This window comes from Ancylobacter sp. IITR112 (genome assembly GCF_041415945.1).
Lineage (GTDB): Bacteria > Pseudomonadota > Alphaproteobacteria > Rhizobiales > Xanthobacteraceae > Ancylobacter.
This window is the reverse complement of the sequence record NZ_JBGCUS010000001.1, coordinates 2,857,828-3,308,688: the sequence shown is the minus strand read 5'-3', so window position 1 is coordinate 3,308,688 and position 450,861 is coordinate 2,857,828. Positions and strand designations below refer to the sequence as shown.

Annotated in this window: 413 protein-coding genes, 3 other RNA genes and 1 riboswitch (2 of these 417 cut by a window edge); of the genes, 202 read left to right on the top strand and 214 right to left on the bottom strand. The window is 68.5% G+C overall.

The genetic code is table 11. From position 1 onward, the window contains the following. Window positions 1-107 carry the beginning of a CmpA/NrtA family ABC transporter substrate-binding protein gene (locus tag AAC979_RS15745; protein WP_371347813.1) on the bottom strand. Its footprint begins 1,213 nt before the window's first position, so the window shows 107 of its 1,320 coding nt (coding positions 1-107); its start codon is at window positions 105-107; its stop codon lies off the left edge, out of view. Here AAC979_RS15745 and AAC979_RS15740 point away from each other — a divergent pair. Continuing rightward, on the top strand, window positions 106-327 hold the full coding sequence (locus tag AAC979_RS15740; RefSeq protein ID WP_371347812.1) for a hypothetical protein: 222 nt from the start codon (window positions 106-108) through the stop codon (window positions 325-327). The genes AAC979_RS15745 and AAC979_RS15740 overlap by 2 nt on opposite strands. 25 nt (window positions 328-352) lie before the next feature. Here AAC979_RS15740 and AAC979_RS15735 read toward each other — a convergent pair whose 3' ends face one another. Both AAC979_RS15735 and AAC979_RS15730 read right to left on the bottom strand, forming a co-directional pair. Further along, window positions 353-1,495, bottom strand: a complete 1,143-nt coding sequence (locus AAC979_RS15735) for a CmpA/NrtA family ABC transporter substrate-binding protein (protein WP_371347811.1) — start codon at window positions 1,493-1,495, stop codon at window positions 353-355. Next, window positions 1,492-2,070 (bottom strand): ANTAR domain-containing response regulator, encoded by a 579-nt coding sequence (locus AAC979_RS15730; protein ID WP_371347810.1) that lies wholly within the window; start codon window positions 2,068-2,070, stop codon window positions 1,492-1,494. The genes AAC979_RS15735 and AAC979_RS15730 overlap by 4 nt, the downstream gene beginning before the upstream one ends. Window positions 2,071-2,290: 220 nt before the next feature. On the opposite strand from AAC979_RS15730, the gene AAC979_RS15725 reads away from it, so the two are divergent. Then, a complete protein-coding gene (locus AAC979_RS15725; protein ID WP_371347809.1) occupies window positions 2,291-3,400 on the top strand; it encodes a helix-turn-helix transcriptional regulator in 1,110 nt (369 codons plus the stop codon). Window positions 3,401-3,520: 120 nt separating this feature from the next. Here the strand turns inward: AAC979_RS15725 and AAC979_RS15720 are convergent, their stop codons facing one another. The 30 genes from AAC979_RS15720 to AAC979_RS15575 all read right to left on the bottom strand — a co-directional run bounded on the left by AAC979_RS15720 (window position 3,521) and on the right by AAC979_RS15575 (window position 32,959). Continuing rightward, a complete protein-coding gene (locus AAC979_RS15720; RefSeq protein WP_371347808.1) occupies window positions 3,521-4,183 on the bottom strand; it encodes an OmpA family protein in 663 nt (220 codons plus the stop codon). Between the two features lie 52 nt (window positions 4,184-4,235). Continuing rightward, entirely contained in the window at window positions 4,236-7,454 is a 3,219-nt protein-coding gene (locus AAC979_RS15715) for a cytochrome c (protein WP_371347807.1), read from the bottom strand. A gap of 53 nt (window positions 7,455-7,507) precedes the next feature. Beyond that, window positions 7,508-8,764: a ferric reductase-like transmembrane domain-containing protein gene (locus AAC979_RS15710; RefSeq protein WP_371347806.1), complete on the bottom strand. Its 1,257-nt coding sequence runs from the start codon at window positions 8,762-8,764 to the stop codon at window positions 7,508-7,510. Window positions 8,765-8,774: 10 nt separating this feature from the next. Then, entirely contained in the window at window positions 8,775-9,440 is a 666-nt protein-coding gene (locus AAC979_RS15705; protein ID WP_371347805.1) for a hypothetical protein, read from the bottom strand. Beyond that, window positions 9,440-10,063, bottom strand: coding sequence for a hypothetical protein (locus AAC979_RS15700; protein ID WP_371347804.1), 624 nt, complete (start codon window positions 10,061-10,063; stop codon window positions 9,440-9,442). The genes AAC979_RS15705 and AAC979_RS15700 overlap by 1 nt, the downstream gene beginning before the upstream one ends. Window position 10,064: 1 nt before the next feature. Then, on the bottom strand, window positions 10,065-10,742 hold the full coding sequence (locus AAC979_RS15695; RefSeq protein ID WP_371347803.1) for a hypothetical protein: 678 nt from the start codon (window positions 10,740-10,742) through the stop codon (window positions 10,065-10,067). Between the two features lie 45 nt (window positions 10,743-10,787). Then, complete coding sequence (locus tag AAC979_RS15690; RefSeq protein WP_371347802.1) at window positions 10,788-12,272, bottom strand: caspase domain-containing protein; 1,485 nt, start codon at window positions 12,270-12,272, stop codon at window positions 10,788-10,790. A 406-nt stretch (window positions 12,273-12,678) separates the two neighbouring features. Beyond that, complete coding sequence (locus tag AAC979_RS15685; RefSeq protein WP_371347801.1) at window positions 12,679-13,491, bottom strand: protein-glutamate O-methyltransferase CheR; 813 nt, start codon at window positions 13,489-13,491, stop codon at window positions 12,679-12,681. Beyond that, window positions 13,488-14,672: a chemotaxis response regulator protein-glutamate methylesterase gene (locus AAC979_RS15680; protein WP_371347800.1), complete on the bottom strand. Its 1,185-nt coding sequence runs from the start codon at window positions 14,670-14,672 to the stop codon at window positions 13,488-13,490. The genes AAC979_RS15685 and AAC979_RS15680 overlap by 4 nt, the downstream gene beginning before the upstream one ends. Further along, a complete protein-coding gene (locus AAC979_RS15675) occupies window positions 14,669-15,049 on the bottom strand; it encodes a response regulator (RefSeq protein WP_371347799.1) in 381 nt (126 codons plus the stop codon). The genes AAC979_RS15680 and AAC979_RS15675 overlap by 4 nt, the downstream gene beginning before the upstream one ends. 25 nt (window positions 15,050-15,074) lie before the next feature. Then, window positions 15,075-15,548, bottom strand: coding sequence for a chemotaxis protein CheW (locus AAC979_RS15670; RefSeq protein ID WP_371347798.1), 474 nt, complete (start codon window positions 15,546-15,548; stop codon window positions 15,075-15,077). Next, entirely contained in the window at window positions 15,545-18,217 is a 2,673-nt protein-coding gene (locus tag AAC979_RS15665; protein ID WP_371347797.1) for a chemotaxis protein CheW, read from the bottom strand. Before AAC979_RS15665 ends, AAC979_RS15670 begins: the two co-directional genes overlap by 4 nt. Window positions 18,218-18,273: 56 nt before the next feature. Further along, entirely contained in the window at window positions 18,274-19,947 is a 1,674-nt protein-coding gene (locus AAC979_RS15660) for a methyl-accepting chemotaxis protein (RefSeq protein ID WP_371347796.1), read from the bottom strand. A gap of 20 nt (window positions 19,948-19,967) precedes the next feature. Next, window positions 19,968-20,486: a hypothetical protein gene (locus AAC979_RS15655; protein WP_371347795.1), complete on the bottom strand. Its 519-nt coding sequence runs from the start codon at window positions 20,484-20,486 to the stop codon at window positions 19,968-19,970. Then, a complete protein-coding gene (locus tag AAC979_RS15650; protein WP_371347794.1) occupies window positions 20,483-20,863 on the bottom strand; it encodes a hypothetical protein in 381 nt (126 codons plus the stop codon). Before AAC979_RS15650 ends, AAC979_RS15655 begins: the two co-directional genes overlap by 4 nt. Beyond that, a complete protein-coding gene (locus tag AAC979_RS15645) occupies window positions 20,860-21,369 on the bottom strand; it encodes a rod-binding protein (protein ID WP_371347793.1) in 510 nt (169 codons plus the stop codon). The genes AAC979_RS15650 and AAC979_RS15645 overlap by 4 nt, the downstream gene beginning before the upstream one ends. 40 nt (window positions 21,370-21,409) lie before the next feature. Continuing rightward, window positions 21,410-21,811, bottom strand: coding sequence for a hypothetical protein (locus AAC979_RS15640; RefSeq protein WP_371347792.1), 402 nt, complete (start codon window positions 21,809-21,811; stop codon window positions 21,410-21,412). 3 nt (window positions 21,812-21,814) lie between these two features. Next, window positions 21,815-22,132 carry a flagellar biosynthetic protein FliR gene (locus AAC979_RS15635; RefSeq protein ID WP_371347791.1) on the bottom strand — a complete coding sequence of 106 codons (318 nt, stop codon included), beginning with the start codon at window positions 22,130-22,132 and terminating at the stop codon, window positions 21,815-21,817. Further along, window positions 22,050-22,571, bottom strand: a complete 522-nt coding sequence (locus AAC979_RS15630) for a flagellar biosynthetic protein FliR (RefSeq protein WP_371347790.1) — start codon at window positions 22,569-22,571, stop codon at window positions 22,050-22,052. Before AAC979_RS15630 ends, AAC979_RS15635 begins: the two co-directional genes overlap by 83 nt. Next, window positions 22,568-24,652, bottom strand: a complete 2,085-nt coding sequence (flhA, locus tag AAC979_RS15625; RefSeq protein WP_371347789.1) for a flagellar biosynthesis protein FlhA — start codon at window positions 24,650-24,652, stop codon at window positions 22,568-22,570. Before flhA ends, AAC979_RS15630 begins: the two co-directional genes overlap by 4 nt. A 6-nt stretch (window positions 24,653-24,658) precedes the next feature. Continuing rightward, a complete protein-coding gene (fliQ, locus tag AAC979_RS15620) occupies window positions 24,659-24,925 on the bottom strand; it encodes a flagellar biosynthesis protein FliQ (RefSeq protein WP_371347788.1) in 267 nt (88 codons plus the stop codon). A gap of 3 nt (window positions 24,926-24,928) precedes the next feature. Next, entirely contained in the window at window positions 24,929-25,324 is a 396-nt protein-coding gene (flgD, locus tag AAC979_RS15615; RefSeq protein WP_371347787.1) for a flagellar hook assembly protein FlgD, read from the bottom strand. 166 nt (window positions 25,325-25,490) lie between these two features. Further along, window positions 25,491-25,889 carry a flagellar biosynthesis repressor FlbT gene (gene flbT, locus AAC979_RS15610; RefSeq protein ID WP_371347786.1) on the bottom strand — a complete coding sequence of 133 codons (399 nt, stop codon included), beginning with the start codon at window positions 25,887-25,889 and terminating at the stop codon, window positions 25,491-25,493. Between the two features lie 9 nt (window positions 25,890-25,898). Then, window positions 25,899-26,246 (bottom strand): flagellar biosynthesis regulator FlaF, encoded by a 348-nt coding sequence (gene flaF / locus AAC979_RS15605; protein WP_371347785.1) that lies wholly within the window; start codon window positions 26,244-26,246, stop codon window positions 25,899-25,901. A gap of 16 nt (window positions 26,247-26,262) precedes the next feature. Further along, the gene (locus AAC979_RS15600; RefSeq protein ID WP_371347784.1) at window positions 26,263-27,312 is read right to left on the bottom strand and encodes a flagellar hook-associated family protein; all 1,050 of its coding nucleotides are present in this window, start codon (window positions 27,310-27,312) and stop codon (window positions 26,263-26,265) included. A 3-nt stretch (window positions 27,313-27,315) separates the two neighbouring features. Continuing rightward, window positions 27,316-28,767, bottom strand: a complete 1,452-nt coding sequence (gene flgK, locus AAC979_RS15595; RefSeq protein WP_371347783.1) for a flagellar hook-associated protein FlgK — start codon at window positions 28,765-28,767, stop codon at window positions 27,316-27,318. 7 nt (window positions 28,768-28,774) lie between these two features. Beyond that, complete coding sequence (locus tag AAC979_RS15590; RefSeq protein ID WP_371347782.1) at window positions 28,775-30,031, bottom strand: flagellar hook protein FlgE; 1,257 nt, start codon at window positions 30,029-30,031, stop codon at window positions 28,775-28,777. A 119-nt stretch (window positions 30,032-30,150) separates the two neighbouring features. After that, a complete protein-coding gene (gene fliI, locus AAC979_RS15585) occupies window positions 30,151-31,473 on the bottom strand; it encodes a flagellar protein export ATPase FliI (RefSeq protein ID WP_371347781.1) in 1,323 nt (440 codons plus the stop codon). 1 nt (window position 31,474) lies between these two features. Then, window positions 31,475-32,191 (bottom strand): flagellar basal-body rod protein FlgF, encoded by a 717-nt coding sequence (gene flgF, locus AAC979_RS15580; RefSeq protein WP_371347780.1) that lies wholly within the window; start codon window positions 32,189-32,191, stop codon window positions 31,475-31,477. 3 nt (window positions 32,192-32,194) lie between these two features. Continuing rightward, window positions 32,195-32,959 (bottom strand): DUF1217 domain-containing protein, encoded by a 765-nt coding sequence (locus AAC979_RS15575; protein ID WP_371347779.1) that lies wholly within the window; start codon window positions 32,957-32,959, stop codon window positions 32,195-32,197. Between the two features lie 138 nt (window positions 32,960-33,097). Here AAC979_RS15575 and motA point away from each other — a divergent pair, with 138 nt between their 5' ends. The 24 genes from motA to AAC979_RS15455 all read left to right on the top strand — a co-directional run bounded on the left by motA (window position 33,098) and on the right by AAC979_RS15455 (window position 54,926). After that, window positions 33,098-33,982, top strand: coding sequence for a flagellar motor stator protein MotA (motA, locus tag AAC979_RS15570; protein ID WP_371347778.1), 885 nt, complete (start codon window positions 33,098-33,100; stop codon window positions 33,980-33,982). 4 nt (window positions 33,983-33,986) lie between these two features. Continuing rightward, window positions 33,987-34,931: a flagellar motor switch protein FliM gene (locus AAC979_RS15565; RefSeq protein WP_371347777.1), complete on the top strand. Its 945-nt coding sequence runs from the start codon at window positions 33,987-33,989 to the stop codon at window positions 34,929-34,931. Then, complete coding sequence (locus AAC979_RS15560; RefSeq protein ID WP_371347776.1) at window positions 34,912-35,229, top strand: hypothetical protein; 318 nt, start codon at window positions 34,912-34,914, stop codon at window positions 35,227-35,229. The genes AAC979_RS15565 and AAC979_RS15560 overlap by 20 nt, the downstream gene beginning before the upstream one ends. Further along, on the top strand, window positions 35,226-35,558 hold the full coding sequence (fliN, locus tag AAC979_RS15555) for a flagellar motor switch protein FliN (RefSeq protein WP_371347775.1): 333 nt from the start codon (window positions 35,226-35,228) through the stop codon (window positions 35,556-35,558). The genes AAC979_RS15560 and fliN overlap by 4 nt, the downstream gene beginning before the upstream one ends. A gap of 15 nt (window positions 35,559-35,573) precedes the next feature. After that, entirely contained in the window at window positions 35,574-36,596 is a 1,023-nt protein-coding gene (locus AAC979_RS15550) for a flagellar motor switch protein FliG (protein WP_371347774.1), read from the top strand. Between the two features lie 23 nt (window positions 36,597-36,619). Beyond that, window positions 36,620-37,696 (top strand): EscU/YscU/HrcU family type III secretion system export apparatus switch protein, encoded by a 1,077-nt coding sequence (locus tag AAC979_RS15545; protein WP_371347773.1) that lies wholly within the window; start codon window positions 36,620-36,622, stop codon window positions 37,694-37,696. Further along, window positions 37,683-38,141 (top strand): hypothetical protein, encoded by a 459-nt coding sequence (locus tag AAC979_RS15540; RefSeq protein ID WP_371347772.1) that lies wholly within the window; start codon window positions 37,683-37,685, stop codon window positions 38,139-38,141. The genes AAC979_RS15545 and AAC979_RS15540 overlap by 14 nt, the downstream gene beginning before the upstream one ends. 62 nt (window positions 38,142-38,203) lie before the next feature. After that, window positions 38,204-38,587: a flagellar basal body rod protein FlgB gene (flgB, locus tag AAC979_RS15535; protein WP_371347771.1), complete on the top strand. Its 384-nt coding sequence runs from the start codon at window positions 38,204-38,206 to the stop codon at window positions 38,585-38,587. Continuing rightward, window positions 38,587-39,006 (top strand): flagellar basal body rod protein FlgC, encoded by a 420-nt coding sequence (gene flgC, locus AAC979_RS15530; RefSeq protein WP_371347770.1) that lies wholly within the window; start codon window positions 38,587-38,589, stop codon window positions 39,004-39,006. The genes flgB and flgC overlap by 1 nt, the downstream gene beginning before the upstream one ends. After that, window positions 39,006-39,323, top strand: coding sequence for a flagellar hook-basal body complex protein FliE (locus AAC979_RS15525; protein ID WP_371347769.1), 318 nt, complete (start codon window positions 39,006-39,008; stop codon window positions 39,321-39,323). Before flgC ends, AAC979_RS15525 begins: the two co-directional genes overlap by 1 nt. Window positions 39,324-39,414: 91 nt before the next feature. Then, on the top strand, window positions 39,415-40,203 hold the full coding sequence (gene flgG / locus AAC979_RS15520) for a flagellar basal-body rod protein FlgG (RefSeq protein ID WP_371347768.1): 789 nt from the start codon (window positions 39,415-39,417) through the stop codon (window positions 40,201-40,203). Between the two features lie 15 nt (window positions 40,204-40,218). Then, window positions 40,219-40,803, top strand: a complete 585-nt coding sequence (gene flgA, locus AAC979_RS15515) for a flagellar basal body P-ring formation chaperone FlgA (protein ID WP_371347767.1) — start codon at window positions 40,219-40,221, stop codon at window positions 40,801-40,803. Further along, window positions 40,803-41,969 (top strand): flagellar basal body P-ring protein FlgI, encoded by a 1,167-nt coding sequence (gene flgI / locus AAC979_RS15510; protein ID WP_371349073.1) that lies wholly within the window; start codon window positions 40,803-40,805, stop codon window positions 41,967-41,969. Before flgA ends, flgI begins: the two co-directional genes overlap by 1 nt. Before the next feature lie 33 nt (window positions 41,970-42,002). Continuing rightward, a complete protein-coding gene (locus AAC979_RS15505) occupies window positions 42,003-42,749 on the top strand; it encodes a MotE family protein (RefSeq protein WP_371347766.1) in 747 nt (248 codons plus the stop codon). A gap of 32 nt (window positions 42,750-42,781) precedes the next feature. Further along, on the top strand, window positions 42,782-43,483 hold the full coding sequence (locus AAC979_RS15500; protein ID WP_371349072.1) for a flagellar basal body L-ring protein FlgH: 702 nt from the start codon (window positions 42,782-42,784) through the stop codon (window positions 43,481-43,483). A gap of 10 nt (window positions 43,484-43,493) precedes the next feature. After that, window positions 43,494-44,000, top strand: a complete 507-nt coding sequence (locus AAC979_RS15495; protein ID WP_371347765.1) for a flagellar basal body-associated FliL family protein — start codon at window positions 43,494-43,496, stop codon at window positions 43,998-44,000. Beyond that, window positions 43,997-44,773, top strand: coding sequence for a flagellar type III secretion system pore protein FliP (gene fliP / locus AAC979_RS15490; protein WP_371347764.1), 777 nt, complete (start codon window positions 43,997-43,999; stop codon window positions 44,771-44,773). The genes AAC979_RS15495 and fliP overlap by 4 nt, the downstream gene beginning before the upstream one ends. 291 nt (window positions 44,774-45,064) lie before the next feature. Then, window positions 45,065-46,318, top strand: a complete 1,254-nt coding sequence (locus tag AAC979_RS15485; RefSeq protein WP_371347763.1) for a flagellin — start codon at window positions 45,065-45,067, stop codon at window positions 46,316-46,318. Between the two features lie 231 nt (window positions 46,319-46,549). Continuing rightward, on the top strand, window positions 46,550-48,196 hold the full coding sequence (gene fliF / locus AAC979_RS15480; protein WP_371347762.1) for a flagellar basal-body MS-ring/collar protein FliF: 1,647 nt from the start codon (window positions 46,550-46,552) through the stop codon (window positions 48,194-48,196). After that, entirely contained in the window at window positions 48,196-48,867 is a 672-nt protein-coding gene (locus AAC979_RS15475; RefSeq protein WP_371347761.1) for a hypothetical protein, read from the top strand. The genes fliF and AAC979_RS15475 overlap by 1 nt, the downstream gene beginning before the upstream one ends. A gap of 6 nt (window positions 48,868-48,873) precedes the next feature. Continuing rightward, entirely contained in the window at window positions 48,874-50,127 is a 1,254-nt protein-coding gene (locus AAC979_RS15470) for a MotB family protein (protein ID WP_371347760.1), read from the top strand. After that, window positions 50,124-52,202 carry a hypothetical protein gene (locus AAC979_RS15465; RefSeq protein WP_371347759.1) on the top strand — a complete coding sequence of 693 codons (2,079 nt, stop codon included), beginning with the start codon at window positions 50,124-50,126 and terminating at the stop codon, window positions 52,200-52,202. Before AAC979_RS15470 ends, AAC979_RS15465 begins: the two co-directional genes overlap by 4 nt. Further along, window positions 52,199-54,361, top strand: a complete 2,163-nt coding sequence (locus AAC979_RS15460; RefSeq protein WP_371347758.1) for a flagellar hook-length control protein FliK — start codon at window positions 52,199-52,201, stop codon at window positions 54,359-54,361. The genes AAC979_RS15465 and AAC979_RS15460 overlap by 4 nt, the downstream gene beginning before the upstream one ends. Beyond that, window positions 54,306-54,926 carry a transglycosylase SLT domain-containing protein gene (locus AAC979_RS15455; RefSeq protein WP_371347757.1) on the top strand — a complete coding sequence of 207 codons (621 nt, stop codon included), beginning with the start codon at window positions 54,306-54,308 and terminating at the stop codon, window positions 54,924-54,926. Before AAC979_RS15460 ends, AAC979_RS15455 begins: the two co-directional genes overlap by 56 nt. 2 nt (window positions 54,927-54,928) lie before the next feature. On the opposite strand, the gene AAC979_RS15450 is transcribed toward AAC979_RS15455, so the two are convergent. Next, window positions 54,929-55,651 carry a protein phosphatase CheZ gene (locus tag AAC979_RS15450; protein ID WP_371347756.1) on the bottom strand — a complete coding sequence of 241 codons (723 nt, stop codon included), beginning with the start codon at window positions 55,649-55,651 and terminating at the stop codon, window positions 54,929-54,931. Window positions 55,652-55,836: 185 nt separating this feature from the next. On the opposite strand from AAC979_RS15450, the gene AAC979_RS15445 reads away from it, so the two are divergent. Together AAC979_RS15445 and AAC979_RS15440 are read left to right on the top strand one after the other, a co-directional pair. Further along, a complete protein-coding gene (locus AAC979_RS15445; RefSeq protein WP_371347755.1) occupies window positions 55,837-56,220 on the top strand; it encodes a response regulator in 384 nt (127 codons plus the stop codon). A gap of 252 nt (window positions 56,221-56,472) precedes the next feature. Further along, window positions 56,473-57,147: a response regulator transcription factor gene (locus AAC979_RS15440; protein ID WP_371347754.1), complete on the top strand. Its 675-nt coding sequence runs from the start codon at window positions 56,473-56,475 to the stop codon at window positions 57,145-57,147. A gap of 64 nt (window positions 57,148-57,211) precedes the next feature. Here the strand turns inward: AAC979_RS15440 and AAC979_RS15435 are convergent, their stop codons facing one another. The 4 genes from AAC979_RS15435 to AAC979_RS15420 all read right to left on the bottom strand — a co-directional run bounded on the left by AAC979_RS15435 (window position 57,212) and on the right by AAC979_RS15420 (window position 60,836). Then, complete coding sequence (locus tag AAC979_RS15435) at window positions 57,212-58,018, bottom strand: response regulator (RefSeq protein ID WP_371347753.1); 807 nt, start codon at window positions 58,016-58,018, stop codon at window positions 57,212-57,214. Window positions 58,019-58,163: 145 nt separating this feature from the next. Further along, window positions 58,164-58,577 (bottom strand): response regulator, encoded by a 414-nt coding sequence (locus AAC979_RS15430; protein ID WP_371347752.1) that lies wholly within the window; start codon window positions 58,575-58,577, stop codon window positions 58,164-58,166. Then, window positions 58,574-60,364 (bottom strand): sensor histidine kinase, encoded by a 1,791-nt coding sequence (locus AAC979_RS15425; RefSeq protein WP_371347751.1) that lies wholly within the window; start codon window positions 60,362-60,364, stop codon window positions 58,574-58,576. Before AAC979_RS15425 ends, AAC979_RS15430 begins: the two co-directional genes overlap by 4 nt. Next, the gene (locus AAC979_RS15420; protein ID WP_371347750.1) at window positions 60,345-60,836 is read right to left on the bottom strand and encodes a hypothetical protein; all 492 of its coding nucleotides are present in this window, start codon (window positions 60,834-60,836) and stop codon (window positions 60,345-60,347) included. Before AAC979_RS15420 ends, AAC979_RS15425 begins: the two co-directional genes overlap by 20 nt. A gap of 395 nt (window positions 60,837-61,231) precedes the next feature. Here AAC979_RS15420 and AAC979_RS15415 point away from each other — a divergent pair, with 395 nt between their 5' ends. From AAC979_RS15415 to treY, 6 genes are all read left to right on the top strand, one after another. Then, complete coding sequence (locus AAC979_RS15415) at window positions 61,232-63,412, top strand: ATP-binding protein (protein WP_371347749.1); 2,181 nt, start codon at window positions 61,232-61,234, stop codon at window positions 63,410-63,412. Window positions 63,413-63,468: 56 nt separating this feature from the next. Beyond that, on the top strand, window positions 63,469-64,944 hold the full coding sequence (locus AAC979_RS15410) for a methyl-accepting chemotaxis protein (RefSeq protein ID WP_371347748.1): 1,476 nt from the start codon (window positions 63,469-63,471) through the stop codon (window positions 64,942-64,944). 165 nt (window positions 64,945-65,109) lie between these two features. Beyond that, the gene (locus AAC979_RS15405) at window positions 65,110-65,358 is read left to right on the top strand and encodes a hypothetical protein (RefSeq protein ID WP_371347747.1); all 249 of its coding nucleotides are present in this window, start codon (window positions 65,110-65,112) and stop codon (window positions 65,356-65,358) included. Window positions 65,359-65,443: 85 nt separating this feature from the next. Then, window positions 65,444-67,507, top strand: a complete 2,064-nt coding sequence (gene glgX, locus AAC979_RS15400) for a glycogen debranching protein GlgX (RefSeq protein WP_371347746.1) — start codon at window positions 65,444-65,446, stop codon at window positions 67,505-67,507. Beyond that, the gene (treZ, locus tag AAC979_RS15395) at window positions 67,504-69,279 is read left to right on the top strand and encodes a malto-oligosyltrehalose trehalohydrolase (protein ID WP_371347745.1); all 1,776 of its coding nucleotides are present in this window, start codon (window positions 67,504-67,506) and stop codon (window positions 69,277-69,279) included. The genes glgX and treZ overlap by 4 nt, the downstream gene beginning before the upstream one ends. Further along, a complete protein-coding gene (gene treY / locus AAC979_RS15390) occupies window positions 69,276-71,792 on the top strand; it encodes a malto-oligosyltrehalose synthase (RefSeq protein ID WP_371347744.1) in 2,517 nt (838 codons plus the stop codon). Before treZ ends, treY begins: the two co-directional genes overlap by 4 nt. A gap of 7 nt (window positions 71,793-71,799) precedes the next feature. On the opposite strand, the gene AAC979_RS15385 is transcribed toward treY, so the two are convergent. The 4 genes from AAC979_RS15385 to AAC979_RS15370 form a co-directional block, all read right to left on the bottom strand. Next, window positions 71,800-72,750: a dicarboxylate transporter/tellurite-resistance protein TehA gene (locus AAC979_RS15385; protein WP_371347743.1), complete on the bottom strand. Its 951-nt coding sequence runs from the start codon at window positions 72,748-72,750 to the stop codon at window positions 71,800-71,802. Between the two features lie 77 nt (window positions 72,751-72,827). After that, window positions 72,828-73,646, bottom strand: coding sequence for a phosphonate ABC transporter, permease protein PhnE (gene phnE, locus AAC979_RS15380; RefSeq protein ID WP_371347742.1), 819 nt, complete (start codon window positions 73,644-73,646; stop codon window positions 72,828-72,830). Then, window positions 73,639-74,508, bottom strand: a complete 870-nt coding sequence (locus tag AAC979_RS15375) for a phosphonate ABC transporter ATP-binding protein (RefSeq protein WP_371347741.1) — start codon at window positions 74,506-74,508, stop codon at window positions 73,639-73,641. Before AAC979_RS15375 ends, phnE begins: the two co-directional genes overlap by 8 nt. A gap of 70 nt (window positions 74,509-74,578) precedes the next feature. After that, window positions 74,579-75,436 carry a PhnD/SsuA/transferrin family substrate-binding protein gene (locus AAC979_RS15370; protein WP_371347740.1) on the bottom strand — a complete coding sequence of 286 codons (858 nt, stop codon included), beginning with the start codon at window positions 75,434-75,436 and terminating at the stop codon, window positions 74,579-74,581. A gap of 104 nt (window positions 75,437-75,540) precedes the next feature. On the opposite strand from AAC979_RS15370, the gene AAC979_RS15365 reads away from it, so the two are divergent. Further along, on the top strand, window positions 75,541-76,713 hold the full coding sequence (locus AAC979_RS15365) for an alpha-D-ribose 1-methylphosphonate 5-triphosphate diphosphatase (RefSeq protein WP_371347739.1): 1,173 nt from the start codon (window positions 75,541-75,543) through the stop codon (window positions 76,711-76,713). Window positions 76,714-76,717: 4 nt separating this feature from the next. Further along, on the top strand, window positions 76,718-77,494 hold the full coding sequence (gene phnF, locus AAC979_RS15360; protein WP_371347738.1) for a phosphonate metabolism transcriptional regulator PhnF: 777 nt from the start codon (window positions 76,718-76,720) through the stop codon (window positions 77,492-77,494). Between the two features lie 18 nt (window positions 77,495-77,512). Here the strand turns inward: phnF and AAC979_RS15355 are convergent, their stop codons facing one another. The 7 genes from AAC979_RS15355 to AAC979_RS15325 form a co-directional block, all read right to left on the bottom strand. Further along, a complete protein-coding gene (locus tag AAC979_RS15355; RefSeq protein WP_371347737.1) occupies window positions 77,513-78,907 on the bottom strand; it encodes an FGGY family carbohydrate kinase in 1,395 nt (464 codons plus the stop codon). Continuing rightward, a complete protein-coding gene (locus tag AAC979_RS15350) occupies window positions 78,907-80,133 on the bottom strand; it encodes an FAD/NAD(P)-binding oxidoreductase (RefSeq protein ID WP_371347736.1) in 1,227 nt (408 codons plus the stop codon). Before AAC979_RS15350 ends, AAC979_RS15355 begins: the two co-directional genes overlap by 1 nt. Further along, complete coding sequence (locus AAC979_RS15345) at window positions 80,130-81,545, bottom strand: NAD(P)/FAD-dependent oxidoreductase (protein WP_371347735.1); 1,416 nt, start codon at window positions 81,543-81,545, stop codon at window positions 80,130-80,132. Before AAC979_RS15345 ends, AAC979_RS15350 begins: the two co-directional genes overlap by 4 nt. A 157-nt stretch (window positions 81,546-81,702) precedes the next feature. Next, window positions 81,703-82,815 carry a C4-dicarboxylate ABC transporter gene (locus AAC979_RS15340; RefSeq protein WP_371347734.1) on the bottom strand — a complete coding sequence of 371 codons (1,113 nt, stop codon included), beginning with the start codon at window positions 82,813-82,815 and terminating at the stop codon, window positions 81,703-81,705. Window positions 82,816-82,854: 39 nt separating this feature from the next. After that, the gene (locus tag AAC979_RS15335) at window positions 82,855-84,192 is read right to left on the bottom strand and encodes a TRAP transporter large permease subunit (RefSeq protein ID WP_371347733.1); all 1,338 of its coding nucleotides are present in this window, start codon (window positions 84,190-84,192) and stop codon (window positions 82,855-82,857) included. Next, window positions 84,192-84,734 carry a TRAP transporter small permease subunit gene (locus AAC979_RS15330; protein WP_371347732.1) on the bottom strand — a complete coding sequence of 181 codons (543 nt, stop codon included), beginning with the start codon at window positions 84,732-84,734 and terminating at the stop codon, window positions 84,192-84,194. The genes AAC979_RS15335 and AAC979_RS15330 overlap by 1 nt, the downstream gene beginning before the upstream one ends. Further along, window positions 84,731-84,889, bottom strand: coding sequence for a hypothetical protein (locus AAC979_RS15325; RefSeq protein ID WP_371347731.1), 159 nt, complete (start codon window positions 84,887-84,889; stop codon window positions 84,731-84,733). Before AAC979_RS15325 ends, AAC979_RS15330 begins: the two co-directional genes overlap by 4 nt. 346 nt (window positions 84,890-85,235) lie before the next feature. Here AAC979_RS15325 and AAC979_RS15320 point away from each other — a divergent pair, with 346 nt between their 5' ends. Continuing rightward, the gene (locus AAC979_RS15320) at window positions 85,236-86,015 is read left to right on the top strand and encodes a DeoR/GlpR family DNA-binding transcription regulator (protein ID WP_371347730.1); all 780 of its coding nucleotides are present in this window, start codon (window positions 85,236-85,238) and stop codon (window positions 86,013-86,015) included. A 195-nt stretch (window positions 86,016-86,210) separates the two neighbouring features. On the opposite strand, the gene AAC979_RS15315 is transcribed toward AAC979_RS15320, so the two are convergent. The 9 genes from AAC979_RS15315 to AAC979_RS15275 all read right to left on the bottom strand — a co-directional run bounded on the left by AAC979_RS15315 (window position 86,211) and on the right by AAC979_RS15275 (window position 95,776). Further along, complete coding sequence (locus AAC979_RS15315) at window positions 86,211-87,443, bottom strand: biotin/lipoyl-binding protein (protein ID WP_371347729.1); 1,233 nt, start codon at window positions 87,441-87,443, stop codon at window positions 86,211-86,213. Further along, window positions 87,436-87,837 carry a hypothetical protein gene (locus tag AAC979_RS15310; protein WP_371347728.1) on the bottom strand — a complete coding sequence of 134 codons (402 nt, stop codon included), beginning with the start codon at window positions 87,835-87,837 and terminating at the stop codon, window positions 87,436-87,438. The genes AAC979_RS15315 and AAC979_RS15310 overlap by 8 nt, the downstream gene beginning before the upstream one ends. An 80-nt stretch (window positions 87,838-87,917) precedes the next feature. Beyond that, a complete protein-coding gene (locus tag AAC979_RS15305; protein WP_371347727.1) occupies window positions 87,918-88,418 on the bottom strand; it encodes a hypothetical protein in 501 nt (166 codons plus the stop codon). Between the two features lie 43 nt (window positions 88,419-88,461). Next, entirely contained in the window at window positions 88,462-89,262 is an 801-nt protein-coding gene (gene ppk2 / locus AAC979_RS15300; RefSeq protein WP_371347726.1) for a polyphosphate kinase 2, read from the bottom strand. A 125-nt stretch (window positions 89,263-89,387) separates the two neighbouring features. Then, window positions 89,388-90,962: a hypothetical protein gene (locus tag AAC979_RS15295; RefSeq protein ID WP_371347725.1), complete on the bottom strand. Its 1,575-nt coding sequence runs from the start codon at window positions 90,960-90,962 to the stop codon at window positions 89,388-89,390. Next, on the bottom strand, window positions 90,959-91,738 hold the full coding sequence (locus AAC979_RS15290; protein ID WP_371347724.1) for a J domain-containing protein: 780 nt from the start codon (window positions 91,736-91,738) through the stop codon (window positions 90,959-90,961). The genes AAC979_RS15295 and AAC979_RS15290 overlap by 4 nt, the downstream gene beginning before the upstream one ends. 3 nt (window positions 91,739-91,741) lie before the next feature. Beyond that, window positions 91,742-94,114 carry a GumC family protein gene (locus AAC979_RS15285; RefSeq protein ID WP_371347723.1) on the bottom strand — a complete coding sequence of 791 codons (2,373 nt, stop codon included), beginning with the start codon at window positions 94,112-94,114 and terminating at the stop codon, window positions 91,742-91,744. Window positions 94,115-94,161: 47 nt separating this feature from the next. Next, on the bottom strand, window positions 94,162-95,028 hold the full coding sequence (locus AAC979_RS15280) for a polysaccharide biosynthesis/export family protein (protein ID WP_371347722.1): 867 nt from the start codon (window positions 95,026-95,028) through the stop codon (window positions 94,162-94,164). After that, window positions 94,928-95,776: a tyrosine-protein phosphatase gene (locus AAC979_RS15275; protein ID WP_371347721.1), complete on the bottom strand. Its 849-nt coding sequence runs from the start codon at window positions 95,774-95,776 to the stop codon at window positions 94,928-94,930. The genes AAC979_RS15280 and AAC979_RS15275 overlap by 101 nt, the downstream gene beginning before the upstream one ends. Before the next feature lie 417 nt (window positions 95,777-96,193). Here AAC979_RS15275 and AAC979_RS15270 point away from each other — a divergent pair, with 417 nt between their 5' ends. The 7 genes from AAC979_RS15270 (at window position 96,194) to AAC979_RS15240 (ending at window position 103,715) form a co-directional block, all read left to right on the top strand. Continuing rightward, the gene (locus AAC979_RS15270) at window positions 96,194-96,598 is read left to right on the top strand and encodes a hypothetical protein (RefSeq protein WP_371347720.1); all 405 of its coding nucleotides are present in this window, start codon (window positions 96,194-96,196) and stop codon (window positions 96,596-96,598) included. 54 nt (window positions 96,599-96,652) lie between these two features. After that, window positions 96,653-98,155: an O-antigen ligase family protein gene (locus AAC979_RS15265; RefSeq protein ID WP_371347719.1), complete on the top strand. Its 1,503-nt coding sequence runs from the start codon at window positions 96,653-96,655 to the stop codon at window positions 98,153-98,155. Then, the gene (locus tag AAC979_RS15260; RefSeq protein WP_371347718.1) at window positions 98,152-98,754 is read left to right on the top strand and encodes a sugar transferase; all 603 of its coding nucleotides are present in this window, start codon (window positions 98,152-98,154) and stop codon (window positions 98,752-98,754) included. The genes AAC979_RS15265 and AAC979_RS15260 overlap by 4 nt, the downstream gene beginning before the upstream one ends. Window positions 98,755-98,817: 63 nt before the next feature. Then, complete coding sequence (locus tag AAC979_RS15255) at window positions 98,818-99,789, top strand: ATP-grasp domain-containing protein (protein ID WP_371347717.1); 972 nt, start codon at window positions 98,818-98,820, stop codon at window positions 99,787-99,789. Window positions 99,790-99,797: 8 nt separating this feature from the next. Then, window positions 99,798-100,475 carry an HAD family hydrolase gene (locus AAC979_RS15250; protein WP_371347716.1) on the top strand — a complete coding sequence of 226 codons (678 nt, stop codon included), beginning with the start codon at window positions 99,798-99,800 and terminating at the stop codon, window positions 100,473-100,475. A gap of 59 nt (window positions 100,476-100,534) precedes the next feature. Continuing rightward, a complete protein-coding gene (locus AAC979_RS15245; RefSeq protein ID WP_371349071.1) occupies window positions 100,535-101,686 on the top strand; it encodes a DegT/DnrJ/EryC1/StrS family aminotransferase in 1,152 nt (383 codons plus the stop codon). A 67-nt stretch (window positions 101,687-101,753) separates the two neighbouring features. Further along, window positions 101,754-103,715: a polysaccharide biosynthesis protein gene (locus AAC979_RS15240; RefSeq protein WP_371347715.1), complete on the top strand. Its 1,962-nt coding sequence runs from the start codon at window positions 101,754-101,756 to the stop codon at window positions 103,713-103,715. Window positions 103,716-103,728: 13 nt separating this feature from the next. Here AAC979_RS15240 and AAC979_RS15235 read toward each other — a convergent pair whose 3' ends face one another. Together AAC979_RS15235 and AAC979_RS15230 are read right to left on the bottom strand one after the other, a co-directional pair. Then, entirely contained in the window at window positions 103,729-104,292 is a 564-nt protein-coding gene (locus tag AAC979_RS15235; protein WP_371347714.1) for a class I SAM-dependent methyltransferase, read from the bottom strand. A gap of 42 nt (window positions 104,293-104,334) precedes the next feature. After that, window positions 104,335-104,478, bottom strand: coding sequence for a hypothetical protein (locus tag AAC979_RS15230; RefSeq protein WP_371347713.1), 144 nt, complete (start codon window positions 104,476-104,478; stop codon window positions 104,335-104,337). A 373-nt stretch (window positions 104,479-104,851) separates the two neighbouring features. On the opposite strand from AAC979_RS15230, the gene AAC979_RS15225 reads away from it, so the two are divergent. The 12 genes from AAC979_RS15225 to AAC979_RS15170 all read left to right on the top strand — a co-directional run bounded on the left by AAC979_RS15225 (window position 104,852) and on the right by AAC979_RS15170 (window position 118,937). Next, window positions 104,852-106,612 carry an ABC transporter ATP-binding protein gene (locus AAC979_RS15225; RefSeq protein WP_371347712.1) on the top strand — a complete coding sequence of 587 codons (1,761 nt, stop codon included), beginning with the start codon at window positions 104,852-104,854 and terminating at the stop codon, window positions 106,610-106,612. Then, complete coding sequence (locus AAC979_RS15220) at window positions 106,609-107,829, top strand: glycosyltransferase family 4 protein (RefSeq protein WP_371347711.1); 1,221 nt, start codon at window positions 106,609-106,611, stop codon at window positions 107,827-107,829. The genes AAC979_RS15225 and AAC979_RS15220 overlap by 4 nt, the downstream gene beginning before the upstream one ends. A 22-nt stretch (window positions 107,830-107,851) precedes the next feature. Next, window positions 107,852-108,613, top strand: a complete 762-nt coding sequence (locus AAC979_RS15215) for a class I SAM-dependent methyltransferase (protein WP_371347710.1) — start codon at window positions 107,852-107,854, stop codon at window positions 108,611-108,613. A 73-nt stretch (window positions 108,614-108,686) separates the two neighbouring features. Further along, the gene (locus AAC979_RS15210) at window positions 108,687-109,793 is read left to right on the top strand and encodes a hypothetical protein (RefSeq protein WP_371347709.1); all 1,107 of its coding nucleotides are present in this window, start codon (window positions 108,687-108,689) and stop codon (window positions 109,791-109,793) included. A gap of 200 nt (window positions 109,794-109,993) precedes the next feature. After that, window positions 109,994-111,277: an O-antigen ligase family protein gene (locus AAC979_RS15205; RefSeq protein ID WP_371347708.1), complete on the top strand. Its 1,284-nt coding sequence runs from the start codon at window positions 109,994-109,996 to the stop codon at window positions 111,275-111,277. Window positions 111,278-111,343: 66 nt separating this feature from the next. Further along, window positions 111,344-112,468, top strand: a complete 1,125-nt coding sequence (locus tag AAC979_RS15200) for a glycosyltransferase family 4 protein (protein WP_371347707.1) — start codon at window positions 111,344-111,346, stop codon at window positions 112,466-112,468. After that, window positions 112,452-113,672 carry a glycosyltransferase family 4 protein gene (locus tag AAC979_RS15195; protein ID WP_371347706.1) on the top strand — a complete coding sequence of 407 codons (1,221 nt, stop codon included), beginning with the start codon at window positions 112,452-112,454 and terminating at the stop codon, window positions 113,670-113,672. The genes AAC979_RS15200 and AAC979_RS15195 overlap by 17 nt, the downstream gene beginning before the upstream one ends. A 50-nt stretch (window positions 113,673-113,722) precedes the next feature. After that, window positions 113,723-114,745: a polysaccharide biosynthesis protein gene (locus AAC979_RS15190; RefSeq protein WP_371347705.1), complete on the top strand. Its 1,023-nt coding sequence runs from the start codon at window positions 113,723-113,725 to the stop codon at window positions 114,743-114,745. A 30-nt stretch (window positions 114,746-114,775) separates the two neighbouring features. Then, entirely contained in the window at window positions 114,776-115,387 is a 612-nt protein-coding gene (locus tag AAC979_RS15185) for a sugar nucleotide-binding protein (protein WP_371347704.1), read from the top strand. Continuing rightward, window positions 115,365-116,528, top strand: coding sequence for an NAD-dependent epimerase/dehydratase family protein (locus AAC979_RS15180; RefSeq protein ID WP_371347703.1), 1,164 nt, complete (start codon window positions 115,365-115,367; stop codon window positions 116,526-116,528). The genes AAC979_RS15185 and AAC979_RS15180 overlap by 23 nt, the downstream gene beginning before the upstream one ends. A gap of 4 nt (window positions 116,529-116,532) precedes the next feature. Next, window positions 116,533-117,678, top strand: coding sequence for a non-hydrolyzing UDP-N-acetylglucosamine 2-epimerase (gene wecB, locus AAC979_RS15175; RefSeq protein ID WP_371347702.1), 1,146 nt, complete (start codon window positions 116,533-116,535; stop codon window positions 117,676-117,678). Then, a complete protein-coding gene (locus AAC979_RS15170) occupies window positions 117,675-118,937 on the top strand; it encodes a glycosyltransferase family 4 protein (protein ID WP_371347701.1) in 1,263 nt (420 codons plus the stop codon). Before wecB ends, AAC979_RS15170 begins: the two co-directional genes overlap by 4 nt. Before the next feature lie 15 nt (window positions 118,938-118,952). Here the strand turns inward: AAC979_RS15170 and AAC979_RS15165 are convergent, their stop codons facing one another. Together AAC979_RS15165 and AAC979_RS15160 are read right to left on the bottom strand one after the other, a co-directional pair. Beyond that, the gene (locus AAC979_RS15165; protein ID WP_371347700.1) at window positions 118,953-119,972 is read right to left on the bottom strand and encodes an NAD-dependent epimerase/dehydratase family protein; all 1,020 of its coding nucleotides are present in this window, start codon (window positions 119,970-119,972) and stop codon (window positions 118,953-118,955) included. A gap of 99 nt (window positions 119,973-120,071) precedes the next feature. Then, window positions 120,072-122,441: a transketolase gene (locus AAC979_RS15160; protein WP_371347699.1), complete on the bottom strand. Its 2,370-nt coding sequence runs from the start codon at window positions 122,439-122,441 to the stop codon at window positions 120,072-120,074. Between the two features lie 129 nt (window positions 122,442-122,570). On the opposite strand from AAC979_RS15160, the gene AAC979_RS15155 reads away from it, so the two are divergent. The 4 genes from AAC979_RS15155 to AAC979_RS15140 all read left to right on the top strand — a co-directional run bounded on the left by AAC979_RS15155 (window position 122,571) and on the right by AAC979_RS15140 (window position 126,554). Further along, window positions 122,571-123,041: an Lrp/AsnC family transcriptional regulator gene (locus AAC979_RS15155; protein ID WP_371347698.1), complete on the top strand. Its 471-nt coding sequence runs from the start codon at window positions 122,571-122,573 to the stop codon at window positions 123,039-123,041. 108 nt (window positions 123,042-123,149) lie between these two features. Beyond that, a complete protein-coding gene (locus AAC979_RS15150) occupies window positions 123,150-123,815 on the top strand; it encodes a hypothetical protein (RefSeq protein ID WP_371347697.1) in 666 nt (221 codons plus the stop codon). A gap of 398 nt (window positions 123,816-124,213) precedes the next feature. Beyond that, on the top strand, window positions 124,214-125,557 hold the full coding sequence (locus AAC979_RS15145; protein ID WP_371347696.1) for a UDP-glucose/GDP-mannose dehydrogenase family protein: 1,344 nt from the start codon (window positions 124,214-124,216) through the stop codon (window positions 125,555-125,557). Window positions 125,558-125,753: 196 nt separating this feature from the next. Next, the gene (locus AAC979_RS15140) at window positions 125,754-126,554 is read left to right on the top strand and encodes a DUF72 domain-containing protein (RefSeq protein ID WP_371347695.1); all 801 of its coding nucleotides are present in this window, start codon (window positions 125,754-125,756) and stop codon (window positions 126,552-126,554) included. On the opposite strand, the gene AAC979_RS15135 is transcribed toward AAC979_RS15140, so the two are convergent. The 6 genes from AAC979_RS15135 to AAC979_RS15110 all read right to left on the bottom strand — a co-directional run bounded on the left by AAC979_RS15135 (window position 126,538) and on the right by AAC979_RS15110 (window position 133,049). Beyond that, window positions 126,538-127,905, bottom strand: a complete 1,368-nt coding sequence (locus AAC979_RS15135) for an ATP-binding protein (protein ID WP_371347694.1) — start codon at window positions 127,903-127,905, stop codon at window positions 126,538-126,540. The genes AAC979_RS15140 and AAC979_RS15135 overlap by 17 nt on opposite strands. Continuing rightward, the gene (locus tag AAC979_RS15130) at window positions 127,902-128,579 is read right to left on the bottom strand and encodes a response regulator (protein ID WP_371347693.1); all 678 of its coding nucleotides are present in this window, start codon (window positions 128,577-128,579) and stop codon (window positions 127,902-127,904) included. Before AAC979_RS15130 ends, AAC979_RS15135 begins: the two co-directional genes overlap by 4 nt. Window positions 128,580-128,585: 6 nt before the next feature. Continuing rightward, window positions 128,586-129,149 (bottom strand): cytochrome b/b6 domain-containing protein, encoded by a 564-nt coding sequence (locus AAC979_RS15125; protein ID WP_371347692.1) that lies wholly within the window; start codon window positions 129,147-129,149, stop codon window positions 128,586-128,588. Then, window positions 129,146-129,421: a PepSY domain-containing protein gene (locus tag AAC979_RS15120; RefSeq protein ID WP_371347691.1), complete on the bottom strand. Its 276-nt coding sequence runs from the start codon at window positions 129,419-129,421 to the stop codon at window positions 129,146-129,148. The genes AAC979_RS15125 and AAC979_RS15120 overlap by 4 nt, the downstream gene beginning before the upstream one ends. A 212-nt stretch (window positions 129,422-129,633) precedes the next feature. Further along, window positions 129,634-132,009 (bottom strand): phosphoketolase, encoded by a 2,376-nt coding sequence (locus AAC979_RS15115; protein ID WP_371347690.1) that lies wholly within the window; start codon window positions 132,007-132,009, stop codon window positions 129,634-129,636. A gap of 56 nt (window positions 132,010-132,065) precedes the next feature. Further along, complete coding sequence (locus tag AAC979_RS15110) at window positions 132,066-133,049, bottom strand: zinc-dependent alcohol dehydrogenase family protein (RefSeq protein WP_371349070.1); 984 nt, start codon at window positions 133,047-133,049, stop codon at window positions 132,066-132,068. 199 nt (window positions 133,050-133,248) lie between these two features. Between AAC979_RS15110 and AAC979_RS15105 the strand changes: the two genes are divergently transcribed. The 5 genes from AAC979_RS15105 to AAC979_RS15085 all read left to right on the top strand — a co-directional run bounded on the left by AAC979_RS15105 (window position 133,249) and on the right by AAC979_RS15085 (window position 141,469). Then, window positions 133,249-134,298 carry an HlyD family secretion protein gene (locus AAC979_RS15105; protein ID WP_371347689.1) on the top strand — a complete coding sequence of 350 codons (1,050 nt, stop codon included), beginning with the start codon at window positions 133,249-133,251 and terminating at the stop codon, window positions 134,296-134,298. Beyond that, window positions 134,295-137,015 (top strand): ribosome-associated ATPase/putative transporter RbbA, encoded by a 2,721-nt coding sequence (rbbA, locus tag AAC979_RS15100; RefSeq protein ID WP_371347688.1) that lies wholly within the window; start codon window positions 134,295-134,297, stop codon window positions 137,013-137,015. Before AAC979_RS15105 ends, rbbA begins: the two co-directional genes overlap by 4 nt. Window positions 137,016-137,017: 2 nt before the next feature. Then, entirely contained in the window at window positions 137,018-138,136 is a 1,119-nt protein-coding gene (locus AAC979_RS15095) for an ABC transporter permease (RefSeq protein ID WP_371347687.1), read from the top strand. A gap of 181 nt (window positions 138,137-138,317) precedes the next feature. Next, entirely contained in the window at window positions 138,318-139,136 is an 819-nt protein-coding gene (locus AAC979_RS15090) for a CbbQ/NirQ/NorQ/GpvN family protein (protein ID WP_371347686.1), read from the top strand. Window positions 139,137-139,147: 11 nt separating this feature from the next. Beyond that, window positions 139,148-141,469, top strand: coding sequence for a nitric oxide reductase activation protein NorD (locus tag AAC979_RS15085; protein WP_371347685.1), 2,322 nt, complete (start codon window positions 139,148-139,150; stop codon window positions 141,467-141,469). Between the two features lie 114 nt (window positions 141,470-141,583). Here AAC979_RS15085 and AAC979_RS15080 read toward each other — a convergent pair whose 3' ends face one another. From AAC979_RS15080 to pyk, 7 genes are all read right to left on the bottom strand, one after another. Next, window positions 141,584-142,621 carry an aliphatic amidase gene (locus AAC979_RS15080; protein ID WP_371347684.1) on the bottom strand — a complete coding sequence of 346 codons (1,038 nt, stop codon included), beginning with the start codon at window positions 142,619-142,621 and terminating at the stop codon, window positions 141,584-141,586. 238 nt (window positions 142,622-142,859) lie between these two features. Then, window positions 142,860-143,492, bottom strand: a complete 633-nt coding sequence (locus AAC979_RS15075; protein WP_371347683.1) for an ANTAR domain-containing response regulator — start codon at window positions 143,490-143,492, stop codon at window positions 142,860-142,862. A 14-nt stretch (window positions 143,493-143,506) separates the two neighbouring features. After that, window positions 143,507-144,694 (bottom strand): transporter substrate-binding domain-containing protein, encoded by a 1,188-nt coding sequence (locus AAC979_RS15070; RefSeq protein WP_371347682.1) that lies wholly within the window; start codon window positions 144,692-144,694, stop codon window positions 143,507-143,509. A gap of 84 nt (window positions 144,695-144,778) precedes the next feature. Then, window positions 144,779-145,339 (bottom strand): TetR/AcrR family transcriptional regulator, encoded by a 561-nt coding sequence (locus AAC979_RS15065; protein WP_371349069.1) that lies wholly within the window; start codon window positions 145,337-145,339, stop codon window positions 144,779-144,781. 144 nt (window positions 145,340-145,483) lie between these two features. Next, window positions 145,484-146,644, bottom strand: a complete 1,161-nt coding sequence (locus AAC979_RS15060) for an acyltransferase family protein (protein WP_371347681.1) — start codon at window positions 146,642-146,644, stop codon at window positions 145,484-145,486. A 76-nt stretch (window positions 146,645-146,720) separates the two neighbouring features. Further along, entirely contained in the window at window positions 146,721-147,119 is a 399-nt protein-coding gene (locus AAC979_RS15055; protein WP_371347680.1) for a GFA family protein, read from the bottom strand. Between the two features lie 182 nt (window positions 147,120-147,301). After that, on the bottom strand, window positions 147,302-148,849 hold the full coding sequence (gene pyk / locus AAC979_RS15050) for a pyruvate kinase (protein WP_371347679.1): 1,548 nt from the start codon (window positions 148,847-148,849) through the stop codon (window positions 147,302-147,304). 517 nt (window positions 148,850-149,366) lie between these two features. Between pyk and AAC979_RS15045 the strand changes: the two genes are divergently transcribed. The 4 genes from AAC979_RS15045 to AAC979_RS15030 all read left to right on the top strand — a co-directional run bounded on the left by AAC979_RS15045 (window position 149,367) and on the right by AAC979_RS15030 (window position 154,261). Continuing rightward, entirely contained in the window at window positions 149,367-150,542 is a 1,176-nt protein-coding gene (locus AAC979_RS15045) for a Re/Si-specific NAD(P)(+) transhydrogenase subunit alpha (RefSeq protein WP_371347678.1), read from the top strand. Between the two features lie 346 nt (window positions 150,543-150,888). After that, the gene (locus tag AAC979_RS15040; protein ID WP_371349068.1) at window positions 150,889-151,365 is read left to right on the top strand and encodes a proton-translocating transhydrogenase family protein; all 477 of its coding nucleotides are present in this window, start codon (window positions 150,889-150,891) and stop codon (window positions 151,363-151,365) included. An 8-nt stretch (window positions 151,366-151,373) separates the two neighbouring features. Further along, on the top strand, window positions 151,374-152,777 hold the full coding sequence (locus tag AAC979_RS15035; RefSeq protein WP_371347677.1) for an NAD(P)(+) transhydrogenase (Re/Si-specific) subunit beta: 1,404 nt from the start codon (window positions 151,374-151,376) through the stop codon (window positions 152,775-152,777). A 170-nt stretch (window positions 152,778-152,947) separates the two neighbouring features. Continuing rightward, window positions 152,948-154,261 carry an extensin family protein gene (locus tag AAC979_RS15030; protein WP_371347676.1) on the top strand — a complete coding sequence of 438 codons (1,314 nt, stop codon included), beginning with the start codon at window positions 152,948-152,950 and terminating at the stop codon, window positions 154,259-154,261. Between the two features lie 16 nt (window positions 154,262-154,277). Here AAC979_RS15030 and dapB read toward each other — a convergent pair whose 3' ends face one another. From dapB to AAC979_RS15010, 4 genes are all read right to left on the bottom strand, one after another. Further along, window positions 154,278-155,087: a 4-hydroxy-tetrahydrodipicolinate reductase gene (dapB, locus tag AAC979_RS15025; protein WP_371347675.1), complete on the bottom strand. Its 810-nt coding sequence runs from the start codon at window positions 155,085-155,087 to the stop codon at window positions 154,278-154,280. An 80-nt stretch (window positions 155,088-155,167) separates the two neighbouring features. Beyond that, window positions 155,168-155,546: RNase P RNA component class A (rnpB, locus tag AAC979_RS15020), an RNA gene on the bottom strand. Between the two features lie 108 nt (window positions 155,547-155,654). Then, window positions 155,655-156,173, bottom strand: a complete 519-nt coding sequence (locus AAC979_RS15015; RefSeq protein WP_371347674.1) for a lytic transglycosylase domain-containing protein — start codon at window positions 156,171-156,173, stop codon at window positions 155,655-155,657. A 240-nt stretch (window positions 156,174-156,413) separates the two neighbouring features. After that, entirely contained in the window at window positions 156,414-157,211 is a 798-nt protein-coding gene (locus AAC979_RS15010) for an N-acetylmuramoyl-L-alanine amidase (RefSeq protein WP_371347673.1), read from the bottom strand. A 292-nt stretch (window positions 157,212-157,503) separates the two neighbouring features. On the opposite strand from AAC979_RS15010, the gene AAC979_RS15005 reads away from it, so the two are divergent. From AAC979_RS15005 to mraY, 7 genes are all read left to right on the top strand, one after another. Next, complete coding sequence (locus tag AAC979_RS15005) at window positions 157,504-157,983, top strand: division/cell wall cluster transcriptional repressor MraZ (RefSeq protein WP_371347672.1); 480 nt, start codon at window positions 157,504-157,506, stop codon at window positions 157,981-157,983. After that, a complete protein-coding gene (gene rsmH / locus AAC979_RS15000) occupies window positions 157,980-159,017 on the top strand; it encodes a 16S rRNA (cytosine(1402)-N(4))-methyltransferase RsmH (RefSeq protein ID WP_371347671.1) in 1,038 nt (345 codons plus the stop codon). The genes AAC979_RS15005 and rsmH overlap by 4 nt, the downstream gene beginning before the upstream one ends. A gap of 7 nt (window positions 159,018-159,024) precedes the next feature. Then, the gene (locus AAC979_RS14995) at window positions 159,025-159,618 is read left to right on the top strand and encodes a hypothetical protein (protein ID WP_371347670.1); all 594 of its coding nucleotides are present in this window, start codon (window positions 159,025-159,027) and stop codon (window positions 159,616-159,618) included. A 15-nt stretch (window positions 159,619-159,633) separates the two neighbouring features. Next, the gene (locus tag AAC979_RS14990; RefSeq protein WP_371347669.1) at window positions 159,634-161,439 is read left to right on the top strand and encodes a peptidoglycan D,D-transpeptidase FtsI family protein; all 1,806 of its coding nucleotides are present in this window, start codon (window positions 159,634-159,636) and stop codon (window positions 161,437-161,439) included. Between the two features lie 38 nt (window positions 161,440-161,477). Further along, on the top strand, window positions 161,478-162,965 hold the full coding sequence (locus AAC979_RS14985) for a UDP-N-acetylmuramoyl-L-alanyl-D-glutamate--2,6-diaminopimelate ligase (RefSeq protein WP_371347668.1): 1,488 nt from the start codon (window positions 161,478-161,480) through the stop codon (window positions 162,963-162,965). 4 nt (window positions 162,966-162,969) lie between these two features. Continuing rightward, on the top strand, window positions 162,970-164,421 hold the full coding sequence (locus AAC979_RS14980) for a UDP-N-acetylmuramoylalanyl-D-glutamyl-2,6-diaminopimelate--D-alanyl-D-alanine ligase (RefSeq protein WP_371347667.1): 1,452 nt from the start codon (window positions 162,970-162,972) through the stop codon (window positions 164,419-164,421). Between the two features lie 86 nt (window positions 164,422-164,507). After that, window positions 164,508-165,593, top strand: a complete 1,086-nt coding sequence (mraY, locus tag AAC979_RS14975) for a phospho-N-acetylmuramoyl-pentapeptide-transferase (RefSeq protein ID WP_371347666.1) — start codon at window positions 164,508-164,510, stop codon at window positions 165,591-165,593. 109 nt (window positions 165,594-165,702) lie between these two features. Here mraY and AAC979_RS14970 read toward each other — a convergent pair whose 3' ends face one another. Next, complete coding sequence (locus tag AAC979_RS14970) at window positions 165,703-166,602, bottom strand: MBL fold metallo-hydrolase (protein ID WP_371347665.1); 900 nt, start codon at window positions 166,600-166,602, stop codon at window positions 165,703-165,705. A gap of 138 nt (window positions 166,603-166,740) precedes the next feature. Here AAC979_RS14970 and murD point away from each other — a divergent pair, with 138 nt between their 5' ends. The 16 genes from murD (at window position 166,741) to AAC979_RS14890 (ending at window position 187,983) form a co-directional block, all read left to right on the top strand. Beyond that, window positions 166,741-168,126: a UDP-N-acetylmuramoyl-L-alanine--D-glutamate ligase gene (murD, locus tag AAC979_RS14965; RefSeq protein WP_371347664.1), complete on the top strand. Its 1,386-nt coding sequence runs from the start codon at window positions 166,741-166,743 to the stop codon at window positions 168,124-168,126. 75 nt (window positions 168,127-168,201) lie between these two features. Next, complete coding sequence (ftsW, locus tag AAC979_RS14960) at window positions 168,202-169,374, top strand: putative lipid II flippase FtsW (RefSeq protein ID WP_371347663.1); 1,173 nt, start codon at window positions 168,202-168,204, stop codon at window positions 169,372-169,374. Between the two features lie 8 nt (window positions 169,375-169,382). Continuing rightward, window positions 169,383-170,495 carry an undecaprenyldiphospho-muramoylpentapeptide beta-N-acetylglucosaminyltransferase gene (gene murG, locus AAC979_RS14955; protein ID WP_371347662.1) on the top strand — a complete coding sequence of 371 codons (1,113 nt, stop codon included), beginning with the start codon at window positions 169,383-169,385 and terminating at the stop codon, window positions 170,493-170,495. A 126-nt stretch (window positions 170,496-170,621) separates the two neighbouring features. After that, complete coding sequence (murC, locus tag AAC979_RS14950; RefSeq protein WP_371347661.1) at window positions 170,622-172,031, top strand: UDP-N-acetylmuramate--L-alanine ligase; 1,410 nt, start codon at window positions 170,622-170,624, stop codon at window positions 172,029-172,031. Further along, on the top strand, window positions 172,028-172,948 hold the full coding sequence (gene murB, locus AAC979_RS14945; protein WP_371347660.1) for a UDP-N-acetylmuramate dehydrogenase: 921 nt from the start codon (window positions 172,028-172,030) through the stop codon (window positions 172,946-172,948). The genes murC and murB overlap by 4 nt, the downstream gene beginning before the upstream one ends. Window positions 172,949-172,983: 35 nt before the next feature. Next, complete coding sequence (locus tag AAC979_RS14940; RefSeq protein WP_371347659.1) at window positions 172,984-173,904, top strand: D-alanine--D-alanine ligase; 921 nt, start codon at window positions 172,984-172,986, stop codon at window positions 173,902-173,904. After that, entirely contained in the window at window positions 173,871-174,884 is a 1,014-nt protein-coding gene (locus AAC979_RS14935; RefSeq protein ID WP_371347658.1) for a cell division protein FtsQ/DivIB, read from the top strand. Before AAC979_RS14940 ends, AAC979_RS14935 begins: the two co-directional genes overlap by 34 nt. Continuing rightward, the gene (gene ftsA / locus AAC979_RS14930; protein WP_371347657.1) at window positions 174,881-176,203 is read left to right on the top strand and encodes a cell division protein FtsA; all 1,323 of its coding nucleotides are present in this window, start codon (window positions 174,881-174,883) and stop codon (window positions 176,201-176,203) included. The genes AAC979_RS14935 and ftsA overlap by 4 nt, the downstream gene beginning before the upstream one ends. 86 nt (window positions 176,204-176,289) lie before the next feature. Continuing rightward, window positions 176,290-178,005 carry a cell division protein FtsZ gene (gene ftsZ, locus AAC979_RS14925; RefSeq protein ID WP_371347656.1) on the top strand — a complete coding sequence of 572 codons (1,716 nt, stop codon included), beginning with the start codon at window positions 176,290-176,292 and terminating at the stop codon, window positions 178,003-178,005. Between the two features lie 308 nt (window positions 178,006-178,313). Beyond that, a complete protein-coding gene (gene lpxC / locus AAC979_RS14920; protein ID WP_371347655.1) occupies window positions 178,314-179,252 on the top strand; it encodes a UDP-3-O-acyl-N-acetylglucosamine deacetylase in 939 nt (312 codons plus the stop codon). Between the two features lie 356 nt (window positions 179,253-179,608). After that, window positions 179,609-180,451 (top strand): outer membrane protein assembly factor BamD, encoded by an 843-nt coding sequence (locus tag AAC979_RS14915; RefSeq protein WP_371347654.1) that lies wholly within the window; start codon window positions 179,609-179,611, stop codon window positions 180,449-180,451. Between the two features lie 134 nt (window positions 180,452-180,585). Further along, on the top strand, window positions 180,586-182,259 hold the full coding sequence (gene recN / locus AAC979_RS14910) for a DNA repair protein RecN (protein WP_371347653.1): 1,674 nt from the start codon (window positions 180,586-180,588) through the stop codon (window positions 182,257-182,259). Window positions 182,260-182,362: 103 nt separating this feature from the next. Then, window positions 182,363-183,523, top strand: a complete 1,161-nt coding sequence (locus tag AAC979_RS14905; RefSeq protein WP_371347652.1) for a glycosyltransferase — start codon at window positions 182,363-182,365, stop codon at window positions 183,521-183,523. Then, complete coding sequence (locus AAC979_RS14900) at window positions 183,520-185,046, top strand: ArnT family glycosyltransferase (protein WP_371347651.1); 1,527 nt, start codon at window positions 183,520-183,522, stop codon at window positions 185,044-185,046. Before AAC979_RS14905 ends, AAC979_RS14900 begins: the two co-directional genes overlap by 4 nt. A gap of 83 nt (window positions 185,047-185,129) precedes the next feature. Then, window positions 185,130-187,367, top strand: coding sequence for an NAD-dependent DNA ligase LigA (gene ligA / locus AAC979_RS14895; protein WP_371347650.1), 2,238 nt, complete (start codon window positions 185,130-185,132; stop codon window positions 187,365-187,367). Between the two features lie 58 nt (window positions 187,368-187,425). Further along, window positions 187,426-187,983, top strand: coding sequence for a cysteine hydrolase family protein (locus AAC979_RS14890; protein ID WP_371347649.1), 558 nt, complete (start codon window positions 187,426-187,428; stop codon window positions 187,981-187,983). A gap of 67 nt (window positions 187,984-188,050) precedes the next feature. Here AAC979_RS14890 and AAC979_RS14885 read toward each other — a convergent pair whose 3' ends face one another. From AAC979_RS14885 to AAC979_RS14875, 3 genes are all read right to left on the bottom strand, one after another. Further along, entirely contained in the window at window positions 188,051-188,203 is a 153-nt protein-coding gene (locus AAC979_RS14885; RefSeq protein WP_244450564.1) for a DUF3309 domain-containing protein, read from the bottom strand. Between the two features lie 122 nt (window positions 188,204-188,325). Then, window positions 188,326-190,158, bottom strand: coding sequence for an aminopeptidase P family protein (locus tag AAC979_RS14880; protein ID WP_371347648.1), 1,833 nt, complete (start codon window positions 190,156-190,158; stop codon window positions 188,326-188,328). A 148-nt stretch (window positions 190,159-190,306) separates the two neighbouring features. After that, on the bottom strand, window positions 190,307-191,641 hold the full coding sequence (locus tag AAC979_RS14875) for an aspartate aminotransferase family protein (protein ID WP_371347647.1): 1,335 nt from the start codon (window positions 191,639-191,641) through the stop codon (window positions 190,307-190,309). 101 nt (window positions 191,642-191,742) lie between these two features. Here AAC979_RS14875 and AAC979_RS14870 point away from each other — a divergent pair, with 101 nt between their 5' ends. From AAC979_RS14870 to AAC979_RS14860, 3 genes are all read left to right on the top strand, one after another. Continuing rightward, the gene (locus AAC979_RS14870) at window positions 191,743-192,615 is read left to right on the top strand and encodes a LysR family transcriptional regulator (RefSeq protein ID WP_371347646.1); all 873 of its coding nucleotides are present in this window, start codon (window positions 191,743-191,745) and stop codon (window positions 192,613-192,615) included. 74 nt (window positions 192,616-192,689) lie between these two features. Next, window positions 192,690-195,170 carry an ATP-dependent helicase gene (locus AAC979_RS14865; RefSeq protein WP_371347645.1) on the top strand — a complete coding sequence of 827 codons (2,481 nt, stop codon included), beginning with the start codon at window positions 192,690-192,692 and terminating at the stop codon, window positions 195,168-195,170. Window positions 195,171-195,248: 78 nt separating this feature from the next. After that, on the top strand, window positions 195,249-196,187 hold the full coding sequence (locus tag AAC979_RS14860) for a 50S ribosomal protein L11 methyltransferase (protein WP_371347644.1): 939 nt from the start codon (window positions 195,249-195,251) through the stop codon (window positions 196,185-196,187). A gap of 18 nt (window positions 196,188-196,205) precedes the next feature. Here the strand turns inward: AAC979_RS14860 and AAC979_RS14855 are convergent, their stop codons facing one another. Further along, window positions 196,206-196,718, bottom strand: a complete 513-nt coding sequence (locus AAC979_RS14855) for a thioesterase family protein (protein ID WP_371347643.1) — start codon at window positions 196,716-196,718, stop codon at window positions 196,206-196,208. A 256-nt stretch (window positions 196,719-196,974) separates the two neighbouring features. Here AAC979_RS14855 and AAC979_RS14850 point away from each other — a divergent pair, with 256 nt between their 5' ends. After that, a complete protein-coding gene (locus AAC979_RS14850) occupies window positions 196,975-198,387 on the top strand; it encodes an FAD-binding oxidoreductase (RefSeq protein ID WP_371347642.1) in 1,413 nt (470 codons plus the stop codon). Between the two features lie 83 nt (window positions 198,388-198,470). Then, on the top strand, window positions 198,471-202,142 hold the full coding sequence (locus AAC979_RS14845) for an AsmA family protein (protein ID WP_371347641.1): 3,672 nt from the start codon (window positions 198,471-198,473) through the stop codon (window positions 202,140-202,142). Window positions 202,143-202,148: 6 nt separating this feature from the next. Here AAC979_RS14845 and serB read toward each other — a convergent pair whose 3' ends face one another. After that, window positions 202,149-203,042, bottom strand: a complete 894-nt coding sequence (serB, locus tag AAC979_RS14840) for a phosphoserine phosphatase SerB (protein ID WP_371347640.1) — start codon at window positions 203,040-203,042, stop codon at window positions 202,149-202,151. A gap of 50 nt (window positions 203,043-203,092) precedes the next feature. Between serB and miaA the strand changes: the two genes are divergently transcribed. Then, the gene (miaA, locus tag AAC979_RS14835; protein ID WP_371347639.1) at window positions 203,093-204,043 is read left to right on the top strand and encodes a tRNA (adenosine(37)-N6)-dimethylallyltransferase MiaA; all 951 of its coding nucleotides are present in this window, start codon (window positions 203,093-203,095) and stop codon (window positions 204,041-204,043) included. A gap of 3 nt (window positions 204,044-204,046) precedes the next feature. Here the strand turns inward: miaA and AAC979_RS14830 are convergent, their stop codons facing one another. From AAC979_RS14830 to purE, 3 genes are all read right to left on the bottom strand, one after another. Continuing rightward, window positions 204,047-205,054 carry a sulfite oxidase heme-binding subunit YedZ gene (locus AAC979_RS14830; protein ID WP_371347638.1) on the bottom strand — a complete coding sequence of 336 codons (1,008 nt, stop codon included), beginning with the start codon at window positions 205,052-205,054 and terminating at the stop codon, window positions 204,047-204,049. Window positions 205,055-205,211: 157 nt separating this feature from the next. Continuing rightward, window positions 205,212-206,306, bottom strand: a complete 1,095-nt coding sequence (locus AAC979_RS14825; RefSeq protein WP_371347637.1) for a 5-(carboxyamino)imidazole ribonucleotide synthase — start codon at window positions 206,304-206,306, stop codon at window positions 205,212-205,214. Next, a complete protein-coding gene (gene purE, locus AAC979_RS14820) occupies window positions 206,303-206,812 on the bottom strand; it encodes a 5-(carboxyamino)imidazole ribonucleotide mutase (RefSeq protein ID WP_371347636.1) in 510 nt (169 codons plus the stop codon). Before purE ends, AAC979_RS14825 begins: the two co-directional genes overlap by 4 nt. A gap of 321 nt (window positions 206,813-207,133) precedes the next feature. Here purE and AAC979_RS14815 point away from each other — a divergent pair, with 321 nt between their 5' ends. Both AAC979_RS14815 and AAC979_RS14810 read left to right on the top strand, forming a co-directional pair. Further along, complete coding sequence (locus AAC979_RS14815; protein WP_371347635.1) at window positions 207,134-209,215, top strand: L,D-transpeptidase family protein; 2,082 nt, start codon at window positions 207,134-207,136, stop codon at window positions 209,213-209,215. Between the two features lie 236 nt (window positions 209,216-209,451). Next, entirely contained in the window at window positions 209,452-211,140 is a 1,689-nt protein-coding gene (locus tag AAC979_RS14810) for a DUF882 domain-containing protein (protein ID WP_371347634.1), read from the top strand. 81 nt (window positions 211,141-211,221) lie between these two features. Here AAC979_RS14810 and AAC979_RS14805 read toward each other — a convergent pair whose 3' ends face one another. From AAC979_RS14805 to AAC979_RS14795, 3 genes are all read right to left on the bottom strand, one after another. Continuing rightward, complete coding sequence (locus AAC979_RS14805; protein WP_018387757.1) at window positions 211,222-211,506, bottom strand: DUF2312 domain-containing protein; 285 nt, start codon at window positions 211,504-211,506, stop codon at window positions 211,222-211,224. 170 nt (window positions 211,507-211,676) lie between these two features. Then, window positions 211,677-211,979 carry a DUF1244 domain-containing protein gene (locus tag AAC979_RS14800; RefSeq protein ID WP_371347633.1) on the bottom strand — a complete coding sequence of 101 codons (303 nt, stop codon included), beginning with the start codon at window positions 211,977-211,979 and terminating at the stop codon, window positions 211,677-211,679. 27 nt (window positions 211,980-212,006) lie between these two features. Then, a complete protein-coding gene (locus AAC979_RS14795; RefSeq protein WP_371347632.1) occupies window positions 212,007-212,855 on the bottom strand; it encodes an N-formylglutamate amidohydrolase in 849 nt (282 codons plus the stop codon). Window positions 212,856-213,027: 172 nt separating this feature from the next. Here AAC979_RS14795 and AAC979_RS14790 point away from each other — a divergent pair, with 172 nt between their 5' ends. Together AAC979_RS14790 and AAC979_RS14785 are read left to right on the top strand one after the other, a co-directional pair. Beyond that, window positions 213,028-214,320: a glycerate kinase gene (locus AAC979_RS14790; RefSeq protein WP_371347631.1), complete on the top strand. Its 1,293-nt coding sequence runs from the start codon at window positions 213,028-213,030 to the stop codon at window positions 214,318-214,320. Further along, window positions 214,289-214,828, top strand: a complete 540-nt coding sequence (locus AAC979_RS14785) for a DUF1036 domain-containing protein (protein ID WP_371347630.1) — start codon at window positions 214,289-214,291, stop codon at window positions 214,826-214,828. Before AAC979_RS14790 ends, AAC979_RS14785 begins: the two co-directional genes overlap by 32 nt. Window positions 214,829-214,898: 70 nt before the next feature. Here the strand turns inward: AAC979_RS14785 and AAC979_RS14780 are convergent, their stop codons facing one another. The 6 genes from AAC979_RS14780 to AAC979_RS14755 form a co-directional block, all read right to left on the bottom strand. Further along, window positions 214,899-216,476, bottom strand: coding sequence for a Do family serine endopeptidase (locus AAC979_RS14780; protein ID WP_371347629.1), 1,578 nt, complete (start codon window positions 216,474-216,476; stop codon window positions 214,899-214,901). A 135-nt stretch (window positions 216,477-216,611) separates the two neighbouring features. Next, complete coding sequence (locus AAC979_RS14775; protein ID WP_371347628.1) at window positions 216,612-216,797, bottom strand: DUF2065 domain-containing protein; 186 nt, start codon at window positions 216,795-216,797, stop codon at window positions 216,612-216,614. A 12-nt stretch (window positions 216,798-216,809) separates the two neighbouring features. Next, window positions 216,810-217,766 (bottom strand): protease modulator HflC, encoded by a 957-nt coding sequence (hflC, locus tag AAC979_RS14770; RefSeq protein ID WP_371347627.1) that lies wholly within the window; start codon window positions 217,764-217,766, stop codon window positions 216,810-216,812. After that, window positions 217,763-218,917 carry an FtsH protease activity modulator HflK gene (gene hflK / locus AAC979_RS14765; protein ID WP_371347626.1) on the bottom strand — a complete coding sequence of 385 codons (1,155 nt, stop codon included), beginning with the start codon at window positions 218,915-218,917 and terminating at the stop codon, window positions 217,763-217,765. The genes hflC and hflK overlap by 4 nt, the downstream gene beginning before the upstream one ends. 182 nt (window positions 218,918-219,099) lie before the next feature. Next, entirely contained in the window at window positions 219,100-219,378 is a 279-nt protein-coding gene (locus AAC979_RS14760; RefSeq protein WP_371347625.1) for a ribbon-helix-helix domain-containing protein, read from the bottom strand. Further along, on the bottom strand, window positions 219,375-219,563 hold the full coding sequence (locus AAC979_RS14755; protein WP_371347624.1) for a DUF4169 family protein: 189 nt from the start codon (window positions 219,561-219,563) through the stop codon (window positions 219,375-219,377). The genes AAC979_RS14760 and AAC979_RS14755 overlap by 4 nt, the downstream gene beginning before the upstream one ends. Window positions 219,564-219,956: 393 nt before the next feature. Here AAC979_RS14755 and fumC point away from each other — a divergent pair, with 393 nt between their 5' ends. Continuing rightward, window positions 219,957-221,348: a class II fumarate hydratase gene (gene fumC, locus AAC979_RS14750; RefSeq protein ID WP_371347623.1), complete on the top strand. Its 1,392-nt coding sequence runs from the start codon at window positions 219,957-219,959 to the stop codon at window positions 221,346-221,348. A gap of 134 nt (window positions 221,349-221,482) precedes the next feature. After that, window positions 221,483-222,100: a Spy/CpxP family protein refolding chaperone gene (locus tag AAC979_RS14745; RefSeq protein WP_371347622.1), complete on the top strand. Its 618-nt coding sequence runs from the start codon at window positions 221,483-221,485 to the stop codon at window positions 222,098-222,100. Between the two features lie 69 nt (window positions 222,101-222,169). Here AAC979_RS14745 and AAC979_RS14740 read toward each other — a convergent pair whose 3' ends face one another. Together AAC979_RS14740 and AAC979_RS14735 are read right to left on the bottom strand one after the other, a co-directional pair. Continuing rightward, window positions 222,170-222,649, bottom strand: coding sequence for an N-acetyltransferase family protein (locus tag AAC979_RS14740; protein ID WP_371347621.1), 480 nt, complete (start codon window positions 222,647-222,649; stop codon window positions 222,170-222,172). Between the two features lie 108 nt (window positions 222,650-222,757). Further along, window positions 222,758-223,552 (bottom strand): thymidylate synthase, encoded by a 795-nt coding sequence (locus AAC979_RS14735; protein ID WP_371347620.1) that lies wholly within the window; start codon window positions 223,550-223,552, stop codon window positions 222,758-222,760. Between the two features lie 200 nt (window positions 223,553-223,752). On the opposite strand from AAC979_RS14735, the gene AAC979_RS14730 reads away from it, so the two are divergent. From AAC979_RS14730 to AAC979_RS14710, 5 genes are all read left to right on the top strand, one after another. Then, window positions 223,753-224,070: a hypothetical protein gene (locus AAC979_RS14730; RefSeq protein ID WP_371347619.1), complete on the top strand. Its 318-nt coding sequence runs from the start codon at window positions 223,753-223,755 to the stop codon at window positions 224,068-224,070. 37 nt (window positions 224,071-224,107) lie between these two features. After that, window positions 224,108-224,461, top strand: a transfer-messenger RNA (tmRNA) gene (gene ssrA, locus AAC979_RS14725). Between the two features lie 52 nt (window positions 224,462-224,513). Next, window positions 224,514-225,311 carry a ClpXP protease specificity-enhancing factor SspB gene (locus AAC979_RS14720; RefSeq protein WP_371347618.1) on the top strand — a complete coding sequence of 266 codons (798 nt, stop codon included), beginning with the start codon at window positions 224,514-224,516 and terminating at the stop codon, window positions 225,309-225,311. Between the two features lie 58 nt (window positions 225,312-225,369). Further along, a complete protein-coding gene (locus AAC979_RS14715; RefSeq protein ID WP_371347617.1) occupies window positions 225,370-226,668 on the top strand; it encodes a flavin monoamine oxidase family protein in 1,299 nt (432 codons plus the stop codon). Then, window positions 226,665-227,174, top strand: a complete 510-nt coding sequence (locus tag AAC979_RS14710; RefSeq protein WP_371347616.1) for a dihydrofolate reductase — start codon at window positions 226,665-226,667, stop codon at window positions 227,172-227,174. Before AAC979_RS14715 ends, AAC979_RS14710 begins: the two co-directional genes overlap by 4 nt. A 15-nt stretch (window positions 227,175-227,189) precedes the next feature. Here AAC979_RS14710 and AAC979_RS14705 read toward each other — a convergent pair whose 3' ends face one another. The 7 genes from AAC979_RS14705 to AAC979_RS14675 form a co-directional block, all read right to left on the bottom strand. Continuing rightward, the gene (locus AAC979_RS14705; RefSeq protein WP_371347615.1) at window positions 227,190-227,813 is read right to left on the bottom strand and encodes a tetratricopeptide repeat protein; all 624 of its coding nucleotides are present in this window, start codon (window positions 227,811-227,813) and stop codon (window positions 227,190-227,192) included. A gap of 97 nt (window positions 227,814-227,910) precedes the next feature. Further along, window positions 227,911-228,036, bottom strand: a complete 126-nt coding sequence (ykgO, locus tag AAC979_RS14700; protein ID WP_013167868.1) for a type B 50S ribosomal protein L36 — start codon at window positions 228,034-228,036, stop codon at window positions 227,911-227,913. Window positions 228,037-228,183: 147 nt separating this feature from the next. After that, on the bottom strand, window positions 228,184-228,582 hold the full coding sequence (locus AAC979_RS14695) for a DUF4260 domain-containing protein (RefSeq protein ID WP_371347614.1): 399 nt from the start codon (window positions 228,580-228,582) through the stop codon (window positions 228,184-228,186). 15 nt (window positions 228,583-228,597) lie between these two features. Then, on the bottom strand, window positions 228,598-229,122 hold the full coding sequence (gene rnhA / locus AAC979_RS14690; protein ID WP_307020696.1) for a ribonuclease HI: 525 nt from the start codon (window positions 229,120-229,122) through the stop codon (window positions 228,598-228,600). Further along, a complete protein-coding gene (locus tag AAC979_RS14685) occupies window positions 229,119-230,099 on the bottom strand; it encodes a homoserine kinase (RefSeq protein ID WP_371347613.1) in 981 nt (326 codons plus the stop codon). Before AAC979_RS14685 ends, rnhA begins: the two co-directional genes overlap by 4 nt. A gap of 14 nt (window positions 230,100-230,113) precedes the next feature. Next, on the bottom strand, window positions 230,114-231,082 hold the full coding sequence (gene ispH / locus AAC979_RS14680) for a 4-hydroxy-3-methylbut-2-enyl diphosphate reductase (RefSeq protein WP_371347612.1): 969 nt from the start codon (window positions 231,080-231,082) through the stop codon (window positions 230,114-230,116). 67 nt (window positions 231,083-231,149) lie between these two features. Beyond that, complete coding sequence (locus tag AAC979_RS14675) at window positions 231,150-231,776, bottom strand: YceI family protein (protein WP_371347611.1); 627 nt, start codon at window positions 231,774-231,776, stop codon at window positions 231,150-231,152. Window positions 231,777-232,035: 259 nt separating this feature from the next. Here AAC979_RS14675 and AAC979_RS14670 point away from each other — a divergent pair, with 259 nt between their 5' ends. Next, entirely contained in the window at window positions 232,036-232,743 is a 708-nt protein-coding gene (locus AAC979_RS14670; protein WP_371347610.1) for a DUF1013 domain-containing protein, read from the top strand. Window positions 232,744-232,823: 80 nt separating this feature from the next. Here the strand turns inward: AAC979_RS14670 and AAC979_RS14665 are convergent, their stop codons facing one another. Both AAC979_RS14665 and AAC979_RS14660 read right to left on the bottom strand, forming a co-directional pair. Next, window positions 232,824-234,752, bottom strand: coding sequence for a propionyl-CoA synthetase (locus AAC979_RS14665; RefSeq protein WP_371347609.1), 1,929 nt, complete (start codon window positions 234,750-234,752; stop codon window positions 232,824-232,826). Between the two features lie 339 nt (window positions 234,753-235,091). Next, window positions 235,092-235,265: a YdcH family protein gene (locus tag AAC979_RS14660; RefSeq protein ID WP_371347608.1), complete on the bottom strand. Its 174-nt coding sequence runs from the start codon at window positions 235,263-235,265 to the stop codon at window positions 235,092-235,094. Window positions 235,266-235,472: 207 nt separating this feature from the next. Between AAC979_RS14660 and AAC979_RS14655 the strand changes: the two genes are divergently transcribed. Further along, window positions 235,473-235,679 (top strand): YdcH family protein, encoded by a 207-nt coding sequence (locus AAC979_RS14655; RefSeq protein WP_371349067.1) that lies wholly within the window; start codon window positions 235,473-235,475, stop codon window positions 235,677-235,679. An 82-nt stretch (window positions 235,680-235,761) separates the two neighbouring features. Here AAC979_RS14655 and AAC979_RS14650 read toward each other — a convergent pair whose 3' ends face one another. After that, window positions 235,762-236,247, bottom strand: coding sequence for a peroxiredoxin (locus AAC979_RS14650; protein WP_371347607.1), 486 nt, complete (start codon window positions 236,245-236,247; stop codon window positions 235,762-235,764). Window positions 236,248-236,379: 132 nt separating this feature from the next. Next, window positions 236,380-237,138: a protein-disulfide reductase DsbD domain-containing protein gene (locus tag AAC979_RS14645; RefSeq protein ID WP_371347606.1), complete on the bottom strand. Its 759-nt coding sequence runs from the start codon at window positions 237,136-237,138 to the stop codon at window positions 236,380-236,382. Between the two features lie 213 nt (window positions 237,139-237,351). Between AAC979_RS14645 and AAC979_RS14640 the strand changes: the two genes are divergently transcribed. Further along, entirely contained in the window at window positions 237,352-237,978 is a 627-nt protein-coding gene (locus tag AAC979_RS14640) for a YqgE/AlgH family protein (RefSeq protein WP_371347605.1), read from the top strand. Between the two features lie 44 nt (window positions 237,979-238,022). Here AAC979_RS14640 and AAC979_RS14635 read toward each other — a convergent pair whose 3' ends face one another. From AAC979_RS14635 to AAC979_RS14625, 3 genes are all read right to left on the bottom strand, one after another. Continuing rightward, window positions 238,023-241,190, bottom strand: a complete 3,168-nt coding sequence (locus tag AAC979_RS14635) for an EAL domain-containing protein (RefSeq protein ID WP_371349066.1) — start codon at window positions 241,188-241,190, stop codon at window positions 238,023-238,025. A gap of 245 nt (window positions 241,191-241,435) precedes the next feature. After that, complete coding sequence (locus AAC979_RS14630) at window positions 241,436-242,479, bottom strand: tetratricopeptide repeat protein (protein ID WP_371347604.1); 1,044 nt, start codon at window positions 242,477-242,479, stop codon at window positions 241,436-241,438. Next, window positions 242,479-243,138 carry a thiamine phosphate synthase gene (locus AAC979_RS14625; RefSeq protein ID WP_371347603.1) on the bottom strand — a complete coding sequence of 220 codons (660 nt, stop codon included), beginning with the start codon at window positions 243,136-243,138 and terminating at the stop codon, window positions 242,479-242,481. The genes AAC979_RS14630 and AAC979_RS14625 overlap by 1 nt, the downstream gene beginning before the upstream one ends. A gap of 291 nt (window positions 243,139-243,429) precedes the next feature. Between AAC979_RS14625 and AAC979_RS14620 the strand changes: the two genes are divergently transcribed. Further along, window positions 243,430-245,964: a carbohydrate-binding family V/XII gene (locus AAC979_RS14620; RefSeq protein WP_371347602.1), complete on the top strand. Its 2,535-nt coding sequence runs from the start codon at window positions 243,430-243,432 to the stop codon at window positions 245,962-245,964. Between the two features lie 79 nt (window positions 245,965-246,043). Here AAC979_RS14620 and pstB read toward each other — a convergent pair whose 3' ends face one another. From pstB to tkt, 5 genes are all read right to left on the bottom strand, one after another. Beyond that, window positions 246,044-246,907, bottom strand: a complete 864-nt coding sequence (gene pstB / locus AAC979_RS14615; protein ID WP_371347601.1) for a phosphate ABC transporter ATP-binding protein PstB — start codon at window positions 246,905-246,907, stop codon at window positions 246,044-246,046. Between the two features lie 146 nt (window positions 246,908-247,053). Then, a complete protein-coding gene (locus tag AAC979_RS14610; RefSeq protein WP_371347600.1) occupies window positions 247,054-248,076 on the bottom strand; it encodes a class I fructose-bisphosphate aldolase in 1,023 nt (340 codons plus the stop codon). A gap of 128 nt (window positions 248,077-248,204) precedes the next feature. After that, the gene (pgk, locus tag AAC979_RS14605) at window positions 248,205-249,404 is read right to left on the bottom strand and encodes a phosphoglycerate kinase (RefSeq protein ID WP_371347599.1); all 1,200 of its coding nucleotides are present in this window, start codon (window positions 249,402-249,404) and stop codon (window positions 248,205-248,207) included. Window positions 249,405-249,483: 79 nt separating this feature from the next. Next, a complete protein-coding gene (gap, locus tag AAC979_RS14600) occupies window positions 249,484-250,491 on the bottom strand; it encodes a type I glyceraldehyde-3-phosphate dehydrogenase (RefSeq protein ID WP_371347598.1) in 1,008 nt (335 codons plus the stop codon). 156 nt (window positions 250,492-250,647) lie between these two features. Beyond that, window positions 250,648-252,639 (bottom strand): transketolase, encoded by a 1,992-nt coding sequence (gene tkt / locus AAC979_RS14595; protein WP_371347597.1) that lies wholly within the window; start codon window positions 252,637-252,639, stop codon window positions 250,648-250,650. Window positions 252,640-253,018: 379 nt separating this feature from the next. Between tkt and AAC979_RS14590 the strand changes: the two genes are divergently transcribed. From AAC979_RS14590 to AAC979_RS14565, 6 genes are all read left to right on the top strand, one after another. Next, window positions 253,019-253,318, top strand: coding sequence for a DUF4164 domain-containing protein (locus AAC979_RS14590; RefSeq protein WP_371347596.1), 300 nt, complete (start codon window positions 253,019-253,021; stop codon window positions 253,316-253,318). Between the two features lie 9 nt (window positions 253,319-253,327). Beyond that, entirely contained in the window at window positions 253,328-253,711 is a 384-nt protein-coding gene (locus AAC979_RS14585; RefSeq protein WP_371347595.1) for a cell division protein ZapA, read from the top strand. 148 nt (window positions 253,712-253,859) lie between these two features. Next, the gene (locus AAC979_RS14580; protein ID WP_371347594.1) at window positions 253,860-254,648 is read left to right on the top strand and encodes an inositol monophosphatase family protein; all 789 of its coding nucleotides are present in this window, start codon (window positions 253,860-253,862) and stop codon (window positions 254,646-254,648) included. A 138-nt stretch (window positions 254,649-254,786) separates the two neighbouring features. Beyond that, window positions 254,787-255,848, top strand: coding sequence for a flagellar motor protein MotA (locus tag AAC979_RS14575; RefSeq protein ID WP_371347593.1), 1,062 nt, complete (start codon window positions 254,787-254,789; stop codon window positions 255,846-255,848). Continuing rightward, on the top strand, window positions 255,848-256,882 hold the full coding sequence (locus AAC979_RS14570) for a peptidoglycan -binding protein (protein WP_371347592.1): 1,035 nt from the start codon (window positions 255,848-255,850) through the stop codon (window positions 256,880-256,882). Before AAC979_RS14575 ends, AAC979_RS14570 begins: the two co-directional genes overlap by 1 nt. A 9-nt stretch (window positions 256,883-256,891) precedes the next feature. Further along, on the top strand, window positions 256,892-257,371 hold the full coding sequence (locus AAC979_RS14565; protein WP_371347591.1) for a GNAT family N-acetyltransferase: 480 nt from the start codon (window positions 256,892-256,894) through the stop codon (window positions 257,369-257,371). A gap of 36 nt (window positions 257,372-257,407) precedes the next feature. Here the strand turns inward: AAC979_RS14565 and AAC979_RS14560 are convergent, their stop codons facing one another. The 3 genes from AAC979_RS14560 to AAC979_RS14550 all read right to left on the bottom strand — a co-directional run bounded on the left by AAC979_RS14560 (window position 257,408) and on the right by AAC979_RS14550 (window position 261,389). Then, window positions 257,408-258,760, bottom strand: a complete 1,353-nt coding sequence (locus AAC979_RS14560; RefSeq protein ID WP_371347590.1) for a sorbosone dehydrogenase family protein — start codon at window positions 258,758-258,760, stop codon at window positions 257,408-257,410. Beyond that, on the bottom strand, window positions 258,757-259,206 hold the full coding sequence (locus AAC979_RS14555; RefSeq protein ID WP_371347589.1) for a DUF2231 domain-containing protein: 450 nt from the start codon (window positions 259,204-259,206) through the stop codon (window positions 258,757-258,759). The genes AAC979_RS14560 and AAC979_RS14555 overlap by 4 nt, the downstream gene beginning before the upstream one ends. A gap of 344 nt (window positions 259,207-259,550) precedes the next feature. Further along, window positions 259,551-261,389: an ABC transporter transmembrane domain-containing protein gene (locus AAC979_RS14550; protein WP_371347588.1), complete on the bottom strand. Its 1,839-nt coding sequence runs from the start codon at window positions 261,387-261,389 to the stop codon at window positions 259,551-259,553. A gap of 101 nt (window positions 261,390-261,490) precedes the next feature. On the opposite strand from AAC979_RS14550, the gene rpmE reads away from it, so the two are divergent. Further along, a complete protein-coding gene (gene rpmE / locus AAC979_RS14545; RefSeq protein WP_244450624.1) occupies window positions 261,491-261,715 on the top strand; it encodes a 50S ribosomal protein L31 in 225 nt (74 codons plus the stop codon). Window positions 261,716-261,849: 134 nt separating this feature from the next. On the opposite strand, the gene AAC979_RS14540 is transcribed toward rpmE, so the two are convergent. Continuing rightward, the gene (locus AAC979_RS14540) at window positions 261,850-262,338 is read right to left on the bottom strand and encodes a DUF1465 family protein (protein WP_371347587.1); all 489 of its coding nucleotides are present in this window, start codon (window positions 262,336-262,338) and stop codon (window positions 261,850-261,852) included. 354 nt (window positions 262,339-262,692) lie between these two features. Continuing rightward, on the bottom strand, window positions 262,693-262,899 hold the full coding sequence (locus AAC979_RS14535) for a DUF1192 domain-containing protein (protein ID WP_371347586.1): 207 nt from the start codon (window positions 262,897-262,899) through the stop codon (window positions 262,693-262,695). A gap of 135 nt (window positions 262,900-263,034) precedes the next feature. Here AAC979_RS14535 and AAC979_RS14530 point away from each other — a divergent pair, with 135 nt between their 5' ends. From AAC979_RS14530 to AAC979_RS14510, 5 genes are all read left to right on the top strand, one after another. After that, on the top strand, window positions 263,035-264,036 hold the full coding sequence (locus AAC979_RS14530) for an NAD(P)H-quinone oxidoreductase (protein WP_371347585.1): 1,002 nt from the start codon (window positions 263,035-263,037) through the stop codon (window positions 264,034-264,036). Between the two features lie 172 nt (window positions 264,037-264,208). Beyond that, window positions 264,209-264,365: non-coding RNA, 6S RNA (ssrS, locus tag AAC979_RS14525), on the top strand. Between the two features lie 10 nt (window positions 264,366-264,375). Next, window positions 264,376-264,981 carry a 5-formyltetrahydrofolate cyclo-ligase gene (locus AAC979_RS14520; protein ID WP_371347584.1) on the top strand — a complete coding sequence of 202 codons (606 nt, stop codon included), beginning with the start codon at window positions 264,376-264,378 and terminating at the stop codon, window positions 264,979-264,981. A 2-nt stretch (window positions 264,982-264,983) separates the two neighbouring features. Further along, complete coding sequence (locus tag AAC979_RS14515) at window positions 264,984-265,799, top strand: TIGR00282 family metallophosphoesterase (RefSeq protein ID WP_371347583.1); 816 nt, start codon at window positions 264,984-264,986, stop codon at window positions 265,797-265,799. 112 nt (window positions 265,800-265,911) lie between these two features. Further along, complete coding sequence (locus AAC979_RS14510; protein ID WP_371347582.1) at window positions 265,912-266,658, top strand: YebC/PmpR family DNA-binding transcriptional regulator; 747 nt, start codon at window positions 265,912-265,914, stop codon at window positions 266,656-266,658. 12 nt (window positions 266,659-266,670) lie between these two features. Here the strand turns inward: AAC979_RS14510 and AAC979_RS14505 are convergent, their stop codons facing one another. Then, the gene (locus AAC979_RS14505) at window positions 266,671-267,417 is read right to left on the bottom strand and encodes a TSUP family transporter (protein WP_371347581.1); all 747 of its coding nucleotides are present in this window, start codon (window positions 267,415-267,417) and stop codon (window positions 266,671-266,673) included. 237 nt (window positions 267,418-267,654) lie between these two features. Here AAC979_RS14505 and AAC979_RS14500 point away from each other — a divergent pair, with 237 nt between their 5' ends. The 6 genes from AAC979_RS14500 to AAC979_RS14475 all read left to right on the top strand — a co-directional run bounded on the left by AAC979_RS14500 (window position 267,655) and on the right by AAC979_RS14475 (window position 272,015). After that, window positions 267,655-268,584: a DMT family transporter gene (locus AAC979_RS14500; RefSeq protein WP_371347580.1), complete on the top strand. Its 930-nt coding sequence runs from the start codon at window positions 267,655-267,657 to the stop codon at window positions 268,582-268,584. Window positions 268,585-268,686: 102 nt separating this feature from the next. Next, window positions 268,687-269,238 (top strand): crossover junction endodeoxyribonuclease RuvC, encoded by a 552-nt coding sequence (gene ruvC / locus AAC979_RS14495; RefSeq protein WP_371347579.1) that lies wholly within the window; start codon window positions 268,687-268,689, stop codon window positions 269,236-269,238. Continuing rightward, window positions 269,235-269,852 carry a Holliday junction branch migration protein RuvA gene (gene ruvA, locus AAC979_RS14490; protein ID WP_371347578.1) on the top strand — a complete coding sequence of 206 codons (618 nt, stop codon included), beginning with the start codon at window positions 269,235-269,237 and terminating at the stop codon, window positions 269,850-269,852. The genes ruvC and ruvA overlap by 4 nt, the downstream gene beginning before the upstream one ends. After that, window positions 269,849-270,298 (top strand): hypothetical protein, encoded by a 450-nt coding sequence (locus AAC979_RS14485; RefSeq protein ID WP_371347577.1) that lies wholly within the window; start codon window positions 269,849-269,851, stop codon window positions 270,296-270,298. The genes ruvA and AAC979_RS14485 overlap by 4 nt, the downstream gene beginning before the upstream one ends. After that, window positions 270,295-271,332, top strand: a complete 1,038-nt coding sequence (gene ruvB / locus AAC979_RS14480; protein ID WP_371347576.1) for a Holliday junction branch migration DNA helicase RuvB — start codon at window positions 270,295-270,297, stop codon at window positions 271,330-271,332. The genes AAC979_RS14485 and ruvB overlap by 4 nt, the downstream gene beginning before the upstream one ends. Window positions 271,333-271,382: 50 nt before the next feature. After that, window positions 271,383-272,015, top strand: coding sequence for a TetR/AcrR family transcriptional regulator (locus tag AAC979_RS14475; protein ID WP_371347575.1), 633 nt, complete (start codon window positions 271,383-271,385; stop codon window positions 272,013-272,015). Window positions 272,016-272,025: 10 nt separating this feature from the next. Here the strand turns inward: AAC979_RS14475 and AAC979_RS14470 are convergent, their stop codons facing one another. After that, window positions 272,026-272,505 (bottom strand): hypothetical protein, encoded by a 480-nt coding sequence (locus AAC979_RS14470; protein ID WP_371347574.1) that lies wholly within the window; start codon window positions 272,503-272,505, stop codon window positions 272,026-272,028. 140 nt (window positions 272,506-272,645) lie between these two features. Here AAC979_RS14470 and AAC979_RS14465 point away from each other — a divergent pair, with 140 nt between their 5' ends. The 11 genes from AAC979_RS14465 to glmM all read left to right on the top strand — a co-directional run bounded on the left by AAC979_RS14465 (window position 272,646) and on the right by glmM (window position 284,296). After that, entirely contained in the window at window positions 272,646-273,062 is a 417-nt protein-coding gene (locus tag AAC979_RS14465; RefSeq protein ID WP_371347573.1) for a DUF2852 domain-containing protein, read from the top strand. A gap of 238 nt (window positions 273,063-273,300) precedes the next feature. Continuing rightward, window positions 273,301-273,810, top strand: coding sequence for a tol-pal system-associated acyl-CoA thioesterase (gene ybgC, locus AAC979_RS14460; RefSeq protein ID WP_371347572.1), 510 nt, complete (start codon window positions 273,301-273,303; stop codon window positions 273,808-273,810). 392 nt (window positions 273,811-274,202) lie between these two features. Next, window positions 274,203-274,904, top strand: coding sequence for a protein TolQ (gene tolQ, locus AAC979_RS14455; protein WP_371349065.1), 702 nt, complete (start codon window positions 274,203-274,205; stop codon window positions 274,902-274,904). A gap of 4 nt (window positions 274,905-274,908) precedes the next feature. Beyond that, the gene (tolR, locus tag AAC979_RS14450) at window positions 274,909-275,364 is read left to right on the top strand and encodes a protein TolR (protein WP_371347571.1); all 456 of its coding nucleotides are present in this window, start codon (window positions 274,909-274,911) and stop codon (window positions 275,362-275,364) included. 3 nt (window positions 275,365-275,367) lie between these two features. Then, window positions 275,368-276,351 (top strand): cell envelope biogenesis protein TolA, encoded by a 984-nt coding sequence (locus AAC979_RS14445; protein WP_371347570.1) that lies wholly within the window; start codon window positions 275,368-275,370, stop codon window positions 276,349-276,351. Between the two features lie 86 nt (window positions 276,352-276,437). Then, on the top strand, window positions 276,438-277,745 hold the full coding sequence (tolB, locus tag AAC979_RS14440) for a Tol-Pal system beta propeller repeat protein TolB (protein ID WP_371349064.1): 1,308 nt from the start codon (window positions 276,438-276,440) through the stop codon (window positions 277,743-277,745). A gap of 155 nt (window positions 277,746-277,900) precedes the next feature. Further along, window positions 277,901-278,395 carry a peptidoglycan-associated lipoprotein Pal gene (gene pal / locus AAC979_RS14435; protein ID WP_371347569.1) on the top strand — a complete coding sequence of 165 codons (495 nt, stop codon included), beginning with the start codon at window positions 277,901-277,903 and terminating at the stop codon, window positions 278,393-278,395. 180 nt (window positions 278,396-278,575) lie between these two features. Continuing rightward, a complete protein-coding gene (gene ybgF, locus AAC979_RS14430; RefSeq protein WP_371347568.1) occupies window positions 278,576-279,460 on the top strand; it encodes a tol-pal system protein YbgF in 885 nt (294 codons plus the stop codon). Continuing rightward, window positions 279,435-280,487, top strand: coding sequence for a tRNA lysidine(34) synthetase TilS (gene tilS / locus AAC979_RS14425; protein WP_371347567.1), 1,053 nt, complete (start codon window positions 279,435-279,437; stop codon window positions 280,485-280,487). The genes ybgF and tilS overlap by 26 nt, the downstream gene beginning before the upstream one ends. Before the next feature lie 148 nt (window positions 280,488-280,635). After that, window positions 280,636-282,558, top strand: coding sequence for an ATP-dependent zinc metalloprotease FtsH (ftsH, locus tag AAC979_RS14420; RefSeq protein WP_371349063.1), 1,923 nt, complete (start codon window positions 280,636-280,638; stop codon window positions 282,556-282,558). A gap of 394 nt (window positions 282,559-282,952) precedes the next feature. Then, window positions 282,953-284,296 (top strand): phosphoglucosamine mutase, encoded by a 1,344-nt coding sequence (gene glmM / locus AAC979_RS14415; protein ID WP_371347566.1) that lies wholly within the window; start codon window positions 282,953-282,955, stop codon window positions 284,294-284,296. A 98-nt stretch (window positions 284,297-284,394) separates the two neighbouring features. On the opposite strand, the gene choV is transcribed toward glmM, so the two are convergent. The 3 genes from choV to AAC979_RS14400 all read right to left on the bottom strand — a co-directional run bounded on the left by choV (window position 284,395) and on the right by AAC979_RS14400 (window position 287,629). Further along, the gene (gene choV, locus AAC979_RS14410; protein WP_371347565.1) at window positions 284,395-285,591 is read right to left on the bottom strand and encodes a choline ABC transporter ATP-binding protein; all 1,197 of its coding nucleotides are present in this window, start codon (window positions 285,589-285,591) and stop codon (window positions 284,395-284,397) included. Between the two features lie 3 nt (window positions 285,592-285,594). Beyond that, entirely contained in the window at window positions 285,595-286,446 is an 852-nt protein-coding gene (gene choW, locus AAC979_RS14405) for a choline ABC transporter permease subunit (protein ID WP_371347564.1), read from the bottom strand. Window positions 286,447-286,675: 229 nt separating this feature from the next. Next, window positions 286,676-287,629, bottom strand: coding sequence for a choline ABC transporter substrate-binding protein (locus AAC979_RS14400; protein WP_371349062.1), 954 nt, complete (start codon window positions 287,627-287,629; stop codon window positions 286,676-286,678). 401 nt (window positions 287,630-288,030) lie between these two features. Here AAC979_RS14400 and betB point away from each other — a divergent pair, with 401 nt between their 5' ends. Further along, on the top strand, window positions 288,031-290,229 hold the full coding sequence (betB, locus tag AAC979_RS14395) for a betaine-aldehyde dehydrogenase (RefSeq protein ID WP_371347563.1): 2,199 nt from the start codon (window positions 288,031-288,033) through the stop codon (window positions 290,227-290,229). Continuing rightward, window positions 290,229-291,899, top strand: coding sequence for a choline dehydrogenase (gene betA / locus AAC979_RS14390; RefSeq protein WP_371347562.1), 1,671 nt, complete (start codon window positions 290,229-290,231; stop codon window positions 291,897-291,899). Before betB ends, betA begins: the two co-directional genes overlap by 1 nt. A 119-nt stretch (window positions 291,900-292,018) precedes the next feature. Here betA and AAC979_RS14385 read toward each other — a convergent pair whose 3' ends face one another. The 7 genes from AAC979_RS14385 to AAC979_RS14355 form a co-directional block, all read right to left on the bottom strand. Beyond that, window positions 292,019-292,957 (bottom strand): phosphatase PAP2 family protein, encoded by a 939-nt coding sequence (locus AAC979_RS14385; protein WP_371347561.1) that lies wholly within the window; start codon window positions 292,955-292,957, stop codon window positions 292,019-292,021. A 249-nt stretch (window positions 292,958-293,206) separates the two neighbouring features. Then, entirely contained in the window at window positions 293,207-293,983 is a 777-nt protein-coding gene (locus AAC979_RS14380) for an electron transfer flavoprotein subunit beta (protein ID WP_371347560.1), read from the bottom strand. Then, window positions 293,980-295,173 (bottom strand): electron transfer flavoprotein subunit alpha/FixB family protein, encoded by a 1,194-nt coding sequence (locus tag AAC979_RS14375; RefSeq protein WP_371347559.1) that lies wholly within the window; start codon window positions 295,171-295,173, stop codon window positions 293,980-293,982. The genes AAC979_RS14380 and AAC979_RS14375 overlap by 4 nt, the downstream gene beginning before the upstream one ends. Further along, window positions 295,170-297,131 carry a DUF3483 domain-containing protein gene (locus AAC979_RS14370; RefSeq protein WP_371347558.1) on the bottom strand — a complete coding sequence of 654 codons (1,962 nt, stop codon included), beginning with the start codon at window positions 297,129-297,131 and terminating at the stop codon, window positions 295,170-295,172. Before AAC979_RS14370 ends, AAC979_RS14375 begins: the two co-directional genes overlap by 4 nt. Before the next feature lie 51 nt (window positions 297,132-297,182). After that, the gene (locus AAC979_RS14365) at window positions 297,183-299,222 is read right to left on the bottom strand and encodes an FAD-dependent oxidoreductase (RefSeq protein ID WP_371347557.1); all 2,040 of its coding nucleotides are present in this window, start codon (window positions 299,220-299,222) and stop codon (window positions 297,183-297,185) included. 121 nt (window positions 299,223-299,343) lie between these two features. After that, window positions 299,344-300,126, bottom strand: coding sequence for a YoaK family protein (locus AAC979_RS14360; RefSeq protein ID WP_371347556.1), 783 nt, complete (start codon window positions 300,124-300,126; stop codon window positions 299,344-299,346). Between the two features lie 149 nt (window positions 300,127-300,275). After that, on the bottom strand, window positions 300,276-301,250 hold the full coding sequence (locus tag AAC979_RS14355) for a GlxA family transcriptional regulator (protein ID WP_371347555.1): 975 nt from the start codon (window positions 301,248-301,250) through the stop codon (window positions 300,276-300,278). A gap of 160 nt (window positions 301,251-301,410) precedes the next feature. On the opposite strand from AAC979_RS14355, the gene AAC979_RS14350 reads away from it, so the two are divergent. Further along, entirely contained in the window at window positions 301,411-302,157 is a 747-nt protein-coding gene (locus AAC979_RS14350) for a hypothetical protein (RefSeq protein ID WP_371347554.1), read from the top strand. 142 nt (window positions 302,158-302,299) lie between these two features. On the opposite strand, the gene AAC979_RS14345 is transcribed toward AAC979_RS14350, so the two are convergent. From AAC979_RS14345 to AAC979_RS14335, 3 genes are all read right to left on the bottom strand, one after another. After that, on the bottom strand, window positions 302,300-303,469 hold the full coding sequence (locus tag AAC979_RS14345; protein WP_371347553.1) for a 2Fe-2S iron-sulfur cluster-binding protein: 1,170 nt from the start codon (window positions 303,467-303,469) through the stop codon (window positions 302,300-302,302). Between the two features lie 337 nt (window positions 303,470-303,806). Continuing rightward, a complete protein-coding gene (locus AAC979_RS14340; RefSeq protein ID WP_371347552.1) occupies window positions 303,807-305,066 on the bottom strand; it encodes an SRPBCC family protein in 1,260 nt (419 codons plus the stop codon). A gap of 189 nt (window positions 305,067-305,255) precedes the next feature. After that, window positions 305,256-306,050, bottom strand: a complete 795-nt coding sequence (locus AAC979_RS14335) for a DUF4394 domain-containing protein (protein ID WP_371347551.1) — start codon at window positions 306,048-306,050, stop codon at window positions 305,256-305,258. Window positions 306,051-306,216: 166 nt separating this feature from the next. Between AAC979_RS14335 and AAC979_RS14330 the strand changes: the two genes are divergently transcribed. Together AAC979_RS14330 and AAC979_RS14325 are read left to right on the top strand one after the other, a co-directional pair. After that, on the top strand, window positions 306,217-306,786 hold the full coding sequence (locus tag AAC979_RS14330) for a sigma-70 family RNA polymerase sigma factor (RefSeq protein WP_371347550.1): 570 nt from the start codon (window positions 306,217-306,219) through the stop codon (window positions 306,784-306,786). After that, complete coding sequence (locus tag AAC979_RS14325; RefSeq protein WP_371347549.1) at window positions 306,783-307,508, top strand: anti-sigma factor domain-containing protein; 726 nt, start codon at window positions 306,783-306,785, stop codon at window positions 307,506-307,508. The genes AAC979_RS14330 and AAC979_RS14325 overlap by 4 nt, the downstream gene beginning before the upstream one ends. Window positions 307,509-307,514: 6 nt before the next feature. Here AAC979_RS14325 and AAC979_RS14320 read toward each other — a convergent pair whose 3' ends face one another. From AAC979_RS14320 to AAC979_RS14295, 6 genes are all read right to left on the bottom strand, one after another. Then, window positions 307,515-308,567, bottom strand: coding sequence for a GlxA family transcriptional regulator (locus tag AAC979_RS14320; protein ID WP_371347548.1), 1,053 nt, complete (start codon window positions 308,565-308,567; stop codon window positions 307,515-307,517). 94 nt (window positions 308,568-308,661) lie between these two features. Continuing rightward, window positions 308,662-310,026 (bottom strand): L-serine ammonia-lyase, encoded by a 1,365-nt coding sequence (locus AAC979_RS14315; protein ID WP_371347547.1) that lies wholly within the window; start codon window positions 310,024-310,026, stop codon window positions 308,662-308,664. Window positions 310,027-310,155: 129 nt separating this feature from the next. After that, window positions 310,156-310,722 carry a sarcosine oxidase subunit gamma gene (locus tag AAC979_RS14310; RefSeq protein WP_371347546.1) on the bottom strand — a complete coding sequence of 189 codons (567 nt, stop codon included), beginning with the start codon at window positions 310,720-310,722 and terminating at the stop codon, window positions 310,156-310,158. Window positions 310,723-310,732: 10 nt separating this feature from the next. After that, window positions 310,733-313,768: a sarcosine oxidase subunit alpha family protein gene (locus tag AAC979_RS14305; protein WP_371347545.1), complete on the bottom strand. Its 3,036-nt coding sequence runs from the start codon at window positions 313,766-313,768 to the stop codon at window positions 310,733-310,735. Window position 313,769: 1 nt separating this feature from the next. Then, window positions 313,770-314,069: a sarcosine oxidase subunit delta gene (locus tag AAC979_RS14300; protein ID WP_371347544.1), complete on the bottom strand. Its 300-nt coding sequence runs from the start codon at window positions 314,067-314,069 to the stop codon at window positions 313,770-313,772. A gap of 12 nt (window positions 314,070-314,081) precedes the next feature. Continuing rightward, on the bottom strand, window positions 314,082-315,332 hold the full coding sequence (locus tag AAC979_RS14295; RefSeq protein WP_371347543.1) for a sarcosine oxidase subunit beta family protein: 1,251 nt from the start codon (window positions 315,330-315,332) through the stop codon (window positions 314,082-314,084). 272 nt (window positions 315,333-315,604) lie between these two features. Between AAC979_RS14295 and AAC979_RS14290 the strand changes: the two genes are divergently transcribed. Continuing rightward, complete coding sequence (locus AAC979_RS14290; RefSeq protein WP_371347542.1) at window positions 315,605-316,450, top strand: tellurite resistance TerB family protein; 846 nt, start codon at window positions 315,605-315,607, stop codon at window positions 316,448-316,450. A 287-nt stretch (window positions 316,451-316,737) separates the two neighbouring features. Next, the gene (locus AAC979_RS14285; protein WP_371347541.1) at window positions 316,738-317,418 is read left to right on the top strand and encodes an outer membrane protein; all 681 of its coding nucleotides are present in this window, start codon (window positions 316,738-316,740) and stop codon (window positions 317,416-317,418) included. Between the two features lie 69 nt (window positions 317,419-317,487). On the opposite strand, the gene AAC979_RS14280 is transcribed toward AAC979_RS14285, so the two are convergent. Then, window positions 317,488-317,991 carry an invasion associated locus B family protein gene (locus AAC979_RS14280; protein WP_371347540.1) on the bottom strand — a complete coding sequence of 168 codons (504 nt, stop codon included), beginning with the start codon at window positions 317,989-317,991 and terminating at the stop codon, window positions 317,488-317,490. A gap of 260 nt (window positions 317,992-318,251) precedes the next feature. Next, a complete protein-coding gene (locus AAC979_RS14275; protein WP_371347539.1) occupies window positions 318,252-318,989 on the bottom strand; it encodes a class I SAM-dependent methyltransferase in 738 nt (245 codons plus the stop codon). Window positions 318,990-319,275: 286 nt separating this feature from the next. On the opposite strand from AAC979_RS14275, the gene AAC979_RS14270 reads away from it, so the two are divergent. The 4 genes from AAC979_RS14270 to AAC979_RS14255 all read left to right on the top strand — a co-directional run bounded on the left by AAC979_RS14270 (window position 319,276) and on the right by AAC979_RS14255 (window position 322,749). Then, complete coding sequence (locus tag AAC979_RS14270) at window positions 319,276-320,451, top strand: phosphoserine transaminase (RefSeq protein WP_371347538.1); 1,176 nt, start codon at window positions 319,276-319,278, stop codon at window positions 320,449-320,451. A gap of 222 nt (window positions 320,452-320,673) precedes the next feature. Continuing rightward, a complete protein-coding gene (gene serA, locus AAC979_RS14265) occupies window positions 320,674-322,260 on the top strand; it encodes a phosphoglycerate dehydrogenase (protein ID WP_371347537.1) in 1,587 nt (528 codons plus the stop codon). Between the two features lie 25 nt (window positions 322,261-322,285). Continuing rightward, a complete protein-coding gene (locus AAC979_RS14260) occupies window positions 322,286-322,558 on the top strand; it encodes a DUF1902 domain-containing protein (protein WP_371347536.1) in 273 nt (90 codons plus the stop codon). After that, a complete protein-coding gene (locus AAC979_RS14255; protein WP_371347535.1) occupies window positions 322,555-322,749 on the top strand; it encodes a type II toxin-antitoxin system HicA family toxin in 195 nt (64 codons plus the stop codon). Before AAC979_RS14260 ends, AAC979_RS14255 begins: the two co-directional genes overlap by 4 nt. A gap of 126 nt (window positions 322,750-322,875) precedes the next feature. Here the strand turns inward: AAC979_RS14255 and eda are convergent, their stop codons facing one another. Then, window positions 322,876-323,523, bottom strand: a complete 648-nt coding sequence (gene eda, locus AAC979_RS14250) for a bifunctional 4-hydroxy-2-oxoglutarate aldolase/2-dehydro-3-deoxy-phosphogluconate aldolase (protein WP_371347534.1) — start codon at window positions 323,521-323,523, stop codon at window positions 322,876-322,878. A gap of 275 nt (window positions 323,524-323,798) precedes the next feature. Between eda and AAC979_RS14245 the strand changes: the two genes are divergently transcribed. After that, the gene (locus tag AAC979_RS14245; protein ID WP_371347533.1) at window positions 323,799-324,173 is read left to right on the top strand and encodes an MliC family protein; all 375 of its coding nucleotides are present in this window, start codon (window positions 323,799-323,801) and stop codon (window positions 324,171-324,173) included. Here AAC979_RS14245 and AAC979_RS14240 read toward each other — a convergent pair. Then, entirely contained in the window at window positions 324,101-324,658 is a 558-nt protein-coding gene (locus AAC979_RS14240; protein ID WP_371347532.1) for a two pore domain potassium channel family protein, read from the bottom strand. The genes AAC979_RS14245 and AAC979_RS14240 overlap by 73 nt on opposite strands. Window positions 324,659-324,693: 35 nt before the next feature. Here AAC979_RS14240 and AAC979_RS14235 point away from each other — a divergent pair, with 35 nt between their 5' ends. Further along, window positions 324,694-325,527, top strand: coding sequence for a GNAT family N-acetyltransferase (locus tag AAC979_RS14235; RefSeq protein ID WP_371347531.1), 834 nt, complete (start codon window positions 324,694-324,696; stop codon window positions 325,525-325,527). Here AAC979_RS14235 and AAC979_RS14230 read toward each other — a convergent pair. Continuing rightward, window positions 325,468-326,433 (bottom strand): DMT family transporter, encoded by a 966-nt coding sequence (locus tag AAC979_RS14230; protein WP_371347530.1) that lies wholly within the window; start codon window positions 326,431-326,433, stop codon window positions 325,468-325,470. The genes AAC979_RS14235 and AAC979_RS14230 overlap by 60 nt on opposite strands. Window positions 326,434-326,577: 144 nt before the next feature. Next, the gene (locus AAC979_RS14225) at window positions 326,578-327,468 is read right to left on the bottom strand and encodes a VOC family protein (RefSeq protein ID WP_371347529.1); all 891 of its coding nucleotides are present in this window, start codon (window positions 327,466-327,468) and stop codon (window positions 326,578-326,580) included. A gap of 275 nt (window positions 327,469-327,743) precedes the next feature. Between AAC979_RS14225 and AAC979_RS14220 the strand changes: the two genes are divergently transcribed. The 3 genes from AAC979_RS14220 (at window position 327,744) to AAC979_RS14210 (ending at window position 330,978) form a co-directional block, all read left to right on the top strand. Next, window positions 327,744-329,036: an adenylosuccinate synthase gene (locus AAC979_RS14220; protein ID WP_371347528.1), complete on the top strand. Its 1,293-nt coding sequence runs from the start codon at window positions 327,744-327,746 to the stop codon at window positions 329,034-329,036. Window positions 329,037-329,064: 28 nt separating this feature from the next. After that, complete coding sequence (locus tag AAC979_RS14215) at window positions 329,065-330,543, top strand: hypothetical protein (protein ID WP_371347527.1); 1,479 nt, start codon at window positions 329,065-329,067, stop codon at window positions 330,541-330,543. A 306-nt stretch (window positions 330,544-330,849) separates the two neighbouring features. Then, a complete protein-coding gene (locus tag AAC979_RS14210; protein WP_371347526.1) occupies window positions 330,850-330,978 on the top strand; it encodes a hypothetical protein in 129 nt (42 codons plus the stop codon). 66 nt (window positions 330,979-331,044) lie between these two features. On the opposite strand, the gene sucD is transcribed toward AAC979_RS14210, so the two are convergent. From sucD to gcl, 7 genes are all read right to left on the bottom strand, one after another. Beyond that, the gene (gene sucD / locus AAC979_RS14205) at window positions 331,045-331,941 is read right to left on the bottom strand and encodes a succinate--CoA ligase subunit alpha (RefSeq protein ID WP_371347525.1); all 897 of its coding nucleotides are present in this window, start codon (window positions 331,939-331,941) and stop codon (window positions 331,045-331,047) included. Then, window positions 331,941-333,140 (bottom strand): ADP-forming succinate--CoA ligase subunit beta, encoded by a 1,200-nt coding sequence (gene sucC / locus AAC979_RS14200; protein ID WP_371347524.1) that lies wholly within the window; start codon window positions 333,138-333,140, stop codon window positions 331,941-331,943. The genes sucD and sucC overlap by 1 nt, the downstream gene beginning before the upstream one ends. Window positions 333,141-333,272: 132 nt before the next feature. Then, window positions 333,273-334,046, bottom strand: a complete 774-nt coding sequence (locus tag AAC979_RS14195) for a fumarylacetoacetate hydrolase family protein (protein WP_371347523.1) — start codon at window positions 334,044-334,046, stop codon at window positions 333,273-333,275. Window positions 334,047-334,058: 12 nt separating this feature from the next. Further along, window positions 334,059-335,036 carry a 2-dehydropantoate 2-reductase gene (locus AAC979_RS14190; protein WP_371347522.1) on the bottom strand — a complete coding sequence of 326 codons (978 nt, stop codon included), beginning with the start codon at window positions 335,034-335,036 and terminating at the stop codon, window positions 334,059-334,061. 369 nt (window positions 335,037-335,405) lie between these two features. After that, complete coding sequence (glxR, locus tag AAC979_RS14185; protein WP_371347521.1) at window positions 335,406-336,296, bottom strand: 2-hydroxy-3-oxopropionate reductase; 891 nt, start codon at window positions 336,294-336,296, stop codon at window positions 335,406-335,408. A gap of 48 nt (window positions 336,297-336,344) precedes the next feature. Continuing rightward, window positions 336,345-337,130 carry a 2-oxo-tetronate isomerase gene (gene otnI, locus AAC979_RS14180; protein ID WP_371347520.1) on the bottom strand — a complete coding sequence of 262 codons (786 nt, stop codon included), beginning with the start codon at window positions 337,128-337,130 and terminating at the stop codon, window positions 336,345-336,347. A gap of 177 nt (window positions 337,131-337,307) precedes the next feature. Next, the gene (gene gcl / locus AAC979_RS14175) at window positions 337,308-339,071 is read right to left on the bottom strand and encodes a glyoxylate carboligase (RefSeq protein WP_371347519.1); all 1,764 of its coding nucleotides are present in this window, start codon (window positions 339,069-339,071) and stop codon (window positions 337,308-337,310) included. A gap of 381 nt (window positions 339,072-339,452) precedes the next feature. Between gcl and AAC979_RS14170 the strand changes: the two genes are divergently transcribed. Beyond that, a complete protein-coding gene (locus AAC979_RS14170) occupies window positions 339,453-340,271 on the top strand; it encodes an IclR family transcriptional regulator (RefSeq protein ID WP_371347518.1) in 819 nt (272 codons plus the stop codon). A gap of 479 nt (window positions 340,272-340,750) precedes the next feature. Here the strand turns inward: AAC979_RS14170 and frc (AAC979_RS14165) are convergent, their stop codons facing one another. The 5 genes from frc (AAC979_RS14165) to AAC979_RS14145 form a co-directional block, all read right to left on the bottom strand. Next, a complete protein-coding gene (frc, locus tag AAC979_RS14165) occupies window positions 340,751-342,001 on the bottom strand; it encodes a formyl-CoA transferase (RefSeq protein WP_244450748.1) in 1,251 nt (416 codons plus the stop codon). Window positions 342,002-342,329: 328 nt separating this feature from the next. Continuing rightward, window positions 342,330-343,607: a formyl-CoA transferase gene (frc, locus tag AAC979_RS14160; RefSeq protein ID WP_371347517.1), complete on the bottom strand. Its 1,278-nt coding sequence runs from the start codon at window positions 343,605-343,607 to the stop codon at window positions 342,330-342,332. Window positions 343,608-343,710: 103 nt separating this feature from the next. Continuing rightward, entirely contained in the window at window positions 343,711-345,450 is a 1,740-nt protein-coding gene (gene oxc, locus AAC979_RS14155) for an oxalyl-CoA decarboxylase (RefSeq protein ID WP_371347516.1), read from the bottom strand. Window positions 345,451-345,493: 43 nt separating this feature from the next. After that, window positions 345,494-346,219, bottom strand: coding sequence for a GntR family transcriptional regulator (locus AAC979_RS14150; protein WP_371347515.1), 726 nt, complete (start codon window positions 346,217-346,219; stop codon window positions 345,494-345,496). Between the two features lie 426 nt (window positions 346,220-346,645). After that, window positions 346,646-347,347 carry a GntR family transcriptional regulator gene (locus AAC979_RS14145; RefSeq protein ID WP_371347514.1) on the bottom strand — a complete coding sequence of 234 codons (702 nt, stop codon included), beginning with the start codon at window positions 347,345-347,347 and terminating at the stop codon, window positions 346,646-346,648. A 575-nt stretch (window positions 347,348-347,922) separates the two neighbouring features. Between AAC979_RS14145 and oxlT (AAC979_RS14140) the strand changes: the two genes are divergently transcribed. Then, complete coding sequence (gene oxlT / locus AAC979_RS14140; RefSeq protein WP_371347513.1) at window positions 347,923-349,236, top strand: oxalate/formate MFS antiporter; 1,314 nt, start codon at window positions 347,923-347,925, stop codon at window positions 349,234-349,236. Window positions 349,237-349,949: 713 nt separating this feature from the next. After that, window positions 349,950-351,209, top strand: a complete 1,260-nt coding sequence (gene oxlT, locus AAC979_RS14135) for an oxalate/formate MFS antiporter (RefSeq protein ID WP_371349061.1) — start codon at window positions 349,950-349,952, stop codon at window positions 351,207-351,209. Window positions 351,210-351,303: 94 nt separating this feature from the next. Here oxlT (AAC979_RS14135) and AAC979_RS14130 read toward each other — a convergent pair whose 3' ends face one another. Continuing rightward, window positions 351,304-351,741, bottom strand: a complete 438-nt coding sequence (locus tag AAC979_RS14130; protein ID WP_371347512.1) for an NUDIX hydrolase — start codon at window positions 351,739-351,741, stop codon at window positions 351,304-351,306. A gap of 56 nt (window positions 351,742-351,797) precedes the next feature. Beyond that, complete coding sequence (thiC, locus tag AAC979_RS14125; RefSeq protein ID WP_371347511.1) at window positions 351,798-353,618, bottom strand: phosphomethylpyrimidine synthase ThiC; 1,821 nt, start codon at window positions 353,616-353,618, stop codon at window positions 351,798-351,800. An 89-nt stretch (window positions 353,619-353,707) separates the two neighbouring features. After that, a riboswitch (TPP riboswitch) is annotated at window positions 353,708-353,835 on the bottom strand. 116 nt (window positions 353,836-353,951) lie between these two features. Here thiC and AAC979_RS14120 point away from each other — a divergent pair. Continuing rightward, on the top strand, window positions 353,952-355,202 hold the full coding sequence (locus AAC979_RS14120; RefSeq protein ID WP_371347510.1) for a lytic murein transglycosylase: 1,251 nt from the start codon (window positions 353,952-353,954) through the stop codon (window positions 355,200-355,202). Between the two features lie 15 nt (window positions 355,203-355,217). On the opposite strand, the gene AAC979_RS14115 is transcribed toward AAC979_RS14120, so the two are convergent. From AAC979_RS14115 to AAC979_RS14095, 5 genes are all read right to left on the bottom strand, one after another. Further along, entirely contained in the window at window positions 355,218-356,105 is an 888-nt protein-coding gene (locus AAC979_RS14115; RefSeq protein ID WP_371347509.1) for a cation diffusion facilitator family transporter, read from the bottom strand. A gap of 131 nt (window positions 356,106-356,236) precedes the next feature. After that, window positions 356,237-357,145, bottom strand: coding sequence for a sugar kinase (locus AAC979_RS14110; RefSeq protein ID WP_371347508.1), 909 nt, complete (start codon window positions 357,143-357,145; stop codon window positions 356,237-356,239). 107 nt (window positions 357,146-357,252) lie between these two features. Continuing rightward, window positions 357,253-358,014, bottom strand: a complete 762-nt coding sequence (locus tag AAC979_RS14105; RefSeq protein ID WP_371347507.1) for an SDR family NAD(P)-dependent oxidoreductase — start codon at window positions 358,012-358,014, stop codon at window positions 357,253-357,255. 109 nt (window positions 358,015-358,123) lie between these two features. Beyond that, window positions 358,124-358,705, bottom strand: coding sequence for a lysozyme inhibitor LprI family protein (locus AAC979_RS14100; RefSeq protein WP_371347506.1), 582 nt, complete (start codon window positions 358,703-358,705; stop codon window positions 358,124-358,126). 30 nt (window positions 358,706-358,735) lie between these two features. Next, window positions 358,736-359,944, bottom strand: coding sequence for a pyridoxal phosphate-dependent aminotransferase (locus AAC979_RS14095; RefSeq protein ID WP_371347505.1), 1,209 nt, complete (start codon window positions 359,942-359,944; stop codon window positions 358,736-358,738). A 136-nt stretch (window positions 359,945-360,080) separates the two neighbouring features. On the opposite strand from AAC979_RS14095, the gene AAC979_RS14090 reads away from it, so the two are divergent. The 3 genes from AAC979_RS14090 (at window position 360,081) to radC (ending at window position 363,003) form a co-directional block, all read left to right on the top strand. Beyond that, window positions 360,081-361,286 (top strand): GNAT family N-acetyltransferase, encoded by a 1,206-nt coding sequence (locus AAC979_RS14090; RefSeq protein ID WP_371347504.1) that lies wholly within the window; start codon window positions 360,081-360,083, stop codon window positions 361,284-361,286. Between the two features lie 104 nt (window positions 361,287-361,390). Further along, complete coding sequence (gene map / locus AAC979_RS14085; RefSeq protein WP_371347503.1) at window positions 361,391-362,218, top strand: type I methionyl aminopeptidase; 828 nt, start codon at window positions 361,391-361,393, stop codon at window positions 362,216-362,218. 17 nt (window positions 362,219-362,235) lie between these two features. After that, window positions 362,236-363,003 carry a DNA repair protein RadC gene (radC, locus tag AAC979_RS14080; protein ID WP_371347502.1) on the top strand — a complete coding sequence of 256 codons (768 nt, stop codon included), beginning with the start codon at window positions 362,236-362,238 and terminating at the stop codon, window positions 363,001-363,003. A gap of 144 nt (window positions 363,004-363,147) precedes the next feature. On the opposite strand, the gene AAC979_RS14075 is transcribed toward radC, so the two are convergent. The 11 genes from AAC979_RS14075 to AAC979_RS14025 form a co-directional block, all read right to left on the bottom strand. Then, the gene (locus tag AAC979_RS14075) at window positions 363,148-364,260 is read right to left on the bottom strand and encodes a glycosyltransferase family 2 protein (RefSeq protein WP_371347501.1); all 1,113 of its coding nucleotides are present in this window, start codon (window positions 364,258-364,260) and stop codon (window positions 363,148-363,150) included. Between the two features lie 204 nt (window positions 364,261-364,464). Continuing rightward, on the bottom strand, window positions 364,465-365,319 hold the full coding sequence (locus AAC979_RS14070) for a hypothetical protein (RefSeq protein ID WP_371347500.1): 855 nt from the start codon (window positions 365,317-365,319) through the stop codon (window positions 364,465-364,467). A 119-nt stretch (window positions 365,320-365,438) separates the two neighbouring features. Beyond that, on the bottom strand, window positions 365,439-366,167 hold the full coding sequence (locus AAC979_RS14065; protein ID WP_371347499.1) for an AprI/Inh family metalloprotease inhibitor: 729 nt from the start codon (window positions 366,165-366,167) through the stop codon (window positions 365,439-365,441). Between the two features lie 10 nt (window positions 366,168-366,177). Further along, a complete protein-coding gene (locus AAC979_RS14060) occupies window positions 366,178-367,161 on the bottom strand; it encodes a 2-hydroxyacid dehydrogenase (RefSeq protein ID WP_371347498.1) in 984 nt (327 codons plus the stop codon). Between the two features lie 90 nt (window positions 367,162-367,251). Beyond that, entirely contained in the window at window positions 367,252-367,746 is a 495-nt protein-coding gene (locus AAC979_RS14055; RefSeq protein WP_371347497.1) for a MarR family winged helix-turn-helix transcriptional regulator, read from the bottom strand. 125 nt (window positions 367,747-367,871) lie between these two features. Continuing rightward, the gene (locus tag AAC979_RS14050; protein ID WP_371347496.1) at window positions 367,872-368,459 is read right to left on the bottom strand and encodes an NAD(P)H-dependent oxidoreductase; all 588 of its coding nucleotides are present in this window, start codon (window positions 368,457-368,459) and stop codon (window positions 367,872-367,874) included. Further along, window positions 368,459-369,880 (bottom strand): FAD-binding oxidoreductase, encoded by a 1,422-nt coding sequence (locus AAC979_RS14045; RefSeq protein WP_371347495.1) that lies wholly within the window; start codon window positions 369,878-369,880, stop codon window positions 368,459-368,461. Before AAC979_RS14045 ends, AAC979_RS14050 begins: the two co-directional genes overlap by 1 nt. Continuing rightward, the gene (locus tag AAC979_RS14040) at window positions 369,870-371,186 is read right to left on the bottom strand and encodes a cytosine deaminase (protein WP_371347494.1); all 1,317 of its coding nucleotides are present in this window, start codon (window positions 371,184-371,186) and stop codon (window positions 369,870-369,872) included. Before AAC979_RS14040 ends, AAC979_RS14045 begins: the two co-directional genes overlap by 11 nt. Then, the gene (locus AAC979_RS14035; RefSeq protein ID WP_371347493.1) at window positions 371,183-371,965 is read right to left on the bottom strand and encodes an ABC transporter permease; all 783 of its coding nucleotides are present in this window, start codon (window positions 371,963-371,965) and stop codon (window positions 371,183-371,185) included. The genes AAC979_RS14040 and AAC979_RS14035 overlap by 4 nt, the downstream gene beginning before the upstream one ends. A gap of 9 nt (window positions 371,966-371,974) precedes the next feature. Next, window positions 371,975-372,799: an ABC transporter ATP-binding protein gene (locus AAC979_RS14030; protein WP_371347492.1), complete on the bottom strand. Its 825-nt coding sequence runs from the start codon at window positions 372,797-372,799 to the stop codon at window positions 371,975-371,977. Between the two features lie 37 nt (window positions 372,800-372,836). Beyond that, window positions 372,837-373,862: an ABC transporter substrate-binding protein gene (locus AAC979_RS14025; protein WP_371347491.1), complete on the bottom strand. Its 1,026-nt coding sequence runs from the start codon at window positions 373,860-373,862 to the stop codon at window positions 372,837-372,839. A 153-nt stretch (window positions 373,863-374,015) separates the two neighbouring features. Between AAC979_RS14025 and AAC979_RS14020 the strand changes: the two genes are divergently transcribed. From AAC979_RS14020 to AAC979_RS14010, 3 genes are read left to right on the top strand one after another with little or no spacing between them, the layout of a single operon-like run. Beyond that, complete coding sequence (locus AAC979_RS14020; RefSeq protein WP_371347490.1) at window positions 374,016-374,405, top strand: RidA family protein; 390 nt, start codon at window positions 374,016-374,018, stop codon at window positions 374,403-374,405. A 36-nt stretch (window positions 374,406-374,441) separates the two neighbouring features. Then, on the top strand, window positions 374,442-375,260 hold the full coding sequence (locus tag AAC979_RS14015; protein WP_371347489.1) for a creatininase family protein: 819 nt from the start codon (window positions 374,442-374,444) through the stop codon (window positions 375,258-375,260). Further along, a complete protein-coding gene (locus tag AAC979_RS14010; RefSeq protein WP_371347488.1) occupies window positions 375,260-376,309 on the top strand; it encodes an Ldh family oxidoreductase in 1,050 nt (349 codons plus the stop codon). Before AAC979_RS14015 ends, AAC979_RS14010 begins: the two co-directional genes overlap by 1 nt. An 82-nt stretch (window positions 376,310-376,391) precedes the next feature. Here AAC979_RS14010 and ppa read toward each other — a convergent pair whose 3' ends face one another. Beyond that, window positions 376,392-376,916, bottom strand: coding sequence for an inorganic diphosphatase (gene ppa, locus AAC979_RS14005; RefSeq protein ID WP_371347487.1), 525 nt, complete (start codon window positions 376,914-376,916; stop codon window positions 376,392-376,394). Window positions 376,917-377,186: 270 nt separating this feature from the next. On the opposite strand from ppa, the gene AAC979_RS14000 reads away from it, so the two are divergent. From AAC979_RS14000 to AAC979_RS13965, 8 genes are all read left to right on the top strand, one after another. After that, complete coding sequence (locus AAC979_RS14000; protein ID WP_371347486.1) at window positions 377,187-377,519, top strand: hypothetical protein; 333 nt, start codon at window positions 377,187-377,189, stop codon at window positions 377,517-377,519. Then, entirely contained in the window at window positions 377,519-378,298 is a 780-nt protein-coding gene (gene aztA, locus AAC979_RS13995; protein ID WP_371347485.1) for a zinc ABC transporter ATP-binding protein AztA, read from the top strand. The genes AAC979_RS14000 and aztA overlap by 1 nt, the downstream gene beginning before the upstream one ends. Beyond that, entirely contained in the window at window positions 378,295-379,164 is an 870-nt protein-coding gene (locus AAC979_RS13990; RefSeq protein WP_371347484.1) for a metal ABC transporter permease, read from the top strand. Before aztA ends, AAC979_RS13990 begins: the two co-directional genes overlap by 4 nt. Before the next feature lie 11 nt (window positions 379,165-379,175). After that, on the top strand, window positions 379,176-380,165 hold the full coding sequence (locus AAC979_RS13985; protein WP_371347483.1) for a metal ABC transporter substrate-binding protein: 990 nt from the start codon (window positions 379,176-379,178) through the stop codon (window positions 380,163-380,165). Between the two features lie 134 nt (window positions 380,166-380,299). Then, window positions 380,300-381,274: a GTP-binding protein gene (locus tag AAC979_RS13980; protein ID WP_371347482.1), complete on the top strand. Its 975-nt coding sequence runs from the start codon at window positions 380,300-380,302 to the stop codon at window positions 381,272-381,274. Window positions 381,275-381,419: 145 nt separating this feature from the next. Beyond that, window positions 381,420-382,415, top strand: a complete 996-nt coding sequence (locus AAC979_RS13975; RefSeq protein WP_371347481.1) for a WD40 repeat domain-containing protein — start codon at window positions 381,420-381,422, stop codon at window positions 382,413-382,415. 182 nt (window positions 382,416-382,597) lie between these two features. After that, window positions 382,598-386,041: an autotransporter domain-containing protein gene (locus tag AAC979_RS13970; RefSeq protein WP_371347480.1), complete on the top strand. Its 3,444-nt coding sequence runs from the start codon at window positions 382,598-382,600 to the stop codon at window positions 386,039-386,041. A 93-nt stretch (window positions 386,042-386,134) separates the two neighbouring features. After that, entirely contained in the window at window positions 386,135-386,875 is a 741-nt protein-coding gene (locus AAC979_RS13965) for an acetoacetate decarboxylase (RefSeq protein WP_371347479.1), read from the top strand. A gap of 22 nt (window positions 386,876-386,897) precedes the next feature. Here the strand turns inward: AAC979_RS13965 and AAC979_RS13960 are convergent, their stop codons facing one another. From AAC979_RS13960 to soxY, 10 genes are all read right to left on the bottom strand, one after another. Continuing rightward, complete coding sequence (locus AAC979_RS13960) at window positions 386,898-387,863, bottom strand: nickel/cobalt transporter (protein ID WP_371347478.1); 966 nt, start codon at window positions 387,861-387,863, stop codon at window positions 386,898-386,900. Further along, window positions 387,854-388,492 (bottom strand): DUF1007 family protein, encoded by a 639-nt coding sequence (locus AAC979_RS13955; protein WP_371347477.1) that lies wholly within the window; start codon window positions 388,490-388,492, stop codon window positions 387,854-387,856. The genes AAC979_RS13960 and AAC979_RS13955 overlap by 10 nt, the downstream gene beginning before the upstream one ends. 164 nt (window positions 388,493-388,656) lie before the next feature. Further along, window positions 388,657-389,694 carry an aspartate-semialdehyde dehydrogenase gene (locus tag AAC979_RS13950; RefSeq protein WP_371347476.1) on the bottom strand — a complete coding sequence of 346 codons (1,038 nt, stop codon included), beginning with the start codon at window positions 389,692-389,694 and terminating at the stop codon, window positions 388,657-388,659. Window positions 389,695-389,794: 100 nt separating this feature from the next. After that, the gene (locus tag AAC979_RS13945; RefSeq protein WP_371347475.1) at window positions 389,795-391,090 is read right to left on the bottom strand and encodes an FCSD flavin-binding domain-containing protein; all 1,296 of its coding nucleotides are present in this window, start codon (window positions 391,088-391,090) and stop codon (window positions 389,795-389,797) included. A 3-nt stretch (window positions 391,091-391,093) separates the two neighbouring features. Continuing rightward, window positions 391,094-391,615: a DsrE family protein gene (locus tag AAC979_RS13940; protein ID WP_371347474.1), complete on the bottom strand. Its 522-nt coding sequence runs from the start codon at window positions 391,613-391,615 to the stop codon at window positions 391,094-391,096. 50 nt (window positions 391,616-391,665) lie between these two features. Beyond that, window positions 391,666-392,337 carry a c-type cytochrome gene (locus AAC979_RS13935; RefSeq protein ID WP_371347473.1) on the bottom strand — a complete coding sequence of 224 codons (672 nt, stop codon included), beginning with the start codon at window positions 392,335-392,337 and terminating at the stop codon, window positions 391,666-391,668. Continuing rightward, entirely contained in the window at window positions 392,321-393,601 is a 1,281-nt protein-coding gene (gene soxC / locus AAC979_RS13930) for a sulfite dehydrogenase (protein ID WP_371347472.1), read from the bottom strand. The genes AAC979_RS13935 and soxC overlap by 17 nt, the downstream gene beginning before the upstream one ends. Before the next feature lie 76 nt (window positions 393,602-393,677). Next, window positions 393,678-395,372: a thiosulfohydrolase SoxB gene (soxB, locus tag AAC979_RS13925; protein ID WP_371347471.1), complete on the bottom strand. Its 1,695-nt coding sequence runs from the start codon at window positions 395,370-395,372 to the stop codon at window positions 393,678-393,680. Between the two features lie 38 nt (window positions 395,373-395,410). After that, complete coding sequence (gene soxZ / locus AAC979_RS13920) at window positions 395,411-395,740, bottom strand: thiosulfate oxidation carrier complex protein SoxZ (protein WP_371347470.1); 330 nt, start codon at window positions 395,738-395,740, stop codon at window positions 395,411-395,413. A gap of 59 nt (window positions 395,741-395,799) precedes the next feature. Then, window positions 395,800-396,264 carry a thiosulfate oxidation carrier protein SoxY gene (gene soxY / locus AAC979_RS13915; protein ID WP_371347469.1) on the bottom strand — a complete coding sequence of 155 codons (465 nt, stop codon included), beginning with the start codon at window positions 396,262-396,264 and terminating at the stop codon, window positions 395,800-395,802. 226 nt (window positions 396,265-396,490) lie between these two features. Here soxY and soxA point away from each other — a divergent pair, with 226 nt between their 5' ends. Together soxA and soxX are read left to right on the top strand one after the other, a co-directional pair. Next, the gene (soxA, locus tag AAC979_RS13910) at window positions 396,491-397,360 is read left to right on the top strand and encodes a sulfur oxidation c-type cytochrome SoxA (RefSeq protein ID WP_371347468.1); all 870 of its coding nucleotides are present in this window, start codon (window positions 396,491-396,493) and stop codon (window positions 397,358-397,360) included. Between the two features lie 14 nt (window positions 397,361-397,374). Beyond that, a complete protein-coding gene (gene soxX / locus AAC979_RS13905; RefSeq protein ID WP_371349060.1) occupies window positions 397,375-398,007 on the top strand; it encodes a sulfur oxidation c-type cytochrome SoxX in 633 nt (210 codons plus the stop codon). Between the two features lie 7 nt (window positions 398,008-398,014). On the opposite strand, the gene AAC979_RS13900 is transcribed toward soxX, so the two are convergent. After that, window positions 398,015-398,572, bottom strand: coding sequence for a SoxW family protein (locus AAC979_RS13900; protein WP_371347467.1), 558 nt, complete (start codon window positions 398,570-398,572; stop codon window positions 398,015-398,017). Between the two features lie 26 nt (window positions 398,573-398,598). Next, on the bottom strand, window positions 398,599-399,324 hold the full coding sequence (locus tag AAC979_RS13895) for a cytochrome c biogenesis CcdA family protein (RefSeq protein ID WP_371347466.1): 726 nt from the start codon (window positions 399,322-399,324) through the stop codon (window positions 398,599-398,601). Between the two features lie 105 nt (window positions 399,325-399,429). On the opposite strand from AAC979_RS13895, the gene AAC979_RS13890 reads away from it, so the two are divergent. From AAC979_RS13890 to AAC979_RS13880, 3 genes are all read left to right on the top strand, one after another. Then, window positions 399,430-399,870, top strand: a complete 441-nt coding sequence (locus tag AAC979_RS13890) for a hypothetical protein (RefSeq protein WP_371347465.1) — start codon at window positions 399,430-399,432, stop codon at window positions 399,868-399,870. A gap of 53 nt (window positions 399,871-399,923) precedes the next feature. Then, entirely contained in the window at window positions 399,924-400,289 is a 366-nt protein-coding gene (locus AAC979_RS13885; RefSeq protein ID WP_371347464.1) for a metalloregulator ArsR/SmtB family transcription factor, read from the top strand. A gap of 68 nt (window positions 400,290-400,357) precedes the next feature. After that, window positions 400,358-401,479, top strand: coding sequence for a YeeE/YedE family protein (locus AAC979_RS13880; RefSeq protein ID WP_371347463.1), 1,122 nt, complete (start codon window positions 400,358-400,360; stop codon window positions 401,477-401,479). A gap of 32 nt (window positions 401,480-401,511) precedes the next feature. Here AAC979_RS13880 and AAC979_RS13875 read toward each other — a convergent pair whose 3' ends face one another. Both AAC979_RS13875 and AAC979_RS13870 read right to left on the bottom strand, forming a co-directional pair. Then, window positions 401,512-401,922, bottom strand: a complete 411-nt coding sequence (locus AAC979_RS13875) for an ArsR/SmtB family transcription factor (protein ID WP_371347462.1) — start codon at window positions 401,920-401,922, stop codon at window positions 401,512-401,514. A 1-nt stretch (window position 401,923) separates the two neighbouring features. Beyond that, window positions 401,924-402,577, bottom strand: coding sequence for a peroxiredoxin (locus tag AAC979_RS13870; protein ID WP_371347461.1), 654 nt, complete (start codon window positions 402,575-402,577; stop codon window positions 401,924-401,926). Window positions 402,578-402,673: 96 nt separating this feature from the next. Here AAC979_RS13870 and AAC979_RS13865 point away from each other — a divergent pair, with 96 nt between their 5' ends. The 3 genes from AAC979_RS13865 to AAC979_RS13855 all read left to right on the top strand — a co-directional run bounded on the left by AAC979_RS13865 (window position 402,674) and on the right by AAC979_RS13855 (window position 406,150). Then, window positions 402,674-403,615, top strand: a complete 942-nt coding sequence (locus AAC979_RS13865) for an MBL fold metallo-hydrolase (RefSeq protein ID WP_371347460.1) — start codon at window positions 402,674-402,676, stop codon at window positions 403,613-403,615. 67 nt (window positions 403,616-403,682) lie between these two features. Then, window positions 403,683-405,365, top strand: coding sequence for a TIGR01244 family sulfur transferase (locus AAC979_RS13860; RefSeq protein WP_371347459.1), 1,683 nt, complete (start codon window positions 403,683-403,685; stop codon window positions 405,363-405,365). Beyond that, the gene (locus AAC979_RS13855) at window positions 405,362-406,150 is read left to right on the top strand and encodes a sulfite exporter TauE/SafE family protein (RefSeq protein ID WP_371347458.1); all 789 of its coding nucleotides are present in this window, start codon (window positions 405,362-405,364) and stop codon (window positions 406,148-406,150) included. The genes AAC979_RS13860 and AAC979_RS13855 overlap by 4 nt, the downstream gene beginning before the upstream one ends. A 5-nt stretch (window positions 406,151-406,155) precedes the next feature. Here AAC979_RS13855 and AAC979_RS13850 read toward each other — a convergent pair whose 3' ends face one another. The 3 genes from AAC979_RS13850 to dsbD are packed head-to-tail and all read right to left on the bottom strand — an operon-like array spanning window position 406,156 to window position 409,365. Beyond that, window positions 406,156-406,833 (bottom strand): L,D-transpeptidase, encoded by a 678-nt coding sequence (locus tag AAC979_RS13850; RefSeq protein ID WP_371347457.1) that lies wholly within the window; start codon window positions 406,831-406,833, stop codon window positions 406,156-406,158. 4 nt (window positions 406,834-406,837) lie between these two features. Next, a complete protein-coding gene (locus AAC979_RS13845; protein WP_371347456.1) occupies window positions 406,838-407,455 on the bottom strand; it encodes a DsbA family protein in 618 nt (205 codons plus the stop codon). A gap of 35 nt (window positions 407,456-407,490) precedes the next feature. Then, entirely contained in the window at window positions 407,491-409,365 is a 1,875-nt protein-coding gene (dsbD, locus tag AAC979_RS13840) for a protein-disulfide reductase DsbD (RefSeq protein ID WP_371347455.1), read from the bottom strand. 115 nt (window positions 409,366-409,480) lie between these two features. Between dsbD and AAC979_RS13835 the strand changes: the two genes are divergently transcribed. Continuing rightward, the gene (locus tag AAC979_RS13835; protein ID WP_371349059.1) at window positions 409,481-410,143 is read left to right on the top strand and encodes a response regulator; all 663 of its coding nucleotides are present in this window, start codon (window positions 409,481-409,483) and stop codon (window positions 410,141-410,143) included. Next, window positions 410,140-411,495, top strand: coding sequence for an ATP-binding protein (locus tag AAC979_RS13830; RefSeq protein ID WP_371347454.1), 1,356 nt, complete (start codon window positions 410,140-410,142; stop codon window positions 411,493-411,495). Before AAC979_RS13835 ends, AAC979_RS13830 begins: the two co-directional genes overlap by 4 nt. 139 nt (window positions 411,496-411,634) lie before the next feature. Here the strand turns inward: AAC979_RS13830 and AAC979_RS13825 are convergent, their stop codons facing one another. From AAC979_RS13825 to AAC979_RS13815, 3 genes are all read right to left on the bottom strand, one after another. Further along, window positions 411,635-412,030, bottom strand: coding sequence for a rhodanese-like domain-containing protein (locus AAC979_RS13825; RefSeq protein ID WP_371347453.1), 396 nt, complete (start codon window positions 412,028-412,030; stop codon window positions 411,635-411,637). 5 nt (window positions 412,031-412,035) lie between these two features. Next, complete coding sequence (gene ispG / locus AAC979_RS13820) at window positions 412,036-413,340, bottom strand: flavodoxin-dependent (E)-4-hydroxy-3-methylbut-2-enyl-diphosphate synthase (protein WP_371347452.1); 1,305 nt, start codon at window positions 413,338-413,340, stop codon at window positions 412,036-412,038. A 79-nt stretch (window positions 413,341-413,419) separates the two neighbouring features. Continuing rightward, window positions 413,420-413,977 (bottom strand): Fur family transcriptional regulator, encoded by a 558-nt coding sequence (locus AAC979_RS13815; protein WP_371347451.1) that lies wholly within the window; start codon window positions 413,975-413,977, stop codon window positions 413,420-413,422. A gap of 195 nt (window positions 413,978-414,172) precedes the next feature. Here AAC979_RS13815 and AAC979_RS13810 point away from each other — a divergent pair, with 195 nt between their 5' ends. From AAC979_RS13810 to AAC979_RS13800, 3 genes are all read left to right on the top strand, one after another. Next, complete coding sequence (locus AAC979_RS13810) at window positions 414,173-414,631, top strand: hypothetical protein (RefSeq protein ID WP_371347450.1); 459 nt, start codon at window positions 414,173-414,175, stop codon at window positions 414,629-414,631. 110 nt (window positions 414,632-414,741) lie between these two features. Beyond that, window positions 414,742-415,524, top strand: a complete 783-nt coding sequence (locus AAC979_RS13805) for a 3-hydroxybutyrate dehydrogenase (RefSeq protein ID WP_371347449.1) — start codon at window positions 414,742-414,744, stop codon at window positions 415,522-415,524. 42 nt (window positions 415,525-415,566) lie between these two features. Further along, the gene (locus AAC979_RS13800) at window positions 415,567-416,349 is read left to right on the top strand and encodes an RluA family pseudouridine synthase (protein WP_371347448.1); all 783 of its coding nucleotides are present in this window, start codon (window positions 415,567-415,569) and stop codon (window positions 416,347-416,349) included. Here the strand turns inward: AAC979_RS13800 and AAC979_RS13795 are convergent. After that, window positions 416,324-417,295: a glucokinase gene (locus AAC979_RS13795; protein ID WP_371347447.1), complete on the bottom strand. Its 972-nt coding sequence runs from the start codon at window positions 417,293-417,295 to the stop codon at window positions 416,324-416,326. The two genes, AAC979_RS13800 and AAC979_RS13795, sit on opposite strands and share 26 nt — an antisense overlap. Window positions 417,296-417,457: 162 nt before the next feature. Here AAC979_RS13795 and rsmB point away from each other — a divergent pair, with 162 nt between their 5' ends. The 3 genes from rsmB to purH all read left to right on the top strand — a co-directional run bounded on the left by rsmB (window position 417,458) and on the right by purH (window position 422,487). Further along, window positions 417,458-418,798: a 16S rRNA (cytosine(967)-C(5))-methyltransferase RsmB gene (gene rsmB, locus AAC979_RS13790; protein WP_371347446.1), complete on the top strand. Its 1,341-nt coding sequence runs from the start codon at window positions 417,458-417,460 to the stop codon at window positions 418,796-418,798. 123 nt (window positions 418,799-418,921) lie between these two features. After that, window positions 418,922-420,640: a heparinase II/III family protein gene (locus AAC979_RS13785; RefSeq protein ID WP_371347445.1), complete on the top strand. Its 1,719-nt coding sequence runs from the start codon at window positions 418,922-418,924 to the stop codon at window positions 420,638-420,640. Between the two features lie 245 nt (window positions 420,641-420,885). After that, entirely contained in the window at window positions 420,886-422,487 is a 1,602-nt protein-coding gene (purH, locus tag AAC979_RS13780) for a bifunctional phosphoribosylaminoimidazolecarboxamide formyltransferase/IMP cyclohydrolase (RefSeq protein ID WP_371347444.1), read from the top strand. 61 nt (window positions 422,488-422,548) lie between these two features. On the opposite strand, the gene AAC979_RS13775 is transcribed toward purH, so the two are convergent. Further along, window positions 422,549-423,256: an OmpW family protein gene (locus tag AAC979_RS13775; RefSeq protein ID WP_371347443.1), complete on the bottom strand. Its 708-nt coding sequence runs from the start codon at window positions 423,254-423,256 to the stop codon at window positions 422,549-422,551. Window positions 423,257-423,508: 252 nt separating this feature from the next. Here AAC979_RS13775 and AAC979_RS13770 point away from each other — a divergent pair, with 252 nt between their 5' ends. The 5 genes from AAC979_RS13770 to AAC979_RS13750 are packed head-to-tail and all read left to right on the top strand — an operon-like array spanning window position 423,509 to window position 432,089. Continuing rightward, window positions 423,509-428,362, top strand: coding sequence for an NAD-glutamate dehydrogenase (locus AAC979_RS13770; protein WP_371349058.1), 4,854 nt, complete (start codon window positions 423,509-423,511; stop codon window positions 428,360-428,362). Window positions 428,363-428,368: 6 nt separating this feature from the next. Further along, window positions 428,369-429,091 carry an NTP transferase domain-containing protein gene (locus AAC979_RS13765; RefSeq protein WP_371347442.1) on the top strand — a complete coding sequence of 241 codons (723 nt, stop codon included), beginning with the start codon at window positions 428,369-428,371 and terminating at the stop codon, window positions 429,089-429,091. 19 nt (window positions 429,092-429,110) lie between these two features. Beyond that, window positions 429,111-430,340 carry a hypothetical protein gene (locus AAC979_RS13760; RefSeq protein WP_371347441.1) on the top strand — a complete coding sequence of 410 codons (1,230 nt, stop codon included), beginning with the start codon at window positions 429,111-429,113 and terminating at the stop codon, window positions 430,338-430,340. A 20-nt stretch (window positions 430,341-430,360) separates the two neighbouring features. After that, window positions 430,361-431,320 carry a hypothetical protein gene (locus AAC979_RS13755; RefSeq protein ID WP_371347440.1) on the top strand — a complete coding sequence of 320 codons (960 nt, stop codon included), beginning with the start codon at window positions 430,361-430,363 and terminating at the stop codon, window positions 431,318-431,320. Continuing rightward, the gene (locus tag AAC979_RS13750; RefSeq protein ID WP_371347439.1) at window positions 431,313-432,089 is read left to right on the top strand and encodes a phosphorylcholine transferase LicD; all 777 of its coding nucleotides are present in this window, start codon (window positions 431,313-431,315) and stop codon (window positions 432,087-432,089) included. The genes AAC979_RS13755 and AAC979_RS13750 overlap by 8 nt, the downstream gene beginning before the upstream one ends. Window positions 432,090-432,134: 45 nt before the next feature. Here AAC979_RS13750 and acs read toward each other — a convergent pair whose 3' ends face one another. The 6 genes from acs to tsaD form a co-directional block, all read right to left on the bottom strand. Then, complete coding sequence (acs, locus tag AAC979_RS13745; RefSeq protein ID WP_371347438.1) at window positions 432,135-434,093, bottom strand: acetate--CoA ligase; 1,959 nt, start codon at window positions 434,091-434,093, stop codon at window positions 432,135-432,137. Between the two features lie 226 nt (window positions 434,094-434,319). Then, window positions 434,320-435,336, bottom strand: coding sequence for a PRC-barrel domain-containing protein (locus AAC979_RS13740; RefSeq protein ID WP_371347437.1), 1,017 nt, complete (start codon window positions 435,334-435,336; stop codon window positions 434,320-434,322). A gap of 344 nt (window positions 435,337-435,680) precedes the next feature. After that, window positions 435,681-436,379 (bottom strand): methyltransferase, encoded by a 699-nt coding sequence (locus AAC979_RS13735; protein ID WP_371347436.1) that lies wholly within the window; start codon window positions 436,377-436,379, stop codon window positions 435,681-435,683. After that, entirely contained in the window at window positions 436,340-436,759 is a 420-nt protein-coding gene (locus AAC979_RS13730) for an EVE domain-containing protein (protein WP_371347435.1), read from the bottom strand. Before AAC979_RS13730 ends, AAC979_RS13735 begins: the two co-directional genes overlap by 40 nt. Window positions 436,760-436,850: 91 nt before the next feature. Further along, window positions 436,851-437,840, bottom strand: coding sequence for an NAD(P)H-dependent glycerol-3-phosphate dehydrogenase (locus AAC979_RS13725; RefSeq protein ID WP_371347434.1), 990 nt, complete (start codon window positions 437,838-437,840; stop codon window positions 436,851-436,853). Continuing rightward, complete coding sequence (gene tsaD / locus AAC979_RS13720; RefSeq protein ID WP_371347433.1) at window positions 437,840-438,964, bottom strand: tRNA (adenosine(37)-N6)-threonylcarbamoyltransferase complex transferase subunit TsaD; 1,125 nt, start codon at window positions 438,962-438,964, stop codon at window positions 437,840-437,842. Before tsaD ends, AAC979_RS13725 begins: the two co-directional genes overlap by 1 nt. Window positions 438,965-439,025: 61 nt before the next feature. Here tsaD and hemC point away from each other — a divergent pair, with 61 nt between their 5' ends. The 4 genes from hemC (at window position 439,026) to AAC979_RS13700 (ending at window position 443,720) form a co-directional block, all read left to right on the top strand. Further along, entirely contained in the window at window positions 439,026-439,955 is a 930-nt protein-coding gene (gene hemC, locus AAC979_RS13715) for a hydroxymethylbilane synthase (RefSeq protein ID WP_371347432.1), read from the top strand. A gap of 11 nt (window positions 439,956-439,966) precedes the next feature. Beyond that, window positions 439,967-440,659 carry a uroporphyrinogen-III synthase gene (locus AAC979_RS13710; protein ID WP_371347431.1) on the top strand — a complete coding sequence of 231 codons (693 nt, stop codon included), beginning with the start codon at window positions 439,967-439,969 and terminating at the stop codon, window positions 440,657-440,659. Window positions 440,660-440,754: 95 nt separating this feature from the next. Beyond that, the gene (locus AAC979_RS13705; RefSeq protein WP_371347430.1) at window positions 440,755-442,119 is read left to right on the top strand and encodes a hypothetical protein; all 1,365 of its coding nucleotides are present in this window, start codon (window positions 440,755-440,757) and stop codon (window positions 442,117-442,119) included. Further along, window positions 442,116-443,720, top strand: a complete 1,605-nt coding sequence (locus AAC979_RS13700; protein WP_371347429.1) for a heme biosynthesis protein HemY — start codon at window positions 442,116-442,118, stop codon at window positions 443,718-443,720. Before AAC979_RS13705 ends, AAC979_RS13700 begins: the two co-directional genes overlap by 4 nt. Before the next feature lie 395 nt (window positions 443,721-444,115). Here the strand turns inward: AAC979_RS13700 and cobT are convergent, their stop codons facing one another. From cobT to AAC979_RS13685, 3 genes are all read right to left on the bottom strand, one after another. Then, window positions 444,116-446,107 (bottom strand): cobaltochelatase subunit CobT, encoded by a 1,992-nt coding sequence (gene cobT / locus AAC979_RS13695; RefSeq protein ID WP_371347428.1) that lies wholly within the window; start codon window positions 446,105-446,107, stop codon window positions 444,116-444,118. A 100-nt stretch (window positions 446,108-446,207) separates the two neighbouring features. Beyond that, on the bottom strand, window positions 446,208-447,194 hold the full coding sequence (gene cobS, locus AAC979_RS13690; RefSeq protein WP_244375109.1) for a cobaltochelatase subunit CobS: 987 nt from the start codon (window positions 447,192-447,194) through the stop codon (window positions 446,208-446,210). Between the two features lie 52 nt (window positions 447,195-447,246). Beyond that, window positions 447,247-447,867 (bottom strand): J domain-containing protein, encoded by a 621-nt coding sequence (locus AAC979_RS13685; protein ID WP_371347427.1) that lies wholly within the window; start codon window positions 447,865-447,867, stop codon window positions 447,247-447,249. A gap of 210 nt (window positions 447,868-448,077) precedes the next feature. Here AAC979_RS13685 and AAC979_RS13680 point away from each other — a divergent pair, with 210 nt between their 5' ends. After that, on the top strand, window positions 448,078-448,368 hold the full coding sequence (locus tag AAC979_RS13680; RefSeq protein ID WP_371347426.1) for a BolA family protein: 291 nt from the start codon (window positions 448,078-448,080) through the stop codon (window positions 448,366-448,368). Between the two features lie 80 nt (window positions 448,369-448,448). On the opposite strand, the gene AAC979_RS13675 is transcribed toward AAC979_RS13680, so the two are convergent. Together AAC979_RS13675 and aroB are read right to left on the bottom strand one after the other, a co-directional pair. Further along, window positions 448,449-449,726, bottom strand: a complete 1,278-nt coding sequence (locus tag AAC979_RS13675) for an HlyC/CorC family transporter (protein ID WP_371347425.1) — start codon at window positions 449,724-449,726, stop codon at window positions 448,449-448,451. 9 nt (window positions 449,727-449,735) lie between these two features. Continuing rightward, window positions 449,736-450,861, bottom strand: the 3' portion of a protein-coding gene (gene aroB, locus AAC979_RS13670; protein WP_371347424.1) for a 3-dehydroquinate synthase. It continues 14 nt past the right edge of the window; only the last 1,126 of its 1,140 coding nucleotides appear in the window; its start codon lies off the right edge, out of view; the stop codon is at window positions 449,736-449,738.

Below are 450,861 nucleotides of genomic sequence, written 5' to 3'. Positions count from 1 at the left end.
GTCTTCGCCGCCGCCAGCACGGCGGTCGCCGATGCCGCCCGCAGGAGTCCACGCCGCGAAATGCCACCACGGGCGGAGATGCCGTTCGATTTTCTGGAACCTGTCATGTCGCTCACCTTTGGTGCAAACAAAAAAGCCGCTGCGTTCCCGGTCATCATGACCTGGCTCACAGCGGCGTTGCTTATGGATGCACCCTTCATTGGGCGCAGAAGGTGTCACCCGCATCATGGGGTGACGGAAAGTCTCGGTCAGATCGTCCGCTCTTGGCAGGACTACAACCTGATCATCAGTTTTGAAGCGGTCTCAACTTTGCGCAAGAGCATTTAATGGGCGACCTTTGCTCAACGAATGATCAACGGTCGATTTCTGCGAGATAGGCCGGCAGGTCATTGGGGTCGAAAGCCGGGCCGGAAAAGGCACCTATGCCGTCGCATGTGCCGGGTTCTGCCATGCTGTCGCGGGCAATATCGTGTATTCCAGGGTCATAGCAGGCCCTTGCGGCGAGGCGCCCGGCCTCGTCCAGCCGGGCCTGACCCCAGCGCACCATCTGCGCGTAGAGCCAGAGCGCCTGCCGGACATCCGGACGCGCTGCCGCACTTTCGAGCACCATGTAGCGCGAATACTCGCGTACGGAGCCTTGCGCGTCGATGCGGATACGCCCTTCCAGCGAACGCAGGATCAGATCGGCCCCGACATTGAGCCGATCCGGCGCCGCCAGCAAATGGGCGAGTGCCATCCGATTCTCCGGCGCGGCGCACCAGGCGGTGGCGCGGATGAGGGCGCGGGTCAGCGCCAGCGCGCCGTCGCGATTTTCCGTCACGAAGCTGGCGCGCGTGGCCAGCACCTTCTCCGGGCTGTGCGCGACGATGTCCGAGCCGAAATGCAGGATGCGGCCCATGCCCACCTCCACCGCGACGCTGGGCCAGGGGGCGCCGACGCAGAAGCCGTGGACATGCCCGTTCGACAGCGCGTCGACCATGTAGGGCGGGGGCATGACGATGAGGCGGACATCGCGGTCGGGATTGATGCCGGAAGCCGCCATCCAGTAGCGCAGCAGGTAGTTGTGCGGGGAGAAGGGAAAGGTCATGGCGAAAACGAGCTGGTCGTCGCCCCGCGCGGCACGGGCGGCCACCAGCCGCTTCAGCGCGGCGCCGGAGACGAGCGGATCGCCAATCGACTCGCCCCCCGCCTCCTCCTCCAGCGCGCGGAAGGTCTCGTTGCCCAGAAGGAAGGAACTGCCGTTCTGGTTCAGCGCCACAAGGATGGAGAGCGGCACGCGGGGGTAGTCGAGACCGAGGCTGATGGCGATCGCCAGCGGCGCCAAGATGTGGGCCGCCTCGAAATGGCCGAGCGAGAGCTTGTCCCGCACATTCGACCAGGACACTTCGCGCACCAGTTCGAGTTCGATCCCCTCGGCGGCGGCAAAGCCCTGATCGGCGGCCGCCACCAGCACCGCCGCATCGACCAGCGGAATGAAGCCGGCGCGGATTCTCATTTGAGCAGCTCCGACGCGGTGATGACGGACTGGGCGATCTCCGCCACTTTCTTCTGGTCCTTCATCGCCTTGGACCGCAGAAGATTATAGGCGTCTTCCTCGTTCATGCCGCGTGCGCGCATCAATATGCCCTTCGCCCGGTCGATCAGCTTGCGCTCGGCGAGGGTGGTGCGGGCAATCTCAAGCTCCCGGCGCAGCCGCTCGAATTCCTGGAAACGCATCACCGCGACATCGAGCACCGTCCTGACCCGCTGGGGCTGCAGCCCGTCGACGACATAGGCGCTCACCCCCGCGCTCACGGCGGTGCGCATCGCCTCGGTGTCGCTCTGGTCGACGAACATCACGATCGGCCGGGCGATCTCGCGATTGGCGATGCGCAATTGTTCGATCGTGTCGCGATCGGGCAGGTCGAGCGCGACGATCAGCACATCCGGCGCGGACTGCCGCAGCAGCGGCAGCAATTGGGCGGAGCCGACGGCGGCGATCCGCACCTCCACATCCGGCTCAGCCCGCAAGGCGGCCTCGACGATTTCGGCTCTCTTGTTGTTCTGGTCGATCACCAAGACGCGCAGCACTATCCACCCTCGTTTTCCCCACTGATCAGCAATTTGCAGGCCAGCGGATCGCGAGGGCGCGCGAGCATACGTGACAATATTTGTGCCTAATTCGACACTGGCTCGGCCCGGGCGGCGGCTTCGGGCAGGCTCAGGGGAGGCTTTGGGGGAGGCTTGGCGGCGGCTTGACCTCACGGCCCGAACGCACCCATCGTGCGCCGCGGGCAGAAGGGGGCGCGGGGTGTTGGACGCAGAGGAATATGCTGAGGTCGCCGGCGCGATCTACGAGGCGGCGGCGATCCCGGAAATGTGGTCCGCGGCCATCGGCCAGCTCAGCCGGCTGGGCGGCTGTTTCGGCGGGTCGATCTTCAGCCATAATGAGAGCGGGACCAACTGGGTGGCGTCCGAGCCGATCGCGCCGCTGGTGCAGCAGTTCCTGCGCGATGGCTGGATGGAGCGCAATGACCGGCTGGCTGGGCTGCTCGGCCGGCCGCATGCCGGCTTCCTGACCGATCTCGACGTGTTCACCCTTTCCCAGATCGAGGCGATGCCGGTCTATCGCGACGCGCTCCGGCCCGCCGGCTTCGGCTGGGGCGCCGCCACCATTGTGAGATCGCCCACCGGGGACGCGATCGTCGTCTCGCTGGAGCGGCGCTGGAACGACGGGCCTGTCGCGCCGCAGGAGGTGAGGGTGCTCGACAGCCTGCGTCCGCATCTCGCGCGGGCGGCGCTGCTGGGGGCGCGGCTGGGGCTGCAGCGCATGCAGGGAATGCTGGATGCGCTCGCCGGCATCGGCCTGCCGGGGGCGGTGGTGACGCCGCAGGGCCGGCTGGTGGGCAGCAACGCCGATTTCGACCGGCTGGGCGGGCAGATCACGACGCGGCTGCGCGAGCGTCTCGTCCTGACCGATGAGCACGCCAACCGTCTGCTCCAAGTGGCGCTGCAGGATCTGGCGAGCGACCGGCCGGGACAGGTGGGGTCGCTGCCGGTCCCCGCGAGCGGCGAGGGCGCGCCCTGCCTGATCCACGTCATTCCCATCCGTCGCCAGGCGCATGACATTTTCGGCCAGGCCGGCGCGCTGCTGGTGGTGGCGCGGGCGGCGCGGCCGGATGTCCCCGAGGGGCTGCTGAGCGGTCTCTACGACCTGACGCCGAGCGAGGCCGCCGTGGCCGCCCGGCTGATCGAGGGGCTGACCATCGCCGGGATCGCCAGCCACCATGGCAGCGCAGTGGAGACGGTCCGCTCGCATGTGAAGAAGATCCTGCAGAAGACCGGCTTCGCCTCGCAGGTCGATCTCGTGCGCACTCTTGCTCCGATCATGTCGCTGCGCCCGCACCCGGGCGAGGGGTGAGGCGCGGCGGATCCGGCTCCAGATCATCCCACGGTTTCACGGAGACGGTGAATTGATCCATTTCGTTGTTTTGTCGCGTTTTCTTCACGCGGGCCGGCATCCTCTTCGCTCGAAACGGCTCTAATACAGGTTGATCACTTCGACGCGGCGATTCTCCCCGGCCGCGGGTCGGGCGGGGTTCTTCAGCCGGCTCTCGCCGAATCCGACCGCGATCAGCCGCTCCGGCGCGATGCCGTGAACCGCGATGAGATAGTCGCGAACCGCCTCGGCGCGACGTTCCGACAGCTCCAGATTATAGCGCTCGCTGCCCACCGCATCGGTGTGCCCGTTCAGCGCGATACGGGTATCGACGAGCGAATCCGCCAGCAGCGCCACGCCGAGCGCATCGAGATCGGCGCGGGACGGCGCGGCGAGGACGGCGGAATTATAGGCGAAGCCGATCTCGATATCGAGGCGCGGCAGATCGTTGCGCTGCACGATCTCGACCAGCTTCTCCTTCATCTCGACCCGCAGGCCGCGCGAGGGCAAGCGCCGGAGATAGGCCGCGTCGCCCGCCGGCAGCACCGAAGCCGCAGCGGGCGGCGCCGGCGCGCCAAGCGAACGGGAGGCGGGGCGCGGACGGTCGGCGGGCGCCGGTGCCAGCGCCCGCACGATCGCCTCGCTCGTCAGCCCCTCGCCCCGGGACTCGACGGGGGCAAACGCCACGGCGACCGCCAGCAGCAGCGCGGCCGAGCCGACGCGCGAGAGAAGAGCGGTGGACGTTCGCGGGGCAGGCGGCATCATGGCGGGCGTTCCGTTCCGGGGTGAGTGCAGGGGCCGACAGCGCGACATCGCGTCAGTCCCGGATGCTGAAGGAGAGCATGTTGATGGCGGCGCGGCCCTTGCGCTGCGGCGCTGCGGCGGCCTGCGCCTTCTGGCGCTCCACCAGCTTGATGGCGAGGCCGCGCGAAGGGGGCGCGCCCGAGGCGGCGATCAGGGCGCGGGCGCGGGCCGCGTCCAGCCGCTCCGCGCCCAGCCCGCCCTCGCGGCAGAAGGCCAGCAGCGTCTCATTATAGGCCGGCGTGTCGAACACCAGGTCGCCGACGCCCTCCTGCGGGATGCGCCGCGGCCGGCCCGGCTCCAGGAACGGCGCCCCGATCATCTCCTGCGGGATGACCTCCACCTCGCCGGTGGCCTCGACATAGAGCAGTTGCAGCTCGCAGCGGCGATTGGCCGTCACATCGAAGCGCAGTTTCTCGTTCACCCGCACCGTGGTGCGCGGCACCCGCACGCTGAGCTCCAGCTTGCCGCCGCTGCCCTCGGGCCGATAGGCGTCATCGCGATAATCGGCATCCTTGTAGTCCGGCAGGGCGACGGGCGCCGGCGCGTCGGCCCCCTCGGCCGGTTGCCTCAGCGGCTCGATGTCGTGCAGCGCCTGCATCAGCGTGCCGTAGTGCCGGTCGACCTCGAAGCGGGGCACTTTCACACCGGCCTTGAGCTGGGTGAGCCAGTCAATGGCCAGAGTGCGGACGCTCTCCTCGCGCACACGCAGTACCGCCTTTTCCAGCTCCTCCGGCAGCAGGTCGAACTCGGCGGCGAGCTGGTCCTCGTCGAGATTGGCCTCGTACTGGTCGGCGAACCAGGTGGCGAGCTCCTGCTCGGCCGGGCCGCGCCGGCTCTTGAGCGAGCCGTCCGGCGCCTTCTCGGCCGCACCGATGCGCTCAAGCGCGGCGATGAAGGCGGCGCGATCCTGGGCATAGAGCCGGTCAAGCTCGATCTGGTCGACATACAGGGCCAGCAGCAGCTCCTGCTGCGGCCGGGAGAAGGCGACCGAACTGGCGAGATGGGCCCGCAACTGGTCGCGCTTGGCGATGATGCCGTCGGAATGGCAGTCCATGCAGGAGCGCCCGTTGACGATGTCGATGCCTTTGCCGATCGGGCGCTGGCGGAACGAGACCACCTCGGTCGGCCCGCGGTCGATGCGGTCGCCCTTGCCGGTGGAGAGATAATAGCCCTGCAGGCCGTTCGGCAGCGAGAAGATCATCTCCCCGCCATCATGCTCGAAGGCCGCGAGACCCGCGGCCAGCGGCGCCGCATCCGGCGGGCCATGCGGGTGCGAGCGCAGGTTCTGCGTGTCGCGGCTGCCGGCGAAATCGTAGGACTTCCAGTAATAGCCGCCATGCGGGAGGTCGTGCCGTTCCAGCAGCCGGTTATGGTCGGACACGCCGGACGAGCCCTCGAGAAAAGCGGCGCGCGCAACCTTCCTGTCGCGGATATTGGCGTTCACATCGACGCCGATGCGCTGTTCCAGCGCGCCGATATGGGCGGGCAGGGCGAGCAGGAGATGATAATTCTCCGGGCGCGAGGCATTGGCCATGAACCAGTCGGCGCGGATCAGCGGAATGTCGGTGCCGGTCCCGTGCGTCAGTCCCGCGAGGGCGGGATCGCGCCGCGCGCTGCGGGCAAAGGGATAGGCCGCCAGCAGCCTTTCCCATTGCGCCGCTGTCCATTTGCTGTCGCGCAGGTCGATCCGCAGCAGCAGGTCGCGGCTGCCCGCCACGGCGGGCGGCGTCACCAGCTGCGGGCCGAGCGAGACGGAATTGTAAAGCTTGCGGAAGCTCGCCTGGAACAGGTCGAGCCGGCGCGCGAAGACCCGCGCATCCTCGCAGGGGGCGACGCCATTATGAAGAGTATGGAAGCTGACATAGCGGATGAACCGCCGGTCCTCGGCCGGCAGGCTTTCGAGATCGGCGAGGGCGGCACGCTGCATCGCCTCGGTGGTCACGAGGTCGCGCTGGCGCGCCGGCCTTTGCGGCGGCGCGGCGGGCGCGGGGGTGGAAAGCTGGTCGATCCAGGCGCCCAGCGCCTCCAATTCCTCGGCGCTGGGCTTGGTGCCATAGGGCATGCGGCCGCTGGAGATGGAGGTGAACAACAGCGAGGCGCCGCGATTGCCGGGGGTGACGAAGGCGGGATTGGCGGCGATGGCGGCGAGGTCGCCGGCGGGAAAGCTGCCCTGCGCGCTTTCGCCGGGGCCATGGCAGTTGCGGCAGTAGCGCCCGACCACGTCGTCGGCCTTCGCCGCCAGCTCATTGAGCGCGATCGCCGGCGGGGCAGCGGCCGAACAGCTCGGCTCCAGCCTCTTCTCCGGCGCGTTCGGCGTGATGTCGGTGTCGGTGAGATAGGCCAGCATGGCGAGCCGGTCCGCTTCCGGCAGGCGCGCCAGCCCGGCCAGCCATTGGCGCTTCAGCGGCGAGGCGACCGGCGCGCCGGAGGGCTTTTGCGCCTCCTCGATATAGGTGCGGAAGGCATCGCCCTGGGCGAAGACCGCCATCTGGGCGGGGGTGATCGGCGGCGCGGCCTCGCCGCTCAGTCCCTTCTCGCCCTCGAACCGCCGGGCCTTGTCGAGCCCATAGGTCAGGGTGCGCGGCGTGTGGCATTCGCCGCAGGCGCCCACCGCCTCGACCAGATAGCGCCCGCGACTGCGTTGCGAACCGTCCCCGGGCTGAAAGGCCGGCGTGTCGAAATTGCCGCGCTGCCACAGCGCGAGGGTGGCGTCGAGATTATAGGGAAAGCCGACCACATGGCGGGGGGCGGCGGTGTCCGACGCCGGCAAGGTGGCGATATAGGCCTTGATGTCGAGAACGTCCTCCGGCTTCATCCCGGCATAGGCGGCATAGGGAAAGACCGGATAATAGTGCCGCCCGTCCGGGGCGATGCCGTTGATCACGGCGTTGAGATAGTCCGCATTGCTGAAGCCGCCGGCGCCCTTGGCGTGGTCCGTGATGTTCGGGACGTAGAAGCTGCCGATGAAGGTGTCGAGCCTGCGCCCGCCGGCGAGAAGCCGGCCGTTCTCGCCCGAGGCATGGCAGGCGACGCAGCCTGCGGCGTGGGCCAGCACCTCGCCATTGGCGACATCCGGCGCATAGGTGGCGAAGGCGTCCGGCTTGAACGGCTCGCGTGCCTCGGCACGCCCGGCCGCGAATGTGAGCCCCGCCACGGTCAGCGCGATGCACGCCCGCACCCCTCGCGCCCGCCGCGCGGCGCTGCCCCGGCTGCGTCCGCCGCTTCCGCTCATCGCCTCTGCTCCCCTGTCCTGCGCAAGGCCGGCCGCCGGCTCATGGTGCGCCCTCACCTGAAGTCGAACCGTTCAAACACCACGCGCGCCGGCGCCTGGCCCTGACGGGCGAGGTCCTTCACCAGGGCCTCGCGCAGGGCGGAGGGGCCGCAGAACCACAGTTCCGCCCCCGCCGGCTCGAAGGCGCAGGCGCGGATGATGCCCGCCGCGTCGAGACGCCCCGCCTGGGCCGAGGGGTGCAGGGTGAAGGCGAAGCCGGGCCTTGCCCGCGCGACCGCCTCCAGCCGGGCGCGCTCGATGGCTTCCTCCGGCTGGCGCACGCAATGGAACAGGTGAACCTGCCGGCCCGGCGTCGCCAGCGCGCCGTCCAGCGCGGCGAGGAAGGGGGTGATGCCGATGCCGCCGGCGATCCATATCTGCCGGGCGCCGCCCTGCGCGGGGTCGAAGCGGCCATAGCCTCCCTCGGCGATCATGGCGTCGCCCACTTCCAGCGTGTCGCGCAGGCGGCGGGTGAAATCGCCCAGCGGCTTGATGGCGAAGCGCAGTTCGCCCCCGGCGGCGGCCGCGCCGGCAATGGTGAACGGGTGCGGCTCGCCCAGCCCGGCGCGGGCGAAGCGGATGAAGGCGAACTGGCCGGGCCGGGCGCGCAGGCCGCCGCGCTCGGGCCGGGCGGTGACGAGGGTCGCTCCCGGCTCGCGGCGGATGTCGCTGACACGGTAGCGATGGCCGCGCAGCAGGGGGCGGAACTGGGTGAGCGCGAAGCTGACAAGGCCGATCGCCGCCAGCAGATTGAGATAGACCGCCAGCAGCGCCGCGCTGTCGAAGGGACGCTTGATGAACGCCTGATGCAGCGCCGCCAGCAGGAACACGGCGCCGAACAGGCGATGCGACTGGCGCCACAGCCCGTAGGGCAGCTCCCAGCGGGTGAATGGCAGCCGCTTGACCAGCGACAGTGCCGCGAGCAGCAGCAGGGCATAGAAGGCATATTCGCCGAGCGTGCGGGCGAGCCGGTTCAGGCCGGAGGAGAGCGTCACCCCCTGGAAATTCGGCGCGACGAGATCATGGACGAGCACGAGCACGACGATGGTGATGCCGAGCATGCGATGCACCCGGTAGATGCGGTCGAGCCCGTGGAACAGCGGCTCAAGCAGGCGCGGCCGGGTCGCCAGCAGGCAATTGGTCGCCATGGCGGCGAAGGCCGCCGAGGAGGCGGACAGCGACAGCCAGGTGGCGCCACCGGCGTGGCTTGTCGCCGGAACAGCCAGCAGGACGGCCAGAAAAGCGGGAAGGAGCGCGATCAGGCTGCTCATGAGCGGGGCATCAATAGGTCTGCTTTCCCTGCAGCCGCGTGCAGGACGCTGACCGCGCGAGGGCGGTGGCCGATTGCGTGATGTCGTAGGCTGGCTGCCGGACGACGATCTTCATGGCCCCGGAGAGCAGGCGGACCGTGCAGCCGCCGCCATCGACCGCCACGCGAAGCGCATAGTCGTAGGAACCCTGCGCGTTCGTCGCCACCTCGCCGGCATATTTGAACCGGAAGACGAAGCCCCCGGCTTCCGGCGCATAGGACAGGCAGAAATTCACCGCCTGCGCCGTCGGCTGGCCGGGGCTGCCGAGCGTCGCCTTCTTGCAGCGATAGGCCCCCCGCCCGGCGATGAAAGCGGCCTGGCGGGTGGCAACGCCGCCGGCCATCACGTCCTGGGTGGTGAAGTGCGGCACGCTGACGAGCATCTGGTCCTTCACCATGAACAGCCGCAGCCCGATGCCCGCCTCGATCGTCACCGGCGGGTAGAAGGCCGCGTCGGCGGCCGGCATGCCGGAGGCGCGGGTCGGCCAGCCGACCATGACCCTCAGGTCGAGCGTGGTGTCGGCCGGGATCGGCGCCGCCAGCGCGGGGCTGGCCAGGGCGGGGCTCGCCAGGGCGGAGACCGCGAGGATGGCGCGGGCGGCGCGGCGGGGCGCGACGGTGAGGCGGGGCGCCCGCATCAGAATGGCCTCTTGCCCTGGAGAAGCCGGCAGGAGCCGCTGGCCAGCTTGCCGACGCCGCTGCTCCCCGAGGCTCGCCCGACCGGCACCGGGACGTTCTTGCTTTCGGAGGTGTAGCTGATGAGTTCGACGCGACAGCTCTCGCCGGAGACCGTCAGCCGGAATTGCGTCGAGGACTCGAACAGCGCCACCATGCTCCAGGACTCGTTGCGCAGCTTGAGGTCGATCCCGTTCGGACGTGCATGATACTGGGCGCACACCTCATCCGGGTCGCCGGCGCTGCGGAACTCGACGCAGCGGTACGTGTCCGCCGTGGCGGCGACGGCGTCCTTGGTGATCTGCCGCCCGTCGAGCTTGACGGGATAAGTGAAGTCGGGACGACTGACGACCACCTGCTCGCCGACGCGAAAGACCCGCAGCTTCCGGTCGAGCGCAAAGGTTTCACGCCGTGTGACGCGGCGCTTCTTGCCCTGGGTTTCCCAGCCTTCGCGCGTGACCTCGATCTGCGCCTCGACATCCAGCGTCCAGCCGTCCGGCAGCCCGGCGGCGGCGAGTGCCGTGGGCATCAACAGGGCGCTGGCGCAGGCCAGGAGCGGCAGCCGGCAAAGCGTGCGCGCGGCCATGTCAGAACGCCTTCCGGCCGGCGATGAGGGTGCAGGAGCCGCCGGCCGGCCGGCCGCTGGCCACCTGCCGCTCCGCCTTGCGCGAAGGGTCGTAGTCGATCTCCTCCGTGGTGTCCGACTGGGCGCCGGCGAGCGAGGCGCTGCAGCCCTTGCCCGTGAGATCGAGGCGCACCGTGTATTCATAGGCGCCGGTCATGCCGGGATCGAAGGTGCCGCGATAGCCATAGGTCAGCAGCAGGCTTCCCGGCTCCTCGCGATAGGACACGCAATAATCGCCTTTCGCGCCGCCTTCGAGGATGACCGAGGTGCAGCGCGGGCGCCCGCGCCCGGCGAGAAGGGCGTTCTTCGTCACCGACGTGTCGCCGACGAACACGGTGCCGCCGGCGAAGTCCGGCTGGCTGAACACCAGCTGGTCCTTCACCTTGAACACCCGCAGCCGCAGCGTCTCCGGCCGGTCATGGGTCTTGGTCGACTTGAAGCCGAATGTCGGCGTGGTCGTCGTCTTCACCTGCCAGACCATCCGCACCGTCGCCTCGATGGTCTTGCCGGCCGGCAGGCCCTGGGCGGCGGCGGGGGCTGCCGCCATCAGCCCGCCGGCGACCAGCGGCACGAGTGCCGCTCCGGTGCAGGAGGCGAGCAACCTCCCCGCCCTCGTCCGTTCCCGTGCGATATGTGCCACCACCCCGTCTCCCTCTTCGCCTCTCCCGCCGCGCCCCATGCGGCGTTACTCGCAGATCACTTCGTCGATGAGCGTCCAGCAATTGCGCGCCGCCTTGGGCCTTCCGGCCGGTTTCGGGCGGCTCGCGGTCTTGGCCGGCGTGAAACAGACGCCCTTGCCGGAGAGCTGCTGCCCCGCCGGGCAGGTCTTGGCGATGCAGACGCCGTTCCGTTCCTCTTCGAGGATCGAACAGGTGGTGGGGCAGAGCTTCCCGTCCAGGTTGCGCATGTCATCGAGAAGGCCGGCCGGATCGACCTTCTCGCTGGGCAGTTCCAGCGGATAAAAACTGCGCAGCCGCGCCAGCCCCTCTTCGCTTCGGCGCCCCCATTTGCCATCGGGTTCGCCAACCCAGCAGCCGAGCCGGTTGAGTTCGCGCTGCAGCCCGGCATAGAGCGCGCCGCCGGACGCCAGGTCGGGCGCCGTGTCGGGCATCGGATCGGGCGTCGCGTCTGTCATGGTGTCCGGCGTCGCGTCGGGCGGCGGCGGAGGGTCGGCCTCGGCCGGGGTCAGGGCGGCGAGAATCTGCGGCTTCGCCGCGGGCGAAGCTGAGGCGGGTGAAGACGAGGCGGGTGAAGACGGGGCGGGTGTTTTGGCTCCCGACACGTCGTCGAGACGCATCCGCGCGACGTCGGCGAAGACGCTGTCGGGATAGGCGAGGATGAAGCCCTGGAGCGCGTCGGCATCGGTGCTCTCACGCAGTTCGGCCCAGGCGGTGGCTTCGGCGCTGAGCTGATGATGCAGCGGCGTTGCGGCCATCGCGGCCGGCTGGAAATAGAAATCGTCCCGAAGCGAGGATTCCACCCACGGCACCTGCTCGCCGGCCGTGGCGTTCTCGACATCCACCAGCACGCGCTTGAACACCTGCTCGATGGTCAGTCCCTTCGCCTGCATCGCCTTGCTGAGCGCCGTCGTGTAGGGCGAGTTGTCGCCTTCGCCGTCGCTGGCCACCTGGCCCGGCGCGGCCGAAAAGGCCACGATGGCGCCGCCGGTGGCGGAGACGCGCGCAAGCCCACGTGTGGCCGAGCGTGTCTTGCCGGCAAAGGGATTATTGCGGCAGGCGTCGAGGATGATGATGCTGGTTGCATTGCCGGCGTCGCGCATCTGCGACAGCACGCTGTCGGCCGGCAGCGCCTCGACTTCGAGGTCGGATTCGGTGTCGATGCTGGCGGAGACCGGCACCATGTAATTGACGCCGCGCGCCTGCACGCCATGGCCGGCATAGTAGAACAGGCCGACCGCGTCCGCCCCGGCATCGCGCAGCTTGCCGCCGAAGGCGCGCACCGCCCGCGCCATCGCGGCACGGTCGACATCGAGCGCTTCGACCACATCGAAATCGAGCTGGCGCAGCGTGGCCGCCATCAGGGCGGCATCATTGCGGGCGTTCTTCAGCGACGAGATCTTGGCGTAACTGCTGTTGCCGATCACGAGTGCGATGCGCTTCCCCGCCCAGGCGCTGTGGGGAAGCGCGATCATGACCGCCAGAAATGCCATCCTTATCCAGATCACCTGAGGGGCTCATTTCCCGGTGCGGTTGACGGAGCCGGTGTTGTTCCGACGCGAAACGAAGTCGCCACGCCTTTCCCCGCCGAACGGAACCGCGGACAGGGGGAGCCCCGTCCCGCGCCGCTGTCGGCGTGGCGCGTCGGAGCGGGCAGGCGCAGAGCTTCGCCGTCAGGCTAGGGCCGCCCCTGGCGGATCGCATCACCCATATGGGTGTGCCCTGCGCCGTTTCGGCGCTGCCAGAGTTCGCAGGGGCGGGCGCTGCCGGGGGGCGACGGGAGGGCCGTTCAAGCGGAAAAGCCGCCCGGGCGGGCGGCTTCTCGCGTGGCGGGGCGCGGCATGGGCCGGCGCCGTGCGGGGGCGGGGGGCCAGGGGCCGGCGCCTTGCTTTTGCCGGCTCACGTCTTGCGGACGTAGAAGCCGTGCTGGCTGCCGGGCACCAGTTCCGAGGACAGGCCCAGCACGCTTTCGGCGCCGCCGAGCACGAGATAGGCGTCTGGCGCCATGATGGCGGCGATGCGGCTCAGCACGTCGCTCTTGGTCGGAGCGTCGAAATAGATCAGCACATTGCGGCAGAACACGATGTCGAACTGCCCGAGATGACCGAAGGGCTGCAGCAGGTTAAGCCGGGAGAAGCGGACCATGGAGCGGATATCGGCATTGATCCGCCACATGTCGCCCTCCTGGTTGAAGCACTTCAGCAGATAATGCACCGGCAGGCCGCGCTGCACCTCGAACTGGGTGTAGAGACCCTCCTTCGCCCGTTCGAGCACCTCGCCGGACAGGTCGGTGGCGATGATCTCCACCCGCCTTCCGCCGAGCAGGCGCTCATTGTCGCGCAGCAGCATGGCGATGGAATAGGGCTCCTGCCCGGTGGAGGCGGCGGCGCACCAGATGCGCAGCGGCTGTCCGGGCGGGCGGCGCGAGACGATGCCGGGAATGATCAGCGACGCCAACTGCTCGAAGGGCCGCTTGTCACGGAAGAACAGCGATTCATTGGTCGTCATCGCCTCGATCACCGCCTCGGCCAGCGGCGAGGTTCCGCGCTCGCGCAGCGCGGCGACAAGCAGCGCCACATTGGGGATCGAGGCCTTGCGCATCACCGGGTCGAGCCGCGTCTCCAGCAGATAGTGCTTGTCGTCGGTGAGGGCGAGGCCGGATTTTTCCTTGAGAAAGCGCCGGAGGAACTCGAATTCGGTCGGCCCGATCATTCGCGGCCTCCCGTGAGCATCCGGTTCACCTTCGGGCCAATTTCGGTGATGGGAAGAATGCCGGCGCAGGCGCCGATCGCCGCCGTCGCACCCGGCATGCCCCAGACCACGCTGCTTTCCTCGTCCTGGGCGATGATGCTGCCGCCGAGATCGGCGATTTTAAGCGCGCCGCGCGCGCCGTCCGAGCCCATGCCCGTCAGCACGATGCCGAGCGCGGCGGCGCCATAGATGCCGGCGACGGATTCGAACATCGGGTCGACCGCCGGCTTGCAGAAATTCACCGGCGCGGTGTCGAGCAGCCGGATGCGGCTGACACCGCCGCTCTGCACCACATCCATGTGCAGCCCGCCGGGGGCGACATAGATCTGGCCGGCGACGAGATCCTCGCCGTCGCGTCCTTCCGCGCAGCGCCGGCCCGAGGCGCGGGCGATGTGTTCGGCCAGAATGGCGGTGAAGGTGGCCGGCATATGCTGCACCACCAGCACCGGCACGCGGCCGAGCGAAGGGCCGATATCGCTGAACAGTTTGGTCAGCGCCTGCGGTCCGCCGGTGGAACTGCCGATGGCCACGATGCCGGGCGGCATCCGCGAATAGGCGCGCAGCTTGCCGTCGGCCTTGCCGAGACCGGGAATCTTCGGCGCGGCCGGCGCCGGGGCTGGGCTGGCGGCGGTGCCGGCGGTCGATCCCACCGGCGGACGGGGCATGGAGCGGCGGCGCACGCGCTGGCCGAGGCTGCGGGCCTTGGCCAGAAGCTCGGCGCGGAACTCTTCCGCCGCCACCGGGCCGCGCGCGCTGTCGGGCTTGGGCAGATAGTCGGCCGCGCCGAGGGTGAGGGCGCGCAGGCTGACCTCCGCGCCGCGACGGCTCAGCGCCGAGGCGACCAGCACTGCGGTGTTGGCCTTGCGCTCAAGGATGAGCGGCAGGGCGGTGAGGCCGTCCATGTCGGGCATTTCGAGATCGAGGATGACCACGTCCGGCTGCGAACTCTGGACATCGTCGGCGGCGCGGCGGCCATTGGGATGGGTGCCGACCACGGTGAACTCGCCGGATTCGCCGAGCCACTTGCTGAGGATGCCGCGCATGAACACCGAATCATCGACGATCATCACCTTGATCGGCGGTCCGGAAGGCTGCGCCTGCGCCGGCGCGGCGGGCGTGCCAGGGGGACGTGCGAGCGTCATGTGGGCTCTTCCTCCAGCAGACCGACCTCGACAAGCTTCTCCCGCAGGATGTCCGCGTCGAACGGCTTCATGATGTATTCGTCCGCCCCGGCGGACAGGGCCGCGGCGATGTGGGAGGCATCGTTGTTGGTGCTGCAGAACACGACGCGCGGCGAGCTGCCGCCCGCCTCGTTGCGCAGGCGTTCCAGGAACTCGACACCGGACAGTTCGGGCATGTTCCAGTCGAGCAGGATGCCGTCCGGCATGGTCCGCCGGCAGCGTTCGAGCGCCACGGCGCCGTTCTCGGCCTCGTCGACCGTGAACGCCCAGCCCTCCAGCATGCGCCGCGCGACCATGCGCACGACATTGGAATCGTCAACGACAAGAAAGGTCTTCATCGGCTTGGTTCCCGGCTCCGCCCCTTCATGCCGCGTTGCGCACGCCACCGACGGTGGCGAGGACACGCTCGACATCGAGCACCACGAGAAGTTCCTCCGCCAGGCGGTGGACGCCCTCGGCGAACTGCGTCCATTCCTCATCGAGATTGGGCGGGCTGCTCTCATAGGTGCTGGGATCGAGCAGCAGCACGTCGCCGACGCCGTCAATGAGCAGGGCGAAGGCTTCGCCCGTGCGCTCGATGCCGACCGCCATGCGGGCGAGGGTGCCGTCCGCCAGGCCGAGCAGGCGGCGCATGTCGATCATGGTGACGATGCGGCCGCGCAGGTTCAGCACCCCGTCGATCTCGCGCGAGGCGAGCGGCACGGGAGTGATGCGGTCGGGCACGAACACCTCGTTCACCGACGAGATCGGCAGGCCGAATAGCTGCCCGCCGACCCGGACCGTGACATATTGATGGGCGTCGCTGCGCCCTTCCACATTGGCAGCCGCAGTGCTCATGCCGCCTTCTCCTCATCCTCGTGGACCGCGAATTCGCGCAGCGCGGCCAGCAGGCCGTTGCGGTCGAACTTCGCGACATAATCGGTGAAACCGGCCATCCGGCCGCGCTCGATGGAATCCGGGTCGCCGCCGGTGGCGATGGCGATGATCGGCAGGGTCTCCATATGCAGCTCGCAGCGCACGCGCTCGGCGAAGCCGATGCCGTCGAGGCCGCGCAGGTCGACGTCGCTGACCACCGCGTCGAAGCGGGCGTCGCCGGAGAGCTTCTCCAGCGCTTCGCTGGCGGAGGTGCAGGAGGTCACGGCATAGCCGTTGCCCTTCAGCACCGGTTCCAGCATGGCGCGATGGAAGGCGTTGTCGTCCACCAGCAGCAGCCGGCCCCCGCGTTCATTGGCATGCCCGACGGGGATGTCGAAGCTCTCGCCGAAGGCGCGCTGGACGAAATGGGCGACATCCAGCACCTCGGTCGCCGTACCGTTGATGATCGCGCCGCCCATGATGTCCGGCGAGGCCGAGGACAGCTTGAGTTCGAACGCGGTCTCGACGATGTCGACGATCTGGTCGACGACGAGGCCCATGGTCCGCTCGCCTTCCGAGAAGATGAGCAGAGGCTGCTTGCCGGACGTTTTCCGTTCCACCTCGTCATTGGCGTAGAGGATCGGGATGAGCGTGCCGCGATACTGCGCCACGCAGCGATCCGACAGGCGCTCCACATCCTCGGCGTCGAGTTCCTCCAGACGGGTGACGAGAGCGAGCGGCACCGCCTTGAGCCCCTGCGCACCGGCGCGGCAGAGCAGCAGCGACATCTTGTTGGAATCGGCCCCGCGGCCGGCATCCGCCTCGCTCCGGCTGGCCTCGCCGGTCTTGTCCGACCGCGACGCCGCGACCTGGGACAGGCCGTTGGGATCAATGATCATGATGACGCGCCCGTCGCCGAGAATGGTGCTGCCGGAGACCAGGGAGATGCCGCGCAGCACCGAGGCCAGCGGCTTCACCACGATTTCCTCGGTGTGCGAGACGCTGTCGACCACCACGCCGAAGCGCTGGCTGCCGACCTGCATCACCACGATCAGCTCGCCTTCGGGGCGCTCGCCCCAATGGCACGACAGGCCCATCACCGCGCCGAGATCGAGGATCGGCAGCAGCCGGTCGCGCAGGCGCAGCACATGGGCGTGCTTGATGAAGCTCAGCGAATGCTCGCTGTCGCCGCGCACCCGCACCAGTTCCACCACCGAGGTCTGCGGCAGGGCGAAGCGCTCGCCGGTGGTCTCCACGATCAGCGCCGGGACGATGGCGAGGGTGAGCGGGATCTTGATGGTGAAGGTCGTGCCCTCGCCGCGCTTCGAGCGCACATCCACCGTGCCGCCGATCGCCTCGATATTGCAGCGCACCACATCCATGCCGACGCCGCGGCCGGAGACGCTGGTGACCTGCTGGGCGGTGGAGAAGCCGGCATGGAAGATGAAGCGGAACGCCTGCGCGTCGGTCATGCGGGCGGCATCGGCTTCCGTGCACAGGCCGTTCTCGACCGCCTTGGCCTTGATGCGGGCGACATCCAGCCCGCGCCCGTCATCGGCGATCTCGACGATGACATGGCCACCCTCGTGATAGGCGGCGAGGCGGATCGTGCCCTTTTCCGGCTTGCCGGCGGCACGCCGCGCGGCGGGCAGTTCCAGACCGTGATCGGCGGAATTGCGCACCATATGGGTGAGCGGGTCCTTGATCTGGTCGAGGAGCTGCCGGTCGAGTTCGGTCTCGGCGCCGTGCTGTTCCAGCTCGATATGCTTGCCGAGCTCATGGGCGAGGTCGCGCACGATGCGCGGCAGCTTCTGCCAGGCATTGCCGATCGGCTGCATGCGGGTGCGCATCACCGCTTCCTGCAATTCGCCTGTCACGGTGGAGAGCCGCTGCAGCGGGCTCTTATATTCGCTGTCCTCGTTGCGGCGGCTGATCTCCATGAGCTGGTTGCGGGTCAGCACCAGTTCGGAAACCATCGTCATCAGATGTTCGAGCACGGAGACGTTGACGCGGATGGTCTGCGCCGCGGCAGCCGAGGGATCATGTCCGGCCGCGGCCGGCTCGGCCTCGGCGGCGCCAGCCCCCTTCGCCGCCGGCGCGGCGGGTGCCTTGGAGGCCTTGGCGGGCGCGTCCACCGCCGTTTCGCGGAACATGCGCTCCAGCTCGTCCAGCGGCACCTCGCCCGGCAGCAATTCGCGCTCCAGCGAGCCGATGGCGGACGCCACCGGCACGTCCAGCGGCTCGGGTTCCGGCACCAGCGGCGGGGCGCTCTCTTCCGCCGCGGCTTCCGCTTCCAGCGCGCTGATCAGATCCTCGTCCGCGCCGGGCGGCTCGACGCCGTCGCTGCGCTCGATATCGGCGAGGATGCCCTTGATCCGGTCGATGGTGCGCAGGATGAGATCCACGGAGCCCGACTTCACCGGCCGGCCGTTGCGGAATTCATCCATCAGCGTCTCGGCCGCATGGGCGAGCCGCGCCAGCCGCGCCAGGCCGATAAAGCCGCATGTGCCCTTGATGGTGTGCACGAGGCGGAAGATGTTGTTGAGGATGTCCCGGTTGTTCGGGTCGGTTTCGAGCCTCAGAAGTTCGCCGTCGGCGACATCGAGACTTTCGCTGGTTTCCGTCAGGAATTCGCGGAGCAGGTCGTCCATGACACTCACTGGATTTGGATGATCTGGATGCCGGCGCGCGGGGCGCCGGCACGGGCTCAGGCGGCGCGGATACGTTCGATGAAGGTGTCGACCTGAACGCGCAGGTGGCTGGCCTGCGCGCCGAGATCGGCGGCGGAGCGCACGATTTCGGACGAGACGCGGCCGGTATCGGCGGCCGCGACGCTGACCGTGGAGATGCTGGACGAGACTTCCTGCGTGCCTTGGGCCGCCTGGTGGACGTTCTGCGCGATCTCGCCGGTCGCCGCGCCCTGCTCGTCGATCGAGGTGGCAATGGCACTCGAAATCTCGTCGATCCGGCGGATGGTGCCGGTGATGTTCTCGATCGCCCGCACCACATCATTGGTGGCGCCCTGCACGGCGGCGATCTGCGAGGAGATTTCGTCGGTCGCCTTCGAGGTCTGCTCGGCGAGGGTCTTCACTTCCATGGCCACGACGGCGAAGCCGCGCCCGGCCTCGCCCGCCCGTGCCGCCTCGATGGTGGCGTTGAGCGCCAGCAGGTTGGTCTGCGAGGCGATGTCGGTGATCAGGTTGACCACCTGGCCGATGCGCTGGGCGTTGGTGGCGAGGCCGCGCACCACATCGGCCGTGCCGGTCGCCTGCTCGGTCGCCTCGCCGGCGATCTTGGCGGCGGTGGAGACCTGGTGGCCGATCTCGCGCACCGAGGCGGCGAGTTCCTCGGCGGCGGAGGCGGCGATCTGGACGTTGCTCGTCGCCTGCTCGGCGGCGGCGGCGACGACGGTCGACTGCTTGCTGGTCTCGTCGGCCGACGAACTCATGCTGGACGCGGAATGTTCGAGCTGGGAAACGGCGGCGGCCACCGAGCGGACGACGCCGGAGACCTCGCTGTCGAAGCGGTCGGCGAGGTCGCGCATGGTGCTGCGCTTCTCGGCCTCCATGCGTTCCGCATTGGTGGCCTGCTCGGCGCGCAGGCGCTCGGCGTCGCGCAGCGTGCCCAGAAGCTCGCCGGTGGAGCGCCAGAGATCGCCGATCTCGTCCTTGCCGGGATTGGGATCGACCTCGACATCGAGCTTGCCGTCGGCCACCGCCTTGACGGTCGCGATCACGCGGCGGATCGGGCGGCTCAGCGTCACCACGCCGATATAGAGGCCGGTGCCGATGCCGATCAGCAGGCCGACGACGGTGGCCACGAGGATGACGAACCCGGCCCAGGAACTGACGGTGTTGAACTCCTCGCGCAGCGGATCGGTCATGTCGCGCAGCCGTTCGACATGGTCTTTGAGCGAGACCTGCAGCGCCTTGCGGTTGGCGCGGTTGGCTTCGTTATTGCCCTGCACATTGGCCGCCTGCGGGCCCTCCACCGTGGCGAGGCGGGCGGTCTCCGTGCGGAAGGTAACGAAGTCGGCGACGTCCTTGGCGACCGGGCCGAAGCTCGCGCGCACATCGGGATCATCGCTGGCGGCGACATCCTGCGCGGTCTCCTCCAGCTGGTTGAGGCTGCGCTTCAGGCCGGCGACGAAAGGCTTTGCGGCATCAGTGTCCTTCGACATGTAGATGCCGCGCGCGTCCATGACGACGGTGCTGACCAGACCATTGATCCGTTCGGCCAGGAATGCCTGGCGGTGCAACTGGTCGAGCTTGTTGGCAAGACGGGTCTCGTGCCCCAGCGTGTAGACCGATATGCCGCCGACGATCGCCGTGGTCAGGCCGAGCGTGGCAACGATGGTGTAGATTTTGCCGGTGATCTTCATGAGGACGGTTCCGGGTGAGCTCAATGGGTGGCTTTGTCGCCTGATGCGGCAGGTTTTTTCTTCGGCGCATTGCCGGTACGGTCGACGAGGGCACGTATTTCTGACTTGTCGATGTAGTTGATGCCGTCGACGAGTATTTCGTTGATGACCTCGCCGTTCAGTTTCTCGTTGGCCCGCTTTCGGATGTTGTCCATCATTTCCGCGAGGTTGTATTTGGACAGTTTGCCGAACTCGACGCGACCTTCCGTGTAGATCTCGTCGAAGGCGGCGTTGGTAACGAAGATCTGCGGTTCGATCGGCATCTTGCGCAGCGTCGCCGCGTCGGCGGTGAAGACCAGCTTGGCGATCACGTAGCCACGCACGGTGCCGTCGATGATCATCGGCACATTGATCGGTTCGAGCCGCTTGTATTCGAGGCCCGCGAGATAGGGTTCCTCGCTCTTGCCGCCGGCCGACCCTGTCATCCAATAGGCCCCGCCATAGCTCGCCAGCAGCGTGACCACGCAGACCCAGAGGCCGATGAACAGCAGCCGCATCATCGTGCGGCCTGCCGGTTGAGCTGGGCGAAGGAATAGGTGCCGTCGGACTCCGCCTCGCCCATCTCGCGGCCGAGCAGAGCGGCGATTTCCTGAGCGGCGGCGAGGTGAATGCGCAGCATGTCCTGATTGGCTTCCAGCCGCGTGCGCAGGCCGGCGAGACGCGCCGAAAGAGCGCTCTCGCCCGGCCCGCCCGGCTGCGCCGGCAGCGAGCGGATGGCGCGGGTAAGTTCCAGCAGGCTGCGGCTCTTGCGGCGGTTGATCTCCTCGAAATCGAGCGGGCGGCGCCGGGCGAGCGCGCTCGTCTCCTCGTCGACCGCCTCTTCCAGCCGGTCGAGCAGGCCGTTCAGCGTCAACAAGGCGGGGTTGGCGGTCATCATGTTTGCTGCCCACCCCGCGCCGCGGCGAGGTGCTGTGCGATGCCGATGCCGCCGGACTTGGCCACCTCATCGGCGATGCGCTCGGCCAGCATGGAGCGCCAGACCTGCCCGGCAGTGCCGGCGCCGAACAGGGTGGCGCTGGACTTCGGCAGCAATTGTTCGACAAAGCCGCTCAGCACCATCGCCTCGAAACGGCGATAGGGAGAGGCGGCGCCGTCATCGCGGCGGGAGGACAGGGCGGTGGCATTGGAAAGGGTGCGGGCGGAGAAGGTGCCGAGCGGGCTCATCCCCTCGCCCAGCGCGGCCGCGCGGGCGCCCTGATCGGCGAGGGCGTCGTCGAAGCCCGCGCCCTCGAAGCCCGCGCCCTCGACGCCGGCGGCCTCGGCCAGCGCGCTCGCCGAGGTTGACGCAGCCTCGCGCAGGCGCGCCGCCATGGCCTGCGCCTTGTGCGGATCGGCGGCCTTCACCACGTCGAGAAGGATATCGGACGGAGGCTGGATGCTCATCGGCTGCACCGTTACATTTTGACCGGTGCAGCCTCGCAGGTCAGGCTGGCGGGAAGCTTGCGCCACTCCGGGCGATGAAGGCTTCCAGCGCGTCGTCGAGATCGGCGCGTTCCTGCGCGGCATGGGCGTGCTCGGCGGCCTTGCCGGTCATCCGCTCGGCGCGCTTCAGCCGCATCGCCGCTTCAAGCGCGACGGCCCGCTGGCGCGCCACTTCCCGCTGCAGCCGGGCGATCTCGGCGTCGAGCGCGCGCAGGCGCGGGGCGGCGAGGGCGATGACGAAGGACGGGATCGCCTCGTTGTTGAGAACAGCGAGAACCTCGCGCCGTTCCCGCTCGACCCCGGCCAGCGCCCGCTCCAACTGGGCCAGCGCGCTTTCCGCCCGCTGGTGCATCTGCCCCTGCAGGGCTTCGATCCGGCGCGCCTTGCGCAGGGGAGCGAGCATGGTTCAGCCTTTCACCAGCCAGGAGGCGAACGCCTCCATGAAGATGCGCAGCACATCGTCCACCGTCACATAGAGCAGCAGCAGCCCGCCGGCGGTGACGATCGGCATGGCGATGAAATAGACCGGGATCTGCGGGGTCAGCTTGTTGATCAGGCCGACGGCCAGATTCACCACCACGGAATAGATCAGGAACGGGCTCGCCAGCCGAAGGCCGAGCAGAAACGTGTCGCTCAGCCGGTCAACGACGAGGCCGAGCGAGGCCCCGGCCTGGAAGGTGCCGGCCGGCGGCAGGCGGGCATAGGATTCGACCAGCGCCCGCAAAATCTCCCAGTGCTGTTCCGTGGCGAACAGCAGCGCGGATGGCCGACAGCCCCATCAGCGTGGCGATCTCCGGCATCTGGCCGTCATCCTCGGCCATCATGCTGGAAGGAGTGGCGAGGCCGACAGTCTGCGCCGCCGCCGTCATCAGCGTCTGCAAGGCGAGAAAGAAAATGCGCGCCAGCAGGCCGATGACGCCGCCGGTGGCGAGTTCGCCGCCAATCGCCAGCAGGAGCTGCATCTGCGACAGGCCCGCCACGGTGCGGGCGATCTCGTCGCCGAGCAGGGGGGTGAAGGCATAGGAAATGCCCAGCGCCAGGAACAGCCGGATCTTGGCCGGCAGCCGGCTGCTGGAGAAGGCCGGCATCAGCATGAAGCAGGCACCGATGCGGCAGAAAATGAGGAACGCCGCCACCAGCGGCGCCTCGGCCGGGCCGTTCACGCGATCGCCCCGAGCGAGGAGATTTCCACCCCGCGCGCGATCTCCACATGCGAGAGCACCGGCAGGGCGGGGAACATGCGCTCGATGATCATCCGCACATAGGGTCGAGCGTCGGGTGCAGTGACCAGGGCGAAGCTGCCGGCGCTGCGCATGCGCTCGCGAATGGCGACGGAGGCTTCCGTGCCGAACTGTTCGACCAGGCGCGGGTCGATGTCGAACTCCACCACCTCGCCCTTGGCGTCGCGCTTCAGGCTTTCATGGAAGGTGAGGTCCCATTTGCCGCCGAGACGCAGCACCTTCAGCACGCCGCCTTCGGAGAGGTCGCCGCAGATCTGCTGCGCCATCCGCATCCGCACATGCTCCACCACCTGCTCGGAGCGCCGGGCATGCGGCACGATTTCGGCGATGGCTTCGAGGATGAGGTGCAGGTTGCGGACCGAGACGCGCTCGGCCAGCAGCAGCTTCAGCACCGCCTGGAGCCCGGAATAGGAAATCTGCGAGGGGCACATATCCTCGATCAGCCGCTTATATTCAGGATCGAGCCGGTCGAGCAGCGCCCGCATGTCCTTGTAGGACAGAAGCTGGGCGAGATTGTTCGACACCACCTCGCTCACATGGGTGAGCATGATGGACAGCGCGTCGATGGGCACGAAGCCCTCGCGCTTGACCTCTGCCGCATAGGCGTCCGACACCCACAGCGCCTTCATGCCGAAGGCCGGCTCGCGCGTCTCGTCGCCGGGAACGTCCGGGCGCGGGCCTTCGCCCACCACGACGAGGGCCTCGCCGATGCGCATCTCATGGCCGGTGATGGCGGTGCCGTGCAGCCGGATCTGGTAGTTCTTGGCCGGCAGGCCGAGCCCTTCCGACACCTTGATGTCCGGCACGACGAAGCCGTAGCGCTCGGCGAATTTGCGCCGCATCTTGCCGATGCGGTGGGCCAGTTCCGCCGGATTGCGCAGCACGATGGTGGCGAGCTGCTTGCCCACCACCACCTCGACCTCGGCGGTGCGCAGCGATTCCTTGACCGAATCCTTGGCTTCGGCCGCGGCCTGCTGCTGCGCTTCCTTCTCGCGGGCCTGTTCCGCCTCCTTCTGGCGGGCGAGGTGCTGCGGCACCTTGTAGCCGACAAAGGCCAGGACCCCGCCCAGCGCCGCGAAGGGAATGAGCGGCAGCCCCGGCACCAGAGCGAGGCAGAACAGCAGGGCGGCGGCGACATAGAGCGCGCGCGGATAGGCGCCGAGCTGGCCGAGCACCGCCTTTTCGGTGGCGCCGCGCGTGCCGCCCTTCGACACCAGAAGACCGGCGGCGAGCGAGACGATGAGCGCGGGGATCTGCGAGACAAGGCCGTCGCCCACCGAGAGGCGGGTGAAGATGTCCGCCGCCTCGTGCAGCGCCATGCCGTGGCGGGTGACGCCGATGATGATGCCGCCGAAAATATTGACGGCGATGATGATGAGGCTGGCGACCGCCTCGCCGCGCACGAATTTCGAGGCGCCGTCCATCGAGCCGAAGAAGGAGCTTTCCTCCTCCAGCTCGCTGCGCCGTTGCTGGGCTTCCTTGTCGTCGATGAGGCCGGCATTGAGATCGGCGTCGATCGCCATCTGCTTGCCGGGGATGGCGTCGAGGGTGAAGCGCGCGCCGACCTCGGCGATACGGGTGGCGCCCTTGGTGATGACGAGGAAATTGACGGTGATGAGGATGACGAAGACGATGATGCCGATGACGAAATCGCCGCTCATCACCAGTTGCGAGAAGCCGCTGATGATGTGGCCGGCGGCGTGAACGCCCTCGCCGCCCTCCGCCAGGATGAGCCGCGTCGTGCCGATGCCGAGCGCGAGGCGCAGCACGGTCGCGATCAGCAGCACGGTGGGAAAGGCGCTGAATTCCAGCGGCTTCTGAATCCACAGCGCCACCATCAGGATCAAGACCGACAGCGCGATGGAGAGCGCCAGCCCGAAGTCGATGAGGGGGGCGGGTATGGGCAGGAACAGGACGGTGAGGATGGCGACGATGCCGGCCGCAAAGCCGATGTCGCGCCGTGAGGCGCGCTCGGAGGCGGGGGCGGCGGTCAAGGCGCTCATGGGGCTTCAGAATCCGGTGCCGATGCGGCCGTAGATTTCCTGGGTGAAGGCGAGGATCTGCTGGCCGACGAAAGTGGCGGTGAGGGCGGTGACGACGAGCACCGCGATGATCTTCGGAATGAAGGTGAGGGTGACTTCCTGCACCTGGGTGAGCGCCTGGAACAGCGCCACCCCGATGCCGACCAGCATCGCCGCCGCGACGGCGGGGCCGGAGGCGATGATGATGGTCCAGATGGCGGCCTGGACGATGTCGAGGGCGTCTGCCTCGTTCATCGCTCAGGCGATCCGGATGCCGGCGCCGAGGGTGAGTTCCCGGCCGTCGGTGAGGGTGGCGACCGGCGCCTCCGAGGTGATGCGCACCGAGGCCACCTGCCCGGTCACGCTGCCATCGGCGCTGGTGACGGTGCGCCCGACCGCGGCGTCGGCGATCTGCAGCGCGGAGGAGGTCAGCAGCCTGTCGAGCTTGGCATTGGCCGAGACGCTCTGCTCCACCTGCGAGAAGGAGGCGAGTTGGCCCAGATACTGGGCGCTGTCCATCGGCTTGGTCGGGTCCTGCATCTTCATCTGGGCGACGAGAAGCTGCAGGAAGGCGCTGTAGTCGAGCGTGTCGCCGGACGACTTGGCCGGCGCGGCCGCGCTCGTGCTGCCACCGAGGGCGTTGATGCTGGTCATGGCGGAACTCCCTTGGGGCCGCGCGCAAGAAGCGTCAGCGGCGGCGTCGGCGGCGGCGGTGGTGCGGCGCGGAAAAAGCTCTAGAGCACGCGGATAACGCGTTCTCTATCTTAGAGTTAGAGGGCGATTTACCGATCAGATTGATTCAATCTGATCGGATCGCGCTCTAGGCGGCGCGGGGGGCGTCGCAGCCGAGAATGGTTTCCTCGATGAGGAACAGCCGGCGGATGGCGCGCAGCGCGTCGAAATAACGGCCGCCATCGACGAGTTCGCCGATCTGCGTCAGCGCGGCGATCATCGATTCGGTGCTGAACGAGACGACGAGCGCGGCAAGCTGCTCGCGGAACAGGCGCTGGGCCTGCGCCTGCCGGTGCGGCTCGATCAGCATCATCTGCACGACGAAATAGAGCTGGCGCAGCGGCGTGGTGGTGTCTTCCACCTGCAGCACATGGCTCTCCAGCAGGAAGGCCACGTCGTTCATCAGTTCGACCGTCACCCGCCGGTCGACGCGGATGACCGCTCCGTTGAGGAACAGCCGTTCACCCGGCTTGAGGGAAATCTGCATCGCATCGCCTCACATCAGCCCGTCGCGGATGGAGCGGTTGACCTCGATCAGGCCGGCGAAATTGGAGGAGCGCTCCTGCACGATCTGGTCCGCCTCCTTGATGACCCACAGGCCGATGGAGATCAGGTTGCCGCGCAGTTGTTCGGCCAGCTCGTTGTGCGGGTCGCTGAGATCGCGAATGAGGAAGCCCCAGAGCTTCTGCAGATAGAGCACCGCTTCGGCCGCCTCCGGCGAGGACGGGCCGTTCGTCTGCGCGCGCGTCAGCATGTCGATGGCGCGGTCGAGCGCGAGGCGCTCTTCGTCGCGCCCTTCGGCGGCGGAATCGCCGAGTATCTCGGCATAGGAGAAGCGGTACATCTTTAGACCTTTCGTCCTAGACGTAATCCATGATGGAAAGTTTCAGTATTCGAGAGGTCAGCGAATAGGACATCTCGATCTGGGTGGTCATGGTGTCGAAGCGCGTCTTGGCCTCGGCGGGGTCGATGCCTTCGAGCGCATTGAGGCGGCGATCCGTGGCGTCGATGGCGCCACGCATCAGCGTGTCGGCGGCCGCGATGCGGCTCTGGGCGGAACCGATGCGGGTCGAGATGTCGGTGACGCCTGAAATGGCGCTGCCGAGCAGCGATCGCGTGCGGTCCAGCACCATGTTCAGCGCGTCGCCCTTGATGTCGGTGCCCCCGAGCGTCGCCATCATGGTGTATGCCATGGCGAGCTTGCGCATGGCTGGCTCGTTGGCGTTCGCCCCGACCTCGACGCGGGCGGTGGTGGAGATGGCGGCGCTGCGATTCTCGCTGTCGGCGTCCGACCAGGTCGCGCTCCAGCCCGGCTCCTCGAACGCGGCGGCGAGGGTGGTGTCGATGAAATCGGCGAGATCGGTGGCGGAAATCTGCGCCACCGCCGGGTCTTTCCACGGGTCGGCCGGATCGAGCCCGAAGCGGGTGGCGAAGGCGCCGGCGAGGGCCGCCTGCGGGCCTTCGTCGAAGCCGTTCATCGGCTTCGTGCCGCTGTTCAGCCCGCCGAAAAGATAGCGCCGGCCATCGGTGAGGTTGAGCGTCGAGGTGAGGGCGTCGAGGGCGGCGCGGCCCTGCGCGCCGAGCACCCGGGCGCCGCTATTGGCGTCGGAGATGCCGACCATGGCGGCGAGGAAGCTGTCGGCCTGGCCGCGAATGTCGTCGAGCGCGGTCTGGGTGCGGTCCAGCGACGCCTCGGTGGCGGCATTACCGTCGATCAGGCTCTGCAGCGAGGTCTGGTCGCGGCGCAAAGTGAGGTTCTCGCCGATGCCGACGCCGAGATCGCGGCCGATATCGGCCCGCCGGCCGGTGGTCAGTTCCTGGCTCGCCTTGGCAAGCTCGCTCTGCAGCCGCGGCAGCGCGGCGCGGGGGGAGTTGTTGAGCGTCAGCGTCGAGATGAAGCTGGAATGCATGGCTTACCTCACGGCCTGGAACAGCGCGTCGAACAGGCTGTTGACCACGGCGATGAGCTTCGCCGAGGCCTGGTAGCTGCGTTCGAGGTCGAGCTGGCGGGCATATTCCTCGTCCATATTGATGCCGGTGGCATTGGAGAGCGCCGAGGAGGCATGGGCGAGCAGGGCGGTTTCGCTTTCCGCCGCGTTGGCGGCGAGCTGGCGCTGGCCCTCCAGCCAGCCGGTGGAGGCGGCGGCGTAATCGGCCAGCGTCGACTGGGCGGGGATGCCCGAGGCGGGGTCGAAACTGCGCACCTCGGCCAGAGCGGCGCTGCGGCCCTGTAGCGCATCGGCGAAGCTCGCCGGGCCGGCATTGGCGACATAGGCGGCGCCATTGATGCCGCCGTCGCGCAGCAGGCTGGGCGTGCCGCCCTGTGCGGGATCGACGGCGGGATTGACGGTGAGCTTTGCCGCCAGCCCGGTCGCCTGCGTCGGCAGGTTCGCCGAGCCATCGGTGAACAGGCCGGGCGCGTCCGGCGCCCCGCCGCCGCTCTGGTCCGTTTCGGCGAAAGCCTGCACCACGGCGAACGCCATGGAATCAAGCTGCGTCTCCAGCGTCACGGCGGTCTGGTCGCGCAGCTCGGCGAGGCCGGCGAGGCGGCCGGAGCGCAGCGGCATGGTGGCGTCCGCCCCGGTGACGCTGACGCCATCCACCATCACCGCCTGGCCGCTCATGCCGGCGGTGAGCACCGGCGTGGTGGTGAAGCTGACGCTGCGCGGCGTCGTCTCGAACAGGGTGGCGCCGCCATCGGTGTAGAGCACCAGATCATTATTGCCGCGCGAGACGGCGGTGACGCCCATTTCCTCGGCGATGCCGGCGAGCAGCGTGTCGCGCCGGTCCATCGCGTCGCTGACATCGCGGCCGGCGCCGGTTCCCCGCACCACCGTGTCGTTCTCGGTGGCGAACTGCCGGAGCAGATCATTGACCCGCGCCACCGAGCGCGCCATGCCGGCATCCGCATCGGTGCGGACGGCGCGCACGGTCGCGGCGGCGGAACTGAGCGTGCTGGCGAGATCCTGCGCCTTCGTCACCAATTCGGCGCCGAGGGCGGGATCGTCCGGCGCATTGGCGAACTGGGTGACGGCGTCGCTCAGCGCGCCGAGGCGCGCGGCGGGCGCAGTCTCCCCGGTGGCCTCGCCAAGCCCGGTGCGCAGGCGGTCCAGCCCGTCGAGCACCGCCTGCCGGTCGGCGGCGTTGGAGGTCGCCCCGAGCATGCGCGTATAGAGCGGCCCGTCGCTCGCCCGCGAGACCGTGACCACCGTCGCCCCGCCGGAAGCCTCCGTGGTGGTGACGGCGATCTTGCGCGAGGAGCCCGGCTGGCCCGCATTGGCGATGTTGCGCGCGGTGGTCTCGATCTGGGTCGAGGTCGCCGCGAGCGAGGACCGGGCGGTGTTGAGGGCGAGCGACAGGCTCATCGGCGTATCACCGCTTCAGGCTCATCAGCACGTCGAGCAGTTCGGAGCCGGTCTGGAACACCTTGGAGTTGGCGGTGTAGTCGCGCTGGGCGCTGATCATCTCGGTGAGTTCGGACGCCATATCCACATTCGAGCGTTCGGTGGCGCCGGACACCATGGTGCCGAGCCCGCCCTCATTGGCGAAGCCGATCTGCAGCCCGCCGGATTCGCGCGTCGTCTCGAACACATTGCCGGCCTTCGGCGCCAGATTGTCCGGGCTGGTGACGAAGGCGAGCGGGATCTTGTAGAGCGGCGATTTGCGCCCGTTGAGATCGACGGCGGAGACGACGCCGTCCTTGTCGATGGTGACGCTCGACACCGAGCTGGGCGCGTTGCCGTCCACCGTGGCGTTGAGCGGGGTGTAGCGGTCGGCGAGCTGGGTCATACCGGTGAGGTCGAGGGTGAGCGTCTGCCCGCCCGGGACGTTCAGCGCCATGGAGGGGGTGGAGGTGAGATTGCCGAGCCCGTCGAAATCGAGCGTCTGGGTGGCGAGCGGGGCGCTGGAATAGGGGAAGCCGCCGCCGGTCGCCGCGTCGGCGCGGTCGAAGGCGGTCATTTCCCAGGCGATCGGGCTGTCGCTGGTCTTGGTGAGGTAGATGTCGAGCGTGACCTCGCTGCCGAGATTGTCGAAGGTCACCAGCGAGGATTTCTGCGAGTAGGTCGAGCCGGCGACATTGGCGGCCGGAGTGCTGCCGGTCACCACCTCGTCGGCGGCCGGCAGGTTGGCGGCGAAGGCGCCGTCACGCGAGGGGTTGGCGGCGAGCCGCACATCGGCGACGCGCACCGGCTTCAGCCCGCCCGCGCCGTTCAGCACCACATTGGGATCACCATTGGTGATGTCGTAGCCCATCAGGGTGAAGCCGGCGGTGTTCACCAGATTGCCGGAGGAGGCATCCACGGTGAAGGAGCCGGCGCGCGAGAGATAGGAGGTGCCGGTGGCGTCGGAGACGAGGAAGAAGCCGTTGCCCTGGATGCCGAGATCGGTCGCCGAGGTGGAATAGTTGAACGCGCCCTGCTGGCTCACCGCATAGCGCACGCTGGTGTTGACGGCGCCAGAATTATACTCGCCCGGCCCGCTCTGCAGCAGCAGGCTGGAGAATTCGGTGGAGGCGCGCTTGTAGCCGGTGGTGCCCGAATTGGCGATGTTGTCGCCGATGGTGCCCAGCTTGTTGGACTGCGCCGCCATGCCGGACACGCCGGTCCGCATCATGCCATAGAGGCTCATTTCATCACTCCTCGGTGTCGTTGCCGCAGTTGAGCCGGTCAGGCTTGTGCGAGACTGGCGTGGGCGGTGCTAGGCGTGGGCGGTCTTTGGCGCGGCGGCGTATCGCTGGCCGCGTATGGCTAGCCGCGTATGGCTTGGGCGAGTTCGGCGAAGGGTTCGCGGCTCGGCGGGGCGTCGGCATATTGCGACAGCGCCTCATAGATGCGCGGCACCACCTTCACCGCCTGGTCGAGCTCGGGGTCGGCGCCGGGGTGGTAGCCGCCCATCAGCCTGAGGTCGCGCGTGTCCTCGAAGCGGGCGATGAGGCTGCGCAGGCGGCGGATCAGGTCGCGCTCCTCCGGGCTCCAGACGAGATCGGCGAGGCGCGAGACCGAGCGCAGCACGTTCACGGCGGGAAAGCGGCCCTGGTCACCGATCGCCCGGTCGAGCACGATATGGCCGTCCAGCGTGCCGCGCACCGCGTCGGCCACCGGGTCATTATGGTCGTCGCCATCCACCAGCACCGAGAAGATGGCGGAGATCGCCCCCGCGCCCTCCGGGCCGGGGCCGGCGCGTTCCAGCAGGCGGGGCAGGGTGCTGAACACGCTCGGCGCGTAGCCGCGCGCCACCGCCGGCTCGCCCGCCGCCAGCGCCACATCGCGCGCGGCATGGGCGTAGCGGGTGACGCTGTCGATGATCAGCAGCACCTGCTCACCACGGTCGCGGAAATATTCCGCCACCGCGAAGCCGGCGCGCGGCGCGAGGCGGCGCATCATCGCGCTCTCGTCGCTGGTGGCGACCACCACGACCGAGCGGTGGCGGTTGGGCGCCAGCGGGCCTTCGAGAAATTCGCGCACCTCGCGCCCGCGCTCGCCGACCAGCGCGACGACGATGGTGTCGAAGCCCTCGCAGCGGGCGAGCATGGCGAGCAGGGTCGACTTGCCGACGCCCGAGCCGGCGAAGATGCCGATGCGCTGGCCCTCGCAGAGCGGGGTGAACAGGTCGATCACCCGCACGCCGGTGCGCAGCGGCTTGTGGATGCGCGCCCGGCTCATCGCCTCCGGCGGGTCGGCTTCGAGCGCGCGCGCCTCATCGCCGAGGGGGAGCGGGCCGAGCCCGTCCAGCGGCTGGCCGAGCGCGCCGATCACCCGGCCCTTCCATTCCTCATGCGGGCGGAAGGCGAGGTCGCGGGCGAGATGCGCCGGCGCGCCGAGGCCGATGGCGATCCGCTCGTCGAACGGCTTCACCGTGGCGCCGCCCTCATCGAGCCGCACCACCTCGCCAATCAGGTTGCGCCCGCCCCCCTCCACCGCGACGCAGGCGCCGAGCGTGAGATGCGAGGACAGGCCCGACACGCGGAAATGCGTCGGCGTCACCTCGCGCACCACGCCGGAGACGCGCACGAAGGGCAGATCGTCGAGGCCCGATTGAACCGCCGCTTCCAGCCGTGCCAGCGTGTTCATCTCAGGACGGCCCCAGCGTGCGGATGGTTTCCGAGGTCTGGTCCTCGCTCTGCTGCACCGCCTGCGCCGCCATCTCGAAGGTGCGCTGCACGGCGATGAGCCGGGTCATTTCCATGATCGGATCGACATTCGCGCCCTCGATATAGCCCTGGCGTACGCCGAAGATGGAAAAGTCCTGCACCGGCTGGGCGGCCTGGTCGGGGATCACCGCATTGCCCTGGCGCGTCAGCTTCGCGCCGGCGGGCAGGGTGAACAGGCCGAGCGTGCCGACCCGGTTCGCGCCCTGGGTCAGCGCGCCATCGGCGCCGATCTTGATCTCGCCGCCGGCGGGGTCGATGAGCAGCGCGGTGCCGCCGGAATCGAGCACGGGCAGGTTATCGACGGTGAGCACCTCGCCTGTCGGGGCGATGTGCAGGCGCCCGTCGCGCGTATAGGCGCGCCCCGCCGGCGTCTGCACCGCGAACCAGCTATCGCCCTGCACGGCGACATCCAGCGGATTGCCGGTATAGATGGCCGGGCCAGCGACCAGTGAGGTGTAGCTCTCGCCCTCGGAGACGAAAGCGACCTCGTCCTTGCCGACGGTGGAGAGGAGATTTTCGAACTTGATCTCCTCCGCCCGGAAACCGGGCGTGCTCATATTGGCGATGTTGTTGGCGATGGTCGCCATGCGTCGCTCGGTGGCGACCTGCGCCGCCAGCGGGACGTAAAGGCTCGGCATTCGTCAGCCTCCATATTTGAGGTTCAGCAGCGCCATGCCGGTGCCCGTCCCGACCCCGCTGGTGCGAAACAGCGCGAGGGTCGGCGAGGCGACGCCCTGGTCGGCGTCCCAGCGCGCGGTGAAGCGGCGGATCAGCCGGTCGAGCTTGGTCGGGTCCTGCAGGTCGGCGAGCTTCAGCCGCTGGGTGACGGCCGAGGCCTGCTTCTCGATATCGGCCGAGGCCATGGCGGTGGGAAAGCCGTAGACCGTCTTCAGCACCTTCCACAGCGCCGGATCGGCGAGCAGCCCATAGGCCGATTTCACCTTCGGCGCCTCGCGCTGGAAATAGAGCGCGAGGCGCACGCCTTCATTCTCCGCGCCGGCGTCCACTTCCAGCGTCTGGCGGATATAGGCGTCGACCACGTCCTTCTGCGCCGCCGGGCGGGAGGTGGTCAGCGGGCCGTAGCTCTCGAAATTGAACGCCTTGGCGAAGGCGGTGAAGCGCTCGTCATTGAGACGGTTGGCGAAGGATTTCGGCTCGACGATGCCTTCGGTCAGCACCTTGCGCATATAGCCCTTGGCATAGGCCATGTCGCCGAGGCCGAAGGCGTTCATCGCATAGTTGAAGACGCGGGTATTCTTGAGGAAGGCGTCGATCGTCTTGATCTTCGGGATGTTCGCGAGAAAGTACTTCGTCTCCAGCGCCACCGAGGGCTCGGCGGCCTTCAGCGCCAGCGTGCGGGTCATGTTGCGCGTGAGCGACTGAAAGGTCGCGAAGGTGGTGGTCATGGCGGTTCCCGGCTCCGGTCCGGCCGCCACCCTGGCGCGGCAAGCTTGCGCCGGGCTTCCGTGCCGTCCGGCTGGAAAGGGCCAGCCTCGCGCAATCTTGCTTGCCTAGACCCTCAACCAACAACGGAGGGGTCGGCATTGTTCATTCTGATCGGCATTGTCCTGGGGTTCGCCTCCATCGGAGGTGGCTTCGTCGCCATGGGCGGCCATCTCGAAGTGATCTGGCAACCCTTTGAATATGTCATCATTTTCGGCATCGCCTTCGCCACCTTCCTCATCGCCAACCCGATGTCGACGGTCAAGGACACCGGCAAGGCGCTGGGCCAGGCCTTTTCCGGCAAGGCGCCCAAGCGCAAGGATTTCCTCGGCCTGCTCGGCCTGCTCTATGCGCTGATGCGCGAATTGCGCACCCGCCCGCGCAACGAGGTCGAAGGTCACATCGACGACCCCGCCAATTCCGCGCTGTTCCAGCACTTCCCGAACATTCTGAAGGACAAGGAGCTGACGCAGTTCATCTGCGACTATGCGCGGCTCATCGTCATCGGCAATGCCCGCTCGCACGAGATCGAGGGGCTGATGGAACAGGAAATCTCGACCATCAAGAAATACAAGACCAAGCCGGCCGGGGCGCTGAGCACGGTGGCCGAAGGCATGCCGGCGATCGGCATCTGCGCGGCGGTGCTCGGCATCGTCAAGGCGATGGGCGCCATCGACCAGTCGCCGGAAATCCTCGGCCACTACATCGCCTCGGCGCTCGTCGGCACCCTCATCGGCATCTACACCTCCTACGCGATCCTCGGGCCGATGGCGCATTACATCAAGATCATGCGCGAGAAGCAGGTCCAGCCCTTCATCATCGTGAAGCAGTCGCTGATCGCCTACATGAACGGCGCGCTGCCGCAGATCGCGCTCGAACACGGGCGCAAGACCATCTCCTCCTCCGAGCGGCCGACCATCGACGAGGTCGAGGCGGAAGCCATCTCCAACGTGCCCAACCTTTCGGCCGTGGCACAGGCAGCCTGATCGAATGAACATGCGCGCCACCCCCTCCGCCGGCACGCCGGCCGACATTCGCGACCTGCTGCTCGACGCCGCCGGGCTTTCGCTCGACAAGCTGCCGATGCTGCACGTCATCTTCGACCGGATGGCGACGCTGTGCGCGGAAAGCCTGCGCCAGCTCGCCTCCTCGCAGGCCTATTACTCGCTGAGCCAGGTGGAGAGCGGGCGCATCGGCGACGTGCTCGACACCTATGAAGGCATGGCGATCGTCGGCGTGTTCCACTCGCCCGAATGGGACAGCCACGTCATTGTCGGCTTCGACCGCGATTTCGTGTTCAGCATGGTGGAGGTGCTGTTCGGCGCCGACGGCTCCGAGCCGCCGGTGGATGACGAGCGCTCCTTCTCCAATATCGAGCTGCGCATCGCCATCGCCCTGTTCGAGCAGATGGCCAAGGCGCTGCAGGGCAGCTTCGCGCTGGTGAGCCAGGTCAGCTTCAAGTTCCAGCGGCAGGAAACCCGCATGGACTTCGCGGTGGTGGGGCGGCGCAACAACCTCGCCATCTGCGCCAAATTCCTGCTGCAGGCGCTCAATCGCGGCGGCGAGATGTTCGTGCTGATCCCGCAGGGCGCGCTCACCCCGCTGCGCCAGCAGCTCGCCAGCACCACGGCCGGCGAATCATCGCCGCGCGACCCGATCTGGACCAAGCACATTCGCGGCGAGGTGCAGCGCACCGAGGTGCGGCTGCGCGCGGTGCTGGAAGAGCGCGAGATCACCCTCGGCGACGCCGCGCAGCTGGAAGTCGGGCAGATATTGCCGCTGCAGGCGACGCCGCGCAGCCGCGTCAAGCTGGAGAGCGTCGAGCAGCCGCTGTTCTGGTGCAGCCTCGGGCAAGCTGACGGGTCTTATGTGCTGCGTATCGAAGAGGCGGTCGATCTCGATCAGGAGTTCATTGATGACATTCTCCCCCGCTGAGGCGGTGCTGTTCGTGGCGCTCGTGGTGACGAGCGGCTGCGTGGTGCTGATGTATCGCAAGCTCAACGAGCTCTCGACCGTTGGGCGCCACTACCGGCTGGCGCTGCATGACAGCGCCGCCGCGCTCGGCGAGGCGCGCGATGCCGTCGCCCTGCTCAATGACGACAGCCGCGAGCTCATCGCCGCGCTCTGCGTGCGCATCGGCGAGGCGGAGGCGCTGGTCGCCCGGCTCGACCGCGCCCGCGCCGAGGCCGCGGCCATTCTTCCGACCCCCGTGAACAAGGATCTGCGCGGATGAGCCACGAAACCTTCTCTCCGGAAGTGCTCGCCAGCACGGGCACGGTTGAGGAAAGCTTCGGCGGCCGCGGCCTCGAATCGCTGCTGCGGGTGCCGGTCACGCTGCAGGTCGTTCTCGGCTCGGCCAATCTGCCGGTGGCGCAACTGATGAAGCTCGGGCGCGGCGCCATCGTGCCGCTCGACCGCCGCGTCGGCGAGCCGGTCGACATCGTCGTCAATGGCCGCATCATCGCCCGTGGCGAAGTGGTTGTGGTGGACGAGGACAATTCCCGCTTCGGCGTGTCGCTGACCGAGATCGTCGGCACGTCCGGCGCCGAAATCTCGCGCTGACGCGGTTGAAGGCGCATGTCCGCCGTAACCGCCAGAGTGGCCCGCCCGCTGCAGGGGTCCGACCGCGTCGCCGCGCTGCTCATGACCATGGGCCGGCCGGTGGCGGCGCGGCTGATGAAGCATTTCCAGCCGGAAGAGATCAAGGCGATCACCCGCGCCATCGCGGAGATGCGCCCGGTGTCGACCGCGCAGGTCGAACTCGCTATCGAGGAATTCGCCACCCAGTTCGTCGCCGGGGCCAATGTTGTCGGCTCGCCCAGCGATGTCGAGCGCCTGCTCGACGGGGTTCTGCCTCCCGAGCAGATCTCCGCCATCATGACCGACATTCTCGGCTCGACCAATCACAGCATCTGGGACCGCATCTCCGGGGTCTCGGAGGGCACCATCGCCGCCTATGTGATCAAGGAACATCCGCAGATCGCGGCGCTGATCCTCTCGCGGGTCAAGCCGTCCTGCGCCGCCAAGGTGCTCGGCCATCTGCCGGAGGCGATGCGCAACGCCGTGATGCGCCGCATGCTCGGCTTCAAGCCGATCGTCGACGAAACGATGCGGATCATCGAGAACACCATCCATGAGGACTTCATGGTGAACCTCGCCCGCAATGCGGGCGCCGACACCCATGCCCGCATCGCCGACATCATCAACAAGATGGAGCGCGACGACATGGAGAACGTGCTTTCCAGCCTCGCCACCACGCGGCCGAAGTCGGCGGAAATCCTCAAGGGGCTGCTGTTCACCTTCGACGACATCATCAACCTGCCGCCCCGCGCCCGCACGGCGCTGTTCGACCAGGTGCCGAACGACCGCACGGTGATGGCGCTGAAGGGCACCGATGCCCAGTTCCGCGAGGTCATCCTGCAGTCGCTCGGCTCGCGCGTGCGGCGCATGGTCGAGCAGGAGCTGATGAGCAGCGAGCCGGCCTCGCACCGCGACGTGCACGAGGCGCGGCGCGCCATCACCGACATGGCGCTGGAAATGGCGGGACGCGGCGAGATCGAGCTCAATGCCGGCGGCGAGGACGAAGCCTATGTGCGCTAGGTCAGGCCACCCCGGGGGCCGCCATGTCCGAGGATAATGACAAGGAGAGCAAAACCGAGGAAGCGAGCGAGAAGAAGATCGCCGACGCGCTGGAGAAGGGCAAGGTGCCGTTCTCGCGCGAGGCGCCGCTCTTCGCCTCGCTGCTGGGCATACTCGTCAGCCTGTCGTTTTTCGCCGGCCCGCAGACGGCGCTGCTCACCCAGGGGCTGACGCGGCTGATCGACAATCCCGGCGGCTTCCGCATCGCCAGCGGCGAGGACGCAATCGACCTGTTCTGGCTGGCTTTCGGGCTGGCCGCGCGCTTCCTGCTGCCGGTCGTGCTCGTTCTCGCCGCCTTCGGCCTCGTCGCCTCGCTGGCGCAGAACATGCCGCGCTTCGTCGGCGAGCGCATCCGCCCGCAATGGTCGCGCGTGTCGCCGGCCTCGGGCTTCACCCGCATCTTCGGCCGGCACGGGCAGGTCGAGTTCCTGAAATCGCTGTTCAAGTTCGGTGCCGTCTCGGCGATCTGCGTCATGCTCTTGCTGTCGGCGAAGGACAGCATCATGGGCGCGATGTCGAGCGACCCGACGCTCGTTCCCTCCATGCTGCTCGGCCTCGCCGTGCGGCTGGTCTCGGCGGTGTGCGTGGCGACCATCGCGCTGGTGTGCATCGACCTCGTCTGGTCGCGGCTGAGCTGGCGCGCCGAGCTGCGCATGACCAAGCAGGAGGTGAAGGAGGAGTTCAAGCAGGCCGAGGGCGACCCGCTGGTCAAGGCGCGGCTGCGCTCGCTGGCCAAGGAACGCGCCCGCCACCGCATGATGAGCGCCGTGCCGCGTGCCTCGCTGGTCATCGCCAACCCGACCCACTACGCCATCGCGCTGCATTATGACCGGGTGAAGGGTGGGGCGCCGCTGGTGCTCGCCAAGGGGGCGGACCTGATCGCCCTGAAGATACGCTCCATCGCCGAGAGTTCCGGCGTGCCCGTCGTGGAGGACCGCGCGCTGGCGCGGGCGCTCTATGAGGCGGTGGAGGTCGACCAGTGGATTCCGGCGGAGTTCTACCGTCCGGTCGCCAAGATTCTCTTCTTCATCTACTCGCGAGGCCAGAATGCGCGGAAATGAGGGGCCTTGCCGTCTCGACATCGCCAGCCTGCCGGAGCTGGCGCTGCTCACCTATGAAAAGCGGCTGGCCGAGGCGTTGCGCGGGTTCCTGACTGAACTGTGCCTGACCAATGCCGGGGTGGTGATGGCCTATATAAATGGCGGCCAGGACAGCAATATCGACGATCTCATCGCCTCCTCGGCCGAGCTTTTCCTCAAGCCGGGCCAGCTTTGCTACGCGCGCCATGCGGTGATCGAGAGCGACTGGGGCGCGCCGCCGCATGTGTCCATCGCGCTCAACTTCCGCCAGTCGACGATGACCGCCGCGTTCCATGTGGTGTTCGACGAAAATTCGGTCGGCGTGCACATCGACGCCGTCGAGTTCGCCAGCCCGCTCGGATCGGAGAGCGAAAACCTCCGCCGCTTCGAGGCGGCGCTGGCGGCGGCCCGGCTCAGCGAGCACTGAGGGCTCCAGCCTCGTGCAAGGTTCTGGTCCTACGGTCCGCGCGTAGGAATGCGGAGACCGCCGTGGACAAGATCTTCCTGTTCGATCTCGCCTCCCGCCACGCCGACTGGGCGTCGGTGCGGCAGGCGACGATCGCCGCGAACATCGCCAATGCCAATACGCCGGCCTACAAGGCGGCGGATGTCGAACCGTTCGCAGCGGTGCTCGACAGCACCCACCTCACCCAGGCCCGCACCTCGGCGGGTCATCTCTCGCCGACCGGCGCCGAGGCGATGCGCGCCGAGGTGAAGCCGGCCGAGAGCTGGGAAGTCTCCGAATCCGGCAACACGGTGAGCCTCGACCAGCAGATGGTGAAGGCCGCCGAAACCAACGGGGCCTTTACCTTGAACACGAGCGTGGTGCGCGCCTTCCACCGCATGGTGCTCGCCAGTGTGAGGAACGCCTGATGATCGATTCCCTGAAATCCATCTCCAGCATCGCCAGTTCCGGCATGCAGGCGCAGTCCACCCGCATGCGGGTGGTGTCCGAGAACATCGCCAATGCCCATTCCACCGGCACCACGCCGGGCGCCGACCCCTATCGGCGCAAGACGGTGCATATGGGCGCGCCGGAAGGCATCGGCGCCGGGCCCGGCGTCGCCATCCACGCCATCGGCACCGACGACACCACGCCGTTCACCATCGAGCACGATCCCGGCAATCCGGCCGCCGATGCCGACGGCAATGTGAAGCTGCCCAATGTCAACGTGCTCATGGAGATGGCCGACCTGCGAGAGGCCGGCCGCTCCTATTCCGCCAACCTCCAGATGATGAAGCAGGCACGCTCGATGATTTCCATGACCATCGACCTGTTGAGGGCCGGCTGATGATGGACGCGCTCAATTCGATCTCCGCCCTGCGCGGGGCCGGCGCCACCGCTTCCACCGGCGCCACCGCCGCCGCCTCGGGCGTCCGCGCCACCGGGGCCACCGGCTTCGCCGACATGCTGGCCGACATCTCCGGCCAGGCGGTGGGCTCGCTGCAGGGGGCGGAAGCCGCCGCCATCACCGGGCTGCAGGGCAAAGCCTCCGTGCAGCACGTCGTGCAGACCATCATGGCGGCCGAGACCACGCTGCAGACCGCGCTGGCGGTCCGCGACAAGGTGGTCGCCGCCTATCAGGAAATCTCGCGGATGGCGATCTAGCCCCCGGGCCGGACCCCGCTCCCGCACGTTCCTGAACCCCCGTTTCCACGCGCTCCCGCCTTGTCGGCCGGGAGGGCCCGAGGACTGTGACATGAAAGCACTGGCCATCGCCGCCACCGGCATGAGCGCGCAGCAGACCAATGTCGAGGTGATCGCGAACAATATCGCGAACATCAATACCACCGGCTTCAAGCGCGCGCGGGCGGAGTTCTCCGATCTGCTCTACCAGGCCGAGCGCGCCCAGGGCGTGCCCAATGCCGATGGCGGGCTGCCCATTCCGGAGGGGGCACTGATCGGCCTCGGCGTGCGCACGCTCGGCGTGCGCAACCTGCACCAGCAGGGCCCGCTCGCCCAGACCGGCAATCCGCTCGACATGGCGATCAACGGGCGGGGCTGGTTCCAGATCACCGGCCCGACCGGCGAGACGCTGTACACGCGCGCCGGCTCCTTCAGCAAGGGACCGGCCGGCGAACTCGTCACCAATGACGGCTATGTCGTGCAGCCGGCCATCACCTTTCCCGCCGAGACCACCGAGATCGTCATCAACGAGACCGGCAACATCTACGCCAAGACCGCCGGGCAGGCCGACCCGCAACTGCTCGGCCAGCTCAGCCTCGCCAATTTCGCCAATGATGGCGGCATGGAGCCGATCGGCAACAATCTCTACCGCGAGACGGCGGCCTCGGGCCAGCCGGTCACCGGCGTGGCGGGCGATGCCGGCTTCGGCAAGATCCACCAGGGCTATCTCGAAGGCTCGAATGTCGATCCGGTGAAGGAAATCACCGAACTCATCACCGCGCAGCGCGCCTATGAGATGAACTCCAAGGTGATCCAGGCCGCCGACGAGATGGCGGCGACGGTGGCCAAGGGCATCCGCTAAAGAAGGACGGCTTCCATGACACGGCTGCTGCCGGGGGGGCTGCTTGCCCTCGCCCTTTCCTGCGCCCTGATGCCGGCCGTCGCGCCCGCTCTGGCGCAGAGCGCCGCCGCCCGCCAGCGGCCGATCGCCGACACGGTGTCGGGCATGGACATGCCTCCCGCGCCGGCCCCGGCTCCGGTGCCGGCCGCGCCGGCGGCTCCCGTGGCGTCGCAGATCAGCCTGCCCGTCGCCGCGACCAATATCGCGCCGGGCGAGACCATCACCGCCGCCATGCTGGCGGAGAAGGCTTTTCCTGCCAGCATGGCCAACCAGTACCCGCTAGCGGTCAATCATGGCCAGCTCGTCGGCAAGGTGGCGCGCCGCCCGCTTGCCGCCGGCAACGCCATCCCGGTCGCGGCGGTGGCCGAGGCGCAACTGGTGACGCGCGGCGTCGCCACCGAACTGCGCTTCGAACAGGACGGGCTCAGCATCCGCGCGCTCGGCGTGCCGCTGGAATCCGGCTCGCTCGGCGCCATGGTGAAGCTGAAGAATGCCGACAGCGGCAAGGTCGTCGCCGGCATCGTGCAGGCCGACGGCTCGGTGAAGGTGAGCGCGCCATGATGTGCCGTTCCATGACCGGCTGGACACGGCGCCTGCGGGCCGGGCGCGGGCTCTGCGCGCTCCTGCTGCTGCTGGCATTCGCGCCGGCGGGCGAGGCGGCGACCCGCATCAAGGACATCACCAGCGTGCAGGGAGTGCGCGACAACCAGCTCATCGGCTATGGCCTCGTCATCGGACTGCAGGGCACGGGCGACACGCTGCGCAACTCGCCCTTCACCGAGCAGGCGATGCAGTCCATGCTCGACCGGCTGGGCATCAGCACGCGCGGCGTGCCGCTGCGCTCGCGCAATGTCGCGGCGGTGGCGGTGACCGCCAATCTGCCCTCCTTCGCCGGGGTCGGCGGACGGATCGACGTGAATGTCGCCTCGCTCGGCGACGCGACCTCGCTCAAGGGCGGCACGCTGCTGATCACGCCGCTGAACAGCGCCGACGGCCAGACCTATGCGGTGGCGCAGGGCCAGCTCGCCGTCACCGGCTATGTCGCCGCCGGCGAGGCGGAAAGCGTGACCCAGGGCGTGCCCACCGCCGCGCGCATCCCCAATGGCGCGCTGGTGGAAAAGCCGGCGCCGGGGGAACTGGCCGACCTGCCGCACTTCGTGCTGGAACTGAACAATCCCGATTTCTCCACCGCCGCGCGTGTGGCCGACGCCATCAATGCGCGCTTCGGCACCCAGGTGACGGACAATGGCAAGATCGGCGGCCCGGTCCGCCCGACCGCGATGGCGCGCGACCAGCGCTCCGTGGTGGTGCAGCGGCCGCCGCGCATCGGTGCCGCCCGATTCCTCGCCATGGTCGGCGATCTCGCGGTGCAGACGGACGCGCCCGCCCGCGTCGTCATCGACCAGCGCTCCGGCACGGTGGTGATCGGGCGCAACGTGAAGATCTCCACCGTCGCCGTCACCCAGGGAAATCTCACCGTCCGCGTCACCGAGACGCCGCAGGTCTCGCAGCCCGCGCCCTTCTCCTATGGCGAGACGGTGGTGGTGCCGAACACCGAGGTCCAGGTCGAGCAGGATGGCGGCTATCTCAGCGTGGTGCGGGGGCCCGATCTCGACACCCTCGTGCAAGGTCTGAACCGTATGGGAATGAGGCCGACGGACATCATCTCCGTCCTTCAGGCGATCAAGACAGCCGGCGCCCTGCAAGCCGAGCTGGTCATCCAGTAAGCGCCGCAGGGCGCATCGGCCGGGAGTTCCCGCATGAGCATGATACTGGTCCTCTCGCATCTGGCCGCCCTGGTGGTGGGGGGGCTGCTCGGCCTGCTTTCCGCCGCCCTCTGCTTCGCCGCCCGCGACAGCGAGCGGGACAGGGAGGAGGACACTGAAGACGAGGATGGCTGGCCGGCGCCCCGCCGCCACCTGCCAGCGCCCCGCCGCGACCGGGACGCCGGCACGGTCAAGGCCTTCGTCATCGTCGCGCTCGCCCTCGGCACCAGCTTTCTCGGCGCGCTGAGCCTTCGCGCCGAAACGGCTCCCGCCCCTGACCCGACCGCCGCGGCCCCGATGGCCTCGCGCCCCGCTCCGCCCGCGCCCAAGGGCGACAATGCCGACCAGTATTGCGAGGCGATGGTGGATGCGGTGCGCGATGCCCGCTTCGCCCGCCAGAAGGCGGCGCTCGACGCGCTGGAGAAGGAGATCGAAGGGCGTATCGCCAAGCTGGAAGCCAAGCGCGCCGAATTCGAGCAATGGCTGACCCGGCGCGAGGATTTCCTCAACAAGGCGGATGCGGCGGTGATCGCGGTGATCTCGCAGATGCGCCCGGATGCCGCCGCCGCGCAGCTCACCATCATGGGCGACGACCCCGCCGCCGCCATCCTCGCCAAGCTCAACCCCCGCGTCGCCAGCGCCATCCTCAACGAGATGGAGCCGGCCCGCGCCGCCCGTCTCACCGGCGTGATGGTCGGAATCGCCAAGCGCCCGCCGCCCGCGGATGGAAAATCATCGTGACACGCACCCGCACCCGCCTGACCCTGCCGCTCATGGCGCCGCTGTTCGCGCTGGCCCTGGGGGGCTGCCAGAAGACCTATGACAGCCTGGCCTTCGGGCCCAGCCTCACCCCGGTCGGCTATGGCATCAACCAGCCGACCGACCCGATCCCGATGACCTTCCCGGCGCCGCCGAAGCGCAGCTTCGCCTCGACCTGGGACCAGGGCACGCAGAGCATCTATCGCAGCATCCGCGCCAGCAAGGTCGGCGACGTGGTGACGGTGAGCATCGCCATGAACGACATGGCGCAGTTCGACAACCAGACCGACCGGTCGCGCAAATCGGCGCAGCAGGCCGGGCTCGATATCGACGCTGGCGCCGAGGGCTATGGCTGGAGCGGCGCCTATGGCTCCGCCACGGGTAGTCTCACCATGAATTCCGACACCGCCGCCAAGGGCAAGGGCTCGATCGACCGCTCCGAAAGGCTGCAGGTCCAGGTCGCGGCCGTCGTCACCGATGTGCTGCCCAATGGCAATCTGATGATCAGCGGCTCGCAGGAAATCCTCGTCAATTACGAGGTGCGGGTGCTCAACGTCGCCGGCATGGTCAACCCGCTCGATATTTCCGGCCGCAACCTCATCTCCTACGACAAGATCGCCGAGGCCCGCATCTCCTATGGCGGACGCGGCCGGCTCATGGATGTGCAGCAGCCCGCCTGGGGCCAGCGCATCTATGATGTCGTGGCGCCGTTCTGAGGGGGCGGCCATGGCTTCCAAAGCAGCGCCCGCCGGCAAGGGCGACGACAAGAAGAGCGGCGGCGGGCTGATCGTGCCGCTCGCCATCCTCACTTTGCTCGCCGCCGGCGGCGGGGCAGGTCTCGGCATGCAACTCGCCTCCAGCGTCGAGAAGACGGTGAGCGAGAAGGCGAAGGAAAAGCCGCCCGAGCCGGACGCGCCGCCGTTGAAATATGCCGGCACCGATGTGGTGATGGAGCCGATGAAGGCGATCGTCTCCAATCTCGCCGCGCCCTCGCAGACCTTCGTGCGCATCGAGGCGGCGATCATCTTCAAGAAGGATGCGCTGGCCGATCCGAAGATCGCCGTCGCGCAGATTCGCGACGACATCATGGGCTATCTGCGCACCCTCTCGCTCAGCCAGCTTGAAGGGCCGAGCGGGCTGCTGCATCTGCGCGAGGATCTGAACGAGCGCGCCAAGCTGCGCACCGAGGGCAAGGTGGACGAACTCATCATCGAGACGATGGTGGTGCAATGAGCGTGTTCGCCCGTCGCCTTGCTGTCGCCGGCCTCGCCGTCGGCGGCCTGCTCGCCAGCGGCCTTCTCGCCGCGCCGGCCTTCGCCCAGTCCGTGCCGGCCCTGACCGACCTGTTGCAGAGTTCCGGCGGCGGGGCGGCGAGCGGGCGCATCGTGCAGATGATCGCCCTGCTCACCGTGCTGTCGGTGGCGCCCGGGCTGCTCATCACCGTGACCAGCTTCACCCGGCTGGTCATCGCCCTGTCCTTCCTGCGCTCGGGGCTTGGCCTGCAATCGACGCCGGCCAATCTGGTGCTGATCTCGCTGTCGCTGTTCATGACCTTCTATGTCATGGGCCCCACCTTCGACCGGGCCTGGCAGCAGGGCATCCAGCCGCTGACCGAGGGCCAGATCAGCGAGCAGGAGGCGCTGACGCGGGTTGCGGCGCCGTTCCACGACTTCATGATGTCGCAGGTGCGCCCCAAGGACCTGCAGACCTTCGCCGACCTCGCCGCCGCCAATGGCCAGGCGCCGGCGGCGGAGGACGACAAGGTGCCGCTGCGCATCCTCATCCCCGCCTTCATGATTTCCGAACTGCGGCGCGGCTTCGAGATCGGCTTCCTCATCATGCTGCCCTTCCTCATCATCGACATGATCGTGGCGACGCTGGTCATGTCGATGGGCATGATGATGATGCCGCCGGCGGTGATCGCGCTGCCGTTCAAGATCCTGTTCTTCATCCTGATCGACGGCTGGAATCTTCTGGTGGGCGGGCTGGTGCGCTCCTTCTACTGAGACGGCTCCCCTGAAGACCTTGCGGGGCGGTGCGCGCGAGCGGGCCGCCCCGCCTGCGTTTCCGCCGGCCCGCCGTGTTCCCCGGCCCGGCTCCCCGCGCCGGATGCAAGCCCCGCGCAAGCTTGCCGTGCGAGGGTGGCGCCATGGCAGATTGATGGCCGGTCCGTTCAGGGCCGGCTCTCGGATCGCGCTCCCGAGCCCGATCGTCAAAGGCATGATGCCGCCTCTGCCATGCCGGTGTAAGCCCGGTATGTCCCGTGAAAAACTCACATCAACTCAAGGGACATTCCTATGACCAGCCTGATGACCAACACGTCCTCCATGGTCGCCCTGCAGACCCTGCGGACCATCAACTCTTCGCTCGACGAGACGAACAACCGCGTCTCCACCGGCCTGCGCGTCAACTCCGCCTCGGACAACGCCGCCTACTGGTCCATCGCCACCACGACCCGCTCCGACAACGGTGCGCTCGGCGCGGTGAAGGACTCGCTCGGCCTCGCCAAGTCCTCGGTCGATACCGTCAACACCGGTCTCGATACCGTGCGCAACGCGCTGCAGAAGGTGAAGGAAAAGCTCATCACCGCCGCGTCCCCGGACGCCGATCGCGCCAAGCTGCAGACCGAAATCGGCAGCCTGCTCGAAGAGGTGAAGAACAACGCCAAGAGCACGGTCATTTCCGGCAGCAACTGGCTGTCGGTCGACTCGAGCGAAGCCAACTACAATGCCAACAAGGCGGTGGTTGCCTCGTTCTCCCGCACCGGCGACACGGTGCAGGTGGACACGATCAACATCGACACCAGCAAGTTCAAGCTGCTGGATTCGAACACCACCGTCCACTCCGCGGTCGACTCCGCCGTGACCACGGCGTCGGCGACCTACTCCACCGCCGCCACCACGGCCGCCACTGCCTACGACACCGCCAAGACCACGGCGGATACCGCCTACGATACCGCCATCTCGACGGCCGACACGACCTTCGCCGGCAGCGCCATGGACGCCGCGGCTGTTGCCGCCCGTGACACCGCCTATGCGACGGCCAAGAACACCCGCGATGGTGCCTACACCACTGCCGAAACGACGAAGAAAACGGCTCTCGACGGCGCGGTTCTCGCGCTGAAGAACTCGCTGGCTTCCTCGGGCACCGATGACCTCGGTATCCTCGACAAGTCCCGCGTGGCCGCCACGTCGAACGGCAAGGCGACGGTCAGCTCGATCATGGATATCGACATTTCCAAGCTGACTTCGAGCCAGAGCGACCTCGACCAGATCGCGAACTACACCTCGATCGTCGATGCCGCCCTGACCGACCTTACGGATGCGTCCACGAGCCTCGGCTCCACGGCCAGCCGTATCGAGTCGCAGACCAACTTCGTCCAGGCGTTGCAGGACGCCAACAACCGCGCCATCGGCTCGCTCGTCGATGCGAACATGGAAGAAGAGTCGACCCGCCTGAAGGCGCTGCAGACCCAGCAGCAGCTCGCCGTTCAGTCGCTCGGCATCGCCAATTCCAGCTCGCAGAGCGTGCTCAGCCTGTTCCGCGGTTGATGCTCCCGGGCTTCGGCCCGGTTTCCCCGACCCCGCCGCCGTGTTCCACGGCGCGCCTTGGCCACGCTTTTCCTCCCGGAAGCGTGGCCTTCTTTTTTCGCGCCGCCGCGCGCAACGCTCAGGCAAGCTCGCCGACGCACTCTCCCCTCGACGGAACGGCCCTGCTTGGAGGCGGGGCCCGCGCGGCCCGCGCCATGGGCCCGTCGCATCATCTAGGGAGCGGGAGAGCAGATGTTCGCACGCCAGCAGCTCGACATGCTTCTGAGCAATCTGCGGCAGCTCGGCGCCCGCCGCCTGTTCGCGCTCGCCATGATCGGGCTGGCCGTGCTCGCGGCCATCGGCCTTGGCGCCTATTACCTCAGCCGCCCCGCCACCGAGACGCTCTATGCCAATCTCAGCCGCGAGGATGTGACCCGCATCGGCGCGGCGCTGAAGGATAGCGGCATCTCCTTCGACGTGAACGCCGACGGCACCGCCGTGCTGGTCGCCCCGGGCGACACGGCGCGCGCGCGCATGCAACTGGCGGAAAAGGGCCTGCCGCAGAGTTCAAGCTCGGGCTACGAGCTGTTCAACGACGTGAACTCGCTCGGCCTCACCTCCTTCATGCAGGAGGTGACGAAGGTGCGCGCGCTCGAAGGCGAGCTCGCCCGCACCATCCAGACCATGAAGGGGGTGAAGGCGGCGCGGGTGCATATCGTGCTGCCGGACCGCGCCTCCTTCCGCAAGGAACAGCAGAACGCTTCCGCCTCGGTGGTGATCCGCACCGAGAATGCCGAGGGCGTGTCCTCCGCCGAGGCGATCCGCCATCTCGTCGCCGCCGCTCTGCCGGGAATGAAGATCGACGCGGTGACGGTGCTCAATACCGAGGGCGCCATTCTCGCCTCCGGCGACGACCCGGCCAATGCCTCCTCCGGCAAGAAGGCGATGCTGCAGGAACAGATGAACCGCGACACCGAGGCCAAAATCCGCCGCGCGCTCACCCCCTATCTCGGCATCGACAATTTCCAGATCAGCGTGACCTCGCGGCTCGACATCGACCGCGTCACCACCAACGAGACCACCTATGACCCGGCCTCCAAGACCGAGCGCTCGGTGCGCGTGGTCAAGGAGACCGGCACCTCGCAGAACCGCTCCAAGGACGCGGCCGCCTCGGTGCAGCAGAACATGCCCGGCCAGAATGGCGGCGGCGATGCCGGCAGCAATTCCAACGAGGAAACCAACCGGCGCGAGGAACTGACCAATTTCGAGATTTCCTCGCGCAGCACCGAGACGGTGCGCGAGGGCTTCACCGTGCAGAACCTGTCCATCGCCATTCTGGTGAACCGGGCCCGGCTGGCGCCGGCGGAGGGGGCGGGCGAGGGCGCCGTGCCTCTGGAGACGCAGATCTATGAGATCGAGCAGCTCGCCGCCGCCGCTTCCGGCTTCGACAAGGCGCGCGGCGACAAGCTGAAGGTTTCCGCCGTCGGCTTCGCCGAGGGCAATGGAGAGCTCGACCCGGTGCCGGCGCTTCCCTGGTCGGAAGTGCTGATGCGCCAGGCCGGCACGCTGGTGAACGCCGCCACCATTCTCATCGTCGCCGTCCTGCTGATCTGGTTCGGCCTGCGCCCCGCCGTCCGCGCCATCGTCGCCCGGCCGGAGGATGCGGAGATGATCGAGACCGCGATGCTGGCCGGTGCCGCCGGCACGCTTGGCGAATTGCCGGCGCCGGACGGGGCGGTGATGCCTCCCGGCGTGGTGGAGCCGGTCAGCCTGATCGAGGATCTGACCAGCAAGATGAACCGTTCGCCGCAGAAGCGGCTGGAGCAGATCATCGACTTCGATGAGGAGCAGGCCGCCGCCATCCTGCGGCAGTGGCTGCAGCAGGAGGCGCGCGTCTGATGCGGGCGCTGATCGACCATCTTCCCGATTATTCCAGCCTGGCGCCGCGCCCGGCGGCCTCGCCGGCGGCCCGCCCGAACGAGCCGGCGCCCGCCCTCGCGCCGCCTGCCACCGCCGCGCCGGCCGCCCCCCGCGCGCCGATCGCCCCCGCCGCTCCGCCCGCGCCGGACCTCTCCGCGCTGCTGCAGGAGGCGGAGGCCGCCGGCCGCGCGGCGGGCGAAGCCGCGGCGCGCGAGCGCTACGAGCTTCAGCGGGCGGAGGACGCGGCCCGGGCGCAGGAGCAATTGACGCAGGCGCGCCGCGCCTGGACCGACGCGGAGAGCGCGACGCTGGCGCAGGCGCTCGCCGAGGGCTTCGAACGGCTGGGCGAGGATCTCGCCACCCGCCTCGGCCGGGTGATCGCGCCCTTCCTCGCCGCCGCGCTGCGCGAGCGGGTGCTTGCCGACATGGCGAGCGCGATCACCCGCGCCCTCGCCGATGGCACGACGCCGCTGCTGCGCGTGAGCGGCCCGGCCGACCTGCTGGAGAGCCTGCAGGCGCGTCTCGATCCGCGCGTCCCCGTCTGCTTCGAGGCCGGCGCGGGCGGCGAGCTCGTCGCCGTCGCCGGCGCCACCACGTTCGAGACGCAGATGCAGGCCTGGGCCGCGCGCCTCGCCCTGGCGCAGGAGTAATCAGCCATGGCGGGCCCCGAGCATCAAGAACTGATCATCATCAAGCGCCATGATGACGAGGAGCACGAGCATCATTCCAGCGCCTGGAAGGTCGCCCATGCCGACTTCATGACGGCGATGATGGCGTTCTTCCTGATCATGTGGCTGATCAACGTCACCGACAAGGATGTGCGCAAGGCGATCGCCAATTACTTCAACCCGGTGAACCTCGCCGACAGCGTGACCGAGCGCAAAGGACTGAACGACCCCGAGGATATCAAGGATGTCGGCACCTCGGACGATGGCGAGCAGATGTCCGCGCTCAAGGACACGGTCGGCGAGAACATGGGCAAGGGCGAGGAGGTGCAGCAGGGCCCGCGCGAGGCGGCGCTGTTCCAGGATCCTTATGCGGTGCTTGCCGAGATCATCGCCGATGCGCCCCCGGGCACGCCGACCTCGCTCGATGCGCCGATCGGCGTCAACAGCGAGCCCGGCACGGGCAGCGGCGACGCCACGCGCGACCCGTTCGACCCGGTCTATTGGCAGATGACTTCCACCCGCAAGGCGCAGGCGACCGCCCCGGGAACCGCCGGCATTGGCGCGCCGCAGGGCAAGCGACCTGATGCGGGGGCCAGGCGTGACACCCCGAACCCGGCCGTCGAGGGTGTCGATGGCTCGCCCGCCGGCGGCCCGACGCCCGATTCCGCCCGTGCCGGCGGCGTGTCCGCCGCCACCCGTGCGGCGCCCGCGACCGCCGATGGCGCCAGCGCGAAGCCGGTCGCCGCCGGTGGACCGGCCGCCCCCGAGGGCGCCCAGAAGCCGATGGAAGCGCTGGAACAGCAGATCAAGGCCGATCTCGCCGCCGCCATGGGCGGCGCCACCGGCCCGGAGGTCACGGTGCGCAAGACCGGCGACGGCACGGTGATCAGCCTGACCGACGATATCGACTTCGCCATGTTCCCCATCGGCTCGGCGGTGCCGGATGCGCGGATCGTCGCCGCCATGGCGCGGATCGCCCAGACACTCAAGGACCGGCCGGGCGATGTGGTGATCCGCGGCTATACGGACGGGCGCCCCTTCCGCTCCTCGACCTATGACAATTGGCAGCTCTCCGCCGCCCGCGCCAACATCACCCATTACATGCTGGTGCGCGGCGGGCTGGATGAGGGGCGCATCAAGCAGATAGCCGGCTTTGCCGATCGCAATCTGAGGAACCCGGCGGACCCGAACGCGCCGGAGAACCGGCGCATCGAGATCGTGCTGCAGGAGCCCGCCCGATGAATCGTATCATGTTGCCGGCTACGTTTCTGGCCGTCCTTCTGCTTGCGCCCCACATGGCGGCGGGCGATCCGTGGGACGAGGTGCGCGGCGTCGACGCCGACGCCTCGGCGGCGGCGATTCCCGACACGGTGCCCGGGGCTTCGCCCGCCGTCGCACCCGGTGCCATGGCGGTGCCGCTGCCGCCGTCGCGCCCGGCACCTCCGCCCGTGGTGCGGGTGACGACCGTGCGGGTGCCGCTGCCGCCGGCCCGGCCGCTCGCCCCCGGCGCGGCACTGGCGGCTTCCGCGCTCGCCGTGCCGGCAGCCGCCCCTGCACCCGTTGCCGCGCCCGTTTCTGCGGCGCCAGTCAGTCCCGCCGCCGCCGGGCCGATGCCGGCCGCCCCCCCGGAAGCCGCGCCGGAGGCGCCGCTGCCGGTGCATCTCGCCCCGCCCGCCTTCGCGCCGGATCAATTCGCGCCGGAAAATCTGGCCGGCGAGAGTTTCACGCGGGCGAGCTTCGCGCTCGCCTTCGTGCCGGAGAGCTTCGCCGCCAACGTCTTTGCCGGCGCCGCCGCGACGGAAGGGCCGGCCCTGCCGGCTTCCATGCGCGCGGCGCCACCGGCGCTGGGCGCGGCGCCCGCGCCCGTGCGCGCGGCGCCGGCATCGGCCGTTGCAGAGGCAACCGGGAAGGTCGCGTCCTCCGACATCGCCGAGCCGTCGGTCGCTGCCGAACCGGCGCAGACCGCCGGCTCCACAGATGCTGGTGACGAGCCTTCGGCCGAGGCGACCGAGCCGCTCCTCGCGGAAGCCATCCCCGAAGCGCCCGGCCTGCTGCGTCTGCCGGCGGTATTCTCCTCGGCGCAGGCCTCGGAGGTGAGCGCGCCGGGGGGCGCCGCCAAGGACGAGCCGGCTGCTGCGAGCGAGCCCGCCGCCCCGCCGGCGCCGCCGCTCTTTCGCGATGTGCGCGACCTCCAGCGGCTGCAGGACCGGATGGCGACCGGCGAGCCCGATGCCCTGGCGGCGCAGAATGCGCTGATCGCCCGGATCGACGCCGCGTTCCGCGCCGCCGATGCCTCGGCCTGGAACGACCCGCAAAATGCCCGGGCGCTGATCATCTTCGCGCTGAGCGGCGGCGGGCCGGGCGGGCTGCGCGCGGTGCTCGGCAAGGGCGCCACGCCCGCCATCGACGAAAGGCTGCTGCGCGGCACGCTGGCCTATCTCGAAGGCCGTGAACCGGAGGCACTGAAGCAGCTCGGCGAAATCGAGGCGCGCGACCTGCCCGACAGCCTCGCCGGCCAGGTGGCATTGGCGCAGGCGGCGCTGTGGGTGCGCCGCGATCCCGCCCGGGCGGCGGTGCTGCTGGGGCGTGCGCGGCTGATGGCGCCGGGCACGCTGGTGGAGGAGGCGGCACTGCGCCGCGAGATCTTCATCGCCGCTCAGGCCAACGAACTCGACACGTTCGAGCGGCTCACCGCGACCTATCTCGCCCGCTACCGTCATTCCGTCTATGCCGGCAATTTCCGCCAGCGTTTCGCCGCCGCGCTGACACGGATGAGCTTCATCGACAGTGCCGAGGATTTTCACCATGTCCACGCCCTGCTGGCCCCGCTCGAACCGGAGAGCCGCCGGCAAGTCGCGCTGCTGATCGCGCAGGCGGCGCTGGCGCAGGGCAAGACCACGGCGGCGTCGCTGGCGGCCGAACTGGTGCTCAAGGGCGCGGTGATCGGCAGCCTGGAAGCCGACCGCGCCACGCTCTACCGCGCCGCGGCGACGGTGGCCACGCCCGGCCGCTTCGACGAGGCGCGGGCGGAACTCGCAAGCGTCGCCCGCGAGCGTTTCGGCAGCGAGGATGCGCGGCTGCTGGGGGCGGCGGAGGCGGTCGCCACCTCGATCGACGATGCCGTCAATGTACCGCCGGAAGAAGCGGCCGCGCCCCCCGATGCCGCGCCGCCCGATGCCGAGTCGCCCGATGCCGACGCCGCCGCGCCCCCGGCTGTGGGTCAGGGCGGCAAGGACGCGCCTCCCCCCGCCATTCTCGCCACCGCCCGCGCCGCGCTTGACGCCGCCGACAAAGCGCTGGGAGAGGCGCCGCTATGATCCCTTTTCCCCTCAACGCCTCCCGCTCCCCCCTCGGCGCCGGCGAGGAATTGCCTGGCCGTTCCGAACGCGGCGGCGACGGCGCGGCGTTCACCGCCCTTCTCGCCGAGCTGGACGGCCGGCCGCCCGCAGAGGGCATCCCGCCTTCCGCCGGCACAGCCGGCACCGCCGAGGCCCCGGAAGCCGGTCCGGCGCGTCCCCTCACCGTGCCGGCGGGACCGGCCCCGACGGAGGCGCCGCCGGCCGACGAAGCGATGCCGGCCGTGACCCATGCCGCCGCCGAACCGGAACAGGCGCCGGGCGCGCTGGACCTTGACGCCCTGCTCGCCCGCTCGCTGCGCCCGGCGGCGGAGACGGCGCCGGTGGCCGCCCGTTCGCCCGCCCCCGTTCCGTCGCCGTTGCCGGCGCCGACGACGGCCCTGACGCCCGTGCCGACCAGGCTCGCGGCGGCGATGCCGGAGGGCGAGGCGCGGCCCGCGCACACGGCGGCGGTTCACCCGGCCGGTGACGGCCCGGACATGCCGGCCGGGCCGATGCCGGTTGCCGCGCCAACCTCCCGCCCCACCACCGCCGGGCTACCGATAGCGGCGCGCGCCGCCCTCGCGGACGCCGGGACGGCGGCTCCCGCGCCCGTCGCCGCGCGGCCGGCATCGACTGACAACAGGGAGGCGGCGTCTGTCGCGCCGGACCAGGCTGCCTCCGAACAGCCTCCCGTCGACGCGGGCAGGGCGGGTGCCATGCCGGCCGGTCCGGTGGTGCCGGAGCGGGCGGCGCCCCGGTCGCCGGCTGCCGCTTCCGTGCCGGCGTCGGCCAGCCAGGGCGCCGCTGCCGCGACCTCGGGACTTCCGGGCAAGACACCGATGCAGGCGGAGCCGCTGCCGGGGGTGCAGACGCCCCCGGTGGTGCAGACGCCCCCGGTGGTGCAGACGCCCCCGGTGGTGCAGACATGGCCCCGCCACGAAACATCTCATGAGACCGACAAGGCCGATCCGGCGGCGCCGGAACCGGAGGTGGCACCCGGCACGCCGGCACCGCTGCCGGCCGCGCTGCCGTCGGCCTTGCTGGCGCCGCTGACGCCGCCCCCCGCCCCGATGTCCGCGCCGTCGGACATTCCGGAAGAGGCGGAGCACCCGGCAACACCTCTCGCTTTGGCGGCGATGCCGGACGACGCGGTGGCTGACGATACGCCGCTCGCCGCCAAGGTCGTGCTGTGCGAGACGCATTTCGCGCCGGTCCTTGACCGGGAGGTCGCGGCGGCGGGCCCCACGCCGCCCTCTGCCGCCCGCGCCGCTGCGGCGCCGGTGCCGGCTGCGCCGGCGGTTGCGACAGCCGGGCCGGGGACCGACGCGGGCACCGAGGCGGCAGCGGTCCCGATGCAGAGCGCGGCGCCCGACGCTCCCGTCACTCTCGGCGCTCCCCTGCCGCCTCTGCGCGAGACGCCGCGCGCGGCGCCGGCCGTCCCGCCCCGTCCGCACCTGGCGGAGCGTGCGGTGCCGAGCGAGGAGGCGCCCCTCCCTAGAGACCGCGCTGCGTTCCCGGTGGCGGCACCCGCGAGAGCGCGGATGGAGGTCCGCGAGGCGGCGCCGGCGACAGCCGACACCGCGATCGCCCCGCCCGCCACGCCCGCACCTGCGGTTCCCCTCATGGCGCCGTCGCTGCCGGGCGCCGCTCCGTCCCCCGCCGTACAGCTCGGCGCCGCCCTCGCGGAAGCCGTGCGGGCGCAGGGTGCGCCGGCGGCGGGCATGGCCGGCGATGTTGCGCCGGCGCGCGGTCCGGTGCGGGTGCTGGAAATCCAGTTGCGCCCGCTGGAACTCGGCCTGGTCACGGTGCGCCTGCGCACCGGGCGTAACGGGTTGGAGATCCATGTTCATGCCGCGCGGGCGGAGACGGCGCGGCTGCTGGAGCAGGACCGCGCCGGTCTTCTCGCCACGCTGGCCGAGGCCGATGCTGGCCCGCTCGACCTCACCATCAGCCAGACCGGCCAGCCGGCACGGCTCACCGGTGACGACAGCTTTGCGCCCGCCGAATGGGAGCGCCGGGATGGGGAGGGATCCCGCGACGGCAATCCGGGCGGTTCCGATCCGCGCAGAAGGAGACGACAGGATGACGAAGCGGCATTTGGCGCTGCTGATGGCGGCGCTGCTGATCAGCGCCTCTGACCTCGCCGCCGCTTCGAACGGCGCGGCCCCGGAGGCTACCGGCCCGAAGGCTGCCGCCCAGACGGCGGGTGCGCGGCTCGGCGTCTGCGAGGCGGCGATGGCGCGCGCCTCGGCCAGGCACGGCGTGCCGCTGGCCATTCTCTACGCGGTGGGGATGACCGAAACCGGCGGCGGCGGAACGCTTCAGCCTCTGGCGATGAATGCGGCGGGCAAGAGCCTCGTCGCCACCAGCGTCGCCGATGGCGCGCGCAAGCTGGCGGAGTTCAACGCGCGGGGCGTGACGCTGGTCGATCTCGGCTGCATGCAGATCAATCATCGCTGGCATGGCGACCAGTTCGGCTCGGTAGCGGAGATGTTCGATCCCGAGCGGAATGTCGACTATGCCGCCCGCTTTCTCGCAGAGCTGCGGCAGCGCCATGGCAACTGGACGATGGCGGCGGCCCGCTACAATGCCGGGCCGAACAATGATCCGGCGCAGAAACGCTATGTCTGCGCCGTCATCCGCAATCTGGTGCGGTCCGGCTTCGGGAGCTGGACCGCCCAGTCGCGGGCCTTCTGCGCCTGATCTCAGGCGAAGAGCGAGTCGATATCGTCCTGCGAGACGACGTTTGCGTCGTCGGCGAGCGCCGGCCCGTTGAGCAGGGCCTCGTCGCCGGTGCGCTCGGGGGCGATGGTTTCGGCGATACGCGCCACTTCTTCCTGCCCGCCCCAGATGTTGGACATGCGCTCGACCCGTTCCTCGATGAACACCATAAGGTCGACCACCTTGCGGATGCGCTGGCCGCTAATGTCCTGGAAATTGCAGGCCTCGAAGATGCGGGTGGCGTAGCTGTGGATCGCCTGCGCCAGCATCTTGTGGCTGCCTTCCAGCTCGGCGACCAGCGAGATCGCCGCGCCGTCGATATTCTCGGCCATCTGCAGGATGTCCTCGGTCGCCGCCTCGGTGTCGGCGACGACAGCGTCGAGCTCGTCGGTGGCACGGTTGAAGCGGGCGCCCTTGGCGCCGCCCGCCTGCAGCGTGGCGAGTTCGTTCTTGGTGTTGTCGATCGCCTGGCGGATGGTTTCCACATCCATGAGCATGGCATGGCGGGAGCATTCGGGGTCCGCCTCCGGGCAGCGGCGGTCGAAGCGCGCGATCACGCCGCGCAACTCGTGCAGTTCTTCGAGCACGCGGCCGATCTGGGCGGAGACGGAACCCTGCATCGTCGCCGCGCCGGTGGTCTGCTTCTCACCAGTCCCCTGGTGTCGTTCATTGGCTTCAATCCGGAACGGCCGCCGCGCTGACGACATGTATAATCTCCAATGCTCTCGCAAGTGTTCGATGTTTTCTTATAGTTCAAAGCCAAACTTCTGAGAATAACCCTAGGTTTGGCTCTGCAAGCTTCGCGCAAGCATTGCAATTCAGAACATGAGCCTAGGAAAGGGCGGCGCGTGGCTGTCCCGTGGATCTTACTAGCTGAGGGACGGAGCGCTTTATGGCCGTGGATTTGTCGATGCCGGTTCTTGTAGTCGACGATTACAAGACCATGGTCCGCATCATTCGCAACCTGCTGAAGCAGATCGGCTTTGAGGACGTGGACGAGGCCTCCGATGGCGTCGAAGCCCTCTCCAAGCTGAAGGAGCGGCAATACGGGCTTGTCATCTCCGACTGGAACATGGAACCGATGACGGGCTACGAACTGCTGAAGCAGGTGCGCGACGACAGCGACCTCAACGCGCTGCCCTTCATCATGGTCACGGCCGAGGCGAAGTCGGAAAACGTCATCGCCGCCAAGAAGGCCGGGGTGAACAATTACATCGTCAAGCCCTTCAACGCCCAGACGCTGAAGAGCAAGATCGAGACGGTGTTCGAAGGCTGAGCGGTCGCCGGCTGGCGCCTGCACAACCGGCCCATTCCGCGCTCCTCGGGTCTCCCGGGGGGCGCCTTTGCCGTTGCCCGCTGCGCCGGCGCGCGGGAACTACCCGCCAGAATGGAGTGAAACACCCTCCAACCCTGAAGCAACTCGGCTTGAGCGGAGTTATTTACCAAAATAGTCCTTTGACCAAGGACACGCGCAGGCAGCAATAAACTCGTTGCATGACTGCAGGTTCAAGGTCAGGGGAGTTGAATCATGTATGTCATCGTCGATGATCGGTCTGTTGTTGCCGACAGTTATGTTTCCAGCTTTTCGCGTGAGGGTTTCTCCAGCTTTGGCGTCACTGAAGACGAGTTCAAGGGCTGGATCGAGAGCGCGTCGGACAATGATATCGCGGCAGTGGAGGGCTTTCTGCTCGGCGATTTCGACCGCCGCCCGACCTATCCCGAAATGATCCGCTCGCACAGCACCGCGCCGATCCTGGCGCTGAGCGACCAGAAGAGCCTGGCGCAGACGCTGGAACTGTTCACCGCCGGCATTGACGATGTGGTGCGCAAGCCCGTGCATGTCCGCGAGATCGTGGCGCGCACCGATGCCATCTGGCGCCGCGTCAACGCCAATGCGGCCCCGGCCGCTGCCCGCGAGGACCGGCTCAAGGTGTTTTTTGACGGCCGCGATCCCGAAATCGACGGCGCCCCGCTGCCGCTGCCGCGCCGCGAGCGCCATATGCTGGAATATCTGGTCAAGAACGCCCGCCGGCGGGTGACGAAGACCCAGATCTTCAACACCATTTACGGCATCTTCAACGACGATGTCGACGAAAGCGTGGTCGAGGGCCATATGAGCAAGCTGCGCAAGAAGCTGCGCATGAAGCTCGGCTATGACGTGATCGACGCCAAGCGCTATCTCGGCTACCAGTTCGTCGGCTGAAGCCCGGCGCGACCACGCACCACCGAATACTGGCGGCCGATACCGGCGCCAGCGGGCTGCCGGCTCAGTCGAGCGGCAGCCCTAGCCGTTCCGCCTGGCGCTTGACGAAGGTTTCCATCCGCTGGCGCCCGCTCTCGGTCAATTCGACGATGATCCGCCGGCGATCGGCCGGGTCCGGGCGGCGCTCGATCAGCCCCGCCTCGCGCAATTCGTCGATCCGCCGCAGTGCCGTCGTCGTCGGCGCGCCGGAGGCGATGCACAGGCTGGTCACGGAAATCGGCCGGCCGGACGCTTCCGCCACCGCGAGGTCCAGCAGCATGTCCCAGGCCGGGTCCGAGAACAGGTCGGACTGGAAGATCGCGTCGCGGTCGGCGCGGGCGGCGACCAGCGTCTTGAGGTAGTTCGGGCGGGCGACCGGCTTCTCCGCCCCCGGGGCCGCCACCGGCCCGTTCGCCGGGCGCGTGCTGTCCTCGACCAGCGAGAAGGCCCGCCGCACCGCCTGCGCCACTTCTTCCGGCAGCAGCGGCTTCTGCAGGAAATCCACCGCATTGAGGCGTAGCGCGCCCACCGCCCGGTCCAGCGAGGCATGGCCGGTGATGATGATGGTCGCCAGCGGCCGTTTGCGGCCCATCAGGGCGAGCTTCTGCAGCAGCTCGATGCCGTCGATGCGCGGCATTTGCAGGTCGGTCACCACCACCTGCAACTGTTCGTGGCGCTGCACGAGGTCAATCGCTTCCACCGGCGTGTTGGCGGTGAGGCTCGGCAGGCCGAGCATCGCCAGCCCTTCGCTCAGCTCGATCAGCACGTCGGGATCGTCATCGACGAGCAGGACGCGCGGCAGTTCCGACTCCACCCCAGTTTCACCCACCATCACACCGCCACAAGTCGGATCAAGGCGAAAGAATGTCACGCCCAGCCACCACCGCAACCCATAAGATAGCGATGCCGGCCCGTCTTTGGGAAATGACAAATCCCCGTGCAGGTACTCAGGTAAACAAGTCCGGTATCTAAACGCCTTAATCCGGCGGATGCTGTCCCTGCGACGGGAGCACCGCCCGACGGGCGAGGAAACTGTTGATATCGTCCAGCAGGTCGTTCGGGTCGATGGGCTTGACGTAAAGGAAGTCGCTGTCGAAGTCGGCCGCCGTCACATTGTGCATGACATGGCCGGTGATGATGATGACCAGCGCCGGGCGGATCGCCGCCGGCAGGGCGCGCGCCTCGGCCACGACCTGCCGCCCGTCAATGGCGCCGATGCGCAGATCGGTGATCAGCACCTGCGGCGCCAATCCGCAGCGCAGATGCGCGATGGCGTCCTCCGCCGTGACCGACAGCTCGACGCACCAGCCGAGCGAGGCGAAAAACTCGCCGAGCTCATGCGCCAGCTCTTCCTCGTCATCGCAGATCAGCAGGGTGCGCGCCGGGTTCATGCCGCATCCCGCGCGGTCTTGGAGAGCGAGGCCGGCACGGTGATGGTGAAGCGCGCGCCGGCGCCCACATTCTCGGCCACGATGCTGCCGTTCATGTCGCGGACCACGCTGCGGGCGAGCGACAGGCCGAGGCCGGTCCCCTTTTCGGTCGACTTGTTGGTGGCGAAGGGCTCGAACAGGCGTTCCAGCATGTCGGCAGGCACGCCGCCCGCATTATCCTGCACCGAGACCACCGCATGATCCTTTTCCAGCCCGATCGACACCTGAACGGCGCGATGGCCGGGTTCGGGGCCGGGACCGCCATCCTCCCTCGCCGCGCGGGCCGGCGCCGACTCGCGCTCCTCGCGCTCCTCGAAGGCGTCGCGGGCGTTGACCAGTATATTGACGATGACCTGCTCGAACATGGTCTGCTCGCCATAGACCAGCAGTTCGGCCGGAACGTCCGCCTCGACGGAGAGCCTTACATTGGCGGCGCGGAACTGCTCGGCGACAAAGCCGGCGGCGAGTTCCACGGCGTGGCGCAGCGAGAAGGGCAGAAGCTGCTCGGTCGGCATGCGGCCATAGCGCCGGACCTGATCGGTGATGCGCTTGGCGCGGTCGACCTGGGCGGAAATGCGCTCCAGCTTGGCGACCACCGGCTCGCCCCCGGGCAGCGGGTCGAGAAGGCGGCGGGCATTGGTCACCGCCATCTTGATCACCGCCAGAGGCTGGTTCAGCTCATGGGCGATGGCGGTCGCCATCTCGCCCAGCGTCGCCAGCTTGGCCGCCTGCATGACCTGCAGTTCCGCATTGCGCACCTGCGAGGTGTCGACGAGCACGATGAGCTGCTGCTGGCGCCGCTCCCACAGCACGGTGCCGACCTGCCCGCGCAGCGAAATGATATCGCCCGGAGCACGGGCATAGCCCATGCTCAGCGCGCCCCAGCGGCGGGTGCTGGGTTCCCCGGCCGCCTCGCGCACCGCCTTGACGAAGCGCGGCCAGGCGGGATCGTCGAGGGATTGCGAGACGAGGGCGGCGGCGGACGGGTTGCAGAAATTGACATGGTCGGTGTCGGGGTCGATCACCACCACGCAGGCCGGCACCGCCTGAATGACGGCGCGCAGATTCTCCTCCATCGCCGCCATCCCCGCCTGCGCCTCCCGCACCTCGTTGAGCCGGAGCCGGTCGCGGCGGGACTGCAGGATCAGCACGGCGGCAAGGCAGGCGCCGCTGACGAACAGCATGGTCAGCGGCAGCGCCCCCGGCCGCTGCGCCAGCGCCCGTTCGCGCTGGAAGACTTCCTGATTATAGGCCACCGACTGCATCAGGATGGTCTGCAGCGCTTCGCCCAGCGGCTCCAGCTCGTCGCTCAGCTTCTTCAGGACTCGGGCGGTCCCGCCGTCTTCGGGGTCGAGCTTTTCCACCGCCTCGATGATGTGGTCGAGCCGGGCTTCGAAGATCTGCGTCGGCCCGCGCGTGTCGACGATATCGCTGAGCACACGCCCCTCGTCGGAATCGTAGAGGAGCGGCAGGCGCGAGCGCAGGAGTTCCAGCCGCAGCATCAGCTTGTCCATACCCAGAGCGCTCGGCACGATGGCGAGCTTGGCGAATTCGGCCTGCGTCTTCACGAATTCCAGTTGCGCCTGATAGGCCACCCAGCCGGAGGAGCGGATCGTCGCGGTGAGAAAGGCGTACTGGCGAGTCTGCGAGACATAAACCAGCGCGGTCGCGAGAAAGAGCGCGACCGAGGCGGCGACGAGGCCCAGCTTGAGAAAGCCGAGAGTTCCTCTATTGCGCGATGAAATCAATGGATTTCACCTGCCAGACCATGCGCGACTGGTAATATTGCTGGCGCAGGACCGGGTCGGAATCGATGGGGTACATGACCCAGAACGGACCTTTCTCGCGTATCCGCATGGTCTGGCCGTCGATCCGCGTGGTCAGGATGGCGCCATGCTCCTTCCAGTCCTCGGCGGGGATGGGAGCGACATAGTCGTTCAGCGCCATGACCTTGGCCTCGCGCACCGGCCGCCCGCCCAGAGCGGCCAGCACGCCGAGCGACGGGCCGGTGAAACGCTGCACGTTCTGGGTCCACGGCGTCCCGGTGTCGATGGTCACCTGGGGGAGCGCGTCGAGCTGGGCCAGGTTTAACGTCTTCTCCAGCGCCACCTTGCCGTCGCTGCCGAGCCAGCGCAGCGTCAGATCCTGCGCGCGCGCGGAGTCCGGCGCCGTCCAGGCCACCAGCGCCAGTAGCAGTGCGCCGACCAATCTGATCACCATCATTCGCTCCAATGGAAACAGTGCTCGGAAGCCGCGTCCGCGCGCCCGCAGCGGGTACCCTCAGGATTGCATGCGCCCCGGCACCAAGCCTGTCCAATTACTGCCATTTCGGCGGCGAAAGGGCGAAGATCGCTCCATTTTGGACCGAATTGCGCTGGAAAGCTGCCGTCTCGCCGGGAAATCCGCTGGCGCGGAGCGAATTCGTGAGGGTCTGCAGTCCTCTACGCCCGCAGCGGTAGCGGCGGGCGGCAATTCCTGCGCTTGATTGCATCCATGGATCAGCGAGACTACGACATAATGAACGGCCATGAGCGTCGAGGTGCCGCGTGCCTGCCCTCACGGACATCGGCCCGGAATGAGGCGGCGGCGATCATGCCCTTTTCGATACGGCGGCGATGACGTCAGATTCCACAACGCAGGCGGCACCGATGGCGCCGCCGCCCGAGGCTTCCGCCGATCCGGCGCCCAAACCCGCCGCCGCGCCGTTATGGAAGGGGGCGTCCACGCGGCTGCTGTTCCTCTTGCTGCTGCTGCTGGCGCTGCTGGTGCCGGGCTCGGTGGCGTTCCTGACCATCAAGCTGCACGAGCAGCATGAGGACGAGGTGGCGGTGGCCGCCTCGCGCAAGCTGGCACTGGCGCTGACCTCGCATCTCGACCGCACGGTGGAATCGATCGAGTCCTTTCTCGACGGTTTTTCCGATCTGCCCGATGCCACCTCGCCGGACGAAATCTACCACCGCCTGCTGACCGCGCGGCTGCCGGCCTCGGTGATCCAGATCACCTATGTCGACCCGAAAGGCGACGTGGTGGCGAGCAATCTCCTGCCACCGGGCAATAGCGTGTCGCTGGCCGACCGCGAACATATTCGCGTGCATCTGAACGACGACCCCACCGAGCGCGACATCTTCGTCAGCAGGCCGGTGAAGGGGCGGATCAGCGGGAAATGGTCGATCCAGTTCACCCGCGCCATCCGCGCACCGGACGGCAAACTGCGCGGCATCATCGCCGCCTCCTACCAGATTTCCGATTTCATCGAGTTCTACGAGAAGCTGCTGCCCGAGGGGGAGGGGCTGATCGCCCTGATCGGCTTTGACGGGGTGGTGCGGGCGAGCGTGCCGGCGGCACGGCAGATGGATGGGATGGACGCGGCCACGCTGCTTCCCGGCCTCGCCATCCTGGCCGACCACATGGACGGTCCCTATGAGGGCATCGCCTGGGACGATGTGCACCGGATCGGCTATTCCATGCATTCGGAGCGCTATCCCTTTCTGGTGGTGGTGGCGGCCGACCGCAGTGCGATCCTCGACGAGTCGCACGATTTCCACACGGCGATCTGGGGCATTGGCGGCGGGCTCGGCTTCACCCTCGCGGCGCTGGCCTTGTTCGCCGTGCGCCATTCGCGGCTGGAGCGTGCCTATCGCGAGCGTGAACTGAAGGCCGACGCCCAGCAGCGCGAGGCGCAGGTGCTGCAGGCGATCAGCCGGGTGCCGGGCATTCATGTCCTTCATGTCGAGAACGGCCGGGCGATGCGCATCGGCGAACCGACCGACGAGCTGCTGCCCCGGCTGATCGCCGAGCGGGTGGAAGCGCCCGATTTCCTCGCCCGGCTGCAGGACGACACCGACTCCTCCGTCGCCATGGAGCATTTCTCCGGCGAGGGCGAGACCTTCGAGGTGGGGCTGGTGCTGACCCGCCTGCGTCCCAGCGGCGAGGGGCGCGGCAGTGCGGCCACCGCGCCGGCCGTGGTGTTCGCGCTGGACGAAACCGCCAAGCGGATGGAGGAGAACAAGCTCTACCAGATGTCGAAAATGGCCGCTTTGGGTGAACTGGTCACGGGTCTTGCCCATGAGATCAACCAGCCGCTCGGCGTCATCCGGCTGGCGGCGAGCAATGCCATCATGGGCCTGCGCAACGGCCTGCCGGCCGAGCACACCGGCGAAAAGCTCGCCCGCATCGTGCGGCAGGTCGAGCGCATGAAGGCGATCATCGACCATATGCGGATTTTCGGCCGCAAGGACGCGCTCACCATCGACCCTTCCACCGCGGAGACGGCGGTCGAAGGCACGCTGCAGGTGCTCGGCACCGAAATCCGGCTCGACGGGATCGAGCTCAGCTTTACCGCCGGTGCCGGCGCGGCGCGGGTGCCCTGCCGGCAGGAGCAGCTTGAACAGGTGCTGATCAATCTCGTGCTCAATGCGCGCGACGCCATCCGCGCGCGGCGGCAGGAGGAGCCGGACCTTGGCGGACGCATCGCCATCGTCACCGGACGGCGCGAGGCGGAGGGGCAGCGCTGGGTTATCGTCACCGTGAGCGACAATGGCGGCGGCATTCCCGCTGGCGTCATCGGCAAGATCTTCCAGCCCTTCTTCACCGCCAAGCCGTCGGGGCAGGGCACCGGCCTCGGCCTTTCCGTCAGCTTCGGCATCATTCGCGAATATGGCGGCACGCTCAGCGTCGCCAATGCGGGGGAAGGGGCGCTGTTCACCATCACCCTGCCGGAAGTGCCGCCGGAAGCCCCGGCCGAGGGCGCCCGGTCCGAGGCTCCGAGCGAGCCTGAGGCAAGCTCCGGCGGCTAGCAAGAAGCGCCGTCCGATGGTGCCGGACCGGCCTAATGTCCCGACCGGAGATCGGCATGAGCCCTGCCTCGCTCTATTCCCTCAAGCGTCGTTCCACGGCGCGCGCCTTCGACCCCGCCTTGCTGGACGACCTTCCGGCCGCGATCCTGATGTGCGACCCCGAGACCGGGGCGATCGACTACGCCAATGCGCGCTCGCGGGCGCTCTACGCGACGATCCGGCCGGCGCTGCCCAAGGCGCCCGAGGAACTCGTCGGCGCCTCGCTCGCCCTGTTCACGCTCACCCTCGGTTCGGGCGACGCCCGCTCGGCGCGCGGGAATCTCCAGCCGTTCCAGACCGATGTCCGGATCGGCGGCGAGGTGCTGCGCTTCGCGCTTACGCCGCTGCGCAATCCGCGCGGCGCGTGCGTCCATCTCCAGGTGATGTGGAGCGTGGAGACGGCGGCGCAGATCGCCGAGGCCAAGACCCGGCGGCTGATGCAGATGGTCGACCAGATGCCGATCAATGTGATGACCTGCTCGCTTGACGGCTTCATCATCGACTACGCCAACCGCACCAGCCTCGACACGCTCAAGCGCATCGAACAGCATCTGCCGATCAAGGCGTCGGAACTGATCGGCTCCTCCATCGACGTGTTCCACAAGAAGCCGGAAATGCAGCGCCACATGCTGGCGGACGCCTCGCGCCTGCCACACACGGCGCGCATCAAGGTCGGCCCGGAAACCCTTAATCTCAGCGTCTCGGCACTGATGACTCCGGAAGGTCGCTATGACGGGCCGATGCTGACCTGGGCGCTGGTGACGGATACGGTGAAGGTCGCCGCCAGCGTGACCTCGGTGATCGAGGACATGAACCAGTCCTCGACGGCGATGGAGGCGGCGAGCGCGGAGCTCGACGAGCTGACCCGCCAGAGCGAGGACATGTCCGCCTCCGTCGCCGCGGCGGCGGTCGAGATGTCGGTGTCCTTCGGCGAGGTCAGCAAGCAGATCCATACCGCCACCACCATGACCGCGCAGGCGGCCGAACGCGCCACCTCGGCCGACGGGCTGGTCGGGGGCCTGGTGGAGAGCATCGAGCGCATCGGCAACATCTCCGCGATGATCGAGCGCATCGCCTCGCAGACCAATCTCCTCGCGCTCAATGCCGCCATTGAGGCGGCCCGCGTCGGCGAGGCCGGCAAGGGCTTCGCCGTGGTCGCCTCCGAGGTGAAGGAACTCGCCTTCCAGACCGCCAATGCCACCAAGGAGATCACCACCCAGGTGGGCGCGGTGCAGCAGGCCAGCAATGACGCGGCGCGGGCGGTGAGCGAGATCACCCAGAGTGTGTCCACGCTGCGCGATGTGTTCGCCAGCCTCTCCGCCGCGGTCGAGGAACAGACCGTCACCAATGAATCGGTGACGCAGAGCATTAATGGCGTCTCGCGTGTCTCCGGCCAGATCCGCGGAACGGCCGGCCAGATCGAGCAGGTCTCCGACGCGGTCTCCGCCCTTGGCGGGCGGCTGCGCGAGGAAGTGAAGGTGCTCACCGCCTGAGCGACGGGCGGGCCGGGCACCCGCGAAACCTCCCATTCCTGCACCCTTCGCGGGCCGGCTCACGCCGGCCCTTTTTTCATGCCGGCGTGCCGGGGCGACCAGCGGCAGGCGGAACTTTCATCAGGACGGCGCGTTTCATGCTCGATCCGCCACATGAGAGCTTCCATGTCCGAGTGCTATTGGGACGCCGATCTCGACCGCCCGCTGCGCACGCGGGAGGGCCGCCGCCTGCGCACGCTGCGCGAGGCGTATGAATTTGTCGGCAACCGCAGTGCCTGCCCCGGCCATCCCGTGGTGAAGACCACGCTCGGCGCGCTCGCCGCCGCTGCGCGCAGCGGCCAGCCGCTGGACTGCAGCCGTGCCCGCGAGCGCACGGTGCGCCTCATGCGCGCCAATCATTGGGGCTGGGGCTGACGCTTCGGGGCTGGGGCTCACGCCTCGGCCGGGTTGCCTGACCTTTTTTCAACGCGCCGTTCTTCCTCCTTCTGGTGACCCCATCATGCGCAAGATACTGCCCGGCTCTGCCTTTCCGCTCGGCGTGACGGTCGACGGGAGAGGAACCAATTTTGCGCTCTTCTCCGACAATGCCTCCGGGGTGACGCTGTGCCTGTTCGACCGCTATGGCGAGACCGAACTGGAGCGGATCGACCTGCATGAATGCACCAATGGCGTCTGGCACTGCTATCTGCCAGGGGTCGGGCGCGGGCAGGTCTATGGCTGGCGCGTGCACGGCCCATGGGCGCCGGAGGCCGGCCATCGCTTCAACCCGAACAAGCTGCTGCTCGATCCCTATGCCCGGATGCTGGTGGGCAACATCGAATGGGACGACGCGCTCTATGGCTACACGATCGGCGCTGGCGACGATGCCGACCTGATCATGGACGAGCGCGACAGCGCCGCCTTCATGCCGAAGGCCCGCGTCGTCGCCGGCACGCCGATGGCGGCGACCCAGCATCCGCGCATCTCGTGGGCCAAGACGGTGATCTATGAGGGGCATGTGCGCGGGCTGACCATGCGCCACCCGCTGATCCCTGAATCCATTCGCGGCACCTTCACCGCGCTCGGCCAGCCGGAATTCATCGACTATATCGCCAAGCTCGGCGTCACCGCGCTGGAACTGCTCCCCGTCCACGCCTTCACCCAGGACCGGCACCTCATCGACCGGGGGCTCGCCAATTACTGGGGCTACAACACGCTGAACTTCTTCGCCCCGGAGCCGCGCTATCTCGGCGAGGACGGGCTCGACGCCATTGGCGAGGCGGTGGACCGGCTGCACCAGGCCGGCATCGAGATCATTCTCGACGTGGTCTACAACCACACCTGCGAGGGCAATCATCTCGGGCCGACGCTGTCCTTCAAGGGCATCGACAACGCCTCCTATTACCGGCTGCTGCCCGGCAATGGCCGCTATTATGACGACCTCACCGGCTGCGGGAACTCGGTCAACACCGACCATCCGCGCGTGCTGCAAATGGTGATGGACTCGCTTCGCATGTGGGCGTCGATCTACGGCATTGACGGGTTCCGCTTCGATCTCGCCACCACGCTCGGCCGCCGCCCGGACGGGTTCGATCCCGGCCACGCCTTCTTCAACGCCATCCTTCAGGACCCGACGCTGGGCGGGCTTAAGCTGATCGCCGAGCCGTGGGATGTCGGCCCGGGCGGCTACCAGCTCGGCGCGTTCCCGCCCGGCTTCTCCGAGTGGAACGGCGATTATCGCGACAAGGTGCGCGAGTTCTGGTGCGGCTCGGAAGGGCTGCTGCCGAGCTTCGCCACCCGCTTCGCCGCCTCGCAGGACATTTTCTCGGAAGGGCGGCGCCGGCCGTGGTCGAGCCTCAACTTCATCACCGCGCATGACGGCTTCACCCTGCACGACCTCGTCACCTATAACGACAAGCACAATGAGGCCAATGGCGAGGATAATCGCGACGGCCATGACGACAACAAGAGCTGGAACTGCGGCGTCGAGGGCGAGACCGACGACCCCGCGATCAACGCGCTGCGCCGCCGGCAGAAGCGCAACCTGATCGCGACCCTCTTCCTCAGCCAGGGCGTGCCGATGCTGCTCGCCGGTGACGAGCGTTCCAACTCGCAGGGCGGCAATAACAACGCCTATTGCCAGGACAATCAGATCGGCTGGGTCGACTGGTCCGACGACGACCCGGAACTGCCGGAGTTCGTCGCCCGCCTCGCCGAGCTGCGCAAGGTCCATTCCTGCCTCTCGCGGCCGGAATTCCTCACCGGCTCGCGCAATGAGATGGGCCAGCCCGATGTCGCCTGGTTCAACAATGGCGGCACGCGGATGACCGAGGAGAACTGGTCCGATCCGCACTCCAAATGCATCACCCTGCGTCTTGCGCCGGTGCTGCCGGAGGAGCCCTCGCTGGTGATCATGCTCAACGCCTCGCATGTCGATGTCGATTTCGTCGCCCCGCCGGTGCAGTCCGGCCATTGGGAGGCGATCCTCGCCACCGGCGACGATCTCGAAGGGGCGAGCCTCGATGGCGGCGGCACGTTCGGCGTGCCGGCCCGAACCCTCATCGTGTGGGAATGGCGGGCATGAACACCACTTTCGGACCGCTGATCGACGGGAATATGACCCGCTTCCGCCTCTATGCGCCGGAGGCTGGCGATGTCGCGCTGGAGATGGACGGCGCCGCGCCGGTGGCGATGGTGAAGGGCGCGGACGGTTTCTTCACCGCCGCGCTCGACGCGATCGCGCCGGGCACGCGCTACCGCTTCCGCGTCGGCGAGGGGGAGGGCGCGGTGGCGGTGCCCGATCCCGCCTCGCGCGGGCAGGCGGAGGATGCGGACGGGTGGAGCCTCACACCGGCGCCGGCGCGCCCGCAGGTGCCCGGCCCGTCGCGGCCCTGGCATGAGGCCATCATCGCCGAGCTGCATGTCGGCACCGCCACGCCGGAGGGCACGTTCCGCGCGCTGATCGACCGGCTGGACCATTACCGCGACGCCGGCTTCACCGTGATCGAGCTGATGCCGGTCGCCGATTTCGCCGGTCGCCGCAACTGGGGCTATGACGGCGTGCTGCTCTACGCGCCCGATACCGCCTATGGCACGCCCGACGATCTGCGCGCGCTGATCGACGCCGCGCATGAACGCGGCCTCGGCATGATGCTCGATGTCGTCTACAACCATTTCGGGCCGAGCGGGAACTACCTGCCGCTCTACGCCAAGTCGTTCTTCCGGGACGATATCGACACCCCCTGGGGCCCGGCGATCGACCTGGAAAACCCTGTGGTGCGGGCCTTCTTCAGCGAGAACGCCGCCTATTGGATTGCCGAGTTCGGCTTTGACGGGCTGCGCTTCGACGCGGTGCATGCGCTGGCGACCAAGGGCGCCGAGACCTTCCTGCGCGAGATCGCGGCCGCCTGCCGGGCGGTGAAGCCCGATGCCTGGCTCGTGCTGGAAAACCACGACAACATCGCCGGCTGGATGACCCGCGACGACCGTCTCTACGACGCGCAGTGGAATGACGACTGGCACCATGCCTTCCATGTGCTGGCGAGCGGCGAGCGCACCGGCTATTACGCGCCCTATGCGGATGACGCCGTCGCAGCCGCCGGCCGGGCGCTGAGCGAGGGCTTCGTGTTCCAGGGCGAGCCTTATCCCGGCGCGGGCGGGCATCCGCGCGGCACGGTGAGTACGGAACTCGCGCCCGACGCCTTCGTCGCCTTCGCCCAGAACCACGACCATATCGGCAACCGCCCGCTCGGCGACCGGCTGGCGGCGAGCCTGCCGCCGGAACGGCTCGCCTTTCTGCGCTTCGTGCTGATGCTTTCGCCCGCCATCCCACTGCTGTTCCAGGGCGAGGAGGCGCTGCTGTCGCAGCCCTTCCCGTTCTTTTGCGATTTCGAGGGCGAGCTGGCGGAGGCCGTGCGGCAGGGCCGGCGCAGCGAATTCGCCGATTTCTTCGACGCCCATGGCGACAGCTTCCCCGATCCGCTGAGCGAGGCGACCTTCATCTCCGCCAAGCTGAAGGCGGAAGACCTGCGCACGCCGCAGGCACGGGCGGAACTCGACATCTTGCGCCGGCTGGCGGACGAGCGCCGCAAGCTGGTGTGGCCGCTGGCGGCGAGTGGCTATCGCGGCAGTGACCTCAGCCGCACCGGCGAGGCGCTGCGCGTCGCCTGGCACTTCACCTCAGGCACGCTGGTGATGGTGCTGAATGGCGGCCATTCGCCGGTGACGCTCGACCCGATGACCGGCATTGCCGGCATGCCGGTGGGGGCCAGCACCGGCGGGGTGCTGCATGAGGCGGAAGGCAAGCTCACCCTCGGCCCCTTCGCCGCCGCCGTCTGGAGCCTCGCGCCCGCATGATCCCGCCGCTTCGCGCCACCTATCGCCTGCAGTTCCATCGCGGCTTCACCTTCGCCGATGCCGAAGCGCTGGTGCCCTATCTCAGCGAACTCGGCATCAGCCATCTCTATGCCTCGCCCATCATCCTGGCGGTGCCGGGCTCCACCCATGGCTATGACGTGGCCGACCCGACCCGGATCAACCCGGAACTCGGCGGGGAGGAGGGGTTCACGCGCCTCGCCAGCGCACTGGCCGCGCGCGGCATGGGTGTGCTGCTCGACATCGTGCCCAACCACATGGCCGCTTCCAGCCACAACCCCTACTGGAACGACATGCTGGAAGGCGGGCCGGACTCGCCCGCCGCCCGTGTGTTCGATGTGAAATGGGAGAGCGGCCGGCTGCTGCTGCCGCTGCTCGGCGATCCGCTCAAGGCGACGCTGGAAGCCGGCAGCCTGTCGCTGAAGGCCGATTACGCGCTCGGGCGGATCAATGTCGCCTATGCCAATCACCGCTTCCCGCTGCGGGCAACGAGTGTGGCGGGCCTGCTGCGCGCGGCGGGGCTTGAGGCGGCCGCGGCCGGCTTCGAGCGGGTGGAAGCCTCGCCCAGCGATGCCGGTCTCGGCGCGGCGCGGGTGGTGTTCACCGGCCTTGGCGAAAGCGCGCGCGCCGCGCTCGACGCGGTTCTCGCCGGGGCAGAGCTTGCCCCCCTGCTGGAGGCCCAGCACTGGCGGCTCGCCTGGTGGCGCACGGCGGCGCATGACCTGAATTACCGCCGCTTCTTCAACATCACCGATCTCGCCGGTGTGCGGGTGGAAGACCCTGAGGTGTTCGACCTCGTCCACCGCCTGCCGCTGGACCTCATCCGGCGCGGCCTCGTCCATGGCCTGCGCATCGACCATATTGACGGGCTGGTCGACCCGGCCGGCTATTGCGACCGGCTGCGGGCAGCGGTGGGTGCGGACGTGCCGCTGCTGGTCGAGAAGATTCTTGAGCCGGGCGAGGTGCTGCGCCCGTGGCCGATCGAGGGCACCACCGGCTATGAGCGGCTGAACGACATCAACGCGCTCTGCGTCGACCCCGAGGGTTATCGCCGCTTCGAGGAAGACCTGCGGACCCGCCATCTGCTCATCGGCGCGCTGCCGGAGCGGCTGGCCGGCGCCAAGCGGCAGGTTCTGGAAGCAAGCCTGAAGGCCGAGGTGGACATTCTGGCGACGCTGGCCCGTGAGGGGCTGGACGAGGCGATGCAGGCGGGCGACCTCACCGACACCGCGATCCGCGACGCCGTGGTGGCGCTGCTCGCCCATTGCCCGGTCTATCGCTCCTATGCGACGCCCGAAGGCCATGCGCCCGAGGATGTCGCCATCTGGGAAGACATCCGCGCCCGCATCGAGGCCAATGAGAACCCGCTCACCACCGCCGCCGCCCGGTTGCTGCTACAGCGGGTGGAGCATCCCGAGCGGCCGAGCGACCATGAGTTCCGCTCGCGCTTCCAGCAGCTCAGCGGCCCGGCCATGGCCAAGGGGTTCGAGGACACCGAGCTTTACCGTGTGCCCGTGCTGCTCTGCGCCAATGAGGTGGGCGGCAGTCTCGACCATCCCTCGCGCACACCGGAGGAAATGCACGCGCTATATGCGGCGCGGGCTCAGACGGGCCTGAGCGATCTCATCCCGCTCGCCACCCACGACACCAAGCGCGGCCCCGGCCCGCGCGCGCGCCTCGCCGCGCTCAGCCACCAGCCCGAGCACTGGCTCGCCTTCACCGGGGAGGCGCGGGACCTGGTCGCCCCGCTGCTGCGCGAGGAAGCGGGGATGGCGATGCCGGACCCGCTGGACGCCCATATGATCGTCGAGACGCTGGTCTCGGCCTGGCCGATCAATACCGAGCGCATGGCGGGCTACATCACCAAGGCGCTGCGCGAGGCCAAGCGGCACAGCAATTGGGAAACGCCGAACGCGGCCTATGAGGAAGCCTGCCTCTCCTTCGCCGCCGGGCTGATCGAGGCGCCCGAGGCGGCTGGGTTCCGCACGCGGCTCGACGCGCTGGTGGCGCAGATCGCCCCGGCCGGGCGGCTGGTCGGCCTCACCCAGTTGATCCTTCAGCACACGCTGCCGGGCACGCCGGATCTTTATCAGGGCACGGAATTCCGCGATTTCTCGCTGGTCGACCCCGATAATCGCCGCCCGGTGGACTGGGCGGCGCGGCAGGCGGCGCTCGCGGGAGAAGAGCCGGCCGAGAGCGGCGATGCCGAGTATTTCCGGCTCACCCGCGCGCTGCTGGCCCTTCGCCGGCTCAACGGCGCGCTGACGGGTGGAGACTACCGCCCGCTCGACATTGAGCCCGGCCGCGTCGGCTGGTTCGGCTTCGAGCGCTGGAGCGGCGAAGAAGCGGTGCGCGTCGTGGTGCCGACCCGTCTGCCGGCCGAGGCCGGTGAGGTCACGGTGCCGCGCGAACTCATCGAGCCCGGCTGGCAGGTGCTTGATGCGCTCGGCCCGGAGGCCCCATTCCTGATAGCGGAACGCGGATCGGCGGGCTGAGCGCGGATCAGCCGGCCTCGCTCCTGAAGAAGCGGGCGACGCCGACAAGGCTGCGCAGCGCGATCCAGCCGATGATTGCGTTGCCGGCGACGAACAGCGCCAGCGCCATCTGCGTCACCGGCGCGCCGGCGCCCTGTTCCACCAGCTTCAGCGCGGCGAGCGGCAGGCTCGCCACGCCGAAAGTGTAGCCCCAGGCGCCGGGGCCAAAGGCTTGCTGGCGCAGCCAGGGCACGAGGCGCAGCATCACCAGCGCGAGAAAGCAGCCATAGCCGAACAGAGCGAGCGCCGCCCGGTCCGCCGGGCCGGGCGCCAGCGAGAGATAGGCGACGCAGGCCACCGCCGGCGGCGCCAGTTCCATGCCGAGGCTGGCGCGGACATTGACTGGCAGCCCGTGCTGGAACAGACGGGTGAGGAACACCGATTCCATGGAGAGCCACGAGAACAGCCCCATGCCGAAGAACATCCAGCCCAGCGCGTTTTGCCCGAAGGTGGCGCAGGCGATGCCGGCCACCAGCCCGCCGCCGACGGTCGGCAGATAGAGGATCGGCGTCACCTCCTGCGGCGCCCGTCCGCCCTGCCATAGCCCGCCGACGCTCCACGCGGCATAAAGCGCGACGCCGCCCGCCCCGGCGATGAACAGGCCCCAGCCAAGCAGCGGCACATGCGGGCCGATGGCGATGGCGGCGATAAGGGTGGAGACCGGCGCCAGCGCGGCGATCAGACCCTGCGCGGGGTGGCGCAGTTCCTCGCCCGCCGCAGCGGGATGCAGCAGCCATTTCAGCGCGTAGAGCACGCTCCACAGCAGCCACAGGGCGAAAGCGAGCACCGCCAGCGCCTCGCCGATCAGCACCGGCGCGCCCCACAGCCGGCTCGCCACGCGCCAGCCATTGGCGAGGCCGCCAAGGCCGAGAACCGTGCCGAAGAAGATGGGGCGCATATGGAGAAGAAGGGCGGTCACGGGGGGCACCTGTCGCTTGCGCGGCGAGGTTTACCCGCTGCGCCGGCGGAAAGCACCCTCCATCCGGGCGGCGCGCCTCACTGGAATTTCGCCCGCAGCCGATCGGTGAGGAATTCCATCGCCAGCACGATGACGAAGATAGCGAGGATGATGGCCGAGGCGTTGCGGTACTGGAACAGGTCGAACGCCACCTTGAGTTCCTGCCCGATGCCCCCGGCGCCGACGAGGCCGAGCACCACGGAGGAGCGCACCGCCTTTTCCAGCGCGAACAGCGAGGAGTTGATCAAAGTCGGCATCACATCCGGCAGGATCGCCCCGCACAGCACGGTGACGCGGTTGGCGCCGATGGCGTGCAGCGCTTCCTGCGGCTTCTTGTCGGCCTCTTCCATCGCCTCGGCGAAGAAGCGGCCGCAAAAGCCGATCGTGTCAACGACGATGGTCATGGTGCCGGCCACGGCGCCGAGGCCCAGCGTCGAGACGAAAAGCAGCGCCCAGACGAGATCGGGCACGGTGCGGAACAGCGACACCAGCGCGCGCGGGAAATGCCGCAGCGCGCCGAGCGGGGAGATGCCGCGCGCCGCCAGCCAGCCCATGGGCAGGCTCAAGATGACGCCGAACACCGTGCCGACGAGAGCGATCTGCAGCGTCTCCAGAATGCGCCCGCCCATGCGCTGGAGAAAGCCGGGATCGGTGTTGGGCGGCAGCATGCGGCCGACGAGGTCGGCCATGCGCGGCAGGCCGTTGGCGAGCTTTTCCGGCGAGGGCGCCACCTGCCCCAGCGAGGCGAGGAACAGCGCCGCGACGACAACGATCAGCGTGAAGGAGAGCGGTGAGACCGAGGGCAGCCGCGAGGGCGGAAGCGGGCGCGCGGGGGGCGCGCTAGCGAGGTCAGCCATGGAACACGCCCTCCATGTCGCGGCCATTCACCCGCGCCGTCGGCCGGTCGAAATGCACCTTGCCGTTCTTCAGGGCGACGATGCGGTCGGAATAGTCGAGCGCGTGCTGCATGTCGTGCGTGGTGTAGACCAGCGTGATGCCGTGATCGCGGGCGAGATCGGAGAAGATCCCCATGATCTCGCGCCCGACCGCCGGGTCGAGGCTGGCGGCGGGCTCATCGGCGATGAGCAGGCGCGGCCGGCGGATCAGCGCCCGGGCGATGGCGACGCGCTGGGCCTGCCCGCCGGAAAGCTGGTCGGCGCGCGCGCCGGCCTTGTCGGCGAGCCGCACCTCGGCCAGCACCGCCATCGCCTCCTCGCGCCAGGCCTGCGGGGCGAGGGCGTGGTGGAAGGCGCGCCAGCTCCCGGGCAGGCCGAGCTTGCCCTGGATCACGTTTGTGAGCACGCTCTGCCGCCCGACCAACCCGTGATTCTGGAATACGAAGCCGATCTGCCGCCGCAACCTTGTGAGCTGCGCGCCGCTGGGCGCGGCCATGAAGCGCTCGCCCAGCGTGGTGATTTCGCCGGCCGTGGAGGGCAGCAGGCCGATCAGGCATTTGAGCAGGGTCGACTTGCCCGCGCCATTGGAGCCGATCAGCGCCACGCGCTGGTCGGCGCGTATGTCGAGATCGACGCCAGCGAACACTTTCTGCCCGTTCGGATAGGTCTTGGCCAGGCCGCGCGCGCCGATGATCTGCGCGGCGAGCGGCGGGGCGGGCGCCTTCACCAGCGGGCCGATGGGCGGATGGGCGGCCGCGGCGCCGGCCAGGTTGAGCCCGGCCAGTTTCGGCGCGGGAACGGGCTCGATCGGGGCGTGCTCCATGGCGGCCTCCTTCACGAAACGGGAAAGCGCCGGACGGGCGGAACCCGTCCGGCGCGCGGGATGGCGCGGATCAGTTGATGAAGCTGCCGAAATTCTCGATGCCGATCGTGCGGTACATCGAGCGGACATAGTCGTAGTCGCTGTCCTTCACATCGGTGATGAAGATGCCGCCCTTGAACTTCTGATTGTCCTCGCCCTGCAGCACCGCGCCCATCAGCTCGTTGCCATGCTTGAGGAAAGCCTCGCGCACCTTCACGAACACCTCCTCGGGAATGTCCTTGCGGGCGACGAGGATGTCGTTCGGCAAGTCGCGGCCGCGGGCGACGACGGCGAAGGCGGCGTTGGGGAACGCCTTGCGGATGGAGTTGAGGTAGCCGTAGTTGAGGCCGATGGCGGCGATGTCGCCGCGGATCAGCGCTTCCGCCGCGACGTTGCGGGAGATGATGACGCCCTCATAATCCTTGCCATACATGATGCCGAAATCGGCCAGCACCTGCGCCGGGCCGAGATGCTGCGAGGTGGAGCCGACCGAGCCGAAGGAGACCTTCTTGCCCTTGAGGTCGTCGATGGAGCGGATCGGGCCATCGGCCAGCACCGCGATCTGCGCGAAATAATCCGGGCGCTGCCAGGCGACGACGATGCGCGGATCGCTCAGTTCCTTCATGACGACATATTCGGCCGGGCCGGTCAGCACCAGCTCGACATGGCCGGAATTCATCGCCTCGACGGCGGCGGTGCGCGAGCTGACCGGGATCAGCTCGATGTCGAGCCCGGTGAGCTTCGACAGTTCCTTCTGGAAGCCGCCGAATTCCTGCTGCAGGGCTTCCAGCCCCTCAATGTCGGTGACGGCGAAACGCACGGGTTCGGCGCTCGCGGCGAACGCGGTCACAACCGTGATGGCGAGTGCGGAAACAAGCCTGCGAAACATTTTGTGCCCCATTTGCTGTATAGACAGGAACTGTGGAGTACGATTATCTGTATAGACAGCGTATGACGCATACGTGACAGCGACCGGGTGACGGCGAGGCAGTGATGAGCGTACGGATCGAGAATGGACGGGTGCTGGGCGCGGCCGGGTGGAGCGACCGGCCGCTGGTGGTGAGCGGGGCGCATCTGGCCGGAGAGGCAGCCCATGCCGAGCCGGCGCGGGTGATCGACGCGGGCGGGCTGCTGGTGCTGCCGGGCATTGTCGACATCCATGGCGATGCTTTCGAGCGCCAGATCATGCCGCGCCCGGGCGTGCGCTTCGACATGACGCTGGCGCTGCGCGACACCGACCGGCAATTGGTGGCGAACGGCATCACCACCGCGTTTCACGGCGTCACCATTTCCTGGGAGCCGGGACTGCGCTCGGTGGAGGCCGCGCGGGCTTTCGTGGCGCGCCTGATGGCGTTGCGCCCGAGCCTGGCCTGCGACACCCGGCTGCATCTGCGCTGGGAGACTTTCGCGCTGGAGGCGCTGGAGGAGGTGCGCGGCTGGCTCGCCCTCGCGCCCGCGCCGATCCTCGCCTTCAACGACCACACCACCGGCTCGGTGCTCAAGGGCAGCATCGCCCGCAAGATCGGCCAGATGGCCGAGCGCTCCGGCCTGAGCCCGGACGAGTATCGCGCCCTGCTCGACCGGGTGTGGGGCGCGCGACAGGAGGTACCCGCCGCCATTGAGAGCCTCGCCGCCAGCGCGCGGGCCAAGGGCAATGTGCTGCTCGCCCATGACGAGACCTCGCCGGAGGAGCGCGCCCGCTTCCGCGCGCTGGGCGCGGTGGCCTCGGAATTTCCGATGAACCCGGAAACCGCGCAGGCCGCCCGCGAGGCCGGCGAGGACGTGATCCTCGGCGCGCCCAATGTGGTGCGCGGCGGCAGCCATAATGGCGCGCAGAGCGCGGCGGAGGCCATTGCCGCCGGGCGCTGCACCGTGCTGACCAGCGATTATCACTACCCCTCTCCGCTCTACGCTGCCTTCGCCCTCGCGGCGGGCGACCCCGACGCGCTGGCGCGCCACTGGCCGCTCGTCTCCGCCAATCCGGCGCGGGTGGCGCGGCTCACCGATCGCGGCCGGCTGGAAGCGGGGGCGCGCGCGGACCTTCTGCTGGTCGATGCGTCCGACATGGCGCATCCGGAAGTGGTGGCGACGATGGTGGCGGGGCGAATCGTCTATGCTCGCCGGAGCCTCGACCATCAGGCGCGTCCGGCGCAGGCGGCGGAGTAGGGACGTGAACAGGAGCGTGAAGGCGCAAGACGGCGCGGCGAACGGCGTTTCCGGCTTTGACGGGCTGGTGTTCCGCCCGCGCCGCGATGCGCCGATCTGGCAGCAGATCTACGACTATATTCTCTCGCTGATCGACAGCGGCTATTTGCGGCCTGGCAGCCAATTGCCCGGCGAGGTGCATCTGGCGGACAAGCTCGGTGTCACCCGCATCACCCTGCGCCGTGCGCTGCAGCAATTGCAGCAGGAGGGGCACCTGACCTCGCGCAAGGGGGTGGGGGTGTTCGTGCGCAGCCTGCCCTCGGCCCTGGTGGTGCGCGACGGCAGCCGCTTCGCCGAAAGCCTGCGCGCCGACGGCAAGGCCGTCACCACCACCACGATGGTGCTGGAGGAGGAATTCGCCGATGCCGCCGCCGGCGAGCATCTATGCCTCGCGCTGGGCGCGCCGGTGGTGCGGCTGCGCCGCGTGCGCAGCGCCGACGGGCAGCCGATCTATATCAGCACCAAGGTGTTTCCCGCCGCGCTGCTGCCGGACTTCGCCACCGTCTATTCGCGGCGCCAGTCGGTGACGGATGTGTTCATCGCCCATGGCATCCAGAAATATCGCCGCGCCGAAACCCGGATCAGCGGCGGCTTCGCCACGCCGGAAGAGGCGAACCTGCTGGCGCTGACCCCCGGCACGCCGGTGTTCCGCACCAGCTCGATCAACACCGACGCGGCCGGCAACCGCATCGAATGGGCGCGCGGCTGCTGGCTGCTCACCTCGGTGGATTTCGTGTTCTGAGCCCGGTACCCGCCCAAGTCAGGCCCGCCAGCCCCGGCTCTTCTCCACGGCGGCGGCGAAGCGGGCGCGGTCCTCGGCGCTGACCGAGCCGTCCGGCGCGAAGCGGCGCATCGCGACGGGCAGGGCGGCGAAGTCCCGGCCGCACAGCGCGGCGAGGCCGAGTGCGGTCATTTCGTGCATGGCCGGCACATTGACGGTGCGCCCGCTCGCCGCGGCGAGGAAGCGGGCGAAATAGGCGCTTTGCGACAGGCCGCCATCAATGGAAAGGGCGGGGATCGGCGCCCCGGCCCGCTCCGCGGCGTCAATCAGCCCGACCGTGAGCAGGGCGATGCCTTCCAGCGCCGCCCGCACCATGTCGTGCCGCCCGGTCGCCGCCTCCATGCCGATGAACAGCGGTGCCGCCTTGCGGTCCCAATAGGGTGCGGCAAGACCTGACAGCGCCGGCACGAACACCAGTCCCCGGCTCAGCGCCGATGGCCCCGTGAACCCGTCCAGTTCGGCGGTGTCGGTGTAGAGACCAAGCCGCCGCAGCCATTCCAGCGCCGCGCCGGCATCATAGACCCCGCCCTCGACGGCGAAGACCGGACGCTCCCCGGCACGCTGCCAGGCGATGGTCGGGAGCAGGCCGTCCGCCTCGGGGCGTTCATCTCCCGCGACGGCAAGCAGGAAGGCGCCGGTGCCGAAGGTGATCTTGGCCTCACCCGGCGCCCGGCAGCCATGGCCGTACAGCGCCGCCTGCTGGTCGACGATGGAGACCCGCACCGGCACGCCGTCCAGCGTGCCGAAGCCGGCGTCGACGGCGCGGATGGGCGGCAGGAAATCGCGCGGCACGCCGTGCAGGTCGCACAATTCCTGGCTCCACCGTCCGGTGGCGAGATCGAGCAGGCCGGTGCGCGAGGCGGTGGCGGGATCGGTGGCGAAGGTTCCGGTCAGCCGGTCGAGGAAATAGGCGTCGGTGGTGCCGAGCCGCAGCCGTCCGGTCGCCTGCGCGGTAGCGACGGCGGGAACGTTCTCCATCAGCCAGGCAAGCTTGGAGCCGGAGAAATAAGGGTCGAGCGGCAGGCCGCAAATCGCTCGCGACCGATCCGCCTCTTTCGCCGGGCAGGCCGCGAGGGCATCGGCGGTGCGTGCATCCTGCCAGACGATGACCGGGGAGAGGGCCTCGCCGGTCACCGCGTCCCAGGCGAGGCAGCTCTCGCCCTGATTGGCGAGGGCGATGGCGTCCACCTTGCCGGCGGCGGCCAGCACCTTGCGGATGTTGCGCAGCAGTTCGGCCGGGTCGTGCTCCACCCGCCCCGCCGCGGGGTGGTGCTGGGCGTGAACGAGGCTGGCAACCAGCCGCGCCGTGCCGTCGGGCTCGACAACGAGGCAGCGGGTGGAGGTGGTGCCCTGGTCGATGGCGGCGACGCGCATCACGCCGTCTCCTCAAAGCGGAAATGCACGGCGGCGGCGGTCAGCACGGCGGGCGGGATCGGCACGAGGATGCGCCGCTCGGGCAGCCATGTCCGGTTCGCCGTCCACATCTCGCGCCCGTCGACCAGCAGCGACAGACGCCCGCGCGCGCGGCGGAGAAAACGTAGCTGGAAATCCGGCAATGCCAGTACGCCGCTCGCTCCGCGCCGGATAAGCCCGGGCACCACCAGCTTGACCGGCGGATCGAAGGTGACGGGAAGCAGCACGGAATCGCCCGTCTCGTCGCGCGCGAGATCCTCGGCGATGGCCCGCCCGACGGCGCGCCCCTCGCGGAACGCCCAGCCGCCGGTCTCCACCGCCCGCAACAGATTGCCGGCGGCAAAGACGTGGCGGTCGGCGGTGCGGCCGAACGGATCGACGGCCGGGCCGGAACTGCCGAAGGCGACGCCGATCGGCGATTGCCGCAGCAGCGCCGATTCCGGGGTGAAGCGGCCGGTGAACAGCACGCCGTCGCAGGCATAATCGCGCATTGTGCCGTCGGCGAGCCGCACACTGGCCGCTTCCACCCGGCCGCCGCCGCGAATATCGACCAGCTCCGCGCCCGCATGGAACGGCACACCCATCAGGCGCGGAAACGCCATCAGCGGCGCCGGCACCAGCGGCTGCGGGCCGGGCTCGATCATCGCCACCGGGCGGGCGCCGTGGCTCCTGCAGGTGAGCACGGCGGAAAGGCTGACCAGTTCCGAGCCGACGATCAGCGGGCGGGTGAACGGCATCAGCCGGTGAAAGGCGACATAGGCCTGCAGCGCGCCTGTCGTGAGCACGCCGACCGGCCGGTCGCCGGAGATGAGGCGGGCGGAGCGTGGCGTCTCGCGAATGCCGGTGGCGATCAGCAGGCGCCGGGCGGCAAGCGTTTCCACCCCGCGTGGGCAGGTGACGACCACGCGCCCGCCGGTCTCGATCCGCACCACGGAATGGCCGGTGCGGACCTCGACGCCGGCCCGCGCGGCCTCGCGTTCCAGCCGCCTTCCATAGGCCGCGCCGAGATAGACCCGGCCGAATTCACGCATGCCGAAGGGGGAATGGCGGCAATGGCGGGTGGCGCCGCCCAGATGCGGCTCGCGCTCCAGCACAAGGACGCGCCCGACGCCCCGGCGGCGCAGTTCCACTGCCGCCGCGACGCCGGCCGGCCCGCCGCCGACGATGATGATATCGGCCGCGCTCATGCGGGGTCTCCCGCCACGGCGAGCGGTTCGGCCAGCCGGCCCTGGGTCATGTCGGCGAGGCGGGCATTGCAGTAGAAGCCCTGGCAGCGGCCCATGCCGGCGCGGGTGCGTCGGCGCAGCCCGCCGAAATCGCCGGGCGGCACCTCGGAGGCGAGCGCCGCCTCGATCTCGCGCTTGGTCACCAGTTCGCAATGGCAGACGATCTCGCCGTGGTCGGCCTGCTGCCAGTCGCGCGGCAGCGTCTCGGTGAGGTTGGGCAGGCGCACCTGCGGGGCGGCGGTGACCGGCGTGAGGCCGAGGCCGAAGCCTTCGATCAGCCCCAGCGCATGCCGGGCGAGGCCGAGCGCGGCGCTGAGCCCGGTGGAGCGGATGCCGCCAAGCGTGACGGCGCGGCTCTCCGGCCGGGCGAAGATGCGGTAGGCCTTGCTCTCGCTCGCCGGGCGCAGGCCGGCATAGACGGCGGTGACCGGCATGCCGGCCAGTGCCGGCACGATCTCGGCCCCGCGCGCCAGCAGGCTCTCCAATGTCGCGGTTTCCACAGTGGCACGCACGCGGTCGTCCTGTTCCTCGGCGGTGGGGCCGATCAGTACATTGCCGAAGGCGGTGGGGCAGACGACCACGCCCTTGGTGATCTCGGTCGGCACGGGAAGCACGATGCGCGGCACATGCGCAGCGGCCGCCTTGTCCAGAACTACGAACTGGCCCTTGCGCGGGCGTATCTCGAATTGCGGGGCGAAGCCGAGCCGGGCATCGACAATGTCGCCATAAAGGCCGGCGGTGTTGACCACCGCGCGGGCGCGCAGGGCACCGGCGCTTGTGGTCAGGTGCCAGTCGCCGGCATAGCGGCCTTCGATCAGCTCGGCCTGGCGCAGCACCTGCGCGCCGAGCTTCACCGCTTGGGTCAGATAGGCGAGCGGCGCGGTCCAGGGGTCGATAATGTGCTCGTCCACCACCTCGATCGCCGCCACCAGCCGATCGGAGAGGCCGGGCATGGTGGCGCGGGCCTCTCGGCCGGAGAGCAGCGTCAGCGCGTCGATGCCATTGGCCCGGCCCTGCGCGGCGATGGCTTCCAGCTTGTCCGCCTCGGCGGCGCTCCAGGCACAGACCAGCGCGCCGGTCTTCACCAGCGAGAGGCCGAGCGTGTCGGCGATGGCGAGATATTCGGCGCGTCCGGCCTTGATCAGCTCCAGCTCCAGGCTGCCGGGCGGGGCGTCGAAGCCGGTGTGCAGAATGGCGCTGTTGGCCTTGGAGGCGCCGGAGAGGATGTCGCTGCCCTTCTCGATCAGCACCACCCGGGCGCCGGCGAGGGTGAGGCGGCGCACCACGGCGCAGCCGACCACGCCCGCGCCGATGACGGCGACATCGAAGGTTTCGCGAGTGGCTGGAGGGAGGGGGGTGGTGGCGGGGCGCATGGCGCTCCTTTCCTATCGGCACGGCCGAAGCGGGCCGGCGGTGCCGGCCGTCAGGTCACGGCGCGCGCCGGGAGGGCGCGCGGGGCCCCGCCATCGCAGGATGGCGGGGCGGTTGGCGAACAAATGGCCCGCGGACAACTGGCCGCGGACGGGCGGCTCAGCGATAGGGGTAGCCGGCCTTCTGCATGGTCTCGTCATATTTCTTGAAGGCGGCGACGACCTTGCCCGCGCGCGGGCTCGACGCGGCGACTTCGTCCCAGAAGCCCTTGGAATCGGCCACCACCTGCGCCCATTCGGCCGGCGGCAGCGAGGTCAGCTCCATCTTCTGGCCCTCGACGCGCAGCTTGGCCTCGCCGCCCCAGTACCAGACGTCGCGGTAATAATGCGACTGGTCGATGCTCATCAGGAACAGTTCCTTCAGGTGCGGCGGCACCTTGTCCCAGCTCGGCGTGTTGGCGAAGTAGCTGCCGAACCACGCGCCGGTGACCGAGTTGGTCAGCGCGTAATTGCACACATCGGCCCAGCCGACTTCATAGGCTTCGGTGAAGCCGCACCAGGCGACGCCGTCGAGTTCGCCGGTCTGCAGCGCGACTTCGACGTTGTCCCACGGGATGGTCACTGGCACGAGGCCGTATTTGGAGAGGAACTTGCCGGCGGTCGGCACGCCGAACACGCGCAGGCCGGCCATGTCGGCGAGGCTCTTGATCGGCTTGTCGACGGTGAAGATGTGCAGCGGGTCCCAGGCGCCGGTGGACAGCCAGGTGACGTTCGGCACCTCGGCATAGGCTTCCGTCCAGATGTCCTTGAGGCCGTAATAGCGGAACAGCGCCGGCACATCGAGGCTGTAGCGGGTGGCGAAGGGGAAGTAGCCGCCGAAGACCGCGATATCGACCGGCGAGGCCATGGTCGCCTCGTCCGACTGCACCGCGTCGAGCGTGCCGCTCTGCAGGGCGCGGAACAGGTCCGAGGTCGGCACGAGCTGGTCGGCGTAATAAAGCTCGATCTCCATCGCGCCATTGGCGGCGGCGTTGAAGGCGTCGATCTGCGGCTTGATCACATGGGCGCCGAGCGGGGCGCCGGAATAGGTCTGCAGCCGCCATTTGATGGTGCCGGCCTGGGCGATGACGGCGGGCGCGGCGAGCGTCGAGCCGGCGAGCGCCGCGCCGGTGCCGAGCGCCGCCTTGCCGAGGAAGCTGCGGCGGGTGGCGAGAATGGCGTCGGCGGCGGGGTCGATCTTCTTGGTGACGGGCTTCTTGATGTCGTCGGTCATCCTGTTCTCCTCTGGAAGGGGGAAGTATCGGGCTGTTGCTCAGCCCTTGACGTTCATGTGTTCGGGCAGCCAAAGCGCGATCTGCGGGAAGATCATCAGCATGACGATGGTGAAAAGCATGATCGCGGCGAATGGCCAGATCGACTTGTAGATGTCGACCAGGGTGATTTCCTTCGGCGCCAGCGAGCGCATCAGGAACAGATTGTAGCCGAAGGGCGGAGTGATGTAGGCGATCTGGCAGGTGATGGTGTAGAGGATGCCGTACCAGATAAGCTGGTTGTCGAAGCCGAGATCGAGCGCCTTGACCAGCGGTATGTAGAGCGGCGCGACGATGACCAGCATCGCCGTGTCGTCGAGGAACATCCCCATGATGATGAAGCTGAGCTGCATCATGATGATGATGGTCCAGGGGTTGAGGTCCCACTGCTTGACGAACAGGAACTCCACCGCCTTCACCGCGCCGAGCCCGTCGAACACGGTGCCGAAGGCGAGCGCGGCGAGGATCAACCACATGAACATGCAGGAGACGTTCAGCGTCTTCAGCGCGGTGTCGCGCAGCACCGGCCAGTTCAGCCGGCGCTTGGCGAGGGCCGCCAGCGTCGCCGTGGTGGCGCCGACCGCCGAGCTTTCCACCAGGCTGGTGACGCCGAAGACGAACAGCCCGGTCATGAAGAAGAAGATGGCGAAGGGAATGATGCCCGCCCGCGCCAGCGCGAGCTTCTCGCGCAGCGGCATGTTCAGCTCTTCGTCCGTCAGCGCAGGCGCCAGCTTCGGGTTCAGCTTCACGCGGACATAGATGTAGAGAATGAACAGCGCGGCCATCAGCAGGCCCGGCCCGACGCCGGCGAACCACAGCTTCGACACCGGCTGGCGGGCAATCATGCCGTAGAGTACCAGCACGACCGAGGGCGGGATGAGGATGCCGAGCGAGGAACCGCCCTGCACCACGCCCGAAATCAGCACCTTGTCATAGCCGCGGCGGATCATTTCCGGCAAAGCGATGGTGGCGCCGATGGCCATGCCGGCGACGGACAGCCCGTTCATCGCCGAGATGATGACCATGAGGAAGATGGTGCCGATGGCGAGGCCGCCGGTGAAGCGCCCGAACCAGACATGCAGTGCCCGGTACAGATCCTCCGCAATGCCGGATTCCGCGAGGATGTAGCCCATATAGATGAACATGGGCAGGGTCAGCATCGCGTACCAGTTGAACAGCTTGAACACCTGGTTGAACGGCAGGTCCATCGCGCCGGGGCCGTAGAGCAGCAGCGCGGCGGCAGAGGCGACGAAGCCGATGCCGGCGAAGACCAACTGGCCGCTGATCAGCGCCAGCACCATCGACGCGAACATCAGCAGCGCGATCATCTCATAGGTCATCAGAGCTTCTCCCCCCGCAGGGTGGCGATGTGCTTGAAGACCAGCGCGAAGGCCTGCATCAGCATCAGGACGAGGCAGACGGTGAGCAGCGCCTTGATCGGAATCACCGACGGATTCCAGATCGAGAAGCGTTTCTCATTGGTGGCGATGGCGTATTGCAGGCTGGAAATGGAGCCGGCGAGCAGCACGCCGAGATAGAAGATCAGGCACCAGACGGTGGCGAGGTCCATCTTCGCCTTGCCGCGCTCCGACAGGGTCGAATACCAGAGGTCCATCCGCACATGCTCATTGTTCTTGAGCGTGAACGGGCCGCCCATGAAGTAATAGGCGGCGAGCATGAACTGGGTCAGTTCCACCGCCCAGTGCACCGGCATCTTGATGAGGTTGCGGGTCACCGCATCGAACATCAGGACGCCGCCCATGGCGAAGATCAGCGACGCGGCGAGATAGCCGACATAGTCCGAGAGCTTGTCCGTCACGCGGACATAGGCGGCGATCAGCCGCCAGCCGCCCCCGCTCTGCTTCACGCCTTCCACGTTCACATGGTGTCTCCATGGCTTGCCGGGCGCGGCGGGGCGGCGAGGGCGCGTGCCCGCCCGCGCGCCGCGCCGGCGGGCGCCAGCCGGAACGCGCGGCTCTGCGAGGCGCGGCCCTGCCGCCGTCCGGGCGGGAGCCCGGCAATCGTAGCCCGGTTCATTCAGTCCCCTCGCGCTGCAATGCACGCATGTTGTGCGTGCTTGATTTTTTCGCGCTTGGTATCACTCTAACGTAACGGAGAGGAAAAGGAAGCCCGATTTTTGACCTAATTGCCCGTTTGGTCGCCTTCTTTATGAACATTCATACCGAATGGTCACTGTTCGTCCAAAAATCTTGACCAAATGCGGAAAATCCCAGAGAGTCGCGCGAAGGTGCCCGCTCACTCGGGCAAATCTGGCCGTATTGACCGCCTACCCGCTCTGGCATAACCGATCCTGCCTGCCTGTTTGTCCGAACGGGCAGCGGTGGCACGGAGCGGCGGCAGCGCGGCTCGATGGGAGACAGGCTTGGCACTTTCCGCGCGCCATCACGACATTGTCGCCCATGTCGCCGCCGTGGGTGAGGCGACCGTCGAGGCGCTGGCCGAGCGGCTCGGCGTCTCACGCGAGACGGTGCGGCGCGATCTCGCGCGGCTGGAATCCACCGGGCATCTGCGCCGCTATCATGGCGGGGCGCGTGCTCTCGCCGCCCCCGGCGCGGAGCCCGACGAGGAGCGCCCCTTCGCCCAGCGCATGGTGCAGAACGCCGCCGGCAAGAAGCGCATCGCGCTGGCCGCGCGCGAGCTTTTCGGGCCGGAGGATTCGCTGTTCATCGACACGGGCAGCACCACCATCGCCTTTGCCGAGGCGCTGGCGACGCGGCCCTCTCTGGTCGCCATTACCAATGCGCCGCGCATCGCCGCGACGCTGGCGGCGCCCCATACCCACAAGGTGTTCCTGCTCGGCGGGGCCTATGGGGCGGATGCCGGCGAGAGCCTCGGCCCGCTGGCGCTGGAGCAGATCGGCAAGTTCCGCGCCCGCCACGCCGTGCTCACCATCGGCGCCATCGACGCCCATGCGGTGATGGATTTCGACCTGCAGGAGGCGGAGGTGGCGAAAGCGATGATCGAGCGCGCCGACCGCGTCACTGTGCTGGCCGACCACAGCAAGTTCGAGCGCGGCGCGGTGTTCGAGGTCGCCCCGCTCGCCGGTATCGACCGGCTGGTGACCGACCTGCCGCCCTCCGACGCGATGCGCGAGGCGCTGGCGCAGGCCGGGGTTGAGCTGATCGTCGCCGACGCGGACTGAGCCGCCCGTCCGGCGGCTCTCCTTCCTTGCCGTGTCGCGTTTTCGTCACGCGAACCGGCCTCCACGTCGCTCGAAAACGCTCTAGAGCGCGATCCGATCAGATTGAATCAATCTGATCGGTAAATCGCCCTCTAACTCTAAGATAGAGAACGCGTTATCCGATCAGCTTGCGATGCAAGCTGATCGGCGCGTGCTCTAGTGCCCGCTGAACACCAGCGTCTGCACCGGCAGGATCAGCGCCTGGATGCGCAGCAGCAGCGCATGCACCAGCGCCACCGTGTCGACGATGTGCAGATAGATTCCGCCCAGCGTGCCGGCCTCGCCCGAGGCGATGCGGTCGTGATTGCTGGAATAGGCGTTGGCGAGGCAGCTCGACCCTGGCGGCACGCCGTCGAGCCCGCCGGGATAGAGCGGTTCAAGGAAGACGGTGAGCGTGCCCGGCGCGCCGATCTGCTGCGCGTCGATCAACTGGTCGGTGGTGCGCAGTTGCCCGGCGGCGATATAGTCCTGCACGCTGGTGACCACCATCGGGATGATGGTGAAGGGCTTGGACACGCAGGTCGCCTCGGCGAGCATGCCGGGCTTCATCACCTGCGCCTCGATCTGGCCGAAGCCGGCGACCAGCCGCTCGCGCCCGGCATCGGCCGGGATCAGCACGCCGGCCGGGCGCATCAGCGGGTTGACGAGATCGCCGACGCGCAGCGCGAACTGTTCCACCCGCCCGGCGACCCCGGCGCGGATCACCGTTTTGGCAAGTTCCACCTCGGCCTGGGCGAGCGCCGCCTCGGCGCTGGCCTTCTGCGCCGGCAGCAGCGTGTTGAGGCGGGCGAGGGCACCCTCGCGCGCCGCCACCGCCACCGCCACCGCGCCGGCGCGGGCGTCGACCGCGTTCTGCAGCCGCTCCAGCTCGCGCCGCGAGACCACATCGGCATTGCGGCTGTTGAGCTGCGCCTTGGTGTCCAGTTCGTCGCGCGCCTGCGCCAGCGCCTTCTCCGCCTGGATGATCTGGCCGTCGGCGGCCGCGACATCGGTGGCGGCGACGCGCATCTGCCCGTCGATCTCGGCGACGCGGGCGCGCGCCGTCGCCACCGCCGCCTGCTGCGCCGCGTCGTCGAGGCGGAAGATCGGCTGGCCCTTCTCCACCTCGCCGCTGAGGCCGAGATTGACCTGCGCCACCCGGCCGCTGGTTTCCGGCACGATCGGCACGGTACGGAAATAGGCGGTGACCTGGGTCGCGGAGGGGTGGTTGTAGAAGATGACGGTGATCAGCGCGACCGTCAGCATCAGGCAGGCGATGATGCCCCAGCGCAGTTCGAACCACACGGAATAGAGCGTGATCTCCCGCCCGAGCCGTTTGCCCTGGACATAGCGGCGAAAAAGATAGTCCGGCAGGATGGTGAGCAGCGAGCAGAGAATGAGCTCAAGCATGGTCGCTGCCCCGGCGCGCTTCGGCCTCCCCGGCGGGCGGGGCGGGCGGCTTCACGCCGGCCAGCGCTTCGGCCGAGCGGGCGATGCGGTTGAGCGGGGTGAGGACATCGGGCAGGTCGATGAAGGCGAGCAGCAGCGCGATCACCCACAGCGCGTGATTATGGGTGAACAGCGCCAGCAGGCACAGCACCGCGACGATCTCGAACTGCAGCTTCTGGCCCTTATGCGCCAGCCGCTCCGGCAGCGAGTGGATATGCAGGAAGAACACCCCCGCCAGCAGCACCGTGGCGATGAGCGTGATCGCGGCGACGATCATCAAGATGTCGGTGCCGCCCGGGGCGGTGATGAAGAAGGGGAGATGATCGACGGCAGCATTGTGCGGCTGGGCGGCCATGCCACTCTCCGGAACCGGCGCGGCGGGCACCGCGCTCAAACGCCGGCCGATGCATCCACCGGCCGGCCAGAGGTGTCAAGCTACTTCTTGCCCCAGGTGAGATACATGCCGACATCGCCGGGCATGTCGTTGGGCCATTCCACGATCAGGGCGGAGAGCCGGTAGCCGGCAGCCCTGAGATGGTCGCGCCAGAGTTCATAGGCCTGGCGCGGGCGGCCGGTCAGCGTGTCCGGCCAGCCTTCCTCGGCATTGTTGATCGCCCGGCCATGGTCGGTGCACAGCGTGTTGGGGAAGCGCATCACCATGATCTCGGTCTCGCCCCGCTCGGCGGCGGCGCGCATCTTCACCTGCAGCGCCTCGGCCATCTCATGCAGCTTCTGCGGCGTGAGGTCGATCGGCTGGGCCAGCGTCTTGGCGAGTTCTTCCTTGGCGCGGCGGGCATGGTCCATCGCCTCCACCGCCTCGTTCATCTTCGCCAGCGCGATCTTGTCCATATAGCCGCGCAGATCGGCGGCGCTCATGAAGCTCTCGTCGCCGAGCGTCTGGTGCGGGCCGGCAGGCTGGCCGGTCGTGTCGGTCATGGTGGCGCTCCTCATCTTGTGCCGGCTGCCGGCGGTTCTGCGTTCAGAAGATCGCCGGGACGTGGTGGCGCACATCCTCCGGCTCCACATAGCCCTTGGCCTTCTGCCGTTTCGGCAGGGTGATCTTGGGGCGCTTTTGCGCCTCATAAGGCACTTTGGACAGCAAATGGCTGATGACGTTCAGCCGCGTGCGCTTCTTGTCGTCGGAATGCGCCACATACCAGGGCGCCCAGGCGCTGTCGGAGGCGGCGAACATGGCGTCGCGGGCGCGCGAATAATCGTACCAGCGGCCATAGGATTCGAGGTCCATCGGCGAGAGCTTCCAGATCTTGCGCGGATCATGGATGCGCTGTTCGATCCGCCTCGTCTGTTCCTCCGGGCTCACCTCCAGCCAGTATTTGAGCAGGATCACGCCGGATTCGACGATCACCCGCTCGACGGCGGAAATGGTGTCGAGGAACTTCTCCGCCTCCGTCTCGGTGCAGAAGCCCATCACCCGCTCGACGCCGGCGCGGTTGTACCAGGAGCGGTCGAAGATCACGATTTCGCCCGCCGCCGGCAGATGCGGCAGGTAGCGCTGGGCGTACATCTGCGATTTTTCCCGCTCGCTCGGTGCCGGCAGGGCGACGACGCGAAACACGCGCGGGCTCACCCGCTCGGTGATGGCCTTGATCACGCCGCCCTTGCCGGCGCCGTCGCGGCCCTCGAACAGGACGCAAATCTTGGCGCCGGTGGCCTTGGTCCATTCCTGCAGCGCCACGAGTTCGCCATGCAGGCGCTTGAGCGCGCGCTCATACTCCTTGCGGGAGAGCGGGGCCGCAGCCTCGTCGGATGTCACGTTCATGGGCCTGCCCCTTCCAAGCGCGGGCGCCGTCCGGCACCGAGGGCGCCGATCCGACCATACTACCCTAGCGGCGGCAGGGAAGCCGGCTTTGATTTGCGGCAAGCACGCCGGCGCCGGCGCGCGGATCAGCCGCCGGAGGCGACGGGTTCCACCGGCGCGATGTGCAGCGACTGGAACTGGATCTCGCCCGAGGCGAACTGTTCGGAGGTCGAGCGAGAATCGTGGAACAGCCGCAGCCTTTGGGCGTCGCAGCGGCCATTATCGGGAATGGTGATGTCGAAGGAGAAGGGCCGCCAGACGCGCGGGGCGCCCATGAGCTGGCCGGATTGTCCCGCCACCGGCCCTCCGGGATAGCACAGCACCTGCCAGACCATGCCGCGCTTCGACGACATCACCCCTTTCTGTTCGCCGGAGAAGCGATAGGTTCCGGGCCGCAGGAAGGTCACCTGCTCCACCCCCCCCAGTCGGACCCGGCCGACGCCGAAGCGGATGCGCAGCACCCGCCCGTCCACCGTGTCGCTGCGCGGCTGCAGGTCGATGAAGGCGTTCATCGAGCGCGGAATGTTCCAATTGAACGGCAGGGTACTCGGGTCGGCAGCGAAGTCGAGATTATTGACCGGCTGGACCTTCAGCACCTCCTCCGCCGGCAGCATCTGCAGCCAGATATTATAGGCGCCCTCGGCGCGCTTCTCCGCCACCATGCGCGCGCGCAGCAGCGGGATCAGCTCGGCCTGGCTCGGCGGGCTTCCGGCCGCCTTCAGCGCCTGGATCAGGGCCAGCGGCGCGTCCGAGGCGGCGAGCTTGGAGCCCATGCTGCTGAGGAAGAGCGGGCGCCAGCTCGGGTTGCGCGCCAGCGCCGCCACCAGCGCCGCGCGCCCTTCCGGCTCCAGCGCCAGCGAGTTGAGATAGCTCATCGTGTACTGGTTGAGTGCCGGGCGGGTCTGCAGCAGCACCTCGGCCAGCGCCACCACGCCGGCATAGTCCTTCCGCTCGAAGTCCTGGTGCATCAGCCAGAAGACGGCGACCGTCTCGCGGCGTGAGCGGGCGACGGCGTCCAGCATCGCCTGACGGCTGGTGTCGAGATCGTCGGCGGTGTCGCCGAGCAGGCGATAGGCCGAGGCTTCCAGCGGCGCACCGGCGGCGATACGGGTGGCGAAGTCGCGCAGGCGCGCGCGCATCGCGACCATGTCGGCAGCGCCCGGCTGGGCGCCGGGCGTCTCCGCCGCCTCCGCTGGCTCGGCCTCCTCGGCGGTTTCGCTGCGGGGCGCCGCGAGGGAGGCGGTATGCTCACGCGCCTGGCGTGCCACCGGGTCTTCTTCCGGCTCCACTTCGACGGCGGGCCCGGCGGCGGTGTCCCGCTCGGCATTCTCCCGCGCGGCCGCCGCGGCCGCCTGCTCAGCCTCCGCCGCCGCCTCCTGCTCCGCCCGGGCGGTGGCAAAGGTCATCCGCGCCCGTTCCTGCCGCGCCAGGGTCAGCAGCGCCTTGGGATGGTCGGGATAGAGCCAGAGCGCGAGGCGCGGGTTGCTCTCGGCCAGCGCCATCGGCAGGGAGGTGGTGGCGATGAGGGCGGCGAGCCCGACCATGCCGGCGGCGAGCGCGGCGCAGCGCCGGGGATGCACGACGGCGGCGAGCCGGAGACGGTGCAGCCAGGCAAGGCGCGGGCGCGATCGCCCCCCGCGCCCTTTGGATGAACGGCTCATCGGCGCCCCCACAGCAGGCCCCAGAGCCGCACCCAGAGCGAGGCTTCCTCGATCTTGTGCACGCTCAATGGGCGGGGGCGATGCGGCAGGGGTGTCCCCGCGCCGGCGCCGCGGCCGCCGGCTCCCGGGCTTTTGCCGTTCCTCATCGGCCGGGCGGCGCCCGCCTTGCCGACACCCGGCCGACCGGCGCCGTTGGAGGCGCCACCGGCCTTGCCGGAGCGGGTCTTGCCATTGGCGGAACCGCCGCCTGCGGGCCGGCTGCCGTCCGTCGCGCGTGCGGCGGCGGGCGGTGCGTCGGTGGCGCTGCGGGGGGCGGCGGGCCGGGAGCTTTCCGGCGTGCGGCGCAGATCATAGGCCTCGCGCCGCTCCGGTGTCTTCAGGTCCTCCCAGGCGCGGGAAACGCGGCTGGCGAACACCTCCCGGTCCAGCGGCCCCTTGCGCAGCGATTGCAGGTCGGGATGTAGCCAGCGCATCAGCAGCGCCATATTGTGGCGCAGTTCCTCATGGGTGGAGTGCGGGCCGCCGCCGAGCACGCGGTAGCTGTCGGCGTCGCGGCAGAACAGCGCCTGTTCGATGAAGAAGCCGGCGGCGTCCTGCAGGGGCTGGCGGGCAAAGCCGCTGCGCCGGCTGGCGGCGGCCAGCGCCTCCTCATTGCCGACCGCGATGGCGAGCAGCCCCGCCATGTCCGGCGGCAGCGGCCGGCCGGGCAGGCTGCGCGCCTTGACGGGGTCCTTGAACAGAGCGAGCGCGGCGTCGAGCGCGTCGGGCGCCGGCATGGGTCAGGCCGCTTCGGAGTGGTCGGTCTTGGCGTCGCGGCGGCCGAATTTCGGCAGCAGCGCCTTCACGCTGTCGAGCCCGCGCGCGCCGACGCCGGCGCTGCCGGTGTCGGTGCCCTGGCCGTATTCATAGCCATAGCCATAGCCGTACCCGTAGCCATAGCCGTAATGGGCGCTGCGGGTGTCGAATTTGGTGAGCACGACGCCGATGGTGACCGCGCGGGCGATCTGCAGCCGGCGCAGGGCGTTGCGGGCAATGGCGCGGCGCCCGTCGCCGGAGCCGGTGACGAAGATGGTGGCCTGCGCGGCGGCGCCGAGCAGTTGCGCATCGGCGATGCTCAGCATGGGCGGGCTGTCGAAGATCAGAAGATCGTAGATCTCCAGCCCGACCGAGATCAGCGAGAACACATGGGTGCCGCCGAGGATTTCCGCCGCGTTGGGCGGCAGCGGGCCGGAGGCGAGGAAGTCCAGCGTGTCGAGATCGGTCGCCTGCACCACGTCATGCAGGGTCGACATGCCGGTGAGGCAATTGCTCAACCCCACCGCGTTGTCATAGCCAAGCGTGCTGTGCACCGAGGGGCGGCGCAGATCGGCGTCGATCAGCAGCACGCGCTTGCCGGTGATGGCGTAGTGGCGGGCGAGCGCGATGGCGGTGCTCGACTTGCCTTCCGAGGCGCCGGCGCTGGTGACGACCAGCGTGCGCGGCAGCCCGCTCTCGGTGGCGAATTGCAGCGAGGTGGCGAGCGATCGGTAGGCTTCGGCGACCGGCGAACGCGGATCGCTGAGTTCGGCGACGATGCCGCTGGGGAATTCGGCGCGCGGCACGATGCCGAGTATGGGCAGGCCGGTCGCCTTCTCGGCGTCCTCCGGCGTGCGGATGCGGTCGTCGAGCAGTTCGATCAGGGCGGCGGCGCCGAAGCCGCCGATGAGGCCGAGCATCAGCCCGCCGGCCAGCAGCAGCATGGTGCGCGGGTGCGAGGGGCTGCCGGGCGGGAGGGCGCGATCGACGATGAAGACGTTGTTGGTGCCGACGCCGCTGGCGACATCGACTTCCTTATAGCGCTGCAGCAGGTCGTTATAGAGGTTGCGGCTGGAATCGACCTCGCGCTGGAGAATGCCGTAGCGCACGCTCTTCTTCTGCAGTTCCAGCACCTCGCCGCGCAGCTCCTCGATACGCTGGCGCATCTGCGCTTCCTGATTGGCCGAGGATTCATAGGCGGCCTTCAGCGAACTGCGGATGGCGGCGACTTCGGCGGCGAGCTGGCGGTCGATCTCGGCGATCTTGTTGGAGATTTCCACCATGGCGGGATAGCCGGGCTTGAAGGTCTCCAGCCCTTCCTCATACTGGCGGCGCAGCTCGTTGCGCTGGGTGCGCAGGCCGTCAATGACGTTGTTGGTCAGTATCTGCGGCAGGTTGATGCCCTTGGCCGCCTCCACCTGCTTCCAGTTTTCCTCGTCGCGAATGCGGGTGGAGATGAGCTGGCCCAGCGCCGCATTGGCGGCGGCGAGATTGCTCTCGGCGATCGAGACCTTGTCATTGGTCTGGACCATGTTCTCGCTCTCCGAGAAGGCGATCACCGCCCGTTCGGATTCCTCCAGCCGCAGCTTGAGCTGCTTGATCTGGTCTTCCAGGAACACCTTGGCGTAGGAGCTGGCCTCGAAGCGCTTGTCCAGATTGGAGGCGACATAGGCGTCGGCATAGGCATTGGCGATGGAGGCGGCGCGCGCCGGCGACACATCGGTGTATTTTATGTCGACCAGCCGCGAAGCGGTCACCGGGCGAATATCGACATTCCCCTTCACCCGGTTGACGCTGCGGCGATGGTTGCGCTCCTGCTCCGCCGCCGGATCGGTCTGCTCGGACGGGCCGGAGAACAGGCCGAACAGGCTGCCGATCAGGCCAGGCGAGGAGGCGGTGAAATCCGCGCTCTGGTCGAGGCCGAGCGCCGCCACCACGCGCTCGGACATGGCGCGGCTCTTCAGGAGTTCATACTGCGTCTTCTGGAACTCGGCGCCGCCGCGCTCGGTCGGCGCCTGCACGCCGCCCTCGACGATCTTGCTCGCTTCATTGTCGATCTGGATGCGCACAGTGGCGGTGTAGAGCGGGGTGGCGAGGAAGCTGTAGACGAGGGCGATGACCGCGAAGGCGCCGGCGGTGCTGAGGATCAGCGTCCGCCACTTCACGGCGATGCCGATCACATAGTGCAGCGCGGCGGCGAGTTCGGATTCATGGTGCGTCTCGGGCGGGGCATAGGCGGCGGTGCCGTAGCCATAGCCGTAGCTGTCGCGCGCGGCCGGCAGATTGCGGCCTTCCGGCACAACCGGAAGGTTGCGCTCGCCGCCCGGCCGCCCGTTCTCCGCCCCCTCGCTCATCATCCGTTGGTGCTTCCCTTAAGGCACATGCCGCTGCCCACCCAAACTGGCTACAACAGCATGAAGGCGTTGAATAGCGGAACCGTCTGGAAAATGTACTTCATACCGATCTTGAGGTCAGAACTCGGCACCGTCACGATGTCGCCGGCGAGAAGATCCGGGTCACTCGCCTTCTGCGAGCGCAGGTCGGCGACGCTGAACTTGGCTACCGCCGTCTTGCCGTCAATGCGGCGGAACACCAGGATGGTGCCCTCGGCCACTTCCTGCATGCCGCCGGCCATGGCGATGGATTGCAGCAGCGACATCGGCCCCTGCATGGGAAACACGCCGGGCTTGTTGACCGCGCCGTCCACCGTGATGCGGTGGCTGTTATATTCCTTCACCAGCACCGTCACCTGCGGATTGCGCAGATAATTGCTGCCGAGCTTGGCGGCGAGGTCCTTCTCGATCTCGCTCACCGTGCGGCCGGACGCCTGCACGTCGCCCACCAGCGGGAAGGCAAAGGTGCCGCTCTCGGACACCTGCACCGTCTTGGTCAGATCCTCGACCTTGAACACCGTCACATTGAGAACATCGAGCGGGCCGACCCGGTAGCCGTCGGAGCCGGGCGTGCTGACCGCCGTCACCGCGCTCACCGCCGCCACCTCGCTGGCCGGCAGGCTCGCCGGCTGGGCGCTGACCGGCACCGCCGATATCGACGCGGCCGAAGCGGGCCGCGCCGTCGCGGCGGCAGCGGGTGCCGCCGTGCGGGCGGCGGAGGACGGTGCCTGCTCGCCCGAATTCACATAGCTCGCCGCCGAGGTGGAAGGCGAGGGGCTATCGCCCGAAGAAGCGACGCAGCCGGCCAAGAAGATCGCCGCCACCGCCACCGCCGCGATGCGCGCGGGGATTGTCGCTATCGTTCCGCCCAGCTTCATTTAACCCTGCCACCCCTGTCGCCGCGCATTCTGCCGGCGCCCTGTCCAAAACGATGTCGCGCGGGCATTGCACCGTCATGCGCGTGGCCTCCGCGCTGCCCACAAGGCGTTCCGCCGCCCGGCGGCCCTCGGCCAGGTCCGGCGGGCGCTTCATCGTATCATGCGCGTCGCTGGCGAGGATATGCGCCTTGCCCTCGCTGACCATCTTCTCCGCCCAGTATGTCGGTCGGCGCCCGAAACGGCCGGTCAGAGATCCCGAGGTAATCTGCATCCACACCCCCCGAGCCACCATGCGCTCGATGAGATCATATTTCTCCTCGATCCACTTCAGCCGCTCGGGATGGGTCACGATAGGCACATAATTCGCCAAAAGAATGGTAAAGACCAATTCGTCCAGCCGCGCCGGGGCGACATTATGCGGCGGCTCGACCAGCGCATAGCGCGTATCCCCCAGCGTCAGCAGCCGCCCGCGGCGCAACTCGCCGGCGAAATCGGGCACGATGTGATTGTCGGCGCCGGGAATGAGGATCAGCGGCACGCCCGCCTCGTCGAGCACGCGCTGGAGATCGTCCACCGCCTGCCGAATCGCCGGCCCTTCATTATGGTAGACGCCGGGCAGGATGTGCGGCGTGCAGGCGACAATCTCCACCCCCTGCGCGACATGAAGCCGCGCCATCTCGACGGCGGTGGCGAGATCGGCGGCGCCGTCATCAATGCCCGGCAGAAGGTGGTTGTGCAGGTCGATCATCGGGCAGAACCAAGACGCATGAAGGCCATCGCGTCCTTGCGGGCGATCAATCGGCAATCGCTTGCAGGCCGCGAGCCTTCCCTTGGGGCACCGAACATGGGGTGCCCTTGCCGACTGCGCAACGCATGGGGGCCCCTTGTGCCTTCACAATGAACCCTTGGGGTCTGGCTCCACGCCCGCTCCGCGCGGGCGGCAGGCGCCGCGAAGCCGCCACTCTGACCTTGAAACGTTAAGGGTATTTGCGGATTCCTCGTCGCTGGGGGCGGGGTCAGTGTAGGATAAAGGAGCATGAAGGTCGCGTGGGATGCTGCGTCAGACTGTGCGGTTTTGATTTCCGAGTACGGACCTAGTAACATTTGGTAAGGTTCTGGCGCCAGTGGCGTGTGCAGTCAGTCGAGGGGCGAAATGAAGCGTTTTGTGGCGTATGCGTCTGTGGCGGGGCTTGCCTGCCTCGGTCTGGCGGGTCCGGCGGCGGCGGATGCCTGCCAGACGACGGGCACGCTCGCTTCGGCGGCGGGCACCGTGCTGGTGGATCGCGGCCAGGGTTTCACGCCCGGAACGGTCGGTATTTCGCTCAAGGGCGGCGACAAGGTCGCGGTGCAGGGGCCCGGCAGCGCCGTGGTCGACTTCGGCAATGACCGTACCGTCACCGTTCCCTCTTCCACCACCGAGACGCTGCGCGTGCCCGGCTGCGGCCTGGCGGTCGACCCGTCGACCGGAATGGTCGTCGGTGCCGTCGCTGTCGGCGGCGGTATCGCCGCGGCGATTGCGCTCTCCGACAATGGCGGCAACAATGGCCTTATCTTCCCGGTCAGCCCCTGACGGGAAACGACCGCGCGCGGCCGTTGAACCCGCGAGCGGCAGTTGAAAGAGGCGTTGGCCCTGTTTTTGAAGCCACATGGCGACGGAGGCGCGGCATTTGTCGCCTCAGTCCTCCTTCTGTTCGCGAATGTCGTGCTGGGCGGGGCCACCCGCACCGGCTACCTCGCGGACGTGCTGCTGCAGGCGCTCAGCCTGCCCTTTCTCGCGCTGGCAGTCTGGCTGTGGCTGGACCGTCTGACCGCCCGGCGTCCCGCCTGGAGCTTCGGGCTCGTCTGTGGCGCTGCGCTGGCGGCGACGGGTCTCGTCATCGCGCTCGCCCAGTTTCTCCCCCTGTTCGGTGCGCCGGGCTGGGAGGGCATCTCCGCCCGCATCGTCGCCGCCGGGGGGCAGGGGCTCGACGGTGTGGCCTGGACGGGCAGTTCCTCGGTCGATCCGGCGGCGAGCCTCGCCGCCCTGCCGGCCGTGCTGCCGCCGCTGGCGCTTTTTCTCCTGGTCGCGCTGCTGGATGAGGAAGGGCGCCTGCGCTTTGCCGGCTGGGCGGTCGTGATCGGTCTGGTCGCGCTCCTTCTGGGCATTTTGCAGGTGATGCAGGGGCCGGCGAGCGGCTTGCGCTTCTTCGAGATCAGCAACCGCTCGGAATCGGTGGGCTTCTTCGCCAACCGCAATCATTTCGCTGCGCAGCTCTATGTCACCTTCCTGCTCGCCGTGGCGTGGTTCGTCGGCCGTGGCGACCGCGTCCTCGGCCATCGGGGGGCGAGCACGCCCAAGGTGATCTGGCTGGCCGCCGCCTTCAGCCTCGGCGTGCTCGTCCTGGCCGGCATCGCTCTCGCCCGGTCGCGGGCGGGCATCCTGCTGCTACTGGTGGCATTGGCGGGGGTGGTGGTGATGGCGCCGCTCATCCTCTCCGTGCTTCGCGGGCGCGGCGCGGCGCCGCACCGGGTGCGCAGCCTGGTGCTGGCGGTGCTGGTGGGCGTTGTGCTGCTGGTCGGGCAACTCGGCGCCGACCGTTTTCTCGGGCGATTCGGCGGCGGTCTCGTCGACCAGTTGCGCGCCGTGCTCAACGAGACGACGTTCCAGGCCGCGCGCGAGGCGCTGCCTTTCGGCACCGGGCTCGGCACCTTCACCGCCGTGTTCCCGGTCTATGAAGGGCCGGCAACGCTGAGCCCGCAATATGTCAACCGCGCGCATGACGACTGGCTGGAGTTCTTCCTGGAGACCGGCCTGCCCGGTATGGTGCTGGTGGCCTGTTTCCTCGCCTGGTTCGGCGAGCGCATCTATCGCCTGTGGATCGCCTCCGGGGCGACGGGCGGGCTGCGGCTGCTTGTGCTGCAGCAATGCGCCTCGCTGGCGGTGCTGCTGCTGATGCTGCATTCCCTTGTGGATTATCCCCTGCGCACCGCCGCCATGTTCGCCTATTTCGCCGCCTGCTGCGCGCTGATGACGCCGGGAGCGGCGGCGGCCCGGCTGGCGCGGGACACCCGCGCGCCCGCCGCCGCGCCGCCGCCCCGGCAAAGCCGCCGGCCGGCGCGGACCTCGACCGCAGGGGGGCGGACATGAAGCGAGCCTTCGATATCCTCGTTGCCGGCACGCTGCTCGTGCTTCTTCTGCCGGTGTTTCTCGCCCTCGCGCTTCTCATCCGCGCAAAGCTGGGCGCGCCGGTACTGTTCCGGCAGAAGCGGCCAGGATTGCACGGCCGGCCGTTCGAAATCATCAAGTTTCGCACCATGACGAATGCGCGCGACAGCGCGGGGCGCCTGCTCTCCGATGGCGAGCGCCTGACCCGCTTCGGCCGCTTCCTGCGGGCCTCCAGCCTCGATGAGCTTCCCGAGCTGTGGAACGTGCTGAAGGGCGAGATGAGCCTCGTCGGACCGCGGCCGCTGCTGATGGAGTATCTGCCGCTCTACTCGCCTGAGCAGGCCCGCCGCCACGAGGTGCGCCCGGGCATCACCGGCTGGGCGCAGGTGAACGGGCGCAATGCGATCTCATGGGAAGAGAAATTCGCGATGGATGTCTGGTACGTCGATCATCGCAGCATGGCGCTCGACATGCGCATAATCGTCAGGACGTTTAGCAAAGTGATAAAGGCAGAAGATATAAGTTCGCGTAACCACGCAACAATGCCAATTTTTTCGCCGAGTGTTGATAATAAAGATTAAAAATTATTCTATAACACATTTGAAATCGAGGAATGTCGTGGAATTTCTCGAAGGTGTGGTGCCATGAAGATGTCTGTATTGTTGAGTAGTGCCGGTCGTCGCGTGGAATTAGTGCAGATTTTCCGAGCTGAGGCGGCCAGGCTCGGAGTGGCGATGAACATCGTCGCGGCGGATCTCGATCCGAAGCACGCGCCCGCCTGTCACTTCGCGGATGCGGCCGAGGCTGTTCCGGCGGTAGGGACCCCCGGCTATTCGGAAGCGCTGCTCAGCATCGTCGCTCGCCGAAATGTCTCCCTTGTGGTCCCTTTAATTGATCCGGATGTGACTGCGTGGTCCCTCATTGCAAGGCAGGCGGCGAACGAATTCGGGTGCCGGGTAGCCGTCTCGGCTCCGGAGGCCGTGGCCATTTGCCGGGACAAGGCGCGAACGGCGGCGGTTCTGGCGGCGGGCGGCCTCAGCGTTCCTTGGACGCGCCCTGCCGAGACATTTGATCCCACATCATCGGAAACGCCGTGGCCACTGGTCTGCAAGCCGGTCGGAGGATCGAGCAGCGTCGGATTGCGTGTGCTGAGCTCTCCGGAGCAGGCGCTTGTCGAGCCTCCGGCCCCCGGCACAATCGTGCAAGAGCAGCTTTTCGGTGAGGAGGTCACGGTCAATGTGTTCTACGACCGGGGCGGAGGTCTGCTTTACGCGGTTCCACATCGCCGGCAATCGGTTCGCTCCGGCGAGGTATCGCGCGGTGTTACCTTCGCCCATGACGGATTGATGGCGGCGGCTGAGCGGATCGGCACCCTGTTGCCGGGTGTGTGGGGCCCGCTTTGCTTCCAGGCCATGCTGCGCGAAGACGGATCCTTCGGAATCTTTGAGATCAATGCGCGCTTCGGTGGTGGCTATCCGCTCGCTCAGGAGGCGGGGGCGATGGGTGTGCGTTACCTTCTGCAGGATGTGCTTGGCGAAGCGCTCGTACCTGTGAGCAAATGGCGTGAAGGCATCTCCATGATCAGATACGATCAGTCCGTATTTACTTTAGACTGATGGCAAACGTGACGGACCGACAATTTCTTGTTGTTTTTGACATGGATGATACGCTTTATCCGGAGCGGCAGTTCATCGCAGGAGGGCTCGCCGCCGCCGCTGATAAGCTGGAGCCGTCCAACCGGACAGCGTTCATTACGCACGCGATGGCGCTGTTCAATGAGGGTTTGCGTGGCGTGCGGAACATAATCGACGGCGCCGTTACAAGGCTGGACCTTGGTGATGTCGATATCGCCGGGCTTGAGAAGGCTTACCGGCAGCACCGGCCACTTCTCGCGCCACGGGAGGGGATTCCTGAGCTTTTGGAAGAGCTTGGAAGAGAGGCCGGTCTCGCCCTTTTGAGCGACGGACGTCAGGATGAACAGCGGCGGAAATGGGCAGCCCTCAATCTTGACGGATATTTCGAGGCGGTTCTGTTTACCGACGAACTCGGCCGTGCGGCGTGGAAGCCGGCTCCAATTGGCTATCAAATGCTGCAGGGATCCCGCCTGGCTCAGCAGTGTGTGTATGTTGGCGACAACGTTGCCAAAGATTTCGTATCCCCCATCGCCCTTGGTTGGCACACTGTGTTGCTCAGCCTTCCAGATCAAATTCATTTGTCTCAGGAAGGGGTTGCTGCCAAATTGACCGTCGAAAGCGTCGACGGTTTGCGCCGCACTCTTTTCGACATTTTACGGGCGGTGTGACTGTGAGCGCCATCTCTGATCGACCCTTCTCCCCCTGGCCGAGCGTCTCGTCCGAGGAAATGGCGGCCGTCCAGCGCGTCCTTGCCTCCAACAGGGTCAATTACTGGACCGGCGAGGAGGGGCGGGCGTTCGAGCGCGAATTCGCCGCCTGGGCCGGCTCGCGCCATGCCATCGCCCTCGCCAATGGCACGGTGGCGCTCGACCTCGCCTTGCACGGCCTCGGGATCGGCCCCGGGGACGAGGTCGTCGTGACCCCGCGCACCTTCATCGCCTCGGTCTCCTGCGTGGTGAATGCCGGCGCGACCCCGGTCTTTGCCGAGGTTGACCGCGACAGCGGCAACCTAACCGCCGAGACCATCGCCGCCGTGCTCACCCCTCGCACCCGCGCCGTGGTGCTGGTTCATCTCGGGGGCTGGCCCTGCGACATGGACCCCATTATGGATCTCTCGGCCCGCCATGGCTTCAAGGTCATCGAGGATTGCGCCCAGGCGCATGGCGCCCGTTATCGCGGCCGCAGCGTCGGCTCGATCGGCCATGTCGGCGCCTGGTCGTTCTGCCAGGACAAGATCATGACCACCGGCGGCGAGGGTGGAATGGTCACCACCGACGATGAGGCGCTCTGGTCGCGCATGTGGTCCTATAAAGACCATGGCAAGAGCTGGGACGCGGTCTACCGCCGCCAGCACCCGCCGGGTTTCCGCTGGTTGCATGAGAGCTTCGGTACCAATTGGCGCATGCTGGAAATGCAGGCCGCCATCGGCCGCGTTCAGTTGCGCCATGTGGACGCCTGGGTGGAAACGCGCCGCGCCCATGCCCGTGCCATCACCGACGCGCTGGCTCCCTTTGCCGGGCAGGGCCTGCGCCTGCCGGACCTCCTCTCATCGGGACGGCAAGGCGATGTCCATGCCCAATATAGACTTTATGCGTATGTGGACCCTGGCAAATTGCGTCGTGACTGGTCCCGCGACCGCATCATCTCGGAAATAGTCGCCCAGGGTGTGCCTTGTTACCAAGGGAGCTGTTCGGAAGTTTATCTGGAACGCGCATTTGAGGGCACGGGTTGGCGACCTCCCCAGGGATTGCCAGTGGCGCGAGACCTGGGCCAGACGAGCCTTCAATTCCTGGTACATCCAACCTTGACCGCCGCTGAAATCAAGCGCACCGCAGATGCCGCCGCGAAGGTGATGGCGCGGGCTTTCGGGCAGGAGTGAGTGTCGGCGGAGACCAACGGAGCTGCCTCTCCATCTCTGGAGAGTGGCGGCTTGAAGGGGTGAGTGCATGACCGGCGGCGTTCTCAATTATCTCGTCGGCCTCAGCCGGGCTAAGAAGCGCGCCGTGCTCAGCCTGGTGGATGCGGCGCTGCTTGCCATGAGCTTCTTTCTGGCGATGGCGCTGCGGCTGGATGGCTTCACGCCCGCCCTGGCGCCGCCGAGCTGGCTCGCCTTCGTCATCGTCCTGCCCTTCACTCTCCTGCTGTTCCGCGTGATGGGGCTCTACCGCACCGTCGTGCGCCATGTGGCCGGGCGCACGGTGCGGGTGCTGGCGTATGGTCTGGCCATTTCCGCCCTCGCACTGCTGTTCGTGGCGTCAGGCCTCGGCCTTTTCCTGCCGCGCTCGGTGCCGGCCATCTACTGGCTGCTGGCGATGGGCCTGCTCGGCGGGGCGCGCTTCGGCCTGCGGGCGGTCTATCGCCAGCGCCAGGCGCGGCATAAGGCGCGGGTGATCATCTATGGCGCCGGTGCCGCCGGGCGGCAATTGCTGGCCACGCTGGAACATGGCGGCGACTATGTGCCGATCGCCTTCCTCGACGACGCCCAGGAACTGCAGGGGCGCGACATTGGCGGGTTGCGCGTCTATTCGCCGGCGCGGCTGGCACGGCTCGTGACCGAACATGATATCGAATGCGTGTTGCTGGCCATCCCCAGCGCCACGCGCCAGCAGCGCCGCACCATATTGGAGCGGCTCGAACCGCTCGGCCTGCGCGTCCAGACCATTCCCGGCCTGTCTGATATCGTGTCCGGTCGCGCCGAGCTGAGCGAGATCCGGGAAGTGTCGATCGAGGATCTGCTCGGCCGCGATCTCGTGCCGCCGCGGCAGGAACTGCTTGACGCCAATATCCGCGGCAAGGTGGTGATGGTCACGGGGGCGGGCGGGTCGATTGGCAGCGAACTGTGCCGGCAAATCCTGACCCAGGGCCCTGCCAGCCTCATTCTGCTCGATCTGTCGGAATTCGGTCTGTACCGCATCGACGAGGAACTGCGCGGCCTCGCCGAGGCCGAGGGGCTGGAGGCGCGCATCGTGCCGCTGCTGGGTTCGGTTCTCGACCGGCCGCGGGTCGAATGCGCGCTGCGTCGCTTCGGCGTGGAGACGATCTTCCACGCCGCCGCCTACAAGCATGTGCCGCTGGTCGAGCACAACGCGGTGGAGGGGGTGCGCAACAATGTGTTCGGCACCCTCGCTCTGGCGGAAGCGGCGCGCAGTTGCGGGGTCCGGGCCTTCGTCCTGATCTCGACCGACAAGGCGGTGCGGCCGACCAATATCATGGGCGCGTCGAAGCGGGTTGCCGAGCTTGTCTGCCAGGCGCTGAGCGGCCTGCCGGGAGAGACCGTGTTCTCCATCGTGCGCTTCGGCAATGTCGTCGGCTCCTCCGGTTCGGTCATTCCGCTGTTCCGCCGGCAGATCGAGGCCAATGGGCCGGTGACGGTGACGCATCCCGACATTACCCGCTATTTCATGGCCATACCGGAGGCGGCCCAACTGGTGATCCAGGCGGGCGCGATGGCCCAGGGCGGCGATGTCTTCATCCTCGACATGGGTGAGCCGGTGCGGATCGTCGATCTCGCCAAACGTATGGTGCGGCTGAGCGGCCTCAACCCGGTGGTCACAGAGCCAGGGGCCACCGCGGCCGCCCGGGTGAAGGGCGACATCGAAATCCGCTTCACCGAGCTGAGGCCGGGCGAGAAGCTGTTCGAGGAACTGCTGGTCGGCGACGGGGCGCAGCCGACCGTGCATCCGCGCATCATGACCGCCACCGAGGTGGCGATGGACTGGCCGGCGCTGCAGGACGTGCTGCAGCGTCTCGCGACCGCCTGCGACGCGCATGACCTGCCGGCCATCCGCGCGCTTCTGCAGGAGACGCCCAGCGGCTACGAGCCGGCGGAGGCGATCGGCGATCTGCGCTGGCTGGCGATGCAGCCCCCGCCCAAGGCCGGAGCGACGGGACTGAGCGGCGTCGCCTGACGCGGCGCCTGTGTCAGGCCGTGCGCAGCCAGGGCAGTGCCTCTTCCCATGTCACCAGCGGCAGGCGGGTGTAGTTCTCATAGAAATAGGGAAAACGAGGCCCGGCCAGTTCGCCGCTGAGATCGGCCAGCGCCGCCCCGGGATTGGTCACACGGATCACGCCGACGCCATGGTCGATCTTCACGATCTTGAAGTCGACGCCCTGGGTCTGGAGGAGCTCGAAGCCGACCTTCCAGCCCCCGCCGACCCAGGCGCCGATCTCCGGATGCGGCTCATGCTGCCCCATCACGCTACTCGGCAGCATGTCATGCATGGCGATCCAGCCACCAGGATTGACCACCTTGAGGGCATTGGCGACATCGCGGTGGACCTGTTCATAGGTGTGCAGGCCGTCAATGAAGATGAGGTCGAATTTTTGCGTGTTGGTGGCGAAGAACTCGTCGGAGGTGGCGCGGACCGTTCCGCCCTGTACGGGATCGACGCCGATCTTGGACGCCAGGGGCAGCGAATCGAACAGGTCGTTTCTGAAGCAGCCGATTTCCAGATAGGCGGCCGCCGGATTGCGCGCGGCGAGCACGTTCAGCAGGGCGATCCGGTTGTAATGGGTGGCTTTCCAGTTCTAGTCGATCGTCCCGCCCTGACCCTGGCGCGCATACTCCGCCGCAATTCTGCGATAGGCCGCTTCGTGGCGAAGCTTTTGATACGTCTTGTTGACAAAACCGATGGTGCGGGAGGCAAGGCCGGTGCTGCTGAGATTAGACATGCCCGTCATGCATCCTGTTACGAGAAATGTTACCGGCCGTCCGGATCAACGACGTCCGTGATCGTGGGTGCGGTCACTCTACGAGAAGATGCGCAGAAATCTGCTCACATGCGAGGATGGATACGCAAATGCGACTCCTTTTTCCGCCTTCGGGGAGGTACGTGAGTGGGAGATTGCCTCTCGGTCCCCGCCATGCCAGAACGGCGGCGAGGCGAGTGCCGGGAAGTGTGCGTCGCGGGACGATCTCCGGTTGTGACATGCGCGTAATGCCGTTCCATGCCGAAGGAACGGCTCAGGCGTGTTGCTGGTCGGCTTGCCGGGGCCGATCGCAGGGGCGCCCCCTTCCCGTGACGAAGAAACGGTGACGGTAGGCGTGACGGAATCAAGAACCGACAGGACGCTGGTGCAGGCTGGCCGCGAACTCTATCGTGAGCTGAGTCCCGCCCTGCGCCGGACGCTGCTGCCGCTTTTGGGCCTGATGCTGATCGGCGCCTTTGCCGAGCTGTTCAATCTCGGCGCGGTCGTCGTCTTCCTCTCCATCATCGCCGAGCCGCAGTCGATCGCGCGGTTCCCGGTTCTGCCGGGGCTGCTGTCCGCAATCGGCGCCGACACGCCGGCCGAGTGGACCTATGTCGTCACCGGGCTTTTCTGTCTGTGCGTCCTGTTCGCGGCGGCGATCCGGCTGCTGCTGCTGAAGAAGACGGTGAGCTTCGGCTTTGATGCCTCCTGCGAGCTTGGCTCGCGGCTGTTCGCCATGACGCTGCACCAGGACTACATTTATCATACGCGGCAGAATTCCAGCGAAATTCTGGCGGCGGTGAACAAGGCGCAGCAGATCACCGGCGAAGTCCTGCTGCCGGCCATGCAGGCGGTGGTCTCGCTGATTCTCGCCCTGTTCATCGTGGCGGGGCTGGTGTGGATCGACCCCCGGGTCGCCGTTACCTCCGGTGTGGCGTTGACCGCCATCTATGTCGGCACATCCATGGTCAGCCGCGCCCGGCTTCGCCGCAACAGCACAATCATTGCCCGCGCCCAGGGGATGCGCTTCAAGGTCATGCAGGAGGGGATCGGCGGCATCCGCGACATCCTGCTCGATCGCTCGCAATCGGTTTTCACCGAGGCTTACGACCGCGCGGAAGCCGATATACGCGATGCCCGCACCACCACCGCCCTTGCGTCCATGTCGCCGCGCCACGTGGTCGAAGCGCTGGGGATCGTGGTCGTCGCCATCGTCGCCTGCGTCGCCGCGCTGGGCGCGGGCGGCCTGACGCAGATTCTCCCGGTCCTGGGGGCGCTGGCGCTCGGCGCCCAGCGCCTGCTTCCGCTGCTGCAGCAGATCTATTCGGGCTGGGCGACCACAATCGGCAACCGGCAGGTGCTGTTCGACCTCGCCGATCTGCTGCAGCGGCCGGTGCCTACGGTGCCTTCCAAAGCTGTTTCGCTCACCTTCGAGAAGGCGCTCACCATTGACCGGGTCGGCTACCGCTATGCCGAAGGCGCGCGCCCGGCGCTGGTCGATGTGAGCCTCACCATTCCCCGTGGCGCGCGGCTCGGCATCGCCGGCAAGACCGGCAGCGGCAAGTCGACCCTGATGGACATCATCATCGGGTTGCTCGAGCCGACGCAGGGCGAAATCCGGGTCGACGGCGTCGCGCTGACGGCGGCCAACCGTCATGGCTGGCAGCGCCACATCGCCCATGTGCCGCAGGCGATCTTCCTCTCGGATGCGAGCGTCGCGGAGAACATCGCCTTCGGGGTGCGGCCGGCGGAGATTGATTACGCGTGGGTCCGCCGCGCGGCCGAGCAGGCGGAACTGACGGAAGTGATCGAGACCCTGCCCAAAGGCTACGAGACGCGGGTGGGCGAGCGCGGCATCCAGCTCTCGGGCGGCCAGCGCCAGCGCATCGGTATCGCCCGCGCGCTGTACAAGCAGGCCTCGGTGCTCGTATTCGACGAGGCGACCAGCGCGCTCGACAACGAGACCGAGGCGGCGGTCATGCAGGCCATTGAGCGGCTGGACCGGCAGCTCACCATCCTCATCATCGCCCACCGCCTGTCGACGCTTGAGGGGTGCGACATGGTGGTCCGGCTGGAAGGTGGCCGCGTGGTCGTGCCGGAGAAGGCAGCGCCATGAGCGCGGGCGCCGTCAGCACAGGCGCAACGAGTTCGGGCGCCGTGACGTCGACGGGGCGCGATCGGGTTCTGCTGTGCCTCGTCGTCGGTGCGCCCCGGCATTATGGCGTCGGGCAGGTCTGGGACGACGTGCTGCGCGGCTTCGCGAAACGTGGCTGGAAGGTCATTCTGGCCGTGCTGGATGCCCACCATGCTGCGGATTGGCAGGCCGCCTATCCCGAACTGACCGTGGTGACCTCCCCGCTACCGGCTTCCGTGCCGTCCGTCACGGCCGGTCGCTGGCGCAAGCTCGGCTCCATGCTGCGTCGGGTCGGTGGACAATTGTCCTATTTGAACTGGCTTACGCGACTGGCGAAGGAGCGCGGCGTCCACACGCTGATCATCCAGTCGCCCCCGGAAACGCTGCTTGCGGCGCTGGTGGCGCGCCGGGCGAAGCTGCGGGCGTTATGGCTGGTGCCCAATGCGGTTGGCAATGAGGTGCCGTTCGACCTCAACCGGCGGATCTATCGCCTGGTGTTCCGCCTCGGCATGGTCCCGGTTGCCAACTCCCACTTCACCGACTCGACCTTCGGACCGGGACGACATGAGCGCCATGTCGTCCATCTTGGCGTGGATACGACCTATTTTGCGCCCAATGGCGATCCGCGGCCGGTGCGCGACGCCTTCGGCATTCCGATGGACGCGCCGGTTGTCGGGCTGTTCGCGCGGTTGACGCCTTCCAAGGGGCAGGATCGGCTGATCGAGGCGCTCGCCCAGAGCGGAACCCCGTTTCACCTGCTGCTCTGCGGGGGGCCGGTGGAGGGCGACTATGGCGATCATCTGCGGCGCCGGATCGACGAACTTGGCCTGAGCGGCCGTGTCCACCTCGCCGGACCGCAGACGGACCTGCGCTCGTTCTTCGCCGCCAGCGACATCATCGCCAATGTGCGGGTCGATCCCGAACCGTTCGGTCTGACCATCATCGAGGCGATGGCCAGCGGCAAGCCGGTGCTTGTGCACGGCCTCGGCGGCCCCAGTGAGATCGTCACGGACGGGAGGGAAGGCTGGGTTCTCCCAAATGTCGAGCTTTCAACCATTGCGGAAGGCCTCCGCCGTGCCCTAGCCTCGCGGCGAGAATGGCAAATGCTTGGTGGCGCGGGTGCCAGGCGGGCCAAGCTCTCTTTCGGCAAGGAGCGTTTCTTGCGGCAGATCGAAGAATTGGCCCGTCGGGATCGATAGTAAGAGAGTCGGAGACCTATTGATGTCCAAATTGCCGTTCATCCGACAGCTTTTCTGGGGAAATGTCGCCTGGTCAGCTCACGTTTTTCGAGCATTGTTCGGAGCGGGGGGGCGTGTCGGTCTGTCCAACATGTGCCATGCAATGGGCGTCTATAAGAGACAGCCACACCTGAGAAAGGTTGCGCTTTCCGATGTGATACCGCGCGGCATCGAGATCAATCTGTCTCATGTCACGAGCGAGAATTGGCAGGTCACTACCTACGAACTCGCATCGATTCTCTCGATCGTCTTGGCAAGGAGCCCGCAGTGTTTTTTCGAGTTCGGCACGTTTGATGGCAGAACGTCCCTTAATGTGCTGCGAAATTCGCCGTCGACTCAGGTCGTCAGCATCGACCTGCCCCCGGGTGATGTTAAACTGCCGGATCAGAAAAAGGTCGGTAATCTAATTGGTGAGGAGTTTCGCGGCGATGATGGCCGCTTCACTCAGCTTCTCGGCAATTCCCTACGATTCGACTTCACGCCCTTTCACGGCAGTGTGGATGTGGTCTTCATCGACGCCGGTCACAGCTATGCCTGCGCCATTGCCGACTCCCGCTCGGCATGCCGCCTGATCGGCGAAAGGGGCGGGGTTATCATGTGGCATGATTACGCAACTTGGCCCGGCGTCACGCAGGCGGTCGAGGAGATTCAAGCGCTGACGCGGGAAAAGGCTGATATGGTCTGGATCGAAGGCACGACTTTGGCTGTGATGATGGCGAGGCCCGGTGTTTCACTTGTTGAATGAGTTCCACGTTTGACAAACTTGCCTGCCGTCAGGGAATTTGTGATGAATTATAGCTTCTTGGTTAAATCGTGAAATGAAGATCGCCATGATAGCAATCCATGACCCAAATATTTATCCTGGATTCTACGATCTTGCGATTAATATTTCGAAAATTTGTAATGAAACCTACTATATATCGAGGCCGGAATTAATTTTGAATAATTCCGAGGGTGGTGGATTGTCGTTCTTGAACTTCAGGCCCCCGACGGGGTTTCTGAAGAATGTTCCTTGGTTTCGGGCCGGTCATGATAGGGTCTTGAGTATTCTTAAGGATATTCGGCCTGATCTCATAATAGCAGAAAATGAATTTCTTATTCCTTCAATTCTTTATAAGAAAATTTTTGATAATGGCGCAAATATCGCAAGCTTTATCATGGATAACGAAAGGAATCGAAAATATATAAAAATAGTTAAGCCTGTAAGTCGGGATATAAACGTTCAGCTCGAATGCTGTGATGTCCTCTGCCGTTTCCGTCAGGAAGACTGGCCGAAGATGAAGGCGAGGCCATTTATTTTGAGGCACGCGCCACCCCTGCGCGAGCACGCGGTCTTCCAGCCGCATGAGGGCCCTGCGCGCTTCGTGTTCACCAGTTCCAAATATGTCCTTGGGCTGAACCGGGACCGTCTGTCGCGTTTCCTCGCTCGGCTGTGCGGTCAGGGCATCTCCGTGGACTGGTACTTCCCCCATCAGGACGAGAACCGGGAGATAGCCCGGTCGCTTCTGTCGCATCCGCTTTATGCGGTGCGTGAGAGGGTCGAGAAGGCGCAATTGCTCGACACGCTCAGCGGCTACGATGTCGGGCTGCATTGGGCGCCGATGGCCGAGCAGGACTATGATTACAACTACTTCCAGTCGACGGCCTCGAACAAGATCGGCGAATATGTGGCGGCAGGCCTCGCCGTCGCCTATGCAGGCAATCCGGGCCTGGCGTTTCTGCCTCGCGACATGTCGCTGGTCTATGATCCGACGGATCCGGAGGCCGGCGCCGACCAGTTGGCGGCGGCGCTGGCGGATCGTGCTGCCCTTGAGCGCATGCGGGCGGCATCGCTGCGCTATCATCAGCAGGAATTGAACCTCGATGCCCAGGCGGAGCCCTTCCTGCGCTATGTCCGGGAGGAACTGATGCCCCGGTTCGCCTGATGCCGGTGGACACCCCTTGCGGCATTGCCACCTCGTCATGGGGCAAATGTGTTATGCTGGGGCGCATCGCTGGGGCAGAAAGGTTCCCGGCCGGCGCCTTCTCCGGCCGGCGTCCGTAAGCGGCGAGGCGGCGAGAGCGGTGGGAGCGTGACGGGGTGAATGTAGGGCTGACGCAGCATCGGCTGACGGGGGCGCGGCCCGTGCCACAGGCCAGACCAAAGGTCGATCGCATCTACCTCGCGGTCCTGATCATGTCGTTCCCCGGCTATCCGCTGGTGGCCGCCTTCGCCACACTGACCGGCCTGCCCAGCACGCCGCTGTCGTTGGGGATGCGCGCGCTCAACTTCTGTCTGGCGCTGCTGCTGATCGTCGGCGGAATCGCGAGGCGCCGCGGGCGGAGCGCGTCGGTGCTTCTTCTGCTGCTTGGCCTGTTCTGGGCGGCCTATGTCGTCCGCCTCTATGTCGACACGCTCTATGAGCCCCTCTTCCTCGGCAAGGAGGTGTCCTATTACTGGGTGTGGGCCGTCGGCGGCTGCCTGGTTCCGATGCTGGGCCTGGCGATGCGGACGAACCGTCCCGAGCAGGCGGACGATTATTTCCGCTGGCTTTACCTGGCCACCTTCGCCGGCAGCTTCCTGTCGGTGTTCCTGGCCACCGGCACGGTGAGCAATGAGGCGGGCATCGAGTATGAGTCCGGCCGCATGCGGCTCGAGGCGCTGAACCCCATCGCCCTCGGCCATCTCGGCGCCATGCTGGTGGTGCTGTCGGCATGGGCGCTGCTGTTTCACCGCCCCTGGTCGCGCGGCTCGCGGCGGCTGTTCCTGCTGCTCGGGCTCGCCGTCGGCTGCTACGTGCTGCTGGCGGCCAATTCGCGCGGACCGGTTCTCGCCGTCCTGGCCTGCTTCCTGTTCCTGCTGAGCTTCGTCAGCTTCCGCTACAAATTCGCGGTGATGGCCTTCCTTCTCGTCGGCGCGCTGGCGGCGGTGCCGCTGTCGGTCTATCTGCAGGAAGCCCATAACATCAATGCCTTTGGCCGCCTGTTCGGCATGTCGCTGGAACAGCACGCCCAGCAATCCTCGCGGCTGGATCTGTTTGACAGCGCGCTGGAGATGTTCTGGACCAATCCCTGGCTCGGCGGCGCGCTGGAAGATCCCACCACCCTCAGCTACCCGCATAATGTCATTGTCGAGTCGCTGATGGCACTGGGCCTGTTCGTTACCCTGCTGTTCATCGGCGTGCTGGCGGGTCTGGGCGCGCGCGCCGCCCTTCTGTTCCGGCGCTATCCGAACTATGGATGGCCGGCACTGCTCTTGCTGCAGTATTTCGTCGGCGCCCAGTTTTCCGGGTCGCTTTACGGCTCCACCTTCATGTGGTGCGCCATCGGGCTGGTTCTGTCTTTCGGGGACTACGCGCCCGAAAAGGCTCCCCGGCTGTCGCGAAACCTGATGCCGCTTCCCCCGCATTTCGGTCGCCGGTCATGGTGACACGCAGCCAATCGGTCGTCATAAGCTGCGGTGCACCTTCCGCCGTGCCGGGAAGATAATGTGTCTATGAACGCCTCTCGTGTGATCATCTTCCAGCCGACGCTGCCGAGCTACCGCGTCGATCTGTTCGAGCGTGTCGCGGAAAAGATGTCCTGCCCGGTGGAGGTATGGCACTCGTCGGCCCAGCTCGGGGTGCTGACGCAGCGCGATGAACGCTTTGCCTGGGAGCGGCTGCTGCCCCCCATACGGCGCCTGCTGCCGGGTCTCGACTGGCAGTCCGGCGTCCTGACGACCCCGGTCGGGCCGGGCGATGTCGTGGTGCTCTCGGGGGCGCCGCGCAATGTGTCGAACATGCTCATGCTGGTCCGGGCGCGCTGGCGGGGCGCACGCACCGTGTGGTGGGGGCAGTATTGGAGCAGCACCAGCCGCACGCATCGCTTCCTGTTGCGCCTTTTGCTCATGAAGCTCAGCCACGCCATCCTTTTCTACACCGACGATGAATGCGAGGCGTATCGCAATGGCCTGGGGCGCGGCGATGCCCGCCCGGTCGAGGCGCTCAACAACGGCATCAATGTCGCGCCTATTCTGGCTGAGCGGGCGCCCTATGTGCCAGGCCAGCGCGCGCGATCCCTGCTCTTCATCGGCCGCCTCACCGAGAAGGCTGAACTCGGCATCTTGCTGGATGCGCTGGCCCGGCCGGAACTGGCGGATGTCCGGCTTGAGATCGTCGGCGATGGCGAGGAGCGCGCGGCACTGGAGGAAAAGGCGGCGCGGCTCGGCCTTGAGGGCCGTCTCGGATGGCATGGTGGCATGACCGACGAACGCGCCATTGCCGCCATTGCCAATCGGTGCCGACTCTTCGTTTATCCCGGCGGTGTCGGTCTCAGCCTGCTGCACGCCATGGCCTATGGCCTGCCGGTGGTGGTGCATGACGACCGCTGGCGGCATATGCCGGAGATTGCGGCCTTCCACCGCGCGCGCTGCGGCCTGACCTTCGAGAAAGACAACCCGGCCGCGCTGGCGGGCGCCATTTCGGAAGCGCTGGCGGTGACCGAGGTGGACGACAACTGGTCCGTGGCCGCGGCGCGCGTGGCCGAAAAGGAGTTCAACACGGAAGAAATGGCGAGGCGCTTCTGCCGCCTGCTGCAGCGGGTTGGGGTGCAGGAAGGGCGGCATGCCGTCCTTTCCTGAGCCGCCCCCTCGGGCGGCGCCCCCCGGCACGGTTTCGCCCCGGCCGGTCGTGCTCGTGGCGACCGGGCACTATCTCCCCGGTTTTCGCGCCGGCGGCCCCATTCACAGCATCGCCAATCTGGTCGACCACCTCCAGGACGAGTTCGATTTCCGTATTCTCTGCGGCGATCGCGATCTCGGCGATGAGCGCGCCTATCCGGGACTGCAGGCCGACCGCTGGGTTCGCGTGGGGCCGGCACTCGTCCATTACACCTCGCCGGCGAATCAGGGCGCGCGGGCCGTCACCCGGCTCATCGCCGAGACGCCGCATGACCTGCTCTATCTCAACAGCTTCTTCTCGCCGCGTTTCACCATCGTGCCGCTGCTGGCGCGCCGGCTCGGGCGGGTGGCGCCCCGGCCGACCGTGCTGGCGCCGCGCGGCGAATTCTCGGCCGGGGCGCTGGCGCTGAAGGCGCTCAAGAAGCGCAGCTATCTCGCCGCCGGCCGGGCGGCCGGGCTGTTCCGTGGTCTGATCTGGCAGGCTTCGTCGGAGTTCGAGGCGGGCGACATCCGCGCCGTCATCGGCCCGCAGGCGCGGGTGCATGTGGCCTGCGACCTGCCGGCGCCGGCGGGCGCGCCCTGTCCTGCCCATAGGCCGCGCCAGCCCGGCGAGCCGCTGCGCCTCGTCTTCATCAGCCGCCTTTCGCCGAAGAAGAACCTCGATTACGCGCTGAAGGTGCTGGCGCAGCTTCGCGTGCCGGTGCGCTTCACCATTCACGGCCCGGCCGAGGATGCCGATTATGTCGCGCTCTGCCGGCGCCTTGCGGGTGAGGTGGGGCCGCATGTCGCGGTCGCGTGGGCCGGCCCGCTGCGGCCCGAGCAGGTGGCCGCGACCTTCGCGGCGCATGACCTGTTTTTCTTTCCCACGCGCGGCGAGAATTACGGCCATGTCATCGCCGAATCGCTGGCGGCGGGAACGCCGGTGCTGATCGCCGACACCACGCCCTGGCGCGGGCTGGCGCAGGCCGGCGTCGGCGACGACCTGCCCTTGAGCGATCCGGCCGCCTTCGCCGCCCGGATCGCGGCGATGGCGGACGAGCCGGTCGAGATGGCGCCCGCCCGCCGCGCCCGCGCCGCCGCCTATGTTCGGCAGAGCGCGCGCCGGCAGGACGACATTCTCGCCAACCGGAACCTGTTTCGCCTCGCTTTGGCAGAGGGGGAGTAGTGGCATCTCACGTTCCGGTGAAGTAAACAGGGGCCACGAAAGGCGAGAGCATGCAGAACGAGCGTATCTTGATCACCGGCGGCACCGGCTCCTTCGGGCGGACCATGCTGCAGGATCTGCTGAGCCGGGGCTGTCCGGAAATCCGCGTGTTCAGCCGCGACGAGGAAAAGCAGGACATGCTGCGCAGTACGCTGCGCAGCGGCAATGTGCGCTTCTTTATCGGCGATGTGCGCGACCGCGACAGCGTCGACCGCGCCATGGCCGGCGCTACCCGCGTCTTCCATGCGGCGGCGCTGAAGCAGGTGCCGTCCTGCGAGTTCTTTCCGCTGGAAGCGGTGCGGACCAATATTCTCGGCTCGGAGAATGTGGTGCGCGCGGCGGTTGCGGCCGGGGTGCGCTCGGTCGTCTGCCTGTCGACAGACAAGGCCGTGTTCCCGGTCAACGCCATGGGCATCTCCAAGGCGATGATGGAAAAGCTGGCCCAGGCGCTCGCCCGCTCCATCGGCCCGGAGGCGCCCACCACCATCTCGCTGGTGCGCTATGGCAATGTCATGTACTCGCGCGGTTCGGTCATCCCGCTGTTCATCCGGCAGATCAAGGCGGGCTTGCCGATCACCGTCACCGAGCCCAGCATGACCCGCTTCCTCATGCCGCTGCGCGATTCGGTGGCGCTGGTGCACTATGCCTTCGAGCATGCCCGCCAGGGTGACCTGTTCGTGCGCAAGGCGCCGGCCTCCACCATCGCCGATCTCGTCACCGCGCTTTCGGAACTGTTCGAGCGGCCCGATCACCCGGTCGAGGTCATCGGCTGGCGCCACGGCGAGAAGCTCTACGAGACGCTGGTCAGCGCGCAGGAACTCACCAAGAGCGAGGATATGGGCGACTATTTCCGCGTGAGCATGGACGGGCGGGATCTGAACTACCGCCATTATTTCGTCGAAGGCGATACGGAAACGGTGGATCAGCACGATTATCACTCTCACAACACCGCCCGCCTCAATGTCGAGCAGGTGAAGACGCTGCTGCTGAGCCTGCCCGAGGTCGTGGCGGAGCTTGAGGGGTGGTCGGCGTGAACGGCGCACCGGCGCGGAGATGAGGTGCTGATGAGAGTTCTCGTCCTTGGCGCCAGCGGCATGCTTGGCAACGCTCTGGTGCGCGTGCTGCCGGATGAAGGCGTTGAAGCCTATGGCCCCGCCCGCAGCACGGACTGCGTGTTCGACGGCATGCGCGGCCAGTACACTGAGGATGACCGTCCCGATGCGGCCGATCTCGACGGGCGCAGCAAGCTGCTCGGCGAGGTGGATTACCCGCACGCCGTCACCTTGCGCACCTCCATTGTCGGCCATGAGCTCGGCAGCCATCACGGTCTGTTCGACTGGTTTCTGGCGCAGCAGGGCAGGGTGTTCGGCTACAGGCGGGCGATTTTTTCAGGGCTGACGACGGTGGAATTCGCCCGCGTCCTCGCCCGTCACGTACTGCCGAAGCCCGAATTGCGCGGCGTATACCACCTCTCAGCCGAGCCGATCAGCAAGGATGCGCTGCTGCGGATCGTCGCCGAGGTCTATGGCAAGTCGATCGAGATTCTCCCGAAGGATGAGCCGGTGCTCGACCGCTCGCTGCGGTCGGACCGTTTTCGCGCGGCGGCCGGCTACACGCCGCCTGATTGGGAGACGATGGTACGGGAGTTGCGGGATGTCTATGCACAGCGCGGCTGACCGCGTGCCGGGGGAAGCCCGGCGCATCGTCATCACCGGTGCCGCGGGGCTGCTCGGCCGGCACTGTCTCGTTCGCCTCCATGCCCGCAACTGCGCGGCGCGATTCCGCGGTGAGCCGGCGCCCTATGATCTGGTGCCCCTCGACCGCGCGGCGTTCAACGATGCGGCCGGCCTCGCCGCGGCGCTGGAGGGCGCGACGGCGGTGTTCCATTTCGCCGGCGTCAATCGCGGACCGGAGGCCGAGGTCGAGGCCGGCAATATCGACATCGCCACCCGCCTCGCCGAGGCCTGCCGGGCGAGCGCGAGCCGGGCGCATGTCGTCTATGCCAATTCCACCCATGCCGCCTCCGACACGCCCTATGGCCGCTCCAAGCGGCGGGCGGGGGAGATTCTGGCCGCTGCCGCGCCGCGCTTCACCGATCTGGTGCTGCCGCATATTTTCGGTGAGGGCGCGCGGTCCTTCTACAACAACGTCACCGCCACCTTCATTCATCAGGTGATCGGCGGCGAGAACCCGAGCGTCAATTCCGAGGGGCGGGTGCAGCTTCTCCATGCCGGCGCGGCGGTGGAAGCGGCGATCGCCGCCGTCGCCCAGGGGGCGAGCGGCGAGTTGCGGCCGGTGCCGCGCCCGATGAGCGTCGGGGACTTGCTGGCGCGGCTGCAGGGCATGCACGCATCCTATGGCGCCAACCTGTTCCCGGACCTGTCGGACCCGTTCGACCTCGCTTTGTTCAACAGCTACCGCGCGGCGCTCTATCCCGACGGCTTCCCGCGCCCGCTGAAGCTGAACACGGATGCGCGCGGCGTGCTGTTCGAGGCGGCAAAGGGCGGCGGTGGCGGCCAGACTTTCCTGAGCTGGACCGAGCCCGGCGTCACAAGGGGCAACCATTTCCACCTCGACAAGGTGGAGCGCTTCCTGGTGCTGGAGGGCGAAGCCATCATCCGCATCCGCCGCGTGCCGGACGGCCCGGTGTGGGAGTTCCGCGTCGACGGGCGCCAGCCGGCCGCCGTCGACATGCCGACGTTGCACACCCACAGTATCGAGAATATCGGCGACCGGCCGCTTTTGACCATGTTCTGGACGCAGGCGGTGTTCGATCCCGCCGCGCCCGATACCTATGCCGATCCGGTTCTGGGGTGAGACGATGCTCAAGGTCATGACGATATTGGGCACGCGGCCCGAGATCATCCGTCTCTCGCGCGTCATGGCGCGGCTCGACGCGCTGTGCGACCATCGCCTCGTGCATACCGGCCAGAACTACGACTACGAACTGAACGAGGTGTTCTTCGAGGATCTCGGCGTGCGTCGGCCCGACCATTTCCTCGGCACCGGCGGCGGCTCGCTCGGCGAGACGCTGGGCAAGATCCTGATCGAGAGCGAAAAGGTGCTCGTCGCCGAACGGCCCGATGCGGTGCTGATCCTCGGCGATACCAATTCGGCCATTTCCGCCCTGATGGCGCGGCGTATGAAGATCCCCGTCTACCACATGGAAGCCGGCAACCGTTCCTTCGACGGCAATGTGCCGGAAGAGACCAACCGCCGGCTGGTCGATCACATCGCCGATTTCAACCTCGTCTATACCGAGCATGCCCGCCGGCATCTCATTTCGGAAGGCCTGCCGCACCGGCGCATCTATCTCACCGGCTCGCCGATGCGCGAAGTGCTGGAGCATTACCGCCCGCGCATCGACGCTTCCGACGTGCTGCGCCGGCTGGGCCTTTCGCCGCGCGGCTATTTCATCGTCTCGCTGCACCGCGAGGAGAATGTCGACAGCCGCGAACGCCTTGGCGAACTGGTCGGCGCCTTGTCGGAGCTGGCCGTGCGCTATGACCGGCCGGTGATCGTCTCCACCCATCCACGCACGCGCAAGCGGCTGGAAGCGGCGGGGCTGGTGGCGGATGAACGGGTGAGCTTCATGAAGCCCTTCGGCTTCCATGACTATAACCACCTGCAGAAGAACGCCTTCTGTGCCATTTCCGACAGCGGCACCATTGCCGAGGAAGCGTCCCTGCTCGACTTTCCCGCCATCACCCCGCGCGACGCCATCGAGCGGCCGGAGGCGCTGGACACCGGCTCGATCATGGTCACCGGCCTCAGCCGCGCAGCGATCCTGCGCGGGGTCGAGGTGGCGACCCGCCTGTTCGCGGCCCGCGCCGAACAGGGGCTGGCCTGCCCGCTGCCGCAGGACTATGCCGTCACCAATACCTCGGAACGTGTGGTGAGCCTCATCCTCGGCACCGCGCCGCTCTCCAATGGATGGGACGGCATACGGACGCATGAGCGGCCATGAGCGCCGCCGCTTCCGCGGGGGGCGCGGCGCGGCCGCGGCTGATCCTGCTGTCGCAATGGTTCGATCCGGAGCCCACGGTGCGCGGTCTGGCGTTCGCGCGCCGCCTCGATGCGCTCGGCTTCGACGTTGAGGTTGTCACCGGCTTTCCCAACTATCCCGGGGGCAAGGTGTATGAGGGCTACCGGATCCGCCCGCTCCGCCGTGAGGTCGTCGACGGCATACGGATCACCCGGCTGGCGCTCTACCCCAGCCATGACCGCAGTCGCATCGGCCGGGTGCTGAACTATGTCAGCTTCTTCTTCTCCGCGACCTTCTACCTGCTGTTTCTCGCGCGCCGGGCGGATGTGATCCACGCTTATCATCCCCCGCTCACCGTCGCCTTGGCCGGGGTGGCGGCGCGCCTGCTGCGCCGCATGCCGCTGGTGCTCGACGTGCAGGACATGTGGCCGGACACGCTGCGCGCCACCGGCATGCTGAACAATGAGCGGGCGCTGCGCCTCATCGGTGCCGTCTGCCGCTGGACCTGGCGACGCGCAGACCGCATCAGTGTTCTCTCCGAGGGTTTCCAGCGCCTTTTGGTGGAGCGCGGCGTGCCGCCGGAGCGCATCACGGTGATCTCCAACTGGGCGGACGAGGCCGGTACCGACGGGGCCGCCGTCCCTCTGCCTGCCTTCGCCGCGCCGGGGCGCTTTCGCGTGCTCTTTGCCGGCAATATGGGCCCGGCGCAGGCGCTCGACACCGTGATCGACGCGGCCGCTCTGCTGACCGGGACGCATCCTCAGATCGAGTTCTGCTTTCTCGGTGGGGGGCTGGAGGCGACAAGGCTGCAGCAGGCCGCCGCCATGCGCGGACTGGCGAATGTCCGCTTCTTCCCGCGCGTGCCGCAGGCTGAGGTCGGCCCCTGGCTGGCGGCGGCGGATGCGCTGCTGGTGCATCTGAGAGACGATCCGCTCTTCGCTATCACCGTGCCGTCGAAGACGCAGGCCTATCTCGCGGCGGGCAAGCCGATCCTCATGGCGGTCGCGGGCGACGCGGCTGAACTGGTCCGGCGGGCCGGTGCCGGGCTCGCTGTGCCGCCGGAGAACGCGGCGGCTCTGGCGGCGGCGGTGACCGAGATGGCCGGGATGGAGCCGGGCCGGCTGGCGGCGCTCGGCGCCAATGGCCGCCGGTACTATGACGAGCACCTGTCCTTCGCGCGCGGCACGCAACGGATGGCCGCCGTGCTGCGGCAGGCCATGGCCGGGAATGGCAGAGCCTGAGATGACCGCACGGGCCTATATCCGGTAATAGTCCCGGTACCACGCCACGAAGCGCGCCACGCCTTCGCGGAACGGGGTGTGCGGGCGAAAGCCGGTGAGCGCGTGCAAAAGGCTGGCATCGGCCCAGGTGGCGGGCACGTCGCCGGCCTGCATCGGCAGGTAGTTGCGGATGGCCTTGCGGCCGATTTCCGCCTCGATGGCGTCGACGAAGTCGAGAAGCCGCACCTTGTCGGAATTGCCGATATTCACCACGCGGAACGGCGCGGCCGGGCTCAGGCTGTCGCCTTGCACCGGCGCGTCGCGCGCGTCGGGGAGCGGTGGCACCGTGTCGATCAGCAGGCGGATCCCCTGCACGAGGTCGTCGACATAGGTGAAGTCGCGCCACATCTCGCCGTGATTATAGATGTCGATCGGCGCACCTTCGAGAATGCCGCGTGTGAACTTGAACAGCGCCATGTCAGGCCGGCCCCAGGGACCGTAGACCGTGAAGAAGCGGAACAGGGTGGTCGGCAGGGCGTAGATATGGGCATAGGAATGCCCCATCGCCTCGCTCGCCTTCTTGGTGGCGGCATAGATGGTGAGCGGCGTGTCGGCCTTGTCGGTCTCACGGAACGGCATCTCCTCATTGGCGCCATAGACCGAGGAGGTCGAGGCCATGAGCAGATGCTGCACCGGCACCGCCCGGGCGCATTCCATCACATTGAACGTGCCGACGATATTGGCGTCGATATAGGCGCGCGGCTTTTCCAGGCTGTAGCGCACGCCGGCCTGGGCGGCGAGATGGACGATGACATCCGGTCGGAACGCCTCAACGGTGCGCTGGAGCGTGTCGAAATCCTCCAGCATCGCCTCGGTGGCGGCGAAGCCTTCATTCTGCGCCAGCAGGACGTGGCGGCGCTGCTTGAGCCGGACATCGTAATAGTCCGTCATCCCGTCATAGCCGTGAACACGCCAGCCTTCCGCGAGCAGAAGGCGCGCGAGGTGGAAGCCGATGAAGCCCGCCGTGCCTGTGATGAAAATGCGCCGCTGCGCCACGCCCGTCCTCCGCTGCCGCGACAGGACGGTCGCGGCATTGCCCGGTCGCCTTGTTACGCCGCGTCGGCGGGGATGGGAAGCGCGGGCGGCGGCGGGGTGTCAGCCCACCGCGCGCAGATGGCGGATCGGCCGGCCCGGGGTCATCGCCTGCGCGGCCCGCACCATGCCCTGCGCGTCGATACCGACATGGCGGTAGAGGTCGGCAATGGTCCCGGTCTGGCCGAAATGTTCGACGCCCAGCGCCCGGGCGCGGTGGCCATGCACCGAGCCGAGCCAGCCCAGAGTCGCCGGGTGGCCGTCGACGGCGGAGATGATGGCGCAGCCGGGTGGCACGGCGTTGAGCAGTGTTTCGACATGCGCCTTCGCGCCGGCATTGCCCCCCTCGCGGGCGCGCTGCGCCGCCGTCCAGCCGCCATGCAGCCGGTCGGCCGAGGTGACGGCGAGCAGGCCGACATCGCGCCGGTCCTCGGCGATCAGCCCCACCGCCTCGATGGCTTCCGGCGCCAGCGCACCGGCATAGGCGATCACCACCTGCGCGTTCGGCCCCGGTCGGCGCAGCCAATAGCCGCCGGCGACGATGTCGGCCGCCAGCGCCGCGTCCATGGTCCGGCGCGGTTGCTCGATGCTGCGGGTGGACAGGCGCAGATAGGTGGAGCCGCCATCCTCCGCCTGCGCATGCTGGAAGGCGAAGCGCAGAATGACCGCGAGTTCGTCGACAAAGGCCGGCTCGAAGCTCGCCAGCCCGTCCTGCGCCATGCCGATCAGCGGCGTGGCGATGGACTGGTGCGCGCCGCCTTCCGGCGCCAGCGTCACCCCGGAAGGGGTGGCGGCGAGGATGAAGCGGGCATCCTGGTAGCAGGCATAGTTCAGTGCATCGAGCCCGCGCTCGATGAAGGGATCGTACAGCGTGCCGATGGGCAGCAGCCGCTCGCCGAACAGCGAATGCGACAGGCCGAGCGCGGAGAGCAGGGTGAACAGGTTCATCTCGGCGATGCCGAGTTCCATGTGCTGGCCGCCGGGGCCGAACTCCCAATTATAGGTCGAGGGAATCCGCTCCTTTCGGAAGGTATCGGCCATCTCTTCGCGGGCGAACAGCTTGCGCCGGTTCACCCACGCCCCGAGATTGGTCGAGACGGTGACATCGGGCGAGGTGGTGACGACGCGGCGGGCGAAATCGTCCTCGCGCTTGCCGATCTCATTCAGCAGCAGGCCGAAACCCTGCTGGGTCGACATGACGGGCTGCAGCGGCACGTCGAGCGCCGCCGGCACCTCGATCTTCGGCGGCGTGTGGCGGCGCGTGCCCCCCGCGCGGAACGGCACCGCGTCGAGAAAGGCCTGCAGTCGGGCCGGCGGGGTGGTGAGGCCCTCGAACCGATCCCATTCATGCCCCTCGCGCACGCCATGGCGTGCGCGCAGGCCCTGTAGCTGCGTCGGGGTCATCAGCCCGGCATGGTTGTCCTTGTGGCCGGCGAGCGGCAGGCCGAAGCCCTTGATGGTGTAGGCGATGAAGCAGACCGGCCGGTCATGGGTGCGCGCCGCCTCGAAGGCGTCGATCAGCGAGGGCAAATCGTGCCCGCCGAGATTGCCCATCAGCGCGGCGAGCTCGTCATCCGAGCGCCGCTCGATCAGCGCGGTGACCTCGCTTTGGTCGCCGATCTCGTCCAGCAGCCTTTTGCGCCACGCCGTGCCGCCCTGGAAGGTCAGCGCCGAATAGAGTTGGTTCGGGCAGGTGTCGATCCAGTGCTTGAGCGCCGCGCCGCCCGGCTCCTGGAACGCCGCCTGCTGCAACTGGCCATATTTCAGGATCACTACATCCCAGCCGAAGCTGCGGAAAATGGATTCGAACCGTTCCCACAGCCCTTCGCGCACCACGGCATCGAGGCTCTGGCGGTTATAATCGACGATCCACCAGGTGTTGCGCAGGCCGTGCTTCCAGCCCTCCAGCAGCGCCTCGAAGATGTTGCCCTCGTCCATCTCCGCATCGCCGACAAGGGCCACCATCTTGCCCTCGGCGCTCGGACCCAGCCCCTTGGCGGCGAGATAGTCCTGCACCAGCGAGGCGAACAGCGTCTGCGCCACGCCGAGCCCGACCGAGCCGGTGGAGAAATCCACGTCGTCCACGTCCTTGGTGCGCGAGGGATAGGACTGCGCGCCGCCAAGCCCGCGGAAATTCTCCAGCTTCTCCCGCGTCTGCCTGCCGAAGAGATACTGGATGGCATGGAAGATCGGGCTCGCATGCGGCTTCACCGCCACCCGGTCCTGCGGCCGCAGCGCCTTGAGGTAAAGCGCGGTCATGATGGTGGCCATGGAGGCGGAGGAGGCCTGATGGCCGCCCACCTTCAGCCCATCCGCATTGGGGCGCAGATGATTGGCGTTGTGGATGGTCCAGGTCGCCAGCCAGAGAATCTTGCGCTCCAGCTCGGCGAGAATGGCGATGTCGTCGGCACGGCGTTCGGCGCTTGCGGTCATGGTCGGCACTCCCGGCTCATCCATCGACAAAGCTTAGGGAGGGCGCGCCAGCATGTGCAGCTATTCAGGCGCACCTGCGCGCCCTATCCTGGCTGAATTCATCTCTGATCGGCCATTTCGTGGTGTTTCATGCCAGAATTGAAAGTCGACGCCATCGACCGCAAGATCCTCGCTCTTCTCCAGCAGGACGCGCATATGACGATGGAGACGCTGGCCGGCGCGGTCGGCCTCTCGCCCTCGCCCTGCGCCCGGCGGGTGCGCAACCTTGAAGCGGCCGGCGTTATCAAGCGCTATGTCGCGGTCGTGGATCAGGACAAGATCGGCCTGCCGGTCAGCGTCTTCGCCTCAATCAAGCTGGAGCGTCAGCGTGAGGATGAACTCGACCGCTTCGCCAAGGCCATCGCCCGCTGGCCGGAGATCGTCGAATGCTACCTCATGACCGGGCAGCGGGACTATCTGCTGCGCATCGTGGTCAAGGACCTGCCGGCCTATGAGGCCTTCCTCAAGCGCACGCTGACCCGGTTGGACGGTGTCGCCTCGATCGAATCGAGCTTCGCGCTGAGCCAGGTGAAGCACGCCCAGGCGCTGCCGGTGGAGTAGACGCCCCTTTATTGCTATACCCATGAAGGGCGGCGGGAACGTCGGGGGCCTCCTGCTCCCGTTATCCTCACACGTCGTCCCGTCCGCAATGTCCCGCCGAGGTTGTTCATGCGTCTGCGTCCGTTCATCAGCCACGTCCTGCGTAAGTGTGTGCCGTTCTATCAGGCGCACAAGACAAAGACGCTCTACGCCTCTCACATGCCTGTTCTTCTCGGCGTCGGCGGCATCGTGGCGCCGAGACGTGTGCTGGAACTGGGATCCGGCACCATCAGCACGCCGGCTTTTCTCAAGCCGGGGCTGTTTCCCTCCATCGAGCGGCTGGATTCGCTAGAAGACGATCCGGTCTGGGGTGAGAAGGTGCGCCGCCATATCGGAACGCACCCGAAGCTTCGGCTGCAGCAGGTCGCTTCGGTGCCGCAATGGGCGGCAGAGGCGGACCTTGCCGCCTATGATCTCATTTTCATCGACGATTCGGTAAGCGCCGAACTGCGGGCACGCACGATCGGCCATGTGCTCGCGCGAGCCGCTGCCGAAGCGGTGGTCGTCGTCCATGATTTCGAGATGCCGGAATATCAGGCGGCAGTGCCGGCCGGCTTCGAGCGCCTCACCATTTCAAGCTTCCGCCCGATGACCGGTGTGGTCTGGCGCAGCGAGCGCCGGACGGCGGCGTTCGAACAGCTTGCGCGCGACATCGAGGCACGCAAGTCTCTGTCGCCGCTTCGCTATTCCACGTGGCGGCGCTCTCTGACCGGAAGTGCGGGGCATCCCGGCTGATGGCGATCTTGCCCGCCGCACGCCTATTCGTGGCCCGCAACTGTGTGTTTCCGCATGGAAGATCGACGACATGACAAGAGTGATCCCTATTGCGGGCTTATCCGGGGTCCCGTTCCAACGCCGTTTGACACACGGATGGCTTGCTGCGCCAGTGCCTTCCCGAAGGGCACGACCTCAACCGTCACGGCCGGGCTGAGATCGGCGCCATAGCCGCCGCGCTCAACGCTGGACCGCGAGCACCCTGGACTGGAAGATGCCGGCTGAGGCGCTTGACGCGCTGTTCCGGCACGCCGAAAAGCGACCCGTCGCGACGACCGATTGAATTCGCCGACATGGGAGTCGCGCGGCGATGAAGGGCCTGAAGTCACATTTTTCCGTAAAAGGAGTTGAGTGTCCCTATGCGCGTCGCGATGATCGGTACGGGTTATGTCGGCCTGGTCTCTGGCACCTGCTTTTCCGACTTTGGCCACGACGTTACCTGCGTCGACAATGATCTCTCCAAGATCGAGCGGCTGAAGGCCGGTATCATGCCGATCTTCGAGCCGGGGCTGGATGATCTCGTCGCCCGCAACGTGGCCGGGGGGCGGCTGCACTTCACCACCGATCTGCCCGCCGCCGTGGCCGGTGCCGAGGTCGTGTTCATCGCGGTCGGCACGCCCTCGCGCCGCGGCGACGGCCATGCCGACCTGTCCTATGTCCACGCCGCCGCCCGCGAGATCGCCCGCGCCGCCACCGGCTTCACCGTCGTCGTCACCAAATCGACCGTGCCTGTCGGGACGGGCGCCGATCTCGAGGCGATCATCCGCGAGGAAGCGCCGGACGCCGACATCGCCGTCGTCTCCAATCCGGAATTCCTGCGCGAGGGCGCCGCCATCGAGGACTTCAAGCGGCCGGACCGCATCGTGGTCGGCACCGGCGACCCGCGCGCCCGCGAGGTCATGGCCGCGCTCTATCGTCCGCTTTCGCTCAACGCCGCGCCGCTGCTGTTCACCGAGCGGGCCAATGCCGAGCTGATCAAATACGCCAGCAATGCCTTCCTCGCGATGAAGATCACCTTCATCAACGAAATGGCCGATCTGTGCGAGAAGGTCGGCGGCGACGTGCAGGAAGTGGCGCGCGGCATCGGGCTCGACCGTCGCATCGGCCCGAAATTCCTGCATGCCGGGCCGGGTTATGGCGGCTCCTGCTTTCCCAAGGACACGCTGGCCCTCGCCCGCACCGCGCAGGAAGCCGGCACGCCGCTGCGCCTGATCGAGACCGTCACCACGCTGAACGACACCCGCAAGGCGGCGATGGGCCGCCGGGTACTGGAAGCGCTGAGCGTGCCCCCGCGCGGCGCCACCGTCGCCGTGCTCGGCCTCACCTTCAAGCCCAACACCGACGACATGCGCGACAGCCCGGCGATCAACATCGTGCAGTCGCTGGTCGACCGCGGGGTGAGGATCCGCGCCTATGATCCCGTCGGGATGGAGGAGGCGCGCAAGGTTCTGCCCGACGGCATCCATTATGCGAGCGGCCCCTATGAGTGCGCCGAGGGCGCGGACGCTCTCGTCATCGTCACCGAATGGGATGCCTTCCGTGCCCTCGACCTCAACCGGCTGAAGGCGCAGTTGCGCAGCCCCATCGTCGTCGATCTGCGCAACATCTACCCGCCCGAAGACCTGATCCGCCGCGGCTTCACCTATGTCGGCATCGGCCGCGCCGACACCGCCCGACGCTCAGGAATGTCCTCAGGTGATTGAGCGGGGAAGGCCGCCGAAAGCAACATGGAAGCTGCCGATCTCCCGGCTTTCCCAGTGAGCCGGCTCCGGTCCTCGCCCGCTTGCGGGCCTCAAGATGGAAATGACATGTATGGCAGGTGCACGAATGTGCCATTTCATGCCATCCATGGCCCGCTGATCCCGCTCGTCCAAATGGAAAACGAACGCCGAGGCCCCCATGTCCCCTCCCGCACCCATCCGCATCGGCGTCGGCGGCTGGACCTTCGAGCCCTGGCGCGGGGTGTTCTATCCCGACGGCCTGACCCAGAAGCGCGAGCTGGAATATGCCGCGTCCAAGCTCACCGCCATCGAGATCAACGGCACCTATTACGGCTCGCAAAAGCCGGAGAGCTTCGCCAAATGGCATGCGGAGACGCCGGAAGGCTTCATCTTCACGCTGAAAGGCCCGCGCTTCACCACCAATCGCCGGGTGCTGGCCGAGGCGGGCGCGTCCATTGAGCGCTTCTTCGCCAGCGGCGTCACCGAGCTGAAGGAAAAGCTCGGCCCGGTGAACTGGCAGTTCATGGCCACCAAGAAGTTCGATCCGGACGATTTCGCCGCCTTCCTCGCCCTGCTGCCGAAGCGCGTCGACGGCCGCGACATCCGCCATGCGGTGGAGGTGCGGCATGAGAGCTTCAAATCGCCGGATTTCGTCGCGCTGGCGCGCGAGCATAACGTCGCCATCGTCCATGCCGGCGACAGCGATTTCCCTGCCATAGCCGATGTCACCGCCTCCTTCGTCTATGCCCGCATCATGGGAACAACCGAGGACGAGGCGCTGGGCTATGGCGAGACGGCGCTCGACTTCTGGGCCGCCACCGCGCGGGCCTGGGCCAAGGGCGAGACGCCGGAAGCCCACAAGCCGGCCCTGCTCGCCGCGCCCGCGTCGGCGATGCCGCGCGAGGTGTTCCTGTTCGTCATTTCCGGCTTCAAGCCGCGCAACCCCGCCGCCGCGCAGGCGCTTATCGCGCGGGTGTGAACGGGGCGGGGGCAAACACCAGCCGCGCCTTTGTGCCCGTCGGGGCGTGACGGGTGATTTCCAACCGCCCGCCATGCAGCGCGGCGATGCGGCGGACGATTTCCAGCCCGATGCCGAGGCCACCGGCGCGGCGGTAATGGCCGGGCGGGTCGGTCGCCTCGCCCGGCGCGTCGGGGTCGAAGCCGCGCCCGTCATCGAGGACAGCGATGCCCGGCCCGTCATCGCTGCGCACGGTGATGGAGACCCCCGGCCCGGCATGGCGCAGCGCGTTCTCGATCAGATTGCGCACCGCGTCCTTCAGCAGCGCGGCATTGCCGGGCACGTAAACCTCGCCCGCCTCCTCAAAGCCGATGCGGGCACCGCGGGCATAGACCATCGGCGCCAGCGTGCCGACCATGTCGCGGCCGATCTCATTGAGCGGCACGGGCGTGAAGCCGCTGCGGTCGGCGGCCTCCAGCCGCGCCAGCATCACCATCTGCTCGATGAAATGGGTCAATTCATCCAGTTCCCCCAGCGCGCGGTGCGCGGCGGGGTGGTCGATCCGCTCCAGTTCCAGCCGGATCACCGCCAGCGGCGTGCGGATTTCATGGGCGATGGCCGACGTGAACAGCTTCTGCGCGTTCATCAATTCGCGGGTGCGGGCATAGGAGCGGTTGACCGCCCCGGCCAGTTGGGCGATCTCGCGCGGCATGCCGGCCTCATCGAGCCGCGCATCCGGGCTCAGCGGGTCGAGCCGCTCGGCCGCGCCGGCGGCCGCCGTCACCGGGCGCAGCGCGGCGCGGATGGACAGCAGCGTCGCCCCCAGCACGAAGATGAGGGTGAGGCTCATCGGCAGCACCATATGGTCCAGCACCTCATGCGCCAGCACGCCCCACACGGCGCCCTGCGGGTCGCCCGTCACCGCCACCTCGATGAAGGCGTCGCGCGGTCCGATCGCCACCGTGCGCCCGCCGGCAAAGCTCAGCGGATAGCCCGAGGTCAGCGTGCGCAGCCAGAAGGAGGGCGGGTTGAGGTCGAGCGGGAGAAAATGCGCGGTGCAGGCATCGTCGCAATGCGAGAACAGCACCACGCCCTGCGCGGTGCGCACGCGGGCGACATAGCCCGTGCCCGCCGCGCCGTAGCGGCCGCGCAGGTCCTCCGGCAGCTCATAGGCAAGGCGGGCGCCATGCAGCGACAGCCCTTCCGCCAGTTCGACGGTTTCCTGTTCCAGCACCAGCCGGGCCATATTGTCGGGGTCGCTGCCATAGTCGACCAGCACCGCGACAAGCTGCGCCAGCATGGCGAGCGCGGCGAACAGCACGATGCGCAGCGCGACGAGGCGCCCGAGCGGCGCGCGGCCGGCCCGCTTCACCCTTCGGTCTCGCGAAGGAGATAGCCGACGCCGCGCACCGTCTCGATGGCGGTGCGGGTAGGGTAGGGCGCCAGCCGCCGGCGCAGGCGCGACATCAGCACCTCGATGGCGTTGGGGCTGATTTCCTCGTCATATTCGGACAGCGCCTCTTCCAGCCCGCGCTTGGGCGTCACCCGGCCGGCATTGCGCAGCAATATTTCCAGTGTCGCCCGCTCGCGCGGGGCGAGCGCGATCACTTCCTCGCCGCAGCGCGCCTCCTGCGTCGCCGGATCGAAGCGCAGCGCGCCGGCTTCCAGCACCGGGTCGGCGGAAACCGGGGCGCGGCGCAGCAAGGCGCGGGCGCGGGCGAGCAGTTCGCCATTGTTGAACGGCTTGGTGAGATAGTCGTCGGCACCGGCATCGAGCCCGGCAATGCGCTCATCCACCGCCCCGCGCGCGGTCAGCACCAGCACCGGCGTGCCGTTGCGGTTGCGCCGCAGGCCGCGGACCACATCGAGCCCGTCGCCATCGGGCAGGCCGAGATCGAGCAGCACGAGGTCGTAATGGGTGGTGGCCAGCGCCTCCTGCGCTTCCGCCACGCCGCCGACGGCGTCGAGCCGCCAGCCCGCCATGCGGATGGTTTCGCCGACAAGCTCGCGCAGGCGCGCGCTGTCTTCAACCAGCAGAAGCCGCATCCGCGCTCACCGTCTTTTCCAACCCGTCACCATGGACCATACGAGGTTCTCGCGGTGACGCCAGCTTTCGAACAGCGCCGCCGCCGCGTGCAGCAGGGCAAGCACCAGTATGGCATTGGCGAGGCCTTCGTGAAGCGCCTCCAGCCAGTCCTCGCCCCAGAAGGCGTCGAGCGTCGTCATCCAGCCGGTGAGGCAGACGGCGGCGAGCAGCGCCATCAGCGCCAGCATCATCACCGCCCCGGCCGGGTTGTGGCCGAGCATGCGCGGTTCCTCGCCGCGCAGCAAGGCGCGGACATAGGCGATGAGCCGGGAGGGCGTCGGAATGAAGTCGGCAAAACGTGCGTGCTTTGTGCCGATGAAGCCCCAGACGAGGCGGACGGCCAGAGCGGCGGCGACGGCATAGCCGACAATCTTGTGCGGTAGTTCGCCATCTTCCAGAACGAACAGGTTGAGGACGCAGCCGGCGACGACGGTCCAGTGGAACAGGCGCACGACCGGATCCCACACCCGGACGCTGGCGCCCGCGGCCGACGGCGAGACGCCGCCGGCCTGAGCGACCCTGTCGGTCATCCGTCGATCTCGGACTTCACGACGGCGCCGGTCACCGGGTTGAAGTAAACTTCGGCCTTCTTGTTGTCCTTGGTGTAGCCGTAGATTTCATAGCAGGAGCCGGAGACCTTGAAGGTCTTGATCTTCTGGTAGCCCATCTCGGCCACCTTGGCCTTCATGGCGTCCTCGGTCATCCACTTGTCCTTGGCTTCCGTCGTGCAGACAGGGCCGGCGAAAGCGGCGACGGGCGCGAGGACGGAGAAGGCTATGAGCCCGGCAACGATCTTCTTCATGATGCTTTCCTGATCCAGTGATCGCCGTCAGCGGCGACACCCGGAACGTAGCGGCAGGAGGCTGTCCGCCACCTGTCAGGACACCATGAGCAATCGTCTAACGCCGTCATCGCGGCCGCCGCCGAAGACGGAGAGCCGGGATCGCGGAGGGATGCGAGGAGAAGCCGGCACACGCTGCGTTGCCGGCTTCGTTTCTCATCGGCGGACGCCGCTCACTTGCCCCCCGACCATTTCCACTCCCGCACTTCCGGCATGTCGAGGCCGTGGGCGCGGATATAGCGGGCGTGCTCGGTCAGCTTGTCGCGGATCGCCTGGCGCACATGGGTGTTGGTCTTCAGTTGCGGCACCCGGTCCAGCACATCGGCGACGAGGTGGAAGCGGTCCAGCCGGTTGCGCACCACCATGTCGAAGGGCGTGGTGGTGGAGCCTTCCTCGACATAGCCGCGCACATGCATGTTGTCGTGGTTGGTGCGGCGATAGGCGAGGCGGTGGATCAGCCAGGGATAGCCGTGATAGGCGAAGATGACCGGCTTGTCGGTGGTGAAAAGCGCGTCGAAATCGGTCTCCGACAGGCCGTGCGGGTGCTCGGACTGCGGCTGCAGCGTCATCAGGTCGACCACATTGACCACGCGCACCTTGAGATCGGGGAAGAAGCCGCGCAGCAGGTCGGCGGCGGCCAGCGTCTCCAGCGTGGGCACGTCGCCGGCGCAGGCCAGCACCACGTCGGGGTCGACGCCGCCATCGGTGGAGGCCCATTCCCACATGCCGATGCCCTTGGCGCAGTGCTTGATCGCGCTGTCCATGTCGAGCCATTGCGGCGCGGGCTGCTTGCCGGCGACGATGACATTGACCCGGTTCCACGAGCGCAGGCAGTGGTCGGTGACATAGAGCAGCGTGTTGGCGTCCGGCGGCAGGTAGACGCGCACGATCTCCGCCTTCTTGTTCACCACATGGTCGATGAAGCCGGGGTCCTGATGGCTGAAGCCGTTATGGTCCTGGCGCCACACATGCGAGGTCAGCAAATAGTTGAGCGAGGCGATGGGCCGGCGCCATTCCACCTCCTTGGACGATTTCAGCCATTTGGCGTGCTGGTTGAACATCGAATCGACGATGTGGATGAACGCCTCGTAGCAGGAGAACAGCCCGTGGCGGCCGGTGAGCAGATAGCCCTCCAGCCAGCCCTGGCACATATGTTCGGACAGCATTTCCATCACCCGCCCGTCGCGGGCGAGATGGTCGTCATAGGAAAGGGTTTCCGCGTCCCAGGCGCGGTTGGTCACCTCGAACAGCGCCTGCAGCCGGTTGGAGGCGGTCTCGTCCGGGCCGAAGACGCGGAAATTCTTCGCCGCCTCGTTCTCCTTCATCACGTCGCGCAGGAAGGTGCCCATGATGAAGGTGGATTCGAGTTCCTTCTCGCCGGGATGGGCGACCTCCACCGCATAGGCGGTGAAATCGGGCAGGCGCAGCGGCCGGCGCAGCGCGCCGCCATTGGCGTGCGGGTTGGCGCTCATGCGCTTCACCCCCTCCGGCGCCAGCGCGGCGATCTCGGGCTTCAGCGTCCCCGCCTCGTCGAACAGCTCGTCCGGCTTGTAGCTCTTCATCCAGTCTTCGAGCAGGGTCAGGTGCTCGGGCTTCGACATGTCGGCGAACGGCACCTGGTGCGAGCGCCAGAAGCCCTCCGCCTTCTTGCCGTCCACCGTCTTCGGGCCGGTCCAGCCCTTGGGCGAGCGCAGCACGATCATCGGCCAGCGCGGGCGGTCGGTGTCGCCGCGGGTGCGCGCCGCCTCCTGGATCGCGCGGATCTTGCCATGCGCCTCATTCAGCGCCGCCGCCATCGCCTGGTGCATCGGCTCGGGGTCTTCACCCTCGACGAAGATCGGCTCGTAGCCATAGCCCTCGAACAGGCTTTTCAGCTCCTCATGCGGGATGCGGGCGAGCACGGTCGGGTTGGCGATCTTGTAGCCGTTGAGGTGCAGGATCGGCAGCACCGCGCCGTCGCTGGCGGGGTTGAGGAACTTGTTGCCGTGCCAGGAGGTGGCGAGCGGGCCGGTTTCCGCCTCGCCATCGCCGACCACGCAGGCGACGATCAGCTCGGGATTGTCCAGCACCGCGCCATAGGCGTGGGAGAGCGAATAGCCGAGTTCGCCGCCCTCATGGATCGAGCCGGGGGTTTCCGGCGCCGCGTGGCTGGGAATGCCGCCGGGGAAGGAGAACTGCCGGAACAGCCGGCACAGCCCGGCCTCGTCCTGCGAGACATCGGGGTAGAGCTCGCTATAGGTGCCTTCGAGATAGGTCGCCGCCACCACGCCGGGCGCGCCATGGCCGGGGCCGGCGATGAACAGGATTTCCGCGCCGGTGTCGCGGATCAGCCGGTTGAGATGGACGTAGAGGAAGTTCAGCCCCGGCGTGGTGCCCCAATGGCCGAGCAGGCGAGGCTTCACATGCTCCAGCGTCAGCTTCTCGCGCAGCAGCGGGTTGGCGAGCAGGTAGATCTGCCCGACGGAGAGATAATTCGCCGCCCGCCACCAGGCGTTCATGCGGTTGAGAAGGTCCGGCGCGAGAGTGTCCGTCGCCTGCTGCGATGCCATTGATCTGTCCTCTGCGTGGGTTACCGTTGGGTGAGATAGGGCGTTGCGCGTCCGGGTCACGGCACCAGCACCGCCGCCCCCTGAAAATGGCCCGCGCGTAGATCGGCGAGGGCGTCATTGGCCTGTTCCAGCCGGTAGACATGGGTGGTCGCCCGCACCCCGGCCTGCGGGGCGAGGGCGAGGAATTCGTGCGCATCGGCGCGGGTGAGGTTGGCGACCGAGAGCACCTGCCGCTCTTCCCATAGGAGTGCATAGGGAAATTGCGGGATGTCGCTCATATGAATGCCGCCGCACACAACCCGCCCGCCTTTTCGCACCGCGCGCAAAGCGAGCGGCACCAGCGCGCCGACGGGGGCGAAGATCAGCGCGGCGTCGAGCGGCACCGGCGGCGCCTCGCCCGAGCTTCCGGCCCAGACCGCGCCGAGCGAGAGGGCGAGCTGCTGCGCGCCCTCGTCCCCCGCGCGGGTGAAGGCATAGACCTCGCGCCCCTGCCAGCGGCAGAGCTGGGCGATGAGATGGGCGGCGGCGCCGAAGCCATAGAGCCCGACGCGCGGCGCCTCGCCCGCCAGTTTCAGCGTGCGCCAGCCGATCAGCCCGGCGCACATCAGCGGCGCGGCGGCGACGGGGTCGTCGAAGCCGATGAGCGGAAAGCAATAGGCGGCATCGGCGATCACATGGCTGGCGAAGCCGCCATCGCGGGTGTAGCCGGTGAAGGCGGGGGCGTCGCACAGGTTCTCGCGCTGGCTGGCGCAATAGGGGCAGTGGCCGCAAGTGTGGCCGAGCCAGGGAATGCCGACGCGGGTGCCGAGCGCCGGGGCATCCACCCCCTCGCCCTGCGCCTCGACAAGGCCGACCACCTCATGGCCGGGGATGATGGGCAGCGGGCCGGGTGGCAGATCGCCGTCGACGACGTGAAGATCGGTGCGGCACACGGCGCAGGCTTCCACCCGCACCCGGATTTCCCCGGGGCCGGGCGCCGGCAGCGCGCGCTGTTCGAAACGCAGCGCCTCGCCAGTGGCGTGGAGCACCATGGCCTTCATCAAGGGGACCTCACGGGTGATGGCGGCGGCATCCAACAGGCTCATGGGCGTCCCTTCGTTGATCGTGGTCAAGACGCAGGTGCAAATGACGGCTACTCATGCGCATCTGTTCGTGGACAATGTTTCGCGAGCAACTGGCGGATGCGGCGCGGCGCCCCATCCTTTTCTTGATGAGCGGCTGCAATCCTAGGGAGCCACGATGGCAGGTCAGCGACGGTTCCAGGCTTTCTCTCTCGCGCTCCTGCTCGCGGCCGCTCTGGCGCATCCCGCCGGCGCGCAGGAGGGGGCGGCCACTACGCCGCCCGCCTCCCTCGGCGCGCGGCTGCAGGCGCTGATCGGCAAGCTCACCGGCAACCGGCTGCCGGCCGGCATCTTTTCCACCAATGGGCGGATCGAGGCCGAGCAGGTGCTGGTCGCCGCCAAACTCGCCGGCCGCGTGCTCGCCGTGCTGGTGGAGGAAGGCCAGACGGTGGAGACCGGGCAGGTCGTCGCCCGCATGGACACGTCGGAGCTTGAGGCGCAGCTCGCCGGTGCGCAGGCGCAGGTGCGCCGGGCGGAAAAGGCGATCGCCGAGGCGGATGCCGCCATCGCCCAGCGCCAGAGCGAGCGCACCCTCGCCGAACAGGAATATGAGCGCGCCGCCAAGCTGAAGGACAGCGGCTTCGGCACGGCCCAGTCGCTCGATCTGCGCCAGAGCCAGCTCAATGTCGCGCTCGCCGCGCTGAAGGCGGCGCAGGCTTCGCTGGATGAGGCCGATGCCGCCGCCGACGCGGCGCGGGCGGAAGTGGCGCGGGTGCAATCGCTGATCGACGATTCCACCCTGCGGGCGCCCCGGCGCGGGCGGGTCGAATACAAGCTGGTGCAGTCGGGCGAGGTGGTGGCGGCCGGCGCGCCCATCGTCACCCTGCTCGACCTGTCGGATGTCTATATGACCGTGTTCGTGCCGGCCCGCATCGCCGGCCGTCTGGCGCTGGGCGACGAGGCGCGCATCATCCTCGATCCCGCGCCGGAATATGTGGTGCCGGCCAAGGTGAGCTTCGTCGCCACCGGCGCGCAGTTCACCCCGAAATCGGTGGAAACGGCGGATGAGCGCGAGAAGCTGATGTTCCGCGCCAAGCTGCGCATCGCGCCGGAGCTGCTGCGGCAATATGAGGACCGGGTCAAGGCCGGCGTGCGCGGCCTCGCCTATGTCCGCACCGATCCGGCGACGCCCTGGCCCGACACTCTCGCGGTCAAGCTGCCGCAATGAGCGGGGATGCGGGCGCGCCCGTTGTCGCGCTGGCCGGCGTCACCCATCGCTATGGCAGGACGCTGGCGCTGGACGGGGTCGACCTCGCCGTGCCGGCCGGCTGCATGGCCGGGCTGATCGGTCCGGACGGGGTGGGCAAATCCACTTTGCTCGGCCTCGCCGCTGGCGTCACCCGTATTCAGGACGGCCATGTCGGTGTGCTCGGCGGCGATATGGCGTCGCGCGACTGGCGCCGGCAGGCGGGCGGGCGCATCGCCTATATGCCGCAGGGGCTGGGGCGAAACCTCTACCCGACGCTGTCCATCGCGGAGAATCTCGACTTTTTCGGCCGGCTGTTCGGCCAGGGCGCGGCGGAGCGGGAAGAGCGCATCGCCGAACTGCTGGCCGCCACCGGCCTCGCCCCCTTCGCGGCGCGCCCGGCCGGCAAGCTCTCCGGCGGCATGAAGCAGAAGCTCGGCATCTGCGCCGCGCTGATCCATGATCCCGATCTCGTCATTCTCGACGAGCCGACCACCGGCATCGACCCGCTGTCGCGCCGGCAGTTCTGGGAATTGATGGCGCGGCTGCGCGAGCGCCGCCCCTCCATGAGCGTCATCGTCGCCACCGCCTATATGGAGGAGGCCGAGCGCTTCGACTGGCTGGCGGCGATGAATGCCGGCAAGGTTCTCGCCACCGGCACGCCGGCCGAGATCCGCGCCAAGGCGGGGGAGGCGACGCTGGAGCGCGCCTTCGTTGCTTTGCTCCCCGAGGCCGAGCGGGCGCAGGACGGCCCGCTGCCGGACCTGCCCCGGGTGATCCATGATGGCGAGCCGGCGATCGAGGCCAACGGCCTCACCCGCCGCTTCGGCGATTTCGTCGCCGTCGACCATGTGAATTTCCGCATCGAGCGCGGCGAGATTTTCGGCTTTCTCGGCTCCAACGGCTCGGGCAAGTCGACGACGATGAAGATGCTCACCGGGCTGCTGCCCGCCAGCGAGGGCGAGGCGAAGCTGTTCGGCGCGCCGCTGGCTGGCGGCGACATGGAAACGCGCAAGCGCGTCGGCTACATGTCGCAGGCCTTCTCGCTCTATGGCGAACTCACCGTGCGGCAGAATCTGGTGCTGCACGCGCAATTGTTCGAGATCCCCGAGATCGAGGCGCGCGTCGCCGAGATGGAACGGCGCTTCGACCTCGCCGGCGTCGCCGATGTTCGCCCGGAAAGCCTGCCGCTCGGCATCCGCCAGCGGTTGCAGCTCGCCGTGGCGGTAATCCATCGCCCGGAAATCCTCATCCTCGACGAGCCGACCTCCGGCGTCGATCCGGTGGCGCGCGACGGCTTCTGGCGCACGCTGATCGAACTCTCGCGCCAGGATGGGGTGACGATCTTCCTCTCCACCCATTTCATGAACGAGGCCGAGCGCTGCGACCGCATCTCGCTGATGCATGCCGGCAAGGTGCTGGCGGTGGGCACGCCGGAGGCGCTGAAGCGCGAGCGCGGCATGGACACGCTGGAAGAAGTGTTCATCGCCGTGCTGGAAGAGGCCGGCATGGGGCGCGAGGAGGGAAGCGTCGAGCTGAAACAACGCCCGGCGACGCTAGCGCCGGTGAGGCGCTTCGATGCCGGCCGGCTGTGGGCCTATGCTCGGCGCGAGGCGCTGGAAATAGTCCGCGACCCCGCCCGCCTCGCCTTCGCCCTCATCGGCCCGATCCTGCTCCTGTTCACCTTCGGCTACGGCATCTCCTTCGATGTCGAGAAGCTGCCCTATGCCGCCTTCGACCAGGACCGCAGCGCCCAGAGCCGGCAGGTGCTGGAGAGCTTCGAGGGCTCGCGCTATTTCGAAACCCATGCGCCCATATCCTCGATCGAGGAGCTGGAAACCCGCCTGAAGAGCGGCGAACTGAAGCTCGCCATCGAAATCCCTCCGAATTTCGGCCGCGACCTCCTGCGCGAGCGCTCACCCGAAATCGGCGTCTGGCTCGACGGCTCCATGCCGTTCCGCGCCGAGACCACCCGCGGCTATGTGCAGGGCATCGCCCAGAGCTATCTTGCCGACGCGGAAGAACGCACCAGCGGCACGGCGAGCGCCACCGCGCCCTTCACCCTTGAGCCGCGCTACCGCTACAATCAGGCGTTCAAGAGCGTGAACGCCATGGTGCCGAACGTCATCATGCTGATGCTGGTGCTGATCCCCGCCATCATGAGCGCGCTCGGCGTGGTGAAGGAGAAGGAGACCGGCTCCATCACCAATTTCCAGTCGACCCCGGTGACGCGGTTCGAATTCCTGCTCGGCAAGCAACTGCCCTATGTCGCCATCGCCTTTGTCAGCTTCCTCACCATGGTGGTGGCGGCATGGCTGGTGTTCGCCGTGCCGGTGAAGGGCTCCTTCGCCACGCTGGCCTTCGGCTCGCTGGTCTATGTGTTCTCCACCACCGCCTTCGGCCTGCTGGTGTCGAGCTTCGTCAAGAGCCAGGTGGCGGCGATCTTCGCCACCGCCATTGTCGCCATCATCCCGGCGGTGAATTTCTCCGGCCTGCTGGTGCCGGTGTCCTCGCTGTCGGGCGGGGCGCGGCTGATGGGCCTCGCCTTCCCCTCGGCCTGGTATCAGCAGGTGAGCGTCGGCACCTTCACCAAGGCGCTCGGCTTCGGCGCGCTGTGGCACGACATCGCCATGGTGTTCGCGCTGGCGCTCGTCTTCATCGCCGGCGCCATGCTGGCGCTGCGCAAGCAGGGGGCGTGAGCATGTTCGCCCGCCTCATTCGCATCTGGCGCCTCGGCGTCAAGGAACTGTACAGCCTGAAGGCCGACCCCGTGCTGGCCGGGCTGATCCTCTACACCTTCACGGTGGCGGTCTACACCGTCTCGGTCGGCGCCAAGTTCGAGGTGGAGAACGCGGCGGTGGCCGTGGTGGACGAGGACCACAGCGCGCTGTCCCGCCGCCTGCGCGACGCGCTGCTGCAACCCTTCTTCAAAGAGCCGGTGCTGCTCTCCGCCCCCGAGGTCGACGCGGCGATGGATGCCGGGCGCTATGTCTTCGTGCTCACCATTCCGCCGAAATTCGAGCACGACCTGATCGCCGGCCGCGACCCGGCGCTGCAGCTCGACATCGACGCCACCGCCATGTCGCAGGCCGGCAATGGCGCGTCCTACATCCAGAACATCATGACGCAGGAAGTGGCGGCGGCGATGGGGGGCAGCGCCACCACGCCGGTGAACCTGGTCATCCGGCCGAAATTCAACGCCAATCTCACCTCCGCCTGGTTCACGGCGGTGATGCAGGTCATCAACAATGTCACCATGCTCGCCGTCATCCTCTCCGGCGCGGCGCTGATCCGCGAGCGCGAGCACGGCACGATCGAGCATCTGCTCGTCATGCCGGTGACCCCGAACGAGATCATGCTGGCGAAGATCTGGGCCAATGGCCTCGTCATCGTGGTGGCGGCGACGCTGTCGCTCATCATCGTCGTCGAGCGCCTTCTCGGCGTGCCGGTGCAGGGCTCCGTCGTGCTCTTCGTCGCCTCCATGCTGGTCTACCAGTTCTCGGTCACGGCGCTCGGCATATTGGTGGCGACGGTGTCGACCTCCATGGCGCAGTTCGGCCTCATCGTCATGCCGATCCTCATCGTCATGAACCTCCTGTCCGGCTCCACCACGCCGATGGAGAGCATGCCCGCCTGGCTGCAGAATGTGATGCAGCTCTCGCCCTCCACCCATTTCGTCGCTCTGTCGCAGGCGGTGCTCTATCGCGGTGCCGGGCTGGCGGTGATCTGGCCGAACCTTCTCGCGCTCGCCGCCATCGGCGCCGCCTTTTTCGGGCTGGCGGCGCTGCGCTTCCGCAAGGCGCTGCAAGCGGCGGGTTGAGCGGCGTGCAAGCTGGCGGGGGCGCCACGCCCCTTGTGCGGCGCGGCGAATGACCGTCTAATGGCGCCGCCGGGCACCAGAGCCGTTGCCCGCGCTCCGGCAGGGATTGCCGACCGCCCCTGATCTGCGGGGCCGTCCGCGCCTGTGCGAAGGATGGCCACGCCCTTGCCGCGGAGTGCCCATGCACGGCTCCTTCTCGCCCGACCTCGCCGCCTATCGCCTCGCCGCCGAGCCCTATTACCGCCCGGTCGGCGATGAGATCGCCGTGTTCGAAGCGGCCTGGCGCCACCGCCTGCCGGTGATGCTGAAAGGCCCCACCGGCTGCGGCAAGACCCGCTTTGTCGAACACATGGCCTGGCGGCTCGGCCGGCCACTGATCACCGTGGCGGCGCATGAGGACATGACCGCCGCCGACCTCGCCGGCCGCTTCCTGCTCGGTCCCGAGGGCACGGTGTGGCAGGACGGGCCGCTGACCCAGGCGGTGCGCCATGGCGCCATCTGCTATCTCGACGAGATCGTCGAGGCCCGGCAGGACACCACCGTCGTCATCCACCCGCTCACCGATGCGCGGCGCCTGCTGCCGCTGGAAAAGCGCAATGAGCTGATCCCCGCCCATGCCGATTTCCAGCTCGTCATCTCCTACAACCCCGGCTACCAGAGCGCGGTGAAGGATCTGAAGGAGTCGACCAAGCAGCGCTTCGTCGCCATTGCCTTCGACTATCCCGCCCCGGAGCTGGAAGCCGAGATCGTCACGCGCGAGGCAGGCACCGACCTCTCTCTGGCGCGCCTTCTCGTCGCCATCGCCGCCTGCTCGCGAAACCTGCGCGGCCAGGGGCTGGAAGAGGGCGCCTCGACCCGCATGCTCATTCATGCCGGGCGGCTGGCGGCCGGCGGCGTGCCGCTGCCGGCGGCGGTGGAGGCGGCGATCGTCCTGCCGCTGACCGACGATGCCGAGATGCGCCGCGTGCTCGGCGCGGCGATATCCGCCTGCCTCCCATGAATCCGCCTGCCATGAATCCGCCTGCCACACGCCTGCCCGCCACAAGTCCGCCCGCCATGGACAGCGTCGTCGACGAGGCCGCCGCCGCCCGCCTCGCCCGCCTGCTCGCCCCGCGCGAGGCGCTGGCGGGGGTGTTCCGCGAGACGCAGGCCCGGCTTGCCCGGCGCCATGGCGCGGCGGCGCTCGGTGAATGGGCCGAAGGCGCGCTGGCACTGCTCGCGGTCAATGCCGGCGCGGCGGCGCTGCTCGCCTATGCCCGCGCCAGCCTCGATCTGTCGCCCCGCCTGTCCCCGGCGGCGCTGGGCGAGACCGGGCGCGCCGCCGCCGCTCTGTGCCGGGCCGCCGGCGGGCAGGCCACGATCGCCTCGCTGAACGCGCTCGTCGTCCTCGCCCCGCGCCTGCCGGACGAGGACGCGCGCGCCCTGTGGTGGCGGGCGCTTCTCACCCTGGCGCAGGCGGCGCCGGACTGTGTCGAGCCGGTGGCGGCGCAGGCGCGCCGGCTGGTGCGGCCCGGCCATGTCGCGGCCTTTGAAGGCTTCATCGCCGCCGGGCTGAAGGCGGCGGGGCGGGATCGGGCGCGCCAGCGCGCTTTCTTCGCGCTGGAAGATCCTCTGGCGCTGTCGCTGCTCGCGCGCATCGGCGCCGGGCCGGGCTTCGCCGAAATGGAGATGGAACTCAAGCGCCTGCTCGCCGCTCTGTGGGGCGAGCAGGCGCCGCTGCAGCCGCTGCCGCCGGCGGGCGAGGCGGTGCCGGCGCGGGCCAATCTCGCCGGCCCGGTCATCCGCCTGCCGGAGGTGTTCCCGGGGGTGGAGGGCGAGGCGGCGCGCCTTCTCTATCGCGCCGCCGCCCTGCATGCCGGGGCGCATCGGGTCTTCGGCGGCCCGCCTTTTCCCATCAACAAATTCAAGCCGGTGCAGATGGCGCTCGCCGGCCTCGTCGAGGATGCCCGCGTCGAGACGCTGGCCATGATGCGCTATCCCGGCCTGCGCCGGCTGTGGGGCGGCTATCACCGCGCCTCGCCCGAGGACGGGCCGACGCTCGCCGCCCTGCTCGCCCGGCTCGCGCGCGGGCTGTTCGACCCTGGATATGCCGATCCCGACGCGCTGGTGGGCAAGGCGCAGGCGCTGTTCGCCGCCGCGCGCGAGCGGCTCGACGATCCCGCGCTCAGCCTCGATATCGGCACGCGGCTCGCCAATGATGTCGGCCAGCGCCGCCTGCGCTTCGACGCGCGCGGCCATGTGGTCGAGCCCGCCTATCGCGATGACGGGCTGGGATTATGGGATTTTTCCGCCCATGACCCCGAGCCGGGCGCGGAGGTGCCGCTCATCGTGCAGGCCGCCCGCGCCGCGCGCCGGCACGGCGAGGATGGGCCGAGCGAGGGAGCGCCCGCGCCGGCCGCCGCCGGCCGCGCCCGGCCAGCGCCGCCGCAGGGGGTGGGGGCGGTGATCGCCACCTATCCCGAATGGGACGCGCAGGCGGGGCTGGAGCGGCCGGACTGGGTGTCCGTCCGCGCGCTGGCGCCGGTCGCGGGCGACGGCGTCGCCCTGCGCCGCGCGCTGGAGGCGGCCGGCCCGGCACGCGCGCGCATCGCCCGGCTGGTGAAGGCGGCGAAGCTCGGCCGCGCCACCCGGCTGAAGCGGCAGGCGGAAGGCGCCGATCTCGACCTCGATGCGGTGATCGAGGCCGCCATCGCCCGCCGCGCCGGCGCGGTGCCGGACCTCAATGTGTTCCGCGCCACCGCGCTCACCCAGCGCGATCTCGCCGTGCTGGTGCTCATCGACATGTCGCATTCCACCCGCGCGCGGCTGGCCGACGGGCGCAGCGTGCTGGAGGTGGAAAAGCTCGCCGTGGCGATGCTGGGAGAGGCGCTTGAGGCGCTGGGCGACCGCTTCGCCCTGCTCGCCTTCGCCTCGAACGGGCGCGGCGAGGTGGGGCTGTGCGAGGTGAAGGGCGTCGGCGAGGCGTATGACGGCGCGGCGATCGCCCGTCTCGCCGGCCTGTCCTCCGGCCTGTCGACCCGGCTCGGCGCCGCGCTGCGTCATGCCGGGGCGGAAATCTCCCGCATCCGCGCCTTCCGCAGGCTCATCCTGGTGCTCAGCGATGGCGAGCCCGCCGACATCGACACGCCGGCCGCCGACCTCGTGGAAGATGCGCGCCGCGCGGTGCGGCAGTTGCGGGGGCAGGGCATCGACACGTTCGGCGTCACCCTCGACCCCGCCGGGGTGGGCGCCGCCCCGCTCATCTTCGGCGCGGCCAATGCCATGCCGGTGCGCCGGCTGGAGGAGTTGCCGCTGCGCCTGTCGGAACTCTATTTCCGCCTCGCCCGGCGGTGAGGGGAGCCGTCATCCCGGACGCCCGAAGGACGATCCGGGATGACGAGAAGGGGCACGGCGGCGGAACCCTGCCTCTTCCTCTCCCCATTGGGGAGAGGGACAGGAAGGCGCCCCTCACCGATGCGCGGTGTCGGGGTTGGGAATGCCCTCGATCGGGCATTCCTCGGTGCCGACGGTGCTGCGGGTGAAGGATTCCACCATTTCCCGCGTGGCTTCCGGGTCGGCGATCCATTTGGCGTAGAAATCATAGGGGCAGGCGGCCGTGCCCTTGTCGCCGTCGCCGGAATTGATCATCCCGGTATAGCCGCGGTGCAGCAGCTTGAAGAGGTGGTTCTGCGACTGCATGTTCCGGCGCGCGTCGCGGATCAGCGAGGTGGAGAGCGCGGCGTACTGGATGCCATAGTCCTCCTCGCCGCATTCGCCCAGCGTGCGCCCGTCAAAGCCGACGATCGCCGAATGGCCGAAATAGGAATAGACGCCGTCAAAGCCCGAGGCGTTGGCCACCGCGACATAGACGTTGTTGGCGAAGGCCATCGCCTTCGACATCAGCACCTGCTGCTCCTTGGCCGGGTACATATAGCCCTGGCAGCGCACGATGAGTTCGGCGCCCTTCATCGCGCAGTCGCGCCAGATTTCCGGGTAATTGCCGTCGTCGCAGATGATGAGCGAGATTTTCAGCCCCTTCGGCCCGTCCGACACATAGGTGCAATTGCCGGGATACCAGCCCTCGATCGGCACCCAGGGCATGATCTTGCGGTATTTCTGCACGATCTCGCCGTGGTCGTTCATCAGGATGAGCGTGTTGTAGGGCGCCTTGTGCGGGTGCTCCTCGTGGCGCTCGCCGGTCAGCGAGAACACGCCCCACACCTTGGCCTTGCGGCAGGCTTCGGCGAAAATCTCGGTCTCGTCGCCGGGAATGGTCGAGGCGGTCTCGTACATCTCCTTGGAATCATACATGATTCCGTGCGTCGAGTATTCAGGGAAGATCACGAGATCCATCCCCGGCAGGCCGATCTTCATGCCCACCACCATGTCGGCGATCTTGCGGGCATTGTCGAGCACCTCGGCCCGGGTGTGGAGGCGGGGCATCTTGTAGTTCACCACCGCCACGCCGACGGTGTCTTTGCTGCTGGAAATGTCGCCGTGCAACATGGAACGTCTCCTCGAAAAGGGCACGCGCGCGCCTCACAGGCGGCGGGCCGCTGCGGTGTCGGAAAGCGAGGGGAGCGGAACCGCATTGTTCCGGGAGCGGGCCCGCCTCCGGCCGCGCAGAGGCGGCGGGCGAGCGGGCCGAAGGCCGGCCAGCGTCCTTGATGGCCGGGGCGAACGAGGCCCGGCGAGGCCGGGAATTCGTTCAGACGCAACAGTCAATCATCATCGCCGCGCCGCATCAAGAGCCGGTGGCCGGGGACCGCGCCTCGCGGCGGGGCAGAAGCTGCAGCAATTCGCTGGCATGGATCAGCGCGGCGGCCATGTCCTCCATCGGCACGCGCTTGTCCATCGCCTGCCGGCGCAGGCTCTGATGCGCGTCCTCCTCGCTGAGGCCGAGATTTTCCATCAGGATCGACTTCGCCCGCTGGATCGTCTGCAGCCCCGCGAGCTTCTGCTCCAGCCGGGCGAGGCGCTTGCGCGCTTCCTCGCGCTCCAGCCACAGCGTGCGGGCGAGGGTGAGGGTGGTGAGAAGGCCGAAGGGGCGGATCGGCCGCTCCACCACCGCTACTGCGCCCGATTCCAGCACGAGTTGCAGCGTCGCCGGGTTCTCATAGCCGACAATGGCGATCAGCGTCGGGCGGCGGGCGGCATCGGCTTTCAGCAGCCGGGCGAGCGCCGGTCGTGCCTCCGGCTCGATGGCGAGCAGCACCACATCGGCCTCCGCCGGCCATTCCGCCGGCACCGGCCAGGTGAGGCCAACCGCGCAGCCGATGCGGCGCAGATGGTCGACGAGCTGGGCGCGCTCCTCGTCCGGCGGGTGGATCACCTCCACCCGCAGCCCGCGCACATCCTTGAGCACCTGCATCGCCATCCCGCCGCCTCCTGTCACGACAGCGCGAACCGGCGGCCATCGGCCGGCCAGTCGTCGAGGTTCTGAGCCACGCAATAGGGGTCGGGCCGCACCATGGCGCCCGCGTCCCAGACGATGTGAAAGCGCCCGTCGGCGCCGATCTGCGCGATGCGCGGGCGCAGCCAGGCATGGTGATTGGCCGGCTCGATCCGCACCCGCCCCTGCGGCGCGTCGAAGCCGCACCCGCCGAGCGCGGCGAGCAGCGGCTCGGGCGCGTCGGTGCCGGCGCGCTCCAGAGCCTGCATGGCCAGATGCATCTGGACATAGGCCGCTTCCGCTGCCGCCGTCACCGGCCGGTGCACGCCGTGGCGCTTCTTGAAGGCGGCGACGAAGCGCCGGGCCGCCGGGGTGCCCAGCGTCTCGAAGAAGGGGGCGGCGGTGATGTGGCCGCGCGCCATCTCGCGCGGCATCAGCGCCAGTTCCGCCTCGCTGGTGGTGAGGCTGGCGATGGGCAGGCGCCGGGCGTCGAAGCCGGCGGCGTGGTGGGCGGCGTGCAGCTTGGCGGTGTCGGCGCCGACCACGGTGGAGAAGATCACGTCCGGCCGCGCCTCGCGCACCCTCTCCATCACCGTGGCGAAGGCAGCCTCCGGCGCGCCGAGCGGCACATAGGTCTCGCCCAGCACCTGCCCGCGCGACTGCCGCACGAAGTCGCTCATGATGCGGTTGGATTCATAGGGGTAGACGTAGTCGGAGCCGATGAGGAAGAAACGGTTGCCGTAATGGCGCAGCAGATAGCTGGCGAGCTGGATCGAATTCTGGTTCGGCGCCGCGCCGGTATAGACGCAGCGCGGCGAATATTCGAAGCCCTCATAGAGGGTGGGGTAGAACAGCAGCCCGTCGCGCGCCTCCACCACCGGCAGCACCGCCTTGCGGGTGGAGGACATGTAGCAGCCGAAAATGAGGCGCACGCCGTCCGTCGTCAGCAACCTTTCGGCGCAGCGGCGGAAGGCGCGCGGGTCGCAGGCGGGATCATAGGCGATGGCTTCCACCGGGCGCCCGCGCACGCCGCCGGCGGCGTTGATCTCGTCAATGGCGAGCCGCGTGCCGCCAAGCTGCGAGGTCTCGACCCCCGAGGTGACGCCGGTGGCGGAGAACAGCAGCCCCACGCGCCAGGGCGTCGCCGCCGCGCCGCTGCCGCCACCCGCTGGAAAATCCGCCCGCATCCGCCTGTCGCATCCCGCACCGGAGCTGTGTCCGGCGCATGCGACCAGCCCGCACCGGATCGCGCAATACGGCGTTTGCCCCCTTTACGCGCCGAAACGCCCGCGCAGCGTCTCGCGCGTGGCGGTGAGAATCTCGTCGGCGAGGGCGGGCTCGCCCTGCGCCACGCCGCGCGCCATGGCCAGCGCGCCGACCAGCGTGGCGAGCAGCGCCAGCGCCTGCCGGCGCCGGGCCTCGGGCGTCGGCTCCTTCATGTGCCGCTCCAGCGCGCCGATGAACCCCTCAAGCCCGTTGGCATAGCTCTTCTGCATCTCGGGCGACTGGCGCGCGACATCCGCCGCCAGCGCGGAAAGGGCGCAGCCACTGGCCGGGTTGTCGCGATGGGCCGGGGTGAGGTAGCGGTCGAGAAGAGTGGTCAGGTCGGCCGTTGCCAGCCAGTGCCGGGTGCCTTCCTCGCAGGCGTGGCGGCAGGCATGGTCGGCCAGTTCCGCCTTGGAGCGGAAATGGCCGTAAAAGGCGCCATGGGTGAGCCCGCTCGCCTGCATGATCTCGGCGACGCCGACATCGCGAAAGCCGCGGGCGCGGAACAGTCGCGAGGCCGTGGCGAGGATCGAGCGCCGGTGTTCGGCAAGCTTGGTTTTCGTCACCCGCAACGCGGTTCTCCTGACCTCGGAAGGGGCTGGGACGCCGGCAGGGGCGTGGAGCCAGCTCTTAAAAGCATGAAAGGGCGGAACTGCGAAACGCGCCACGGCGACGGGTATCCGCTCGGCGGCCTCAACGCGCTGCCGGGCTCAGTTCGCCGCCGGGCGTCGCAGCCGGGCGCGTGCCGCCCGCAGCCCGGCCAGCACCGGCCGCTCCACCGTGACCAGCAGCACGCCGGCCAGCGCCAGAGCGGCGAGGAAGGTCGCCGCGAACAGCCCGGCCAGCGCCGGCGTATCGAGCGGGCCGAAGCGGGCATAGAAGGCGCAGGCCGGCGCGACGATGAGCGGCACATGCACGAGGTAGAGCGGGAAGGAGAGTTCGCCCAGCTTCTGCAGCGGAGTGCTCTCGAACAGGCGGCGCATGGCGGGGGTGATCAGCAGCGCGATCAGCACCAGCACCGCGCCGATCTGCCGCGTGCCGTCGCGCCCGAGGAAGGACAGCACATAGGGGATCAGCCCGCCCTCGGGGGAATGGCCGGGATAGGTGGCGCCGAGGACGAGGCCGGCGAGGCCCAGCGCGCAGCCCGCTCGCCAATGGTCGCGCAGAAGATGCCGGCCCTCGAACACCAGCGCGCCGCCGCAAAAGGCGGCGAGCGAGAACTGGCCCGCCACGCCAAGGGCCAGCCCGCCCAGCGCCATCGCCAGCGGGCGCGCCCGGCCGGGCAGCACGGCATAGCCGCCATAGATCAGCAGCGAGCCGAGAAACTCGACATGCATGGTCCAGAGCGGGTTGTTGAAGCGGGTGCTGCCGCCGAGAAAGGCGCCGACCCCGCCTTCCCACAGCGCCTGGCTGAAGGGCGGGATCGGCGGCTGGTAGGTCCAGCGGAACCAGCGGCTGCCGGTCATCGCCTGCACCTCGCGCGCCGCCTCGGGAAAGCTCATCAGCCAGGCGAAGGCCAGCACCGAGGAGGCGAGCGCGGGCAGGGCGAGCCTGAGATAGCGCAGCCCGATCATCGCCGGCGCCTCGCGGGCGCTGCCCGGCGCCGAGGCGGCCAGCACGAAGCCGGACAGCACGAAGAAGATGGCGACGGCGAAATGCCCGTTCCACAGCACCGCCAGCGGCGTGTCCCACAGGCTGAAGCCGGTGCGGCCCCAATCGGTGAAGGGCGCGGGGGTGAAGGCATAGAAGAAATGGAACGCCACCACCGAACAGGCAGCGAGCCCGCGCAGCCCGTCGAGGCAGTGCACCCGCCCGCCGGGCAGGCTCACGCCGGACGGGGAGGGCGCGGTCTCGGTGATGCGCAGCGGCATGGGCGGCCCGGGGCGGGGAGGGTGGCGTCACGATACCGACAGATGTCGCCGCCGCCGCGCCGGCCGTCAACCGGCGTTATTCGTCCACCGGCCGGTCCTTCGCGTGCTGCTCCGCGCCCTCCTGCGGCGCCAGCCAGTGTTCGCGGCGGATGGTCCACAGCTCATAGGACGGCACCAGCGCGGAGGGCGGCTCGTCCAGCGTGCCGAGCTTGACCTCGATCTCGTCCGAACCCTCTTCCCAGCAGAACAATTGCGAGCCGCAACCGGGGCAGAAGCGCTCCCCGCCGGCCCGCGCCTGCCAGCAGGCGAGTTCGCCCGACAGCGTCACGCTGGCGCGCGGCCAGATGGCGAAGAAGGAAAAGGCCGAGCCCGACTGCCTGCGGCAGGTGGCGCAATGGCACAGCCCGGTGCGCAGCGGCGCGCCCTCGATCCGGTAGCGCACCTCCCCGCAATTGCAGCCGCCGGTCAGGATCATGGTCGGACTCTCCGATGTGGAGGGACAGGTCGCCGGTCAACGGCGCGTGGCGGGGTGAGGTTCCGCCCCAGCATGCGCCCGGCCCCCTTCCGGCGGCAACCGGCCCTCGCGGCGGTCGCGCACGAAAAAGGCCCGCCGGAGGGCGGGCCTTTCAATCGTTCGTATGCGCGCGGTGCGGCGGGTCAGTCGGCCTTCGGCTCCACCGGGGCGGAGCGCAGAACGGCGTCGTCCGCCTTCATCGCCGCGGCGCGCGGGCGCATGGAATCGCCCGCCTCTTCCGGGCGCGGGGTGCGGTGCGCCATCGTCTTGTCGATGGTGACGAGGCGCAGCACATTGGTGGTGCCGGGGGTGGCGAAGGGCACGCCGGCGGTGATGGCGATGAGGTCGCCCTCGGTGGCGAAGCCGTGCTCCACCGTCACCTGCGTCGCCTTGGCCGCCATCTCGCCGAAGGTGTGGATCTCCTCCGGCGCATGCACCACATGCACGCCATAGGACATCACCAGCCGGCGGGCGGTGGAGAGCTGGCTGGCAATGCCGATGATCGGGATGCGCGGGCGCTCGCGCGCCGCGTGCAGCGTGGTGGTGCCGGAGAGCGTGTAGGTGCAGATCGCCGCCGCGTTGGTCGACAGCGCGGCGTGATAGGCGGCCTGCGTCACCGCATCGGCCACCGTATGGCCCTGCTCGGGGCGCTGCGATTCGATGATGGCGCGGTAGCCGGGATCGCGCTCCACCTGCTTGATGATCTGGTCCATCATCGCCACGGCTTCCACCGGGTACTGGCCGGCGGCACTCTCGGCCGAGAGCATCACCGCGTCGGCGCCGTCATAGACGGCGGTGGCGACATCGGAGACTTCGGCGCGGGTCGGCACCGGGGCGCTGATCATGGATTCCAGCATCTGCGTCGCCACGATCACCGGCTTGCCGAGGCGGCGGGATTCGCGGATCACGCGCTTCTGCAGCGCCGGGATTTCCGGCAGCGACAGCTCAACGCCGAGATCGCCGCGCGCCACCATGATGCTGTCGGACAGCTCGGTGAGGCGGGTGAGGTGCTCCACCGCCAGCGGCTTTTCCAGCTTCAGGTTGATCTGGGCGCGGCCCTGGATCAGCTCCTTGGCCTCGATCACGTCCTCGGGGCGCTGCACGAAGGAGAGCGCGATCCATTCGACGCCGAGGTCGAGGGCGAAGAACAGGTCGGCGCGGTCCTTGTCGGTCAGCGCCGAGACGGGGAGCAGCACGTCGGGGACGTTGAAGCCCTTGTTGTTGGACAGCTTGTTGCCGGCCACCACCTCGGCCTCGATGAAGCCGGCGCCCTTCTTCACCACCCGCACCCGCACCTTGCCGTCGTCGAGCAGCACGGTGGAGCCCTCATTGAGGGCTTCGAGGATTTCCGGGTGGGGAATGGAGACGCGGGACTCATTGCCCGGGGTCGGGTCCGTATCGAAACGGATGACGGAGCCGGCGGTCAGGTTGATAAAACCGTTCTCGAAGCGGCCGAGGCGCAGCTTCGGGCCCTGCAGGTCGGCGAGCACGCCGATCGGCCGGCGGACCTCTTTTTCCAGCGCCCGGACGGCGGCGAGCACGCGGCCATGGTTCTCCTGCGTGCCATGGCTGAAATTCAGCCGGAACACGTCGACCCCGGCCTCGTACAGGGCCTTGATCATCTCCGGGCTCGAAGATGCCGGACCCAGCGTCGCCACGATTTTGGTCGCGCGTCCACGCCTGCTAACCATGATATCCTCCGTCGGTGGGCTCGCCGATGCGCGGCACCGGCAGGCCCTCATATGGACCAAAAGTCTACGTCTGTCTCCCGGATGTTATCTTGCACCGCAGCGTGTCCCTTTCGCGACGCCGAGGGCGGATCCCATCACAAGAGCGTGCCGTTACGGCAGTCGCGCCGGTGGCGGTCCGGACCCAAAGGTGAGCCGGAGAGCCACCGGAATCGTCTTGCTGGCATGCGGAATTCTGTATACCACTATGCGTAACACGCATGCGGCTTCCGCCCGGGCGCCGGTGTTTTCCACTGCCGGCGGTGCGCGACTGCCGCCGAGGCGGTGCGCCCGGGGCGACGCGGCGTGATGCGCAGGCGATCTCCGCGCCGGCCCGCCGGGCCCGGGAGCGTCCGCCGCGCGGTGAACGGATTGCAGGGGGGATGCCCGCGCGCGACACCAGAAGCCGCCGGGCCGTCCTCGCGACGTGACTGAAACGACATGACCTTCTCGGGAGGAAGGCGATCTTGGGAGTGAGGCAATGCGCATCGCGATTGTAAAGGAAGAGGCGCGGCTGGAGCCGCGCGTGGCGGCCAGTCCCGACACGGTGAAGCGTTATGTCGGTCTTGGTGCGACGGTTGTTGTCGCGTCGGGGGCGGGGGCGGCGTCGGGGATTGGCGATTCCGACTATGAGGGCGCGGGCGCGAGCGTGGTGGCGGATAATGCCGCCGCCGTCGCCGGCGCCGATATTGTGCTGGCGGTGCGCCGGCCGGAGGCTTCCGCGCTGACCGGCGCCAATAAGGGCGCGCTGGTGATCGCCATCGCCGACCCGCATGGCCATGAGGCCGCGCTCGGCGAGATCGCCGGCACCGGCGTGTCGCTGTTCGCCATGGAGCTGATGCCGCGCATCACCCGCGCGCAGGTGATGGACGTGCTGTCCTCCCAGGCCAATCTCGCCGGCTACCGCGCGGTGATCGACGCCTCCTCCGAGTTCGGCCGCGCCTTCCCGATGATGATGACGGCGGCCGGCACCGTGCCGGCGGCGCGGGTGTTCATCATGGGCGCGGGCGTCGCCGGCCTGCAGGCCATCGCCACGGCGCGGCGCCTCGGCGCGGTGGTCTCGGCCACCGATGTGCGCCCGGCGGCGAAGGAACAGGTCGAATCCCTCGGCGCCAAGTTCATCGCGGTGGAGGACGAGGAGTTCAAGCAGGCGGAAACCTCCGGCGGCTACGCCAAGGCGATGTCGGCGGAGTATCAGGCCAAGCAGGCGGCGCTGACCGCCAGCCACATCGCCAAGCAGGACATCGTCATCACCACGGCGCTGATCCCCGGCCGTCCGGCACCCAAGCTGGTGTCGGCCGACATGGTGGCGTCGATGAAGCCGGGCTCGGTCATCATCGACCTCGCGGTTGAGCGCGGCGGCAATGTCGAAGGCGCGGTGCCGGGCGAGGTGGTGACGACGGCGAACGGGGTGAAGATCGTCGGCCATCTCAACGTGCCGGGGCGCCTGGCGGCGACCGCCTCGCAGCTCTACGCCAAGAACCTCTACGCCTTTGTCGAGACGCTGGTGGACAAGGGGTCGAAGGCGCTCGCGGTGAAGTGGGACGACGAGCTGGTGAAGGCGACGCTGCTGACGAAGGACGGGGCGGTGGTGCATCCCGGCTTCCGTCCGGCGGAGCCCGCTGCGGCGCCGGCCGAGGGCGCGTCGGCGGCGTGAGGGCGGCGTAGGGCACGCATCGGGCCACACCTCCTCTTCCCTCATGCCCGGGCTTGACCCGGGCACCCAGGCTTCCCCGCCGCCCGGCTTCACGCTGGGTCCCCGGGTCAAGCCCGGGGATGAGGGGTTCAGAGGGAGGGGAACGTCCGCCGGCCCGGCGCCCGTCCGGCGCCCGCCTGTTTTGCCTGCGATCCCGGAGGCCGCCACTGGCGGTTCCGGGATGACGACATCATCACGGATCCGATCGGGCGTCCGGCCGACAGGCTGAGCGGCGCCGCCAAGAGACAGAGACAAGGGAATTGAGGAAATGGCCAATCCGGCAGGGGGCGTGATACTCGCCCAGAACATGCCCGGCGCCGCCGAGGCGGCAGGGCAGGGGGCGATGGCGCAGAACGCGGCCGAAGGGGCGCGGATGGCGGCGGAAGTGGCGCGGCAGGCGGCGGAAGCGGCGCAGGCCTATGCCCAGGCGGCGCAGCAGAGCTATGCGGAACTCGCCGGCAACGCCGCGCATGCGCTGACCGGCGGGGCGATCGACCCCTTCGTGTTCCAGCTCGCCATCTTCGTGCTGGCGGTGTTCGTCGGCTATTACGTCGTGTGGTCGGTGACCCCGGCGCTGCACACGCCCTTGATGAGCGTCACCAACGCCATCTCCTCGGTGATCGTGGTCGGCGCGCTGCTCGCGGTCGGCGTCGACACGGTGGCCGAGGGCACGGGCTGGGCGCGCGGCTTCGGCTTTGTCGGCCTCATCCTGGCGGCGGTGAACATATTCGGCGGGTTCCTGGTGACCAGCCGCATGCTCGCCATGTACTCGAAGAAGAAGTGAGCGCGACCATGAACGCCAATCTTGTCGCGCTGCTCTATCTCGTCTCCGGCGTGCTGTTCATCCTGGCGCTGCGCGGGCTCTCCAGCCCGGTGACCTCCCGCCAGGGCAACATTTTCGGCATGGTCGGCATGACCATCGCCATTGTGACGACGCTCGGCTCCGCGCCGCCGGCCGGCCCGGGCGGCTGGGCGCTGGTGCTCGGCGGCCTCGCCATTGGCGGCGGCGCCGGCGCGGTCATCGCCCGCAAGATCGCGATGACGCAGATGCCGCAGCTCGTGGCGGCGTTCCACTCGCTGGTCGGCCTCGCCGCCGTGATGGTGGCGGCGGCGGCGCTCTACGCGCCGGCGGCGTTCCATATCGGCGATCCCGGCCATATCCATGCCCAGGCGCTGATCGAGATGAGTCTGGGCGTCGCCATCGGTGCCATCACCTTCACCGGCTCGGTCATCGCCTTCGCCAAGCTCAACGGCAACATGTCGGGCAAGCCGATCCTGCTGCCGGCGCGCCACCTCATCAACGCCTCGCTCGCCGGGCTGATCGTGGTGCTGATCGGCGTGCTGGTGGCCACCGAGAGCCACACCGTGTTCTGGCTCATCGTGCTGGCCGCTCTGGTGCTGGGCGGGCTGATCATCATCCCGATCGGCGGCGCCGACATGCCGGTCGTGGTGTCGATGCTCAATTCCTATTCCGGCTGGGCGGCGGCGGGCATCGGCTTCACCCTGTCCAACACCGCGCTGATCATCACCGGCGCGCTGGTCGGCTCGTCGGGCGCGATCCTGTCCTACATCATGTGCAAGGGCATGAACCGCTCCTTCATCTCGGTGATCCTGGGCGGCTTCGGCGGCGACAGCGCCTCCGGCCCGGCCGGGGCGGTGGAAACGCGCCCGGTGAAGCAGGGCTCGGCCGAGGACGCGGCCTTCATCATGAAGAACGCCTCCAAGGTCATCATCGTGCCGGGCTATGGCATGGCGGTGGCGCAGGCCCAGCACGCGCTGCGCGAAATGGCGGACAAGCTGAAGGAGGAAGGCGTCGAGGTGAAATACGCCATCCACCCCGTCGCCGGCCGCATGCCCGGGCACATGAACGTGCTGCTGGCGGAGGCCAACGTGCCCTATGACGAGGTGTTCGAGCTGGAGGACATCAACTCCGAGTTCGCTCAGGCGGACGTGGCCTTCGTCATCGGCGCCAATGACGTGACCAACCCGGCGGCGAAGACCGACCCGACCTCGGCAATCTACGGCATGCCGATCCTCGATGTGGAGAAGGCCAAGACGGTGCTGTTCATCAAGCGCGGCATGGCGGCGGGCTATGCCGGCGTGGAGAACGAGCTGTTCTTCCGCGACAACACGATGATGCTGTTCGCCGACGCCAAGAAGATGGTCGAGGACGTGGTGAAGAACCTCAGCCATTGAGGGGAGCAAAGGGCGGGGGGCGCGATCCGGCCGGATCGGTCTCATCGTCCACCTCACCGCACTCATCGGCCATTGGCCCACATATGAAAAGGCCCGCCCCAAGGCGGGCCTTTTTGCATGGGGGGAGCGGGCTTAACCCGCTGTCAACCAAGAGCCGCTAGCCTCTTCCCATGACGCGCGGCGTATCCTGGTTTTTCGTAGCCCCGCTCGTCCTTCTGGGGCTTTCCGGTTGCAAGTTCGGGCTCGAGCAGCGCGAACCCTGGCGCACGGAAGCCGAGGAACGGTGTCTGGCGGAGGGCCGGGTCACGCCCTCCGCCTTCATCGTCCAGGACCGCGCCATCAACGGCGCCGGCACCTGCGGCATGGACCATGCCTTCCGTATCACGGCTTTTTCGCAAGGATCCGTTGAGGTTAGCCCGCGCGCGACGCTGGCCTGCCCGATGACCTCGGCGGTGGACCAATGGGTGACGCAGGATGTCCAGCCTGCCGCCATGGCCTGGTTCGGCCAGCCCGTGGTCAAGATCAAGCAGATGTCGTCCTATTCCTGCCGGCGGATGAACGGCGCGGCGACAGGCAAGATTTCCGAGCACGCCTTCGGCAACGGGCTCGACATTGGCGGCTTCGTTCTGGCTGACGGGCGAGAGATTTCCGTGCGCAAGGACTGGAAGGGCAGCGCCGATGCGCGCGGCTTCCTGCGCACGGTGCAGGCCGATGCCTGCGAGCGTTTCACCGTGGTTCTGGCGCCCGGATCGAACATCTACCATTACGATCACATCCACATCGACCTGATGCGCCGCGCCTCCGGTTCCACTACCTGCAAACCATTGGCGCAGCGTCCGATTCCGCCGCGCCTGCCGGTGTATAAAGCGCCGGCCTACAAGGCGCCGCCCTATGGCGCATCCTGGCAGACGGGGCCGATGTCGGCCGGCCCAGGCGGGGCCGAGCCGGTCGAGGCTGATCTGGCCGAAGGGGCCGAGGGCGAGACCTATGAGGCGGGTGTCGCGCCGCTGGCCCCCGCGCCGCGCGCGACGGTGGCGCTGCCGGCGCCGGTCCCCGCCTATCCCGCGCCCGCCTACCCCGCCGGTCCGGCGCCGGCGGGCGCTGTGGGCGCGCCGATGGCGCTGACGCCGTCTCCGGCCAACCCTTACGCCAATGGCGGCTATGTCGCCGATCCCGCGCCGGCGGCTTCCGCCCAACCCTATCCTGCCCAGCCCTATCCGGCTCAGGCCTATCCCGCGCAACGCCCTCCGGTGCCGGCCTATCCTGCCACGCCGACCTATCCGGCCGCACGCCCTGCCGCCCCGCCGACCACGAGCCCGACCCGGCCGCCGGGCCTGTTGCCGCCCGGCAGCATTCCGCTGGCGAAATGGCTCGGGCTCGACACCACCCCGACGGGCGCCACCGGCAATGTCCGCTCGTTCACCGGCGGGCGCGATTTCGCCAGCCCGATTCCCGGCGCGCCGGCCGAGGCCGGTGCGGACTGAGTCGGCCGCAACGGCGTCAGTCGAGCAGCGTGTCGAGGCCGCGCTTCACCCCGACCCAGCCCTGTACCTTGCGTGCGGCGAGCAGCGTGCCGGCGACATAGGGCGCGGCGGAAGACCCGGCATCGTGGCGGATGGTGAGCCGCTCGTCCGGCGCGCCGAAGATCGCTTCCACGCCAAGCACGAAGGAGGGCAGGCGCAGCGCGTGCACCCGCACCTCGCGCGAGCCTTCACCCAAGGCGCCGCCGCGCGTTTCCGGTACACCGACCACCTCGGCAACCGGACGCGAGGTCGCCGGCTGACGCACGCCCGCCAGCGCTTCGGCGAGTTCCCGGCCGGTGCCGGAGGGCGCGTCCGGCTTGCCGGCCGAGGCGTAGTCGATGAGTTCGACATCGGCGACGTACTTTGCCGCCTCCAGCGTGAAGCGCTTGAGCAGCGTGGCGGTGATGGAAAAATTGCCTGCCGCCAGCAGGCCTTTCCGGTGCGCCTTCGCCACGTCGTCGAGTTCAGCATAGTCGGCGGCACCGAGCCCCGAGGTTCCGATGACGACGCAGAGACCCGCCTCCAAAGCGGCGCGGGCATTGGCTTTCACCACGCCGGGCTTGGTGTAGTCGATCAGCACATCGGCGGGAACGGCGAGGGCTTCCGCGACGCTGGCGAGGACCGGAACGCCGGTCGCGGCCCCACCGAGCGCGGTGCCGAGATCGGCGCCAGCATGGGAGCGGGCGATGCCGGCGACGATTTCGAGATCGGGCGCGGCGGCGATGGCGGGCGTGAGCGCGCGCCCGACCCAGCCGGTGGCGCCGGCGAGAATGATGCGGATCGCCATGGGGTGAGCTCCTTCACGGTTGGCGGCGACCAAGCCGTAGCAAGCCGTGAGCCCGGCGCCAATGGTGCGGGGGAAGAGTGGGTGCCAGCCGGCCTATAAGCCGGGTTTTGTATGGCGGGATTTCTCCCACGTGACGGCCATTCCTCTGGGACGCCAATTGCTTGGCACCTCGAGCAGTCAACCCGGGCGGCTGTCCGAAGACGGGACCTGAAGCGGAGCTTCGTGCCACCCCTATACGACTTTGCTCCCGGTGGGGTTTGCCGTGCCGCCTCCGTTGCCGGACGCGCGGTGCGCTCTTACCGCACCGTTTCACCCTTACCCCGGGCGAACCCGCGGCGGTCTGATTTCTGTGGCACTTTCCCTAGGGTCGCCCCCGCCGGACGTTATCCGGCACCGTGTCTCCGTGGAGCCCGGACTTTCCTCGGCATCTTGCGATGACGCGGCCGTCCGGCCGGCTGGCGGTCTGCACATGCGGGAGTGCGGCGCCGCCGTCAAGTGCGCGGGGGAGGAAGAAGCAATGGGCGCCGCCCCGCCCACAGGGCGAATCCTGCATGCGGGGCGTTGGCGTCAGTTGGAGGCCATGATGGTGCGTGCCTTGGAGCAGTAGCTGCGTGCGGCGGAGGACATGCGCTTGGCGCCATGCCCGCCCTGATAGCGCATCACCGTGCCGCAAGTGTCGCCGCCGGCGAGGCGATAGGCGCCGGCGAGATAGCGCATGCCCCAGCGTATGTTGGTGGCGGGTTCATAAAGCTTCGCCCGCGAGCCCTTGTAGCCCATGCCGCGCGCGGTCTGATGCTTGATCTGCATGAGTCCGACCTCGCCGGCGCGGCCGGTGATCTGCGGCTTCCAATTGCTTTCGATCCGCACCACGGCGCGGGCGAGGCTGATGGGCAGGCCATTGGCGCGGGCTTCGCGATCGACGAGGGCGATCAGATCGGCCTTGGCAGATGAAAGTTCTATCTCCGATTTCTCACGGGAAGAAGGCGACGGACGCTCGAAGATCGAGTTGGCGCTGACCAATTCGGTGGAGGCGGGAATGAAGAGTGCGGAAATCAGGCAAGCAGAGAGGAGGCGGGAGACGTTCATTATGCGGCGGAGGCCTTTCGTTCCGGTGTCGATGGCCGGGGAAAAGCCCAGAAAATCGGGTATGAATGTGGCCTATGACGTGCATTGCCGGGCGCATTGCCGACATCTGGCGGCCGCAACCCGGCGAGAATACCGCGCAATGTGGTGGCCGTGCAGCGGCGGGGAACGATGCTTGCGCGCCCGCGCGGGCACACGCAGCATCCTGTCGCGTTCAGCTTAAATTATCCGCCTGCCGGAATTTCAGGCAGTCTCTGCGGCCCGGTCCCTCGGCGCCGGGCGGGAGGCGCAGAGCGCGTAGAGCGTCGCCAGGGTCGAGACATCCGCGATGCCGTCCACTCGCGCGCGGCGGAAATGGCGCTGGAAGGCGCGCACCACCGCCTCGGTCGTCGCGCAATAGGTGCCGGTGACCGGTACGCCATAGCCATAGAGGGCAAGCATCGCCTGCAGCGCCTCGATCGGCTGGCCATGTTCGCCGCGCATGAAGAAGCGGCCATCGCTCGGCGGCACCTCGTCGACGAGATGGCCGACGCCGAAGCGGTGCAGGATTTCCCAGGGGAATTTCTCGCCGGGATCGTCCTTGCGCAGGGGGGCGACATCGGAATGGGCGAGCACACGGTCGGGCGGAATCGGGTGGCGCGAGAGAATGTCCTTGGCCAGCGCCGTCACCGCCTCGATCTGGATTGCGGCAAAGGGCGGGTAGCCGAAATCATGCCCGGGATTGGCGATCTCGATGCCGATGGAATGCGAGTTGATGTCGGTGGCCCCCGCCCAGAAGGCGGCGCCGGCGTGCCAGGCGCGGCGCGCCTCCGGCACAAGCTGGAGGATGCGGCCATCCTCCAGAACCACGTAATGCGCCGAGACTTGCCGTTCTGGCGTGCGCAGCCAGGCGACCGCTTCGGCGCTCGATTCCATGCCGGTGTAGTGCAGCAGCAGCATGTCCGGCCCGGCGACGCCGAGGCGCGGCCCGTGGTTCGGCGAGGGCAGGATCTCGGCCACCAGCGGCGAGTCGGGGGTGAAGCGGGCGTCGGTGTCGCTCATCGCGCAGCAGCTAATCCCGGCCGAGGGGGGATTCAACAGATTCTTAAGGTTCATGGGGCGTTAATCGCGGGATGCCGGCCGCGGCGGAATCACCCTTGTGGAGGTCTCACAAAGGAGGAATCGCAACGGTCATTCCATTGACGCCCATCGTGCCCCATGGTATCCCAAATCATCCCGTTGCAGTACCGCGTAAGCAAGGCCGATGGCGCCATTCCGGCGCCATGCGTTGGGCCGTTCTCGCGTGGTGAAAGCCTTGCAGCGGGGCGTGTTTGCGTAGGGGCGTGCCCGGCCGATGGAACGTTTCGTATCGACCTACCCGATGCGGCTCGATTCCAAGGGCCGGATGTCGATCCCGGCGCCGTACCGCGCACTTCTCGCGCGGGACGGGCTGGAACATCTGTACTGCCATCCAGCGCTCGACCGCCCCGCCCTGCAGGCGGGCGGCGCGCGGCTGATGGCGGGGATCGACGCCCTGATCGCGCGCTATCCGCCCTATTCGGAAGCGCGGGAGGAACTGGCGGGCGCGCTCTACGGGGCGATCGAGATGGTCAAGCTCGATCCGGAGGGCCGCGTGATGCTGAGCGAGGGGCTGAAAGCCCATGCGCAAATCAAGGACGAGGCCGTGCTGGTCGGCCTCGGCGATCATTTCAGGATCTGGGAGCCCGGTTGCTTCCGGGCGCATCTGGCGGAGGCCACTGCCAAGGTGCGCGCGCTGAAGCAGGAGATCGGCTCCCAGGGGGCGACGCGGGATTCCCGCGCCGATGGGGCATGATGACGGGTCGCGGCGGTCCGGAGACGGACGCTGCCGGCGGACCGGCCCGTCATCTGCCTGTCCTGCTCGGCGAAGTTCTCCATTATCTCGCGCCGCAGCCCGGCGGCGTCTATGTCGACGGCACCTTCGGCGCCGGCGGCTATACGCGCGCCATTCTCGGCGCCGCGGAGTGCCGGGTGATCGCCATCGACCGCGATCCCAACGCGATTCGCGACGGGCAGGCGCTGGTCGGAGCCTTTGGCGGGCGGCTGACGCTGGTGCCCGAGCGCTTCGGCGCGCTCGACGCGGTGGCGCAGGCGCAGGGCGAGCCGTTGGTCGATGGCGTCGTGCTGGATATCGGCGTCTCCTCCATGCAGCTTGACGAGGGCGAGCGTGGCTTTTCCTTCCGCCGCGACGGGCCGCTCGACATGCGCATGTCGCAGGATGGGCCCTCCGCCGCCGATCTGGTGGCGAAGCTCTCCGAGGCCGAACTCGCCAATCTCATCTATCGCTTCGGCGAGGAGCGTCGCTCGCGGGCGGTGGCGCGCGCCATCGTGGAAGCGCGGGCGCAGGCGCCGATCGAGCGCACGCTGCAGCTTGCCGACATCGTCTCCAAGGTGGTGTGGGCCAAGCCGCATGAGCCGCATCCCGCCACCCGCACCTTTCAGGCGCTGCGCATCGCGGTGAATGACGAACTGGGTGAACTCGCCCGCGCCCTTGCTGCCGCCGAACGCATCCTCAAGCCCGGCGGGCGGCTGGTGGTTGTCTCTTTCCATTCGCTGGAAGACCGCATCGTCAAGAATTTCCTCGCCAACCGCTCCAAGGTCGCCGCCGGCTCCCGCCATTTGCCGGCGGTCGCGGGCGCGGCGCCGAGCTTCACGCTGCTGGCGCGCGGCGCGGTCGAGCCGGGCGAGGACGAGCGCGCCGCCAATCCGCGGGCACGTTCGTCAAAGCTGCGGGCGGCGGCGCGCACCGCCGCGCCGGCGCATGCCGAAGGCGATCTCGGCTCGCTGCTGCCGCCGCTTCCCGTCCTTGATGCCCCGCGCCGCCGCTGAGGTCGAGATGTTCCGCATACTCAACGCCGTCTCGGTCATCGCGCTGCTCGCCGCGGCGGGCACGGTCTATCATGTGAAATACTCCTCGGCCTTCGAAGCGCAGGAGATCGCCAAGCTGCGGACCGAAATCCGCGGCGAGCGCGATCGCATCGCCATTCTCCACGCCGAATGGGCGCGCCGCACGGCACCGGATCGCGTTCAGGCACTGGCGGAAAAGCATCTCGACATGCAGCCGCTCGATGTCGACCATATGGACCGGCTCGCCAGCCTGCCGGCCAAGTCCGAGGCGGGCGGCGACGCGCTGGGCGGCATGATCGAGGCGCTGGTGGACGGCCCCTCGCCTAACCCGCCGGCGCGGGAAGCCGCCGCGCCGAAGCCGGCCAAGCCGGCGCGCAGCACCCCGGTCACCCGCCTTCCGGACGACGCCCCGCTGCCCGAGCAGCCTTTCTCCATCGAGCCGCTGCCGCTCTCGGCGCTGCCCCCGGCCGGCACGATGGGAACGCCGCGCCGCAGCGCCGCTGGCCCGCAGGGCGTCATCGGCGCGCCGCTCAATCCGGTGGCGGGCGTGCCGCTGCTTCCCCCCGGCGATATCGGCCAGTAAGCGCGAGGTGGTCCCATGAACTCCAGATCGAGCACTGCCGCCCCCGGGATCGGACCGCGCCTGCTGCGCCTGCCGCTCTCTTTGCTGCGCCTGCCGCGAATGCTGCTCAACGGGCTCGTCACCATTGTGCGGGCAGCCTTCGGACGCGGGCGGCCGGAGCCGCACGCGGTGGCCCGCGCGCGCATCGTGCTGTGCATGATGGTGTTTGGCGGGGTCTATCTCGCGATTGGCGGGCGTCTCGCCATGCTGGCCTCGGCGCCGGAGGGCGCGGTGGCGCGCCGGATCGTGTCCACCGATGCTGTCGCCTCGGCGCGACCGGACATTGTCGACCGCAATGGCCTCGTCCTCGCCACCGACGTGAAGTCCGCTTCGCTCTATGGCGAACCGCGCCGGCTGATTGATGTCGACGAGGCGGTCGAGGCGCTCACTGCCGTGCTGCCCGACCTCAATGCCGACGAACTGCGCCAGCGGCTCTCCACCGATCGCGGCTTCATCTGGCTCAAGCGCGACATAACCCCGCAGCAGCAGCGCGAGATCCACAATCTCGGCCTGCCCGGCATCGGCTTCATGACCGAGAACCGGCGCATCTATCCCGGCGGTACGCTGGGGGCGCATGTGCTCGGTTCGACCAATATCGACAATCAGGGCATTGCCGGCATCGAGAAATGGGTCGACACGCGCGGCCTCGCCGACCTCCACCTTGCCGGTTTCGCCTCCGACCGGCAGCAGGAGCCGGTGGAACTGGCGCTCGATCTGCGCGTGCAGCATGTGCTGCGCGACGAGCTGTTCACCGCCAAGGAGAAATTCAAGGCCATCGCCGCCGCCGGCACGGTGGTGGATGTGCGCACCGGCGAGATCGTCGCCATGGCCTCGCTGCCGGATTTCGACGCCAATGATCCCGCGCGCTCGCTCGACCCGAAAAATCTCAATCGCCTGACCACCGGCGTGTTCGAGATGGGCTCGACCTTCAAGGCGTTGACCTTCGCCATGGCGCTCGACAGCGGCCGCTTCAACATCAACTCGACGGTGGATGCGCGCGGGGCACTGAGCTTCGGCCGCTTCAAGATCAGCGATTACCACGCGGAAAATCGGGTGCTGACGCTTCCCGAGATATTTCTGGTTTCCTCTAATATCGGCACGGCGAAAATGGCGCTCGCGCTCGGCGTGGACGCGCACAAGGCCTTCCTCGCCAAGGTGGGACAGCTCGACCGGCTGCGCACCGAACTCCCCGAGAGCGCGATGCCGATCGTGCCCAAGCGCTGGGGTGAGGTGAACACCGCTACCATCGCCTTCGGCCACGGCCTCGCGGTGGCGCCGCTGCAGGCGGTGATGGCGGTGAACGCGCTGGTCAATGGCGGCTATCTCATCCCCCCCACCTTCCTCAAGCGCTCGCAGGCGGAGGCGATGGCGCTGGCCACCCCGGTTATCAAGCCGGAAACCAGCGCCAAGCTGCGCTATTTGCTGCGACTCAATGCGGAGAAGGGATCAGCGAAGAAGGCCAACGTTCCCGGCTTCTATGCCGGCGGCAAGACCGGCACGGCCGAGAAGGTGATCAACGGGCGCTACTCCAAGACCCGGCTGCTCACCACATTCACGGGCATTTTCCCGATGGACAATCCTCAGTACCTCGTGCTGGTGATGCTCGATGAGCCGCAGCCTGCCGAGGGTACTTACGGTTTCGCAACCTCTGGCTGGAACGCCGCCCCGACGACCGGCAAGATCATCTCGCGCATCGGGCCGATGCTCGGCATCATGCCGCGCACGGACGTACCGCCGGCCGAAAGCCTGCTCGCCAACACCACGCTGGCGCGCGCTCAGTGATGTGAAAGGGCGCCCGCTGCGGCGCGCAGGACGACGCCATGCCTGACCGGACGCACCCCACCGTCGACTGCGCCCGCCGCCTCACCCTGCGGGGGCTGGTCGGCGCAGATGCCGATTATGCCGGCGCCGATCCGGAACTGGCCGTGGGCGAGCCTTCGCTCGATAGCCGCAGCGTGCGGGCCGGCGACGTGTTCTTCGCCCTGTCGGGAACGAAGACCGATGGTCTCGTCCATGCGCAGGAAGCCATTGCACGCGGCGCCGTCGCGGTCGTCGCGGAGGCGGACCGGCCGGACTGGCTCGACCCCGGCATTTCCTATGTCCGCGTCGGAAATGCCCGTCGCACCGTGGCGCTCGCCGCCGCGCGGGCCTTTCCGCGCCAGCCGGAGACCATCGCCGCCGTCACCGGCACGTCGGGCAAGACCTCGGTGGCCGCCTTCACCCTGCAGATATGGCAGGGCCTCGGCTTCTCCGCTGCGAGCCTCGGCACGCTTGGCGTGGTGGCGCCGTCCGGTGCCGTCTATGGTTCGCTGACCACGCCCGATCCGATCGAACTGCACCGAAGCCTCCATCATCTTGCCGAACAAGGCGTCACCCATCTGTGCCTCGAAGCCTCCTCGCACGGGCTCGACCAGCACCGGCTCGACGGGGTGCGGCTGAAGGCGGGCGGCTTCACCAATCTCTCGCGCGATCATCTCGACTATCACCCGAGCATGGACGCCTATCTCGACGCCAAGATGCGGCTGTTCCGCGATCTCGTGCCGCGCGGCGGCGGAGCGGCGATATGGGTGGACAGCACCGAGGGCAGCCATGTCGCACAGGTCGCGGCCGAGCATGAGCTGAACGTGCTCGGCATCGGCGTCACCGGGGCCGGCATCTCGCTGCTGGCGCGCCGCGATGAAGGCCTCGGCCAGCGGCTGGAGATCGAGGTCGCCGGCGCGCGCCACACGCTCACCCTGCCGCTGGTCGGTGCCTTCCAGGCCTGCAATGCGCTCGTCGCCGCCGGCCTGGTCCTGCTCACCGGCGCCACGGCTCGCGAGGTGCTGCCGCTGCTGGAGACGCTGGAGGGCGTGCCGGGGCGGCTGGAACTCGTCGGCACGAAGGGCGGCGCCGGCGTCTTCGTCGATTATGCCCATAAGCCCGACGCGCTGGCCAATGCGCTCGATGCGCTGCGCCCCTATGTGACCGGGCGGCTGATCGTGGTGTTCGGTTGCGGCGGCGACCGCGACCGCGGCAAGCGCCCGATCATGGGCGCCATCGCCACGGAGAAGGCCGATGTGGTGATCGTCACTGATGACAATCCGCGTAGCGAAGACCCCGCCGCCATCCGCGCTGCCATCCTCGCCAGCGCGCCGGGCGCGCGGGAGATCGGCGACCGGGCGGAGGCTATCAAAGCCGCCCTGGCCGCAGCCGGCCCGGGAGACGTGGTGCTGATCGCCGGCAAGGGTCACGAAACCGGCCAGATTATCGGCGACCGGACATTGCCATTCTCCGACCGCGACACAGCGGCCGGGCTGCTGGGGAGTTGACCGCATGAAGGCGGGTTCGGCCGCATCGCCGCTCTGGACCGTGGAGGCGCTGGCGCAGGCAACCGGCGGCACCCTGACGGGCCTGCCCGCCGGGGCCATTGGCGGCATGTCCATCGACACCCGTACGCTGCAGCCGGGCGACGCCTTCTTTGCCATTCGCGGCGATAACAGCGACGGGCATGCCTATGTCACCATGGCGCAGGCGCGCGGCGCGGCGCTGAGCGTGGTCGAGCATGCGCGCCTCGCCGAGATGCCGGAAGGCGCGACGCTGCTGGCGGTGGATGATGTGCTGGCGGCGCTGGAGCAGACCGGCCGGGCCGCTCGTGCCCGTACCGGCGCCCGCATCGTCGGCGTTACCGGCTCGGTCGGCAAGACGACGACCAAGGAGGCGCTCGCGCTGGCGCTGGGTGCGGACGGCCCGACCCATGCCTCGGCGGCCTCCTACAATAATCACTGGGGCGTGCCGTTGTCCCTCGCCCGCATGCCGCAGCACAGCGCCTATGGTGTGTTCGAACTCGGCATGAACCATGCCGGCGAGATTGCCACGCTGGTCGATATGGTGCGCCCGCATGTCGCGATCATCACCACCATCGAGCCGGTCCACATCGCCCAGTTCGAGGGCATTGAGGGCATCGCCGACGCCAAGGCGGAAATCTTCACCGGCGTCGAGCCGGGCGGGGCGGCGGTGCTCAACTGCGACAATCCGCATTTCGCGCGGCTGGCGGCGGCGGCGCGGGCGGCGGGGATCGACACCATCATCGGCTTTGGCGAGGCGGATGAGGCGCAGGCGCGGCTCACCAGCGTCAATCTTCAGCCGCATATGTCCACCGCCATGGCCGACATCATGGGCGAAAGCGTTAGCTTCAAGGTCGGCCTTCCCGGCCGGCACATCGTGCAGAATGCGCTCGCCGTGCTGGCGGCGGCCAAGCTTGCGGGGGCGGATCTATGCCTCGCCGCGCTCGCTCTTTCCGAACTTGGCCCGCCGCCCGGGCGCGGGGTGCGCACCACGCTGGCGGTCAAGGCCGGGATGGCGACGCTGATCGACGAGAGCTACAACGCCAATCCCGCCTCGATGCGCGCCGCGCTCGCCGTGCTCGGCACCACGCCGCCGACGGGACGCGGCCGGCGCCTCGCCGTGCTCGGCGACATGCTGGAACTCGGCCCGCAGGGCGAAGCGATGCACCGCGAGCTGGCGGGTGCCGCCTCGGTCGCCGATCTTGTCTTCTGCGCCGGCCCGCTGATGCGGGCGCTGTGGGAGGCGCTGCCCGAGAACCGCCGCGGCGCCTGGGCGCCGGACGCGGCGGCGCTGCTGCCGCTGGTGGCGCCACGGCTGCGCGGCGGCGACGTGATCATGGTCAAAGGCTCGAATGGAAGCCGCATGGGCCCGCTCGCCCGCGCGCTGATCGAGCGTTTTCCCGCCGGCAGTCTTGCGGAAACGGCGGAAACATCGGAATGAGCCGCGCCGGTCACTTTTCCCGATTCCGGGCATCTCCGATTGCCCGGCGCGGCCTGCCGGCCTGCCCCTCTGAAGGTTGATCTTCCATGCTGCAATGGCTCGCCGAATTCCAGGGAAGCGTCCCGGCGGTTAACGTCTTCCGCTACATTACCTTCCGCACCGGTGGGGCGATCATCACCGCGCTGCTGTTCGTCTTCATGTTCGGCCCGGCGATCATTGCCATGCTGCGGCTGAAACAGGGCAAGGGCCAGCCGATCCGCACCGATGGGCCGCAATCGCACCTCCTGACCAAGAAGGGCACCCCCACCATGGGCGGGCTCATGATCTTTTCGGGGCTCATGGTCGCGACGCTGCTATGGGGAAACCTGTCCAACCCCTATGTCTGGGTGGTGCTGTTCGTCACCACCGGCTTCGGGCTGATCGGCTTCTATGACGACTATCTGAAAGTGACCAAGCAGACCCATAACGGCCTGTCGGGCAAGTCGCGCCTCGCCATCGAGGCGCTGATCGCCGGCACCGCCGCGGTGGTCATCATGCATGTCGGGCGCGAGCCGCTCTCCTCTTCGCTCGCCTTCCCCTTCTTCAAGGACCTGCTGCTCGATCTCGGCTGGTTCTTTGTCATCCTCGGCGCCTTCGTCATCGTCGGCGCCGGCAATGCGGTGAACCTGACCGACGGCCTCGACGGCCTCGCCATCGTGCCCGTCATGGTGGCGGCGGCCAGCTTCGGCATGATCTCCTACCTCTCCGGCAACGTGCTGTTCGCGGATTATCTGCAGATCCACTATGTCGCCGGGGTCGGCGAACTTGCGGTGATCTGCGGGGCGATCATCGGCGCCGGCATCGGCTTTCTCTGGTTCAATGCGCCGCCAGCGCAGATTTTCATGGGCGATACCGGTTCGCTGGCGCTGGGTGGCCTGCTCGGCACCATCGCGGTCGCCACCAAGCACGAGATCGTGCTGGCGGTGATCGGCGGGCTGTTCGTGCTGGAGGCGGTCTCGGTGATCGTGCAGGTCGCCTCGTTCAAGCTCACCGGCAAGCGCGTGTTCAAGATGGCGCCGATCCACCACCATTTCGAGCAGAAGGGTTGGACCGAGCCGCAGATCGTCATCCGCTTCTGGATCATCGCGGTGGTGCTGGCGCTGATCGGTCTCTCGACGCTGAAGCTGCGGTGAGTTTTCTGTCGTCCCGGCCGAGCGCAGCGAGAACCGGGATCGTCATCCGTGCATGGTACGCGATCCCGGATCGGCCTGCGGCCGTCCGGGATGACGGGTCTTCAGATCCTCACCCCGGCAGCGCCAGCATTTTCTTCACATTGGCGGCGTGTACCGCCTCATAGGGGGCGAAATAGGCCAGCGTCCCTGCGGCGAGATCGCCGGCGATGAAGGTGGAAAGGTCCTGGTCGGCCAGGGCCATGTCGATGCGCGTGTGCAGCAGCTTGCTGACATAGCGCAGCGTGGCGTCGATCAGTTCGGGGCCGTAGCCGCCGGCGGCGATCACGTCAGGCGCGCCGTGATTGGGCAGGATGCGGGCATAGCCCCACTGCCGGATGCGCTTGAGCTCCTCAAGATGCACCGGCAGGCGCTCCGGTTCGGCGACATAGGTGATCGGCTCTTCCAGCGTGTCGCCGGCCAGCATCACCCCGAGTTGCGGCAGCAGCAGGATCAGCCCGTCATGGCTGTGAATCTCCGCCGGCTCCAGCTTCACCGTGAGCCGGCCGACAGTGAGTTCGGTCGGGCCGGTGATGATTTTGTTCGGCATGACCAACGGGAAGATCGGCGGATCGCCATTCTCCAGCGCCACCCGGTTGGCGGCAAGCGTCCGCTCCGTGCGGTCGAGCGCGATGATCTCGTCCGTGGCGAAGACCGCATTGCCGGCGACATGGTCGTCATGCCAATGGCTCAGCACCACGCGGAAGGAGGTGACGCCCGCCTCCTCCAGCGTCCGGCGCATCATCTGCGCGTGGGGAATGGAGATGTGGGTGTCGTAGAGCAGGGCCTCATGCCCATCCACCACCGCATAGACGCAGACGCCGAGCGCATAGGCGCCGTCGTCGAGCCAGTTCGGCGCTGCGGAATGCGCCCGCGCGCCGTCGATCCGACCGTCATAGAAGGCGTAGATGTTGGGATGCGGCCGCAACACGCGCATGGTCGAAGCGAGGGGAAGCAAAGCGGGGGCGGGCATGGCAGGCTCTCAGGCTGGGGGGAGGGGGCCGTCATCGACGCGCGCGAGCCACCGATCATTTCATCGCCCTGCGAAATGCGCTAGCCAGAGGCGCCCGTGCCGCTCCTCTCCCGGCGGCCCTTTGTCGAGGTTGCTTCCATGATCCCCGTCTCCACGCTGAAGGACCGTTCCGTCGCCCTGTTCGGGCTCGGCGGCTCGGGCCTCGCCACCGCCCGGGCACTGCGCGCCGGTGGGGCGCGGGTCATCGCGTGGGACGATTCGCCCGCCTCGGTGGCGAAGGCGGCGGCCGATGGCATTCCGACCGGCGATCTCGCCGAGGCCGACTGGGCGGACTTCGCCGCGCTGGTGCTGGCGCCGGGCGTGCCGTTCACCCATCCCGAACCGCACTGGACGGTGAAGAAGGCGCAGGCCGCCGGCGTTGAGATCATCGGCGATATCGAATTGTTCTGCCGCGAGCGCCGCGCCGCCGGCCGGCCGGCCTTTGCCGCGATCACCGGCACCAATGGCAAGTCGACCACCACGGCGCTGCTCGCCCATCTGCTCAAGGTCGGTGGGCGCGACGTGCAGATCGGCGGCAATTTCGGCCCGGCCATTCTCGGGCTGGAGCCGCCGAAGGGGCGGCGCGCCTATGTGATCGAATGCTCCTCCTACCAGATCGACCTCGCCCCGACTCTCGACCCGGCCGTCGGCATCCTGCTCAACCTGTCGCCTGACCATATCGACCGGCACGGCACGATGGAGCACTATGCCGAGGTCAAGGAACGCCTCATCGTCGGTGTGGAAGCGGGCGGCACGGCGGTGGTCGGGGTCGATGACGACTGGTCGTCCGCCATCGCCGACCGGGCGGAAGCGGCGGGCACGAATGTCGTGCGGGTTTCGGTGCGCGGGCCGCTACAAACCGGCATATTCCTCGATGGTTCCGATCTCGTCGTGGCGGAGAATGGGGTGCGGTCCTTCACCCTGTCGCTGGCCGGCATAGGCTCGCTGCGCGGGGCGCATAATGCGCAGAACGCCGCCGCCGCCTTCGCCGCCGCCCGTGCCCTCGGTCTGGCGCCGGAGGTGATCGCCACCGGCATGGCGAGCTTCCCCGGCCTCGCCCACCGCATGGAACAGGTGCGCACCCTCGGCAAGGTGCTGTTCGTCAATGATTCCAAGGCAACCAATGCCGATGCGGCGGAACGTGCGCTCACCTCCTTCGAGGGCATTTTCTGGATCGCCGGCGGCAAGCCGAAGGATGGCGGCATCGAGCCGCTGCGGCCGTTCTTTCCGCGGGTGCGCAAGGCCTATCTCATCGGCGTCGCCGCGCCGGAATTCGCCGCGACGCTGGGTAATGAGATACCGTTCGAGCTGTGTGGCACGCTCGATGTGGCGGTGGCGCGGGCGGCGGCGGACGCGGCGGCTTCGGGACTTGCTCATCCCGTCGTGCTGCTCTCGCCCGCCTGCGCCAGCTTCGACCAGTACCGCAATTTCGAGGTGCGCGGCGATGCCTTCCGCGCGCTCGTCAACGCCCTGCCGGCGGCATGAGGCGATGCCGGCATTAAGCCGGCGTCAACCTTAACCGTCCCATACTCTGGCAATGCGTTTTCCGGAGTGGCGTATATGATATCGCGTGCCGAAAGGACGGTGGTTGGCGAGTGGTGGTGGACCATTGACCGGCTGCTGCTCGGCGCTCTCGCCGCCTTGATGATCATCGGCATCGTGCTGGCGCTGGCGGCGAGCCCGCCGGTGGCGGCGCGGATCGGCATCCCCGACCCGTTTCACTTCGTTAACCGGCAGGTGATGTTCCTGGTGCCGGCGCTCATCATCCTGCTCGCCACCTCGTTCCTCTCACCGCGCAACATCCGCCGCATCGCGCTGGTGCTGTTCCTGTTCTTTCTCGCCCTCGTCTGCGCCACCCTGGTGATCGGGCCGGAGGTGAAGGGCGCCCGGCGCTGGCTCAACATCGCCAGCATCACGGTGCAGCCGTCCGAATTCCTCAAGCCCAGCTTCGTCATCATCGCCGCCTGGCTGTTCTCGGAAAGCGTGCGCCGGCCGGAAATGCCAGGCCAGTTTCTCGCCATCGGCCTGCTCGGCATGGTGGTGACGCCGCTGGTGATGCAGCCGGATTTCGGCCAGACCATGCTGGTTTCGCTGGTGTGGGGCAGCCTGTTCTTCCTGGCCGGGCTGCGCATCATCTGGGTGGTGGGCCTCGGCGGCATCGGCGCGGCGGGCCTGTTCCTCGCCTATAAGACGGTGCCGCACGTCACCCAGCGCATCGACCGCTTCGTGAACCCGGATTCCGGCGACACCTACCAGATCGACCTCGCCATCAACTCCTTTCTCAATGGCGGCTGGCTGGGGCAGGGGCCCGGCGAAGGCAGCTTCAAGAAAGTGCTGCCGGATGGGCACACCGATTTCATCTTCGCGGTCGCCGGTGAGGAATTCGGCGCCGTGCTGTGCCTTATCATCGCCGGCCTGTTCGCCTTCATCGTGCTGCGCGCGCTCTCGCGGGCGCTGAACGATGAGGATCCCTTCGTGCGCTTCGCCACGGCGGGCCTTGCCATGCTGTTCGGGCTGCAGTCCTGCATCAACATGATGGTGAACCTGCACATGATGCCGGCCAAGGGCATGACGCTGCCCTTCGTCTCCTATGGCGGCTCCTCGCTGCTGTCGCTGGCCTATGGCATGGGCATGCTGCTGGCTTTGACACGGCGACGCCCGCGCACCGCGACGCTGGCGGAGCTGGAGAGGCTCGGCACCCGTCTCGGCGCGCCGCTGCCGCGCCCGGCGTGAGACGCGACATGACGCAGGTTTCCCCTCCGCTCGTCCTGCTCGCCGCCGGCGGCACCGGCGGCCACCTGTTCCCGGCCGAAGCGCTGGCGGGCGTGCTGTCCGCGCGCGGGATCGAGGTCGATCTCGTCACTGATTCGCGAGCCGCCCGCTATGCCGGTCATTTCCCGGCGCGGCGGCTGCACGTCCTGCCGGCCGAGACGGTGCGCGGGCGCTCGCCGGTGGCGCTGGCGCGTACCGCGCTCACGCTCGGGCTGGGCTTTGTGAAGGGCTTCCGGCTGATGCGGGCGCTCAAGCCCGCCGTCGTCGTCGGCTTTGGCGGCTATCCCACCGTGCCGCCGATTCTCGCCGCGCACTATGCCGGTTTCCCCACCCTGATCCATGAGGCGAACGCAGTGATGGGGCGGGCGAATAAGCTGCTCGCCCCGCGCGTCACCGCCATCGCCTCCGGCTACCCCGACATCTGCGCCAGCATCCCCGCCCTTGCTGCCAAGGCGCAGCACACTGGCAATCCGGTGCGCCCGGCGGTGATCGCGGCGGCTGACATCCCCTTCGCCCCGCTCGCCGCGGACGGCCCGATCAATCTCCTCGTGACCGGCGGCAGCCAGGGCGCGCGGGTGATGAGCGAGGTGGTGCCGGCGGGTGTCGAACGGATCGACCCGTCGCTGCGCCCCCGGCTGCGCCTCGTGCAGCAGGCGCGGCCGGAAGATCTGGAGGCGGTGCGCGCCACCTATGCCCGCCTCGGCGTGGCGGCGGAGGTCGCGCCCTTCTTCGCCGATCTGCCGGCCCGCATCGCCGGCGCGCATCTCGTCATCTCGCGCTCGGGAGCGATGACGGTGGCGGAACTCGCCGTCATTGGCCGCCCCTCCATCCTCGTGCCGCTACCCGGCGCGCTCGACCAGGACCAACTCGCCAACGCCACCGCACTCGCCACAGGCGGCGGGGCGGTGGTGATGCCGCAGAGCCATTTCACCCCGGCGAGCTTCGCCGCCCTCATTACCCGACTCGCGGGCGAGACCGGGCGGCTGGAGACCATGGCGAGCATGGCCCGGGCCATGGGCCGCGCCGACGCCGCCGAGCGACTGGCGGCGCTGGTCGTCGCCACCGGCAGGATCCATGTCTAGCCCGGCGCGCGTCCTCCGCCCTCGCTCCACCCCCACCAAAGGCCCGGTGACGGGGGCGGTACGCTCGTCTATTCCTGCGCGCCGGCAAAGCATTCCCGCCGCGCGCGCGGGCGGAAGGAACATTCCATGAAGCTCCCGCTGTCTCTCGGCCCCATCCATTTCGTCGGCATTGGCGGCATCGGCATGAGCGGCATCGCCGAGGTGCTGCACAATCTCGGCTATACCGTGCAGGGCTCGGATGTGGCTGAAAGCGCCAATGTGAAGCGCCTCGCGGAAAAGGGCATCAAGGTGCTGATCGGCCATGCGGCCGAGAACATCGACGGTGCCGAGGTGCTGGTGGTTTCCACCGCAATCCGCCGCGACAATCCCGAGCTCGTCGCCGCCCGCGCCAAGCGCCTGCCGGTGGTGCGCCGGGCGGAAATGCTGGCCGAGTTGATGCGGCTGAAGAGCTGCGTCGCCATCGCCGGCACCCACGGCAAGACCACGACCACGTCCCTCGTCGCCACGCTGCTCGATGCCGGCGGTTTCGATCCCACCGTCATCAATGGCGGCATCATCAACGCATATGGCACCAATGCCCGCCTCGGTGACGGCGAATGGATGGTGGTGGAGGCGGATGAGAGTGACGGCACCTTCCTCAAGCTGCCGGTCGAGGTCGCCATCGTCACCAATATCGACCCGGAGCATCTCGACCACTTCAAGACCTTCGAGGCGGTGCAGGCCGCGTTCCGCAGCTTCATCGACAACCTGCCCTTCTATGGCTTCGCCGTCATGTGCACCGATCATCCCGTGGTGCAGGACCTCGTCGGCCATGTCGAGGATCGTCGCGTCATCACCTATGGCGAGAACCCGCAGGCGGATGTGCGCCTCGTCGATCTCGACCTGCGCGGCGGCATGTGCCGCTTCGGCGTGCTGTTCCGCGACCGCAGCGGCGCGGTGGTGCACGAACTGCGCGATCTCGTGCTGCCGATGCCGGGCAAGCACAACGCGCTGAACGCTACCGCCGCCATCGCGGTTGCGCATGAACTCGGCGCAAGTGACGAGCAGATTCGCAGCGCGCTCGCCGGCTTCGGCGGGGTGAAGCGGCGCTTCACCCGCACCGGCGAGGTGGGCGGCGTCACCATCTTCGACGATTACGGCCATCACCCCGTGGAGATCGCCGCCGTGCTGCGCGCCGCCCGCGCCTCCACCGAGGGGCAGGTGATCGCCGTCGTCCAGCCGCACCGCTACACAAGGCTGCAGTCGCTGTTCGACCAGTTCGCCACCTGCTTCAACGACGCCGATCATGTGATCGTTGCCGATGTCTATGCGGCTGGCGAAGCGCCGATCCCCGGCATCGACCGTGATCATCTGGTCGAAGCGCTGCGCGCGCGCGGCCATCGCTCGGTGACGGCTCTGAGCGGGCCAGAGGCGCTTGCGGGTCTGGTGAACGGGCTGATGAAGCCAGGTGACTACGTCGTTTGTCTCGGCGCTGGCAACATCACCCAATGGGCCTATGCGCTGCCGGAGCAACTGGCGGCCGGGGCCGCGCGATGAGCTTCCCCGACCTCACGCCAGAGCTTTCCGCCGCGATGCCGGCGCTGCGCGGACGGCTGATCGCCAGCCAGTCGCTGGCCGAACTTACCTGGTTCCGCGTCGGTGGGCCGGCGCAGGTGCTGTTCACCCCGGCCGACGAGGACGACCTCGCCTATTTCCTCGGCCGCCTGCCCGCCGAAATTCCGGTCACGGTGATCGGCCTCGGCTCCAATCTGATCGTGCGCGATGGCGGCGTGCCGGGCGTGGTGGTGCGGCTGGGGCGCGGCTTCGGCGAGATCGTCGTCGAGGATGGCTATCGGCTGCGGGCCGGGACCGCGGTGCCGGATGTGAAGCTCGCCCGCGCGGCGGCGGAAGCGGGCATTGATGGGCTCGCCTTCTATCGCGGCATTCCCGGCGGTCTTGGCGGCGCGCTGCGGATGAATGCGGGCGCCCATGGCGGCGAGACGACGGATGTGCTGATCGAGGCGCGCGGCGTCGACCGGGCCGGCCGGGTGCGGGTGTTCACCAATGCCGATTTTGGCTTCAGCTACCGCCACTCGCAGGCACCGGCGGATGTGATCTTCACCTCGGCGCTGTTCCAGGGGCGGCCAGGCGAGACCGCCGCCATCCTCGCCGAGATGGACCGAATCACCGCAGCCCGCGAGGCGTCGCAGCCGATTCGCGAGAAGACCGGCGGCTCGACCTTCAAGAACCCGCCGGGGCTGAAGGCCTGGCAGTTGATCGACGCGGCCGGCTGCCGAGGGCTGACCCGGGGTGGGGCGCAGATGTCGACGCTGCACTGCAATTTCCTGATCAACACCGGCGGCGCGACCGCCGCCGATATCGAGGGGCTCGGCGAAGAGGTTCGCCAGCGCGTGAAGGATCATTCCGGCATCGAGCTGGAATGGGAGATCAGGCGCATCGGTCTTCCCGTCTGAGCGATGCGGCCCTGGCGGCCGTCGAGGAGAGTACCATGGGCAAGCATGTCGCCGTCCTGATGGGCGGCTGGTCGCCGGAGCGGCAGGTGTCGCTTTGGTCGGGCGAAGCCTGCGCGAAGGCGGCGGAAAGCGTTGGCTACCGCGTGACCCGCGTAGATGTCGGGCGCGACATCGCGCAGGTGCTGACAGCCCTCAAACCCGATGTGGCGCTTAATGTGCTGCATGGCCGGCCGGGCGAGGACGGCACCATCCAGGGCATTCTGGAAATCCTGCGCATTCCCTACACCCATTCCGGGGTGCTCGCCTCGGCGCTGGCCATGGACAAGCGGCAGGCCAAGATCGTGCTGGCCGCGCACGGCATTCCCGTGCCGGAAGGGCGCATGGTGAGCCGGGCCGAGGCGGCCCGCGAGCATGTGCTGCCGCGCCCCTATGTGCTCAAGCCCAATACAGGGGGGTCGTCGGTCGGCGTGTTCATCGTACGCGAGGACCAGGAGCATCCGCCGCAGGAGCTTCACCGCCCCGACTGGGGATTCGGCGAGGACCTCGTCGCGGAGCGCTATATCCCCGGATTGGAGCTGACCTGCGCCGTCATGGGCGACGAAGCGCTCGGCGTTATCGAAATCCAGTCCGACCTAAAGTTCTATGATTACGAGGCAAAATACGCTCCGGGCGGTTCGCGCCACATTCTGCCGGCCCGAATTTTACCGAATATTTACCAAAAGGCGCAGATGTTAGCGGTCAGGGCGCATCGCGCTCTCGGCTGTCGGGGCATCAGCAGGACGGATTTCCGCTACGACGACCAGACCGGGGATGAAACCGGCCTTGTCTGTCTGGAGGTCAATACGCAGCCCGGAATGACCGAGACGTCGCTTGTGCCCGAATTGGCAGCCCATGCGGGCCATTCGTTCGGTGAGCTTGTACGATGGATGGTGGAGGACGCTTCGCTCGATCGCTGACCCCGCGGCAGACGCCGGCGGGCAAGCGGACCGGCGCGGCCACCGGCGATTCGAATCGCGGCGCGCGTCCGCGCGTCCCGGTGCGCACGGCCAAGGCGGCCGAGCGCACCCGCCTGCTCGATCGCGCCATCATCGGCGGCCGCCGATTCCTCGTCCGCCTGTGCACCTCCCGTGCCGCCTTCTCCGGCGCGGGCCTGTGGCTCACCGCCGGGCTGTTCGCCGCCACCGGCCTTTACGGCATGCAGCGCGGCGGCCATATGCCGGCGGCGATCGAGACCGCCCGCGATTTCGGCGATGCCGCCGCCAATCTCGCTGGCTTCCGCATCGCCAACATCAACCTGTCGGGCCAGAATCACGTCACGCCGGGCGACATTCTCGCCACTGCCGGGGTGAAGCCGACCTCGTCGCTGCTGTTCCTCGATGCCGAGGGCGCGCGGATGCGGCTGGAAGAACTCGCCTGGATCAAGCGCGCCACGGTGCAGAAGCTCTATCCCGACCGCCTCGACATCCAGGTCGTCGAGCGCGAGGGCTACGCGCTCTGGCAGAAGGACGGGCGGATCAATGTCATCGCCCGCGACGGCACGGTGATCGCCCCCTATTCCGACGATCCGCGCTATATCCGCCTGCCCATCGTGGTCGGCGACGGGGCGGAGAATCATGTGGTCGAGATCGTCGAGGCGCTCAGCCTCGTACCCGGCGTGCGCGACCAGGTGCGCGCCGCCATCCGGGTCGCCGACCGGCGCTGGACGCTGAAAATGCGTAACGGCGTCGATGTGCGCCTGCCGGAAGAGGGGCTGAACGACGCGCTCGAACAGCTCGCCCTGCTCGACCAGCAGAAATCGCTGCTCTCGCGCGACATCACCATTGTGGACCTGCGTCTCCCCGACCGGGTTTCAGTCCGGCTTTCCGATGCCGCCTATGCCGCACGCGAGGCGGAACTGAAGGCGAAGGCCAAGGCGAAGAAGGCGGGCAGCTCATGAGAACCCGCGCACCTTTCGAGATCGCTCCGAAAATGCGGCCGCTGGCGCCGCGCCGCACCGGCGTGGTCGGCGTGCTGGAAGTCGGCACCTCCAAGATCGTGTGCATGATCGCCCGGCTGAAGCCGCGCGAAGCGACCTCCAGCCTGCGCCGGCGCACCCATTCGGTGGATGTGCTCGGCATCGGCCACACCAGCGCCCACGGCATCAAGGGCGGCGCTGTCATCGACATGGAGCGCGCCGAATATGCGATCCGCCGCGCGGTGGACGCGGCCGAACGCACTGCCGGCGCGCAGATCGCCTCCGTCATTGTCTCCATGGCAGGGGGGCGGCTCGCCTCCGAGCATTTCGCCGCCGAGGTCGACCTGCCGGAACCGGCGGTGGCGGAAGGCGACATTCGCCGCGTGCTCGATGCCGCCTCCACCTTCGCCGTCGGCGAGGGGCGCACCATTCTGCACGCGCTGCCGGTTGGCTATGCGATCGACGGGGTCGCCGGCATCGGAGAGCCGCGCGGCATGCTCGGGCGCCGACTCGGCGTCGACCTGCATGTCGTCACCGCCGAAGCGGCCGCGGTGCGCAACCTGCTTCTGTGCATCGAGCGCTGCCATCTCGGGGTCGAGGCGATGGTCGCCGCGCCCTATGCGGCGGCGCTGTCCACCCTCGCGGATGACGAGGCGGAACTGGGCGTGACCTTGATTGACTTCGGCGCCGGCACCACGACGGTGGCGGTGGTGGAGAACGGCCATTGCGTGCATGTCGACGGCATCGCCATTGGCGGCCAGCATGTGACCAACGACGTGGCGCGCGGCCTGTCCACCCGCCTCGCCGATGCCGAGCGGCTGAAGAGCCTGCATGGCGGCGTCATCGCCATGGGCGCGGATGAGCGCGAAATGCTCACCGTGCCGAGCATTTCCGACGACCATGACCTGCCCCGGGTGATTCCCAAGGCGAAGCTGATGCGCATTGTGCGCCCGCGCGTCGAGGAGATCGTGGAACTGGTGCGCGACCGCCTGCACGCCTCCGGCCATGCGGCCGGGGCGGGGCGGCGCATCGTTCTCACCGGCGGCGCTGCGCAACTCACTGGCCTTGCGGAGCTTGTCGGTAACATACTGGGACCACAGGTGCGAATCGGTCGTCCGCTCGGTATTTCCAAGCTGCCGGAGGCGACGCGCGGCGCGCCCTTCGCCGTGGCTACCGGGCTTCTGGTCTATCCGCAGGTCGCGGGGCTCGAACATTTCGAGGCCCGTCGCCGCCGCCTCTCGCAGGGCGACGGCTCCGGCTACTTCTCGCGCGTCGGCCACTGGCTGAGGGAGGCCTTCTGACGTGCACCATCTAATCCGCGCCGGCGGAACCGGCACCACAGGGATCATGACGGGCCGCGTGCCCGCCGGCGTTAGGGGACACTAGAATGACCATCAACCTCCAGGTACCGGACATCCGCGAACTGCGTCCCCGCATCACCGTCTTCGGTGTCGGCGGCGCCGGCGGCAACGCGGTCAACAACATGATCACGGCCGGCCTGACGGGGGTCGACTTCGTGGTCGCCAACACCGACGCGCAGGCGCTCACCCTTTCCAAGGCCGAGCGCATCGTGCAGATGGGCGTCGCGGTTACCGAGGGTCTCGGCGCCGGTTCCCAGCCGGAAGTCGGCCGCGCCGCCGCCGAGGAAGCCCTTGACGAGATCCGCGATCACCTCGCCGGCGCGCATATGGTGTTCATCACCGCCGGCATGGGCGGCGGCACCGGCACCGGCGCCGCCCCGGTCATCGCCCGCGCGGCCCGCGAACTCGGCATCCTCACCGTCGGTGTGGTGACCAAGCCCTTCCATTTCGAGGGCCAGCGCCGCATGCGCATCGGCGAGATGGGCATTAACGAGCTGCAGAAGGGCGTGGACACGCTCATCGTTATCCCGAACCAGAACCTGTTCCGGGTGGCCAATGAGCGCACCACCTTCGCCGATGCCTTCGCCATGGCGGACCAGGTGCTGTATTCCGGCGTCGCCTGCATCACCGACCTGATGGTGAAGGAAGGCCTCATCAACCTCGACTTCGCCGATGTGCGCGCCGTGATGCGCGAGATGGGCAAGGCGATGATGGGCACCGGCGAGGCCTCCGGTGAGCAGCGCGCCCGGCACGCGGCGGAAGCGGCGATCGCCAATCCGCTGCTCGACGAGGTGTCGATGCGCGGCGCGCGTGGCCTGCTGATCTCCATCACCGGCGGCAAGGATCTTACCCTGTTCGAGGTGGACGAGGCGGCGACCCGCATCCGCGAGGAAGTCGACCCCGACGCCAACATCATCCTCGGCGCCACCTTCGACGAGACGCTGGAAGGGCTGATCCGCGTGTCGGTCGTTGCCACCGGCATCGACCCGGCGGTGATTCCCGAGCAGATTCCCCACGCGCTGAACAACCTGCCGGACCTCGGCGGCCGCCGCGTCTCCAATGCCGGCCGCGCCGCCGTGGAAGCGCGCCGCGACGCGGCCCTGCGTTCGGTCGCCTCGGCGCTCGATGCGGAAGATTTCGGCGCCTCGCATCACGAGCCGAGCTTCGCCGCCGCCCCGGTCAGCGAGCATCCCTATGGCGAACCCTCCTACGCCCAGCCGTCCTATGCGCCGGCCCCCGCCGCCATTGACGACGTGACCATCCGTCCGCTGGCGCCCAAGCCCACGCTCTATGCCGAGCCGGAACCGGCGCCCTATAATGAGGCGGCCTACGAAGAGCACGCGATCGAGCCGTTCATCCCGCCGCAGGCGGAGCGTCCGGCCCCCCGCATGCCGCGTGTCGACGAACTGCCGATGCCGGCGCAGAATCAGATCCGCGCCGCGCGCGGCGAGATGCCGGACCATCACCAGGCCGAGAAGAAGCGGATGACGCTGCTGCAGCGTCTCGCCCATGTCGGACTTGGCCGCGGCCAGGACGAGGACGAGGTCGAGCCCCCGGCGGATACGCGCCCCGTGGTGCGCCGCGCCCCCGCGCAGCCGGAGCCCCGCCAGGTCGGCGAGATGCGGCCGGAGACCTCGGAATACGCCAAGCGTCCGGCGGCCCGCCCGGCCGATCCGCGCGCCGCGCGCCCGGCCGAGGACGACCATCTCGATATCCCCGCCTTCCTGCGCCGTCAGGGCTGAGGCGGCACGGCAGGCGGAACGTACCGCCTGTTACATAGAGTGCTACGCAATGCAGCGCCCGGACCGCGAGGTCCGGGCGTAGCTATTTGAGATTAAATGATTTTTCAGGATTGTGCGGTAGCGTAAAAGCGGTAACAGACGGTAAGCAAGCGTGATTTGGCGCGGACTCACGGCGCCGTTATCTTGCCAACCAACGATAAGCGTCCGCAGCGGATTCGGTTCCGCAGCCTCTCAAGGTAGCGGCGCACTGTGTTGGTTTCGGGGATTGGGGAGAGCGGGGCGCTCGTCGCTGCCGCTTTTTGGGTCGAATGAACGCTGTACGGCAGACCACCCTTGGCGATGACGTGATGCTCTCCGGCGTCGGCGTTCATTCCGGCAAGATGGCCCGGATGCATCTCTCCCCTTCCGAAGCCGATAGCGGCATCGTTTTCTTCCGCAAGGACACGAATCAGTCGGTGCGCGCCTGCCGCGGCGCGGTGCGTGGCAGCGATCTCGCCACCGTGCTGCGCGATGCGGAAGGTCCGGCCGTGTCCACTGTCGAGCATCTGCTGGCCTGCTTCGCCGGCCTCGGCGTCGACAATGCCCGGGTCGAGATTGACGGCCCGGAAGTGCCGATCCTCGATGGCAGTGCCGGCGAATTCGTGGCGGCGGTGGATGAGGCTGGCATTGTCGAGACCGACCACGCGCGCCGCTATCTGCGTGTGCTCAAGCCTGTGCGCGTCGAAACCGAAGCCGGCTTCGGCGAGATTTCCCCCTATGACATGGGCTTCCGGCTGGAAGTCGAGATCGACTTCGACCATTGCGCCATCGGCCGCCAGCGCTTTGCCGCGACGATGTCGCCCGACGTGTTCCGCAAGGAACTCGCCGCTGCCCGGACGTTCGGCTTTGTCAGCGACGTGGAGCGCCTGTGGCAGGCGGGCTATGCGCTGGGCGCCTCGCTCGACAACACGATCTGCCTCGGCGACGACGGCGTGATGAACACCACCGGGCTGCGCTACGCCGACGAATTCGTCCGCCACAAGGCGCTCGACGCCATCGGCGATCTCGCTATTGGCGGCCTGCCGCTGCTGGCCCGCTACCGCTCCTATCGCGGCGGCCACAAGCTGAATTTCGCCGTCGTCGACGCGCTGCTGTCCGACCGCTCGGCCTATGAGATCGTCGAGGCCCGCATCCCCGCCCGCCGCACGGTCAGCAGCAATGCCGGCCTCGTCGCCGTGGCCGTGCCGGCCTACGCGCCGGAACTGTGAGGCCGTCGCGCTTCCGGCTGTCACGCCGTCGCTTGTCGCGCTACCGCCCGTTGGCGGCTTTCCTGTCGCGCGTCGCTCGTGTATGTCCGCTTTCAGCCGCCGCGTGGTTGCCGGGTCGGGCCGTCTCTCGCCTCTCGGGCGCGTCTCTTGCGCCACATCCGGCCTGAAACGGTGGTCGGCCGCGTCTCTTTGATCTTGGCGCACCCAGGCGCCATAATCCGGTCGGAAAGCCGCCTTAGCGCCTGTCACGCACGTGGCAACGAAACAGCGACCAGATCGGGATCGAACTTGTGATGCGTCTTCTCTGTCTCGGCCAGACTGTTCCCGGCCCCGCAGCGCCCGCCCTCCGCCCTCGCATGGCGCGTTCGGGCCTGATGGCCGTGCGCCTGTTCGGCCTGGTGCTGGCCGGCGCCTCGCTCGGCGGTTGCGCCAGTTGGTTCGATACCAACAAGGAAGAGACGGTCTACCCCGACGTGCCGGCCGAGCAGCGCTACAATGAGGGCCTGACCCTCATGCAGAAGGAAGAATACAAGGACGCGATCACGCGCTTCGAGGATGTCGATCGCCAGCATCCCTATTCGGACTGGGCGCGCAAGGCGCTGCTGATGATTGCCTATATCAACTACACCCAGGGCGATTACGACGAATGCATCGCCGCGGCGCGGCGCTATCTCGCGCTGCACCCGGGCTCGGACGATGCGGCCTATGCGCAGTACCTCGTCGCCGCCTCCTATTTCGACCAGATCCCGGACATCTCCCGCGACCAGCAGCGCACCCAGCGCGCGATGGATTCGCTGGAGGATGTGATTCGCAAATATCCCAATACGGAATACGCCGTCAGCGCCAAGAAGAAGCTCGAAGTCGCCCGCGACCAGCTCGCCGGCAAGGAGATGATGATCGGGCGCTATTACCTCGAACAGCGGAACTATGCGGGCGCCATCAACCGTTTCAAGGTCGTGGTGACACGCTACCAGACCACGCGCCATGTCGAGGAAGCGCTGTACCGGCTCACGGAAGCCTATATGGCGCTTGGCGTTATCAACGAAGCGCAGACCTCCGCCGCCGTGCTGGGCTACAATTTCCCCGACAGTAGCTGGTACAAGGACGCCTACAAGCTCGTGCAGTCGCGCGGCGTCGATCCCAAGCTGAACGAACAGTCATGGATCGCCAAGGCGTTCAAGGGTTTCACCCTCGGCTAGGGAAGAGGGCAAAACCCTCTTCCGCTCCGCCGCGACATGTGAGAACGTAGCGAGAACAAGATGCGCGTCTTTCGGCCGCTGGCGCCAACGCCGCGCATGCTCGTCCCGCAAGGCCACGTTCTGGAGCGTTACCCATGCTGATCGCCCTGTCGATCAGGGATATCGTGCTCATCGAGCGGCTCGACCTCTCTTTCCATGCCGGGCTCACCGTGCTTACCGGCGAGACCGGCGCGGGCAAGTCCATCCTTCTCGATGCCTTCACCCTCGCCCTTGGCGGGCGCGGCGACGGCTCTCTGGTGCGCCAGGGCACCACCCAGGGCCAGGTGACGGCCGAGTTCGACCTCGCCGCCGACCATCCGGTTCGCGGCCTGCTGGCGGAAGCGGGGATCGACGATGACGGCGCGCTGGTGCTGCGCCGGGTGCAGCATGCGGACGGACGCACGCGCGCCTTCGTCAACGACCAGTCGGTGAGCGCGCAGATGCTGCGCACGCTCGGGCGGCGCCTTGTCGAGATCCACGGCCAGCACGATGACCGCGCGCTGGTCGATCCCGTCTCCCACCGCGCCGTGCTCGACGCCTATGGCGGGCTCACCGGCCTTGCCGAGGAGGTGAGCGCCCGGGCGCGCGGCTGGCGCGCGGCGCGCACCGAGGCGGCGCAGGAAAAGGCGCGGCTCGACGAGGCCGCCAAGGAAGCCGATTATATTCGCCACGCGGTGGAGGAACTCACCGCCCTCGGCGCCGAGCCGGGCGAGGAGGAGCGGCTCGCCGCCCGCCGCACGGAGATGATGCGCTTCGAGAAGATCGCCACCGATCTGGCCGAGGCACAGGACGCCGTTGGTGGCAACAACTCGCCCATTCCGGTGCTGGCTGCCGCCGTGCGCCGGCTGGAACGGCGGGCTGGAGAGGTGGAAGCGCTGGTGCGTCCGGCGGTGGAGGCGATCGACGCAGCGCTGAACGCGCTCGACCTCGCCCGCACGCATCTCGACACGGCGCTGCGCGAGGCCGATTTCGATCCGCACGAGCTGGAGCGCCTTGAGGAGCGTCTGTTCGCCCTGCGCGCCGCCGGGCGGAAATATGCCTGTACCGTGGACGAACTGCCCATCGTCGCCACCCGCTTCGCCGACCAGCTCGACGCGCTCGACCATGGCGCGGAGACGCTGAAGGGGCTGGAAGCGCGCGCCGACGCCATGGAAGCGGCTTATCGCCAGGCCGCGCGCGACCTCTCGCACAAGCGCCGCGCCGCAGCGCGGGCGCTGGATGCGGCGGTGAATGCCGAACTGCCGCCGTTGAAGCTGGAGCGCGCCCGCTTCCTCACCGATTGTCAGGTCGACGAGGGCGGGCATGTCGACGGCTATGATCGCATCGAGTTCTGGGTGCAGACCAATCCCGGTACCCGCGCCGGCCCGATGATGAAGGTCGCCTCGGGCGGCGAACTCGCGCGTTTCCTGCTGGCGTTGAAAGTGGTGCTGGCCGACAAGGGCTCGGCGCCGACGCTGGTGTTCGACGAGATCGACACCGGGGTCGGCGGGGCGGTGGCGGACGCCATCGGCGCCCGGCTCGCCCGGCTGTCGGAGCGTGTGCAGGTGGTGGCGGTGACGCATGCTCCGCAGGTGGCGGCGCGGGCGGGCAATCATTTCCGCATCGCCAAGGAAGCGATGGCCGAGCAGGACAGGGTGGCGACGCAGGTCGCCCCGCTTGCCCCCGCTCATCGTCGCGAGGAAATCGCCCGCATGCTCTCCGGCGCCGAGGTGACCTCCGAGGCGCGGGCGGCGGCTGACAGGCTGCTGAAAGGGGCGGCGGCGGAATGATCGTGCCGGCCGCGGCTGCCCGCAGCCTATCGTCGCCGTCGACTTCCGCGCCGGCCTGTCCTATTCGTCCGCACGCTTGTGTCCCTCGTTCCGCCGGCTTCTCATGACGTCCTCGCCGCTCTCCGTGCTTGCCCCGACCGGTGCTGCCGCCGCCGCGCCCCGTCCTGCCGCCGTCGCTGCCATGGCGCCGGAGCTGACCGTGGTGATTCCCACCTTCAATGAGCGCGGGAATCTGGAGCCGTTGGTGGGGCGGCTCGCGGGGGTGCTGGAGGGCATCGCCTGGGAGGCGATCTTCGTCGACGACAACTCCCCCGATGGCACCGCCGACGCGCTGCGCGCCATCGGCCGGCGCGATCCGCGCATCCGCTGCATCCGCCGCGTCGGGCGGCGCGGGCTGGCCGGGGCCTGCATCGAAGGCATGCTGGCGGCGCAGGCGCCGATCGTCGCCGTGATGGATGCCGATCTTCAGCATGACGAGACCCTGCTGCCGCGCATGCTGGAGGCGATGGGCGCGGGCGCCGATGTGGTGGTGGCGACGCGCTACGCGCCGGGCGGCGATGCCGAGGGCTTCAGCGCCTGGCGCGGCCGCGGCAGCCGCCTCGCCACGCGGCTGGCCCAGCGCGTGCTGCATGTCACCTCCTCCGATCCGATGAGCGGCTTCTTCATGCTGCGGCGGGAGACGGTGGAAGAACTGGCGCCGAAACTCTCGACCCAGGGCTTCAAGATACTGCTCGACATCCTCGCCACCGCCAAGGGGCGCTTGAAGGTGACGGAGCTGACCTACAGTTTCGGCGTGCGGCAGAGCGGCGACAGCAAGCTCGACAACCGCGTGCTGATGGATTTTCTCGGCCTGATTGTCGCCAAGGCCACCGGCGGGCTGGTGTCGCTGCGCTTCCTCTCCTTCGCCACGGTGGGCGCGGCGGGTCTCGTCGTCCATCTCGCGGCGCTGCGCCTAGGCCTCGGCCTGGCGCTGAGTTTCCTGGCGGCGCAGACCATCGCCACGGTGACGGCGATGACGTTCAACTATGTGCTCAACAACCTGCTCACCTATCGCGACCGCCGCCTGTCCGGCTTTGCCTTCCTGCGCGGGCTGCTGGCCTTCTATGCCATTTGCGGCCTGGGGGCGGCGGCCAATGTCGGCGCCGCCGACTGGGCCTTCTACCAGACCAAGCAATGGTGGCTCGCCGGCATTGCGGGGGCCTGCGTCGGCGCGGTGTGGAACTATGCGATGAGCCGGGCGCTGGTGTGGAAGGACGCGGCATGAGCCCGTCTGCCGCCGTGCCGTCGCCCGCTGCCTCGCTCTCGCGCGAGGTCGCGACGCGCGGCGCGCTGGCGCTGATCGGGTTGATGCTGCTGTGGCGGCTGGTGCTCGCCGCCTTCGTGCCGCTGGTGCCGGACGAGGCCTATTATGCGCTGTGGGCGCAGGGGCTTTCGGCCGGCTATGTCGACCATCCCCCGATGATCGCGTTCTTCATCCGCGCCGGGCAGGAATTGGTTGGCGACACGCCTCTCGGTATCCGGCTGTTCTGCGTGCTTGCCGCGCTGCCGGCGAGCTGGTTCGTGTGGCGGGCGGCGGACGATCTTCTGGAGGATCCCCGCGCCGGGGCGCTGGCGGCGGTGCTGTTCAACGCCACCATTTTCGGCTTTCTCGGCCTCACTCTGGCGACGCCGGACGCGCCGCTGGCGCTGTTCTGCGCCGCCATGGTGTGGGGCGCGGCGCGGCTGGTGCGCGCCCCCCGGCCGTCGATATGGCTCGCCATGGGGCTGGCGACGGGGCTCGCGGCGCAGTCGAAATATTCCGGCGTGATGCTGGCCGGCGCCTTTGCCCTGGCGGTGCTGGCGCTGGCGCCGCTGCGGCGGCAATTGCTTACCCCCTGGCCGTGGCTGGCAGGGCTGGTGGCGCTGCTGGTGTTCCTGCCCAACATCGTCTGGAACGCGACCCATGACTGGGCGACGCTGACCAAACAGGGCGGCCGGGTGACGGCGCAGGCGCCGTTCCGTCCCGGCTTTCTGCCGGAATTCATCGGCTCGCAGATCGCGCTGGCGACGCCACTGGTGTTCCTGTTCGCCGTCATCGGCCTGCTGCCGGGCCGGGCGGCGGCAATGTTCCGCCCCGGCGGCGGGCGGGGGCTGGTGCTGCTCCTTCTGTTCGTGCCGTTGGCCTATTTCGCGGTGCATGCGCTGCGCGCGCGTGTGGAAGGCAATTGGGTCGGGTTTCTCTACCCGCTGGTCGCGCTCGCGGCGGCGGCGGGCATGCTGGCGCCGGCCGGCAGCGGCTGGTGGGGGCGACACCAGCCGGGGCTGGCGCGGACGACCCTGCCTCTGGCCTTCGGCCTTGTTTTCGCGCTCGGCATTCACGCGCTGTTCGTGCCGACCACGCTCGCCGGCAACAAGGACGCGGTGGTGCGGATGACGCGCGGCTGGCCGGAATTCGCTGCCGAGATCGACGCCCGCCGCCGGCAGATCGGCGCCAGCGCCATCCTGACCAATGATTATCAGATGACCGCCATGCTCAAGCGGGAACTGCCCGGCGTCACCGTGCAGCAATTTGACGAGCGCCAGCGCTATGTGTTCATGAACGAGCCGGAGCCGCTCTCCTTGCCGGGGCCGCTGCTGCTGGTGCTTTCCACCTTCCGTTCCTTCGGCGAGATCAGCGCCGCCTATGGCCGCCAGGACATGGGCGAGGTGTCGCGGCGTTTCCGCGATGTCACCATGCCGCCGGTGCGGCTGTTCCGGCTCGATCCGCTCGCCGCGCCAGCGCCTGCTACCGCCGCGCCCGCTCCCTGATCGGGAGGCTTGAGGCGGCGGGCGATTTCTGGAAAGGGAGAAGGCCCCCGGCGGTGTCCCCGCCCCAGCCTGCGGTGAGTGCCATGTCGCGATCCCTGACGCCTTCCTCCGCCACGCCGGGCGACGACGTGCCGGCTGACGGCCTGCCGAGCGGCGCCGGGTCCGACGATGTGGCGGCGCTGACCGCCGATGCGGCGGCGCGCGAGCATGCGCGGCTTGGCGAGGAGATCGCCGAACATGACCGGCGCTATTATCAGGACGACGCGCCCACCGTCTCCGACGCCGACTATGACGCGCTGCGCCGGCGCTATGAGGCGATCGAGGCGCAGTTTCCTGAACTGCGCGGCATGGACAGCCTGTCGGAAAAGGTCGGCGCCGCTCCCTCCGCCAAATTCGCCAAGGTGCGGCACGCCGTGCCGATGCTCTCGCTCGGCAATGCCTTTTCCGACGAGGAGGTGGAAGACTTCGTCGCCCGCGTGCGCCGCTTCCTCGGCCTTGCCGCCGATGCCGACATCACCCTCACCGCCGAGCCGAAGATCGACGGCCTGTCCTGCTCGCTGCGCTTCGAGAACGGCGTGTTCGTCCAGGCGGCGACGCGCGGGGACGGCTTCGAGGGCGAGGATGTCACCGCCAATGTCCGCACCATCGGCGAGATTCCGCAGCGGCTGACCGGGGCCGATGTGCCGGCCGTGTTCGAGGTGCGCGGCGAGGTCTATATGGGTCACGACGCCTTCGCCGCCCTCAATCAACGCCAGCAGGAGGCGGGCAAGCCGCTCTTCGCCAATCCGCGCAATGCGGCGGCGGGCAGCCTGCGCCAGCTCGATCCGAAAATCACTGCCAGCCGTCCGCTGCGCTTCTTCGCCTATGCCTGGGGCGAGGTGAGTGAAGGTGGGCTCCCCGCCGACACCCAGTTCGGCGTGATCGAGGCGTTCAAACGCTGGGGTCTGCCGACCAATCCGCTCACCGTGCGCTGCCATACGGCGGCGGAACTGCTGGCGCATTACCGGATGATCGGCGAGCAGCGCGCCATGCTTGGCTACGACATTGACGGCGTCGTCTACAAGGTCGACAGCCTGACGCTGCAGGGGCGGCTCGGCTTCGTCTCGCGCTCGCCGCGCTGGGCGCTGGCGCATAAATTCCCGGCGCAGCGGGCCGTCACCCGGCTGGAGCGGATCGAGATCCAGGTCGGGCGCACCGGCGCACTGACGCCGGTCGCCAAGCTTACCCCGGTCACGGTGGGCGGCGTCGTGGTCTCCAACGCCTCGCTGCATAATGAGGACTATATCAGCGGCATTGGCGGCCATGGCGAGCCGATCCGCGGCATCCATGATGGTGAGCCGGTGGACATACGCGAGGGCGATTGGGTGGTGATCCAGCGCGCCGGCGATGTCATCCCGCAGGTGGTGGCGGTGGAGGTCGAACGGCGGCCGGCCGAGGCCAGGCGCTATTCCTTTCCCACGCTCTGCCCCGCCTGCGGTTCGCATGCGGTGCGCGAGGACGGCGAATCGGTGCGCCGCTGCACGGGCGGGCTGGTGTGCCCGGCGCAGGCGGTGGAGCGCATCCGGCACTTCGTCTCGCGGGGCGCCTTCGACATTGAAGGGCTGGGCGAGAAGCAGGTGCAGGCCTTCTATGAGGCCGGGCTGGTCAAGCAGCCGGCGGATATCTTCACCCTGGAGGCGCGCGATTCCGCTCCCGGCGCGCTTACACGGCTGAAGAACCGCGAGGGCTGGGGCGAGACCTCGGCGAAGAACCTGTTCGCCGCCATCTCCTCCCGCCGCCAGGTACCGGTGAACCGCTTCCTCTACGCGCTCGGCATCCGCCATGTCGGCGAGACCAATGCCAAGCGCCTGCTGCGCCATTTTCCCGGCCTCGACGCGCTGCGCGAGGCCGCGCTGGCCGCGATACCGCCGGGCGAGGCGCATCCCAAGGGCAACGACGCCTGGCAGGAGATCATCGGCATTGAGGGCATCGGCGCGGTGGTGGCGGAGGCGGTGGTCGATTTCTTCGGCGAGCCAAACAACCAGGCGGCGGTCGATGCCTTGCTGCGCGAGGTGACGCCCGAACCGATGGAGGCTGTCGCCAGAGCCGGGGCGGTGAGCGGCAAGACGGTGGTGTTCACCGGGGCGCTGGAAAAGATGACCCGCGACGAGGCCAAGGCGATGGCGGAGCGGCTCGGCGCCAAGGTGGCAGGCTCGGTCTCGAAGAAGACCGACTATGTCGTCGCCGGCGCCGATGCGGGCTCCAAGCTCGCCAAGGCACGGGAACTCGGCGTGGCGGTGCTCAGCGAGGACGAATGGCTGGCGCTGGCCGGCGCCGGTTGACAGGTGGGCGGCGGCGGGCCGACCTTGGCGCTCGCGTCCCCGCCGTCGGAGCCTGCCCATGTCAGCCACCGCGCTTGTTCTCATCGACCTGCAGAACGATTATTTCCCCGGCGGGCGCTACCCGCTGGACGGTACCGAAGCCGCCGCCGCCCGGGCCGGCGAACTGCTCGCCCTCGCGCGCGAGACCGGCGCCGGCGTGGTGCATGTCCGCCATGAGATGAGCGGCGCCGACGCCCCCTTTTTTGAACGCGGCACGCCGGGCGCGGAGATTCACGCCAGCCTCGCGCCGCAGGAGGGCGAGCCTGTGGTGGTGAAGGAGGAGGTCAACGCCTTCCTGCGCACCGATCTCGACAGCCTGCTGCGTGGCAAGGGCGTGGCGCGGCTGGTGATTGTCGGGGCGATGAGCCATATGTGCGTCGATGCGGCCAGCCGTGCGGCGCTCGATCTCGGCTATGAGGTGATCCTCGCCCATGACGCCACCGCGACGCGGCCGCTGTCGTTCAACGGCACAGAGGTGCCTTCCCAGGCGGTGCAGGCGGCGATGATGGCAGCACTGGAATTCGCCGGCGCGACGGTAGTGCCGGCTGCGGAGGCCGCCGCCGCGCTGCGGGACTGATCCCGGCCCCACGAAAAAGCCGCCGCGGGGGGAGACGCGGCGGCTTTTCCATCTCGGCGCGCGACGGTCAGAGGCGGCCGGTAAGCATCATCACGATCAGGATCACCAGCAGGATGGTGACGAGACCGCTGGGGCCATAGCCCCAATTGCGGCTGTAACCCCAGCTCGGCAGGGCGCCAATAAGAATCAGGATAAGAATAACGATAAGAATGGTTGTCATCGTCGAGTCTCCAGCCGTCCCGTTACATCAGTCGCCGGGATAATGCCGCTCATCGACGATGGTTCCATTGAACCATTACCTATTTCCTGCCCTCCCCACACGCGCGGCGGGGCGAAAGGGCCTCAGCGCGCCAGCGGCGCGGTGGCGGCGTCGAGCCAGAGCCGCGTCGGCGCGTCGACCAGCGGGCCGATCTCGTCCCTCACCCGCGCATGATAGGCGTCGAGCCAGGCGGTCTCTTCCGCGGTGAGCAGAGCCGGTGCGATGCCGCGCCGGTCGAACGGGGCGAGGGTGAGCGTCTCGAAACCGAGCAATGTGCGCTCCGCCCCCTCGACCATCGGCCCGTCGACCACGATTTCGAGGTTTTCCAGCCGGATGCCATAGGCGCCGACCTTGTAATAACCGGGCTCGTTGGAGAGCACCATGCCGCGCACCAGCGGCACGGTGCCGAGCTTGGAAATGCGCGCCGGCCCTTCATGCACCGAGAGATAGGCGCCGACGCCATGACCGGTGCCGTGGTCGAAATCGAGCCCTGCCGCCCATAAATGCTGGCGGGCGAAGCTGTCGAGCTGCGCGCCCGATGTGCCGAGCGGGAACACGGCGCGGGAGATGGCGATATGGCCCTTCAGCACCCGGGTGAAGCGGTCGCGCATCTCGGCGCTCGCGGTGCCGACGACGAGGGTGCGGGTCACATCGGTGGTGCCGTCCTCATATTGCGCGCCGGAATCGATGAGGAACAACTCATCCGGGCGGATCGGCCGGTTGGTCGCCTCGCTGACACGGTAATGCACGATGGCGCCGTTCGGTCCGGCGCCGGATATGCTGGGGAAGGAAATGTCCTTGAGCGCGCCCGTCTCGCGGCGGAAGCGCTCCAGCGCACAGACCGCGTCGATCTCGCTCAGCGATCCCTTGGCGGCTTCCGCGTCGAACCAGGCGAGGAAGCGGGCAAGCGCGGCGCCGTCGCGGCGATGTGCGGCGCGCATCCCCGCCAGTTCCGCCGCGTTCTTGGCCGCCTGCATCAGCGCGACCGGGCTGACCCCGTTGGAGACCGTGCCGCCGGCGGCCTCGATCCGCGCCGCCAGCAGCGCCGGGGCGGTGGCCTGGTCAAGCCGCAGCGTGGCGCCGCCGGTGGCAGCCAGTGCCACCGCGTCTTCCAGCCGCGCCGGCTCGGCGATTTCGGTGACCGGGGCGAGCGCGTCGCGCGTGGCGTTGGAGAGCTTGCGGGCGTCGACGAACAGCGTCGGCCGGCCGCTGCGCGGCACCAGTGCCCAGGACAGCGGCAGCGGGGTGAAGTTCACGTCGCCGCCGCGAATGTTGAAGGTCCAGGCCACCGAATGCGGATCGGAAATCACCAGCGCGTCGAGCTTCTGCTCGGCCAGCGCCGCCTGCACGCGGGCGATCTTGTCCGAGGCGTTCTCCCCCGCCAGCGCCGGATCGCGCAGCGTGACCGGGGCGAGCGGTGGTGCCGGGCGGTCCGGCCACACCGCGTCCACCGGGTTGCCATCCACCGCCACCAGCACCCCGCCGGCGCGGGTGGCGGCGCGGCGCAGCTTCTGCTCGCCGTCCACCGTGGTGAGCCAGGGGTCATAGCCGAGATGCGCGCCGGCCGGCAGGTGGGTTTCCAGCCAACGCTCGGGCGTGGTCTCGGCCAGCGGCACCACGGCGAAGGAGGCGGTGTCGACCTGCGCGGCCGCCTGCAGGGTGTAGCGCCCGTCGACCACGATGGCCGCTTCCTCCCGCAGCACCAGCGCCACGCCGGCTGAGCCGGTGAAGCCGGTGAGCCAGGCGAGTCGTTCGTCGCAGGGCGGCACATATTCGTTCTGGTGGGCGTCGGCGCGGGGAATGATGAAGCCGTCGAGTCCCCGCCGTTCCAGTTCCTCCCGCAGCAGCTTCAGGCGGGCGGTGCCGAGCGCGGGGGCCGCGGAATCGGCGAAGGTCTGGAACTTGGCGTCGAACATGGGGAGGGCCTTGGGTCGGGGCTGCGCGGGCGGATTCTACCGTCCGATCAGACCATGCCCGGCGCGCCGAGACCAGCGCCGTTCACGCGCAAAGGCTTGTCCGGGACAAGAGGAGAAACGCCATGGCCCCTGCCGATGGCGGGCACCCTCAAGCGAGCGCGGCGGCGATGGAGTCGGAGATGATTTCCAGCCCCCGGTCGATTTCCGCCTCGCTCACTGTCAGCGCCGGGGCGATGCGGAACACCCCGCCCATCCCGGGCAGCTTGACGATGTTCATGCTGAGGCCGCGCGTCATGGCCTCTTCCATGATCCTTGCGCCCAGTTCGAAGCCGGGATCCTTGGTGCCGCGATCGCGCACGACTTCCAGCCCGAGCAGAAGCCCCCGCCCGCGCACATCGCCGACACAGTCATAGCGCTGCTGCAGGCTCAGCAGCCCGTCCTTGAGCCGCCGGCCGCGGTCGATCGCCTGTTGCATCAGCCCGTCGCGCGCCACCACGTCGAGCACGGTCACGCCCACCGCCGCCGGCAGCGGGTCGGAGACATGGGTGGTGTAGAACAGATAGCCCTTCTCATGTGCCTTCTGCTCGATCTCCGCCGTGGTCATGACAGCGGCGAGCGGCAGGCCGGCGCCGAGCGTCTTCGACAGCGTCATGATGTCGGGCGTCACGCCGTCGCGCTGGAAGGCGAACATGTCGCCGGTGCGGGCAATGCCGGTCTGCGCCTCGTCGAGGATCAGCAGCATGCCGCGCTCCTCGCATTTGCGCTTCAGCGCCCCGAGGTAGCCCGGCGGCAGTTCGAGAATGCCGCCGCTGGAGAGGATCGGCTCGGCGATGAAGGCAGCGAGCGCCCCGGTGGACTGGCGGTCGATCAACTCGAACGCATCGTCGAGTTCCGCCTGCCAGTCATTCGAGCCGTCGGGGCGGGTGAAGCGGGGGCGGTAGGCATTGGGCGCGGGAATGACGAAGGAGCCCGGTATCGCCGGCCCATAGCCACGCCGCCCGGCGCTGTAGGTGGCCGCCGCCGCGCCGCCGGTCATGCCGTGCCAGCTTTGGGCGAAGGCCACCACCTCATGCCCGCCGGTGACGAGCTTGGCCATGCGCAGCGCCGCCTCGTTGGACTCGGCGCCCGTCGTGAGCAACTGGACGCGCTCCAGCCCCGGCGCCAGCGCGGCGAGGCGCGCGGCGAGGTCGACCACCGGGCGGGAGAGCATGCCGGAGAACAGATGCGCGACACGGCCCATCTGTCGTTCCACCGTCGCCACGATATCGGGGTGGGTATGGCCGAGCACCGCGCTCATCTGGCCGGAGGTGAAGTCGAGAATGCCACGCCCGTCGGCATCATAGACATAGCTGCCTTCCGCCCGCTCGATGATGACGGACTCGAAGCTCGGCCCATAGCGGGTGAGATGGGTGGTGGCGGCGGCCCAGAAGGCCGGATCGTCGTTCAGCGACCCCATAGGCAGCGTCTCGGCATTCGACGACATGGCTGTTCCCCGCAGCAGTGGATACAGAAGAGCTAAAGGGCCTCGCCCATTCAGGCAAACTGATATTGCTTCATTCCGTTATCGGTGAAATTGATGGCGGCATGGCCGGTTTTCCTGATCTCGATCTCGCTTTGCTGCGCAGCTTTACCGTCGTGGCGCGCACCGGCTCGATCAGTGGCGCCTGCCTGCAGATCGGTCGCACGCAATCCGCGCTCAGCATGCAGATGCACCGGCTCGAGGACGCGCTCGGCCAGCCGCTGCTGCACCGCAGCGGGTCGGGCGTGCGCCTCACCCTGGCGGGCGAGAAGCTGCTTGTGCATGCCGATGCCCTGCTGGCGCGGCATGATGAAATCCTCGCCGATATGCGCGGCACGGGCCTGCGCGGCTCGGTGAGCTTCGGCTGCCCGGAGGATTATTCGGCGGCCTTCCTGCCCGAGCTTCTGCGCGGCTTCTGCGCGCTCTATCCGGATGTTGAGCTGCGCATGGTCTGTGCGCCGACGCTGGAACTGCGTCCGCTGCTGCACCGGCGGCAGATCGAGATGGCGCTGGTCTCCGTGCCTGATCCCCGGGGCAGCGGGGTGATCCGGCCGGAGGAGTTCGTCTGGGTTGCGGATGATCCCGCTCCGGCCCTGCTTGACCAGGCCAGCCTGCCGCTGGCGCTTTCCGCGCCGCTGACGCTCGATCATCGCGCCGCCTGTGCGGCGATGGAGGCGGTGGGCCGGCGCTACCGCGTGGCCTTCGCCAGCAACAGCCTCGCGGGGTTGATCGCCATCGCCCGGTCCGGCCATGCGCTGGCGGTGCTGACCCGCATGGCGGTGCCGCCCGATCTTCACATCCTCACCGAGGGGGTGCCGGCGCTGCCCAGCATCGGTATCGCGCTGGACTTTGCCGATCCGCGCCCCTCGCTGGCAGCGCGGGCGCTGGGCGCGCATATCAGCGCCGAACTGCCCTTGTTGGCCTATCGCGCCAGCTGAAAAGCCTCCGATTCGCCCCGCCCTCGCCAAACGGGCATGCCGATGCCATTTTGTTCCGCCAAGAATCATTCATCATGACTGTGAGCAGGCCGTTGGCCGACCCCCGAAACACCCCGGACGGTGACCCCTCCGATTTCCCCTTTGATCTGCCGGCGGCTTCTCCGCGTCCCGGCGGCATCGCCGCGCGCGCGGCGGCGCTGGCGCGGCCTGACGGCGCCGGGCACGTGCGCGGCGTCTATCTCGACGGGCTCAATCCCGAGCAGCGGGCGGCGGTGGAGGCGACCGAGGGCCCCGTGCTGGTGCTCGCCGGCGCCGGCACCGGCAAGACACGGGTGCTCACCACCCGCATCGCCCATATCCTTTCGCTCGGCCGCGCCTGGCCCTCGCAGATCCTTGCCGTCACCTTCACCAATAAGGCGGCGCGGGAGATGAAGGAGCGCATCGGCGCCATGGTCGGCGAGGAGGTGGAGGGCATGCCCTGGCTCGGCACCTTCCACTCCATCGGCGTGCGGATGCTGCGCCGCCATGCCGAACTGGTGGGTCTTCGCTCCGGCTTCACCATTCTCGACACCGACGACCAGATCCGGCTGCTCAAGCAATTGCTGCAGGCCGAGGGCATCGACGAGAAGCGCTGGCCGGCGCGGCTGCTGGCCAGCATCATCGACGGCTGGAAGAATCGCGGCCTTGGCCCGCAGCAGGTGCCGGCGGGCGAGGGCGCGGCCTTCGCCAACGGCCGGGGCGGGGCCTTCTACGCCGCCTATCAGGCGCGGCTGAAGGCGCTCAACGCGGTCGATTTCGGCGACCTGCTGCTGGAGAGCATCCGCCTGCTGCGCGAGAATCCGGACGTGCTGGCGGAATATCACCGCCGCTTCCGCTACATTCTCGTCGACGAATATCAGGACACCAATGTCGCGCAGTATCTCTGGCTGCGCCTGTTGGCGGCGGGTTCGCGCAATGTTTGCTGCGTCGGCGACGACGACCAGTCGATCTATGGCTGGCGCGGGGCGGAGGTGGACAACATTCTGCGCTTCGAGGCCGATTTCCCTGGGGCTACCGTGGTGCGGCTGGAGCGCAACTACCGCTCCACCGGCCATATCCTCGGGGCGGCAGCCCACCTCATCGCGCACAATGCCGGGCGGCTCGGCAAGACGCTGTTCTCCGAAGGCGACAGCGGCGAGAAGGTGACGGTGACGGGTGCCTGGGACAGCCAGGAAGAGGCCCGCGCCATCGGCGAGGACATCGAACAACTGCAGCGCCAGGGCCATGCGCTGACCCAGATCGCTATTCTGGTGCGCGCCTCGTTCCAGATGCGCGAGTTCGAAGAGCGTTTCGTCACGCTGGGTTTGAACTACCGTGTCATCGGCGGCCCACGCTTCTATGAGCGGGCGGAAATCCGCGACGCGCTAGCTTATCTTCGCGTCATCGCCTCGCCGACCGACGACCTCGCCTTTGAGCGCATCGTCAATGTGCCCAAGCGCGGTCTGGGCGACGCGGCGCTGCGGCAGATCCACGATCACGCCCGCGCCGCGCAGCTTCCGCTCATCGAGGCGGCGCGCGAACTCGCGGCCAGCGAGGAACTGAAGCCCAAGGTGCGGCTCACCTTGCGCGATCTCGTCGCTTCCTTCGACCGCTGGCGGGCGCAGATGACGAGCCTGCCGCAGAACGAGCTGGCGGAAATCGTGCTGGACGAGAGCGGCTACACCGAGATGTGGCAGAAGGACCGCTCCGCCGACGCGCAGGGCCGGCTCGACAACCTGAAGGAACTCGTGCGCTCGATGGAGCAGTTCGAGAACCTCATCGGCTTCCTTGAGCACATTTCTCTCGTGATGGATGTCGAAGGCGCCGCCGGCGGCGATGCGGTCAACATCATGACGCTGCATTCGGCCAAGGGGCTGGAATTCGACACGGTGTTTCTTCCCGGCTGGGAGGAGGGCGTGTTCCCCAATCAGCGCGCGCTGGACGAGCAGGGCCGCGCGGGGCTGGAGGAAGAGCGCCGCCTCGCCTATGTCGGCCTCACCCGCGCGCGACGCCGCGCCAAGGTATTCTTCGCCTCCAACCGGCGCATTCACGGCATGTGGCAGTCGGCGGTGCCGAGCCGCTTCCTCGACGAATTGTCGGAGAAGGACGTGGAGGTGACGGAATCGCGCGGCGGGCAGGGCTGGGGCGGCGGTCAGTCCGGCCGCTATGGCTATGGCCCCAGCCGCTTCGACGAGGCGCAGACCTTCGGCTCCTCCTATTCGACGCCCGGCTGGCAGCGAGCGCAGAACGCGGCCCGGACCGGCAGCAGCGGCGGGTTTTCCGGCGGCGGTTTCACCGACAACCGCCCCTCGCGTTTCGCCGCCAGCGAGAAGGCGCGCATGGGCGGGCGCGTCATCGAGGGCGAGCTTATCGCCAAATCGACCGGCCCGGCCTCCCGCTTCGCCATTGGCGACCGGGTGTTCCACCAGAAGTTCGGCTATGGCGAGGTCGCCTCGGTGGAAGGCAACAAGCTCACCGTGCAGTTCGACAAGGCCGGCGAGAAAAAGGTGGTCGACAGCTTCGTTGAAGCGGCGTGAGGAGCGGGCGCTGGCGTTCGGCCGCTTCCTCGCTTACAGACGCGCAGCACAGTTCAGCCCGCGCCCGTGAGGACCGACATGCTCGAAGGATTGCCGCCCAATGGCGCCTCGCACGTGATGCGGGTCGACGCGCCCGAGCATGAGGCGCGCGCCATCGCCGAATATCTCGGCGAAAGCTTCGACCCGGCCGAGGTGGCCGCGGCGGCTTTCGAGGTCGAGAACCGCGCCGAAGGCTCGGGCTGGGCGGTGGAGGTCTATTTCGGCGAGGAGCCGGATGAAGAGATGGTGCGCGAACTCATCGCGCTGGTCTCGCCGGCGGCGGCCGAAGCGGCAGTCTTCTCGCTGCTCGACAAGAAGGACTGGGTGGCGGCGTCCCTGGAAGGGCTGGCGCCGGTCGCCATTGGCCGCTTCATCGTCCATGGCTCGCATGATCGCGGCCGGCTCACCGCCAACCGCATCGGCATCGAGATCGAAGCCGCGCTTGCCTTCGGCACCGGCCATCACGGCACCACCAAGGGCTGCCTCGCCGCCATCGACGCCTTCGGCAAACAGCGTCGCCCGGCGCGCACGCTCGATGTCGGCACCGGCACCGGCGTGCTGGCCATGGCGGCGGCGCGGCTGTTCCATGCGCCGGCGCTGGCCAGCGATATCGACAAGGTGGCGGTGACGACGGCGCGGGCAAATGCGGTGGCGAACCGCGCCGCGCCCCATATCCAGTTTCTGCATGCGCCGGGGCTCGGCGCGGGTGCCTTCCGCCGGCACGGGCCTTACGACCTGATACTGGCCAATATCCTGCTGCCGCCGCTGAAGGCCATCGCCCGGCCGCTCAGCCGGCTGCTGGCGCCGGGCGGCACGGTGGTGCTGTCGGGATTGCTGCCCTCGCACGCCAATGCGGCGCTGGCTGCCTATCGCGCGCAGGGGCTGCGGCTCAAGCGCCGCCGTACCATCGAGGGCTGGACGACGCTGGAACTGACCGCCGATCGCGGGCGCAACGTCACCCCCGCCCGCCAATGGTGAGGCGGCACGGCGAGGAGTTCAGCTCAGCCGGATCGGCATGTTGACCGGCCGGCCGAGATATTCGGGAACCGGCAGGGCGCCGTGGGCGGCCTTCATCAGCGCCAGCCGCTCCAGCACCTCGTCGGGAAAAGGCACCACACGGCGGGTGCCGGCCTCGACATGCTGGGCGATCTGTTCATAGGTCGCGGCAATCCAGCCTTCGCGGGCGTGATGCAGCTCCTGGAACAGGTGCATGCGGTTGTCATCATAGTTGATAAGGCGCAGCGTCGCCCGCACCTCCTGGCCCGCGCGCAGCTCGCTCTGGAACCGCTGGTGCGCCTCCATGGTCACGAAGGAAGCGCGCCGGCTTTCCACGAGGTGCGGACCGAGCCCGACCAGAAACACCGCCTCGTCGACCGCGCGGTCGAACAGCAGGCTGTAGAAGGCTGCGTGCAAATGCCCGTTGTGATCGGCCCAGCCGGCATCGACCGTCATAACGGACGACACGAAGGGCGCGAAGAACACGGGTTCGAAATCGATCCCGTCCAGCATGACACCATCCCGACCCTGCGCGCGAGGTACCGCGCTGCCTTATTGACAAGCATTGTGCCGACTTTCCATGCAGTCGTCACCTGCCGTGATGGCAATTGAATGACTGAATTCTTGCGGCGGCGGGGTTTCGTGGTGCTTTTTGCGGGGCAGCACGCGGCGGCCCCGGTCGCGGGCCGGGCGGATAGGGTGTATGCGGTAGTCGAACCGCCGGCCCCGGCGCCGCGCGGAACGTAAAAGAATGCCTCGGGAGGGCAGGATGGAAACCAGCATCGCGGAGCGTCCTGCAGGACAGGGAGCCGCCCCGGTGGCCGAGGTGATTGCGGCTCTGGCGCCCCATTTCGGAGAGCGGCTGGCGACCGGCCGGGCGATCCGCGAACAGCACGCCAACACGGTTACCTGGCTCGCCAATGAGGCGCCTGATGCGGTCGTGTTCGTCGAGAGCACCGAGGAAGTACAGCAGGTGGTGCGCGCCTGTGCCCGCCATGGCGTCCCGGTCATCGCCTTCGGCACCGGCTCATCGCTGGAAGGGCAGATCAATGCGCCGCAGGGCGGCATCTCCATCGACCTGTCGCGCATGAACCGGGTGCTGTCGGTCCACCCCGAGGATCTCGACTGCGTGGTCGAGCCGGGGGTGACGCGCAAGCAGCTCAACGAGCATCTGCGCGATGCCGGCCTGTTCTTCCCCATTGATCCCGGCGCCGATGCGTCGCTCGGCGGCATGGCGTCCACGCGCGCCTCCGGCACCAATGCGGTGCGCTACGGCACGATGAAGGACAATGTCATCGCGCTGACCGCCGTGCTCGCCAATGGCGAGGTAATCACCACCGCGCGGCGGGCGAAGAAGTCCTCCGCCGGCTATGATCTCACCCGCCTGTTCGTCGGCGCGGAGGGCACGCTCGGCATCATCACCAGCCTGACGCTGCGGCTCGCCGGCATTCCCGAGGCGATTTCGGGCGGGGTCTGCGCTTTCCCCACCATTCGTGCCGCGTGCGATGCAGTCATCCTCACTGTCCAGACTGGCGTTCCCATCGCACGCATCGAACTGCTCGACGAGGTGCAGGTCAGGGCCTGTAACGCCTATTCCAGGCTCGACCTCGCGGAGCAGCCGACGCTGTTCGTGGAGTTCCACGGCACGGAGGCGAGTGTTCACGAGCAAAGCCAACGGTTTAGCGAGATCGCCGCGGAGTATGGCGGCAGCGGATTCCGCTGGACGACGCGGCCGGAGGAGCGCACGCGGCTGTGGCAGGCGCGGCATGATGCCTATTGGGCCTGCCTGCCGCTCAAACCCGGCGCAAAAGCCCTCGCTACCGATGTCTGCGTGCCCCTCTCCCGCCTCGCCGACTGCGTCGACGAGACGAAACGCGACATCGAGGAGATGGGCATGGTGGCGCCGATCGTCGGTCATGTCGGCGACGGCAATTTCCACACCGTCACGCTGGTCGATATGAACGACCCGCAAGATGTTGCGAAAGCAAAGGATTTTATCGCCCGCATGATCAAGCGCGCGCTCGCCATGGGCGGCACCGCTACGGGGGAGCATGGCGTCGGGCAGGGCAAGCGGGGCTATATGGAGGCCGAGCATGGCGGCGCGACGCTGGACGCGATGCGGGCGATCAAGCAGGCACTCGACCCGCAGAACATCATGAATCCGGGCAAGATCCTTCCCTGAGCGTCCGGGGAGGGCTGCCCGCATCAAAACGCGCCTTGCGCCCGAGGCCGGGAATGCGAAAAATATCAACAAACTAGCGTAGGGTGGTCAGGCATCCGCCGAGGGGGCGGGGCGCTGGGGCCGTAAGGCCGGAGGAATGCGTGCAGAACCTGCTGTTGACGATTGCTGGCGCGATCATCCTGGCCGTCGCCGCGGCCTTCGCAGCCCCATTGGTCGTTGACTGGTCGCAGTGGCGTTCAGTATTCGAGGCGCAGGCGGCTCGTACTCTTGGGGCGCCGGTGGTTATTCGTGGGCCGATCGACGCGCAGATTCTTCCCACGCCGCGCGTCATCTTGCGCGATGTATCCATTGGTCTCGACGAGGGCGGGACCTCGCTTTCGGCAGCAGAATTGTCGGGACGGCTTGATCTTGGTGCGTTGATGCGCGGCGACATTGTCGCGGACAAGGTCACGCTGCTGCGTCCGCGCGCCCGCTTAGTGATTGATAATTCAGGGAAAGTTTCGCTACCTACAGGTGCCGTCCGCCCGGTGGGGTTCAGTGTGGCGGAGATCGCCGTGGTCGGGGGCAGTTTCGAGCTGCTGGACCGGGCCAATGAGCGGGCTTTCAAGCTGGAATCGGTCGAGCTTTCCGGTTCGATCGGGGGGATGATGGGACCGGTGAGGCTGGAGGGGGAGGCCGATGCGGCCGGCATGCGCCGCCGGGTGCGCCTCACCCTCGCCGCCTTCGCCGCGGACGGCACCGCCAAGCTGCGGCTCGGCGCGCAGAATGTCGGCTCGCCGCTGAGCGTCGATGCGGATGGCGTTTTGAGCCTTGCCGGCGGCGCGCCGAGTTTTCGCGGCCGGGCGGCGCTGGTGCGCGCCGCACCCCCCGCCAGCGCCGCGGCGACACCCGGCGCCGGTGCCGACCTTCTCAAGGCGTGGAGCCTGTCGGCGAAGGTCGAGGCCACCCCGCAGGCGATTGCCGCCTCCGATCTCAGCCTGACGCTCGATGCCGCCGAGCGGCCGGTGGCGCTGTCCGGCACGGCTCACCTCGTGGGTGCCGGGCCCGGCAATGCCGTGTCGCGGCTCGACCTGACGCTGGCAGCGCGCCAGCTCGATCTCGGCGCGCTGACCGGCGGGGCGACGCCGCTGGCGGCCACCGATGCGCTGGCGCGCCTGCTGGTGCCGCTGGCCGATCTCGCCACCGTCGGGTCGCTCGATCTCTCAGCCGATACGGTGCTGCTCGCCGGCGCGGCGGCGCGCGAGGTCAAGGCCGGGCTCGACTGGTCGCCCGGCGGCTGGCGCGCCCGCACGCTGGAGGCACGGCTGCCCGGCGGGGCGCGGATTGCCCTCTCCGGCACGCTGCCGCGCGTCACCGGGACCAATGATCCCACTGCCGCCCTCTTCGGTGGCAGCGGCGTGCTGGAAGCGCAGGACCTGCCCGGTTTCGCGGCCTGGGCGGTGCCGCAGGCGAGCGCGCTGGTGGCGAGCCTGCCCGCCGGGGCGGCCCGCCTCGCCGGCGACCTCAGCGTCAGCGCCACCGGCTTCGCCCTCGACAAGCTCCAGCTTTCCGCCGGCGACAGCCGTTTCGCCGGCACCGCCGCCTATACGCTGCCGACAGCGAACGGGCGCGGGCGCGTCGACGCGGTGCTGACCACTTCCGATGTCGATGTCGACACGCTGCTGCCACCGATGCGGCGGCTGGTGGCGCTTGGGCTGGGGTCTACCGATCTCAATCTCAGCATCGGGGGTCGGCAGGTGCATCTGGCGGGCGCCAGCGCCCGCAGCCTCGACCTCATTCTCAAGGGCGGCGCCGACGGCCTCGCGGTCGAGCGCCTCGCCATTGAGGATTTCGCCGGCCTCAACCTCACCGGCGCCGGGCGGCTGGCCGCTTTCGGAGGCGACAGCGCCGGCGATGCGCGCTTCACCGCCACGCTTACCGGCCGGCGGGCCGACGGGCTGCCGGGGCTGGCGAACGCCTTTGGCCTGACCCGCCTCGAACCCTTCCTCGCCGCCGCGCAGGCGAACCTCGCCCCTGTCGATCTCACCCTCGCGCTGGTGTCGCAGGACGGGCGCACCCATGTCGATGCCGGCGGTCGGCTCGGCGGCCTGTCCGGCAGCGGCCAGGTAGGAATCGCCGCCGATGGCACGCTCAGCGGTCGCGTTGCGCTGGACGCGCAGGACGGCAGCGCAGTGCTTTCCGGCATTGGTGTGCCGGGCCTGCGGCCGGCGCTCGGCCCGGCCCGCTTCACGCTCGACCTCGGCGGGGAGGTCGCTGCCGCTCTGACCCTGGCCGGCACGACGCTGCGGGCGGAAGGCAAGGCGGCGCTTGACGCGGCCGGGCGGCTGGAGCCCGATCTGGCGCTGACGCTGGAGGGCACCGACCTCGCGGCGCTGCTGAAGAGCCTCCCGCCCCAGGCGGGGGCGATGCCGGCGCGCTTCGCCGGCACGCTCAGCCGCGAGGGCGAGGAATGGCGGATCGGCGCGCTCTCAGGCACGCTGGCCGGGCAGACGCTCGACGGCCGGCTGGCCTATACGCCCGGCGAGCCGGTGCGGGCTGAACTCGCCACCCCGCAAATGAGCCTCGCCCGGGCGCTGGGTGTGGTCGTCGGGGCCGCCGACACGACCGAGGGCGAGGGCTGGTCGCGCGCCGCTTTTGGCCCGGCAGCCAGCACATTCGCGGCCGATCTCACCTTGAAGGTGGCGCGGCTCGACCTTCCCGGCGGGCTGGTGCTGGGCGATGCCAAGGTGGCGGCGCGACTGGCCGACGCCCGGCTGGCGGTGGAAAGCGTGTCCGGCGACCTCGCCGGCGGAACCTTCTCGGGCAGGTTCAACCTCGCCCGCAGCGGCCCGGCGGTGCTGTTCGACGGCCGGCTGGCGCTGGGCAATGCCGACAGCAACGCGCTGTTCGCCGCGCTTGCCGTGACCCAGCCGAAGCTGCGCGGACGGGTGAGCGCGACGCTCGATGTCACCGCGCGCGGCAATTCGCCCTTCGCGCTGGCGAGTGCGCTGCAGGGGCTGGGGAGCCTCTCCATTGACGGGCTGGAAATCGACCAGAGCGACCCCAAGGCGCTGCAATATGTGATGCTGGCGACAGAACGCGGCGCGCCGCCGGACCAGCAGCGCCTGGCGCAACTGCTGAGCGACGGGCTGGCGCGCGCGCCGCTGAAGCTGGCGCGGGTGGAAAGCGCGGTGAGCGTGGTGGATGGCGTCGCCCGCACCAGCGCCGCGCGCCTGGCGCTGGGCGAGCAGCGCTTCGGGCTGAGTGGCGCGCTCGACATTCCCGCCCTGACCTTCGAGGCGACGCTGGAGATACAGGATGTCGCCAGCGCCGGCCTGCCGGCCGCGCCGGCGGCGGCCGTGCAGTGGCGCGGCCCGCTGACCGCCCCCGAGCGCCGCTTCGACCTGAACGCGCTCAGCACCGCGATCAACATGCGGGCGCTGGAGCGCGAGACCAAGCGGCTGGAGGCGGAATATGGCCGCACGCCGCTGACCGATGGCGGGCAGGCGACAGACCCGGCGCCGCTGCGGCGCCCCACGCCACAGGCCGCGCCGCGCGCCGGCGCGCCCGCCGTGGCGCCGCGCACGACGCAGACCCCCCGGGCGCCCGCCAGTGCCGCCCGGCCGGCGGCGCCGCAATCCTATTATGGCTACGGCGCCAATTCCGCCCCGCGCGAGCCGGCTCCGGGTAGCCCCGCGCCGCCATTGCTGCCGCCGGTCGACATTCCCAACGATCCGCTGCGCAACCCGATCCTGCTGCCGCCTCTCGCGCCGTGAGGCGGCTCAGCCCGTGACGAATTGCTCGGCCGCATAGCCCTGCAGGTAGAGCAGGGAGGTGAGGTCGCCATGGTCGATCCGCACCTGCGCCGCCGCTGCCACGGCCGGCTTGGCGTGATAGGCGACGCCGAGCCCGGCCTCGCCGATCATGGCGAGATCATTCGCGCCATCGCCTACCGCCAGCGTTTCGCTGGGGGACAGGCCGAGCGCCTCGCGAAATTCGACCAGAGAGGCGAGCTTGGCCTCGCGGCCGAGGATCGGTTCCTCCACCAGCCCGGCGAAACTCTCACCGTCCGACAGCAGCACATTGGCGCGATGGGCATCGAAGCCGATCATGTCAGCCACCCGCGCGGTGAACAGGGTGAAGCCGCCGGAGACGAGCAGCGTGCGGGCGCCATGCGCCTTCATGGTCCGCACCAGTTCGGTGCCGCCCGGGGTGAGGCGGATGCGCGCGGCGATGACCTCGTCGACGACCGCGAGCGGCAGGCCCTTCAGCAGCGCCACACGTTCGCGCAGCGCCGGCTCGAAGGCGATCTCGCCGCGCATGGCGCGCTCGGTGATGGCGGCGACATGGGCCTTCATGCCGGCAAAGTCGGCGAGCTCGTCAATGCATTCCTGCCCGATCATGGTCGAGTCCATATCGGCGAGGAACAGCCTCTTGCGCCGCCCTTCGGCCGGCAGCACCGCCACATCCACCGGTGCGCCGTCCACCGCCGCGCGCAGGGCCGCGATATCGGCGCCGCCCGCACAGGCGATTTCCGCCGCGATACCGGCGTTCAGCCAGCGCGTGGGGCCGGGCGCGGGCAGGGCCGCACGGGCGCGGGCCAGCAACGCCTTATCCACCGCCGGGGCGGCCGGGGAGGCGATGAAAACGGCGATATGCGAGGAGGATTCGGTCATGGCAGCGACTGGGACCTTGCCGGCGGGCCGGCGTCGGGCAAAAAGGCGGCATGGAAAGCGGAAAGAGCGAGGCGGGCGTGACCGCGAAAGCCGGACGCCCGCGCGCCGTGCTTATTGCAGGACCGACCGCGAGCGGCAAGTCGGCGCTGGCGCTCGCTCTGGCGGAGCGGGTGGGCGGGGTCGTCGTCAACGCCGATTCCATGCAGGTCTATCGCGACCTCCGGGTTCTGTCGGCCCGGCCGACGCCGGAGGAGGAGGCGCGCGTGCCGCACCGCCTTTACGGCCATGTCGACGCGGCCGCCGCCTATTCCGTCGCGCACTGGCTGGAGGAGGCGCGGGCGGCGCTGGGCGAGGCCGAGCGGGAGGGGCGGCTGCCGATCGTTACCGGCGGCACCGGGCTTTACTTCAAGGCGCTGACGCAGGGGCTGTCGCCGATTCCGCCCATTCCCGACGCGGTCCGCGCCCAGGTGCGCGGGCTCGATCTCGACGCGCCGGCGCTGCACGCCCGGCTGGCGGCGGTAGACCCGGAGACGGCGGCGCGGCTGCGCCCGTCCGACACGCAGCGGCTGATGCGGGCGCTGGAAGTATTCGAGGCGACGGGCCGACCGCTGGCACGCTGGCAGCAGGCGCCGGCCGAGCCGCCGGTGCTGGACGCGGACAGCGCCGTGCGCCTGTTCCTCGCCACCGACCGGACAGCGCTGCGCGCGCGCATCGCCGAGCGGTTCCACGCCATGATGGCGGAGGGTGCACTTGAGGAGGCGCGGGCACTGCTGGCGCGCGGCCTGCCGGCGGACCGGCCGCTGCTGAAGGCGCACGGCATGCCGTGGTTCGCGCGCTATTTTTCCGGCGAGATTACGCGCGAGATGGCGATCGAGGGGGCCATTCTCGACACGCGGCACTATGCCAAGCGGCAGGACACCTGGTTCCGCCACCAGCTTGGCGGCTGGACAGCGCTGCCCGGGGACGCCGCCGCCGCCTGGCTGGCCGAGGCGGTGCTCTGAGCCTCACGCCCGCGCCGGGCGCCGGGCGGGCAGCGGCCGCAGCCGCAGCACGATCTCGCTCAGCACCGCGACGCCGAGGCCGGCGCCGGCCACCCACCAACTCGGGCTGATGGCATAGGCAAAGGACAGGTTCGCCTGCAGCACCCGGACGGGGTCGATTCCGGTGGCGACCGCGTACCAGCCGGCTTCGATCAGCGCGGTGAGCACGCCCGAGGCGGCGGCGAGCGCCAGGAGGTTGAGAAAGCCGGTGCCGCGCCCATAGGCCTGAAGCACCCGCCAGCCCATCAGCCAGACGAACAGGCCGGTCATCAGCACCGGCTGGGTTACGTCGAGCTTCTGCTGCATGAAGAAATGCAGGAGAGCGAGGGCGGTCGCTGGATAGACCAACTGGTGCAGCCGGTTCCACCGCGCGGCGCCGAGCCGGCGGATCGCCCCGTCCCAGGAGGTGGCGGACAGCGCGGCGAAGGCGAGCACGGCGATGAAGCCGATGGTGAGATAGATGCGCAGCGCGATCTCGCTCGCCGCCGTGGCGAGGCTGCCGACATCGACGAGATAGACGGCAAGATGCACGCCGATGAGCGCGGCGGCGCCGAGGCCAAGGGTGCGGCGCGTCAGCAGCAGTTTCGGCCAGTTGAACAGGCGCCGCGCCGGGGTGACGGCGAGCGAGAGCAGCAGCAGCCGGATCGCCCAGTCGCCGACAAAATGGATGACCTGGATCAGCGGACGCGCACCCAGCGCCGCCTCGCCGCCCAGAGCGCCGCCAAGCCCCGGCCCGCCAAGCCCCGGCCCGCCAAGCCCCGGCCCGCCAAGCCCCGGCCCGCCAAGCCCTGGCCCGCCGCCGCTCAAACCGGCGCCCCCCAATCCGGCGCCACCTAGTCCGGTCGGCTCGGACGTGGCGAAGCCGCCGCTGAGGATCTGTGCCAGCAGCAGGCCAAAGGGCAGCAGCACAATCGCCAGCGCGCCGATCTTCTCGGGGCTGAAACGGCCGGTAGTCTCGCGCAGGAAGGCCATGAACAATCCGCTGGCTGGAGGATGGTCCTGCCTATACGCCGGCGGCAACGGCGAAATTTCAACGGCGCCGCGCACGATGACGTGAGGCAGGGGCCACCGACGCGGCGGCCGCAATCGCGAACCCGCCGCATCGCGGCGCCGGCCACCGCTCTTGCGGCTATTCCTCCTCGAAGATGCGCGTCACATGGCCCATCTTGCGGCCGGGGCGGGCTTCCGCCTTGCCGTAGAGGTGCAGATGCGCGCCCGGCTCGTCCAGCAGCGCCCGCCAGTCGTCCGCCTCGTCGCCGATGAGATTGGTCATCTCGACATGGCCCAGCCGCTCCACCGCGCCGAGCGGCCAGCCGGCAATGGCACGCACATGCTGCTCGAACTGGCTGGTGAGCGCCCCATTCAGCGTCCAGTGGCCGGAATTGTGCACGCGCGGGGCGATTTCGTTGACGATGACGCCCTGCGCCCCGTCCACCACCACGAGGAACATCTCCACCGCGAACACGCCGACATAGCCGAGCGCCTCGCCGATGCGCCGGGCAATCTCGCGCGCCACCGCGTCCACCGCCGGGGTGACGTTGGCCGGAACCGTCGAGCGGAACAGGATGTGATGGCGGTGCTCGTTCTCCGTCACCTCATAGGCCTTGAAGCGGCCATCCTCGGTGCGGGCGGCGACCACCGAGACCTCACGCTCGAACGGCACGAAGCCTTCGAGGATGGAGGGATGCCGGCCGACCGCCTTGAACGCCGCGGTGGCATCGTCGCCTTCGCGGATGATCACCTGCCCCTTGCCGTCATAGCCGAAGCGGCGGGTCTTCAGCACCGCCGGGCGGCCGATCTCGGCCAGAGCCGCTTCCAGCTCCGCCTCGTCCTGCACGGCGGCGAAGGGCGCCGTCTCGATGCCGAGGCGGGAGACGAAGGTCTTTTCCTCCAGCCGGTCCTGGGTGATGCCGAGCGCCCGCGCGCCGGGATGCACCGGCACATGGCGGGAGAGAAATTCGGCGGTGTAGACCGGCACGTTCTCGAATTCATAGGTGACGACATCGACCGCCTTGGCGAAGCGCTCCAGCGCGGCGAAATCGTCATAGGCGGCGCGGGTGTGAGTGCCCGCGACATCGAAGGCCGGGCTGCCTTCCTCGGGGGCATAAATATGCGCCTTCAGCCCCAGCGGGGCGGCGGCCAGCGCGATCATGCGGGCCAATTGCCCGCCGCCGAGAATGCCGATCGTGTCGCCGGGCGAGAGAATCTTCGGTTCCGCGCTCATTCCGGGCGCTCCGTCACGGCGGCGGTGCGGGCGGCGCGCCACTGCGCGAGCCGGGTCGCCAGCGCCTCGTCGGTGAGGGCGAGCACGGCGGCGGCGAGCAGAGCGGCATTGGTGGCGCCGGCCTTGCCGATGGCGAGCGTGCCGACCGGAATGCCCGCCGGCATCTGCACGATGGAATAGAGGCTGTCGACGCCCGACAGCGCCTTCGATTCCACCGGCACGCCGAACACCGGCAGCGTGGTGAGCGAGGCGACCATGCCCGGCAGATGCGCCGCACCGCCGGCGCCGGCGATGATGACCTTGGTGCCGGCCGCCTTCGCGGCCTTGGCAAAGGTGAACATGCGGTCCGGCGTGCGATGGGCCGAGACGATGCGGCAGTCATGGCCGACACCGAGCGCGTCCAGCGTCTCGGCGGCATGGCGCATGGTTTCCCAGTCCGACTGGCTGCCCATGATGATGGCGACGGGTCGATGGTCGGCGGCCGTTCCGGCCGTCAGGTCGCTCATTCTGCTGTCCGCCCCTTTCAGGAAAGGCGCGGATTATAGGAATCGCGGGCGCGGGAGCAAGGGAAGATGACGGTACGCGGCATCGTCTTAACCGGCCTGACCCAGGGGCTGGTCGTGCCGCTGCGCGGAGCGTCGCGAGGCGCCATGCTTAACACCGCCTTTACCATGCCGGGGCAGAGTGCCGGGCGAGAGAATCCCCCGGGATCCGCCTGCCGTGTTCGTGAGTTGAACCCCGTGTGGGCTATGCTCTGATCGGTGCCGATTCCCAACGAGACCGGCGCGGCCAGGCGACCCCGGTGGGTAACAGGCGGAGAGAAGTCAATGTCCGGTCGCGGCGCTATTGATACGGTCGAAAACAAGGGCGCCACGGCACGCGGTACAGCCGCGCGGCGCGTTTTGGCGGCCTCGGCCGGCCTGTTGCTGGCGACAGTGAGCGGCGCCGGGCTGAGCGTGCAGGCGCAGCAGGCCAGCGACAGTGTCATCTCGCTCGGCCGCGCCGGGCAGGGGACCGGCGAAGCACCGGCGGTCGCCACCACCTCCGCCGCGACACCCGCCGGCATTCAGGCGGCGACAAGTCTCGTGAGCCCGGGCGAGCCGGCGGCGGCGCTGGAGGCTATCGCAATTGAGGCGCCGCCTTTCGATGCGGTCGATCCGGCACGGCCCAGCCCTGCTCGCAGCGCCGCTCTGGCCGCGCCGGGCCCCGCCCTGCCGCTGCCCGACGCAGCCGATTCCCGCCCGGCGGAGGCTCTGCCGGCGACGCCGCGCGTGGGTGATGGCGCCCCGGGCCTTGGCGAGGGAACGTCAGTGCCCCCAGTGCCAAGTCTCGCCGCGCCTTCCGTTCCGGCCGAGGCGGCGCCGTCTCTGGTCTCCGCGGAATTGGCGGGGCTGATCGGCAGCCAATTGCCGGGCTTTTCCACCCGGGCAGCGGACCGCGAAGCGCTTGCCGCCTTCTATACGGCGCGGAACTTCCAGCCGGTCTTCACGGCGGAGGGCGGCCTCTCCCCGCTTGGCCAGGCGGCGCTCGACACGTTCGCCGCCGCTGCGTCGGAAGGGCTGGAACCCGCCGATTACGCGATGCCGCCTTTGCCCGTGACTGCCGATGCGGCGGCCCGTGCCGAGGCGGAGCTGCGGCTCGCCGCCACCGCGCTGCTCTATGCCCGGCATGTGCAGAGCGGCCGGTTCGACCCGAAGAAGCTTTCCAAGGATGTCGATCCCAATCCGACCGTGCCCGAGCCGGCCGATGTGCTGGCGCGCCTCGCCGGTGCGCCGGATGCGGCGGCGGCGCGCGCCGTGCTGGCGGGCTTCGCTCCGCAATATCCGCAATATGCCCTGCTGAAGCAGAAGCTGGCGACGCTGATGGCGCGCGAACAGTCCGTCTCGCACGCGCCGATCCCGCCGGGCCCGTCGCTGCGGCCGGGCGAGAGCGATCCGCGCGTGCCGCTGCTGCGCGCGCGGCTCGGCGTCGGTGGGCACGCGGCGGGCGAGACTTATGATGCGGCGCTGGAGCAGGCGGTGGAGGACTTCCAGCGTCAGGCCGGGCTCGCCGTGGACGGCATTGTCGGGCGCGGCACGGTGGCGGCGCTGAACGACCTGGGCGGCGATCCGGTGCCGGACATCATCGCCAATATGGAGCGCTGGCGCTGGCTGCCGCATGAGGTGGCGCCCGCCTATGTGATCGTCAATATTCCCGAATTCATGGTCCGCATCATCGTGGATGGCAGCCCGGTGCACGAGACGCGGGTGGTGGTCGGCAAGCCGGAAACGCCGACGCCGATCCTCGACGAGACGATGCAGTATGTCGTGTTCAATCCCTCCTGGCACGTGCCGCCCAGCATCATGCGCAATGAGATGCTGCCCAAGCTGCAGGCCGACCCCTATGCGCTGCAGCGGCAGGGCATCGACGTGGTGCGCAATGGGCGGGTGATCGACCCCGGCATGGTCGACTGGCGCCGGGGCACGCAGGGCTATTCGTTCCGGCAGGAGCCGGGCGAACGCAACGCGCTGGGGCGCATGAAGTTCATGTTTCCCAACAAGCATTCGGTCTATCTGCACGACACGCCGAGCCGGGCGCTGTTCGCCCGCGACCGCCGCGCCTTCAGCCATGGCTGCGTGCGGGTGCATGAGCCGATGGACTTCGCCGAGGCGCTGTTCGCCCTCGGCCTGCCGAAGGAGGGCTGGACGCAGCCGCGCCTGTCGCGCCTGCTCGGCGGCTCGGAGAAATCACTGCCGCTGAAGAACAAATTCCCCGTCCACCTCGTCTATTTCACCAGCTTTGTCGATGCGGAGGGGCAATTGGTGGCGCGCGAGGACCTCTACGGCATCAATGCCGCCACCAAGGCGCGGCTGGGCCTCGACGGGACGCGCCAATTCGCTGAGCGCGGCACGCCCGCCCTGCGGCGCTGATGGCAGCTTGGCACCAGCGTCTGTGGCTAGAGGGGAACGGTCGAGCGCAAAACGCGCGGCCGGGCGGTAATCCCACGCGAATTTGACGATCTGGCACTCTTTTGCCACAGTCACTTTTTAGTGCGGGAGACAAGAAGCGTGGGGGCTGAGGTCGTAAGGACCTCTTAACCAAACCCGGGAAGACTGTGTTCACCATGCGCGGAACGGGCGCCTTGCCCGCTCCGTCCCAGGAAACGTTGAGTATCGGGTTCACGCCGTTGCGCATCATCGCCGCCCTCCGCTCGTCCAAGCTGGCCAAGGCCGCTCTCCTCGCGGCCGTCGCCACGCTGTGCGGCGCCGATCTGCTGCAGGATGCGGTGGCCAATGGCGACACGCGCACGCTCAGCTTTCACCATGTCCATTCCGGCGAAAGCGCCACCATCACTTTCAAGCGCAATGGCCGCTACGACCCGGCGGCGCTGAAGCAGCTCAACGTGCTGATGCAGGACTGGCGGCGCAAGGAGTCCACCAATATGGACCCGCGCCTGTTCGACATCGTCTGGGAGGTCTATCGCGAGGTCGGCGCCACTCAGCCGATCCAGGTGATCGGCGGCTACCGCTCCCCGGCGACCAACGCCATGCTGCGCTCGCGCTCGCGCGGCGTCGCCCAGACCAGCCTGCACATGCAGGGGCGGGCGATGGATTTCTACATTCCCGGCGTGCCGCTGGCGAAGATCCGCGAGGCCGGCCTGCGGCTGCAGCGTGGCGGCGTCGGCTTCTACCCGACCTCCGGCTCGCCCTTCGTGCATCTCGACACCGGCGGCATCCGCCACTGGCCGCGCATGAGCCGGCCGGAACTCGCCCGCGTCTTCCCCGATGGCCGCACCGTGCATGTGCCGGCCGACGGCAAGCCGATGCCGGGCTACCAGCAGGCGCTGGCGGCGGTGGAAGCGCGCGGCAATGAGCCGGGCGGCGCCGGGGCCGCCTTTGCCGGGCTTTCCGGCGGCAATGATCCCAAGCGCGCGGGCGCGCCGGCCAAGAACATTTTCGCCAGCCTGTTCGGCAAGGACGGCGACGACGAGGAAGAGGCCGCGCCGGCCGCCGTGGCCGATACCGGACCGGCCGAAGCGGCTCCCGCTCCTGCCCCGTCCGCGCCGGCCCCGGTCGCGGTCGCCGCCGCGATCCCCACGCCGACGCCGCGCCCGGCGCTGCCGGAGACCGCGCCCGCCATTCCCGCTACGCCGTTCGAGGTTGCCTCGCTCGGTCCGGTGCCTCTGCCCCAGCCCAATCCGCTGCCGCGCGGCGCCGTCGCCGCCGTCTCGCCCGCGCCGCGTCCGGCTGTGGCGCCCGCGCCCGCACAGACCGAACTCGCCGCGCTCGCCGCCGCCATTCCGATGCCGGGCACGCCGGAAGCCGCCAATAGCCGGCAGATCGCCAGCGCCGTCACCGGCACCCCGCTGAACGCCACGCGCCCGAGCGAGGTGGGCGGGTTGCCGGAGGTGATCGTGCGCGGCACCCAGGGCGAGGGCCCGGCGCTCGCTTATGCCGATGCCGCTGGCAGCGTGTTCGTCGCGCCGCGCATGCAGCCGGGCCGTGCGCCGGAACCGGCCGCGCCGCTCGCCCGTAGCGTGCCGTCCGGCGGGGGGGCAGCCCATACGGCGCCGGCCACGGCCGGGCGCAAGCCGCAGGCGCATTCGCAGGCCATGGTGGCGGAAATCCGCCGGCTGTTCAGCGGACCCAGCGTTTCCGGCGAGGTCGCCATGCACCTGCCGGAACTGCGTCGCTTCGCCGCCTTCGTCGTGCCGCCGCGGCGCATCGTCGCCGCGCAGTTCAGCCGCGACGGCGCCCACGGCCTGCCGACGAAGCAGTTCTCCGGCGAGGCCATCGTCGCCGTGCCGGTCGTGGCCATGATGAGCGGCCCGTCATCGCTTAAGAAGCCGCTCTGATCGTGCCCCGAGGCACCAGAAACGGACCGGGCGGCCAGTGGCCGCCCGGTCGGTTCTGCTGACGGTGCGCCTTTGCCCGGCTCAGCTTTCACCGAGCATGCCCAGCGCCTGCATGTAGAGGTCGACGATCGCCTCGTGCTCGGCGCGCTGGTCGGCATCCTGCTTGCGGATCTTCAGGATCTCGCGCAGCGCCTTGGTGTCGAAGCCGGTTCCCTTGGCTTCGGCGAAGACATCCTTGATGTCGTCGGCAATGGTCTTCTTTTCTTCCTCAAGTCGCTCGATGCGTTCGATGAAGGATTTGAGCTGTTCCTTGGCGAAGCCGGCGGCGGCATCGGATAGCGGCTGGTCGTTGGGAATATCGGACATGGTGTCTCCGGGGCAGCGGGCAGGGCCCGGCGTCTAGACGGCAATTCGGGCGGCGATAGGGAGCGCAAGCCGGGCGGGCCGTCAAGGCAATGGCGCATCTGCGCGGCTTTGCCGGGCTGGCTAGCCCCGCTATCCACCGCGAATCCGGGAAAAAGCGGCTCCTCGCCGGCTCAGTGCGGGCCCGGTCCGGGGAAAGCCGCCTTCTGCTCCGGCGTCGCCTCGCTCTGGTGGCGCGCCTTCCACTCCTCATAGGGCATGCCGTAGACCGCCTCGCGGCTCGCCTCCTTGGTCATCGGCACGCCCCGCTGCGTCGCCGCGTCCAGCAGCCAGTTGGAGAGGCAGTTGCGGCAGAAACCGGCCAGGTTCATCAGCGCAATGTTCTGCACGTCGGTGCGCGCCTGCAGATGGGCGACGAGACGGCGAAACGCCGCGGCTTCGAGTTCGGTGCGGGTGGTGTCATCGAGATCGGTCATCAGGGTCTCCCGGGAGTTTGCTTCCGGTCAGATGGGGGGCACGGGGCCGGTGCGCGAGCCATAGCTGCGCGCTTCGTGCAGTTCCGGCCGGGTCAGGAGTGCCGGCAGCAGCCCGGCGAGCCGGTCGGCCCAGGCCCGCTGACCGCCCACCTCGGCGATGAGATCCTGGCGGATTTCCAGCAGCGTGTTGGCCAGCCCGCGCAGGGTGGCGTGGCGGAAGAGGCAGTCCCCGCGCAGTGCGCCGTCATAGGGCTCGTTATCGCCGACGATGAGGTCGCCGGGGGCCTGCAGCGCCTCGATGAGGTCGCGGGTGAAGCGCGGGTCGCTGTCCCACAGCACGGCGGCGTGCCAGGGCCGGGCCACGCCGCGCCAGACCGGGGTGAAGCTGTGAATCGACAGCAGCACCGGCACGATGCCCGCCGCCAGCGCGGCCTCGATCTCGGCGGTGATGGCGTCGTGATAGGGGCGGTGATAGAGCGCCAGCCGCCGCTCGATCTCCGCCGCGTCGGCGTGACGGTTGCCGGGAATCACCGCGCCATCGGACAGCCGCATCACCAGCGTGGGGTCGTCCTCGCCGCGATTAGGGTCGATGAGCAGGCGGGAGAAGCGCGAAAGCACCGCGGGGCACCCCAGACGATGCGCCAGCATGCGCGTGACCCCGGCAGCGCCGATATCGTAGCCGATATGCCGCTCCAGTTCCGCCTTGGGCAGGCCCAGCGAGCCATAGGCGGGCGGCAGCGCATTGGACGCATGGTCGCACAGGAGGATCAGCCCGGCCTCCCGCGTGCCCGGCACGCGCTCGAAAGCGGGGAACGGGGTGGGGGCGTCGCCGGCACTGGCGGTCGCGGCGGGGTCGTCCGTGGAGAGGCGGCGCATATTTGCCCGTGAGCTGCGGGAAGTGTGCAGGAGGATATCGACGTGGGGCGTGGCGTGCCATAGGAATACGCCCGTTTCGCGTCGCGCGGCCGGGATTCGCGCCTGCGCGCAATAAGTAATGGCTCGGCGAAAGGCCGGCGGGAAGGGCTCCTCCGGGGCGGGTAGGGTGGTGATGACTGAGGCTTCTGCGCGTGAATTTCTCGATCGCCTGTTCTCCGCCGCGGTTGCGGCCGCGCATCCCTCGACCTGTCTGCCGCCAGCCCTGCCGCCGCCGCCCGCCCAGGGCCGACTGATCCTGCTCGCCGCCGGCAAGGCCGCCGGAGCCATGCTGGAAGTTGCCGAGCGGCATTATCTCGACGAGAGGGGGGTCGACCCTGCGCGGCTCGTCGGCATCGGCGTCGCCCGTCATGGCTATGGCCGCCCGACCCGCCAGTTGGAGATGGTCGAGGCCGGCCATCCCGTGCCGGATGCGGCGGGCCTCGCCGGGGCGCAGAAGGCGATCGACCTCGCCGCCTCCGCCACTGCGGACGATCTGGTGCTGGTGCTGCTTTCCGGCGGGGCCTCGGCGAACTGGATTGCCCCCGCCTTCGGCGTCGAACTGGACGACAAGCGGGCGCTGACCCGCGCGCTGCTGCGCTCGGGCGCCAACATCACCGAGATCAACACGGTGCGCAAGCACCTCTCGCGCATCAAGGGCGGGCGGCTGGCGGCGCTGGCCCAGCCGGCGCGGGTGGTGACGCTCTCCGTCTCCGACGTGCCGGGCGATGACCCGGCGGTGATCGGCTCCGGCCCCACCGTGCCGGACCCGACCACGCTGGCGGAGGCGCGCGATGTGCTCGCCCGCTACCGCATCGACCCGCCGCCCTCCATCGCGGTGGCGCTGCGCGATCCCGCCAATGAATCGCCCAAGCCCGGCGATCCGGCCTTTGCCGGCTCCGACTACATCCTGATTTCGCGGCCTGCCGATTCCTTCGTCGCGGCCGAGAAGCTCGCCCGCGAAGCCGGCATCGAGCCGGTGCTGCTCGGCGACAATCTCGAAGGCGAGGCGCGCGAGGTGGCGGACGCCCAGGCCGCCAAGGCCAAGGAGCTGAAGGCCGCCGGCCGCAAGGCAGTGCTGCTCTCCGGCGGCGAGCTCACCGTCACCATGCGCGGCCAGGGCCGGGGCGGGCCGAACCAGGAATATGCGCTGGCGCTGGCGGTGGCGCTGGACGGCGCCGAGGGCATCTATGCGGTCGCCGGTGACACGGACGGCACCGATGGCGGCGGTGGCGATGCCTCCGACCCTGCCGGCGCCTATGTGATGCCGGACACGCTGGCGCGGGCGAAGGCGCTGGGTCTCGATCCTGCCGCCTTTCTCGCCAATAACGATTCCACCAGCTTTTTCGAGCCCCTCGGGGATCTGCTCACGCCGGGACCGACCTGCACCAACGTCAATGATTTCCGAGCCGTTCTCATCGACGACTGACCGTGTGACGCGAACCGCCGCCGGTTGGCGGGCGGGGCGGCGCGCCCTCGGCGCGGCCGTGCTCGCCCTGCCGGTGCTGGCCGGCCTGATGGCGGCGCCGGCGGCGGCGGATTTCCGGCTGTGCAATCGGTCGAGCAGCCGGGTGGGCATCGCGCTCGGCTATAAGGACGGCAATAGCTGGGCGACCGAGGGCTGGTGGAACATCGGCGCCAATAGCTGCGAGACGCTGCTGCGCGGCGATCTGGTGGCGCGGTTCTACTATGTCTACGCCATCGACTATGATCTGGGCGGGGAATGGTCCGGCAAGGCCTTCATGTGCACCCGCGAGAAGGAATTCACCATTCGCGGCATCCAGGACTGCCTGGCGCGTGGCTTCGACCGCACCGGCTTCTTCGAGGTGGACACCCACGAGCAGAAGAGCTGGACGGTGCAACTTACCGAACGCAAGCCTCGGGCCGAGGCGGGCTCCGGCCTGCCGCCGCCGCCGCTGCCCCAAGCGCGGCCCTGAAGCCTGCCGCCGACATTCCCGTTGGGTGCCGGCGCGCCGGTCTGAGCAGCGCGCCCGCGCCCCGGGGCGGTTACTCTATGGGTAGTGCGGTGAAGCGAATCTGCCCCTCGGGATCGGCGACCATCAGGAGGGCCGAGCGGCGCCCCTCCTTTTTCAGCGCGGCGAGGCGGTTCTCGACATCGGCGGGCGTGGCCGTCGCTTCCTGATTGATCTCGACGATCAGATGGCCCGGCGCGATGCCGCGTTCGGCGGCGACCGAGCCGGGCTCGACCGCCATGACCACGACGCCCTTGAGCTCGTCCTTGATCTTGAAGCGGGTGCGCAGTTCCGGCGTCATTTCCGCCATGTCGATGCCCATCAGCTTGAGCGTCGTCACCGGCGGCGGCGCCTCCGGCTTCTTCTCGGGCGCGGCGGCGGCGCTGGGGGAGGGCGTGCCCTCATCGAGCCGTCCGACGGTGAGGCGGATCGTCTCCTGCTGGCCCTTGCGGATGACGACGACATCGACCTGCTTGTCGACCGGCGTGTCGGCGACGATGATCGGCAAAGCGCGCATGTCCTTCACGTCCTTGCCGTCGAAGGTGATGACGACATCGCCGGCCTTCAGCCCGCCCTTGGCGGCAGGGCCGTCCTCGTTCACCGAGCCGATCAGCGCGCCGCGCGCGCGGTCGAGCGAGAGGCTTTCGGCGATTTCCGGCGTGACCTGCTGAATGCGCACGCCGATCCAGCCGCGCCGGGTCTCGCCGAACTCCTTGAGCTGGGCGATGATCGGGATGGCGGTGTTGGACGGCACGGCGAAGCCGATGCCGATGGAGCCGCCCGAGGGTGAGATGATGGCGGTGTTGATGCCGATCACATCGCCATCCATGTTGAACAGCGGCCCGCCGGAATTGCCGCGGTTGATGGCGGCATCGGTCTGCAGGAAATTGTCATAGGGGCCGGAATTGATGTCGCGGTTGCGGGCGGAGATGACGCCCACCGTGAGCGTGCCGCCAAGACCGAACGGATTGCCGATCGCCATCACCCAGTCGCCGACGCGCAGAATGTCGGAATCGCCGAATTTCACCGCCTTGAGCGGCTTGTCGGGCTCGGGGGTCACCTTCAGCAGCGCCAGGTCGATCTTGGTGTCGCGGCCGACGATCTCGGCCTTCAGCTTCGAGCCATCGGCGAAATTGGCGTAGACCTCGTCGGCATCGGCGATGACGTGATTATTGGTGACGATGAAGCCGCTGGCGTCGATGACGAAGCCGGAGCCGAGCGAGGAAACGCGGCGCGGACCCTGATCCTCGCCCTGCTGCTGCCGGCGCTTGAAGAACTCCTCGAAAAACTCCTCGAAGGGCGAGCCCGGCGGCAGTTCCGGTGTCGGCACACTGCGCGAGGGCGCCACTGTCTGCGAGGTGGAGATGTTGACCACCGCGTCCATGATCTGCGCGGCGGTGTCGGCCACCGTGTCGGGGCCCTTGACGGCGGCGGCGTGGCCGGCCTGCGGGAGCACAGCGAGCGCGGCGGCAAGAGCGGCGGCCAGAAGCGCCGCGCCGGCGCGGCGGGTGGGACGGCGTCGCCGTGCCGGCGCCGGGCGGCGGCTCTGCTCCGCCGGAGGCGGCAGGAGGGCGGAAAGGTTCAGGCCGGGGCCCTCAAGGCAGTTGATCATGAAGCCTCCTTGACGCCGCCACGCGGAACCGGGCGGAGCGGCCCGACATGCTCTGGCCGATAGGCCCGACGCTACAAGCGACAAGACGCGATGCAAGCCAAAAGAGCGCGAGGCGGGGCGTACGGCCCCGCCTCGTCAGCCGCGGATAAGCCAGACGATGGCCAGTCCCAGAACGGCGCCGATCAGGCCGGCCACGCGCAGCGGGGAATCCGACAGATGCGCGATGGCCTCGGCGGAGCGGCGCACGGCGGCGGGGGCGACGGCCAGCGCCAGCCCCTCGATCACCAGCACGAGGCCGAGCGCGACGATGAAATCATACATCGTCGCGCTGCGTCAGTTGGCGGGGGCGGGCGCCGCCGCCGGAGCGGACGGAGCCGCGGGCGCCGCCGCAGGGGCGGACGTGGCGCCGAGAGCCGCGTCCGGACGAGCGGAGGGGCTGCCGAAGAAGCGGAAGAACTCCGAATCCGGCGCCAGCAGCATGCGCGTGTCCGAACCCTTCAGCGAGGCCTCATAGGCCTGCATCGACCGGTAGAAGTCGAAGAAGCCGCGGTCCTGATTATAGGCCTGCGCGAAGATCTCGTTGCGCTGGGCCTCGCCCTCGCCGCGCAACTGGTCGGCGGTGGCGTTGGCCTCGGCGACGATGATCGTCGAGTCGCGGTCGGCGCGCGAGCGGATGGTCTGCGCCGCTTCGCCGCCCTGCGCGCGGATTTCCGCCGCTTCGCGCTGACGCTCGGTCTGCATGCGCTGGAACACCGCCTGGCTGTTGGCTTCCGGCAGATCGGCGCGGCGGATGCGCACATCAATCACGTCGATGCCGAAGCCGGCCGCCTCACGGTTCACCTGATCGCGAATGCGCGCCATCAGCGCCTCACGCTGGTCGCGTACCACCTCGATGAAGGTGGATTCGCCGAGCACGCGCCGCAGCGACGAGTTCAGGATGGTGGCGAGACGCGAATTGGCCGCGTCCACCGTGCCGACCGATTGGTAGAAGCGCAGTGGATTGACGATGCGGTAGCGCGCGAAGGCGTCCACCACGAGGCGCTTCTGGTCGGCGGCGATCACTTCCTGCGACGGGTTCTCGAGGTCGAGAATGCGCTTGTCGATGAAGATCACGCTGTCGACCATCGGGATCTTGGCGTGCAGGCCCGGCTCCTCGATGACCCTGATGGGTTCACCGAGGCGCAGCACCAGCGCCTGTTGGGTCTGGTAGACGCTGAACAGGGCCGAGAACAGGCCGATGAGGACGGCGGCGACGATAATCGCCAGGACAAGACCGAGGCTGTTCCTCATTTCGCGGCTCCCTGAGCGGCCGCCGGAGCGGGGGTGCTGCCGCCGAGCGGGGCGAGAGGCAGATAGGGGACGACGCCGGACTGGCCGCCGGCCGCAGGGTCGATGATCACCTTGTCCATTCCACCGAAGACACGTTCCATGGTTTCGAGGTAAAGGCGCTGCCGGGTGACTTCGGGCGCCTTCTGATACTCGCCGAGCACGCTGAGGAAGCGTGCCGCCTGGCCGCGCGCCTCGATGATTGCCCGCTCCTTGTAGCCCTCGGCGCCCTGGGTGATGCGCGCGGCGTCGCCGCGTGCTTCCGGGACGACGCGGTTGGCGTAGGCCTGCGCCTCGTTCTGAAGGCGCTCGGCGTCGGCGCGCGCGGCCTGCACGTCACGGAAGGCGTCGATGACCTGCGAGGGAGGGTCGACCTTCTGCAACTGGACCTGGGTGATGAGCACGCCCGCGCGATATCCGTCCAGCGTGCGCTGCATCAGCTCCTGCACCGCCGTTTCAATGTTCTGGCGGGCGCCGGTGAGGATGGGCTGAATGTTGGTGCGGCCGACCACCTCACGCATGGCGCTTTCCGCCACCGCCTTGATGGTGCCTTCCGGGTTCTGGACGTTGAACAGGAAATTGGCGGCGCCGACATCCTCGGACGAGCCGGGCGCGGCGGGCTTCACCATCCAGAAGACGGCGAAGTCGACATCGACGATATTCTCGTCGCCGGTGAGCATCAGGCTCTCTTCCTGCACATCGCGCTGCACCGAGCCACGGCGCGGGTCGTCGCCGGTGCGGATGCCGATGTCGATGCGGTTGACGCGCGTGACCTGGGGGGTCAGCACCGTCTCGATCGGGTAGGGGAGGTGGTAGTTGAGGCCCGGATTGGTGGTGCCGACGAACTTGCCGAAGCGCAGGACCACGCCCTGCTCGTCCGGCTCGACGCGGTAGAAGCCCGAGAGCAGCCAGGCGACAATGGCCAGCGCCACCAGAATGACGATGCCCTTGCCGGTGCCGAAGCCGCCGGGAATGGCGGTCCGCAGCTTTTCCTGACCGCGACGGATCAGATCCTCAAGATCGGGAGAACTCGGCCCCGGCGATTGCGGACCAGTGCCCCAAGGGCCGCGCGGGCCACCACCCCATGGCCCGCCGCTCTGGTTCTTCCAAGACATTCAGCGCCCACTCCGTTTGCGCGCCCGGCTAGTCCGGGGCTCGCAAGCGCAGAACCGGCAGACGCCACCGTGCAAGAAAACCCGCGCCTCGCCGCCGGAACGGCGTGACGAGGCGGTTATAGGTGACGAGGCATCAGGTTACAACGCGCCCGCCACCTTCCGATATGGGAACTCGGCCGGGTTTACGCAACGGTAGAGCGCAAGGAACCATTCCGCTCCGGCACCTCGGCCGGCTCGCGGCTGGAGGACGGGCTGCGGTAATGCGCCAGCACGTAAAGGCGGATCGCCGACGACAAATTGCCCTGATTGCGGCCCGAATCGATGGAAGCCACGATCTCCGACAAGGTGCTGCGCCGATTGGCGGCGATCTCCTTGAGGGCGTCCCAGAACTGATCTTCCAGACTGACGCTGGTCTTGTGCCCGGCAATCACGATGGACCGCTTAACCACGGGACTCTTCATGTCTCGTCCTCTCGAATGCGCCTATGCCCTTCAAGCATTTTTTCCTGCTTTCGTTCTTCGGCCGCGTCCAACTCGCGCTGGTACTTTGGGCGGCCGAACTCCAAACGCCGGGCAGCGGCGGTTTGTTCCGCCGTCATCCGCGCGATCCGCTTGCGATGACGGTTCAGATTCACAAGATCGCCCACGGGCGCCGACCTCCGGTGATGGGGGCGCAGAGACTGCGCGGTGGGCGTCATTAGTCCTCTCATAATATCCATGAAAATGGCTGTTTCCAAGAATTTGCGCCGGTGCGGTACGCGGGCGCCGCCACTTCCGGCCGGTCCTTAAGTCGTTACAGGTAGCCGGCTGATCTTCCATCAATCCCCGATGAGGGTATAATGGTAAGCAAAAAACGGTCGCGGCAGCGGCTGCCGGAGGGGTAGGAGTCACGTATTTGTGAACTATCGGGCCGGAACCTTGCCGGAAGCTGTCATGCATCGCCGCGCAGATACCGCTCCCGCACGGCGCATGCTAAACCCGCCGCCAGCCGTGACGCCCGGTGAGCGGGCCCGTTGACGCACCCCGAAAGGCTTTGACCGATGACCAAGACCCGCATCGAAACCGACACCTTTGGGCCCATTGAGGTGGAGGCCGACAAGTATTGGGGCGCGCAGGCGCAGCGCTCTTTCGGCAATTTCAAGATCGGCTGGGAAAAGCAGCCGCTCCCGGTCATCCGGGCACTCGGCATCATCAAGCGGGCGGCGGCGGAAACCAATATGGCGCTCGGCCGCCTCGATCCGACGATCGGCGCCGCCATCGTCGCCGCCGCGCAGGAAGTGATCGACGGCAAGCTCGACGCCCATTTCCCGCTGGTGGTGTGGCAGACCGGGTCGGGCACACAGTCCAACATGAACGCCAATGAGGTGATCTCGAACCGCGCCATCGAGATGCTGGGCGGGGAGATGGGGTCGAAGAAGCCCGTCCACCCTAATGACCACGTCAATATGAGCCAGTCGTCAAACGACACCTACCCGACCGCCATGCATGTGGCCTGCGCGGAGGAAATCTCGCGCCGGCTGCTGCCGGCCCTGCGCACCCTGCATGGCGCATTGGCCGACAAGGCGGAGCAGTGGCAGCACATCATCAAGATTGGCCGCACCCACACGCAGGACGCTACCCCGCTCACCCTCGGCCAGGAATTCTCCGGCTATGCCCACCAGGTGGAGAACGGCATTGCCCGCATCGAATCGACACTGCCCGCGCTGATGCAACTGGCCCAGGGCGGCACGGCTGTGGGCACCGGCCTCAACGCCCCCGTGGGCTTCGCCGAGAAGGTGGCGGAGCATATCGCCGCCATCACCGGGCTGCCCTTCACCACCGCGCCGAACAAGTTCGAAGCGCTGGCGGCGCATGACGCCATGGTGTTCTCGCACGGCGCGATCAACACCGTCGCGGCGTCGCTGTTCAAGATCGCCAACGACATACGCTTCCTCGGCTCCGGGCCGCGCTCGGGCCTTGGCGAACTGGCGTTGCCGGAGAACGAGCCGGGCTCCTCGATCATGCCCGGCAAGGTGAATCCGACGCAGTGCGAGGCGATGACCCAGGTCTGCGTGCAGGTGTTCGGCAACAATGCGACGCTGAGCTTCGCCGGCAGCCAGGGGCATTTCGAACTGAACGTCTACAACCCTGTCATGGCCTACAATTTCCTCCAGTCTGTGCGGCTGATGTCCGATGCCGCGCTCAGCTTCACCGAGCATTGCGTCGTCGGCATCGTGCCGCGCGAGGACAATATCAAGGCGGCGCTGGAGCGCTCGCTCATGCTGGTCACCGCGCTGGCGCCGAAGATCGGCTATGACAACGCCGCCAAGATCGCCAAGACCGCGCATAAGAACGGTACCACACTGCGCGAAGAAGCCGTGGGCGGCGGCTATGTTACCAATGAAGAATTCGACGAGTACGTGCGTCCGGAGAAGATGATCTCCCCGGGTTAATGGATGTTCATGAACCTGAACGGGCATTCATCTTTATTTCCGAATGTATTGTATGGGTTCATTACCGAAGTTTCATTTGAAACATTCGGGTTCCTCCGCCAGCATCGGCCTCACCTTCACAGGAGATGAGGCCGATGAAACGCACGATCATTGTAGCAACCGCCGCCGCCCTTCTCGCCGGTGTGACCTTCGGCGTGGCGGCTCCCAAGCCGGGAGCGGGCGATCACCCGCGCCCGAGCCCGGAGCAGATGGCCGAGTTCGCCGGCGCCATGAGCGACGCCCGCATCGCTGCGCTCAAGGCCGGGCTCAAGCTGACACCTGATCAGGAGAAGCTGTGGCCGGCGCTGGAGAGCGCGCTGCAGGATGCCGCCAAGCAGCGGATGGCGCGCCGCGCCGAGCATCGCGCCATGCGCGAGGCGCAGCCGGAAGGCGAGCGGCCGGATGTCATCGAGCGGCTGCGCGCCCAGGCCGACGGAATGATCGGTCGCGGCGAGACCATGAAGAAGGTCGCCGATGCCGCCGCTCCGCTCTATGACGCCCTGGACGGTGCGCAGCAGCGCCGCTTCGCCATCCTGTTCAAGCAGATCCAGCACCCGCGCATGGCCTATGGCCGCGACGGCAAAGGCCATGGGCCGCACCATGCCGGCCCCGGCTGGCACGGTCCGGACGGCGCGATGCCGCACCGCATGCCCCCGGGCCCGATGGACCACGGCCCGGACGGGCCCGATGGCCCGGATGGCGAGCCGCTCTGATCCGCCTTCGCTCACATTCCCGGGCGGCGGTCACGTCGCCCGGGTTCGCCGCGGGTTTGAAGCGACGTCTCAGCCGGCGGCAAGCTCATGCAGGGCCGCGCCGGTGACGCGCTGCATGGTCCAAGCGTCCAGCGGCACGGCACCGACCGAGCGGTAGAAGCGGATGGCCGGCTCGTTCCAGTCGAGCACGTTCCACTCGAAACGCCCGAGCCCCTCGTCGAGGCAGCGCCGCGCCAGGCGCTGCATGAGGGCCCTGGCGATGCCGCGCCCGCGAAAGGCGGGGCGGACATAGATATCCTCAAGGAAGATCCCCTGCCGCCCGCGGAAGGTGGAGAAAGTGTAGAACCAGAGCACGAAGCCGGCGGCCGCGCCGTCCCATTCCGCGATGTCGCAGAACACGCGCGGCTGCGGGCCGAAGAGTTCGCGGGCGAAATCCGCCTCTGTCGCCTCCACCTCGTGCAGCAGCTTCTCATAGTCGGCAAGCTCGCGCACCAAGGCGAGTATCAGTGCGGCATCGTCGGGCCGGGCGGGGCGCAGGGCGAGGGGCATGGGCTCTTCCAGAACGTCGTGCCGGGCGGCCGATGGCCGAGCCGGATTGTGAGGACGAGGATTTTCCGGCCTCATCCGCGGTGCAGCCGGGATGACACCGCCGCGTTTCTACACCGCCACCGGCGCCTTGATCGCGGGGTGGGGATCATAGCCTTCGATGGCGATGTCCTCGTATCGGAAGGCGAAAAGATCGGTCACATCGGGATTGAGCGTCAGCTTCGGCAGCGGGCGCGGCGCGCGCGCAAGCTGCTCGTTCACCTGGTCGAGATGGTTGAGATAGATGTGCGCGTCGCCGAAGGTGTGGACAAAATCGCCCGGCTTCAGCCCCGTTACCTGCGCCACCATGTGGGTGAGCAGCGCATAGGAGGCGATGTTGAACGGCACGCCGAGGAAGATGTCGGCGGAGCGCTGGTAGAGCTGGCACGAGAGCTTGCCCTCCAGCACGTAGAACTGGAACAGGCAGTGGCAGGGCGGCAGCGCCATGGCCGGCACGTCGGCCGGGTTCCAGGCGGAGACGATCAGCCGGCGCGAATCGGGCGTGCGGCGGATGTCGGCGACGACCTGCGCGATCTGGTCGATCACCCCGCCGCGCCCATCCGGCCAGGAGCGCCATTGATGGCCATAGACCGGGCCGAGATCGCCCTTGGCATCCGCCCATTCGTCCCAGATCGAGACGCCGTTCTTCTTGAGATAGGCGATGTTGGTGTCGCCGGCCAGGAACCACAGCAATTCGTGGATGATGGAGCGCAGATGCAGCTTCTTCGTGGTGACGAGCGGGAAGCCCTCGGCGAGATCAAACCGCATCTGGTGGCCGAAAACGGAAAGCGTGCCGGTACCTGTGCGGTCATCCTTGCGTACGCCCTCGCGCAGCACACGTTCCAGAAGCTCGTGATAGTTCCGCATGGTGATAGTTCCGCATGGCTATTGTTCCCAAGACGCCGTCTGCCACCACATATAGCATGGGGCGGCGCTGTCCCATCCGCCGTGTGCGCCTTCGCCGCCCTCGTCCCCAGACGGGTCGGCTATGCCGCCGGAGGCGGTAACCCGGAACATTCCCGGCGGGCGCGACTTGTCCCGATGCGGCCATGCTGAGGGAGGAAATCATGACGAGAAGCACCGACACGCTCAACACCGAGTTGCATCGCCTGCGCATGCATCTGAATTTGCTGGAAAAGGATGCCACCCATCCGCTCGACCTGACGGTGGAACACTCCCATACGGCGCCAGCGCTGGTGTTGCGGGAAGGGCAGGCGTTGCGCAGCGCGCATTCCGAGGTGCGGCTCGACTACGACATGCTGCGCGAAATCCTGATGGAGGCGCTGCGAACGGAAATCGCCGCCCGCGAGGAAAAACTGCTCGGCAGCAATGGCGGCAACCGTCCGATCGAGCATCTGCAATATGGCGACCAGACCGAGGCGTGAGGCGCCCGGCGCGACGGGAAGGGGGAGTTGCGCATGCCCTCTTCCAAGTGGGGCATCGAACGCCTATATTCGTTTTGCCGGCGCAAGCCGGCTATGGCGATAAACGGACACCGGAATAAACTCTTCGGACCCGGGGGCAGTACCCGGCGCCTCCACCGGAGCCCATGAAGACGTGGGTTGCGGCGGGGGCGAAACAGGATCGACGAGAGCGTAAAGGGTCTTCTTTCGCTCGGCATGGTACCGCCGTCATCGGACCAAACATATAGTTGCCAACGACAACTATGCTCCGGTTGCTCAGGCCGCGTGAGCGGTTTGATCTACGGAAAATAAGTCCTAGCGGGTAGCACCGTGAGGCGGGGTTCGCAGGCACCTGGCAACAGAAGCCTGCACTTCCTTCTCACGTATGACTGGCAGTCGACACCGGAATCGGGTTCATTGCGGGCATGAGCGTCGATCTTATCCGATATGACCTGCTAGTGCAGGATGCGTTGCGCGGCGTCGTGGGCCGCGTCTTGACCGATGTTGCCCGCGACGGGCTGCCCGGCGACCACCATCTCTATCTCTCCTTCGACACAAGGGCCTCCGGCGTGCGGATTTCCCCACGTCTGAAGGAGCGCTACCCCGAAGAGATGACGATTGTGCTCCAGCACCAGTTCTGGGATCTGATCGTCACCGAGCAGTTTTTCGAGGTGGGGCTTTCCTTCAACGGCATTCCCGAGCGGCTGCATGTTCCCTATGCCGCGCTGAAGGGCTTCTTCGATCCCTCGGTCAAGTTCGGGCTGCAGTTCGAAACGGCGGAGGAGGACGGTGCTGGCGACGCGCCGGCGGTGGCTCCAGCGGCGGCGCCGACGCCGATCGGCGAGGGGCGTCCGACCTCCGTTCCCTCCACCCGGGCCGCCGGACGGGCTGCGGAGCCGGGAACCAGGCCGGAAACGGCGGCGGGCGGGCCGAAGACGGTGCCGCTTCAGGCCGCTCCCGCCGACATGTCGGCACCCAAGCCGGCCGCGGCGCCGTCGGCGGAGGCCAAGCCGTCCCGTGCCAAGCCCTCTTCGGACGCCCAGCCTTCGGAGCCCAAACCTTCGGAGCCCAAGCGTTCCGAATCCACGTCTCCCGGGGCCAGGCCTGCGGCGGCCGAGCTTTCGGAGAGCGCCTCGCTGCCTGCGGGCGAGGGCGAGGATCCGAAGGATGGCGGCTCGGGCGGGGCGCAGGTCGTGCGGCTCGACGCCTTCCGCAAGAAATAGCGCGCCTCGCGCAACCGCCCGCCACAGACCCTTTTCCCTTTAAACGCCGGACGTTACCGTGACCGCACAGCATGAGGTGATCGTCGTCGGCGCCGGCGCGGCCGGCTTGGCTGCGGGGGCGCGGCTGGCGCAGGCGGGCGTGGATGTGGTGGTGCTGGAAGCGGCCGAGCGCACCGGCGGGCGGGCTTTCACCGACACCGCGACCTTCGGTGTCGCCTGGGATCGCGGCTGCCACTGGCTGCATTCGGCTTCCGTAAACCCTTTGCGGGCGGCGGCGGACGAACTCGGCCTCTCCTATTTCGTGCGCGGCAACCGCAAGGCGCGCGCGACCCATCTCGGGAATCGCTGGGCCGATGAGGTGGAGTGTGAGGCCAGTTGGAACGCCATTCAGGCCAGTTACGCCGCCATCCACAAAGCCGGCGAGGAGGGGCGCGACATCGCCGCGAGCGCGGTGCTGGCCGAGGCCGGCCTGCCGCCGGACTGGGCACGCCTCGCCCGGCACTGGCTGGCGCTGCTCTCGGCTGCCGAGCCGGAGCGGCTCTCGACGCTCGACTACGCCGCCTATTCCGACACGGGCGAGAACTACCCGGTCGAAAAGGGCTATGGCGCGCTGGTGCAGGCGCTGGCTGCCCGCGACGCGCCTGATCTTGCCCTCGTGACCGGCTGTGCCGTCTCCAGCATCGACTGGTCCGGGCAGGGGGTGCGGCTTACCACCTCGCGCGGAACGCTCACGGCCCGGCTCGCCATCGTCGCGGTGCCGACCTCCGTGATCGCGCGCGGCGGCCTCGCCTTCGCGCCGCTGCTGCCGCCCGATCTTGCGGAGGCCTTCGACGCGCTGCCGCTCGGCGCGGCGGAAAAAGTCGCCTTCCTGTTCGACCGCGACGTGTTCGGTGTCGAGCCGACCAGCTATATCGACACGCTGGACCTGCGCGACCCGAACCGCAAGCCGGTGAATTTCACCCTCAACCCGTTCGGCCATCCCATGGCCATTGCCCAGCTCGGCGGGGCGAATGCGGCGGCGCTGGTGCAGGCGGGGCCGGCGGCGATGCGCGACTTCGCCCTCGCTGCGCTCAAGGATGCGTTCGGCGCGGGGATCGAAAAACATGTCGCCGGCGTCGCCACCACGGGCTGGGTGGCCGATCCCCTGATCGGCGGCGGCTATAGCTGCGCCCTGCCGGGTTATGCGCCGGTGCGCGCGCGGCTGACGCAGACGCTGACGCACCCGCTCGGGGACCGCCTGCTGTTTGCCGGCGAGGCATCTTCGCCCCACGCCTATTCCACCGCCCATGGCGCGCACCAGACCGGCCTCGCGGCGGCGGACACCGCCCTGGCGCTGCTCCGCGGGAGCGCGGCATGACCGTTCTCACACTGGTTGCCGCCGTGGCGGAGAATGGCATCATCGGGCGCGGCGATGCGCTGCCCTGGCACATTTCCGGCGATCTCAAGCGCTTTCGGGCGATCACCTGGGGCAAGCCGATCCTGATGGGGCGGCGGACTTTCGAATCCATCGGCAAGCCGCTGCCGGGGCGTACCAGCCTTGTCATCACCCGCGACACCGGCTTCCGCCCGCCGGAGGGCGTGCTGGTCGTTTCGTCACTGGGTGCTGCGCTGGAGCACGGGGCACAGGAGGCTTTGCGGCTGGGCGTCGACGAGATGGCGGTGGTCGGCGGCGCGCAGATCTATGCGCTGGCCTTTCCCCATGCGACGCGGCTGCGCCTGACCGAGGTGCACGGCCGCCCCGAAGGCGACGTGCACTTTCCCGCCTTCGCGCGCGGCGAGTGGCGCGAGATTGGCCGCGAAGGGCCGATCCAAGGCGAGAAGGACGAATTCGCCTTCAGCTTCGTGGATTACGAGCGGGCCTGAGTCGACCGTCCGGCTTCAAATCGGCCGGCCCTCGACCGTGATCGCCAGTTCTTCCTCCATATCCTTCATCGCGTCGAGATGGGGATAGATGGCCAGCGCCCGGCGGGCTGCGTCCAGCGCGCGCTTGTCGTCGCCGATCTCCTTGCAGATGATGGCGATGCCCGCCCAGGCGCCGTAATGGCGCGGCTCGCGGGCCACCACCTGGCGCAGATCGACCAGCGCGTCGGAAAAGTCCTCCTGCAGGAAGAAGACGGTGGCGCGCTTGTTCCAGGCTTCGAGATAATCGGGCTCGATCGCCAGCAGGCCGTCCAGCAGTTCCACGGCGAGATCGAACTGCTTGGCCTGTGTCGCCTGTGAGGCACGGGCCATCAACAGATCGGCGGTGTCGCTGCCGGAGGGGGTGAGCGCCACGTCGATGCGCGCGGCGATCTCCTTGGCCGATTCGTCGTCTGGTGCGGCTTTTAGCGCCGCGAACAGCGCGTCGAGCCGCTTGGCGCGATCAGGTTCGGCGGGCTTGGGCGCCGGCGCGGCAGGGGCCGAAGCCTCGGGCTGAGCCGGAGGCGCAGGGGGCTGCGCGGTTTGGGCCGTGGCCCCGAGCGGCGCGGCAGCAAGGATGAGGGCAGCAAAAAGGGCGCGCATGACCCCATGTTAGGAGCCGGCGCGCCCTTGAGCAATATTACTCGATGTCGGCCGCGAAATCGTGAACGCGGCCAACCGAGGGCCTAGCGGCCTTCGCTCAGCCCTGGCGGGCCTTGAAGCGCTTCTGGGTCTTGTTGATGATGTAGACGCGGCCCTTGCGGCGCACCAGACGGTTGTCGCGGTGACGGCCGAGCAGCGACTTGAGCGAGTTACGGATCTTCATGACACTAACCTTCGGATCGACAGCGCCTGCGCATGAGACGGCGCCCTATGGCCGCGCCCCGATCCGCCAGCAGAAATTGAGGCCCGGCTGATAGCGGAGGGGAGGGGGCTTTGTCAATCCAACTGGCCGTCTCCGCCTGAACCTTCCTCAGTTTCGGCCGAGGCGGCCGAGATGGGTGTGGCCGAATCCGGCGCTGTATTTGAGCCCATAGCCGAGCAGACGGTCGAGCCCGATATGGGCGATCCAGATCAGGGCGATGGCGCCGGCCAGCGGCGCACTGAACCCATAGGCGAAGGCGCCGAGCAGGGCCGGGGCCACATAGGTGTGGGCGGCGTTGTAGACGAAGGCACCAAAGCGCGGGCCGCCGAGATAGCCGAGCATGGAGAGGTCCGGCGCCAGAATCAGCGCCGCGAACAGCCACCAACTGGCGCCGAGCGCGGCATAGGCCACCAGCGCGGCGGCGAAGACGGCGAGGCCCTCGGCCCGCAGCAACGCGGCGGGGGCGCCCGCCACCGCGCCGGTAGGAACCTCAAGGCGTGTGGTCATGATGTCGGTCCCGACTCAGTAGCCGCCGCGCGCGGCCTTGTAGGGCGCCATGCCGGCGCGGGCGAGTTCGTCCGCGCGTTCGTTCATCTCGTCGCCGGCATGGCCCTTCACCCAGTGCCAGCGAATGTCGTGCCGGGCGATGGCGGCTTCAAGGCGCTCCCACAGGTCGACATTCTTCACCGGCTTCTTGTCGGCGGTGCGCCAGCCATTGCGCTTCCAGCCGGCGATCCATTTGGTGATGCCGTTGCGCATATATTCGCTGTCGGTATGCAGATCGACCGTGCACGGGCGCTTCAGCGCCTCCAGCGCGGAGATCGCCGCCATCAGCTCCATGCGGTTATTGGTGGTGGGGGATTCGCCCCCCGAGAGTTCCTTTTCCGAACCGGCATAGCGCAGGATCGCGCCCCAGCCGCCGGGGCCGGGATTGCCGGAGCAGGCGCCGTCGGTCCAGATGGCGACGATGCCCTTCGGGGCTTCCTTGGGAGCTTCCTTGGCGGTGTCGTCGGCGAAGATGCGGGCGGTGCCGGGAGCGGTCTTCACGCGGCTTCGCCTTCCAGCACGCCATAATCGCGCGGGCTTGTCACCGAACGGTGGAAGCGCAGCTTGCGCAGATATTCCAGCGGGTCGTGCGGGCGCACCAGCGCGCCGGGCGGCACGTTCAGCCAGTCGACCAGCCGGGTGAGCAGGAAGCGCAGCGCCGCGCCGCGCGCCAGCAGCGGCAGGGCGGCGATCTCGGCGGGGTTCATCGGCCGCTCGGCCTGATAGGCGGCGAGCAAGGCGCGGCCCTTGGTCTGGTTGAAGGCGCCGTCCGGCTCGAAGCACCAGGCGTTCAGGCAGATGGCGACATCATAGGCGAGCAGGTCGTTGCAGCCGAAATAGAAGTCGATCAGCCCCGACAGCCGCCCATCGGTGAAGAACACATTGTCCGGGAACAGGTCGGCATGGATGACGCCGGCGGGAAGGTCGGTCGGCCAGCCCGGTTCCAGCACCGCCAATTCATCGGCGATCAGCGCGGAAAGGCCCGGGGCGACGCTGTCCGCCCGTTCGCCCGCCTGCTCATAGAGCGGGCGCCAGCCGGCGACCGAGAGCGCATTGGCGCGGTGGAAGGCGGTGAAATCGGCGCCGGCCTTGTGCAGCCCGGCCAAAGCGGCGCCGAGCGCGGCGCAATGGGCAACGCCGGGGCGGCGCACCGAGGTGCCGACGAGAAAGGTGGCGATCAGCGCCGGGCGCCCGGCCAGCGTGCCGAGCGCCACGCCCTCGCGGTTGCGCACCGGCTGCGGGCAGTCGATGCCGCGCGTCGCCAGATGCTCCATCAGCCCGACGAAGAAGGGCAGGTCGGCCGGGTTCACCCGCTTCTCATAGAGGGTGAGGATGAAGCTTCCGGCTTCGGTCTGCAGCAGGTAGTTGGAATTCTCCACGCCCTCGGCGATGCCCTTGAAGGCACGCAGGCGGCCGAGATCATAAGTGGCGAGGAAGGCTTCGAGCTCTTCCGGGGAAACGTCGGTGTAAACGGCCATGGGGTCGGTCGAGCCTATTCGGCGGCGTCGGAGCGGAGCTGGCGGGGCAGCGGGAAGAACACGTCCTCATGCGCGTTGTGCACCGTCTCCACCTTGAGCGTGTAGCGGGTGGCGAAGGCGTCGAGGATTTCCTCCACCAGCACTTCCGGGGCGGAGGCGCCGGCGCTGACGCCGAGCGAGGCGATGGCGCCGAAGCGCTCCCAGTCGATCTCGCCGGCCCGCTGCACCAGCGCCGCGTGGCGGCAGCCGGCGCGCTCGGCGGCCTCCCTCAGGCGCTGGGAATTGGAGGAATTGGGGGCGCCGACGACGATCATCGCGTCCACCTCCGGCGCGACGCGCTTGACCGCTTCCTGCCGGTTGGTGGTGGCGTAGCAGATGTCTTCCTTGTGCGGCGCCACCATGGCGGGGAAGCGTTCGCGCAATATGGCGACGATCTCGGCGGTGTCGTCGATGGAGAGCGTGGTCTGGGTGGTGAAGGCGAGGTTGAGCGGGTCGCGCGGCTGGAAGAGCCGCGCCTGCTCGGCGGTCTCCACCAGCGACACCGCGCCGTCGGGAAGCTGGCCCATCGTGCCGATCACCTCGGGGTGGCCGGCATGGCCGATGAGCACGACCTCGCGGCCGCGCTTGTAATGGACGGTGGCCTCGCGGTGCACCTTGGTCACCAGCGGGCAGGTGGCGTCGATGGCGAAGAAGTTGCGCCGGGCGGCGTCCTCGGGCACGGAGCGGGCGACGCCATGGGCGGAGAAGATGACCGGGGCGGCGGTGCCGGCGGGCACTTCGTCGAGCTCCTCGACGAAGACCGCGCCCTTCGCCTTCAGCCCTTCCACCACATATTTGTTGTGCACGATCTCGTGGCGCACATAGACCGGCGGGCCGTACATCTCCAGCGCCCGCTCCACCGCGTCGATGGCGCGCACCACCCCGGCGCAGAAGCCGCGCGGGGCACAGAGTAGGACGCGGAGAACAGGTTTTTCGGCGGTCATCGCAGGGTCCAGCGGGGCCTCGCCACCGTCATGGGTGCCGGGGCCCGCGCTGTCAAGCGTGGCCCGGTCAGGGCTGCTTGATGAAGGCGGCGACGATGTCGAGCGTCACCTCGTCGGAAATGGCGGGAACGCCATAGCCGAGGCCGAAATCGCTGCGCCTGATCTCGGTGGTGCCGGTGAAGCCGATATTCTCGACCTTGCTCATCGGATTGATGCCGGCGCCGAAGAAGCTGACATCCATCGTCACGGGCTTGGTCACGCCATGCAGCGTCAGCTCGCCCTCAATGGTGGCGTCGCTGCCCTCGACCGTGACCTTGGAGGACTTGAAGGTCGCGGTAGGGAATTTCGCGGTGTCGAGCAGCTCGGGGCTGGCGAGATGGGTGGCGAAGCCTTCCGAGGTCACGCGCAGGCCCGATATCGGGATGGTGACTTCCAGCGTCGCCTCGTCCGGCTTGGTAGGGTCGAGCACCAGCGTACCGCCCGAGGCGCCGAACATGCCGGCGAGCGGGGTGATGCCCATATGGTCGACGGTCCAGACGATCTGGGTGTGGTCGGGGTCGACGGCATAGGTGCCGCCGCTGATGCGGGACACTTCGTCGGTGCCGGGCATTTCGCGCTCGGCCTGCTGCGCGAAGGCGCCGGCGGTGAGGGTGAGAAGAAGGGCGGCGGCGGTCAGAAGTCGAACAGGCTTCATCGCGTCATCCTTGCTGGTGGGGGGCCGGCAGGCTAGCAGCGGGCGAACCCGACCGCCAGCCCGGCCGGCGCGTCTTTGGGTTTGCAGGACGGCGCGCAGGCGCCTATATTCACGCCATCCCGGTCATCGCGAGACGGTCCGAGGCTCCGCCCCTCCCGGGGTGGGCGCGGGGAGAGGTTTGCGCGGCCGAAGACCCGAAATCTGCACGCCGGCGCGGTTTCACCGCCCGCCCGGCGCCCACTGGATGGAGCTGCGTCCCATGGCGAACGCCCCCCTGATGCCGAAGGCCACCGCCGTGTGGCTGGTCGAGAACACCGCCCTGACCTTCGACCAGATCGCGGATTTCTGTAAGCTGCATGTGCTGGAAGTGAAGGGCATCGCCGATGGCGAAGTCGCGCAGGGCATCAAGGGCAGCGATCCCATCACCACCGGCCAGCTTGCCCGCGAGGAAATCGAGCGCGCGGAGAAGAACCCCCATCACCGGCTGAAGCTGCTCGAGTCGAAGGTGCGCCTGCCCGAGCCGAAGCGCCGCCGCGGCCCGCGCTACACCCCGGTGTCCAAGCGCCAGGATCGCCCGAACGCCATTCTCTGGCTGCTGCGCAACCACCCGGAGCTGAAGGACAGCCAGATCATGCGTCTGGTGGGCACCACCAAGACGACCATCGAGTCGATCAAGGAGCGGACCCACTGGAACGCCGCGCATCTGACGCCGATGGACCCGGTGACGCTGGGCCTGTGCTCGCAGATCGACCTCGACATCGAGGTGCAGCGCTCCTCCAAGGACCGCCCCGCCGCGGTGGCGCCGGCGGGCGACGAGACGACGCTGCTGCCGGTCGACCTGTCGGTCGGCGACGGACCGGAGCCGTTCGTGCCCAGCCGCAAGCCGCGCGAGGAAGCGATCGACCTGGAAACCGTGTTCGCCAAGCTCGGCGGCTCGCGCAAGAGCGAGGCCGAGGACGAGGAATGAGCCCCGCCTGCCGGCGAGCGGCCTGAACGAAAAAGCCCGGAGCGTCGCCGCTCCGGGCTTTTTCATGCGCGCGGACGCGGTCAGGCGGCAGGCGCACCGGCAAGGCCGCGCGCGCCGAGCGCGGCGGCGATCTCGTCCAGCGCGGCGGGATCGTCGATGGTCGCCGGCATGTTCCACGGCTCGGCATCGGCGATCTTCTTCATCGTGCCGCGCAGGATCTTGCCCGAGCGCGTCTTCGGCAGCCGGTTGACGGTGATGGCGAGCCGGAACGCCGCCACCGGGCCGATGCGCTCGCGCACCAGCGCGACGATCTCCTGCTCGATATCTGCGGGGGAGCGCGCCACCCCGGCCTTCAGCACCACGAAGCCGCAGGGCACTTCGCCCTTCAATTCGTCATGAATGCCGATGACCGCGCATTCCGCGACATCGGCATGGGCCGCCAGCACTTCCTCCATACCGCCGGTGGACAGGCGGTGGCCGGCGACATTGATGATGTCGTCGGTGCGGCCCATGATGAACAACTGGCCATTGGCATCGGTGAAGCCGGCATCGGCCGTCTTGTAATAGCCGGGGAAGTCGAGGAGATAGCTCTCGCGGAAGCGCTCATCCTGCCGCCACAGCGTCGGCAGGCAGCCGGGCGGCAGCGGCAGCTTGATGGCGATGGAGCCCATGCGGTCGGGCCCCACGGGATGCCCGCCCTCATCGAGAATATCGACCTGATAGCCGGGCATCGGCACGCCGGTGGAGCCGACACGGATCGGCAGGGCGCCGAGGCCAACGGGATTGCCGGCGATCGCCCAGCCGGTTTCGGTCTGCCACCAGTGATCGACCACCGGCACACCAAGGCGGGCCTTGGCCCATTCCACCGTGTCAGGATCGGCGCGCTCGCCGGCGAGGAACAGCGTGCGCAGGCTGGAGCGGTCATAGGCGCCCATCAGCCGGCCTTCCGGGTCTTCCTTCTTGATCGCCCGCAATGCGGTAGGCGCGGTGAAAAGCGCTGCCACCTTGTATTGCTCGATCACCCGCCAGAAGGCGCCGGCATCCGGGGTGCCCACCGGCTTGCCCTCATAGAGAACCGTGGTGCAGCCGGTGAGCAGCGGGGCGTAGACGATGTAGGAATGGCCGACCACCCAGCCAATATCCGAGGCCGACCAATAGACCTCGCCCGGCTGCACGTCATAAAGCCCCTGCATCGACCAGCGCAGCGCCACCATGTAGCCGCCGGTGTCGCGCACCACGCCTTTCGGTTTTCCGGTCGTGCCCGAGGTGTAGAGAATATAGAGCGGGTCGGTCGCTTCCACCGGCACGCAGGCGGGCCGCAGGTCCGCCGTCCGCGCTGCCTCGCGCCGCGTGGCCCAGTCATGATCGCGGCCGGCGACCAGCTTGGCCTCCACCTGCGGCCGCTGAAAGATGAGGCAGGCTTCCGGCCGGTGCTTCGCCATGGTGAGGGCGAGGTCGAGCAGCGGCTTGTACTGCACCAGCCGTGAGGGTTCGATGCCGCAGGAGGCGGAGAGCACCACCTTGGGCTGGGCGTCCTCGATGCGGCTCGCCAGTTCGGCGGCGGCGAAACCGCCGAACACCACCGAATGAACCGCGCCGATGCGGGCGCAGGCCAGCATGGCGAACACCGCTTCCGGGATCATCGGCATGTAGATGACGACGCGGTCGCCCTTCCCGACGCCGAGTTCGCCCAACACGCCGGCGAGCAGGCTCACCTCGTCCTTCAGTTCCGCATAGGTGACCGTGCGCTGCGCCCCGGCCACCGGGCTGTCGTAGAAAATCGCCGGCTGGGCGCCACGCCCGCCATCGACATGGCGGTCCACCGCATTCTGGCAGACATTGGTGGTCCAGCCGGGAAACCAGCGGCCATAAAGGCCGAGGGAGGCCTCGAAGACGCGCTCGCCTTCGCTCATCCAGTCGATGCCGCGGGCGGCGTCGCGCCAGAAACCCTCGGGGTCTTCGATGGAGCGGGCGTGAACGGACGGGTAGCGGCTGGCGGAACCAGTCATGGCAGGCGTCTCCCTCGGGAATGTTCTTGTTGGACGGTTTTTTATGGCCGTGAGATTTCGCCTTTCAGCGCCGTCTGGCAAGACGCTGAAATGCTTACGCCCTTCGTCGGGTTGGCGCGGCCGGCCGCTGCCGGGCGCACAAAACGAACCGCCGGCAGCGAGGCCGGCGGGTAGCTGTCGGATTCAATCGGGGAAATCGCCGGACCGGGCGGCCGGCGCCGCGATGAGCGTGCCCCGCGACAGGCGCGAGGGGCGGCGCACTCCTGCCAGCCGCAGCGGACCGCCGGGGGCGACGCCCCGCGCGGGCGCGCGGAGCCGGGATGAAGCGGGTTGTGAGGGCTAGTGTACCGTGCCCTTGCAGCGGGCGATCTCGTCCTTGAGGATCAGCTTGCGCCGTTTGAGATCAGCGATGCGGGTAGCGTCGGTCGCGGGACGGGTGATTTCTTCCCGCAATTGCTTTTCAAGTGCCTGGTGGCGACGTTCCAACTCGGCAACATGCGACTGCATGGTCATGGACAGTATCTCCTGTCTTCCGAAGCGAACGTCATCAGTCTGTCACGAGAGTCACGGGCTGTCGATGAAAGGATGTGCTGCACTGCAGCGCGGTCGCTCACAGTGTGGGGAGCCCGGCTGTTGCGGCCGGCCGCAGGGGCGGCGATACTCGTGCCAGACCCCGGCCGGGCCGGGGATGAGTCGGGTTCGGGCGGGCGTTTGACACAGATGACGGCGGAAGAGGAACGCGAGCTTCTGGCTCTTCTCGAGCGCTTGCGGCAGGAGCACCGCGATCTGGATGTCGCGATCCAGGCGCTGCAGGACATGCCGGGAAGCGACCAGTTGCAGCTCGCACGTTTCAAGAAGCGCAAGCTGCAGCTACGCGACCGCATCGGCTTCATCGAGGACCAGATCTGCCCCGACATCATCGCCTGAGCGGCGGGATGCTGCGGAGGGTGCCGGCAGACATGGAAATCCCGGCGCGGGGACGGGCCCCGGCCGGGATCGGCGCCACAGGTCAGAACTGCGTGAGCAGCACGTCGGCGTTGGTCTTGTCGGCCTTGCTGGGCACGTCCTCGACATTGAGGATCATCACCTCGCCGTCCTCGACCAGCATGGAATAGCGCTTGGAGCGAACGCCGAGACCCGCCGCCGCGGCGTCGAAGTCGAGGCCGATGGCCTTGGCGAATTCAGCATTGCCGTCCGACAGGAACACGATCTTGCCCTCGGCGTTGGAGGCCTTCTCCCACGCCGCCATCACGAAGGGATCGTTGACGGCGGTGACCGCGATGGTGCTCACGCCCTTGGCGAGGATTTCCTCGGCGCGGGCAATGAAACTCGGCAGGTGGTTCTTGTGGCAGGTGGGCGTGAAGGCGCCGGGAACGGCGAACAGCACGACCTTCTTGTTCTTGAAGATCTCGTCGGTGGATTTCGGCACCGGGCCGTCCTCGGTGGCCACCCGGAAGGTGACGCTGGGAAGCTGGTCGCCGACCTTGATCGTCATGGAAATGTCCTTTCATACGGCGGGAAGGGGTGGAACGGACCCGCCGAAGGGCCGCGCCGGACCGGGCCTGCCGCAACGGAGGGGCCCGGTCCGACGGTACCATACCGATTTCCCGCGTGCCGGGAAGCGGGTTCAGCGGGTGGAAAGCGGCGCGTCCACCTGGATCGCCCGGTCGCCATCGACGAGGGTGAAGCGGAGCTTGGCCGCCGCGACATCGGCCCCGCTGGGCACGCCGTCGACCGGCAGCACGAAGACGGCGCGCCCGTCCGGGCCGATCTCGCGCACCGGAAGCGGCAGCGCCCAGTCCTCGTTCGGCCCCTCGACGAAGAGATCGGCGGCGGGGTCGCTCACCTCGGCGACGACCCGGATGGCGGCGTTGTCGGCGGAGCCTTTCAGCTCGGCGGCGGCGATGCCGGGTTCGCCCTCGGCGCCGAGCGCGGCCGGGCGCGGCACCTGCGCCAGCGCCTGGGCAAGCGCAGCGGACGGCGTGCCGGCGCCGCCGGGCGGCAGCGTCAGATCGAGCGCCGCAGTGGCCGGCTGGCAGATCCTGCCGCAGACGGCGAAATCGAGATTGAGCTTCAGCTCGACCGGCTGAGCGCGGTCCTTCGGGACGATGCGCAGCGGCAGCACCACGTCGTGCTTGTAGCCGATGGAGTAGGAGCCGCCATCATCGAACCGCGTGGGGGCCGGCCACAGCACCTCCACCGCCTCGACATTGTGCGAGCCGGTCCAGTCGAAATGCGGCGGCACGCCGCTGTCGCCGGGATAGCGCCAATAGGTCTTGAGGCCGGGCGGAAGGCGGATCTCCACGCCGCCCAGCAGCGCCTCGCCCTCGCTGCCGCCGGCGACCAGACGCGCCGCCGTGCCTTCCGGCGCCGACCAGGCGGACATCTCGCCGGCACCGGCCGGAACCGCGCAGGGAAGCAGCGCAAGCGAGCACAGAAGGAGGGAGCGCAGAGGGGACAGCATGGCCTTGGCGATAGCCTCTCCGCCGCCCGCGGGGAAGCCGGACCGGGCGCACTTTCGTGTGAGGCCGAGACCCCCGCCGTGGCGCCATGCATGCGCGGGCTTGAAAATGGACCGGCGGGGTTTAGGCTTTGTCGCATGTGGATCGGACGCGAGCGCCCCCGGAAGCCCGACACCCCCGATGGCGGGACCTTCCTCGATGGACAGATGCTGGTCGCCATGCCGGGCATGCGCGACGAGCGTTTCGCGCGGTCGGTGATCTATCTGTGCGCGCATTCGCCGGAAGGGGCGATGGGCATCGTGGTCAACCAGCCCGCCAGCCATGTGAATTTTCCCGATCTTCTCGTGCAGCTCGATGTCATCCCGGGCGAGGAGCGGATTCATCTGCCGCGCAGCGCCGGCGGGGTGAAGGTGCTGCGCGGCGGGCCGGTGGAAACCGGGCGCGGCTTCGTGCTGCACAGCGCCGATTTCTATATCCAGGATTCCACCCTGCCGATCGACGACGGCATCTGCCTGACCGCCACGCTCGACATCTTGCGGGCGATGGCCACCGGCAGCGGGCCGGCCCACGCCATGCTGGCGCTCGGCTATGCCGGATGGGCGCCGGGGCAATTGGAGAACGAGATCCAGCAGAATGGCTGGCTGCACTGCCCGGCCGATGCGGCGCTGGTGTTCGAGGCCGAGGCCGGCGCGAAATATGATCTGGCGCTGCGCAAGATCGGCATTGATCCGGGCATGCTGTCGACGGAAGCCGGCCACGCCTGAGCCGGCGCTCCGCTCGGTTTTTCGTCAGGAATTCGGCGTCATCGTCAGGAATTCGATGTCGAGGTCGGCGCCGCTGCCGCAGCGGGAGCCGCCGGGGCCGGGGCCGGTGTCGTTGCGGCCGCCGGACGCGCCGCCGGCGCTGCCGGCGCGGCGGCGGCCGGGCGTGCGGCCGCAGGTGCCGGAGCAGGGCGCGCAGCAGCCTTCGGCGCGGCAAGGGGCGTGGCCGCAAGGGTTGTGGCCGCCGGCCGCGCCGCGCGCTGCGCGGCCTCGGTGGCGCTTGCGGGGCGGGTCTCGGGGGAAGCGGCGGGCGCCGCGCCGACGCTCGCCCGCGCCCCGCGCGACAATTGGCGTCCGCGCTCCAGCAGCGAGGTCGGCGGCTGTTCGGGCTGCAGGCGCTTGCGCGCCTCCTCGGCGGTCATCGCCTCGCCGAAGAAGCGCCCCTCGCCATAGCGGCAGCCGAGCTTGCCCAGCGCGGCGGCGACCTGCTCGGTCTCCACCCCCTGGGCGATGATGTCCATGCCGAGGTCCTGCGCCATGTTGATGATGGTGCGCAGGATGATCGGGCGCTGCGCCTTGTTGCCGCTCCGGCCCAGCGCCTTGGTGAAGGTCCGGTCGACCTTGATGCTGTCGAAGGGAAAGCGCTGGAGATAGGCAAGGGCGGAATAGCCAGAACCGAAATCCTCCAGCGTCAGGCCGGCGTCGAGGTCGCGCATCCGCGTGAGGATCTGCGAGGTGTATTCCGGGTTCTCCATCGCCAGCGATTCCGACAGCTCCAGCTTCAGCGTGCCGGGCGCGACGACGTTGCGGGCAAGCACCGCCTTCAGATCCTGCAGCAGATCGTGCCGCAGCATCTGGCGCGAGGAGATGTTGACGCAGATGAAGATCGGTTCGCCGCGCAGGGTGCGCTGCCACACGCCGAGCTGGCGCGCGGCGGTGTCGAGCATGAACAGGCCGATATCCACGATCAGCCCCGAATCCTCGGCGAGGCCGAGGAAATCATCGGGGGTAAGGGTGCCAAGCGTGGGGTGCTGCCAGCGCATGGTGGATTCGAAGCCGGCGATGCGGCGCGTGGTGAGATCGACGATGGGCTGGTAGAGCACGCTGATCTCGCCACGCTGCAGCGCCTGGCGCAGGTCCTGCTCCATGCTCAGCCGGTCGAGCTTCTGTGTCCGCATATTGGGGCGGAACACCTCGATCCGGTCGCCGCCGACCCGCTTGGCGAAATACATCGCCAGTTCGGCATCCTTCAGCGTTTCCACCGGGGTGCGCTTCTGGCCGTCGGCGAGCAGGAGGCCGATGGAGGCGGTGATGAAGATTTCCCGATCGCCAAAGGTGATGGGCGCGCGCAGCGTGCGGCGGAGCGTGTCGGCAAAGGCGGTGATGCGCTCGGGTTCGCGCTCGGAAAGCAGGATCAGGGCGAAATGGTCGCTGCCGAGCCGCGCCAGCGTGTCCTGCTGCTTGACGAGCCGCATCAGCCGGCGGGCGACGGTGAGCAGGATGGAATCGCCCGCCGGCATGCCGAGCGTGGCGTTGACCTGCTTGAAGCGGTCGAGGTCGATCAGCATGACCGTCGGCCGGATCTGCTCGTCGCTGCGCGCCAGGCCGTTGGCGGCGGCGACGCGGTCGAGGAACAGTTCGCGATTGGGCAGGCCGGTCAGATTGTCGTGCACCGCGTCATGGAGCATGCGCTCCTCGGCGGTGCGGCTGTCGGTCACGTCGGAGAGCGTGCCGATGCAGCGCACCACCTCGCCATCGGTGCCGACCACCGGCCGGGCGCGCAGATTGAACCAGAGATAATGGCCGTCATGGGCGCGCAGGCGGAAATCCTGGTCGATGCGCCCGCGCCGCTGGTCGAGCAGCCCGTCCAGCGTGGCGCGGAAGCGGTCGCGGTCGCCGGGATGGATGATGTCGAGCCAGCCCGCCGCCTCGGTCTCCAGCGTGCCCTGCTTGAGGCCCAGCATGTGCTCGGCCTCGGGGCTGACATGGATGCGGTCGGTGTCGACATCCCAGTCCCAGACGATGTCGCCCGAGCCTGCCACAGCGAGCGCCCGGCGCTCCAGCTCCTGCGCGCTGCCGGCGACCGAGCCGATGCCGGCGAAGGCGTGCTGCATCACGGTGAAGCCGATCAGCATGACGATCAGCACCAGACCGCCGAGCAGCGCCGGGGCGACGAGATCATTGCCGATGCGCCCGGACACCGCCATGCCGGCGGTGATCACCCAGACGACAAGCAGCAGCAGCGTCGGGATGATGAGCACGGCGCGGTCGTAGCGGTGCAGCGCCAGCCACACCACCACGCCGAAGCCCATGAAGGAGACGACGAGCAGCGAGGGCCGGGCAATGCCGGCGGCGGCGGACGGGTCGAGCAAGGCGAGGCCGACAATGGCGGCGAGGAACACCAGCCAGCCGGCGGTGACATGGGCGTAGCGCACATGCCAGCGATTGAGGTTGAGATAGGCGAACAGGAACACCACCAGCGTCGCGGCGAGGATCGCCTCGCCGGCGGCGCGCCAGAATTGCTGCGCCAGCGGCGAGATGCCGAACACTTTCGACCAGAAGCCGAAATCGAGGCCGATATAGCCCAGCACCGCCCAGGCCAGCGCCGCCGCCGCCGGGAACATCGCGCTGCCCTTGACCACGAACAGGATAGTGAGGAACAGGGCGAGCAGGCCGGCAATGCCGATGACGATGCCGTTATAGAGGGTGAAGCTGTTGACCTTGTCCTTATAGGCCTCCGGCTCCCAGAGATAGAGCTGCGGCAGCCCGCCATCGCCGAGCTCGGCCACCAGCGTCACCGTGGTGCCGGGGTCGAGGGTGAGGAAGAACACGTCGGCGTCCGGCGCGTTCTGCAGTTCCGGCCGGAAGCCCTGGCTGGTGGTGACGTTGAGAATGCGGCGATTGCCGAGATCCGGCCACAGCACGCCGGAACCGACCATGCGGTAATGCGGGGCGACGATCAGCCGGTCGACCTGCTCGTCGGTATTGTTGGCGAGGGCGAAGACCGCCCATTTGCTGCCATGCGGCCCCGGCACCACCGAGCGGACCTCGATGCGGCGGACGATGCCGTCGGCGCCGGGCACGGTGGACACCTGAAGGCGGTCATTGTCGCTGGTGCGCCGCTCGATGGCGGGGGCGAGGTCGATCACCGGGGCGTCGAGCCGGATCGCCACCGCCTCCAGCGCGCGGGCGCCGGGGGCTCCCAGCGCGAGCATCGCGACCAGCACCGCCGCAACCACCGCGAAGGCCCGCGCAAAAGCGAGGCGGCGGGAGAAGGGTCGCGAGACTGCCCGCGACGGCACTGGACGAGCGATAAGCAAACGAAATCCCCAGAAGCTGTCGTCTACGCCGCGCCGCCGGCTCCCGACGGCGAAGCGTTTCGATGAGTAGCGGTGCCCGGCGGCATGAGCAAGGCGGGAACGTGCCACCCGGCGCCGCCGACGGGACAGGCGCGCCCTGTCTAATAGGCCGGCGGCGGCGTCCAGGGCTTGATCCGCGCCCGGGCCTGCGCCTGCTGTTCGGGGGTGAGGCTGGCCACCAGCCTGTCGAGCATGGGATCGTCCAGCTTCTGCGCCTTGGCGACGAAGTGCCAGCCTGCCGCGGCGATCACATCCTTGGGAACGCCGCGCCCGGCGGAGAGGATGCGCGCATAGCGGTTCTGGGCGATGGCGTTGCCCTGCAGCGCGGCTTTGCGGAACAAAGCGGCGGCACGCTCCTCGTCCTTCGGCACGCCGACGCCGTTGAACACGGCAATGGCAAGCTCGGTGGTGGCGACATCATTGCCGATGAGGCTGGCGCGCTGGAGCAGGCGGGCGGATTCGATGGGATCGCGCGGCACGCCATTGCCGTCGCGATAGAGCGTCGCCAGCGCGTAGAGCGCGTCCGGCTGGTCGCGCTCGGCGCCGCGCTTGAACCATTCGGCGGCGATGGCCGGCTCCTTCGGCGCCACTTCGCCCTGGAGATAGATGAGGCCGAGATTATAGGCGGCGCGGGCGCTGCCGTTTTCCGCGGCCTGGCGGAAGAACTCCACCGCCTGGTCCTTATTGGCGACGGAGGGCGAGGCCATGAGCAGCGCGCCCAGCGTGAACAGCGCGTCGGCATTGCCCTTGGCGGCGGCAGCCTCGTACCATTTGCGCGCCGCGGTCGGGTCCTGGCGCACGCCATAGCCCTGCGACAGCAGCTCGGCGGCCAGCACCATTGCCGTGGCGCTGCCCTGGGCGTTGGCGCGGCTGACGGCGAGATCGAGCGCGGTGCGGAAGCGCCCGCGCTGATAGGCGGAGAAGGCGGGGTCGGGGTCGACGCCCAAAGGCGCGACCGGCCCCGGCGTCGCCGCCGTCGGGCCGAGAGAGCGCAGGTTGGAGGTTTTCGGGGCGGCCGTCTTGGCGCTCGGCGCCGCCGGCTGCGCCTGGGCCGGGCCGGCCACAGTAAGGGCGGCCGCGAGCAGCACGGCGTAGGCGGCGATGCCCGACGCCACCGGGTGGCCGCAGGCGCGGGCCGGCCGCATCAGGAGGCCGCTCCGGGGAGAACAAGGCGCGCCGCCAGCGCCCGGGCGCCGTCGCCGGGGGCATCGAAGACCAGCGTGTCGACGGCGATGAAGTCGGCGCCGGCGGCGACGAGCGCCTCGACCTCCTCCAGCGTGCGGGCGTAGCCGACGCAGGGCGGCTCGAACAGCTCTGCCCACCACTGCGTGCGCTCCAGCGTCGTCTCGAAGGGCGGGCGCCGGCCTTCCGCATCGGGTTCGCCGAACATCACGTAATCGGCGCCGGCCTCGGCCGCGGTCATGGCGTCGTGCCGGCTGCGCAGGCCACCGGCTCCGACAATGCCATCGGGCCGTCGCGCTGCGGCGGCGGCTTTCAGCGCGGCGGTGCCCTCGACATGAACGCCATCGGCGCCGAGCGCGGTGGCCTCGGCGCTCGCACCTTCGACGAGGCCGGCGGCGCCGATGGCCTGGCACGCCTCGATGAGCGGGGCCAGCGCCGGCGCGCCCGCGCCGGCCGCCGCGCGCAGCAGCACGGCGGCGATGTCGGCCTCGGCGGCGGCGGCGCGCAGCGCCGCGACCTGAGCCGCGCTGCCGGCCGGATCGGCGGCGGCCGGCGCGAGCACATAGAGGCGGGGCGCCGGGCGCGGCGGTTCAGGGGCAGGGCGGGCGGAGGAGCGAGCCATTGAAACAGTCTTGTGACGAGCCATTGGGGGGAAGCCATCGGCGAGGATGGCGGCGAAAGCACGGCACGCGGCGCTTTCTCTAGCGCGCCCGGCCCTCGGCGGTCCAGTACGCCGCCCCCCGAGGGCCATGGCCGGCCCCGCCCTAATGCGGTAACATTTTGATGGCGTTCTCTGTTTCGTCGCTTTCGTGTTCAGAGGGCGTCTTATCGTTACGAATCGGCGGTGCTAATGATTTACCGCAGCCAGTCGATCGGCCCGTCGCCGGATCGCCGCCGCCCGCTTGGGGGAAACATGCGCCTTCATTCCCAGTCTCTCGCCCTGCTTGCCGCAGCTCTCGCCGTCAGCCTTTCGCCCGCCCTGGCGCAGCAGCCGGCCACCGCGCCGCCCGCCCAGGCCGGCGCCTCCACCGCGCCCTCGGCGCTGCCGCCGGCGCTCGCCTGGCCGCGCAGCTTCGACCTTGGCGACAAGCTGTTGCAGGTCTACCAGCCGCTCATCGAACAGTGGAACGGCGACCAGATTTCCGGCCGCGCCGCTGTCGCCATCGGCCCGAAGCCGGACAAGGACGCCGCCTCGTCCTCTGCCGCGCCGACGGCGGGACCGACCTATGGCCTCGCCCGCTTCACCGCCCGGGTGGCGATCGACAAGCCGTCAAAGCTGGCGCAGCTCAGCAATATCCGCATCACCTCGGTCGATGTGCCGACCGATTCCTCGCAGGATGCGGTGCTGCTGAACGCGCTGCAGTCGCGCATCTCGCCGCAGGGCATGACCTTCGCGCTCGACCAGCTAATGACCAGCTATGCCGCCACCAAGCAGCTCGACAAGGAGATGACGCAGCCGGTGCAGAACACCCCGCCGCGCATCGTCTTCGCCGACAAGCCGACCCTCCTCGTGCTGGTCGCGGGGCAGCCGGTGGCGCGGCCGATCGACGGGGTGCAGGGCTTCCAGCGCGTCGTCAACACCCAGCCGCTGATGCTGGTCGACAGCGCCGGGCTCTATCACCTGCAGGCCTCGGGCACCTGGTACCAGGCCCCGGCGGTCGAGGGCCCCTGGACGGTGACGGCGCAGCCCGATCCGGCGCTGGAAGCGGCCGGCAGCACCGCCACCTATGAGGAGCCGGCGCAGACCATGCTGCCGGCCAATGGCCAGAAGCCGGCAACCCCGCCCGCGATCATCGTCGCCACCGCCCCGACCGAGCTCATCATCACCGCCGGCGCGCCGCAGATGACGCCGGTGGGCGGCACCGCGCTGCTGCGCGTGAGCAATGCCGACCATGCGCTCATCCTCGATCCCGACAGCAACCAGTATTATGTGCTGATCTCCGGCCGCTGGTTCCGCGCCGCCGGCTTCAACGGGCCGTGGAGCTTCGTGCCCGGCACCAGCCTGCCGGCCAGCTTCGCCAAGATTTCGACGACCGATCCGGCGGCGAATGCGCTGGTCTCGGTGCCCGGCACGCCGCAGGCCAAGGAAGCGGCGATCGCTGCCACCGTGCCGCAGACCGCCTCGATCAAGCGCGATACCCAGCTCACCATCAAATATGATGGTGGGGCGCCCAAGTTCGAGCCGATCAAGGGGACGATCCTCTCCTATGCCGTGAACACCCGGACGCCGGTGATCCAGCTCGACCCGGTGCGCTATTATGCGCTGTTCCAGGGCGCCTGGTTCGTCTCCACGACGCCGAGCGGCCCGTGGGTGGTAGCGGATGTGGTGCCGGACGCGATCTACACCATCCCGGTGTCCTCGCCGATGCACTATGTCACCTATGTCCGCGTCTATGCCTCGACGGCGGATGTGGTGACGGTCGGCTACACGCCCGGCTATATGGGCGTGGTGATCGAGCCCGGCGGCACGGTGGTCTATGGCACCGGCTATAGCTGTGTCGGCTATATCGGCACCTATTGGTATGGCTGCCCGGCGACCTATGGCTATGATGCCGCCTTCGCCTGGACCACCGGCTTTGCCTTCGGCTACGACGCCGCCTTCGGCTGGGGCGCGATGTATCCCTGGTGGGGCCCCTATTGGCGGCCCGGCCCGTGGTACGGCCCCTGGGCCGGCGTCGACATCGCCCGCACCAATATTTACGGCGCCTGGGGCGGCGCGGCGACCTGGGACCATGCCTGGGGCGTCGGCCCCTATGGCACCGCCTGGGGCGCCAATGCCGTCCACGGCGTGACCGGCTGGGGTACCGACTTCGCCGGCCGTTCCGCCGCCGCCTTCAACCCCTGGACCGGCAATTACGCCGCCGGGCGCTCCGCCGCCTTCTTCAACCCCTATACGGGTGCCCATGGCGAGGCGCGCGCCGGCGTCGCCGGAAATGCCTATACCGGCAATGCCGTGGCGGGCCGCGAATCGGCGGGCTACAATCCGACGACCGGCATCGGCCATGCCTCCGAGACCGGCGTGGTCGACAATGACGGCCATGTCAGCGTCGACAGCCGCGGCGTCGCCGGCAATGCCAAGACCGGCAATGCCGTCGCCTGGAACAATGGCAATGTCTATACCGACCATGACGGTTCGATCCACCAGTACGACGCCAATAATGGCTGGCAGCACCAGGGCGCCAATGGGTGGCAGAACGACACCGATGCCGGGCAGATCGACCGGCTGAACCAGCAGCGCCAGTACCAGTCCTATGGCGACCAGCGCGCCGACAGCTTCGCCCGCGCCGGCGGCTATGACGGCTTCGGCGGCGGCGATCGCTTCGGCGGCTATGGCGGCTATGGTGGCGGCTTCCACGATGGCTTCGGCGGTGGCGGCGGGTTCGGTGGCGGCTTCGGCGGCGGCTTCCATGGCGGCTTTGGCGGCGGCTTCGGCGGCGGACGCCGCTGAGCCGCCTCCACGCTCGCATCAACGACATTGTCCCCGGCCGGGCGCCGGGGACGCCTTGAGCCGCCCGTCGGGGCGCGCTTCAGCCCATCCGGCCGGAGATATAGGCGAGGGTGCGCGGCTCGCGGGGGGCGGAGAACATCTGCGCGCTTGAGCCGAACTCGACCAGTTCGCCGAGATAGAGAAACGCCGTGTAATCGGCGATGCGTGCGGCCTGCTGCAGATTATGGGTGACGATGACGAGGGTGCTCGTGCTCTTGAGCTCCTCGATCGTCTCCTCGATCTTGGCGGTCGAAATCGGGTCGAGCGCCGAGCACGGTTCGTCGAGCAGGATCACTTCCGGGCGCACCGCCATGGTGCGGGCGAGGCACAGGCGCTGCTGCTGGCCGCCGGACAGGCTGAGCGCCGAATGGTCGAGCTGCGAGCTGACCTCCTCCCACAATGCGGCGCGGCGCAGCGCGTCCTCCACCCGCTGGTCGAGCTGGGTGCGGGTCAGTTCCTCGTTGAGGCGCAGGCCGATCGCCACATTGTCATAGATCGACATCGGAAAGGGCGAGGGCTTCTGGGTCACCATGCCGACGCGCCGGCGCAGCGTCAGCACGTCGACCTCGGGGGCGAGAATATCCTCGCCGTCGAGCAGAACCTGCCCCTCCACATGCTGGTCCTCATAGAGATCGGACATGCGGTTGAACACCCGCAACAGGGTCGACTTGCCACAGCCGGAGGGGCCAATCAGCGCGGTGACGCGATGGGCGTGGATGGGGAAGGAAATATCCCGCAGCGCCGGCTTGGCGCCGAAGCGGAAGCCGACATGGCGAATGTCGAGCTTGACCGGGCTCGGCAAGGGTTCGCCGATGCGGGCAGAGGGGGCGGCAAGGCCCTGCGGATCAAAGGCGTTCGGTGGCAGGCCTCTGTTGAGATCGTGTCGCACGCGCGTCTCTCCCATGCTGTGAGGCAAGGCTAGAGGCTCGCAGCATCCGCACCTTGCGTAAGGTCAAGATGGGATGAAAATCACGTCTGTCGAATATAAGCCGACAAAGCAAAGACGCCGCCTCGCGGCGGCGTCCGGATGTTCAGCTAAGAATGGGGGAATTACGCGGCGTTCTTCTGTTCGCTTTCCGGCGTCCACTGGCCGAGAGCGGCGAGATAGTTCATCCGCGCGCGGTGAGTGAACGCCGCCTGGCCGGCGGGGACATTCTCCGCCTTGCCGGACCACGCCTTCTGCGGCGCGGCCTGAAGGGCGCGGCCATAGGAGAAGGTGAGGTTCCACGGCAGACCGCCCTGGCGGATCATCGCGTCGAGATGGGCGGTGGCCTCCTCGTCGGACTGGCCGCCGGAGAGGAAGGCAACGCTCGGGATCGCCGAGGGCACGCAGTTCTTGAGGCAGCGTATGGTCTTTTCCGCGACTTCCTCGACCGAGGCCTGCTTGGACGACTTCTTGCCGGCGATGACCATGTTCGGCTTGAGCACCGTGCCTTCCAGCTTCACCCGGCCGTAGAAGAGCTGCTGGAACACTTCCTTCAGCACCCACTCGGTCACGTCGTAGCAGCGGTCGATGTCGTGGTCGCCATCCATCAGCACTTCCGGCTCGACGATCGGGACGATGCCGGCCGCCTGGGCCAGCGCGGCATAGCGCGCCAGCGCCTGCGCATTGGCGAGGATCGAGGTGTAGCTGGGGATGTGCTGGCCGATGTCGATCACCGCGCGCCATTTCGCGAAGCGGGCGCCGAGGTCGTAATATTCCTTGAAGCGGCCGGCGAGACCGTCGAGCCCCTCGGTGATGGTCTCACCGGGACAGCCGGGCTGCGGATGGGCGCCGAGATCCACCTTGATGCCGGGAATGGAGCCGGCATCCTCGATCAGCTTGACCAGCGGCGTGCCGTCCTTCGCCTTCTGGCGGATGGTCTCATCGAACAGGATGACGCCGGAAATGTACTGGGTCATCGCCTCGGAGCGGAACAGCATTTCGCGGTAATCGCGCCGGTTCTCCTCGGTCGATTCGACGCCGATGGCATCGAAGCGCTTCTTGATCGTGCTGGCGCTCTCATCCGCCGCCAGCAGGCCCTTGCCGCCCGCTGCCAGCTTGTACGCGACCTCTTCGAGGCTTGTCGTCATTGTCTCTCTCCCGCGCGAAACTGACCGGCCGGCACCGCCGCCGGAGCGAACACGGGCCGGACCGATCGGATAGTAGCACCGGGCGGCCCGCTCCTGAATGACAGGACCGCGCGCCGCCCGCGTGTTCTTTAGCGTCTCAGGGCCTCGACGCCCGGAAGCGGCTTGCCCTCAAGCCATTCCAGGAAGGCGCCGCCGGCCGTCGACACATAGGTGAAGCGGTCCGCCACTCCGGCATGGTTGAGCGCGGCCACCGTGTCGCCGCCGCCCGCTACCGACAGAAGTCCGCCGGCGTCCGTGAGTTCCGCCGCCGCGCGCGCCACCGCCACCGTCGCGCTGTCGAAGGGCGGCAGTTCGAAGGCGCCGAACGGGCCGTTCCAGACGATGGTCTTCGCGTCCTTCAGCCGGGCCACGACGTTCTCCACCGAGGCCGGGCCGGCATCGAGCATCATCTCGTCCGGCCGGATGTCGTCGACCGAGGCGACGCGGTGCGGCGCGTGTGCCTTGAACTCGGTGGCGGCCAGCGCGTCGACCGGCAGCACGATGTCGCAACCGGCGGCCTTGGCCTTGTCGAGGATCTCCAGCGCCGTGCCGGCGAGGTCATGCTCGCACAGCGACTTGCCGACATCCTTGCCCTGGGCGGCGAGGAAGGTGTTGGCCATGCCGCCGCCGATCACCAGAATGTCCACCTTGGCGACGAGATTGCCCAAGAGGTCGAGCTTGGACGACACCTTGGCGCCGCCGACCACGGCGAGCACCGGGCGCTCGGGCTTTTCCAGCGCCTTGGCCAGCGCCTCGATCTCCACCTGCATGCAGCGCCCGGCAAAGGCCGGCAGCTTGTGGGCAAGGCCCTCGGTGGAGGCGTGGGCGCGATGGGCGGTGGCGAAGGCGTCGTTGACATAGACATCGCCGAGGCTGGCCAGCGCCGCCACGAAGTCCGGGTCGTTCTTTTCTTCGCGCTTGTCGAAGCGGGTGTTCTCCAGCAGCAGCACCTCGCCGGGCTGAAGCTCGCCCACTGCCGCCTCAGCCACCGGGCCGATGGTGGCGGGGGCGAAGGCGACCGGCTTGCCGAGGCGGCTCGCCACTTCCGCGGCGATGGGCGCCAGCGACAGCGCCGGGTCCTCCCCCTTGGGGCGGCCGAAATGGGCGAGCAGGATGACCTTGCCGCCCTTGTCGGAGATTTCGCGAATGGTGGGCAGCACGGCCTGGATGCGGGTGTCGTCGGTCACCCGGCCATTGTCGACCGGCACGTTGAGATCGACGCGCACGAGAACGCGCTTACCGGCGACATCGGCGTCGTCGAGGGTGCGAAAGGCGGAAGCCTCGCTCATGGTCTTCTCCCTGGAAATGTTGATCTTATCTGCGAAACGGCCGGACCTCCTTGGCGGGAGGCCCGGCCGGGCCGGCTGTTCAGATCAGCTTTCCGAGGGCGACCGCCGTGTCGGACATGCGGTTCGAGAAGCCCCATTCATTATCGTACCAGGACAGAACCCGGACGAAATTGCCTTCCAGAACCTTGGTCTGGTCGAGATGGAAGATCGAGGAATGGGGGTCGTGGTTGAAATCGGTGGAGACGTTGGGCTGGTCGGTGGTGCCGAGAATGCCCTTGAGCGGGCCGGCGGCGGCGGCCTTGATCGCCTCGTTGATCTCGTCCTTCGTCACCTTCTTCTTGGCGACGAACTTGAAGTCGACCACCGAGACGTTCGGGGTCGGGACGCGGATCGAGGTGCCGTCGAGACGGCCGGCGAGTTCCGGCAGCACCAGACCGACGGCCTTGGCGGCGCCGGTCGTGGTCGGGATCATCGACAGCGCCGCGGCGCGGGCGCGGTAGAGATCCTTGTGCATGGTGTCGAGCGTCGGCTGGTCGCCGGTATAGGAGTGGATCGTCGTCATGAAGCCGTGGTCGATGCCGACGGCGTCGTTCAGCACCTTGGCCACCGGCGCGAGGCAATTGGTGGTGCAGGAGGCGTTGGAGACGACGAGATGATCCTTGGTCAGCTTGTCGTGATTGACGCCATACACGACCGTGAGGTCGGCGCCTTCCGCCGGGGCGGAAACCAGCACGCGCTTGGCGCCGGCCGCGAGATGGGCGGCGGCCTTGTCACGGGCGGTGAAGATGCCGGTGCATTCCAGCGCGATGTCCACGCCCAGCGCGGTGTGCGGCAGCTCGGCCGGGTTGCGGACGGCGGTCACCTTGATCGGGCCGCGACCGACATTGATCGTGTCGCCGTCGACCGTCACCGTGCCGTTGAAGCGGCCATGCACGCTGTCGAAGCGGAACAGATGCGCATTGGTCTCGACCGGCCCGAGATCATTGATGGCGACGACCTCGATGTCGGTGCGGCCGGACTCGATGATGGCGCGCAACACGTTGCGGCCGATGCGTCCAAAGCCGTTGATGGCAACCTTGAGCGTCATGCGTTTATTCCCCAGGTAAGCTGTCTCATCACGATCCGCGCCCGGGCCTCATAGCGCGGCGAACGTTACGACACCAGACGCTCTTTTGACGCTGCTTGCTGGGCGCAGGGCTGGCGCATTGTGCATGCGCCAGCCGCATAGCTTGTCGCCCCTGGTTCAGCGCTTGAGGCGGCTGAGCGCGGTGGCGACCACGGCTTCGACCGTGATGCCGAAATGCGCGAAGACCTGCGGCGCCGGGCCGGAGGCGCCGAAGCCGTGCATGCCGACAAAGGCCGCGTCCGAGCCGACGATCTCGTCCCAGCCCTGGCGGATCAGCGCCTCGACCGCGATCTTCACCGGGGCCTTGCCCACCACCTGGCGGCGGCTTTCCTCGGGCTGGTTCAGGAACAGCTCGAAGCAGGGCACGGAGACGACGCGGGTCGGGATGCCCTGGGCTTCAAGCTGCTCGCGCGCCTTCATCACCAGCGACACTTCCGAGCCGGAAGCGAAGAGCGTGACCTCGGCTTCGTCGGAGGCTGCGGCGAGTTCATAGGCGCCGCGCGCGGTGAGGCAGCGCTCGGTGTCGTCGGTGCGCAGCAGCGGCAGGTTCTGGCGGGTCAGCGCCATCACGCTCGGCCCGGTCTTGTGCTCCAGCGCCAGCTTCCAGGCTTCCGCCGTCTCCACCGTGTCGCAGGGACGGAACACCAGCAGGTTCGGGATGGCGCGCAGCGCGGCGATCTGCTCCACCGGCTGGTGGGTCGGGCCGTCCTCGCCGACGCCGATCGAGTCATGCGTGAACACATAGACCACGCGCACGCCCATCAGCGCCGCGAGGCGGATGGAGGGGCGGCAATAGTCGGAGAACACCAGGAAGGTGCCGCCATAGGGGATGAAGCCGCCATGCAGCGCGATGCCGTTCATCGCCGCCGCCATGCCGTGCTCGCGGATGCCCCAGTTCACATAACGGCCGTCATATTTCGGCGGCTCGACATAGACCGAGGTGGCCTTGGTCTTGGTGTTGTTGGAGTGGGTGAGGTCGGCCGAGCCGCCGACCATCTCCGGCAGCGCGGCGGTGAGCGCTTCCAGCACGATCTCCGACGATTTGCGCGTCGCCACCGCGCCGCCATCGGCGCGGGCCTTGGCGATGACGCCGGCGATCGTCTCGCCGAGCTTGGAGGGCAGGTCGCCGCGCACGCGGCGCTCGAACTCGCCGCGCAGCGCCGCATCCGCCTCATTGAAGCGCTGGGTCCAGTTCTTGTGCGCCTGGCGCGAGCGCAGGCCGGCGAGACGCCACGCATCCAGCACGTCGCTGGGGATGACGAAGGGCTCGGCGTCCCAGTTCAGGAACGCGCGGGCGGCGGCGATCTCGGAGGCGCCGAGCGGGGCGCCGTGCACGGCATTGGTGCCGCCCTTGCTGGGTGCGCCATAGCCGATGGTGGTGCGGCAGGCGATCAGGGTCGGCTTGTCGCTGGTCTTGGCGGCCTCTAACGCGGCGAGGATGGCGTCGGGGTCGTGGCCGTCGACGCGAGTGGTGTTCCAGCCCGAGGCGGCGAAGCGCTCCAACTGATCGGTGGCGACCGACAGGGCGGTGGAGCCGTCAATGGTGATGTGGTTGTCGTCCCACAGCACGGTGAGCTTGTTCAGCTTCTGCCGGCCGGCGATCTCGATCGCCTCTTCCGAGATGCCTTCCATCAGGCAGCCATCGCCGGCGATGACATAGGTGTGGTGGTCGACGAGGTCCTCGCCGAACTGCGCCGCCATCATGCGCTCGGCGAGCGCGAAGCCGACGGAGTTGGCCAGGCCCTGGCCGAGCGGGCCGGTGGTGGTCTCGACGCCGACCGTGTGGCCATATTCGGGGTGGCCGGGGGTGCGCGAGCCGAGCTGGCGGAAATTCTTGATGTCGTCGATGCTCATGCCCTCATAGCCCGTGAGATAGAGCAGGGCGTAGAGCAGCATCGAGCCGTGGCCGGCGGAGAGGATGAAACGGTCGCGATCCGGCCAGCGCGGGTCGGTCGGATCGAATTTCAGCACCTTGCCGAACAGGACGGTGGCGACATCCGCCATCCCCATGGGCATGCCGGGATGGCCGGAATTGGCGGCTTCGACGGCATCCATGGCCAGTGCCCGGATGGCGTTGGCCATGCGATCGTGCTTCTCGCGGTTCGACATGAGGACGGATGTCTCCGAGGCAGATGGGTTGCTGTGTCAGGGCGCGACGTTTCGGTGCCGCAGGCCGGGCGGCGTTGCTCCCGGGCGGGCCAGCTCAGCATGCGGGCGGGGCTGGCGAGTGATAGCACCACCGGGCGCGGTGTCAAAGACAGGGCTGTGACGCATGCGAGATAACCGGCCGCGCGGGAGCGCCGGGAGGCGGCGGATGGCGGCAGCCGATGGCGCGCCCGTGCGGCGAAGTTGACGCTGTCTCGCCCCGCAGGCTCAATATTGCCGGATTCGTTCCGCGATGAATGGTTGACCGATGGGCAGGAGCCGGCCTCTCCCGCAGGCCCCGCCCCCGCTTCCCGCCCGTGCCGGGCGAAACGATGGAGATGTCATGAACGCGCCTGAGGCGGGCGAAACGACGAGCGCCGTGGACGCCGCTCTGCGCCGCTTCGACAGCGCGGTCGAAGCCCTCGAAAGCGCGATCGAACGCCGGCTGGAGGTGGAACGCCAGGAGGCGGCTCTCGCCCAGCAACTGCATGTGCTCGGCGCCGACCGTTCGCGCCTCGCCGACGCGCTGGACGGCGCGCAGGCCCGCGCCGACCGGCTCGACAGCGCCAATGAGGAAGTCGCGCGCCGGCTGGGCAGTGCCATGGAAACCATTCGCGCGGTACTCGCCGCGCAGGAACGCTGAGGGACGGCAATGGCCTATGTGACCATCAGCATTGGCGGGCGCGCCTATCGCATGGCCTGCGACGACGGCCAGGAAGACCATCTCAGCGGCCTCGGCGAGGAGGTGGACGCGCGCATTGAGCAGTTGCGGGTCGCTTTTGGCGAGATCGGCGACCAGCGTCTCAGCATCATGGCGGCGATCACCATCGCCGACGAGCTCAGCGAGGCGCGCCGGCGCATCCAGGCGCTGGAGCACGATGCGACAGCCGAGCGCGCCGCCCGCAGCGCCGCGACCCGCCGCGCCGACGAGACCGAGGCGCGGGTGGCGCGCGGCGTCACCGCCGCTGCCGAGCGGCTGGAACGGCTGACCCGCGAACTCGGCACCAGCCCTTCGGGCGGCGTCGGCATGGGCTGAACGCCCGGCGGCGAGGGCGTCGGCACCCCGTCGATCTGCGCGCCCGCACGGCCCGGCGGGCGCCGGCCGGGCTTGACGCGGCCGGCCGCGCAGCGCACAGGAGCATACCGTTCCGCGGCTTCCGACTGCGCTTCATCTGGAATTCGACATGATCCGTACTCCCCTGATGACCGTCATGGTCCAGGCCGTCCGCAAGGCCGGCCGCTCCCTGATTCGCGATTTCGGGGAGGTCGAGAACCTGCAGGTATCGCTCAAGGGCCCGGCCAATTTCGTCTCCAACGCCGACCGCAAGGCCGAGCGCATCCTGCAGGACGAGCTCTCCAAGGCGCGGCCGAATTTCGGCTTCATCATGGAGGAGAGCGGTGAGATCGACGGGGCCGATGAGAGCCATCGCTGGATCATCGACCCGCTCGACGGCACCACCAATTTCCTGCACGGCATTCCGCTGTTCTGCGTTTCGCTGGCGCTGGCGCGCGACGGCGTGCCGGTGGCGGGCGTGATCTACAACCCCGTCACCGACGAACTCTTCGTCGCCGAGAAGGGCGCGGGCGCCTTCATGAATGACCGTCGCATCCGGGTGGCAGCGCGGCGTGGCCTCGCCGACGCCGTGGTCTGCTGCGGCCTGCCGCATATGGGGCGCGGCGACTTCGCCCAGTTCGGCCGCGAATACGCCGCCGTCGCGCCGAAGGTCGCGGGCCTGCGCCGCACCGGCACCGCCGCGCTGGATCTCGCCTGGGTCGCCGCCGGCCGCTTCGACGCCTTCTGGGAGCGCGGGCTCAGCCCCTGGGACATGGCGGCGGGCATCGTGCTGGTGCGCGAGGCGGGCGGCTATGTCTCGGACCTCGACGGCGGCGACAAGATGTTGGCCAAGGGTGACATCATCGTCGGTAACGATACGGTGCGGCGCGACCTTTTGGCGCTTGTGAGCAAAGCGTAGAGAAAGACGTAACGGTAGAGACATAAGGGTTTTTCTTAAGGTCTCTGCCGCGTTCCTTTTCCCTGCGTCTGTGGCATAGTCCGGCCCGAGGGGCGGTCTTTCGGGCCATCGCCGTCCTTCACAGGGACGGCCGACGGCATGAGCGCTACCGATTCATTTCATAAATTGTCATCGCCCCGCATCTTTCTGGTGCGGATGTTCGTGTTCATCCTGCTGTGCGTGGCGTTGGCCTCCATTCTGCACGAGCCGATCTGGCGCGCCTTCCTCAATAATCCCGGCCTGAACGGCGTCATCTTCGGCGTTCTGTTCATCGGCATCATCTTCGCCTTCCGCCAGGTGCTGCGCCTGCTGCCGGAAGTCGAGTGGGTGAACAGTTTCCGCATCGCCGATCCCGGCCTCGAAGTGCGGCAGGCGCCGGTGCTGCTGGCGCCGATGGCGGCGCTGCTGGGCGATCGCGTCGGGCGCATGTCGATCTCCCAGGCGACGATGCGCGGCATCCTCGAATCCATCGGCACCCGCCTCGATGAGGCGCGTGACCTGCTGCGCTATCTCACCGGCCTGCTCGTCTTTCTCGGCCTGCTCGGCACCTTCTGGGGCCTGCTGGAAACGGTGAGCTCGATCGCCCGGGTGATCGGCGCGCTGGATGTCGGGCCGGAATCCGGCTCTGTGCTGGACACGCTGAAGACCGGCCTCGCCGCGCCGCTGGGCGGCATGGGCATCGCGTTCTCCTCCTCGCTGTTCGGTCTTGCCGGCTCGCTGGTGCTCGGTTTTCTCGACCTGCAGGCCGGGCAGGCGCAGAACCGCTTCTACATCGACCTCGAAGACTGGCTGTCGACCACGGTGGAGGATCTCGGCACCGAGGCGGCCCGCGTCCGCGGGCCGGTTCCGGTGCCCGCGCCGATGCCGGCGACGCCGATCGGTCCGCTGCCGCTGCCCCCGCCCGTGACGCCCGCGCCGGATTTCAGCGATCTTGCCGCCGCCATAGCGCGGCTTGAGCGCACCATGACCGAGGCCGGCTCGCAGCGCGTCACCTCGGCGATGGCCCATCTCGCCGAGAGCCTGCAGGGCCTCGTCCAGCACATGCGCAGCGAGCAGCAGATGGTGCGCGACTGGGTGGAGGCGCAGGCCGAGCAGCAGCGCGACATCAAGCGCCTGCTGGAGCGCCTGGCCGAGACCAAAACGGACCGCGAGAGCGCCTGATGGCCCTGGGACGTTCCCGCCGTGGCGAGCGCCACATCGACTATTGGCCCGGCTTCGTCGACGCGCTGTCGACGCTGCTGCTGGTGTTCGTGTTCCTGCTGTCGGTTTTCGTGCTGGCGCAGTTCGTGCTCACCCAGGAGATCGGCTCCAAGGACGACGCGATGGCGCGGCTGCAGGCGCAGATCCGCGAACTGACCGACCTGCTGGCGCTGGAGCGGGCCAACGACGCCGAGACGGACAGCCAGATGGGCGCGCTGCGCGCCAGCCTGCTGCGGCTGGAGCAGGAGCGCGACGTGCTGCGCGATGCTGCGGCGGCCGTCGCCAGCCCGGAGGAGATCGCCTCCGCCCAGAGCCGCAGCGCGGAACTCGCCCGCCAGCTCGGCGATGAAAAGGATGCCGCCGCCTCGGCCGCGGCGCAGATCGCCATTCTCAACCAGCAGATCGCCGCGCTGCGCCGGCAGATCGCGGCGCTCGAACAGGCGCTGGAGATTTCCGAACAGAAGGACAAGGAGAGCCAGTCGCGCCTTGCCGATCTCGGCCGGCGGCTCAACGTCGCTCTCGCCCAGCGCGTGCAGGAACTGACCCGCTACCGCTCGGAATTCTTCGGGCGGCTGCGCGCCATTCTCGGCGACCGGCCGGATGTGCGGGTGGTGGGCGACCGTTTCGTTTTCCAGTCTGAAATCTTCTTCGATCCTGCCGCCGCGCAGTTGCGGGACGACGCGCTGCCGGCGCTGGACAAGCTCGCGAGCGCGCTGATCGAGCTGGAAAAGCAGATACCGGATGATCTCCCCTGGGTGCTGCGTGTCGACGGGCATACCGACAATCGCCCCATCGCGACGCCGCTCTACCCCTCCAACTGGGAGCTTTCGGCCGCCCGCGCCATTGCGGTCGTCCAGTATCTCGCGCAACGCGGCGTGTCGCCCCAGCATCTCGTCGCCGCCGGCTTCGGCGAGTACCAGCCGATCGATTCCGGCAGCGACGACGAGGCCCGGGCGCGCAATCGCCGCATCGAGCTCAAGCTCACCGAACGCTGAGGCCCGGCGATGAGCGAGCCGCACGCCCCCCTGCTGATCGGCTTCGACTGGCGCCACATGCCGGAAATGACCCATTTATGGGTTGAAGCCTGGCAGGAGGCGTTACCGGAAATCGACTTCGAGGCCCGCCGCGGCTGGCTGTGCCACCGCATCGGCACGCTGATCGAGGAGGGGGCGGTGATCGACCTCGCCCAGGCGGAAGGGCCGGGCGGCGGCCCGGGCACGTTGCTCGGCTTCGTGTCGGTGAATCCCCGCACCGGCTATGTCGACCAGCTCGTGGTTCATCCCGACCATTGGGGTACTGGGGTGGCGGGCGCGCTGATCAGGGCCGCCGCCGCCCGCTCGCCGCGCCGTCTCGTGCTCGATGTGAACGAGCAGAATGAGCGCGCGGTGCGCTTTTACGAAAAGGCGGGGTTCGTCGTGACCGGCCACGGGGTGAACCCCACCTCCGGCCGCCCGACGCTGCGGATGGAGCGCACGGGCGGCTGAGCGTCGGAACGACCCGCGAAGTCCGGTCGGCCCCTGTCAGCGCGAGGCGTTGACCGGCGGGGTGGCGGTGACGCGCCAGACCGTGTTGCCGGCATCGTCGGCGATCAGCAGCGCGCCGGTCGCGTCTACCGCGACACCCACCGGCCGACCGCGCGCCTGCCCGTCTTCATTGAGGAAACCGGTGACGAAATCCTCCGCCGGCCCGCTGGGGCGGCCGTTCTCGAACGGAACGAAGATCACCTTGTAGCCACTGAATTCGTCGCGGTTCCAACTGCCGTGCAGGCCGATGAAGGCGCCGCCCTGGTAGCGCGGGGCGAAGGCGGTGCCGGTGTAGAAGTCGAGCCCCAGCGCCGCGACATGCGAGCCGAGCGCGTAATCCGGCACGAGGGCGCGCTCGACGAGATCGGGCCGCTCGGGCTTCACCCGGGGATCGACATGCTGGCCGTAATAGCTGTAGGGCCAGCCATAGAAGCCGCCCTCCTGCACCGAGGTGAGGTAGTCGGGAACGAGATTGGGGCCGAGTTCGTCGCGTTCATTGACCACGGTCCAGAGCGCGCCGGTCGCGGGGTTGAAGGTCAGGCCGTTCGGGTTGCGCAGGCCGCTGGCGTAAAGGCGCTGGCGCCCGCTCATCCGGTCGACCTCATGAATGGCGGCGCGGTTCTTCTCGGCCTCCATGCCCCGCTCGCTGGCATTGCTGTTGGAGCCGACGCCGACATAAAGCAGGTTGCCGTCGGGGCTGGCGACGAGGCTCTTGGTCCAGTGGTGGTTGATCGGTCCGCCCGGCAGATGCGCCAGCAACTCGCCAGGCGCGGTGATCTGGGTATCGCCCTCATTATAGGGGTAGCGCATGATCGCGTCGGCATGGGCGACATAGAGATCGCTGCCGACCAGCGCCACGCCGAAGGGCGAGTTCAGATTGTCCAGGAAAACGGTACGCTCCTCGGGGGTGCCGTCGCCATTGGCGTCGCGCAGCAAGGTGATGCGGTTGCTGTCGCCGCTATCGCTGCTGCCGCCGACCCAGGTCTCCACCCAGCCGCGCACGAGGCCCTTGGGGTGGCGGATCGGCTTGCCGCCCGGGGCCTTCGATTCGACCACGAGGATGTCGCCATTGGGCAGGGTGTAGAGTTCGCGGGGATGCTCAAGGCCGGTCGCCAGTGCCTTGATGCTATAACCCTGGGGGACGGTGGGCGTTTCACCCTCCGACCAACCGATGATCTCGGCGATCTTCATGGTCGGGAACAGGCCGAGCTGTGGCTCCGGGAGAATGGGGTTGGGGCCGGTCTGCTGCTCCACGGTGATGCGGTCCTGCGCCAGCGCCAAGGGCGTGAAGGAGAGCAGTCCGAGTGCGGCGGCAATGCAGGGGATGAGAGGCGTTGTCCGGCGGTTCATCGGGGAGCACCTCCGCTGCGGGGATGGGCGACAAGGACATAAGCCGCCGCGGCGGCGGCGAGAAAGGCGAGCACGGTGAGAGCCGACAAGGCGAGGCCCCAGGGCACCACCGAGGACCAGGCGTCGCGCGTGTGCACCAGCATGTTGAAGGTCGCCAGCACCATCGCGGCGAGATAGGCGAGCACATAGGCCGGCATGCCGGCGCGAAGACGCAGCGCCGGCCGCATCAGCAGTTCCACCAGTCCGGCGATCGCCACCAACCAGGCCAGGATGGCGCCGGCGCTCACCAGCCAAGCAGAGAAGTCCGCCCACATGGTGTTGACGGTCGCCCAATAGGCGAGATCGGTCAGCAGCCCGGTGGTGAGACAGGTGGCTGGAATGAGCATGAGGAAAGGGTGGAGAGGCGGAGCAAGGATGCGCGCCGCCGGCGCCTCGATAACGGCCATGTGCGGTCTCCCATTCTGAGAACGACAAGGCAGGGCGGCATGGCCTGACCGCTGGGCTTAGCAACGACGCTTAGCAACGACGCTTAGCAACGCCGCTTAGCAACGCCGCTTGGCGGCGGAGCCTGCCGACGCGCATGCCCTTTCGACTGCCACCGGCTGCCTGTCTCCCTCGACAATGCGGGAGTGGCGCGATGGTTCAGGCGATCGGACGAAAGCGCGGCGAAAGGACGACGGATTGCGGGCCAAGCGGCCGGGCTCGTCGCGGCGCCTGTCGTCGCCGCGTGCCGGGGCGCTGGCGACGGCTTTGAGAGGCGGAGGGGGCAGGAGCGCCGCCCCCGCCCGCGTCAGCTTTCCGGCGCGGGCTCGCCGAACTGCAGCGCCGCGAGGCGCGCATAGAGCCCGCCGCGCCCGACAAGGCTGGCATGGGTGCCTTCCTCGACGATGCGCCCGGCTTCCATGACCAGGATGCGGTCGGCGGAGAGGACGGTTGCCAGACGATGGGCGATGACGAGGGTGGTGCGGCCCTGCATGGAAAGGTCCAGCGCCTGCTGCACCAACGTCTCGCTTTCGGCGTCGAGTGCCGAGGTGGCCTCGTCCAGCAGCAGGATCGGCGCCTGGCGCAGAATGGCACGGGCGATGGCAATGCGCTGGCGCTGGCCACCCGACAGAGTGACCCCGCGCTCGCCCACCGGCGTCTCCCAGCCCTCGGGAAGGCGGGCGACGAACTCGTCGGCGCGCGCCAGCCGGCCGGCCTCCTCCACTTCCGCATCGGTGGCGCCGGGCCGGCCGAGGCGGATGTTCTCGCGGATCGAGGTGGCGAAGATGGCGACATCCTGCGGCACCAGCGCGACGCGCCCGCGCACCGCCTCCGGGTCCGCCGCCGCGATGTCCACACCGTCCACCTTCACCCGGCCGGCGACGGGATCGTAGAAGCGCAGCAGAAGCTGGAACAGCGTGCTCTTGCCCGCCCCCGAGGGGCCAACAATAGCGACGCGCTCGCCTGGCTTCACCGCGAAGCTTACCCCGTCCAGCGCCGGCAGGTCCGGCCGCGCGGGATAGGCGAAGGCGACATTTTCGAAGGCCACCGCCCCGCGCGCCGGTTCGGGCATCGCCACGGGCGCGGCGGGGGGCGCCACTTTCGGCTTTTCCGCCAGCAGTTCGGCGATGCGCTCGGTGGCGCCGGCGGCCTGCGAAATCTCGCCCCACACCTCGCCGAGCTGGCCGAGCCCGCTCGCCGCCAGCACCGCATAGAGCACGAACTGGCCGAGCGTGCCGGCGCTCATGTCGCCGGCCAGCACCGCATTGGCGCCGGCCCACAAAATCCCGACCACGCTGGCGAAGACGAGGAAGATGCCAATGCCGGTGAGCCACGCCCGTGCCCGCACGGCGTTGCGGGCGGCGTCGAAGGCGTGTTCGACCTCGCCGGAAAACAGGCGCGAGGCGGCGCCCTCGGCGGTGTTGGCCTGCAGGCTGCGCACCGAGCCGATCGCCTCGGCGGCATAGGCGGAGGCTTCCGCCAGCGTGTCCTGCGCCCCGCGCGAGCGCCGGCGCACGCCGCGCCCGGCGCCGATGAGCAGCGCGACGATGACCGGAATCGCCACCAGCAGCGTCGCCGCCAGCCAGGGGCTGGTGATGACCATCATGATGGTGGCGCCGATGAACAGCAGGATGTTGCGCAGCGCGATGGAGGCGGAGGCGCCGACCGTCGACTTGATCTGCGTCGTGTCGGCGGTGAGCCGCGAGATCAGCTCGCCCGACTTGGCGCTGTCATAGAAGGCGCCGTCGAGGGTGAGGAGATGGGCGAAGACCTGTGAGCGCAGATCGGCGACGATGCGCTCGCCGAGCGTCATGACGAGGTAGTAGCGCGCGGCCGACGCCAGCGAGAGCACCGCGACGACACCGATCATGACGGCGAAATAGCGGTCGATGAAGCCGGCATGGCTTTCGTCGAAGCCGAAGTCGATCATCCGCCGCACCGCGATCGGTACCACCAGCGTGGCGATGGCGGCGACGATCAGCGCGGTGAGAGCGGCGAGCGCCCGACCGCGATAGCGCAGGAGATGCGGCCATAGCGCCATCAGCGGCTTGAGGCGCGGGCGGCGCGAGGCGGGCTTGGGCGAAAGCGCGGGCGTGTCGGCGGCGGCATCGGTGGAAGACGTGGAGGCGGCTTGTGTCACGGGCATGTCTCGGTTATAGAGCCGCTCGGATTTCCGGCAGGATCGTTTTGTAGATCGCCGCATGGCTCCCGCGAGGGGCCGGCCTGCGGCGGCTGAGGATGCTACCCATGAAGAGCGACATCCATCCCGACTACCACTTCGTCAAGGTGGTGATGACGGACGGCACCGAGTACACGACCCGGACGACTTGGGGCAAGGAGGGCGATGTCCTCCAGCTCGATATCGACCCGACCTCGCACCCGGCCTGGACCGGCGGCTCCGGCCAGCTTCTCGACCGCGCCGGCCGCGTGTCCAAGTTCCAGAAGAAGTTCGCGGGCTTCCTCAAGGCCTGATCGGCCGGGGAGGGGCGCCCTCACAGGGCGCTGCGCGACATAACGACATCAACCCTCGCGCCGGACACGGCCCTGCGCGAGGGTTTTCGTTTGCGTGGGTTTTGCCACGGGCGAGGCGGCGCCGCCCAGCACGGTCAACCCCGCTCGAAGGCGCGGCGGAGCTGACCGATCTGCCCGGCGACGACATTCGGTCGCAGGCCGGTGTTTTCCCCTGCGGAAGGTGCGGACAGGGCGGCATCGAACTGCGCGATGTGTCGCTGCAGCTCGAAACTACGCTGGATCAGCCGCGTCAGCGGGTCCGGCAACAACGCTTCCGCGTCGATGTCGCGCAGCGGACCCGTCAGGTCGATCTTGGCGGCTTCACGCCGGGCGGTGGCTTCCGCCATCTCGCCGTCGGCGACCGCGCGGCGCAGCAGCAGCCAGGAGGCAAGCTGCATCAGCCGGGTGGACAGCCGCATGCTCTGCTGCGCATAGGCGGCGAGCCGCCCGCGCGGGAGCGCGGCGCTGGCCGCGCGGCCCTCTCCGTCGAGATAGGCGGCGGTTTCCTCGACCAGCGCCATGCCTTCCTGAAACAGCGCGAAAAAGGCGGGCGAGGCGAGGCGCCGTTCGGCAAAGCGGATCATCTCGGCCGAGGGGGCAGACCCTGCCGCGCGGGGTCCGGCTTCGGCGCCCGGCCTGTCGTTCCCGTCCGAATCTTCCCGGAAGCTGCCCATGGCGGCGAAACCCTCACTGGCGCCTGATGGCGCCCGACGGCTTCGTCTGTCGCGCAGCGGCGGCGCGCTGTCCAGCCGGCCGCGGCAGATTCGGCAGCGGCAGGTTGCCCGGTGTGGAATAGCGGGGAGAAAAAAGAGCCGCCCGGCGGGCGGCTCGTAAAGTGGTAGACAGGGATGCGTCAAACAGAGTGGACAGAGGCCACTCGCGGTCAAAAAGGACCGGCGCCAGTAATAGGTCGGAAACCTTAATCGCGGGTTAAGACCTCAGCGCTTGAACACGTTCTCGGCGGCGAGGCGTGAGGCGCGCTTGGCCTCCAGCGCCCGCCTCAGCCGCTCGATTTCACCGCCGAGCTGGGCGATGCGCTCCTCGATTTCGGTTTCCGAGAGGGCGGAAATATCGGCGCCCACCGTGTGAGCGGCCGGCTTCACCGACGGCGTCACGGCCGGAAAAAGCTCATCGTCGATCGCCATGGTCGGGCTCCTCTCCGGTGTCGGCATCGGGTGTCTGCATGCGGCGGGCGAGCTTAGTCGCGCCCGCCCGCGGTTGCCAGCGCTGGCGGCTTGACCTAGGACGGACGGGACATTCGACAGGATGAGGACGACGCCGTGACCGAGCTGCCCGCCACCATGACCGCCATCGGCCTGCCCACGCCGGGCGGGCCGGAAGCCCTGGTTCCCGTGGAGCGGCCGGTGCCGGCGCCCGGCGCGGGCGAGATACTGGTCAAGGTCGCGGCGGCGGGTGTCAACCGGCCGGATGTCATGCAGCGCAAGGGGCTCTATCCGCCGCCGCCCGGCGCCTCCGACATTCCCGGACTGGAGATCGCCGGCGAGGTGGTGGCGCTCGGCGAGGGCGTGACGCGCTGGACGCTCGGCGACAAGGTGTGCGCGCTGGTCTCCGGCGGCGGCTATGCGCAGTATTGCCTGGCCGATGAGGGCTCGGCCCTGCCGGTGCCGGCGGGTCTGTCCATGGTCGAGGCGGCGGCACTGCCGGAGACCTTCTTCACCGTCTGGACCAATGTGTTCGACCTCGCCGGCCTCAAGCAAGGCGAGCGGTTCCTCGTGCATGGCGGCACCTCCGGCATCGGCACGACGGCGATCCAGCTCGCCAAGGCGTTCGGCGCGACGGTGTTCACCACCGCCGGCAGCGCCGAGAAGTGCGAGGTCTGCCGCCAGCTCGGCGCCGATGTCGCCATCGACTACAAAAGCGAGGACTTCGTCGCCGTGGTGAAGGAAAAGACCGGCGGCAAGGGCGTCAACGTCATCCTCGACATGGTGGGCGGCTCCTATATCGCCCGCAATTACGAGGCCGCCGCGCCGCAGGCCCGGCTGGTGCAGATCGCCTTCATGGAAGGCTCCAAGGTGCAGATCGACTTCATGCGACTGATGCTCAAGCGGCTGTCGCATATGGGCTCCACCCTGCGCTCGCGGCCCAAGGCGGAGAAGGCGGCGATCGCCGCCGCGCTGGCGGAAAAGGTGTGGCCGCTGGTCGCCGCCGGCATGGTGAAGCCGGTGATGGACCAGACCTTTCCGCTGGAAAAGGCGAGCGAGGCCCATGCGCGGATGGAGACCAGCGCCCATATCGGCAAGATCATGCTGAGCGTGGGCTGAGGTTTCTCCCTCGCCCCTGACGACCACAAGGCCGAGCCGGGATCGGCGCCATGTCGAGCGATCCCGGCGCATCGCCGCGCGTCGGCCGGGACGGCGGGGCGCTCACCGAAAGCTGTTCGGGCCCTTCCATCTGCCTCTGGCAATTTGCCCGGGGGCGTCCTAGATTTGTCACGCGGGGCTGCGAGGTTCGTCAGGAGAACATATTCCCCGGGGCCTTATCGATCTCAAAGGGAGCTGTCCCTGACCGGACCCGTGGGTCCGGACAAACGGCGCCCACCTACGTTGTAGGTTCCCGGGATCGATCCTCCAACGGCCATTGTGGCTCCGCACTCATTCATCATGCCGCTTGTGACCGACTCCCAACTCGACAAGGCCAGCCTTCGCACCGTGGCGCTCGCCCGGCGGGCGGCGCTTGAGCCTTCCGTCCGCGCGGAGGCGGCGGAGGCGGCGGCGGCGCATGCCATGGACTGGCTGGGCGAGGTGAGCGGCGAGGTGGTTTCCGTCTTCGCGCCCATTGGCGGGGAGATCGACACCGCCGCGCTGGTGCGGCGCCTGCGGGCGGCGGGGGCGCAGGTCGCGCTGCCCATCGTGCGCGAGATCGGCAAGCCGCTGCTGTTCCGCCTGTGGGAACCGGGCGTCGCGCTGACGCCGAGTGCCGGGCCGGGGCGCATTTCCATTCCCGCGCCGCCGGAAGAGGCGCCCGCCGTCTCGCCCGACGTGCTGGTGGTGCCGCTCGCCGGTTTCGATGCGCGCGGCAACCGGCTGGGCTATGGAGCCGGCTTCTATGACCGCACGCTCAGCCTGCTGCGCCGGGCCAAGCGTATCGAGGCGCTGGGCTATGCCTTCGCGGTGCAGGAGCTGCCCGCCGTGCCTGCCGAGGCGCATGACGAGCGGCTCGACGCCATCGCCACGGATGAAGGCGTCGTGCGGCCGGCGGAGGATTGACGATGCGCCTTCTTTTCCTCGGTGACGTGGTCGGACGTCCCGGCCGGCAGGTCGTGCAGGAGCATCTGCCGCGGCTGCGCCGGGAATGGGCGCTGGATTTCGTGGTCGTCAATGGCGAGAACGCCGCCGGCGGCTTCGGCATCACCGAGGCCATCTATGAGGAGTTTCTGGAGGCCGGCGCCGATGCGGTGACGCTCGGCAACCACGCTTTCGATCAGCGCGAGGCGCTGGTGTTCATCGAGCGCGCCCCGCGCCTCGTCCGTCCCGCCAATTATCCGGCCGGGACGCCCGGACGCGGCGCGGCGCTGATCGAGGCGAATAATGGCGCGCAGGTGCTGGTGGTCAACATGATGGGCCGTGCCTTCATGGAGCCGCTCGACGACCCCTTCGCCGCCATCGACCGCGAACTCGACGCCGCTCCGCTCGGGCTGGTGGCGGACGCGGCCATCGTCGACTTCCACGCCGAAACCACCAGCGAGAAGCAGGCCTTCGGCCATTGGTGCGACGGGCGGGCGAGCCTCGTCATCGGCACCCACACCCATGTGCCGACCGCCGACCACCGTATCCTGCCCGGCGGCACGGCCTATCTCACCGATGTCGGCATGTGCGGCTGCTATGACGGCGTGATCGGCATGGACAAGGAAGAGCCGCTGCGCCGCTTCACCCGCAAGATCGGCTCGTCGCGTTTCGAGCCCGCGGCTGGCCCGGGCACGCTGTCGGGCCTGGCGGTGGAGACCGATGCCACGGGGCGGGCCGTGGCGGTGGCGCCGGTGCGGATCGGCGGCAGTCTGAGCGCGGCGGTGCCGGACTTCTGGTAGCCCCCCGCTTTACGCAAGCCCGCCCTGTCGCCTATAAGCCGCGCACCTTTATTCTCTCAGGCATTCGACACGGCCGGGCCTCAGGCCCGCCCGGGGTGACGTGGAGGCGGCCATGGCCGGGCATTCGCAATTCAAGAACATCATGCACCGCAAGGGCAAGCAGGACGCGGTGCGCTCCAAGCTGTTCTCCAAGCTGGCGCGTGAAATCACCGTCGCCGCCAAGCTCGGCATGCCCGACCCCGCGATGAACCCGCGCCTGCGCGCCGCCGTGCTGGCGGCCCGCGCGGAAAACATGCCCAAGGACAATATCGACCGCGCGATCAAGAAGGCGCTGGGCGGCGATTCCGAGAATTATGACGAGATCCGCTATGAGGGCTATGGCCCCGGCGGTGTCGCCGTGATCGTCGAGGCGCTGACCGACAACCGCAACCGCACCGCTTCGGAAGTGCGCTCCTACTTCACCAAGTCCGGCGGCGCGCTGGCGGAGACCGGCGCGGTATCCTTCATGTTCGACCGCATTGGCACGGTGGAGTTCGACGCCGCCAAGGCTTCGGCCGACGATATGCTGGAAGCCGCCATCGAGGCGGGCGCGGACGACGTGACCTCGGACGAGAACGGCCATGAGGTCGTGTGCTCTGTGGAGAATCTGCACGAGGTCGCCCGCGCGCTGGAGGCCAAATTCGGCGAGCCGCGCAAGTCCGGCCTCGTCTGGCGGCCGCAGAACACGGTGGCAGTGGACGATGAAGTGGCGGAAAAGTTGATGCGCCTCGTCGACAACCTCAACGACAATGACGACGTGCAGAACGTCTATGCCAATTTCGAGCTCTCCGACGCCTTCATGGCGAAGATGGGCGGCTGAGCGGCGCGCCGCTCACCGCCCGATCAGCGGGTCGAACAGCGGCAGGCTGATGAGGGCGGCGAGGGCGATCACCCAATAGGCGGCGACGCGGTAGTGCCGGTCGGACGCGCCACGGAAGGCACGCGCGCCCATGAAGAGCCCGGCGGCATAGGCGGGCCCGAGAAACAGGGTGAGGCGACCGACCTCGGCGGTGAACAGGCCGCCGAGCGCATAGGAACTGCCGGTCGCCAGCGTCACCAACGCGAAGAAGCCGAACAGATTCGCCCGCACCAGCGCCGCGGGCTGGCCGCTGCCAAGCCAATAAACCACAACGGCGGGACCGGACATCTGCGCCGCGCCGCCGCAGAAACCGGCGACGGCGCCGACACCCAGCGTCGCCGGCAATGTGTGCCGGCCCGTATGGCGCCAGCCGGACGCCAGCAGGCCGAGCAGCCCGAGGCCGAGACCGGCGAGCGCCCAGCGCAGCGCCAGCGGGTCGGTGTGCTGCAGTACCCAGACCCCGGCGGGCACCGCCACCACCGCCCCAACGGCCAGCGGCGCGACCTGCCGCCAGATGCAGGCGCGCAGCGCCGGCAGGACGAAGGGCAGCGTCATCAACGTGTCGATGACGAGAAGCGAGGGGGCGGCGACGCGCGGACCATAGGCGGCGCTGACCAGTGGCACGAAGATCAGCGCCCCGCCAAAGCCGGAAAAGCCGCGCGTGACGCCGGCGATAAGCGCGGTGAGAAAGGCCCAGGCCAGGGCGGGATCAACGACCATATACCAACCGGGGACGGCGCACGCCGCCGTGGCCTGCGTCCGTAGAGCTAGACCCGTGCCGGGATGCCGTCAACACGACCCGCGATCGAAGGAGCCCATCCATCGGATTTCGCGAACGTGGCTATTCGCAAAACGCATTTGTGCCGACGGGTCGCGCACGCCACATTCCCCCCAACACGTCGCCCGCCATTCCGGGCACCCCTTTTCGCGCGCCTGTGCGGCGCGGGAGCCCTGCTCATGACCAAGTCCGCTTCTGCGTTGATGCCGGCTAGCGCGGCCGAACTCTCATTGTCCGACCGCCTCGTCGGCGCCGGCTGCGCGCTGCTCGCCATCGCCATCTGGGGCGGCTGGATCGTTTCCACCCGCCATGCCGTGCACGGGCATCTGCCGCCGGCGACCATTGGATGGCTGCGCTTCATCGTGCCGGCGGTGGTGCTCGCCCCCGCCTGGTGGCGCGTCGGCCTGTGGCCGAAGACGGCATGGCGACCTTTCCTGTTGTGCTTTCTCGGCGCCGGAGCCTTCTTCTTTCTCGATGTCGCCACCGCCATGCGCTTCGTGCCGGCGGCGGATGTCGGTCCGCTGCTGCCCGGCACCATGCCGCTGATCGTTGCCGCCATCTCGGTGCTGGTGTTCCGCGAGCGGCTGGGCACGGCGCGGGCGATCGGCTTCGCCGCCATCGCGCTCGGCGTGCTGACACTCGGCGGAAGGGGGCTGCTCTACCCGCAGGACGGCGCCTGGCGCGGCCATGCGCTGCTGCTGGCCGGGGCGACGATGTGGGCCGGCTACACGCTGGCCTTCCGCCGCACCGGGCTGAAGGCGACGGAGACGGTGGGTTTGATCGGCTTGTGGTCGACGGTTGTGCTCACGCCTTACGGCCTCCCCGGTGTGATCGACGCGGTCCACAGCGGCTATGGCCGGGAAATCCTCTTCCAGCTTCTCATCCAGGGCCTGCTGTCGGGTGTCGTCGCGCTGGTTGCTTTCGGCATCGCCATTGAGCGGCTGGGCTCCTCGCGCGCCGCCGCCTTCACCGGGCTGGTGCCGGCGCTGGCGGCGCTGATCGCCGTGCCGGTTCTGGGCGAGCATCCCGACACGGCGGCAATCATCGGCGTGGTGGCGACCGGGGTGGGGGTAACGCTGGCGAGCGGCGCCTTTACCGGCGGGCGCTGATGCCGTGCGCGTTAACCGCGCGTTCACCATGACCGGTCTTGGCTCTCGCCTGTGGGGTGCGGCCCCTAGGCGTTCGTCCTTTGTTCGGGTACGCCCTAGGGCATGGTGCCGTCGCCGATTCGCATTCTCGGGCTCGATCCGGGCCTCCGCCGCACCGGCTGGGGGGTGATCGAGGCTGCCGGCACGCGGCTGAGCTTCATCGCCTGCGGCACAGTAATGCCGCCGGACGAGGGAAGTCTCGCCGAGCGATTGGCCTGCCTGCACACCGGACTGATGCAGGTGCTGCGCGCCTACGCCCCCGATGAGGCGGCGGTGGAGGAAACCTTCGTCAACGTCAACCCGGCCTCGACGCTCAAGCTCGGCCAGGCGCGCGGCGTGGTGATGCTGACCCCGGCGCTGGCCGGTGTGCCGGTGTCCGAATATGCAGCGCTGCTGGTGAAGAAGACCGTGGTCGGCGCCGGCCGGGCGGAGAAGGCGCAGATCCGGCTGATGATGAAAATCCTGCTGCCGCAGGCCGATTTCACCACCGACGACGCGGCGGACGCGCTTGCGGTGGCGGTGACGCACGCGCAGCATCGGGGCATGGCGGCGATGAAGGCGCAAATGGCGGCAAAAGTGCCGCCGAAGCTCACGGCAAAGGCGGCGGCACGATGATCGGCAAGCTCAAGGGCCTCGTCGACTTCTATGGCGACGACCATGTGATCCTCGATGTGCAAGGCGTGGGCTATCTCGTCCACTGCTCCGGCCGCACGCTGCAGGCACTGCCCAAGGTCGGCGAGGCGGCGGTGCTGTTCATCGAAACCTTCGTGCGCGAAGACATGATCCGGCTTTACGGCTTCGCCACGCCGGCGGAAAAAAGCTGGTTCCTGCTGCTGCAGAATGTGCAGGGCGTCGGCTCCAAGGTGGCGCTCAACGTGCTCTCGACGCTTTCCCCGGCCGAACTCGCCAATGCAGTGGCGCTCGGTGACAAGGTGATGGTGGCGCGCGCCAATGGCGTCGGCCCCAAAGTGGCGGCGCGCATCGTCGCGGAACTGAAGGACAAGGCACCGGGCTTTGCCAGCGTCGATCCGGCGGTGGCGGGCCTCGCCGCGCAGATCGAGGACCGGCAGGCGCCTGCGCCGGTGGCGGATGCTGTGTCGGCGCTGGTTAATCTGGGCTACGCGCAGGTCCAGGCGAGCGCGGCTGTCGCCGCCGCGCTGCGCGAGGCCGGCGAGGGCGCCGATACGGCCCGGCTGATTCGCCTCGGGCTGAAGGAACTGGCGCGATGATGCTGCGCTTCACCAGCGCCTCCCGTGGACGCGGGGCGGGGCAGCCGCGGCCCTGGCCGTGGCAGGCGCGCATTCCGGCGATGATCTTCGCCTATGGCGGGGCCATTCTCGCCGTTCTCACCATCGAGCGGCTGATGCATAGCGCGGCTTCCGCGACCTATGCGGCGATCGCGGTGGTGCCGGGCGGAGTGGTCGCAGGCGTCTGCGCCTTCGCGCTCTCCTTCCGGCCGCGCGCGCCGCTGTTCGTGCTGGCGGCCGCTGTGGTGGTGGCGCTGCTGCCGCTCGCCGTCATCGTGCTGTCCTATGATTTTCGCGAGTTCCGCCCGCTGGTCGAGCAGCGCGCCCTGCTGCTGGCGCCCATTCTCGCCGCCTCTGTGGCCCTCGCCACCGGCGTGCTGATCGCCGGCGGGGTGTTTCCTCCGCGCGAGCGGGAGACAGGGCGATGAACGCAAAGCGCCTCGTTGCCCCCGACAAGCGCGAGGAAGATCTCGCCGAGGCGTCGCTGCGGCCGCAGAACCTCGCCGAGTTCGTCGGGCAGGAGCAGGCGCGGGCCAATCTCGACATCTTCATCAAGGCCGCCAAGGCGCGCGGCGAGGCGCTGGACCATGTGCTGTTCGTCGGCCCGCCGGGGCTGGGTAAGACCACGCTGGCGCAAATCGTGGCGCGCGAACTCGGCGTCGGTTTCCGCTCCACCTCCGGCCCGGTCATCGCCAAGGCCGGCGATCTCGCGGCGCTGCTGACCAATCTCGAAGAACGCGATGTGCTGTTCATCGACGAGATTCACCGTCTCAACCCGGCGGTGGAGGAAATCCTCTATCCCGCCATGGAGGATTATGAGCTCGACCTGATCATCGGCGAGGGGCCGGCCGCGCGCTCGGTGAAAATCTCGCTGTCGAAATTCACCTTGGTGGGGGCGACCACACGCTCCGGCCTGCTCACCACGCCGCTGCGCGACCGCTTCGGCATCCCGATCCGGCTGAATTTCTACACCGTCGAAGAACTGGAACTGGTGGTCACGCGCGGCGCGCGGGTGATGGGCATCCCCATCGCGAAGGATGGCGCCCGCGAGATCGCCCGCCGGGCGCGCGGCACGCCGCGCATCGCCGGCCGGCTGCTGCGCCGGGTGCGCGACTTCACCCTGGTGGCGGGCAAGGAGATCATCGACCGCGCCGCTGCCGACCACGCGCTGCGGGCGCTGGAGGTGGACGGGCTCGGCCTCGACCAGATGGACCGGCGTTACCTCACCGTGGTGGCGATGAATTATGGCGGCGGGCCGGTGGGGGTGGAAACCATCGCCGCCGCGCTGTCCGAGCCGCGCGACGCCATCGAGGAAATCATCGAGCCCTATCTGGTGCAGCAGGGCTTTCTCCAACGCACCCCGCGCGGGCGCGTGCTGACCGCCCATGCCTTCAAGCATCTCGGCCTCGCCGCGCCCGCGAGCGTCAACCAGATGCCGCTGTTCGACGAGGGCGGCGAATAAGCGGGCAGCACCATCGACGCGGCCCTTGGCGTGATGTAAGTCCCCTTCACATGAGCTGGTCCCGGAACGGCGGAGAATCGCGCGGCTACCATCACGGCAACCTTCGGGAAGCCTTGATGAAGGCGGCGCTTGAGCTGATCGCGGAGAAGGGCACCGCCGGCGCCACTTTCGCCGAGGCGGCGCGCCGCGCTGGCGTCTCTCCGGCCGCGCCGTACCGGCATTTCCGCGACCGCGACGATCTGCTGGCGGCGGTGGCGGCTGACGGTTTCGAGCGTTTCACCAAGGCGCTGGAAGCGGGCTGGAACGAGGGGCGCCCGAGCCCGGCGGAAGCCTATGAGCGCCTCGGCCGCGCCTATCTCGCCTTTGCCCGCGAGCATCCCGCCGACTATGTCGCCATGTTCGAATCAGGCCTGCGCAACGAGGCCTTTCCGGCGCTGGATCAGGCCAGCCAGCGCGCTTTCGGCGTGCTGCGCGAGGCGGCGGATGTGCTGGTCGCCTCCATGCCGGCCGGGGTGCGCCCGCCGGCGCTGATGGTGGCGCTGCACACCTGGGCGCTGGCGCATGGCGTGGCCTCGCTGTTCGGCCGGGCCGACGGCGCCCGCCGCAAGCTGCCGATGGAACCGGACGATCTGCTGGAAGCGGCCTTCCTCGTCTATCTCAAGGGCCTCGGCGCGGAGGGCTGAGCGGCGCGTTTCACCCCTCGGCGGTGGCGTTGACCTCGATGGCGGCGCCGGCGCCGCGGCAGAACAGCAGGATGTCGTCCGGCTTGTTCTCTGGCGTCAGGATTACCGGGCGTTCCGCCGTCTCCGCCAGCCCGCGCATGAACCGGGCCAGTGCCTGCCAGTCTTCCGGCTCGCAGACATCGGCGGGATCGAGGTCGAACTCGATATCGTCGCTGCGGAAGAAGTGAAGATGGATGGCGACCTCGCCCGCGTTCCAGCGCAGGCTGGGGCTTGCGCGCTTCCAGATCGCGAACACATCTTCGATACGCTTGGGCATCACCGCCGGCTCGCCGTCAATATCGAAGAGCGGGGGCGGATCGAGCGAGCGCAGGCTGTCGAGCACGGCCTGCCAGCCGTCCGGGCCGGCATCGAGCACATAGATATCGCGCAGCGCGCCATCGGGCTCGAACAGCGCGGCAACTTCGGACCAGTCGGGAATCAGTGGCGTCATCGGGGCGTCCTTTACCTCTAAATCCCGCAGGCCGCGCCCATTGACAACAGGGGGGCGGATTTCTATCTATGTAAATGTGATTAACATTAACCCGAGCGGGCATGGTGCCCGCCGGGGTTTGACCCAGGAGCGGTACGCCCATGGAGCTCGCACAGAAGCTCGACAGTTACGGCAAGCCGGCCTGGATCGCGCTCACGGTACTGGGCTTCATGGCCTGGTGGCCTCTGGGTCTTGCGGTCCTGGCCTTCACGATAGGGAGTGGACGGATGTTTTGTGGTGGCAAGCGCGGCTTCGGCCGCTGGCAGGAAGAAGGCGCGGAAGCTGTCCGCAATTTCGGCAGCCGCTTCGGCGGCGGGTTCCCCTCCAGCGGCAACCGCGCTTTCGACGAATACCGCCAGGAGACGCTGCGCCGGCTGGAAGAGGAACAGAAGGATTTCCGTTCCTTCCTCGACCGCCTGCGCCAGGCCAAGGACAAGGCGGAGTTCGACCAGTTCATGGCCGACCGCCGCAACCGCCCGGCCGCCCCGACCGCTCCGGTGGGCGAAGGCCAGGGCTGAGCGGGCACGCCCCCGAAGGCTGATGCCTTGGGCCTGACCGCCCATCAATGGCCTGAGGCGAGGCGGACCGTTTCCCCCGACGAGGCCTTGCCGACAGACCGCGCGCCGCGCCCCTGCATGCAGGAGGCGCGGCGTTGTTTTGAGCATTTGCCGGCATGCCGCTTTCGCCGGCATTTTATGGCGTGCGTCCGCCATTGCCTTTGTTCACAAGAGCCGCGCCCTCGTTTATGAGGGCGGCATGAACGAGCGTCCCGATCCCCTCTCGCCCGAAAACCTGAAGGCCGACCCCTTCCTGCATCTGGCAGGGAAGCTGGTGCCGGGCGGGCATGTGCTCCCCGTTCGGGTCTATTATGAGGACACGGATTTCTCCGGCATCGTCTATCACGCCAACTATCTGAAATTCATGGAGCGCGCCCGTTCCGACCATCTGCGGCTCATCGGCGTGGTGCAGGGCGAATTGTTCGGCGAGGCGCTGGCCGAGGCGCCGGGCTTTGCCTTTGTCGTCCGCTCCATGGAACTGCAATTCGTTCGCCCCGCGCGTATCGACGACGTGCTGGAGGTCCACACCAGCCCGGTGGAGGTCGCCGGCGCCTCCATCACTCTCGCCCAGAAAGTGAAGCGCGGCGAGGAACTCCTGGTCGAGGGTAAGGTGAAAGTGGCCTTCGTCGCGCAGGGCCGCGCCCGCCGCATTCCCGACGCGCTGCGCGCAGCGATGAAACTGGCGCTGGAGCAGGCACCGCAGCCCTGAATCATCCGGTAGTCATGCACCCTTTTGGTTGTTGCAATGCGGCAACGCTAACGCCGTATTAACCCTAATAGGGTCTGGTAGCGCGCGGCTGCGGACGTGGGCCGGCCCTGATCGCCCAAGTTTGGACAGACTCGGTCGGTTGATGTCGGTCGCGTTCCCTAGAAGCAGCCATGCAGGGCCTTCGCTGCTGTCGCAGCGGATGCAGGCAGCGGTGCGACCTCTAACGAGCTGGCAGGATTGGCTTGATGACGCTGAAGAAGCTCCTAATCGCGGTGATGCTGGTTTTTGCGGCACCCGTCTCGCTTGCCATCGCCCAGAATGCGCCCGCCCCGGTGACTGCCGCGCCGACCGCCCAGGTGGACGGGCAGGCCGTCGCCGCCCCTCCCGGCGCCATGGCCGCGCCCGCCGGCGCCGGCATGGGCAGCGCCGACCTGTCGCTGATCGGCCTGTTTCTTCAGGCACACTTCATTGTGAAGCTGGTGATGGCCGGCCTCGTGCTCGCCTCGGTGTGGGTGTGGGCGATCATCATCGACAAGACTATCCTGTTCGGCCGCATGAAGCGGCAGATGGACCGGTTCGAGACCACCTTCTGGTCCGGCCAGAGCCTTGAGGAGCTCTATCGCTCCCTCTCGTCTCGGCCCAATCACGCCATGGCGGCGATCTTCGTCGCGGCGATGCGCGAGTGGAAGCGCTCCTATGAAGGCGGCGCGCGCTCGCTTTCCGGCCTCACCCAGCGGCTGGACAAGGTGATGAACGTCACCATCGCCCGCGAAGTGGAGCGGCTGGAGAGCCGGCTGCTGGTGCTGGCCACCGTCGGCTCGGCCGGCCCGTTCATCGGCCTGTTCGGCACGGTGTGGGGCATCATGACCTCGTTCCAGTCGATCGCGGCGTCGAAGAATACCAGCCTCGCCGTGGTGGCGCCGGGCATCGCAGAAGCCCTGTTCGCGACGGCAATCGGCCTCATCGCCGCCATTCCCGCGACGATTTTCTATAACAAGTTCATCTCGCAGGTGAACCGGCAGGCGGCACGGCTGGAGGGCTTCGCGGACGAGTTCTCCGCCATTCTGTCGCGCCAGATCGACGAGCGGGGCTGATCACATGGGCATGTCCGCAGGAGGAGCGGGGGGCGGCTGGCACTCGCGGCGTTCGCGCCGGCGGGGCGGCGGTGCCGTCATGTCCGAAATCAACGTCACGCCGATGGTCGACGTGATGCTGGTTCTGCTCATCATTTTCATGGTCGCCGCGCCCATGCTCACCATGGGCGTGCCGCTCGACCTGCCGCAGACCGAAGCCAAGGCGGTGCCGCAGGAGAACGAGCCCCTGGTGATCAACATCACCAAGGACGGCAAGATCTTCCTGCAGGAAACCGAAATCCCGGTTGATGAGCTGGTGCCCAAGCTGCAGGCAATCGGCAAGGCCGGCTATGAGGAACGCATCTTCGTGCGCGCCGACAAGAGCCTCGACTATGGCTCGGTGATGCGGGTGATGGGCCGCCTGTCCGGCGCCGGTTTCAAGCGCGTCGCGCTCGTCTCCGAAGTCGAGCAGGGAGGCTGATGCATGAAGGCGGGCTTCCTCTCCTCGACGGTCATTCACGTCGGCATTATCGGCTTCATGGCGGTCTCCTTCGCGTCACCCTCGCCCTATGAGGTGACGCCGGCCGAATCCATGCCGATCGACATCATTTCCGACGCCGAAATGTCGAAAATGATGGCCGGCAAGAAGGACGGGCCGAAAGAGGCGCCCAAGCCCGTCGTCGAGAAGAAGTCCGATACGCCCAAGCAGGCGGAAAATCTCGATTCCAAGGTATCGGAAAAGCCCGAAGTGAAGGCCGCCAACGAGCCTTCCGCCCCGCCGCCGCCGCCCCCTCCGCCGCCGCAGGCGAAACCCGCCGAGCCCAAGCCCCCGGCCGCGCAGGCGGAATCAAAGCCCGCGCCGCCGCCCCCGCAGGATGCGGAAGCGCTCGCCGCCAAGCCGCCCGAGCCGCCGAAGGACCAGCCCAAGCCGCAGGAGCAGGCGCAGGCGACCCCGCCGCCGCCCAAGCCGCCGCAGAAGCCGAAGAACATTCCGCCCAAGGTCGCGCAGGAACCCGCCCCCGAGCGCGACTTCAACCCGAACCAGATCGCCGCCCTGCTGAACAAGCAGGATCCGCGGCGCATGGCGGCGCTCGGCGAGACGATCAACAACTCCGCCTCGCTCGGCGCCTCCACCGGCACGGCGACCTCGCTGTCGCAGACCGAGATCGACGCGCTGCGCGCCTATATTGCGCGCTTCTGGCGGTTGCCGGCCGGCGCCGTGGACGCGGCGCAGGTGACGGTGGTGTTCAAGATCGTGCTGAGCCCTGACCGCCGGCTTGTCGGTGCCCCGCAACTCGTCGAGGTGCAGGGGGCGGGCAATCCCTATGCGCCGGTGGTGCGGGAGACAGCCCAGCGCGCGCTTTACGAGATCGCCAACCAGCCCAATCCGTTCCCGATGCTGCGTGCCGACCGTTACGACACGTGGAAGGAACTTGAGCTGGGGTTCAACCCGGCCATGCTTCATTGATGCATTTTTTCGAGGTGACCAGAATGTCGCGGCGTTTTTCCCTGGAAGCCAACGGCCTTGTCGGCCGCCGCTCGGTTCTCGCCGGAATGGCGGCCCTCGGCGGCGCCGGGCTTGGCGGGGCGGTGCTCGCGCCTGGCCTCGCGCAGGCGGCGGTGCGCCTCGACATCACCTCCGGCACGGTGCAGCCGCTTCCCATCGCCATCACCGATTTCGTCGGCGGCGGCAGCCCGCAGGACATCGAGGCGGGCAAGGGGGTGACGCAGATCATCTCCGCCGATCTGCGCCGCTCCGGCCTGTTTGCGCCGATCGACCCGGCCGCCTTCGTCGAGAAGATCACCAACCCGGATGCGTCGCCGCGCTTCCAGGACTGGCGGGTCATCAACGCGCAGGCGCTCGTCACCGGCCGCATCACCCGCCAGCCCGACGGGCGCGTGAAGGCGGAGTTCCGCCTGTGGGACGTGTTCGCCGGCCAGCAACTGATCGGCCAGCAATATTTCACCCAGCCGGAGAACTGGCGCCGCGTCGCCCATATCATCGCCGATGCGATCTATGAGCGCCTGACCGGCGAGAAGGGCTATTTCGACACCCGCATCGTCTTCGTCGATGAAAGCGGGCCGAAGGAGAAGCGCATCAAGCGCCTGGCCATCATGGACCAGGATGGCGCCAATGTGACCTATCTCACGCGCGGCGACGACCTCGTGCTGACACCCCGCTTCTCGCCGACCAGCCAGGAAATCACCTATATGAGCTATGGCCGCGGCGAGCCGCGCGTCTACCTGCTCAACATCGAGAACGGCCAGCGCGAAGTCGTCGGCAACTTCCCCAATATGAGCTTTTCGCCGCGCTTCGCGCCGGACGGGCAGCGGGTGATCCTGAGCCTGCAGCAGGGAGCGGATTCCAACATCTTCGTGATGGACCTGCGCTCCAAGGCGACGACGCGGCTGACCGACACCGCCGCCATCGACACCGCCCCGTGCTATTCGCCGGACGGCTCGCAAATCTGCTTCGAGAGCGACCGCGGCGGCGGCTCGCAAATCTACATCATGAATCCGGACGGTTCGAATCAGCACCGCATCTCGTTCGGCGACGGGCGCTATTCCACCCCCGTCTGGTCGCCGCGCGGCGATGTGATCGCCTTCACCAAGCAGGCGCAGGGGCGTTTCGCCATCGGCCTGATGCGGCCGGACGGTTCGGGCGAGCGCATCCTGACCGAGGGCTATCACAATGAAGGGCCGACCTTCGCCCCGAATGGCCGGGTTATCATGTTCTTCCGCGACGCCGGGGGCAGCGGCGGGCCGCAGCTCTATACGGTCGACATCACCGGCTATAATGAGCAGCGCGTGCCGACACCCAGCTATGCGTCCGATCCGGCATGGTCGCCCTTGCGCTCCTGAGCGGGCTCTGTCAGGGAACGATTAACCATAAGCGGCAGTTTAAGCTTTGGCCGCGAAATGAACGCAATTCAGCAAGGTTCTGTAAAGCACGACAGAACATTGATGGACGGCAGAAACCAGTGGGCACGTCAGTCGGGAAGTCAGGAGTCAGCGGAATGATCCGTATGTTGCGCCATCTGGGCGGCGCGCGCGTCGCCTTCATCGTCGGTTTCGCGATGCTCGCGGCCGCCTGTGCCAAGAACCCGATGGACGGCGCCGGTGCGGCGCTCGGCTCGGCCCCTCCCGGCAGCCCGCAGGAGTTCATCGTCTCCGTTGGCGACCGCGTGTTCTTCGAGAGTGACCAGACGAGCCTGACCCCGCAGGCGCAGGCGACCCTCGACAAGCAGGCGCAGTGGCTGAACCACTATGCCAAGTACACTTTCACCATCGAAGGCCATGCCGACGAACGCGGTACACGCGAATACAACATCGCGCTCGGCGCCCGCCGTGCCCAGAGCGTGCGCGACTACCTCGTGCAGCGCGGCGTGGCGGCGAACCGCATGCGCACCATCTCCTATGGCAAGGAGCGCCCGGTCGCGGTGTGCAACGACATCTCCTGCTGGTCGCAGAACCGCCGCGCTGTGACGGTGCTGAACGCCGCCGGCAGCTAATCGCCGCTTCTGAACCTGTGTCCTGACCCGGCTCGCCCAGCGGGCCGGGTTTGGCATTTCAAGGGGCGGGCGGCCGACCAACGGTGACCGTGGGTCAAACTTTGGACGCGATCCGCCCCGTATGCTCCAATGGAAAGCGCGTCGCCTCCCGCTGCCGCTCACCCATTCCAGTGCATGGCCATGATGACCGTCCGCTCGCTCCGCCCCGCCGCTCTTCTCCTCGTTGCCACCCTCGCCGCCTCGTCGTTTCCCCACGAGGCGGCGCGGGCGCAAGCGGACAACAATTTCTTCGGCAATCTCTTCAAGCCGCCGGGACAGGTGCGCGGCGGCAACCAGCCCGCCGAGGCGGTGGAGGAGGCCGACAGCCTCGTTACCCGCATCGACCGGCTGGAGAATCAGCTCCGCCAGATGACCGGGCAGATCGAGCAGTTGCAGTACCAGAACCAGCAGCTCGAACAGCAGGTGCGTATGCTGCAGGGGGGCGCCGCTGCCGCTCCGGGCGCCGCGTCCTCGGCGGCCCCTGGCCGGCGTGCGGATGTGTTCGATCCCTCCTCCCAGGCCGGTGCGCCGGGCGCGCCGCGTCCGCTCGGCACCACGGCGCCGTCCGGCCCCTCCGGCGCGCCGATGGATCTCGGCACGCTGTCGGGTTCGGCGGCAGGTGGTGGCGCCGCGCCGGCCGGCACCACGCCGCGCGAACTGTTCGATTCCGGCTTCGGCGCGCTGCAGCGGCAGGATTATGCCGGGGCGGGGCAGACCTTCGAGCAGTTCGTCCGGCTCTATCCCACTGACCGCGCGACGCCGGACGCCTATTACTGGCTGGGCGAAAGCCAGTATCTGCGCAAATCCTACAAGGAGGCGGCGCAGAATTTCCTCAAGGTCTCGACCGACTATCCCAATGCGGTGAAGGCGCCCGACGCCCTGCTGCGGCTCGGCCAGTCGCTCGCCGCAATCGGCGAGAAGGATGCCGCCTGCGCGACGCTGAACGCGGTCGGCAACAAGTATCCGCGCGCCTCCGCCACCGTGAAGCAGGGGGTGGAGCGTGAGCAGAAGCGCGCCGGCTGCTGACGCCGCGTCCGGGCCGGGCACGCCCTGCCCGAGCGGGGACGCACTGGCCGGGCTGTTCGCCGCTTTCAATGCTCATGCCCGCGTGCTGCTGGCCGTTTCCGGCGGGCCGGATTCGACCGCACTGATGCTGCTGGCCCAGCGCTGGCAGACTGCGTTCCACCCCGCCACCCGGCTGCATGTCGCCACGGTCGACCATGGGCTGCGGGCCGAAGCGCGGGACGAGGCGCAGGCGGTGGGGGCGCTGGCAGAGCGCCTCGGCCTCCCCCACGCCATTCTCGACCTGCCCGTGCCGCTGCCCGGCACAGGGCTGCAGGAAGCGGCACGTCATGCGCGCTATGAGGCGCTGGCGGCGCATGCGCGGGTGATTGGCGCCGATGCTCTGGCCACCGGCCATACGTTGGACGACCAGGCCGAGACGGTGCTGTTCCGCCTGCTGCGCGGTTCCGGCCTTGGCGGACTTGCCGGCATTCCCGCCGCCCGCCCGCTGGGGTCGCTCACGCTGCTGCGCCCGCTGCTTGGCTGGCCGAAGGCGGAGTTGGTCGCGCTTTGCCGAGCCGCGAACATTGATTTCTGCGAAGACCCGTCGAACAGCAATCCACGCTTCGCCCGCGCCCGGCTGCGGGCGCTGCTTCCGGTGCTGGCGGCGGAGGGGGGCGATGCGGCAACCTTCGGGCGCCTCGCCCAGCGCCTGGCACGGGCGGAGGCCGCACTTGAAGCGGCGACGGACGCGGCCGCCGCCAGGCTCGGCCCGGTGGAGGCTGGGACAGGCGCCGTTTCCTTTCCCCGGCCAGGGCTTGCCGCGCTGCCCGAGGAGATCGCCCTGCGTCTCATGGACCGGGCACTGGCAGCCTTCGCTACCGGCCCGGTGGAACTCGGCAAGCTGGAAGCGCTGATGGGCTGGATTGCCGCTCTTCCCCCGGCGGGCCACGGCGCCCGCACCCTCGCGGGAGCGCTGGTGCGGGTCAACCGGCAGAGGGTCACGGTGACGCGGGCGCCCGCCCGCCGCGCCGCCGGTTCCGCCCATTGACGCCGATTTGCGCGGAAGGTCGCAGTCGCCTCAGCCACAACATCTTGGCAATCCCCCCCGCGCCACCTAAATTACGGAGCGAAAAGGGAGGGCCGCCAGCGCCGGCGGTACCTGCGCGTCGGTGAGATCCGGCGCCGAAAGGGACATGATGAACGCCAATATCAGGAATTTCGCCCTCTGGGTGATCATCGTTCTTCTTCTTCTGGCGTTGTTTTCGCTGTTCCAGAATCCGGCGCAGCGTCAGGCGACGAACGATGTCAGCTTCTCGCAGCTGTTGAACGATGTCGATCAGGGCCGCGTGCGCGACGTGGTGATCCAGGGTCCGGAGATCACCGGCACCTTCACCGATGGCCGCACCTTCCAGACCTATGCGCCCAACGATCCCACGCTGGTGCAGCGTCTCTACGGCAAGGGCGTGTCGATCACCGCCAAGCCGCTGACCGACAATGTGCCGTGGTTCGTCAGCCTGCTGATCTCGTGGCTGCCCTTCATCGCGCTGATCGGCGTGTGGATTTTCCTCTCTCGCCAGATGCAGGGCGGAGCCGGTGGCAAGGCCATGGGCTTCGGCAAGAGCCGCGCCAAGCTGCTGACCGAGGCGCATGGCCGCGTGACCTTCGAGGACGTGGCCGGCATTGACGAGGCCAAGAGCGATCTCACCGAGATTGTCGACTTTCTGCGCGACCCGCAGAAGTTCCAGCGCCTCGGCGGCCGCATTCCGCGGGGCGTGCTGCTGGTCGGCCCTCCCGGCACCGGTAAGACGCTGCTCGCCCGCGCCATCGCCGGCGAGGCGAATGTGCCGTTCTTCACCATTTCCGGTTCAGACTTCGTCGAGATGTTCGTCGGCGTCGGCGCCAGCCGTGTGCGCGACATGTTCGAACAGGCGAAGAAGAACGCGCCCTGCATCATCTTCATCGACGAAATCGACGCGGTCGGCCGCCATCGCGGCGCCGGCCTCGGCGGTGGCAATGATGAACGCGAGCAGACGCTGAACCAGCTTCTGGTCGAGATGGACGGGTTTGAGGCCAATGAGGGCATCATCCTCATCGCCGCCACCAACCGCCCCGACGTGCTCGATCCCGCTCTGCTGCGTCCCGGCCGCTTCGACCGTCAGGTTGTGGTGCCAAACCCGGACGTGGTCGGCCGCGAGCAGATTCTCAAGGTTCATGCCCGCAAGGTGCCGGTGGCGCCGGACGTGAACCTGAAGGTCATTGCCCGCGGCACGCCCGGCTTCTCCGGTGCGGATCTTGCCAACCTCTGCAACGAAGCCGCCCTCATGGCCGCGCGCCGCAACAAGCGCATGGTGACGATGAGCGACTTCGAGGACGCCAAGGACAAGGTGATGATGGGGGCGGAGCGCCGCTCGCTCGTCATGACCGAGGACGAGAAGCTGCTCACCGCCTATCACGAGGGCGGCCACGCCATCGTTGCGCTGAAAGTGCCGGCGACCGATCCCGTGCACAAGGCGACGATCATCCCGCGTGGCCGCGCGCTCGGCATGGTGATGCAACTGCCTGAGCGCGACAAGCTCTCCATGTCCTATGAGCAGATGACCTCGCGCCTCGCCATCATGATGGGCGGACGTGTCGCCGAGGAATTGATCTTCGGCCATGACAAGGTGACCTCCGGCGCCGCCTCCGACATCGAGCAGGCCACCCGTCTCGCCCGCATGATGGTCACGCGCTGGGGCTTCTCGGACAAGCTCGGTCAGGTCGCCTATGGCGAGAACAATGACGAGGTGTTCCTCGGCATGTCGATGCAGCGCCAGCAGAATGTCTCGGAGGCAACGGCGCAGACGATCGACAGCGAAGTCCGCCGCCTGGTCGACGAGGGCTATGCCGAGGCGACTCGCATCCTGACCGAGAACAAGGACCAGTTGGAGACGCTGGCCCGCGGTCTGCTGGAATATGAGACGCTGTCCGGCGACGAGATCATCGGCCTGCTCGATGGCAACGCGCCGGTGCGCGACACCACGATCGAGCCCGCCAATACGCGCGGTTCCGTGGTGCCGAGCGCCGGCAAGAATCGGCCGCCGCGACCGGATGCCGGGATGGAGCCGCAGCCGCAGGCCTGACGCTGATCGGTGCTGCTCTGGGAGCCGAAAGGGAAGACTTGGGAAGCCCCTAAGTCTTCCCTTTTTCTTTGTGTGGCTCTTCTCGACCATTTCACCGTTTCACAGAAACAGTGAAATGGTGTAATTCTTTGTTTTGTCGCGTTTTCTTCACGGGAATCGGTATCCTGTTCCCTCGAAAGCGTTCTAAGCGGGAGACGCTCCGGCTAAAGTATCTTGCGAGATCAGATCGTGTCGCCTGGATCAGGTGTCATTGCGGTAGTTTTGGACCGTCGCGCCGGCGCAATGAATGCTTACACTTTGTGAAAACCTTGGCTTTAGGCTCGGTGATAGAGAAGAGTGAATGCCGACGCGCTCCGGCGCTGTCGGGACGGCAGTGATTCGCATGAGGCATGGCATGGCACGCGCATTGTTTGGCACTGACGGCATCCGTGGACGGGCCAATGGCATCATCACCCCCGAACTCGCGCTCAAGGTCGGCATGGCGGCCGGCCTGGTGTTCCAGCGCGGGGACCACCGCCACCGCGTCGTCATCGGCAAGGATACCCGCCTGTCCGGCTACATGATCGAGAATGCCCTGGTCGCTGGCTTCACCGCCGTGGGGATGGACGTGCTTTTGCTTGGCCCGATGCCGACCCCGGCTGTGGCCATGCTCACCCATTCCATGCGCGCCGATCTCGGCGTGATGATCTCCGCCTCGCACAACCCTTTTGACGACAACGGCATCAAGCTGTTCGGCCCCGATGGCTTCAAGCTCTCAGATGAGCTGGAAGCCCGGATCGAGGCGCTGATCGGCGGTGATATGGGAAGCATGCTGGCGCAGCCGGCCAATATGGGCCGGGCCAAGCGCATCGAGAGCGTGCATGCGCGCTATATCGAGTTCGCCAAGCGGACATTGCCGCGCAACCAGTCCTTTGACGGGCTGCGCGTCGTCGTCGACTGCGCCAATGGCGCCGCCTACCGCGTCGCCCCCGAAGCGTTGTGGGAACTGGGGTGCGAGGTCATCACCATTGGCGATGAGCCGGATGGCTTCAACATCAACCGCGATGTCGGCTCCACCGCACCGGAAGCGCTGGCCGCGAAGGTGCGCGAAGTGCGCGCCGATATCGGCATTGCCCTCGACGGTGACGCCGACCGCGTGCTGATCGTCGACGAAAAGGGCCGTCTGGTGGATGGCGACCAACTCATGGCCGTGGTGGCGGAGAGCTTCCAGGAAGACGGGCGGCTGGCCCGCGAGGGCATCGTCGCCACTGTGATGTCCAATCTCGGGCTGGAGCGCCATCTCGCCTCCCTCGGCCTGACGCTCGCCCGCACGCCGGTCGGCGACCGCCATGTGCTGGAGCACATGCGCAACCACGGCTTCAATGTCGGCGGCGAGCAGTCCGGCCACATCATCCTGTCCGACTATTCCACCACCGGCGACGGGCTGGTGGCGGCACTTCAGGTGCTTGCCATGGTGCAGCGGCGAGGGCGCGCAGTGTCGGAAGTGTGCCACCGTTTTGATCCGCTGCCGCAGATCCTGCGCAATGTGCGCTACAAGAGCGGGCGGCCGCTGGAAAATGACGGCGTTCTCAAGGCCATCGCCGCTGCCGAACTCAAGCTGAACAGCCATGGCCGGCTGCTCATCCGCCCCTCCGGCACCGAGCCGGTGATCCGGGTGATGGGCGAGGGCGATGATCGCGACCTCGTCGAGGCGGTGGTCAGCGATGTGGTGGAAGCGGTCGGCCTGGCGGCGGCGTAGCACCGTCTTCCCGCGACTTCGCACGGGATGGGGCAAGTCGTGGATGTTCGGGCCAGGCCCTTGCAGGAAGGGGGGCGGCTGTTTGGGCGCCGCCTGCCTCAGCCGTCCAGCCGCCGCAACAGGCCGCGATAGATCTCGTCGTCGTCACACAAACCGGCGAGGCGGCCGAGATTGTCGACCAGAAGGATCGGCAGGTCGGTGTGGCGCTTCAGTTCGATCGCCGCTTTCAGTTTGAGATCGACCGGAGCGACGATGCAATCGGCGTCGTGCGCCAGCTTGTCGTCGATTAGCCCCGCCTCGCCATCGGCGGTGGCGAGCACGCCGGTGCGGCCATCGAGATCGAGCGCCACCGGCCGCCCCTCGGCATCGACCTTCACCTTCACATGCCCATCGCGGTCGAGCACCACGGCATCGCCCTCGCGGGCGAGGCTCGCCGCCGGGCGCATCACCGCCGTGCCGCGCAGCACGTTGAGCGGGTTCATGTGCTTGACGAATTCGGCGACATAGGCATTGGCCGGACGCAGCAGAATATCCTCCGCCGTGCCCGCCTGCACGATGCGCCCGCCTTCCATGATGGCGATCTTGTTGCCGAGCTTGAGCGCCTCGTCGAGATCATGGCTGACGAAGACGATGGTCTTGTGGATGCGCCGCTGCAGATCCAGCAACTCGTCCTGCAATTTGTCGCGGATCAGCGGGTCGAGCGCGGAAAAGGGTTCGTCCATCAAGAGGATGTCAGCATCGGTGGCGAAGGCGCGGGCGAGGCCGACGCGCTGCTGCATGCCGCCGGAGAGTTCGTTGGTGTATTTTCCGGCCCAGTTGGTGAGGCCGACCATGGCGAGCTTCTCGTCGACGATGCGGTTGCGCTCAGCCGCGCTCATGTCGCCGCGCAGTTCCAGCCCGAAGCCGACATTGTCGCGCACCGTGCGCCAGGGCAGCAGGCCGAACTGCTGGAACACCATGGAGACGGTGTGCATACGGATGTCGCGCAGCGTGGCCTCGTCGCAATGGGCGACATCAATGGCGGCGCCCTTGTGCTCGACGAGCACCTCGCCGCGCGCCACCTCGTTCAGCCGGTTTATGGCGCGCAGGATGGTGGACTTGCCGGAGCCGGACAGTCCCATCAGCACGCAGATCTCGCCGCGCTCGACGGCCAGACTCACCCCCGCCGCGCCGAGTACGGCGCCGGTGGCGGCGAGGATTTCGTCGCGCGAGCGCCCCTCGTCGATCAGCCTCAGCGCGCCCTTCTGGTCGGCGCCGAAGACGATGTCGATATTGCGGAATTCGACGGCGGCCATGGTTCAGCCCTTTCGCGCGCGGCGCTCGGGCCGCTTGCACACACGATCCAGCACGATGGCGAGGACGACGATGGCGAGACCGGCCTCGAAGCCCATGGCGATGTTGACGGAATTGAGCGCCCGCACCACCGGCTTGCCGAGACCGTCGGCGCCGACGAGGGCGGCGATCACCACCATGGACAGGCTCAGCATGATGCATTGGGTGACGCCGGCCATGATGGTGGGCAGCGCGTAGGGCAGTTCCACCTTGAACAATAGCTGGGTCTTGGTGGCGCCGAACGCCTTGCCGGCTTCATAGAGTGCGGGCGGCACAGAGGAGATGCCGAGATGGGTGAGGCGGATGGGGGCGGGGATGGAGAAGATGACGGTGGAGATCAGCCCGGGCACCGCACCAAGCCCGAAAAGCACAAGCGTCGGAATGAGATAGACGAAGGTCGGGATGGTCTGCATCAGGTCCAGCACCGGGCGGATCGCGGTGTAGAGCCAGGGCCGGTGCGCGGCGGCGATACCGATGGGGACACCGACGACGACGCAGACCAGTGTGGCGCAGATGACCAGCGAGAGCGTCTCCATCGTTGCCGACCAGTAGCCGAGATTGGTGACCAGCAGCAGCGCGCCGACGATGAACACCACCAGCCCGACCGAGCGGTGCACCAGCCAGGCCGCCAGCCCGAACAGCGCGATCAGCAGAAGCGGCGGCACCCAGAGCAGCGCCGCGGTAAAGCCGCCGATCAGCGCGCCCAGCACCAGCGAGACGAAGTCGAAAAACCCCTGACCATGCGTGGTTAGCAGGTCGACAAAGTCGCGGAGCCAGATTCCCAGCGGAATCTTGTGCTCGGTCAGCCAGTCATACATGGTGTGCGTCCCTCACGGCGATGAGAAAATCGACCCGTGCCGGGCCGAGGCGAGCCGTCGGCGGCATTATTCTTTGTCATGGCCGGGCTTGGCCCGGCCATCCACGTCCTTCACGTCATCGAACCCCGGGCGATCGTCTTTCAGGGTGAGGCCGTGGATCCCCGGGCCACGCCCGGGGATAACGTCCTGACATTGTTCACACTGCACGCCGCAGGGATGAAGGGGGGCGTCAGAGCTTCAGCGCCGCCTTCACCGCGGGAACGGCAGGCTTGCCGTCGATGGTGGTGACGCCGGCGAGCCAGGGCTCCCACACGGTGGGATTGGCCTTCAGCCACTTGTCGGCGGCCTTGGCGGGCTCCATGCCGTCGAGCAGGATATAGCCCATGACGACATTCTCGGTGTCGAGCGAGAATTTCAGGTTCTTGATGAAGGTGCCGACATTCGGGCACTCGCTGGTATAGCCGGCGCGGGTGTTTGTATAGATGGTGGCGCCGCCATAATTCGGGCCGAAAACATCGTCGCCGCCCGAGAGATAGCTCATCTTGTACTTGGCGTTCATGGGGTGCGGTTCCCAGCCGAGGAAAACGATAGCTTCCTTGCGGCGCGCCGCGCGCTCCACCTGCGCGAGCATGCCCTGCTCGCTGGATTCGACGAGATCGAAGCCCTTCAGGCCGTATTTGTCGTCCTTGATCATGTCGAGGATCAGGCGATTGCCGTCGTTTCCCGGCTCGATGCCGTAGATCTTTCCGCCCAGCTTGTCCTTGAACTTGGCGATATCGGCGAAGGACTTCAGTCCTTCGTCATAGAGATAGGTCGGCACCGCCAACGTGTACTTGGCACCTTCCAGATTGACGCCGATCACCTCCACCGTCTTGTCGTCGCGATAGGGCTTCAGATCGGCTTCCATCGTCGGCATCCAATTGCCGAGGAAGACGTCGATATCCTTGGTCTGCATGGATTTATACGTCACCGGCACCGAGAGAACCTGCGTCTTCGGGGTGTAGCCGAGCGCTTCCAGGATGGAGGAGGCGAGCGCGGTGGTGGCGGTGATGTCGGTCCAGCCGACATCGGCGAAGCGAACCGTCTTGCACGCCGCCGGCTCGGCAGCCTGGGCGGCGTCGCGGGGCTGGGGAGCGAGGCCGAGCGCCATTCCGAGGGCGGCGGCGGCCATGAAATTGAGCATGCGCATCTTTGTTGTTCCCGTTGGCATCCTGGCAGGATCATGGAACCGGCATGGCCGAACGCCAAGCCCGGTACGGCCGGAATCGACAAGTCGGGGACGGCGGGAACTGTTCGGCGCCCTGTTGGGTCCGGCCCGCTCTGCCCGGATGCGGCCTCTGGAGGCTTCTTTTGAACAGCTATTCAAAACGCGATCGCGCCATTTGTCACGCGCAATTTTTACCCAGAAACGACGAATTTGCGGCGCTTTTCGCGACCATTTGCCGAATTGCGCCGCGGGTGCAGAAGGCTTGCGACGCGCTCAACGGTGGTAGCCCGCCCCGTTCGGTCGGGGATTGCCGGCGCGGGCGATCCATGTATTGTACAGCCATTCAATAGCTCCCTTCCGTCGATCAGGAGGTGCCGGTGGCCCGGGCGAATGCGCAGGCGCAGAAGCCTCCCGCGCGGTTCGATGAGGTGGACGATGAGTCCGATCCGGCCGGCCGGGCCGGTCCGGCCGGTCCGGCGCGTGGGGAGGAGGAGACCCGCCGCCGTGCGCCGGAGGATGTGCGTCGTCGCCAACTGATCGACGCCACCATCGATTCGCTGGCCGAGATCGGCTTCAACGCCTCGACCCTGGCGCAGATCGCGCGGCGGGCGGGCGTCTCGCCCGGCCTCGTCGCGCATTATTTCGGCGACAAGGACGGGCTGCTGGAGGCGACGCTGCGTCACCTCTCGCTGCGGCTCTACCGCGCCACCGCCCAGCGGCTTGCCGCCGCCGACACGCCGCGCGGCCGGGTTCAGGCGCTGATCGACGCCAATCTGGCGCCGGAAGAGTTCGACCAGCGCACCTCAAGCGTCTGGCTCGCCTTCTGGGGGCAGGTGCTGCATTCTGAGCGGCTGCGCCGGGTGCAGCGCATTTATCAGGCGCGCATGCTCGCCAATCTGCGTCACGATCTGCGCGCGCTGGTGGCGCCGGGCGAGGTGCACCGCCTCGCCATCACCATTGCCGCCGTGATTGACGGGCTGTGGCTGCGCTCCTCGCTTTCCGCCGCCGGCGAGACCGACTCGGTCAGCGCCCGGCAGGTCGCCTCCCACTTCGTCGACGCCCAGATCGCCGCCGCCGCGCCGGCGCCCCCCACCAACGGACCCGCGACCATGACCAGCCGTCCCCCGCTGCACGCCAACCATATTGGCGGGCAATACCGCCCGCATGGCGGCGCCACCTTCACCACCTCCAACCCCGCCACCGGCGAGGTGCTGGCGGAGATCGAGATTGCCGGCGAGGCCGAGGTCGAGGCGGCGGTGGCCGCCGCGCGCACCGGGCAGAAGCGTTGGGCGGCGATGACCGGGGCGGAGCGCGGGCGCATTCTCATGCGCGCGGTTGCCCTGCTGCGCGCGCGCAATGACGAGCTGGCCCGGCTGGAGACGCTGGACACCGGCAAGCCGATTCAGGAAACCATCGTGGTCGATGTGCTCTCGGGCGCGGACTGCCTCGAATATTATGCCGGCCTCGCCGCCTCGCTCACCGGCGAGCATGTCGATCTCGGTCCCAGCGCCTTCGGCTACACCCGCCGCGAGCCGCTCGGCATCGTCGCCGGCATCGGCGCCTGGAACTATCCCTTGCAGATCGCCTGCTGGAAATCCGCCCCCGCTCTCGCCTGCGGCAATGCGATGATCTTCAAGCCGGCGGAACTGACTCCGCTCACCGCGCTGAAGCTCGCCGAAATCTATGCGGAAGCCGGCGTGCCGGAAGGCGTGTTCAGCGTGGTGCAGGGCTTTGCCGATACCGGCCGGCTGCTCACCCGCCACCCCGCCATCGCCAAGGTCTCGCTCACCGGCGAGGTCGGCACCGGCAAAAAGGTGATGGCGGATGCCGCCGGCACGCTGAAATATGTGACGCTGGAACTCGGCGGAAAATCGCCGCTCATCGTGTTCGACGATGCCGATCTCGACGATGCGGTGTCGGGCGCGCTGCTGGCGAATTTCTATTCCGCCGGCGAGGTCTGCTCCAACGGCACCCGCGTCTTCGTGCACGAAAAGGTGCGCCCCGCCTTCCTCGAAAAGCTGAAAGAGCGGGTGGCGAAGATGGTGGTGGGCGATCCGCTGGACCCCGCGACGCAGGTCGGCGCGCTGATCTCGCCCGAGCACATGGAAAAGGTGCTCGGCTATATCGAGAAGGGCAAGGCCGAGGGGGCGGTGCTGCTCGCCGGCGGCCACCGCGTCACCAATGGCGCGCTCGGCAAGGGCTGCTTCGTCGCGCCCACCGTGTTCGATGGCTGCGCCGACGGGATGAGCATCGTGCGCGAGGAGATTTTCGGCCCGGTCATGGCGGTGCTGTCCTTCACTGAGGAGGAAGAGGTGATCGCCCGCGCCAACGACACCGATTTCGGCCTCGCCGCCGGCGTGTTCACCAAGGACCTCGCGCGCGGCCACCGGGTGATCGCGCAATTGCAGGCCGGCACCTGCTGGATCAACGCCTATAACATCACGCCGATCGAACTGCCCTTCGGCGGCGCCAAGCAATCCGGCCTCGGGCGCGAGAACGGCAAGGCGGCGATCGAGCATTACACCCAGCTCAAGAGCGTCTACGTCAATCTCGGCCGCGTCGAGGCGCCCTACTGATGTCCGCCGCCGCCCACGATCTCTACGACTTCGTCATCATCGGCGCCGGTTCGGCCGGCTGTGTGCTGGCCGACCGGCTGAGCGCGGAGGGGAGCAACCGCGTTCTTGTGCTGGAATATGGCGGCTCCGACCGTTCCGTGTTCATCCAGATGCCGAGCGCGCTCTCCATCCCGATGAACATGAAGAAATACAACTGGATGTATGAGACCGAGCCGGAGCCGGGGCTGGACGGGCGGCGGATGCACTGCCCGCGCGGCAAGGTGCTGGGCGGCTCCTCCTCGATCAATGGCCTCGTCTATATGCGCGGCGCGCCGGCGGATTTCGACCGCTGGCAGGAGGAAGGCGCGCGCGGCTGGTCCTATGCCGATGTGCTGCCCTATTTCCAAAGGGCGGAAAGCCGACGCGAGGGCGGGGATGAATATCGCGGCAGCGACGGCCCGCTCGCCACGCGCTATGGCACGCTGGAAAACCCGCTCTACCGGGCGTTCATCAGTGCCGCCCAGCAGGCGGGTTACCCCGCCAGCGACGACGTGAACGGCTACCAACAGGAAGGCTTCGGCCGCATGGACATGACCGTCAAGGACGGCGTGCGCTGGTCGGCGGCCAATGCCTATCTCAAACCCGCGATGAAGCGGGCGAACCTGAAGGTCGAGACCCATGCGCGGGTGGAGCGCATCCTGTTCGAAGGGCGGCGGGCCATCGGCGTGCGCTGGTCGCGCGGGGGCGCGACGCATGAGGTGCGGGCGGCGCGGGAGGTGATCCTCTCCGGCGGCTCGATCAACTCGCCGCAACTGCTCAAGCTTTCCGGCATCGGCAGCGCCGATGAATTGCTGCCGCTCGGCATCGAGATGGTGGCGCACCGGCCGGGCGTGGGGGAAAATCTGCAGGACCATCTGGAAATCTATTTCCAGCAGGCCTGCACCCAGCCGATCACGCTCTATTCCAAGATGGGGCTGATCCCGCGCGGGCTGATCGGCGCGCGCTGGCTCTTGAAGAAGGACGGGCTCGGCGCCACCAACCATTTCGAGGCCTGCGGCTTCATCCGCTCACGCCCCGGAGTGGCGTCACCCGACATCCAGTATCATTTCCTGCCCCTCGCCGTGACCTATGACGGGCAGGGGCTGGCAAGCGAGCATGGCTACCAGGCCCATGTGGGGCCGATGCGTTCCAAGAGCCGGGGCTGGGTGCGGCTCGCCTCGGCCGATCCGTTCGCGGCGCCGCGCATCCGCTTCAACTACCTCACCCACCCCGACGACCGCACCGAGTTCCGCGCCGCCGTGCGGCTGACGCGCGAGATTTTCGCGCAGCCGGCCTTCGCGCCCTATCGCGGGCGGGAAATCGCGCCGGGGGCGCAGGTGACGAGCGACGAGGCGATCGACGCCTTTGTGCGCGAGAAGGTGGAGAGCGCCTATCACCCTTCCTGCACCTGCCGCATGGGATCGCCCGCCGATCCGCTGGCGGTGCTCGATCCGCAGATGCGGGTGATCGGGGTCGAGGGGCTGCGGGTGGTGGATTCCTCCGCCATGCCGTCCATCACCAATGCGAACCTGAACGCGCCGACCATCATGATGGCGGAGAAGGCGGCCGACCATATTCTCGGCAAGCCGCTGCTGGCGCCGTCCAACGCGCCGGTCTATGTGGCGCCGAACTGGCAGAGCGCGCAGCGCTAGAGCGTTTTCGAGCGAAGTGGATACCGGTTCGCGTGAAGAAAACGCGAAAAAACAAAGAATTAGATCAAGTCACTGTTTCGATGAAACAGTGAAATGATCTAGGTGTTTTCGGCGGACGCTCAGGGCGGGTTGGTGCCGGTGGGTGCGCTGACACTGCCCGTCGGCCCGTCCATGGCGGCGGCGCGGGCGGCGGCGCCGGGATGGAGCGCCCGCTCGGCCCGGCGCAGATTGCGGGCGCTGCGATAGGTGGTCGCGAGCGTGCGGCGCAGCCAGTGGCGGAATTGGGCGCGCTGGTCGGCCATGCGGTAGCCGAGGGCGGTGAGGCGGATCTCCAGCGCCGCGTCCGACAGCGTCTCGCGGTAGCGCACGAAGATGAGGTGGTGGAGCACCGCGGCAAGGACCAGCATCAGCCCGACCGAGATGACGACATCGGACAGGAAATGCCCGCCAAAGGCGATGCGGTTGAGCCCCACCGCGGCGACGAACAGCCCGATCAGCCCGCCCACCGGCCCGCGCCACTCACGCGGGAGGAACAGGATCAGCGGCAGCAGGCAGGCGGTGGTCGCCGCCTCGCCGGAGGAAAAGGAATGGTTGCCGAGGCCCGAGGGCCCGATCACCCAGGGATCGCCGAACGGCCATGGTCCGCCGAACTCGGTGACATTGATCGGGCGCGGACGGCCCCAATAGGGCTTGAGGATGCCGTTCACCAGCAGGCCGGGGCCGAGCAGGAACAGCGGCACGAAGAACAGCGCGAGGCGCGGCGGCAGCAGGCTGCGCTTGGCGGGGAAGGAGAGCTTGAGCACCAGCCCGATCAGCGCCAGCAGCGGCAGCGACAGCGAGATGTTGGAGGCATAGGTGCGGAAATCCTGCAGCAGCGGGACATGAGCGGCGGGAAAGCCCTTGCCCGGCACATAGAACAGCCCGGCGACAGCGAGGTCGATCTGCGGGACGAGATAGAAGACCAGCGACACCAGAAGGGTGACGGCCACGGCGCTCAGCACGGGCGCACGGGAGAAGACGGCGTTCCTGTTATAGGGAAGGTCGTTCGTATCGGCCATGTCGGTCTGTCTGTCCTGCAGGATCACGGGAGGAAGCATGCGCCGGTGACGGCCGCATGAAGGGGCGGCGCGCTCATCCGCCCGCAGGTGTTGCTCATGATCGGCCTCCCCCTTGCGTGTGCGTCGCCGGCCCCCCGGGAAGCGGTAGGTTGTTAGCCGTTGTTCGCGGCAAATGCATGGGAAAAGGCGCGGTCATCGACGCCAAACTCTGCAGGCGCGTGGCTGACCTGCGCCTGACAGCGGCCTGTTTCAGCGCGGCGCGATGAGGCCGAGCGCGCGCAGATGCGCGAGAATCTCCCGCGCCGCCTCCTCCGGCGCCGGGTCGACCAGCAGCTTGCCGCCGCCGCTCGCCGCCACCGTCGCCGCCTTCAGCCGCTCGGCGGCGGAAGCGCCGGCCGCCGCCTTGGCGATGAGTTTCGGGCGCGGGCGATAGGGCCGCTCTTCCACCTCGCGCGGGGCGGGCACGGCGGCGGCGATCTCCTGCGTCTCGACATGGCCGCGTCGCACACCGGCGAAGGCGAAGGGCAGCGGGCCGGGCGCGGCCGGGTGGACGGTAACGAGCGCCGGCAGCCTCACCACGAGGCGCCGCCGCGCCCCGCGTCCCAGCGCCTGTTCGACGCTGAGCGTGCCCGGCTCGCTCCCCGGCGCCAGTGCGGCGGCATCGGCAAGGATCGGGCGGCCGAGGGCGCGCGCCAGCGTGTAGGGCAATAGCCCGGAATCCTCGCCCCCCTGGCCGCTGCGACCAGCGAGGATGAGATCATAGCCGCCGGCTTCCAGCGCCGCGGTGAGCGCGGGAATGGGGTCGGCCTCCGCTGGTGAGCGCAGATGCAGGAGATGGCCGAGCCCATGGCCGAGCGCATCGCTGAGCGGGCCGATCTCCGGCCCCGCGTGCAGGCCGGTGACTGTGCCGCCGCTGGCCGTGGCGAGTTCCACCGCCAGCCGCAGCGCCTGAAGTTCCACCGGCACCGGGGCCGGGCGGCCGGAGACCTTGTGCCGGCCGGCGGAAAGCAGCAGCGCGATCTTCATGGCGCGCCCTCCTCGCCGAGCAGCCGCAACAGCGCCGGCATCACCTTCTGCGCGTCGGCGACGATGGCGAGGCCGGCGCGCTCGATCATCGCGGCGTGCAGATCGGTGTTGACGGCGATCACATGCTCGCAGCGGGCCACGCCCTGCAGATGCTGCGGCGCGCCGGCAATGCCGAGGGCGAAATAGCCGCGCGCTTCCAGCACCGTACCGGAGGCGCCGACCTGCGCGGCGCGCGGCATCAGCCCGGCATCGCACAGCATGCGGCTGGCGCCCGGCGTGCCGCCCAGCGCCGCCACCAGCGCGCGGAAAGTGGCGAGATCGCTGACGCCATTGCCGGCGGAGACGACGAAATCGGCTTCCGCCAGCGACACCTTCGCCGGATCGGCGGGGATGAACTGGGCGGAGACAAGCGCGCCGCCGGTCGTCTCCGGGAAGGCGAAGGCGACCGGTCGGGCCTCGTGCAGGCTCCCCGTATGCGGGGCGACGGCATCGGGCGCGAGGGTTAGAAGGCGCGTCGGCGCGCCGCGCTGTTCCACCCGCCGCCCGCGCGCGGCGCGGGTGACGGCCTTGGGTGACAGGCTTTCCACCCCCGCGAAGAAGGGCGCGCCGGAGAGTGCCGCAAGCCGGCGGGCGAGGTCGCCGCCCTCCGCGCTTTCCGCGAACAGCACATGGCGCAGATCGAGCGCAGCGAGCGCGGCATTCAGCGCCGCCGTCTTCGCCTCCGGGTCGTAGCCGGTGATGGGCAGCGCCAGCACGCGGTCGGCACCGGCCGCCGCGAGTTCCTCGCCCGGCTGCTCGACAAAAGCCAGCACCGCCCCGCCGCCGGCATCGGCCAGCAGGCGGGCGGCGCCGAAAAGCTGCCGGTCATGGGCGGAAAGCCGCCCGCCCGGCGCATCCGGCACCACGGCGACGAGAAAAGCGGGCTCGGCGATGACCACGCGGCGCGGCGTGGCCTCCGCCTCCACCGGGGCGGGGGCGGGTGCGAAGCTCGCCACGGGCGCGCGCTGGGCGCGGTCCAGCCGGCGGCGCAGCGTGCCGGGCACCAAAGCGAGGCGTTCCTCCGCGCGCGGGTCACGGCGCGGGCGGCCGGAGGTGGCGGGCGTGGTGGCGAGATCGAAGCGCGGGCGGGCGCCGCCGGGCACAAGATGGGCGGCGCGCTCCCCGCGCGGGTCCTTGCGCGGGCGGCTCATGCCGGCACCTGCGTGGTGCGGGCCTGCGTGGTGTGGGTCTGCGCGGTGCGGGCCGGGGCGGTGCCGGCCTTCTCCACCGCCATCAGCACCAGTTCGGCGATGTCGTGAACCGCCGGGCGCTCGCCGGTGACGCCTTCCAGCATGGCGGAGCATTGCGGGCAGGCGACGGCAACGATGCCGGCGCCGGTGGCGGCGGCCTGTGCCATGCGGATATCCGGGATGCGGCGTTCGCCTTCGATATCGGCCACCGGGGCGCCGCCGCCACCGCCGCAGCACATGGCGCGCTTGCCGGAACGCTCCATCTCGCGCCGCTCGATGCCGAGCCGGTCGAGCAGGCGGCGCGGGGCGTCCACCTCGCCATTGTAGCGGCCGAGATAGCAGGGGTCGTGATAGGTGATGCGCGCCGCCTCCAGCGCGCCGACGCTGAGCCGGCCCGCCGCCACCAGCTCATCGAGGAAGGCGGTGTGGTGGACCACCTCATAGGTGCCGCCAAAGGCGCGGTATTCGTTGCGCAGCGCGTGCAGCGCGTGCGGATCGGCGGTGAGAATGCGCGCGAAGCGGTAGCGGGACAGCGTTTCGATATTGGCGCGGGCGAGGCGCTGGAACCCGGCCTCATCGCCAAGCCGGCGGGCGAGGTCGCCGCAATCGCGCTCCTCCGCGCCGAGCACGGCGAAATCGACCCCGGCCTTTTGCAGCAGCGTCACCAGCGCGCGCAGCGTGCGGCCATAGCGCAGATCATAGGCGCCTTCGCCGAGCCAGAGCAGCACGTCGGCCTCGCCCTTTTGCGCCATCAGCGGCAAGGTGAGGCCGGCGGCGAAATCGGTGCGGCCATTGAGCGGGCGCCCGCCCGGCTCGTCGGCATAGCGCAGCTCCATCAGCGGCGCGGCGGCCTTGGCCGGCAGGGCGCCGAGTTCCAGCGTCTGGAAGCGGCGCAGGTCGACGATGGCGTCGACATGCTCGATCATCATCGGGCATTCCTCGACGCAGGCGCGGCAGGTGGTGCAGGACCACAGCGTGTCCGGGTGGATCATCGCCGCTTCGCCGACGATGGGCAGGCCGGGGCCACCCATGCCGGCGACGGGCCGGGCGTTCGGATAGGGGCTGCCGGCATACGTCGCGTTGGTGCCGCCGGGCTGCAGGCTGGCGGCAAGGTCCTGGATGAGGCGCTTGGGGTTCAGCGGCTGGCCGGCGGCGAAGGCCGGGCAGGCCACTTCGCAGCGCCCGCACTGGATGCAGGCGTCGAAACCGATCAGCCGGTTGACCGCGAAATCCTCCGGCATGGCGACGCCGAGGCGCGGGGCGTCCATGTCGAGCGGGGCCAGCGCGGTGGCGCGCTCGCCCTTGAAGCGGCCGGGGCGGGGATGGGCGACAAGATGGGCGGCGCCGGCAAAGGCATGGCGCATCGGCCCGCGGTCGATCTGCAAAGCGAGGCCGATGCCGCCAATGGCCGCGAAGGCGAGGCCGAGCAGCCCGAGCGGGCGCAGCGCCCCACCGAGCGAGGCGTCGAGCGCGACGAGGAAGCCGCCGGCGCTATAGGCGGCGAGCAGGAAGGGCAGGAGCTGGAACCGCCCGCCGGAGAGCCGCGCCGGCTTTGTCGGGTAGCGCCGCCGCCCGACCATCGCCCCGCCGACAAAGGCGGCGGCGAAGGCCAGCGCGGTGAGCCACCAGAACAGGCGGGCGTCGCCCAGCACGGGAATGAGGCCGAGGAGCGCGAGGCCTGAGCCGGCCAGCAGCCCGCCAGCGGCGAGCGCGTGCATGCGGGCGGCATAGGGGTCGCGCCCCACCACATGGTGGACATCGACGAGATAGCGCTTCGGCAGGGCGAGCAGGCCCGCTGCCCAGTCCACCCTCGCCGCGCGGCCGATGCGCCACGCCCGCGCGCGGCGGGCGGCGAGGGCGCCGGCGAGGAGGACCATGACGAGGACGGTGAGGGAGAGGAGAAGCGCGAGGTCCGTCATGGGGCGCCGCCGTCGCTCGTTTCCCGCGGGATGACGGTGCCCATCAGCGCCTCACAGATCCTTGCAGAGCCGGAGCGAATCATAGAGCGCGGCGTGGATGTTGCGCCCGGTCCAGGCGTCGCCGACGCGGTAGAGCGCGAAGCCGGGCTGGCCGGTCCAGCGCGGGGCGCGGCCGGAAATGAGCGCGTCGAGATCGGTCTCGCCATCATTGATGGACGCCCCGCGCAGCGCCTCGAACAGGCCGTCCACGGGCAGCGTGCCGTAATCGACCACCACGCGGTCGATGACGCGCTCCTCCTCCGCATCGGTCATGGTGTTGCGCAAAGCGGCGATGAGGCGGTTGCCTTCGGGGTAGATCTCGATCAGCTCGGTGTTCGGCGTCATCACCACGCCGAGCTTGTACAGCTCGCGCAGATGCACCGGCTTGTTGGTGGTGCCGATCTCCTGCGCGATCTGCACGTCATGCGTCACCATCTCGACGAGGCAGCCCTTTTTCGCCAGCACCTCCGCGGTGGAGGCGGCGTTGTGGCCGCCGATCTCGTCGAACAGCAGCACCGAGCCGGTGGGCTCGACGCGGCCGGTGAGGATGTCCCAGGTGGAGACGGCGTGCTCGTGCCCCTTGGCATGGCCGAGATTGGGCAGGCCGCCGGTCGCCATGATGACGACATCCGGCGCCTCGGCGGCGATGTCTTCCGGCGTGGCGGCGCGGCCGAGGCGGATATCGACGCCCTTCTTCTGCACCTGCGCATAAAGCCAACGCGGAATGCCGGACAGCGCCTCGCGCCAGGTGGCCTTGGCGGCGATGTTGATCTGGCCGCCGACTACCGGCTCCTTCTCGAACAGCACCACCTTGTGGCCGCGCTCGGCGCAGACGCGGGCGGCTTCCAGCCCGGCCGGGCCGGCGCCGACCACCACCACCTTGCGCGTCACCTCCGCCTTGGGGATGACGTGCGGCATGGTGGCCTCGCGCCCCGTCGCCGCGTTCTGCAGGCAGAGCGCGTCGCCGCCGACATAGATGCGGTCGATGCAGTAGCCGGCGCCGACACATTGGCGGATGTCGTCGTCGCGGCCTTCCATCAGCTTCTTGACGAGATGCGGATCGGCGATGTGGGCGCGGGTCATGGCGATCATGTCGACATGGCCCTCGGCGACGGCGCGGGCGCCGGTGGCGAGATCGGTGACGCGCTGGGCGTGGAAGATCGGCACCTCCACCTCGCGCTTGATCGCGCTCGGCAGATAGAGGAAGGGCGCGACGGGGAAGGACATGTTGGGCAGCGAGACGGCGTGGGACATCTCGTCCCGCGCCTGGCCGCCGACGATGTTGAGGAAGTCGACAAGGCCGAGCTTCGCATATTCCGAGGCGATGGCGACGCAGTCCTCATGGCTGAGGCCGTCGGCGATCATCTCGTCGCCGGACATGCGGATGCCGATGACATAATCATCGCCGGTGGCCTCGCGCATGGCGGTGAGCACTTCCTTGCCGAAGCGCATGCGGTTTTCCAGGCTTCCGCCATATTCGTCCGTGCGCTGGTTGACCGAGGGGCTCCAGAACTGGTCGACGAGATGGCCATGGGCGGCGGAAATCTCGCAGCCGTCCAGCCCGCCCTCCTTGCAGCGGCGGGCGGCGTCGGCGAAGGCTTTGACCACGCGGCGAATGTCGTGCTTGTCCATGGCGCGCGGCACGGTGCGCGAGGCCGGCTCGCGCCGCACCGAGGCGGAGATGGTCGGCAGCCAGTTCTCGGTGTCCCATTTGGTGCGTCGGCCCATATGGGTGAGCTGGATCATCAGCTTGGCGCCGTGGGCGTGCACCCGCTCGGCGAATTGCTGGAAATAGGGGATGACGCTGTCGTCGGTGACGGAAATCTGGTTCCACGGCGCCGCCGGGCTGTCGATCGCCACCGAGGAGGAGCCGCCGAACATGGTCAGCCCGATGCCGCCTCTGGCCTTTTCCATGTGGTAGAGCTGATAGCGCTCCTGCGGCTTGCCGTCCTTGCCGTAGCCGGGCGCGTGCGAGGTCGACATCACCCGGTTGCGGATGGTGAGGCCCTTGATGGTCAAGGGTTTGAGAAGTGCCTCGGCATTGGCGATCATGATGGTGGGCGCGCTCCTTCGCCTACGCATGCTAAACCCGACCGTCGCACGATAGGTCGCATGCGCCTATGCCGGACAGAAGATTTGCGCCATCGCGCCGGTAGCGTTGCGACCGAGCCGTTCAGCGCAGCAGGATGCGCAGCGCCGAGGGGCCGGCGAGCGCGAACACCAGCAGCGCCAGCGGCACGGCGAAGACGAAGCCGACCTGGTTGAAGCCCACCGCGCCGACCACGCCGCCGACGAAGAAGGCGGCGAGGAAATAGGCGAGCAGCCTGAGCTTTTCCCGGTCCGCCAGCACCAGCGGCAGGCCGGTGCCGCGCCGGCGCCGGTTGGAATAGAACAGTTTTCCCAGCTCGATGCCGATATCGGTGACGATGCCGGTCATGTGGGTGGTGCGAATCTTCGCCCCCGACATCTTGGTCACGGTGGCGTTCTGCAGCCCCATGATGAAGCACAGCACCGCCACGGCGAGGCCGAGCATGAGGCCGGATTGCCGCGTGAACGGGCCGATCAGCGCGAAGGCGAGCAGCAGCAGCGCCTCCAGCGTCAGCGGCAGGGAATATTCCCGCCCGGCGACATGCAGCCGGCCCCAGTTCACCAGCACCGCCGAGGTGGCGGCGCCGAGCACGAAGGCGATGAGCGCCCCCGCGCCGCCGAGCACGAGGTCCAGCGCGCCCAGCACCGCATGGTCGGCGGCCGAGGAGATGATGCCCGACATGTGCGAGGTGTACTGCCCCACGGCCAAGAGCCCGCCGGCATTGGTGGCGCCGGCGACGAAGGTCATGGGCAGGCCGAGCCAGGCATCGGCCAGCGGGGTGCGCTCGGGCGCCAGCATGCCCGCGGTGAGGTCGCTGTAGCGGGCGGCGAGGCGGCGATAGGCGGACGGGTTCACAGGCGCGTTCATGGGCGCGTTCTTCCGCGCGGGGTTCAGGCGGTGTTGCCCTGCACAATTAGTACCATGCGCGGGCCGGCGCCAGTGCGGACAATGCGGAGGCCCCCGGCGCGCCCCGCGGGGCGGCGATCACGCCCGCGCCTTGTCCGAACTGCGCGGGCTCAGGCCCGCGCCGGGGCCGGCGGGGCGGCGCCGCGCCGCTCGCGGCTGGGCGGGCGGCCGAAATGGCGGGCATAGGCGGTGGAGAAATGCGCCGCCGACTGGAAGCCGCAGGCCAGCCCGACATCGGTGACCGGCAGCGGCGACAGGCGCAGCAATTCGCGCGCCCGCTCCAGCCGCAGCCGCAACTGGTAGGCCGCTGGGGTGACGCCGAGATGGCGCTGGAACAGCCGCTCCAACTGGCGGGCGGAAACGCCGAGCCGGTTGGCGATGCCGGAGACGCCGAGCGGCTGCTCGATCGCCCCTTCCATCAGCCGCACCGCGCGGGCGAGCGTCGGGTCGGGCAGCAGCGGGCGCGGCCGGGCCGGCACCTTTTCCACCCGGCGCGGGGCGCGGTCGACGATGAACTGTTCCGACACCTTGTCGGCCAGCGCCCGGCCGGCCTTCGCCTCGATCAGGGTCAGCATCATTTCCAGCGGGGCGATGCCGCCGGTGCAGGTGAGCCGGTCGCGGTCGATGACGAACGCCTCTTCGGCGAAGTCGATGCGGGGAAATTCCTCGCGCAGCGCCGGCAGGTTCTCCCAGTGCACGACGCAGCGGTAGAAATCGAGCAGCCCCGCCTCGGCCAGCACGAAGCTGCCGGTGCACAGGGCGCCGAGCGCGACGCCGCGCCGGGCGAGCCGGCGCAGCGCATCGGCGATGGCCGGGGTGGCGGCGTGGCGCACATCAATGCCGCCGCACACCAGCAAAAGGTCGAGCGGGCCGGCATCCGCCAGCGCCACCGTGGGCGAGAGGGTGAGGCCGTTGCTGGCGGTGGCCGGCCGGCCATCCGGTGTGACGATGCGCCAGGAGTAAAGCTCGCCCTCGGCGACATAATTGGCCATGCGCAGCGCTTCCAGCGCATTGGCGCAGGCGATCATCGAATGGTTCGGCAAAGTGAGAAAGCCGATGCGGGTCAGCGAGGCGGTGTCGAGCACGTCTGGGCACCCGGAGAAGCTTGCCGAAAATTGCAGCCGATCATGTTGGGAAAACGGCGCGCAGGATTACCCCCGCTTCGTCACCGACTGGCACCAATCATGCCGCAAAATGGTCGCCAAGACAGGGGGAAATGCGACGCAACAACGGGGGATTCCTTCCATGCGCTCGATTTCGCGCCCGCGCGTCCCATTCAACGCCATGCTGGCCGGCCGGATGATGCTGCCGGTCGGCTTCGCGCTGGCTGTTGCCGCCGGCACCTATGTCGTCGCCGAGAGCAGCGGCTATGCCCGCGGCAAGGCCGAGGAGGCCGGCACGCGGCAGGCGCAGGAGAGCGTGAAGACGCTGGCGCGCCTCGTCGCCGTGCCGCTCGACATGAGCGAGGAGCCGACCGACAAGGCCGACCAGCTCGACATTCCCACCATGATCCGCGCCATCGAGCCCGGCGCCGTCTACAAGCCGCCGGTGAAGACCGCGCGGCCGGCCGCAGCCCGCCCCGCCGCCCCGGCGGCGGGCGAGCCGCCTCTGTCCAGCGACATCACCGTGGCGGCGCTGCCGGCCGGGGTGGAACGCTTCGACCAGTGCGGCGCGCGCTGCGACAGCCGCGACCCGATGGTGAGCCGGAGCCCCGCGCCGGCCGCCGCCAGCACCCAGCCGGCCGCCCCCGCCGCGACGACGCCCGCCACGCCCGGTGCCGTCGGCCGGCCGCTCGATCTCGCCGCCGCCGCGCCGGGTGTGGTGCCGCCGGCGCCTGTGGTCGCCCGCCCGGCGGAGCCGAAGGAAGGCTTTCTCGGCCTGCCGCCGCTGCCGACCGCCAGCGAACTCGTCGACCGCACGGTGGAGGGCACCAGCCGCGCCTATGACGGCATGAAGCAGGCCATGACCGGCGCGCTCGACCTCTGGCGCTGAGCTTCGCTCCGGCACGCCGTCATCCCGGACGGCGCCGGAGGCGGTGAGCCGGGGTCGTTCTCTCGAACGGCATGGCGATCCCGGACAGGGCCTGCGGCCCTTCCGGGATGACATTTTTATTGTCCGTGCGGGCGGCAACCGGTCAGCGGTCCACCACCAGATTGCTGGTCGGCTTGGAACAGCACAGCAGCGCCATGCCGGCGTCGATCTCGCGCTGGCGGATGCCGCCGCCATGCTTCATCTCCACCGTGCCCTCGATGAGCTTCGACTTGCAGGTGCCGCACAGCCCCTTCGAGCAGGAGGAGGGCAGGCGCACCCCGGCGCGGCGGGCGGCGTCCAGCACGAACATGTCCGAGCGGCACTCGATGCTGCGCTTCTGCTTGGCGAATTCCACGGTGTAGGTGACGATCGGCGCGATCAGCGCCTCCGGCACCGCCTGCAGCAATTCGGCGGAGACCACCTCCGCCGCCACCTCGGGCTCGGCCTTCGCCAGTTCGGCGAAATCGAAGCTCTCTTCATGATGGCGGGCCATGTCGAAGCCGGCGCCCTTCAACAGCTCCCGTACCGCCTTCATGAACGGCGCCGGGCCGCAGACGAAGACTTCGCGTTCGCGAAAATCGGGTGCGACATGTTCAAGCACGCCAAGGCTCACCCGGCCGCGCAGGCCGTGCCACGGGGCGAACGGGCTGTCGGCCTCGCAGATCGGGGCGAAGCGGAAGGCGCCCGGCTGGTTGCGTGCCATCAGTTCCAGCTCGTCGCGGAAGATGATGTCGGCCGGCGAGCGGGCGGCGTGGACGAAGACGATGTCGCGCGGCACGGCGAGATCGTGGAAGGTGCGGGCCATCGACATGAGCGGGGTGATGCCGCTGCCGCCGGACAGGAACAGATATTTCGGCGCCGGGGCGGGCGTGCCCTGCAGGAAGCAGGAGAACTCGCCCATCGGGCCGACCGCGCGCAGGCTGGAGCCGACGCGGACATGATCATGCAGCCAGTTCGACACCGGCCCGCCGGGCACGCGCTTCACCGTGATGGCCAGCGTGTGCGGGCGGGTGGGGGCGGAGGCGATGGTGTAGCAGCGATTGATGGTCTCGCCGTCAATGGTGAGTTCCAGCGTGAGGAACTGGCCGGGCCGGTAATGAAACAGGCACGGTTCCTGCGGCGCCAGCACGAAGGTTTTCACATCCGCCGTTTCCTCGCGGATGGCGAGCACGGTGAGGGCGTCGTCGCCTTCCGGGTTCCACGCCGGCAGCGGAAAGGCCAGACGCGGCGCGGCGGGTTCGGGCGAGACGGCGGGGGTGGGCGCGGCGTCCATGGTCGATAATCCTGATGCGACCTCATCCTGAGGTGCGAGCGAAGCGAGCCTCGAAGGATGCTCGTCCCTCGGGTGTTCTGTGTCGACATCCTTCGAGGCCGCCTGCGGCGGCACCTCAGGATGACGGTGTGCAAGGGGGAACCGGCTCCGTCATCCGGGACGGCCCGCAGGCCGATCCGGGATCGCGTACCGGACGGAGAGCGATCCCGGCTCTACGGCTTCGCCTTCGGCCGGGATGACAGTTTCCGTCACCCGGGGGATGACGGTTCCCGTCACCCGGGGGATGACGGTTCCCGTCACCCGGGGGATGACGGCGACTGCCGGGGGCCGCGCGTGCTTACCGCCCCAGATGTTCGCTCATCCGGTTGACGTACCAGTTGCAGAACTTGTCGACGAGCATCTCGGTGTGCGGCGAGTAGGGGCCGGGCTCATAGGCCGGGCTGCGGGCGCCGGTCTGGCAATAGCCGACCAGTTCCGAATCCTGGTCGTTGGTGGCGTCCCACACGCTGGTGAGATTCTCGATCGTGTAGTCGACGCCCTCGACCGCGTCCTTGTGCACCAGCCATTTGGTGCGCAGCAGCGAGCGCTCGGCGTCGAGCGGCAGCACCGAGAACACCACGGCGTGGTCGGACATGAAGTGGTGCCAGCTATTGGGCTGGGTCCAGAAATGCAGCGCCCCGTGCTTGGGGTCGTTGATCTTGCCGAGCAGCTTCTTGCACGCGGCTTCGGTGCTGTGGGTGTGGCTTTCGCCCGATCCGGCGAGCGGCAGGCGCTCGGTGCGGAAGCCGGTGGCCATGTCGTCAAGATGCTCCATCAGCGTGGAGGGGAAGCCGCAGCTTTCCCATTCCTTATGGCTGTCTTTCAGCAGCTTGTCGTAATCCTCGGCCTCCTTGCGTTCGTGCTCGTCGAGTTCTTCCGGCGCGAAGCCGAAGCCATAGGCGAAGAGCGGCACGGTCAGCTCGGGATGGTTGCCCGCGCAGTGATAGCACTCGCGGTTGTTCTCCATGGTGAGCTTCCAGTTGCCGGGCTCGATGATGTCCTTCTCGAAGGCGACCTTGGCGTTCTTCAGGTCGTGCGGGGCGAGATAGGGCGCCATCTTCGCCGCCATCACCTCGAAATCCGCCGGCGGCTCGTCGGCGAGGCAGATGAAGAGCAGCCCTTCCAGCGAGCGCACATGCACCGGCTTCAGGCCATGGCAGGAGGCGTCGAAACCCTCGCCCATATGCGAGGCGGCGAGCAGCTTGCCGTCGAGACCATAGGTCCAGGAATGGTAGCGGCAGACGAGATTGCCCACCGTGGTCTTGTAGTCATGGACGATGGGCGCGCCGCGGTGGCGGCAGACATTGTGGAAGGCGCGCACCTCGCCGTCATCGTCGCGCACCAGCACGATGTTGGTCTGGCCGATATTCAGCGTCATGGCGTCGCCCGGCTCGGGAATGTCGGGGTCGACGCCGACGAACAGCCAGTGATGGCTGAAGATGATGTCGAGGTCGGCGGCGAAGATCTCGGGGCTGGTGTAGAACGGCGCCTCCAGGCTGTAGCCCGGCTTGCGGCGGCGCAGCAGCGTCTTGAGCGGGGTGGCGGTGGAATCGAGCATCGTCTGTTCTCCCTCGCGCGGGTGCGGCCCGCTTGTCGTCTGGAATTGTTCGACACAAGCGGACGCGCGACTTTCGCCGACGCGACAGAGAGTTTGCTGGACGCGACATTTGCCGGCGCGCCCGCAACGCGGAAAGGACGGCGCGTCGCCGCGCCGCCCTCTCCGTGGCGTGACAGAAGGGTGGAAGGCTCACATCGCCGGCAGGATGGCGATGTCGTGCACCTTGCCCGCGACCCCGGCGATCTTGCCCACCGCGGTGGCCTTGCCGGTGGCGAGATCGACCGAATAAAGCGTGTCGCCCGCCATCAGCCAGCCCTCATTGGCGCCGGCCGAGGTGGTGACGATGTCGAAGGCGAAGCTGTCGCCGGACACGCCGAGCTTGCCGATGGAATTGAGCACGCCGTCATTGGGCGGCGCCTGCTTGACCAGGGTGCCGGCGGCGGCGTCGATATCGTAGAGCGCGGTCTCCTTCGCGCCCTTCACCGAATTGGTGTAGGCGCCGGCGACCACCTTCGAAGTCTTGCCCTTGTGCATGTCGCCCTCGGCGTATTTCAGCACGCCATCCGTCGTCACCTTGCCGTCGTCGACATTGGCCCGCAGATTGGTGCCATCGCTGCCGATGACGCGCAGCCGGTCGGCCACGGGGTTGAAATCGACGGTGGCCATGGAGCCGGCCGGGAGCATGGTGGAGAGCTTCGACCTCGCCATCGCCTTGCCGCTCATCGGGTCGATGGTGACGACGGTGCCATCGGCGAACAGGCCGTAGAGCAGGCCGTCGGCCGGGCGCACATCAATGCCGACGAGCGTGCCGTCGCCGGCGACCTTCACCGGCGTGCCGACCTTGGCGGCTTTCACATCCACGACAGCGATCCTGTTGCCGTCGAGCAGGGCGGCAACGGACTGCGCCTGCGCGCCGCTGGTGGCAAGGGCGAGGCCGGTGAAGGTGAACGCGCTGAAGGTGAGGGCGATCATCGAGCTTTTCATGGTGGCGAACTCCGTTTCGCGCCGAACCTGTGTCGGCTGGGACGGAGCGGCTACACGCGGGAATGACCGGTGGATGCAGCGAGCGGCGAAAAAATCTCCTGCCGTTGCATCCGCAACCGCCGACCCGGCGTAAGAGTATCAAGCCTTACCTTGCGGGAGCCGCCCGATGACGACCCTGCTGCCCACGCGTGAGGGCGCCGCCGATGACGACCTCGCCGAGGCGCTGCGCGGCTGCGCGCGCGGCGACCGCGCCGGGCTGCAGCTTCTTTATGACCGGCTGGCGCCACGGATGACCGGCGTCGCGCTGCGCATGCTGCGCCGGCGCGATCTCGCCGACGAAGTGGTGCACGACACCTTTCTGCGCATCTGGGAAAAGGCCGACAGCTTCGACCCCGCACGCGGCCGCCCCACCTCCTGGGCCTTCGCCATCCTGCGCAACACCGCTCTCAACGCGCTGCGCGGCGAGGGGCGGATGGAATCGGTCGGCGATTTCACCGCGATCGAGCCGGCCAGCGAGGCCGCCGACGCGGAAGCGCTGGTCATGGCGCTGTCCGAGACCAGCGCGCTGCGCCGCTGCCTCGACCGGCTGGAGCCGCTGCGGCGCCGCGCGATCCTGCTGGCCTATATGCGCGGGCTGACCCATGGCGAACTGGCGGGACGGCTCGGCGTGCCGCTCGGCACCGCCAAGGCGTGGATCCGCCGCAGCCTGCTCACCCTGCGGGAGTGCATGACATGAGCGGCGACGAGCGCGACCGGCTGGCGAGCGAATATGTGCTCGGCCTGCTCGACGCGGAGGAGATGCGGCGCTGCGAGGAGCGGCTGACGCGCGATGCCGGGCTCGCCGTGCAGGTGGAACTGTGGCGGGTGCGCTTGGCCGAGCTCGACGCCACCGCCGCGCCGGTGACGCCCGATCCGGCGCTGTGGCCGCGCATCGTGGCGGGGCTGGCGGTGCCGGCACCGAAGGCGGCGCCCCCGGCGCCCGCCCGACCCTCCCGGCTGGCGGTGTGGTGGGGCAGTCTCAGCCTGTGGCGGGGCTATGGCCTCGCGGCCTCGGCCGCGCTGGTGCTGCTCGCCTTTGGGGCCACGCATCTGGCGCGGCAGGCGGCGCAGGCGCCGATGCTGGTGGCGGTGCTGCTCTCCGACCAGAACCAGCCGGCGGCGGTGGTCAATGCCTTCCGCGACGGGCGCACGGAACTTCTGGCGCTGAGCGCGCTCAAGGCGCCGGAGGGCAAGTCGCTGCAGGTGTGGACGCTGTGGGACCGCGAACGCGGGCCCGTCTCCGTCGGCCTCCTCGACGCGCTGCGCAATGTGGAACTGAGCGTCGCGGGCCTGCCCGCCCCGGCGGCGGAGCAGCTCTATGAGGTGACGCTGGAACCCGAAGGCGGCTCGCCCACCGGGCGCCCGACCGGCCCGATCCTGATGAAGGGCAATGCCAGCCGGACCGAAACCGGCATCTAAGCGCCTTCAGTCGAACAGGCGATGGCCGGCGACGCTCTGCGCCGCTACCGGGGCGCGGGCGCGGGCATCGGACGGGGTGAAGCCGTGCTGCGCCTTGAACTGGCGGGAGAAATGCGCGCAATCGGAAAAGCCGGCTTCCAGCGCGATATCCGTCACGGAGCGGCCGGTGGTGTCGAGCAGGAAGCGGGCATAGCGCAGCCGCAGCCGGCGGTAGAACTCCGCCGGGCGCTGTCCCATCACCGTCTGGAACAGGCGTTCCAGCTGGCGGGTGGAGAGTTGCAGCCGGCGGGCGATGTCGGCGATGGGTAGCGGATCGGCGAGGTGCTGCTCCATCATCAGCAGCGCGCGGCGCACGCGGTCATCGGCCACCAGATCGGCGATCGGCGGGTGCGGCTGGGATTCGGTGCCGGGGCGCTGGCGGTCCAGCAGCAGCACATGCCGGCTCTTCTGCGCGATGGAGCGGCCGAGGAACTTCTCCACCAAAGCGGTGGCGAGGTCGGCCGCGCCGCCGCCGCCGGCGCAGGTGATGCGGTCGCCGTCGATGACATAGAGCCGGTCCGCCACCGGGGTGTGGTGGGGGAATTCCTCCATGAAGTCCTGATAGTGATACCAGGAGACGCAGCAGCGCCGGCCGGTCATCAGCCCGGCGCGGGCGAGCACGAAGGAGCCGGTGCACACGCCGACCAGCGGCACGCCCGCACGGGCGGCGCGCTTCAAATAGGCGATGCTCTCCTCGTCGAGCTGCTGGCCGCCATGCAGCAGGCCGCCGACAACGATGATGTAGTGAAAATTCGCGGGGTCGGCGAGCGGGCCGGAGGGCGCCACGGTGATGCCGCAACTGGCGCGGATCGGCTCCGGCTTGGAGGCCATCACCTGCCAGCGGGCGAGGATGGGGCGCGAGCGGTCGCCATCATCGGCGGCGAGGCGCAGCTGGTCGACCATCAGCGAAAAGGCGGAGAGGGTGAAATTGTCGGCCAGGATGAAGCCGACATTCAGCACCGGCGCCGCGGTGCTGGACGCGCTCGTCATGGCCAGGGAGGGGGGACGCTGCTGGTTCATGGCCTGCTCCTCGACCCAGCATAGCAAATTTGCGGCGTCAGGTCGCACCGGCTGTGCGGCGGGTTGAGGCTTCCTTGGCGGCGGCATGGGCGGCTCAGCATTCCGGCAGGTTCACGGCGAGGCCGCCCAGCGAGGTTTCCTTGTATTTCGACGCCATGTCGCGGCCGGTCTCGCGCATGGTGACGATCACCTTGTCGAGCGAGACGATATGCGTGCCGTCGCCATGCAGTGCCAGCGAGGCGGCGTTGACCGCGCTGATGGCGCCAAAGGCGTTGCGCTCGATGCAGGGCACCTGCACCAGCCCGCCAATGGGGTCGCAGGTCATGCCGAGATGATGCTCCATGCCGATTTCGGCGGCGTTCTCCACCTGCGCCGGGGTGCCGCCCAGCGCGGCGGCGAGCCCGCCCGCCGCCATGGAACAGGCGACGCCGACCTCGCCCTGGCAGCCGACCTCGGCGCCGGAGATCGAGGCGTTGATCTTGAACAGCGCGCCGATGGCGGTGGCGGTGAGCAGGAAGACGTGCAGCCCCTCGCGGTTCGCGCCGGGGCAATGGTCGCGGTAATAGCGCAGCGTCGCCGGCACCACGCCGGCCGCGCCATTGGTCGGGGCGGTGACGACGCGCCCGCCGGCGGCGTTCTCCTCGTTCACGGCGATGGCGTAGAGGCTGACCCAGTCCATGATCTCATGCGGGGTCGGGGCGTTGCGGGCGAGAAGGCTGTCGCGGATCGCCTTGGCCCGGCGCTTTACCTTGAGGCCGCCGGGCAGCTCGCCGGAGGTGGCAAGGCCGCGGTCGATGCAGGCCATCATCGCCTCGACCACGCCGTCGAGCCGCGCCTCCACCTCGGCGGGCGGGCGGCGGACGCGCTCATTGGCCAGCACCAGCTCGGCGATGGAGAGGTTTTCGCGCGCCGCATAGGCCAGCAGCTCGCGGGCGTTGCGGAACGGATAGGGCAGGGCGGCCTCGTCGGCTGCCGGCGGCTGGCCGACCTCCGCCTCCGGCACCACGAAGCCGCCGCCGATGGAGCACCAGCGCGCCTCGGACAGCGGCGCGCCATCGGCCGCGAAGGCGCGGAAGGCCAGCGTGTTCGGGTGCTGCGGGGTGGGCGAGACGCCGTCGAAGACGATGTCGCGGGCGGGCTCGAAGCGGATGCCGTGGCTGCCGCCGAGCGGCAGGCGACCGTCTTCCGCCACGCCGGCGACGAGCACATCGGCGCGGTCGGGGTCGACATTGCGCGGGTGCAGGCCGGCGAGGCCGAGGATCACCGCCTTGTCGGTGCCGTGGCCCTTGCCGGTCCAGGCGAGCGAGCCGTAGAGCACCACTTCCACGCGGGCGGTGCGCGCCAGCACCGCCTCGGCCGCGAGGCTCTCGGCAAAGCGCAACGCCGCCAGCATCGGCCCCACCGTGTGCGAGGAAGACGGGCCGATGCCGATCTTGAAAAGCTCGAAGGCACTGATCATGGCGGTGTGTCCGCTTGCGTCATCCCAGCCGAAGCGGAGCGGAGAGCCGGGATCGCTCTCCTCTCGCGAACGATCCCGGAACGGCTGGCGGCCGTCCGGGATGACAGTGTGGCGGCAGCCCTGCCCGCGTCACGCCAGTTCGCGGCGGGCGTCTTCCAGGAGTTCCCAGACATAGGGCGCGAAGGAGCGCCAGACATCGATGTGGAACACGTCGGGAGCATGGCGCACCAGAACGATTTCCGCCTTGTGGAACACGGTGCGGGTGCACATGCCCACCGGGAAGGCCTGAAGCGACAGGTCCAGCGGGTTGCCCTGGTTGAGCACGAAGGCGGCCTTGTCGCCCGCCAGCTCGATGCCGACGCTGCGCGCGGAGACATCGACCAGCGCATGCGGCAGGCCCGCCGTCGCCGCCTCGATGGCGGCGAAGAGCGGGGCGGGCTCCGTGCCGGGGGCGAGCAGCAGCCACTCATCCGGGCCGAGCCAGAAGGCGAAGCGGCCGTTCGCGGCATTGAAGCGGCAGGCCTCGCGCGGCAGGGCGACGCCGAACGCCTCCCCGGCCGGGCCGATCGCCGCCTCGCGGCCACGGAAGACCAGGCGGGCGGCGTCCCCCAGCGCGGTCAGCCGCGCGGCGGGCAGGACGCGGGAGGCGGCGGCCAGCGCGCCGAGCGGGCGGGCGGGTGCGAGGGACGCGGTCACGGCAGCGCTCTCAACCATTGAGGCGTTCTCCCTTGGGGTCGTAGAACACCGGCTCGACCACCTCGACCTCGATGGCGTGGGTCGGCATCGGCACCATCAGCTTCGTGCCGATGCGGGCGCGCCCGCCCTTGACCATGGCCAGCGCGATGGAGCGGCCGAGAACGGCGCTGTGATAGGAGGAGGTGACGAAGCCGAGCATCGGCACCGGAACGGGGGCGGAAGGATCGGCGACAATCTGCGCGCCTTCCTCCAGCACCACCGCAGGGTTCGTGGTCTTCAGCCCGACCAGCTGCCGGCGGTCCGGCGCGGACATGGACTCGCGGATGAGCGAGCGCTTGCCGACGAAATCCTTCTTCGCCTTGCCCACCGCCCAGCCGAGATTGACATCGTCCGGCGTGGCGGTGCCGTCCGTCTCCTGTCCGACGATGATGTAGCCCTTCTCGGCGCGCAGCACATGCATGGTTTCGGTGCCATAGGGCGTGATGCCGAAGCGCTCGCCCGCCGCATACACCGCTTCCCACACCGCGCGGCCATAGGCGGAGGGCACGTTGATCTCGAAGCCGAGTTCGCCGGTGAAGGACACGCTGAACAGCCGCGTCGGCACGCCGAGAATGGTGCCCTCGCGCACGCTCATATGCGGGAAGGCCTCCTTGGAGAGGTCGATGCCCTCGATCAGCGGGGCGATGACCTCGCGGGCCTTGGGGCCCTGCACGGCGATGACCGACCATTGCTCCGTGGTGGAGGTGAGCCACACGTCGAGGTCCGGCCATTCGGTCTGGAGATAGTCCTCCATATGCGCCAGCACGCGCGGGGCGCCGCCGGTGGTGGTGGTGACATGGAAGCGGTCCGCCGCCATGCGCCCGACCACGCCGTCATCCATGACGAAGCCGTCCTCGCGCAGCATGACGCCGTAGCGCAGCCGGCCGGGCTCCAGCTTGGCCCAGGCATTGGTGTACATGCGGTTCATGAACTCGGCGGCATCGGGGCCGACGATCTCGATCTTGCCGAGGGTGGAGGCGTCGAACATGCCGACGCTGGCGCGCACCGCCTTGCACTCGCGGGCGACGGCGGCGTGCATGTCTTCTCCCGCGCGGGGGAAGTAATGCGCGCGCTTCCAGTTGCCGACATCCTCGAAGGCGGCGCCGTGTTCGGCGGCCCAGTCATGGATGGCGGTCTTGCGCAGCGGATCGAACACATCGCCGCGCGCCGCCCCGGCGAACAGGCCGAAGGTGGTGGGGGTGAAGGGCGGGCGGAAGGTGGTGAGCCCGATCTTCGGCACCGGCGTGTCGAGCGCCTCGGAGACGATGCCGAGGGCGTTCATGTTCGAGGTCTTGCCCTGGTCGGTCGCCATGCCCGTGGTGGTGTAGCGCTTCACATGCTCGATGGAGCGCATGCCCTCGCGGGTGGCGAGCTTCAGGTCCTTCGCGGTGACATCGTTCTGCCAGTCGACGAAAGCCTTGGTGAAGGCCGGGTTGCGCCCATGCGGCGTGGCACCGATGAAGCCGCCGGTGCCGAGGTCTTCCGCGCTCGCCGGAATGGTGCGCGACGGCGTGGCCGGCGCCGGGGTGGCGCCGCGCGCGGGGGAGGTGTAGGTGCGGGCGGCGATGGCGGCCGCCTCGCCCTGGGCGTAGCCGTCTTCCAGCACGCGCTGCAGGCCATTGACGCCGCGGCAGGCGCCGGCGGAACGCTCGCGCTCCACCGAGGTGCCGGGCAGATAGGCCCCCGCTGCGCCATCCCACACCAGCTTGCCGCGCGACTGCGAGAACAGGTGGACGCTCGGCGTGAAGCCGCCAGACATCAGCACCGCGTCGCAGGCAATGGTTTCGGCCGGGCCGACGACCCCGCCCGTCACCTTGGCGAGCTGGGCAGAGGCGACGCGCAGCCGGCCCTTGGTGCCGACCAGCACGGTGGAGGGCCTTACATCAATGCCGGCCGCGAGCGCGCGGGCCGGGAGTTCGCCGGAGACTTCCGCGCGCAGATCGGCGACGGCGGCGATGCTGACGCCGGCGGCCGTGAGGTCGAGCGCGGTGCGGTAGCCGGCATCGCAGGCGGTGAAGATCACCGCGCGCTCGCCGACCCTGGTGCCGTAGCGATTGGCGTAGGTGCGGGCGGAATCGGCCAGCAGCACGCCGGGGCGGTCATTGTCGGGGAACACCAGCGGGCGCTCCAGCGCGCCGGCGGCGATGACCACCTCTTTCGCCCGCACCTCCCACAGCCGCTCGCGCGGCAGGTCGGGGCCGGGGGCGGCGAGGTGCTCGGTGACGCGCTCGGCCAGCGCGATGTGGTTGTGGGGGAAATAGCCGAAGGCGGTGGTGCGCGGCATCAAGGTGACGTTCTCGCGCGCGGCCAGATTCGCCAGCGTCGCCGCCAGCCAGTCGGTGGCCTTCTGGCCTTCGATGGTGGCGGTGGTCTCGGAGAGCAGCGAGCCGCCGAGTTCCGCCTGTTCGTCGCACAGGATCACCTTCGCCCCGCTCTCGGCGGCGGCGAGCGCGGCGGCGAGGCCCGCCGGGCCGGCGCCGACGACCAGCACGTCGCAATGGGCGTGGTTCTGGGTGTAGCGGTCCGGGTCCGGCAGGTCGGGGGCGACGCCGAGGCCGGCCATGGCGCGGATTTTCGGCTCGTAGAAGCGCTTCCACGCCCCAGCCGGCCACATGAAGGTCTTGTAGTAGAAGCCGGAGGGCAGGAAGGGCGCGGCGAGGTCGTTGATCGCGCCGGCATCGAAGGAAAGCGACGGCCAGCGGTTCTGGCTCTGCGCCTTCAGCCCTTCATAGAGCTCGACCTGGGTGGCGCGCAGGTTCGGCGCGGCGCGGGCGGCGTCGCGGGCGACATTGACCAGCGCATTGGGCTCGTCCGAGCCGGCGGAGAGGAAGCCGCGCGGGCGATGATATTTGAACGAGCGGCCGACGAGGTGGACGCCATTGGCGATCAGCGCCGAGGCCAGCGTGTCGCCCTTGAAGCCCGAGAAGGTCTGCCCGTCGAAGCGGAAGGACAGCGGCGCGGCGCGGTCGATGCGCCCGCCCGAGGCGGTGCGGAAGCGGTTGGTCATGTCACTTGCTCCCGCCGCTGGAGGCGTCGACATCCGGGCGCGGCTCGCCGGCCTTGTAGGTGGTGACGAAGAAGTCGCTCACCGTGTCGCGCAGCGCGTTGAAATAGCGGCCGCAGCCATGGATGTGCCGCCAGCGCTCGGCGTGCAGGCCCTTGGGATTGGTGCGGTTGTAGAGGAAATCGGCCCATTCCGCGTCGGTGAGGGCGGAAGGGTCGGCCGGGCGGGCGATGTGCGCCTCGCCGCCATAGCGGAATTCGACTTCCGGCCGGGCGCCGCACCAGGGGCAGGTGATGATGAGCATGGTGCGCCCTCCTCAGTGCGCGACGGCGGCGGCGGCCGCTTCGTCGATCAGGAAGCCGTCGCGGAAGCGCTCCAGCGTGAACGGCGCGTTGATCGCGTGCGGCGCGTCCCTGGCGATGGTGTGGGCGAAGACATGGCCGGAACCCGGCGTCGCCTTGAAGCCGCCGGTGCCCCAGCCGCAATTCACATAGAGCCCCGGCACCGGAGTCTTGGCGATGATCGGCGAACGGTCGGGCGTAACGTCGACAATGCCGCCCCAGTTGCGCAGCATGCGCAGGCGGCGGAACTGCGGGACCAGCTCGCAGATGGCGTCGAGCGTGTGGGCGGTGATGTGCAGCGCGCCGCGCTGGGAATAGGAGGTGTAGGCATCCGTGCCGGCGCCGATCACCATCTCGCCCTTGTCGGACTGCGAGATATAGGCGTGGATGGTGTTGCTCATGACAACGGTGGGGAAGGCGGGCTTGACCGGTTCCGACACCAGCGCCTGCAGCGGGAAGCTTTCCAGCGGCATGCGCAGCCCGGCCATCGCCATGACGACGCTGGTGTGGCCGGCGGCGGAGACACCGATCTTCTTCGCGCCGATGAAGCCGCGCGAGGTTTCCACCCCTTCCACCGCGCCGGAGGGGCCGCGGCGGATGCCGGTGACTTCGCAGTTCTGGATGATGTCGACGCCGCGCGAATCCGCCGCGCGGGCGAAACCCCAGGCCACCGCGTCGTGCCGCGCCGTGCCGCCGCGCCGCTGCAGCGCGCCGCCAATGATGGGGTAGCGCATGCTCTTGATATTGAGCGGCGGGCAGAATTCCTTCACCTGCTCGGCGGTCAGCCACTCATTGTCGACGCCGTTCAGACGGTTGGCGTGGACATGGCGCTTGAAGCTGATCTCGTCATGATGGTTGTGCGCCAGCATCAACACGCCGCGCGCCGAATACATCACGTTGTAGTTGATGTCCTGCGACAGGCCTTCCCACAGCTTCACCGCATGTTCGTAGAGCGCGGCGCTCTCGTCGAACAGATAGTTCGAGCGCACGATGGTGGTGTTGCGGCCGGTATTGCCGCCGCCGAGCCAGCCGCGCTCGATCACCGCGACATTGGTGATGCCGTGTTCCTTGGCGAGGTAATAGGCCGCCGCCAGCCCATGCCCGCCGGCGCCGACGATGACGACATCGTATTCGGGCTTCGGCTCGGGATTGCGCCATTGCGGCTGCCAGCTCTTGTGGCCGCCCAGCGCGCGGCGGAATAGCTCGAAGCCGGAGAATTTCTGCACATTCGCCTCCGACGCAAAGAGTGAGACCGGTGCGCTTCGCCGGGGGCGGAGGCGCCTTTGTCATCCATGCTGCATGCTCGCGCGCCGGCCGGCGACAGGCGAGCATTGTTTCGGCGCTGACGTTGAACGAATGCGACATGAGATGCGACACCGGCGTGATCTGCCGCCCCGGCGCGCCCATCACGAGGGGGTGATCGCGCGGGCCGGGCTTTCCTTGCGGAAGCCATGATTGCTGCCTACCTGCGAGGGGAGACAGACACACGGGATGCACCATGTTCAACAGCGGCAGTTTCGACGCCAAGCGGCTCCTCGACCAGTTCCTCACGCCGCAGGCGGGCACGCAGGGGCAGGTGCCCGCGCAGACGAACCCGCTGGGCGGGCTGCTCGGCGGCCTCGCGGGCAGCTTAGGGGGTGGCGGCGTCACCGGCAGCGCCAATGCGCAGCCGCCCGGCGCGGGCACGGCCTCGTCCGGCGCCGGTGATCTCATGGGCCGGGCAAAGGATTATCTCGGCAATAATGGCGGCTCGCTCGCCTCCGGCGCGGCGGCCGGCGCGCTGGTCTCGCTGGTGCTCGGCAGCAAGAGCGGCCGCAAGATGGCCGGCAATGCAGTGAAGCTCGGCGGCCTCGCCCTTGTCGGCACGCTGGCTTACAAGGCGTACCAGAACTACCAGCAGGGCCAGAAGCCGCAGCAGACCGCGGCCGAGCCGGTGCCGAACCAGCTGCCGCCCGCGCAGTCGCCGTTTCACCCCGCGCAGGCCGAGCGCAGCCATTTCGACGTGACCCTGCTGCGCACCATGATCGCCGCCTCGCTCGCCGACGGCCATGTCGATGAGGCCGAGCGTGCGGCGATTTCCGCCAAGCTGAGCGGCGCTCCGCTGGACGAGGCCGAGCGCTTCCTCACGGCGGAGCTCGGCGCCCCGGCGACGCCCGAGGCGCTGGCGGGCGAGGCCACCTCGCCCGAGCAGGCGGCGGAGGTCTATATGACCGCGCTGCTCGCCATCGACGCCGACACCACTTCCGAGCGCGTGTTCCTCGCCCGGCTGGCGACGGCGCTGAAGCTGGACCCGGCGCTGGTACCGCATCTGGAAGCCAGCGCCCGCGCCGCGCGGGTGGGGTGAGGCTGTTTGGCAGTGTCGCCCTTGGGTCGTCATCCCGGCCGTAGCCGAAGGCGAAGAGCCGGGATCGTGCGCCGGATGCCGGAACGATCCCGGATCGGGCCGGTGGCCCGTCCGGGATGACGCAAGGAGGGGCGGCAAAGCTCTTTGGGCTTGCCGGGGCAGGAGCTATGCTCCGCCCGGAGGTAATCAAGGTTAAGCGTTAAGGTTAAGTCGCTCTTAATCACTCGCGGGCACAGTGCAGCCGTCGAAGAACGCCGGGGAATTCCCGGCTCGTCGGGGATGGGTGCATGGGTTTCGATCGTCGGGTGAAGGGTGAAGCGGGGTGGGAGTCGCTGCGGGCGCGGCTGGCGTGCGCGGGCCTTGTGCTGCTCGCCGCGAGCGGCGCGGCCAGAGCGGCCGACACGCTTGACGAGTTCGACGCCGACGACCTGCTGGCGCGCGCGCCCGAGATCGAGGAGACCCGCAGCTTCTATCTGCGCGGCGATATCGGCTTCGCGTTCAACGAATCGGCCGATCTCGGCGCCGCCGGTCATGCGCCGCTGGGTGATGCCGGCACGTTCGGCCTCGGCGCCGGGCTGCGGCTGAACGACATGCTGCGGCTCGACCTGACGGCGGATTACCGCAGCGCCGCCGACGCCCGCTTTCGCGGCTGGAGCGGGGACGCGAGCGCCGTGACGCTGCTCGCCAATGCCTATCTCGACCTCGGCACCTGGCAGGGGGTGACGCCCTATATCGGCGCCGGCCTCGGCGCGGCGCATGTCTCCCTGTCCGGGATCGGGGCGGGTGAGGGCTGGGGCTTCGCCTGGGCGGCGATGGCGGGCGGCACGGTGTCGCTGGCGCCGAACTGGCAGGTCGATCTCGGCTACCGCTATGTCCGCATCGAGAATGCCGAGCTCGGCGGCGGATTTTCCGGCTTCAGCCAGGCGGCGCATGAAGTGCGGCTCGGCCTGCGCTACCTCTTCGACTGAGTTGCGTTCCACTGAGGCGCGCACCGGCGGGCGAGGGCGTGGGCCTCAACCCGCCGGCGGAGCGGCCTTTCAGCGGCAGCCCGACAGGATGCGGTCGGTCGCGGCGGTGACGCCGCTGAGCGAGAACACGTAGCTCGTGTCATTGCCGCGCGCCGAGGTGGCGCTGATGCTCATCTGGCTGCCGCCGCGCAGCGCTTCCAGAAAGGCCGGCTCGCGCTCGGCCCGGCGCAGCCAGGCGCTGCTGCCCTCGGTCATCATCACGAATTTGTCGTCGCCAATGCTGGCCACCACCTGCGAGCCGGCGGCGAAGCTGTAGCCGGTCTGGAAACTCACCTCGGTGCGCTGGGCGGTGTTGGGCAGGGCGGTGACAAAGAACGTCACATCGCCATGGGTCAGGCGCTCGGGCTTCTTCGCGATGGGCGTGCTGATGGTATAGCATTGCGGTTTGCCGTTGGCGTTGAAGCGCCAGGCGCTCCAGTCCTTGTACTCGCCCATTGCTGTCGGTTTGGCAGCCATGGCGCTCGTCGTGGCAAGGAACATCACACTCAGTGCGATGGCGGTCCGTCCGATCATGTCGCGAGGCCTCCTCTCGTCTGTGGTTCAGCGCAGAAGACTTGTCGGTCAGCGTTAAGACAGCGTTAAGGCAAGGGGCCGGATCGCGATCACAATGTGGACAGGCCGGCGGTCGGGTGACAGTTTCGCGACCGTCAACGCGGCGAAGGCGGCGACCGAAGTGGCGCCGCCCATCGAGGCAAGGTGACCGGCATCAGAGATGCCGCAATGAATCGGGATCGGATGGATACACGAGGATTTTACTCGCAACTCAAGATGAATTACGCTTTCGGCGGCGGATACACGGTCCGCTGAGTCAGAAGGTCCATATCAACCTGTGCCCAGTCGAAATTCGGTACGTCTTTTACTTTTTGGCCTAGGAACTGGGAATGACAGTACAAACCCACAACTGGTTGAAGTCTGAGGTATGGGTTTGAATATACGGAAAATCTACCGACAATTGGGTTGCTCATGCCCCCATCGAGGTATTGAAATCCCAACGCTTCCGAGAATAGAACTTTAAGGCCCATATCGGAAAATTGGAAAAAATTCCAGGGCCGTTCGTGTGTTCCGTATGAAAAATGAGTCTCAACAAAAACATAACCTCCGACATTAAGTAACTTGGATATTTCAGTCGCGACTAGCCACGGCATTGCAAAATGTTCGAAGCATGCCGATGAAAATATCAAATCAAATTTTTTGTCTACGAAATATGATGAAAGCCTATGGGCGTCACCCACAACGTCCACATTTGATCCTTCATAATAATCAAATCCTGTATAATTTGCTTTTGAAAAGGCCGTCCTAGCTCGTGATTTTCCGGTCACTTCACGGCTTCCAACTTCTAAGATATTTAGTCCTTCCTTGTTTGAGATGGAGGATAAATAATCCAACCATTTGCCGTGGTCGACGTGTTCTGGCCTTTTAACATCTCTATGAAGATATTTTTTATCGAAAATAGATTCCGCCGCCCATAGCGCCTGGCGGGCGCGCCACGCCGCCGCCTTCAGAAGCTTCATATTGCAATTTCCCTAACTGCGAATATATCAAAATTATAGTAATGTATCATATATTTACTCGCAAGATTTATGAATCGATTTTCCCGAACCTTGATGCCGACCGATTGAAATCCTCGAACCGGACGGTTTCCGGAGAGACGCTGACGCTCCCGGTTTCACCTCCGTTGCTGTCGAAGTCGCCCGGATCTGTCGGGGTTTCCTCTTGCCTTTCCCAACCGGCGGGAGTAGATCGCTCCTCGGGCTACCCCTCCCCACCGAGGGGCACCCATCTGGAAGGATGGCTATCATGACGAATACCGCGCAGCCGGCTGTGAAGCCGGCCAATCCCAATTTTTCTTCCGGCCCCTGTGCCAAGCGTCCCGGCTGGACGCTTGAGGCTTTGAGCGACGCTCCGCTCGGCCGCTCGCACCGGGCCAAGGTCGGCAAGGCGAAGCTGAAGCTCGCCATCGACCTCACCCGCGAAGTCCTGGAAATTCCCGCCGATTACCGCATCGGCATCGTCCCCGCTTCCGACACCGGCGCGGTCGAGATGGCGCTGTGGTCGCTGCTCGGCGCCCGCCCGGTCGACCTTCTGGCCTGGGAAAGCTTCGGCGAAGGCTGGGTGACGGATGTCGTCAAGCAGCTCAAGCTCAAGGACGCCCGCGTCCTGAAAGCGCCCTATGGCGAACTGCCCGATCTCGCGCAGGTGAATTTCGACCATGACGTGGTCTTCACCTGGAACGGCACCACCTCCGGCGTGCGGGTGCCGAATGGCGATTTCATCCCCACCGACCGGCAGGGGCTGACCATTTGCGACGCCACTTCCGCCGCCTTCGCGCAGGATCTCGACTGGCAGAAGCTCGATGTCGTGACCTATAGCTGGCAGAAGGTGCTGGGCGGGGAAGCCGCGCACGGCATGCTCATCCTCTCGCCGCGCGCGGTCGAGCGGCTGGAAAGCTATGTGCCGGCCTGGCCGCTGCCGAAGATCTTCCGCCTCACCAAGGGCGGCAAGCTGATCGAAGGCACCTTCGAGGGCGAGACCATCAACACCCCGTCCATGCTCTGCGTCGAGGACTATATCGACGCGCTGAACTGGGCGAAGGCGGTGGGCGGGCTCAAGGGCCTGCGGGCGCGCTCGGATGCCAATTTCAAGGTGCTGGCCGACTATGTGGCCAAGACGCCCTGGATCGACTTCCTCGCCAAAGTGCCGGAAACCCGCTCCAACACCAGCGTGTGCCTCGTCGTCGCCGACCCCGAGGTGAAGGCGCTGGCGCCGGACGCGCAGGCGGCTTTCGCCAAGGCGCTGGCGGCGTCGCTGGAAAAGGCCGGCGTCGCCTATGACATCGGCGCCTATCGCGACGCGCCGGCGGGCCTGCGCATCTGGGCGGGTGCCACGGTCGAGGCGTCCGATCTCGACGCGCTGCTGCCGTGGCTCGACTGGGCTTTCGCCACCGCCAAGGCCGGCCTCAAGCAGGCGGCCTGAGCCCCTTTCGCGACGGTCCCCGCCGCTGACGCAAGGGGACGGCGAAGGGGCCGTGCAGGATCCGAAGGCGAAGGGCTTTCTCTCCCGGCCGCGTCTCGCCTTCGACGCCGTGCATGTGCGCCCGACGAACGCTTCGTCGTCCCCTCCCGCCAGCGGCGGGAGCCTTCCTCCCTCCCGCTCCGCGCGGGTCGATGTTCCCCTTTTCTGAACAGGATGAAGCCCATGGCTCCCCGCGTTCTCATTTCCGACGCGCTTTCCCCCGCCGCCGTGCAGATCTTCAAAGACCGCGGCATCGAGGTCGATTTCCAGCCGGCGCTGGGCAAGGACAAGGACAAGCTGGCCGAGATCATCGGCAATTATGATGGCCTCGCCATCCGCTCCGCCACCAAGGTGACGCCGAAGATCCTCGCCAATGCCACCCGGCTGAAGGTGGTGGGGCGCGCCGGCATCGGCGTCGACAATGTCGACATCCCGGCCGCCACCGCCAAGGGCGTGATCGTGATGAACACGCCGTTCGGCAACTCCATCACCACCGCCGAGCACGCCATCGCCATGATGTTCGCGCTGGCGCGCGAAATCCCCGCCGCCGATGCCTCCACCCAGGCCGGCAAGTGGGAGAAGAACCGCTTCATGGGCGTGGAGCTGACCGCCAAGACGCTCGGCATCATCGGCTGCGGCAATATCGGCTCCATCGTCGCCGACCGCGCCATCGGGCTGAAGATGAAGGTCATCGCCTTCGACCCCTTCCTCTCGCCGGAGCGCGCCAAGGATATCGGCGTCGAGAAGGTGGAGCTGGACGATCTGCTCGCCCGCGCCGATGTCATCACCCTGCACACGCCGCTGACCGACAAGACCCGCAACGTGCTCTCCGCCGAGGCCATCGCCAAGACGAAGAAGGGCGTGCGCATCGTCAACTGCGCGCGCGGCGGGCTGGTCGACGAGGCGGCGCTGGCGGAAGCGCTGAAGAGCGGCCAGGTCGCGGGCGCGGCCTTCGACGTGTTCATCACCGAGCCGGCGACCGAGAACCCGCTGTTCGGCCTGCCCAACGTGATCTGCACCCCGCATCTCGGCGCCTCCACCACCGAGGCGCAGGAGAATGTCGCGCTGCAGGTGGCCGAGCAGATGAGCGACTATCTGCTGCGCGGCGCCATTTCCAACGCGGTGAACTTCCCCTCGATCACGGCGGAAGAGGCGCCCAAGCTGAAGCCGTTCATCGAACTGGCGGAAAAGCTGGGCTCCTTCGCCGGCCAGCTCACCGACACCGACATCCAGACCGTGCGCATCACCTATGACGGCGCGGTGGCCAGCCTGAAGATCAAGGCGCTGACCTCGGCGGCGGTGGCCGGCCTGCTGCGCCCGGCGCTGGCGGACATCAATGTCGTTTCCGCCCCGAGCATCGCCAAGGAGCGGGGCATCGTGGTGGAAGAGACCACCCGCGAGATCGCCGGCGATTATGAGAGCCTGATCACGCTCACCGTCATCACCGACAAGATGGAGCGCTCCATCTCCGGCACGGTGTTCGCCGATGGGCGCCCGCGCATTGTCGACATCAAGGGCATCAAGGTGGACGCCGAGTTCGCCCCCTCCATGCTCTACGTCACCAATGAGGACAAGCCGGGCTTTGTCGGCCGCTTCGCCGGCCTCTTGGGCGATGCCGGCATCAACATCGCCACCTTCGCGCTCGGCCGCGACCGGCAGGGCGGCGACGCCATCGCGCTGGTGGAAGTGGACGGCTCGGTGCCGGCCGAGCTGCTGGCCCAGGTGCAGCAGCTTCCCTCGGTGAAGCAGGCCAAGCCGCTGGCGTTCTGAGGCGCGGGGCTTTGACGGACCCCGGATGTTGGGCGATCATGCGCCCGACATCCGGGAAAGGGCTCAAACGATGCGGGTCGTAGTCGCGAGGGCAATTTGGGACGACGAGGCGAAAGTCTGGAGCAGCGTCGTTGAGGATTTGCATATCTTCACCGAAGCGCCCTCGATCGAGGTGCTGCGCGAACGTCTTAAGCTGATCGTTCCCGATATGCTGGAAGAACGTGGCGAGGCGGCGGGCGATGTCTCGATCGAGATCATCGCCCATGTATCCGATCACGTGAAGCTCGCCGCCGCATGAGCGATTTCTGGCCCGCGCTCCGTCGTATCCTGATGGATAATGGCTGGGAGCATCTGCGCGAGGCCAAAGGTGACCACGTCGTCTGGTGGCACCCATCGACGGGTCGTACCCTTGTGATCGACAAGGGCACCAAGTCCCGCCACACCATGAACGCGATCCTCAAGGATGCGGGCCTGCCCAAGGCTTTCTGACAAACATCGTCACCCCGGGCGGCCGTCAGGCCGATCCGGGATCGCTCCCCATTCCGACGACGATCCCGGCTCTTCGCTGCGCTTCGGCCGGGATGACGCCCTTCGTCCCTTCGCCGCTTCGTCCGCTCACATCGGGAAGGCGGCGCGGTGCAGGCGGGCGGCGGCCTTGGCGAGGGCGACGATCTGTTCCCAGTCGCCCATCGTCACCGCCTCGTTCGGCGCCACCCAGGAACCGCCGACGGCGAGGATGTTGGGCTGGGCGAGATAGGCGCCGACATTGGACGGGCTGATGCCGCCGGTCGGGCAGAAGCGCAGATCGGGGAGCGGGCCGGCGAGCGACTTGATGAGATTGACCCCGCCCACCGCTTCCGCCGGGAACAGCTTGAGCACGGGGAAGCCGAGGGCGTGCAGCGTCATCGCCTCGGTGGCGGTGGCGCAGCCGGGCATGACCGGCACCGGCGCTTCCGCCAGCGCTTCCGCCAGCGCCGGCGGACAGCCGGGGCTGACGAGGAAGCGCGCGCCGGCGTCGATGGATTTCTGGATCAGGTCCGGCCGCGTCACCGTGCCGGCGCCGACGATGGCGTCGGGCACCTCGGCGGCGATGGCGGCGATGGCCTCCAGCGCGGCGGGCGTGCGCAGCGTCACCTCGATCAGCGGCAGCCCGCCCTCGGTAAGTGCCCGGGCGAGCTTCACCCCCGCCGCGACGCTCGGCACGGTGACGACGGGAACGACGGGGGCGCGGGCGAGCAGGAAGCTGGGGTCGGGAAGCGACATCGGGCACCTTGCGGAGATTTGCGAGGACAGGTTGCGCCATGAAGACCGCCGGGCGCCGGCTTGTCGAGAGGTGCAGGCAAGATTTGTGCACTGCGGCATCGACGCCGGCGGGGTTCCGCCCGCCGGCCGGACCGGCTAGCCTGACCGCCGCTTGGCGCCAGCCGACCGGCAGGGGGCCCGGGGAGGGGCCACCGCGTCGCGCGCCCTTGCCATGCGAGTTGCCAAGCCATCTGCCACGCCATCTGCCACGCCATCCCCGCCACCGGAGTGAGGCCATGACCTGCCGTCCGTTGCTGTTCGCCCTGCCCGCGCTCGCCCTCCTGTCGGGGGTCGCGCGGGCGGACCAGATCGTCATTCCCCTGCCGCAGGGGGAGAAGGCCGAGACGATCCGCGTCACCTATGCGTGCGGCGCCTTCGGCGCGGTCGCGGCGGTGTATGTCAATGCCCCGCCGGTGGCGCTGGTCAGCCTGTCGTTCAAGGACGAGTTCGTGGTGGCGGCCAATGTCATCGCCGCGTCCGGCGCGCGCTATGCCGGCGGCAAATATATCTGGTGGAGCAAGGGCGACAGCGCCGACCTCTACGACGTGACCCTGGGCGAGGATTCGGCACCGGTGGCCTCATGCGCCTCGGCCAAAAGCGACCCCTCGTGAGCGGCTTCGCGCGCGGCCTCGCGGCCGGGCTCTTCGCGGCGCGGGGCGCGCCGACGCGGCGGGCGGCGGACCTCCGGCAGGTGCTGCTGGATGACGAGGAACAGCAACGCCGTGCTCCAGCCGAACATCATGATGCCGCTGCCGGCGGTCATCGGGTCGATCAGCCGGGTGCCGGCGTCCTGCGTCGACTCACCGAAGCCGAGCGCGGTGTAGTTGACGAAGGCGGAATAAAAGGCGTCGTTGTGGTCTTCGACGATGCCCTGCGCGGCATAGACCGTGGCCCAGAAGCCGACCTCAATGAGATGGGCGATGAGCAGCACGACATTGGCGACGGTGAGCGCGAGCAGCAGCCGCAGCCGCGGATGCTGCTTGAACCTGTTGTCATAGGCGTCCGCAAAATCGAGCAGGATGTAGGTCGCCATCAGATGAATCAGCATCACCAGCATCATCACCGTGATCCCGATGCCGATTTCCTCAATGATCATCGTCGTTTGCCCGCGCGCCGGAGGAGGGAGTGCCGATGCAGTTAAGCATCCGCCCGCTTAACACGGCGGAAATCGGGCTGGCGATCGAGTGGGCGGCGGGAGAAGGGTGGAATCCCGGCCTGGCCGACGCGGCGTGCTTCGCCACCGTTGATCCCGCGGGTTTTCGGGTGGCGGAGGTCGAGGGCCGACCGGCCGCCGTCATCTCGGTGGTGAATTACGACGCGCGCTTCGCCTTTCTCGGCTTCTACATCGTGCGGCCGGAGCTGCGCGGGCAGGGAATCGGCTTCCGGCTCTGGCAGGCCGGCCTCGCTCATGCCGGCGAGCGCACCATCGGCCTCGACGGGGTGGTGGCGCAGCAGGCCAATTATAGCAGGCAGGGCTTCGTCCTCTCCCACCGCAATATCCGCTTCGCCGGCACGCCGGGGCCGGGTGAGGTGGGGGAGACGGTGGACCTCGCGCAGGTGCCGTTCGAGGCGGTCGCGGCCAGCGATGCCCTTGTGTTTCCCGCCCCCCGTGCCGGCTTTCTCAAGGCGTGGACCACGGCGCCGGCCCATGCCGGCCGGGCGGTGCTGCGGGACGGGCGGCTTGCCGGCTGGGGCGTGGTGCGCCCGGCGCGGGCGGGCTGGAAGATCGGGCCGCTGGTGGCGGAAGATGCCGAGGTGGCGGAGACGCTGTTCCGCGCGCTGCGGGCGGCGGCGGGGGATGAGCCGGTGGTGCTCGACGTGCCCGAGCCGAATGAGGCGGCGCTGGCGCTCGCCCGCCGGCACGGGCTCGCCCCGGTTTTCGAGACCGCGCGGATGTACCGGGGCTCACTCCGCCCGGCGACGCTCGCCCCGCTCTATGGCGTCACCAGCTTCGAACTGGGATGAGACCGGGCGCCCGGTCTTCGGCGCCCAGCGCGTGGCGATGATGACGCCCGCCAGCACCAGCGCATAGCCGGCGGCGTGGTAGAGATGCGGGCGCTCGCCGAGAAAGACGATGGCCAGCACCGAGCCGAACACCGGCATCAGGTGGAAGAACGGCGCGGCGCGATTCGGGCCGACCAGCAGCACCGCGCGGTTGAAGAACAGATAGGCCAGCAGCGAGGGAAACAGCGCGACATAGGCGATGGCGGTGATCGCCTTGGCATCGAAGGTCAGCGGCGGGCCGATGATGCGCTCGGCGATGAAAAGCGGGGTGAGCAGGATGAGGCCGAGGCCGAGGCTGATGCCGAGAAAGCCGAGCGCGGAAAAGGCCGGCCGGCGCGCCAGCAGCGCGGCATAAGCGCCGTAGAGCGTCATGGCGGCGATCACCCACAGATCGCCCTTGTTGAAGCCGATGTTCACCAGCACCGCCGGATCGCCGCGGCAGATGATGGTGAGCACGCCGAGCAGCGACAGGCCGATGCCGATTCCCTGCCCGACCGACAGCCGCTCGCCATTCAGCAGCAGCGACCAGAAGGCGATGAGCAGCGGGCCGGTCGACTGGATCAGCAGCACGTTGAGCGCCGGGGTGAATTGCAGCCCGTGATACTGCATCGTGTTGAACAGGGTGATGCCGGCGAGGGCGAGAATCCCGACCAGCTTCCAGTGCCGGCGCAGCAGCGGCCAATCCGCCCGCATGGACGGCCAGGCGAAGGGCAGCAGGATGGCGACCGCCAGTGCCCAGCGCAGCCAGGCGAGAGTGACCGGCGGCACATGGCCGGCGACATGCCGGCCCATCACGATATTGCCCGCCCAGAACAGCGAGACCAGGGTGAGCAGCAGATAAGGCGCGTCGAACAGGCGGCGGAACATTGGCAGGCACCGGTGCGGAACGGGTAGCCCGCCGAGGCTTTAGCGCATTTGTCACACAGAGGCGCCGCCGGGCGGGCGGCGCGTGCATGAAATCTTCTGATCCATCGCCGCGTGGCGGTGATGGAACGGGCCTGCGGCGGGCCGTCAGCCGGCGCGGATGACGAGAACCGTGCCCCAGGGATCGGCGACAGCGAAGCCCTGCGCGCGCGCCGTCACCGTCTCGCCCGCCGCGGTCAGGCGCGCGCGTACCGCGTCCACGGCGGCGGCGTCGGGCAGGACGATCTCACAGTCGATGAGGCCGACGCTGTTCGTCGGGGCCGCCTTGCCGCCGCGGCTCTGCCAGATGTTGAGGCCGAGATGGTGGTGATAGCCGCCGGCGCTGACGAACAGCGCGCCGGGATAGCGGTCCGTCGTCACCGCGAAGCCGAGCGCGTCGACATAGAAGCGGCGGGCACTGGCGAGGTCGCCGACCTGCAGATGCACATGGCCGACGCGCGTGCCCGCCGGCATCGGCGCGTCGAGCGCGGTGTCCGCCGGCACCTCGGCGAGCAGGTGCCGCAGATCGAGCGGGCGCGTCGCCATCTCCACCGTCGCCTTGTCCCAGCGCCACTCGCCTTCCGGCCGGTCGCGATAGATTTCGATGCCGTTGCCGTCGGGATCGTCGAGATAGAGCGCCTCGCTCACCAGATGGTCGGAGGCGCCCAGCCGCACGCCCTGCGCGACCAGACGGCGCAGCACCACGGCGAGCGCGGGACGATCCGGCACCAGCAGCGCGACATGGAACAGGCCGGTAGTGCCGGCCGGGCGCGCATGGGCATCCGGCGCGCCGACCAGCTCGATCAGCGTCTGATTGCCAACGCCGAGGCGCAAGCTGCCATCCTCGCCCTTGCCGAGCAGCGTGAGACCCACCGTGCCGGTGTAGAACGCGGCCGCGCGCGCCGCGTCGCGCACGCGCAGGCGCACCGCGCCCATTTTCAGCCCCGCCGGCAAGGCGGGCGTGGCGGTGGAAAGCGGCGCGGCGGACAGGGTGGTCATGGCGGCCTCACGGCGTTGGCGTTGTGCCATGAAGGTCGTGCAAGGAGAGGGGGACTGCAACCGTTCGATGATTGCGGCTGTGCAATATCGCCCTGCCATGGTCGCCTGCGGCGCCGTGCCTTGTGCATCGGGCGAGCGGTGAAGCCCGCGTTCTTGCCTCTCAGGGTGTCATACCTTAAGACGATGCAGCCCCGGTCGGACGTTCGCCGGGGCTTTGTCTGTGCGCGGGCACGGCACGCCGCCGCACCCCGCCTCGCAATGCAGGAGCGTGGCTCGTGGCGAATGTGGTCGTCGTCGGTTCCCAGTGGGGCGACGAGGGTAAGGGCAAGATTGTCGATTGGCTGAGCGAGCAGGCGGACGTGGTCGTCCGCTTCCAGGGCGGCCACAATGCCGGGCATACGCTCGTCGTCGGCAACAAGACCTACAAATTGTCGCTGCTGCCGTCCGGACTGGTGCGCGGTGCCCGGCTGTCGATCATCGGCAATGGCGTGGTGCTGGACCCCTGGGCGCTGGTGGATGAGATCACCCGCATCACCGGCCAGGGCGTGGAAGTGACGCCGGAACGCCTGCGCGTGGCAGAGAATGCCGCGCTGATCCTGCCGCTGCACCGCGAACTGGACGCGATTCGCGAGAACGCCTCCGCCGGCACCAAGATCGGCACCACCAAGCGCGGCATCGGCCCGGCCTATGAGGACAAGGTGGGCCGGCGCGCCATCCGCCTCGTCGACCTCGCCTCGCCCGACACGCTCGACGCCAAGATCGAGCGGCTGCTGGCGCATCACAATGCGCTGCGGCGCGGCCTCGGCATCGAGGAAGTCGACGCCGCGCGGCTGCGCGAGGAACTGAACGAGATCGCCCCCAAGGTGCTGCCCTATATGGACCGGGCCTGGGCGCTGCTCGACGACGAGCGCCGGCGCGGCGCGAAAATCCTGTTCGAGGGCGCGCAGGGCGCGCTGCTCGATGTCGACCACGGCACCTATCCTTTTGTGACCTCCTCCAACACGGTCGCGGCGCAGGCGGCGACCGGCTCCGGCCTCGGCCCGGGCGCGATCGGCTATGTGCTCGGCATCACCAAGGCCTATACTACCCGCGTCGGCGAAGGCCCGTTCCCGACCGAACTGCATGACGATACCGGCCGGCGCATTGGCGAGCGCGGCCACGAGTTCGGCACCGTTACCGGCCGGCCGCGCCGCTGCGGCTGGTTCGACGCCGCGCTGGTGCGCCAGACCGTGCGCACGTCAGGCATCAACGGCATCGCGCTTACCAAGCTCGACGTGCTGGACGGCTTTGACGAACTGAAGATCTGCACGCGCTACCGGCTCGACGGGCGGGAGATCGACTATTTCCCCGCCGGGCAGGACGCGCAGGCGCGGGTCGAGCCGGTCTATGTGACGATCGAGGGCTGGAGCGAATCGACCGCCGGCGCCCGCTCCTGGGCCGATCTTCCGGCCGAGGCGGTCAAGTATGTGCGTCTCATCGAGGAACTGATCGGCTGCCCGGTGGCTTTGCTGTCCACCAGCCCCGAGCGCGATGATACGATCCTGGTGCAGAACCCGTTCGAATCCTAGACCTCTCCTCCGGACCTGATCGCTTCCCATGGCCGACTACTACCCGCTCATCGCCCGCGCCGTTGGCGGCCTTCCCGACAAGACGCCCGAGGCGCGCAAGGCTGTGTATGAGCGGGCGCGGCGGGCGCTCCTCGCTCAGTTGACGGCGGTCGACCCGCCGCTGTCCGAGCCCGATGTCGCGCGCGAGCAGCAGGCGCTGGAGACGGCGATCGGCCGGGTGGAGGCGGATTTCGGCGCGGCGGCCCCGGCCGCCCCGCCGGCACGGCCCGCGAGCCCCCCGGCGCCGCCCGCCGCGCCGGCGCCTCAGCCTGCCGCCCCGCCGGCGCCGGCGACGCCCCCGGCCGCACGGGCGCCGCTGGCCGCTTCGGCCCCGCCCGTGTCGCCGGCCAGTTTCCCGGAAGCCGCCCCGCAGCCGCGCTGGTCCGGCCGCCCGGTCGAGCGGGAAGCCGAGCGGGAAGCCGAGCCGGTGGCGGGCTTCCACCCGACCGAGGCGGAAGCGGTCGCCGCCGGGCTGGAGCCGCCGCGCGGCGCCGGCCGGGGCGACTGGCGCAGCGAAGCCGCCCGGCTGGTGCGCGAGCGCGAAGCCGAGGAAACCGTCCCGGCGGAGGCGCCGGCGGCGGTGGACGAGCCAGTGGCGGACGCACCGCCCGCCAAGGGCGGACGCAGCCGCTTCATCGGCCTTGGCGTGTTCCTGCTGCTGCTGATCGCCGGCGGCGTGGTCGGCTACACCCAGCGTGCGGCCATTGTCGGCCTGATTCACGGCGGTTCGGGCAATGGCGCGCCGACGGCGCAGGCGCCCGCCACGCCCGCGCGCACCGATGCGCCGAAATCGACCGACCGCATCACCCAGGCGGACGATGCCGGCCCGGCGCCGTCCAGCGCGCCGCAGGCAGCCGCAGGTGCGGAAGCCGGCATCGGCGCCGAGCAGCGCGCCGTGCTGTTCGAGGAAAGCCCCGGCGGCGGCGAGCAGGGCCTGCAGCAATATGTCGGCACGGTCGAGTGGAGCACGGAGCGGGCCAGCGCCAGCGCCGGCCAGCCGGCCGATCTCGGCGTGCGGGCGGAAATCTCCATCCCCGCGCGCAATTTCAGCGCCACGCTGACCTTCCGCCGCAACCAGGATCCGTCGATCCCGGCCTCGCATATTGTCGAGGTGCAGTTCAAGCTGCCGCCCGGCTTCGACCTCGGCAACATTTCCAGCGTGCCGGGGATGCGGGCGAAGGCGTCGGAAGGGGCGCAGGGCGCGCCGCTGACCGGCCTCGCCGTGCGGGTGGCGCCGAACTATTTCCTGATCGGCCTGTCCTCGCTGCCGGCCGATGTGCAGCGCAATCTCGGCTTCATCATCAGCCGCAACTGGCTGGACCTGCCGCTGGTGTTCGAGAATGGCCGCCGCGCCATTCTGGTGCTGGACAAGGGCGGTGCCGGTCAGGCGGCGTTCCGCGAGGCCTATACGGCCTGGGGGCTCACCTCGGCGCCGCCCGCGCAGGAGCCGGCGCAGGGCCAGCAGTAGGGGCAGGCCTCCAATCCGAAGGGAGAGCGCGCCGCGCCTTCACGACGACGAGACGACGACAGGGGGAAGCCGCGCGCTTCCCCTTTTTGTTGGTGCCGGCGAAGCGCGGGCGCGGGGTCGGGCAGGGATGCCGGGCAGGGATGCTGACAGGATGCGGGCGCGGATGCGGGCGCGGATGAGGTCTCGGGGTGCCGGTGGGTCATTGTCATGCGTCCGGCGCAAGGGCGGTATCTGGTATGTGGTATACCAGAGCAATGCGCGGTCGCGTATGTTGCATCGCAACAGAGACGCGATCGGAGTCGGCGCATGTTTCAGTCGGTCTATCCCCTCCTGCCGCTGCTCATCCTCGTCCATGCCTGGATGACGATCCTGATCGTCGAATTGCTGGGCGAGGAGGAGACGGCGGGCATGGCGCCGGAGTGCTTCCCGGCGTGATGCAAAAAACCCCGCGGCGGCGCCGCGGGGTTTTGCTTTGTCGCTCGTGAGGCGGCGCGTGCCGGATCAGGCGGCGGCGCGGCCCTTGAGCACCTCGACCAGCGTCTTTCCGAGCCGCGCGGGGGAGGGGGAGACCACGATGCCGGCCTCTTCCATCGCCGCGATCTTGTCCTCGGCGCCGCCCTTGCCGCCGGAGATGATGGCGCCGGCATGGCCCATGCGGCGGCCGGGAGGGGCGGTGCGGCCGGCGATGAAGCCGACCATCGGCTTCTTGCGGCCGCGCTTGGCCTCGTCCTTGAGGAACTGCGCCGCTTCCTCTTCCGCCGAGCCACCGATCTCGCCGATCATGACGATGGATTCGGTGGCGTCGTCGGCCAGGAACAGCTCCAGCACGTCGATGAACTCGGTACCCTTGACCGGGTCGCCGCCAATGCCGACGGCGGTGGTCTGGCCGAGGCCTTCCTGCGAGGTCTGGAACACCGCCTCATAGGTCAGCGTGCCCGAGCGCGAGACGACGCCGACCGAGCCCTTCTTGAAGATGTTGGCCGGCATGATGCCGATCTTGCACTCGCCGGCGGTGACGATGCCGGGGCAGTTGGGGCCGACGAGGCGGGACTTGGAGCCGTCCAGCGCGCGGCGCACCTTCACCATGTCGAGCACCGGAATGCCCTCGGTGATGCAGACGATGAGCGGAATTTCCGCCGCGATCGCCTCGCAGATGGCATCGGCCGCGCCCGGAGGCGGCACATAGATGACCGAGGCATCGGCGCCGGTCTTCTCGCGCGCCTCGGCGACGGTGTCGAACACCGGCAGGCCGAGATGGGTGGAGCCGCCCTTGCCCGGCGAGGTGCCGCCGACCACCTGCGAGCCATAGGCCATCGCCTGCTCGGAGTGGAAGGTGCCGTTCTTGCCGGTGAAGCCCTGGGTGATGATCTTGGTGTTCTTGTTGATGAGGACCGACATCACACAGTCTCCTTCACGGCCTTGACGATCTTCTGCGCGGCGTCGTCGAGATCGTCGGCGGGGATGACGTTGAGGCCGCTCTCACGGATGATCTGCTTGCCTTCCTCGACATTGGTACCTTCGAGGCGCACCACCAGCGGAACCTTGAGGCCGACCGCCTTCACCGCGGCGATGACGCCGCGCGCGATGACATCGCACTTCATGATGCCGCCGAAGATGTTGACGAGGATGCCCTTCACGCTCGGATCGGAGGTGATGATCTTGAAGGCGGCCGTCACCTTCTCTTCCGTGGCGCCGCCGCCGACGTCGAGGAAGTTGGCCGGGCTTTCGCCATAGAGCTTGATGATGTCGAGCGTCGCCATGGCAAGGCCGGCGCCGTTGACCATGCAGCCAATGGTGCCGTCGAGGGCGATATAGGCGAGGTCGTACTTGGAGGCCTCGATTTCCTTGGCGTCTTCCTCGGTCTCGTCGCGCAGCGCCACCACGTCGGCGTGGCGGTAGAGCGAGTTGGAATCGAAGGAGATCTTGGCGTCGAGGCACTTCAGCTTGCCGTCCTTGGTGACGACGAGCGGGTTGATCTCGAGCATCGCCATGTCCTTGCCGACAAAGGCGGCGTAGAGCTTGGCGACGAGGTCGCCGGCCTGCTTGGCGAGATCGCCGGTGAGGCCGAGCGCCTGCGCGACGGTGCGCCCGTGATGGGGCATCACGCCGGTGGCGGGGTCGACGGAGAAGGTGTGGATCTTCTCAGGAGTGGAGTGGGCGACTTCCTCGATGTCCATGCCGCCTTCGGTGGACACGACGAAGGCGATGCGCGAGGTGGCGCGGTCGACGAGGGCGGAGAGGTAGAACTCCTTGTCGATGTCGGAGCCTTCCTCGATATAGACGCGGTTGACCTGCTTGCCGGCCGGGCCGGTCTGGATGGTCACCAGCGTCTTGCCGAGAATCTGCTTGGCATTGGCCGCCGCTTCCTCGGCCGACTTGACGACGCGCACGCCGCCCTTCTCGCCCGCATCGGCTTCCTTGAACTTGCCCTTGCCACGCCCGCCGGCATGAATCTGGCTCTTCACCACCCATACGGGGCCGGCGACCTTGGCCGCGGCGGCATCCGCCTCGGCAGCGTCGAGAATGGCGACGCCATTGGGCACCGGGACCCCGTATTCGCGGAGCACTCCCTTGGCCTGATATTCATGGATGTTCATTAAATCCGCTCCTCCACAACCGGACGGTCGGGAGAGCCGCCCCGGCCCTCCCGTCGATTGGCGTATCCTATTTCCCTATAGGCGCACACGCGCCAAGACGCTACTGCGCCGAAACGCAGACACCCTATGCCGTTACTGCACGAAGGTGTTGGTCAGCGTCCCGATGCCCTCGATCACGATTTCCACCGTGTTGGTCGGGGCCTTCATCACACCGACGCCGACCGACGTGCCGCAGCAGATGACGTCGCCGGGGTTCAGTGTCATGTCGTGCGAAATGCGGCTCACCAACTGGCGGGCCGAGAACACCATGTCGCTGATCGGGTAGCGCTGGCGCTCGTCGCCATTGAGCACGGTGCGCACGACGAGGCTGGCGGGATCGACATCGGTCGCCACCACCGGCCCGAACGGACCGAAGCCGTCGAAGCTCTTGGCCCGCACCCATTGGGCGAAGGTGGCGTCCTTGTTGATGATGTCGGCCGCGGTGATGTCGTTCACGCAGGTATAGCCGAAGATGTAGCCATCGGCCTCGTCCTCGGAAACGGCGGTCGCCTTCTTGCCGATGACGATGCCGAGTTCGCCTTCATAGACGACCTTGCCGTCATAGGAGGCCGGCCGGTGCACGGTGGCGCCGGGGCTGGTGAGGCAGGAACCGGCTTTCAGCAGGTAAAGCGGATCGGCCGGAACCGGCGAATTCAGCTTCGCCGCCAGGGCATGGAAATTGTTCCACAGCGCGATGATCTTGGTCGGCTCCGTCGGGGCGAGGAGCTCGACCTCGGAGAGCGCGATGCGCTCCCCGGTCGGCGTGGCGCCATTGAACATGTCGCCGCTGTGTACAGTGATGGTGTCGCCCTCGAGCGTGCCGAAGCCGGCCGCGCCCGAGCGCTGGTAACGAACCCAGTGTGCCATTGTCCGCCGAACTCAGTTGTACAGGCCGGCGATCTGCGCGCGCTGGCGGACCAGCGAGAGCACAACGTCGATGGTCGGGGTCGGAATGCCGGCAAGGCGGCCCATTTCCTGCACCACGGTGACGAGCGCGTCGATTTCCATGGCGCGGGAGCGTTCGAGATCCTGCAGCATGGAGGTCTTGTGCGCGCCGACGGCGCCGGCGCCGTCAATGCGGCGCTCCACGCCGACACGGAAATTGACGCCCGACTGGACGGCGATTTCCTGCGCTTCCAGCATCATCGCCTTGGCCACCGCGCGGGTGCCGGGATCGGAGGCGATCACGTCCAGCGTCGCATGGGTGAGGGCGCTGATCGGGTTGAAGCAGAGATTGCCCCACAGCTTCAGCCACAGCTCGTCGCGGATGTTGGGCAGGACGGGCGCGCGCATGCCGCCGGCGGCGAAGGCTTCCGAGAGCTTGGTGGCGCGGTCGGTGATCTCGCCGGAGGGTTCGCCCAGCGGGAACTTGTCGCCATAGACGTGCTTGATCACGCCTGGCTCGACCACTTCGGTCGCGGGATAGACGATGCAGCCAATGGCGCGCTCGGGGCGCAGGCCGTTCCACTGCTTGCCGCCGGGATCGACGCTTTCCAGCGTCTTGTTCTCGAGCTGATCGCCATGCTTGTAGTAGTACCAGTAGGGCACGCCGTTGACGGCGGTGACCACGGCGGTGTCGTTGCCCAGCAGCGGCTGCATGGCGTCAACGACGCCCGGCACCGAATGGGCCTTCAGCGCGACGATGACATAGTCCTGCGGGCCGAGTTCGGCCGGATTGTCGGAGCAGGGAATGTGCTCGACACGCTCTTCGCCGTCGATGAGCAGCTTGAGGCCGTTCTTCTTCATGGCCTCGAGATGGGCGCCACGGGCAACGAGGCTGACATCGACGCCCGCCCGCTTGAGCTGGACGCCAACATAACCGCCGATCGCGCCGGCACCATAGATGCAGACCTTCATGGGACTCCCTCCTATGTCCAGGCTGCCCCCGCGGCGCCCGGACTTGTTTGGTATTTTGTATGCCATGATTAGGTGCAATGAGCCCCTAGTCAAGAGCGAAGGCACGGGCGTGATAAAACGTCGCGCATGTTTAGCCGCTTCGCGTTTCCTGGCGGGGCGTGTTTGCGACGTGTCGCTTAAGTTACTTCGCGAAGGACCGGCTTGTCCACGGTGTATAGGCCAGAACAATTGTCTGAATGAATACGCAAAAGACGGCGCGGGACGTCGCGTTCCACTGGCCGGACAGCAATGCTTACTTTTCTCGGCAAAAACAGTTCGGGGGCGCCAAGCGCCCCCGAAAGTCGTTTCTAATTATGAATGCAGATAAGGTCAGGCGTCCGGCGCGACCGTGTGATTTGCGAGGATTTCCAGCGCCTTGACGAGGGCCGAGTGATCCCAGGCCGAGCCGCCATTGGCGGCGCAGGCGCTGAAAAGCTGCTGCGCCACGGCGGTCGAGGGCAGCGACATCTGCATCTGCCGGGCGCCGTTCAGCGCCAGGTTCAGGTCCTTCTGGTGCAGTTCGATGCGGAAGCCCGGGTTGAAGGTGCGGTTGATCATCCGCTCGCCATGGACTTCCAGAATGCGCGAATTGGCGAAGCCGCCCATCAGCGCCTGGCGCACCTTGGCCGGGTCCGCACCCGCCTTGGAAGCGAACAGCAGCGCTTCGCCGACGGCGAGGATGTTCAGCGCGACGATGATCTGGTTCGCCACCTTGGTGGTCTGGCCGTCGCCATTGCCGCCGACGAGGGTGATGTTCTTGCCCATCTTCTCGAAGAGCGGCTTCACCGTCTCGAACGCCTTCTCCGGGCCGCCGACCATGATGGTGAGCGAGGCCGCCTTGGCGCCGACTTCGCCGCCCGAGACCGGGGCGTCGAGATAGTCGCAGCCGAGCTCGTTGATCTTCTTGGCGAACTCCTTGGTCTCGACCGGGGCGATCGAGGACATGTCGACGACGATCTTGCCGGGGGTGAGGCCGGCGGCGATGCCGTTCTCGCCGAACAGGGCGGCGGCCACATGCGGGGTGTCCGGCACCATGGTGATGATGATGTCGGCGTTCTTCGCCACTTCCGTGCCGGTGGCGCAGGCGACGCCGCCCTTGCCGGTCAGCTCCGCCGGAACCGGCTTGATGTCGTAGAGATAGAGCGTGTGGCCGGCGTCGATGAGATGACCGGCCATGGGCGCGCCCATGATGCCGAGACCGACAAATCCAACATTCGCCATCGTCTTATCCTCGTTTTCCTAGACGTTCGTTTCTTGACCAAGCCGGCCTCACGCCGCGCCGGTGAGTTCCTTCAGCCAGCCGAGGCCGGCCGCCGTGTCGCCCTTCGGCTTGTATTCGCAGCCGACCCAGCCCTCATAGCCGATGGCGTCGAGATGGCGGAACAGGAAGGGGTAGTTGATCTCGCCGGTGCCGGGCTCGTTGCGGCCGGGATTGTCGGCAAGCTGGATATGCGCGATCTGGGCGAGGTTCGCCTCGATGGTGCGGGCGAGATCGCCCTCCATGATCTGCATGTGGTAGATGTCGTACTGGATGAAGAGGTTGTCGGAACCGACCTCTTCGATGATCGCCTTCGCCTGCTTGGTGTAGTTCAGGAAGAAGCCGGGAATGTCGCGGGTGTTGATCGGCTCGATCAGCAGCTTGAGGCCGGCTTCCTTGATCTTCGGCGCGGCGAATTTGAGGTTGTTCACGAAGGTGTTGTGCAGCAGCTCGCGGTCGGCGCCCGCGGGCACGATGCCGGCGAGGATGTTGACCTGCGGGCAGCCGAGCGCCGTGGCGTATTCGATCGCCTTGTCGACGCCGGCGCGGAACTCGTCCACGCGCTCGGGCAGGATGGCGATGCCGCGCTCACCCGCGCCCCAATTGCCGGCGGGGAGATTGTGCAGAACCTGCTTGAGATTGTTGGCCTTGAGCTTGGCGACCAGTTCCTCGACCGCGAAGTCATAGGGGAACAGGTACTCAACGCCGGTGAAACCGGCGGCGGCGGCCTTCTCGAAACGATCGAGGAAGGGCACCTCGTTGAACAGCATGGTGAGATTGGCGGCAAAACGGGGCATGGACCGCTCCTGGGGCAGGACGTTTCTGGGGCTTTGGCACGCGCCGGGCGGCGGCGTGCCGTTAGCTTTATGGGCGCCCTTGCCGTCGATGGCATGAAGGCGCACCGGGCGGAGGCGCCGGGCTCCCGCCGGAGGTGAGAAGGGCGCGGGCGGTGCTGCCGCCCGGCGCCCGGCCGATCACGCCTTGGCGGCCTCTTCGAGCGGCAGGTCGAGGACTTCCTCGAACTCGTTCACCGCGTCGATCTCGGTGCCCATGGCGATGTTGGTGACGCGCTCGAGGATGAACTCCATCACCACGGGAACCTGATGCTCCTGCATCAGCGCCTTGGCCTTGACGAAGGCGTCCTTGAACTCGTTCGGCGAGGAGACGCGCACCGCCTTGCAGCCGAGGCCTTCCGCCACCGCGACATGGTCGACACCATAGCCGGCATTCTCGTCGGCATTGATGTTGTCGAAGGCGAGCGAGACCTCGAAGTCCATGTTGAAGCCGCGCTGCGCCTGACGGATCAGCCCGAGATAGGAGTTGTTCACCACCACATGGATGTAGGGCAGCTTGTGCTGGGCGCCGACGGCGAGTTCCTCGATGAGGAACTGGAAGTCATAGTCGCCCGAGAGCGCCACGATTTCCGCATCCGGGTCCGCCGCGCGCACGCCGAGCGCCGCTGGCAGGGTCCAGCCGAGCGGGCCGGCCTGGCCGCAATTGATCCAGTTGCGCGGCTTGTAGACGTGCAGCATCTGCGCGCCGGCGATCTGGCTGAGGCCGATGGTGGAGACGTAGCGCGTGTCGCGGCCGAACGCCTCGTTCATCTCCTCATAGACGCGCTGCGGCTTCAGCGGCACGTTGTCGAAATGCGTCTTGCGCAGCATGGTCTTCTTGCGGTCGAGGCATTCCTTGGCCCAGGCGGAGCGATCCTTCAGCTTGCCGGCGGCCTTGTATTCCTTCGCCACCTCGATGAAGAGGTCGAGCGCCGCGCCGGCATCGGAGACGATGCCGAGATCCGGCCCGAAGACGCGGCCGATCTGGGTCGGCTCGATATCGACGTGAATGAACGTGCGGCCCTTGGTGTAGACATCGACCGAGCCGGTGTGGCGGTTCGCCCAGCGATTGCCGATGCCGAACACGAAGTCCGACGCCAGCATGTTGGCATTGCCGTAGCGGTGCGAGGTCTGCAGGCCGCACATGCCGGCCATCAAATCGTGATCGTCGGGAATGGTGCCCCAGCCCATCAGGGTCGGGATGACCGGCACGCCGGTCAGCTCGGCGAATTCGACCAGCTTGTCGGAAGCGTCCGCATTGATGATGCCGCCGCCGGAGACGATGAGCGGGCGCTCCGCCTCGTTCAGCATGGCAAGCGCCTTCTCGGCCTGCTTGCGCGTCGCCTTGGGCTTGTAGACATCGAGCGGGGCGTAGGTCTCTTCGTCGAACTCGATCTCGGCGAGCTGCACGTCGATCGGCAGGTCGATCAGCACCGGGCCGGGACGGCCGGAGCGCATGACGTGGAAGGCCTGCTGGAACACCATCGGCACCAGCGCCGGCTCGCGGACCATAACAGCCCATTTGGCGACCGGCTTGGCGATGGATTCGATATCCACCGCCTGGAAGTCTTCCTTATAGAGGCGCGCGCGCGGCGCCTGGCCGGTGATGCACAGGATCGGGATCGAATCGGCGGAAGCCGAATAGAGGCCGGTGATCATGTCGGTGCCGGCGGGGCCGGATGTGCCGATGCACACGCCGATATTGCCGGCCTTGGCGCGGGTGTAGCCTTCCGCCATGTGCGAGGCGGCCTCGACATGGCGGGCCAGAATGTGGCGCGTCTGGCCATAGGCGCGCATCGCGGAATAGAGCGGATTGATCGCGGCACCGGGCACGCCGAAGGCGGTGGTGACGCCTTCCATTGCGAGAATCCGGATCGCCGCATCGACGGCACGCATCTTGGCCATGGCACTTCCTCCTCGCGTCGCAGGACGGCGGGGGCTCGCCCCTTTCGAGGGGCTGGCGGCGCCCGGCACCGGCCTGTCCGACCTGTTCAAAACATTGTCCGGTGCCGGATTCCGCCTGTGTGCGCCGGCTCGAAGGAGACGGGGCGCATGCTGCGGAGCGGCAATATTCTTTCCGCACTGCGGAATGAATTTCCGAAATCGCGGAAAACATGCCACGACATGTCCATTTCCGCAATACGGGATATATTTCTGGTTTGCGAAAATTCGGCGAATGCGCCTTTATGCGGGGACGCCCTCTCGCCGGGCGGTGACATAGGATAAGCGAGGGGGCGTGCGCCCGGGCGGCGCGAGGGCGCTGTCCCTTTCGGAGGTGATCTGCGGATGAATCAGGATGTTCCGACCGTGCGCCGCCGCGGCCGCCCTTCCTCCGCGACCGGTACCGAGGGCGGCGGCGAGGTGCAGTCGCTCGACCGCGCCATCGCGCTCCTGGAAGTGCTGGCGCTGTCCGATGGCCTGACCCTGAGCGAGGTGGCGCGCGCCGCCGAACTGCCGACCTCCACCGTGCACCGTTTGCTCACCACACTGGAGCGGCGCGGGCTTGTCGGCCATGACGCGGCGACCGGGCTGTGGATGGTCGGCATCGGCCTGTTCCGCGTCGGTTCGGCTTACTTACGCATCCGCAAGCTCCCCGAGATCGCGCGCGCGCTGCTACGCGAGCTTTCGCACGGGGTGAACGAGACGGTGAACCTGTCGCTGATCGAGGGGCCGCATCTCGTCTGCGTCGCGCAGGTGGAAAGCCACGCGGCGGTGCGCGCCTTCTTCCGCATCGGCGGCGATCTGCCAATTCATGCTTCCGGCGGCGGCAAGGCCATTCTCTCGGCGATGAACCCGGAGGCACGGCGCGCCTGGCTCGGCGGCGATCAGCTGCAGCGCTTCACCGAGCACACCCATATCAGCCGGCGGGCTTTGCAGGCCGACCTCGCCGAGATCGCCGAGCGCGGCTTTTCCATCGACGACGAGGAACACACGCCGGGCATGCGCTGCGTGGCGGCGGCGGTGCTGGACGAATGGCGCGAGCCGGTGGGGGCGATCTCGATCTCCGCCCCGACCGTGCGCATGCCGCCCGAGCGCATCGCCGATCTCGGCGCCCGCGTGCGCGAGGCGGCGCGGCGGCTGACGACGCAGTATTCGGGGCGGTAGGGTCCGCGTCGATCCGCCGTCATCCCGGACGAAGGCACAGCCTTCGGGCCGGGATCGCGCGCCGCAACAGCCCTCATTTGGCGGCGATCCCGGATAGGGCCTGCTGGCCCTTCCGGGATGACGACCTGAGGCCCAACCCTCAACGGCCCTCATGGCCGGGCTTGCCCGGCCATCCCGCTGCGGGCGCGCGCGTTCTGCGGAAGGCGGGATCCCCGGGTCAAGCCCGGGGATGAGGGGCCGTCAGGTGGTGCCCGCCGCGATCCCCTTCGACAAAAAAAAGCCGGCGCGATGAGCGCCGGCGTTAGTCGCCTAGGAGGAACCGAACGTTGGGTGAACCCTTCGTCCTGCTCCGGGAGGCTCGTGGGCTTTTCCCTCACCGCCGCATCTGCCGCGCGGCGTGAAAGGGAGGCCGATAGGACCGCACGAGGCGGAAAAGGAGCGGCGCGGGCGCCGCTCCGAAGCCGGTCAGACCGTAACGATCAGACGGCCTTGGCGTCGTGCATCGCGGCGATTTCTTCCTGCGAATAGCCAAGCTGGGCGAGCACTTCGTTGGTGTGCTGGCCGAGCAGCGGCGAGGCGGTGACCTCGACTTCCACGTCCGAGAACTTGATCGGCGAGCCGACGGTCAGGTACTTGCCGAGCTTGGGGTGATCGACCTCGACCACGGTGCCGCTCTTGCGCAGCGACGGGTCGTTGGCGATTTCCTTCATCGACAGCACCGGGGCGCAGGGGATGTCGAACTTGCGCAGGATGTCGATGGCCTCGAACTTCGTCTTGTCGGCGAGCCAGGACTCGATGAAGGCGAAGATGTCGAAGATCTTGTCCTGACGGGCCTCGGCGGTGTTGTAGGCCGGATCGTCGATCCATTCCGGCTTGCCCAGCGCCTTGCAGATCGGCGCCCAGGCATGGCCCTGAATGGTGAAGTAGATGTAAGCGTTCGGGTCGGTCTCCCAGCCCTTGCACTTCAGCACCCAGCCCGGCTGACCGCCGCCGCCGGCATTGCCGCCGCGCGGAACGACATCCGAGAACTCGCCATGCGGGTACTGGGGGTACTCTTCGAGATAGCCCAGCGCGTCGAGGCGCTGCTGGTCGCGCAGCTTGACGCGGCAGAGGTTGAGCACCGAATCCTGCATCGACACGGCGACCTTCTGGCCCTTGCCGGTCTTCACCTTCTGGTGCAGCGCGGTCAGGATGCCGATGGCGAGGTGCATGCCGGTGTTGGAATCGCCGAGAGCGGCGGCCGACACGGTCGGGGGGCCATCCCAGAAGCCGGTGGTGGAGGCGGCGCCGCCCGCGCACTGCGCCACGTTCTCGTAGACCTTCAGGTCCTCATAGGCGTGGCCTTCCGAGAAGCCCTTCACCGAGGCGAGGATCATGCCCGGGTTGAGCGACTGGATGTGCTCCCAGGTGAAGCCCATGCGGTCGAGCGCGCCGGGGCCGAAATTCTCGACCATCACGTCCGACTCCTTGATCAGCTTGGTCAGGACTTCCTTGCCCTGCGCCGTCTTGGTGTCGAGCGTCAGCGAACGCTTGTTGGAGTTCAGCATGGTGAAGTACAGCGCGTCGGCGTCCTTGACATGACGCAGCTGCGAGCGCGTGACATCGCCCGCGCCGGGGCGCTCGACCTTGATCACGTCGGCGCCGAACCAGGCAAGAAGCTGCGTGCAGGCCGGACCGGCCTGAACGTGCGTGAAATCGATGATCTTAATACCTTCGAGGGGCTTAGACATTGTAGTCGACTTCCCTTTTCGCGTTAACAGTCCGGACGGAGGCTCACCCTGCCGCCGGATTGAGGCCCCCATCCCGCGGATGAGGGGCTTTCGTCTCCCCATGCTCCCCGGCGCTGTTCAGCACCGGCGGGCATCTCCCAGGGGGTGATCGACTTCGGAACGATTCACGACTTCTTTTCGTCCACCCTGGCCTCACATGCCGCCGGCGCCGCGCCTTGCGCGGCCTTCCGGCGGAATGTCTCGTTGCGGGCATGCGCGGTCGCCCGCGCCATGCCCGTATCGTCACGCGACGCCTCCCGCCGCCGGGAGGCGCCTCAGGCGCGCAAGATCACTCCGCCGCCAGCGCCACGGGGGTGCCGACCGCGCCGGACGCCTTGATGCGCTCGATCTCGTCGCCGCCGAGGCCGAGAACCTCGGCGAGGATTTCCTCGGTGTGCTCGCCCAGCAGCGGCGAGCGCTCGACCTCGACATCATTGTCCGACAGCTTGATCGGGTTGCCGACGGTCAGGTACTTGCCGCGCGTGGGGTGGTCGATCTCCACCAGCGTGCCGGTCGCGTAGAGCGACTGGTCCTCGGCGATCTCCTTCATCGAGAGCACCGGGCCGCAGGGAATGTCGACCTTGTTGAGGATTTCCATCGCCTCGAACTTGGTGTGGGCCATGGTCCACGATTCGATGCGGTGGAAAATCTCGTTGAGGTGCGGCAGGCGCGCGGCCGGCGTGGCGTAGTTCGGATCGGTCTTCCATTCCGGCTCGCCGATGACATCGCAGATCTTCCCCCAGACCGGCGCCTGGGTGATGAAATAGATGTAGGCGTTGGGATCGGTCTCCCAGCCCTTGCACTTCAGGATGCGGCCGGGCTGGCCGCCACCGGAATCATTGCCGGCGCGGGGCACGGTGTCGCCGAAGGGGAAGCCCTCGCCGAACTGGCTGTATTCGCGCAGCGGGCCGCGATCGAGGCGCTGCTGGTCGCGCATCTTCACGCGGCAGAAATTCAGCACCGCGTCCTGCATGGCGCAGAGCACCTTCTGGCCGCGGCCGGTAAGGGTGCGCTGGTAGAGCGCGGTGACGATGCCGAGAGCGAGGTGCAGGCCGGTGCCGGAATCGCCGATCTGCGCGGCGGTGACGAGCGGCAGCCCGTCGCGGAAACCCGTGGTCGAGGCGGAACCGCCGGTGCACTGGGCGACGTTCTCATAGACCTTGCAGTCCTCGAACGGGCCGGGGCCGAAGCCCTTCACCGAGGCGAGGATGATGCGGGGGTTCAGCTCCTGGATGCGCTCCCAGGAGAAGCCCATGCGGTCGAGCGCGCCGGGGGCGAAATTCTCCACCATCACGTCGCAGATCTTCACCAGCTCCTCAAGGACCTTCTTGCCCTCGGGATTCTTGGTGTCGAGCGTGATGGAGCGCTTGTTGGAGTTCAGCATCGTGAAGTAGAGGCTGTCCGCATTGGGGACATCGCGCAATTGGGCGCGGGTAACGTCACCCTCGCCGGGGCGCTCTACCTTGATCACATCGGCACCGAACCACGCGAGAAGCTGCGTGCAGGTGGGGCCGGACTGAACATGGGTGAAATCGAGGACGCGAACGCCGTCCAATGCCTTGCCCATGGGGTTCCTCTCAAGATGACCCGGCTTTTCGCCGTTGTGTCGTTGTTACTTAGGGAATGGGACGGGTGGGGAAATTGCCGCTCCCCACCCGTCCCGGTTTGACTTACTTCTTCTTCACCACGCTCTGCGGGTTCAGGCTGCCGATATTGCCGCTTTCGCTGCCGGCGGCCGGGTCGATCACGGCGTTGATGAGGGTCGGCTTGCCGCTGTCCATCGCCTCGTCCACGGCGCGCTTGAGCTCGTCCGGGGTGGTGACGTGGACGCCGACGCCACCGAAGGCTTCCATCATCTTGTCGTAGCGCGAGTCGGCGACGAAGACGGTGGTGCCGGGATCGCGGCCGGTCGGGTCGGTGTCGGTGCCGCGATAGATGCCGTTATTGTTGAAGATAACGACGCAGACCGGCAGGTTGTAGCGGCAGATCGTCTCCACCTCCATGCCGGAGAAGCCGAAGGCCGAGTCGCCCTCGACCGCCAGAACCGGCTTGCCGGTTTCCACCGCGGCGGCGATGGCGAAGCCCATGCCGATGCCCATCACGCCCCAGGTGCCGACATCCAGGCGCTTGCGCGGCTGATACATGTCGATGACGCCTCGGGCGAGGTCGAGCGTGTTGGCGCCTTCATTGACCAGGATCGCGTCGGGACGCTCCTTGATCACCTGCTTGAGCGCACCCAGAGCCGAGTGGAAGTCCATCGGGGTCGAGTTCTTCAGCAGGCGCTGAGACATCTTGCCGATGTTGACTTCCTTGCGGGCGTTGATCGCGCCGATCCACTCCTGCGAGGGGGCGGTCCAGCCGGACTTGATGCCCTCGTTCAGGGCCTCGATCACCGAGCCGATGTCGCCGACCAGCGGCGCCGCGATCTCGACGTTCGAATCCATTTCCTTGGGCTCGATGTCGATCTGGATGAACTTCTTCGGGGCATCGCCCCAGGTCTTGCCCTTGCCATGCGAGAGCAGCCAGTTGAGGCGGGCGCCGACGAGGACGACCACGTCGGAATCCTTCAGCACCGTCGAGCGGGCGGCGCCGGCCGAGAGCGGATGGGTGTCGGGCAGCAGGCCCTTGGCCATCGACATCGGCAGGAAGGGGATGCCGGAGGTTTCGATGAAGGAGCGGATCGCCTCGTCGGCCTGCGCGTAGGCCGCGCCCTTGCCGAGGATGACGAGCGGCTTCTTCGCCGACTTCAGCACGTCGAGCGCGCGGGTGACCGCGGCCGGGGAGGGGAGCTGCGCCGGGGCGGCGTCGATCACCTTGACCAGCGACTTGGCGCCGGCATCGGCGTCCATCACCTGCGAGAACAGCTTGGCCGGCAGGTCGAGATACACGCCGCCGGGACGGCCGGAGACCGCCGCGCGGATGGCGCGGGCGACGCCGATGCCGATATCGGCCGCATGCAGCACGCGGAACGCGGCCTTGCACAGCGGCTTGGCGATGGCGAGCTGGTCCATTTCCTCATAGTCGCCCTGCTGCAGGTCGACGATCTCGCGCTCGGAGGAGCCGGAGATGAGGATCATGGGGAAGCAGTTGGTGGTGGCGTTCGCCAGGGCGGTGAGGCCGTTGAGGAAGCCCGGCGCCGAGACGGTGAGGCACACGCCCGGCTTCTTGGTCAGGAAGCCGGCGATGGCGGCGGCGTTGCCGGCGTTCTGCTCGTGGCGGAACGAGATGACGCGGATGCCTTCGGCCTGCGCCATGCGGCCAAGGTCCGTGATCGGAATCCCGGGCACGCCGTAGATGGTGTCGATATCGTTCAGTTTGAGCGCATCAATGACCAGGTGGAAGCCGTCGGTGAGATCCTGTTCGGTCTCGGTGGCGGCATTCACGTCAATTACCTGTGCGACTGCGGACATCCCGTATTCCCTCCCAAACGTCCTTCGGCGGGTTCATGCCGCCCTAATCTAGGTCTACGTGGTTCTCGACATGCTCGGCGAGCCGGAGCGTGTGGTCGCGTACCAGACGCTCGGCGCGGTCCGCGTCCCGCGCCTCGAGAGCAAGAATGATCTCCTGATGGTCGGAGGCCGAACGCTGCGCCCGGTCCATCTCGAAGATCGTGCGGTGGCGGATGGCCCGTACATGGAAGAACAGGTTTTCCGTCATCGCGACGAGCAGCGAAGAGCCGCTCAGCCGGATCAGCGCCTGGTGGAACGCGATATTCGCACTCGAATATTCGTCGCACCGGTCACGCTCGATCCGCGCCAGATCGAACTTCTTGAACAACGTCCTCAGCTCGGCGATCGCCTCGTCGCTTGCGCGCTGCGTGGCGAGGCGGGCCGCCATGCTTTCCAGCGCCGCCCAGGCTTCGATCATCTGGATGATCTCGGCCTTGGAGCGGCGAACAACCATAATGCCCCGCCGGGGCACGGCGCGGAGCAGGCCTTCCTGCTCCAGCATCGCGACCGCCTCGCGGATCGGCGTCCGGCTCGCGCCGAGACGCTCGGAAATATCCCGCTCGTCGAGCAGCATCGGCTCGCTCGAGCCGTAAATATTCATGTTCGTGATGGCTTCCTTGAGAGCGGCATAGGCCTTGCTCTTGAAGCTCTCCTTGGCCGGCAGGCGCTCGATGGTCAGACCATTCTCACCGCTCTGCCAGGGCTTGCTCACAACGGCCTTGCTGCTCACGGAAGCGTCCCCTGCGGAAAACCCACAGTGGATTTCCGAAAAAGTGGCATACCAAATACCAACATGTCAATTCGCTTGTCCCCGCTGCGGGGGCACCTCCGGCTCCTTTTCCTCACCCGTGCCGCGCTCCTTCTCGGAACCCTCCTGACCTTCGGTAAACCGGTCGGGGTCACGCTTGCGTATGCAATATACCACGGGTGAACACGGCTGGCGAGAGTGTCTGAACACTTTGCTGCAGTGCTCAGTCAAAAGTTCGTTCCACTACGGAGGTTTATGCCGGTACCCGCCGGGGACGGCGCGCCGCCGGGCCTTGCCCGGCAAGGCTTTGACGCGCGGACGCGGCCGCCGGACGGGGCGGGCGCGACGTGGCGGCGGCGGGTGCGCGCTCGGCCGGCCCGGGTGCGGCGCACCACGCCGGCCGGCGGTTCAGGAGGGGAAGCGGCCGTGCTTTTCCACATGGGCGGCGAGGCCCAGCGTGTGCTCGCGCACAAGGCGTTCGGCGAGATCGGCGTCGCGCGCGACCAGCGCCGCGATGATCGCCCGGTGCTCCTGCAGCGAGCGCTCCGAGCGGTTCTCCTGCCGCACCGAGACGGCACGGATGCCACGGATATGGATGAACAGATTCTCCGTCACCTCGCCGATCATGGCGCAGCCGCCGAGGCGGATGATGGTCTGGTGGAAGCGGATATTGGCGTTGGAATATTCGTTCATGTGCTCGGCCGGCGCCTCGGCCTCGAAATCGTGGAACATCTCGCGCAGTTCCGCGAGGTCGCGGTCGCTGGCGCGGCTGGTGGCGAGGCGCGCGGCCATGCTCTCCAATGCCGCCCAGACGATGATCATGTCGATGATCTCGCGCTTGGACTTGCGCACCACGAAGATGCCGCGCCGGGGCACCGAGCGCACGAAGCCTTCCTGTTCGAGCACCGTCAGCGCCTCGCGGATGGGCGTGCGGCTGACGCCGAGATCGTGCGAAAGCTGGCGCTCGTCGAGCCGGATCTCGCTGTCCTGGCCATACATGTCCATCTCGGTGATGGCCTTCTTGATGGCGTCATAGGCCAGCGTGCGAAGGCTGGTATTGGCGGCGAGAGGCGCGATGTTCAGCCTCGTCTGGGTGTCGGCGCTTTCCACGGGCGGTTTCCTCGTCAGTTGCTCAAGAATTGTTCTTGTTGTTGTCGCCGCAGCGTGCTGCGGGATGCCGGCTTTGCCGGCGCTTTACGCGGCCTCGCCCGGAAGATCGGCGACTCTCCGTGGATCAAGGCATCGTGAGCATCTTATAACACATACAGAATGTCCATGCGGGAGGCTGCGGATGGCCGCGCGCCCCCGCCGGTGCTGCCCCGCCCTCGGCGCTCCCCCGCTCTCCCCGGTCTCACCGGGGCCGCGCGTGCCCGCATCATTGTGCCGGCGGTATGCGGCGGACGGCGACGCCCGCCGGGGAGCCGGATGTGACGCTAGGTCAATACATGTGTGACGTTGGGTAATAACGGGACAGTATTCCCTATGGGAATGTGCCGTTAGGTAAGTCTGCGTCCTGCACAGGGCGCTGGTTTCTGGTATGCAAAATTTTGCATTACCCAAAATTCATAGTATGGTCGTTTTAATGGCTGATTGATGACCCGCCTGTATGGGCGTGCATAGCGGGCATTCAATAAGAAAACAGAAACTATTCGATCTCTTTACGTTGGGAAACGTTCGAGGACATCATGACATCTGACGCAACGGCATCTATCAATAAGAAGCGCTGGCTGCAGCTCGTGTTCGGCGTGATCTGCATGTGCATGATCGCCAACATGCAGTATGGCTGGACCTTCTTCGTCAATCCGATGCAGGAAACCCATGGCTGGGATCGCGCGGCGATCCAGGTGGCGTTCTCCATCTTCATCGTGACCGAGACCTGGCTGGTGCCGGTCGAGGGCTGGTTCGTCGACAAATACGGCCCGCGCGTCGTGGTGCTGTTCGGCGGCCTGCTCTGCGGCCTCGCCTGGATCATCAATTCCTATGCCGACACGCTGACCCTGCTCTATGTCGGCGCCGCTCTCGGCGGCGTGGGCGCCGGCGCTGTGTATGGCACCTGCGTGGGCAACTCGCTGAAGTGGTTCCCGGATCGTCGCGGCCTCGCCGCCGGCATCACCGCCGCCGGCTTCGGCGCGGGCTCGGCGCTGACCGTGATTCCGATCCAGAACATGATCAAGAATCAGGGCTACGAAGCCGCCTTCTTCTATTTCGGCGTCGGCCAGGGCATCGTGATCCTGTTCCTCGGCCTGTTCCTCGCCGCGCCGAAGAAGGAGCAGATCGCCGCCTTCGCCGCCAAGGCGGTGGCCAAGCTGTCCCAGTCGGCCCGCGATTTCGCGCCGAAGGAAATGCTCTCCACCCCGCTGTTCTGGGTGATGTATGCGATGTTCGTCATGATGGCCGCCGGTGGCCTGATGGCGACCGCGCAGCTCGGCCCGATCGCCAAGGATTTCGGCATCGCCGACGTGCCGGTGAGCCTGATCGGCATCACCCTGCCGGCGCTGACCTTCGCCGCCGCGATCGACCGCGTGCTCAACGGCCTCACCCGCCCGTTCTTCGGCTGGGTGTCGGACCAGATCGGCCGTGAGAACACCATGTTCGTGGCCTTCGCCATCGAGGGCGTCGGCATCTATGCGCTGAGCGTGCTCGGCCATAACCCGGTGATGTTCGTCATCCTCACTGGCCTGGTGTTCTTCGCCTGGGGCGAGATCTACTCGCTGTTCCCCGCCATGTGCGGCGATGCCTTCGGCTCGAAGTTCGCCACCACCAATGCCGGCCTGCTCTACACCGCCAAGGGCACCGCGGCGCTGATCGTGCCGTTCACCTCGATCATCACCACGATGACCGGAAGCTGGCACGCGGTGTTCATCACCGCCGCGGCGCTGAACATCATCGCCGCCGTGATGGCGCTGGTGGTGCTCAAGCCGCTGGCCTCGGCGCATGGCCGCCGGGCGGCCGCCGCTGCCGCCGCCAAGGGGGCTTCGAAGGTGGTGGCGGCCGAGTAAGCCGCCCGCTTTCACCGCGCCTTCGCTTTCAGGGCCCGTCCTCGGACGGGCCCTTTTCTTTTGCCGGACGGGCTTGGCGTCTGCCCCACCCGCCTGCAGGTTGGCAGCATTCCAATCGTAAAAACCCCACGATCCAGGCGAGATTGCCCCGCGCTTTTGCGTCATCGCGCGTGCGAGGCGAGGAAATCCGCCGATGACGGAAAGTCACCGTTACCCAGCGTTCCTGTTCTTCATCTATTTCAGAAATTTCAGCTTACGCAGGGGTGATGCGCTACAACGATGTGACATCTATTAATAGTCACCACATGGACAAGTGGAAATTGTACGTTGTCTTTAGGCTTACGGAACGGTTGGTGAGTCATAAAACCCAATTGGCATACATAATATTGTCGATTATGATCCTTCCCCAGCGGGTCGGTTCCGCAACCCTGCGTCAGGGCGCCTCCGGTCGCACGGAACGCGACGTAAGGGGACGGATACCGCGCAACCTTTGAGAACGAGATGCCGCACGAGCGGCTGTCGCGGGGGCGACGCAGAAAGCGTCCCCGGGACCAACGACAAGCCGGCGCCCGGGCCGAACAGGCACGGAGCGACCGCAATAAAAAGCCGATCCGCGGCATTTTTCGATTTGGGAGAGGAGTTCGCCCTTGAATACGTCCAAGACTCTGGCAGCCGTGGGGCCGGGCCAGGAATTCTCTGAAAGCCGCCGCTGGATGCAGCTTGTGGTCGGCGTGGTCTGCATGATCGCGACCGCCAATATCCAGTACGCCTGGACCCTGTTCGTTCCGGAAATCCAGCAGACCTTCGGCTGGGAGCGCGCCTCGATCCAGGTGGCCTTCACCATCTTCGTGCTGGTGCAGACCTGGCTGGCGCCGATCGAAGGCTATTTCATCGACAAGTTCGGCCCCCGCCTGATGGTGGCCTTCGGCGCGCTGTTCATCGGCACCGCCTGGGTCATCAATTCGCAGGCCACCAGCCTGGTCGGCTTCTATGTCGGCGCGGCCATTGGCGGTATCGGCGTCGGCTCGATCTACGCCACCTGCATCAACAACGCGCTGAAGTGGTTCCCCGATCGCCGCGGCCTCGCCGTCGGTCTGACCGCGGGCGGCTATGGCGCCGGCTCGGCCGCCACCATCCTGCCGATCGCGGCGATGATCGAATCCTCGGGCTTCCAGGAGACCTTCTTCTTCTTCGGCGTGCTGCAGGGCGGTCTCGCCTTCATCGCCGCCTGGTTCCTGCGTTCGCCCAAGGCGGGCGAGGTCAAGGCCTCGACCAAGCTGAACCAGAGCCGCCGCGACTACACGCTCAAGGAAGCCCTGAACACCAAGCTGTTCTGGCTGATGCTGGTCATGTTCACCTGCGTCGTCACCGGCGGCATGATGGCCGTGGCGCAGCTCGGCGTGATCGCGCAGGACCTCGGCGTCAAGGAGTTCGAGGTCAACCTGTACTTCTTCACCATGGCCGCCCTGCCGCTGGCCCTGATGCTCGACCGCGTCATGAACGGCATCTCGCGCCCGCTGTTCGGCTGGATCTCGGACCACATCGGCCGTGAGAAGACCATGGTCATCGCCTTTTCGCTCGAAGGCATGGGCATTATCGCGCTCGGCTATTTCGGCCATAATCCGTGGGCGTTCCTCATCCTCTCCGGCGTCGTGTTCCTGGCCTGGGGCGAGGTGTACTCCCTGTTCTCGGCGCTGGCCGGCGACGCCTTCGGCACCAAGCACATCGCGAAGATCTATGGCGTGCTCTACTGCGCCAAGGGTATCGGCGCGCTGTTCGTGCCGATGGGCAACCTGCTGATGGAAGCCACCGGCACTTGGTCGACCGTGCTCTACACTGTCGCCGCCATGGACCTGTTCGCCGCCTTCCTCGCGATCACGGTTCTGCCGCGCACGCTGAAGGCGCATGTCGCCCAGTCGGCGGCCATGGCGCCGGCGGTGGAAAAGACCGGCACCGCTTCGGCGCATGCCTGATCGGATCGCCGTCCCGGCCGGCCTTGCCGCCGGGACGCACCGAAAGACCTGGGATCAGGGGCCCCTCGCGGGCCCCTTTTTCATGCGCGAGTGATCAGCCGCCCGTGGCGGCGGCCAGCGCGAGGTCGGCGAGATACTCGACCTTCAGGCTGGCGGCCGGCCCGAGGCGGGCAAGCGCCGCGCGATCGAACCAGCGCGCTTCCAGCGCATCGTCCGCCGCGACCGGCTCGCCCGCCTGCCATCGGCAAAGCACGGCGATCATCGCGAAATGATGGGCGAGGGCGCCCGCGCTGTCGTGCTCGATGAAGTCCAGCACGGTGATGAGGCGCGGGGCCCCGGCGACAAGGCCGGTTTCCTCGTGCAACTCGCGCAGCGCCGCGTCCAGATAGGGCTCGCCCGGCTCCACCCGCCCGCCGGGAAAACCCCACAGCCCCTGGTCCGGCGGATTGGCGCGGCGCACCAGCAGCATCGCGCCCTCGCGTTCCACGAGGGCGAGGACGGCGACGGTGGGGCGGACAGGGGGCGGCGTCATGCAGAGAGGGCTCCCGGTTGAGAACGCGGCCGGGAGTGCCCCGGCCGCGCCAAAAACTACTCCGCCGCTGTGACATCGCGATAGAGCTGGCCGCCGCCGTCGCGGAAGCGGGCAGCCATGTCCTCCATGCCCTGCGCGGCCTCTTCCGCCTGCCGGGCGGTGTCACGGATTTCGTGACTGATCTTCATCGAGCAGAATTTCGGCCCGCACATGGAGCAGAAATGGGCCAGCTTGTGCGCCTCCTTCGGCAGGGTCTCGTCATGGAAGGCGAGGGCGGTGTCGGGGTCGAGAGCGAGGTTGAACTGATCCTGCCAGCGGAACTCGAAGCGTGCCCGCGAAAGCGCGTCGTCCCAGGCCCGCGCCAGCGGGTGGCCCTTGGCGAGGTCGGCGGCGTGGGCGGCGATCTTGTAGGTGATGACGCCGGTCTTCACGTCGTCGCGGTTGGGCAGGCCGAGATGCTCCTTCGGCGTGACATAGCAGAGCATGGCGGTGCCGAACCAGCCGATCATCGCCGCGCCGATGGCGCTGGTGATGTGGTCATAGCCCGGCGCGATGTCGGTGGTCAGCGGCCCGAGCGTGTAGAAGGGCGCTTCCCCGCAGGTGGCGAGCTGCTTTTCCATATTGGCCTTGATCTTGTGCATGGGCACATGGCCGGGGCCCTCGATCATCACCTGGCAGTCGTTCTGCCAGGCGATCTGCGTCAGCTCGCCCAGCGTCTCCAGCTCGGCGAACTGCGCCGCGTCATTGGCGTCGGCGATGGAGCCGGGGCGCAGCCCGTCGCCGAGCGAGAAGGTGACATCATAGGCGCGCATGATCTCGCAGATCTCGGCGAATCGCTCATAGAGGAAGCTCTCGCGGTGATGGGCGAGGCACCATTTCGCCATGATGGAGCCGCCGCGCGAGACGATGCCGGTGACGCGGTTGGCGGTGAGCGGCACATGGGCGAGCCGCACCCCGGCATGGATGGTGAAATAGTCCACGCCCTGCTCCGCCTGTTCGACCAGTGTGTCGCGAAACACCTCCCAATTGAGGTCCTCGGCGATGCCGCCGACCTTCTCCAGCGCCTGATAGATCGGCACCGTGCCGATCGGCACCGGCGCGTTCCGCACGATCCAGTCGCGAATGTTGTGGATATTCCGCCCGGTGGAGAGGTCCATCACCGTGTCGGCGCCCCAGCGGATCGCCCACACCATCTTGTCCACCTCGTCCGCCACGGAGGAAGTGACGGCGGAATTGCCGATATTGGCGTTGATCTTGACGAGGAAATTGCGGCCGATCGCCATCGGCTCCAATTCGCCATGGTTGATATTGGCGGGAATGACGGCGCGCCCGCGCGCCACCTCGTCGCGCACGAATTCCGGCGTCACCACATCGGGAATCGCCGCGCCGAAATCCTCGCCGTCGCGGAGGATCTCACGCATCCGCTCGCGCAGGCCGTTCTCGCGCAGGGCGACATATTCCATCTCCGCCGTGACGATGCCGGCGCGGGCATAGGCCATCTGCGTCACCGCGCCGGCTCTCGCGCGCAGCGGGCGATGGGCGAGCGGGAAGGGCGTGACCAGCTTCTCGGCGGGGACATGGCCGTTATCCTCCGGCTTCACCGCGCGCCCGTCATAGGCCTCCACATCGCCGCGCGCGCGCACCCAGGCGTCACGCGGGCGCGCGAGGCCGGCGGCGATGTCGATGCGGGCGTCCGGGTCGGTATAGGGGCCGGAGGCGTCATAGACCGCGAGATTGGGCTCGCCGGCCGAGGGGTGCAAAAGGATTTCGCGGAACGGCACGCGGAAGCCGCGCACGGTGCATTCAGCATAAATCCGCCGCGAGCCGGGAATCGGCCCGGTGGCGACGCTGGGAGTGTCGGGGGATTTGGTCGACATGCTGGATCTCCTGAACCATGGGTTGGGGAGATCCGGGCGTATGACGTTGGGGAAGGATGGCGCGGCGGCACGCAAGCGGGCGCACGACGATGCCATTCGGTTCCGATCCCTTCGCCGGCATGACCCGGATCAGGTTCGAAGGGTCATCGCGTTGCCTTGCCGTTCGGCATGGCCGGCGCTCTCTCAGCCCCCTAGCGGGGCTCCCCTTGGAACGGGTCGATCTTCAACGAAAGGGCGGGCGGGGTCAATCGCCTGAACCTTCACCCTGCCGCCGCCGTAATCCTGTAGATTGCTGACGAGGCTGAACAGGTTGAACGACTTTTGGGGAGAACCATGCCGGGCACAACCATCCGCCGCTGGAAGACGACACTGGGCCGGCTGGCCGTGATGGCGGCGCTGGCGGCGCCGCTCGCCCTCGCCACGGCTGCCCGTGCGCAGGAGGAGTGCGGACGCAGCGGCGCCGGCTTCGACGCCTTTCTCGCCCGCTTCAAGCAGCAGGCGGTGGCGGAAGGCGTGTCCCCGCGCACCGTGTCGGCCGCGCTCAACGGGCTGAGCTATGCCCCCGACATTGTCGGCACCGATCGCGGGCAGAAGGTGTTCGGCCAGAGTTTCTTCCAGTTTTCCGACCGTATGGTTGCCAATTACCGCATCCAGCAGGGGAAGCAGAAGATTCAGGCCAATCCCGATCTCTTCGGCCGGATCGAGCAGCGCTTCGGTGTGCCCGGCGCGGTGCTGGTGGCGTTCTGGGGGCTGGAGACCGATTTCGGCGCCTTCATGGGCGACAAGCCGACCATTCGCTCCGTCGCCACTCTCGCCTGGGACTGCCGGCGCTCGGAGATGTTCCGCACCCAGTTGATGGCGGCGCTGAAGATCATCGACCGCGGCGACCTCACGGTGCAGACCATGCGCGGGCCCTGGGCGGGGGAACTCGGCCAGTTCCAGTTCCTGCCCGATCACTATCTCAATTACGGCGTCGATTTCGACGGCGACGGGCGGGTCGATCTCATCCGCTCGGCGCCGGATGCGCTGGCCTCCGCAGCGAACTACATCAAGGCGCTGGGCTGGAAGGCCGGCCAGCCCTGGCTGGAAGAGGTACGGGTGCCGCCGAACCTGCCGTGGGATCAGGCGGACCTGTCGATCAAGATTCCCCGGTCGCAATGGGCGCGCATGGGCGTGGTGCGGGCCGGCGGCGGCCAGCTTCCCGCCGACCAGCTTCCCGCCTCGCTGCTGCTGCCGATGGGGCGCAACGGGCCGGCCTTCCTCGTCTATCCCAATTTCGACGTGTTCACCGAGTGGAACAACTCGCTGACCTACGCCACGTCGGCCGCCTATCTGGCCTCGCGCGTCGCCGGGGCCGGGCCGTTCAACCGCGGGCAGGGCGACAGGATCCCGGTGCTTTCCATGGCGGAGGTCAAGGATCTGCAGACCATGCTGAACGCGCGCGGGCACCATGTCGGGCGCATTGACGGCATTGTCGGCGCGGCGACGCGGCAGGCGATCAAGGTCGAGCAGATGCGGCTCGGCCTGCCGGCCGATTCCTACCCGACGCCGGAGCTGGTGGCGGCGCTGCGCGCGGGCAAGTGAGGGCGTGTCGCGGCCTCACAGCACCGGCACGCCCTGCTGCTTGGCCTTCACTTCCGGCTCGACATGGATGTTGACCAGGATATCGGCGACCTCGGCTTCCAGTGCGTCCTCGATACGGTCGCAGATGGCGTGCGCCTGGCTCACCGGCATGTCGCCGGGCACGACGAGGTGGAAGTCGACAAAGGTCATGCGCCCGGCCTGGCGGGTGCGCAGATCATGCGCCTCGATGGCGCCGGTGGCCTCGGCGGCGATGCGCTTGCGGATGCGCTCCAGCGTCTCCGCCGGCACCGCCTGATCCATCAGCCCGCCGACGCTTTCCTTCAGCACCGACCAACCCGACCACAGGATGTTCACCGCGACGAGGCCGGCGAGCACGAGATCGAGCTTCTCCCAGCCGGACAGCACCGCCAGCACCACGCCGAGCAGCACGCCGGCGGAGGACAGTACGTCGGTGAAGAGATGCCGCCCGTCGGCCGCCAGCGCCGGGGAGCGCGCGCGCCGGCCTTCGCGGATCAGCACCGCGCACCAGATGCCGTTGATGACCGTCGCGGCGGCGTTGATCGCCAGACCCTGCGGCGAGGCATCGAAGCTGTGCGGCTCCAGCCAGCCGAGATAGACCTCGCGCAGGATCGAGATCGCCGCCACCACGATCAGCACGCCGACGATGACGGCGGAAAAATACTCGGCCTTGGCATAGCCATAGGGATGGGCGGCGTCGGCCGGCTTGGCGCTGACCCGCAGCGCCAGCACCGCCGTGATGGCGGTCGCCACATTGACGATGCTCTCCAGCGCGTCCGAATACAGCGCGACGCTGCCGGTGAGCAGGAAGGCGAGATATTTCAGCCCCAGCACGGCGAGGCTGATGCCGACATTGATCAAGGTGATCCGCGAGGAGAGAGCCATCGGCGCATTCCCGTTCCGGCGCCGCGCGCCCGCTGCCGCAGCGCTTAGTCGGTCAGCGGGCGGAAATCAAGCAAGCGCAAGGGTTTGCAAGTCGTTCGCAGAAGCAGGTGCCGCCCCGCGAGGCGCGGGACTCAGGCGTTGGCCTGGCGCGGCAGCAGCGCCCCGCGATGGCGGATCACCTGCCCGGCGAGTTGGTGCCCCGCCGTCGCCGCCGCCGCCGGGGCTTCGCCCGCAAGGCGCGCGGCGAGATAGGCGGCGTTGAAGCTGTCGCCCGCCGCCGTGGTGTCCACCGGCACCACCGGCTGCGGGATGGCGACGAGCTGCGCCGTGCCTCCGCTCATCACCAGCGCTCCCTCGGCGCCGTTCTTCACCACGATTTCCTGCACGCCGAAGGTGGCGAGCCGCTCGGCGGTGGCGGTGGGCGAGCCGTCGCCCCACAGGTTCGCCTCGTCCTCGAAGGTGGGCAGGGCGATGGAGGTGCGCTTGAGCGCCTCGGCATAGACGGCGCGGGCGCGGGCCACGTCGCCGCCCCAGTTGCGCGGGCGGAAATTGCCGTCGAACACGATGCGGGTGCCGCGCTCGCGGGCGAATTCGATGGTGGCCAGCAGGCGACCCAGCCCGGCATTGGAATAGAGCGAGAGAGTGATGCCCGAGAGATAGATGAGCTTGGCCTCGATCAGCGCCTCGCACACCGCTTCCCAGCCGGGGAGTTCGAACAGGTCGCGCGCCGGGGCTGTGTCGCGCCAATAGGTGAAGCGGCGCTCGCCCGACCGGTCGATGTCGATGAGATAGAGGCCGGCGGTGCGGCCCGGCACGCGGGCGATCAGGCTGGTGTCGAGGCCCTCGCCCTGCGCCGAGGCGCGGATGGCGTCGGAATAGGGGTCGTCGCCGAGCGCGGTGGCATAGGCGGTCTCGACGCCGGCGCGGGCGAGATAGACGGCGGTGTTGAACGTGTCGCCCCCCACGCCCTGGCTGAAGCGGCCATCGGCGCCGCGCGCCAGTTCGACCATGACTTCGCCGATTGAAATGACCCGGGCCATGCGTCCCTCCCTGTCGCGTCGATTCGCGCGGGAGCCTCGCCGCATTTGCCGGGGGAGGCAAGGCCGGGCCGGTTTCCGCCCCGCGCGAGGCGGGGCGGAGCGGGATGTCAGAGCTGCACGCCGCGCGTCAGGGCACCGTCGACCACGAGATTGGTGCCATAGATGAAGCTCGCCGCCGGGCTCGCCAGGAAGACGGCGGCATTGGCGATTTCCTGCGGCGTCGCCATGCGCCCGGTGGGGTTCAGCGCCAGCGCCTCGGCGAACAGGGCCGGGTTGCCGTCCTTGATCTGGTTCCAGATGCCGCCGTCGAAATAGGTATTGCCGGGCGAGACGGTGTTGGCGCGAATCTTCTTCGGCGCCAACTGATAGGCGAGGCCCTGCGTGTAGTGGATGAGTGCCGCCTTGAAGACGCCATAGGGACCGCAGGCGAAGTCGATCTCACGGCCCGACACCGAGGAGATGGTGACGATGGAGGCGGCGGCGCTCTTTTCCAGATAGGGCATGGCGGCATTGACGAGCCGCACCGTGCCCATCAGGTCGGTCTCGAAGCCCTTCTTCCAGTGCTCCTCGTCATGACCGACCGCCAGCGCGCTGACATTGGCGACAACGATGTCGAGCCCACCAAACGCTTCCGCCGCCTTGTCGACCAGGCTGGCCAGCGCCGCCCCGTCGGACACATCCGCCGCCGCGCCCAGTGTCCTGACGCCGCTTTCCGCGAGGCGCGCGGCGGTGGCTTCCGCTTCCGTGCCGTTGCGGCTGCACAGGGCGACATCGCAGCCCTCGGCGGCCAGGGTCTCGGCGATGGCGAGGCCGATGCCCTTGGTGCCGCCGGTGACGACGGCGCGCAGTCCCTTGAGTCCGAGATCCATGGTCGGTGATCCTTCACGAGCGGGGGGAAGAGGGCGACATGATCCCAACACCGCCGCCCCCGCACAAGACGCTTCGTCGGCTTATTCCGCTGCGGCTAGCCCAGCGGCCTTACGGCGCCATGATGATGACGCGCGGCGGGGTAGCGGTCGCGGGCGGCTCTGTCGTCACGGTTGCATCCCCGCCGCCGGACGGCGCGACAGTCGCGGCCGGGGGCGTCGGCCAGCCGCCCGCAGGCGCATAGCGGAATTCGAGATCACGGGCGCGCTGCTGGTTGAGACCGATGAGGCAGATCATCCGCTGTTCCATCACCCCCGACCCGCCGAGCCGGCCGCCAATGCTCTGCTTCGGGCCCTCGCCCTCGAACGGGGCGATGCTCTGGCACTCGAAATTGCGCCAGTGGACGAAACGCCCCTGCGCCTCCTCGAACAGCGAACTCCAGCGGCGGCGCTGGGCCGGTTGCAGATCGGCCCGCGCCTCTATGGCGGCGAGCACGCCGGCGACGCTGCGTTCCAGCGCGCTTTCGCCCGCCGCCTGCAGCGCGGCGAGGCAATCGAGATAGGCGCGCGGCTCGGCGTGCTCGCGCCGGCAGGCCGCCGGGTCTGTCGCGGCCGCTGCCGCCATGCCGCCGAGCCCGAGCAGAAGCGGCGCGGCAAGAAGGCGAAGGCCGAGGCGGCGTCGGCGGTCTGTCATCGGTCTCGGCCTCCGTTCGGCCCGCCGCGCTCAGGCGGCGGGTGCTTTGCGCAGGAAGGCGTCCATGCGCTCAAGCGCGCGGGAAATGTTCTCGGCGGAATTGGCGTAGGACAGGCGGATATAGCCTTCGCCGAACACGCCGAAATCCGGACCGCCTATGGTGGCCACTCCCGCCTCGTCCAGCAAGGCGGTGGCGAGCGCCTTGGCCGAGGTCCAGCCGGTGCCCGAAATATTGGGAAAGGCGTAGAAGGCGCCCTTCGGCACGGCGCAGCGCACGCCCGGCAGGGCGTTGAGCCCGTCCACCACCAGATGCCGGCGGCGGTCGAACTCGGCGACCATTTCCGCCACGCAGTCCTGCGGCCCGGTGAGCGCCGCCAGGGCACCGAACTGCGCCGGGGCGTTGACGCAGGACCAGGCATTGACCGCGAGCTTGCGCGCGGCGTCGAACAGCCCTTCCGGCCACAGCGCCCAGCCGAGCCGCCAGCCGGTCATCGCATAGGTCTTCGACCACCCATTGAGCAGGATCAGCCGGTCGCGGATTTCCGGATAGGCGAGCAGGGTGGTGTGGGCTTCGCCGTCGAACAGGAACTGGTCGTAGATCTCGTCCGAGAGGATGGCGACCTGCGGGTGCGCGGCCAGCCCGGCAACGAAGGCGTCGATCTCGGCCTTGGGGGTAACGCCGCCTGTCGGATTGGCCGGCGAGTTGAGAATGACGAGGCGGGTGCGCTCGGTGATGAGCGAGAGCGCTTCCGCCGCCGAGAAGCCGAAGCCGTTTTCCTCGCGCACCGGCACCGGCACGGGGGTGGCGCCGGTGAACTCGATCATCGAGCGGTAGATGGGAAAGCCGGGATCGGGATAGAGGATTTCCGCGCCGGGTTCGCCCAGCATGAGGATGGCGGAGAACATCGTCACCTTGCCGCCGGGCACGATCATCACCCGGCCAGGGTCGATGCCGAGGCCGAAACGGCGCTCGATGTCGCCCGCCACCGCCTCGCGCAGCGGCTGGATGCCGACGGAAGGGGTGTAGCCGTGCTGGCCGTCGCGCAGCGCCTTGATGGCGGCTTCCACAATGTGGCCGGGCGTTGAGAAATCCGGCTGGCCAATTCCGAGATTGATGATGTCGCGACCCTGCGCGGACAAAGCGGCGGCGCGCGCCAGCACGGCGAAGGCGTTCTCCTCGCCGATGCGCTCGAAGGCCGCGACGGGGTGCAGGGGCAGGCGGGCGGCTGGCGTCATCATGTCCTCGTGGCGTTGCCGGTGGCTTTTGCGGTGATGCGGTGCATCAAAGCTCTTGCAGTGTTTCGCAGTCGTGTCACACGGGAGCGGGGCAAGGTTCAAGAGCCGGCACCGCCGGCCGGGCGTGGGTGAGACGCGAATGAGTGGTCCGCAGCAACAGACATCCGCACCGCCGGCGCTGCCGCTCGGCGCGCCGGTCGACACCGCGCCGGCGCCGCGGCCGCAGCGCACCCGGCTGGAGGGGCGATTCGTCGATCTCGTGCCCTTCGATCTCGCCGCCCATGGGCCGGCGCTGTTCGCCGGCAGCCATGGACCCGAGAGCGAGGCCATCTTCGCCTATCTGCCGAACGGGCCCTATGCGGACTATGCCGCCTTCGCCGCCTATTACGGCCCGGCGGCGGAGCGCGACGACCCGCTGCTGTTCGCCATTGTCGACAAGGCCAGCGGCGTCGCGGTGGGGCATGCGACCTATCTGCGGATCGACCCGCCAAACCGCTGCATCGAGGTTGGGCACATCCTCTACACGCCGGCGCTGATGCGCACCCCGGGCGGTACCGAGGCCATGTATCTCATGGCCCGGCATGTGTTCGAGACGCTGGGTTACCGGCGCTATGAGTGGAAGTGCAACGCACTCAACGCCCCCTCGCGCCGGGCGGCGGAACGCTATGGCTTCCGCTTCGAGGGCATTTTCCGCCACCATATGATCATCAAGGGTCGCAATCGCGACACGGCGTGGTTCTCCATTCTCGCCGAGGAATGGCCGCAGATCGCGGTGGCGATGGAGGCCTGGCTGGCGGCGGAGAATTTCGACGCGGCGGGCCGGCAAATGGTGCCGCTCTCCGCGCTCAATGCGCGCACGCTTGACGTGGAAGGCCGCACGCTGCGCCGTGCCGACCTGTCCGACCTTGCCGCTGTGGAGACGCTGCAGCGCGCCGCCTATGCCCGCAACCGCATCCTGCTCGGCGTCGAGCCGGTGCCGCTGCTGTGGGATTATGCCCGCGTGTTCCGCGAGCGGGAGGTATGGGCGCTGGATGGCGCCGACGGCATCGCCGCCGTCGCGATTCTGCTGCCGCGCGGCGATGATCTTCTGGCCGACAGCCTCGCCGCCTGCCCGCGGGCCCAGGGCTTCGGCCATGGCAACCTGCTGCTGGCTGCCGCCGAGGCGCGGGCGCGGGCATTGGGCCGGCCGATGGTGCGGCTCTATACCGGCGAGCCGCTGGAAGCCAACATCAACTGGTACCGCCGCAAGGGCTACGCCATCGAACGGGTGGAGCAACTGCCCGACCGGCGGCTGGTACATATGGCCAAAGCTCTCGCCGCACCCTCCACCGAACCGGCAGGCTGAGGGCGCGCGGACCGTTCCGCGCGCGCTTTCCTTGCGCCGGAGCGCGGATCGCTTACATTCGGCACGGGCATTCGCCCTGACCCTGTGCTGTTGGACGTTCGACGATGAGCTATGTGGAGGCGGCCGGCGCGCCGCTGCGCAAGACCGGCCATATCAAGCTGCATGGCCCCGAGGGCTTTGCCGGCATGCGCAAGGCCGGGCAGCTCACGGCGCAGGCGCTTGATCTCGTGCATGAGATGGTGGCGCCGGGCGTCACCACCGAGGCGATCGACCGGCTGGTCTTCGACTTCGCCATGGACCATGGCGCGCTGCCGGCGACGCTGATGTATCGCGGCTACCGCAAATCCACCTGCACCTCGATCAATCATGTCGTCTGCCACGGCATTCCCAACGACAAGCCGCTGCGCGAGGGCGACATCGTCAATGTCGACGTGACGCTGATCGTCGACGGCTGGTACGGCGATTCGAGCCGCATGTACCCGGTGGGCGAGATTCCCCGCCGCGCCGAACGGCTGCTCGACGTGACCTATGAATCGCTGATGCGCGGCATCGCCGAGGTGAAGCCGGGCAATCATGTCGGCGATATCGGCGCGGCGATCCAGGATTTCGTCGAACCCTTGCATATGAGCGTGGTGCGCGATTTTTGCGGCCATGGCGTCGGCCAGGTGTTCCACGACGAGCCCAACATCGTGCATGTCGGCCGGCGCGGCGACGGGCCGGAATTGATGCCCGGCATGATCTTCACCATCGAGCCGATGATCAATCTCGGCCGCCCGCATGTGAAGGTGCTGTCCGATGGCTGGACGGCGGTGACGCGCGACCGTTCGCTCTCCGCCCAGTTCGAGCACACGGTGGGGGTGACGGAAACGGGCTGCGAGATCTTCACCCTCTCGCCCAAGGGCTACCATAAGCCGATCTTCAGCAACGACTGATTGGGGCCGGGGCCGGCATGGCGCGCAACGGAGCAGGGCGCAGCGGCGGCCGCGAGGCCGCGCCGGGTTCCGCCGGGGGCGAGCCGGCCGCGTCGCCGGGCTTTGACGAGGCGGAGCCGCATTTTCTCGGTCATCGAGAGCGGCTGCGCGAGCGCTTCCGCCAGGCCGGCGGCGAGGCGCTGCCGGATTACGAACTGCTCGAACTCGTGCTGTTCCGCGCCGTGCCGCGCGCCGATGTGAAGCCGCTGGCCAAGGCGCTGATCGACCGTTTCGGCTCCTTCGCCGAGGTGGTCGGCGCCGCGCCGGGGCGGCTGCGCGAGGTGAAGGGCGTGGGCGAGGCCATCGTCACCGAGCTGAAGCTGATCGGCGCGGCGGTGGAGCGGGTGACGCGCGGCCAGGTGCGGGCGCGCCCGGTGCTCTCCTCCTGGAGCGCGGTCATCGCCCATTGCCGGGCCAGCATGGCCTTTGTCGAGCAGGAACAGTTCCGCGTCCTGTTCCTCGACAAGCGCAACCAGCTCATCCTCGACGAGGTGCAGCAGCGCGGCACGGTGGACCACACCCCGGTCTATCCGCGCGAGGTGGTGAAGCGGGCGCTGGAAGTGGCGGCGAGCGCGCTGATCCTCGTGCACAATCACCCGAGCGGCGATCCCACGCCCTCCAATGCCGACATCCAGATGACCAAGACCATCATCGACGTGGCCAAGCCGCTGGGCATCGAGGTGCACGACCACATCATCGTCGGCAAGGACGGCCACGCCAGCTTGCGCGGGCTGCGGCTGATCTGACCTTGGCGTGTTTGATTGCGGTGCGATCAGGCCGGGCGTGCGTCAGATCATTTCACTGTTGCACGGCAACGGTGAAATGATCTGATACCTTGTTTTGTCGCGGTTTCTTCATGCGAACCGGTATCCACTTCGCTCGAAAACGCTCTAATGGCCGCTAGCGCTGCGACCCAGGGAGGCGCGGCGCGCGCCGGACGAGCGGATATATTTCTTATAGAAGCCGCGCGCGCTCCGGATGGACCATTTGGGAGCCAGGAGCATCGGCAAAGCGCGGGTCCAGAAGGCGGGCAGTGTTCCATAGGTCTTCGCCAGGAAGACGATGGCGGATGCCACCCCTTCGGTCGGTGCCGGCATGGTCTTGGCGTTGGTGATGCGCGCCATGATGTGCGCGTTGAAGATGCGCCGGCGGATGACGGCGCGGGTCTCGGGCGCGTGCGGGAACAGCAGATCGGCGATCTCGCCATAGGCCTGCGCGTCGATCTTGAGCCGGTCGAGCCAGCCATGGCGGGCCTGCAACTGGTCATTTCCGGTGCGAAAGCCGACGCAGGGGGTCTGAATGACGCCCCACTGCCCGCTTTCCCCAAGGATGCGCCCGAGGATAACGACCTGAACATAATAGTTCCTGACCGCTCCTATCGTGGGATCGGCGATCGCGCTGTTCCAATGGTCCCTTTTCACCACGAGAGCGGACATGAACCCCAAGAGCTCCGGCATGGAGGAGAAGACGGCCGTCGCGCCTGTCATCACCTGCGTGGGCGGTGTCGCGCGAACGCCGACCGGTCGGCTCATGGTAACGTCGTAATCGAGAACCCCGAGCGTGAAGCCCACAGCCTGCGGCCAGCGCTCGATCGCCTCCAGCAGCCGGCGAAGGCCGCCGGGCTCCAGCCGGTCATCGTCACCCATCAGCCAGATATAGGGGGACGTGGCCGCAGCGACGACGGCGAGAAAATTGCCGTCGATGCCGATATTCGCCGGCTGGGAAATGAATTTGAAGTGCCTGAAGCGGGGCCTGTAGGCTTCCGCCGTGAGGGCGGTGGCGTCGGTCGAGGCGTCGTCGCTGATGACGATTTCGACCGCGTCGACGCAGTCCTGTTCGAGAATGCTGTCGAGCAGCTCGGAAAGCAGGGACGCTCGGTTATATGTCGGGATGCAGAGCGAGATGACGTGCATCGCAAACATATCTCCGTTGCCGACGGTCCTTATACATGGTCCTGGCCCCTTGCGGGGGAGCTTTGGCGCTACGCGCCGGCGCGCCGTCACGGCCCGTCCGGTGGCGAGGCGCGGTCCCGGTTCGCTGCCGCGACGCCGGCCTGTGGCCGGAGCCTCTGGACCCGTTCCGTTGACGACCGGTTCACCGGAGCGGCGCCCGCTTTCCGCTTTGACGCCGTTTCGCACGCGAAACCGGTATCTGCTTCGCGTGTAGCCGCCGTGGGGCTGCCTCGTCCCATGGCGGGCGCGTCGGGTCTATGATCCTGCGCGGACAGCCTTCGCCCGATCATAGGCCTTCTTCAGATGATAGCGAGCGGCGGCCCGGACGATCTGCGCCGACGAGAGCAGTGGCTCATGCGGTGCGTTCCTTTTCCTTGCGATGCGGGCGACCCGTCCCCAGTCGATCCCCGGCAGGTCCCACCAGGGATAGGAACCCGTGAACGTTCTGGGCAGCACGCCTGATTGGAAGTTCAACAGGTTGGCCGGGCGGATGCCGGCTCCCGATCCGATCCAGAATTCCGCCGCGTGGCGGCGCTTGTGGGTGGCCCGGGTCCAATTCCCCCCATAGCTGTCCAGATTCAGAGCCTCCACCCGGTCTGCGAAGGCGGCGGGGTCGGTCAATGAGGCGATATAGTCAGCCTTTGCCCACCAATTATTGCTGGCGAAGTGCGGAAGCGGCTTTTCGTGCCAGAAGATGCCGCAGGCGTCGCTTTGGGAAAGAGCGGTCAGGCAGTCGCGCATGTCGTCAATATAATATTGATATAGCATCTGGCGCCAAGTTTTCCGTATATGAAATCCAGCACCGAGATGTCTTCCGCCAAGGCAATTGAAATATAATATATTTTCTCCAGGATTCATTTTGCTATAGTTGTGTATGGACTGTAGTGTCGGTATTTCGAATATGGTTACGTCGTCATGCCGGCGGATCAGCGTGAGGCGGGGATCGTCCCTATCGACCGTGACCTCCCCCTGTCCGACGATGTTTACCTCGATAGAGCGGATCAAGTGGGGATGTTTGGAGCTCGATATGGCCCCAAGCACTTCATTCATCACTTCATTGTATCGGCCGATGGTCGCGACATGGAGAAAAATGGCAACATGCTCGTTCATGGCACCCGCTCTTTCCCCTCGGCCATGCCTTCTTCGGCAGCTTAGGCGCCTGCCGGCAGCGTGGCCAGAGAGTGGCCGCGCGATCTCCCATTTCGGCGGGCGGGGGACGAACGGCGCGCTCACGGACGGCTGAGCAGCAGCGGCGATCCCTCATCCGGCGGCACCTTTTCCCAGCCGCCATCTTCCTGCGCGGCGAAGCGCAGCCCCTCGCCCGTGGCGGAGAGCAGCACCAAACTGCCATCGTCGAGCCGCCAGCGATCAATGGCCAGCGCGGCGAGGCGCGCCGGGCAGCCCGCCGCGAGCCGGGCGCGGAACGTGCCGCTGCCGGCCTCCGCGTCCGTGAGCTCCAGCCGGCACAGCGGCTTTCCCGCCTGCTCCGCGAGGTCCCAGCCACCCACGAGATCGGCGGCCCGGAGCGCGGGGTCGGCAAGGTGCGGATTGACGAGGAAATAGACCCCGTCGCCCTCGCGCAGCGCCTCCCAGGTGCCGCCCACGCCTTCGGTGAACTCGGCCACCAGCCCGCCCTCCGCCCCCTGCAGCCGGATGGCATTGCCGGGACCGGGCGACCAGGAGGCGATGTCGACGCTGAACAGGATGGCGCCGGCGCAGGCCTGCCGGTCAAAGGCCAGGTCGTAGCGCGCCGGCATGGCGCGGCCCCGGCCATGCGGCTTGTCGGAGAGGGTGAGTACGCAGACGCGGTCGCCATCGGCATTGGTCAGCCGGTACTCCGCCGCCAGCGCGGCTGCCGGGGGCAGGCCGCTCTCCTGCGCCGCCGCGTGCCTCGCGCCGAGCAGGGCGAGTGCGCCGGCCGCGAGCGCGATCCCGCGCGATCGGGTTCGGAACGCCATGTGCGCGCTCTCAGCCGGCCGGCTTCACCGGCGTCTCCGGTACAGGGGTGAGTACTGGCCGGCCCTGCGCCCAGGCGAGGAGATTGTCGACCACGAGCTGGCCCATCGCGTCGCGGGTGACATGGGTGGCGGAGGCGATATGGGGCAGCAGTACCACATTGCTCATCCCGACCAGCGCCTCCGGCACATGCGGCTCATCGGCGAACACGTCGAGCCCGGCGGCGGCGATGGTGCCGTTTTCCAGCGCCGCCACCAGCGCCGGCTCGTCGACCACCGAGCCGCGCGCGACATTGATCAGCACGCCCTTGGGGCCGAGCGCGGCGAGTATCTCGGCGTTGACCATGCGGTCGGTCTCCGCCCCGCCAGGGACGATGAGGATGAGCACATCGACATCGCGCGCCAGCGCGACCAGCTCGGGATAATGGGTGTAGGGCACATCCGCCACCGGACGGCGGCTGTGATAGGCGATGGGCCGGCCGAAGCCTTCCAGCCGGCGGGCGATGGCGCGGCCGATACGGCCCATGCCGACAATGCCGATGGTGCGGTCGCGCAGCGTGGCGCTGAGGGGAAAGCCGCCGGCGAGCCACTTGCCCTCGCGCAGATGCCGCTCGGCCTGGGGAATCTGGCGGATGGTGGCGAGCAGCAGGCCGATGGTGAGGTCCGCCACCTCGTCGTCGAGCACGCCGGGCGTGTTGGTGACGACCACGCCGCGCCGACCGGCGGCCGCGGCATCCACCGAATCATAGCCGACACCAAAATTGGCGACGATCTCGAGCGCCGGCAAACGCGCCATCAGCGCGTCCGTCACCCGCCGGGCGCCGCCGCCTGTGGAGCCGACTCCGGTGGCCACGGCACGGATGCGCGGGCCGAACTCGGCCAGCATCGCCTCGGCGTCCGGCGCGTCGAGGCGGTGGACGGTGAAGTGCTCGTTCAACTGCGCCTCGATCATGCCCATCATCGGGCCGGTCTGGAGAAGGTCGGGGCGGCTGGACATGGGGCACTCCTGCGCACGAGGGGCGGCTATTCCTCACCAAAGCCGGGCCGCTTTCAAGCCCGATTCGGCGAAGCCAGCCCCGGTTCGCCGTCAGGCCGTCTCTTCCTCCACCCCGTCCTCGGCCTCCTCGTCCGCCTCGCTGGAGACGGCGCCGAGCTGGGTGGAGAGGTTGCGGTCGATCTTGCGCAGCATCTTGCGGAAGCGCTTGCGATCCTTGCCGTCGAGGCCGGCGGTCATCGTGTCTTCGATGGAATCGGAAATGGCGTCGATCGCTTCGGCGCGGTGACGGCCTTCCTCGGTGAGATGGACCCGCACCAGCCGGGCATCGCCCTCGGAGGCGCGGCGCACCAGCAGCCCCTGGGCCGAGAGCCGGCCGACCGTCTTTGACGCGGTGGGCGGGCGCACCTTCAGCGCGGCGGCGAGTTCGCTCATAGTGCGGCCGTCGCTTTCGCAGAGCAGCTTGAGCACCGTTTCCTGGCCGGGAAACAGGCCGATATCCTGAAGGCGGCGCGCCGCCAAAGCGCGCTGAAGCCGCGCCACATGATGCAGCCGCTGGCCAATCTTCTTGTCGAAGCCGTCCTTCATGGGCGTCCCTGCGATCCGATACACGCCACGGTACCATTATCTAATGCGAAAATAACGCATTGCCGTGACACAATTCGCGATGCCAGCAAAAGGACGCCCGGCAAAGCACGTTTTGCCGCGCGGCATCACAGCCGGGCGAAACGTGCCTCCACCCGGGCGAGGAAGGCGGCGCGGCGTTCGGCGCTCGCCGAATCCATGCTGTGCAGCGCCAGCCATAGCTTGCGCGCCCGCGGGTGGACGATGCCGCCAATGCCGTCGAGCAAGATGCGCCGGCCGGGCTGGCCGATCCACAGCCACCAGTACCAGGGCGAGCCGAGCGTGCTGACCGCGGCGAGGAGGCGGATATTGGTGAGCCGGCGTTCCAGCGGGCGGAAGGGCTGCGGCATGCCGAAGGTCTCATGCGGCACCAGCACGCGGTCGAGCCAGCCTTTCAGCATGGCCGGCGGCCCATACCACCAGGTGGGGGCGACGAAGATGAGGGCGTCCGCCTGCTTCACCCGGTCGAGATGACCGGCGATGCGTACGGTGTTGAGGCCGGGTTCATGATAGGCGAGCCGCTCATCCCGTCCCATAACCGGATCGGCGCCCTCGCCATAGAGGTCGAGAAGGTCCACCTCATGGCCGGCCGCCTTCAGGCCCCGGATCACTGCGTCGCGCACGCCGGCGGTGAAGCTCTCCGCCACCGGGTGGCAGTAGACGACAAGCGCGCGCATCAGCCGGCCTCCTCCATGCCTCTGCCTCCCAGACCGGGGAACAGATAGGTGCGGCCGGTGGCAAAGTCGAAGTCGGGATTTTCCCAGGCGATCATCTTGCCGGGGTTGAGCAGGCCGCGCGGGTCCGCCTGGCGCTTGAAGGCGAGCTGCGCCGGGTCGGTCTGCTTCATCCCGCCTTCCTCCAGCGTGTAGCGGTGCGGGTTGAACACCGGAATGCCCAGTTCCTCATGCAGGGCGACGATTTCCTCAAGCCGATCTTCGGAGGTGAAGCGCACCAGCGGCAGGCCGAAACAGGTGACCTTGCCGTCGAAGCGCACGAATTCGAGATGCGCCGGCACCTCCTCGCCCAGCAAGGTGTGCACCTTCTCCACGAGGGCGAGCTGGTGCGGAAACGGGTAGAGCGTCTGCAGATAGGTGATGGCGGGATCTACCCGCAGCGCCCGCAGCGTCGTGTGGTTCCAGGCGAGTTCGTAGAGCGGCGGCAGGCCTTTCCGCTCCTCCGGCGACAGGAGATCGGAACGGAACAGCATGTCCCCGCCGCAGCGGGCGGTGAAGCTCTCGAAGGCGGCGCGCGCCATCGGCGCCAGCATCACCAGCACGATGTGCCGGCCCTCCGGCAGGAAGGGCCGGTGACGCAAAAAGCTCGTCTGCGGGATCGGCGCGGCGATGACCGAAAGCAGCTTTTTCAGGATCGCGTCCTGTTCGCCGAGTGCGTTGGCATAGGCGGCGGCAGCGCCAAAATCCTCGAAGCCGATGATGGCCTCGATCCAGTCATAGGCGGGGGCGAGCGGCATCTCGACATCGAGGATGATGCCGTTGGTGCCATAGGCGTGGGCGACGGTCTGCACCGCCTCGCCGGAAAGCTCCAGAATCCGCGGCGTCGCCTCCATCGTAGCGATGCGCAGCGCGACGATGTTGCCGAGATCGCGCAGCCCGCCCCATGTGATCGAGCCGACGCCGCCGGAGCCGCCGGCGATGAAGCCACCAAGGGTGGCGGTGCGGTAGGTGGACGGGTGCAGCCGCAGTTCCTGCCCGCTCGCCGCGCAGGCGGCGTCGATGTCGGCGATCAGCGCGCCGGCCTGCGCCCGCACCCGGCCGGGGGCGATCTCCAGCACCGTGTCGAGGCCGGAGAGGTCGAGCACCAGCCCGCCCGCCAGCGGCATGGCCTGACCGTAATTGCCGGTGCCGGTGCCGCGCGGGGTGACGGGAATGCCGAGTTCGAAGCAGGCGGCGAGGATGCGCAGCACGTCGTCTTCGTGCGTCGGTGCGGCGAGAATGTCGCCGATGACGCCGTCGAGCTGGCGCTTCAGCGTCGGCGAGTACCAGTAGAAATCGCGACTCTTCTGCCGCAGCACGGCCGGATTTTCCTCCAGCCGGATGCCCGCGAGCCGGGCCTTCAGCGCGGGAAGGTCATAGCTCACGCGGGCGCTCCATCAGGTCGTCCAGCTCGGCATAGTCGGGCGGCGTGGTGTCGATGGCACGGCCCGCGCGGAGCACGATGCGCGCCGCCAGCGGGCGGGCGAGCCATTCATTGAGGCTGCGCGCGGGGAAGAGCGAGAGATCGGCGGGCGCTCCCTCGGCCAACGTTCCGGCCTCCACGCCCATATGCGCCGCCGGCGTGCGGGAGATGAGCGCAGGCCCGTCGCCATGGGGATGGTCGAGATGGGCGATGCGGGCGGCCTCCCGGTACACCTCGACGAGATCGAGGTCGCCATAGGCATAGAAGGGATCGCGCGCATTGTCGCTCGCCACCATGACCGGGATGCCGCGCGCCTTCATCTCGTGCAGCAGGGTGACGCCGCGCCAGCGCGGGGTGCGGCCGGGCTGGCGGTCCTGCAAATAGAGATTGCACATGGGCAGCGAGACGACGGCAATGCCGGCCTCCGCCACAAGGTCGAGCGTGCGGTCGATCTCGTCCTCCCGATTCACCGCCAGAGCGCAGCAATGGCCGGCGAGGATCGGCCCCTCAAAGCGGCGCTCCAGCGCCATGCGCGCGAGAAGGTCGAGCCCGCGCCCCTCGCGGTCCCGCTCATCCACATGCAGGTCGAGCTCGAGGCCGAAGCGCTCGGCGGCGTCGAACAGCCGGGCGAGGCCTGCTTCGAGGCTGGGGGTGAGATAGGTATAGGCGCCAAGGCGGCCGCCATGGGCGCGCACCAGATCCAGCAAAGGCGTGAACGCGCTGTCGTCGAGCACGCGGTCGATAGCGATGAGGCCGACGGCCTGCAGCTCGATCCGCCCGCGCCAGGCCTCGCGCATCTGGGTGAAGACCCGCCATGCGCCGGCGGCGCGCGGGCCGTCGGAATCGAGATGGGTGCGGATCGCCACCGTGCCATGGGCATAGGCGCAGCGTAGGCCGAAATCGAAGCGCCGGCCTATGTCCTCCTCACTCCAATGCGCGGTGCGGTCCGCGTTCACCGCCTGCACCGCCCCGTCGAAACTGCCGTCCGGGTTGGGCGCCCGCTTCCAGATGAAACCCTTGTCGAGATGGGTGTGGATGTCGACGAGGCCGGGCAGCACCAAGCCGCCCCGACATTCAAGCCGCGGCCCGGCCTCGACCAGCGCGCCGGCCGGCGCGAGACGGGCGAGCCGCGCCCCTTCCACCGCGATGTCGACCGCCACCAACCCCTCCGCATCCGGCGGCCCGGCCAAGGCCGGAACGAGACAGGCGGGCACACGGGCATGGCCCAGCACGAAGGCGGCGGGCGGGGCTTCTAGATCGAGCGTCACGTCCGGCCACCCAGTTCGCTTTCGTGCCAGCGCCGTAACACCAGCCAGGAGAGTAGGCTCAGCGCGGCATAGATGAGGATGCCGGTGAGCGAGATGAGCAGCAGTGCGGCGAACAGGCGCGGAATGTTGAGCCGATAGGCGGATTCGACAATGCGGAAGGCGAGGCCCGACCCTTGCCCGGCCGAGCCGGCGGCGATCTCGCCGACCACCGCGCCGATCAGCGCCAGCCCGCCGGCAATGCGCAGCCCGCCGAGGAAATAGGGTAGGGCGGTGGGCAGTTTGAGCTGCGCCAAGGTTTGCCAGCGCGAGGCGCCGGAGAGGCGGAACAGGTCGCGCAGATTGGGATCGACCGAGTTCAGCCCCAGCGTGGTGTTGGACAGCACGGGGAAGAAGGCGACGATCCAGGCGCAGAGCAGCACGGCGCTGTCGGTGGAGAGATAGATCAGCATCAGCGGGGCCACGGCGATGACGGGCGTCACCTGCAGGATCACCGCGATGGGGAACAGCGAGAACTCGACAATGCGGGCGCTGGCGAACAGCAGCGCCAGGGCAACGCCGCCGACCACGGCGAGCGCCAGCGCGACCAGCGTGGTCTGCAGCGTCACCAGCATGGAGGCGAACAGCACCGCGCGGTCCTTGACCAGCGTCGCCAGCACCGCGTCCGGCGCCGGCAGCACATAGGGCGGGAGGTTGTTCAGCTTCACCACCGCTTCCCAGCCAAGGATGAGAGCCGTCAGCACGCCGAGGGGCAAAAGCCAGCGCAGCGGCGAGGTGGTCATGCCCGTCTCCTAACCCGCATCCATCGCCCGGGCGAGGGCGAGCGAGGTTTCGCGGCACAGCGCCGCATATTCCGGCGAGGTGCGGAAGGCCTCGTCGCGCGGCTGGTCCGCAGCGATGGCGAGTTCGGCCGAAATGCGCCCCGGCCGGGCGCGGAACACCAGGATGCGGGAGGAGAGATAGACCGACTCGAACACCGAATGGGTGACGAAGACGATGGTGCAGTTCAGCCGCCGCCACACGGCGAGCAGATCATTGTTCAGCTTGAAGCGGGTGATCTCGTCCAGCGCGGCGAAGGGCTCGTCCATCAGTAAGAGGCGCGGCTTGGTGACGAGCGCGCGGGCGATGGAGACCCGCATCTTCATGCCGCCGGAAAGCTCGCGCGGATAGGCGTCGCGGAAGGCGGCGAGGCCGACCAGTTCCAGCGCTTCCATGATGGCGGGCTCGGCCTCGCGCCGGCTGATTCCGGCGAGTTTCAGCGGCAGATGGACATTGCCGAACACGCTAGCCCACGGCATCAGCGTCGGCTCCTGAAACACGAAGCCGATGGAGTGGCGGTCCCGCGCCTGCTGGGCCTGCCGGGCCTTCGCGTCGGCGTCCCAGTCCAGCCGGCCCTCGCTCGGCTCGGCGAGGCCGGCGATGAGGCGTAGCGCCGTCGACTTGCCGCAGCCGGAGGGGCCGAGCAGCGAGACGAACTCGCCTTCGTGCACCTCCATGTCCAGCCCCTCCAGCGCGGTGACCCCGTTACCGAAGCGCTTGCCGACGCCGGAAAGGCGCAGCAGCGGCGCGCCCTTCGTCACCGGGGGCGGGGCGAGGTCGGGGGCGCGGGCGTTCATGCCCGGCCCGCGACGCATGCGAGGGGAAAGCCACGCCTCATTTCGGCGCCAGCTCCTTGCCGACGCCCTTATTGACGAAGTGCAGCGTGTAGGACTTGGCGTAGTCGATGCCGGGCGCCAGCACCTTGGCCTTCACCATCTTGTCGTAGAACGCCTTCATCCGCGCATCGCTCATGGCGCCGATGCCGAGCGAGGTGGTGTCGCCGGAATCGACGATGCCATATTCCTTCATCTTGGCGATGGAGAAGGCGATCATGGCGTCGGTCATCTCCGGGTTGTCCTGCTTGATCAGGGCATTGGCCTTGGCGTTGTCGCCATAGAGATAATTGTACCAGCCGATGATCGAGGCATCGACGAAGCGCTGCACGAGGTCGGGATTCTGCTTCACCAGCTCGGTCCGGGTCTCGATGGTGGTGGCGTAGGTCTCGAAGCCGTAATCGGCGAGCAAGAACAGGCTCGGCTTGAAGCCGCCCTGCTGTTCCACAGCGTAGGGTTCGGAGGTGATGTAGCCCTGCATGGCGCTGTTCTTGTCGACGAGGAACGGCGCGGCGTTGAAGGTGTAGGGCTTCACCTGGTCCTCGCTGAAGCCGTAATCGGCGATCAGCCACTGGTAGTAGCTCGCCAGCCCCTCCTTGGAGATGAACAGCGTCCGGGTCTTGAGCTGCTCGAAGGCGGTCACGTCGGGATGGGCGATGAGGACCTGCGGGTCCTTCTGGAACATAGCGGCGACGACCACGGTGGGGATGTTCTCCACCACCGAGGAAATCGCCTGCAGCATGTTGGCACCCATGTAGAAGTCGATCTTGCCGACGGGGAGCAGCAGCCGGTTATTGGCCTGCGGGCCGCCCGGCATGATGGTGACGTCGAGCCCGTATTTCGCATAGGTGCCATCCGCCACCGCCTGGTAGAAGCCGCCATGCTCCGCCTGAGCGACCCAATTGGTGCCGAAGGTCACCTTGTCGGCCGCATGTGCTGGCGCGGCCGTGAACAGGGTGGCGAGGGCCAGCGCACCCAGCGCGGCGAGGGGGAACAGGGAACGCAAGCGCGGCAGACGCGGGCGCATCGAAATCTCCATCCGGGCTAACAAGGGCAGTGCGTGACGGAACCCATGCCCTCATGATAGGCGAGCTTAATCGCCATGCACATACGCTGTCGCGAGAGAACTGTGCATGCGCAGCATCGGTCAGCCGGCTGCGGCCAATTCCGGGATTCGCCCATGCTTCGCCACCTCGTGCCGCCCGCCATCCGCGCGCCTTTCGCCCGCTACAGCCATGCGGTGGAAATTCCCGCCGGCGCCCGGCTGCTGCTGGTCTCCGGCCAGCTCGGCATCACCCCGGACGACGCCATTCCCGAGAGCGTGGAAGAGCAGGCGGCGCTGTGCTTCGCCGCCATCGAGGCCTGCCTGGAGGCGGCGGGAATGGGGCGCGCGGACATCGTGCGGCTCAACGCCTATGTCACCGACCGCGCCCATCTTTCCGGCTATATGGCCGCGCGCGACCGCTTCATCGCCGCCCCGCCGCCGGCCTCGACGCTGATGATCGTTTCCGGCTTCGCCCGGCCGGAATTCAAGGTGGAAATCGAGGCGCTGGCGGCCCGGCTGGATTGAGCCTAGAACGCCGCCTGCAACGACCGGAGCCGTGCCATGCCCCCCAAACGCTTCTGGACCGAACTCACCTGGGTCGACTTCTCCCAGGGTGACACCGAGAACTGGATCGCCGTCTTGCCGGTGGCGGCGGTGGAACAGCACGGGCCGCATCTGCCGGTGGGCGTCGACGCCTTCATCGGCGAGGGCTATCTCAGGGAAGTGGCGCGGCTGCTGCCTGATGATCTGCCGGCGCTGTTCCTGCCGATGCAGGCGATCGGCAAGTCGAACGAGCATCTCGATTTTCCCGGCACGCTGACTCTTTCGGCGGAGACGGTGATCCGTGCCTGGACCGAGATCGGCGAGAGTGTGCACCGCGCCGGGGTGCGCAAGCTGGTGATCGTCAACTCGCATGGCGGCAATGTGCCGATCCTCGACATCGTCGCGCGCGAGCTGCGGGCGCGGCTCGGCATGCTGGCGGTCATGGTCTCCTGGCATCGCTTCGGCTATCCCGAGGGCCTGTTCACCGCGCAGGAGCGCCAGCATGGCATCCATGCCGGCGGGGTGGAGACCTCGCTGATGCTCGCCTTCCGGCCCGATACGGTGAGGATGGACGAGGTGCGGGACTTTCCCCCGGTCACGCTCGGCATGGAACAGGAATTCGCCTATCTGCGCGCGGGCGCGCCGGCCGGCTTCGGCTGGATGGCGCAGGACATCCAGCCCACCGGCGCGATGGGCGATGCCACCGAGGCAAGCCTGGAGAAGGGCGAGGTCTGCGCCCTCTATGGCGCGCGTGCCTTCGTCGAACTGCTCGGCGACGTGCACCGTTTCGATCTGGCGCGGCTGCCGGCGGGGCCGCGCGGCGGGGCGGTGCGCTGATGGAAGGCTCGGTCGCACGGGTGGCGTTCCATTCCCGCCCTCTCTCGCTTGACGCTGCCCGCGCCTATGCGGCGCGGGTGCTTGAGCGCTTCGGCGCCGCTCCCGGCAATGCCGAAGTGACCGCCGACGCGCTGGTGCGGGCCGAGGCGGACGGCCTCGCCACCCACGGCCTGACCCGGCTGCCGAGCTACAGCGCCATGGTCGCTGCCGGCAAGATCGACGGCCATGCGGTGCCGCGCCTGCGTGCCGTCGCGCCGGCCGTGCTGGCGGTGGATGCGGCCAATGGCTTTGCCTATCCCGCCCTTGCCCATGGCTTGCCCGAATTGGCGGCGATGGCGCGGGCGAGTGGGGTGGCGCTGATGGCGGTGCGACGTTCCAGCCATTTCGGCGTCGCCGGCCAGCCGGTGGAGACGCTGGCGAATGAGGGGCTGGTCGGACTCGCCTTTTCCAACGCCTCGGCCTCCATCGCCCCCTGGGGCGGAAAGCGGGCGGTGTTCGGCACCAATCCCATCGCCTTCGCCACGCCGCTGAAGGGGCGGGCGCCGACGGTAGTGGACCTTTCCGTCGCCCGTGTGGCGCGCGGCAATCTTCTGGCGGCGGTGCAGCGCGGGGAGGAGAGCATTCCCGAGGGCTGGGCCTTCGACCGTGACGGCAATCCAACCACCGACGCCAAGGCGGGGCTCGCCGGCACCATGGTGCCGATGGGCGACGCCAAGGGCACGGCGCTCGCCTTCGTGATCGAGGTGATGGCGGCGGCGCTCACCGCCTCCACCTTCTCCTTCGACGCGCCGAGCTTCTTCGATGGCGAGGGCCCGCCGGCGGCGGTGGGGCATGTGATCATCGCCATCAACCCCGGCGTGGTCGCGGGCGACGCCTATCTCGACCATCTGGAGCGCCTGGCGCTGGCCATCGAGAGCGAGGCCGGCGCGCGGCTGCCCGGCACGAGGCGGCTCGCCAACCGGGAGCGCGCGGCACGCGAGGGCGTGATCCTCACGACCGGCGTGCAGCGGGCGCTGGCGCAGATGGGTTTTGCCGACGCGGCGGCGTAGGACCCGCCGACCCAAGGCCCGGACAGCAAAAAGGCCCGGACGAGGCCGGGCCTTTCGCGACAGGCTGGCGATCGAGCCGCGCTCACTTATAGGCGGCGATCGCCTTGAGGATCAGCTCACGGGCGCGCTCCGGGCCTTCCCAGCCGGCCAACGAGACCTTCTTGCCCTTCTCCAGATCCTTGTAGTGGGTGAAGAAGTGGGCCACCTGCTCGATGACGAGCTCCGGCAGGTCGGCATAGCTCTTGATCTTGGAGTGGTAGGGATAGACCGAGTCCGCCGGTACGGCGAGGATCTTCTCGTCGCCGCCCTTCTCGTCGGTCATCATCAGCACGCCGATCGGGCGGCAGGCGATGACGCAGCCGGCCAGCAGCGGGATCGGCGAGATGACGATCACGTCGATCGGGTCGCCGTCATCGCCCAGCGTGTTCGGCACGAAGCCGTAATTGCCGGGGTAGAACATCGGCGTGTGCAGGAAGCGGTCGACGAACAGCGCGCCCGAATCCTTGTGGATTTCATACTTGACCGGCGCGCCGCCGGCCGGGATTTCGATGATGGCGTGGACTTCGTCAGGCGGGTTCGGCCCGACCGAAATGCGCGAAATATCCATGAATGGGCTCCAACGGCTGCAGGTCGACGGCCGGTCTCGCCGGCGCGAACAAAGGCGCCCTCTCATAGGTCGCTGCGGGCGCGCCGTCGAGACGGGTCGGCCCATCAATTTGGCGGGCAGGGGCGCAGCATGCGCCGCAAGCCTCCATGTCCCAAGGCTGCAGGTCTGAAGCCTCCATGTCTGACGCAGCGTTAGCGGTTGATACAGTGTATCTTTTCGCTGGACGGCGGGCGCCGATATACAGTATCAATCCCGCACTGGAGTTTGAGCATGCCTCTTGCCACCGTCCGCCTGCCCGACCACGCCCATAAATCCGCCCCTCCGGAGGGACGTGGAAAGGCCGGCGGCGACGGGCACGGGCATGCTCATTCTCCGGGCCAGGATCACGGCCATCATCATGGCCACCCGCAAGACCACGGCGCGTCGCCCGGTGCCGTCCATCTGCGCCGGCATCATTCGCACGCCGAGGGCGAGCGCCACCCTGCCGCGCGTCCGGGCTTTTCGCTGTTGCGGCTTTCCGCCCTGCAGCGCCTCGCCATCGCACTGCCGCTGGCGGCGCTGCTTTGGGCGATGGCGCTCGCTGTCATCGGGGCGGGCGCGTAATGGGCGGCGCAGCGGCTGACAAGGTGCTCTCGTTCCGCAACCTGACCCTCGGCTATGACCGCCACCCGGCGGTGCATCATCTCGACGGCGAGGTGGTGAAGGGCGACCTCCTCGCCATTTGCGGGCCGAACGGGGCGGGCAAGTCGACCCTGCTCAAGGGTATTGCCGGGGTGCTGACGCCGCTCACGGGCCGCATCGAGGGCCATGTGCCCGCGCGCGACATCGCCTATCTGCCGCAGGCAGCGGAGGTCGACCGTTCCTTCCCGATCGACGTGTATGACCTCGTGTCCATGGGGCTGTGGCGGCGGGCCGGCCTGTTCGGCGGCATCAGCCGGGCCGACCGGGCGCGGATCGAGGAGGCTCTGGCCGCCGTCGGGCTTGAAGGCTTCGAGGCGCGGCCCATCGGCACCCTTTCGGGCGGGCAGATGCAGCGCGCGCTGTTTGCCCGGCTGCTGCTGCAGGATGCGCGGCTGCTGCTGCTGGACGAGCCCTTCACCGCGCTCGACGCCGGCACCGTCACCGATCTCACCGCGCTGGTGAAACATTGGAACGGCGAGGGCCGCACCATCATCGCCGTGCTGCACGATTTCGAGCTGGTGCGCGGGCATTTCCCCCGCACGCTGCTGCTTGCCCGCGAGGCCGTCGCCTGGGGCGCCACCGGCGAGGTGCTGACCACGGACAATCTCGCCCGGGCCCGGCGCATGTGCGAGGCGTGGGACGATGATGCGCCCGCCTGCGCCCCATCCCCCAGGACGACTGCGGCGGGGAGGGCGGCATGATCTACGATCTGCTGATCTCTCCGTTTGCCGAGTTCGACTTCATGCGCCGCGCGCTGGTCGGCGTGCTGGCGCTCGGCGTCGGGGCAGGTCCGATCGGCGTGCTGATGATGCTGCGCCGCATGAGTCTCGCCGGCGACGCCATGGCCCACGCCATCCTGCCCGGCGCGGCGGTCGGTTTCCTCGCCGCCGGGCTGAACCTGTTCGCCATGACGGTGGGCGGGCTGGTGGCGGGCTTCGCGGTGGCGCTGGGCGCCGGCGCGGTGGCGCGGGCGACGCAGATGAAGGAGGACGCGGCGCTCGCCGCCTTCTACCTCATCTCGCTGGCGCTTGGCGTGCTGCTCGTGTCGCTGCGCGGCTCCAATGTCGATCTGCTGCATGTGCTGTTCGGCACCGTGCTGGCGCTCGATGACGCGACGCTGCTGCTCATCGTCTCGATTTCCAGCCTCACTCTGGTGGCGCTGGCGCTGGCCTGGCGCCCGCTGGTGCTTGAGAGCGTCGATCCCGGCTTCCTGCGCTCGGTGAGCCGGGCCGGGGCGCCGACCCATCTCATTTTCCTGGCGCTGGTGGTGATGAACCTCGTCGGCGGCTTCCACGCGCTCGGCACGCTGCTCGCGGTCGGGCTGATGATGCTGCCGGCCGCCGCCGGCCGCTTCTGGACCCGCGAGCTGACAGCGCTGGTCGGCGTCTCGGTGCTGATCGCCTGCGGCTCCGGCGTGCTGGGGCTGCTGGTTTCCTATCATTACGGCGTGCCCTCCGGGCCCGCCATCATCCTCGTCGCCGGCGGCGCCTATGCGCTGTCCGTGCTGTTCGGGCCGGTTGGGGGGCTTGCGCCTCGCTTCCTGCCGCAACGCCATCTCGAAGCCTGAAGGAGCCCCCCATGCTCACCCGTCGCCTTGCTATCGCCGGCGCGCTCGCGCTCGGCCTGTCGCTTCCCTTCGCACTTCCCGCCGCCGCGCAGGACGCCAAGATCCCCGTCGTCGCCTCCTTCTCCATCCTCGGCGACTTCGTGAAAGAAGTCGGTGGTGACCGTGTTTCGGTCACCACCCTCGTTGGGCCCAATGGCGACGCGCATGTGTTCCAGCCGGCGCCAGCCGACGCCAAGAAGGTCGCTGCCGCCCAGATCGTCTTCGTCAACGGCCTCGGTTTCGAGGGCTGGATCGACCGGCTGGTGAAGGCCTCCGGCACCAAGGCGGAGATCGTCGTCGCCACCAAGGGCATCACCCCGCGCGAGATGGCGGACGAGGATGAGGACGACCACGCTGCGCACGACCACAAGGATCACGACCACGACCACGCCAAGGGCGAGCATGACCATGACCATGCCGGGCACGACCATGGCGGCATTGATCCGCATGCCTGGCAGTCGGTGGCCAATGCGGAAATCTATGTCGCCAATATTCGCGACGCGCTGATCGCCGCTGATCCCGCCGGCAAGGCGGCCTATGAGGCCAATGCGAGCGCCTACACCGCCGAGTTGCAGGCGCTCGACGCGCAGGTGAAGGCGGCGATGGCGGCGATTCCCGAAAGCCGGCGTCGCATTATCACCTCGCATGACGCCTTCGGCTATTTCGGCGCCGCCTATGGCATCGAGTTCATCGCGCCGCAGGGCGTATCGACGGAATCGGAAGCGTCCGCCAAGGACGTGGCCCGCATCATCCGCCAGATCAAGGCCGAGAAGATTCCGGCCGTGTTCATGGAGAACATCTCCGATCCGCGGCTCGTCAAGCGCATCGCCAAGGAGACCAATGCGAAGATCGGCGGCGAGCTGTTTTCCGATGCCCTCTCCGATGACAAGGGCCCGGCGAGCACCTACATCGACATGATGAAAAACAACATCACCCAGCTCTCCTCGGCCCTGTCGAGCTGACGCGGGAACCCCTCATCCCGGGCGGCCGCTGGCCGGGCCGGGATCGGCGGGAAATCTGAACGGAACGCGCAATCCCGGTTCGTCGCAATGCGGCGTCCGGGATGACGCATTTGAGACGACCACTGGAGTTCACCATGCCCGAAGCGGCTTCGTCCAAAATTCCCGTCACCGTTCTTACCGGCTATCTCGGCGCCGGCAAGACCACGCTGCTCAACCGTATCCTCTCCGAACCGCACGGCAAGAAATTCGCCGTCGTCGTCAACGAGTTCGGTGAGATCGGCATCGACAATGACCTTGTGGTCGGTGCCGATGAAGAAGTGTTCGAGATGAACAATGGCTGCATCTGCTGCACCGTGCGCGGCGACCTGATCCGCATCATCGACGGCCTTTTGCGCCGCAAGAACGACTTTGACGGCATCATCATCGAGACCACCGGTCTCGCCGACCCCGCGCCGGTGGCACAGACCTTCTTCGTCGACGAGACCGTGGGTGCCAAAACCTCGCTCGACGCGGTGGTGACGGTTGCCGACGCCAAATGGCTGAAGGACCGGCTGAAGGATGCGCCCGAGGCCAAGAGCCAGATCGCCTTCGCCGACGTGATCCTGCTCAACAAGACCGATCTGGTTACCGAGAGCGAGCTGAAGGACGTGGAGATGCGCATCCGCGCCATCAACCCGTTCGCCCGCATCCACCACACGCAGCGTTCCGAGATCGCCATCGACAAGGTGCTGGGGCAGGGGGCGTTCGACCTCGACCGCATCACTGCCATCGACCCGGACTTTCTGGAAGGCGGCCACCGCCACTTCCATGACGAGGACATGCGTTCCTATTCCTTCGCCACCGACAAGCCGCTGGACCCCGACAAATTCTTTCCCTGGATTCAGGATCTGACCCAGCGCGAGGGCATCAACATCCTGCGCTCCAAGGGCATCCTCGCCTTCAAGGATGATCCGGACCGCTTCGTGTTCCAGGGCGTGCACATGATCCTCGACGGCGACCACCAGCGCCCCTGGCGCGCGGACGAGGCGAAGGTGAGCCGCATCGTCTTCATCGGTCGGCAGCTCGATGCCGCGGCGCTGGAAAAGGGTTTTCTCAGCTGCGTGGCGTAGAGCCTTGATCCCTTTCCGTCCTGCCAACGCTCCCGGATACGGCCTGAGGGCCGTTCCGGGATGACGCGGGGAGGGGGAGTTCCGTCGTGACGCCGGCCGCGAATTGGGCTAACCCGACATTCCCCGCCAAGAAGCCGTCGAGCCCATGACCTCCCAGTCCTCCACGCCCTCCTCGCTCACCTCGAAGCTCCGCCGGCTCGATCTCGGCGGGGCGGTGGTCGGCCTGCGCTTTCTCGGGCCGCTGGCCGCCTTTGTGCTGGGCGAGGGCGAGATCGTGCTGGCGGGCGAGGGCGAGACGCGCCTCGCCGCGCATAAGGGCGCGGTGCTTTCTGTCGCCGGGGACGACAAGCGGCTGCTCACCGGCGGCGATGACGGGCGCGTGGTGGCGACGCAGGCGGACGGCACGATGCAGGCGCTGTTCGAGCAGAAGGGCCGCTGGATCGACCAGGTCGCGGCCGGGCCGGACGGCGCGGTGGCCTTCTCCGCCGGCAAGACGGCGCATTTCCTCCCGGTGAAGGGCGAGCGCAGGACGCACGACTTTCCGTCCACCGTCGGCGGCCTCGCCTTCGCGCCGAAGGGCACGCGGTTGGCCGTCGCCCATTATGGCGGCGTGTCGCTGTGGTTTCCGAATGCGCAGGCCAAGCCCGAATTCCTGGAATGGAAGGGCTCGCATCGCGGCGTGCTGTGGAGCCCGGACATGCGCTTCGTGGTGACGACGATGCAGGAGGCGGCGCTGCATGGCTGGCGGCTCAGCGATGGCGGGCATATGCGCATGACCGGCTATCCCTCGCGCGTCACCTCCATGGCGTTCACGGCCGGCGGCAAGTTCCTCGCCACGTCCGGCTCCAGCGAGGCGATCCTCTGGCCTTTCGCCAGCAAGGAAGGGCCGATGGGCAAGCAGCCCTCCATGCTGGCCCCGCGCGACGTGCGGGTGTCGGCGGTCGCCGCCCATCCGCGCGACGAGGTGATCGCCTGCGGTTATGAGGACGGGCTGGTGCTGATGGTGCGCATTTCCGACGGCGCGGAAATCCTGCTGCGCGCCCCGGACGGCGCGCCCGCCACCGCCCTGGCTTGGCGCGGGGACGGCGGGGCGCTCGCCATCGGCACGGAGAGCGGCGCGGCCGGCCTCATCGTATTCTGAGGTTCCATAATACCTACGATTCAAAGACTTACCCGCCACGCCATGTGGCCGTGATGTCACGGCGTGGCGGGTAATCCCCGCGCGTGCCAACATTGCAGGGCGCGTCACCGGGCTGTCACCTGTCTGTCATCTGCCATCTCTAGCCGGGCATTGGGAAACGGATGTCCGGGGAGCTGACCGCCATGATGGCCGCCACGAATCGCTATTTTTCGACGACCAGCCGCCTTGCTCTGGCCGCGGCCGGCGCGCTCATTGCCGCGCCTCTGGCCTTCGGCCCGGGTGCGCACGCCGCCTCCTTCGTGGTGACGGACGGCGAGACCGTGACCACGGCGCAGTCCGTGTCCGGCACCGATACCGGCCTCATCGAGGAGGGTGGCACGCTAAATGTCACCGGCACCGCCATCACCTGGAGCGATTCGGCGACCGGCACCGGCGTGGACCTGCGCAATGACGGCACCATCATCAGCAGCAGCCGGGCGCTCGACAGCGCGTCCAAGGTGAGCGGCACGCTGACCTTCACCAATAGCGGCTCCATCACCACAGGCGACGACACGGTGCGGATCAACGGCGCCTTCGCCAATGGCGCGCTCTATGTGGTCAACACCGGTTCGATGACCGCGACCAGCGGCCAGGTGCTGGATCTCAACAAGGCGACGGCGGAAAGCGCCATTGTCGAGATCGACAATAGCGGCACCATCACCGCCGAGGATAACGACGCCATCCGCTTCGGCGCGGGAACGATCGTGCTGACCAATTCCGGCACGATCCAGACGCTCGAGTCCGAAAGCCGCGCCCTGAAGTTCGACGACGATGAGGCCATCGACACGCTGGTGTCGTTCACCCTCGTCAACGAGGAGGGCGGCAGGATTCTCGGCATGGATGACGGCTTCAAATTCGCCGCCGATTCCGACACGTCCGACGCGAAGATCACGATCACGAATTACGGCCTCATCGACGGTGGCGATGGCCAGGCGCTCGATTTCGCCGACCTCACCTCGCCGAGCAACCAGATCTCCATCCTCAATTACGGCACGCTGCAGTCGTCCACGGCCGACGGCATCCGGCCCGGTGCCGGTGCCAGCGTGACCAATTACGGTCTCATCCAATCCACCGACCTCACCAGCGACGGCGACGGCATCGACTTCCAGGAGGCCGGCGGCAGCGTCTATAATGGCGCGACCGGCGAGATCATCGGCGCCAAGCACGGCGTGACCGGCGACGGCGCGGTGACAGTCGAGAATGCCGAGGGCGGGCTGATCGTCGGCCGCAACGGTTCGGGCATCAACATCGACAGCACCGGCGACACGCTCGTTACCGTCACCAATTACGGCACCATCCGAGGCGAAGTCACCGGCCTCATCGACGAGGAAGGCACGGACAGCGTGCCGGACGGCGACGGCGACGGCGTCGATGTCGACGGCCAGGTGCTGCTGAACAATTACGGGCTGATCCAGGGTACCGGTGCGTCTGGCACCAAGGATGGCGAGCCGAACACGGCGGACGGCATCGCGGCCGGCGGCGGCATCATCTACAATCATAAGACCGGCATCATCGAGGCTTTCGACAATTACCCGAACGAGGATTCGGACGATGTCGGCCGGGCCATTCTGATCGACGACAGCGCGCAGGGGGCGGCTCCCTTTGCCACCCAGTTGTTCAATGAGGGCATCATCCGCTCCGACGGTCCGACCGTGACCTTCATCGGCATGCAGGACGACATCATCGTCAATGCCGGTCTCATCAGCACCGAGGGCGAGGTGGCGGTCGATATGGGCGGCGGCGACGACCTGTTCGTCTATGTCGCCGGAAGCGAGGTCGTGGGTCTGGTCCTCGGCAACGATGGCTATAACACCTTGGAACTCGGCGGCGTCGGCACGTTCGACCTCTCCCTGCTTGGCGACGAGGCGCAGTATCGCGATTTCGGCACGCTGCTGGTGGGCGAACTCTCCAGCTTCACCGGCACCGGCACCTCGACCTTCGACGGCGAGGTGCAGATTGACGGCAGCTTCGTGCTCAACGGTTCGCTGGCGGCAGCCTCGGTGGCGGTCGAGGAGGGCGGCTTCCTCGGCGGCAATGCCACGGTCGGCGATCTCGTCGTCGGCACCGGCGCCACGGTCGCCCCGGGCAATTCCATTGGTACCGTCAACGTGCTCGGCACCACGGTGTTCGAGGCCGGGTCCTTCTATGAGGTCGAGTTGAGCGGGCTCACCTCGGACCAGATCGTCACCGACACGCTGACCCTGAATGGCGGCACGGTGGTCGTCTCGGCCATCGGCCCGGTCTATACCGGCACGCCGTATGAGATCATCTCCGCCAGCGATACCACCACGCCGTCGAGCCAGTTCACGCTGGAAGACCCGAACTTCCTGTTCGTCGATGCCGCGCTCGGCCGCGACGACGCCTCGGTGACGCTGACGCTCACCCGCAATGACGTGGCCTTCACCAGCCTCGCCCACACCGCCAACCAGGCGAGCGTCGCCGCCGCGCTCGACCGCGCCGATGGCAGCCGCCTGCAGGCCACCGTGCTCGCCGGCACCGAAGGGCAGGAACAGGCGATCCGCGCCGGCTACGACCTGCTGTCGGGCGAGGTCCACGCCGCGGTCGGCACGACGCTCTACTTCCAGTCGACGCTGGTAGCCGACACGCTGATCGGCCGCCTGCGCCAGACCTCCGCCACCGGTGCCTCGCCCGCTCTGGCGGCGCTCGCCACTGGCGGCCCGGTGACCGCCTATGCCGCCAAGGCGCCGGAAGCGGCGAGCCCGTTCCCCGTCAAAGCGCTGCCGCCTGAGCCGGCGGGCCCGGTCTATGCCGCCTGGGCGCAGGGCTTCGGCCAATGGAACTCGGCGAACGGCACCGGCAATTCGGCCGACGTCGATTCCTCGCTCGGCGGCTTCCTCGCCGGTGGCGATGTCACCTCCGGCAATTACACCTTCGGTCTCGCCGCCGGATATGCTTCCGCCAGCCTCGATGTCGACGACCGGATGAGCAGCGCCGATGCCGACACGGTGCTTCTCGCCGCCTATGCCGGCGCGAACTTCGATGCCTTCCGCCTGCGCGGCGGCGCCTCCTATGGCTGGAGCAGCATCGACACCACCCGCACGGTCTCCATGCTGAGCCTGCTGGAAAACCCGCTCGGCTCCTATGACGGCTCGACCGCCAACATCTTCGTCGAGGCGGCCTATGCGATGGAAGCGGGCGGCGTGGCCTTCGAACCCTTCGCGCAGATGGCGTGGAGCTGGATCGACACGGACAGCTTCACCGAGACCGGGGCCTTCACCAGCGGCCTCGCCTCCTCCGGCCTGTCCTATGACGTGCCTTACTCGACGCTCGGCCTGCGCCTCGCCACCACGCTCGCCATGGGCGAGGGCACGGTGACGCCGCATGCCAGCTTCGCCTGGCGGCACGCTTATGGCGACATCACTCCCGAACTCGGCATGAGCTTCGCCTCCACCGGCACCGCCTTCACCGTGGCCGGCGCGCCGATCGCCGAGGACAGCTTCGTCCTCGGCGCCGGCATCGACTTCGCCGTGGGCGAGGCGGTGCGGCTCAATCTCGGCTATGAGGGACAGTTCGCCAGCGACGTGAACACCAACGCGATCAAGGGCGGCTTCACCTACCGCTTCTGAGCCGGCGCGGCCGGGCCTGCTCTGTCAGGCCCGGCTTTCCTCGGCCGGGGCTCCGCGCCTAGGCTGGGTCGGCAACCGCAGGAGAAGGCCCGCATGAAGATCGACGACGTTCGCCGCACTGCCTATTCCATGCCGCTCACCAGCCCCGCCTTTCCCCGGGGGCCGTATCGCTTCTTCAATCGCGAATTCTTCGTCATCACCTACCGCACCGATCCGGCGGCGCTGGAGAAGGTGGTGCCCGAACCGCTCAAGGTGGTCGACCCGATCGTCAAATATGAGTTCATCCGCATGCCGGATTCCACCGGCTTCGGCGACTACACCGAGACCGGGCAGGTGATCCCGGTCGAGCTGAACGGCGTCAAGGGCGGCTATGTCCACTCCATGTATCTGGACGACGAGGCCCCCATCGCCGGCGGGCGCGAATTATGGGGCTTTCCCAAGAAGCTGGCCCGCCCGAGCCTGAAGGTGGAGAGCGACACGCTGGTGGGCACGCTCAACTATGGCAGCGTGCTCGTCGCTTCGGCGACCATGGGCTATAAATATCAGGCGCTGGACAAGGCGGCGCTGCACGCTTCGCTTCTGGGGCCGAACTGGGTGCTGAAGATCATCCCCCATGTCGACGGCACGGCCCGGGTGTGTGAATTGGTCGAGTATTATCTAGAAGACATCACGGTTTACGAGGCATGGACCGGACCGGCGGCGCTCGGCCTGTTTCCGCATGCGCTGGCCGATGTCTCCAGGCTGCCGGTGCTGGAAGTGATCTCGGCGGCGCATTTCCGCACCGACCTTACCCTCGGCCTCGGCAAGGTGGCGTTCGACTATCTGAAGGACTGAGGCGCCCTCTTGACGCCGTCAGCTATCCCAGCGTCAGCCGCTCGGTCGCCATATAGCCGAAGAACAGCGCCAGGCCGAAGGCGATGAGCGCGAGGGCGGCGAGCAACTCCATGCCGCGCAACACTACCGCGGCCGTGGAGCCGGAACGGTTGGCGGCGATCCGCACCGCCGCGTGCTTGGCGAAGACCGCGAGGGCGGCGATGGCGCTCACCGTGAGCGCCGTGCCGACCCCCATCAGCAGGGCGGAAGCGGCGCCGACCCAGAAGATGCCCTGCGCCAGCGCGAAGACCAGCACGAGAATGGCGCCGGAGCAGGGGCGAAGCCCCACCGACATGACCGCGCCCCACCAGTCGCGCCAGCCGTCGCGGCGCGGCAGGTTCTCCGGCGCCGGCATATGCGCGTGCCCGTCGCCGCAGCCGCAATCCGGCCCATGGACATGGGCCGGCGTGCCGCGCCAGGCGGCCATGAGCGCGCGGCCCTTGATCCAGGCGAGGCGAAGGCCGAGGACGACGATGAGGCCATAGGCCGCGAGCTCGATATAGCTGACCGCCCGGCTCATCGTCGCGGCGGTGGCGCCGAGCAGGGCGGCGAGCAGGCCGGCGACGGCGATGGCGGTGAGTGCCTGCGCCAGCGCGCTCGCAAAGGCGAGACCGACGCCGCGCTTCAGCGTCGCCTCATTGGCGAGCAGATAGGACGAGATCACCGCCTTGCCATGGCCCGGACCGGCGGCGTGGAACACGCCATAGGCGAAGGAGATGCCGCCGAGCAGCAGCACCGCATGGCCATCCTGCTTGGAGGCGCGCACGGCTGATGTCAGCAGGCGGTAGAACTCGGCCTGTTTGGCGAGGATAAATCCTGCAATGCCACCGCTTTCCGGCGCCGCCGGGGCGCCGACGCCGAACGGGCTCTGAGCGAGGGCGGGGTGCAGCATCAGCGCGCCGGCGGCAACCGCCAGCGCCAGAAAGGCCAGCCGCCGCGTCACGAGCACTTGACCGTCACCCGGTTGGCGAATTGCGAGCCGAACTGGCTGGCGGAGGTGAGGGCGTTGAAGAAGCCTTCCGACAGCGTGGTCGTGCTGCCCGTCGCCGCCGGGTCCGGGCGGTGCAGGGTTAGCGCGCAACTGCCACCATCGCCGGCGAGCTTCACCGGGTCGTCATCGGCGAGCTGGAAGGCGACGAAATAGGTCGGGTCGTATACGTCGAGCGACATCTCGCCCTTCTTCGCCGGCGGATCGGCGAAGGGCAGGGTGAAGTGCAGCGTCAGCGCGGTCCCGTCATAGGTCAGCGAATAATCCTTTGGCGGCAGGAACTTGATGTCCTTCTTGCCGCGCTTGGCATAGGTGAAGAAGTCGAATTCGTGCAGGGATTCGATGTTCACCTGCGCCAGCTCTTCCAGCGTCTTCGCGCTCGGCTTGCCATCGGGCGTGGTCTCCAGACCCTGCAGCGCATAGGTTGAGAACGCCTCGTCGAACTTCCAGTGATGGCGCACGCCGGTGAGCCGGCCGTCGGGTGCGTAATCGAGCTCCGAATGCACCTCCACCCACACATGCGGGTGTGCAGTGGCGCCGCCAGTCAGTGCAGTGAGGACGAAGAGGATCGCCAAAAGTCGCTGAATCACGTCGGGCCTCTCCGGAGCCGCTGCGGTGAGCGACTGGTGGCGGGCGAGTTCGGCGGAATGGTGACGGATTGCCCGCCAAACGGCAACGGCCGCCCGCAGGCGGCCGTACCTCATCTTCACAAGCCCGTGCGGGTGGCGCCAACGCCTGACCGCCGCGCGGGGCCTCAGGCCGCCTTCTGCGCCTTCGGCTGGATCAGCTTGCGGTTGACCAGCACTTCGGCGATCTGCACCGCGTTCAGCGCCGCGCCCTTGCGCAGATTGTCCGACACGCACCAGAAGGCGAGGCCATTCTCCACCGTGGCATCCTCGCGGATGCGGGAGATGTAGGTCGCGTCCTCGCCGGCCGCCTCATAGGGCGTGATGTAGCCGCCGGGCTCGCGCTTGTCGACGACCAGCACGCCCGGCGCGTTGCGCAGGGTTTCGGTCGCTTCCTCGACGCTGATCGGATTCTCGAACTCGACGTTCACCGCCTCGGAATGGGAGATGAACACCGGCACGCGCACGGCGGTGCAGGTAAGCTTGATCTTCGGGTCGAGAATCTTCTTCGTCTCGGCCATCACCTTCCACTCCTCCTTCGTGTAGCCGTCTTCCATGAAGACGTCGATGTGAGGAATGACGTTGAAGGCGATGCGCTTGGGGAACTTCTTGGCTTCCACCGGGTCGGAGACGAACACCGCGCGGGTCTGCGCGAACAGTTCGTCCATGGCGTCCTTGCCGGCGCCGGAGACGGACTGATAGGTCGCCACCACCACGCGCTTGATCGTCGCCTTGTCGTGCAGCGGCTTCAGCGCCACGACGAGCTGGGCGGTCGAGCAATTGGGGTTGGCGATGATGTTCTTCTTGGTGAAGCCGGCAATGGCGTCGGCGTTCACCTCCGGCACGATCAGCGGCACGTCGCTGTCGTAGCGCCAGGCCGAGGAATTGTCGATCACGACGCAGCCCTGACGGCCGATCTTGGGCGACCATTCCTTCGACACCTCGCCGCCCGCCGACATCAGGCAGATATCGGTGTCGGAAAAGTCGTAATTCTCCAGGGCTTTGCACTTGATGGTCTTGTCGCCGAAGGAAACCTCGGTGCCGACCGAGCGGCGAGAGGCGAGCGCGACCACCTCGTCGGCGGGGAACCCGCGCTCGGAGAGAATGTCGAGCATTTCGCGGCCCACATTACCCGTGGCACCGACGATGGCGACCTTGTAGCCCATGTGCTGATCTCCTGAAGGCCCTGCCATTCACAGGCTCGGGCGAGCGCGGGCTTTTACGCGATAAGGCGAAGCGAGGCAACGGGCGCGGCATGCGCGCCTGTCAAACCGGGCCGAACAGCCGGCCTGTGACGGCGGCGAACCAGGCCTCGCTCGCGCTGTCGTTCCGCGCGCGTGTCGCGCCGGGCTCCGCGAGCGCGGAGACGGCGCTCTGCACCTCGGTCAGCGCCGCGTCGACGGGCGCGTAGCGGCCTTCCGTGGTGACGCTGTCGCCGGGGGCGAGCAGGCTCCAGCACAGGCTGGCATAGGCGGCGGGTGCGGCGGCCTCGCCAAGCAGGCGGGTGCGCAGCGCCGCCGCGACGACGGCGGACTGGCTGACGGCGGCATAGGCCGATTTCGGGATCGGCCCGGCCTGCGCGGCATCGCCGAGCACGAATAGCTCCGGCACCAGCGTGGACCCCATGTCCTCGGGGCGGATCGGGCAGAAGCCGGTGCGGTCGGCAAGGCCGGAGCGCAGGGCGAGCGCGCCGGCGGTTTGCGCCGGGATGACATTGACCAGCGCGCAGTCGCGATAGGTGCCGAATCCGGTCCGCACCGTGCGCGTGGCGGGATCGACCTCCTCCAGCCCTTCATGGATCGAGGGCGGCAGCCATTCGATCATGCCGGGATAGTAGCGCTCCCAGCCATCGAGGAAGAGCGCCATCTTGGCGAAGCGTTCCTTGCAGTCGAGGATGAGGATGCGGCAATTGCCGCGTCCGGTCGCGCGCAGGCGGTGCGCCATCATCGAGGCCCGCTCATAGGGGGCGGGCGGGCAGCGCGAGGGGTCGGGGGGCGGCAGGATGACGAGGGTGCCGCCATCGGGCACCGCGGCGAGCTGCCGCTCGACGAGTTCGAACTGGGCGCGGCCGATCCAGCCATGCGGCATCACCCCGGCGGCGGCGCGGCTCCAGCCGGGCACGCTCGCATAGTCGAGGCCGATCCCCGGCGCGAGGGCGGCCGCGTCGAAAGGCAGGGCCGTGCCGTCCTCCAGCCGCACCGTCCGGCTCTCCGGAACAATGCGCTCGGCACGGCCCCGAAGGAGGCGCAGGCCGGTTCGGCGAGCCAGCGCCTCGTAGCTGAACCAGAGCGTGGGCGACGTCGTCAGTCCGCCCAGCAGCCGGTTGGAGCGGCAGAGCGCGAAATAGCCGGGCTCGGGCTCCACCAGCACGATGTCCAGCGGACCGTCCGGCCCGTTGGCGAGGGCGCTGGCGAGCGCCGCGCCGCCGAAGCCGGCGCCGACGATCACCAGCCGCGGCCGGGCCCCGCGTGCCACGGCGGGGGCGGCAAGGAAGGCGCCAACAGGGGCGGCGAGGCTGCCGAGGGCGCCGCCCAGCAGCGCGCGACGGCTGAGCGCCGCCATGCCTCAGCCGACCTTCATATAGGCGAAGCCCTTGCCCTGGAGCGCGGCGCAGGTGGCCACCCCCGATGGCACGAAGGAGATGAAATCGGCCTGTCTGGCGCGCGACAGGTCTAGCTGGTTGCGCTTGAAGGTGATCTCGCAGAGATAGACCTTCAGCCCGTTCTTGGAGATGGCCTCGGCGCGGGCGAACAGTTCCGGCGGCAGCGTCTCATTGGCCCACATGGTGCCTTCGAGACTGTCGAGGAAGAACTTGATGCCGCCGGCATGCACCACCAGCACGATCTGCAGGGCGAAGGGGTCCGCCCCGTAGACCGAATAGTGATTGCCGATATTGTTCAGCGTCTGGGCAAAGCGGTCGGGGTCGCCATAGTCGCAGTGATAGAGGCAGGCGACCTCCGCATCCTTCTGGATCGCGTCCAGTGTGACTTTCGCGGGCGCGGCGGCGACGCGCTCGGAGGCAAGCGCCGCCCCGCCCGCGGCGAGGCCGGCCATCAGGTTCCGGCGGTTCAGCTCCAGCTTCGGCATGGCGTTCTCCCTCCTGTGTGGGGGCGGCAGCGGCGGATGCCGCCGCAGCCTCATTCGACCGCGCCGGCGGGCTTGTCGCCTTCCTTGCCGGCGTCGGGCGTCACGTCGAGCACCGCCGCATGGCTGGTGATCTCGACCTTGGGCTTGCAGTCCTTCATGCAGGGCGTGGCGTGCCAGAACGCCTTTTCCGTGGTTTCGCGGTCATCGTCGTAGAAATTCGGCCGGTTCGGCAGGGAAACGGTCGGAAAATTCTCCTTCGACAGCACATAGTCGTCCGGCACCACGTCGTTGAGATAGAGCAGATAGGCGACGATCGCATAGACCTCGTCGGGCTGCAGGCTCTGCGCGGCGCCGAAGGGCATGGCGCGGTGCACATAGTCGAACACGGTCGAGGTGTCCGGCCAGAAGGAGCCGATGGTCTTCTCCGGCCGCTCGGATTTCAGCGTGCCCTGGCCACCGGCGAGAACCGGCCAGCGGCCGACGCCCTCGCCGAATTCGCCATGACAGGCGGCGCAATTGTTCTGGAACAGTTCCTCGCCCTGGGCGACCGATCCCTTGCCTTCGGGCAGGCCGAGGCCGTCCGGGCGCACGTCGATGTCCCACGCCTTGATCTCCTCCGGCAGCGCCGGCCTGCCGAGCTTGACCGTCTCCGCCGCCGCAAGGCCGGTGAAGGCGAGCAGGAACGCCCCGGCGAGAGCCCCGGACCTAGCTGACCTCGACATTCTCCGCCTCCCCGTTGCTGCGCACCAGCCAGGTCTGGATGCCGTTATTGTGGTAGATCGAATTGACGCCGCGCACGGCGCGCAGTTCCGCCTTGGTCGGCTGCACATAGCCGGTGTCGTCCATGGCGCGGGACTGCAGCAGCAGTTCCTCGCCGTTCCAGTCGAAATCGAGATAGAAGCGCGTCATGGCGCGCGGAAGCGCCGGTCCCTCGATGCGGGCGGTCGTCCAGTTCTTGCCGCCGTCGAGCGAGACATCGACCCGGGTGATGGTGCCGCGCCCCGACCAGGCGATGCCGGAGACCACGTTCGGCCCCCGGGCGTGCAAGGGCGCCTGCGGGCTCGGGCTGGTGACGACCGACTTGGCGTCCATGAAGAAGGTGAAGCGCCGCGAGCGGCCATCGGCGAGAAGATCGGTGTATTTCGACGTTTCCTCGCGCTGGCCCCAGGGCTCGTCGCCCACCTCGATGCGGCGCAGCCATTTGATCCACATATTGCCTTCCCAGCCGGGCACGACGAGGCGCAGCGGGTAGCCCTGCTCGGGCCGCAGCGCCTCGCCATTCATCGCCCAGGCGACGAGGCAGTCGTCCATCGCCTTTTCCAGCGGGATGGAGCGGGTCATGGCGGAGGCGTCGGCGCCCTCGGCGAGCACCCATTTGCCCTTCGGCTTCACCCCGGCCGCGTCGAGAAAGGCGCGCAGCGGCACGCCGGTATAGACGACGTTATGGATCATGCCGTGGGTGTACTGGCAGCCATTGAGCTGGGCGCCGCGCCATTCCATGCCGCTATTGGCGGCGCATTCGAGGAAATAGACCCGGTTGGTGCGCCCCGGCATGCGCTTGATGTCCTCCATGGTGAACACCAGCGGCGTGTCGACCATGCCATGGATCATGAAGCGATGACGCGCCGGGTCGATCTCCGCCTCGCCGCCATGATGGCGCACGAAGCACAGCCCGTTCGGCGTGATGATGCCGTCGAGCGCGTAGAGCGGGGTGAAGCTCACCGAGCTTTCGCTGCTGGCGGTGAGCCAGGTGACCTCGCGCCGGACCACATCCTTCTCGAAGGGCGAGGGGATGCCATAGGGATGGTTATTGACGCCGGCGCCGAGTGCCTGGGTCCAGGGCGGCAGGTTGACGATATCGGGGTCGGGCGTCGGCGGCGCGGCGGCGGCGGGCCGCACACCGGCCGCCGCGCCGGCACCGGCGAGGCCGGCGAGAGTGAGGAAGCGGCGGCGATCCACCCGCGATCCCGGCTTGGTCTGGTTCATCGCATCCTCCCGGACGGATAATGACATTCGCATTTGTGAATATTTAGGGCGCGCATCGGCACCCTTCCCGCCGCCCTCACGCGCCGGAAACCTTGACCGCGGCCGTCGGCGCGATGTCCACGGTCCCGGCCGCGGCCACGTAGCGCTCGACCAGTTGCCAGATCGGCGGGCCTTCCACGCCCTGGTTGACGCTGGCCCAGCCGGCGACGGCGTAAGTCTTGGAGGCGTCAAGCGGCTGGCCGGTCTTGAGATAGGTCAGGTCGCTGATGCGCTTGCCCATGGGCTGGGCGATGTCGATGGCGTAGCCGACGCCGCCGACGCGCACCATGTCGCCGCCGCCCTGGAAATAGGGGTCGGCGTTGAAGATGTTGTCGGCCACGTCCTCCAGCACGTCCTTCAACTGCTGGCCGGTCATCATGTTGCGGTAGCAGGCGGGGTAGGTGATGGCGGTGGCGTTGGCGATGGCGTCGAAGGTGATCGGGTCGCCCGGAAGCAGCGTGCCGCCCCAGCGGAAGCCGGGGGAGAGGGCGATTTCCGCGTCGCGCTCCGTGAGCATGGCCTGGCAGATCATGTCGTCGAAGGTGCCGTTGAAATTGCCCCGCCGGTAGAGAAGGCTACCCGCCTGCCCGACCACTCGGCCGAGATCGGCGGCGTAGGGCGCGCGCAGCTCCTTCACCAGCGCCGCCATGTCCGCATCCGGGGCAATGGCGTCGGCGAACACCGGCAGCAGGCCGTAGCGGAAGCCGGCCACCTTGCCGTCCTTCACCTCCAGATCGAGCCGGGAAATGAATTTGCCATGCGAGCCGGTGGCGATGAGCAGCGTCGGGCCGACCATGACCGGCGCCGGCAGCGCATCATGGGTGTGGCCGGTGAGGATCACGTCGATGCCCTTCACCCGGCCGGCCAGCTTGCGGTCGACATCGAAGCCGTTATGCGAGAGCAGGACGACGACTTCGGCGCCGGCGGCGCGGGCCTCGTCCACCTGCTTCTGCAGATCTTCCTCGCGCAGGCCGAATTCCCAGTCGGGAATCATCCAGCGCGGGTTGGAAATCGGCGTGCGCGGAAAGGCCTGGCCGATGACGGCGATCTTCGCCCCGCCGCGCTCGAACATCTTGCGCGCCTCGAAGACCGGCTCCTGCCATTCCGCGCTGCGGATGTTCTGCGCCAGGAAGGCGAAGGGCGCTTTCTCGACGATCTCCTGCACCCGGTCAGCGCCATAGGTGAATTCCCAATGGCCGACCATCGCGTCGAGGCCGAGGGCGCTGAAGACGCGGACCATGTCCTCGCCCTTGCTCTGCAGCGAGGTCCAGCTTCCCTGCAGCCCGTCGCCGCCGTCGAGCAGCAGCACATTGTCCGCCCCGCGCGCGGCGCGGATAGCCTTGATCAGCGTGGCGATGCGGTCCGCCCCGCCCATGCGGCCATAGCTGCCGGCCAGCGCATCGAAATCAAGGCTGGTGAGCGCGTAAGCCTCCGGGCCGCCGGCGGCGATCTTGTAATAGTCGAGGAAGGCCGCGTCGACGAGATGCGGCGGCAGCCCGCGCGCCTCGCCCACGCCGATATTGACCGAGGGCTCGCGGAAATAGATCGGTTCGAGCTGCGCGTGCAGGTCGGTGGTGTGCAGGATGGTCAGCGTGCCCACGGGATCGAAGCGCAGTATGTCGTCCTGCGTCATCTTTCCCGCGCGGGCCGCCTGGGCGAAGGCGCCGCGGGCGCCGGATGCAAGCATGCCGGCGGCCATCGCGGCGATCACGAAATCGCGGCGAGAGATCATGTGAAAAGTCTTCCCTGCTGGGCGCGGGTGCCGGCGGATCAGGCGACGGTGAGCTTCGCGGTCGCGGTCTGTTCCGAACCGTCATCATCCTTCCAGGTGAAGGTGAATTCACCGGATTCGGACGCCTTGTAGAAGAACGCCTGATAGGGATTGGCCGAGACGGAGGTGAACCAGTCCGCCTCGAAGAAAGTTTTGCCGTTGAAGCTGGCGGTGAACTTGTTGATGATGGCGCGCGGGATGGGCTTTCCCGTGGAATCCTTGCGCTGTCCCGTCTCCATCTCGTGCGAGATGAGGGTCTTGATCTCGATGATCTCGCCGGCCTTGGCCTCGGAAGGCACCTTGATGCGCGGCTTGGACTTGATGGCCATGTTGGCGTTTCCTTGTCGTTTCCCCGGATGCGGTGACGCGGCAGCGCTGCCGGCGCCGTTCAGCCGCCGCAGCCGCCAATGGTGACCTTCACCTGCGCCTTGGCGCTGTAGAGCGCGCCATTCGACATCTCCGCCACGGCGAGGACGTTCTGCGTCTGGGCGAGGCGCATGCGGACCGAGGCGGCGGCCTTGCCCGATTGCGGGGTGAAACGATAGGTCACCACCTGCGGCAGCGGGTTGCCATCGGCGAAGACATGCACGGCCTTGACGTAGTCGGCCTCCGTCATCGGGCTCTCCACATCAATGTTGAGCGGCACGACGAGGCCGTTCTCGGCGATCTCGGGCAGGTCGAGCTTGATCTTGCCATCGGCCATCGGCTTGTCGCCATAGAGCTTCTTGAGCTCGGCGGCGACGGCTTCCTCGGTCGCAAGGACCAGGCGCGGCGCCAGCGCCGCCGCCAGCAGGGCGGTCAGCCCGAAACCGAGCGTATCCCGTCGCGACGGAGTCCAACTGCGAAGTTGCATCAGGCGTCCTCCTGCTGGCGTCCTGCGCCAGCGCTTTGTTTTTGCTTTGATTTTGTCGTCAGCGAGCCTTTTTGGCCGGCAGCGAACATACATATTGTGATATTAAATTTTTTGAATGTAAAGTGGGCTATCGAGCGATCGCCAGTCTCTATCATCGCTCGCCACGGAGACCGCTTCAACACCCTCGCCAGAAGGGTGCGGCGCGGCTCACAAGCTGGGGAAGCACATGCCCAAGGACGCAAGACAACCCAAGGAGTGCCGGCAGCCGACATGGCGATTCATCGCTGGCTGCCTCGCGCTGGCTCTCCTCGCTTTGCCGCTCATCCTGACGAGCGCGCAGGGGGCGGAGGACGAGAGCGAGAAGGAAATCGAGCGCTACCGCCAAATGATCGAGGACCCGATGGCCAATCCGGGCTACCTCAATGTCGATCGCGGCGAAGCGCTGTGGAGCGAAGCGCGCGGAAGCAAGAATGTCTCGCTGGAGACGTGCGATCTCGGCGAGGGACCGGGCAAGCTGGAGGGCGCCTATGCCCATCTGCCTCGCTATTTCGCCGATGCCGACAAGGTGATGGATCTGGAACAGCGCCTGCTCTGGTGCATGCAGACCATTCAGGGCCTCGACACCAAACCGATCGTCGCCAAGCCGTTCTCCGGCCCGGGACGCACCTCCGACATGGAGGATCTCGTCGCCTTCATCGCCAACAAGTCGGACGGCATGACGATCGACGTGGCGCTGGCGACGCCGCAGGAACAGGAAATGTACGCGATCGGCGAGGCGCTGTTCTTCCGCCGCTCCTCGATCAACGATTTTTCCTGCTCCACCTGCCATGGCGCGGCGGGCAAGCGAATCCGCCTGCAGGCGCTGCCGCAGCTCGACGTGCCCGGCAAGGACGCGCAGCTCACCATGGGCACCTGGCCGACCTACCGCGTCTCGCAGAGCGCGCTGCGCACCATGCAGCACCGCATGTGGGACTGCTACCGGCAGATGCGCATGCCGCCGCCCGATTACGGCTCCGATGCGGTGACCGCACTCACCCTCTACCTGACCAAACAGGCCGAGGGCGGTGAGCTCAAAGTGCCGTCGATCAAGCGGTGAGGGAGGCGACAATGATGACGGGTACCCATTTGGTGCGCGCCGCCCTGGCCGGCGCGGTTCTTCTCCTTCCGCTCGCCGCGGCGGCGCAGGAGGCGGGCAAGATGCCCGCGGTCGATCCCGCGCGGGTCGATGCGGTGGTCAAGGCCAGCTTCACCAAGCTGCCGGAGGGCTGGGAAGTCCGCCTGCAGCAGGACGAGACGCAGCGCATCTGCTCGCTCACCCGCAACGACCCCTCGCCGGAACAGGCGAGCGCGATCATGAAGGCCGAGGAAGCGCGGGTGGTTCTGCCGCAGGGCTCGGTGATCGGCAACTGGAAGGAGGGGGCGAAAGTCGCGCAGAACGGGCGCGGCGGTCAGTTCAGCGATCCGCCCGGCACGGTGAGCGGCGGCAATTGCTATGCCTGCCACCAGCTCGACCCCAAGGAGGTGAGCTATGGCACGCTCGGGCCCAGCCTCGCTGGCTATGGTCGCGAGCGCAAATTCGACCCCGAAGACGCCAAGGCGGCCTTTGCCAAGGTCTATGACGCGCAGGCCTCGCTCGCCTGCTCCAGCATGCCGCGCTTCGGCGTCAATGGCGTGCTGACCGAGCAGCAGATCAAGGATGTCGTCGCCTATCTGTTCGACCCGGAATCGCCGGTGAACAAATAGAAGGCGGCTATGGCGCCTTCTGCGCCGCCAGCCACGCCTCGAAGCCGGCGCTCTGATAGGCGCCGGCTTCGACATAGCGAAACATGGCGAGGAATTCCGGCTTGGGCAGCAGGCCCGGCAGCCGGGCGACCTCGGCGATCTTTCCGTCCCGGGCGGCGAAGAACTGGAAGGTCGGGGTCGCCCGCACCGCATAATGGCCGGCAAGGGCCTTTTCCGACTGCGCCACGCCGTCGAACCCCGTCACCTCGCGGGCGCCGAAAATATCGAGATGCACGACGCTGAAATGGTCGCGCACATAGGATTCGATCGCCGGATCGGCGAAATACTCCGTGTGCAGCCGCTTGCAGAGCGGGCAGCCGCGCTGGCTCCATTGCAGCGCGAAGCCCTTGCCCGCCGCCGTCGCCGCCGCGAAGTCCTCCGGCAGATCGAGGAAGCTCTCCTCGTACCAGTCCTGCACATAGAGCCCGTCATCGCCGAGGCGCGCGGCGGCCCGGCCGGCGCCGGGAGCCAGAATGAGCGCGCCGGCGCCAAGGGCTAAGGAACGGCGGGTCAGGTCGCATGTCATGATCGGCTCTCCATCGCGGGGGCGCCTCATCCGATCGCGCCGAGTGTGGGGAAGGCGTCGAGCAGCCAGGCGGCGAGGTGCGGCATCCAGCCACCGATGAAAACGATTCCGGTGGCGACCAGCAGCACGCCGGAGGCCTTCTCCACCAGGCCGAGGCGGGAGCGCATCGCCGCTGACCAGCGGAGGAATCCGGTCGAGAACGCGGCGGCGGCGATGAAGGGCAGGCCGATCCCTGCAGCATAGGCGCCGAGCAGCAGCATCCCCCGCGCCAGCGAGTCCTCCGTGCCGGCAATGATGAGGATCATCGACAGGATCGGCCCGACACAGGGCGACCAGCCGAAGCCGAAGGCGAGGCCGACCAGATAGGCGCCGACGAGCCCGGCCGGGGCGCGCGCGACATCCGGGGCAAGGCGCCGGTAGAGCAGCGGCACGCGCAGCAGTCCGAGAAAATGCAGCCCGAACAGCACCAGCAGGGCGCCGGCCGCCACGGTCAGCACCGGCGCCTGCAGGGCGAGCCACTGGCCAAGCTGCGAGGCGGTGGCGCCGAGCAGGATGAAGACGCTGGAAAAGCCGGCGACAAAGGCAAAGGACAGCCGCACCAGCCGCCCGCGCGTGGCCTGCCCATCGCCAAGGCCGCGCCCCGCCCCGCCGAGAAAGCCGAGATAGGCCGGCACCAGCGGCAGCACGCAGGGGGAGGCGAAGGACAGAAGGCCGGCCGCGAAGGCCCCCGGCAGGGTGATATCCAGTGACACGGCGTTTCCCCGAGGCGCAGCCCGCTCTGCGGCGGTTTGACCATCGAATTCATATTCGAATTCGTTTATATAATGAAGCCGGAACCACGTCATCAGGCGGAAATCATGCCGGAAGCCGATCACGACAGCAGGAGCGCCCCGCCTCGCCACGGGGCGCGTGCGGCCCGCGCGGGCGGCATTGCCGCGCTTCTCGTGAGCCTGCTCGCCGGCCCTCTGGTCGGCATGGTGTGGAATGCAGCGCCGGCGGCGGCGGCCGAGCTTCTGGTGTTCGAGCGGGCGGGATGCGCCTGGTGCGAGCGCTTCGAGCGCGAGATCGCGCCGGTCTATCCGCACACCGAAGAGGGGCGTCTGGCGCCGCTGCGCCGGGTCGACATTGGCGACGCGGACGCCGCGCTCGCCGACCTCGCCGCGCCGGTGCGCTACGCCCCGACCTTCGTGCTGGTGGAGGACGGGCGGGAGGTGGCGCGGCTGCCCGGCTATGCCGGCGAAGCGGCGTTTTGGGGCCTGCTGGCCGACATGACGAAGAAACTGTCCCCGACGCCGTGAGGCTGTTGCGCGGCCCGCGAGTCCGGTAAGCTGGAGTTGAAAGCGACGTGGTGATGACCGGCATAGTATCGAAACGGCTTGAGGACGAACTGCGCGACGGCCCGGAGGTCTCGCCCGAGCTCGATCGGCTGATGCGCAACGCCCGCGAGGCGAGCGACTTCCTGAAGGCGGTCTCGCACGAGAACCGGCTGCTGCTTCTGTGCCTGCTGGCCGAGGGCGAGCGTTCCGTCACCGAGCTGGAAAACATCCTCTCGCTGCGCCAGCCCACCGTGTCGCAGCAACTCGCCCGCCTGCGGCTGGACGATCTCGTCACCACGCGGCGCGACGGCAAGACCGTCTATTACAGCCTCGCCGACGACGATGTGCGCCGGCTGATCGGGGTGATCTACGACATTTTCTGCGGGACCAAGGAAGACTGAGCCGCATCAGCGCCGGCCGGGACGGGCGACAACGCCCGCGGGAGCCAGGGACGGGAGGACCGGGCGCAATGGACGATCTCTTCGCCTGGGGAGCCGCGTTTGCCGGGCTCGCCATCGGCGCGGCCGTGGGCTTCACCACCCGCCGCGCCCGCCTGTGCAGCTTTGGCGCCATCGAGGACGCGCTGGCCGGATCGGACACGCGCCGGCTGCGCGTCTTCGGTCTTGCGCTCGGCATCGCGGTGGCCGGCACGCAGCTTCTCGTTCTCGCCGGCCTGCTGGACCCGGAGACGACGACCTATGTTCCCGGCGCGCTGCCATGGATCGGCCTCGCGCTCGGTGGGGTTCTGTTCGGGCTCGGCATGGCGCTGGTCGGCACCTGTGCCTTCGGGAGCTGCGTGCGGCTCGGCTCAGGCGATCTGCGCAGCCTGGTGGTGCTCCTCGTCTTCGGCGCCACCGCCTATGCGATGCTGCGCGGCACGCTGGCGACCTACCGGATCGGCTTTGGCGAGGCTTTCGCCCTCGGCTTTCCGCGCTCCGGCCGCGCCGACCTGCCGGCGCTGTTCGAGCCGGTGCTGGGCGCGCCGAGTCGCGCCCTTCTCGCCGCGCTCGTGGCTTCCGTGCTCATCGCGCTGGCGCTCGGCGACGCGCGGCTGCGCAAGGCGCGGCGGCTGCTGGCGGCCGGCGCCGTGCTCGGGCTCGGGGTGATCGGCGGCTGGCTGGCGACGCAGTTTTTCGTCGACGAGTTCCAGCAGGCGGCGCGGCCGCAGAGCCTCACCTTCGTCGCGCCGGTGGCGATCACCCTGAATGGGGTGCTGCTCGACGGCGTGGCGCTGCTGAATTTCGGCACCGGCTCGGTGGCCGGGGTGATCCTCGGCGCCTTCGCCGCCGCCTGGGCGGGCGACGAGTTCCGCTGGGAGGCGTTCGACGATGCGCGCGAGATGAAGCGCCATCTGCTCGGGGCGGTGCTGATGGGGGCCGGGGGCGTGCTGTGCGGCGGCTGCACCATCGGCCAGGGGATCACCGCCGGCTCGCTGCTGGCGCTGTCCTTCCCTCTTGCCATCGGGGGCATGATCCTCGGCGCCCGGCTCGGCATCGGCTTTCTGGTCGAGGGGCGGGCGCTGTTCTTCCTGCCGGGCCGACCCGTCACGCGCTCGTTCAGGAGCGCCGGTGGCCGACGCCCGCGCTCCTGAGACCGGCGACGCCCCTGGGCATCCCCGCTCGATCAGGCCGCCGGCTCCCCCGGCGCCACGATGCGGGCGAACAGCGCGGCGCTGCGATTGCGCGCGCGGGAGGAGGGCGGCGCGGCGGGTGGCGTCGCTTGCGCCGGCTCCGGCAGCGCGGCAGCGCCCTTGCCGAACTGCGCCTCGATGCTGCGCACGCACAGCGCTACGCCGGCATCCGCCAGCCGGTAATAGACCTGCTTGGCGGCGCGCCGCGTGGCGACGAGCCCGGCGCGCCGTAACTCGCCGAGCTGCTGGCTCAGCGCCGGCTGGCCGATGCCGGTGGCGGCGTCGATCTCGCTCACGGTCATCTCGCCCGCCTGCAGATGCGAGAGCACCATCAGCCGCTGGGGCTGGGCGTAGCTGCGCAGCTTCTCGACCGCCGCGTCGGCCTCTTCGCGGGTCAGCGCCATCTCAGTCCCGCTCCGCCGCCTGGCAGAACCAGGCGGGATCGGCTTCGGCCAGCGCGGTCTCGTCGGTGAGCGCCCGCAGCACCGGCTCGCCCGGCTGCCAGCCTTCGGGCGTCACCACATCTCCCGCCTCGGCGCGCTTGAGCGCGGCGGCGAGCCGCAGCATCTCCCGCGCCGAGCGGCCGACCGACATCGGGTACCACTGGATGGCCCGCACGATGCCCTGCGGGTCGATGAAATAGCTCGCCCGCACGGTGGAGGAATCCTGTGCCGTCTCGTCCAGCATGCCATAGGCGCGGGAGATGACGAGCGAGGTGTCCTCCACCACCGGGAACGGCACCTCGACGCCAAAGGCGCCGCGTATCGCCCGCAGCCAGCCCAGATGCGAGAACAGGCTGTCCACCGACAGCCCGATCAGCGCCACGCCGAGGGCGTCGAACTCCGGCGCCAGCCGCGCCAGCGCGATGAACTCGCTGGTGCAGACCGGGGTGAAGTCGGCCGGGTGCGAGAACAGCACCAGCCAGCGCCCGCGATAATCGGAAAGTTGCACCTGTCCCTGCGTCGAGCGGGCGCTGAACACGGGCGCAGCGTCGCCTATGCGCAGCGGACGGGGCGGGACACTGGCGGAATCGCGGGCGGGAGCTGGGCTGGCTGTCATTCTTCCTGATTGCCTCTTGACGGGTTTGGGCGCAATCCGCATTTACAATTACACAGATTATGTAATTATGAAATTCATCAACGCCGGAGGAACGCCATGTCCGCCTCTCGTCTTCATCCCGACCCGCATCTCGACGCTGCGGCCGCCCAGATCCGCGCCGCCCAGGCCACCGAGAACCGCCTTGCCGTCGACGCCTTCTTCGACGAGCCGACCAACACGGCGAGCTATGTGATCCACGATCCCGCCACCCTTCGCGCTGCCATCGTCGACAGCGTGCTGGATTTCGACGCCGCCTCGGGGCGCACCTCCACCGCCTCGGCGGACGCCATGATCGCCTTCGTGCGGGAGAAGGGGCTGACGGTCGACTGGCTGCTGGAGACCCACGCCCATGCCGACCATCTGTCGGCCGCGCCCTATATCCAGCGCGAACTCGGCGGCAAGCTCGCCATCGGCCGCGAGATCATCACCGTGCAGAACGTGTTCGGGAAGATCTTCAATTTCGGTACCGAATTCGCCCGCGACGGCTCGGAATTCGACCGGCTGTTCGAGGATGGCGACACGTTCAGCGTCGGCTCCATCCCCGCCACTGTGCTGCATGTGCCCGGCCACACGCCGGCCGACCTGGCCTATGTGATCGGCGATGTGGTGTTCACCGGCGACACGCTGTTCATGCCGGATTTCGGCACCGCCCGCGCCGATTTTCCCGGCGGCGATGCCCGCCAGCTCTATCACTCCATCCGCCGGCTGCTGGCGCTGCCGGACGAGACGCGGCTGTTCCTCTGCCACGACTACAAGGCGCCGGGCCGCGACAGCTATGCCTGGGAAACCACGGTCGGCGCCGAGCGCGCGGGCAATATCCACGCCCGCGACGGGGTGGACGAGGACGCCTTCGTCGACATGCGCACCAAGCGCGACGCCACTCTCGCCATGCCCAAGCTCATCCTGCCCTCGGTGCAGGTGAACATGCGGGCCGGCAACCTGCCCGAGCCGGAGGAAAACGGCCGGCGCTACCTGAAACTCCCGCTCGACACGCTCTGACCCCGCCGGCCGGCGCGCCAACGCCGGCCGTTCGCGGTGACGCCCCGAAGGAATCGAGGAAACGCCCATGACGCCCAAACAGATCGTGCCGGAATTTCACGTGTGCGGCCCATTGGATGATGCCGGGCTGGCGCAGGCCGCCGCCGCCGGCTTCCGCTCGGTGATCTGCACCCGTCCCGATGGCGAGGACGCCGGGCAATTGCCGGCGGGCGAGGTCGCGACCCTGGCGGCGGCGTTCGGCATGGCCTTCGTCCATATTCCCGTCAGTCCCGGAACCTATGCCGAAACCGATGTCGCCGAGATGCGCGCCATGCTCGACCGGCTTCCCGGGCCCGTTCTCGGCTATTGCCGCACCGGCACGCGGGCGGCGACGCTGTGGGCGCTGGCCCAGGCCGGCCGCCGCCCGCCGGAAGAGACCCTGGCCCTCACCGCCGCCGCCGGGATCGACGTGAGCGGCCAGCGCGCCCGGCTGGCGGCACCCGTCGCCGGCGGTTCCGCCGCGCCGAAGGTCTATGACGTCGTAATTGTCGGCGGCGGCGCGGCGGGCATCGCCACCGCCTCCAGCCTGCTCAGGCGCCGGCCGTCGCTCGACATCGCCATCGTCGAACCGGCGGAGTGTCATTATTACCAGCCCGGCTGGACCATGGTCGGCGCCGGCGTGTTCAAGCCCGACACCACCCGCGTGCCGATGGGCGCTGTCATGCCGGAGCGGGTGAACTGGGTGCGGCAGGCGGCCGCCGGCTTCCGGCCCGACACGCGGGAGGTCGCGCTCGCCGATGGCACGTCGCTGCGCTACCGCGTCCTCGTCGCCGCGCCGGGCCTGCGGCTCGCCTGGGAGGCCATTCCCGGCCTGCCCGAGGCGCTGGGCCGCAACGGCGTGACCTCGAACTACCGTTTCGACCTCGCGCCCTACACGTTCCGCCTCGCCAGCACGGTGCGCGCCGGCCGGGCGCTGTTCACCCAGCCGGCCATGCCGATCAAATGCGCCGGCGCGCCGCAGAAGGCGATGTATCTCTCCTGCGACATCTGGCGCGCCGCCGGGGTGCTACCGCAGATGGAGGTGGAGTTCCACAATGCCGGCGGCGCGCTGTTCGGCGTGCCGGCCTATGTGCCGGCGCTGATGGCCTATGTGCAGCGCTACGGCATCGGCCTGAATTTCGGCTCCACCCTTGTCGCGGTGGATGGCGAGGCGCGCGTCGCCACCTTCCAGCGGACGGGGGCCGATGGCGGCGTCGAGCGGGTCGAGCGCTCCTTCGACATGCTGCATGCGGTGCCGCCGCAGAAGCCGCTCGATGTCGTCGCCGCCAGCCCGCTGGCGGGGGCCGGCGGCTGGATCGAGGTCGATCCGGCGACGCTGCGCCATGTCCGCCATCCCGACGTGTTCGCGCTGGGCGATGCCACCAATACGCCCAACGCCAAGACCGCCGCCGCCGCGCGCAAGCAGGCGCCTGTCGTGGCGGTCAATGTGTTGGCCGCGCTCGATGGCAAGGCCCCGGCCGCGCAATATGACGGCTATGGCTCGTGCCCGCTCACCGTGGAGCGCGGCAGGATCGTGCTGGCGGAATTCGGCTATGGCGGCGCGCTGCTGCCGACCTTTCCGAGCTGGCTGCTCGACGGCACGCGCCCGACGCGGCTCGCCTGGTTCCTCAAGGACCGCATGCTGCCGCCGATCTACTGGCACGCCATGCTGAAGGGGCGGGAATGGCTGTGCCGGCCCGAGCCCATGGCGCCCGCCAAAGAGGCGGCGTGATGCTGGAGCCGCTGCAATACGGCCTCGGCGCCGGCGCCGGCGTGCTGGTCGGGTTCACGCTGGGCCTCGTCGGCGGCGGCGGCTCCATCCTCGCCGTGCCGCTGATGGTCTATCTGGTCGGCGTGCGCAACCCGCATGTGGCCATCGGCACCAGCGCCTTCGCGGTGGCGGTGAACGCCGCCGCCGGCCTGCTGCAGCATGCCCGGGCCGGCACGGTGAAGTGGCGCTGCGGCGGCATGTACGCCACGGCCGGCATTTTCGGAGCCTTTGCCGGCTCCAGCCTCGGCAAGCTGGTGGGCGGCGAGAAACTGCTGGTCCTGTTCGCTCTCCTGATGCTCGTCGTCGGCGTGCTCATGTTGCGCGGGCGCGGCAATCCGGGCGAGCCGGGGGCGGAGTGCAACCGGCAGAAGGCGCCGAAAGTGCTCGGCTTCGGCCTTGGCACGGGCGTCTTCTCCGGCTTCTTCGGCATTGGCGGCGGCTTTCTCATCGTGCCCGGCCTGATCGGCTCCACCGGCATGCCGATCCTCAACGCGGTCGGCACCTCACTGGTGGCGGTGACGGCCTTCGGGCTGACCACCGCGTTCAACTACGCGCTGTCGGGCCTCGTGAACTGGCCGCTGGCCTTCGCCTTCATCGCCGGCGGCGCGCTCGGCAGCGTCGCCGGCATGAAGCTCGCCCGGCGGCTGTCCGGGCGCACCGGGCGGCTGACCACGGTGTTCGCGACGCTGATCTTCGTCGTCGCCAGCTACATGCTGTTCAAGAGTGCGTCCGCCCTGCTCGCGTGATCCCTTCAGCCCGCCGGCAGCACCACCACCTTGGTGCCGTCCGGGATGCGCTGATACAGGTCGATCACATCCTGGTTCATCATGCGGATGCAGCCGGAGGAAACCGCCTCGCCGATCGACCAGGGCTCATTGGTGCCGTGGATACGGTAGAGCGTGTCCCTACCGTCCTTGAACAGATAGAGCGCGCGGGCGCCGAGTGGGTTGCTCTCGCCGCCCGCCATGCCGCCCGCCCATTTCTGGTATTTTTCCGGCTCGCGGGCGATCATGTCGGGCGTCGGCGTCCAGCGCGGCCAGGCGCGCTTGTGCGCCACTTCGGCGGTGCCGCTGAACTCCAGCCCCTCGCGGCCGACGCCGACCCCGTAGCGCAGCGCCTTGCCGTTCTCCTGCACGAGATAGAGGAAGCGGTTCGCCGGGTCGACCACCAGCGTGCCCGCCGGCTGGCCGGTGGGATCGTCGACCAGCATGCGGCGGTTGCGCGCCTTCATCTCGTCGGCCGGCACGCCCGGCACGCGGAAGCCGCCATCCTCCAGCGCGCCATAGCGCGGGGCGAAGGGGGAAACGGCGGCAGCGGGCGCCGGCGCGGGCCGGCGCGTGGCGCAGGCGCCGAGGGCGAGCGGAAGCAGAACAAGCACGCCGCGCCGGGAGAGAGCTGGCGGCAGCCCGCGGTCATTGCTGGACGGCATGGGCTTACTCCGCCGCCTGCCGCCGGCGCGCTTCGGCGAAGGCTTCCTTGAAGCCTGCATAGTCCAGCGTCGAGGTGCGGAACGGGCCGATGAGATAGGCCGGCGTGCCCTGCAGGCCCAGCGATTCCGCCTGCGCCAGATTGCGGCGCAGCAGCGCGGTGATGTCGCCGGCATGCGCCTTGAGATCGGCATTGAGCCGGTCGACATCGACGCCCGACGCCCGCACCGCCGCCCCCATCTGCTCCTTGCTGACGCGGCGGCCGGGAATCGCCATCAGCGCGTGATGCACCTTGGCGTATCCGCCCTGATAGGCGGTAGCGAGGGCCAGTTGCGCGCCATAGACCGACGCCTCGGAGAGAATCGGCCAGTCCTTGTAGACAAGCCGAATGCGTCCATCCTCCCGCACCGCCCGTTCGAGGTCGGGCGCGGCTTTCTTGCAGAACGGGCAGTTGTAATCGAGGAAGGCGACCACGGTGACATCGCCCCTGGGATTGCCGGCGGTCGGCGCGGCGGGATCGCGCAATATCGCCTCGACATCGACGCCCTGGGCGCGGAGCGGCGCGCCGGCGAGGGCGCTTGCGGCGAGAAGGCCGGCGAGGGTGAGGACGTGGCGGCGCTGCATGGGAGCTCCTGAGGTTGAGGGGTGGGACAGGTGCGTCAGGCGCCGGCCGCAGCGAGCCGGCGGGCGATTTCCTCGACAGTGACGGGGCCGACGATGCGAGAGCCGGCAATCTCGCGCCCCTGCGCGTCGACCAGGAACAGGGCCGGAGGCCCGACCACGCGCAACCGCTGCATCAGGGCCCGGGTCTCGGCGGTGCCGTCGGTGATATCGGCGGTGATCTGCGGCAGGCCGGCGAGGCGGGCGCGCAGCTCCGGCGCCGCCATCACCGCCGCGTTGGACCGGCACACGCTGCACCAGGCAGCGGTGACATCGACCAGGATCGGCCCACCGCGAGCCGAGCCGGTTGCCGCCTCGGCGAGCGCCCGGTCGAAGCCGGCGGCGGAGGTGACGGTGGCGGAGGAGAGCGTTGCCGGGGGGCCTGCCGGCGGCGCGACGAAGGCGAGCGGGCGCAGCGGGTCCTGCGCGCCGCCGGCGGCGCCGATGATCAGCGTCGCCCCATACAGCGCCGCCGCCATGCCGCCGCCACGGGCGAGCCGCGCGGCGGGGCCGCTCGCTGCGGTGAGCCGGTCGAACCCGCCGATGAATGACGCCGCGCCGACCAGCAGCACGCCGAGCAGGGCGAGCGTCGCCGGCGGTGGCAGCAGGCGCCCGGCGAGCAGGATGGCGACGGCGAGGAAGACGATCCCGAAGCCCTGCTTGACCCGTTCCAGCCACACGCCGCCGCGCGGCAGCACGCTCGGCCCGAACAGGCCGACCAGCATCAGCGGCAGGCCCATGCCGAGGCCGAGCATGAACAGCGCGCCGGCACCGGTCAGCGCGTCGCCGGTCGTCGCTGCATAGAGCAGGGCGCCGGCGAGCGGCGGGGTGACGCAGGGCCCGACGATCAGCGCCGAGCCGAAGCCGAGCAGGGCCGCCCCGCCAAGCGAGCCGCCGCCTTTCGAATCCTTGCCGCCGCGCCCGGCCAGCCGGGAGGACAGGCCGGCGGGCAGGGCGAGATCGAACAGGCCGAACATGGACAGCGCCAGCGCCACGAAGATCGCCGCGCTCACCCCAAGCGCCAGCGGCGTCTGCAGCGTCGCCTGCAGATTCGCTCCCGACCAGCCGGCGACCGCGCCGACCAGCCCATAGGCGCCGGCCATGGCGAGCACATAGGCGCCGGTCAGCGAAAGGCTCCGCCGCCGTGTCAGCGCCCCGCCCGAGCGGGTGAGCAGGCCGGCGAGGATCGGGATCATCGGGAAGACGCAGGGCGTCAGCGCCAGCAGCAGGCCGAAGCCGAGAAAGGCCAGAAGCGTCCAGCCGGGGCCGCCGGCGAACAAGGTGGCGATGCGCTCGCCCTCATCGAGCGGCGGCACGGGGGATCTGTCCGCCGGCCCCGCTTGCGCCATTTCCGCCTGCGCCAGATCCGCTTTTTCTAGGTCCGCTTTTGCTACTTCCGCGCGCATGGCGGGCGGGGCATCGCTGACCTCAAGGCTGGCGAGATCGACGCGCCGCGCCTGCGGCGGAAAGCAGATGCCCTGTTCCGAGCAGCCCTGATAGCGGACCTGAAGCTGGCCGGTCGCGGCGAGGTCGCCGGCGCTGGCCTCGACATCCCGATGGAAAACCCTCACCGGCCCGAAGCTGGGGTCGTCCTTGGCCTCGCCCAGCGGCAGTTGCAGGGCCACCGGCGTGCCGTCGCGTGTCGCCTCCAGGCTGTCGCGGTAGAGATAGTTCCCCGCCCCGACACGCCAGCGCAGCAGCAACTCGCCCGAGGGCGCGCGGGCGGCCGTCAGCGTGAACGGTTCGGCGGCGGCCGGCGCGGCGAATGGCGCGGTCAAGTCGTTCGGCCCGCCGGCCAGGGCGGCCGGGGCCGACAGGCAGGCCAGCCCGAAAAACGCCGCGCGGATCGCCCGCGCCACAGATCGCCATGCCATCGCGTCACCGCTCCTGATGTGTTGCGGCGCAGCGCTCTACTTCTCAGCTTAAGCCAGCCTTAAGCTGGAGGTGCAGGCTGGTGCACAGGGGCGGCGCTAGGATGAACAGGGCGTGATGCGCATACTTCTGGTCGAGGACGACGCCGTGCTGGCGGACGGCATCCGCGCCGGGCTGACGCTGGCCGGGCTGAGGGTCGATGCCGTGGGTACCTGCGCCGACGCGCTGGCCGCCCTCGCGGCGTCGTGCTTCGACGCCGTGGTGCTCGACCTCCTGCTGCCGGACGGTTCCGGGCTCGATGTCCTGGCGCGACTGCGCGCGCGGGCCGACCCGACGCCGGTACTGCTGCTGACCGCGCTGGACGACACCGCCGACCGGGTGCGCGGGCTCGATGGCGGCGCCGACGACTATCTCGGCAAGCCCTTCGATCTCGATGAACTCGCCGCGCGGCTGCGTGCCCTGGCGCGGCGGGGCCATGGGCGGGCGGCGCCGCTGCTCACCCATGGCGACCTCACCCTCGACCCGGCCACGCTGACCGTGACCCTGGCGCAGACGCCCGTTCCAGTGTCGCGGCGGGAGGTCGCGGTGCTATCCATGCTGATGGAGCGACCGGGCATGATCCGCTCCCGCAGCGATCTGGAGGAGCGGCTTTATGGCTGGCAGGAGGAGGTCGAGAGCAACACGGTCGAGGTCTATGTGCATAATCTGCGCGCCAAGCTCGGCCGCGAGAGGATCGAGACGGTGCGCGGCCTCGGCTACCGGCTGCGGGGGCCGGCATGACCTCGCTGCGGGGACGACTGTTCGTCATCCTGCTGGCGGCCACGGGTGCGATCTGGCTGTGCGCCATCGGCTGGATCAGCGTCGGCAGCCGCAGCGAATTGGAGCATGTGCTCGATGCCCGGCTGCAGGAGGCGGCGCGCATGGTCCACTCGCTGGCCATGGCAACGGGCGCCGATGGCGCGATGGCGGGCGGGGCGGCGGCGCCCGCGCCGCTGCCGCTGCCAGCCGACACCGGCTATGAGCGGCAGCTTTCCTGCCAGATCTGGTCGTTTGACGGGCGCCTGATCGCCCGTTCCTCCGGCGCGCCCGACGCGGCGCTGACCGGCGAGAGCGCGGGCTTTTCCGACCGCGAGATAGAGGGCGAGACCTGGCGCGTCTATACGATCGAGGACCCCGCGAAAGGCGTGCGGGTGGCCGTCGGCGACCGGCTGGGGCTGCGCGACCGGCTGGTGCAGGATCTCGTCGCCGGCCTCGCGGTTCCGGCGGTGCTGGTCCTCCCGCTGCTGGGACTGCTGATCTGGCTCTGTCTCGGGCGGGGCCTTCGCCCTCTCAGCCGGGCGGCGGCCGACATTGCCGCGCGCGAGGGTGAGGATATGCGCCCGGTGGCGCCGGATGAGGCGCCGCGCGAGATCCAGCCGCTGATCGACGCGCTGAACGGGCTGTTCGCCAAGGTCGAGGCGGCACGCGCCCATGAGCGCGAGATCACCGCCTTCGCCGCGCATGAACTGCGCACGCCGCTCGCGGGGCTGAAGACCCAGGCGCAGGTCGCCCTTGCCGCCGGCGACGGCGAATTGCGGGGGAAGGCGCTGCGGCAGATCATCGTCTCGGTCGACAGGACCGGTCGTCTGGTGACGCAGCTTCTCGCTCTGGCACGGCTCGACACCGGCGCGGTCGGCACGGCGAGGGACATCGCCCTCGGCGCTCTGGTCCGCGACATGGCCGAGGCGGTGCCGCACCCGCCCGGCGTCGTCACCCGCCTCGATCCGGCGCTGGCGCAGAGCGGCCGGCGGGTCGACCGCGACATGCTGGCCCTCGTGCTGCGCAATCTTCAGGAGAACGCCGTCCAGCACATGGCGGCGGGAGAGATTCACTGGCGGCTGGAGGGGGCGGACCGGCTGGTGATCGAGGATGAGGGCCCGGGCATACCCGCCGGGGAGCTTGCCCTTGCGTGCCAGCGCTTCTACCGCGGCCGCGCCGCCTCCGGCTCCGGCTCGGGCCTCGGCCTCGCCATCGCGCAGACGGCGGCGGCGCGCATCGGCGCCCGCCTCACACTCGCCAACCGCGCCGACCGCCCCGGTCTCAGGGTCACGGTCGATCTGGGAGCGGGAAGGAGCGCGGCCGTCCGCCATTGACGCGCTGGGCGTTTCCACTGTTGCACCGAAACAGAGGAATGATCTCATTCTCTGTCGGGCGCGCTTTCCTCACGCGACCCGTGTCCCCGTCGCGCGAGCACGCTCGAGCGAGAGGCGAGGGAGCGCGGACGCGGCTTCCTCAGCCCTTTGCCGGCAGCGCCTCGACGGTGCCGCCGGCCGCCTTCCAGGCGGTGAAGCCGCCCGTGAGGTGGCAGACCCTGGCGAGCCCCATCTCCTGGGCCGTCTTGGTCGCCAGCGCCGAACGCCAGCCGCTGGCGCAATAGAAGACGAAGCGCTTGTCGGCGGCGAAGACCGGCTTGGCATAGGGGCTTTCCGGGTCGATCCAGAATTCCAGCATGCCGCGCGGGCAGGAGAAGGCGCCGGGAATGGCGCCGTCGCGCTCGCGCTCGCGCGGGTCGCGCAGATCGACAAAGACCACGTCGCCCTGCCCATGCAGGCTGGCTGCTTCTGCAACGTCGATGGCGGTGACGACGGCGTCGGCCTCGGCGAGCAACTGCTTGTAGCCCTTGCGCATCGCGCTCACTCCGCCGCGTCGATGCCCTGCACCGGGGCCGAGCCGGTGACGCCGAAGCGGCGCTCGACATAGTCTTCGACGATCTTCTTGAAATCCTCGCGCAGGGAAGGCCCGCGCAGCGTCATCGCCTTCTTGCCGTCGAGATAGACCGGCGCGGTGGGGAACTCGCCGGTGCCGGGCAGCGAGATGCCGATATCGGCATGCTTCGACTCGCCCGGCCCGTTGACGATGCAGCCCATGACCGCGACGTTCAGCGTCTCGACGCCGGGATAGCGCTTCTTCCATTCCGGCATCGAGGTGCGGATGAAATCCTGCACCTCGAAGGCCAGTTCCTGGAAGGTGGTGGAGGTGGTGCGCCCGCAGCCGGGGCAGGCGGCGACCAGCGGCACGAAGGTGCGCAGGCCCATCGTCTGCAGCATTTCCTGCGCCACCGTCACCTCGCGGGTGCGGTCGCCACCGGGCTCGGGGGTGAGCGAAACGCGGATCGTGTCGCCGATGCCTTGTTGCAAAAGGACACCCATGGCGGTGGACGAGGCGACGATGCCCTTGGAGCCCATGCCAGCCTCGGTGAGGCCGAGATGCAGCGCGTAATCGGCGCGCCGCGCCAGTTCGGCATAGACGGTGATGAGATCCTGCACCGCCGAGACCTTGGCGGACAGGATGATCTGGTCGCGCGGCAGGCCGATCTCTTCGGCCAGCGCGGCGGAGAGCAGGGCCGAGCGCACCAGCGCCTCGCGGGTCACGGCGCGCGCTTCCGCCGGGCGGGGCAGCTTGGCGTTTTCGTCCATCAGCGCGGTGAGCAGATCGCCGTCGAGCGAGCCCCAATTGGCGCCGATGCGCACCGCCTTGCGGTAGCGGATCGCCTGCTCGACGATGGTGGTGAAGTGGCGATCACGCTTCTCGCCGAAGCCGACATTGCCGGGATTGATGCGGTATTTGTCGAGCGCCTGCGCGCAATCCGGGTACTTCGTCAGCAGAAGATGCCCATTGTAATGGAAGTCGCCGACAATGGGGGTGTCGAGCCCCATTTTCAGCAGGCGCTCCTTGATCTCAGGCACGGCGGCTGCGGCCTCGTCCCGGTCCACGGTGATGCGGACGATTTCCGAGCCGGCGCGGGCGAGCGCGGCGACCTGCCGGGCGGTGCCTTCCGCGTCCGCCGTGTCGGTATTGGTCATTGACTGCACGACGACCGGCGCGCCGCCGCCGACGGTGATGTTGCCCACCTTCACCGCGACGGTGAGGCGGCGCGGGGCGGGGCCGGCGGCTTCCAGATCGGGGGCGACGACGGGGGCGGTGGTGGCAGCGTCCATGGCGTTCATCGTCCGGGGACAAGGGGCGCGCCTGGCGGGCGCGGCGTGCGACAGGGGGTAAGCCGGGGCGGGCAGTGCGTCAACGGGCGGCCTCAGCGCGCGGGGGAGAGGCGGCCTGCGTGCCGGCGGTGGCGCGGCACTTGGCACAGGTGCCGGCGATCTCCACCACCGGTGTGCGCGGGGTGAAGCCCTCGGCGCGGGTCGCCCAGGCCAGATCACGGCCGATGGCGTGGGAGGCGACTTCCGCCGTCACGCCGCAGCCCTCGCAGATGAGGAAGACGATGACATCCTCCGGGCCGTGCTCGCGCCCGCAGACGAGATAGGCGTTGCGGCTCTCGATGCGGTGGGCGAGGCCCTCGCCGACGAGAAAGTCCAGCGCCCGGTAAACCGACATGGGCGGCGGCTTCTCGCCGGAGGCGCCGAGCCGTTCCACCAGCTCATAGGCGCCGAGCGGGGTGTGGCTGTCGGCGAGCTCTTCCAGAACGCGCCGGCGCAGCGGGGTCAGCCGGGCGCCGCTGCGCGCGCAGCGCGCCTCGAAGCGGGCGATGGCGCTCGCCACGCAGGCGGCATGGTCATGGTCGTGGCCATGGTGCTCTTGCGCATGCGGGCTGGCGGGCGGCGAAGGTATAATCGACATACAAGCATTATAGACCCTCCCCGGTCGCGGCGCCATGACAGTGCCGTGACGGGCGCCACGGTGCCCGTCACGCGCTCCCGGACCGGGGGCGACGAGACAGCGGCGTTTCAGGCGAAACGTTCGGCACGCTTCGCCCTTGTGGGGCGCTGTGCGCCGGAGCAGGATACAGGTGCCGGTTCGTCAATTGGGGGTTCCATGAAGGCTTACACATTCATTCTCGTGGCGGCGCTCGCGCTGCCTCTCGCCGCCTGCTTCGAGGGGCCGTCCGGCCCCGCCGGCCCGAAGGGCGAGGCCGGTGTCGCCGGTCCCGCGGGCCCTGCCGGCCCTGCCGGTCCCGCCGGCGCCACCGGCCCGGCCGGCCCCGCCGGTCCCGCTGGCCCGGCCGGTCCTACTGGTCCGCAGGGCCCTGCCGGCACGGCCGGCGCGGCCGGGGCGCCCGGCGCCTCGTCGCTGACCGTGCGCGCCGCGCCGTGCCCGGCGGCGGGCTGCACCAGCGGCTGCGAGAGCGGCGAGGTGATCGTCTCGGGCTACTGCGTCAATACCGAGCGTAGCTTCCAGCACATCGCCTCCTTCGCCGATGATGGCGGCAAGACCGTCGTCGCCTGCGAGCACCCGGTGAAGGAAGTGGTCGCGGTCTGCCTCAAGCAGCCCTGATCCGCGTCCGGGCCCATGCCGAGGCGGGGCGGTGATGGCGACGTCATCGCTCCGCCCTAGAATCCAGCGGGCGGCCGCGGCCGCCCGTCCTGTCGCATGAGGAATTTACTATGTCCCTGAAGGGTAAGAACGCCGTCGTCACCGGCTCCACCAGTGGCATCGGCCTCGCCATCGCCCGCGCCTTCGCCGCCGAGGGGGTGAATGTCACGCTGAACGGCTTCGGCGACGCCGCCGAGATCGAGGCGCTGCGCGCCGGCATCGAAAGCGAGTTCGGCGTCCGCGCGCTTTATTCCGACGCCGACCTGACCAAGGCGGCGGCCTGCGCCGGGCTGGTGGCCTATGCGGAAAAGGAACTCGGCTCGGTCGACATCCTCGTCAACAATGCCGGTATGCAGCATGTCGCGCCGGTGGAGGAGTTCCCGGACGACAAATGGGATCTCATCCTGGCGCTGAACCTTTCCGCCGCCTTCCATGCCATCAAGGCCGCCGTGCCGGGCATGAAGGCGCGGCACTGGGGCCGCATCATCAACACCGCCTCCGCCCATGCGCTTGTGGCCTCGCCGTTCAAATCCGCCTATGTCGCCGCCAAGCATGGCATTGCCGGCCTCACCAAGACCGTGGCACTGGAGACGGCGCCGTTCGGCATCACCGTCAACGCCATCTGCCCCGGCTATGTCTGGACGCCGCTGGTGGAAAAGCAGATTCCCGACACCATGAAGGCGCGCGGCATGACCGAGCAGCAGGTGAAGGACATGCTGCTGGCGGAGCAGCCGACCAAGCAGTTCGTGACCGTCGAGGAGGTGGCGGCGCTGGCGGTGTTCCTCGCCAGCGACGCGGCGCGCTCGATCACCGGTGCCCTGCAGCAGATGGATGGCGGCTGGGTGGCGAAATAGCCGCCTCTCGACGCGCGGGCGGCTTTGTGGTGTGACGGCGCGATGAGCGACACCGTCACGCCCGCCCCGCCCGCCTTCGACATCGCCGCCCGCGTGCTCCACCGCGACGGCATGATGCTGGTCATCGACAAGCCGGCCGGCCTTGCCGTGCACAAGGGACCGAAAGGCGGCGAGACGCTGGCCGACCATCTCGACGCGCTGCGCTTCGGCCTGCCCAATGCGCCGGAACTGGCGCACCGGCTCGACAAGGACACCTCCGGCTGTCTGGTGCTTGGCCGCCATCGCAAGGCGCTGGCCGACCTCGGCAAGGCGTTCGCCGACGGCACGGTGGGCAAGACCTATATGGCGGTGGTGCGCGGCGTGCCGGCGGAGACACGCGGGCGGATCGAGCTGCGCCTCGCCAAGCGTTCGCCGACGCGCGGCTGGTGGATGGCGGTGGATCCCCGTGGGCAGGAAGCCGTCACCGAATGGGAGATGATCGCGCAGGGCGAGGGGCTGGCGGTGCTGGCGCTCTCCCCGCTCACAGGGCGCACCCATCAATTGCGGGTGCATCTCGACGCCATCGGCCACCCGATTCTCGGCGACAGCATTTATGGCGGCGCCTCCCGCCTGCCGGGCGGGCCGATCCTGCATCTGCATTCGCGCCGGGCGGTGATCCCGCAGAAGAAGGGGCGTGAGGCGGTGGATGTGCGGGCGCCGCTGCCCCCGCATATGCGGGCCACGCTGCAGCGCGCCGGCTTCGACCCCGCCGCGCTGGAAGCGCTGGCGGATGCCGCAGCCTTCACGCCGCGCGCCGGCGTTACACCACCCGCAGGCCCGGCTTGAGCGTGCGCGCCACCCGGCCGCCGAACTGCCCGCAGCCGATCAGCCCCGGCGTCGGGTGGGTGATGACGTGCACCGGAATCTCCGCCAGCCGCGCCTCGAAGGGCGGATGCTCCTCGAAGGCGGCGCGGAAGGCGGAGTCGGCGAAGAGCGGGGCCAGCCCCACCGAGACGCCGCCGGCGAGAAACACCCCGCCGCGCGCATTGGTGATGAGCGCGAGATCGCCGGCGATGCGGCCGAACAGCCGCAGGAACACATGGCAACTGTGCCGGGCCGCGTCCTCGTCGCGCCGTGCCGCCGCGATCACGTCCTCCGGGGCCAGGCTGGCGCCGGAGAGGATGCGGTGAACGCGGGCAAGGCCCGAGCCGGAGAGCGCGTGCTCCACCACGACGGGGCCGAGCTCGCGCACCATATGGCCGAGCAGCAGCGCTTCTTCCGAATCGGCGGCGCCGAGCCGTACCCGCCCGCCTTCGCCGGTCAGCACCATGCGGTTGCGGCCGGTCTTCACCAGCATGGCGGTGCCGAAGCCGGTGCCGGGCCCGCACACCAGGATCGGCGCGTCGCGCTCGGCATGGCCGCCGCCGACGGCGACGAGGTCCTCGGCCGCGAGTGCCGGCACGCCGAGCGCCAGCGCCTCGAAATCATTCAGCACGCTGAATTTCTGCCAGCCGAAATAGCGGCGCATCTCGCGCTTGGAAAACGACCAGTCGCGATTGGTGAGCCGTATCACCTCTTCATCGGCCGGCCCCGCCACGGCCAGCACGGCGCCGCCGACCGTGGAGCGCGCACCCTCGCCGCGCTGGGCGAGATCGGCCTCGATCATCCGCTCGAAGCCGGCGAAATCGTCATTGCGGTGAATCTGGATGTCGCGCGGCACGCCGTCCGGGCCGACCAGGGCGAGGCGGGAGGAGGTTCCGCCAATATCGGCGATGAGGATCTTGCTGGGCATGTTCCGTTCGCTGCAGGACGAGGCCGGGGGAGGAGGCACAAGGCGGATTAGGGCCCATTCCGGCCCGCTTCGACAACCCCCACGCCTGCATTTGGATGCACCCTTGGCGGGAAGTTGCGGATAAGGTTGCCTTCGCCTCCGGCTCGGCCTAGTCCCATCGGAATGACAGACACGCGCTCGTCCTCCCGCCGCCCGGCTTCGGGCTCCCCCGCCGCTGCCGAGACGCCCGGCCTTGCGGCCCGCCGCGCCGCCGCCGAGGCGGTTCTGGCAGTGCTCGACACCGGCCATCCGCTCGAAGAGACGCTGGAACGGCTGACCCGTGGGCTGGAGGACCGCGACCGGGCGCTGGCGCGGATGATCGCCGCGACGACGCTGCGCCGGCTCGGCAGCCTGCGCGCGCGGCTGCGGGCGCTGCTCGAACGCGGAATCCCTGAGAAGGCGCGCCGGGTCGAGGTGCTCATTCTCACCGGCGCGGCGCAGATCCTGTTCATGGACGTGCCCGACCATGCGGCGGTGGGCACCACGGTGACGCTGGCGGGCGAGCAGGCGGCGACCGCCGGCTTCAAGGGCCTCGCCAATGCGGTGCTGCGGCGCATCGCCCGCGAGGGCCGGGAGGCGCTGGCCAATGTCGCCGACCAGCCGGAATGGATGGTGGAAGGCTGGACAGCGGCCTATGGTCCGGCGCGCGGGGAGGCGATCTCGCGGGCGCTGGCGCAGGAGGCCCCGCTCGACCTCACCGCCCGCGACAACCCCGCCGCGCTGGCGGAAAAGCTCGGGGCCCGGCTGCTGCCCACGGGCTCGATCCGTCTTGTCGAGGCCGGGAACGTCACCGCGCTGCCGGGCTTTGCCGAGGGTGAATGGTGGGTGCAGGACGCGGCGGCGGCGCTGCCGGCGCGGCTGCTGCGCCCGGCGGCGGGAATGACCATCGCCGATCTCTGCGCCGCCCCCGGCGGCAAGACCGCCCAGCTCGCCGCCGCCGGCGCGCGGGTGGTGGCGGTGGATCGCTCCGGCCCGCGCCTGCGCCGGCTCAAGGCCAATCTGGCGCGGCTGAACCTCTCCGCCGAGATCGTCGAGGCCGACGCCACCCGGCTCAATGCCGGGCCGTTCGACGGCGTGCTGATCGACGCGCCCTGCTCGGCCACCGGCACCATTCGCCGCCATCCCGATGTCGCCTGGACCAAGGCGCCGGGCGATATCGCCGCGCTGGCCGATCTGCAGGCGCGCCTGCTCACCCACGCCGCCGACATGGTGAAGCCGGGCGGGCTGCTGGTCTACTCCACCTGCTCGCTGGAGCCGGAGGAAGGCGAGCGCCAGGTCGCGGCCTTCCTTGAGCGCCGGCCGGATTTCACCCGCGTGCCGGTGGAGCCGGGCGAATGCGGCATCGCGGCGGAATGGATCAACGCCGCCGGCGAGGTGCGTACCCTGCCGACGCATCTGCCGGATGAGGATCCGCGCTTTGCCGGGCTCGATGGCTTCTTCGCCGCGCGGCTGCGGCGGGGATGAGCCTGTCCCTTCCTGCCGCGCGCCGCCTCGCCCGCCGACTGGACGCACGGACTCGCTCCGCTAAGCTCGCGGCCATGGCAAAGCTGGTGATTCCCGGCGTCTTCGAGAGGGGCTGAGGCGCTGATGGCCCGCGACATCCACGCGAAGCGCGCCCGTCTGGCGCTGTTCGCGCTTGAGACCGGCTGGAACCGGCTGGTCGCCCACACTCTGGCGCATCCCTGGTTCCCCTGGCGGGCGACGGCGGTGCCGGTGCCCTCGCGGCTGCTGTTCGCCCCGCATGAACTGCGCACCGGCGACCCCGCGCGCGCGGCCGACTTCTATGCCGGGCGCTACAGCTTCGCCGGCAAGCTGGTGCTGACCGACGGCGCCTCTCCCTTCGAGATGGAGCCGCCCTCGCCGGACTGGGCGCGCGAGCTCTATTCCTTCGGCTGGCTGCGGCACTTGCAGGCCGCCGCCTCGCCCGTCGCCCGCGCCCATGCCCGCGCGCTGGTCGGCGACTGGATCGCCATGCGCGGCCACCGCCTGCCGCTGGCCTCGTCGCCCGAGGTGGCGGCGCGGCGGGTGACGAGCTGGCTCACCCAGGCGCCGCTGATCCTGCAGGACGCCGATCCCGGCTTTCACCGCCGCTTCATCCGCAGCCTCACGGCGCAGGTGCGCTACATCAAGAGCGTCGGCCCGGGCGCGCCGGACGGGCGGGCGCGCCTTGCCTGCGCGCTGTCGCTGTCGCTGGCCAGCCTCTGCATGGCCGACCAGACGCGGCTGATGCGCGCGGCGCAGAAGCGGCTGGTCGAGGAACTCGACCGGCAGGTGCTGGGCGATGGCGGCCATGTCAGCCGCAACCCGGGCATGCTGCTCGATGTGCTGCTCGACCTGCTGCCGCTGCGCCAGAGCTACGAGGCCCGGCATGTGGCGCCGCCGCCGGCGCTGCTCAACGCGCTCGACCGGATGATGCCGATGCTGCGCTTTTTCCGGCATGTCGACGGCGCCTTCGCGCTGTTCAACGGCATGGGGCCGACGCCGGCGGACGTGCTCGCCACCGTGCTCGCCTATGACGATGCGCGCGGGCGCCCGGTGGCGAACGCGCCCTATTCCGGCTACCAGCGCATGGAGGCCGGCACCACCGTGGTGATCGCCGATACCGGGGCGCCGCCGCCGCTGCCGGTGAGCCTCGACGCGCATGCGGGCTGCCTGTCCTTCGAGCTGTCGGCCGGGCGGCACCGTATCGTTGTCAATTGCGGCCTGCCGGCCGCCGGGCGCGAGGAATGGCGGGCAGCGGCTCGGCAGACGGCGGCGCATTCGGCCGCCGTGGTGGAGGAGGCCTCGTCCTGTCGCTTTCTCGCCGCCGGCCCGCTGACGCGACTGTGCGGGGCGCCGGTGCTCAGCGGTCCCAGCGATCTGCATGTCGACCGGGGTGAGCGCGGCGGTGCGGACGTGCTGCGCGCCAGTCATGACGGCTATGCGGCGCGCTACGGCCTCATCCACCAGCGCTCCTGGCGGCTGTCGGCGGATGGTATGCGGCTCGACGGCGAGGATCTGTTCCGGGTGGCGCAGGGCGAGGAATTCTCCGCCGACCAGCCCGGCCGCTATGCGGTGCGCTTCCATCTGCATCCCTCGGTCGAGCCCTCGCGCACCTCGGACGGGCAGACGGTGATCCTGCGCCTGCCCGATGGCGATGACTGGGCGTTTACCGCGCCGGGAAGCAGCGTGACGATCGAGGAGAGCATCTTTCTCGGCAGCGGCGCCGGTCCGCGCCGGACGGATCAGCTCGTCATCACCGGGAATGCCCGGCAGACGCCGCGGGTGGAATGGACCTTCGTCCAGTTGAAAGCGCTGCGGGGCTGATCCCTCGCCTTTTCCCAATTCGTCATCCCGGCCGAGCGCAGCGAGAGCCGGGATCGCTCGCCGATCGTCGCGCGATCCCGGATACGGCCTGCGGCCGTTCAGGGATGACGATGGCGGCAGTGAAGGGTTAAGGGAGGCGCCCGCTCCTCTGCCCACATAGCGGGTCGGCTCTGCGCACGGTTCACCCGGAAGGCCAGACGTGGTAGGGGCGGCGGCTTCCCCGTTTCAACGCATTGGCCGCTTCCATGTCCGCTGACATCCGCCCCATCGCCCGCGCCCTTCTCTCGGTCTCCGACAAGACCGGCCTCGTGCCCTTCGCGCAGGCGCTCGCCGCCAAGGGCATCGCGCTGGTTTCCACCGGCGGCACGCGCAAGGCGCTGGCGGAAGCGGGGCTGGCGGTGCTCGACGTGTCCGACCTCACCGGCTTTCCGGAAATGATGGACGGGCGGGTGAAGACGCTGCATCCCGGCGTGCATGGCGGCATTCTCGCCATTCGCGACGATGCCGCCCACCGCGCCGCGATGGAGCAGCACAACATCCTGCCGATCGACCTTGTGGTGGTGAATCTCTACCCGTTCGAGGCCACGGTGGCGCGCGGCGCCGGCTATGATGACTGCGTCGAGAACATCGACATTGGCGGGCCGGCGATGATCCGCGCCGCCGCCAAGAACCATGCCGATGTCGCCATCGTGGTCGATCCGTCGAGCTATGACACCGTGCTGGCGGAGATCGCGGAAAAGGGCGGCACCACGCTCGCCACCCGCCGCCGGCTGGCGCAGCTCGCCTATGCCCGCACCGCCACCTATGATGGCGCCATCGCCGGCTGGTTCGCCGAGGTCGAGGCGAAGGAGAACGCGGAAGCGGCGGCGGAAAGCCGGGTGTTCGGCGGACGCCTCGCGGAGGCGCTGCGCTATGGCGAGAACCCGCACCAGAGCGCGGCTTTCTATGTCGGCGGCCCGGCGCGGCCGGGGGTGGCCACCGCCCGCCAACTCCAGGGCAAGGCGCTGTCCTACAACAACCTCAACGACACGGACGCGGCCTTCGAGGCGGTGGCGGAGTTCGACCCCGCCCGCGCCCCGGCGGTGGTGATCGTCAAGCACGCCAATCCCTGCGGCGTCGCTGAAGGCGAAACGCTGGTTGAGGCCTATCGCAAGGCGCTGGCCTGCGACCCGACCTCGGCCTTTGGCGGCATTGTGGCGCTGAACCGCACGCTGGACGCCGACGCGGCGCGCGCCATCGTCGACATCTTCACCGAGGTGATCGTCGCCCCCGACGCGACAGAGGAAGCCGCCGCCATTGTCGGCGCCAAGAAGAATCTGCGCCTGCTGGTGACCGGCGGCCTGCCGGACCCGCGCGGCGGCGGGCTGGCGGTGAAGTCGCTCGCCGGCGGCTATCTCGTGCAGTCGCGCGACAATGCCGTGGTGGACGACATGGCGCTGAAAGTGGTGACCCAGCGCGCGCCGACGGCGAAGGAACTGGCGGACCTCGCCTTCGCCTTCCGCGTGGTGAAGCATGTGAAGTCGAACGCCATCGTCTATGCCCGCGACCTCGCGACCGTCGGCATCGGCGCCGGGCAGATGAGCCGGGTCGATTCGGCCCGCATCGCCGCCCACAAGGCGCGCGACGCCGCCGAGGCGGCTGGGAATGCCGAGCCACTGACGCGCGGCAGCGTCGTGGCCTCCGACGCCTTCTTCCCCTTCGCCGATGGCCTCATCACCGCCATCGAGGCCGGGGCCACCGCCGTGATCCAGCCGGGTGGCTCGATCCGCGACGCGGATGTGATCGCGGCGGCGGATGCGGCCGGCATCGCCATGGTGTTCACCGGCGTGCGCCATTTCCGCCATTGAGCGGGTGGGCAACGAAAAAGGGCCGGCGTGAGCCGGCCCTTTGCGTGTGAGGCGCCTTGCCTCAGAAGCGGTAGGTGACGCCGACGCCGACGATCCACGGGTCGAGATTGGCCTTGCCGGTGAGCGGCTGGCCGGCGACCACGACATCGAAATCGGGCTTGAGGAACAGCTTCTTCACGTCGACGTTGAAGCCCCAATGCGCGTCGAACATATAGTCGAAGCCGGCCTGCAGCGCCCAGCCGAACGTGTCCTTCACGTCGATCGAATCGGCCGAATAGGCCTTCTGGTCGAAGAAGAAGGTGTAGTTGATGCCGGCGCCGATATAGGGCTTGAAGGCGCCGAAATCGGTGAAGTGGTACTGCAGCGTCAGGGTCGGCGGCAGCAGCCAGACCTCGCCGATCTTGTTCAGGCTGGAGATCGCGCCGGTGCCGTTGATGTCGTGCGGGGTGACGCCGAGGATCAGCTCCGCCGCCCAGTTCTTGGTGAAGTAATAGGTGATGTCGAGTTCCGGCACCACGGAATCGGAGACATCGAGCCCGGAGCCGAGGATGCCCCGCACCGAGCCGTTATCCTCGGGGATGACGCCGAGCAGGCGCACGCGGATCTGCCACGGGCTCTGTTCCTCCACCGGCGCCGGCGCCTTATAGGCGAGCGGCGCGGCCGTGTTGATGTCAGCCGCGACCGCCGGGGCCGCGATCAGAGCGGCGCCCGCGAGCGCGAGGACCGCCGGCGCGGCGGTGCGAGCAAAAAATGACCGGATGGACGACATGCCCCAAACCCCTTTATTCCCTTAAGCCCTGTACCGGGCACGCGCCCATTCGTGAGGGCAGGGGGGCGTGGCGCGCTTGATCGAGATCAATCGGGCGATAGTCTTATCTTTCTGTGACCAACCGGCAACAGCGGCCGGGGGCGAGGGATCGCCCGCATTCAAGCCGCCGGAATGGACGTATAATAGAACAATCGGCTACAGCCGGTAGACGGGCTTCTCGGTGGGGCCCGTGCCATCCGGCGGGGGGAGATGATGGGCGTCGAAGGGTTCCTGGCCAGCGAGGACGAGCGCGTCGCACGCCAGCTCGTCGAGCAGGCGGACCTCATCCTGCAGGCGACCGACGGCGATGTGCCGGCCCGGTTCGCCCATGGCCTGTTCGGCCGCGCCGTGGCCGAGGATGTGCGGGTCTACACCCCGCATGAACTCGCGGCGCTGGCGCGCCTCGCCTATGCCCATCTGAAGGTCCGGCGGCGCGACAGCTTCGACATACGCATCGAGCAGCTCCCGCCCGCCGAGGGCGGCGACCGGCTCGCCCGGGTCTCGGTGATCGAGATCGTCAATGACGACATGCCGTTCCTGCTCGATTCGCTCATGGGCGCGCTCAACGCGCAGGGGCTGACCGCCAGCTTCGTGGTGCACCCGATCATGGGAGTGGACCGCGACGCCAGCGGGCAGGTGACCGGCCTCGTTCCCGGCGAGACTCCGGCCGGCGCCCGCATGCGGCGCGAGAGCCTGATCCAGATCCATGTGCCGCGAATCGAGGATGAAGGCCGGCGGGCGGCGCTGATCGACGAACTCAGCCTGGTGCTGAACCAGGTGCGCGTGGTGGTCGCCGCCTGGCAGCCGATGATGGCGCAGGTACGCGCCGCAGTGACCAATCTCACCCTCGCCCCCGCCCTGGTGCCGCGCGAGGACCGCGAGGAGGCGATCGCCTTTCTCGAATGGCTGCTCGCCGGCCGCTTCACCTTTCTCGGCTGCCGCCATTACCAGAGCGCGGGCACGCCCGGCGCCTCGAAGACCACGGTGTTCGAGCGGCGCATGGACGACGCGCTGGGGCTGATGGCGGACGAGTCCTTCCGGCTGTTCCGCCCGACCGGCGATCCCCGCTCCGTCAGCACCGACATCGCCGAGGCGCTGGCCGACCCCAGCCCGCTGATCGTCACCAAGTCGCGCACCCTGTCCAATGTCCACCGGCGCGCCTGGATCGACGTGGTGCTGGTCAAACGCTACGACGCGCAGGGGCGGGTGGTCGGCGGGCTGTGCATTTCCGGCCTGTTCACCGCCACCGCCTATACGAGCTCGGTGCGCACGATTCCCGTGCTGCGGCGCAAGGCGGCCACCGTGCTGGCGCGCGCCGGCTTCGCCCCCGAGAGCCATTCCGGCCGCGCGCTGGTGAAAGTGCTGGAGACCTATCCGCGCGACGATCTGTTCCAGATCGACACCACGGCGCTCTATCAATTCTCCCTCGCCATTCTTCAGCTCGACGAGCATCCGCGCGTGCGGGTGCTGGCGCTGAACGAGCGTTTCGACCGATTCGTCTCCATCCTCGTCTTCGTCCCGCGCGAACGCTATGGCAGCGAGGTGCGGGTGAAGATCGGGCATCTGCTGGCGTCGAGCTTCGGCGGGCAGGTGGTCTCGTTCCGCCCGCTCTTCCTCGAAGGGCCGCTCACCCGGGTGCATTTCATCATCGAGCGTGGCCCCGGCGCGGTGCCGAACGTCAATCGCGCCACGCTGGAAGAGGCCATCGGCGCCATCATCCGCACCTGGGGCGACGGCTTTGCCGAGGCGCTGGCGGCCACCGTGCCGGCCAGCAAGGCGAGCGAGCTGATGGAGCGCTATGCCGGGGCGTTCCCGGCCGGCTACCAGGCGGCGGCGACACCGGCCGAGGCGATCGACGATCTGCGCCTGATCGAGGATCTCGGCGAGGCGAGCCCGGTAGCGGCGGATTTCCGCGCCTCGACGCTGCGCGAACGCGGCCGCGTCGCGCTCAAAGTGTTCAGCTACAAGGTGCCGCGCCTGCTCTCCGAGCGGGTGCCCTTGCTCGAATCCATGGGCTTCGTCGTCATTGACGAGCGCACCTTCACCGTCCGGCCCGGCGGCGGCACACCCGTCTATGTGCATGACATGCTGCTGTCGCGGCGCGGCGGCGGCGACATCCCGCTCGACAAGCTCGGCCCGCGCCTGCACGCGACACTGATGGCGGTGCTACGCGGCGGCGAGAGCGACGGCTTCAACGCGCTGGCGCTGAACGCCCAGCTTGGCTGGCGCGACATCGCGCTGCTGCGGGCGCTGGGGCGCTATCTGCGCCAGGCCGGCATGCCGTTCAGCCAGGATTATCTCTGGCAGACCCTGAACGCCCATCCCGCCCTCGCGCAGAAGCTGGTGGCGCTGTTCCATGCCCGCTTCGACCCGGAGATGCACGAGCGCCGCGTCGAGCGGCAGGAGGAACTGCGCGCCGCCATCGAGGCCGCGCTGGCGGATGTGCCAAGCCTCGACGAGGACCGCATCCTGCGCCGCTTCGCCAATCTCATCGAGGCGGCGGTGCGGACCAATTTCTTCCAGCGCAGCGCGCAGGGCGTGCACCGCCCGACCATCGCCTTCAAATTCCGCAGCGCCGAGGTGGAGGGCCTGCCGCAGCCGCAGCCGCTGTTCGAGATTTTCGTCCAGTCGCCGCGGGTGGAAGGCATCCATCTGCGCTTCGGCCGGGTGGCGCGCGGCGGGCTTCGCTGGTCCGACCGGCCGCAGGATTTCCGCACCGAGGTGCTCAGCCTGGTCAAGGCGCAGCAGGTGAAGAACGCGGTGATCGTGCCGGTGGGCGCCAAGGGCGGCTTCGTGCCGCAGCAGCTTCCCGCCGGGCCGCGCGAGGCGATCCAGGCCGAGGGTGTCGAGGCCTACAAGCTGTTCATCTCCAGCCTGCTCGACCTCACCGACAATATCGAGGACGGCCGCACCGTGCATCCCGCGCAGACGGTGCGGCATGACGAGGACGACCCCTATCTCGTGGTCGCCGCCGACAAGGGCACGGCCACCTTCTCCGACACCGCCAATGCGCTCTCGCTGGAGCGCGGCTTCTGGCTCGGCGATGCCTTCGCCTCCGGTGGCTCGGTCGGCTATGACCACAAGGCGATGGGCATCACCGCGCGCGGCGCCTGGGAGGCGGTGCGCCGGCATTTCCGCGAACTCGACATCGACATTCGCCGCACGCCCTTCACCGTGGCCGGCGTCGGCGACATGTCGGGCGATGTGTTCGGCAATGGCATGATCCTGGAGAACACCATCCGCCTGGTCGCCGCCTTCGACCATCGCGACATCTTCCTCGATCCCAATCCCGACCCCGAACTCTCCTTCCGCGAGCGCCGGCGGCTGTTCGCGCTGCCGCGCTCCTCCTGGCAGGACTATGACAAGTCGCTGATCTCGCCCGGTGGCGGCGTGTTCCCGCGCAGCGCCAAGAGCATTCCGCTCACCCTGGCCATGCGCGAGGTGCTGGGCTTCGACGTGCCCTCCGCCTCTCCCGCCGAGGTGATCAGCGCCATATTGCGCGCGCCGGTGGACCTGTTGTGGTTCGGCGGAATCGGCACCTATGTGCGCGCGACCAGCGAGACCGACGCGCAGGCCGGTGACCGCGCCAATGACGGCGTGCGCATCACCGGCAGCCAGATTCGGGCGCGGGTGATCGGCGAGGGCGCCAATCTCGGCGTCACCCAGCGTGGGCGCATCGAGGCGGCGCGGCGTGGCGTGCGGCTGAACACCGACGCCATCGACAATTCCGCCGGCGTCAACACCTCCGATATCGAGGTGAACATCAAGATCGCCATGGCGCCGGCCCTGCGCGAGGGGCGGCTCGACCCGCAGGCGCGGGCGCAGGTGCTGGCCGGCATGACCGGCGATGTCGCCGCGCTGGCGCTGACGAACAACTATCTGCAGACGCTGGCGCTCTCGCTCGCGGAAATGCGCGGGCTCGACGATCTCGGCTTCCTGCAGCGGCTGATGCAGCGGCTCGAAGCGCGCGGCCTGCTCGACCGGGCGGTGGAGTATCTGCCCTCCGACAGCGAGATCGCGGAGCGGCGCGGGCGCGGCGAGGCGCTGACCCGCCCGGAAATGGCGGTGCTGCTGGCCTATGCCAAGCTTTCCGTGCATTCGGACCTGCTCGACACCGACGTGCCGGACGATCCCTATCTCGCGCGCGAACTGGCGGCCTATTTTCCGCTGGAACTGCGCGAGCACTTCTCGGAGGGCATCGAGCACCACCGGCTGCGCCGCGACATCATTGCCACCCGTCTCTCCAACGCCATGATCAACCATGGCGGGCCGGCCTTCGTGGCCCGGCTGGCGGATGAGACCGGCGCGGGCATTGACAGCATCGCCAAGGCCTTCGCCGTGGTGCGCGACGGTTTCGGCCTCGCCGCGCTGAACCGCGAGATCGACGCGCTGGACGGGCTGGTGCCGGGGGCGGTGCAGCTCGACCTTTATGGCGTCGTCCAGGACATGCTGCTCGATCGCTCGATCTGGTTCCTGCGCAATGTCGACCTCCGGCGCAATCTCGACGACCTCGTCGGCCATTACGCCGCAGGCATCCCCCCGGTGGAGAAGGTGCTCGCCGGCCCTGTGCGCGAATTGCTGCCGGAAGAGGCGCGGGTGCTGCATGACGCCCGCATCAGCCAGTGGACGCAGGCCGGCGTGCCCGAGGCACTGGCGCGCCGCATCGCCCGCCTGCCGGCGGTGGAGAGCGCCACCGATATCGTGCTGATCGCCGACCGCACCCGCGCGCCGCTGGCCGATGCCGCCGTGACCTTCTTCGCCGTCGCCCTGCTGTTCCGGCTGGAGCGCATTCTCGGGCCGGCGCGGACTCTGTCGGTGACGGACTATTACGACCGGCTGGCGCTGGAGCGGGCGTTGGCGGCGTTCGAGAGCGCGGTGCGCCGGCTCACCGCCGAGGTGATCGAGGAGCACGGCGCCGGCGTCGCGGGCGTGTCGAGCTGGGCGCGGGCGCGTGGCGAGGTGGTGGAGCGGGCGCGCAACGGCGTGCACGAGATCGCCGGATCGGGGCTCAGCGTGTCGAAGCTCTCCGTGGCGGCGAGCCTCATCGGCGATCTGGTACGCGGTTAGGCCCGAATGACCCCCGAGCCGGGCGGCGCCGATGTGGTGATCCTCGCCGCCGGGCGCGGGCGGCGCATGGGGCTTGACGCGCATAAGGCGCTGGTGCCGGTCCTGGCCGGGAAGGGCACGCTGGAGCGGCTGCTGATGCAGCTCGCCGGCCTGCCGGCGGGCGCCGTGACCGTGGTGACCGGCTATCGGTCGGACGAGGTCGCTGCGAGTGTGCGGGCCTTTCTGCCGCGCGCCCGCTGCGTGCACAATCCGGCCTTTGCCACCACGGAACTCCTGCAGAGCCTCGCCTGCGCCTTCACCCGGGCGCCGCCGACACGCGACTGCTGGGTGCTGCTGGCCGATACGCTCTACAGCGATGCCGCTCTCGCGGCGCTGTTCGCGGCCCCGCCGGGAGGCTTGGCGCTGGCGGTGACGGCCCGCACGCCGGACGATGCCGGCGCCATCGCGGTCACGGTCCGCGACGGAGCGGTGGTCGCCCTCGCCGAGGCGGCGGCGTCGAGCGCATGGTGCATGGCGCATGCGGTGCGCTGGCCCCCGATGCTGCAGGCACGCGCCTGCGCGGCGGCGGCGGCGGGTCTGCGGTTTCAATGGCAGGCGATCGCCGCGCTGCAGCGGGAACCGACCACCGCCGCTTTTCCCATTCGCGCCATCATGCTACCCCTCGGCGGCGCGCGGGATCTCGACACCCAGGCCGATCTCGAACAGGCCCGCTCGCTCGTTTCGCCGTGAGGCGCCACTGACGGAGCCCATGAGTCCGCCCGCCCCGCTCGCCCTGCCGCCCTGCTGGCCTGATGTGCTGGACCGCTTCCGCGCCGACATCAGCAAGGATGAGCATTTTCGCGGGCGCGAGGAGGGCTCGGGGCGTGGCATCTTCGTCAAGCAGGTGCGCGACCCGGCGAATGGTCGGCGGGAGTTCGAGGCGCTGCGATGCCTCGCGGCGGCGCCGGGCGAAACTCTGGTGCCGCGTCCGCTCGATCTCACCGACAGCGAACTGCATCTCGAACTCGTCGAAGGCATCCGGCTCTACGACCTGTTGCGGCTGCTGCGGCAGATCGGCGATGGCGAGCCGCAATTGGGGCCGGTGGCAGGGGATGTCGCGCGGCGCCTGCTGGGGCGGGCGCGCCGTCGCGCGGAGCGGATGCAGGCGCTGCTGGGCGAGGCCGCCGGGTCGCTCAGCACCGGCCCCTATCCCTGCGCCATCAAGGTGGAGGGCATGTTCTCGCTGCTCTCCGAACTGTTCGGCCTGCCGCCGCTGGATGACGCGATGCGGGTGGAGCTCGATGCCTTTCGCGAGCGCTGGGACGCCGCGGTCAGCGTGCCGTTCCGCGACGCGACGCCAAAGAACATCATCGTCGCGGTGGAGGCGCTGGCCGTTGGCCGGCATCCCGGCGAGGCGGCGCGGCGGGCGGCGCTCGCCCGGCTGCTGGCCGATGGGGACGAGGCCTTCTGGCGGGAGGTGCCGCTGTTCGACATCGACTTTGCCTCGGTCGAACATCTGACCGTGCCGGAGGACGACATGGTCAGCCTGCTGGGGCATGAGGCGAGCTTCCGGGCGCTGACCGAGGTGGGGGCGGCGGACGCCGCACCCGTGGCGGGGGAATTGGCCGAGATCGCACGGAGGAACCCGCCGCGCGCAGCGCTGGCCTTCTTCGTCCGCTATCTGCGCTTCGCCGGCCGCAAGGTCGCCTATCGCGTGGTCAATCCGGTCGGTGGGGCGACGCGCTTCCGTCATGACCGCTTCGGCTTCTATTTCCAGGCGCTGCCACGCCTTCTGGCGGCGCTGGACCCGACGCTGGTCGCCGCCCTGCCGGCGACGCTGGCGCGCTGGTCGGCCATCGGCACGGCCGCCCTGCCCTTCGACAGGGCCGGCGGCGGGGGGAGGGACGCCTATCTCGCTTTCGTCGGCCGGCCGGTCGATTATTGGCAGGAGAGCCCGCTGGAACTCGCCGCCCGGCCGAGGCGCGCCGCCCGGCCATGAGCGCGATCATAAGCGGGGCTATGAGCCGGACCTGGCTCCACGCCATGCTGGCCCGGCTGACGGCGCCCCCCGGGGCCTCCGCACCCGTCCCGGACCGGCCGGCGGCGGCGGAGCGGCTGGCCGCGCGCATCGCTGCTCGTGCCTGGCGCCGCTCGGGCGTCGATGCCGAGACGGCGGCGGACATCCGCGCCAAGGCCGCCGCCGCCATCGCCGCCGGGGTGCCGCTTGGCTTCGCTGTGCCGTTTGGCGGCTATAAGGGCCCGCGGCAACCCGCCGCGCCGCATATCGACTGGGCGGAACTGTTCTGGATCGCGCATCTGCGCGCCTATGCCGAGACGCTGGCCGCTCTTCATGCGCCGGGCGTGGTGATCTCGCTCTCCTATTTCCACGGCGTGCTCGGGGGCATCAACCGGCTGCCGCAATCCGATCAGGACCGCTATATCCAGGGTCTGCGCGCCCTGCTGGCGCATTATTCCGACGCGCGCATCCGCTTCGAACTGATTGACCTCTCCGCCCTGTTCGGCGGGCCGGCGGGGGCGGTGGCGGCGATCGAGCGGCGCTATGACGAACTGCGCCGTAGTGGCGCGGAGCCGCCGGGCCCGGCCCTGCGCAGCGCGGCGCGCAATGTGATGCACGACCATGCCTCCGAGGCCGTTATCCGCGAGGCGGCGCTGCGCTGCCTGGCGATGGAGAGCCTGGAAGAGCGGCGGCGCTTCAACAAGTTCGGCCCGCGCATCCAGATCACCCATATACGCGGTGCCTCGCTGTCGCTGCACCTCGGCTCCTGCGCGACCTCGATCCACCAGCCCTGGGTCGGCACCGGCGTGCTGGAAGGCGACGGGGCTGGCGGCTGGCGCCCGCGCATCGTCAATGGCGGCGCCATCCAGCCCGGCGCTTGGGTGGAGGTGGCGCACAAGCTTCAGGGGCTGTCGCCGGCGCTGGGCCGCATCGGCCTGCTGCAGGAGGGCGCGAGTGACTGATCTGACCCGGCTGCAGCGCGAGGGGCTGGGGATGCTACTGGCATTTGACCATGTGTGCCGGCGCCACGGCATCGCCTATCAGCTTGCCGCCGGCACCCTGCTCGGCGCCATCCGCCATGGCGGCTTCATCCCGTGGGATGACGACGTGGATGTCTGCCTGCGGCGCGCCGCGTATGAGCGCTTTCTGGCCGTGGCACCGGCGGAACTGGCGCCGGCCTACCGGCTGCGTCAGGCGCGGACGGAGCCGGGATGCCCTTTCCCGTTCTGCAAGATGGTGAGCGGAGAGGGGGAGACGGGCTCCGGCGCCTTCCTCGACATTTTCCCGTTTGACGGCGTGTGCCCGGGGCCGGTGCGCGGGCGGCTGCACATGCGGCTCGCCTGGCTGCTGGCCACGGCTCTCGCCTATCGCGCCGGCAAGGCCGCGCCGGGCGACCGTTCGCCCACGCGGGCGCGGCGCTGGGCCCGGCAGGTGCTGGTGTGGGGCATGCGGGGTCTGGCGCCGCAGCGCCTCGCGGGAGGGCTGGAGCGGGTGGCGCGCTGGCGGGAGGGCCGGGCGAACGCCCATGTCGCCTGCCTCGTTTCCGGCCGCATGCGCTACCGCCAGATACGGTCGGCGCGGGATTTCGATGCCTGCATCGCCTGGAGTTTCGAGGGGCATCCGTTCCCGGTGCCGCGCAGCTATGAGACGGTTCTGGAAAACCTCTATGGCGACTGGCGCGCCCTGCCGCCGGCGGAGCGGCGGCAGCCGCATCACCACCGCCTGACCTGAACGGCTGCCCCGGCCGCGCTCGCGCTCGGCCAGGGGCGCCGCGCGTCACGCCGCCGCGTGCTTCTTGTTCTGGCGGTGAGAGATGAGGTCTTCCACCACGTTCGGATCGGCGAGAGTGGAAGTGTCGCCGAGATTGCCGAACTCGTCCTCGGCGATCTTGCGCAGGATGCGGCGCATGATCTTGCCGGAGCGGGTCTTGGGCAGGCCGGGGGCGAACTGGATCAGGTCCGGCGAGGCGATGGGGCCGATTTCCTGCCGCACCCAGGACACCAGTTCCTTGCGCAGTTCCTCGGTCGGCTCGATGCCGGCCATCAGCGTGACATAGGCATAGATGCCCTGGCCCTTGATGTCGTGGGGATAGCCAACCACCGCCGCTTCCGAGACCTTCGGATGCGCCACCAGCGCGCTTTCCACCTCGGCGGTGCCCATGCGGTGGCCGGAAACGTTGATCACGTCGTCGACGCGGCCGGTGATCCAGTAATAGCCGTCGGCATCGCGCCGGCAGCCGTCGCCGGTGAAGTACTTGCCGGGATAGGTGGAGAAATAGGTCTGCATGAAGCGCTCATGGTCGCCATAGACTGTGCGCATCTGCCCCGGCCAGGAATCGGCGATCACCAGATTGCCCTCGCAGGCGCCGCTGAGCGGGTTGCCTTCCGCGTCCACCACTTCCGGGATGACGCCGAAGAACGGGCGCGTCGCCGAGCCGGGCTTCAGCTTGGTGGCGCCGGGCAGCGGGGTGATGAGGATGCCGCCGGTCTCGGTCTGCCACCAGGTGTCGACAATCGGGCAGCGCTCGTCGCCGACCACGCGATGATACCATTCCCACGCTTCCGGGTTGATCGGCTCGCCGACCGAGCCGAGCAGGCGCAGCGAGGCGCGGCTGGTCTTGGTGACGGGCGCATCGCCGCCTTGCATCAGCGCGCGGATAGCGGTCGGCGCGGTGTAGAAGATGTTGACCTTGTGCTTGTCGATGACCTCCCAGAAGCGGGAATTGGTCGGATAGTTCGGCACCCCCTCGAACATCAGCGTGGTGGCGCCGTTGGCGAGCGGGCCATAGACGATGTAGCTGTGGCCCGTCACCCAGCCGATATCGGCGGTGCACCAGTAGATGTCGCCCTCGTGATAGTCGAACACATATTGGTGCGTCATCGAGGCATAGACGAGATAGCCGCCCGTGGTGTGCAGCACACCCTTGGGCAGGCCGGTCGATCCCGAGGTGTAGAGGATGAACAGCGGGTGTTCCGCCTCGACGGGCGTTGCCGGGCAATGGCTGGTCACGAGATCGGCCGCCTCGTGATACCACACGTCGCGGCCGGGCTTCATGTTGACCGTGCCGCCGGTGCGGCGCACGACGACGACGTGATCCACCTCGATATCGCCCAACTTGGCGATGGCGGCATCGACATTGGCCTTAAGCGGCACCTTGCGGCCGCCGCGCAGCCCTTCGTCGGCGGTGATGATGACCTTGGAGCCGCAGTCGCGGACCCGGCCGGCGAGACTGTCGGGCGAGAAACCGCCGAACACCACCGAGTGGATGGCGCCGAGCCGCGCGCAGGCGAGCATCGCATAGGCCGCCTCGGGGATCATCGGCATGTAGATGGTGACGCGGTCGCCCTTCTCCACATTGCGGTTGCGCAGCACATTGGCGAAGCGGCAGACCTCGTCATGCAGCTCCTGATAGGTGATGTGGCGGTGCTCGGACGGATCGTCGCCTTCCCAGATGATGGCGACCTGATCGGCACGGGTGGGCAGATGCCGGTCGATGCAGTTCCAGGCGACATTGGTGACGCCGTCCTCGAACCATTTGATCGAGACATGGCCGGGATCGAAGGAGGTGTTCTTGACCACCGTATAAGGCTCGAACCATTCGATCCGCTTGCCCTCATCCGCCCAGAAAGCCTGCGGGTCGGTGAGCGAGGCCTCATACTTCGCCTGATAGGCGCGATCATCGAGGAAGGCCCGCTTCGCCCATTCCGCGGGCACGTCGTAGATCTTGTCGGACATGGCGTTTCTCCCCATCAGGCCGGCGCTGTGCGCCTCTCTTGCTTCGGCGGGATTATGGGGAGAGCGCCCGGGCGGGACAAGCGCAGGGGCGCGCAACTTTGGTCGGTAGGTAGTCGCGCGGAGGAGACGGGTCCCGCCGCCCGCCACGGCAGCGGGGCGGCCTGCACCGCCCCGCCGTTTATTCCCGAAGGGTCCGGCGCGGGAGTCGCTCCCGCGCCTCGTCGGCTCAGCCGCTCATCTGGTCATGCCAGAAGCGGTCGACCTGCTGGCGCGTCTCGCGCGAGCCATTCGGATCGGCGAATGCCTCCGGATCGACCGAGGGGGCCTCGTCGAGCGCGTCGCTCGGCGCGTTGAGCACGAAGGTGTTAAGCCCCCGCGTCGCGCGCAGCGCCTGCCAGGGCACCGCCACCATGTCCTCGCCAATGCCGAGCACGCCGCCGCTGGAGACGATCACATAGCGGATGCCGCCGCGTTCGGAATCCAGCACCACGTCTTCCACCGTGCCGAGCTGCTCGTCCTGCAGATTGCGGACCTCCGTGCCGGTGATGTCGGCGAGATTGACCAGCCCGGCGTCGATCTCGGTGACGGGACGGGCGCCAACCAGCCGCTGCTGGCGCCAGGAGGTGACATCGCCCGGCTCCACGCCAGCCTGCCTGAGCTGGCCGGTATAGTCGCGATACGCCTCCTTCATCTCGGCGAGCACGGCGTTACAGGCCTGCTGCTCGCCGCGCTGGCCCAGTACATTGGCGGCGGAGCGCAGGGTGCGGATCTGATAGGGCGGCGAGCCGATGCCCCAACTGCTGCCACCCCAGGCCGAACGCGCCGGCGTCACCGCATTGTCCTGGGTATTGGGCGCGCGGGCGGTCGGCGACTGGTTCGCCGGCACATCCTCCGACGCGCGCTGGGCCCGGGTGGCCTGACCGCTGGACGCGGTTCCGGATGTGGCGCCGTCCATGCCGGCGCGCCCGCCGGCCTGTATGTCCTGGGCACCCCAGCCGGAAATCCAGAATCCGTCGTCGTTCATCTGGGCGTTGAAGGCGCGCAGCTCATCGAGGCACTGCTGCGCCACCTGCCGCTCGCCGGAGGCGCGCGCGCCGGCCGTGGTCTGGCGGTCCTGCTGGCTGGCAGCCGGGGCCTGGCGGGTGTTCGTTGCGGAAGGAGCGGTCTGCGCCACCGCGCCACCGGCGATCAGGCTGAGAATGGACGTAGCCGCAGCCGCGTGCAGGAGGTTTCGGTTTTTCATCGTGTGTCTCCTTGGTTTGTGGCGACGGGTCGCCGCCAGGGAGGCATTCGAGAGTCAACGCAGGTCACGAAGGACAATCAGGAATGCCGGTGGCGGCCAGGGCATCACTCGGTGCCGCTGGACGCCTCGGGACAGGCCGGGGCGACGGGGTCCGCCGCGCCGGGTGCCGTGCAAGAGGCGCCATGGCGCGGGGCCATTAGCCTCTTGTGCCGTAAGCAGGCCGGGTGCGGATGCTGCACCCGGCGCCCGATGCCGCGTTGCCGCCGCATCTATGGGGCCAACGTAAGGCAACACGTCCTGTTCCCGAAAAACTGCCGGAAGGCCGCAACCGGCCGCGCCCGGCATCAGCGCCGCGGGCGCCAGACGGCGGTGGCCTTGATCTCCGTGTCTTCGAGTTCGCGCGAGACCGGAACGGCATAGTCCGCGACCTTCTCCAGTCGCTGGCGCGGCAGATAGGAGCGGCCGGGATCGCCGATCCACACATCGGCGTCCGCGGCCGAAAGCGCCTCGAGCCAGGCGAAGACCTTCCCCGCGAGGTCGCGCTCATAGGCGATGTCGCCGGCCAGCACGACCTCCCAAACGCCCCGCGTGCCAAGCACATCGGAGGTGATCACGTCGAGCGGCCCCGCGCCGTTGAGGCCGGCGTTCAGCGCGATGGCGGCCTGGGCGAACGGGTCGATATCGGCGCAGGCGACATGCGCCGCGCCCGCCTTCGCCGCGGCGATGCCGACCAGGCCGGAACCTGAGGCGAAATCCAGCACCCGTTTGCCGCGCACCGTGTCGGGATGGTCGAGGATGTAGCGGGCCAGTGCCTGCCCGCCGGCCCAGGCGAAGGCCCAGAAGGGCGGCGGCAGGCCGATCTCGCCCAGTTCCTCCTCGGTGCGTTGCCAGATCGGCAGCGATTCCTCGGCGAGATGCAGCGTGATTTCCGGCACCAGCGGCGGGGCGAGGCGCTGCGTCTCGGCGCGGATGAAAGCGGCGGGGTCGGCGATGCCGCGCGGCGTCAACGTGTGCCGCCCGCCATCTCCAGCACGATGTCCCATTCGGCATCGGTGACGGGCTGGACGGAGAGGCGGGAGAATTTCATCAGCGCCATCTCGGCGAGGCGCGGTTCCGCCTTCACGGCGGCGAGCGAGACCGGGTTGTTCAGCGCGGCCACCGCCTTGAGGTCGACCATGACGAATTTGCCCGAGGGATCGGAGGGGTCGGGGTAGGCTTCCTTAATGACCTCGACGACGCCGACGATCTCCTTGCCCTCGTTCGAATGGTAGAAGAACCCGTGGTCACCAAGGCGCATGGCGAGAAGCTGCTGCTTGGCGAGGTGGTTGCGCACGCCGTCCCAGTGCGTGCCCTTTTCGGCGGCGGCGACCTGCTGCTCCCAGGACCATTTGAAGGGTTCAGACTTGTAGAGCCAGTGCGCCATTTCCACTCCTGATGACCTCGCCGGGAGGCTCATTCACTTACCGCTTCGCCGCGCCTCCGTCATCCCGCAGGGGCCGGCGCGCCGCGTCGTCTCACGCTTCCGCCCTTTGCGGGCGGGCCAGCAGCGAGCCGATCGCCTGTTCGACATCGCGGCGCCCGGCCAGCACGTCTTCCACCGCGCGGGCGATCGGCATGTCGACGCCGCGCGCCTGCGCCATCGCCACCAGCACGCTGGCGGTCAGCGCGCCTTCCGCCAGCTTGCCCGGCGGGTGCAGCCCGTCCTGCTGGCCGAGGCTGAGGCCGAGCGCGTAATTGCGCGACTGGGCGGTGGAACAGGTGAGAATGAGGTCGCCGAGACCGGACAGGCCGGTGAGCGTTTCCGCCCGCGCGCCATAGGCTTTACCGAAGCGCATCAGCTCGGCGAAGCCGCGCGCGATCAGCGCGGCGCCGGCGCTGGCGCCGAGCCTGCGGCCGCCGACAATGCCGGCGGCGATGGCGAGCACGTTCTTGGCCGCGCCGCCGATCTCCACCCCGCGCACATCCTCGCTGTGATAGAGCCGGAACGAGGCCGAGCCGAGCGCGGCGGCCAGCGCCTCCGCTACCGCACCGTCGCGCGCGGCCAGCGTCACGGCGGTGGGCAGGCCGGCGGCGACATCGGCGGCGAAGCTGGGGCCGGAGAGAATTGCCGGCGCCGCCTGCGGGCAGGCCTCTTCCAGCACCTGCGTCATGAACAGTGAGGTGCCCCGCTCGATGCCCTTGGCGCAGGTGACGACCGCCGTGCCCGGCGCGAGATGCGGCGCGAGGGCGGCGGCGACCGTGCGGCTCGCCTGGGCCGGAACGACGAGCAGCACCGCATCGGTGCCGCCGACATCAGCGAGATCGGCAGTGGGGTGCACCGTCTCGGCCAGAGCCACTCCCGGCAGGTGCGCGGCATTGGCGCGCTGGTGCCGCAGCCTCTCGATCAGCGCGGCATCGCGCCCCCACAGCACGACTTCGCGGCCGGCGCGGGCGGCGGCATTGGCGAGCGCCGTGCCCCAGGCGCCGGCGCCCACCACGCCGATGGAGGCAAAGCGGGCCGGCATCAGCCGCCAATCCCCTCGGGAGCCGCCGGAGGCACCGCTTCGGCCGGCGCCGCCGTTAAGCCGGCCGCCGGCGCTTCCACCCCCTCGATCTCGTCCAGCGGCCAGCGGGCGCGGGGGGAGGCGTCGAGCCCGTCGGACAGGCCGCGCGCCAGCCGTTCGGCGCCGGCCCATGCGATCATCGCGCCATTATCGGTGCACAGTTCCGGCGGCGGCACGGCGAGACGGGTGCCGCCATCGGCCGCGACCTTGTGCAGCGCCCGGCGCACCGACTGGTTGGCGCCGACGCCTCCCGCCAGCACCAGCGCGGAGGGCTTCAGCCCCCGATGCCGCATCAGCCGCAGCGCGCAGCGCACGCGGTCGGCGAGAATGTCGACCACAGCGGCCTGGAAGGAGGCGCACAGATCGTTCACGTCCTGCTCGCTCAGCGGGGCGATCTTCAGCGCCTCGATCCGCACCGCGGTCTTGAGGCCGGAGAGCGAGAAATCCGGCACCGGCTTGCCGTGCAGGGGGCGGGGCAGGGCGAAGCGTTCCGGATCGCCCTGCAACGCCGCGCGCTCCACCGCCGGGCCGCCGGGATAGGGCAGGCCGAGCATCTTGGCGGTCTTGTCGAACGCTTCGCCGATGGCGTCGTCCATCGTCCCGCCGAGCTTCTCATACTCGCCGATGCCGGTGACGGCGACGAGTTGGGTGTGGCCGCCGGAGACGAGCAGCAGCAGGAAGGGGAAGGGCACCTTGTCGGTGAGGCGGGCGGTAAGCGCGTGCGCTTCGAGATGATTGACCGCGATCAGCGGCTTCCTCGCCGCCAGAGCCAGCGCCTTTGCCGTGGTGAGGCCGACAATGACCCCGCCGATCAGCCCCGGGCCAGCGGCGGCGGCGATGCCGTCGATCTCGTTCAGCCGCAGCCCGGCGGCGCGCAGCGCGCGGGCGACCAGATGGTCGAGCACCTCGACATGGGCGCGGGCGGCGATTTCCGGCACCACGCCGCCATACTCCGCGTGATCCTCGGTCTGCGAATGCACGATGTTGGAGAGGATCGCACCGGTTCCGTCGGCACGCCGACGCACCACCGCGGCGGCGGTCTCGTCGCAGGTGGTCTCGATGCCGAGCAGGAGAAGATCACGCATTGACTTTACGGGGTTGGCCGGTGAACTGAACGCATACGAACCGCTAGCACCGCAGGACGGCATGACGCAATCGCTTCCCAAACTCCGGCTCGGCACCCGTGGCAGCCCGCTCGCCCTGTGGCAGGCGCATGCGGTACGCGACGCGCTGCTGAAGGCGCATCGCTGGCCGGACGAGGCGGTGGAGGTGCAGGTGATCCGCACCACGGGCGACGCCATCACCGACCGGGCGCTGTCGGAAGCCGGCGGCAAGGGGCTGTTCACCAAGGAGCTGGAAGAAGCGCTGCTCGACCGGCGCATCGACCTCGCCGTGCATTCGGCCAAGGACATGCCGACGCGGCTTCCGGACGGGCTGCACCTTGTCGGCTATCTCCCCCGCGCCGATGTGCGCGACGCGCTGATCCTGCGCGAGGGCGTGGCGCTGCGCGATCTCAAGCCCGGCGCGAAGGTGGGCACCGCCTCGCTGCGGCGCGAGGCGCAACTGCGCCGGCTGCGGCCCGACCTCAACGTCCAGCTTCTGCGCGGCAATGTGCACACCCGCCTTGCCAAGGTGGAGAGCGGCGAATTCGATGGCACGCTGCTCGCCTATGCCGGGCTCAGCCGGCTCGGCCTCGCCGACAAGGTGAGTTCGGTGCTGGAGACGACCGACTTCCTGCCCGCCGTTGGGCAGGGAGCGGTGGCGATCGAGACGCGCTTCGGCGACATCGCGGTCGACGCGCTCGTGGTGCCGGTGGTCAGCCCGGCGACCGGGCTCGCTTTGCGGGTGGAGCGGGCCTATCTCGCCGAACTCGACGGCTCCTGCCGCACGCCGATCGGCGGGCTGGCGCAGGTGGAGGGCGACGAGATCCGCTTTCGTGGGGTGGTGCTGGCGCCGGACGGCTCGCGCTTCTACGAGATCGTGCGCTACGGGCCGATCAACCGCGCGCTGGAACTAGGCATCGCGGCGGGCAAGGAAATGCGCGCCATGGTGCCGCCCGAATTGCTGCCGCACTGATGCGGGTGCTGGTGACACGGCCGCAGCCGGACGCGCAGGCCACCGCCGAGCGGCTGCACGCGGCCGGCCATGAGGCGGTGGTCGACTCGATGCTGTCGGTCGAGGCGCTGCCCGAGGCGCTTCTGCCCCCCGGCGCGTTCGACGCGGTGACCCTGACCAGCGTCAATGGCGCGCGGCTGCTGGGCGCGCGGCCGGAGCTGCCGGCGCTGGCGGGCCTGCCGCTCTATGCCGTGGGACGGCGCACGGCGGCGGCGGCACCGAAGGCGTTCACCGAGGTGCATGTGGCGGGCGGCGACGGGGCGGCGCTGGGCGCGCTGCTGCGCGAGCGCCTGCCGGCCGGGGCGCGGCTGCTCTATGTCGCCGGCGAGGACCGGGCGGTTGAGATCGGCGAGGTGCTGGCGGCGGACGGCATTTCCACCGAACTTTTCGTGATCTACCGCACCGTGCCGGCCGAGGCGCTGGCGCCGGCGACGGTGGAGGCGGTGCGGGCGGGGCGGATCGACGCGGCCTTCCATTTTTCGCCACGCACCTCGGCCACCCTTGCGGCGCGCGCACAAGCGGCGGGCGTGGCGTCCCAATTGCGCCATGTCGAACATCTGTGCTTCTCCGCCAATGTGGCGAAGCCGCTGGCGGCGGCGGGCTGGCCGACCCGGATCGCCCGCGAACCCACCGAGGACGGGCTGTTCGAACTGCTGGCCCGGTAAACCATCGCACTCTCCCGAGGTTGCGGCGCGGGGACGGGCGGTCTATCCCGGAACCAGGGGCCGGCCCGGTGCTTTATCAAGGCGGAGGTAAGGACGTGGCGACAGACGATCCGAACAAGGACGCGAAGGACAAGCCGGAGGCCGGAGCCAAGCCCGCGCGCCGCAAGCCGCCGACGCTCGACCTCGCCGCCCGCGACGTGACACCGGAAAAGCAGACGGCGCCGGACGATAACGTCCCGCCGCCGGCCGGCACCGACGTGCCGCCTGAAACGGCGCCCGCTCCCGACACCCCCGCCCCCGACGCCTCCACTACTGACGCGCCGGCGGGCGAGGTGCCGGTGCTCGATGCGGCCGGCCAGACCGTCGATGCCAAGGAGGCCGTCGATGCTGCGGGGGAGCGGCCGGAGCCGGCCGAGCCGGTGCATCCGGTGCCCCCGCCGGCCGAACCGGCACCCAAGCGCCAGCTTGGCCTGGTCGGCACGCTGATCGTCGCGGTGATTTCCGGCGCTCTCGGCGCCGCCTTCGCGGTGGCGGTCGTCTCCGCCTTTTCCAGCGCCGAACAGAATGTCGAGGCGATCACCGAGCTGGAAGCGCGTGCACTCGATCTGCGCCAGCGGCTGGAAATGCTGGAATCGCGCAATGGCGACGCGCCGGCGCCTGGGCTCGCCGCCCCCGCTGAGCTGGCGACGCGCCTCGACGCGCTGGAAAGCGGGCTGGGTGCGCTCGGCTCCAAGGTCGATGCGCTGCCCGCCGCCGCCCCGGCAGCGTCGCCGGACGATGTCGCGGCGGTGAAGGGGCAGGTCGAGGCGCTGGAACAGCGCATTGCCGCCCTCCCGGCCCCGGCACCCGCGGCCTCGCCCGCCGCGCTTGAAGCGACCAATACCCGCCTCGCCGCGCTGGAAGAGAAGCTCGGCGCCGCCACCGCCGCGCAGCGCAGCAGCGGCCAGGGAGCGGCTCAGCTTGTCGTGCTCGACACGCTGCGCGACGCGGTGCTCGCGGGCCGCCCCTTCGCCACGGAATTGAAGGCGGCGCAGACGATGCTCGGCCCGGATTCGGCCGCGCTCGCTTCGTTGGAGCCGGCCGCCGCCAGCGGCTACGCGACGAATGCCGCGCTGGCCGCCGAGTTGCGCGCCGCCACCGCGCCCAAGGCGGCCGAGGCGACCCCCGCCACGGCGGGCGAGGAGGGGATCGTCGGTACCCTCATTGACGGGGCCAAGAAGCTCGTCACCATCCGCCGCTCGGATGACGCGGCGGCTTCCGCCGATATCGCCAAGGCCGAGCAGGCGCTGTCGCGCGGCGATGCCGAGGCGGCGCGGACGGCCATCGCCGCCCTGCCGGAGGCCGAGCGCAGCGCCGCCCAGCCGGTTGTGGCGGCGCTGGATGCCCGGCAGGCGGCGCTCAACACTCTCGCCGATCTGCATCGGCGGGCGCTCGCCACTCTCGCGGGAGCAAGCCAGTGATCCGGCTCGTCGTCTATCTCCTCGTTCTTTCTGCCGTCGCCTTCGGCATCGCCTGGCTGGCCGACCGACCTGGCGCGGTGGTCATCGACTGGCAGGGCTGGCAGGTTGAGACCAGCATCCTCGTCGCGGCCAGCGCCCTGCTGGCGCTGCTGGCGGTGACGATCCTGTTGTGGACCCTGTTGCGGCTGGTCGTCCGCTCGCCGGATGCCATCGCCCATTCCTGGCGCAGCCGGAGGCGCAATCGCGGCTGGTCGGCGGTAACGCGCGGGCTTGTCGCAGTCGGTTCCGGCGACGCGGTCGGCGCGCGCCGGGCGGCCAATGACGCGCAGCGCCTGCTCGGCGAGGAGCCGCTCAGCAAGCTGTTGGCGGCGCAGGCGGCGCAGCTTTCCGGCGATGCCGCCGGCGCCGAGGTGGTGTTTCGCTCCATGACCGAGAATCCCGGCACGCGGCTGCTCGGCCTGCGCGGGCTGCATGTGGAAGCGCGGCGGCGCGGTGATCAAGGCGCGGCGCTGCAGGCGGCGGAGGAGGCTGCCCGCCACGAGCCCGGCCTTGCCTGGGCGGCGGATGCGGTGATCGAGGCCCGCTGCCTCAATGGCGATTTCGCCGGCGCGCTGGCGATGCTGGAACGCGAGGCGGCGCATGGCGCGCTCGACCGCGCCACCCATCGCCGCCGCCGCGCGGTGCTGCTCGCCGCGCAGGCGCAGGCGCTCGAACTCTCCGACCCCGCCACCGCGCGGGAGAAGGCGCAGGAAGCCGCGCGCCTCGCCCCCACCCTTGTGCCGGCGGCGGACATTGCCGGGCGGCTGCTCGGCGCCTCCGGCGACACGCGCAAGGCGGCGAAGATCCTCGAAACGGCCTATGCGGCGACCCCGCATCCCGACCTTGCCGACGCCTATCTGCATCTGCGGCCGGGCGACGCCTCGCGCGAGCGGCTGAAGCGCGTGCGCACGCTGACCGCCCATCAGCCGGCGCATCCGGAAAGCGCCATGGCGCTCGCACGCGCCGCGCTCGACGCGCAGGATTTCGATGTCGCCCGCACGGCGCTGGCGCCGCTGCTGGTGGCGCCGACGCAGCGCACCTGCCTGCTGATGGCGGAACTGGAAGCGGGCGAGCATGGCGATGTCGGCAAGGCGCGCGAATGGACCGCCCGTGCGGTGCGGGCCCAGCGCGATCCGGCCTGGGTGGCCGATGGCGTAGTGGCGGAGGCCTGGGGGCCGGTGTCGCCCGTCACCGGCCGGCTCGACGCCTATGAATGGAAACTGCCGCCCGGGCTCGCCACGACGCCGATGCTGGAGAATGAGGCCGAGCGGGTGAAGCTCGCCATCGCCGCCGCCATCGAGAGCCGCCCGCCCTCGGCGCCGGCCGATGTGGTGGTCGATCTGACCGGTGAGAGCGCCGCGGCCAGCCTGGCGCCGGAGGCGGAGAAGCCGGAGGCGGCCGCCAAGCCGGCGCCTGCCGCCGCCTCGCCGGCGAAACCGGCCGACAGCGCGACGGGCAAGCCCTCGCCTGTCGTCGCCATGCCGCATCTGCCGGACGATCCCGGTCCCGGCGGCTCCTTCGGCGACGAGCCGAATGGGGGGCGCCCGCCTTACCCGGTCTGACGACGCCCCGCCGGGCGCCAACAAAAAAGCGCGCCTTGCGGGCGCGCTTCCTGTCTTCTAACGAAGAGAACCGGTCAGAGGCCGGCCGCTCGTCAAGCGGCCGGAGGGTGCGAATGCGGCCGGAGTACATCCGTCCTGACCGCTCTCCATCCGGCGAGGCACTGACGAGGTGCCAACATGCCGGAAGCCCTGTTCTGACCGGGATGACGCCTATATGGGGCGGCGGCGCCGGGTTTCAAGGCTCCATTTTCCGATCCACGGGCTAAACGTCATCCGGACGGCCAAAGGCCGATCCGGGATCGCTCCGCGCGTCTTCAAATGCGATCCCGGCTCTTCGCTTCGCTGCGGCCGGGATGACGGCGGCGGACAGAGCGGCCGCCGCCGCTTTTGCACCCCTAATGCACCCGGCGGGTGGAGAGCGGCGTCGCTGCCGGCCGGCCGGCCGGCGCTGCGGGCTTGGGCGCCGCCTTGGGGGTCTGCGCGAAGGCGGCGGCACTGCGGCCCTTGGTCTCCTTGGCGCACCCGCGCGCGCCCTGCTCGCTGAACAGTTCCGCCAGCTTCTCGGTCATCGCGCCGCCGAGTTCCTCGGCATCGACAATGGTGACGGCGCGCTTGTAATAGCGCGTCACGTCATGGCCGATGCCGATGGCGATCAGTTCCACCGGGGACTTGTCCTCGATCTGCTGGATCATCCAGCGCAGATGCCGCTCCAGATAATTGCCGGGGTTCACCGAGAGGGTGGAATCGTCCACCGGCGCGCCGTCGGAGATCATCATCAGGATGCGGCGCGATTCATTGCGGGCCAGCAGCCGGTTATGCGCCCATTCCAGCGCCTCGCCGTCGATGTTCTCCTTCAGCAGCCCCTCGCGCATCATCAGGCCGAGATTGCGACGTGCCCGGCGCCAGGGGGCGTCGGCCGCCTTGTAGATGATGTGGCGCAGGTCGTTCAGCCGGCCGGGCGCGCCCGGCTTGCCGGCGGACAGCCAGGCTTCGCGCGCCTGCCCGCCCTTCCACGCCTTGGTGGTGAAGCCGAGGATTTCCACCTTCACGCCGCAGCGTTCCAGCGTGCGGGCGAGAATATCGGCGCAGGCGGCAGCGACCGTGATCGGCCGGCCGCGCATCGAGCCGGAATTGTCCAGCAGCAGGGTAACCACGGTGTCGCGGAAATCGGTGTCGCGCTCGCGCTTGAAGGAGAGCGGCTGCATCGGGTCGAGAATGATGCGGTGCAGGCGCGCCGGGTCCAGCATGCCCTCTTCGAGGTCGAACTCCCAGCCACGGCTCTGCTGCGCCATCAGCTTGCGCTGCAGCCGGTTGGCGAGACGGGCGACGATGCCGGAGAGATGCACGAGCTGCTTGTCGAGATGGGCGCGCAGCCGGGTCAGTTCCTCGGCGTCGCACAGTTCGTCGGCGTTCACCGTCTCGTCGAAGCGCGGGGTGAAGGGGTGGTATTCCGGCGGGCGCGGCTCGGCCGGCACCGCGTTTTCCGGCTTCCACGGCTCGGAGGCGTCATCGGATTCGCCAAGCTCCGCGTCGTCGGACAGTTCGGAATTGGGCTGGTCCTGCTGTTCCTCGGATTCTTCCGGGTTCTGGTCGGAGGACAGGTCGGTGTCGACCTCGGTCTGACCCTCGGCGTTCTCCTCCTCCTCGCTGTCGCTGCCCTTGCCGTTGTCGTCGTCGCGGCTGTCGTCGGTCTCGGTGGAGGGGTCGTTGTTCTCGTCGAAGGGGGCGATGTCCTCGCCCATGCCGAGCGAGGACAAGAGGTCGCGCATCGCCTCGGCGAAGCGGGTCTGGTTCTCCGCCGCGCCCGCGAGTTCGTCGAGCGCGGTGGCGCCATGCTCCTCGATGAAGCCGCGCCAGAGATTGACCATCTCGCGCGCGGCGGCGGGCGGGGCCATGCCGGTCATGCGCTCGCGCAGGATGAGCGAGAGCGCGTGTTCCAGCGGCGCGTCGGAACGGTCGGCGAGATTGGCGAAATTGGCCTTCTGGTAGCGGTCTTCCAGCATGGCGGAGAGATTCAGCGCCACGCCGTCCATGCGCAGGGCGCCGACCGATTCACAGCGTGTCTGCTCGGCCGCCTCGAAGGCGGCGCGGGCCTGCTCGCCCATCGGCACAAGGCGCTGGTGGATCTTCGGATCGTGGCAGGCCATGCGCAGCGCCATGGAATCGGCGTGGCCGCGCATGATGGCGGCGTCCTGCTTCGACAGGCGGCGCGCCGGCTCGGGTAGGCGGGCGCGGCCATCGGCGAAGCCCGGCTTTTCCGAACCGAAGGTCACGTCGATCTCGCGATTGCCCGCAATGGCGCGCAGGCAGCCGGTGACGGCGCGCTTCAGCGGCTCGGTCGGGGCTTCCTTGGGCGGCGTGCGGGTGGTGCGGTTCGACGTGGACATGGGCTTGCCTTGGAGGTTGGCATCACGGCTCCCCTGCGGGAGGTCGCCCCGAACGCGGGGGCGGTGCCCCTCTCCCCGGCGGGGAGAGGGCGCGTGTCGCTCAGGACAGGACGACGTTGACCGCGGATTCGGTCAGTTCCTTGCCGAAGCAGCGCTGGTAGAACTCCGCCACCAGCGGGCGCTCCAGCTCGTCGCACTTGTTGAGGAAGGTCACGCGGAAGGAGAAGGCGAGATCCTGGAAGATCTCGGCATTCTCGCCCCAGGTGATGACGGTGCGGGGGCTCATCACCGTCGACAGGTCACCATTGATGAAGGCCTGCCGGGTGAGATCGGCGAGGCGCACCATGCGCGCGGCGGTGTCGCGGCCTTCCGGCGTCTGCAGGTTCTTGGCCTTGGAGACGACGATGTCGACCTCCTTGTCATGCGCCAGATAGTTCAGCGTGGTGACGATGGACCAGCGGTCCATCTGCGCCTGGTTGATCTGCTGCGTGCCGTGATAGAGGCCGGTGGTGTCGCCGAGGCCGATCGTGTTGGCGGTGGCGAACAGGCGGAAAGCGCCGTGCGGGCGGATGACGCGGTTCTGGTCGAGCAGCGTCAGCCGGCCGGCGGATTCCAGTACGCGCTGGATGACGAACATCACGTCCGGGCGGCCGGCGTCATATTCGTCGAACACCAGCGCGACATTGTTCTGGTAGGCCCAGGGCAGGATGCCGTCGCGGAACTCGGTGACCTGCAGGCCCTCCTTCACCACGATGGCGTCCTTGCCGATCAGGTCGATACGGCTGATATGGCTATCGAGGTTCACGCGCACGCAGGGCCAGTTGAGCCGGGCGGCGACCTGCTCGATATGGCTCGACTTGCCGGTGCCGTGATAGCCGGTGACCATCACGCGGCGGTTATGCGCGAAGCCGGCGAGGATGGCGAGCGTGGTCGGGCGGTCGAACAGATAGTCCGGGTCGATCTCCGGGACATAGGCGTCCGGTTCGGCATAGGCCGGCACTTCGAGATCAACGTCGATGCCGAACACCTGACGAACAGAGACCTTCATGTCCGGCAGCGCGGGCGCTTGCGTGAGCGGGGCGGTCATTCTTCCTCCGTTGCCGCGCGATGCCGCGCGGGCTGGTCTGGCACGCGCTTCCCTAGCAGAAGCCCGCGTTCTTGAGATGATTATAGGACTGGATCACGTCGCGCAGACGGTCCTCGGTTGAAATGTCGCCGCCATTGGCGTCGGGGTGGTACTTTTTCACCAGCACCTTGAAGCGGGCCTTGATCTCCTCCGGCGTGGCGGAAATCTCCACGCCCAGGGATTCGAAGGCGCGGCGCTCGGCATTGCGGATCATCCGGCTTTCGCGCGGGGCTTCCGGTTCAACCCGGGCGCGGCCGCCGACCTCGCCGAACATACCGAAGGGATCGCCGATATTTTCCGTCGAATGGCGCTTGGCGTGCTCGGCCGCCCGCGCCGCGCCGCCCTTGGAACCCATCTTCCAGGTCGGGCGATGGCCGGTGGCGGCGTCCTTCTGATAGGCGGCGACGGCGTCGTCCCCCATGCCGGCAAAATAATTATAGGACTGGTTATAGGCGCGGGCATGCTCGAAGCAGAAGCGCCAGAACTGCCCCTCCATCTGCCGCCCCTTGGGCGCGCGGTGAGTCGCGGCATTGCAGCAGCCCTCCCATTCACAGGTAGGGCCTTCCGCCTTCAGGCGGCGATCACGGTCGGGCTTCACCCGGATGCGATCGAAGAGGGGGGAGTCGAGCTTCATGGTCCGACGATTATGCTGTTGCTGGAGCAGGTATACAAGAAACCGCTGCGTCGTCACCGCCCCCGGCGCATCATTCCGGGGTAGTGGCGGTCCGGCGGCGCGGCGGGATCGCCACCTCTACGCTGCGATTGCGGTGCAATCGGGCCCGGCGCAGGCAGGCTGTTGACGTGGCGGGAGCGTGGGCGTACCGCATCGGCCATGAGCACGCACATGCCCGCCCCGCCCCCCGACGCCGTCGCGCAAGCCCTTGCCCGCGTGCGGGCGGCGCTGGCCGAACTCTCGCCCAGCGTTCTCGAACTCGAGGATGAAAGTCATCGGCATGAAGGCCATGGCGGTCATCGTCCCGGTCAGCTCACGCATCTGCGCGTGCGGATTGTCGCGCAGGCTTTTGCCGGCCAGAGCCGGCTGGCGCGGCATCGGCTGGTGAACGGCCTGCTGGCGGATGAGATGGCGCGCGGCCTGCACGCCCTCGCCATCGAGGCCAAGGCGCCGGGCGAGTAGCGCGACGCTGTCCTATATGGGCGCGCACGACATAAATGCCAGAGCCAGGCAAGTTGCGACGGGCGCCGGGGCCGGCTGCCTCAGGCGGCCGCCCGCCGCAGCGGGGCGATGCGCAGCAGGGTGATGCGGTTGCGCTGCTTGCGCATCACCTGAAAGCGGAAACCGTGGAACATGAAGGCCTGCCCGGGCTCGGGGATGATGCGGGCCTCGTGGATGACGAGGCCGGCGATGGTGGTCGCCTCCTCATCCGGCAGGTGCCAGCCCATGGCGCGGTTGAGATCGCGGATCGCCACCGAGCCCTCGACGCTGACCGAGCCGTCCGGGTTGCGGCGGGCGCCGGTGAAGGCGCGGTCATGCTCGTCGGAAATGTCGCCGACGATCTCCTCCAGAATGTCTTCCAGCGTCACCAGGCCCATCACCTCGCCATACTCGTCGACCACGAGGGCGAAATGCTGCTTGCGGCGCCGGAACGCCTTCAACTGGTCGGGCAGCGAGGTCACATCCGGCACGAACCAGGGCGTGCGGGCGATCTTCTCGATATCGAGCTTCGAGGTGTCGTTGCCGAGCGCCATCAGCTCGCGCAGCAGGTCCTTGGCGTGCAGCACGCCGATGATGTTATCCGGCCGCTCGCGCCACAGCGGCAGGCGGGTGTGCGGCGAGGCCAGCACCTCCTGCACGATCCGCTCCGGCGGCGTGTCGGCGTTGAGGCTCGCCATCTTGGTGCGGTGGACCATGATGTCGGAAACTTCCAGCTCGCCGAGATCGAGCAGCCCGCCGAGCATGTCGCGCTCGTCCTTGACCACGCTGCCTTCGCGGTGGAGCAGGTCGACCGCGCCGCGCAGTTCGTCCGAGGCGGAGAGCACATTGGTGGTGGCGCCGAGTGGCACGCCGATCGCCTTCAGCAAGGCTCGCACCAGCGCCTCGATGGCGAGGGTGAGCGGGCCGAACAGGCCGACGATGAAGCGGATCGGCCGCGCTACCCGCAGCGACACCCGGTCGGGGTGGTTGATGGCGATGGTCTTGGGCAGCACCTCGGAGAAGATGACGACGATGATGGTCATCCCCACCGTCGCATAGGCGATGCCGGCCGAGCCGAACCAGGCGAGCAGCAGGCCGGTGGTGAGCGAGGAAGCAGCGATGTTGACGAGATTGTTACCCAGCAGGATGCCGCCGATGAGCCGCTCGCGCTGCGCCATCATCCGGTTCACCAGCGAGGCGCGGGCGTCGCCGTTCTTTTCCAGCGCGTGCATGCGCGCCTTGGAGGACGCGGTCAGGGCCGTCTCGCTGCCCGAGAAGAAACAGGACAGCAGGAGGCAGATGACGACGGCGCCGAGAGCGATCCAGTCATAAGCGGTCATGGCGCCTTCTTATCGGGGCTGGCGTTCCACCTCAAGGAAGGCACGCACCTGCGCAGGATCAACATCGCGGGCGATGAAGCTCTGGCCGATGCCGCGCGCCAGGATGAAGGTGAGGGCGCCACGCGAGACCTTCTTGTCCTGTGCGATCAGGTCCATCAGCCCGTCCGTGTCGGGCAGCGGGCCGGGAATGTCGGCGATGCGGGTCGGTAGCCCGACCGTACGCAGATGCGTCTCCACCCGTTCGGCATCGGCCGGCGCGCACAGGCCCTGCGCGGCCGAGAAGCGGAACGCCTGCGCCATGCCGACCGCCACCGCCTCGCCATGCAGCAGGCGCTGGGAAAAGCCGGCGCCCGCTTCCAGCGCGTGGCCGAAGGTGTGGCCGAGATTGAGCAGGGCGCGGTCGCCCGTCTCCTTCTCGTCGCGGCTGACCACGGCGGCCTTGGAAGCGCAGCTGGTGGCGATGGCTTCGATGCGCTCGGCGCCGCCACGGAACACCGCTTCCCAGCGGCGCTCCAGCCAGGCGAAGAACGGGGCATTGTCGATCAACCCATATTTGGCCACCTCGGCATAGCCAGCGCGGAACTCGCGCAGCGGCAGCGTGTCGAGTGCGCCGGCATCGGCCAGCACCAGGATAGGCTGGTGGAAAGCGCCGACCAGATTCTTGCCATGGCGCGAATTGATGCCGGTCTTGCCGCCGACCGAGGAATCGACCTGCGCCAGCAGGCTGGTCGGGGCCTGCACGAAATCCACCCCGCGCCGCAGCGCCGCGGCGGCGAAGCCGGCGAGATCGCCGACCACGCCGCCGCCCAGCGCCAGCACGAGATCGCGGCGCTCGATGCGGGCGGCGAGCAGCGCATCGACCACCTCCTCGAACACGGCGTAGCATTTCGATTTCTCGCCCGGCTCGACGATGACCGGGCTCGGCGTCAGCCCGGCCTCGCGCAGCGACGCCTCGACCACGCCGAGATGGCGGTCGGCGACGTTGCGGTCGGTGACGATGCCGACCCGGGCGCCCGGGCGCAGCGCGGCGATGCGCGTGCCCGCCTCGGCCAGCAGGCCGGGGCCGATGACGATGTCATAGGAGCGCTCACCGAGGCCGACGCGAAGCTGGGTGCGGTCGGCGGCCAAGGGGGTG

Coding starts and splice junctions, on each gene's coding strand:
- AAC979_RS14105 (WP_371347507.1), bottom strand. CDS start 358,014: ATGGATCTCGGACTCAAGGGACTGCGCGCCGTCGTCACCGGCGGCACC.
- AAC979_RS14035 (WP_371347493.1), bottom strand. CDS start 371,965: ATGACCACCTCGCCGCTGCGCTGGCTTTTGCCCCTCGGCGTGCTGACG.
- AAC979_RS15095 (WP_371347687.1), top strand. CDS start 137,018: ATGTTCGCCCGCCTCATTCGCATCTGGCGCCTCGGCGTCAAGGAACTG.
- AAC979_RS14940 (WP_371347659.1), top strand. CDS start 172,984: ATGGGCAAGCATGTCGCCGTCCTGATGGGCGGCTGGTCGCCGGAGCGG.
- AAC979_RS15130 (WP_371347693.1), bottom strand. CDS start 128,579: ATGCGGCTTCTGCTGGTTGAAGACAGCGCGCGCCTGCGCGAGCTTGTC.
- AAC979_RS15420 (WP_371347750.1), bottom strand. CDS start 60,836: ATGGTGATCAGATTGGTCGGCGCACTGCTACTGGCGCTGGTGGCCTGG.
- AAC979_RS15185 (WP_371347704.1), top strand. CDS start 114,776: ATGAGAGTTCTCGTCCTTGGCGCCAGCGGCATGCTTGGCAACGCTCTG.
- murC (WP_371347661.1), top strand. CDS start 170,622: ATGAAGCTCCCGCTGTCTCTCGGCCCCATCCATTTCGTCGGCATTGGC.
- soxY (WP_371347469.1), bottom strand. CDS start 396,264: ATGCAACTTCGCAGTTGGACTCCGTCGCGACGGGATACGCTCGGTTTC.
- purH (WP_371347444.1), top strand. CDS start 420,886: ATGTCCGCTGACATCCGCCCCATCGCCCGCGCCCTTCTCTCGGTCTCC.
- AAC979_RS15150 (WP_371347697.1), top strand. CDS start 123,150: ATGCGTCTGCGTCCGTTCATCAGCCACGTCCTGCGTAAGTGTGTGCCG.
- ybgF (WP_371347568.1), top strand. CDS start 278,576: ATGATGACCGTCCGCTCGCTCCGCCCCGCCGCTCTTCTCCTCGTTGCC.
- flgD (WP_371347787.1), bottom strand. CDS start 25,324: ATGACCAGCATCAACGCCCTCGGTGGCAGCACGAGCGCGGCCGCGCCG.
- gap (WP_371347598.1), bottom strand. CDS start 250,491: ATGACGCTCAAGGTTGCCATCAACGGCTTTGGACGCATCGGCCGCAAC.
- choV (WP_371347565.1), bottom strand. CDS start 285,591: ATGGCCGCCGTCGAATTCCGCAATATCGACATCGTCTTCGGCGCCGAC.
- ispH (WP_371347612.1), bottom strand. CDS start 231,082: ATGACCGCCGAAAAACCTGTTCTCCGCGTCCTACTCTGTGCCCCGCGC.
- AAC979_RS13835 (WP_371349059.1), top strand. CDS start 409,481: ATGCGCATACTTCTGGTCGAGGACGACGCCGTGCTGGCGGACGGCATC.
- rpmE (WP_244450624.1), top strand. CDS start 261,491: ATGAAGAGCGACATCCATCCCGACTACCACTTCGTCAAGGTGGTGATG.
- AAC979_RS15070 (WP_371347682.1), bottom strand. CDS start 144,694: ATGCGGGCGGATTTTCCAGCGGGTGGCGGCAGCGGCGCGGCGGCGACG.
- oxlT (WP_371347513.1), top strand. CDS start 347,923: ATGACATCTGACGCAACGGCATCTATCAATAAGAAGCGCTGGCTGCAG.
- AAC979_RS14575 (WP_371347593.1), top strand. CDS start 254,787: ATGAGCGCTACCGATTCATTTCATAAATTGTCATCGCCCCGCATCTTT.
- AAC979_RS15450 (WP_371347756.1), bottom strand. CDS start 55,651: ATGTCGTCAGCGCGGCGGCCGTTCCGGATTGAAGCCAATGAACGACAC.
- AAC979_RS15645 (WP_371347793.1), bottom strand. CDS start 21,369: ATGAGCATCCAGCCTCCGTCCGATATCCTTCTCGACGTGGTGAAGGCC.
- AAC979_RS14170 (WP_371347518.1), top strand. CDS start 339,453: ATGAATCAGGATGTTCCGACCGTGCGCCGCCGCGGCCGCCCTTCCTCC.
- AAC979_RS14335 (WP_371347551.1), bottom strand. CDS start 306,050: ATGAAAAGCTCGATGATCGCCCTCACCTTCAGCGCGTTCACCTTCACC.
- tolB (WP_371349064.1), top strand. CDS start 276,438: ATGGCGGCCCTCGGCGGCGCCGGGCTTGGCGGGGCGGTGCTCGCGCCT.
- AAC979_RS15410 (WP_371347748.1), top strand. CDS start 63,469: ATGAGCCCTGCCTCGCTCTATTCCCTCAAGCGTCGTTCCACGGCGCGC.
- AAC979_RS15195 (WP_371347706.1), top strand. CDS start 112,452: ATGCCGTCCTTTCCTGAGCCGCCCCCTCGGGCGGCGCCCCCCGGCACG.
- AAC979_RS14990 (WP_371347669.1), top strand. CDS start 159,634: ATGAACTCCAGATCGAGCACTGCCGCCCCCGGGATCGGACCGCGCCTG.
- AAC979_RS15240 (WP_371347715.1), top strand. CDS start 101,754: ATGACCGGCGGCGTTCTCAATTATCTCGTCGGCCTCAGCCGGGCTAAG.
- AAC979_RS15690 (WP_371347802.1), bottom strand. CDS start 12,272: ATGGCATTTCTGGCGGTCATGATCGCGCTTCCCCACAGCGCCTGGGCG.
- AAC979_RS14025 (WP_371347491.1), bottom strand. CDS start 373,862: ATGCGCCCGCGTCTGCCGCGCTTGCGTTCCCTGTTCCCCCTCGCCGCG.
- AAC979_RS15575 (WP_371347779.1), bottom strand. CDS start 32,959: ATGACCACCACCTTCGCGACCTTTCAGTCGCTCACGCGCAACATGACC.
- AAC979_RS13870 (WP_371347461.1), bottom strand. CDS start 402,577: ATGACAGCCAGCCCAGCTCCCGCCCGCGATTCCGCCAGTGTCCCGCCC.
- AAC979_RS14630 (WP_371347604.1), bottom strand. CDS start 242,479: ATGCGGCCGGCCCGCGCCTGCGGCCACCCGGTGGCGTCGGGCATCGCC.
- hemC (WP_371347432.1), top strand. CDS start 439,026: ATGACGCAATCGCTTCCCAAACTCCGGCTCGGCACCCGTGGCAGCCCG.
- fumC (WP_371347623.1), top strand. CDS start 219,957: ATGACCAAGACCCGCATCGAAACCGACACCTTTGGGCCCATTGAGGTG.
- AAC979_RS13845 (WP_371347456.1), bottom strand. CDS start 407,455: ATGCAGCGCCGCCACGTCCTCACCCTCGCCGGCCTTCTCGCCGCAAGC.
- AAC979_RS13850 (WP_371347457.1), bottom strand. CDS start 406,833: ATGCCGTCCAGCAATGACCGCGGGCTGCCGCCAGCTCTCTCCCGGCGC.
- AAC979_RS15030 (WP_371347676.1), top strand. CDS start 152,948: ATGACGCGCGGCGTATCCTGGTTTTTCGTAGCCCCGCTCGTCCTTCTG.
- frc (WP_371347517.1), bottom strand. CDS start 343,607: ATGGGCAAGGCATTGGACGGCGTTCGCGTCCTCGATTTCACCCATGTT.
- AAC979_RS14275 (WP_371347539.1), bottom strand. CDS start 318,989: ATGAAGCTTCTGAAGGCGGCGGCGTGGCGCGCCCGCCAGGCGCTATGG.
- AAC979_RS14400 (WP_371349062.1), bottom strand. CDS start 287,629: ATGCTCAATTTCATGGCCGCCGCCGCCCTCGGAATGGCGCTCGGCCTC.
- AAC979_RS15710 (WP_371347806.1), bottom strand. CDS start 8,764: ATGAGCAGCCTGATCGCGCTCCTTCCCGCTTTTCTGGCCGTCCTGCTG.
- AAC979_RS14825 (WP_371347637.1), bottom strand. CDS start 206,306: ATGAGCGCGGAACCGAAGATTCTCTCGCCCGGCGACACGATCGGCATT.
- AAC979_RS15160 (WP_371347699.1), bottom strand. CDS start 122,441: ATGACCGCAAGCGCCGAACGCCGTGCCGACGACATCGCCATTCTCGCC.
- ispG (WP_371347452.1), bottom strand. CDS start 413,340: ATGGACGCTGCCACCACCGCCCCCGTCGTCGCCCCCGATCTGGAAGCC.
- AAC979_RS14020 (WP_371347490.1), top strand. CDS start 374,016: ATGCTTCGCCACCTCGTGCCGCCCGCCATCCGCGCGCCTTTCGCCCGC.
- AAC979_RS14885 (WP_244450564.1), bottom strand. CDS start 188,203: ATGACAACCATTCTTATCGTTATTCTTATCCTGATTCTTATTGGCGCC.
- AAC979_RS15295 (WP_371347725.1), bottom strand. CDS start 90,962: ATGAGCCGTTCATCCAAAGGGCGCGGGGGGCGATCGCGCCCGCGCCTT.
- AAC979_RS14010 (WP_371347488.1), top strand. CDS start 375,260: ATGGAAGGCTCGGTCGCACGGGTGGCGTTCCATTCCCGCCCTCTCTCG.
- hflK (WP_371347626.1), bottom strand. CDS start 218,917: ATGTCTTGGAAGAACCAGAGCGGCGGGCCATGGGGTGGTGGCCCGCGC.
- AAC979_RS14780 (WP_371347629.1), bottom strand. CDS start 216,476: ATGATCAACTGCCTTGAGGGCCCCGGCCTGAACCTTTCCGCCCTCCTG.
- ybgC (WP_371347572.1), top strand. CDS start 273,301: ATGAACGAGCGTCCCGATCCCCTCTCGCCCGAAAACCTGAAGGCCGAC.
- AAC979_RS14550 (WP_371347588.1), bottom strand. CDS start 261,389: ATGCCCGTGACACAAGCCGCCTCCACGTCTTCCACCGATGCCGCCGCC.
- AAC979_RS13865 (WP_371347460.1), top strand. CDS start 402,674: ATGTCCGCCTCTCGTCTTCATCCCGACCCGCATCTCGACGCTGCGGCC.
- AAC979_RS14520 (WP_371347584.1), top strand. CDS start 264,376: ATGCCGCTTGTGACCGACTCCCAACTCGACAAGGCCAGCCTTCGCACC.
- flgF (WP_371347780.1), bottom strand. CDS start 32,191: ATGCCGAGCCTTTACGTCCCGCTGGCGGCGCAGGTCGCCACCGAGCGA.
- AAC979_RS14320 (WP_371347548.1), bottom strand. CDS start 308,567: ATGAACCAGCAGCGTCCCCCCTCCCTGGCCATGACGAGCGCGTCCAGC.
- AAC979_RS14375 (WP_371347559.1), bottom strand. CDS start 295,173: ATGAGCCGCCCGCGCAAGGACCCGCGCGGGGAGCGCGCCGCCCATCTT.
- cobS (WP_244375109.1), bottom strand. CDS start 447,194: ATGACCGCCCCGCTCACGCAAGCGCCCGCGCTGCCGGACATGAAGGTC.
- AAC979_RS15055 (WP_371347680.1), bottom strand. CDS start 147,119: ATGATCCTGACCGGCGGCTGCAATTGCGGGGAGGTGCGCTACCGGATC.
- AAC979_RS13685 (WP_371347427.1), bottom strand. CDS start 447,867: ATGAAGCTCGACTCCCCCCTCTTCGATCGCATCCGGGTGAAGCCCGAC.
- AAC979_RS15405 (WP_371347747.1), top strand. CDS start 65,110: ATGTCCGAGTGCTATTGGGACGCCGATCTCGACCGCCCGCTGCGCACG.
- AAC979_RS14745 (WP_371347622.1), top strand. CDS start 221,483: ATGAAACGCACGATCATTGTAGCAACCGCCGCCGCCCTTCTCGCCGGT.
- AAC979_RS14050 (WP_371347496.1), bottom strand. CDS start 368,459: ATGCGCGCGCTTGTCGTCTACTGCCACCCGGTGGCGGAGAGCTTCACC.
- AAC979_RS15325 (WP_371347731.1), bottom strand. CDS start 84,889: ATGAACCGGGCTACGATTGCCGGGCTCCCGCCCGGACGGCGGCAGGGC.
- AAC979_RS15475 (WP_371347761.1), top strand. CDS start 48,196: ATGCGGGCGCTGATCGACCATCTTCCCGATTATTCCAGCCTGGCGCCG.
- AAC979_RS13935 (WP_371347473.1), bottom strand. CDS start 392,337: ATGTCGAGGTCAGCTAGGTCCGGGGCTCTCGCCGGGGCGTTCCTGCTC.
- AAC979_RS13945 (WP_371347475.1), bottom strand. CDS start 391,090: ATGGCGGCGCTCAGCCGTCGCGCGCTGCTGGGCGGCGCCCTCGGCAGC.
- AAC979_RS15540 (WP_371347772.1), top strand. CDS start 37,683: ATGCGCGGAAATGAGGGGCCTTGCCGTCTCGACATCGCCAGCCTGCCG.
- AAC979_RS15445 (WP_371347755.1), top strand. CDS start 55,837: ATGGCCGTGGATTTGTCGATGCCGGTTCTTGTAGTCGACGATTACAAG.
- aztA (WP_371347485.1), top strand. CDS start 377,519: ATGGGCGGCGCAGCGGCTGACAAGGTGCTCTCGTTCCGCAACCTGACC.
- AAC979_RS15740 (WP_371347812.1), top strand. CDS start 106: ATGTCGCTCACCTTTGGTGCAAACAAAAAAGCCGCTGCGTTCCCGGTC.
- AAC979_RS15370 (WP_371347740.1), bottom strand. CDS start 75,436: ATGTTTCGCAGGCTTGTTTCCGCACTCGCCATCACGGTTGTGACCGCG.
- AAC979_RS13765 (WP_371347442.1), top strand. CDS start 428,369: ATGACCCCCGAGCCGGGCGGCGCCGATGTGGTGATCCTCGCCGCCGGG.
- AAC979_RS15045 (WP_371347678.1), top strand. CDS start 149,367: ATGCGCATCGCGATTGTAAAGGAAGAGGCGCGGCTGGAGCCGCGCGTG.
- recN (WP_371347653.1), top strand. CDS start 180,586: ATGCTGATCGCCCTGTCGATCAGGGATATCGTGCTCATCGAGCGGCTC.
- treY (WP_371347744.1), top strand. CDS start 69,276: ATGATCCCGCCGCTTCGCGCCACCTATCGCCTGCAGTTCCATCGCGGC.
- AAC979_RS15125 (WP_371347692.1), bottom strand. CDS start 129,149: ATGACCGACAGGGTCGCTCAGGCCGGCGGCGTCTCGCCGTCGGCCGCG.
- AAC979_RS14190 (WP_371347522.1), bottom strand. CDS start 335,036: ATGAAGGTCTGCATCTATGGTGCCGGCGCGATCGGCGGTTATGTTGGC.
- AAC979_RS13975 (WP_371347481.1), top strand. CDS start 381,420: ATGACCTCCCAGTCCTCCACGCCCTCCTCGCTCACCTCGAAGCTCCGC.
- AAC979_RS15260 (WP_371347718.1), top strand. CDS start 98,152: ATGAAGCGAGCCTTCGATATCCTCGTTGCCGGCACGCTGCTCGTGCTT.
- AAC979_RS14260 (WP_371347536.1), top strand. CDS start 322,286: ATGTTGGGCGATCATGCGCCCGACATCCGGGAAAGGGCTCAAACGATG.
- dapB (WP_371347675.1), bottom strand. CDS start 155,087: ATGGCGATCCGCATCATTCTCGCCGGCGCCACCGGCTGGGTCGGGCGC.
- rbbA (WP_371347688.1), top strand. CDS start 134,295: ATGAGCGGGGATGCGGGCGCGCCCGTTGTCGCGCTGGCCGGCGTCACC.
- AAC979_RS14100 (WP_371347506.1), bottom strand. CDS start 358,705: ATGACAGACCGCCGACGCCGCCTCGGCCTTCGCCTTCTTGCCGCGCCG.
- ruvB (WP_371347576.1), top strand. CDS start 270,295: ATGAACGCAAAGCGCCTCGTTGCCCCCGACAAGCGCGAGGAAGATCTC.
- AAC979_RS14130 (WP_371347512.1), bottom strand. CDS start 351,741: ATGACGCCGCCCCCTGTCCGCCCCACCGTCGCCGTCCTCGCCCTCGTG.
- AAC979_RS13825 (WP_371347453.1), bottom strand. CDS start 412,030: ATGCGCAAGGGCTACAAGCAGTTGCTCGCCGAGGCCGACGCCGTCGTC.
- radC (WP_371347502.1), top strand. CDS start 362,236: ATGGCGCGCAACGGAGCAGGGCGCAGCGGCGGCCGCGAGGCCGCGCCG.
- AAC979_RS15735 (WP_371347811.1), bottom strand. CDS start 1,495: ATGAGAATCCGCGCCGGCTTCATTCCGCTGGTCGATGCGGCGGTGCTG.
- AAC979_RS13770 (WP_371349058.1), top strand. CDS start 423,509: ATGGGCGTCGAAGGGTTCCTGGCCAGCGAGGACGAGCGCGTCGCACGC.
- AAC979_RS14110 (WP_371347508.1), bottom strand. CDS start 357,145: ATGGCCCGGGTCATTTCAATCGGCGAAGTCATGGTCGAACTGGCGCGC.
- AAC979_RS14935 (WP_371347658.1), top strand. CDS start 173,871: ATGGATGGTGGAGGACGCTTCGCTCGATCGCTGACCCCGCGGCAGACG.
- flgI (WP_371349073.1), top strand. CDS start 40,803: ATGTGCCGTTCCATGACCGGCTGGACACGGCGCCTGCGGGCCGGGCGC.
- AAC979_RS15145 (WP_371347696.1), top strand. CDS start 124,214: ATGCGCGTCGCGATGATCGGTACGGGTTATGTCGGCCTGGTCTCTGGC.
- AAC979_RS13730 (WP_371347435.1), bottom strand. CDS start 436,759: ATGGCGCACTGGCTCTACAAGTCTGAACCCTTCAAATGGTCCTGGGAG.
- frc (WP_244450748.1), bottom strand. CDS start 342,001: ATGTCTAAGCCCCTCGAAGGTATTAAGATCATCGATTTCACGCACGTT.
- AAC979_RS13885 (WP_371347464.1), top strand. CDS start 399,924: ATGACCGGCATAGTATCGAAACGGCTTGAGGACGAACTGCGCGACGGC.
- AAC979_RS13985 (WP_371347483.1), top strand. CDS start 379,176: ATGCTCACCCGTCGCCTTGCTATCGCCGGCGCGCTCGCGCTCGGCCTG.
- AAC979_RS15700 (WP_371347804.1), bottom strand. CDS start 10,063: ATGGCCGCGCGCACGCTTTGCCGGCTGCCGCTCCTGGCCTGCGCCAGC.
- AAC979_RS15310 (WP_371347728.1), bottom strand. CDS start 87,837: ATGGCCGCCCAGCCGCACAATGCTGCCGTCGATCATCTCCCCTTCTTC.
- flgC (WP_371347770.1), top strand. CDS start 38,587: ATGATCGATTCCCTGAAATCCATCTCCAGCATCGCCAGTTCCGGCATG.
- murB (WP_371347660.1), top strand. CDS start 172,028: ATGAGCTTCCCCGACCTCACGCCAGAGCTTTCCGCCGCGATGCCGGCG.
- AAC979_RS15355 (WP_371347737.1), bottom strand. CDS start 78,907: ATGCGCGTCGCCGCCATCGACCAGGGCACCACCTCCACCCGCTGCCTC.
- AAC979_RS14195 (WP_371347523.1), bottom strand. CDS start 334,046: ATGGCACACTGGGTTCGTTACCAGCGCTCGGGCGCGGCCGGCTTCGGC.
- AAC979_RS14340 (WP_371347552.1), bottom strand. CDS start 305,066: ATGCTCGATTCCACCGCCACCCCGCTCAAGACGCTGCTGCGCCGCCGC.
- AAC979_RS15505 (WP_371347766.1), top strand. CDS start 42,003: ATGAGCATGATACTGGTCCTCTCGCATCTGGCCGCCCTGGTGGTGGGG.
- AAC979_RS14470 (WP_371347574.1), bottom strand. CDS start 272,505: ATGACGCCACTGATTCCCGACTGGTCCGAAGTTGCCGCGCTGTTCGAG.
- fliP (WP_371347764.1), top strand. CDS start 43,997: ATGAGCGTGTTCGCCCGTCGCCTTGCTGTCGCCGGCCTCGCCGTCGGC.
- AAC979_RS13980 (WP_371347482.1), top strand. CDS start 380,300: ATGCCCGAAGCGGCTTCGTCCAAAATTCCCGTCACCGTTCTTACCGGC.
- AAC979_RS14290 (WP_371347542.1), top strand. CDS start 315,605: ATGTTCAACAGCGGCAGTTTCGACGCCAAGCGGCTCCTCGACCAGTTC.
- AAC979_RS15670 (WP_371347798.1), bottom strand. CDS start 15,548: ATGAGCACTGCGGCTGCCAATGTGGAAGGGCGCAGCGACGCCCATCAA.
- AAC979_RS14855 (WP_371347643.1), bottom strand. CDS start 196,718: ATGCTGGACGGGATCGATTTCGAACCCGTGTTCTTCGCGCCCTTCGTG.
- AAC979_RS15660 (WP_371347796.1), bottom strand. CDS start 19,947: ATGAAGATCACCGGCAAAATCTACACCATCGTTGCCACGCTCGGCCTG.
- AAC979_RS15650 (WP_371347794.1), bottom strand. CDS start 20,863: ATGATGACCGCCAACCCCGCCTTGTTGACGCTGAACGGCCTGCTCGAC.
- AAC979_RS14305 (WP_371347545.1), bottom strand. CDS start 313,768: ATGACCAACCGCTTCCGCACCGCCTCGGGCGGGCGCATCGACCGCGCC.
- AAC979_RS15015 (WP_371347674.1), bottom strand. CDS start 156,173: ATGAACGTCTCCCGCCTCCTCTCTGCTTGCCTGATTTCCGCACTCTTC.
- AAC979_RS14370 (WP_371347558.1), bottom strand. CDS start 297,131: ATGACGGACCTCGCGCTTCTCCTCTCCCTCACCGTCCTCGTCATGGTC.
- AAC979_RS15460 (WP_371347758.1), top strand. CDS start 52,199: ATGATCCCTTTTCCCCTCAACGCCTCCCGCTCCCCCCTCGGCGCCGGC.
- pyk (WP_371347679.1), bottom strand. CDS start 148,849: ATGGTTAGCAGGCGTGGACGCGCGACCAAAATCGTGGCGACGCTGGGT.
- AAC979_RS14625 (WP_371347603.1), bottom strand. CDS start 243,138: ATGGCTCGCTCCTCCGCCCGCCCTGCCCCTGAACCGCCGCGCCCGGCG.
- AAC979_RS15060 (WP_371347681.1), bottom strand. CDS start 146,644: ATGCCGCTGCGCATCACCGAGACCGCGCCCTCCCCGTCCGGCGTGAGC.
- serA (WP_371347537.1), top strand. CDS start 320,674: ATGGCTCCCCGCGTTCTCATTTCCGACGCGCTTTCCCCCGCCGCCGTG.
- AAC979_RS15435 (WP_371347753.1), bottom strand. CDS start 58,018: ATGGTGGGTGAAACTGGGGTGGAGTCGGAACTGCCGCGCGTCCTGCTC.
- pal (WP_371347569.1), top strand. CDS start 277,901: ATGATCCGTATGTTGCGCCATCTGGGCGGCGCGCGCGTCGCCTTCATC.
- ftsW (WP_371347663.1), top strand. CDS start 168,202: ATGATATCGCGTGCCGAAAGGACGGTGGTTGGCGAGTGGTGGTGGACC.
- AAC979_RS14055 (WP_371347497.1), bottom strand. CDS start 367,746: ATGAAGGACGGCTTCGACAAGAAGATTGGCCAGCGGCTGCATCATGTG.
- AAC979_RS14985 (WP_371347668.1), top strand. CDS start 161,478: ATGCCTGACCGGACGCACCCCACCGTCGACTGCGCCCGCCGCCTCACC.
- serB (WP_371347640.1), bottom strand. CDS start 203,042: ATGACCGAATCCTCCTCGCATATCGCCGTTTTCATCGCCTCCCCGGCC.
- AAC979_RS14785 (WP_371347630.1), top strand. CDS start 214,289: ATGATTTCCGAGCCGTTCTCATCGACGACTGACCGTGTGACGCGAACC.
- AAC979_RS13880 (WP_371347463.1), top strand. CDS start 400,358: ATGGACGATCTCTTCGCCTGGGGAGCCGCGTTTGCCGGGCTCGCCATC.
- AAC979_RS14560 (WP_371347590.1), bottom strand. CDS start 258,760: ATGAACCGCCGGACAACGCCTCTCATCCCCTGCATTGCCGCCGCACTC.
- AAC979_RS15200 (WP_371347707.1), top strand. CDS start 111,344: ATGAACGCCTCTCGTGTGATCATCTTCCAGCCGACGCTGCCGAGCTAC.
- AAC979_RS15715 (WP_371347807.1), bottom strand. CDS start 7,454: ATGAGCGGAAGCGGCGGACGCAGCCGGGGCAGCGCCGCGCGGCGGGCG.
- AAC979_RS15040 (WP_371349068.1), top strand. CDS start 150,889: ATGCCCGGCGCCGCCGAGGCGGCAGGGCAGGGGGCGATGGCGCAGAAC.
- AAC979_RS14860 (WP_371347644.1), top strand. CDS start 195,249: ATGCTCGAAGGATTGCCGCCCAATGGCGCCTCGCACGTGATGCGGGTC.
- AAC979_RS15440 (WP_371347754.1), top strand. CDS start 56,473: ATGTATGTCATCGTCGATGATCGGTCTGTTGTTGCCGACAGTTATGTT.
- AAC979_RS14095 (WP_371347505.1), bottom strand. CDS start 359,944: ATGATGACGCCAGCCGCCCGCCTGCCCCTGCACCCCGTCGCGGCCTTC.
- AAC979_RS15115 (WP_371347690.1), bottom strand. CDS start 132,009: ATGGCATCGCAGCAGGCGACGGACACTCTCGCGCCGGACCTTCTCAAC.
- map (WP_371347503.1), top strand. CDS start 361,391: ATGAGCTATGTGGAGGCGGCCGGCGCGCCGCTGCGCAAGACCGGCCAT.
- AAC979_RS15560 (WP_371347776.1), top strand. CDS start 34,912: ATGACATTCTCCCCCGCTGAGGCGGTGCTGTTCGTGGCGCTCGTGGTG.
- AAC979_RS14485 (WP_371347577.1), top strand. CDS start 269,849: ATGATGCTGCGCTTCACCAGCGCCTCCCGTGGACGCGGGGCGGGGCAG.
- ppk2 (WP_371347726.1), bottom strand. CDS start 89,262: ATGAACGTGACATCCGACGAGGCTGCGGCCCCGCTCTCCCGCAAGGAG.
- AAC979_RS13680 (WP_371347426.1), top strand. CDS start 448,078: ATGCCCGCCCCGCCCCCCGACGCCGTCGCGCAAGCCCTTGCCCGCGTG.
- AAC979_RS15655 (WP_371347795.1), bottom strand. CDS start 20,486: ATGATGCGGCTGCTGTTCATCGGCCTCTGGGTCTGCGTGGTCACGCTG.
- AAC979_RS14610 (WP_371347600.1), bottom strand. CDS start 248,076: ATGACGACAAGCCTCGAAGAGGTCGCGTACAAGCTGGCAGCGGGCGGC.
- AAC979_RS14465 (WP_371347573.1), top strand. CDS start 272,646: ATGGAGCTCGCACAGAAGCTCGACAGTTACGGCAAGCCGGCCTGGATC.
- AAC979_RS14870 (WP_371347646.1), top strand. CDS start 191,743: ATGGCCGGTTTTCCTGATCTCGATCTCGCTTTGCTGCGCAGCTTTACC.
- AAC979_RS15305 (WP_371347727.1), bottom strand. CDS start 88,418: ATGACCGACACGACCGGCCAGCCTGCCGGCCCGCACCAGACGCTCGGC.
- AAC979_RS15465 (WP_371347759.1), top strand. CDS start 50,124: ATGAATCGTATCATGTTGCCGGCTACGTTTCTGGCCGTCCTTCTGCTT.
- AAC979_RS14875 (WP_371347647.1), bottom strand. CDS start 191,641: ATGTCGTCGAATGCCGAGACGCTGCCTATGGGGTCGCTGAACGACGAT.
- AAC979_RS14565 (WP_371347591.1), top strand. CDS start 256,892: ATGAGCGAGCCGCACGCCCCCCTGCTGATCGGCTTCGACTGGCGCCAC.
- AAC979_RS14760 (WP_371347625.1), bottom strand. CDS start 219,378: ATGAAGAGTCCCGTGGTTAAGCGGTCCATCGTGATTGCCGGGCACAAG.
- AAC979_RS15590 (WP_371347782.1), bottom strand. CDS start 30,031: ATGAGCCTCTATGGCATGATGCGGACCGGCGTGTCCGGCATGGCGGCG.
- AAC979_RS14865 (WP_371347645.1), top strand. CDS start 192,690: ATGACTGTGAGCAGGCCGTTGGCCGACCCCCGAAACACCCCGGACGGT.
- treZ (WP_371347745.1), top strand. CDS start 67,504: ATGAACACCACTTTCGGACCGCTGATCGACGGGAATATGACCCGCTTC.
- AAC979_RS14000 (WP_371347486.1), top strand. CDS start 377,187: ATGCCTCTTGCCACCGTCCGCCTGCCCGACCACGCCCATAAATCCGCC.
- murG (WP_371347662.1), top strand. CDS start 169,383: ATGACGCAGGTTTCCCCTCCGCTCGTCCTGCTCGCCGCCGGCGGCACC.
- AAC979_RS13830 (WP_371347454.1), top strand. CDS start 410,140: ATGACCTCGCTGCGGGGACGACTGTTCGTCATCCTGCTGGCGGCCACG.
- fliI (WP_371347781.1), bottom strand. CDS start 31,473: ATGAACACGCTGGCACGGCTGGAAGCGGCGGTTCAATCGGGCCTCGAC.
- fliF (WP_371347762.1), top strand. CDS start 46,550: ATGTTCGCACGCCAGCAGCTCGACATGCTTCTGAGCAATCTGCGGCAG.
- AAC979_RS14655 (WP_371349067.1), top strand. CDS start 235,473: ATGACGGCGGAAGAGGAACGCGAGCTTCTGGCTCTTCTCGAGCGCTTG.
- AAC979_RS14330 (WP_371347550.1), top strand. CDS start 306,217: ATGACGACCCTGCTGCCCACGCGTGAGGGCGCCGCCGATGACGACCTC.
- AAC979_RS14915 (WP_371347654.1), top strand. CDS start 179,609: ATGGCGCGTTCGGGCCTGATGGCCGTGCGCCTGTTCGGCCTGGTGCTG.
- AAC979_RS15290 (WP_371347724.1), bottom strand. CDS start 91,738: ATGCCGGCGCCCGACGCGCTCGACGCCGCGCTCGCTCTGTTCAAGGAC.
- AAC979_RS14570 (WP_371347592.1), top strand. CDS start 255,848: ATGGCCCTGGGACGTTCCCGCCGTGGCGAGCGCCACATCGACTATTGG.
- ruvC (WP_371347579.1), top strand. CDS start 268,687: ATGGTGCCGTCGCCGATTCGCATTCTCGGGCTCGATCCGGGCCTCCGC.
- AAC979_RS15495 (WP_371347765.1), top strand. CDS start 43,494: ATGGCTTCCAAAGCAGCGCCCGCCGGCAAGGGCGACGACAAGAAGAGC.
- AAC979_RS14120 (WP_371347510.1), top strand. CDS start 353,952: ATGCCGGGCACAACCATCCGCCGCTGGAAGACGACACTGGGCCGGCTG.
- AAC979_RS15075 (WP_371347683.1), bottom strand. CDS start 143,492: ATGGCGATGCAGGTGCTCAAGGATGTGCGCGGGCTGCGGGTGGAGGTG.
- AAC979_RS13675 (WP_371347425.1), bottom strand. CDS start 449,726: ATGACCGCTTATGACTGGATCGCTCTCGGCGCCGTCGTCATCTGCCTC.
- pgk (WP_371347599.1), bottom strand. CDS start 249,404: ATGAGCGAGGCTTCCGCCTTTCGCACCCTCGACGACGCCGATGTCGCC.
- AAC979_RS13970 (WP_371347480.1), top strand. CDS start 382,598: ATGATGGCCGCCACGAATCGCTATTTTTCGACGACCAGCCGCCTTGCT.
- flaF (WP_371347785.1), bottom strand. CDS start 26,246: ATGTACCGCTTCTCCTATGCCGAGATACTCGGCGATTCCGCCGCCGAA.
- AAC979_RS15565 (WP_371347777.1), top strand. CDS start 33,987: ATGAACATGCGCGCCACCCCCTCCGCCGGCACGCCGGCCGACATTCGC.
- AAC979_RS15285 (WP_371347723.1), bottom strand. CDS start 94,114: ATGATGAGCGAGGGGGCGGAGAACGGGCGGCCGGGCGGCGAGCGCAAC.
- AAC979_RS15335 (WP_371347733.1), bottom strand. CDS start 84,192: ATGACCTATGAGATGATCGCGCTGCTGATGTTCGCGTCGATGGTGCTG.
- soxA (WP_371347468.1), top strand. CDS start 396,491: ATGCCCAAGGACGCAAGACAACCCAAGGAGTGCCGGCAGCCGACATGG.
- fliN (WP_371347775.1), top strand. CDS start 35,226: ATGAGCCACGAAACCTTCTCTCCGGAAGTGCTCGCCAGCACGGGCACG.
- AAC979_RS14705 (WP_371347615.1), bottom strand. CDS start 227,813: ATGCGCGCCCTTTTTGCTGCCCTCATCCTTGCTGCCGCGCCGCTCGGG.
- AAC979_RS14380 (WP_371347560.1), bottom strand. CDS start 293,983: ATGAAGATCGCGCTGCTGCTTTCCGCCGGCCGGCACAAGGTCTCCGGC.
- AAC979_RS15705 (WP_371347805.1), bottom strand. CDS start 9,440: ATGCGGGCGCCCCGCCTCACCGTCGCGCCCCGCCGCGCCGCCCGCGCC.
- dsbD (WP_371347455.1), bottom strand. CDS start 409,365: ATGGCATGGCGATCTGTGGCGCGGGCGATCCGCGCGGCGTTTTTCGGG.
- AAC979_RS15140 (WP_371347695.1), top strand. CDS start 125,754: ATGTCCCCTCCCGCACCCATCCGCATCGGCGTCGGCGGCTGGACCTTC.
- AAC979_RS15275 (WP_371347721.1), bottom strand. CDS start 95,776: ATGATCGACCTGCACAACCACCTTCTGCCGGGCATTGATGACGGCGCC.
- AAC979_RS15155 (WP_371347698.1), top strand. CDS start 122,571: ATGCCAGAATTGAAAGTCGACGCCATCGACCGCAAGATCCTCGCTCTT.
- AAC979_RS14800 (WP_371347633.1), bottom strand. CDS start 211,979: ATGACCGATCTCGATGACACCACCCGCACCGAACTCGAAGCCGCGGCG.
- AAC979_RS15600 (WP_371347784.1), bottom strand. CDS start 27,312: ATGCATTCCAGCTTCATCTCGACGCTGACGCTCAACAACTCCCCCCGC.
- AAC979_RS15470 (WP_371347760.1), top strand. CDS start 48,874: ATGGCGGGCCCCGAGCATCAAGAACTGATCATCATCAAGCGCCATGAT.
- AAC979_RS15720 (WP_371347808.1), bottom strand. CDS start 4,183: ATGATGCCGCCTGCCCCGCGAACGTCCACCGCTCTTCTCTCGCGCGTC.
- AAC979_RS14980 (WP_371347667.1), top strand. CDS start 162,970: ATGAAGGCGGGTTCGGCCGCATCGCCGCTCTGGACCGTGGAGGCGCTG.
- AAC979_RS14660 (WP_371347608.1), bottom strand. CDS start 235,265: ATGACCATGCAGTCGCATGTTGCCGAGTTGGAACGTCGCCACCAGGCA.
- AAC979_RS15365 (WP_371347739.1), top strand. CDS start 75,541: ATGAGCGTACGGATCGAGAATGGACGGGTGCTGGGCGCGGCCGGGTGG.
- AAC979_RS14730 (WP_371347619.1), top strand. CDS start 223,753: ATGACGAGAAGCACCGACACGCTCAACACCGAGTTGCATCGCCTGCGC.
- cobT (WP_371347428.1), bottom strand. CDS start 446,107: ATGTCCACGTCGAACCGCACCACCCGCACGCCGCCCAAGGAAGCCCCG.
- AAC979_RS13810 (WP_371347450.1), top strand. CDS start 414,173: ATGAAGGCTTACACATTCATTCTCGTGGCGGCGCTCGCGCTGCCTCTC.
- AAC979_RS14590 (WP_371347596.1), top strand. CDS start 253,019: ATGAACGCGCCTGAGGCGGGCGAAACGACGAGCGCCGTGGACGCCGCT.
- miaA (WP_371347639.1), top strand. CDS start 203,093: ATGGAAAGCGGAAAGAGCGAGGCGGGCGTGACCGCGAAAGCCGGACGC.
- AAC979_RS14030 (WP_371347492.1), bottom strand. CDS start 372,799: ATGAACGCCCGCGCCCCCGACCTCGCCCCGCCCCCGGTGACGAAGGGC.
- AAC979_RS13990 (WP_371347484.1), top strand. CDS start 378,295: ATGATCTACGATCTGCTGATCTCTCCGTTTGCCGAGTTCGACTTCATG.
- choW (WP_371347564.1), bottom strand. CDS start 286,446: ATGTATGACTGGCTGACCGAGCACAAGATTCCGCTGGGAATCTGGCTC.
- tolR (WP_371347571.1), top strand. CDS start 274,909: ATGGGCATGTCCGCAGGAGGAGCGGGGGGCGGCTGGCACTCGCGGCGT.
- AAC979_RS14720 (WP_371347618.1), top strand. CDS start 224,514: ATGAGCGTCGATCTTATCCGATATGACCTGCTAGTGCAGGATGCGTTG.
- AAC979_RS15210 (WP_371347709.1), top strand. CDS start 108,687: ATGAAGATCGCCATGATAGCAATCCATGACCCAAATATTTATCCTGGA.
- AAC979_RS14515 (WP_371347583.1), top strand. CDS start 264,984: ATGCGCCTTCTTTTCCTCGGTGACGTGGTCGGACGTCCCGGCCGGCAG.
- phnE (WP_371347742.1), bottom strand. CDS start 73,646: ATGGCTGACCTCGCTAGCGCGCCCCCCGCGCGCCCGCTTCCGCCCTCG.
- AAC979_RS14850 (WP_371347642.1), top strand. CDS start 196,975: ATGGAAACCAGCATCGCGGAGCGTCCTGCAGGACAGGGAGCCGCCCCG.
- AAC979_RS14015 (WP_371347489.1), top strand. CDS start 374,442: ATGCCCCCCAAACGCTTCTGGACCGAACTCACCTGGGTCGACTTCTCC.
- flbT (WP_371347786.1), bottom strand. CDS start 25,889: ATGCAGATTTCCCTCAAGCCGGGTGAACGGCTGTTCCTCAACGGAGCG.
- AAC979_RS14880 (WP_371347648.1), bottom strand. CDS start 190,158: ATGTTCGACGCCAAGTTCCAGACCTTCGCCGATTCCGCGGCCCCCGCG.
- AAC979_RS14065 (WP_371347499.1), bottom strand. CDS start 366,167: ATGGCGTTCCGAACCCGATCGCGCGGGATCGCGCTCGCGGCCGGCGCA.
- AAC979_RS14245 (WP_371347533.1), top strand. CDS start 323,799: ATGACCTGCCGTCCGTTGCTGTTCGCCCTGCCCGCGCTCGCCCTCCTG.
- rsmB (WP_371347446.1), top strand. CDS start 417,458: ATGACAGACACGCGCTCGTCCTCCCGCCGCCCGGCTTCGGGCTCCCCC.
- AAC979_RS15220 (WP_371347711.1), top strand. CDS start 106,609: ATGAGCGCGGGCGCCGTCAGCACAGGCGCAACGAGTTCGGGCGCCGTG.
- lpxC (WP_371347655.1), top strand. CDS start 178,314: ATGAACGCTGTACGGCAGACCACCCTTGGCGATGACGTGATGCTCTCC.
- AAC979_RS14640 (WP_371347605.1), top strand. CDS start 237,352: ATGTGGATCGGACGCGAGCGCCCCCGGAAGCCCGACACCCCCGATGGC.
- AAC979_RS13755 (WP_371347440.1), top strand. CDS start 430,361: ATGAGCCGGACCTGGCTCCACGCCATGCTGGCCCGGCTGACGGCGCCC.
- AAC979_RS14620 (WP_371347602.1), top strand. CDS start 243,430: ATGCGCCTTCATTCCCAGTCTCTCGCCCTGCTTGCCGCAGCTCTCGCC.
- AAC979_RS14645 (WP_371347606.1), bottom strand. CDS start 237,138: ATGTCCGCCTGGTCGGCGCCGGAAGGCACGGCGGCGCGTCTGGTCGCC.
- fliQ (WP_371347788.1), bottom strand. CDS start 24,925: ATGAACGAGGCAGACGCCCTCGACATCGTCCAGGCCGCCATCTGGACC.
- AAC979_RS14775 (WP_371347628.1), bottom strand. CDS start 216,797: ATGTATGATTTCATCGTCGCGCTCGGCCTCGTGCTGGTGATCGAGGGG.
- AAC979_RS15245 (WP_371349071.1), top strand. CDS start 100,535: ATGGCGGCCGTCCAGCGCGTCCTTGCCTCCAACAGGGTCAATTACTGG.
- AAC979_RS15640 (WP_371347792.1), bottom strand. CDS start 21,811: ATGCTCGCTCCCCTGCGCAAGGCGCGCCGGATCGAAGCCCTGCAGGGG.
- soxX (WP_371349060.1), top strand. CDS start 397,375: ATGACGGGTACCCATTTGGTGCGCGCCGCCCTGGCCGGCGCGGTTCTT.
- AAC979_RS14240 (WP_371347532.1), bottom strand. CDS start 324,658: ATGATCATTGAGGAAATCGGCATCGGGATCACGGTGATGATGCTGGTG.
- AAC979_RS14115 (WP_371347509.1), bottom strand. CDS start 356,105: ATGGCTCTCTCCTCGCGGATCACCTTGATCAATGTCGGCATCAGCCTC.
- AAC979_RS14710 (WP_371347616.1), top strand. CDS start 226,665: ATGACCGTTCTCACACTGGTTGCCGCCGTGGCGGAGAATGGCATCATC.
- AAC979_RS14900 (WP_371347651.1), top strand. CDS start 183,520: ATGAGCCCGTCTGCCGCCGTGCCGTCGCCCGCTGCCTCGCTCTCGCGC.
- oxc (WP_371347516.1), bottom strand. CDS start 345,450: ATGTCCGCAGTCGCACAGGTAATTGACGTGAATGCCGCCACCGAGACC.
- tsaD (WP_371347433.1), bottom strand. CDS start 438,964: ATGCGTGATCTTCTCCTGCTCGGCATCGAGACCACCTGCGACGAGACC.
- ppa (WP_371347487.1), bottom strand. CDS start 376,916: ATGGATATTTCGCGCATTTCGGTCGGGCCGAACCCGCCTGACGAAGTC.
- tolQ (WP_371349065.1), top strand. CDS start 274,203: ATGGCCGCGCCCGCCGGCGCCGGCATGGGCAGCGCCGACCTGTCGCTG.
- AAC979_RS14795 (WP_371347632.1), bottom strand. CDS start 212,855: ATGCGCCGCCTCTCCACGGACGACCCCGCCGCGACCGCCAGTGCCGGC.
- AAC979_RS14235 (WP_371347531.1), top strand. CDS start 324,694: ATGCAGTTAAGCATCCGCCCGCTTAACACGGCGGAAATCGGGCTGGCG.
- AAC979_RS15180 (WP_371347703.1), top strand. CDS start 115,365: ATGTCTATGCACAGCGCGGCTGACCGCGTGCCGGGGGAAGCCCGGCGC.
- flgA (WP_371347767.1), top strand. CDS start 40,219: ATGACACGGCTGCTGCCGGGGGGGCTGCTTGCCCTCGCCCTTTCCTGC.
- oxlT (WP_371349061.1), top strand. CDS start 349,950: ATGCAGCTTGTGGTCGGCGTGGTCTGCATGATCGCGACCGCCAATATC.
- soxZ (WP_371347470.1), bottom strand. CDS start 395,740: ATGGCCATCAAGTCCAAGCCGCGCATCAAGGTGCCTTCCGAGGCCAAG.
- AAC979_RS13760 (WP_371347441.1), top strand. CDS start 429,111: ATGAGTCCGCCCGCCCCGCTCGCCCTGCCGCCCTGCTGGCCTGATGTG.
- AAC979_RS14360 (WP_371347556.1), bottom strand. CDS start 300,126: ATGAACGCGCCTGTGAACCCGTCCGCCTATCGCCGCCTCGCCGCCCGC.
- AAC979_RS14740 (WP_371347621.1), bottom strand. CDS start 222,649: ATGCCCCTCGCCCTGCGCCCCGCCCGGCCCGACGATGCCGCACTGATA.
- murD (WP_371347664.1), top strand. CDS start 166,741: ATGATCCCCGTCTCCACGCTGAAGGACCGTTCCGTCGCCCTGTTCGGG.
- AAC979_RS14060 (WP_371347498.1), bottom strand. CDS start 367,161: ATGTCCAGCCGCCCCGACCTTCTCCAGACCGGCCCGATGATGGGCATG.
- AAC979_RS14280 (WP_371347540.1), bottom strand. CDS start 317,991: ATGATCGGACGGACCGCCATCGCACTGAGTGTGATGTTCCTTGCCACG.
- AAC979_RS15255 (WP_371347717.1), top strand. CDS start 98,818: ATGAAGATGTCTGTATTGTTGAGTAGTGCCGGTCGTCGCGTGGAATTA.
- wecB (WP_371347702.1), top strand. CDS start 116,533: ATGCTCAAGGTCATGACGATATTGGGCACGCGGCCCGAGATCATCCGT.
- AAC979_RS14580 (WP_371347594.1), top strand. CDS start 253,860: ATGATCCGTACTCCCCTGATGACCGTCATGGTCCAGGCCGTCCGCAAG.
- eda (WP_371347534.1), bottom strand. CDS start 323,523: ATGTCGCTTCCCGACCCCAGCTTCCTGCTCGCCCGCGCCCCCGTCGTT.
- AAC979_RS14300 (WP_371347544.1), bottom strand. CDS start 314,069: ATGCTCATCATCACCTGCCCCTGGTGCGGCGCCCGGCCGGAAGTCGAA.
- glmM (WP_371347566.1), top strand. CDS start 282,953: ATGGCACGCGCATTGTTTGGCACTGACGGCATCCGTGGACGGGCCAAT.
- AAC979_RS13940 (WP_371347474.1), bottom strand. CDS start 391,615: ATGCCGAAGCTGGAGCTGAACCGCCGGAACCTGATGGCCGGCCTCGCC.
- AAC979_RS14685 (WP_371347613.1), bottom strand. CDS start 230,099: ATGGCCGTTTACACCGACGTTTCCCCGGAAGAGCTCGAAGCCTTCCTC.
- AAC979_RS13900 (WP_371347467.1), bottom strand. CDS start 398,572: ATGACATGCGACCTGACCCGCCGTTCCTTAGCCCTTGGCGCCGGCGCG.
- AAC979_RS14385 (WP_371347561.1), bottom strand. CDS start 292,957: ATGGCCGATACGAACGACCTTCCCTATAACAGGAACGCCGTCTTCTCC.
- AAC979_RS15035 (WP_371347677.1), top strand. CDS start 151,374: ATGAACGCCAATCTTGTCGCGCTGCTCTATCTCGTCTCCGGCGTGCTG.
- AAC979_RS13735 (WP_371347436.1), bottom strand. CDS start 436,379: ATGGGACATCGTGCTGGAGATGGCGGGCGGCACACGTTGACGCCGCGC.
- AAC979_RS14365 (WP_371347557.1), bottom strand. CDS start 299,222: ATGATCGCCAATGCCGAGGCACTTCTCAAACCCTTGACCATCAAGGGC.
- AAC979_RS15080 (WP_371347684.1), bottom strand. CDS start 142,621: ATGTTGCACGGCGACATTTCCAGCAGCAAAGACACCGTCGGCGTGGCG.
- AAC979_RS14445 (WP_371347570.1), top strand. CDS start 275,368: ATGAAGGCGGGCTTCCTCTCCTCGACGGTCATTCACGTCGGCATTATC.
- AAC979_RS14255 (WP_371347535.1), top strand. CDS start 322,555: ATGAGCGATTTCTGGCCCGCGCTCCGTCGTATCCTGATGGATAATGGC.
- AAC979_RS14635 (WP_371349066.1), bottom strand. CDS start 241,190: ATGCTCGCGCTGGGAGCCCCCGGCGCCCGCGCGCTGGAGGCGGTGGCG.
- ykgO (WP_013167868.1), bottom strand. CDS start 228,036: ATGAAGATCCGTAACTCGCTCAAGTCGCTGCTCGGCCGTCACCGCGAC.
- AAC979_RS15090 (WP_371347686.1), top strand. CDS start 138,318: ATGCACGGCTCCTTCTCGCCCGACCTCGCCGCCTATCGCCTCGCCGCC.
- AAC979_RS13815 (WP_371347451.1), bottom strand. CDS start 413,977: ATGTCGATTATACCTTCGCCGCCCGCCAGCCCGCATGCGCAAGAGCAC.
- AAC979_RS15315 (WP_371347729.1), bottom strand. CDS start 87,443: ATGCTTGAGCTCATTCTCTGCTCGCTGCTCACCATCCTGCCGGACTAT.
- AAC979_RS13875 (WP_371347462.1), bottom strand. CDS start 401,922: ATGGCGCTGACCCGCGAAGAGGCCGACGCGGCGGTCGAGAAGCTGCGC.
- AAC979_RS14675 (WP_371347611.1), bottom strand. CDS start 231,776: ATGAAGCCTGTTCGACTTCTGACCGCCGCCGCCCTTCTTCTCACCCTC.
- AAC979_RS13775 (WP_371347443.1), bottom strand. CDS start 423,256: ATGTCGTCCATCCGGTCATTTTTTGCTCGCACCGCCGCGCCGGCGGTC.
- AAC979_RS14995 (WP_371347670.1), top strand. CDS start 159,025: ATGTTCCGCATACTCAACGCCGTCTCGGTCATCGCGCTGCTCGCCGCG.
- tkt (WP_371347597.1), bottom strand. CDS start 252,639: ATGTCGAACCGCGAGAAGCACGATCGCATGGCCAACGCCATCCGGGCA.
- AAC979_RS15230 (WP_371347713.1), bottom strand. CDS start 104,478: ATGTCTAATCTCAGCAGCACCGGCCTTGCCTCCCGCACCATCGGTTTT.
- AAC979_RS15005 (WP_371347672.1), top strand. CDS start 157,504: ATGGAACGTTTCGTATCGACCTACCCGATGCGGCTCGATTCCAAGGGC.
- AAC979_RS14225 (WP_371347529.1), bottom strand. CDS start 327,468: ATGACCACCCTGTCCGCCGCGCCGCTTTCCACCGCCACGCCCGCCTTG.
- AAC979_RS15525 (WP_371347769.1), top strand. CDS start 39,006: ATGATGGACGCGCTCAATTCGATCTCCGCCCTGCGCGGGGCCGGCGCC.
- soxC (WP_371347472.1), bottom strand. CDS start 393,601: ATGAACCAGACCAAGCCGGGATCGCGGGTGGATCGCCGCCGCTTCCTC.
- ftsZ (WP_371347656.1), top strand. CDS start 176,290: ATGACCATCAACCTCCAGGTACCGGACATCCGCGAACTGCGTCCCCGC.
- AAC979_RS15010 (WP_371347673.1), bottom strand. CDS start 157,211: ATGAGCGACACCGACGCCCGCTTCACCCCCGACTCGCCGCTGGTGGCC.
- otnI (WP_371347520.1), bottom strand. CDS start 337,130: ATGCCCCGTTTTGCCGCCAATCTCACCATGCTGTTCAACGAGGTGCCC.
- AAC979_RS14735 (WP_371347620.1), bottom strand. CDS start 223,552: ATGCGGAACTATCACGAGCTTCTGGAACGTGTGCTGCGCGAGGGCGTA.
- rsmH (WP_371347671.1), top strand. CDS start 157,980: ATGATGACGGGTCGCGGCGGTCCGGAGACGGACGCTGCCGGCGGACCG.
- AAC979_RS14215 (WP_371347527.1), top strand. CDS start 329,065: ATGGCCGACTACTACCCGCTCATCGCCCGCGCCGTTGGCGGCCTTCCC.
- AAC979_RS13800 (WP_371347448.1), top strand. CDS start 415,567: ATGAGCGACACCGTCACGCCCGCCCCGCCCGCCTTCGACATCGCCGCC.
- AAC979_RS15345 (WP_371347735.1), bottom strand. CDS start 81,545: ATGCGCCCCGCCACCACCCCCCTCCCTCCAGCCACTCGCGAAACCTTC.
- AAC979_RS14670 (WP_371347610.1), top strand. CDS start 232,036: ATGGCGAACGCCCCCCTGATGCCGAAGGCCACCGCCGTGTGGCTGGTC.
- AAC979_RS15170 (WP_371347701.1), top strand. CDS start 117,675: ATGAGCGCCGCCGCTTCCGCGGGGGGCGCGGCGCGGCCGCGGCTGATC.
- ligA (WP_371347650.1), top strand. CDS start 185,130: ATGTCGCGATCCCTGACGCCTTCCTCCGCCACGCCGGGCGACGACGTG.
- gcl (WP_371347519.1), bottom strand. CDS start 339,071: ATGGCCAAGATGCGTGCCGTCGATGCGGCGATCCGGATTCTCGCAATG.
- AAC979_RS15550 (WP_371347774.1), top strand. CDS start 35,574: ATGTCCGCCGTAACCGCCAGAGTGGCCCGCCCGCTGCAGGGGTCCGAC.
- AAC979_RS14505 (WP_371347581.1), bottom strand. CDS start 267,417: ATGGTCGTTGATCCCGCCCTGGCCTGGGCCTTTCTCACCGCGCTTATC.
- ftsH (WP_371349063.1), top strand. CDS start 280,636: ATGAACGCCAATATCAGGAATTTCGCCCTCTGGGTGATCATCGTTCTT.
- AAC979_RS15415 (WP_371347749.1), top strand. CDS start 61,232: ATGACGTCAGATTCCACAACGCAGGCGGCACCGATGGCGCCGCCGCCC.
- purE (WP_371347636.1), bottom strand. CDS start 206,812: ATGAGCGACCTGACGGCCGGAACGGCCGCCGACCATCGACCCGTCGCC.
- sucC (WP_371347524.1), bottom strand. CDS start 333,140: ATGAACATCCATGAATATCAGGCCAAGGGAGTGCTCCGCGAATACGGG.
- AAC979_RS14805 (WP_018387757.1), bottom strand. CDS start 211,506: ATGTCCGATATTCCCAACGACCAGCCGCTATCCGATGCCGCCGCCGGC.
- AAC979_RS13860 (WP_371347459.1), top strand. CDS start 403,683: ATGACGCCCAAACAGATCGTGCCGGAATTTCACGTGTGCGGCCCATTG.
- AAC979_RS14890 (WP_371347649.1), top strand. CDS start 187,426: ATGTCAGCCACCGCGCTTGTTCTCATCGACCTGCAGAACGATTATTTC.
- ruvA (WP_371347578.1), top strand. CDS start 269,235: ATGATCGGCAAGCTCAAGGGCCTCGTCGACTTCTATGGCGACGACCAT.
- AAC979_RS15280 (WP_371347722.1), bottom strand. CDS start 95,028: ATGAAGCTGGGCGGAACGATAGCGACAATCCCCGCGCGCATCGCGGCG.
- soxB (WP_371347471.1), bottom strand. CDS start 395,372: ATGATCTCTCGCCGCGATTTCGTGATCGCCGCGATGGCCGCCGGCATG.
- acs (WP_371347438.1), bottom strand. CDS start 434,093: ATGTCCGACAAGATCTACGACGTGCCCGCGGAATGGGCGAAGCGGGCC.
- AAC979_RS14650 (WP_371347607.1), bottom strand. CDS start 236,247: ATGACGATCAAGGTCGGCGACCAGCTTCCCAGCGTCACCTTCCGGGTG.
- AAC979_RS14540 (WP_371347587.1), bottom strand. CDS start 262,338: ATGATCCGCTTTGCCGAACGGCGCCTCGCCTCGCCCGCCTTTTTCGCG.
- AAC979_RS15375 (WP_371347741.1), bottom strand. CDS start 74,508: ATGGAGCACGCCCCGATCGAGCCCGTTCCCGCGCCGAAACTGGCCGGG.
- hflC (WP_371347627.1), bottom strand. CDS start 217,766: ATGAGGAACAGCCTCGGTCTTGTCCTGGCGATTATCGTCGCCGCCGTC.
- AAC979_RS15500 (WP_371349072.1), top strand. CDS start 42,782: ATGGCGCCGCTGTTCGCGCTGGCCCTGGGGGGCTGCCAGAAGACCTAT.
- AAC979_RS15190 (WP_371347705.1), top strand. CDS start 113,723: ATGCAGAACGAGCGTATCTTGATCACCGGCGGCACCGGCTCCTTCGGG.
- AAC979_RS15545 (WP_371347773.1), top strand. CDS start 36,620: ATGTCCGAGGATAATGACAAGGAGAGCAAAACCGAGGAAGCGAGCGAG.
- AAC979_RS14285 (WP_371347541.1), top strand. CDS start 316,738: ATGGGTTTCGATCGTCGGGTGAAGGGTGAAGCGGGGTGGGAGTCGCTG.
- AAC979_RS13795 (WP_371347447.1), bottom strand. CDS start 417,295: ATGCCCAGCAAGATCCTCATCGCCGATATTGGCGGAACCTCCTCCCGC.
- AAC979_RS15685 (WP_371347801.1), bottom strand. CDS start 13,491: ATGATCGGGCCGACCGAATTCGAGTTCCTCCGGCGCTTTCTCAAGGAA.
- AAC979_RS14315 (WP_371347547.1), bottom strand. CDS start 310,026: ATGATCAGTGCCTTCGAGCTTTTCAAGATCGGCATCGGCCCGTCTTCC.
- AAC979_RS14815 (WP_371347635.1), top strand. CDS start 207,134: ATGTCCGGTCGCGGCGCTATTGATACGGTCGAAAACAAGGGCGCCACG.
- AAC979_RS13785 (WP_371347445.1), top strand. CDS start 418,922: ATGGCCCGCGACATCCACGCGAAGCGCGCCCGTCTGGCGCTGTTCGCG.
- AAC979_RS15665 (WP_371347797.1), bottom strand. CDS start 18,217: ATGGACGACCTGCTCCGCGAATTCCTGACGGAAACCAGCGAAAGTCTC.
- AAC979_RS14830 (WP_371347638.1), bottom strand. CDS start 205,054: ATGGCCTTCCTGCGCGAGACTACCGGCCGTTTCAGCCCCGAGAAGATC.
- flhA (WP_371347789.1), bottom strand. CDS start 24,652: ATGAGCGCCTTGACCGCCGCCCCCGCCTCCGAGCGCGCCTCACGGCGC.
- sucD (WP_371347525.1), bottom strand. CDS start 331,941: ATGTCGGTCCTCATCAACAAGAACACCAAGATCATCACCCAGGGCTTC.
- AAC979_RS14585 (WP_371347595.1), top strand. CDS start 253,328: ATGGCCTATGTGACCATCAGCATTGGCGGGCGCGCCTATCGCATGGCC.
- AAC979_RS14345 (WP_371347553.1), bottom strand. CDS start 303,469: ATGGACGCCGCGCCCACCCCCGCCGTCTCGCCCGAACCCGCCGCGCCG.
- AAC979_RS14090 (WP_371347504.1), top strand. CDS start 360,081: ATGAGTGGTCCGCAGCAACAGACATCCGCACCGCCGGCGCTGCCGCTC.
- AAC979_RS14555 (WP_371347589.1), bottom strand. CDS start 259,206: ATGGCCGTTATCGAGGCGCCGGCGGCGCGCATCCTTGCTCCGCCTCTC.
- AAC979_RS14210 (WP_371347526.1), top strand. CDS start 330,850: ATGTTTCAGTCGGTCTATCCCCTCCTGCCGCTGCTCATCCTCGTCCAT.
- glxR (WP_371347521.1), bottom strand. CDS start 336,296: ATGGCGAATGTTGGATTTGTCGGTCTCGGCATCATGGGCGCGCCCATG.
- AAC979_RS14070 (WP_371347500.1), bottom strand. CDS start 365,319: ATGAACGAGCATGTTGCCATTTTTCTCCATGTCGCGACCATCGGCCGA.
- AAC979_RS15675 (WP_371347799.1), bottom strand. CDS start 15,049: ATGAAGACCTTTCTTGTCGTTGACGATTCCAATGTCGTGCGCATGGTC.
- AAC979_RS13950 (WP_371347476.1), bottom strand. CDS start 389,694: ATGGGCTACAAGGTCGCCATCGTCGGTGCCACGGGTAATGTGGGCCGC.
- glgX (WP_371347746.1), top strand. CDS start 65,444: ATGCGCAAGATACTGCCCGGCTCTGCCTTTCCGCTCGGCGTGACGGTC.
- flgG (WP_371347768.1), top strand. CDS start 39,415: ATGAAAGCACTGGCCATCGCCGCCACCGGCATGAGCGCGCAGCAGACC.
- AAC979_RS15105 (WP_371347689.1), top strand. CDS start 133,249: ATGGCAGGTCAGCGACGGTTCCAGGCTTTCTCTCTCGCGCTCCTGCTC.
- AAC979_RS15485 (WP_371347763.1), top strand. CDS start 45,065: ATGACCAGCCTGATGACCAACACGTCCTCCATGGTCGCCCTGCAGACC.
- AAC979_RS15430 (WP_371347752.1), bottom strand. CDS start 58,577: ATGAACCCGGCGCGCACCCTGCTGATCTGCGATGACGAGGAAGAGCTG.
- AAC979_RS14905 (WP_371347652.1), top strand. CDS start 182,363: ATGACGTCCTCGCCGCTCTCCGTGCTTGCCCCGACCGGTGCTGCCGCC.
- AAC979_RS13890 (WP_371347465.1), top strand. CDS start 399,430: ATGCCGGAAGCCGATCACGACAGCAGGAGCGCCCCGCCTCGCCACGGG.
- AAC979_RS14970 (WP_371347665.1), bottom strand. CDS start 166,602: ATGCCCGCCCCCGCTTTGCTTCCCCTCGCTTCGACCATGCGCGTGTTG.
- AAC979_RS15350 (WP_371347736.1), bottom strand. CDS start 80,133: ATGAGCGCGGCCGATATCATCATCGTCGGCGGCGGGCCGGCCGGCGTC.
- AAC979_RS14350 (WP_371347554.1), top strand. CDS start 301,411: ATGCGCTCGATTTCGCGCCCGCGCGTCCCATTCAACGCCATGCTGGCC.
- AAC979_RS14790 (WP_371347631.1), top strand. CDS start 213,028: ATGACTGAGGCTTCTGCGCGTGAATTTCTCGATCGCCTGTTCTCCGCC.
- AAC979_RS15110 (WP_371349070.1), bottom strand. CDS start 133,049: ATGAAGGCCATGGTGCTCCACGCCACTGGCGAGGCGCTGCGTTTCGAA.
- AAC979_RS14500 (WP_371347580.1), top strand. CDS start 267,655: ATGACCAAGTCCGCTTCTGCGTTGATGCCGGCTAGCGCGGCCGAACTC.
- thiC (WP_371347511.1), bottom strand. CDS start 353,618: ATGTCGACCAAATCCCCCGACACTCCCAGCGTCGCCACCGGGCCGATT.
- ftsA (WP_371347657.1), top strand. CDS start 174,881: ATGAGAACCCGCGCACCTTTCGAGATCGCTCCGAAAATGCGGCCGCTG.
- AAC979_RS15120 (WP_371347691.1), bottom strand. CDS start 129,421: ATGAAGAAGATCGTTGCCGGGCTCATAGCCTTCTCCGTCCTCGCGCCC.
- mraY (WP_371347666.1), top strand. CDS start 164,508: ATGCTGCAATGGCTCGCCGAATTCCAGGGAAGCGTCCCGGCGGTTAAC.
- AAC979_RS14270 (WP_371347538.1), top strand. CDS start 319,276: ATGACGAATACCGCGCAGCCGGCTGTGAAGCCGGCCAATCCCAATTTT.
- flgK (WP_371347783.1), bottom strand. CDS start 28,767: ATGAGCCTGTCGCTCGCCCTCAACACCGCCCGGTCCTCGCTCGCGGCG.
- betA (WP_371347562.1), top strand. CDS start 290,229: ATGTCCGCCGCCGCCCACGATCTCTACGACTTCGTCATCATCGGCGCC.
- AAC979_RS14535 (WP_371347586.1), bottom strand. CDS start 262,899: ATGGCGATCGACGATGAGCTTTTTCCGGCCGTGACGCCGTCGGTGAAG.
- AAC979_RS14695 (WP_371347614.1), bottom strand. CDS start 228,582: ATGACCACACGCCTTGAGGTTCCTACCGGCGCGGTGGCGGGCGCCCCC.
- AAC979_RS15215 (WP_371347710.1), top strand. CDS start 107,852: ATGTCCAAATTGCCGTTCATCCGACAGCTTTTCTGGGGAAATGTCGCC.
- AAC979_RS14230 (WP_371347530.1), bottom strand. CDS start 326,433: ATGTTCCGCCGCCTGTTCGACGCGCCTTATCTGCTGCTCACCCTGGTC.
- AAC979_RS14510 (WP_371347582.1), top strand. CDS start 265,912: ATGGCCGGGCATTCGCAATTCAAGAACATCATGCACCGCAAGGGCAAG.
- AAC979_RS15680 (WP_371347800.1), bottom strand. CDS start 14,672: ATGACGCTCGCACGTCCCCCTGGCACGCCCGCCGCGCCGGCGCAGGCG.
- AAC979_RS13805 (WP_371347449.1), top strand. CDS start 414,742: ATGTCCCTGAAGGGTAAGAACGCCGTCGTCACCGGCTCCACCAGTGGC.
- pstB (WP_371347601.1), bottom strand. CDS start 246,907: ATGGGAGAGACGCGCGTGCGACACGATCTCAACAGAGGCCTGCCACCG.
- AAC979_RS14325 (WP_371347549.1), top strand. CDS start 306,783: ATGAGCGGCGACGAGCGCGACCGGCTGGCGAGCGAATATGTGCTCGGC.
- AAC979_RS15340 (WP_371347734.1), bottom strand. CDS start 82,815: ATGACCGACGACATCAAGAAGCCCGTCACCAAGAAGATCGACCCCGCC.
- AAC979_RS14665 (WP_371347609.1), bottom strand. CDS start 234,752: ATGACTGGTTCCGCCAGCCGCTACCCGTCCGTTCACGCCCGCTCCATC.
- AAC979_RS13965 (WP_371347479.1), top strand. CDS start 386,135: ATGAAGATCGACGACGTTCGCCGCACTGCCTATTCCATGCCGCTCACC.
- AAC979_RS15085 (WP_371347685.1), top strand. CDS start 139,148: ATGAATCCGCCTGCCACACGCCTGCCCGCCACAAGTCCGCCCGCCATG.
- AAC979_RS15455 (WP_371347757.1), top strand. CDS start 54,306: ATGACGAAGCGGCATTTGGCGCTGCTGATGGCGGCGCTGCTGATCAGC.
- AAC979_RS13725 (WP_371347434.1), bottom strand. CDS start 437,840: ATGCCGGCCCGCTTTGCCTCCATCGGCGTGGTGGGCGCCGGCGCCTGG.
- AAC979_RS13740 (WP_371347437.1), bottom strand. CDS start 435,336: ATGAAAAACCGAAACCTCCTGCACGCGGCTGCGGCTACGTCCATTCTC.
- AAC979_RS14475 (WP_371347575.1), top strand. CDS start 271,383: ATGAGCTGGTCCCGGAACGGCGGAGAATCGCGCGGCTACCATCACGGC.